The 456,004-nt window shown below is 65.9% G+C and carries 403 protein-coding genes, 2 tRNA genes, 4 pseudogenes and 1 riboswitch (2 of these 410 cut by a window edge); of the genes and pseudogenes, 207 read left to right on the forward strand and 202 right to left on the reverse strand.

Features of this window, described 5'->3' with window-relative positions:
* On the reverse strand, positions 1–574 hold the 5' portion of the coding sequence (locus AAFF19_RS16715; RefSeq protein WP_008906102.1) for a histone deacetylase family protein. Its footprint begins 380 nt before the window's first position; only the first 574 of its 954 coding nucleotides appear in the window; it begins with the start codon at positions 572–574; its stop codon lies beyond the left edge, outside the window.
* A gap of 53 nt (positions 575–627) precedes the next feature.
* Between AAFF19_RS16715 and AAFF19_RS16720 the strand changes: the two genes are divergently transcribed.
* The 6 genes from AAFF19_RS16720 (at position 628) to AAFF19_RS16745 (ending at position 7,774) form a co-directional block, all read left to right on the forward strand.
* The gene (locus tag AAFF19_RS16720) at positions 628–1,548 is read left to right on the forward strand and encodes a MoxR family ATPase (protein WP_008906103.1); all 921 of its coding nucleotides are present in this window, start codon (positions 628–630) and stop codon (positions 1,546–1,548) included.
* A 3-nt stretch (positions 1,549–1,551) separates the two neighbouring features.
* Positions 1,552–2,595 (forward strand): DUF58 domain-containing protein, encoded by a 1,044-nt coding sequence (locus tag AAFF19_RS16725; RefSeq protein ID WP_008906104.1) that lies wholly within the window; start codon positions 1,552–1,554, stop codon positions 2,593–2,595.
* Between the two features lie 112 nt (positions 2,596–2,707).
* Entirely contained in the window at positions 2,708–4,732 is a 2,025-nt protein-coding gene (locus AAFF19_RS16730) for a DUF3488 and transglutaminase-like domain-containing protein (protein WP_342720588.1), read from the forward strand.
* Between the two features lie 194 nt (positions 4,733–4,926).
* Entirely contained in the window at positions 4,927–5,883 is a 957-nt protein-coding gene (mltB, locus tag AAFF19_RS16735) for a lytic murein transglycosylase B (protein WP_342720589.1), read from the forward strand.
* A 131-nt stretch (positions 5,884–6,014) separates the two neighbouring features.
* On the forward strand, positions 6,015–7,007 hold the full coding sequence (locus AAFF19_RS16740) for an ABC transporter ATP-binding protein (RefSeq protein ID WP_182120849.1): 993 nt from the start codon (positions 6,015–6,017) through the stop codon (positions 7,005–7,007).
* Between the two features lie 5 nt (positions 7,008–7,012).
* Positions 7,013–7,774 carry an ABC transporter permease gene (locus AAFF19_RS16745; RefSeq protein ID WP_008906108.1) on the forward strand — a complete coding sequence of 254 codons (762 nt, stop codon included), beginning with the start codon at positions 7,013–7,015 and terminating at the stop codon, positions 7,772–7,774.
* 30 nt (positions 7,775–7,804) lie between these two features.
* Here AAFF19_RS16745 and AAFF19_RS16750 read toward each other — a convergent pair whose 3' ends face one another.
* On the reverse strand, positions 7,805–9,142 hold the full coding sequence (locus tag AAFF19_RS16750) for a branched-chain amino acid ABC transporter substrate-binding protein (protein ID WP_008906109.1): 1,338 nt from the start codon (positions 9,140–9,142) through the stop codon (positions 7,805–7,807).
* 92 nt (positions 9,143–9,234) lie between these two features.
* On the opposite strand from AAFF19_RS16750, the gene AAFF19_RS16755 reads away from it, so the two are divergent.
* From AAFF19_RS16755 to AAFF19_RS16765, 3 genes are all read left to right on the forward strand, one after another.
* Positions 9,235–9,624 (forward strand): Hsp20/alpha crystallin family protein, encoded by a 390-nt coding sequence (locus AAFF19_RS16755; protein ID WP_008906110.1) that lies wholly within the window; start codon positions 9,235–9,237, stop codon positions 9,622–9,624.
* A gap of 187 nt (positions 9,625–9,811) precedes the next feature.
* A complete protein-coding gene (locus tag AAFF19_RS16760) occupies positions 9,812–11,023 on the forward strand; it encodes a GGDEF domain-containing protein (RefSeq protein WP_182120847.1) in 1,212 nt (403 codons plus the stop codon).
* A gap of 247 nt (positions 11,024–11,270) precedes the next feature.
* Positions 11,271–17,270 (forward strand): MG2 domain-containing protein, encoded by a 6,000-nt coding sequence (locus AAFF19_RS16765; RefSeq protein WP_342721868.1) that lies wholly within the window; start codon positions 11,271–11,273, stop codon positions 17,268–17,270.
* Between the two features lie 37 nt (positions 17,271–17,307).
* Here the strand turns inward: AAFF19_RS16765 and AAFF19_RS16770 are convergent, their stop codons facing one another.
* Complete coding sequence (locus AAFF19_RS16770; RefSeq protein ID WP_342720590.1) at positions 17,308–17,841, reverse strand: hypothetical protein; 534 nt, start codon at positions 17,839–17,841, stop codon at positions 17,308–17,310.
* Positions 17,842–18,093: 252 nt separating this feature from the next.
* On the opposite strand from AAFF19_RS16770, the gene AAFF19_RS16775 reads away from it, so the two are divergent.
* The 5 genes from AAFF19_RS16775 (at position 18,094) to AAFF19_RS16795 (ending at position 24,771) form a co-directional block, all read left to right on the forward strand.
* Positions 18,094–18,732 (forward strand): DUF937 domain-containing protein, encoded by a 639-nt coding sequence (locus AAFF19_RS16775; protein ID WP_182120845.1) that lies wholly within the window; start codon positions 18,094–18,096, stop codon positions 18,730–18,732.
* A gap of 42 nt (positions 18,733–18,774) precedes the next feature.
* Complete coding sequence (gene pbpC, locus AAFF19_RS16780) at positions 18,775–21,021, forward strand: penicillin-binding protein 1C (RefSeq protein ID WP_342721869.1); 2,247 nt, start codon at positions 18,775–18,777, stop codon at positions 21,019–21,021.
* An 86-nt stretch (positions 21,022–21,107) separates the two neighbouring features.
* The gene (locus AAFF19_RS16785; protein WP_342720591.1) at positions 21,108–21,512 is read left to right on the forward strand and encodes a hypothetical protein; all 405 of its coding nucleotides are present in this window, start codon (positions 21,108–21,110) and stop codon (positions 21,510–21,512) included.
* 33 nt (positions 21,513–21,545) lie between these two features.
* Positions 21,546–23,381: a diguanylate cyclase gene (locus AAFF19_RS16790; protein WP_342720592.1), complete on the forward strand. Its 1,836-nt coding sequence runs from the start codon at positions 21,546–21,548 to the stop codon at positions 23,379–23,381.
* A 226-nt stretch (positions 23,382–23,607) separates the two neighbouring features.
* On the forward strand, positions 23,608–24,771 hold the full coding sequence (locus tag AAFF19_RS16795; RefSeq protein WP_342720593.1) for an alpha-hydroxy acid oxidase: 1,164 nt from the start codon (positions 23,608–23,610) through the stop codon (positions 24,769–24,771).
* A gap of 225 nt (positions 24,772–24,996) precedes the next feature.
* Here the strand turns inward: AAFF19_RS16795 and AAFF19_RS16800 are convergent, their stop codons facing one another.
* From AAFF19_RS16800 to AAFF19_RS16820, 5 genes are all read right to left on the reverse strand, one after another.
* Entirely contained in the window at positions 24,997–26,202 is a 1,206-nt protein-coding gene (locus AAFF19_RS16800) for an ABC transporter permease (RefSeq protein ID WP_099730808.1), read from the reverse strand.
* A complete protein-coding gene (locus tag AAFF19_RS16805) occupies positions 26,202–26,978 on the reverse strand; it encodes an ABC transporter ATP-binding protein (RefSeq protein ID WP_342720594.1) in 777 nt (258 codons plus the stop codon). Before AAFF19_RS16805 ends, AAFF19_RS16800 begins: the two co-directional genes overlap by 1 nt.
* Positions 26,975–28,339, reverse strand: coding sequence for an efflux RND transporter periplasmic adaptor subunit (locus AAFF19_RS16810; RefSeq protein ID WP_342720595.1), 1,365 nt, complete (start codon positions 28,337–28,339; stop codon positions 26,975–26,977). The genes AAFF19_RS16805 and AAFF19_RS16810 overlap by 4 nt, the downstream gene beginning before the upstream one ends.
* Positions 28,340–28,494: 155 nt before the next feature.
* Positions 28,495–29,847, reverse strand: coding sequence for an efflux transporter outer membrane subunit (locus AAFF19_RS16815; protein WP_342720596.1), 1,353 nt, complete (start codon positions 29,845–29,847; stop codon positions 28,495–28,497).
* A 166-nt stretch (positions 29,848–30,013) separates the two neighbouring features.
* Entirely contained in the window at positions 30,014–30,370 is a 357-nt protein-coding gene (locus AAFF19_RS16820; RefSeq protein WP_342720597.1) for a hypothetical protein, read from the reverse strand.
* 78 nt (positions 30,371–30,448) lie between these two features.
* Here AAFF19_RS16820 and AAFF19_RS16825 point away from each other — a divergent pair, with 78 nt between their 5' ends.
* The 5 genes from AAFF19_RS16825 to AAFF19_RS16845 all read left to right on the forward strand — a co-directional run bounded on the left by AAFF19_RS16825 (position 30,449) and on the right by AAFF19_RS16845 (position 34,096).
* Positions 30,449–31,024 (forward strand): sigma-70 family RNA polymerase sigma factor, encoded by a 576-nt coding sequence (locus AAFF19_RS16825; RefSeq protein WP_182120838.1) that lies wholly within the window; start codon positions 30,449–30,451, stop codon positions 31,022–31,024.
* Between the two features lie 10 nt (positions 31,025–31,034).
* Positions 31,035–31,826 carry an anti-sigma factor gene (locus AAFF19_RS16830; protein ID WP_342720598.1) on the forward strand — a complete coding sequence of 264 codons (792 nt, stop codon included), beginning with the start codon at positions 31,035–31,037 and terminating at the stop codon, positions 31,824–31,826.
* 165 nt (positions 31,827–31,991) lie between these two features.
* Positions 31,992–32,936 carry a DUF3034 family protein gene (locus tag AAFF19_RS16835; RefSeq protein ID WP_342720599.1) on the forward strand — a complete coding sequence of 315 codons (945 nt, stop codon included), beginning with the start codon at positions 31,992–31,994 and terminating at the stop codon, positions 32,934–32,936.
* Positions 32,937–32,946: 10 nt separating this feature from the next.
* Positions 32,947–33,417: a group 1 truncated hemoglobin gene (locus AAFF19_RS16840; RefSeq protein ID WP_342720600.1), complete on the forward strand. Its 471-nt coding sequence runs from the start codon at positions 32,947–32,949 to the stop codon at positions 33,415–33,417.
* 10 nt (positions 33,418–33,427) lie between these two features.
* A complete protein-coding gene (locus AAFF19_RS16845; protein WP_139019441.1) occupies positions 33,428–34,096 on the forward strand; it encodes a plastocyanin in 669 nt (222 codons plus the stop codon).
* Here the strand turns inward: AAFF19_RS16845 and tsaD are convergent.
* The gene (gene tsaD, locus AAFF19_RS16850) at positions 34,093–35,139 is read right to left on the reverse strand and encodes a tRNA (adenosine(37)-N6)-threonylcarbamoyltransferase complex transferase subunit TsaD (protein ID WP_342720601.1); all 1,047 of its coding nucleotides are present in this window, start codon (positions 35,137–35,139) and stop codon (positions 34,093–34,095) included. The genes AAFF19_RS16845 and tsaD overlap by 4 nt on opposite strands.
* A gap of 62 nt (positions 35,140–35,201) precedes the next feature.
* Positions 35,202–36,368 (reverse strand): branched-chain amino acid ABC transporter substrate-binding protein, encoded by a 1,167-nt coding sequence (locus tag AAFF19_RS16855; RefSeq protein ID WP_182120832.1) that lies wholly within the window; start codon positions 36,366–36,368, stop codon positions 35,202–35,204.
* Positions 36,369–36,571: 203 nt separating this feature from the next.
* Between AAFF19_RS16855 and AAFF19_RS16860 the strand changes: the two genes are divergently transcribed.
* The 4 genes from AAFF19_RS16860 (at position 36,572) to AAFF19_RS16875 (ending at position 40,707) form a co-directional block, all read left to right on the forward strand.
* Positions 36,572–37,198, forward strand: a complete 627-nt coding sequence (locus AAFF19_RS16860) for an ANTAR domain-containing protein (protein WP_342720602.1) — start codon at positions 36,572–36,574, stop codon at positions 37,196–37,198.
* Between the two features lie 406 nt (positions 37,199–37,604).
* Positions 37,605–38,849: a CmpA/NrtA family ABC transporter substrate-binding protein gene (locus tag AAFF19_RS16865; protein WP_008907002.1), complete on the forward strand. Its 1,245-nt coding sequence runs from the start codon at positions 37,605–37,607 to the stop codon at positions 38,847–38,849.
* Between the two features lie 62 nt (positions 38,850–38,911).
* Positions 38,912–39,874, forward strand: a complete 963-nt coding sequence (gene ntrB, locus AAFF19_RS16870; protein WP_342720603.1) for a nitrate ABC transporter permease — start codon at positions 38,912–38,914, stop codon at positions 39,872–39,874.
* The gene (locus AAFF19_RS16875; protein WP_008907004.1) at positions 39,871–40,707 is read left to right on the forward strand and encodes an ABC transporter ATP-binding protein; all 837 of its coding nucleotides are present in this window, start codon (positions 39,871–39,873) and stop codon (positions 40,705–40,707) included. Before ntrB ends, AAFF19_RS16875 begins: the two co-directional genes overlap by 4 nt.
* Positions 40,708–40,932: 225 nt before the next feature.
* Here AAFF19_RS16875 and AAFF19_RS16880 read toward each other — a convergent pair whose 3' ends face one another.
* From AAFF19_RS16880 to AAFF19_RS16900, 5 genes are all read right to left on the reverse strand, one after another.
* Complete coding sequence (locus AAFF19_RS16880; RefSeq protein ID WP_008907005.1) at positions 40,933–41,370, reverse strand: CBS domain-containing protein; 438 nt, start codon at positions 41,368–41,370, stop codon at positions 40,933–40,935.
* A 200-nt stretch (positions 41,371–41,570) separates the two neighbouring features.
* Positions 41,571–42,590, reverse strand: a complete 1,020-nt coding sequence (locus AAFF19_RS16885) for a TRAP transporter substrate-binding protein (RefSeq protein WP_342720604.1) — start codon at positions 42,588–42,590, stop codon at positions 41,571–41,573.
* A 68-nt stretch (positions 42,591–42,658) separates the two neighbouring features.
* The gene (locus tag AAFF19_RS16890) at positions 42,659–43,936 is read right to left on the reverse strand and encodes a TRAP transporter large permease subunit (RefSeq protein WP_342720605.1); all 1,278 of its coding nucleotides are present in this window, start codon (positions 43,934–43,936) and stop codon (positions 42,659–42,661) included.
* A 7-nt stretch (positions 43,937–43,943) separates the two neighbouring features.
* Positions 43,944–44,450 carry a TRAP transporter small permease gene (locus tag AAFF19_RS16895; RefSeq protein WP_342720606.1) on the reverse strand — a complete coding sequence of 169 codons (507 nt, stop codon included), beginning with the start codon at positions 44,448–44,450 and terminating at the stop codon, positions 43,944–43,946.
* A 3-nt stretch (positions 44,451–44,453) separates the two neighbouring features.
* Positions 44,454–45,014: a gluconokinase gene (locus AAFF19_RS16900; RefSeq protein WP_342720607.1), complete on the reverse strand. Its 561-nt coding sequence runs from the start codon at positions 45,012–45,014 to the stop codon at positions 44,454–44,456.
* Positions 45,015–45,183: 169 nt separating this feature from the next.
* Between AAFF19_RS16900 and AAFF19_RS16905 the strand changes: the two genes are divergently transcribed.
* The 9 genes from AAFF19_RS16905 to AAFF19_RS16945 all read left to right on the forward strand — a co-directional run bounded on the left by AAFF19_RS16905 (position 45,184) and on the right by AAFF19_RS16945 (position 56,306).
* Entirely contained in the window at positions 45,184–46,227 is a 1,044-nt protein-coding gene (locus AAFF19_RS16905; RefSeq protein WP_342720608.1) for a LacI family DNA-binding transcriptional regulator, read from the forward strand.
* 521 nt (positions 46,228–46,748) lie between these two features.
* Positions 46,749–47,516 carry a 2-hydroxycyclohexanecarboxyl-CoA dehydrogenase gene (badH, locus tag AAFF19_RS16910; protein WP_182120761.1) on the forward strand — a complete coding sequence of 256 codons (768 nt, stop codon included), beginning with the start codon at positions 46,749–46,751 and terminating at the stop codon, positions 47,514–47,516.
* A 35-nt stretch (positions 47,517–47,551) separates the two neighbouring features.
* Positions 47,552–48,334 (forward strand): 2-ketocyclohexanecarboxyl-CoA hydrolase, encoded by a 783-nt coding sequence (gene badI, locus AAFF19_RS16915; RefSeq protein WP_182120762.1) that lies wholly within the window; start codon positions 47,552–47,554, stop codon positions 48,332–48,334.
* Between the two features lie 22 nt (positions 48,335–48,356).
* Positions 48,357–50,348: an AMP-binding protein gene (locus AAFF19_RS16920; protein ID WP_342720609.1), complete on the forward strand. Its 1,992-nt coding sequence runs from the start codon at positions 48,357–48,359 to the stop codon at positions 50,346–50,348.
* A 60-nt stretch (positions 50,349–50,408) separates the two neighbouring features.
* Positions 50,409–51,566 (forward strand): cyclohexanecarboxyl-CoA dehydrogenase, encoded by a 1,158-nt coding sequence (gene aliB / locus AAFF19_RS16925; RefSeq protein WP_182120764.1) that lies wholly within the window; start codon positions 50,409–50,411, stop codon positions 51,564–51,566.
* 68 nt (positions 51,567–51,634) lie between these two features.
* A complete protein-coding gene (aliA, locus tag AAFF19_RS16930) occupies positions 51,635–53,278 on the forward strand; it encodes a cyclohexanecarboxylate-CoA ligase (RefSeq protein WP_182120765.1) in 1,644 nt (547 codons plus the stop codon).
* Positions 53,279–53,333: 55 nt separating this feature from the next.
* The gene (locus AAFF19_RS16935; protein ID WP_182120766.1) at positions 53,334–54,326 is read left to right on the forward strand and encodes a tripartite tricarboxylate transporter substrate binding protein; all 993 of its coding nucleotides are present in this window, start codon (positions 53,334–53,336) and stop codon (positions 54,324–54,326) included.
* A gap of 26 nt (positions 54,327–54,352) precedes the next feature.
* The gene (locus tag AAFF19_RS16940; RefSeq protein ID WP_182120767.1) at positions 54,353–55,129 is read left to right on the forward strand and encodes an enoyl-CoA hydratase; all 777 of its coding nucleotides are present in this window, start codon (positions 54,353–54,355) and stop codon (positions 55,127–55,129) included.
* A gap of 16 nt (positions 55,130–55,145) precedes the next feature.
* Positions 55,146–56,306: an acyl-CoA dehydrogenase family protein gene (locus AAFF19_RS16945; RefSeq protein ID WP_182120768.1), complete on the forward strand. Its 1,161-nt coding sequence runs from the start codon at positions 55,146–55,148 to the stop codon at positions 56,304–56,306.
* Here AAFF19_RS16945 and AAFF19_RS16950 read toward each other — a convergent pair.
* Positions 56,303–56,821: a MarR family transcriptional regulator gene (locus AAFF19_RS16950; RefSeq protein ID WP_246331089.1), complete on the reverse strand. Its 519-nt coding sequence runs from the start codon at positions 56,819–56,821 to the stop codon at positions 56,303–56,305. The genes AAFF19_RS16945 and AAFF19_RS16950 overlap by 4 nt on opposite strands.
* Positions 56,822–56,895: 74 nt before the next feature.
* Entirely contained in the window at positions 56,896–57,066 is a 171-nt protein-coding gene (locus AAFF19_RS16955) for a hypothetical protein (RefSeq protein ID WP_182120769.1), read from the reverse strand.
* Positions 57,067–57,347: 281 nt separating this feature from the next.
* Here AAFF19_RS16955 and AAFF19_RS16960 point away from each other — a divergent pair, with 281 nt between their 5' ends.
* Positions 57,348–58,562, forward strand: a complete 1,215-nt coding sequence (locus tag AAFF19_RS16960) for an MFS transporter (protein ID WP_342720610.1) — start codon at positions 57,348–57,350, stop codon at positions 58,560–58,562.
* A gap of 165 nt (positions 58,563–58,727) precedes the next feature.
* On the opposite strand, the gene AAFF19_RS16965 is transcribed toward AAFF19_RS16960, so the two are convergent.
* Complete coding sequence (locus AAFF19_RS16965) at positions 58,728–60,479, reverse strand: bifunctional protein-serine/threonine kinase/phosphatase (protein ID WP_182120771.1); 1,752 nt, start codon at positions 60,477–60,479, stop codon at positions 58,728–58,730.
* Positions 60,480–60,812: 333 nt separating this feature from the next.
* Between AAFF19_RS16965 and nirB the strand changes: the two genes are divergently transcribed.
* From nirB to cobA, 5 genes are all read left to right on the forward strand, one after another.
* On the forward strand, positions 60,813–63,260 hold the full coding sequence (gene nirB / locus AAFF19_RS16970) for a nitrite reductase large subunit NirB (RefSeq protein ID WP_182120772.1): 2,448 nt from the start codon (positions 60,813–60,815) through the stop codon (positions 63,258–63,260).
* Between the two features lie 72 nt (positions 63,261–63,332).
* The gene (gene nirD / locus AAFF19_RS16975) at positions 63,333–63,716 is read left to right on the forward strand and encodes a nitrite reductase small subunit NirD (RefSeq protein WP_182120773.1); all 384 of its coding nucleotides are present in this window, start codon (positions 63,333–63,335) and stop codon (positions 63,714–63,716) included.
* A 924-nt stretch (positions 63,717–64,640) separates the two neighbouring features.
* Positions 64,641–67,496 carry a molybdopterin-dependent oxidoreductase gene (locus tag AAFF19_RS16980; protein ID WP_342720611.1) on the forward strand — a complete coding sequence of 952 codons (2,856 nt, stop codon included), beginning with the start codon at positions 64,641–64,643 and terminating at the stop codon, positions 67,494–67,496.
* Between the two features lie 175 nt (positions 67,497–67,671).
* Complete coding sequence (gene ybiB / locus AAFF19_RS16985) at positions 67,672–68,595, forward strand: DNA-binding protein YbiB (RefSeq protein ID WP_182120775.1); 924 nt, start codon at positions 67,672–67,674, stop codon at positions 68,593–68,595.
* Positions 68,592–69,422, forward strand: a complete 831-nt coding sequence (gene cobA / locus AAFF19_RS16990) for a uroporphyrinogen-III C-methyltransferase (protein ID WP_182120776.1) — start codon at positions 68,592–68,594, stop codon at positions 69,420–69,422. Before ybiB ends, cobA begins: the two co-directional genes overlap by 4 nt.
* A gap of 21 nt (positions 69,423–69,443) precedes the next feature.
* Here cobA and AAFF19_RS16995 read toward each other — a convergent pair whose 3' ends face one another.
* Positions 69,444–69,932 carry an acyl-CoA thioesterase gene (locus AAFF19_RS16995; RefSeq protein WP_182120777.1) on the reverse strand — a complete coding sequence of 163 codons (489 nt, stop codon included), beginning with the start codon at positions 69,930–69,932 and terminating at the stop codon, positions 69,444–69,446.
* A gap of 124 nt (positions 69,933–70,056) precedes the next feature.
* Between AAFF19_RS16995 and AAFF19_RS17000 the strand changes: the two genes are divergently transcribed.
* Positions 70,057–71,190, forward strand: coding sequence for a sterol desaturase family protein (locus AAFF19_RS17000; RefSeq protein ID WP_182120778.1), 1,134 nt, complete (start codon positions 70,057–70,059; stop codon positions 71,188–71,190).
* Positions 71,191–71,311: 121 nt separating this feature from the next.
* Positions 71,312–72,487, forward strand: a complete 1,176-nt coding sequence (locus AAFF19_RS17005; RefSeq protein WP_008907021.1) for an ABC transporter substrate-binding protein — start codon at positions 71,312–71,314, stop codon at positions 72,485–72,487.
* A gap of 23 nt (positions 72,488–72,510) precedes the next feature.
* On the opposite strand, the gene AAFF19_RS17010 is transcribed toward AAFF19_RS17005, so the two are convergent.
* Together AAFF19_RS17010 and AAFF19_RS17015 are read right to left on the reverse strand one after the other, a co-directional pair.
* Positions 72,511–72,990 (reverse strand): DUF4124 domain-containing protein, encoded by a 480-nt coding sequence (locus AAFF19_RS17010; protein WP_008907022.1) that lies wholly within the window; start codon positions 72,988–72,990, stop codon positions 72,511–72,513.
* Positions 72,991–73,176: 186 nt separating this feature from the next.
* On the reverse strand, positions 73,177–74,877 hold the full coding sequence (locus AAFF19_RS17015) for a cation:proton antiporter (RefSeq protein WP_008907023.1): 1,701 nt from the start codon (positions 74,875–74,877) through the stop codon (positions 73,177–73,179).
* A gap of 265 nt (positions 74,878–75,142) precedes the next feature.
* Here AAFF19_RS17015 and AAFF19_RS17020 point away from each other — a divergent pair, with 265 nt between their 5' ends.
* On the forward strand, positions 75,143–76,387 hold the full coding sequence (locus AAFF19_RS17020; RefSeq protein WP_182120779.1) for an NAD(P)/FAD-dependent oxidoreductase: 1,245 nt from the start codon (positions 75,143–75,145) through the stop codon (positions 76,385–76,387).
* Positions 76,388–76,438: 51 nt separating this feature from the next.
* On the opposite strand, the gene AAFF19_RS17025 is transcribed toward AAFF19_RS17020, so the two are convergent.
* Positions 76,439–78,901: a M66 family metalloprotease gene (locus AAFF19_RS17025; RefSeq protein ID WP_220459092.1), complete on the reverse strand. Its 2,463-nt coding sequence runs from the start codon at positions 78,899–78,901 to the stop codon at positions 76,439–76,441.
* Between the two features lie 750 nt (positions 78,902–79,651).
* Between AAFF19_RS17025 and rpsU the strand changes: the two genes are divergently transcribed.
* Both rpsU and AAFF19_RS17035 read left to right on the forward strand, forming a co-directional pair.
* Positions 79,652–79,864: a 30S ribosomal protein S21 gene (gene rpsU / locus AAFF19_RS17030; protein ID WP_005799779.1), complete on the forward strand. Its 213-nt coding sequence runs from the start codon at positions 79,652–79,654 to the stop codon at positions 79,862–79,864.
* Positions 79,865–80,076: 212 nt separating this feature from the next.
* Positions 80,077–80,523: a GatB/YqeY domain-containing protein gene (locus AAFF19_RS17035; protein ID WP_182120781.1), complete on the forward strand. Its 447-nt coding sequence runs from the start codon at positions 80,077–80,079 to the stop codon at positions 80,521–80,523.
* A gap of 122 nt (positions 80,524–80,645) precedes the next feature.
* Here AAFF19_RS17035 and AAFF19_RS17040 read toward each other — a convergent pair whose 3' ends face one another.
* Complete coding sequence (locus AAFF19_RS17040; protein ID WP_182120782.1) at positions 80,646–81,593, reverse strand: LysR substrate-binding domain-containing protein; 948 nt, start codon at positions 81,591–81,593, stop codon at positions 80,646–80,648.
* Positions 81,594–81,717: 124 nt separating this feature from the next.
* Between AAFF19_RS17040 and AAFF19_RS17045 the strand changes: the two genes are divergently transcribed.
* Entirely contained in the window at positions 81,718–82,818 is a 1,101-nt protein-coding gene (locus tag AAFF19_RS17045) for a tartrate dehydrogenase (protein ID WP_182120783.1), read from the forward strand.
* A gap of 26 nt (positions 82,819–82,844) precedes the next feature.
* Here AAFF19_RS17045 and wrbA read toward each other — a convergent pair whose 3' ends face one another.
* The gene (gene wrbA / locus AAFF19_RS17050; RefSeq protein ID WP_182120784.1) at positions 82,845–83,444 is read right to left on the reverse strand and encodes an NAD(P)H:quinone oxidoreductase; all 600 of its coding nucleotides are present in this window, start codon (positions 83,442–83,444) and stop codon (positions 82,845–82,847) included.
* A 215-nt stretch (positions 83,445–83,659) separates the two neighbouring features.
* Positions 83,660–85,102 (reverse strand): metalloprotease PmbA, encoded by a 1,443-nt coding sequence (gene pmbA / locus AAFF19_RS17055; protein WP_342720612.1) that lies wholly within the window; start codon positions 85,100–85,102, stop codon positions 83,660–83,662.
* A gap of 65 nt (positions 85,103–85,167) precedes the next feature.
* On the opposite strand from pmbA, the gene yjgA reads away from it, so the two are divergent.
* The 3 genes from yjgA (at position 85,168) to AAFF19_RS17070 (ending at position 87,555) form a co-directional block, all read left to right on the forward strand.
* Positions 85,168–85,839 carry a ribosome biogenesis factor YjgA gene (gene yjgA, locus AAFF19_RS17060; RefSeq protein WP_034695770.1) on the forward strand — a complete coding sequence of 224 codons (672 nt, stop codon included), beginning with the start codon at positions 85,168–85,170 and terminating at the stop codon, positions 85,837–85,839.
* On the forward strand, positions 85,832–86,443 hold the full coding sequence (gene mog / locus AAFF19_RS17065) for a molybdopterin adenylyltransferase (RefSeq protein WP_008907032.1): 612 nt from the start codon (positions 85,832–85,834) through the stop codon (positions 86,441–86,443). Before yjgA ends, mog begins: the two co-directional genes overlap by 8 nt.
* 185 nt (positions 86,444–86,628) lie before the next feature.
* Positions 86,629–87,555, forward strand: coding sequence for a hypothetical protein (locus AAFF19_RS17070; RefSeq protein ID WP_342720613.1), 927 nt, complete (start codon positions 86,629–86,631; stop codon positions 87,553–87,555).
* A 13-nt stretch (positions 87,556–87,568) separates the two neighbouring features.
* Here AAFF19_RS17070 and cysE read toward each other — a convergent pair whose 3' ends face one another.
* Together cysE and AAFF19_RS17080 are read right to left on the reverse strand one after the other, a co-directional pair.
* Positions 87,569–88,348 (reverse strand): serine O-acetyltransferase, encoded by a 780-nt coding sequence (gene cysE / locus AAFF19_RS17075; RefSeq protein WP_342720614.1) that lies wholly within the window; start codon positions 88,346–88,348, stop codon positions 87,569–87,571.
* Positions 88,349–88,383: 35 nt separating this feature from the next.
* Positions 88,384–89,178, reverse strand: coding sequence for an RNA methyltransferase (locus tag AAFF19_RS17080; protein ID WP_182120790.1), 795 nt, complete (start codon positions 89,176–89,178; stop codon positions 88,384–88,386).
* Positions 89,179–89,354: 176 nt separating this feature from the next.
* Between AAFF19_RS17080 and AAFF19_RS17085 the strand changes: the two genes are divergently transcribed.
* Positions 89,355–90,311, forward strand: a complete 957-nt coding sequence (locus AAFF19_RS17085; protein ID WP_182120791.1) for an inositol monophosphatase family protein — start codon at positions 89,355–89,357, stop codon at positions 90,309–90,311.
* Between the two features lie 201 nt (positions 90,312–90,512).
* Here the strand turns inward: AAFF19_RS17085 and AAFF19_RS17090 are convergent, their stop codons facing one another.
* From AAFF19_RS17090 to AAFF19_RS17100, 3 genes are read right to left on the reverse strand one after another with little or no spacing between them, the layout of a single operon-like run.
* On the reverse strand, positions 90,513–91,643 hold the full coding sequence (locus AAFF19_RS17090; RefSeq protein WP_342720615.1) for a two-component system response regulator: 1,131 nt from the start codon (positions 91,641–91,643) through the stop codon (positions 90,513–90,515).
* A 24-nt stretch (positions 91,644–91,667) separates the two neighbouring features.
* Positions 91,668–96,563, reverse strand: a complete 4,896-nt coding sequence (locus AAFF19_RS17095) for a PAS domain S-box protein (RefSeq protein WP_342720616.1) — start codon at positions 96,561–96,563, stop codon at positions 91,668–91,670.
* A gap of 60 nt (positions 96,564–96,623) precedes the next feature.
* Positions 96,624–99,170, reverse strand: a complete 2,547-nt coding sequence (locus AAFF19_RS17100; RefSeq protein WP_342720617.1) for an EAL domain-containing protein — start codon at positions 99,168–99,170, stop codon at positions 96,624–96,626.
* 221 nt (positions 99,171–99,391) lie between these two features.
* Between AAFF19_RS17100 and mutS the strand changes: the two genes are divergently transcribed.
* The 6 genes from mutS (at position 99,392) to AAFF19_RS17130 (ending at position 106,310) form a co-directional block, all read left to right on the forward strand.
* A complete protein-coding gene (mutS, locus tag AAFF19_RS17105) occupies positions 99,392–102,013 on the forward strand; it encodes a DNA mismatch repair protein MutS (protein ID WP_342720618.1) in 2,622 nt (873 codons plus the stop codon).
* Positions 102,014–102,080: 67 nt separating this feature from the next.
* The gene (locus AAFF19_RS17110) at positions 102,081–102,482 is read left to right on the forward strand and encodes a hypothetical protein (RefSeq protein WP_342720619.1); all 402 of its coding nucleotides are present in this window, start codon (positions 102,081–102,083) and stop codon (positions 102,480–102,482) included.
* Positions 102,469–102,780, forward strand: a complete 312-nt coding sequence (locus AAFF19_RS17115) for a CcdB family protein (protein ID WP_342720620.1) — start codon at positions 102,469–102,471, stop codon at positions 102,778–102,780. The genes AAFF19_RS17110 and AAFF19_RS17115 overlap by 14 nt, the downstream gene beginning before the upstream one ends.
* A gap of 47 nt (positions 102,781–102,827) precedes the next feature.
* Positions 102,828–103,004 carry a hypothetical protein gene (locus AAFF19_RS17120; protein ID WP_342720621.1) on the forward strand — a complete coding sequence of 59 codons (177 nt, stop codon included), beginning with the start codon at positions 102,828–102,830 and terminating at the stop codon, positions 103,002–103,004.
* Entirely contained in the window at positions 103,001–106,042 is a 3,042-nt protein-coding gene (locus AAFF19_RS17125; protein ID WP_342720622.1) for a DNA methyltransferase, read from the forward strand. Before AAFF19_RS17120 ends, AAFF19_RS17125 begins: the two co-directional genes overlap by 4 nt.
* Position 106,043: 1 nt before the next feature.
* Positions 106,044–106,310, forward strand: coding sequence for a hypothetical protein (locus AAFF19_RS17130; RefSeq protein ID WP_342720623.1), 267 nt, complete (start codon positions 106,044–106,046; stop codon positions 106,308–106,310).
* Positions 106,311–106,348: 38 nt separating this feature from the next.
* On the opposite strand, the gene AAFF19_RS17135 is transcribed toward AAFF19_RS17130, so the two are convergent.
* Positions 106,349–107,560, reverse strand: coding sequence for a lipase family protein (locus AAFF19_RS17135; RefSeq protein ID WP_342720624.1), 1,212 nt, complete (start codon positions 107,558–107,560; stop codon positions 106,349–106,351).
* A 288-nt stretch (positions 107,561–107,848) separates the two neighbouring features.
* Here AAFF19_RS17135 and AAFF19_RS17140 point away from each other — a divergent pair, with 288 nt between their 5' ends.
* From AAFF19_RS17140 to AAFF19_RS17170, 7 genes are all read left to right on the forward strand, one after another.
* Complete coding sequence (locus AAFF19_RS17140) at positions 107,849–108,676, forward strand: proteasome-type protease (protein WP_342720625.1); 828 nt, start codon at positions 107,849–107,851, stop codon at positions 108,674–108,676.
* 63 nt (positions 108,677–108,739) lie between these two features.
* A complete protein-coding gene (locus AAFF19_RS17145; protein ID WP_182119941.1) occupies positions 108,740–109,561 on the forward strand; it encodes an alpha/beta hydrolase in 822 nt (273 codons plus the stop codon).
* Between the two features lie 127 nt (positions 109,562–109,688).
* Complete coding sequence (locus AAFF19_RS17150; RefSeq protein WP_342720626.1) at positions 109,689–110,513, forward strand: carotenoid biosynthesis protein; 825 nt, start codon at positions 109,689–109,691, stop codon at positions 110,511–110,513.
* The gene (locus tag AAFF19_RS17155; protein WP_342720627.1) at positions 110,510–111,985 is read left to right on the forward strand and encodes an oxygenase MpaB family protein; all 1,476 of its coding nucleotides are present in this window, start codon (positions 110,510–110,512) and stop codon (positions 111,983–111,985) included. The genes AAFF19_RS17150 and AAFF19_RS17155 overlap by 4 nt, the downstream gene beginning before the upstream one ends.
* A gap of 11 nt (positions 111,986–111,996) precedes the next feature.
* The gene (locus tag AAFF19_RS17160; protein WP_342720628.1) at positions 111,997–113,790 is read left to right on the forward strand and encodes a diguanylate cyclase; all 1,794 of its coding nucleotides are present in this window, start codon (positions 111,997–111,999) and stop codon (positions 113,788–113,790) included.
* 13 nt (positions 113,791–113,803) lie between these two features.
* Positions 113,804–115,597 (forward strand): diguanylate cyclase, encoded by a 1,794-nt coding sequence (locus AAFF19_RS17165; protein WP_342720629.1) that lies wholly within the window; start codon positions 113,804–113,806, stop codon positions 115,595–115,597.
* 102 nt (positions 115,598–115,699) lie between these two features.
* A complete protein-coding gene (locus AAFF19_RS17170; protein WP_342720630.1) occupies positions 115,700–117,184 on the forward strand; it encodes an FAD-binding oxidoreductase in 1,485 nt (494 codons plus the stop codon).
* A gap of 44 nt (positions 117,185–117,228) precedes the next feature.
* Here AAFF19_RS17170 and AAFF19_RS17175 read toward each other — a convergent pair whose 3' ends face one another.
* The 7 genes from AAFF19_RS17175 to AAFF19_RS17205 form a co-directional block, all read right to left on the reverse strand.
* A complete protein-coding gene (locus tag AAFF19_RS17175; protein WP_342720631.1) occupies positions 117,229–118,560 on the reverse strand; it encodes a diguanylate cyclase in 1,332 nt (443 codons plus the stop codon).
* A gap of 177 nt (positions 118,561–118,737) precedes the next feature.
* Complete coding sequence (locus AAFF19_RS17180) at positions 118,738–119,580, reverse strand: MipA/OmpV family protein (protein ID WP_342720632.1); 843 nt, start codon at positions 119,578–119,580, stop codon at positions 118,738–118,740.
* A gap of 10 nt (positions 119,581–119,590) precedes the next feature.
* On the reverse strand, positions 119,591–120,415 hold the full coding sequence (locus AAFF19_RS17185; protein WP_008902854.1) for an undecaprenyl-diphosphate phosphatase: 825 nt from the start codon (positions 120,413–120,415) through the stop codon (positions 119,591–119,593).
* Positions 120,416–120,522: 107 nt separating this feature from the next.
* Positions 120,523–121,959 carry an efflux transporter outer membrane subunit gene (locus AAFF19_RS17190; RefSeq protein WP_342720633.1) on the reverse strand — a complete coding sequence of 479 codons (1,437 nt, stop codon included), beginning with the start codon at positions 121,957–121,959 and terminating at the stop codon, positions 120,523–120,525.
* 8 nt (positions 121,960–121,967) lie between these two features.
* Complete coding sequence (locus AAFF19_RS17195) at positions 121,968–125,150, reverse strand: efflux RND transporter permease subunit (RefSeq protein WP_342720634.1); 3,183 nt, start codon at positions 125,148–125,150, stop codon at positions 121,968–121,970.
* The gene (locus AAFF19_RS17200) at positions 125,147–128,338 is read right to left on the reverse strand and encodes an efflux RND transporter permease subunit (RefSeq protein ID WP_342720635.1); all 3,192 of its coding nucleotides are present in this window, start codon (positions 128,336–128,338) and stop codon (positions 125,147–125,149) included. Before AAFF19_RS17200 ends, AAFF19_RS17195 begins: the two co-directional genes overlap by 4 nt.
* Before the next feature lie 9 nt (positions 128,339–128,347).
* Complete coding sequence (locus AAFF19_RS17205) at positions 128,348–129,658, reverse strand: efflux RND transporter periplasmic adaptor subunit (RefSeq protein ID WP_342720636.1); 1,311 nt, start codon at positions 129,656–129,658, stop codon at positions 128,348–128,350.
* 320 nt (positions 129,659–129,978) lie between these two features.
* Between AAFF19_RS17205 and AAFF19_RS17210 the strand changes: the two genes are divergently transcribed.
* From AAFF19_RS17210 to AAFF19_RS17245, 8 genes are all read left to right on the forward strand, one after another.
* The gene (locus tag AAFF19_RS17210) at positions 129,979–130,389 is read left to right on the forward strand and encodes a DUF2306 domain-containing protein (RefSeq protein ID WP_342720637.1); all 411 of its coding nucleotides are present in this window, start codon (positions 129,979–129,981) and stop codon (positions 130,387–130,389) included.
* A 43-nt stretch (positions 130,390–130,432) separates the two neighbouring features.
* Complete coding sequence (locus AAFF19_RS17215; RefSeq protein WP_342720638.1) at positions 130,433–130,600, forward strand: hypothetical protein; 168 nt, start codon at positions 130,433–130,435, stop codon at positions 130,598–130,600.
* 51 nt (positions 130,601–130,651) lie between these two features.
* A complete protein-coding gene (locus tag AAFF19_RS17220) occupies positions 130,652–130,957 on the forward strand; it encodes a 2TM domain-containing protein (protein ID WP_342720639.1) in 306 nt (101 codons plus the stop codon).
* A gap of 99 nt (positions 130,958–131,056) precedes the next feature.
* Positions 131,057–132,040 carry a dienelactone hydrolase family protein gene (locus tag AAFF19_RS17225; RefSeq protein ID WP_342721870.1) on the forward strand — a complete coding sequence of 328 codons (984 nt, stop codon included), beginning with the start codon at positions 131,057–131,059 and terminating at the stop codon, positions 132,038–132,040.
* Positions 132,041–132,051: 11 nt separating this feature from the next.
* Positions 132,052–133,098 carry an alpha/beta fold hydrolase gene (locus AAFF19_RS17230; protein WP_342720640.1) on the forward strand — a complete coding sequence of 349 codons (1,047 nt, stop codon included), beginning with the start codon at positions 132,052–132,054 and terminating at the stop codon, positions 133,096–133,098.
* Between the two features lie 46 nt (positions 133,099–133,144).
* Positions 133,145–133,453, forward strand: a complete 309-nt coding sequence (locus tag AAFF19_RS17235) for a 2TM domain-containing protein (RefSeq protein WP_008902844.1) — start codon at positions 133,145–133,147, stop codon at positions 133,451–133,453.
* Between the two features lie 8 nt (positions 133,454–133,461).
* On the forward strand, positions 133,462–134,553 hold the full coding sequence (locus AAFF19_RS17240) for a histidine kinase (protein ID WP_342720641.1): 1,092 nt from the start codon (positions 133,462–133,464) through the stop codon (positions 134,551–134,553).
* On the forward strand, positions 134,550–135,377 hold the full coding sequence (locus tag AAFF19_RS17245) for a LytTR family DNA-binding domain-containing protein (RefSeq protein ID WP_342720642.1): 828 nt from the start codon (positions 134,550–134,552) through the stop codon (positions 135,375–135,377). Before AAFF19_RS17240 ends, AAFF19_RS17245 begins: the two co-directional genes overlap by 4 nt.
* Positions 135,378–135,390: 13 nt before the next feature.
* On the opposite strand, the gene AAFF19_RS17250 is transcribed toward AAFF19_RS17245, so the two are convergent.
* From AAFF19_RS17250 to AAFF19_RS17275, 6 genes are all read right to left on the reverse strand, one after another.
* A complete protein-coding gene (locus AAFF19_RS17250) occupies positions 135,391–136,017 on the reverse strand; it encodes an ATP-binding cassette domain-containing protein (RefSeq protein ID WP_342720643.1) in 627 nt (208 codons plus the stop codon).
* Between the two features lie 29 nt (positions 136,018–136,046).
* Entirely contained in the window at positions 136,047–136,955 is a 909-nt protein-coding gene (locus AAFF19_RS17255) for an EamA family transporter (RefSeq protein ID WP_342720644.1), read from the reverse strand.
* Entirely contained in the window at positions 136,952–137,959 is a 1,008-nt protein-coding gene (locus AAFF19_RS17260; RefSeq protein WP_342720645.1) for an SDR family oxidoreductase, read from the reverse strand. The genes AAFF19_RS17255 and AAFF19_RS17260 overlap by 4 nt, the downstream gene beginning before the upstream one ends.
* On the reverse strand, positions 137,956–138,891 hold the full coding sequence (locus AAFF19_RS17265) for a bile acid:sodium symporter family protein (RefSeq protein ID WP_182119920.1): 936 nt from the start codon (positions 138,889–138,891) through the stop codon (positions 137,956–137,958). Before AAFF19_RS17265 ends, AAFF19_RS17260 begins: the two co-directional genes overlap by 4 nt.
* 181 nt (positions 138,892–139,072) lie before the next feature.
* Positions 139,073–140,407 (reverse strand): NAD(P)/FAD-dependent oxidoreductase, encoded by a 1,335-nt coding sequence (locus AAFF19_RS17270; RefSeq protein WP_182119919.1) that lies wholly within the window; start codon positions 140,405–140,407, stop codon positions 139,073–139,075.
* The gene (locus tag AAFF19_RS17275; RefSeq protein ID WP_182119918.1) at positions 140,404–141,252 is read right to left on the reverse strand and encodes an SDR family oxidoreductase; all 849 of its coding nucleotides are present in this window, start codon (positions 141,250–141,252) and stop codon (positions 140,404–140,406) included. Before AAFF19_RS17275 ends, AAFF19_RS17270 begins: the two co-directional genes overlap by 4 nt.
* Positions 141,253–141,342: 90 nt before the next feature.
* Between AAFF19_RS17275 and AAFF19_RS17280 the strand changes: the two genes are divergently transcribed.
* Positions 141,343–141,624, forward strand: a complete 282-nt coding sequence (locus tag AAFF19_RS17280; RefSeq protein WP_246330946.1) for a helix-turn-helix domain-containing protein — start codon at positions 141,343–141,345, stop codon at positions 141,622–141,624.
* Between the two features lie 67 nt (positions 141,625–141,691).
* On the opposite strand, the gene AAFF19_RS17285 is transcribed toward AAFF19_RS17280, so the two are convergent.
* Entirely contained in the window at positions 141,692–142,798 is a 1,107-nt protein-coding gene (locus AAFF19_RS17285) for an IS5 family transposase (RefSeq protein ID WP_182119917.1), read from the reverse strand.
* A 114-nt stretch (positions 142,799–142,912) separates the two neighbouring features.
* Between AAFF19_RS17285 and AAFF19_RS17290 the strand changes: the two genes are divergently transcribed.
* From AAFF19_RS17290 to AAFF19_RS17325, 8 genes are all read left to right on the forward strand, one after another.
* Positions 142,913–143,416 (forward strand): IclR family transcriptional regulator, encoded by a 504-nt coding sequence (locus AAFF19_RS17290; protein WP_246330944.1) that lies wholly within the window; start codon positions 142,913–142,915, stop codon positions 143,414–143,416.
* A gap of 6 nt (positions 143,417–143,422) precedes the next feature.
* Entirely contained in the window at positions 143,423–143,800 is a 378-nt protein-coding gene (locus tag AAFF19_RS17295) for a hypothetical protein (protein WP_342720646.1), read from the forward strand.
* 131 nt (positions 143,801–143,931) lie between these two features.
* Entirely contained in the window at positions 143,932–144,900 is a 969-nt protein-coding gene (locus tag AAFF19_RS17300; RefSeq protein WP_342720647.1) for an MBL fold metallo-hydrolase, read from the forward strand.
* Positions 144,878–145,489, forward strand: coding sequence for a histidine phosphatase family protein (locus AAFF19_RS17305; protein WP_008902832.1), 612 nt, complete (start codon positions 144,878–144,880; stop codon positions 145,487–145,489). Before AAFF19_RS17300 ends, AAFF19_RS17305 begins: the two co-directional genes overlap by 23 nt.
* 229 nt (positions 145,490–145,718) lie before the next feature.
* Complete coding sequence (locus AAFF19_RS17310; RefSeq protein WP_342721871.1) at positions 145,719–146,624, forward strand: transglutaminase family protein; 906 nt, start codon at positions 145,719–145,721, stop codon at positions 146,622–146,624.
* 84 nt (positions 146,625–146,708) lie between these two features.
* Positions 146,709–146,879, forward strand: coding sequence for a hypothetical protein (locus AAFF19_RS17315; RefSeq protein ID WP_008902830.1), 171 nt, complete (start codon positions 146,709–146,711; stop codon positions 146,877–146,879).
* A gap of 108 nt (positions 146,880–146,987) precedes the next feature.
* Complete coding sequence (locus AAFF19_RS17320) at positions 146,988–147,677, forward strand: glutathione S-transferase (protein ID WP_182119914.1); 690 nt, start codon at positions 146,988–146,990, stop codon at positions 147,675–147,677.
* A gap of 20 nt (positions 147,678–147,697) precedes the next feature.
* Complete coding sequence (locus AAFF19_RS17325) at positions 147,698–148,207, forward strand: low molecular weight protein-tyrosine-phosphatase (protein WP_182119913.1); 510 nt, start codon at positions 147,698–147,700, stop codon at positions 148,205–148,207.
* Between the two features lie 2 nt (positions 148,208–148,209).
* Here AAFF19_RS17325 and AAFF19_RS17330 read toward each other — a convergent pair whose 3' ends face one another.
* The 7 genes from AAFF19_RS17330 to AAFF19_RS17360 all read right to left on the reverse strand — a co-directional run bounded on the left by AAFF19_RS17330 (position 148,210) and on the right by AAFF19_RS17360 (position 155,986).
* Positions 148,210–149,292 carry an XdhC family protein gene (locus tag AAFF19_RS17330; RefSeq protein ID WP_182119912.1) on the reverse strand — a complete coding sequence of 361 codons (1,083 nt, stop codon included), beginning with the start codon at positions 149,290–149,292 and terminating at the stop codon, positions 148,210–148,212.
* Between the two features lie 62 nt (positions 149,293–149,354).
* A complete protein-coding gene (locus AAFF19_RS17335; protein ID WP_342720648.1) occupies positions 149,355–149,981 on the reverse strand; it encodes a carbon monoxide dehydrogenase subunit G in 627 nt (208 codons plus the stop codon).
* A gap of 46 nt (positions 149,982–150,027) precedes the next feature.
* Positions 150,028–151,260, reverse strand: a complete 1,233-nt coding sequence (locus AAFF19_RS17340; RefSeq protein ID WP_182119910.1) for a VWA domain-containing protein — start codon at positions 151,258–151,260, stop codon at positions 150,028–150,030.
* Positions 151,253–152,179 carry a MoxR family ATPase gene (locus AAFF19_RS17345; RefSeq protein WP_182119951.1) on the reverse strand — a complete coding sequence of 309 codons (927 nt, stop codon included), beginning with the start codon at positions 152,177–152,179 and terminating at the stop codon, positions 151,253–151,255. Before AAFF19_RS17345 ends, AAFF19_RS17340 begins: the two co-directional genes overlap by 8 nt.
* A 131-nt stretch (positions 152,180–152,310) precedes the next feature.
* Entirely contained in the window at positions 152,311–153,102 is a 792-nt protein-coding gene (locus AAFF19_RS17350; RefSeq protein ID WP_182119909.1) for a xanthine dehydrogenase family protein subunit M, read from the reverse strand.
* A gap of 11 nt (positions 153,103–153,113) precedes the next feature.
* A complete protein-coding gene (locus AAFF19_RS17355) occupies positions 153,114–155,501 on the reverse strand; it encodes a xanthine dehydrogenase family protein molybdopterin-binding subunit (protein WP_342720649.1) in 2,388 nt (795 codons plus the stop codon).
* A 14-nt stretch (positions 155,502–155,515) separates the two neighbouring features.
* Positions 155,516–155,986 carry a (2Fe-2S)-binding protein gene (locus tag AAFF19_RS17360; protein ID WP_182119907.1) on the reverse strand — a complete coding sequence of 157 codons (471 nt, stop codon included), beginning with the start codon at positions 155,984–155,986 and terminating at the stop codon, positions 155,516–155,518.
* Between the two features lie 221 nt (positions 155,987–156,207).
* Here AAFF19_RS17360 and AAFF19_RS17365 point away from each other — a divergent pair, with 221 nt between their 5' ends.
* Genes AAFF19_RS17365 through AAFF19_RS17375 form a run of 3 tightly spaced genes read left to right on the forward strand, consistent with a single transcriptional unit; the run spans position 156,208 to position 159,311 of the window.
* Positions 156,208–157,347 carry a helix-turn-helix domain-containing protein gene (locus AAFF19_RS17365; protein ID WP_342720650.1) on the forward strand — a complete coding sequence of 380 codons (1,140 nt, stop codon included), beginning with the start codon at positions 156,208–156,210 and terminating at the stop codon, positions 157,345–157,347.
* A complete protein-coding gene (locus AAFF19_RS17370; protein ID WP_342720651.1) occupies positions 157,344–157,568 on the forward strand; it encodes a DUF2798 domain-containing protein in 225 nt (74 codons plus the stop codon). Before AAFF19_RS17365 ends, AAFF19_RS17370 begins: the two co-directional genes overlap by 4 nt.
* A gap of 45 nt (positions 157,569–157,613) precedes the next feature.
* A complete protein-coding gene (locus AAFF19_RS17375) occupies positions 157,614–159,311 on the forward strand; it encodes an AarF/UbiB family protein (protein WP_342720652.1) in 1,698 nt (565 codons plus the stop codon).
* Positions 159,312–159,347: 36 nt separating this feature from the next.
* On the opposite strand, the gene AAFF19_RS17380 is transcribed toward AAFF19_RS17375, so the two are convergent.
* Genes AAFF19_RS17380 through AAFF19_RS17390 form a run of 3 tightly spaced genes read right to left on the reverse strand, consistent with a single transcriptional unit; the run spans position 159,348 to position 161,634 of the window.
* On the reverse strand, positions 159,348–160,175 hold the full coding sequence (locus tag AAFF19_RS17380; protein ID WP_342720653.1) for an extracellular solute-binding protein: 828 nt from the start codon (positions 160,173–160,175) through the stop codon (positions 159,348–159,350).
* The gene (locus AAFF19_RS17385; protein WP_008902816.1) at positions 160,172–160,900 is read right to left on the reverse strand and encodes a phosphate ABC transporter ATP-binding protein; all 729 of its coding nucleotides are present in this window, start codon (positions 160,898–160,900) and stop codon (positions 160,172–160,174) included. Before AAFF19_RS17385 ends, AAFF19_RS17380 begins: the two co-directional genes overlap by 4 nt.
* A complete protein-coding gene (locus AAFF19_RS17390) occupies positions 160,897–161,634 on the reverse strand; it encodes an ABC transporter permease (protein ID WP_008902815.1) in 738 nt (245 codons plus the stop codon). The genes AAFF19_RS17385 and AAFF19_RS17390 overlap by 4 nt, the downstream gene beginning before the upstream one ends.
* A 74-nt stretch (positions 161,635–161,708) precedes the next feature.
* On the opposite strand from AAFF19_RS17390, the gene AAFF19_RS17395 reads away from it, so the two are divergent.
* From AAFF19_RS17395 to AAFF19_RS17405, 3 genes are all read left to right on the forward strand, one after another.
* Positions 161,709–162,830, forward strand: coding sequence for a substrate-binding domain-containing protein (locus AAFF19_RS17395; RefSeq protein ID WP_182119900.1), 1,122 nt, complete (start codon positions 161,709–161,711; stop codon positions 162,828–162,830).
* 196 nt (positions 162,831–163,026) lie between these two features.
* On the forward strand, positions 163,027–163,662 hold the full coding sequence (locus tag AAFF19_RS17400) for a TRAP transporter small permease subunit (protein WP_008902813.1): 636 nt from the start codon (positions 163,027–163,029) through the stop codon (positions 163,660–163,662).
* A gap of 18 nt (positions 163,663–163,680) precedes the next feature.
* Complete coding sequence (locus tag AAFF19_RS17405) at positions 163,681–165,501, forward strand: TRAP transporter large permease subunit (RefSeq protein WP_182119899.1); 1,821 nt, start codon at positions 163,681–163,683, stop codon at positions 165,499–165,501.
* Positions 165,502–166,016: 515 nt separating this feature from the next.
* Here AAFF19_RS17405 and dctP (AAFF19_RS17410) read toward each other — a convergent pair.
* The 5 genes from dctP (AAFF19_RS17410) to xseB form a co-directional block, all read right to left on the reverse strand.
* Complete coding sequence (gene dctP, locus AAFF19_RS17410; protein WP_008902811.1) at positions 166,017–167,099, reverse strand: TRAP transporter substrate-binding protein DctP; 1,083 nt, start codon at positions 167,097–167,099, stop codon at positions 166,017–166,019.
* Between the two features lie 210 nt (positions 167,100–167,309).
* The gene (dctP, locus tag AAFF19_RS17415) at positions 167,310–168,392 is read right to left on the reverse strand and encodes a TRAP transporter substrate-binding protein DctP (RefSeq protein WP_182119898.1); all 1,083 of its coding nucleotides are present in this window, start codon (positions 168,390–168,392) and stop codon (positions 167,310–167,312) included.
* A 126-nt stretch (positions 168,393–168,518) separates the two neighbouring features.
* Entirely contained in the window at positions 168,519–170,429 is a 1,911-nt protein-coding gene (gene dxs, locus AAFF19_RS17420) for a 1-deoxy-D-xylulose-5-phosphate synthase (protein ID WP_182119897.1), read from the reverse strand.
* A 115-nt stretch (positions 170,430–170,544) separates the two neighbouring features.
* A complete protein-coding gene (locus AAFF19_RS17425) occupies positions 170,545–171,522 on the reverse strand; it encodes a polyprenyl synthetase family protein (protein WP_246330950.1) in 978 nt (325 codons plus the stop codon).
* 11 nt (positions 171,523–171,533) lie between these two features.
* Positions 171,534–171,776: an exodeoxyribonuclease VII small subunit gene (gene xseB, locus AAFF19_RS17430; RefSeq protein ID WP_008902807.1), complete on the reverse strand. Its 243-nt coding sequence runs from the start codon at positions 171,774–171,776 to the stop codon at positions 171,534–171,536.
* A gap of 270 nt (positions 171,777–172,046) precedes the next feature.
* Here xseB and AAFF19_RS17435 point away from each other — a divergent pair, with 270 nt between their 5' ends.
* The 5 genes from AAFF19_RS17435 (at position 172,047) to flhC (ending at position 176,484) form a co-directional block, all read left to right on the forward strand.
* Positions 172,047–173,186, forward strand: coding sequence for an aromatic ring-hydroxylating dioxygenase subunit alpha (locus AAFF19_RS17435; protein WP_182119895.1), 1,140 nt, complete (start codon positions 172,047–172,049; stop codon positions 173,184–173,186).
* 140 nt (positions 173,187–173,326) lie between these two features.
* Positions 173,327–174,238: a DMT family transporter gene (locus AAFF19_RS17440; RefSeq protein WP_034692327.1), complete on the forward strand. Its 912-nt coding sequence runs from the start codon at positions 173,327–173,329 to the stop codon at positions 174,236–174,238.
* 103 nt (positions 174,239–174,341) lie between these two features.
* On the forward strand, positions 174,342–175,244 hold the full coding sequence (locus tag AAFF19_RS17445) for a sulfurtransferase (protein WP_182119894.1): 903 nt from the start codon (positions 174,342–174,344) through the stop codon (positions 175,242–175,244).
* Positions 175,245–175,561: 317 nt separating this feature from the next.
* Entirely contained in the window at positions 175,562–175,888 is a 327-nt protein-coding gene (flhD, locus tag AAFF19_RS17450; RefSeq protein ID WP_008902803.1) for a flagellar transcriptional regulator FlhD, read from the forward strand.
* A 44-nt stretch (positions 175,889–175,932) separates the two neighbouring features.
* Positions 175,933–176,484, forward strand: coding sequence for a flagellar transcriptional regulator FlhC (gene flhC / locus AAFF19_RS17455; RefSeq protein ID WP_182119893.1), 552 nt, complete (start codon positions 175,933–175,935; stop codon positions 176,482–176,484).
* 128 nt (positions 176,485–176,612) lie between these two features.
* Here the strand turns inward: flhC and AAFF19_RS17460 are convergent, their stop codons facing one another.
* Both AAFF19_RS17460 and AAFF19_RS17465 read right to left on the reverse strand, forming a co-directional pair.
* Positions 176,613–177,200 carry a FlgO family outer membrane protein gene (locus tag AAFF19_RS17460; protein WP_342720654.1) on the reverse strand — a complete coding sequence of 196 codons (588 nt, stop codon included), beginning with the start codon at positions 177,198–177,200 and terminating at the stop codon, positions 176,613–176,615.
* The gene (locus AAFF19_RS17465) at positions 177,197–177,940 is read right to left on the reverse strand and encodes a hypothetical protein (protein ID WP_008902800.1); all 744 of its coding nucleotides are present in this window, start codon (positions 177,938–177,940) and stop codon (positions 177,197–177,199) included. Before AAFF19_RS17465 ends, AAFF19_RS17460 begins: the two co-directional genes overlap by 4 nt.
* 190 nt (positions 177,941–178,130) lie before the next feature.
* On the opposite strand from AAFF19_RS17465, the gene AAFF19_RS17470 reads away from it, so the two are divergent.
* Positions 178,131–179,444, forward strand: a complete 1,314-nt coding sequence (locus AAFF19_RS17470; RefSeq protein ID WP_008902799.1) for an AI-2E family transporter — start codon at positions 178,131–178,133, stop codon at positions 179,442–179,444.
* A 21-nt stretch (positions 179,445–179,465) separates the two neighbouring features.
* Here AAFF19_RS17470 and ppc read toward each other — a convergent pair whose 3' ends face one another.
* Positions 179,466–182,255, reverse strand: coding sequence for a phosphoenolpyruvate carboxylase (gene ppc, locus AAFF19_RS17475; protein ID WP_342720655.1), 2,790 nt, complete (start codon positions 182,253–182,255; stop codon positions 179,466–179,468).
* 129 nt (positions 182,256–182,384) lie between these two features.
* Here ppc and hemC point away from each other — a divergent pair, with 129 nt between their 5' ends.
* From hemC to AAFF19_RS17515, 8 genes are all read left to right on the forward strand, one after another.
* Positions 182,385–183,326 carry a hydroxymethylbilane synthase gene (gene hemC, locus AAFF19_RS17480; protein WP_008902797.1) on the forward strand — a complete coding sequence of 314 codons (942 nt, stop codon included), beginning with the start codon at positions 182,385–182,387 and terminating at the stop codon, positions 183,324–183,326.
* Positions 183,327–183,331: 5 nt separating this feature from the next.
* Positions 183,332–184,153 carry a uroporphyrinogen-III synthase gene (locus AAFF19_RS17485; RefSeq protein ID WP_008902796.1) on the forward strand — a complete coding sequence of 274 codons (822 nt, stop codon included), beginning with the start codon at positions 183,332–183,334 and terminating at the stop codon, positions 184,151–184,153.
* A complete protein-coding gene (locus tag AAFF19_RS17490; RefSeq protein ID WP_342720656.1) occupies positions 184,150–185,271 on the forward strand; it encodes a uroporphyrinogen-III C-methyltransferase in 1,122 nt (373 codons plus the stop codon). Before AAFF19_RS17485 ends, AAFF19_RS17490 begins: the two co-directional genes overlap by 4 nt.
* 146 nt (positions 185,272–185,417) lie before the next feature.
* Positions 185,418–186,695 carry a heme biosynthesis HemY N-terminal domain-containing protein gene (locus AAFF19_RS17495; protein ID WP_342720657.1) on the forward strand — a complete coding sequence of 426 codons (1,278 nt, stop codon included), beginning with the start codon at positions 185,418–185,420 and terminating at the stop codon, positions 186,693–186,695.
* A gap of 257 nt (positions 186,696–186,952) precedes the next feature.
* Positions 186,953–187,519 carry a cytochrome b gene (locus AAFF19_RS17500; protein WP_342720658.1) on the forward strand — a complete coding sequence of 189 codons (567 nt, stop codon included), beginning with the start codon at positions 186,953–186,955 and terminating at the stop codon, positions 187,517–187,519.
* 121 nt (positions 187,520–187,640) lie between these two features.
* Positions 187,641–188,216: a YceI family protein gene (locus AAFF19_RS17505; RefSeq protein WP_342720659.1), complete on the forward strand. Its 576-nt coding sequence runs from the start codon at positions 187,641–187,643 to the stop codon at positions 188,214–188,216.
* Between the two features lie 45 nt (positions 188,217–188,261).
* Positions 188,262–188,834 (forward strand): YceI family protein, encoded by a 573-nt coding sequence (locus tag AAFF19_RS17510; protein ID WP_008902791.1) that lies wholly within the window; start codon positions 188,262–188,264, stop codon positions 188,832–188,834.
* A 156-nt stretch (positions 188,835–188,990) separates the two neighbouring features.
* Complete coding sequence (locus AAFF19_RS17515) at positions 188,991–189,611, forward strand: VOC family protein (protein WP_342720660.1); 621 nt, start codon at positions 188,991–188,993, stop codon at positions 189,609–189,611.
* Positions 189,612–189,754: 143 nt separating this feature from the next.
* Here AAFF19_RS17515 and AAFF19_RS17520 read toward each other — a convergent pair whose 3' ends face one another.
* A complete protein-coding gene (locus AAFF19_RS17520) occupies positions 189,755–191,602 on the reverse strand; it encodes a M48 family metalloprotease (RefSeq protein WP_342720661.1) in 1,848 nt (615 codons plus the stop codon).
* A 299-nt stretch (positions 191,603–191,901) separates the two neighbouring features.
* On the opposite strand from AAFF19_RS17520, the gene AAFF19_RS17525 reads away from it, so the two are divergent.
* Both AAFF19_RS17525 and galU read left to right on the forward strand, forming a co-directional pair.
* Positions 191,902–194,847 (forward strand): valine--tRNA ligase, encoded by a 2,946-nt coding sequence (locus AAFF19_RS17525; protein ID WP_342720662.1) that lies wholly within the window; start codon positions 191,902–191,904, stop codon positions 194,845–194,847.
* Positions 194,848–194,935: 88 nt separating this feature from the next.
* The gene (galU, locus tag AAFF19_RS17530; protein ID WP_008902787.1) at positions 194,936–195,823 is read left to right on the forward strand and encodes a UTP--glucose-1-phosphate uridylyltransferase GalU; all 888 of its coding nucleotides are present in this window, start codon (positions 194,936–194,938) and stop codon (positions 195,821–195,823) included.
* 84 nt (positions 195,824–195,907) lie between these two features.
* Here the strand turns inward: galU and AAFF19_RS17535 are convergent, their stop codons facing one another.
* The 3 genes from AAFF19_RS17535 to cysM all read right to left on the reverse strand — a co-directional run bounded on the left by AAFF19_RS17535 (position 195,908) and on the right by cysM (position 197,726).
* Entirely contained in the window at positions 195,908–196,135 is a 228-nt protein-coding gene (locus AAFF19_RS17535) for a sulfurtransferase TusA family protein (protein WP_182119885.1), read from the reverse strand.
* A gap of 5 nt (positions 196,136–196,140) precedes the next feature.
* Positions 196,141–196,725, reverse strand: coding sequence for an NUDIX domain-containing protein (locus tag AAFF19_RS17540; protein WP_342720663.1), 585 nt, complete (start codon positions 196,723–196,725; stop codon positions 196,141–196,143).
* A 98-nt stretch (positions 196,726–196,823) separates the two neighbouring features.
* Positions 196,824–197,726, reverse strand: a complete 903-nt coding sequence (cysM, locus tag AAFF19_RS17545) for a cysteine synthase CysM (RefSeq protein WP_008902784.1) — start codon at positions 197,724–197,726, stop codon at positions 196,824–196,826.
* 40 nt (positions 197,727–197,766) lie between these two features.
* Here cysM and AAFF19_RS17550 point away from each other — a divergent pair.
* A tRNA-Leu gene (locus tag AAFF19_RS17550) sits at positions 197,767–197,851 on the forward strand.
* A gap of 157 nt (positions 197,852–198,008) precedes the next feature.
* On the opposite strand, the gene AAFF19_RS17555 is transcribed toward AAFF19_RS17550, so the two are convergent.
* From AAFF19_RS17555 to AAFF19_RS17565, 3 genes are all read right to left on the reverse strand, one after another.
* Positions 198,009–198,878 carry a DUF6279 family lipoprotein gene (locus AAFF19_RS17555; protein ID WP_182119882.1) on the reverse strand — a complete coding sequence of 290 codons (870 nt, stop codon included), beginning with the start codon at positions 198,876–198,878 and terminating at the stop codon, positions 198,009–198,011.
* 184 nt (positions 198,879–199,062) lie between these two features.
* Complete coding sequence (locus tag AAFF19_RS17560; protein ID WP_055401611.1) at positions 199,063–199,278, reverse strand: hypothetical protein; 216 nt, start codon at positions 199,276–199,278, stop codon at positions 199,063–199,065.
* Between the two features lie 80 nt (positions 199,279–199,358).
* Positions 199,359–200,303: a LysR family transcriptional regulator gene (locus tag AAFF19_RS17565; protein WP_182119881.1), complete on the reverse strand. Its 945-nt coding sequence runs from the start codon at positions 200,301–200,303 to the stop codon at positions 199,359–199,361.
* A 178-nt stretch (positions 200,304–200,481) separates the two neighbouring features.
* Here AAFF19_RS17565 and AAFF19_RS17570 point away from each other — a divergent pair, with 178 nt between their 5' ends.
* The 3 genes and pseudogenes from AAFF19_RS17570 to AAFF19_RS17580 all read left to right on the forward strand — a co-directional run.
* On the forward strand, positions 200,482–201,678 hold the full coding sequence (locus AAFF19_RS17570) for an acyl-CoA dehydrogenase (protein WP_182119880.1): 1,197 nt from the start codon (positions 200,482–200,484) through the stop codon (positions 201,676–201,678).
* Between the two features lie 78 nt (positions 201,679–201,756).
* Positions 201,757–203,025: a CaiB/BaiF CoA-transferase family protein gene (locus tag AAFF19_RS17575; protein ID WP_342720664.1), complete on the forward strand. Its 1,269-nt coding sequence runs from the start codon at positions 201,757–201,759 to the stop codon at positions 203,023–203,025.
* Between the two features lie 196 nt (positions 203,026–203,221).
* Positions 203,222–203,623: pseudogene (locus AAFF19_RS17580) on the forward strand (methyl-accepting chemotaxis protein); the annotation flags it as partial.
* A gap of 89 nt (positions 203,624–203,712) precedes the next feature.
* Here the strand turns inward: AAFF19_RS17580 and AAFF19_RS17585 are convergent.
* On the reverse strand, positions 203,713–204,261 hold the full coding sequence (locus tag AAFF19_RS17585; protein WP_182119878.1) for a 6,7-dimethyl-8-ribityllumazine synthase: 549 nt from the start codon (positions 204,259–204,261) through the stop codon (positions 203,713–203,715).
* Between the two features lie 219 nt (positions 204,262–204,480).
* A riboswitch (FMN riboswitch) is annotated at positions 204,481–204,651 on the reverse strand.
* A 137-nt stretch (positions 204,652–204,788) separates the two neighbouring features.
* A complete protein-coding gene (locus tag AAFF19_RS17590) occupies positions 204,789–205,274 on the reverse strand; it encodes a hypothetical protein (RefSeq protein WP_342720665.1) in 486 nt (161 codons plus the stop codon).
* 283 nt (positions 205,275–205,557) lie between these two features.
* Between AAFF19_RS17590 and AAFF19_RS17595 the strand changes: the two genes are divergently transcribed.
* The 3 genes from AAFF19_RS17595 to AAFF19_RS17605 all read left to right on the forward strand — a co-directional run bounded on the left by AAFF19_RS17595 (position 205,558) and on the right by AAFF19_RS17605 (position 208,071).
* Positions 205,558–206,517, forward strand: coding sequence for a chemotaxis protein (locus tag AAFF19_RS17595; protein WP_008902774.1), 960 nt, complete (start codon positions 205,558–205,560; stop codon positions 206,515–206,517).
* A 306-nt stretch (positions 206,518–206,823) separates the two neighbouring features.
* Complete coding sequence (locus AAFF19_RS17600) at positions 206,824–207,324, forward strand: hypothetical protein (RefSeq protein ID WP_008902773.1); 501 nt, start codon at positions 206,824–206,826, stop codon at positions 207,322–207,324.
* Positions 207,325–207,342: 18 nt separating this feature from the next.
* A complete protein-coding gene (locus tag AAFF19_RS17605) occupies positions 207,343–208,071 on the forward strand; it encodes a DUF4124 domain-containing protein (RefSeq protein WP_342720666.1) in 729 nt (242 codons plus the stop codon).
* A gap of 36 nt (positions 208,072–208,107) precedes the next feature.
* Here AAFF19_RS17605 and AAFF19_RS17610 read toward each other — a convergent pair whose 3' ends face one another.
* Complete coding sequence (locus AAFF19_RS17610; RefSeq protein WP_342720667.1) at positions 208,108–209,052, reverse strand: SDR family oxidoreductase; 945 nt, start codon at positions 209,050–209,052, stop codon at positions 208,108–208,110.
* A gap of 48 nt (positions 209,053–209,100) precedes the next feature.
* Between AAFF19_RS17610 and AAFF19_RS17615 the strand changes: the two genes are divergently transcribed.
* From AAFF19_RS17615 to AAFF19_RS17630, 4 genes are all read left to right on the forward strand, one after another.
* Complete coding sequence (locus AAFF19_RS17615; RefSeq protein ID WP_342720668.1) at positions 209,101–210,153, forward strand: CDP-6-deoxy-delta-3,4-glucoseen reductase; 1,053 nt, start codon at positions 209,101–209,103, stop codon at positions 210,151–210,153.
* A gap of 45 nt (positions 210,154–210,198) precedes the next feature.
* Positions 210,199–212,388, forward strand: a complete 2,190-nt coding sequence (locus AAFF19_RS17620; protein ID WP_342720669.1) for a PAS domain S-box protein — start codon at positions 210,199–210,201, stop codon at positions 212,386–212,388.
* The gene (locus AAFF19_RS17625) at positions 212,385–213,056 is read left to right on the forward strand and encodes a response regulator (protein ID WP_008902768.1); all 672 of its coding nucleotides are present in this window, start codon (positions 212,385–212,387) and stop codon (positions 213,054–213,056) included. Before AAFF19_RS17620 ends, AAFF19_RS17625 begins: the two co-directional genes overlap by 4 nt.
* Before the next feature lie 71 nt (positions 213,057–213,127).
* Positions 213,128–214,117 carry a tripartite tricarboxylate transporter substrate binding protein gene (locus AAFF19_RS17630; RefSeq protein WP_182119874.1) on the forward strand — a complete coding sequence of 330 codons (990 nt, stop codon included), beginning with the start codon at positions 213,128–213,130 and terminating at the stop codon, positions 214,115–214,117.
* Positions 214,118–214,322: 205 nt separating this feature from the next.
* On the opposite strand, the gene folK is transcribed toward AAFF19_RS17630, so the two are convergent.
* The 4 genes from folK to hda are packed head-to-tail and all read right to left on the reverse strand — an operon-like array spanning position 214,323 to position 217,934.
* Positions 214,323–214,853, reverse strand: a complete 531-nt coding sequence (folK, locus tag AAFF19_RS17635; protein ID WP_008905674.1) for a 2-amino-4-hydroxy-6-hydroxymethyldihydropteridine diphosphokinase — start codon at positions 214,851–214,853, stop codon at positions 214,323–214,325.
* Positions 214,850–216,451, reverse strand: a complete 1,602-nt coding sequence (pcnB, locus tag AAFF19_RS17640) for a polynucleotide adenylyltransferase PcnB (protein ID WP_342720670.1) — start codon at positions 216,449–216,451, stop codon at positions 214,850–214,852. The genes folK and pcnB overlap by 4 nt, the downstream gene beginning before the upstream one ends.
* A 38-nt stretch (positions 216,452–216,489) precedes the next feature.
* Positions 216,490–217,200: an HAD family hydrolase gene (locus tag AAFF19_RS17645; RefSeq protein ID WP_008905676.1), complete on the reverse strand. Its 711-nt coding sequence runs from the start codon at positions 217,198–217,200 to the stop codon at positions 216,490–216,492.
* A 35-nt stretch (positions 217,201–217,235) separates the two neighbouring features.
* On the reverse strand, positions 217,236–217,934 hold the full coding sequence (hda, locus tag AAFF19_RS17650) for a DnaA regulatory inactivator Hda (RefSeq protein WP_182119947.1): 699 nt from the start codon (positions 217,932–217,934) through the stop codon (positions 217,236–217,238).
* Between the two features lie 268 nt (positions 217,935–218,202).
* On the opposite strand from hda, the gene AAFF19_RS17655 reads away from it, so the two are divergent.
* From AAFF19_RS17655 to AAFF19_RS17670, 4 genes are all read left to right on the forward strand, one after another.
* The gene (locus AAFF19_RS17655) at positions 218,203–219,420 is read left to right on the forward strand and encodes an MFS transporter (RefSeq protein WP_342720671.1); all 1,218 of its coding nucleotides are present in this window, start codon (positions 218,203–218,205) and stop codon (positions 219,418–219,420) included.
* Positions 219,421–219,502: 82 nt separating this feature from the next.
* Positions 219,503–220,552, forward strand: coding sequence for a phosphoribosylformylglycinamidine cyclo-ligase (gene purM / locus AAFF19_RS17660; protein ID WP_342720672.1), 1,050 nt, complete (start codon positions 219,503–219,505; stop codon positions 220,550–220,552).
* A 31-nt stretch (positions 220,553–220,583) separates the two neighbouring features.
* Positions 220,584–221,693 carry an AI-2E family transporter gene (locus AAFF19_RS17665; protein WP_008905680.1) on the forward strand — a complete coding sequence of 370 codons (1,110 nt, stop codon included), beginning with the start codon at positions 220,584–220,586 and terminating at the stop codon, positions 221,691–221,693.
* Between the two features lie 247 nt (positions 221,694–221,940).
* Complete coding sequence (locus AAFF19_RS17670) at positions 221,941–223,104, forward strand: IS4 family transposase (protein WP_342721872.1); 1,164 nt, start codon at positions 221,941–221,943, stop codon at positions 223,102–223,104.
* Positions 223,105–223,134: 30 nt separating this feature from the next.
* On the opposite strand, the gene AAFF19_RS17675 is transcribed toward AAFF19_RS17670, so the two are convergent.
* A complete protein-coding gene (locus tag AAFF19_RS17675) occupies positions 223,135–224,202 on the reverse strand; it encodes a PHB depolymerase family esterase (protein ID WP_342720673.1) in 1,068 nt (355 codons plus the stop codon).
* 310 nt (positions 224,203–224,512) lie between these two features.
* Between AAFF19_RS17675 and AAFF19_RS17680 the strand changes: the two genes are divergently transcribed.
* The 5 genes from AAFF19_RS17680 (at position 224,513) to AAFF19_RS17700 (ending at position 227,459) form a co-directional block, all read left to right on the forward strand.
* On the forward strand, positions 224,513–225,097 hold the full coding sequence (locus AAFF19_RS17680; RefSeq protein ID WP_342720674.1) for an isochorismatase family protein: 585 nt from the start codon (positions 224,513–224,515) through the stop codon (positions 225,095–225,097).
* An 18-nt stretch (positions 225,098–225,115) separates the two neighbouring features.
* Positions 225,116–225,424, forward strand: a complete 309-nt coding sequence (locus AAFF19_RS17685; protein WP_342720675.1) for a DUF1272 domain-containing protein — start codon at positions 225,116–225,118, stop codon at positions 225,422–225,424.
* Complete coding sequence (locus AAFF19_RS17690; RefSeq protein WP_342720676.1) at positions 225,421–226,449, forward strand: helix-turn-helix domain-containing protein; 1,029 nt, start codon at positions 225,421–225,423, stop codon at positions 226,447–226,449. Before AAFF19_RS17685 ends, AAFF19_RS17690 begins: the two co-directional genes overlap by 4 nt.
* Positions 226,450–226,566: 117 nt before the next feature.
* Positions 226,567–227,073: a GAF domain-containing protein gene (locus AAFF19_RS17695; protein ID WP_342720677.1), complete on the forward strand. Its 507-nt coding sequence runs from the start codon at positions 226,567–226,569 to the stop codon at positions 227,071–227,073.
* Positions 227,070–227,459 carry a histidine kinase gene (locus AAFF19_RS17700; protein WP_342720678.1) on the forward strand — a complete coding sequence of 130 codons (390 nt, stop codon included), beginning with the start codon at positions 227,070–227,072 and terminating at the stop codon, positions 227,457–227,459. Before AAFF19_RS17695 ends, AAFF19_RS17700 begins: the two co-directional genes overlap by 4 nt.
* A 30-nt stretch (positions 227,460–227,489) precedes the next feature.
* On the opposite strand, the gene ppk2 is transcribed toward AAFF19_RS17700, so the two are convergent.
* Positions 227,490–228,404, reverse strand: a complete 915-nt coding sequence (gene ppk2 / locus AAFF19_RS17705) for a polyphosphate kinase 2 (protein WP_342720679.1) — start codon at positions 228,402–228,404, stop codon at positions 227,490–227,492.
* A 196-nt stretch (positions 228,405–228,600) separates the two neighbouring features.
* On the opposite strand from ppk2, the gene AAFF19_RS17710 reads away from it, so the two are divergent.
* Positions 228,601–229,452 (forward strand): plasmid replication/partition related protein, encoded by an 852-nt coding sequence (locus AAFF19_RS17710; protein ID WP_342720680.1) that lies wholly within the window; start codon positions 228,601–228,603, stop codon positions 229,450–229,452.
* 3 nt (positions 229,453–229,455) lie between these two features.
* Here AAFF19_RS17710 and AAFF19_RS17715 read toward each other — a convergent pair whose 3' ends face one another.
* The gene (locus tag AAFF19_RS17715; RefSeq protein ID WP_008905689.1) at positions 229,456–230,307 is read right to left on the reverse strand and encodes a transglutaminase-like domain-containing protein; all 852 of its coding nucleotides are present in this window, start codon (positions 230,305–230,307) and stop codon (positions 229,456–229,458) included.
* A gap of 100 nt (positions 230,308–230,407) precedes the next feature.
* The gene (murJ, locus tag AAFF19_RS17720) at positions 230,408–231,973 is read right to left on the reverse strand and encodes a murein biosynthesis integral membrane protein MurJ (protein ID WP_342720681.1); all 1,566 of its coding nucleotides are present in this window, start codon (positions 231,971–231,973) and stop codon (positions 230,408–230,410) included.
* A 201-nt stretch (positions 231,974–232,174) separates the two neighbouring features.
* On the opposite strand from murJ, the gene rpsT reads away from it, so the two are divergent.
* Complete coding sequence (gene rpsT, locus AAFF19_RS17725) at positions 232,175–232,477, forward strand: 30S ribosomal protein S20 (RefSeq protein ID WP_008905691.1); 303 nt, start codon at positions 232,175–232,177, stop codon at positions 232,475–232,477.
* Between the two features lie 184 nt (positions 232,478–232,661).
* A complete protein-coding gene (locus tag AAFF19_RS17730; protein ID WP_342720682.1) occupies positions 232,662–233,198 on the forward strand; it encodes a hypothetical protein in 537 nt (178 codons plus the stop codon).
* Between the two features lie 56 nt (positions 233,199–233,254).
* Here AAFF19_RS17730 and AAFF19_RS17735 read toward each other — a convergent pair whose 3' ends face one another.
* Positions 233,255–233,581, reverse strand: a complete 327-nt coding sequence (locus AAFF19_RS17735) for a DUF3579 domain-containing protein (RefSeq protein ID WP_008905759.1) — start codon at positions 233,579–233,581, stop codon at positions 233,255–233,257.
* Positions 233,582–233,843: 262 nt separating this feature from the next.
* On the opposite strand from AAFF19_RS17735, the gene AAFF19_RS17740 reads away from it, so the two are divergent.
* The 6 genes from AAFF19_RS17740 (at position 233,844) to kynA (ending at position 239,845) form a co-directional block, all read left to right on the forward strand.
* Positions 233,844–235,040, forward strand: a complete 1,197-nt coding sequence (locus tag AAFF19_RS17740) for an aspartate aminotransferase family protein (RefSeq protein WP_008905760.1) — start codon at positions 233,844–233,846, stop codon at positions 235,038–235,040.
* Between the two features lie 25 nt (positions 235,041–235,065).
* Complete coding sequence (argF, locus tag AAFF19_RS17745) at positions 235,066–235,986, forward strand: ornithine carbamoyltransferase (RefSeq protein WP_182119862.1); 921 nt, start codon at positions 235,066–235,068, stop codon at positions 235,984–235,986.
* Positions 235,987–236,114: 128 nt separating this feature from the next.
* Complete coding sequence (locus tag AAFF19_RS17750) at positions 236,115–236,690, forward strand: hypothetical protein (RefSeq protein ID WP_342720683.1); 576 nt, start codon at positions 236,115–236,117, stop codon at positions 236,688–236,690.
* Positions 236,691–236,765: 75 nt separating this feature from the next.
* Positions 236,766–237,416, forward strand: a complete 651-nt coding sequence (gene kynB / locus AAFF19_RS17755; RefSeq protein WP_342720684.1) for an arylformamidase — start codon at positions 236,766–236,768, stop codon at positions 237,414–237,416.
* Between the two features lie 88 nt (positions 237,417–237,504).
* Positions 237,505–238,815 (forward strand): kynureninase, encoded by a 1,311-nt coding sequence (gene kynU, locus AAFF19_RS17760; RefSeq protein ID WP_342720685.1) that lies wholly within the window; start codon positions 237,505–237,507, stop codon positions 238,813–238,815.
* Positions 238,816–238,957: 142 nt separating this feature from the next.
* Positions 238,958–239,845, forward strand: a complete 888-nt coding sequence (gene kynA, locus AAFF19_RS17765; protein ID WP_008905765.1) for a tryptophan 2,3-dioxygenase — start codon at positions 238,958–238,960, stop codon at positions 239,843–239,845.
* 97 nt (positions 239,846–239,942) lie between these two features.
* On the opposite strand, the gene AAFF19_RS17770 is transcribed toward kynA, so the two are convergent.
* Positions 239,943–240,944: a DUF3395 domain-containing protein gene (locus tag AAFF19_RS17770; RefSeq protein WP_342720686.1), complete on the reverse strand. Its 1,002-nt coding sequence runs from the start codon at positions 240,942–240,944 to the stop codon at positions 239,943–239,945.
* A gap of 224 nt (positions 240,945–241,168) precedes the next feature.
* Here AAFF19_RS17770 and AAFF19_RS17775 point away from each other — a divergent pair, with 224 nt between their 5' ends.
* On the forward strand, positions 241,169–242,401 hold the full coding sequence (locus AAFF19_RS17775; RefSeq protein WP_342720687.1) for an MFS transporter: 1,233 nt from the start codon (positions 241,169–241,171) through the stop codon (positions 242,399–242,401).
* A gap of 89 nt (positions 242,402–242,490) precedes the next feature.
* Here AAFF19_RS17775 and AAFF19_RS17780 read toward each other — a convergent pair whose 3' ends face one another.
* The 6 genes and pseudogenes from AAFF19_RS17780 to AAFF19_RS17805 all read right to left on the reverse strand — a co-directional run bounded on the left by AAFF19_RS17780 (position 242,491) and on the right by AAFF19_RS17805 (position 253,321).
* Positions 242,491–243,702: an FAD-dependent monooxygenase gene (locus tag AAFF19_RS17780; protein WP_342720688.1), complete on the reverse strand. Its 1,212-nt coding sequence runs from the start codon at positions 243,700–243,702 to the stop codon at positions 242,491–242,493.
* A 58-nt stretch (positions 243,703–243,760) separates the two neighbouring features.
* Positions 243,761–246,274, reverse strand: a complete 2,514-nt coding sequence (locus tag AAFF19_RS17785) for an EAL domain-containing protein (RefSeq protein WP_342720689.1) — start codon at positions 246,272–246,274, stop codon at positions 243,761–243,763.
* Positions 246,271–248,025, reverse strand: a pseudogene (locus AAFF19_RS17790) (EAL domain-containing protein); the annotation flags it as partial. The gene AAFF19_RS17785 and the pseudogene AAFF19_RS17790, both read right to left, overlap by 4 nt.
* An 18-nt stretch (positions 248,026–248,043) precedes the next feature.
* Positions 248,044–249,591 carry an MASE3 domain-containing protein gene (locus AAFF19_RS17795; RefSeq protein ID WP_342720690.1) on the reverse strand — a complete coding sequence of 516 codons (1,548 nt, stop codon included), beginning with the start codon at positions 249,589–249,591 and terminating at the stop codon, positions 248,044–248,046.
* Between the two features lie 169 nt (positions 249,592–249,760).
* Complete coding sequence (locus AAFF19_RS17800) at positions 249,761–252,700, reverse strand: aconitate hydratase (protein ID WP_342720691.1); 2,940 nt, start codon at positions 252,698–252,700, stop codon at positions 249,761–249,763.
* 213 nt (positions 252,701–252,913) lie between these two features.
* Positions 252,914–253,321 carry a hypothetical protein gene (locus AAFF19_RS17805; RefSeq protein ID WP_342720692.1) on the reverse strand — a complete coding sequence of 136 codons (408 nt, stop codon included), beginning with the start codon at positions 253,319–253,321 and terminating at the stop codon, positions 252,914–252,916.
* 114 nt (positions 253,322–253,435) lie between these two features.
* Here AAFF19_RS17805 and AAFF19_RS17810 point away from each other — a divergent pair, with 114 nt between their 5' ends.
* Positions 253,436–254,320: a helix-turn-helix transcriptional regulator gene (locus AAFF19_RS17810; RefSeq protein ID WP_342720693.1), complete on the forward strand. Its 885-nt coding sequence runs from the start codon at positions 253,436–253,438 to the stop codon at positions 254,318–254,320.
* Between the two features lie 179 nt (positions 254,321–254,499).
* Here the strand turns inward: AAFF19_RS17810 and AAFF19_RS17815 are convergent, their stop codons facing one another.
* Complete coding sequence (locus AAFF19_RS17815; protein ID WP_008907316.1) at positions 254,500–254,802, reverse strand: H-NS histone family protein; 303 nt, start codon at positions 254,800–254,802, stop codon at positions 254,500–254,502.
* A 337-nt stretch (positions 254,803–255,139) separates the two neighbouring features.
* Between AAFF19_RS17815 and AAFF19_RS17820 the strand changes: the two genes are divergently transcribed.
* Entirely contained in the window at positions 255,140–255,985 is an 846-nt protein-coding gene (locus AAFF19_RS17820) for a symmetrical bis(5'-nucleosyl)-tetraphosphatase (RefSeq protein ID WP_182118658.1), read from the forward strand.
* A gap of 10 nt (positions 255,986–255,995) precedes the next feature.
* On the opposite strand, the gene AAFF19_RS17825 is transcribed toward AAFF19_RS17820, so the two are convergent.
* Both AAFF19_RS17825 and AAFF19_RS17830 read right to left on the reverse strand, forming a co-directional pair.
* The gene (locus AAFF19_RS17825; RefSeq protein ID WP_342720694.1) at positions 255,996–257,036 is read right to left on the reverse strand and encodes an FAD:protein FMN transferase; all 1,041 of its coding nucleotides are present in this window, start codon (positions 257,034–257,036) and stop codon (positions 255,996–255,998) included.
* A gap of 12 nt (positions 257,037–257,048) precedes the next feature.
* The gene (locus AAFF19_RS17830) at positions 257,049–257,459 is read right to left on the reverse strand and encodes a c-type cytochrome (RefSeq protein ID WP_342720695.1); all 411 of its coding nucleotides are present in this window, start codon (positions 257,457–257,459) and stop codon (positions 257,049–257,051) included.
* Between the two features lie 681 nt (positions 257,460–258,140).
* On the opposite strand from AAFF19_RS17830, the gene nosZ reads away from it, so the two are divergent.
* The 7 genes from nosZ to AAFF19_RS17865 all read left to right on the forward strand — a co-directional run bounded on the left by nosZ (position 258,141) and on the right by AAFF19_RS17865 (position 267,198).
* Positions 258,141–260,072: a TAT-dependent nitrous-oxide reductase gene (nosZ, locus tag AAFF19_RS17835; RefSeq protein ID WP_008907311.1), complete on the forward strand. Its 1,932-nt coding sequence runs from the start codon at positions 258,141–258,143 to the stop codon at positions 260,070–260,072.
* 214 nt (positions 260,073–260,286) lie between these two features.
* Entirely contained in the window at positions 260,287–262,914 is a 2,628-nt protein-coding gene (locus AAFF19_RS17840; protein WP_182118660.1) for a NosR/NirI family protein, read from the forward strand.
* Positions 262,915–262,925: 11 nt separating this feature from the next.
* Positions 262,926–264,197, forward strand: coding sequence for a nitrous oxide reductase family maturation protein NosD (locus tag AAFF19_RS17845; protein WP_008907309.1), 1,272 nt, complete (start codon positions 262,926–262,928; stop codon positions 264,195–264,197).
* Positions 264,172–265,104 (forward strand): ABC transporter ATP-binding protein, encoded by a 933-nt coding sequence (locus AAFF19_RS17850; RefSeq protein WP_182118661.1) that lies wholly within the window; start codon positions 264,172–264,174, stop codon positions 265,102–265,104. Before AAFF19_RS17845 ends, AAFF19_RS17850 begins: the two co-directional genes overlap by 26 nt.
* Before the next feature lie 11 nt (positions 265,105–265,115).
* Complete coding sequence (locus tag AAFF19_RS17855) at positions 265,116–265,931, forward strand: ABC transporter permease subunit (RefSeq protein ID WP_008907307.1); 816 nt, start codon at positions 265,116–265,118, stop codon at positions 265,929–265,931.
* Positions 265,928–266,515 carry a nitrous oxide reductase accessory protein NosL gene (locus AAFF19_RS17860; RefSeq protein WP_342720696.1) on the forward strand — a complete coding sequence of 196 codons (588 nt, stop codon included), beginning with the start codon at positions 265,928–265,930 and terminating at the stop codon, positions 266,513–266,515. Before AAFF19_RS17855 ends, AAFF19_RS17860 begins: the two co-directional genes overlap by 4 nt.
* 8 nt (positions 266,516–266,523) lie before the next feature.
* Complete coding sequence (locus AAFF19_RS17865) at positions 266,524–267,198, forward strand: nitrous oxide reductase accessory protein NosL (RefSeq protein WP_246330748.1); 675 nt, start codon at positions 266,524–266,526, stop codon at positions 267,196–267,198.
* A gap of 109 nt (positions 267,199–267,307) precedes the next feature.
* Here the strand turns inward: AAFF19_RS17865 and AAFF19_RS17870 are convergent, their stop codons facing one another.
* The 3 genes from AAFF19_RS17870 to AAFF19_RS17880 form a co-directional block, all read right to left on the reverse strand.
* Complete coding sequence (locus tag AAFF19_RS17870; RefSeq protein WP_008907304.1) at positions 267,308–268,825, reverse strand: DEAD/DEAH box helicase; 1,518 nt, start codon at positions 268,823–268,825, stop codon at positions 267,308–267,310.
* A 343-nt stretch (positions 268,826–269,168) separates the two neighbouring features.
* Positions 269,169–271,304 carry a SulP family inorganic anion transporter gene (locus AAFF19_RS17875; protein ID WP_182118663.1) on the reverse strand — a complete coding sequence of 712 codons (2,136 nt, stop codon included), beginning with the start codon at positions 271,302–271,304 and terminating at the stop codon, positions 269,169–269,171.
* Positions 271,305–271,496: 192 nt separating this feature from the next.
* Positions 271,497–272,372, reverse strand: a complete 876-nt coding sequence (locus tag AAFF19_RS17880) for a neutral zinc metallopeptidase (RefSeq protein WP_008907302.1) — start codon at positions 272,370–272,372, stop codon at positions 271,497–271,499.
* A 111-nt stretch (positions 272,373–272,483) separates the two neighbouring features.
* Between AAFF19_RS17880 and pcp the strand changes: the two genes are divergently transcribed.
* The 3 genes from pcp to AAFF19_RS17895 all read left to right on the forward strand — a co-directional run bounded on the left by pcp (position 272,484) and on the right by AAFF19_RS17895 (position 275,946).
* Complete coding sequence (gene pcp / locus AAFF19_RS17885) at positions 272,484–273,170, forward strand: pyroglutamyl-peptidase I (protein ID WP_182118664.1); 687 nt, start codon at positions 272,484–272,486, stop codon at positions 273,168–273,170.
* 109 nt (positions 273,171–273,279) lie between these two features.
* Positions 273,280–274,251, forward strand: a complete 972-nt coding sequence (locus tag AAFF19_RS17890) for a delta(1)-pyrroline-2-carboxylate reductase family protein (RefSeq protein ID WP_182118665.1) — start codon at positions 273,280–273,282, stop codon at positions 274,249–274,251.
* A 48-nt stretch (positions 274,252–274,299) separates the two neighbouring features.
* The gene (locus AAFF19_RS17895) at positions 274,300–275,946 is read left to right on the forward strand and encodes a diguanylate cyclase (RefSeq protein ID WP_246330749.1); all 1,647 of its coding nucleotides are present in this window, start codon (positions 274,300–274,302) and stop codon (positions 275,944–275,946) included.
* A gap of 63 nt (positions 275,947–276,009) precedes the next feature.
* Here AAFF19_RS17895 and AAFF19_RS17900 read toward each other — a convergent pair whose 3' ends face one another.
* From AAFF19_RS17900 to AAFF19_RS17915, 4 genes are all read right to left on the reverse strand, one after another.
* A complete protein-coding gene (locus AAFF19_RS17900) occupies positions 276,010–276,393 on the reverse strand; it encodes a hypothetical protein (protein ID WP_008907298.1) in 384 nt (127 codons plus the stop codon).
* 150 nt (positions 276,394–276,543) lie between these two features.
* Complete coding sequence (gene dcd, locus AAFF19_RS17905; RefSeq protein ID WP_008907297.1) at positions 276,544–277,116, reverse strand: dCTP deaminase; 573 nt, start codon at positions 277,114–277,116, stop codon at positions 276,544–276,546.
* Between the two features lie 79 nt (positions 277,117–277,195).
* Positions 277,196–278,506: a guanine deaminase gene (gene guaD / locus AAFF19_RS17910; RefSeq protein WP_342720697.1), complete on the reverse strand. Its 1,311-nt coding sequence runs from the start codon at positions 278,504–278,506 to the stop codon at positions 277,196–277,198.
* Between the two features lie 111 nt (positions 278,507–278,617).
* Complete coding sequence (locus AAFF19_RS17915) at positions 278,618–279,748, reverse strand: BMP family ABC transporter substrate-binding protein (RefSeq protein ID WP_342720698.1); 1,131 nt, start codon at positions 279,746–279,748, stop codon at positions 278,618–278,620.
* 147 nt (positions 279,749–279,895) lie between these two features.
* Here AAFF19_RS17915 and AAFF19_RS17920 point away from each other — a divergent pair, with 147 nt between their 5' ends.
* Positions 279,896–280,366: an HIT family protein gene (locus AAFF19_RS17920; protein WP_342720699.1), complete on the forward strand. Its 471-nt coding sequence runs from the start codon at positions 279,896–279,898 to the stop codon at positions 280,364–280,366.
* On the opposite strand, the gene AAFF19_RS17925 is transcribed toward AAFF19_RS17920, so the two are convergent.
* From AAFF19_RS17925 to AAFF19_RS17955, 7 genes are all read right to left on the reverse strand, one after another.
* On the reverse strand, positions 280,360–281,412 hold the full coding sequence (locus tag AAFF19_RS17925; RefSeq protein ID WP_342720700.1) for an adenosine deaminase: 1,053 nt from the start codon (positions 281,410–281,412) through the stop codon (positions 280,360–280,362). The genes AAFF19_RS17920 and AAFF19_RS17925 overlap by 7 nt on opposite strands.
* Positions 281,412–282,392 (reverse strand): aromatic ring-hydroxylating dioxygenase subunit alpha, encoded by a 981-nt coding sequence (locus tag AAFF19_RS17930; RefSeq protein WP_342720701.1) that lies wholly within the window; start codon positions 282,390–282,392, stop codon positions 281,412–281,414. The genes AAFF19_RS17925 and AAFF19_RS17930 overlap by 1 nt, the downstream gene beginning before the upstream one ends.
* A 103-nt stretch (positions 282,393–282,495) precedes the next feature.
* Positions 282,496–283,662, reverse strand: coding sequence for a BMP family ABC transporter substrate-binding protein (locus AAFF19_RS17935; RefSeq protein WP_342720702.1), 1,167 nt, complete (start codon positions 283,660–283,662; stop codon positions 282,496–282,498).
* A 50-nt stretch (positions 283,663–283,712) separates the two neighbouring features.
* Positions 283,713–284,633 carry an ABC transporter permease gene (locus AAFF19_RS17940; RefSeq protein WP_342720703.1) on the reverse strand — a complete coding sequence of 307 codons (921 nt, stop codon included), beginning with the start codon at positions 284,631–284,633 and terminating at the stop codon, positions 283,713–283,715.
* Entirely contained in the window at positions 284,633–285,706 is a 1,074-nt protein-coding gene (locus AAFF19_RS17945; RefSeq protein ID WP_008907289.1) for an ABC transporter permease, read from the reverse strand. The genes AAFF19_RS17940 and AAFF19_RS17945 overlap by 1 nt, the downstream gene beginning before the upstream one ends.
* Positions 285,699–287,285, reverse strand: coding sequence for an ABC transporter ATP-binding protein (locus AAFF19_RS17950; RefSeq protein WP_034695947.1), 1,587 nt, complete (start codon positions 287,283–287,285; stop codon positions 285,699–285,701). The genes AAFF19_RS17945 and AAFF19_RS17950 overlap by 8 nt, the downstream gene beginning before the upstream one ends.
* An 80-nt stretch (positions 287,286–287,365) precedes the next feature.
* Positions 287,366–288,298, reverse strand: a complete 933-nt coding sequence (locus AAFF19_RS17955) for a LysR family transcriptional regulator (protein WP_342720705.1) — start codon at positions 288,296–288,298, stop codon at positions 287,366–287,368.
* 104 nt (positions 288,299–288,402) lie between these two features.
* On the opposite strand from AAFF19_RS17955, the gene xdhA reads away from it, so the two are divergent.
* A complete protein-coding gene (gene xdhA, locus AAFF19_RS17960) occupies positions 288,403–289,911 on the forward strand; it encodes a xanthine dehydrogenase small subunit (RefSeq protein WP_342720706.1) in 1,509 nt (502 codons plus the stop codon).
* The gene (gene xdhB, locus AAFF19_RS17965; RefSeq protein ID WP_342720707.1) at positions 289,908–292,325 is read left to right on the forward strand and encodes a xanthine dehydrogenase molybdopterin binding subunit; all 2,418 of its coding nucleotides are present in this window, start codon (positions 289,908–289,910) and stop codon (positions 292,323–292,325) included. The genes xdhA and xdhB overlap by 4 nt, the downstream gene beginning before the upstream one ends.
* A 72-nt stretch (positions 292,326–292,397) precedes the next feature.
* On the opposite strand, the gene AAFF19_RS17970 is transcribed toward xdhB, so the two are convergent.
* Both AAFF19_RS17970 and AAFF19_RS17975 read right to left on the reverse strand, forming a co-directional pair.
* Entirely contained in the window at positions 292,398–293,231 is an 834-nt protein-coding gene (locus AAFF19_RS17970; RefSeq protein ID WP_342720708.1) for an NUDIX domain-containing protein, read from the reverse strand.
* Positions 293,228–294,211, reverse strand: a complete 984-nt coding sequence (locus tag AAFF19_RS17975; RefSeq protein ID WP_008907283.1) for a quinone oxidoreductase — start codon at positions 294,209–294,211, stop codon at positions 293,228–293,230. Before AAFF19_RS17975 ends, AAFF19_RS17970 begins: the two co-directional genes overlap by 4 nt.
* Before the next feature lie 152 nt (positions 294,212–294,363).
* Here AAFF19_RS17975 and AAFF19_RS17980 point away from each other — a divergent pair, with 152 nt between their 5' ends.
* Positions 294,364–295,263, forward strand: a complete 900-nt coding sequence (locus AAFF19_RS17980; protein ID WP_182118678.1) for a DMT family transporter — start codon at positions 294,364–294,366, stop codon at positions 295,261–295,263.
* 17 nt (positions 295,264–295,280) lie between these two features.
* Here the strand turns inward: AAFF19_RS17980 and AAFF19_RS17985 are convergent, their stop codons facing one another.
* The 4 genes from AAFF19_RS17985 to AAFF19_RS18000 form a co-directional block, all read right to left on the reverse strand.
* On the reverse strand, positions 295,281–295,853 hold the full coding sequence (locus tag AAFF19_RS17985) for a hypothetical protein (RefSeq protein ID WP_342720709.1): 573 nt from the start codon (positions 295,851–295,853) through the stop codon (positions 295,281–295,283).
* Complete coding sequence (locus AAFF19_RS17990) at positions 295,850–298,534, reverse strand: EAL domain-containing protein (RefSeq protein ID WP_342720710.1); 2,685 nt, start codon at positions 298,532–298,534, stop codon at positions 295,850–295,852. The genes AAFF19_RS17985 and AAFF19_RS17990 overlap by 4 nt, the downstream gene beginning before the upstream one ends.
* A complete protein-coding gene (locus tag AAFF19_RS17995; protein ID WP_342720712.1) occupies positions 298,531–299,637 on the reverse strand; it encodes a TRAP transporter substrate-binding protein in 1,107 nt (368 codons plus the stop codon). The genes AAFF19_RS17990 and AAFF19_RS17995 overlap by 4 nt, the downstream gene beginning before the upstream one ends.
* 150 nt (positions 299,638–299,787) lie before the next feature.
* The gene (locus AAFF19_RS18000) at positions 299,788–300,618 is read right to left on the reverse strand and encodes an SDR family oxidoreductase (protein WP_342720713.1); all 831 of its coding nucleotides are present in this window, start codon (positions 300,616–300,618) and stop codon (positions 299,788–299,790) included.
* Positions 300,619–300,683: 65 nt separating this feature from the next.
* Here AAFF19_RS18000 and AAFF19_RS18005 point away from each other — a divergent pair, with 65 nt between their 5' ends.
* A complete protein-coding gene (locus AAFF19_RS18005) occupies positions 300,684–301,295 on the forward strand; it encodes an SH3 domain-containing protein (RefSeq protein ID WP_182118683.1) in 612 nt (203 codons plus the stop codon).
* A 4-nt stretch (positions 301,296–301,299) separates the two neighbouring features.
* Positions 301,300–302,283: a M48 family metallopeptidase gene (locus AAFF19_RS18010; protein WP_342720714.1), complete on the forward strand. Its 984-nt coding sequence runs from the start codon at positions 301,300–301,302 to the stop codon at positions 302,281–302,283.
* A 28-nt stretch (positions 302,284–302,311) separates the two neighbouring features.
* On the opposite strand, the gene AAFF19_RS18015 is transcribed toward AAFF19_RS18010, so the two are convergent.
* The 11 genes from AAFF19_RS18015 to AAFF19_RS18065 form a co-directional block, all read right to left on the reverse strand.
* On the reverse strand, positions 302,312–303,373 hold the full coding sequence (locus AAFF19_RS18015; RefSeq protein ID WP_008907276.1) for a DMT family transporter: 1,062 nt from the start codon (positions 303,371–303,373) through the stop codon (positions 302,312–302,314).
* 33 nt (positions 303,374–303,406) lie between these two features.
* A complete protein-coding gene (locus AAFF19_RS18020) occupies positions 303,407–304,711 on the reverse strand; it encodes a DUF3422 domain-containing protein (RefSeq protein ID WP_034695936.1) in 1,305 nt (434 codons plus the stop codon).
* Between the two features lie 118 nt (positions 304,712–304,829).
* Positions 304,830–306,341, reverse strand: coding sequence for a tripartite tricarboxylate transporter permease (locus AAFF19_RS18025; RefSeq protein WP_008907274.1), 1,512 nt, complete (start codon positions 306,339–306,341; stop codon positions 304,830–304,832).
* 15 nt (positions 306,342–306,356) lie between these two features.
* Positions 306,357–306,845 carry a tripartite tricarboxylate transporter TctB family protein gene (locus AAFF19_RS18030; RefSeq protein WP_342720715.1) on the reverse strand — a complete coding sequence of 163 codons (489 nt, stop codon included), beginning with the start codon at positions 306,843–306,845 and terminating at the stop codon, positions 306,357–306,359.
* 131 nt (positions 306,846–306,976) lie between these two features.
* The gene (locus AAFF19_RS18035; protein WP_342720716.1) at positions 306,977–308,770 is read right to left on the reverse strand and encodes an ATPase, T2SS/T4P/T4SS family; all 1,794 of its coding nucleotides are present in this window, start codon (positions 308,768–308,770) and stop codon (positions 306,977–306,979) included.
* Positions 308,771–308,813: 43 nt separating this feature from the next.
* Complete coding sequence (locus tag AAFF19_RS18040; RefSeq protein ID WP_008907271.1) at positions 308,814–309,581, reverse strand: hypothetical protein; 768 nt, start codon at positions 309,579–309,581, stop codon at positions 308,814–308,816.
* On the reverse strand, positions 309,582–310,130 hold the full coding sequence (locus AAFF19_RS18045; protein ID WP_342720717.1) for a DNA-deoxyinosine glycosylase: 549 nt from the start codon (positions 310,128–310,130) through the stop codon (positions 309,582–309,584).
* Positions 310,127–311,761, reverse strand: coding sequence for a Na/Pi cotransporter family protein (locus AAFF19_RS18050; RefSeq protein ID WP_342720718.1), 1,635 nt, complete (start codon positions 311,759–311,761; stop codon positions 310,127–310,129). Before AAFF19_RS18050 ends, AAFF19_RS18045 begins: the two co-directional genes overlap by 4 nt.
* A gap of 70 nt (positions 311,762–311,831) precedes the next feature.
* On the reverse strand, positions 311,832–313,106 hold the full coding sequence (locus AAFF19_RS18055) for a DASS family sodium-coupled anion symporter (protein WP_342720719.1): 1,275 nt from the start codon (positions 313,104–313,106) through the stop codon (positions 311,832–311,834).
* A 100-nt stretch (positions 313,107–313,206) separates the two neighbouring features.
* A complete protein-coding gene (locus tag AAFF19_RS18060) occupies positions 313,207–313,773 on the reverse strand; it encodes a DUF2062 domain-containing protein (protein ID WP_008907268.1) in 567 nt (188 codons plus the stop codon).
* Between the two features lie 114 nt (positions 313,774–313,887).
* On the reverse strand, positions 313,888–314,712 hold the full coding sequence (locus tag AAFF19_RS18065) for a TatD family hydrolase (protein WP_342720720.1): 825 nt from the start codon (positions 314,710–314,712) through the stop codon (positions 313,888–313,890).
* A 109-nt stretch (positions 314,713–314,821) separates the two neighbouring features.
* Between AAFF19_RS18065 and AAFF19_RS18070 the strand changes: the two genes are divergently transcribed.
* The 5 genes from AAFF19_RS18070 (at position 314,822) to AAFF19_RS18090 (ending at position 319,238) form a co-directional block, all read left to right on the forward strand.
* A complete protein-coding gene (locus tag AAFF19_RS18070) occupies positions 314,822–315,763 on the forward strand; it encodes a trypsin-like peptidase domain-containing protein (RefSeq protein WP_342720721.1) in 942 nt (313 codons plus the stop codon).
* A gap of 35 nt (positions 315,764–315,798) precedes the next feature.
* A complete protein-coding gene (locus tag AAFF19_RS18075) occupies positions 315,799–316,806 on the forward strand; it encodes a MoxR family ATPase (RefSeq protein ID WP_182118691.1) in 1,008 nt (335 codons plus the stop codon).
* A 22-nt stretch (positions 316,807–316,828) separates the two neighbouring features.
* Complete coding sequence (locus tag AAFF19_RS18080) at positions 316,829–317,845, forward strand: DUF58 domain-containing protein (protein ID WP_182118692.1); 1,017 nt, start codon at positions 316,829–316,831, stop codon at positions 317,843–317,845.
* Between the two features lie 63 nt (positions 317,846–317,908).
* On the forward strand, positions 317,909–318,952 hold the full coding sequence (locus AAFF19_RS18085) for a VWA domain-containing protein (protein ID WP_182118693.1): 1,044 nt from the start codon (positions 317,909–317,911) through the stop codon (positions 318,950–318,952).
* Positions 318,953–318,989: 37 nt separating this feature from the next.
* Positions 318,990–319,238 carry a hypothetical protein gene (locus AAFF19_RS18090; RefSeq protein WP_008907262.1) on the forward strand — a complete coding sequence of 83 codons (249 nt, stop codon included), beginning with the start codon at positions 318,990–318,992 and terminating at the stop codon, positions 319,236–319,238.
* A 54-nt stretch (positions 319,239–319,292) separates the two neighbouring features.
* Here the strand turns inward: AAFF19_RS18090 and lolD are convergent, their stop codons facing one another.
* Together lolD and AAFF19_RS18100 are read right to left on the reverse strand one after the other, a co-directional pair.
* Positions 319,293–320,000, reverse strand: a complete 708-nt coding sequence (lolD, locus tag AAFF19_RS18095) for a lipoprotein-releasing ABC transporter ATP-binding protein LolD (protein WP_182118837.1) — start codon at positions 319,998–320,000, stop codon at positions 319,293–319,295.
* Between the two features lie 16 nt (positions 320,001–320,016).
* Positions 320,017–321,270: a lipoprotein-releasing ABC transporter permease subunit gene (locus AAFF19_RS18100; RefSeq protein ID WP_182118694.1), complete on the reverse strand. Its 1,254-nt coding sequence runs from the start codon at positions 321,268–321,270 to the stop codon at positions 320,017–320,019.
* An 80-nt stretch (positions 321,271–321,350) separates the two neighbouring features.
* Here AAFF19_RS18100 and AAFF19_RS18105 point away from each other — a divergent pair, with 80 nt between their 5' ends.
* Positions 321,351–322,307 (forward strand): phosphoglycerate mutase, encoded by a 957-nt coding sequence (locus AAFF19_RS18105; protein ID WP_182118695.1) that lies wholly within the window; start codon positions 321,351–321,353, stop codon positions 322,305–322,307.
* Positions 322,304–324,019, forward strand: coding sequence for a single-stranded-DNA-specific exonuclease RecJ (gene recJ / locus AAFF19_RS18110; RefSeq protein WP_008907258.1), 1,716 nt, complete (start codon positions 322,304–322,306; stop codon positions 324,017–324,019). Before AAFF19_RS18105 ends, recJ begins: the two co-directional genes overlap by 4 nt.
* Before the next feature lie 298 nt (positions 324,020–324,317).
* On the opposite strand, the gene AAFF19_RS18115 is transcribed toward recJ, so the two are convergent.
* The 6 genes from AAFF19_RS18115 to AAFF19_RS18140 form a co-directional block, all read right to left on the reverse strand.
* Positions 324,318–327,023, reverse strand: coding sequence for a DEAD/DEAH box helicase family protein (locus AAFF19_RS18115; protein WP_182118696.1), 2,706 nt, complete (start codon positions 327,021–327,023; stop codon positions 324,318–324,320).
* A gap of 32 nt (positions 327,024–327,055) precedes the next feature.
* Entirely contained in the window at positions 327,056–327,274 is a 219-nt protein-coding gene (locus AAFF19_RS18120; RefSeq protein WP_182118697.1) for a hypothetical protein, read from the reverse strand.
* Positions 327,271–328,734, reverse strand: coding sequence for a site-specific DNA-methyltransferase (locus AAFF19_RS18125; protein ID WP_182118698.1), 1,464 nt, complete (start codon positions 328,732–328,734; stop codon positions 327,271–327,273). The genes AAFF19_RS18120 and AAFF19_RS18125 overlap by 4 nt, the downstream gene beginning before the upstream one ends.
* Before the next feature lie 64 nt (positions 328,735–328,798).
* Complete coding sequence (locus AAFF19_RS18130; protein WP_182118699.1) at positions 328,799–330,160, reverse strand: type II toxin-antitoxin system HipA family toxin; 1,362 nt, start codon at positions 330,158–330,160, stop codon at positions 328,799–328,801.
* Positions 330,160–330,468, reverse strand: coding sequence for a helix-turn-helix transcriptional regulator (locus tag AAFF19_RS18135; RefSeq protein ID WP_182118700.1), 309 nt, complete (start codon positions 330,466–330,468; stop codon positions 330,160–330,162). Before AAFF19_RS18135 ends, AAFF19_RS18130 begins: the two co-directional genes overlap by 1 nt.
* A gap of 216 nt (positions 330,469–330,684) precedes the next feature.
* Positions 330,685–332,448: a methyl-accepting chemotaxis protein gene (locus AAFF19_RS18140; protein ID WP_342720722.1), complete on the reverse strand. Its 1,764-nt coding sequence runs from the start codon at positions 332,446–332,448 to the stop codon at positions 330,685–330,687.
* A 204-nt stretch (positions 332,449–332,652) separates the two neighbouring features.
* On the opposite strand from AAFF19_RS18140, the gene AAFF19_RS18145 reads away from it, so the two are divergent.
* The 4 genes from AAFF19_RS18145 (at position 332,653) to AAFF19_RS18160 (ending at position 336,257) form a co-directional block, all read left to right on the forward strand.
* Positions 332,653–333,519 (forward strand): 3',5'-nucleoside bisphosphate phosphatase, encoded by an 867-nt coding sequence (locus AAFF19_RS18145; RefSeq protein WP_008903501.1) that lies wholly within the window; start codon positions 332,653–332,655, stop codon positions 333,517–333,519.
* A 12-nt stretch (positions 333,520–333,531) separates the two neighbouring features.
* The gene (locus tag AAFF19_RS18150) at positions 333,532–334,167 is read left to right on the forward strand and encodes an L-threonylcarbamoyladenylate synthase (protein ID WP_008903500.1); all 636 of its coding nucleotides are present in this window, start codon (positions 333,532–333,534) and stop codon (positions 334,165–334,167) included.
* Positions 334,168–334,268: 101 nt separating this feature from the next.
* On the forward strand, positions 334,269–334,931 hold the full coding sequence (locus tag AAFF19_RS18155) for a site-2 protease family protein (protein ID WP_342720723.1): 663 nt from the start codon (positions 334,269–334,271) through the stop codon (positions 334,929–334,931).
* A gap of 33 nt (positions 334,932–334,964) precedes the next feature.
* Positions 334,965–336,257, forward strand: coding sequence for a tryptophan--tRNA ligase (locus AAFF19_RS18160; protein WP_342720724.1), 1,293 nt, complete (start codon positions 334,965–334,967; stop codon positions 336,255–336,257).
* 288 nt (positions 336,258–336,545) lie between these two features.
* Here the strand turns inward: AAFF19_RS18160 and AAFF19_RS18165 are convergent, their stop codons facing one another.
* Positions 336,546–338,264 carry a CocE/NonD family hydrolase gene (locus tag AAFF19_RS18165; protein ID WP_342720725.1) on the reverse strand — a complete coding sequence of 573 codons (1,719 nt, stop codon included), beginning with the start codon at positions 338,262–338,264 and terminating at the stop codon, positions 336,546–336,548.
* A 153-nt stretch (positions 338,265–338,417) separates the two neighbouring features.
* The gene (locus AAFF19_RS18170; protein ID WP_342720726.1) at positions 338,418–339,437 is read right to left on the reverse strand and encodes a tripartite tricarboxylate transporter substrate binding protein; all 1,020 of its coding nucleotides are present in this window, start codon (positions 339,435–339,437) and stop codon (positions 338,418–338,420) included.
* Between the two features lie 254 nt (positions 339,438–339,691).
* On the opposite strand from AAFF19_RS18170, the gene AAFF19_RS18175 reads away from it, so the two are divergent.
* From AAFF19_RS18175 to istB, 4 genes are all read left to right on the forward strand, one after another.
* Entirely contained in the window at positions 339,692–340,372 is a 681-nt protein-coding gene (locus AAFF19_RS18175) for a GntR family transcriptional regulator (protein ID WP_182118706.1), read from the forward strand.
* Between the two features lie 275 nt (positions 340,373–340,647).
* Positions 340,648–341,553, forward strand: a complete 906-nt coding sequence (locus tag AAFF19_RS18180; RefSeq protein ID WP_246330752.1) for a formylglycine-generating enzyme family protein — start codon at positions 340,648–340,650, stop codon at positions 341,551–341,553.
* Between the two features lie 378 nt (positions 341,554–341,931).
* A complete protein-coding gene (istA, locus tag AAFF19_RS18185) occupies positions 341,932–343,455 on the forward strand; it encodes an IS21 family transposase (protein WP_034695485.1) in 1,524 nt (507 codons plus the stop codon).
* Entirely contained in the window at positions 343,448–344,263 is an 816-nt protein-coding gene (gene istB / locus AAFF19_RS18190) for an IS21-like element helper ATPase IstB (RefSeq protein WP_008906665.1), read from the forward strand. Before istA ends, istB begins: the two co-directional genes overlap by 8 nt.
* Before the next feature lie 84 nt (positions 344,264–344,347).
* On the opposite strand, the gene AAFF19_RS18195 is transcribed toward istB, so the two are convergent.
* The 4 genes from AAFF19_RS18195 to AAFF19_RS18210 all read right to left on the reverse strand — a co-directional run bounded on the left by AAFF19_RS18195 (position 344,348) and on the right by AAFF19_RS18210 (position 347,205).
* The gene (locus tag AAFF19_RS18195; RefSeq protein WP_182118707.1) at positions 344,348–344,674 is read right to left on the reverse strand and encodes a DUF6538 domain-containing protein; all 327 of its coding nucleotides are present in this window, start codon (positions 344,672–344,674) and stop codon (positions 344,348–344,350) included.
* A 113-nt stretch (positions 344,675–344,787) separates the two neighbouring features.
* Positions 344,788–344,877, reverse strand: a tRNA-Ser gene (locus tag AAFF19_RS18200).
* A gap of 37 nt (positions 344,878–344,914) precedes the next feature.
* On the reverse strand, positions 344,915–346,231 hold the full coding sequence (serS, locus tag AAFF19_RS18205; RefSeq protein WP_342720728.1) for a serine--tRNA ligase: 1,317 nt from the start codon (positions 346,229–346,231) through the stop codon (positions 344,915–344,917).
* Between the two features lie 32 nt (positions 346,232–346,263).
* Positions 346,264–347,205, reverse strand: a complete 942-nt coding sequence (locus AAFF19_RS18210; RefSeq protein WP_342720729.1) for a threonine/serine dehydratase — start codon at positions 347,203–347,205, stop codon at positions 346,264–346,266.
* A 156-nt stretch (positions 347,206–347,361) separates the two neighbouring features.
* On the opposite strand from AAFF19_RS18210, the gene AAFF19_RS18215 reads away from it, so the two are divergent.
* Positions 347,362–348,090: a CBS domain-containing protein gene (locus tag AAFF19_RS18215; RefSeq protein ID WP_008903491.1), complete on the forward strand. Its 729-nt coding sequence runs from the start codon at positions 347,362–347,364 to the stop codon at positions 348,088–348,090.
* A 133-nt stretch (positions 348,091–348,223) separates the two neighbouring features.
* Here AAFF19_RS18215 and ispH read toward each other — a convergent pair whose 3' ends face one another.
* Entirely contained in the window at positions 348,224–349,219 is a 996-nt protein-coding gene (ispH, locus tag AAFF19_RS18220; RefSeq protein WP_342720730.1) for a 4-hydroxy-3-methylbut-2-enyl diphosphate reductase, read from the reverse strand.
* On the reverse strand, positions 349,219–349,683 hold the full coding sequence (locus tag AAFF19_RS18225; RefSeq protein WP_121943559.1) for an FKBP-type peptidyl-prolyl cis-trans isomerase: 465 nt from the start codon (positions 349,681–349,683) through the stop codon (positions 349,219–349,221). The genes ispH and AAFF19_RS18225 overlap by 1 nt, the downstream gene beginning before the upstream one ends.
* 354 nt (positions 349,684–350,037) lie before the next feature.
* Between AAFF19_RS18225 and radC the strand changes: the two genes are divergently transcribed.
* Genes radC through AAFF19_RS18240 form a run of 3 tightly spaced genes read left to right on the forward strand, consistent with a single transcriptional unit; the run spans position 350,038 to position 352,612 of the window.
* A complete protein-coding gene (gene radC / locus AAFF19_RS18230) occupies positions 350,038–350,751 on the forward strand; it encodes a DNA repair protein RadC (RefSeq protein WP_008903488.1) in 714 nt (237 codons plus the stop codon).
* Positions 350,748–351,959 carry an esterase-like activity of phytase family protein gene (locus AAFF19_RS18235; protein ID WP_182118710.1) on the forward strand — a complete coding sequence of 404 codons (1,212 nt, stop codon included), beginning with the start codon at positions 350,748–350,750 and terminating at the stop codon, positions 351,957–351,959. Before radC ends, AAFF19_RS18235 begins: the two co-directional genes overlap by 4 nt.
* Entirely contained in the window at positions 351,956–352,612 is a 657-nt protein-coding gene (locus tag AAFF19_RS18240) for a Smr/MutS family protein (RefSeq protein WP_182118711.1), read from the forward strand. The genes AAFF19_RS18235 and AAFF19_RS18240 overlap by 4 nt, the downstream gene beginning before the upstream one ends.
* Before the next feature lie 111 nt (positions 352,613–352,723).
* On the opposite strand, the gene AAFF19_RS18245 is transcribed toward AAFF19_RS18240, so the two are convergent.
* A complete protein-coding gene (locus AAFF19_RS18245) occupies positions 352,724–354,718 on the reverse strand; it encodes a bifunctional 2',3'-cyclic-nucleotide 2'-phosphodiesterase/3'-nucleotidase (protein ID WP_246330760.1) in 1,995 nt (664 codons plus the stop codon).
* Between the two features lie 469 nt (positions 354,719–355,187).
* Here AAFF19_RS18245 and AAFF19_RS18250 point away from each other — a divergent pair, with 469 nt between their 5' ends.
* Both AAFF19_RS18250 and AAFF19_RS18255 read left to right on the forward strand, forming a co-directional pair.
* Positions 355,188–356,666: a SulP family inorganic anion transporter gene (locus AAFF19_RS18250; RefSeq protein WP_182118713.1), complete on the forward strand. Its 1,479-nt coding sequence runs from the start codon at positions 355,188–355,190 to the stop codon at positions 356,664–356,666.
* Between the two features lie 10 nt (positions 356,667–356,676).
* Positions 356,677–357,534, forward strand: a complete 858-nt coding sequence (locus AAFF19_RS18255; protein WP_182118714.1) for a universal stress protein — start codon at positions 356,677–356,679, stop codon at positions 357,532–357,534.
* 78 nt (positions 357,535–357,612) lie between these two features.
* On the opposite strand, the gene AAFF19_RS18260 is transcribed toward AAFF19_RS18255, so the two are convergent.
* From AAFF19_RS18260 to AAFF19_RS18350, 19 genes are all read right to left on the reverse strand, one after another.
* Positions 357,613–358,704 carry a M48 family metalloprotease gene (locus AAFF19_RS18260; protein ID WP_342720731.1) on the reverse strand — a complete coding sequence of 364 codons (1,092 nt, stop codon included), beginning with the start codon at positions 358,702–358,704 and terminating at the stop codon, positions 357,613–357,615.
* A gap of 16 nt (positions 358,705–358,720) precedes the next feature.
* Positions 358,721–359,314 carry a LemA family protein gene (locus AAFF19_RS18265; RefSeq protein WP_008903480.1) on the reverse strand — a complete coding sequence of 198 codons (594 nt, stop codon included), beginning with the start codon at positions 359,312–359,314 and terminating at the stop codon, positions 358,721–358,723.
* A gap of 187 nt (positions 359,315–359,501) precedes the next feature.
* On the reverse strand, positions 359,502–359,927 hold the full coding sequence (locus AAFF19_RS18270; RefSeq protein WP_342720732.1) for a group II truncated hemoglobin: 426 nt from the start codon (positions 359,925–359,927) through the stop codon (positions 359,502–359,504).
* Between the two features lie 72 nt (positions 359,928–359,999).
* Positions 360,000–362,519 (reverse strand): FtsX-like permease family protein, encoded by a 2,520-nt coding sequence (locus AAFF19_RS18275; protein WP_342720733.1) that lies wholly within the window; start codon positions 362,517–362,519, stop codon positions 360,000–360,002.
* Positions 362,520–362,559: 40 nt separating this feature from the next.
* Positions 362,560–364,209 (reverse strand): C13 family peptidase, encoded by a 1,650-nt coding sequence (locus AAFF19_RS18280; RefSeq protein WP_182118719.1) that lies wholly within the window; start codon positions 364,207–364,209, stop codon positions 362,560–362,562.
* Positions 364,210–364,357: 148 nt separating this feature from the next.
* Positions 364,358–365,344 carry a formate dehydrogenase accessory sulfurtransferase FdhD gene (locus tag AAFF19_RS18285; protein WP_182118720.1) on the reverse strand — a complete coding sequence of 329 codons (987 nt, stop codon included), beginning with the start codon at positions 365,342–365,344 and terminating at the stop codon, positions 364,358–364,360.
* A gap of 139 nt (positions 365,345–365,483) precedes the next feature.
* The gene (locus AAFF19_RS18290) at positions 365,484–365,870 is read right to left on the reverse strand and encodes a hypothetical protein (protein ID WP_050813787.1); all 387 of its coding nucleotides are present in this window, start codon (positions 365,868–365,870) and stop codon (positions 365,484–365,486) included.
* Between the two features lie 11 nt (positions 365,871–365,881).
* A complete protein-coding gene (locus AAFF19_RS18295; RefSeq protein ID WP_182118721.1) occupies positions 365,882–367,111 on the reverse strand; it encodes a formate dehydrogenase subunit gamma in 1,230 nt (409 codons plus the stop codon).
* Positions 367,112–367,119: 8 nt separating this feature from the next.
* Entirely contained in the window at positions 367,120–367,356 is a 237-nt protein-coding gene (locus AAFF19_RS18300; RefSeq protein WP_008903473.1) for a hypothetical protein, read from the reverse strand.
* Positions 367,353–367,970, reverse strand: a complete 618-nt coding sequence (gene fdh3B, locus AAFF19_RS18305; RefSeq protein WP_008903472.1) for a formate dehydrogenase FDH3 subunit beta — start codon at positions 367,968–367,970, stop codon at positions 367,353–367,355. The genes AAFF19_RS18300 and fdh3B overlap by 4 nt, the downstream gene beginning before the upstream one ends.
* 10 nt (positions 367,971–367,980) lie before the next feature.
* Positions 367,981–370,950: a formate dehydrogenase subunit alpha gene (locus AAFF19_RS18310; protein ID WP_342720734.1), complete on the reverse strand. Its 2,970-nt coding sequence runs from the start codon at positions 370,948–370,950 to the stop codon at positions 367,981–367,983.
* A 14-nt stretch (positions 370,951–370,964) separates the two neighbouring features.
* A complete protein-coding gene (locus tag AAFF19_RS18315; RefSeq protein WP_034692953.1) occupies positions 370,965–371,174 on the reverse strand; it encodes a formate dehydrogenase in 210 nt (69 codons plus the stop codon).
* A 147-nt stretch (positions 371,175–371,321) separates the two neighbouring features.
* Complete coding sequence (locus AAFF19_RS18320) at positions 371,322–371,957, reverse strand: molecular chaperone TorD family protein (protein WP_008903469.1); 636 nt, start codon at positions 371,955–371,957, stop codon at positions 371,322–371,324.
* Positions 371,954–374,023 carry a 4Fe-4S binding protein gene (locus AAFF19_RS18325; protein WP_342721873.1) on the reverse strand — a complete coding sequence of 690 codons (2,070 nt, stop codon included), beginning with the start codon at positions 374,021–374,023 and terminating at the stop codon, positions 371,954–371,956. The genes AAFF19_RS18320 and AAFF19_RS18325 overlap by 4 nt, the downstream gene beginning before the upstream one ends.
* Positions 373,983–374,744: a DUF3306 domain-containing protein gene (locus tag AAFF19_RS18330; RefSeq protein ID WP_342720735.1), complete on the reverse strand. Its 762-nt coding sequence runs from the start codon at positions 374,742–374,744 to the stop codon at positions 373,983–373,985. Before AAFF19_RS18330 ends, AAFF19_RS18325 begins: the two co-directional genes overlap by 41 nt.
* Positions 374,737–375,288 (reverse strand): DUF3305 domain-containing protein, encoded by a 552-nt coding sequence (locus AAFF19_RS18335; RefSeq protein WP_342720736.1) that lies wholly within the window; start codon positions 375,286–375,288, stop codon positions 374,737–374,739. The genes AAFF19_RS18330 and AAFF19_RS18335 overlap by 8 nt, the downstream gene beginning before the upstream one ends.
* 165 nt (positions 375,289–375,453) lie before the next feature.
* A complete protein-coding gene (gene fdhF / locus AAFF19_RS18340; protein ID WP_342720737.1) occupies positions 375,454–378,363 on the reverse strand; it encodes a formate dehydrogenase subunit alpha in 2,910 nt (969 codons plus the stop codon).
* Positions 378,360–380,279: an NAD(P)H-dependent oxidoreductase subunit E gene (locus tag AAFF19_RS18345; protein ID WP_342720738.1), complete on the reverse strand. Its 1,920-nt coding sequence runs from the start codon at positions 380,277–380,279 to the stop codon at positions 378,360–378,362. The genes fdhF and AAFF19_RS18345 overlap by 4 nt, the downstream gene beginning before the upstream one ends.
* 178 nt (positions 380,280–380,457) lie before the next feature.
* On the reverse strand, positions 380,458–381,087 hold the full coding sequence (locus tag AAFF19_RS18350; protein WP_342720739.1) for a TetR/AcrR family transcriptional regulator: 630 nt from the start codon (positions 381,085–381,087) through the stop codon (positions 380,458–380,460).
* Positions 381,088–381,155: 68 nt separating this feature from the next.
* On the opposite strand from AAFF19_RS18350, the pseudogene AAFF19_RS18355 reads away from it, so the two are divergent.
* Positions 381,156–381,545, forward strand: a pseudogene (locus tag AAFF19_RS18355) (DUF4345 domain-containing protein); the annotation flags it as partial.
* Positions 381,546–381,589: 44 nt separating this feature from the next.
* On the opposite strand, the gene AAFF19_RS18360 reads toward AAFF19_RS18355, so the two are convergent.
* Positions 381,590–382,543 (reverse strand): LysR substrate-binding domain-containing protein, encoded by a 954-nt coding sequence (locus AAFF19_RS18360; protein ID WP_008903462.1) that lies wholly within the window; start codon positions 382,541–382,543, stop codon positions 381,590–381,592.
* A gap of 25 nt (positions 382,544–382,568) precedes the next feature.
* Positions 382,569–383,660, reverse strand: a complete 1,092-nt coding sequence (gene apbC, locus AAFF19_RS18365) for an iron-sulfur cluster carrier protein ApbC (RefSeq protein ID WP_008903461.1) — start codon at positions 383,658–383,660, stop codon at positions 382,569–382,571.
* Positions 383,661–383,804: 144 nt separating this feature from the next.
* Between apbC and AAFF19_RS18370 the strand changes: the two genes are divergently transcribed.
* A complete protein-coding gene (locus tag AAFF19_RS18370) occupies positions 383,805–384,371 on the forward strand; it encodes a restriction endonuclease (protein ID WP_034692946.1) in 567 nt (188 codons plus the stop codon).
* A 114-nt stretch (positions 384,372–384,485) separates the two neighbouring features.
* Positions 384,486–385,748, forward strand: coding sequence for a patatin-like phospholipase family protein (locus tag AAFF19_RS18375; RefSeq protein WP_342720740.1), 1,263 nt, complete (start codon positions 384,486–384,488; stop codon positions 385,746–385,748).
* Positions 385,749–385,790: 42 nt separating this feature from the next.
* On the opposite strand, the gene AAFF19_RS18380 is transcribed toward AAFF19_RS18375, so the two are convergent.
* Positions 385,791–386,618, reverse strand: a complete 828-nt coding sequence (locus AAFF19_RS18380; RefSeq protein WP_342720741.1) for a hypothetical protein — start codon at positions 386,616–386,618, stop codon at positions 385,791–385,793.
* Between the two features lie 249 nt (positions 386,619–386,867).
* Here AAFF19_RS18380 and metG point away from each other — a divergent pair, with 249 nt between their 5' ends.
* On the forward strand, positions 386,868–388,988 hold the full coding sequence (gene metG / locus AAFF19_RS18385) for a methionine--tRNA ligase (protein WP_342720742.1): 2,121 nt from the start codon (positions 386,868–386,870) through the stop codon (positions 388,986–388,988).
* Between the two features lie 79 nt (positions 388,989–389,067).
* On the opposite strand, the pseudogene AAFF19_RS18390 reads toward metG, so the two are convergent.
* Positions 389,068–389,689: pseudogene (locus tag AAFF19_RS18390) on the reverse strand (YitT family protein).
* Positions 389,690–390,114: 425 nt separating this feature from the next.
* Here AAFF19_RS18390 and AAFF19_RS18395 point away from each other — a divergent pair.
* Positions 390,115–391,809, forward strand: a complete 1,695-nt coding sequence (locus AAFF19_RS18395; RefSeq protein ID WP_008903455.1) for a SulP family inorganic anion transporter — start codon at positions 390,115–390,117, stop codon at positions 391,807–391,809.
* A gap of 60 nt (positions 391,810–391,869) precedes the next feature.
* Here the strand turns inward: AAFF19_RS18395 and AAFF19_RS18400 are convergent, their stop codons facing one another.
* Positions 391,870–392,382, reverse strand: a complete 513-nt coding sequence (locus AAFF19_RS18400) for an outer membrane protein assembly factor BamE (RefSeq protein ID WP_342720743.1) — start codon at positions 392,380–392,382, stop codon at positions 391,870–391,872.
* A gap of 43 nt (positions 392,383–392,425) precedes the next feature.
* On the opposite strand from AAFF19_RS18400, the gene AAFF19_RS18405 reads away from it, so the two are divergent.
* The 10 genes from AAFF19_RS18405 (at position 392,426) to AAFF19_RS18450 (ending at position 400,330) form a co-directional block, all read left to right on the forward strand.
* Complete coding sequence (locus AAFF19_RS18405) at positions 392,426–392,632, forward strand: DUF3460 family protein (RefSeq protein ID WP_008903453.1); 207 nt, start codon at positions 392,426–392,428, stop codon at positions 392,630–392,632.
* 130 nt (positions 392,633–392,762) lie between these two features.
* Positions 392,763–393,560, forward strand: a complete 798-nt coding sequence (locus AAFF19_RS18410; RefSeq protein ID WP_237707193.1) for a ScpA family protein — start codon at positions 392,763–392,765, stop codon at positions 393,558–393,560.
* 66 nt (positions 393,561–393,626) lie between these two features.
* Positions 393,627–395,216: an L-aspartate oxidase gene (gene nadB, locus AAFF19_RS18415; protein WP_342720744.1), complete on the forward strand. Its 1,590-nt coding sequence runs from the start codon at positions 393,627–393,629 to the stop codon at positions 395,214–395,216.
* Positions 395,213–395,848: a 7-carboxy-7-deazaguanine synthase gene (queE, locus tag AAFF19_RS18420; protein WP_008903450.1), complete on the forward strand. Its 636-nt coding sequence runs from the start codon at positions 395,213–395,215 to the stop codon at positions 395,846–395,848. The genes nadB and queE overlap by 4 nt, the downstream gene beginning before the upstream one ends.
* A 23-nt stretch (positions 395,849–395,871) precedes the next feature.
* Entirely contained in the window at positions 395,872–396,246 is a 375-nt protein-coding gene (locus tag AAFF19_RS18425) for a 6-carboxytetrahydropterin synthase (protein ID WP_008903449.1), read from the forward strand.
* Positions 396,247–396,308: 62 nt separating this feature from the next.
* Positions 396,309–396,689 (forward strand): aspartate 1-decarboxylase, encoded by a 381-nt coding sequence (gene panD, locus AAFF19_RS18430; protein ID WP_008903448.1) that lies wholly within the window; start codon positions 396,309–396,311, stop codon positions 396,687–396,689.
* Positions 396,690–396,691: 2 nt separating this feature from the next.
* A complete protein-coding gene (gene bioA / locus AAFF19_RS18435; RefSeq protein ID WP_342720745.1) occupies positions 396,692–398,020 on the forward strand; it encodes an adenosylmethionine--8-amino-7-oxononanoate transaminase in 1,329 nt (442 codons plus the stop codon).
* Positions 398,017–398,688, forward strand: a complete 672-nt coding sequence (gene bioD, locus AAFF19_RS18440; protein ID WP_342720746.1) for a dethiobiotin synthase — start codon at positions 398,017–398,019, stop codon at positions 398,686–398,688. The genes bioA and bioD overlap by 4 nt, the downstream gene beginning before the upstream one ends.
* On the forward strand, positions 398,685–399,983 hold the full coding sequence (bioF, locus tag AAFF19_RS18445) for an 8-amino-7-oxononanoate synthase (protein ID WP_342720747.1): 1,299 nt from the start codon (positions 398,685–398,687) through the stop codon (positions 399,981–399,983). The genes bioD and bioF overlap by 4 nt, the downstream gene beginning before the upstream one ends.
* The gene (locus tag AAFF19_RS18450) at positions 399,971–400,330 is read left to right on the forward strand and encodes a 5-carboxymethyl-2-hydroxymuconate Delta-isomerase (protein WP_182118734.1); all 360 of its coding nucleotides are present in this window, start codon (positions 399,971–399,973) and stop codon (positions 400,328–400,330) included. The genes bioF and AAFF19_RS18450 overlap by 13 nt, the downstream gene beginning before the upstream one ends.
* 17 nt (positions 400,331–400,347) lie before the next feature.
* Here the strand turns inward: AAFF19_RS18450 and AAFF19_RS18455 are convergent, their stop codons facing one another.
* The 6 genes from AAFF19_RS18455 to nadC all read right to left on the reverse strand — a co-directional run bounded on the left by AAFF19_RS18455 (position 400,348) and on the right by nadC (position 406,279).
* Positions 400,348–401,364 carry an SDR family oxidoreductase gene (locus AAFF19_RS18455; RefSeq protein ID WP_342720748.1) on the reverse strand — a complete coding sequence of 339 codons (1,017 nt, stop codon included), beginning with the start codon at positions 401,362–401,364 and terminating at the stop codon, positions 400,348–400,350.
* A 65-nt stretch (positions 401,365–401,429) separates the two neighbouring features.
* Positions 401,430–401,903 carry a CBS domain-containing protein gene (locus tag AAFF19_RS18460; protein ID WP_182118736.1) on the reverse strand — a complete coding sequence of 158 codons (474 nt, stop codon included), beginning with the start codon at positions 401,901–401,903 and terminating at the stop codon, positions 401,430–401,432.
* Between the two features lie 93 nt (positions 401,904–401,996).
* Positions 401,997–402,224: a hypothetical protein gene (locus AAFF19_RS18465; RefSeq protein WP_182118737.1), complete on the reverse strand. Its 228-nt coding sequence runs from the start codon at positions 402,222–402,224 to the stop codon at positions 401,997–401,999.
* A gap of 172 nt (positions 402,225–402,396) precedes the next feature.
* Complete coding sequence (locus AAFF19_RS18470; protein WP_342720749.1) at positions 402,397–404,232, reverse strand: chorismate-binding protein; 1,836 nt, start codon at positions 404,230–404,232, stop codon at positions 402,397–402,399.
* Positions 404,233–404,294: 62 nt separating this feature from the next.
* On the reverse strand, positions 404,295–405,413 hold the full coding sequence (nadA, locus tag AAFF19_RS18475; protein ID WP_182118739.1) for a quinolinate synthase NadA: 1,119 nt from the start codon (positions 405,411–405,413) through the stop codon (positions 404,295–404,297).
* Complete coding sequence (nadC, locus tag AAFF19_RS18480; RefSeq protein WP_342720750.1) at positions 405,410–406,279, reverse strand: carboxylating nicotinate-nucleotide diphosphorylase; 870 nt, start codon at positions 406,277–406,279, stop codon at positions 405,410–405,412. The genes nadA and nadC overlap by 4 nt, the downstream gene beginning before the upstream one ends.
* A gap of 118 nt (positions 406,280–406,397) precedes the next feature.
* Between nadC and panB the strand changes: the two genes are divergently transcribed.
* Positions 406,398–407,279 carry a 3-methyl-2-oxobutanoate hydroxymethyltransferase gene (panB, locus tag AAFF19_RS18485; protein ID WP_342720751.1) on the forward strand — a complete coding sequence of 294 codons (882 nt, stop codon included), beginning with the start codon at positions 406,398–406,400 and terminating at the stop codon, positions 407,277–407,279.
* Between the two features lie 36 nt (positions 407,280–407,315).
* The gene (gene panC / locus AAFF19_RS18490) at positions 407,316–408,158 is read left to right on the forward strand and encodes a pantoate--beta-alanine ligase (protein WP_342720752.1); all 843 of its coding nucleotides are present in this window, start codon (positions 407,316–407,318) and stop codon (positions 408,156–408,158) included.
* A gap of 72 nt (positions 408,159–408,230) precedes the next feature.
* Here the strand turns inward: panC and AAFF19_RS18495 are convergent, their stop codons facing one another.
* From AAFF19_RS18495 to AAFF19_RS18515, 5 genes are all read right to left on the reverse strand, one after another.
* Positions 408,231–409,349 carry a putative zinc-binding peptidase gene (locus AAFF19_RS18495; protein WP_342720753.1) on the reverse strand — a complete coding sequence of 373 codons (1,119 nt, stop codon included), beginning with the start codon at positions 409,347–409,349 and terminating at the stop codon, positions 408,231–408,233.
* Between the two features lie 177 nt (positions 409,350–409,526).
* Positions 409,527–409,844 (reverse strand): BON domain-containing protein, encoded by a 318-nt coding sequence (locus AAFF19_RS18500; protein ID WP_008903437.1) that lies wholly within the window; start codon positions 409,842–409,844, stop codon positions 409,527–409,529.
* A gap of 102 nt (positions 409,845–409,946) precedes the next feature.
* The gene (locus AAFF19_RS18505; RefSeq protein WP_342720754.1) at positions 409,947–410,339 is read right to left on the reverse strand and encodes a hypothetical protein; all 393 of its coding nucleotides are present in this window, start codon (positions 410,337–410,339) and stop codon (positions 409,947–409,949) included.
* 51 nt (positions 410,340–410,390) lie between these two features.
* Positions 410,391–410,555, reverse strand: coding sequence for a DUF1328 domain-containing protein (locus AAFF19_RS18510; RefSeq protein ID WP_008903435.1), 165 nt, complete (start codon positions 410,553–410,555; stop codon positions 410,391–410,393).
* Positions 410,556–410,840: 285 nt separating this feature from the next.
* Positions 410,841–412,223 carry a CHASE3 domain-containing protein gene (locus AAFF19_RS18515; RefSeq protein WP_342720755.1) on the reverse strand — a complete coding sequence of 461 codons (1,383 nt, stop codon included), beginning with the start codon at positions 412,221–412,223 and terminating at the stop codon, positions 410,841–410,843.
* Positions 412,224–412,347: 124 nt separating this feature from the next.
* On the opposite strand from AAFF19_RS18515, the gene AAFF19_RS18520 reads away from it, so the two are divergent.
* Positions 412,348–412,980 carry a response regulator transcription factor gene (locus tag AAFF19_RS18520; RefSeq protein WP_008903433.1) on the forward strand — a complete coding sequence of 211 codons (633 nt, stop codon included), beginning with the start codon at positions 412,348–412,350 and terminating at the stop codon, positions 412,978–412,980.
* 104 nt (positions 412,981–413,084) lie between these two features.
* Here AAFF19_RS18520 and AAFF19_RS18525 read toward each other — a convergent pair whose 3' ends face one another.
* The 4 genes from AAFF19_RS18525 to gpmA form a co-directional block, all read right to left on the reverse strand.
* Entirely contained in the window at positions 413,085–413,504 is a 420-nt protein-coding gene (locus tag AAFF19_RS18525) for a response regulator (protein WP_008903432.1), read from the reverse strand.
* A gap of 115 nt (positions 413,505–413,619) precedes the next feature.
* Positions 413,620–414,372 (reverse strand): HesA/MoeB/ThiF family protein, encoded by a 753-nt coding sequence (locus AAFF19_RS18530; RefSeq protein ID WP_008903431.1) that lies wholly within the window; start codon positions 414,370–414,372, stop codon positions 413,620–413,622.
* Between the two features lie 113 nt (positions 414,373–414,485).
* The gene (locus AAFF19_RS18535) at positions 414,486–415,922 is read right to left on the reverse strand and encodes a S41 family peptidase (protein WP_008903430.1); all 1,437 of its coding nucleotides are present in this window, start codon (positions 415,920–415,922) and stop codon (positions 414,486–414,488) included.
* 123 nt (positions 415,923–416,045) lie between these two features.
* Positions 416,046–416,789, reverse strand: coding sequence for a 2,3-diphosphoglycerate-dependent phosphoglycerate mutase (gene gpmA / locus AAFF19_RS18540; protein WP_008903429.1), 744 nt, complete (start codon positions 416,787–416,789; stop codon positions 416,046–416,048).
* An 87-nt stretch (positions 416,790–416,876) separates the two neighbouring features.
* On the opposite strand from gpmA, the gene AAFF19_RS18545 reads away from it, so the two are divergent.
* The 4 genes from AAFF19_RS18545 to AAFF19_RS18560 all read left to right on the forward strand — a co-directional run bounded on the left by AAFF19_RS18545 (position 416,877) and on the right by AAFF19_RS18560 (position 419,247).
* On the forward strand, positions 416,877–417,284 hold the full coding sequence (locus AAFF19_RS18545) for a rhodanese-like domain-containing protein (RefSeq protein ID WP_182118746.1): 408 nt from the start codon (positions 416,877–416,879) through the stop codon (positions 417,282–417,284).
* Between the two features lie 62 nt (positions 417,285–417,346).
* Entirely contained in the window at positions 417,347–417,607 is a 261-nt protein-coding gene (gene grxC, locus AAFF19_RS18550) for a glutaredoxin 3 (RefSeq protein WP_063458839.1), read from the forward strand.
* A 107-nt stretch (positions 417,608–417,714) separates the two neighbouring features.
* Positions 417,715–418,173: a protein-export chaperone SecB gene (gene secB / locus AAFF19_RS18555; protein ID WP_008903426.1), complete on the forward strand. Its 459-nt coding sequence runs from the start codon at positions 417,715–417,717 to the stop codon at positions 418,171–418,173.
* Positions 418,174–418,233: 60 nt separating this feature from the next.
* A complete protein-coding gene (locus AAFF19_RS18560) occupies positions 418,234–419,247 on the forward strand; it encodes an NAD(P)H-dependent glycerol-3-phosphate dehydrogenase (protein WP_342720756.1) in 1,014 nt (337 codons plus the stop codon).
* A 324-nt stretch (positions 419,248–419,571) separates the two neighbouring features.
* Here the strand turns inward: AAFF19_RS18560 and lysA are convergent, their stop codons facing one another.
* Positions 419,572–420,816, reverse strand: coding sequence for a diaminopimelate decarboxylase (lysA, locus tag AAFF19_RS18565; RefSeq protein WP_342720757.1), 1,245 nt, complete (start codon positions 420,814–420,816; stop codon positions 419,572–419,574).
* 116 nt (positions 420,817–420,932) lie between these two features.
* On the opposite strand from lysA, the gene AAFF19_RS18570 reads away from it, so the two are divergent.
* Entirely contained in the window at positions 420,933–421,895 is a 963-nt protein-coding gene (locus tag AAFF19_RS18570; protein ID WP_342720758.1) for a LysR family transcriptional regulator, read from the forward strand.
* Between the two features lie 51 nt (positions 421,896–421,946).
* On the opposite strand, the gene coaD is transcribed toward AAFF19_RS18570, so the two are convergent.
* Positions 421,947–422,447, reverse strand: coding sequence for a pantetheine-phosphate adenylyltransferase (gene coaD / locus AAFF19_RS18575; RefSeq protein ID WP_008903422.1), 501 nt, complete (start codon positions 422,445–422,447; stop codon positions 421,947–421,949).
* 262 nt (positions 422,448–422,709) lie between these two features.
* On the opposite strand from coaD, the gene AAFF19_RS18580 reads away from it, so the two are divergent.
* From AAFF19_RS18580 to AAFF19_RS18605, 6 genes are all read left to right on the forward strand, one after another.
* Positions 422,710–423,504 (forward strand): DUF3667 domain-containing protein, encoded by a 795-nt coding sequence (locus AAFF19_RS18580; protein WP_342720759.1) that lies wholly within the window; start codon positions 422,710–422,712, stop codon positions 423,502–423,504.
* Positions 423,505–423,629: 125 nt separating this feature from the next.
* The gene (locus AAFF19_RS18585; protein WP_342720760.1) at positions 423,630–424,811 is read left to right on the forward strand and encodes a LuxR C-terminal-related transcriptional regulator; all 1,182 of its coding nucleotides are present in this window, start codon (positions 423,630–423,632) and stop codon (positions 424,809–424,811) included.
* Positions 424,812–424,943: 132 nt separating this feature from the next.
* Positions 424,944–426,638, forward strand: coding sequence for a TPM domain-containing protein (locus AAFF19_RS18590; RefSeq protein WP_342720761.1), 1,695 nt, complete (start codon positions 424,944–424,946; stop codon positions 426,636–426,638).
* The gene (locus AAFF19_RS18595) at positions 426,638–426,958 is read left to right on the forward strand and encodes a hypothetical protein (protein ID WP_182118753.1); all 321 of its coding nucleotides are present in this window, start codon (positions 426,638–426,640) and stop codon (positions 426,956–426,958) included. The genes AAFF19_RS18590 and AAFF19_RS18595 overlap by 1 nt, the downstream gene beginning before the upstream one ends.
* Complete coding sequence (locus AAFF19_RS18600; protein ID WP_182118754.1) at positions 426,955–427,380, forward strand: lysozyme inhibitor LprI family protein; 426 nt, start codon at positions 426,955–426,957, stop codon at positions 427,378–427,380. Before AAFF19_RS18595 ends, AAFF19_RS18600 begins: the two co-directional genes overlap by 4 nt.
* Positions 427,377–427,748 carry a hypothetical protein gene (locus tag AAFF19_RS18605; RefSeq protein ID WP_342720762.1) on the forward strand — a complete coding sequence of 124 codons (372 nt, stop codon included), beginning with the start codon at positions 427,377–427,379 and terminating at the stop codon, positions 427,746–427,748. Before AAFF19_RS18600 ends, AAFF19_RS18605 begins: the two co-directional genes overlap by 4 nt.
* A gap of 58 nt (positions 427,749–427,806) precedes the next feature.
* Here AAFF19_RS18605 and rsmD read toward each other — a convergent pair whose 3' ends face one another.
* From rsmD to AAFF19_RS18620, 3 genes are read right to left on the reverse strand one after another with little or no spacing between them, the layout of a single operon-like run.
* Positions 427,807–428,493: a 16S rRNA (guanine(966)-N(2))-methyltransferase RsmD gene (rsmD, locus tag AAFF19_RS18610; protein WP_342720763.1), complete on the reverse strand. Its 687-nt coding sequence runs from the start codon at positions 428,491–428,493 to the stop codon at positions 427,807–427,809.
* Positions 428,490–429,836, reverse strand: coding sequence for a pitrilysin family protein (locus AAFF19_RS18615; RefSeq protein ID WP_342720764.1), 1,347 nt, complete (start codon positions 429,834–429,836; stop codon positions 428,490–428,492). Before AAFF19_RS18615 ends, rsmD begins: the two co-directional genes overlap by 4 nt.
* Before the next feature lie 21 nt (positions 429,837–429,857).
* Positions 429,858–431,306, reverse strand: a complete 1,449-nt coding sequence (locus AAFF19_RS18620; RefSeq protein ID WP_342720765.1) for a pitrilysin family protein — start codon at positions 431,304–431,306, stop codon at positions 429,858–429,860.
* A 27-nt stretch (positions 431,307–431,333) separates the two neighbouring features.
* Between AAFF19_RS18620 and ftsY the strand changes: the two genes are divergently transcribed.
* Positions 431,334–432,701: a signal recognition particle-docking protein FtsY gene (ftsY, locus tag AAFF19_RS18625; protein ID WP_342720766.1), complete on the forward strand. Its 1,368-nt coding sequence runs from the start codon at positions 431,334–431,336 to the stop codon at positions 432,699–432,701.
* 117 nt (positions 432,702–432,818) lie between these two features.
* Positions 432,819–435,488 (forward strand): EAL domain-containing protein, encoded by a 2,670-nt coding sequence (locus AAFF19_RS18630; protein WP_342720767.1) that lies wholly within the window; start codon positions 432,819–432,821, stop codon positions 435,486–435,488.
* A 30-nt stretch (positions 435,489–435,518) separates the two neighbouring features.
* Here the strand turns inward: AAFF19_RS18630 and cutA are convergent, their stop codons facing one another.
* Complete coding sequence (gene cutA, locus AAFF19_RS18635) at positions 435,519–435,866, reverse strand: divalent-cation tolerance protein CutA (RefSeq protein ID WP_342720769.1); 348 nt, start codon at positions 435,864–435,866, stop codon at positions 435,519–435,521.
* A gap of 273 nt (positions 435,867–436,139) precedes the next feature.
* Between cutA and rpoH the strand changes: the two genes are divergently transcribed.
* Together rpoH and AAFF19_RS18645 are read left to right on the forward strand one after the other, a co-directional pair.
* Positions 436,140–437,081 (forward strand): RNA polymerase sigma factor RpoH, encoded by a 942-nt coding sequence (gene rpoH / locus AAFF19_RS18640; RefSeq protein WP_008903415.1) that lies wholly within the window; start codon positions 436,140–436,142, stop codon positions 437,079–437,081.
* A 108-nt stretch (positions 437,082–437,189) separates the two neighbouring features.
* On the forward strand, positions 437,190–438,224 hold the full coding sequence (locus tag AAFF19_RS18645; protein WP_182118762.1) for a tripartite tricarboxylate transporter substrate-binding protein: 1,035 nt from the start codon (positions 437,190–437,192) through the stop codon (positions 438,222–438,224).
* Positions 438,225–438,258: 34 nt separating this feature from the next.
* On the opposite strand, the gene AAFF19_RS18650 is transcribed toward AAFF19_RS18645, so the two are convergent.
* From AAFF19_RS18650 to AAFF19_RS18670, 5 genes are read right to left on the reverse strand one after another with little or no spacing between them, the layout of a single operon-like run.
* Positions 438,259–438,870 carry an SCO family protein gene (locus AAFF19_RS18650; protein ID WP_182118763.1) on the reverse strand — a complete coding sequence of 204 codons (612 nt, stop codon included), beginning with the start codon at positions 438,868–438,870 and terminating at the stop codon, positions 438,259–438,261.
* A 13-nt stretch (positions 438,871–438,883) separates the two neighbouring features.
* Positions 438,884–439,786, reverse strand: a complete 903-nt coding sequence (gene cyoE, locus AAFF19_RS18655; protein ID WP_182118764.1) for a heme o synthase — start codon at positions 439,784–439,786, stop codon at positions 438,884–438,886.
* Positions 439,783–440,964 (reverse strand): COX15/CtaA family protein, encoded by a 1,182-nt coding sequence (locus AAFF19_RS18660; protein WP_182118765.1) that lies wholly within the window; start codon positions 440,962–440,964, stop codon positions 439,783–439,785. The genes cyoE and AAFF19_RS18660 overlap by 4 nt, the downstream gene beginning before the upstream one ends.
* Complete coding sequence (locus AAFF19_RS18665) at positions 440,961–441,704, reverse strand: hypothetical protein (protein WP_342720770.1); 744 nt, start codon at positions 441,702–441,704, stop codon at positions 440,961–440,963. Before AAFF19_RS18665 ends, AAFF19_RS18660 begins: the two co-directional genes overlap by 4 nt.
* On the reverse strand, positions 441,646–442,413 hold the full coding sequence (locus AAFF19_RS18670) for an SURF1 family protein (RefSeq protein ID WP_182118767.1): 768 nt from the start codon (positions 442,411–442,413) through the stop codon (positions 441,646–441,648). Before AAFF19_RS18670 ends, AAFF19_RS18665 begins: the two co-directional genes overlap by 59 nt.
* A 15-nt stretch (positions 442,414–442,428) precedes the next feature.
* Here AAFF19_RS18670 and AAFF19_RS18675 point away from each other — a divergent pair, with 15 nt between their 5' ends.
* Positions 442,429–442,653, forward strand: a complete 225-nt coding sequence (locus tag AAFF19_RS18675) for a twin transmembrane helix small protein (protein ID WP_008903408.1) — start codon at positions 442,429–442,431, stop codon at positions 442,651–442,653.
* Between the two features lie 83 nt (positions 442,654–442,736).
* Here the strand turns inward: AAFF19_RS18675 and AAFF19_RS18680 are convergent, their stop codons facing one another.
* The 8 genes from AAFF19_RS18680 to AAFF19_RS18715 all read right to left on the reverse strand — a co-directional run bounded on the left by AAFF19_RS18680 (position 442,737) and on the right by AAFF19_RS18715 (position 449,100).
* The gene (locus AAFF19_RS18680; RefSeq protein WP_008903407.1) at positions 442,737–443,618 is read right to left on the reverse strand and encodes a cytochrome c oxidase subunit 3; all 882 of its coding nucleotides are present in this window, start codon (positions 443,616–443,618) and stop codon (positions 442,737–442,739) included.
* Positions 443,619–443,683: 65 nt separating this feature from the next.
* Positions 443,684–443,905, reverse strand: a complete 222-nt coding sequence (locus AAFF19_RS18685; RefSeq protein WP_342721874.1) for a DUF2970 domain-containing protein — start codon at positions 443,903–443,905, stop codon at positions 443,684–443,686.
* Between the two features lie 2 nt (positions 443,906–443,907).
* Complete coding sequence (locus AAFF19_RS18690) at positions 443,908–444,543, reverse strand: cytochrome c oxidase assembly protein (protein ID WP_008903405.1); 636 nt, start codon at positions 444,541–444,543, stop codon at positions 443,908–443,910.
* 12 nt (positions 444,544–444,555) lie between these two features.
* Entirely contained in the window at positions 444,556–444,666 is a 111-nt protein-coding gene (locus AAFF19_RS18695; RefSeq protein WP_008903404.1) for a cytochrome oxidase small assembly protein, read from the reverse strand.
* An 11-nt stretch (positions 444,667–444,677) separates the two neighbouring features.
* Positions 444,678–446,309: a cytochrome c oxidase subunit I gene (ctaD, locus tag AAFF19_RS18700; protein WP_008903403.1), complete on the reverse strand. Its 1,632-nt coding sequence runs from the start codon at positions 446,307–446,309 to the stop codon at positions 444,678–444,680.
* Positions 446,310–446,339: 30 nt separating this feature from the next.
* On the reverse strand, positions 446,340–447,509 hold the full coding sequence (coxB, locus tag AAFF19_RS18705) for a cytochrome c oxidase subunit II (protein WP_008903402.1): 1,170 nt from the start codon (positions 447,507–447,509) through the stop codon (positions 446,340–446,342).
* 59 nt (positions 447,510–447,568) lie between these two features.
* Positions 447,569–448,045, reverse strand: a complete 477-nt coding sequence (locus AAFF19_RS18710; protein ID WP_182118770.1) for a DUF2244 domain-containing protein — start codon at positions 448,043–448,045, stop codon at positions 447,569–447,571.
* Positions 448,046–448,197: 152 nt separating this feature from the next.
* On the reverse strand, positions 448,198–449,100 hold the full coding sequence (locus AAFF19_RS18715; protein WP_182118771.1) for a class I SAM-dependent methyltransferase: 903 nt from the start codon (positions 449,098–449,100) through the stop codon (positions 448,198–448,200).
* A gap of 23 nt (positions 449,101–449,123) precedes the next feature.
* On the opposite strand from AAFF19_RS18715, the gene AAFF19_RS18720 reads away from it, so the two are divergent.
* Together AAFF19_RS18720 and AAFF19_RS18725 are read left to right on the forward strand one after the other, a co-directional pair.
* Entirely contained in the window at positions 449,124–449,846 is a 723-nt protein-coding gene (locus tag AAFF19_RS18720) for a ComF family protein (RefSeq protein ID WP_008903399.1), read from the forward strand.
* A 91-nt stretch (positions 449,847–449,937) separates the two neighbouring features.
* Positions 449,938–450,465 (forward strand): tRNA (cytidine(34)-2'-O)-methyltransferase, encoded by a 528-nt coding sequence (locus tag AAFF19_RS18725; protein ID WP_034692970.1) that lies wholly within the window; start codon positions 449,938–449,940, stop codon positions 450,463–450,465.
* Here AAFF19_RS18725 and AAFF19_RS18730 read toward each other — a convergent pair.
* The 4 genes from AAFF19_RS18730 to AAFF19_RS18745 form a co-directional block, all read right to left on the reverse strand.
* Complete coding sequence (locus tag AAFF19_RS18730; protein WP_008903397.1) at positions 450,453–451,400, reverse strand: LysR family transcriptional regulator; 948 nt, start codon at positions 451,398–451,400, stop codon at positions 450,453–450,455. The genes AAFF19_RS18725 and AAFF19_RS18730 overlap by 13 nt on opposite strands.
* Before the next feature lie 32 nt (positions 451,401–451,432).
* Positions 451,433–451,897, reverse strand: a complete 465-nt coding sequence (locus AAFF19_RS18735) for a MaoC family dehydratase (protein ID WP_182118772.1) — start codon at positions 451,895–451,897, stop codon at positions 451,433–451,435.
* Between the two features lie 96 nt (positions 451,898–451,993).
* Positions 451,994–452,611 (reverse strand): ParA family protein, encoded by a 618-nt coding sequence (locus AAFF19_RS18740; protein WP_182118773.1) that lies wholly within the window; start codon positions 452,609–452,611, stop codon positions 451,994–451,996.
* A gap of 106 nt (positions 452,612–452,717) precedes the next feature.
* Positions 452,718–453,356: a LysE family transporter gene (locus AAFF19_RS18745; RefSeq protein ID WP_182118774.1), complete on the reverse strand. Its 639-nt coding sequence runs from the start codon at positions 453,354–453,356 to the stop codon at positions 452,718–452,720.
* 215 nt (positions 453,357–453,571) lie between these two features.
* On the opposite strand from AAFF19_RS18745, the gene kefC reads away from it, so the two are divergent.
* Both kefC and AAFF19_RS18755 read left to right on the forward strand, forming a co-directional pair.
* The gene (gene kefC / locus AAFF19_RS18750) at positions 453,572–455,482 is read left to right on the forward strand and encodes a glutathione-regulated potassium-efflux system protein KefC (protein ID WP_342720771.1); all 1,911 of its coding nucleotides are present in this window, start codon (positions 453,572–453,574) and stop codon (positions 455,480–455,482) included.
* Positions 455,483–455,590: 108 nt separating this feature from the next.
* Positions 455,591–456,004 carry the 5' portion of a trimeric intracellular cation channel family protein gene (locus tag AAFF19_RS18755; protein WP_008903392.1) on the forward strand. The gene runs 231 nt beyond the window's last position, so the window shows 414 of its 645 coding nt (coding positions 1–414); it begins with the start codon at positions 455,591–455,593; the stop codon falls past the right edge of the window.

A 456,004-nucleotide genomic window follows, 5' to 3' on the forward strand; every position in this document is an offset into this window, starting at 1 on the left:
TCAGCGCACGCGGGTCATGGGCCAGGATGTCTTCGGTGCCGTTGCCGTGGTGCACGTCAAAGTCCACCACCGCCACCCGCTGCAGGTTGTAGCGCTGCAGCGCGTATTTGGCGGCCACCGCCACGTTGTTGAAAAAACAGAACCCCATGGCCTTGTCGCGACAGGCGTGGTGGCCCGGCGGGCGCACCGAGCAGAAGGCATTTTCCACCTCGCCAGCCATCACCGCATCGGTGGCAGCCAGCGCGGCCCCGGCGGCCCGCAGCGAGGCTTTCCAGGTGTGGGCGTTGATGGAGGTGTCGGTGTCGATCTGCGCGTAGTTGGGGCCGCCGGCCAACAGTTCTTCATTGAGCCGGTCCGACAGGCCGCGCAGCGCCGCGATGTGCATGCGGCCGTGGGCCAGCTCGATGTCGGCCAGCGAGGCCTCCGGTGCGTCGTAGCGCTCCAGCGCATCGCCCACACCAGTGACCAGCAAGCGGTCTTCGATGGCGTCCAGCCGTTCGGGGCATTCGGGGTGGCCCGGGCCCATCTCGTGCTTCCAACAGTCCCGATGGGTGAAATAGCCCGTCTTGCTCACAGTCTTGTCCCCGCGTCTCGCATTATTTGGAGTTTTTCGGATAACGTCGCGCCATGAATGCACAGCACAAGATCAAATCGTTACTGGATCAGCTTAACACGGTGATCGTGGGCAAACAGGCGCAAGTCCAAGACTGCGTGGCCTGTCTGCTGGCAGGAGGGCACCTGCTGATCGAGGATGTTCCGGGGGTGGGCAAGACCACCCTGGCCCACGCACTGTCGCGCACTTTTGGCCTGCAGTTCTCGCGCGTGCAGTTCACGGCCGACCTCATGCCCAGCGACCTGACCGGTGTGTCGGTGTACGAGCGCGGCAAGGAGGCCTTCGTGTTCCACCCCGGCCCGGTGTTTGCCCAGGTGCTGCTGGCCGACGAGATCAACCGCGCCAGCCCCAAGACCCAAAGCGCGCTGCTTGAAGCCATGGAAGAAAAGCAGGTGTCGGTGGAGGGCGAAACCCGCGCCCTGCCCCACCCGTTCTTCGTGATCGCCACGCAAAACCCGCACGACCAGCTGGGCACCTTCGCGCTGCCCGAGTCGCAGCTCGACCGCTTTTTGATGCGCATCTCCATCGGCTACCCCGACCGCGCCGCCGAACGTGTGCTGCTGGCGGGCGCGGACCGGCGCGACATGGTGGACACCATGCTGCCCCTGTTGTCCGACGATGAACTGGCCGAGCTGCAGCGCCAGGTGCAGGCCATCCATACGGCCGAGCCGCTGCTCAACTATGTGCAGGACCTGATCGCGGCCACGCGCTCGGGCCGCTGGTTTCTGCAGGGCCTGTCGCCCCGCGCAGGCATTGCCCTGGTGCGCGCAGCCAAGGCCCAGGCGCTCATCAGCGGGCGCGACTATGTGGCACCCGATGATGTGCAGGCCGTGCTGCCCCAGACCATTGCCCACCGCCTCGTGCCCGTGGGCGATGCCGGGCGGGGCGCGGTGGAGCAGGTGCGCGCCATGGTGGAAGCCGTGCCCCTGCCCTGAGCCATGGATCCCGCTGCCCCGATCCCCCTGTCACCCGCCGGGCGCTGGCACCGCCTGGCGGGGCGGCTGAACCCGCTGGCGCCGCTGCGCAGCCGCTTTCAGCGCTGGTGGCAGGCGCGCCTGCCGCTCAGCGACACCCTGGTCCTCACCCAGCGCAACGTCTACATCCTGCCCACGGGCGCGGGCTGGATGCTGGCGCTGACGCTGGGGGTGCTTCTTGTCGCTTCGATCAACTACCAGCTGAACCTGGGGTATCTGCTCACGTTCCTGCTGGCGGGCAGCGCTGTGGTCGGCATGCACATATGCCACGCCAACCTGCGCGGCCTCACGCTGCACCTGAAGCCGCCCGAGCCGCACTTTATGGGCACCAGCGCCGCGTTCGATATCCAGCTGTCCAGCGACCGCAAGACGCCGCGCTACGGCATTGCCCTGTCGGTGCACACCGATGGCAAGGAGGCGCACCACTGGGCCTGGACCGATGTGCCGGCGCAGGGGCAGTCCGGCGTGCAGGTGGCCTTCAAGCCCGAACGCCGGGGCCTGCACGGCGTGCCCACCCTCATGGCCGAGACGCGTTTCCCGCTGGGCACCTTTCGCGTATGGACCTACTGGCGCCCCGCGGCGAAGGTGCTGGTGTACCCGGCACCCGAAACGCCCGCGCCGCCCCTGCCACCGGGCGAGCCGCGCGCTGGCGGCACGGGCAGCGCGCCATCCCAGGGGATTGGCGAATTTGATGGCGTGCGTGCCTACCGCCGGGGCGACCCGCTCAAGCTGGTGGTCTGGAAAAAAGCGGCCAAGTCGCTGGGCACGGGCACCGATGACCTGGTCAGCCGCGACTCCCAGCAGGCGCAGCGGCACGAACTGTGGCTGGATCTGGCCCGTGCCGCCCTGCCCGAGCACGAAGCCCGCGTCTCACGCCTGACCGCCTGGGTGTTGCAGGCAGACCGCCTGGGGCTGGACTACGGCCTCAGGCTGCCCGGCGTGGAGATTGCCCCGGACACGGGCGCCGCCCACCGCAGAAACTGCCTGGAGGCGCTGGCGCTGTGCTGAATCGTCCCGAAAATTTCATGCCAAAATGGTCTCCAGCGCTTATCCATCAAGCGCCTATAGCTATATTTTCAATAGCATTTTCATTGCCAACAGCCGGGTTCGCCCCACTGCCATGACCCTGCGCCAGACCCTAGCATCCCTGCCTCGCGACGCCCGCGACACGCTTTTTTTGCTGTTCGTGATCGTGTGGGTGATTGCGCCCCAGGTGTCCAACCTGCCGGTGTGGACCAGCGTGCTGGCCGGCGGGCTGCTGCTGTGGCGCGGCTGGCTGGCCTGGGCGGGGCGGCCCCTGCCCGGCCGCTGGACGGTGGCTGTGCTGCTGGTGGTGGCGGTGGCGGGCACGCTGCTGACACACCGCACCATTCTCGGCCGCGATGCGGGCGTCACCCTCATCGTCATGCTGCTGGCGCTCAAGACGCTGGAGCTGCGCGCGCGCCGCGATGCGATGGTGGTGTTCTTCCTGGGCTTCTTCACGATGCTCAGCAATTTCTTCTTCTCCCAGTCGCTGCTGACCGCCGCCGCCATGCTGGTGGCGCTGCTGGGCCTGCTCATGGCGCTGGTCAACGCCCACATGCCCGTGGGGCGCCCGCCGCTCACCCAGACGTTCCGCATGGCAGGCACCATGGCGCTGCTGGGGGCGCCCATCATGGTGGCGCTGTTCATGCTGTTCCCGCGCATGTCACCGCTGTGGGGCATGCCGGGCGAGAACCTCACCGGGCGCAGCGGCCTGTCGGGCACGATGCGCGTGGGCGAGATGGCCGAAATCGCGCTCGATGAACGCGTGGCGATCCGCCTGCGCTTTGAAGGCGCCCCCACCGACGTCCCCCCCCAGTCGGCGCTGTACTTCCGGGGCCCGGTCATGACGTCGTTTGACGGCCGGCAATGGCAGGCGGAACCATTCCGCGAAGACAGTGCCTGGGCTGCCCGTGTGGCGGTGCCGGCCAACCTGCAGGTCAGCGGCCCGGCGGTGCGCTACGAGGTCACGCTGGAGCCGCAGCGCCAGCCCTGGCTGATGGTGCTGGAGGCCACCCCCGATGCGCCCCAGCTGCCCAGCATGCAGGCCTACATGACGCAAGACCTACAGTGGATGACCACACGCCCCATCACCGAAGTGATGCGCTACCAGGCGGTGAGCTACCCACAGTTCCGCCATGGCCCGCAGCAAGCCGTGCAGCAGCTGAGGGTGTACACCGAGCTGCCAACCGGCTTCAACCCCCGCACGCTGGCGCTGGCGGCACAAATGCGTGCAGACCCCGCGCTGGCCACGGCCAGCGCCGAAACGCTGGTCAATGCGGTGCTGCAGCGGCTGCGCACCGGTGGCTACAGCTACACCCTGGACCCCGGTGTGTACGGCGAGCACACGGCCGACGAATTCTGGTTCGACCGCAAGGAGGGGTTTTGCGAACACATTGCCTCGGCCTTCGTGGTGCTGATGCGGGCGTTGGATGTGCCCACGCGCATCGTCACCGGCTACCAGGGCGGCGAACGCAACCCGGTGGACGGCTACTGGACCGTGCGCAACGCCGACGCCCATGCCTGGGCCGAGGTCTGGATGGAAGGCCGTGGCTGGGTGCGCGTGGACCCCACCGGCGCGATTGCGCCCAACCGGGTGGGTGCCTTCCAGCGCCTGCGGGCGCCGCAGGGCGCATTTGCCACCGCCATGGGCACCTTGAGCCCGGGCATGGTGCAGAACCTGCGCGCGGTGTGGGAGGCCGTGAACAACAGCTGGAACCAGTGGGTGCTCAACTACACCCAGAAGCGCCAGCTCGACCTGCTCAAGGCGCTGGGGTTTGAGTCGCCCAGCTGGCAGGATCTCACCACGCTGCTGGGCACGCTGGTGCTAGCGGCGGCGCTGGGCGGCATGGGCTGGAGCGCCTGGGAGCGCAGCCAGCACGACCCGTGGCTGCGCCTGCTGGCGCGCACGCGCCAGCGCCTGGCGCGTGCTGGCTTGGTACTGCCCGACAATCTGCCACCGCGCGCAATCGCCCAGCGGGTACAGGCGCACTTCGGCGCGCCCGCCCAGAGCCTGAGCGACTGGCTGCTGCAGCTGGAGCAACTGCGCTATGCCCCCCGGCCTGCCACCGAACTGGCCAAGCTGCGGCGCGCGTTTCGCAGCCTGCCCTGGCCCAGGCCATGACGCCACCCCAGATCCCCGGCAGCCTCGCGCTGGCACCATGGGTTTCTGGCAACGCAAAGTAACGACGAACCGCAATGAAGAAGACAGACAGATGGACAGGAATAGCTATTTTTTTAATAGCTATCACCGCAATACCAGTAAGCGCCAACGCCCAAAAAACCTCAAAAAACACCGCCTCCAGGCAACAGCCCGCCGTGCTCTACGCATCACGCCCCGAGGCCCTGCAGTTTGCCGACGACCTGGCGGCACGCCGCGACCTGGACCGTGAATGGGTGCGCCAGGCCATCGGGCAGGCGCGCTTTTTGCCCCAGGTGCCACGGCTCATGCTGCCGCCGGCCCGGGGCACGGCCAAGAACTGGCGGGTGTACCGTAGCCGCTTTATCGACCCGGTGCGCATACGGGCCGGGCAGCGGTTCTGGCAGGAGAACCAGGCCACGCTGGCGCGGGCCGAGCGCGAGTACGGCGTGCCCGCCGAAATCATCGTGGGCATCATCGGCGTGGAGACCATCTATGGCCAGCAGATGGGCACCTTCCGCGTGATGGATGCGCTGGCCACGCTGGCGTTTGACTTTCCGGCAGCCCACCCGCGCGCCGCGGAGCGCACCGAGTTTTTCCGCCGTGAGCTGGAGCAGTTCCTGAGCCTCACCCACCGCAGCAACATCGACCCGTTCGAGCCCCGCGGCAGCTATGCCGGGGCCATGGGCCTGGGGCAGTTCATGCCCTCCAGCTGGGTGCGCTACGCGATTGATTTTGATGGCGACGGGCGCGTGGACCTCTTCAACAGCCCGGCCGACGCCATCGGCTCGGTGGCCAACTATTTCATCGGCCACGGCTGGACGCCGGGCATGCCCACCCACTTTGGCGTGCAGTTCGACCCCAGCCGCCTGCAACTCGATGACCTGCTCGCACCGGACATACTGCCCACCTTCAGCGCCGCCAGCCTGCAGGCCAAGGGCGCCATGCCGGATGCAGCGGGTGCGCAGCACACAGGGCCGCTGGCGCTGGTGGAGCTGCAAAACGGCCCCGACGCTCCGTCCTACGTCGCCGGTACCGAAAACTTTTACGCCATCACCCGCTACAACTGGTCCAGCTACTACGCCATGGCCGTGATCGAGCTGGGCCGCGAGGTGGCGGCAGCCCGGGCGCGTTGAAACCGGCGCCTGGCCCCCGCCCGTGCAGGCCCGCGCCAGCGGGTTCACAATCGGGCCCTTCTACGCCTTTCGACTCCCCGCACAGCCGGTAACACCGGTGCGGCGGCTCACTTCTTCCGGACCCGTGTCCCATGCCTGCACCAACATCTACCACCCCAGCCGCAAACGCCATCGTCCGTGCGCGCGGCGTGAGCAAAACCTACGCGGGCGGCTTTCAGGCGCTCAAGAACATCGACCTGGACATCCGCCGGGGAGAGATCTTTGCGCTGCTGGGCCCCAACGGTGCAGGCAAGACCACGCTCATCAGCGTGATCTGCGGCATGAGCAACGCCACCGAGGGCACCATCACCGCCGACGGCCATGACACCGTGCGCGACTACCGTGCCGCCCGCGCGGCCATTGGCCTGGTGCCGCAAGAGCTGCACACCGATTCGTTTGAAACCGTGTGGGCCACGGTCAACTTCAGCCGCGGTCTGTTCGGCAAGGCGCCGAACCCGGCGTTCATCGAGAAAATCCTCAGGGACCTGTCGCTGTGGGACAAGAAGGACAGCAAGATCCTGGCGCTGTCGGGCGGGATGAAACGCCGCGTGCTGATCGCCAAGGCGCTGTCGCATGAGCCCAAGATCTTGTTCCTGGACGAGCCCAGCGCCGGTGTGGACGTGGAGCTGCGCCACGACATGTGGCGCCTGGTGCGCGCGCTGCGCGATGCGGGCACCACCATCATCCTGACCACGCACTACCTTGAAGAGGCCGAGGACATGGCCGACCGCATCGGCGTGATCCGCAAGGGCGAATTGATCGTGGTGGAAGACAAGGCCGTGCTGATGCGCAAGCTGGGCAAGAAAGAACTGGCCATCACGCTGCAGCAGCCCATGGAGCAGGTGCCTGCAGCGCTGGCGCGCTGGCCGCTGGTGCTCAGCCAGGGCGGTACTGTGCTCACCTATAGCTTTGACACGCAGCAGGAGGACACCGGCATTGCCGCCCTGCTGCGCGCCCTGGCCGACCACGGCATCGACTTCAAGGACCTGCATTCCAGCGAAAGCTCGCTGGAAGACATCTTCGTCAGCCTGGTGCACGAGGACAAAGACCCAACCCCTTCGCCCCAGAAAGCGACTGCAGCATGACCGGCTTGAACCTGCATGGCGTGCGCGCCATCTACCGCTTCGAAATGAACCGTGCGTTCCGCACCTGGATGCAAAGCCTCATTGCGCCCGTGCTCACCACCGCGCTGTACTTCATCGTGTTCGGTTCCGCCATCGGCTCACGCATGGGCGACATCGGCGGGGTCAGCTACGGCGCCTACATCATCCCCGGGCTGCTGATGCTGTCGCTGCTGTCCGAGAGCATTTCCAACTCAGCCTTCGGCATCTACATGCCCAAGTGGTCGGGCACCATCTACGAGCTGCTCAGCGCGCCGGTGAACTGGGTGGAGGTACTGCTGGGCTATGTGGGCGCGGCGGCCAGCAAGTCCCTCCTGGTGTCGGTGCTCATCCTCACCACCGCCCGGGTGTTTGTGCCGTACGAGGTGGCCCACCCGGTGTGGATGGTGGGCTTTCTGGTGCTCACCGCCGTCACGTTCTGCCTGTTCGGCTTCATCATCGGCCTGTGGGCCGACAGTTTTCAGAAGCTGCAGGTCATCCCGCTGCTGGTCATCACGCCGCTGACCTTCCTGGGCGGCGCGTTCTACAGCATCAGCATGCTGCCCCCGTTCTGGCAAACAGTCTCGCTGTTCAACCCGGTGGTCTACCTCATCAGCGGCTTGCGCTGGGCGTTCTACGGGCAGGCCGACGTGCACATCGGCGTGAGCACCAGCATGACGCTCGGCTTTATGGCCCTGTGCCTCGTGGTGGTGTGGTGGGTGTTCAAGACGGGGCACCGCATCCGGCGCTGATGGTGCGCCGCCCGCTTCAGCGGGCGCCGTTCAATAGCGCTGCATGTTGCAGCTGTGCGGCTGTTGCGCCTTGGCGGCGGGAATCTGCCGCACCACGCGAAAGCCGTAGCCCGAGCCTTCCACGTCAAACTTCACACCCGGCGCGCCCTTTTTGTCCATCACGCCCACCACCAGGGCCTGCTGGAACTGGTGGTCCGCCGCGCGCATGCTGCCGCCCTGGCCCGAAAGCTGCACGTTCGCACTCTCCATCTGGCGCGCCACGGCCACGGCGTCGGTGCTGCCCGCGCGCTCGATGGACTGGGCCAGCGCCTCCACCATGAGCTGCATGCGCATGTGCACATAGTCATCCTGCGGCTTGGGGAATCGGGTGCGGAAGGACTGGTAGAACGCCTCGCTCTGCGCGCCCGGCACATTGGGCAGCCAGTCGGCCACGGCCACCACCTTGCCGATGCCCGCGTCGCCGATGGCGGCGGGCGCTCCAAGTGCATTGCCGTAGAAGGTGTAGAAGCTGCCCTCGTAACCCACCTCCCTTGCGGCCTTCACCAGCAAGGTGAGGTCATTGCCCCAGTTGCCCGTAACCACCGCCTGCGCGCCGCTGGTCTTGATCTTGACGGCGTAGGGCGCGAAGTCCTTCACGCGGCCCACGGGGTGCAGCTCGTCGCCCACCACCGCCACGTCGGGGCGCTGCGCGGCCAGTTGCTTCTTGGCCTCGCGCAGCACCGCCTGGCCAAAGCTGTAGTCCTGGCCGATGAGGTACACGCTCTTGAGGCCCAAGTCCTCGCGCATCACTTCCATCAGCGCAGCCATGCGCATGTCGGCATGGGCGTCAAAGCGGAAGTGCCAGAAGCTGCACTTTTCGTTGGTGAGGATCGGGTCCACCGCCGAGTAGTTGAGGAAGATCACGCGCTTGCTCGGCTCGCGCTCGTTGTGCTTGTTGATCGCCTCGATCAGCACCGCCGCCGTGGCCGACGAGTTGCCCTGCAGGATCACTTGGGCGCCATCGTCGATGGCGGCCCGCAGCGCCGACAGCGCCTCTTCGTTCTGGCCCTTGCTGTCGTAGCGTTCCAGCGCCAGCGGGCGGGGGCCGCCCACTGCGGCGGGCAACTGCACGCCGCCGCGCGCGTTCACCCGCTCCAGGGCCCAGTAGATGTTGCGGTACACGGCCTCGCCCGTGTTGGCAAAGGCCCCCGAGAGGCTTTCGATGAGTGCCACCTTCACCGGCTTGGCCGGGGCCACCGCCGCGGCGGTCTGCGCCCAGCTGGCGGAGGCGGGTGCCAGTGCACTGCCGAGCGCGATGGCCAGCGCGAAAGCGGATTGACGTAATGCCGTTGCGCCTTTTTTCAAGCCCACGGAGCGCAATTTATTCATGCCATTTTTCCCTTGAAATGCGGCGTGGCCGCACACACCTCCTTGGCATGCGGCGACCACGTCGAGAGCCGCGCAGTGTATAGGAGTACCCCATGATCTTCGCCCCCGTGATCCGCCGCGCCGCCTACGCCCAGGCACCCCGTCCTGCCGATCTGGCACTGCAGCGCTTTTTGCTGGGAACGGTGGCCGAATCCGCAGCATCCCGCTCCGCGGGCTGCACGGTCACGCAGGATGACAAGGCCACCACGCTGCAACTGGACGTGCCGGGCCTGACCCGCGAGCAGCTGCAGATCCGCATCGAAGGCAATGTCGTGCGCCTGCACAGCGTGGAAGGCGCCCCCCGCCGCGTACAGCGTGCGTGGGAGCTGGCCAGCGACATCGATGCGGCCCAAAGCACCGCCAAACTTGAAAACGGCGTGCTGACCCTCTCGCTGGCCAAACTGGCCCCCGAGGACAAGTCGGTACAGCTGCTGGTGCAGTAAGTCAGATTCTTTTTTACACAAAGGCAAGGCCCGCTGGGAGTAGCGACTCCCGGCGGGCTTTTTGCCATGCGGCGGCGCCCGGCGTCCGATAAGATCGCCCCGCGCCGCCCCTGGAGGGCCTCCTCACCCCCCAAACTCCGATCACTGCGTGCCGCCCCCGGCATCTGCAAGGCCCCGAGATACTGCGATGGCTTCCCTCGAAAACCTGTCTGCAGCCCATGCCACCTTGCTGGTCGGCATATTGCTGGAGCTTTTTGTGGCTCTGGGGTGGTTGCTGGTGGCGGCGCTGCTGGCCCCCGCGCGCCGCGCCGCGGTGCAGTGGGCCGGCTTTGCCTTCCTGCAGGGCCTTGCGTTTGTGGTGTACCTCAACATGGGCCGCTGGCCGGACATCCATGGCCACGCGGTGAGCAACCTGCTGCTGGTGGCTGCACTGTTGCTGCAGGTGCGGGGCTTGCAGGTGATCACCGGCAAACCGCCAGCCGAACACGCGCTGCTTGCGCTGCTGGTCTTCGGCGCTCTGATCCAATGGGTGTGGATTTCGCACGAACATTCTGCGTGGCGCATGGCCGCCACCAGCTTGCTGGCCAGCGGCCTGTGCGGCTTTGCTGCCGTTGCCATGCTGCAGTGCATACGGCACGAAAGCGCACATGCGCCGCGCGTGCTGGGCGCTTTCCTCTGCGCCCCCTCAGCCATCGCCAGCGGCTTGCTGGTGATCCGCGCAATCTTCGTGCTGCAGCATCCTGAACGGGTGATCCGCGAAGACAGCCTCAACCAGTCGCTGGGCGTACTGGGCTCCATGGGGTGGCTGTTCTTTTCGGTTGGCATGTCCCTGGCCCTGGCGGGCGTCGTGCTGTACAAGCTCCAGCGCAAGTTGAGCCAGGCGGCCACGCACGACGCCCTTACCGGCCTGCCCAACCGCCGCGCGGCCGACGATTTCATGGCGCACGAAGCCCTGCTCGCACAACGCCGGGGCGCACCGTTGTCGGCATTGATGGTGGACATCGACTTCTTCAAACGGGTGAACGACCAGCACGGCCATGCGGCGGGCGACCATGTGCTGCAAACACTGGCACAGCTGCTGAAGCGTCGCGCCCGGGCGAGCGATCTGGTGGCCCGCTGGGGTGGCGAAGAGTTTCTGGTGCTCCTGCCCGACACCTCGCCAGAGGGTGCGCAGCAAGTGGGCGAACAGCTGCGCCTGGCAGTGCAGGAGGCCCCCTTTCGGTGGCAGGACACGGCGATTCCCGTGACCGTGAGCATCGGGGCCGCCACCTGGAGCAGCGGCCCTTTCCATGCCAATGCGCTCATCGCCAGCGCTGACGGTGCCCTCTACCAGGCCAAGAGCAATGGCCGCAACCGCGTGTGCGTGGCTGCGCCGGCAGCGGCTTCGATCCACGGGTAAGCAACGCCAAATATCTGCTGAAAATGGCCTCCAGCGCTTACCCATAAAGCGCTGATAGCTATTATTTTTGCAGCATCTGATTCACATGGCCTGCAGCGGGGCAGCTGCAGCAATTTTTCACACTTTCGCCCTGTGGGCCGGCGGCGCGCGGTGGCGCCTGGGCGGGGGTATCAGCTACGCTCACACCCCTTGCAGGCAAGAGCAACACACAATGAAAACGATATCTTGGAGGAACACCCCGGCGCGCATGGCCACGCTGCTGTGGGGCGGATTGCTGCTGGCCACCCCGGCGCAGGCATTGCAGATCGTCAGCTTCAGCCCCCAGGGCGAAGTGGCACGGGTGCGGCAGATGGTGGCCAAGTTCGATGCCGCAGCGGTCAACTTTGGTGACCCCAAGGCGCCCGCGCCCTTCACCCTGAGCTGCAGCGACGCCGAGGCCACCAAGGGCACAGCCCGGTGGACGGGCGAGCGCGAATGGGTGTTTGACTTCGAGCGTGACCTGCCGCCCGGCGTGCGCTGCACCGCCACGGCCAGGCCAGGGTTCAAATCGGCCTCTGGCGCCGATCTGACGGGCGCCAAGAGCTATCAGTTCAATAGCGGCGGCCCGTTTGTGCAACACATCCGCCCGGGCACCTACCAGGCCATCGACGAGGAGCAGTTCTTTGTGCTGCAGCTCAATGGCCCGGCCACGCTGGCCAGCGTGCAGGCCAATGTGTGGTGCACGGCCGATGGCGTTGGCGAGCGCATCCCCGTGCGCCTGATCGACGGCACCGAGCGGACCGACGTGCTCAAGGCACTGGGCCTCGACAAGCGGGCGGCGCAAAGCCCCCTGCAGTACCTCACGGTGGCCTGCAACCGCAGGCTGACCTCGGGCTCGCGCATGCAGCTGGTGTATGGCAAGGGCGTCGCCACGCCCAGCGGCGTGCCCAACGCCATCGACAAACGCTACGACTACCAGGTGCGCGAGCCGTTTGCCGCCGAGTTCAGCTGCGAGCGCGAGAACGCCCAGGCCGCGTGCTGGCCCATCCTGCCGATGACGCTGTCGTTCAACGCCCCGGTGCCGCGCACGCTGGCCGAGGGCATACGCCTCAAGTCCGCCAAGGAAACGCTGAAACCCCGCCTGGACGGCGACACCCCCGGCCGCAAGGTGGACCCGGATGCGCTGTTGAGCAGCGTGCAGTTCGGCCCCGGCCTGGCCGAGAACACGGCGTTCAGCATCGAGCTGCCCAAGGACTTCCAGGACGCCTCGGGCCGCAAGCTGCGCAACGCCGACAACTTCCCGCTGAAAGTGTCCACAGGCGGCACGCCGCCGCTGGCCAAGTTTGCCGCCGCGCCCTTCGGCATCGTCGAGCGGTTTGCCGAAGGCCCGGCCGCCGACAAGCCACCCGCGCTGCTGCCCGTCACGCTGCGCAATGTGGAAGCCGCGCTGCGCGTGCAGGGCCTGCAGCCGGGCGCTGCGCCCGCTGGCAAGGTCAGCACGCTCAAGCCCCGCACCGACGCCGACATCATTGCCTGGTTCAAGAAGGTGCAGCGCTATGACAACCACACCGTGAGCCGCAGACAGGCGCGCCAGGACGTGACCGGCCCGCTGCCCCGCGTGATCGACGACGAGCGCGAGCATGTGCAGTCGCGCACCGTCTCGCTGCTGGCCGGCAAGAGCGGCGTGAAGACGCTGGATTTGCCCCAACCTGCCAGCAACGATGTGCGGCCCTTCGAGGTGGTGGGCATCCCGCTCACGCCGGGCTTTCATGTGGTGGAGATCGCATCGCAAAAGCTCGGCGCGTCGCTGCTGGACGAGCGCCTGGGCGACAGCCGCACGATGTATGTGCGCACCTCGGCCCTGGTCACCAACCTGGGCGTTCACTTCAAGCTGGGCCGCGAGAACGCCATGGCCTGGGTGACCACACTGGACAAGGGCCAGCCCGTGCAGGGCGCCACGGTGCGCGTGAGCGACTGCAAGGGCAACGAGCTGACCAACGCCACCACCGATGCCAACGGCGTGGCCCGCATCGAAGGGCTGTCGTCCGACCCCACCCGCTGCAGCGAAGAGGGCTACTACGGTGACGGTGGCAACGCCTACTTTGTGAGCGCGCGACACAACGGTGCCGATGGCGTGGAGGACATGGCCTTCACCTGGAGCGACTGGCAGCGCGGCATCGAACCCTGGCGCTTCAACGTACCCACCAGCAGCGACCCACGCCCGGACGAGCATGCCCACACCATCTTTGACCGCACCCTGTTCCGCGCGGGTGAGACCGTGTCGATGAAGCACCTGGTGCGCGCACAGACCCGCCAGGGCTTTGCGTTGCCGCAGGCCGTGCCGGAGACCCTTGTCATCACCCACGTGGGCAGCGGCCAGCAGTTCACACAGCCGCTGGCCTGGCGTGGCACCGCCACTGGCGGGCAGAGCGCGCAGAGCACCTTCGCCATACCCCCCGCGGCCAAGCTGGGCGTGTACCAGGTGGAGCTGCGCAGCGACACCGAGCGCGGCCGCAGCTTCAGCTCGGGCGAATTCCGCGTGGAGGAGTTCCGCCTGCCCGTGCTGGAAGGGCGCATCACGCCGGTAGACAAGAAGGCGCTGGTGCGCGTGCGCTCGGTGCCCACCGATGTGCAGGTCAACTACGTGGCGGGCGGCGCCGCGGCCAACCTGCCGGTGCGCGTGTCGGCCCTGGTGCGCGGCAAGTACCTGCAGTACGACGACTACGACACCTTCAGCTTCAACCCGCCGCGCAAGCGCGAGCAGAGCAATGCCAGCAGCGACGATGAAGAAGCCACGGCCAGCCAGGACGCCCGCGTGATCGCCGACAAGCTGCCGCTGACGCTGGACCGCAATGGCGCGGGCAAGGTCACCATCGAGAACGTGCCCCAGATACGCCAGCCGCAGGAGCTGGTGCTGGAGGCCACCTATGCCGACCCCAATGGCGAGGTGCAGACGATCCGCAGCACGCAGAACCTGTGGCCCGCGGGCGTCGTGGCCGGCATCAAGACCGAAGGCTGGGTGTCGGCGCGCCAGAAGATCCGCTTCCAGGCCCTGGCGCTGCAGCACAGTGGCAAGCCGGCGGCCGACACCTCGCTGCAGGTGCAGGCGATGGCCCGCATCACCACCAGCACGCGCAAGCGCATGGTGGGCGGCTTCTACAGCTACGACAACCAGACCGAGACCAAAGACCTGGGCACGCTGTGCAGCGGCAAGAGCGACGCGCGCGGCCTGCTGCTGTGCGAATCCAAGCTCGACGAACCCGGCGAGGTGGAGCTGGTGGTGACGGCCACCGACAAGGACGGCAATACCAGCGTGGCCGCGTCGTCGGTATGGGTCACGCGCCAGGGCGAGCTGTGGTTTGGTGGCGAAGACCACGACCGCATCGACCTGCTGGCCGAGAAGAAAAGCTACCAGCCCGGCGAAACCGCCAGGTTCCAGGTGCGCATGCCGTTCCGCTTTGCCACCGCGCTGGTGGCGGTGGAGCGCGAGGGCATCATCGACACGCAGGTGGTGCAGCTCAACGGCCAGGACCCCACGGTGAGCCTGAAAGTGCAGCCCGACTGGGGCCCCAACGTGTACGTGAGCGTGCTGGCCCTGCGCGGCCGCCTGCGCGAGGTGCCGTGGTACAGCTTCTTCACCTGGGGCTTCAAGGCACCGCGCGAGTGGTGGACGTCCTTCTGGTACGAGGGCAAGGAATACCAGGCGCCCACCGCGCTGGTGGATCTTTCCAAACCCGCATTCCGCCTCGGCGTGGCCGAGATCCGCGTGGGCACGCAGGCCCACCAGATCGACGTGAAGGTGCAGGCCGACAAGGAAAGCTACGCCGTGCGCGGCAAGGCCCAGGTCACCATCACCGCCACGCTGCCCGGCGGCAAACCCGCCGCCAACGCCGAGGTGGCCCTGGCCGCCGTGGACCAGGCCCTGCTGGAACTGATGCCCAACACCAGCTGGAACCTGCTCGAAGCCATGCTGCAGCGGCGCAGCTGGGGCGTGGAGACCGCCACCGCGCAGATGGAAATCATCGGCCGCCGCCACTATGGCAAGAAGGCGGTGCCCGCGGGCGGCGGCGGCGGCAAGGCGCAGACGCGCGAACTGCTCGACACCCTGCTGCTGTGGGAGCCCGCCATCAAGCTGGACGCCAACGGCCAGGCCAGGGTGACGGTGCCGCTCAACGATGCACTGACCACGTTCAAGATCGTGGCTGTGGCCGATGCCGCCACCGGCCTCTTCGGCACGGGCAGCACCAGCATCCGCGCCACGCAGGACTTGCAGATCATCAGCGGCCTGCCGCCCCTGGTGCGCGAGGACGACCAGTTCCGCGCGCAGATCACGCTGCGCAACACCACCAAGACGGCGATGAAGGTGGAGGTGGCGCCGCGCGCCACGCTGCTTCAGCTTTCGCCGCAGACGATCGATATCCCGCCTGACGAAGCGCGTGAGGTGGCGTGGAACGTGACAGCCCCTGTGCAGCTAGCGCAAACGCGCGCCGAGTCCATCCTGTGGGAGATCGAGGCCAAGGACACCGTGGGCGGCGCGCGCGATGCGCTCAAAGCCAGCCAGAAGCTGATCCCGGCCGTTCCGCTCACGGTGCAGCAGGCCACGCTGGTGCAGGTGGACGGCAGCTTCAACCTGGACGTGAACCCGCCAGCGGACGCCATCCCCGGCCGGGGCGGCCTCAAGATGTCGCTGCAGCCCAAGCTGGCCGAAGGCCTGCCCGGCGTGCGCGACTGGTGGGCGCGCTACCCGTTTGCCTGCCTGGAGCAAAAGACCAGCAAGGCCGTGGGCCTGCGCGACGGTGCGCTGTGGCAGACCGTGGTGGCGCAGCTGCCCACGTACCTCGACAGCGACGGCCTGGCCAACTACTTCCCGCCGCGCGACGGTGATGCCAACCGCGGCAGCGACACGCTCACCGCCTACCTGCTGGCCGCCACGCACGAGGCAGCCAGCATCAACCCCGCGTTTGCGCTGCCCGACGAAGCCCGCGCGCCCATGGAGCGTGGTCTGATCGCCTTTGTGGAAGGCCGCATCCAGCGCAGCTTCTGGAGCCCCCGCAAAGACCTGGACATGCGCAAGGTGGCCGCGCTGGAAGCGCTGTCGCGCTATGGCAAGGCCCAGGGCCGCATGGTCAGCAGCATCACCATTGCGCCCAACCAGTGGCCCACCCACACGGTGATCGACTGGGTCAATGTGCTCAAGCGCGTGGCCGATGTGCCCCAGCGCGACCAGCGCCTGGCCGAGGCCATGCAGATACTGCGTGCGCGCCTGTCGTTCCAGGGCTCCAAACTCGTTTTCAGCACCGAGCAAGACGACTACTGGTGGTGGCTGATGCAAAACGGCGACGTGAACACCGCGCGCCTGATGCTGGCGGTGATGGACGACCCGGCATGGAAGGACGACATGGGGCGCCTGGCCAACGGCTTCATCAGCCGCCAGCAGGCGGGCGCCTGGCACACCACCACGGCCAACCTGTGGGGCGCTCTGGCGCTGGAAAAATTCAGCGCCAGGTTCGAGGCCACGCCGGTTTCGGGCACCACCCGCGCTGCGATGGGCGGCAACACCGCCAGCGTGGACTGGAGCAAGGTGGAGCGCGTGAAGGTAAGCGACGCCACGGGCGCCGCGCACCAGAACGGCATGGAAGGAACACGGGGCGTTCCGTGGTTCGGCGCGCCCGCGTCGCCCGGCAACTTGCGCAACAACGACATGTTCCTGGCCTGGGGCAAGGCGGGCGGCAAGGAGAACCTGGCGGTCACGCACCAGGGCCCGGGCAAGCCCTGGCTCACGCTGCAGTCGGTGGCGGCCGTGCAGCTCAAGGCGCCGTTCTCGGCCGGGTACACCATCACCAAGACCGTGACGCCCGTGGAGCAGGCCAACAAGTCGCTGCCCGCCGGCCAGTACACGCGCGGCGACGTGCTGCGCGTGAAGCTGGAGGTGAATGCCAGCGCCGATATGACCTGGGTGGCCATCACCGACCCGATCCCGGGCGGCGCCACCATCCTGGGCAGTGGGCTGGGCCGCGACTCGCAGATCGCCACGCAGGGCGAGCGGCGCAGCGGCGCGGGCTGGCCCGCGTTCGAGGAGCGCAGCTTCGAGTCCTTCCGCAGCTACTACGAGTACCTGCCCAAGGGCACGGTCACCATGGAATACACCGTGCGGCTGAACAACGTGGGCGACTTCGCTCTGCCCCCGAGCCGCGTGGAGGCGCTGTACGCGCCCGAGATGTTTGGCGAGGCGCCGAACGCGCGGGTGAAGGTAGAGCCGGTGAAGTGAGCAGGCACCGCTGCGCAGCCCAATCCCTCCGCCCTGCCTAAGCCGCGTTGCCGTGGCCTGAGGGCCTGGCGTGCAGGCGCAGACCCTCGAAATACGAAGCCGCCATGGCCGCAACCGCTGCCAGCACGAGCTCTACCCAGACAAACGGGGTTGAGCGCGCCAGTCTGTACAACATGGAAAGTGCCTTGGAGCGCACCAGCGCCACCCCGGCCGCCACCAGCAAGGCCCCGATGGCGGGGTACACGAAGGGCTTGTACCAGAGCACGGAGGACGAATAGATTGGACCCGCCCAGCCCATCCCCAGCGGCGCAGCCCACAGCGTGGCACCCCAGCTGAGCTCGCGGGCGGCCAGTACCAGCCACACCATGACAGCGGGGTAGCCCAGGGCCGCACGGCCGGTGCGCGCAAACCACCACGCCAGCCCGGCGCCGGCCAGCAGCTGCACCAGCTGCAGGTTCTCCAGCACGCCGTTTTCCCAGCCCATGGTCACGGGCAGCCACGGGGCCATGGGATAGCCCAGCAGGGCCCAGAGCACGCAGCCAGCCCACAGCAGGCGGCGCGTGCGGGCCACGCGGCAGGTTGTCCGCAGCGGGAGGGACGGCAAAAATATCGGAAACAGACATGAAGGGGAAAGGTGCTGGAACGGCGCCCTGGCAGGCGGCGAAAAAAGCCTCTATTGTCACCAGGGTTTCACCGTGCATCAGGCAGGGCGGCCGCGGGTAGTGCGGCAGCCGAGGGTGCCTGACTCCCGCCCCTCACCGTGGGCCGCCAGACACCGCCATCAGTTAACCTAGCGGCCCGCATTTCTTTCTGAAGGCACACCATGAACGCACCCGCCTCTCTCACCGATGAATTGCTGTCGCAGCTGCAGGGCGCGCCGCTGCAGCAGATAGCCAGCCAGTTGGGCACCAACCCCTCGCAGGCGCAGAGCGCGGTAGCGGCGGCGCTGCCCATGCTGCTAGGCGCCCTGGGGCGCAACGCAGCGCAGCCCCAGGGCGCGGCCGACCTGTTGGGCGCCCTGCAGCGCGACCACGTGGGCCGCGCCGCTGGCGGTGGCGGGCTCGGCGATCTGCTGGGCTCGGTGCTCGGCGGCATGGGAGGCGGTGGCGGTGCCGGGGGTGCCGCCGATGGCGCCAGCATCCTGGGCCACATTTTTGGGGGCAACCAGCAGCGCGCCGAAGCGGGTCTGGGCCAGGCCACGGGCCTGGGGGCCAATGCGGGGCAGCTGCTGCAGATCCTTGCCCCCATCGTGATGGCGTTTCTGGCGCAGCGCACTCAGGCGGGCGGCATGGACGCCGGTGGCCTGGGCGCGGTGCTGGGCCGTGAGCACGCCCAGGTGCGCCAGCAGGGTGGCGTGGGTGGCGACCTGCTGGGCAGCCTGCTCGACCAGGACGGCGACGGCCAGGTCGGCCTGGGTGATCTGATCAAGATCGGTGGCGGCCTGCTGGGCGGGCGCCGCTGAGCCTCCCGGCACCCCGTGCAGGCCCTTGGCTTACGGCAGCGGCTGCGCGGGGCTCTGCCACGCATTGCTTCATTTTTAATAGCTGCTTGCGCAGGCACAGCAAGCGCTCTGCCCACTTTTAATGAAGTTCGCGCAGATTTCCGCCCGTCGGACACCCTGATCCTCTCGCGCGAGGGCGAGGTGCTGCAACGCCTGCGCACCGATGCCACCGTGCGGCGCGGCCAGTGGGTGCCGCTGGCCGACGTGTCGCCTGCGCTGCGCCAGGCACTGGTGCTCAGCGAGGACAAGCGCTTTTACGAACACAGCGGTGTGGACTGGCGCGCCGCGTCGGCGGCCGCCTGGGGCAACCTGTGGAACCAGCGCACGCGCGGGGCCAGCACCATCACCATGCAGCTGGCGGGCCTGCTGGACGGCGACTGGCGCCAGGGCCCCGGCGGGCGCACCGTGGTGCAAAAGCTCGGGCAGACGGTGGCCGCCCAGGTGCTCGACCGCCGCTGGCGCAAGGACCAGATCCTGGAGGCCTACCTCAACCTCGTGCCGTTTCGCAGCGAGCTGGTGGGCATCGACGCCTTGAGCCGCACGCTGTTTGGCAAGGCCGCCCATGGCCTGGACGACCGCGAGGCGGCGGTGGCCGCCGCCCTGGTGCGCGCACCCAACGCCCGGCCTGCGCTGGTGGCGCAGCGGGCCTGCGGCGTGCTGCGCGACATGCAGCAGCGCCCCCATGCACCCGCAGCGCGTGTGGACTGCGATGCGCTGGACCTCTTCGCTACCGCCGCGCTGCAGCGCCGCGCCTTTGACGCCAGCGAGGGCGTGGCCCCGCACTTTGCGCGCTACCTGCTGCGCCAGCAGTTCAAGGACGGTGCGGCCATGCCCGAGCGCGTGCCCACCACCCTGCGCGCGCCACTGCAGCGTTTTGCCGCGCAGACCCTGCAGCAGCACCTGCGCGAGCTGCGCGGGCGCAATGTGGAAGACGGCGCCGTGCTGGTGCTGGACAACGCCACGGGCGCGGTGCTGGCGTGGGTGGGCTCGTCGGGCCAGCTCAGCCAGGCCAGCGAGGTGGATGCCGTGCTGGCGCTGCGCCAGCCGGGCTCCACGCTCAAGCCTTTTCTGTACGCGCATGCCATTGCCGAGCGGCGGCTCACGGCGGCGTCTCTGGTGGAGGACTCGCCCGCGCAGATCACCACGGCCAGCGGCCTGTACATCCCCCAGAACTACGACCGGCAGTTCAAGGGCTGGGTGTCGGTGCGCACGGCGCTGGCGGCCTCGCTCAACGTGCCGGCCGTGCGCACGCTGGTCATGGTCACGCCCGATGCGTTCCACCGCCAGCTGGTTGCAGCCGGTTTGCCACTGCGCGAAAGCGGCGACTACTTTGGCTACAGCCTGGCGCTGGGCAGCCCCGAGGTGCCGCTGCTGCACCTGACCAATGCCTACCGCACGCTCGCCAACGGCGGGCGGCTGAGCCCCGTGGCGCTGCAGGAGGCCGCGAAGCCGCGTTTCACCCCGGCACTGGATGCGCGTGCCGCTTTCATCGTGGGCGACATCCTCTCGGACGGCAACGCCCGCGCCCGCACGTTCGGCACCGACAGCGTGCTCGCCACGCGCTTCTGGACCGCCGTGAAAACCGGCACCAGCAAGGACATGCGCGACAACTGGGCCGTGGGCTGGTCCGAGCGTTACACCGTGGGCGTATGGGTGGGCAACGCCAGCGGCGCGGCCATGCACGATGTGAGCGGCACCAGCGGCGCGGCGCCCATCTGGTCGGCACTGATGGGCTTTTTGCACGCACGCGCGCCCAGCCGTGCACCGAAGGCGCCTGCGGGGCTGGTGCAGGCCGCCGTGCGGTTTGGTGCCGTGGCTGCAGAGGGTGCAGCCGCGCCCCAGCCGCTGGAGGCCGCGCGGCAGGAGTGGTTTACCGCGGGCACCGAGCAAGCCGTTTTCGCTATTGATTCAGGAGCTGCCAGCGCTTATTGGCAAAGCGCCAGAGGCCAAAATGACTCAAAATCATTCGCTGCCCGCATCACAAGCCCCGCGTCCGGCACGGTGATTGCGCTCGACCCGGACATCCCGCCCACGCGCCAGCGCCTGCAATTCACCGCCACAGGCGAGGGCCTTCGCTGGCGCATGGATGGCAAGCCCCTGGGCCAGGGCGCTCGCGTGGCCTGGCTGCCCTGGCCGGGGCGCCACGTGGTGCAGATCGTGAATGCGCGGGGGCAGGTACTGGACGAAGTTCGCATCGAGGTGCGGGGTGCTGGTGCCGTGACACCCCCACCGCCGCCGCGCAGAAACTGACGTGCGTCAATTTTCCGTGTGCGATGGGAAATACGAGTAGGCCCCAAGTCAGGCTGACTGTATAAACTGGTAACAAATTTTCTGCCATGCCCCTGCTTCGTCAGTTTTTCTCCCACCGCCTGATCTGGCTGGCCCTGCTCGTCTCGCTGGGCATCGGGGTGCTGTTTGCCCGGTCGGTCTGGACCATTCGCAAGGACGAGTGGGACTACGCCATCCAGACCAATGCGAACCTGGCCCAGACACTGGAGCGCAGCCTGATCTGGGCCCTGGACTCCTACGACAGATCCCTGCAGGGCGTGGCGCGCGAGGCGGGCAACCCCGAGACATGGGCACTGCCCCCTGAGCTGCGTGCGCGCGTGGTGTTTGACAACTCTCTGCGCATGGAGGGTGCCGGCAACGTTTTTGTGCTGGATAAAAAGGGCGACCTGATCCTGGACTCTGGCTCGCTGGTTCCGCGCAAGGCCAACTTTGCCGACCGTGACTACTTCTAGGCGTTCGAGTCTGGCACGCACACGGGGCTCTTTGTGGGCAAGCCCGTGCCGTCGCGGGTCACGGGCATCTACATCCTGCCCCTGTCGCGGGCCTACCGGCATCCCGATGGCAGCTTTGCGGGCGTGGTGGTGGGGGCGCTACGCCTAAGCTTTTTCAATGAAATGTTTGGCTCGCTCGACCTCGGGCCCAACAGCGGTGTGAACATGTTTCGCGGCGACGGGGTCATCATTTCGCGCTTTCCGTATGGCGATGCGGATGTGGGCAAGACCATTGCCGGAACCCACAACTTCCTGCGGTTCCAGCGGGAGGGAAGCGGCTCGTTCGTCGGCCGTGCTGCGCTGGATGGCGTCGAACGCCTCTACACATATCGCAAGGTGGGCAACTACCCGCTGATCATCAACGTGGCCCAGGCCACGCACACCATTCTGGACAAGTGGTACCGCAGCGCGTGGATGCTGGGCGGCTTTGCGCTGCTGCTGATCGGGGGCTGCATGGGCCTGGGCCTGCTGTTTGTGCGCGAACTGACATTGCGCCAGTCCGTCAGCGGCCAACTCAAGCAGGCCGAGCACGACCTGCGCACCATATTGAACAACCTGCCGTCCATGATCGGCTACTGGGACAGGGACCTTCGCAACCGCTTTGCCAACCACGCGTACCTGGAATGGTTTGGCCAGGCACCCGGCGAGATGCGGGGCAAACACATCAGCCACTTGCTGGGGCCCGAGCTGTACGAGAAAAACCGCCCCTACCTGGAACAGGCGCTGCAGGGGCACGAGCAACTGTTCGAGCGCACCATCGTGGACCCCAAGGGCGTCGCGCGGTACGCGCTGGCGTCGTACACCCCTGACTTCGACGGCAGCGAAGTGCGCGGCATCTTCGTGCAGGTGACCGACATCACCGAGCGCAAGCGCATGGAAGACGCGCTGTTTGACGAAAAAGAGCGCATGCGTCTCACCCTGCGCGCCATGGGCGATGCAGTGGTCTGCACCGACGCGCAGGGCCATGTCACCTACCTCAACCCGGTGGCGCAGCGCCTGACGGGCTGGCAAGGGTTTGACGCCGCCGGGCACAACGCCGATGAAGTGGTCATGCTGCGCAGCGCCGACAACGACGCACTGCAGGACAACCCGCTGCGTCAGGCCCTTGAGCAGGCGTGCACAGTGGATGCGGTGCGCGGCATTGTGGTGCACCGCAGCAGCGGCGCGCGTTTTCAGGTGGAAGGCAGCGCCAGCCCCATTACCGACCGCCATGGCGCCGTGACGGGCGCGGTGGCCGTGCTGCGCGACGTGACGGAAGCCGTGGCCATGGCCGAGCGCATGGCGCACCTGGCGCAGTACGACACGCTGACCAACTTGCCCAACCGCCTGCTGCTGAAAGACCGCGCGGAGGTGGCCATGGCCCAGGCGCGGCGCGAGGCGAAGCTGCTGGGCGTGATGTTCCTGGACCTGGATGGTTTCAAGCAGGTCAATGACAGCCTGGGCCACGCCATGGGCGACCAGTTGCTGGTGCAGTTTGCCCAGCGCCTGCAGGCCGCCGTGCGTGCATCCGACACCGTGTGCCGCCAGGGTGGCGACGAGTTCGTGGTGCTGCTGCCGGGGCTCGATACCCCCGAAGCCGCCTGCGGCGTGGCGCGCAAGATTCTCGCTGCGTGCGACACGCCGTTCGAGCTGGCCGGGCGGCGTGTGCAGGTGGGGATCAGTGGCGGGATCGCACTTTTCCCGCAGCACGGCGACACCTTTGACGACCTCTCACGCCACGCCGACGACGCCATGTACGCCGCCAAACGGGGCGGGCGCATGCGCTTCATGCTCAACCGCGGCCCGGGCGCCGAGCCAGAGCCCGTGCTGCCCGAGAGCGCCACGGCGTGAAGCGCTACTGTATTGATAGCTTATGGCGCTTGCTGCACAAGCGCTGCAGGCCAAAATGGCTTGAAATCTGCTTGCCACTGGCGTCCAGTGGTGCGTACGGCCATGGAAATTTGTTGCAGCGCGGCCCAAATAATTTTGATGGCCGGCTGGCGCGCAACTGCCTACCATTCGGCCCAGCCTCTCCATCCGCCAGCACCCTGGTGCAACCCCCTTCTGGAGCCTCCGCGTGCCCGATCTTTCCAAAATCACCTGCATCGAAGACCTGCGTGTCATTGCCGAGCGCCGCGTGCCGCGCATGTTTTATGACTACGCCGATTCAGGCTCGTACACCGAAGGCACCTACCGCGCCAACGAAAGTGACTTCCAGCGCATCAAGCTGCGCCAGCGCGTGGCCGTCAACATGGAAGGCCGCAGCACCCGCACCACCATGGTCGGCCAGGACGTGGCCATGCCCGTGGCCATTGCGCCCACGGGCCTGACCGGCATGCAGCATGCCGACGGAGAAATCCTGGGCGCGAGAGCGGCCAAGGCGTTTGGCATTCCGTTCACGCTCTCGACCATGAGCATCTGCTCCATCGAAGACGTGGCCCAGCACACCGGCAACCACCCGTTCTGGTTCCAGGTGTACGTGATGCGCGACCGCGACTTCATCGAGCGCCTGATCGACCGCGCCAAGGCCGCCAACTGTTCGGCGCTGCAGCTCACGCTCGATCTGCAGATCCTGGGCCAGCGCCACAAGGACATCAAGAACGGCCTCTCGGCCCCGCCCAAGCCCACCATCGCCAACCTCATCAACCTGGCCACCAAACCGCGCTGGTGCCTGGGCATGCTGGGCACAAAGCGCCGCAGCTTTGGCAACATCGTGGGCCATGCCAAGGGCGTGGGCGATTTGTCGTCGCTGTCGTCGTGGACGGCCGAGCAGTTTGACCCGCAGCTCAACTGGGGCGACGTGGAGTGGATCAAGAAACGCTGGGGCGGCAAGCTGATCTTGAAGGGCATCATGGACGCCGAAGACGCGCGCCTGGCCGTGAACAGCGGCGCCGATGCGCTCATCGTCAGCAACCACGGCGGCCGCCAGTTGGATGGCGCCCCCTCCTCCATCGCTGCGCTGCCCGGCATTGCCGCTGCGGCGGGCAAAGACATCGAGGTGTGGATGGACGGCGGCATCCGCAGCGGGCAGGACGTGCTCAAGGCCCGCGCCCTGGGCGCACAAGGCACGCTGATCGGGCGCAGCTTTCTGTATGGCCTGGGCGCCTTTGGCGAGGCGGGCGTGACGCGTGCGCTGCAGATCATCCAGAAAGAGCTGGATATCACCATGGCGTTTTGCGGCCACACCAACATCAACACGGTGGACCGGTCCATCCTGCTGCCGGGCACGTACCCGACCTGAGTTGTGTAGACCCACCCCCGAAAAGGCCGCGCTGCGGCCTTTGCTGTTTCTGGCCTGGTGAATCCATCGCGCAGCAGAGCACGGCGCCGGCGCCGCCCGCATTGGTACGGCCACCTGACGCAGCGGTGCGTTGCAGGCCAGCACCCCTCTTGGCGCTTACCTGACAGCCGCCCATAGTTTCACCATGAACGGCAATGACAGAAAAAGTGCAGCGTCCGTCCCAGCTCACTCATGCCGCAGCGCATCGATCGGGTCCATGCGTGCCGCGCGCCGCGCCGGGAAGTAGCCAAACACCACGCCAATCCCGGCCGAGAACACGAACGACAGCAGGTTCACGCCGGGGTTGAACAAGTAGGGCACGCCCATCAGGCCCGACAGCGCGAGCGACGCGCCCGTGGCCAGCACGATGCCGATGAGCCCGCCCAAGGCGGCCAGCACCACGGCCTCGATCAGAAACTGCAGCAGCACCTCGCGCTCCAGCGCGCCAATGGCCAGCCGCAGGCCGATCTCGCGCGTGCGCTCGGTCACGCTCACCAGCATGATGTTCATGATGCCGATGCCGCCCACCAGCAGGCTCACGGCTGCCACGGCGCCCAGCAGCGTGGTCAACACCTTGGTGGTGCCCGAGAGCGTGTCGGCCAGCTGTTTGGTGTCGAGCACATTGAAGTTGTCTTCGTCCGAGTCCGACAGCTTGCGCAGCTCGCGCAGCAATTGCGTGAGGCTGGCCTTCACCCGCTCGGGGTCGCTGCCATCCTTCATCGACACCAGCAGCGTGTTCACCCGCGTGTTACCCGTCACGCGGCGCTGCAGCGTGCGCAGCGGCACCAGCACGGTGTCGTCCTGGTCGTTGCCAAACGCACCCTGCCCTTTGGACGCCAGCACGCCCACCACCTCGCAGGAAAACGCCTTCACGCGCAGCTGGCCGCCCACGGCATCGGCGGTGCCAAACAGCTCGCGTCGCACGGTCTCGCCGATCAGGCAGACGGCGGCGCCCGCGCGCAGTTCCGCATCGGTAAAGACGCGGCCAGTGCGCACCGTCCAGTTGCCGGTCTCCAGCCAGGCGTTGGTGCTGCCGATCACGCTGGTCGTCCAGTTGCGCCCGCCCACCACGGCAGTGGCGGCGGCGCGCGCTTCGGGCGCCACGGCCAGGATGCCGCCGATCTGCTGGGCGATCATGTCGGCATCGGTGTCCTTGAAGGCCGGAGCGCCCGAGCCGCCGCCGGGCCCCATGCGCTGGCCGGGTCGCACCTGTAGCAGGTTGGTGCCCAGGCCCGATATCTGGTTCTGAATGGCCAACGTGGCGCCATTGCCCAGCGTGACCATGGTGATGACCGCGCTCACGCCGATCACGATGCCCAGGATGGTGAGGAAAGAGCGCATGAGATTGCGCCGGATGGAACGCAACGCCAGCAGCAGGGTGTTGAGCAACATCAGTGGCCTCCCGCGTCCGAACCGGCCACCGCCGGCAGGGCCGATGCTGCATCAGCGTCCAGGCCCTTGGGGTGCGGGTTGGGCGCGTCGCTGTCCACCACGCCATCGACAAACCGCACGATGCGCCGCGCGTACTGCGCCATGTCGGGCTCGTGCGTGACCATCAGCACGGTGATGCCGTGGTCGGCGTTCAGGCGCCACAGCAGTTCCATGATCTCGACACTGCGTTGCGTATCGAGGTTGCCGGTGGGCTCGTCGGCCAGCAGCACATCGGGCTCGGTGACGATGGCGCGCGCAATCGCCACGCGCTGCTGCTGCCCGCCCGACAGCTCGGCGGGGGTGTGGTGTTCCCAGCCCTTGAGGCCCACGGCCTCCAGCGCACGCGCGGCCGCTGCGTGGCGCGCGGTGGCCGACTCGCCCCGGTACAGCAGGGGCAGCTCCACGTTCTCTTGCGCCGAGGTGCGCGCCAGCAGGTTGAAGCCCTGGAACACAAAGCCAAAGTAGCGCCGCCGCAGCCGTGCCCGCTCGTCGCGCGAGAGTGACTCCACATGCACGCCCTTGAACAGGTATTCGCCCGTGGTGGGGCGGTCCAGGCAGCCCAGCGTGTTCATGGCCGTGGACTTGCCCGAGCCGCTGGGGCCCATGATGGCCACAAAATCGCCTTGTGCAATGTCCAAGTCCACGCCCTTGAGCGCCTGAAAGGCCAGCGCCCCTTCGCCATAGACCTTGGTCACGCCGCGCAGGCGGATGATGGGGGTATCGCCCGCCACGCTCATGACTTGGCCCCTGCGGCGCGCTGGTCGGTGATCACGGCCATGCCGGGGGTCAGGCCCTCGCCGGTGACCTCGGTATGGCGGCCATCGCTGATGCCCACCTGCACATCGATGGGCTTGGCAGCGCCGTCTTGCAGCACCCACACCTGCCGCGTCTTGCCCGCGCCATCGCCCGCCTCGGCCGCCGCGCCCGGTTTGCGCGGGCCCGAGCCAGACCGTGGCATGCGCGGCATGAGCTGCGACATGATGCCGCCACCACTGCCGCTGCCCGACGCGCCGGGCTTGGCGCCACTCGCTCCGGGTTTCGCATCGGCCCCTGCGGCCTGAGCGGGCGTGAAGCGCAGCGCCGTGTTGGGCACCAGCAGCACGTCCTTGCGCTCGGTGGAGGTGATGGTGGCCGCCGCCGTCATGCCGGGGCGCAGGCTCATGTCGTTGTTGTTCACCTCCAGCCAGGTGATGTAGGTCACCACGTTGTCCGTCTTGGTGGAGCCAAACGCCACCCGCGTGACCTGGGCCGGGTAACGGCGCGAGGGATAGGCACTGACCGTGAAGCCCGCGTCCTGCCCCACCTTGACCGAACCCACATCGGCTTCGTCCACGCTCACATCCAGCCGCAGCCGCGTGAGGTCTTCGGCCACGGTGAACAGCGTCACGGCCTGCAGCGATGCGGCCACCGCGTTGCCGGGCTCCACCGTGCGGGTGAGCACCACGCCGTCGATGGGCGAGCGGATGGAGGCCTTGGACAGGTTGGTTTCGTCGGTGGACAGCGCTGCGCGTGCGTCCTCTACCGTGGCGCGGGCGCTGGTTTCGTCGGCGCGGGCACGGTCGAGCGTGGCGCGGCCTGCGTCCAGCTCGGCGGCCGATGGCACCTTGCCGCCGGACAGGCGGGCCACTTCTTCGAGCCGGCCAAAGTTGGCAATGGCCTCATTGGTGGTGGCCACGGCCTGGGCCAGCCGGGCCTGCGCCGACGCCAGCGAGGCGCGCGAGCGCAGCACTTGTGATTCGAGCTTGGCGGTGTCCAGCTCTACCAGCAGCTGCCCTTTCTTGACCTTGTCGTTCACATCCACCAGCACGTTGCGCACGGTGCCCGACAGCTCGCTGCCAATGGTGACCGAGCGCGTGGGCTGCAGCGTGCCATTGGCCGACACGGTGAGTGTTAGATTGCCCCGGCGCAACTCTTCGGTGACATAGGTGGGTGCAGTGCTGGCGCTCTGGCGCGATTGCCAGGCGTACAAGCCACCGCCCACCACCACGAGCGCGGCCACCCCCAGCCACACGGTAGTGCGCTGCCACCAGCGGCGCGGACGGTCGGCACCCAGGAGTGCTTCGAGGCTGGACGGGGGAGAGGAAGGTTTATCAGTCATAAGATCAAATCAGTTACTCATAGCGCATGAAACTGGCGCGGCCAAAGTGCAGGCAGCCGAGCAAGGGCCGCCCCGCAGTGAGGGCTGCGTCCCCCAGCCCGCATTGCGCAGCAATGCGAGAGCGGGGGGAAGGCGCGCAGCGACTCAGGGGGGCTTCATGTCTTCCAGCCGCCGCCCAGCGCCTTGTAGAGGCGCACATGGTCTGCCGCGACGGCAGCGGTGGTGATGGCCACGCTCTCCTGCGTGGACAGCAGCGTGCGTTGCGTCTCCAGCACCGCCTGAAAGTCAATCAATCCGCTGCTATAGCGCTGCTGCGCCAGCAGCGCGGCGTTGCGGGCGGCGTCTGCGGCGGCCGTCAGTCGCTCCAGCTTTTCCCTGTCACCACGCAAGGACACCAGCGCGTTCTCCACATCCTGCAGGGCCGTGAGCACGGTGGCTTCGTAGGCCACGCGGGCCTGCTCCAGCGCCGCAGACTGCACACGCACCTGGGCGCGGGCGGCGCCACCATCCAGCAGCGGGATGGACACACTGCCCAGCAAGGCACTGGTCACCGCACCGCCGCCCGACAGCGCGCCCAGGGTGAGGGCACGAAGGCCCAGCGAGCCACCCAGGGAGAAGCTGGGGTAGCGCGCCGCATCGGCCTGCGACACGCGCGCCAGGGCGGCAGCAATGCGTTGCTCGGCCGCACGCACATCGGGCCGCTGGCGCAAGGTCTCGGCAGGGATCGCCAAGGCGAGCTCTGCGGTCGGCTGAGGCACGGGGGCACTGGCGGCCAGGGTAGCGTCGAGCGCGCCGGGCACCTGGCCTGTCAGCACTGCCAGGCTGTAGCGCGACTGCGCCAGGCTGGCTTCCAGGCTGGGAATCTGCGCTGCGGTCTGCTCGGCCGCTGCACGGGCCTGCTCGGTGACGAGCGAGGTGGTGAGCCCTGCCTGCAGGCGCCACTGGGTGATCTGCAAGGTCTCCTGCTGGCTGGCCAGGTTGCTGCGCGCAATGGCCAGGCGCTGCTGCAGCCCACGTAGCTCGATGTAGTTGACGGCCACTTCGGCCGCCAGCGACACCTGCACATCGGCCAGGCTGGCCTCTGCCGCACGCGCATCGGCCTCGCTGGCGCTCACGCCGCTGCGCAGGCGGCCAAACACATCGGGCTCCCAGCTCGCATCAAAACCGGCCTGGAAGGTGTTGCCAGTGTTGTTGTTCGCGCGGCTGCGCTGTGCCGATGCCGATGCACCCACGCTGGGCAGCAAACCGGCGGACTGCACATCCACCTGGGCACGCGCTTGCTGCAAGGCGGCCTGGGCGATGCGCACACTGGTGTTGGCACGCAAGGCTTGCTCGACCAGCGTGGTGAGCACAGCATCGTCCAACCGCTGCCACCACTGGGCCAACGATGTGGCCGCAGCCCCTTGCGCGGTGGCGTTGCTCCCCGCTGACCAAACCGCGGGAACGGCCACCTTCGGCCAGGCGTCGTCGGTGGGTGCCAAGCTGGCACAACCAGCGGTGACCAGCACGCACAAAGTCAAGGCCGTTTGCCGCCACGGCGCAGCTCGCAACGATCGCGCTGCGCGGGCGGTGAGAGCGCGTGGAGAGGCAGGTGGGAGTAAACGCATGAGCAATGGCAACGCAAGGGAAAGCCCCATTGTGAGCAGCGATTGCGCACACCGGGCAGAGACTGGGTCAAGCCCACGTAAAGAATTGATGCAAGTCAACGATCGCTGGGCGACCGTGCCGAGGCACCGTGTACTTAAAACCATGAGCATGCGGCCCCGCACAACCGGCCCAGCACGCCTGTTGGCCAGGGTGCCGCTTGCTGCAGTTGAGCGCCGGGGTCATGCGGTCGATGGTGAATTCGCGGTCGCCAAGGCGCCTGTCGATGTACTGGCTGATGTGGTCGCGCAAGGCTTCGCGCTGCGACAGCAGCCTCTGCTGGCCGTTGCGCTCCAGCAGCGAAGGCTGCACCAAGGGTGTGATCATCGGCCACGCCATCGGTATGCCGCGCTGCGGCCTTTGCCGTTTCTGGCCTGGTGAATCCATCGCCCCGTATTGCGCGTACTTACCTGCAGCAATTCCCTGCAACCCCGTGAGAACCAACCAATCCCAGAGAATGGGCGCATGAGCACCCTCCAACCAGACCGTGAACTGATGGACCTTCTTGACCGCATCGCCGCGCAGGATGCCTGTGCGCTCAAAAAGCTGTACGAGCGCACCTCGTCACCGCTTTTTGGCCTGGCCTTGCGCATTGTTCGCAACCGCGATGTGGCCGAGGACGTGCTGCAGGAGGCGTTTTTAAGCATCTGGCGCGGTGCGGGCAACTACCGCGCATCGCTGAGCCCGCCCATGGCGTGGATGGGGCTCATCGTGCGCAGCCGGGCGCTGGATGCGCTGCGCAAGCGCAGCAGCGACCGGGCCGACCTGATGAACGAGCTGGACGACGAACTGGCCCAGACGCTGGAGGGCGATTCGCCCAACCCCATGGACGCGGCCGACGCCAGCGAGCAGTCGTTTGCGCTGCACCACTGCCTGGGCAAGCTCGACCACAAGCAGCGCGAGGTGGTGAGCCTGGCGTATCTGCGCGACCAGAGCCACGGCGAGCTGGCCGAGCAGCTCAAACTGCCGCTGGGCACCGTCAAGACCTGGATACGCCGGGGGCTGGAGCAGCTGCGCACCTGCATGGCGCGTTTTGCATGAGGTCATCGCCATGAACATCACCCAGCACCCCGACCTGCTCGACCGCCTGGCCGCCAGCTACGCCCTGGGCACGCTGCGCGGTGGCGCCCGCCGCCGCTTTGAAACCCTGGCCCGCGAGCACGCCACCGTGCGCGCCGCCGCGCTGGTGTGGCAAGCTCGCTGGTCGGGCCTGACCGAGCTGCAGCCCGCCGTCGACCCTGCGCCGGCCGTGTGGACCCGCATCGACAACCTCGTGCAGGCCGACATGGCCGCAGCCGCCTTGCAGGCTGGGCGTGCAGCGGAGCCTGCTGCGGCCCCCGGTGGCTGGTGGCGCAACCTGCTGGTGTGGCGCGGTGCGGCGGCGGCTGGTGCCATCGCCACGTTGGCGGCCGTGGTGGTGGGTGTGCAAGTCAATGGCGGCCTGCGGGCCACCACCGGCGCGCAGATTGCAGCGCTGCAGCAGCAGCTGCAGGCCACCCCGCAGATCCAGTACGTGGCCGTGCTGGCCGATGACAAGGCGGCCGCCTCGATGCTGGTCACGTTCGACCCCCGGAACAACCAGCTGGTGCTGCAGCGCGTGGGCGACTTTCAGGAGGGTTCGGACAAGTCGCTGCAGCTGTGGGCGCTGCCGCCCGCCGGTGGCCCGCGTTCGCTGGGCGTGCTGGGGCAGGACAAGCTGCTCACGCTGGCAGCCGGCGAAGCCGATGTGCGCCAGGTGCCCACGCTGGCCATCAGCCTGGAGCCCAAGGGCGGCGTGCCGAGCGAGACCGGGCCCACCGGGCCAGTGCTGTTCAAGGGCGCGCTGATCCAGCGCCAGTTGTGAACGGCTGAGGAGCTGAGGGGCTGGGGAGCTGAGGGGCTGGGACGGGGCCCGTCGGCCGTTCCGGCAGAAATTTTCGGAATCCGTGAATCTGGTTGGGATCCGTGGTCGTATGTAGGACGTGGCAACAACTTCTTACACCTCAGCTTCTTCCTTCCGGAGACCACGATGACACACAGACCCCCCTTTACCCGGCTTGCATGCGCCGCCGCGCTGGCCCTTGCCGCCACCAGCCTCGCCCACGCCGACACCGGCAAGCTGCTGCTGACCGGTGGGGTCAGCACCATCGCGGGATCGGCGGGTGGCGGGCTGACCCCGTGGGCGGTGATCGGCAGCAACGCCACCGAGGGCGAGGTGGGCTTTACAGGCTACGCCACCCGCGCAGCCACGCAGGACTACGGCCTTACCGGCTACGGCGTGGCCGTGGGTTGGAACGACCGGGTGGAGCTGTCGCTGGCGCGGCAGGACTTTGATGCCTCTCCCGCCGTCGCCCTCAATGGCATCGCGCCGTTTGGCGTCACGCCGGGCCAGCACATCAAGATGGACGTGCTGGGCGTCAAGCTCAAAGTGGCGGGCGACGCCGTACTCGACAGCGACCGCTGGATGCCGCAGATTGCGGTGGGCCTGGAGCACAAGCGTGTGCGCCCCGGCTCCCTCGGGTCGGTGCTGGACTTTCTGGGCGCCCGCACCAGCGGCACCGATGTGTACGTGAGCGCCACCAAGCTGCTGCTGGCGCAAAGCCTGCTGGTCAACGGCACGCTGCGCTACACCAACGCCAACCAGAACGGCCTGCTGGGCTTCGGCTCTGCCGCACCCGGCAAAAACAGCCGCAGCCTGCAGCCCGAGTTCTCGGTGGCGTACCTCATCAACAAAAACCTGGCGGTGGGCGCCGAAGTCCGCTTCAAGCCCAACAACCTGCAAACGCTGGGCGCAGCGGCCGGCCTTGGCGCCGCGCTGCGCGAGGACGACTGGAAAGACATCTTCATCGCCTGGGCGCCCAGCAAGAACCTGTCGCTCACGCTGGCCTACGTGGACCTAGGCCGCATCGTCCCCGGCATCACCAATAACCGCCGCCAGACCGGCTACTACCTGTCCGCACAGGTCGCTTTTTGAGGAAATTGTCATGACGCACCCCAAAACCCTCATCACCTTGGCCCTCGCACTGGGCAGCCTGCTGGTTGCCCCCGCCTTTGCGCAGACCACTGCAGCACCATCGGCAAACCCTGCCGCCGCCCCGGCAGGCCTGTACCAGGCGCTGGGGGAAAAACCCGGTATCACACGGCTGATGGACGACTTTGTGAACCGCCTGGTTCAGGACCCGCGCATCGGCGGCCATTTCAAGGAGGTAAAGCCCTCCGCCCTCAAGGAAAGCCTGACCGACCAGATCTGCCAGCTCAGCGGCGGCCCTTGCCAATACGAAGGCGCTGACATGAAATCGGCCCATGCCGACATGGACATCAACAAGGGCCATTTCAACGCCCTTGTGGAGGTGCTGCAAACCGCCATGGATGCCCAGGGCATACCATTCGCCCAGCAAAACCGCCTGCTCGCCCTGCTGGCGCCCATGCACCGGGACGTGATCACCGTCCGCTAAGGCCATCCAGATGAAAAACACTATTATTTTTGTAGCTGCCTGCGCTTTATGGACGGGCGCTAGCGCCGGAAACGTTCAGATCCAGGTGCTGGACCGCGACGGCAAGCCCGTGCCCGAGGCCGTGGTGGTGTTGTACCCGGCCGCCACAGGCAGCGCAGCGCCCAGCCTGCTGCAGGCCACCCCCACCATAGAGCAGGAACGCATGCGCTTTGTGCCGGCGGTCACCGTGGTCGAGCCCGGCGCCACCGTGCGGTTTACCAACCAGGACCGCTGGGACCACCACGTGCGCGGCGCTCCGGCGGGCCTGTCGGCAGCAGCAGCACCCGCCGCTGCGGGTTTTGAACTGCGCCTGGCGGGCAAGGCCGACGACAAACCTGCCAGCTCGACCGAGGTCCGGCTCGACACACCGGGCGTGGTGCTGCTGTCGTGCCACCTGCACGGCTCCATGCGCGGCCATGTGTTTGTGACCGATTCGGGCTGGACACTGAAAACCGATGCCGACGGGATTGCACGCTTCCCGGGGGTGCCGGACGGCGCCACGCAGGTACGGGTGTGGCACGCCGAGCAGCTGGTGGATGTGCCCCGCAAGGCGCTCAACGTGGTGCCGGGGCCGGTGCTGGAGACCGTGCAGCTGAGCGTGGTGCCCCGGGTGCGCAGGGCACCACGGGTTGCCTCCTAACCTGCAAGCCCGATCGCATCCAGCGGCCAGCGCGGCTTCACGTCAAACGCGTAGTCGGTGTTGGCCTGCTGCTGCCCGGCCTGCAGCCGCATGGCAGCTGCCATGGCAATCATGGCGCCGTTGTCGGTGCACAGGTGCAGCTCCGGGTAATGCACGCGCACCTTGGCAGCGGCGCAGGCGGCATTGAGCTGGGCCCGCAGATGGCGGTTGGCCCCCACGCCACCCGCCACGACCACCCGTTTCATCCCGGTCTGCTTGAGCGCCGCCAGTGTCTTTTTCACCAGCACTTCGACGATGGCGGCCTCGGTGCTTGCGGCCAGGTCGGCCTTGCGCGCTTCCAGCTCGTCGCCCAGCTTTTTGGCCTGCGTCAGCACCGCCGTCTTGAGCCCCGCAAAAGAGAAGTCGAGATTGCCGCTGTGCAGCAGCGGGCGCGGCAGCTTGAAGGCTGCAGGGTCGCCCTGCTCTGCCAGGCGCGACAGCGCGGGCCCGCCGGGGTAACCCAGGCCCATGAGCTTGGCCGACTTGTCGAATGCCTCGCCCGCCGCGTCGTCAATGGTTTCGCCCAGGATCTCGTAGCGGCCCACGCCGTCCACCCGCATCAGCTGGGTGTGGCCGCCCGATACCAGCAGCGCCACAAAGGGGAATTCGGGCGGATCGGCGCTGAGGAAGGGCGACAGCAGGTGCCCCTCCAGGTGGTGCACACCCAGCACCGGCTTGTTGAGGGCCGCCCCCAGGGCGCAGGCCACGCCAGCGCCCACCAGCAGCGCACCGGCCAGACCCGGCCCGCGGGTGTAGGCCACCACGTCCACGTCCGCCAGCGTCTGGCCGGACTGGGCCAGCACCTCTTTGGCCAGCGGCAGCACACGGCGGATGTGGTCGCGGCTGGCCAGTTCGGGCACCACGCCACCGTAGGCCTGGTGCATGTCGATCTGGCTGTGCAGTGCGTGCGAGAGCAACGTGGGCACGGCATTGCCCGTGGAACGGACCAGTGCCACGCCTGTTTCGTCGCACGAAGATTCAATACCCAGGATCAGCAAGCTCATGCCCCGAGTGTAAGAGCCAGCTCACGGTCTCCCCGGCGGCTGGCCCCCCCTGGCTACGCTGCTTACCAGCGGTCCGAGCGCATGCGCAGTTCCCAGTTGCCGGCACGCAGTTCATACACGCCCACGGCGCCGTAGCGCTGCTCGCCCTTGTCGTCCCAGGTCATGGTGCCAATCACCGGCGCATAGCCATTGATGCTGTGCAGGGCCTTGGTGATGTCCTTGGGGTCCGCCGACTTGGCTTTCTGGATGGCGGCCGAAAGCACGTAGGTGCTGTCGTAGCTGTAGTGGCCGCCATAAGCGGGCGGCTTCTTGAAGGCGTCCATGTACTTTTCAAGGAACGGCTTGCCCGCGGTGAATTCCTTGGCCTCGAGCACCGGCGAGGTGGCGTAGATGCCTTCCACCATGCCCATGGCCTTGGTCATGTCGGTGGTCTTGATCGTGTCGCCCCCCAGCAGGCTGACCTTGGTGTGGTCCACCTTGCGCAGGGCTTCGAGCAGCGCCAGCGCCTGGAAGTCGTTGAGGGTGGACACGATGACATCGACGTTGGCTGCCTTGAGCTCGCCAGCCAGCTCGTCAAAAGCCGTGGTCTTGTCGTCAAACGACTTGCGCACCACGACCTCTTTCTTCTCGGCCTTGAGCTGCTCGGCAGCACCATCGGCCAGGCCCTTGCCGTAGGGTGTGCCATCGTCCAGCGCAGCGTAGCGGGCAGCGCCCAGCTGCGTGGCGGCAAACGAGCCAATGGCACGCGCCTGCAGGGTGTCGTTGGCCACCATGCGGAAGGTGGTGGAAAAGCCCAGTTGCGTGAACCGGGGGTTGGTGGAAATGGCGATCTGCGCGATGTCCTTGGCGGCATAGATGGGCGCGGTCTCAATGCTCACGCCCGAGTTGAGGTGGCCAACCACGGCGACCACCCCGGCATCCACCAGCTGCTGCGCCACGGTCTTGCCGGTGGCGGCATCGGCCTTGTCGTCCACCGAGACGATTTCCAGCGTCACGCGCTTGCCGTCCACGGTGTAGCCGCCCTTGTTGAGCTCGTCCACCGCCAGCTGCACGCCGTTGAGCAGATCCTGCCCCAGGGCACCCAGCGGCCCGCTCAGCGGCTGGGCCACACCGATCTTGATGGTGTCTGGCACCTTGCTGCAGCCCGAGAGCACCAGCAGCGCCGAAGCGGCCACCGTGGTCAACGCCATACCGGCAGTAAAGCGCCGCCGGTCAATGTGCTTGTTCATGCAAATCCTCTTTGTATAGATCAATGTGACCAGATGTATATGCGACATGATGGCAAAGACGCTATCGGGTATGCCCTGCCCATCAGCAAACTATTAGCAAGTTTCAGGCCCTGCAAGCAAGCGCCGTTGAGGCGGGTCACATCTCTGTGCTGCACCGGTTTGATGCACCAATTTGTGGCGTAAAAATTGCTTGCCTCATGCCCATGAAAGAGACTCTGCGCATCGTGGTGGTAGCCCCGGACCTGGCCGTGACCGAAGCCGGCGACGAGCACGCCGTGTTGCAGGCGGAGCGCTCTCGGGCATTGCGCATCGGGCTGCTGGAGAACAACTTCAACCTGGTGGCCACGCTGCCTGCCGACGTGTTTCTGAGCGAGCGCATCGCGCAGCTGCAGCCCGACCTGATCATTGTGGACGCCGAGAGCGAAGCCCGCGACGCGCTGGAGCATGTGGTGATGGCCACGCGCGACGCGCGCCGTCCCATCGTGATGTTCACCAACGACGATGACACCTCGCATGTAAAGGACGCGGTGGCGGCCGGAGTGTCTGCTTACATCGTGGCGGGGCTGGCACCCCAGCGCATCCGCCCCATTCTGGACGTGGCCATGGCCCGCTTCCAGCACGAACAGGCCCTGCGGGCCGAGCTGGCCGACGCCAGGACCGAGCTCAAAGACCGCAAGACCATCGACCGCGCCAAGGGCCTGCTCATGCAGCGCCAGGGCCTGACCGAACAGGCCGCCTACGAAAAGCTGCGCAAGACGGCCATGGACAAGGGCCTGAAGCTGGGCGAGGTGGCGCAGCGCATGCTGGATGTGATGGAGCTGCTGGGCTGATACAGACCGCGGCCCGTTCCGGCGGCCCATCCCAAATGGTGCACCGCACAAAGGCAGTGCGACCACTTGCATCACAACAAGAACATTCCTGCTGCAAGCCCTGCAGGCTTCCAGCGCTTTCTGATCAAGCGCAGACAGCTATTCATTCCATAGCACCCAACGTTCCAACATGGCCCAGTGCGGGCTGGCACGCGCTTTGCATCACACAGCACAAGACCAATGCAGGTCTGACCACTGACAGCACTGACCCAACGGCGGGCCGGTGCTGGCAAGGAGCCCCGGACCCGTTCCAGGCTCCACCCAGGACAAAGGCGTCCCCACCCGCACCCGGCGTTGCTTTGATGCAGCCCGCCAGGCGCGGTGTGAGGACGCCTTTTTTGTTTTTTCACGCCACCAGGGATGCACCATGACCGATCTGCTCAAAACAAGCCTCAACCGCCGCACCGTGCTGCAGGCCGCCACCGTGGGCGCTGTGGGTGTGAGCCCCGCGCTGCGCGCACTCGTCCACGCAGCGGGCTCCGACGCCCCCGAGAAGAAGGAAGTCAAGATCGGCTTCATCCCGCTGACCGACTGCGCCAGCGTGGTCATGGCCTCGGTGCTGGGTTTTGACAAGAAATACGGCGTGACCATCATCCCCAACAAGGAAGCCAGCTGGGCCGGTGTGCGCGACAAGCTGGTGAACGGCGAACTCGACTTTGCCCATGTGCTGTATGGCCTGATCTATGGCGTGCACCTGGGCACTGCCGGCCCCAAGAAGGACATGGCCGTGCTGATGAGCCTGAACCACAACGGCCAGGCGATCACGCTGTCGAAAGCACTGGCCGACAAGGGCGCGGTGGACGGCCCCAGCCTCGCGGCGCTGATGGCGAAGGAAAAGCGCGAGTACACCTTCGCGGGCACCTTCCCCACGGGCACGCACGCGATGTGGATGCACTACTGGCTGGCAGCGGCGGGCATCAACCCGCTGTCGGGCGCCAAGCTCATCACCGTGCCGCCGCCGCAAATGGTGGCCAACATGCGCGTGGGCAACATGGACGGCTTTTGCGTGGGCGAGCCCTGGAACCACCGCGCCATCATGGACGGCATCGGCATCACCGCCAACACCACGCAGGACCTCTGGAAGGACCACCCCGAAAAGGTGCTGGGCACCACGGCCGAGTTCGTGAAGAAGTACCCCAACACCACGCGCGCCGTGATGATGGCCGTGCTCGAAGCCAGCCAGTGGATTGACGCCAGCCTGTCCAACAAGATGAAGATGGCCGAGACGGTGGCCGGCAAGGCCTACGTCAACACCAGCGTGGATGCCATCAACCAGCGCATCCTGGGCCGCTACCAGAACGGCATGGGCAAGACCTGGGACGACCCCAACCACATGAAGTTTTTCAACGACGGTGCGGTGAACTTCCCCTACCTGTCCGACGGCATGTGGTTCCTCACGCAGCACAAGCGCTGGGGCCTGCTCAAGAGCCACCCCGACTACCTGGCCGTGGCCAAGGAGGTCAACCAGGTGGAGCTGTACAAGTCGGTGGCCAGCGCCATGAAGATCAATGTGCCCAAGGACGTGATGCGCACCAGCAAGCTCATTGACGGCGTGGTGTGGGACGGCAAGGAACCCGCCAGGTACGCCGACGGTTTCAAGATCAAGGCCTGATCCTTCGACCCCGCCGCACCCCGCACCCGCCCCGCACACCCGGCCCCTCACAGGAGAACACCATGGTCAGTGCCGTTTTTCACACCCCGTTGGATGCTGCCCCCGTGGCGTCACAGAATGCTATGAATAATGTAGCTATTGGCGCAATTCCAGCAAGCGCCAGAGGCCAAAAACACTCAAAATCTGCATCCGCAGGCACCGTCGCCGCCGCCCCGGCAGCCCCCGTCCGCAACTGGGCCGCGTGGTCGCGCAGCTTCTGGATGGCAGTGCTGCCGCCGCTGTGCGGCCTGGGTCTGCTCATCGGCCTGTGGGCGGTGGTCTCCACCACCACGGGTGGCAGCATTCCCAGCCCCAAGGACACCTGGCTGCAGGCGCTGGAGGTGTTCAGCAACCCGTTCTACAGCAACGGCCCCAACGACCAGGGCGTGGGCTGGAACGTGCTGATGAGCCTGCAGCGCGTGGCCATCGGCTTTGGCATGGCGGCGCTGGTGGGCATTCCGGCGGGCTTCGTCATCGGGCGCTTCGCGTTTCTCTCGCGCATGTTCAACCCGCTCATCAGCCTGCTGCGGCCGGTGTCGCCGCTGGCCTGGCTGCCGATTGGCCTGCTGGTGTTCAAGGGTGCCAACCCGGCCGCCATCTGGACGATCTTCATCTGCTCCATCTGGCCCATGATCATCAACACGGCCGTGGGCGTGCAGCGCGTGCCGCAGGACTACATGAACGTGGCCCGCGTGCTCAACCTGAGCGAATGGAAGATCGCCACCAAGATCCTCTTCCCTGCCGTGCTGCCCTACATGCTGACCGGTGTGCGCCTGGCCGTGGGCACCGCGTGGCTGGTGATCGTGGCGGCCGAGATGCTGACGGGCGGCGTGGGCATTGGCTTCTGGGTGTGGGACGAGTGGAACAACCTGAACGTCAAGAACATCATCATCGCGATCTTCGTGATCGGCATCGTCGGGCTGCTGCTGGAGTTTGCGCTCATCAAACTCGCTACCGCATTTACGTTTGAAGAGGTGAAGGCATGAACACGAATACGAACCCCTCGACACATCCCTCGCTGTCCACCAAGTTCATCGAGGTACATGGCGTCGAGCAGACCTTCAAGACGGCCAAGGGCCTGTTCCCGGCACTGCGCGACATCAACCTGACCATCGCCAAAGGCGAGTTCGTGGCGCTGATCGGCCACTCAGGATGCGGCAAGTCCACGCTGCTGAACCTGATCGCCGGCCTGACCACGCCCACCAACGGCGCACTGCTCTGCGCCAACAAGGAAATCAAGGGCCCCGGCCCCGAGCGCGCCGTCGTCTTCCAGAACCACTCGCTGCTGCCCTGGCTCACCTGCTTTGACAACATCTACCTCGCGGTGGAGCGGGTGTTTGGGGCCAAGGAAAGCAAGGCGCAACTGCGCGCACGCACCGACGCCGCGCTGGCACTGGTGGGCCTCACGCCCGCTGGGCAAAAAAGACCCGGCGAAATATCTGGCGGCATGAAGCAGCGCGTGGGCATTGCCCGGGCCCTGAGCATGGAGCCCCAGGTGCTGCTGATGGATGAGCCCTTTGGCGCGCTGGACGCCTTGACCCGCGCCAAGCTGCAAGACGAACTGCTGGAGATCGTGGCACGCACGCACAGCACCGTGGTCATGGTGACCCACGACGTGGACGAGGCCGTGCTGCTGTCCGACAAGATCGTGATGATGACCAACGGCCCTGCTGCGACGATTGGCGAGGTGCTCTCCGTCGACCTGCCCCGCCCCCGCAAACGCGTGGAGCTGGCCGAAGACCCGCAGTACGTTCACTACCGCAAGGCGGTGATCGACTTCCTGTACACCCGTCAGGGGCACGTCGAAAAGGCCGCGTGAGCGCCCGGGTCGGCCGCGACCCGGACCCCCATGACAAAAGGGCCCCGACCAGATCGGTCAGAGCCCTTTTCGTTGTGTTCCATGGCGGGGCCGCCGCACGCGCGCAGCTCCAGACCAGTGCACCCGCGCAAGGGCCGCCCGCCGCGCCGGGTGTGTCCCCCTTCCCGAATGGCGCAGCCATTCGAGAGAAGGGGGAAGGCGCAAAGCGCCACAGGGGGTTGCCCCTTAATGCGTTCCGGTGATGTAGTTTTCCAGCTGCTCGATGATGAATTTCTGCTCGGAGATGATGTCCTTGACCAGGTCGCCGATGGAAATCATGCCCACGAGCTTGCCGTTGCTCAGCACCGGCAGGTGGCGCAGGCGGTTGTTGCTCATGATCTGCATGCATTGCTCGCTGGTTTGGTCGGGCCGCACAAACATCACGGCCGAGGTCATCACATCCTTCACCTGTGTCACCGCAGAAGTGCGCCCCATCAGCGCGATCTTGCGGGCGTAGTCGCGCTCGGTAAAGATGCCGACGATGGCCTCGCCCTCGGTGACGATGAGCGCGCCAATGCTCTTGTCGGCCATGAGCCGCAGGGCATCCAGCACCGAGGCTGCGGGGGTGATGGTGTGGACGGAGGCGTCGGGTTTGGACTGCAGGATTTTGGCGACGATGGTCATGGAACTCTCCCTCTTGAAGCCTGGAACAGGTACAGGGAGATTTCAGCCCATCCGCCCGCGCAGCGCAAGCCGCACAAGCACCAATCGCCGCAATTCGCAGCGCGCGGCACCCAAATTCTGGGCAGGCATCCTGACTGGAGCGGCATTACAGGCCGACACGAAACAATGCGTAACGCGCCTGCGGGCCACCGCCCCGGCCGTTATTTGGCCGCGCGTGCCTGGGCCACAGCGGCCTGCACTTCCTTCCACAGGCCCTCACCCACGTTGGCCGCAATGCTGGCGTTTACGGCGCCCAGCTTTTCGCGCATGCGGTTGGCTTCGGCGGGCGAAAGCTCGTTGATCTGCATGCCCTTGGCCTTCAGGTCCGCCAGCGCCTTGTCGGCCTCGTCGCGCGTGTCCTTGCGTTCGAAGTCACGGCTCTTCCTGGCGGCGTCCAGCAGCACTTTCTGCTCGGCTTTCGACAAACCATCCCAGTACTTCTTGCTCACCAGCACGATCCAGGGGCTGTAGACGTGGTTCGTTACCGTGAGGTACTTCTGCACCTCGTAGAACTTGCTCGACAGGATGGTGTTGTAGGGGTTCTCCTGGCCGTCCACCGTCTTGGTTTCCAGCGCGGTGAAGAGCTCGGAGAACGGCAGCGGCACGGCATTGGCGCCCAGGGTCTTGAAGCTGTCCAGGAACACGTTGTTCTGCATCACGCGCAGCTTGATGCCTTCCATGTCTTCCAGCTTGGTCACCGCACGCTTGTTGTTGGTGAGGTTGCGAAACCCGTTCTCCCAGTACACCAGGCCCACCAGGCCTTTTTCCTGCAGCTTGTCCATCACCTTCTGGCCCACCGGGCCGTCCAGAACTGCGTCAGCTTCCCGGGCGTTGTTGAAGAGGAACGGCGTGTCCCAGATGGCCATCTCCTTGGTGATACCCACCAGGGTGGCCGTGGAGCCGACCATCATCTCCTGTGCGCCGCCGATCAATGCCTGCTGCATCTGCACGTCAGAGCCCAGCGCGGCGGCGCCAATGGCGCGGATCTTCATCTTGCCGCCCGAGGCTTTTTCCACCTCTTCAGCAAACACCTTGGCGGCGCGGCCCTGGTTGGACACTTCATTGAGGCCATAGCCAAAGCGGATGAGGCGCGGCTTGAAGTCTTGGGCAGCCACCTGGAACGAGCAGGTGACGGCGGCCACCGACAGGGCAGCCAGCAGGGTACGGCGGAAAGTTTTCATGGGTTGTCTCCTTGGTGAAAAAGGCTGGGTGAAAGAAAGGTCGGCGAAAAGGTGCGGTGAGAAGCGCGTCAGAACATCAGCTTGAGCGGCCACAGCACGATGGCGGGGAACAGGATGAGCAGCGCCAGCATGGTGATGTAGATGAGCAGGAACGGCAGGACCCCGCGGATGACGGGCTCCATGCGCAGCCGCCCGATGCCGGCCACCACGTTCAGCACCGTGCCCACCGGCGGCGTCAGCAGGCCCAGGCAGCCCACAAAGATGAAGACGAAGCCGAAGTACACCGGGTCGATGCCCGCCTTGGCGGCCAGGGGCGCCAGCACCGGCGCCAGGATGAGGATGGTGGGCGTGAGGTCCATCACCATGCCCACGGCCAGCAGGAAGGTGCAGACCACCGCCATGAACAGCACCGGGCTTTGCAGCAGCGGGCCCATGCTTTGCGCCAGCTGGCTGGGAAGGTCGGCCAGTGTCACCATGTACGAGGCGGCCGTGGCCGCGCCGCACAGGAACATCACCACGCCCGTGGTCTTGGCGGCCGCCACAAACACCTTGTAGATACCTGCAAGGTTGAGTTCGCGATACACCAGCGTGGCGACCAGCAGGGCATACACGGCAGCCACCACAGCGGCCTCGGTGGGCGTGAACACGCCCATGCGCAGGCCGCCGATGATGATGACCGGCATCATCATCGCCCACACGCTGCTGGCCAGCGCACGGCGCCGCTCTGGCCAGGTGGTCTTGGTGGCCACCGACAGGTTCTTGTCCTTGGCCACCCAGCGCCACACCAGCACCAGCGCTACGGCCATCATGATGCCGGGTACGATGCCCGCCAGAAACAGCTTGCTGATGGAGGTGTTGGTCGTCACGCCATAGATCACCATGGGCATGGACGGCGGCACGATGGGCGCGATGATGCCGCCCGCCGCAATGAGGCCGGCGCTGGAGCCGTCGGGGTAGTTCTGGCGCCGCATCATGGGCAGCAGCAAGGTGGCCAGCGCGGCAGTGTCGGCAATGGCCGAGCCGCTCATGGACGCGAGCATCAGCGATGCAGCAATCGCCACGTAGCCCAGGCCGCCGGGAATGTGGCCGACAAAGGTGCGGGCCAGGTCGATGATGCGGCGGCTCAGGCCCCCGGCGTTCATCAGTTCGCCGGCCAGGATGAAGAACGGTACCGCCAGCAGCGGAAAGCTGTCAAACCCGGCCTGCATGTTCTGCGCCAGCAGCTGCGCGTCAAAAAAGTCGAGGTGCACCATCAGCGCCAGCGCGGTGAGCATGAGCGCAAACGCAATGGGCACGCCCAGCGTCATGGTGGCGAACAGAACGAAGAGAAACAGGGCAATCGTCATGGCGGCTTCAGACTTCGGTGGCCGTATCGGCTGGATGGGGAGCAGCAGGGGGCGTGGTGCCGCGCAGGTCTTGCCAGGCTTGCAGCAGCAGGATGGCGGCCATGCACATGCCCATCAGCAAGATGCCGCCCGCACCCAGCGCCAGCGGGTAGTTCATGACGGGGCTGCGGCTGTCCATGCCAACCACCACCTGCTGCCAGGCGCCCGAGATCAAGAAGTACAGCGCCAGCGCCATCAACCCACGCGACAGCCAGCGGAACACCACCGCGGGTGCGCCGCGCAGCCGCGCCGTGACCAGGTCAAACCCCAGGTGCTGGCCCTCGCCAAACGCCAGGGTGGCCGCCAGGCACACCAGCCACACAAACAGCAGGCGCGACAGTTCTTCAGACACCACCCAGCCCGTGCCCCACAGGTAGCGCTGCACTACGTTGCCGAACACGGCAATCACCATGCCCAGCAGGCTCAGCGCCATCAGTGCCTCGACCAGGTGCTTCAGGATTTTGCGGATCGCCATGGTTCAGACCTCCAGGCTGGGGTGGGACACAGACGCGGCCACCGGAGCCGAACCAGGCGGAACCTCAAGCCACTGCTGCACCTGCGCGCCCAGCTCGGCCAGGGGACGGGTGGCGTCCACGCGCAGCACGCCGGGTTCATGGCTGGGGTCTTCCAGCGTTTCAAACTGGCTGGCGACCAGGCTGACCGGGAACAGATGGCCAGGGCGCGCTGCCACACGCTCGCGCGCCTCTTCCTGTGTGAGGCTCAGAAACACGAACCGCAAACCCGGCACGGCAGCCCGCAAGCGGTCACGGTAGCGCTGTCTCAGGGCCGAGCAGGTGAGAACTACGCCCGCCGGGTGGGCCTGCAACTGGGCGGCCAGCGTGTCGAGCCAGGCCTGACGGTCCTCATCACTCAGGGCGACACCGCTGCGCATCTTGTTGACATTACTGGCGGAATGGAAGTCATCGCCTTCCAGCAGCGGCAACCGCAGGTGCGCCGCGCACACCTGGCCGAGGCTGGACTTGCCGCAGCCCGCCACGCCCATGACCACCAAAAACACCTTTGAAGGCACAAAATTCATATTGGTAGCGCTATCCAATGGAATCCAAAAAAACATCCCGCTGGATGCCTGAGAAAAATCGTTGGTGCCTTATCCAACCCTGGATCCGCGCATTTCGGTGCGGCTTGCCGGGCAGTTAGGACAGCGCTATCCTAGCCAACTCAGCGCATCTTTTACCGAGGGAAAACCCTTGCCCACCTCTTCCCACCCTGGCAAATCCGAATCCCGGCGCCGCTCCAGCGGCCGCACCACCCTGAGCGATGTGGCCAAGGCCGCGGGCGTGAGCCCCATCACCGCGTCCCGCGCACTGCGCGGCGAGCGGGGTGTGGCGCAAGAGCTGGTGCAGCGCGTGAAAGATGCCGCCCGGCAACTGGGCTACGTGCCCGACCCTGCAGCCCGCGCGCTGGCATCCCAGCGCAGCGTACAGGTGCCCGTGCTGGTGCCGCTGCTGTCCAACGCGCTGTTTGTGGACGTGCTCGAATCCGTGCACCGCACTCTCTTCCCCCACGGCTATCAGGCGCTGATCGGCGTGACGCACTACAACCCGGAGGAAGAAGAGCAACTGCTGCGAACCTACCTGGCGCACCGCCCCGCAGGCCTGCTGGTGACGGGCTTTGACCGCACCGAGGCTTCGCGCCAGATGATTGCCGCCAGCGGCGTGCCCTGCGTGCACCTGATGGAGATGACCCCTGCGCCCGGCGTGTTCTGCGTGGGCTTTTCGCAGCACGACGCGGGCCACCGCATGACGGCCCACCTGCTGGAGCGCGGCTACCGGCACATCGCCTTTGTGGCTGCCCAGCTCGACCCGCGCACCATGCAGCGCGCCGAAGGCTACCGCCGCTGCCTGCGCGAGGCCGGGGTGTACGACCCGCGGCTGGAGTTGCTCAGCCCCCAGCCCTCTTCCATCCGCCTGGGGGCCGAACTGCTGGAAGAAGTGCTGCGCACCCGCCCCGGCGTGGATGCCGTGTTCTTCTGCAACGACGACCTGGCCCAGGGCGGCTTGCTGGCCGCCCAGCGCCTGGGCCTGGCCGTACCGGGCCGCGTGGCCATTGCCGGGTTCAATGACCTGGCGGGCAGCGACCAGATGCTGCCGCCGCTGACCACCGTGCGCACCCCGCGCTCTGCCGTGGGCGAAGCCAGTGCGCAGATGCTGCTGGCGCTGATGCGGGGCGAGGTTCCGCCCAATAACTCGGTAGATCTGGGGTTTGAGCTGACGGTGCGCGAAAGCACCTGATCGCCTCCGCACCCCTGCGTGCCCCCGCACCGGCGCCGCCCAGGCGCCTCTACCACCGCGCCACAGCCGTGCGGTCGCTTTTGCGGGCATCTGTCGGACTGTGAGCCCCGACAGCGCGGGCGGACCCCAGGCGGGGTCATTTTTTCCATAGTCGGCGCGGGTGCAAGCCGTCCTTTTCTCCGTCGCGCAACGTTCCAGCCGCCCGCATGCACTGCGGGCTGCACGACCGCCAGTCACCCGCCGGGCGCCCATCCCCCTATCGCCTTCGGCCGCAATCACAGCGGTTGAGAGCTGAGACCATTTAAGACAACATATTTACTTACAAATTCGCAAAGACACACGCCATGGACGGGTGAAAAGTCCCAATATCTCCATAAATACAGGGAAAACACCTACGCGACAGCATAAGTCAACTGTTTGACATACCTTATACCGAGGAATAGTATAAGCAAACATATTGTCTTAATTGCCTTCTGAAACCAATGCAGAAGGGCGTATCCCAAACTACCCTGGAGTGAGCCATGCGCAATCTGAATGGAAAGACCGTGATCGTGACCGGAGGCGGCGGCGGCATTGGCGGGGCCACCAGCCGCCGCTTTGCCGAAGAAGGCGCCAAGGTCGCCGTGTTCGACATGAATCTGGAAGCCGCCCAGAAAGTGGCCCACGCCATCCAGGCCGCAGGGGGCGTGGCCCAGGCCTTCCAGTGCGACATCACCCAGCGCCCCCAGGTGGACGCCGCCGTGGCAGCGGCCGAAGCGGCCCTGGGGCCCATCGATGTGCTGGTCAACAACGCGGGCTGGGATGTGTTCAAGCCCTTCACCAAGACCGTGCCCGCCGAGTGGGACAAGCTCATTGCCATCAACCTGACGGGCGCCCTGCACATGCTGCACGCCGTGCTGCCCGGCATGGCCGAGCGCAAGGCGGGCCGCATCGTGAACGTTGCGTCTGACGCGGCACGTGGTGGCTCGTCCGGTGAGGCCGTCTATTCCGCCTGCAAGGGCGGGCTGGTGGCCCTGTCCAAGACGCTGGCGCGCGAACACGCCCGCCAGAACATCACCGTCAACGTGGTCTGTCCCGGCCCCACCGACACCGCCCTGCTGGCGGGTGTGGCCGAAGGCGCCCGCGACCCGGCCAAGCTGCTGGAGGCCTTCCGCAGCGCGATCCCCCTGGGCCGCCTGGGCCACCCCGACGACCTGGCCAGCGCCATAGCGTTTTTTGGCAGCGACGACGCGGGCTTCATCACCGGCCAGGTCATCAGTGTGTCTGGCGGCCTGACCATGCACGGGTAACCCTGGCACCTTCTTACCTTCACCGAAAGAGCACCATGAATTTCGAAGACATCCTGTACGAAGTGCGTAACGGCGTAGCCTGGATCACCATCAACCGTGCCGACAAGATGAACGCCTTTCGCGGCCAGACCTGCGACGAGATCATCAAGGCCCTGAACAAGGCCGGTTATGACCGCGACGTCGGCGCCATCGTGCTGGCCGGCGCTGGTGACCGGGCGTTCTGCACCGGCGGCGACCAATCGGCCCACAACGGCAACTACGACGGCCGCGGCACCATCGGCCTGCCGATGGAAGAGCTGCACACGGCCATCCGCGACGTGCCCAAGCCTGTCATTGCCCGCGTGCAGGGCTTTGCGATTGGCGGCGGCAACGTGCTGGCCACCATCTGCGACCTGACCATCTGCTCCGACAAGGCGCAGTTCGGCCAGGTCGGCCCCAAGATGGGCTCGGTGGACCCTGGCTACGGCACGGCGTTCCTGGCCCGCGTGGTCGGCGAGAAGAAGGCGCGCGAGATCTGGTACCTGAACCGCCGTTACAGCGGCGCCGAAGCTGTGGCCATGGGCCTGGCCAACTTCTGCTTCCCGCACGACCAGCTCGACGCCGAAGTGCAGAAGATCGGCGAAGAGCTGTGCGAGCGCAGCCCCACCGCACTGGCGATTGCCAAGCGCAGCTTCAATGCCGACACCGCCCACCAGGCCGGCATTGCGGGCCTGGGCATGTACGCCCTGAAGCTGTACTACGACACAGACGAATCCCGCGAAGGCGTGAATGCGCTGAAAGACAAGCGCAAGCCCGAATTCCGCAAGTACGCCAAGTAACTCCGCCGCCGGAGCCCGCGCCATGCCAGTCGTCGAACCCCTCCAACCGTCCGGCGCCGTGTGGTGGCCCGACCACCGCACCGTGGAAGATGCCAACCTCACACGTTTCATGCGGGCACTGGGGGTTGATGGCTTCGGGGCGCTCAACGAACGCGCCAGCGCCGATCCGGCCGGGTTTCACGAGGCGCTCATCCGCTTTCTGGACTTCCGGTTCCAGCGCCCCTACGACCAGGTGCTGGACCTCAGCGAGGGGCTGCCGTTTGCGCGCTGGTGTGTGGGCGGCACCACCAATGTGGTGCTCAACTGCGTTGACCGTTGGCGCGGCACGGAGCGCTACGACCAGCCCGCGCTGGTCTGGGAAGGCGAAGACGGCACGGTCACCACCTGGACCTTTGCCGACCTGGACCGCGAACCCTGCCGCCTGGCATGGGGCCTGCGCCGCCTGGGCCTCGGGCGCGGCGACGTGGTGGGCATGTACCTGCCCAACCTGTTGCAGGCCGCTGCGGCCATGCTGGCGGTGGCCAAGATCGGCGGCATCCTGCTGCCCATGTTCTCTGGCTTTGGGGCGGACGCCATCGCCCAGCGCCTGAACGACGGCCGCGCCCAGGCGCTCATCACGGTGGATGGATCGCTGCGCCGTGGCAAGCCCATGGGGGCCAAGATCGTTGCCGACGAAGCACTTGCGCACTGCCCCGGCGTGCGGCATGTGGTGGTGCTCAGTCATTTGGCCACTGAGCACGCCTGGAACGAAGACCGCGACCACTGGTGGCACGAGCTCACCGCGGGCGCGCCACAAGATTGCGAGGCCGTCCGCACCGAGGCCATGCCCGCTGACGACCCGTTTTTGCTCATGTTCACGTCTGGCACCAGCGGCAAGCCCAAGGGCGTGGTGCACACACACTGCGGCTTCCCGGTCAAGACGGCGCTGGACCTGTCGATCTGCATGGACCTCAAGCCGCAGGACCGGTTTCTGTGGATGTCCGACATGGGCTGGCTGGTCGGCCCGATTCTGGTGTTTGGCGGACTGCAGGTGGGCGCCACCGTGGTGCTGGCCGAAGGCGCCCCCAACTACCCGCAACCCGACCGCCTGTGGCGCCTGATCGAGCGCCACCGCGTGAGCTACCTGGGCCTTGCGCCCACGGTGGCGCGGCTGTCGATGTCGCTGGATGAGGCGGCCCTCGATGCCCTGGATCTGTCGTCACTGCGCGTCATCGTCTCTACCGGCGAGCCCTGGACGCCCGAGGCCTGGAACTGGACCTTCGAACTTGTGGGCAAGAAAAATGTGCCGCTGCTCAATTACTCCGGCGGTACCGAAGTGGGCGGCATTCTCACCGGCACGGTGATCCACCCGCTCAAGCCCTGCGCCTTTGCCGGCCCCGTGCCGGGCACGGGCGCCGATGTGGTCGATACCGATGGCGCCACCGTGGCCCCGGGCGTAACAGGCGAGCTGGTGATGCGCAGCCCCAGCATTGGCCTCACGCGCGGTCTGTGGCACGACCGCGAACGCTACCTGGACAGCTACTGGTCGCGCCTGCCCCACCTGTGGGTGCATGGCGACTTCGTAAGCCGCGACACCGACGGCATGTGGTACGTGCACGGCCGATCGGACGACACCCTCAAGATCGCAGGCAAACGCACGGGCCCGTCCGAGTTCGAAGCCCTGCTGATGGGCACGGGGCTGCTGCTCGATGCCGCCGCGATTGGCGTGCCCGACCCCGTCAAAGGCACGGCCGTGGTCTGCGTGTGTGTGCCGCCCCCCGGCACCGAGCTGGACACTGCAGGCCGCACCCTGTCGGCCGCCGTGGTCGCAGGGCTGGGCGGCGCCTTCAAGCCCGCGCGGGTGGTGTTCGTGCAGGACCTGCCCCGCACCCGCACCATGAAGGTGATGCGCCGCGTAGTGCGCAGCACCTGGCTGGGTGATGACCCCGGCGACCTCAGCACGCTGCTCAACCCCGCGTCGGTGGACGCGATCCGCGCCGCACATGCCGCACAGCACGCGCACAGCGCAGCGTGATGCTTGCGAACTGACCCACCACCACCCGCACACGACAAAAGCCCCACCTGGAGACCCCTGATGAACCCGAACCCCTACATCGACGAAGACCTGCAGGCACTGGCCGATACCGCCCGCCGATTTGCTGAAGAGCGCGTGAAACCAGGCTTTCTGGAGCGCGACAAGACACGTGACCTGGACCGCGTGCTGCTGCGCGAGATGGGCAAGCTGGGGTTCATCTGCCCGGAGCTGCCCGAGCAGTACGGCGGCCTTGGCATGGGCTGCCTGGCCGCTGGCGTGATCCACGAAGAAATCGCCCGCGCCGACCTGAGCTTTTCGTACCTGAACCTGCTGGCCTCGCTCAACGGCCAGATCCTGTCCAAATACGGCAACCCCGAGGTGGTGGGGCCCTGGCTGCAAAAACTCACCCAGGGCGAAGCGATCTGCTGCATCGCCCTGACCGAGCCGCGCGGTGGCTCGGACGCGGCCAACCTGCGCCTGCGCATCGAACGCGACGGTGAGTTCTACGTCATCAACGGCGAAAAAACCTCCATCTCGGCCGCCGACCAGGCCGACATCGCGGTCGTGTTCGGGCGCACCGGCCAGCCGGAGGACGGAGCCCACGGCGTGACCGCCGTGATGGTGCCCATGGACGCCCCCGGCATCACCACCAACCGCTTCGACTGCCACGGCCAGCGTGCGATCGGCCGCGGCTCGATCTTCTTCGAGAACGTGCGCGTGCCCGTCACCCACCGCCTGGGCGACGAGAACAAGGGGTTTGTGCAGGTGATGCACGGATTTGACTTCTCGCGCTCGCTCATCGGCCTGCAATGCCTGGCCGTGGCGCGCGTGGCGCTGGAAGAAACCTGGGAATACATCACCCAGCGCCAGGCGTTTGGCCAGCCGCTGTCGGCCTTCCAGGGCGTGACACACCCGCTGGCGCAGTACGACACCGAGGTGGAAGGCGCGCGCCTGCTGTGCCTGCAAGGCCTGTGGCTCAAGGACAAGGGTCTGCCGCACACCGCCGAGGCCGGCATGGCCAAGTGGTGGGGCCCCAAGCTGTCATACGACGTGATCCACCAGTGCCTGCTGTGCTTCGGCCACGGCGGCTACGACCGCGGCCTGATGGAGCAGCGCCTGCGCGACGTCCTGGGCTTCCAGATTGGCGACGGCACAGCGCAGATCATGAAAACCATCATCGCCCGCGCCCGTGCCGGCCGCAAGTTTGTGCCCGCCTGAGCCCACGGCCCATCACCACAGCTCACCCCCGCCACGGATCCCCCACAACAACACCAGGAGACAAGACCATGGAATTTGACGCTGTACTGCTCCCCCCCCGCCGCGCGCAGCGGGTGGCCGAAGGTCACTGGCGCGACCGCACCATCAACGATGCGCTCGATGCCTGCGTGGCAGCCTGCCCCGACAAGCTGGCGCTGACCGCGCTGCAGGTGGAAACGGGAGCCACCACCCGCTTTACCTACCGCGAACTGGCTCGCATGGCCGACCGCATTGCCGTGGGCCTCTCGCGCCTGGGCGTGGGCCGGGGCGACATCGTGGCCTGCCAATTGCCGAACTGGTGGCAGTTCACGCTGACCTATCTGGCCTGCTCGCGCATTGGCGCTGTGATGAATCCGTTGATGCACATTTTTCGCGAGCGCGAGCTCTCGTTCATGCTGCAGCACGGCGAGGCCAAGGTGGTGATCGCGCCCCGAACCTTTCGAGGCTTTGACTTTGAGAAAATGATCGCCGGCCTGCAGCCCAGCCTGCCGCACCTGCAACATGTGGTGGTCGTCGGCGGAAGCGGCGCCAACAGCTTTGACGCCCTGCTCAGTGGCCCCGAATGGGAACAGCAGCCCGATGCGCAAGCCATCCTGACGGCCCACCGGCCCGGCCCCGACGACGTCACCCAACTCATCTACACCTCAGGCACCACCGGCGAGCCCAAGGGCGTGATGCACTCGGCCAACACCGTAATGGCCAACATCATTCCGTATGCCGAGCGCCTGCACCTGGGCGCCGACGTTGTGGTGCTGATGGCATCACCCATGGCGCACCAGACCGGCTTCATGTACGGCCTGATCATGCCCATCCTGCTACAGGCCAGTGCCGTGCTGCAGGACGTGTGGGAGCCCACCAAGGCCATTGCACTGATCAACGCGGAAAAGGCCACCTTCACCATGGCCTCCACGCCGTTCCTCACCGATCTGGCCCGCTCCGTCACCGAGACCGGCGCGGCCGTGCCCAGCCTGCGCACCTTTTTGTGCGCCGGCGCGCCCATCCCCGGCCCGCTGGTGGAACAGGCCCGCAAGGCGCTGGGCGCCAAGATCGTCTCGGCCTGGGGCATGACCGAAAACGGCGCCGTCACGCTGACCCGGCTCGAGGACGATGACGAACGCTCGTTCAACACCGATGGTTGCCCGCTGCCCGGTGTAGAGATCAAGGTGGTGGATGTGGACGGAAAGGACTTGCCGCCAGGTGAGCCGGGCAAGCTGATGCTGCGCTCGTGCTCGAACTTTGGTGGCTACCTGCACCGTGCGCACCTGAACGCGACCGACGCCGGCGACTGGTTTGACACCGGCGACCTCGCGCGCATCGACGAACGCGGCTACCTGCGCATCACCGGCCGCAGCAAGGACGTGATCATCCGGGGCGGCGAGAACATCCCGGTGGTTGAGGTCGAGTCGCTGCTCTACCGCCACCCGGCCATCGCCATGGCTGCCATCGTGGCCTACCCCGACGAGCGCCTGGGCGAGCGCGCCTGCGCCGTGGTGGTACCCAAGCCTGGTCAGACCATCGACCTGCCGGGCCTGGTGCAGTTTCTCAAGGACCAGAAGATCGCCGTGCAGTACATCCCCGAGCGCCTGATCGTGCGCGACGTGATGCCCGCCACGCCGTCCGGAAAGATCCAGAAGTTCAAGTTGCGCGAAATGCTGCGCGATCAGGCGGCCTGAAGGCTGCCAACGTTTTCCCGTCGATCACTACACAAAACCATCAGGAGACAACGACATGTTCACACGCCAACTTTCCCCCATGCGCAGGCGCCTTATCCAGTCTGCCGCCCTGTCAATCTGCGCCCTGGGCGCTATCGGCACTGCGCAGGCACAGGCCTGGCCCACCAAGCCCATCAAGATCGTGGTTGGCTTTGCCCCTGGCGGCACTACCGACGTGATGGCGCGTGTCATGGCCCAGTCGCTCAGCGAGACACTGGGCCAGCCCGTGGTGGTGGACAACAAGCCCGGAGCCAGCGGCAACGTGGCAGCGGCCGAGGTGATTCGCGCCACGGCCGATGGCCACACCTTCCTGATCGCACCGACCTCGTTCGAGACGGCCAACCCGTTCCTGTTCAAGCAGAACATTGCCCCCGCCAAAGATCTCACGCCCATCGCGGGCGTGGGCCGCAGCCAGATGTACCTGGTGGTCAAACCCCAATCCCCCTTCAAGGACGCCAAGGAGTTTGTGGCCTATGCCCGCGCCAACCCAGGCAAGCTGTCGTACTCCTCCGCCGGCCCCGGCACCCCCCCGCACCTGGCAGGCGAGCTGTTCAAGAAGGTCACCGGTGTTTTTGCCACGCACATCCCCTACCGGGGCGCAGCACCCGCATTGCAGGACGTGATGGCCAACCAGGCGGACTATGTGTTTGACCCGGGCATTGCGTTCCCGCATGTCCGCGCAGGCAAGGTGCGCATGCTGGCCGTAGCGGGCGCCAAGCGGTCGTCGTTCTTCCCGGATGTACCCACGCTGGCAGAGCTGGGCTTCAAGGGCGCCGAGCTGGACATCTGGTTTGGCATGTGGGCGCCCAATGGCACGCCCGCAGACATCACGGCGCGCATGGCCCGGGAAATCGCCAAGGTGCTGGCCCTGCCCGGCACCAAGAGCCGCTATGAATCGCTGGGTGCAGAGCCCGTGGGGCTGGACAACGCCGAGTTCCGCACCCTGCTGACCGAAGAGACCAAGCTGCTTTCCGGCCTGATCCGCGAGGCCAAGATCAACATCGACTGACCGGCCCCCCCGCGCCCTGACCCAGCATGAATGAAGCACTGATCCTGACGGAAACCCGTGGCCGGGTGGGCGTGATCACCCTCCACCGGCCCGCGCAGCTCAACGCGCTCAACGACGCCCTGATGGACCAGCTGGGCGCTGCGCTGCTGGCCTTCGATGCGAACGATGGCGTGGGTGCGATCGTCATCACCGGCAGCGCCAGGGCGTTTGCGGCCGGGGCCGATATTGCGGCCATGGCCGACTGGTCGTTCATGGACGTGTACCAGGGCGCCTTCATCACCCGCAACTGGGAGACCATTCGCCAGGTGCGCAAGCCGGTGCTCGCCGCCGTGGCTGGCTTTGCCATGGGCGGCGGCTGCGAGCTGGCCCTGGCCTGCGACATCATCATCGCGGCCGAATCGGCCCGGTTCGCGCTGCCCGAAATCAAGCTTGCCATGCTGCCTGGAGCGGGGGGCACACAGCGCCTGCCGCGCGCCATCGGCAAGGCCAAGGCGATGGACATGTGCCTGTCAGCACGCATGCTGGACGCACACGAGGCCGACCGCTACGGACTGGTCTCGCGCGTCGTGCCCGACGCCGAGCTGCTGGAGCAAACGCTGGCGCTGGCCACACAGATTGCCAGCTTCTCTCTTCCCGCACTCATGGCCATCAAGGCATCGGTCAACCGTGCCTGGGAAAGCCCACTGGCCGAAGGCATCCTGTTTGAGCGCCATGCGCTGTACGAGCGTTTTGCCAGCACCGATGCCCACGAAGGCATGCACGCCTTTCTCGACAAGCGCTCCCCCCATTTCCAGCACCGTTGACCCCAGAGAGAGACCCATGGCCCTTGACGCTGAATCGTTTGACATCCTGCTGCCCACCATCCAGCGCTTTGTGCGCGAGCGCCTGGTACCCGCCGAGAACCATCTCGAAGAGCATGACGACGTCCCCGCCGACATCATCGAGGACATGAAGGAGATGGGCCTGTTTGGCCTGACCGTGCCCGAGGAATATGGCGGCATCGGCCTGTCTGTCAGCCAGGAAGTGCTGGTGAACTACGAGCTGGGCCGCACTGCAGCGGCCTTCCGTTCGGTGTTTGGCACCAACATCGGGATCGGTTCGCAGGGCATCCTGATGGACGGAACGCCAGAGCAGAAAGGGCAGTACCTCCCCCGCGTGGCCAGCGGCGAGCTGATCATGTCGTTTGCACTGACCGAGCCCGACGCGGGCACCGACGCCGCCTCGCTCAAGACCCGCGCGGAGCCCGATGGTGATCACTATGTGCTCAATGGCACCAAGCGCTACATCACCAACGCTCCGCGTGCGGGAGCATTCACGCTCATGGCGCGCACGGGCGGGCCGGGTGCGGGGGGCGTGTCATCGTTCATCGTGCCTGCCGACAGCCCGGGCCTCACCCTGGGCAAGAACGACAAGAAGATGGGCCAGCGTGGCACCAAAACCTGCGATGTGATTCTGCAGAACGTGCGCGTGCCAGCGGCCAACATCATTGGCGGTGTGCCCGGGCAGGGCTTCAAGACCGCGATGAAGGTGCTGGACCGCGGGCGGCTGAACATCTCGGCCGTGTCGTGTGGCCTGGCCTCGCGCATCATCGACGAGTCGCGCCGCTACGCCCGCGAACGCAAGCAGTTTGGCAAGGCGATCGGCGAGTTCCAGCTGATCCAGGCCATGCTGGCCGACAGCCAGGCCGAGCTGCTGGCGGCCTGGTCGCTGGTGCAGGACGTGGCGCGGCGCTTTGACGGCAAGCCCGCGCAGATCTCGGACCCGGACATCTCCATGCGCGTGTCGTGTGCCAAGCTTTTTGCCACCGAAATGGTGGGCCGCGTGGCCGACCGGGGCGTGCAGATCCACGGCGGCGCGGGGTACATCAACGAATACCCCGTGGAGCGCTTTTACCGTGACGCCCGCCTGCTGCGCCTGTACGAAGGCACCACGCAGGTACAGCAACTCATCATTGGCCGCGAACTGCTGCGCCAGGACTAAGGCACCGCTGCCCCGGCCTCGTCGTCGGGGTCGCCGCCCCGGTCCAGGCGCTGCATGTTGTCCAGCAGCTTCAAAAGGTAGTGCAGCGTGTGGGTGATGTCACCCACCGAGAACTCGTCCAGTGCCTGCTCGTAATACGCGTCAATCTTGGGCCGAGCCTTCTCCAGCCACACCATGCGCCCGGACTCGGTCATCTTGATCAGGCGTGAACGCCGATCCTTCGGGTCCGTCTCCATGCCTATGTGCCCGTCACGCTCCAGCCGCCCGATCACGCCCGCCAGGTTCTGGCGGCTCACCAGCAGGTAGCGCGCCAGCTCGTTCACACCCATCCCCTGCTGTGCCTCCTCGCGCGACAGCGCGCCCAGCACAGCCCATTGCTGCGTGGTGAGCCCCTCGCTCTCCACCGCGCGAGACCCCGTCTTGTGCAACAGATTGGCACATTGGTACAAACGGAAGAACAACCGGTTGGCGAGCTCCATGCGGGCAATCTGGGCTTTGGAATCTGTGGCGTGCATGAGGGGGCGTTGGCTGAGGGCTCTGGGGGATTGGGGCAAACCCACGATCAAGACAACTGATTGTCGCACTTGCCTCAGGACGGGCACACCACCAGCGGCCGCCGCACCACGGGGGCGCCATCCGAGGGACGCCTTGCACCCAGATTGGTGCAGACACCGGCACCCGCCCTGCCGCCCGCCAACACCGCCCGCACCACGGTGGCCCACAGCGCCGCGGCGCCGCCGCTGCGGCATTCAAAATTCATAGCTGCTCGCGCTTTATCCATAAGCGCTGGTGGCCAATTTCATCCAAAAACGTGTGGTGTGGGCTCTGGCACAGGCATTGCTTGAATGCCAGCACGGCCAATGGAGGCCGTGTGGCAGCCCGGTGCAATGGCGGATTGGGCGAACAGGACGTTGGCGTCTTTATGGACTGCGGTGTGGCTGCAAAAAAGGCCGGCGCATCCCGTGCAGGCGCTTTTTTCTTGGTTGTCTGGCCCGGCCCGGGGTGTACCTCCCCGGGGGCCCTTTTGCACTGCATCGCTCCATGCTTCGATTTCGCGAATTCCTCCAGTCCGGCCATGCGCCCACGCTCTGGTCGTCGTTTCTCTACTTTGGTTTTTCGTGCGCGGTCTGGGTGATCAATGGCGCCATGGCGCCGTTCATCCAGGAGAGTTTTCGGCTCACGCCCACGCAGATGGGGATGATGCTGTCGATCCCCATCTTTGCGGGCGCGCTGATGCGGTTTCCGCTGGGCATCCTGGCGCAGTACATCGGGCGCAAGAACGCCACGCTGGTGGAGATGGCCGGCATCTTTGCCGCCATGGCCTATGGCTACCTGTTTGTACACACCTACCACGAGCTGCTGGCGCTGGGTGTGTTGCTGGGCGTGGCGGGGGCCAGTTTTGGCGTGGCGCTGTCGCTGGGCTCGGGCTCGTTTCCGCCGCGCTACAAGGGCCTGGCCATGGGCATAGTGGGTGCGGGCAATGTGGGCACGGCCGTGGCGGCACTGCTGGCGCCCGCGCTGGCGCAAAGCTTTGGCTGGCAGGCCGTGTACGGCTTTGCCGCCGTGGGCGTGGCCGTGCCCGCGCTGGTGATGGTGATCTACGCCCAGGAGCCGCCCGACCTGGACCCGCACGCCACGTTTCGCGAGCACATTGCCTGCCTGTTTGAAAAGGACGGCTGGGCGTTCAGCCTGATTTACGCCGTGACGTTTGGCGGCTTCATTGGCCTGACCACCTTCATGCCCAGCTACTTTTACGACCAGTTCGGCGTGAGCAAGGTGCAGGCGGGGCAGCTGACCATGCTGGCCGCCTTTCTGGGTGCGGCGCTGCGGGTGGTGGGCGGCTGGCTGTCGGACCACTGGGGCGGTGTGAACACGCTGACGGGTGTGCTGGCCATCACCACCGTGAGCCTGGTGCTGTGTGGCCTGGCCGAGCAATCATTGCCCGTCACCATGCTGCTGTTTCTGGTGTGTTTTGCCGCGCTGGGCGCAGGCAACGGCGCGCTGTTCCAGCTGGTGCCGCTGCGCTGGCCACTGTCTACCGCCGTGGCGGGCTCGATGATCGGTGAGATCGGCGCGCTGGGCGGTGGGCTCATCCCCAACGCCATGGGTATCTCGCGCCAGTTCAGCGGCACCTACCTGTGGGGGTTTGTGGCCATTGCGGCCTGCGCTGCGGCGATGCTGATGCTGCTGCGGGTGATGCAGATCCGGTGGACGCGCACGTGGGCGGAGAAAGGTGGGCGCGCGCGCAGCGCTTGAATGACACCTGCCGGGGCATTATGGCGACAGCCTCAACGCGCCCGGCTTCGACAGGCTCAGCCCGATCGGAAGGGGTGAGCGACGGGAAATTTTAAGCAAAACAGGCTCTAGCGCTTATCCATCAAGCGCTGGCAGCTATCATTTTTATTTACCCGCTGCAACGCCCTAATGGGGCAAGAACACAAGCCAGTACACCAGCAGCAGGTTGACCAGGACACTCACCCCCAGCGCGATCTTCCACACCGCCGTGGCATCGCGCTGCACCAGCGGCTGCGGGCCGCGCGCGGACAAAGGGCGGGATGCGCCGCGCTCCAGGGCAAGCAGCAACTCCTCGGCAGTTTCAAAACGCTGACTGCGATTGCGGGCCACGGCCTTCAGGGCGATCTGGTCGAGCCAGATGGGCACACCGGGGTTGTGGCGGCTGGGGGGCACCGGGTCGCGGTGGTAGCGGCCGAGCTGGTAGGGCACCACCTCGCCATACGGCAGGCGGCCGTGGCTGAGCAGCTGGTACAGCGTGACACCCAGGGCAAACAGGTCGCTGCCCGCATCGGGCAGCTGGCCAGCGGGGTCGCCGTTCTTTTCGTAGCCCGGCCACTGCTCGGGGTTCATGTAGCTGGGGGTGCCGGCGTGCAGGCGGCGCGTGGCCTCGGGCTCGCGGCCGGACAGGGCCACGCCCAGGTCCAGCACGCGCAGCACGCCGTCATCGCCCAGGTGCAGGTTGTCGGGCTTGATGTCGCGGTGCACCACCCCTTGCCGGTGCAGCCAGCCGAGCACCTGCGCGGCCTGCATCACCACCGAGATCGCCTGCGGCAGGGCCAGCGTGTGGTGGCGGCGCAGGCGCTGACCCAGGGTTTCGCCCGCGTGCCACTCGTACAGCAGATAGAACGCACTGGCCCCGCCGCCCTCCCCGGCAGGCCAGTTGTGCAGGCGCGCCAGGTGCACGGCCGCGTGGCCGGACTGCATGCGGCGGGCCACCCACGCCTCGTGCGCGAGCGTGGCGCGCTCGTGGGCATCGTGGGCGCGCGCGGGCACCAGCGTCTTGAGGGCAAAGAGGCGCTGGGTGGCCGCATCGCGCACCTGGTAGATGCGGTGCACACCGGTGTCGGCCACCAGGGCGGTGACCGCGAGGCCATCCACCGTGTCTCCCACCTTCAGCAGCGGCAGCACGGGCAGGTGCTGTGCGCGGAGGGACTCGTCCTGCAGCGTGGCCTCCAGCGCGCCCTGCACACGCACCACCAGGGCCGTGAGGTTGTCGGTACTGCCCCGGCGCAGTGCGGCCTGGGTCAGCGATTCGCTCAGCGCCTGGGCGGTCAGCGTGTCTTGGCGCAGCAGCTGCCGCAGCTCCCGCTCGGGCAGGCTGCCGTGCACGCCATCGGACAGCAGCACCAGCAGATCGCCGCTGTGCAGCTCGCCCTGGCTGTAGTCCACCACCACGTGGTCATCCAGCCCCATGGCACGGGTGAGCTGGTGCGCCAGGTCACGCTGCGCCATCACATGGTCGGTGGTCAGCAGCTGCAGCCGGCCGCCGCGCAGCAGGTAGGCGCGCGTGTCGCCCACATGCGCCAGCGTGTACGACTGGCCGCGCAGCACGATGGCGGTGAGTGTGGTCAGCCCCACGGCGGGCTGGCGGCGCCGGTTCATGGACGCGAGCCAGCCGTTGTGGGCGAACAGGATGCGGTCCAGCGCCACGGTGGTGTCCCAGGTGTCGGGCGTGGCGAAGTAGTCGCTCACCAGCGTGTGCACCGTGGTCTGGGCGGCTTCGCGGCCGTTGCCTCCCGTGCTCACGCCGTCGGCAATGGCGGCCACGGCGCCCCGGTCGCGGTCACGCCCCTGGCCCACCACCAGCGCGGCAAAGTCCTCGTTCACGTCTTTGCGCCCGGCCAGCGAGGTCTGCCCGTAGTCCAGTTCAAAACTCATGCACCAGCTCCATGCAGGTTCCGTGCCCAAGGTGGTGCGTTCAACCGCACAGTGCGCGCCCGCCCCGTGCCGGACGCCATCAGCAGCCCCCATGGGCAGCCCCGGCGGCTGCCTGCGCCCCACGCCGGTGCACCTGCTCTGGCACGGCCATTGCTAGAACCTGCATAACGGCCCGCAAGGGCCCTGCAACCCCCCCGTGCAACGGCGCATGGAGGGGCTGCAAGGACGAAGGCGTCCCCACATGCGTTTCGAAATCACATCGAAGCCGCATCGTGTGGACGCCTTTTTTGTTTTTCGCATCGCCCCGGCGATGGACCGACGGAGTTAGCCACGATGAAAAAGCTCAAACTGGTGATGGTGGGGAACGGCATGGCCGGTGTGCGTACGCTGGAAGAGCTGCTCAAGATTGCCCCCGATCTGTATGACATCACGGTGTTCGGCGCCGAGCCGCACCCCAACTACAACCGCATTCTGCTGTCGCCCGTGCTGGCGGGCGAGCAGACGATTGACGAGATCATCCTCAACGACTGGCAGTGGTACGCCGACAACCACATCACGCTGCACACCGGCTTTACCGTGACCGACGTGGACCGTGTGCGCCGCGTGGTCACCGCTACCAGCAAGGATGGTGATGTGATCACCGCCGAGTACGACCGCCTCATCATGGCCACGGGCTCCAACCCGTTCATCCTGCCCGTGCCCGGCAAAGACCTGAAGGGCGTGCTGGCCTACCGCGACATTGCCGACACGCAGGCCATGATCGACGCAGCCGCCATGTACAAGCACGCGGTGGTCATCGGCGGCGGCCTGCTGGGCCTGGAGGCCGCCAATGGCCTCATGAAGCGCGGCATGACAGTGAGCGTGGTGCACGTGATGCCGTCGCTGATGGAGCGCCAGCTGGACGACGTGGCGGGCAAGATGCTGCAAAAGTCGCTGGAAGACCGCGGCATGCAGTTCTTGATGGGTGCACAGACGCAAGAGCTGGTGGGCAGCGCCGACGGGCGCGTGGCCAGCGTCAGGTTCAAGGATGGCACCGAGGTACCCGCCGACCTGGTGGTAATGGCCGTAGGCATCCGCCCCAACACGCAACTCGCCGAAAAGATGCGCCTGCACGTGAACCGCGGCATTGTCGTGAGCGACACGCTGCAGACCACCACCGACGCCCGCATTTATGCCGTGGGCGAATGCGCGGCACACCGGGGCATTGCCTATGGCCTGGTGGCCCCGCTGTTCGAGCAGGGCAAAGTGCTGGCCAACCACCTGGCCGAATTCGGCATCGGCCGCTACCAGGGCTCACTCACCTCCACCAAGCTCAAGGTCACGGGCATTGATCTGTTTTCGGCCGGCGACTTCCAGGGCGGCGACAACACCGAAGAGATCGTGATGAGCGACCCCTTTGGCGGTGTGTACAAAAAGCTGGTCATCAAGGACGACAAGCTGATCGGCGCCTGCTTGTACGGCGACACGGTGGACGGTAGCTGGTACTTCAAGCTGCTGCGCGACGGCCGCACGGTCAACGACATCCGCGACAAACTGATGTTTGGCGAGAGCAACATCGGCGACGTGGGCCACCAGGGCCAGAGCAAGGCATCTGCCATGGCCGACACCGACGAGGTGTGTGGCTGCAACGGCGTGACCAAGGGCGCCATCTGCAAGGCCATCAAGGACAAGGGCCTGTTCACGCTGGACGAAGTGCGCAAGCACACCAAGGCCAGCGCATCGTGCGGCTCGTGCACCGGGCTGGTGGAGCAGATCATCATGTTCACGGCGGGCGGCGACTACAGCGCCACGCCCAAAACCAAGGCCATGTGCGGCTGCACCGACCACGGCCACCAGGCCGTGCGCGACGCGATCCGTGCCAACAAGCTGCTTTCCATCGCGGATGTTTTCTCGTTTCTCGAATGGAAAACACCCAACGGCTGCGCCACCTGCCGCCCGGCCGTCAACTATTACCTCATCAGCACCTGGCCCAAGGACGCCAAGGACGACCCGCAAAGCCGCGCCATCAACGAGCGCAGCCACGCCAACATCCAAAAGGACGGCACCTACAGTGTCATCCCCCGCATGTGGGGGGGAGAGACCACGGCCGACGAGCTGCGCCGCATCGCCGATGCGGCCGACAAGTACAACATCCCCACCATCAAGGTCACGGGGGGCCAGCGCATCGATTTGCTGGGCGTGAAGAAAGAAGACCTCGTCAATGTGTGGAAGGACATCGGCATGCCCAGCGGCCACGCGTATGCCAAGGCGCTGCGCACCGTGAAGACCTGCGTGGGCAGCGAGTGGTGCCGCATGGGCACGCAGGACAGCACGCAGATGGGCAAGGATCTGGAGCGCGCCATGTGGCGCATGTACGCCCCGCACAAGGTCAAGTTTGCGGTGAGCGGCTGCCCGCGCAACTGCGCCGAGGCCGGCATCAAGGACGTGGGCATCATCGGCGTGGACAGCGGCTGGGAGATGTACATCGCTGGCAACGGCGGCATCAAGACCGAGGTGGCGCACTTCTTCACCAAGCTGAAGACCGCCGAAGAAGTGCTGGAGTACACCGGCGCGTTCTGCGAGCTGTACCGCCAGGAAGGTTGGTACCTGGAGCGCACCGTGCACTACGTGAACCGCGTGGGCCTGGACTATGTGAAAAAACGCATTCTGGAAGACCACGTGGGCCGCCAGGCGCTGTGGGAGCAGCTGCAGTTTGCACTCGACGGCGAGCCCGACCCCTGGTTCGATTTCGACAAGGCGGCGGTGGACCAGCGCCAGTTCATCCCGATTGCCGTGGCTTGAACTCCTTTTTTTGAGTCAAAAGTGCCTGTAGCGCTTGATGGACAAGCGCCAACAGCTACCAAAGGAATAGCAATGAGCGAATGGAAACTGATCTGCCGTGTGGACGACATCCCCGTGCTGGGCTCACGCCGCGTGGCCCGGGACAAAGGCCTGGATGTGGCGGTGTTCCGCAACGATGCCGGGGGCGTTTTTGCGCTGCTGGACCGTTGCCCGCACAAGGGTGGGCCGCTGAGCCAGGGCATCGTGTTTGGCACGCAGGTGGCGTGCCCGATGCACAACTGGACGATCGGGTTGTGCGACGGGCAGGCCTTGGCGCCCGACGAGGGGTGTACGCCGAAGTTTGCGGTGAAGGTGGAGGATGGGGCGGTGTATCTGGATGCAGGGGAGCTGGCAACGGTGGCTACGGATCTGACTCGGCCTGTGGCTGGGCCTGCGCGCAGGGCTGTTGGGGTCTGAGGTGCCTGTCTTCGCGCTTCCTTTTAGTGACATGCCTGTGCAAAGGGCGGGAGCCGGGGTGTGCGCCCGGCGGCGCAGTAACTTTCTCTTGTCTCGCCAAGAGAAAGTCACCAAAGAGAAAGCGACCCTACTGCGCGCGTCCCCTTCGCTGCGCTACGGGGCAACCTGCGATGCTCGGTCAGGGAGTGCCACCGCAGAACTCGCTGCGCGCCTGCGGCGCTCCGCTCGAACAACTGCGGTGAGTCAGTTCACGAAATGCGTGTGTCCTGCGGCACACGCATGCACCCCCTGCCCTGCGCTTCTCGGCACGCACAGAAGGGAACCCGAAAAGCGGACATCCACACGGGCCATCGCTGCGCTCGGCCCAGTCTGCGCAGCGCGTGGCGCTTGCGCCCGCAAGGTGGGGCCGAGCGCAGCGATGGCCCGTGTGGATGTTCGGCTGCTGGATGTTCGGCTGTCCACCCCCCTGCTGGATGCGCCTGCGGCGGGGCGGTTGCGGGGTGAGCATGGGCGTCGGAGCGCCCATGCCTCGTTAACTGACTCGCCGTGGTTGTCCGAGCGGCGCGCGCCAGCGCAAAGCGAGTTCCACGGCGCACCCCGCAACCGCCCCGGCGCAGGTCGCCCCTTCGCACCGCGAAGGGGTCGCAGACTGGGGGTCGCCTTTTCTTTGGTGACTTTCTTTTGGCGAAGCAAAAGAAAGTTACTCGCACGCCGGGCGACTCCCGGCCTCCGCCCACAACCCAAGCATGCTTTTCAAACCAGCACGCCAGGTTTCGACAAGCTCAGCCCGAACGGGTCGGGGAGTGCGCCTGCTTCGACGGGCTCAGCCCGAACGGATCCCGGGAAGATCGAACACTACAAAAACAATAGCTACCAGCGCTTTATAGACGAGCGCTAGACCCCAAAAACATCTAAAACCACGCCATGCAAGAAACCAAATCCACCTGCCCCTACTGCGGCGTAGGCTGCGGCGTGATCATCGAATCCAAAGGCGCACACATCACCGGCGTGCGCGGCGACCCCACCCACCCCGCCAACTTCGGTCGCCTGTGCACCAAGGGCTCCACCCTGCACCTCACCGCCACAAGCCCGGTCACCCTGCAAACCCGCCTGCTGCACCCCCTGCACCGCGCGCAGCGCAGCGCCAAAACAGCCGCCCTGCCCATCACCTGGGACGCCGCCCTCACCCTGGCGGCCGACCGGTTCGCCGCCACCATCCGTGAACACGGCCCCGACGCCGTGGGCTTCTACGTCAGCGGCCAGTTGCTCACCGAGGACTACTACGTCTTCAACAAACTGGCCAAGGGCCTGATCGGCACCAACAACATCGACACCAACTCACGCCTGTGCATGAGCAGCGCTGTGGCCGGCTACAAGCAAACGCTGGGTGCCGACGCGCCGCCCGCCTGCTACGACGACGTGAACCACGCGCAGTGCCTGTTCATCGTGGGCAGCAACGCGGCCTGGGCGCACCCCATCCTGTTCCGCCGCATCGAAGACGCACGCGCCGCCAACCCCGGCATGAAGGTCATCGTGGCCGACCCGCGCCGCACCGACACGGCCGGCATGGCCGATCTGTTCCTGCCCATCCAGCCCGGCAGCGACGTGATGCTGTTCAACGGCATGCTGCACATCATGTTGTGGGAAGGCTGGATCGACGCGGGCTACATCGGCGCGCACACCACGGGCTTTGACGAGCTCAAGGCCCTGGTGCGTGAAGCAACGCCCGATCGCGCGGCACAGGTGTGCGGCATCTCCGTGGCCGACCTCACCACTGCAGCAAAGTGGTTTGCCACCTCGAAAGCCACGCTCAGCCTGTACTGCCAGGGCCTCAACCAAAGCAGCAGCGGCACCGCCAAAAACGCCACGCTCATCAATCTGCACCTGGCCACCGGCCAGATCGGCAAGCCCGGCGCGGGCCCCTTCAGCCTGACGGGCCAGCCCAACGCCATGGGCGGGCGCGAGGTGGGCGGCCTGGCCAATCTGCTCAGCGCCCACCGCGACCTGGTCAACCCCCAGCACCGCGCCGAAGTGGCCGCGCTCTGGGGCGTGGCCGATGTGCCATCCAAGCCCGGCAAGACGGCGGTGGAGATGTTCCAGGCCGCCGCCGATGGCGAGATCAAGGCCCTGTGGATTGCCTGCACCAACCCCGCGCAGAGCATGCCCGACCAGGCCACCGTGCGCCGCGCGCTACAGCGCGCCGAGTTTGTGGTGGTGCAAGAGGCCTTTGCCACGGCAGCCACCTGCGCCTATGCCGACCTGCTGCTGCCCGCCACCACCTGGGGCGAAAAGACCGGCACGGTGACCAACAGCGAGCGCCGCATCTCCCGCGTGCGCCCCGCCGTGCCCGCGCCCGGCCTGGCGCGGCACGACTGGGCCGTTGCGGTGCAGTTTGCGCACCAGCTGGAGGCACGCCTGCGGCCCGGCCAACCCACGCTGTTCCCCTACGCCACAGACGCTGCCGATGCAGGTGCCGAAGCGGTCTGGAACGAACACCGCGAAAGTACACGCGGGCGCGACCTGGACATCACCGGGCTGTCTTGGGCCCTGCTCGAATCAGCGGGCCCGCAACAGTGGCCGTTCGTTGCCGATGCGACCACCGGCAAGGCCCGCCTGTACGAAGACGGCGTCTTCCCCACCGCCTATGGCCGCGCCCGATTTGCCGCGCACGCGTGGCAACCCACGGCCGAACAACGCGAATCGCGCTACCCCTTCAGTCTGACCACCGGCCGCCTGCGCGACCAGTGGCACGGCATGACCCGCACCGGCACGCTGGGCCGGCTGTTTGGCCATGTGGCCGAACCCAGCGTACAGATGCACCCGCAGGACATGGACCGACGCGGGCTAAAAACGGGCGATCTGGTGCATCTCACCAGCAAACGCGGCTCCATCGTGGTGCCCGTGCAGGCCGATGCCACGCTGGGCCTGTCGCAGGTGTTCATGGCAATGCACTGGGGCAGCGAATTTTTGAGCGGCGTGTCCTCCACCGGCGAGCGGCTGGCGGGCGTGAATGCGCTCACCACCTCAGCGTTTTGCCCCACCTCCAAACAGCCCGAGCTGAAACACGCGGCCGTCAAGGTGCTCAAGGCCGAACTGCCGTGGACGCTGCTGGCCATGGCCTGGCTGCCTGCCGAGGGCGCAAATGGCGCCCTGTCGGCACGCGAGGCGCTGTCGAACCTGATGGCGGAGTTTCCGTTTGCCAGCTGCGTGCCCTTCAGCAACAACACACCGCTGGATGAACCCGGCCGCGAACGCACCGGCGTACTGCTGCGCGCCGCCGCGCACGAGGCGCCGCCGGATGCACTGATCGAGCGCATTGAGGCCTTGATGGGCCTGACCACCACAGACACCCTGCGCTACGCCGACAAAAAACGCGGCCAGCGCCGCGCAGCACGGCTGACACGCCACGGGGACACCACCACGCTCGAAGCCATTGTTCTGGCGGGTGACACCAGCGCCGAAGGCTGGCTCAAGACCTTGCTGCAGGAAGAACTGCCCGCACAGACCTACGGCCGCCTGCTGCTGGTGCCCGGCGCCAAGGCCCCCGTGGCCGTGCAGTCGCGTGGCAAGACGGTGTGTACCTGCTTCAACGTGACCGATGTGGCCATCACCAGCACACTGGCGCACTGCCACGGCACCGATGACGACCGCCTGGCCCAATTGCAAGGCAAGCTGCGCTGCGGCACCAACTGCGGATCGTGCCTGCCCGAACTCAAACGCATGGTGCGCGCCACCGGGCCGCTGGCCGCTGCCCCTGCTGCAACCCACGTCACCATATAACCAGAAGTTGTCTGGATTACCGGAAAATAGCCTTCCGACCAACAAACCCCACCAGGACTTGTGCAACAGGGCTCCAGCTAGGCGCTTTCGGCGCAGACAGTACGCCTGTACGGCAAGCCGAAACAACGACGCTGGTGCCCTGTTTTACAAGTCCCGCCACCAAAACCAAAAGACCATGGGCATCAGCCAGTACATCAAGGAAATCGGCCGCGGCGCGCGCGGCGCCAAGCCGCTGTCGCGCGAGCAGGCCATGGACCTGTTCGGCCAGGTGCTGGACGGCGCCGTGTCCGATCTGGAGATCGGCGCGTTCTGCCTGGCCATGCGCATCAAGGGCGAGACGGCCGAGGAGATGTGCGGCTTTCTGGATGCCACGCACAGCCGCCTGGCGCTGCTGCCCGCCACCGACCGCCCACTCATCGTGCTGCCCAGCTACAACGGCGCGCGCAAGCTGCCGGTGCTCACGCCCCTGCTGGCGCTGCTGCTGGCGCGCGAAGGCCTGCCCGTGCTGCTGCACGGCATGCGCACCGAGGCGCGGCGGGTTTTGGCATCGGATGTGCTTCTGGCGCTTGGCACACCTGCGCTGACAGCTCCTGAAATAATAGCAAATGGCAGGGTACGCCACATCCACACCCAGCACCTGCACCCCGGCCTGGCCCGCCTGCTGGCCGTGCGCGAGGTGGTAGGCCTGCGCAACCCGGGGCACAGCGTGGTCAAGCTGATGAACCCGTGCGCGGGGCCGTCGGTGGTGGTCACGGCCTACACCCATCCCGAGTATTTCGAGATGCTGCAGACCACCTTTCACACCCTGGGCATGAACGCATTGCTCTCGCGCGGGCTGGAGGGCGAAGTCGCCACGGACCCGCGCCGCACGCCCCGCTACGACGGCTTTGTACGCGGCGAACACACGGTGCTGGAGGCGCAGCAGTCCGGCACGGCCAGCGAGGTGCCGGGACTGCCGGCCGAGATTGACATTGCTACCACGGCGACGTACACGCGCCGTGTGCTCGCGGGTGAATTGCCGATTCCACCGGCCATCCAGCGGCAGGTGGAACATATCTTGCATCTTGCCGATCAAACCGTTTCGGAGACATCGCCATGAGCCGCACCACAGCCGACAACACACTGCCGCCTGCCAAACCCCATCTGGGCACGGGCGGCAGCTGCACGCTGGTGGGCGCCGGCCCGGGCGACCCGGAGCTGCTCACCATCAAGGCGCTCAAGGCCATCCAGGCCGCCACCGTGCTGCTGGTGGATGACCTGGTGAGCGATGCCATCGTGGCGCATGCATCGCCCACGGCGCGTATCGTCTACGTGGGCAAGCGCGGTGGCTGCAAGAGCACGCCGCAGGCCTTCATCGAAAAGCTGATGCTGATGGCCGTGAACGAAGGCGAGAACGTGGTGCGCCTCAAGGGTGGCGACCCGTTCATCTTTGGCCGGGGTGGTGAAGAGGTGGAGCACCTGCGCGCAGCGGGCGTGCCCGTCACCGTGGTCAACGGCGTCACGGCGGGCCTTGCGGGCCTGACATCGCTGGGCGCCCCGCTCACGCACCGCGAGCATGCCCATGGCGTGGTGTTTGTTACCGGCCACGCCAAGCCCGGCGACGCGGGCACCGACTGGCGCCAGCTGGCCGCCACGGCCCGCGACGCCAAGCTCACGCTCGTCATCTACATGGGCGTGAGCGGCGCCGCCACCATCGAGCAGGAGCTGCTCACCGGCCTTCCCGCCAGCACGCCCGTGGCCATCGTCCAGCACGCCAGCCTGCCCCAGCAGCGGCATGCCATCACCACCCTGGGTGACCTGCACGGCACCATCACCCGCGAAGGCCTTGCCAGTCCGTCTGTGATCGTGGTGGGCGACGTGGTGCGGGGTGTTGCGGCGGCGGCGCACCCGATGGAGGCACCCCAGCGGGCAGTGCGCAGGGGCTGAGATCGAGAGCGCGGGGTGTTCTTACGGCCCAGGCGACTCGCGCACCTGCGCAAAACGCTCTGCCAGCTCCTTGCGCAAGGCCTTTCGCAGCAGCGCCGCATCCCAGCGGCGGCGTTCGTCGGGCGTGGCCGGGTGAAGCGGCGGCACCTGCACAGGCTTGCGCGCTTCGTCCACCGCCACCATCGTGAAGAAGCAGCTGTTCACGTGCCGCACCACCTGCGACCGGATGTCTTCGGCCACCACCTTGATGCCCACTTCCATGGACGACGTACCGGTGTAGTTCACGCTGGCCAGGAAGGTCACGAGTTCGCCCACATGGATGGGCTGCAGGAACATCACCTGGTCCACGCTCAGCGTCACCACATAGCACGCGGAGTAGCGGCTTGCGCAGGAATAGGCCACCTGGTCCAGCAGCTTGAGGATGGCGCCGCCATGCACATTGCCTGAAAAGTTGGCCATGTCGGGGGACATCAGCACCGTCATGCTGAGTTGGTGGGCAGGGATGTTCATGCTGCAATTTTAGGGGTCGGCCCGCCAGGCGGACGCCACGGGCAGGCCCGCTACACTCCCGCGACCAGGGCCGGTACAAGGTCTTTTTCATAAAAATGCAGCGGTGGAGGCCGCAGGAGAAACCATGCTCGAAATCGACAAGCTCAATGAGTTCACCGAAAGCCATGGCGCGCTGCGGCGCGGGCGAGGCCTGGTGTCTGGGGTGATTGCGCTTACGCTGGCCGTGCTGTGCTTTCTGGGTGTACTGGCATTTCATTTTCCGGAATACCTGACCACGCCGCAGCTGCGCAAGAGCTATGACGTGGCGGTGATCCGCAACATTTTGCTGGTGGCCATGGCCGTAGCCGGAGGCATTTCGCTGGTCAACATCCTGTTCAACCGGTCGCGCTGGCTGGCAAGCTTTGCCTTCGCGATGGTGGTGCTGGCGGCGCTGCTGGGGGGCCACAAGGTGGAGGTGGACCCGAACTTTCCGGATGACACGCTGTACATCGGCCTGGACTGGTTCATCCTGGACCTGCTGGGCAGCTCGCTGATCTTCATCTTCATCGAGAAGCTGTGGGCACTGCGCAAGGACCAGCCCGTGTTCCGCGCCGAGTGGCAGACCGACTTCCACCACTTCATCGTGAACCACATGGTGGTGGGCTTTGTGCTGCTGGCCACCAACCTGCTGGTGCACAAGTTCTTTGGCTGGGCCGCCAGCGATGGCATTCGCGGCTGGGTGCAGGGGCTGAACTTCTGGGTGGCGCTGTTCCTCATCGTGCTGGTGGCCGACCTGGTGCAGTACTGGACGCACCGCGCCTACCACGAGGTGCCGCTGCTGTGGCGTTTGCACGCGGTGCACCACAGCGTCAAAAGCATGGACTGGATGGCCGGCTCCCGCCAGCACATCCTGGAACTCATCATCACCCGCACGCTGGTGCTGGCGCCCATCTACGTGCTGGGCTTCAGCAAGGAAGTGATCGATGCGTACATCGTGATCGTGGGCTTTCAGGCCGTGTTCAACCACGCCAACGTGAGCGTGCGACTGGGGCCGCTGCGCTACGTGCTGGTCACGCCCAACTTTCACCACTGGCACCACAGCCAGGACCAGGAAGCGCTGGACAAGAACTACGCCGCGCATTTCGCCTTCCTGGACTACCTGTTTGGCACGGCCGTCCAGAGCACCAAGCTCTGGCCCGAAAAATATGGCGTGCTGGGCGACTACGTGCCCAACGGGTTCATCCGGCAGTTCAAGTTCCCGTTCACGTGGAAGGGGTAGAGAAGGGTAGGCGTAGGCATCTGTCTCTAACTTGACGCATCCCCGGTGTTAACCCTCAGGGACGTGCAACGATGCGCTCCTACCATCGCGCCAAGCCGATACCCCCTCCAGGAGCTGACTGATGACGAAACACAATGCCCAACCCAGCGGCTCACACCCCGCACTGACACGCCGCCGCAGCCTGGTGCAGGCGATGGCGGGCCTCGCGGTCTTTGGCGCGCTGCCTGCGGGCGCCCAGACCGCTGTCGGCAAAAACGACATCCTCATCGGCCGCTCCACCGCCTTGTCGGGTGGCATGGCGCCCTTTCTCGCGCCCGTGCACGAAGGTCAGGAGGCCGCCATCGAGGACGCCAACGCCAAAGGGGGCATTGGCGGGCGCAAGATCCGCATCGTGTCGCTGGATGACGGATTCGACCCGCGCCGCACCCTGGAAAATGCCCGGCAACTGAGCGAGAAAGACGGCGTGGTGGCCCTGCTGGGTGTGTCAGGCACCTCGCAGGTCATGGCGTTGCTGCCCTACCTGGTCGAGGCCAAGTTGCCGTTGATCGGCGTGTACACCGGCAGCCCGGCGATACGCGCGCAGCAACATCCCTATCTGTTCACCACCCGCGCAAGCTATGCGGACGAGCTGGTGAAGATCGTGCGCAACCTGGTGGCAGTCCAGACCTCGCGCATCGCGGTGGTCTATGAGAACAACGACTTCGGCAAGCTGTTGCTGCCGCTGGTGGAGAAAACCATCACGGCCGAAGGCGCGTCGCTGGCCGGCTCCCACGCCCTGGCCCCCACCGGAGAGGACGCCGCCGCAGCCGCCAAAACGCTCGCGGCGCAAAAGCCGCAGGCCGTGCTGCTGGTGGCAGCGGGCCCACCGGTGGTGGCCTATGTGAAGGCCAACCGCGCCCACCTTGGTGTGCCGGTGTACACGCTGTCGCTGGGCGCAGGCTCGGCCGTGCTCAAGGCGCTGGGCGAAGAAGCGCGCGGACTGGCCGTGGCGCGCACCGGGCCATCGCCCACCAAGCCCACCATCCAGCTGACCCGCGATTTCCAGGCGTCCATGAAGCGCCATGGCAAACCTGCGGACTACGACCGCTACACCGGCTACATGGACGCACGCGTGCTGATCGAAGGCCTGCGCGCTGCAGGCCCCGGCGTGACACGCGCAAGCCTGGTACAGGCCATGGAAGGCCTGGGCACGCTCGACCTGGGCGGCTACACCTACCAGTTCAGCCCGCAGAACCACCACGGCTCCAACTTTGTGGACATTGCGGTGGTGGGCTCGGGGGGCGTCTACCTGCAATAGGCGCCCACGCCGCGCGGGGCCGTTTACAGAGAGCTCAACTCCTCTTCCAGCGCCTTGAGCTGGTTGCGCAGCTCCTGCGTGCGGGCATCGCACGCGGCCTTGTCCTTGTTGGCATCGGCCGCGCGTTCCTGCGCGAACTGGGATCCGGACGGCAGCGTGCGCCGCAGCGGGCCCGCCTGGGCGACCGCCTCGGCAGGCGGCCCGGTACATTCGCGCTCGCTGCGCTGCACGGCCGCGCGTGCCTGGGGCACGCCCTGGCTCTCCAGATAGTGCTTGCGCTGCCACGATGGGCCAAAGGCGCCCTCCTTCGCGGTGGAAGCGGGGGGCGGCACGGGGGTAGCACCCTGCATGGCAGGGCGCACATCCACTTTCTCGCCCTGGCCCGGGCATGGAGCATCCTGGAACGAGACCTTGCCCTGGGCGTCGGTGCATTTGTGGACGGCCCAGGCCGGGGCCAGGCAGCCCCAGAGCACAGCGAAAACGGCACAGCGGATAGGGTTCATGAGCGGGTTTCCTCAGACAGGCGGATGGCGCATGCTACCGCGCCCCACTCCCCTGGGCCAGCAGGCTGCGAAGGTGCTGTCCCCAGTCAAAACTACACACTTTTTTGGCACCTGGCGCTTATCCATAAAGCGCAAACAGCTACTATTTTGATAGCAATCTGCCACACACTGCCGGCCCGATGGCAGTCACCCCTTTTCGCCGGGCTCCAGCACGGGCCGGTAGCCCATGTCCCTCACCCCTTGCAGCACCTCGTCAATCTCGGGGGTCGGCTTGTTCAACAGGTGCAACGCTGCAGCACCCAGGCGCAGGCTGGCCTCGATGGTCTCGGGGTAGGCGTGCACGGCACCGGCCTGCAGCAGCCGGCTGCTGCTCTCCAGGTCGCGGGCACGGGCGATGACGGGCACCTGGGGGCAGGCGCGCCGCAGGTAGTCGATGGCCTTCAGGGCCGCTTCCGGACGGTCCACCGTGATCACCAGCAACGCGGCGCGTTCTACATGGATGGCCGCCAGCAGTTCCGGGTCGGAAATGTCGCCATACGCCACCGCATGGCCATCCGCGCGGCCCTGGGCCAGCCGTTTGGGGTCGGTGTCGAGCGCAATGTAGGGCACGCCGCTGGCCTCCAGCAGCACCGCCACCGTGTGCCCCACACGCCCGTAGCCGCCAATGATGACCTGGGGCGTGGCCGAATCGGGCAAGCCTGCCGGGGGTGGCGCGTCGGAGCCCGAATCCGCGGCCAGGCGCGCGGCGATGGCCCCGTTGAACCGGATCAGCAGTGCGCCCAGCACCATGGAAATCAGCACGGAGGTGATGGCAATCTGCCCCAGCTGCTCGTCGAAAACACGCGCATCCAGCGCGATGGCCACCAGCGCCAGGCCGAACTCGCCGCCCACGCTCAGCAGCAGGCCCGTGCGCCACGCCACCTGCGGCTCCACCCCCATGCGGCGCACCGTGGCCGCCACGATCAGGGTTTTGCTGGCCAGCAGCAGCAAGGCCCCCAGCACCGCCCACTGCCAGATCGGCACGATGGCGGCGGGATCAAACCGCATCCCGATGCCGATGAAGAACAGCCCCAGCAGCACATCGCGAAACGGGCGCACGCTGGACTCCACCTGGTGGCGGAACTCTGTCTCGCCCAGCATCATTCCCGCCAGGAAAGCGCCAAACGCCAGCGACAGGCCCAGGCTTTGCGTGGTCCAGGCCGCAAACAGCGCCACCAGCAGCACAGCCAGGGTGAAGGCCTCCACCGACCTGCGCTCGGACACCCAATGAAAGAGCGGCCGCAGCAACCACCGCCCGGCAAAGAACACCAGGGCAAACGCCAGCACGGCCTTGGCCAGCGCCCAACCCAGCGTTGCGGCCAGGGCGGCCGCAGCCACCGAGGTGCCCAGCACCGGGATGATGACGAGAAAAGGCACGGCGGTGACATCCTGGAACACCGACATCGCCAGCCCCAGGCGCCCGTGCTGGGTGTTGTCCTCGCCCCGCTCGGCCAGCAGGCTGCCGATGATGGTGGTGGACGACTGGGCAAACACGGCGCCAAACACAAAGGCAGCCGGCGCTGGCAGGCCCGCCAGCCAGCAGATGCCCCCGACCAGCACGGTAGTCAGCACCACCTGCCCCGTTCCCAGGCCCAGCACCTGGTGCCGCAGGATCTGCAACTGGGGCAGCGAGTAATTGAGCCCGATGGTGAAGAGCAGGAACACCACGCCAAACTCGGCAATGGCGTCAAAGGCGGGCACCGACACCGTGGGGCCCAGGGTGTGCGGCCCGAGAATGAAGCCCACCAGCAGGTAGCCCAGGCTGGTGGGAACGTGCAGCCGCTGGAAAACCACCACCACGGCAATGGCAACGCCAAGCAGCAAGAGGATCTGGGTGAGGTTTTCCATGGGTCCGTGGGTCTGTGCGTTGTCGGGTGTGTGTTTGCAGGGCCGCTTGGCGGCGAGCTTTGGGCCCGCTCCCGGCCCGGGCCGGGGGGCTGATGTGCCCGCTGGGCCGCCGTGCAGGCTGCCAGGTCATTATGGTGTCCGCAACGGCAACGTCCGAACCCCAAGGTCTGCGCCCGTTGCGCACCGCCCTGCCCGGGGCACGTCACCGGCAAGGCCCGTGAACGCGTCACAATCGGCGCCTTTGCCCTCTCGATGCGCCCTGCCCATGACTCCCCCATTCTTTGACGCCGTTGTCATCGGCGCCGGTGCGGCCGGCCTGTTCTGCGCGGGCCAGGCGGGCCAGCGCGGGCTGAAGGTCCTGCTTATCGACCACGCCGACAAGGTGGCCGAGAAGATCCGCATCTCGGGCGGCGGGCGCTGCAATTTCACCAACCGCGACCTGGACCCGGCCGCGCCACACAAGCACTTTGTGGGACAGAACCCGCAGTTCTGCCGCTCGGCGCTGTCGCGCTACACGCCCTCCGACTTCATTGCGCTGGTGCAAAAGCACGGCATCCCGTTTCACGAAAAGCACAAGGGCCAGCTCTTTGCCGACCGCTCGGCCGAGGACATCATTGCCATGCTGCTGGCCGAGTGCGCGGCGGGCGGGGTGACGCACTGGCAGCCCTGCAGGGTCAAAAATATAGCCTTTTTGGCCTCTGGCGCTTATCCAGAAAGCGCCAGCAGCTATCGAATTGATATTGAGCGCGGCACGGTGCAGGCCCGCTCGGTGGTCATTGCCACGGGTGGGCTGTCCATCCCCAAGATCGGCGCCACCGACTTTGGCTACCGGCTGGCACTACAGTTCAATATCCCGCTGGTCGAGCGGCGCCCGGGCCTGGTGCCGCTGACCTTTGATGGCACGGGTTGGGCGCCGTATGCGCAACTCGCGGGCTTGGCGCTTCCGGTGCAAATCAGCACCGGAGCCAAGAAAGCCCGTATGGCCTTCGACGAAGACCTGCTGTTCACCCACCGCGGCCTGTCGGGCCCGGCAGTGCTGCAGATCTCCAGCTACTGGCAGGAAGGCACGCCGCTGGCCATCAACCTCGCGCCCACGGCAGATCTGCCCACTGCGCTGGCCCAGGGCAAGGCCCGCTCGCGCAAGCTGATCGCCAACGAGCTGGCCACGCTGGTCCCGAGCCGCCTGGCCGATGCCTGGGCCAGCCGCGAGGCGGATTGGCAGCGCCCCATCAACGAGGCATCGGACAAAGCCCTGGCGCGCTTGGCCGAGCAACTGGCGCGCTGGGAGCTCACACCCACGGGCACCGAGGGCTACAAAAAGGCCGAGGTCACGCTGGGCGGCGTGGACACCAAGGCGCTGTCGCAGCAGACCATGGAGTGCAAGACGCAGCCCGGCCTGTACTTCATTGGCGAGGTGGTGGATGTGACCGGGTGGCTGGGCGGCTATAACTTTCAGTGGGCCTGGGCCAGTGCGCATGCGTGTGCGCAAGGACTTCCAAGCTCGCACTGACCACCAGCTTGCTGACAGCAGGCAAGGAAAACTACCTGCCGCCAGCGGCGCTCAACGCGCTGCCGTCACGGCCTTTTCCAGCCGTATCACGTTCGCGCCACTGGCCAGGGCCAGCGCCAGACTGTCACTCATGACCAGACCACTCCACTGCTGGTTGACCCCACCCGTGCAGTTGTAGGTGATCAGTGTGCCGAGATCGTTAGTCAGTCTGCCGGTGTTCAAGTCCATGCAGCGGTTGCCGCGTGCGATGCGCTTCGGGACGCTGACGTCCCACACCTGCTCGTCACGGCGCAGGTCGCACGCCGTCAGACGCACTGGGTTGCTGCCACCCTGGTCGGTCAGACACAGCTCCAGCTCGGCACGGCTGCGGATGCTACCGCGCCCGTCCAGCACCCACTGCTCCTCGACACCGCCCGAGCACAACGCCTTGGCTGCAATGCGTACGCTGTCGCCCACTTTCTGGATGCATTGGCCCCCAGGCATGGTGATGGTTTGGCCGGTGGGAACGATGGGCTTCCCATCGTCCAGACCCAGTGTGCGAACGAAGGAGCGCAGCGCACTCTGTGCTTCTGGCACACCAGCGTCCAGTGCACCGGCATAGGTACTGATCCAGCGGTTCAGACGCAGCGCCTGCTCCTGCTGCTGGGCGTAGCGAACCCGCTGTACGTCGGCCGCACCCGCCAGACCCACTGGGCTGTCTCCCCAGCTTTCGAACAGCAGCTGCGCATTGCCAGATAGCGCCAGTACGTTCTTGCCAGCCAACCCCTGCAACGCGGTATCCAGCTGCGGCAGCTCGGCCTGGCGCAGCGCGGAATAACCCGCCTCCTTGCCCACTACGACGGGCGCAGGCATTGCAGGCAGGTTTTGGGGGATCTCCAGCGTGTACAGCTGCTGCGCGGGCTGGCCTGGTGCCTGGCATTGCAGCTTAGCCTGCGAGGGTAGCTCACTTTGGGCCAGATTCACATGCAACTTGTTGACCAAACCAGCCTGCATGCGCTTGCCCGCCAGTGCGATGCGCTGCTGCGCGCCACTGGCGAAAGCGACGGTCAGCCAGCACTCGCGTGGCTCGCCAGCACTGGCGGCGGTCGCTGGCAGATTAAATACATTTCCCCAATTGCCACGCAGGGCAGGGTAGATCAACGCACTGCCCGTTTCCGGATCGTAGCCACCCAGCAGGGTGATCACGGGAACTCCGTGCAGCCGCGGCGCGAGAAACTTGCCGTTTGCGCTGTTGAACCAGACAGTGTTCTGATTGGGCACGCTGGGCGCAACGGGTTCCATCGTGCGGGTATCGGCATTCCACTTCACGTAGCCGGTGGCCGTTGCAGGAGCGGGTACAGGCTTGTCCAAACTAGGCTGGATCCTGTTCCTGGTGCTGTACCCCGTGTAGTGCGCGTACTGGGACAAACTGCTAGCGTAGTGGCCACCTGCCATGGAATCAGTGTTGAAACTGTACGTATCGTCCAGCACGGGCATGCCGGACAAGCCGTCGTTCTTGCCGCGCGTCCAGTGGATGTTGGCGCGCATGCGCTTGCGGTAACCGATATAGCCCCAGCCACTGTCGTGATGGTGTCCGGCCCAGAAGTAGTCGTTGCCGTTCTGGCCAGGGTAGTGGCCCAGGCCGTAGTGATGGCCGATCTCATGGCTGAACTCGTTGCCACGACTTGTGCTGAGCGTCAGGATACTGTTGCCGCCGCTCAGGCCATGGTTTTGCACCCCATTGGCATACACACCGCGCGCGTGGTGGATAACCACGCTTTGCGTCACCTGCGGTTGCTGCTGCGACTGCATGCCGGAGCTTGTCACACCCCAGTTGGCCAAGTTGATCCCGACACTGAATGTGGATTTTGCCGTGTTCTCGCGCATGTCGCCGCTGTACACATCACCGTTGACGGCGCTCGCCGTATCGTAAATAACGCCGCTGGCCACCATGACGCGGGTCAGCTTTACGTCCTCATAGTAGGCAGCGGTTATGCGTGCGGCGGGAATGGTCTGGAGGTAGTCTGTCGCTGCTTCAGCGGGATTCGTGCGGAACCAATGACCACCGCTGTTGTTGACAGGCGGGTCGGTGAGCATGCCCAGGCGGACGCTGTGCACTACCAGTTCGGCAGGGGCCGCGAAATCGATGGCGCTGGCAGCCAGAGTGCCGGTACGTCCCCGGCTGTCGGTCACGCGAAGCTCCATGCCTGGCTGCACCCAATCCCAAGGCAGGGCAACGCTCCAGGCACGGCGCGAATAGACATAGTCCGCACGTGCGTTGCTGACATAGTCCGAGCGCGGGATCTCATTGGGGTGACGCAGGGTAAGTGTGCCTTTTGATTGACCGTTCAGGACCACCATGACCTTCACCCCATCCACCTCACCTAGCGAAGCGTCAGGCGTAATCATCAGCAGCGCCTCGCGCTGTGCCGTCAGGCGTGGCATCTGGCGGGCTTCGTTGCCGGATGGGTCCACGGTGTGACTCTGGGCGAACTGCACCATGGCCGGAAAAGTGCCGCCCAGGTCGTTACGCACGCTGCGCGAGCTCCTATTTCTGTCCTTGTCATAGAAGCCAAGCGCATCAATAGGTGTGAATTTTCCGCCCACTGGCTCCGGATAGGCAGTGGTTGGCGGTGGAGGCGGCGCGGGTGTGGGCGGTGGAGGCGGCGCGGGTGTGGGCGGCGGAGGCGGCGCGGGTGTGGGCGGCGGAGGCGGAGGCTGCTCACTTGGCAGTTCTGGCTCAGGGTGAGGATGGTCGGGATGATAGGGATAGCCTGGCGTCGGCGTGGGTGCGGGCACCGTCGGAGCGGTTGTGTCGGGAACTGGCGACGGGGGAGGCTGCACGGGTACGTTTTGAACGGGCGGAATGATCTGCACCGGGGGCGCGGAAGGCGACTCGTCCGACGCACTGCCGCCACAGGCGCTGAGTGCACTCACACTCATCATGAGGGCAGTCAGCTAGGCCCACTTACAAGGATCCATTGAATTCACCAAATGAAACAAAAGATGAGCATTCTAGGAAGCGCTGGAGAGCTCTCACGGCTGGATGACAACGTAGTAACAATGTTTTTCAAATAACTATTTTCCATAACCATTGCCGCTATTTTTAATGTTTTGCGACCGGATGCTGCACAGCCATAACGGATAAACCGCTATAATCTCCGGCTTTGCTGGCAATGCCCCGTCGGCCAAATACTAGTTACAGACGGGGAAACCGCTTCGTACGGACTTGAGGCCCGATCTCCCCAAGCCCCTCTGCAGGCACCATTTGGAAAACATTAGCTAATGACTACGATCCGCGTAAAAGAAAACGAACCCTTTGACGTTGCCCTCCGCCGCTTCAAGCGCACCATTGAAAAGCTCGGCCTGCTGACCGACCTGCGCGCCCGCGAGTTCTACGAAAAGCCCACCGCCGAGCGCAAGCGCAAGAAGGCGGCCGCCGTGAAGCGCCACTACAAGCGCGTTCGCAGCATGCAACTGCCCAAGAAGATGTACTGATCTATCTTCGGCCCCGAGCCTTTTGCTTGGGTCCCAGAACCCGCGCTAGGGACGCCAAGCGCGGGTTTTTGTTTTTTCGGGTCTGCCAAAAGGCTATCTGGCGTCGTTGCAGCGCCTTGCCGTAGCGAAACTACTGTCTGCGGCGCTGCGCCTGGCCAGAGGGGCTTTGTGCAAACCCTCCTTCTCTGCTTGATCAAAAAAAGGAAGCTGCCATGAGCCTCAAGGAAAAAATCACCGAAGACATGAAGACCGCCATGCGCGCCAAGGACAGCGAGCGCCTGGGCACCATCCGCCTGCTGCAGGCCGCGATGAAGCAAAAGGAAGTGGACGAGCGCATCGAACTGGACGACGTGGCCGTCGTGGCCATCGTGGACAAGCTCATCAAGCAGCGCAAGGACTCGATCACAGCGTTTGAAGGCGCGGGCCGCCAGGACCTGGCCGACAAGGAAAAGGCCGAGATGGCCGTGCTGCAGGCCTACCTGCCCGAGCGCATGTCTGCCGAAGAAACGCTGGCCGCGGTGAAAGCCATCGTGGCCGAGCTGGGCGCCGCAGGCCCTGGCGACATGGGCAAGGTGATGGGCGTGGTCAAGACCCGCCTGGCAGGCAAAGCCGACTTGGGCCAGGTTTCGGCCGCGGTGAAGGCGGCGCTGGCAGGCTGATCCGCCAACGACCAAACCCCGTTAACGCCAACCCGCGGGCCGCACTACGGCCTGCCGTGCGGTTAGTATCATTTTAATAGCTGCTTACGCTTACCAGATAAGCGCCAGCAGCTATTTTTGCTTCAAACTGCGCCGTTGTCACCGGCACCCTCATTGCCCGCCGCCTGCGCCATCCACCCGGCGCGAAAGTGCTCCTGGAGGAACTCCACGCACACGCGCACCTTGGCAGAGCGCTCCAGCCGCGTGGGATACACGGCCCACACATTGGCCTCCTGCCGCCACTGCGGCAGCACCTGCACCAGGCGCCCGGCCTGCAGCTGCGCGCCCACATCCCACAGCGAGCGCAGCACGATGCCGCGGCCGTCCACCGCCCACTGCACGGCCATCTCGCCGTTGTTGGCCGACAGCGGGCCGCGCACCTTCACCGATTCTTCCTGCGCGCCGCTGCGCAGGCGCCACACGCCAAACGGGTGGTCGCGCTCCTTGATCACCAGGCAGTCATGCGCAGCCAGGTCCGCCACCGTGCGCGGAGCGCCCTTGCGCTGCAGGTAGGCGGGCGCTGCACACAGCACGCGGTGGTTGTCGGCAAGGCGGCGCGCGATGAGGTGTGGCGCAATCTCGTCGCCCACGCGCACATCCAGGTCAAAACCCTCGCCCGCCACGTCCACCAGCCGGTCGAACACCTCCAGCCGCACCTGCAGGCCGGGGTGCTGCTCCACCAGCCGCGACAGCGCAGGCGCCACGATCTGCCGCCCAAAGCCGAAGCTGCTGCTCACGCGCAGCAGCCCGCGCGGTGCGCTGCGGGTGATGGCGACCTCTTGCAGCAGCTGCTCCATATCGTCCAGGATGCGCTGCGCCCAGTGGAAAACGCGCTCACCCTCCTCCGTCACCGCCACGCGGCGGGTGGTGCGGTGCAGCAGCCTCACCTGCAGATCCTGCTCCAGCAGGCGGATGCGCTTGCTCACGTAAGCCGGTGAGGTGCCGAGCTCGATGGCGGCGGCGCCAAAGCTGGACTTGCGCACCACCGCAGCGAACACGCGCAAGTCGTCGGCGGCAGGGTTTTTATGCACGATGTGTGAAGGATGAGGCTACGGTTGGCGGATTGTAGTTATCGTTGGCGCTCGGATAATGCGGTGCAACCGCGCCCCTTGCATCGGCGGCGCTCTCCCATTCCTCACCCACCTGCTTCACACCATGAACCTGCCCGCCACCAAAACCTATCGCATTGCCGTCATCGCCGGAGACGGCATTGGCAAGGAAGTGATGCCCGAAGGCCTGCGCGCCACCCTGGCGGCCGCAGAACGGTTCGGGCTGGGGCTGGAGCTGCACACGTTCGAGTGGGCCAGCTGCGACTATTACGCGGCCCACGGCAAGATGATGCCCGACGACTGGAAGGCCAAGCTGGCGGGCATGGACGCCATCTTCTTCGGCGCGGTCGGCTGGCCCGCCACCGTGCCCGACCACATCTCGCTGTGGGGCTCACTGCTCAAGTTCCGCCGCGAGTTTGACCAGTACATCAACCTGCGCCCCGTGCGCCTGTTTGAAGGCGTGCCCTGCCCGCTGGCCGGCCGCAAGCCCGGCGACATCGACTACTACGTCGTGCGCGAGAACACCGAGGGTGAATACACGTCGCTCGGCGGCATCATGTACGAGGGTACCGACCGCGAGATCGTGGTCCAGGAATCGGTCTACTCGCGCCACGGCGCCCACCGCCTGCTGAAGTTCGCCTTTGACCTGGCCCAGAGCCGTCCCAAAAAGCACGTCACGCTGGCCACCAAGAGCAACGGTATCGCCATCAGCATGCCCTGGTGGGACCAGCGCGCCGATGATGTTGCCAAGGGCTACCCCGAGGTCACACTCGACAAGCAGCACATCGACATCCTCACCGCCCGCTTTGTGCTGCAACCCGGCCGCTTTGACGTGGTGGCCGCCACCAACCTGTTTGGCGACATCCTCAGTGACCTGGGCCCGGCCACCACCGGCACCATCGGCCTGGCGCCCTCGGCCAACCTGAGCCCCGAGCGCAAGTTCCCCAGCCTGTTCGAGCCTGTGCACGGCTCGGCACCGGACATCTATGGCAAGAACATCGCCAACCCGATTGCCATGATCTGGTCGGGCGCGCTGATGCTGGACTTTCTCACCGGGGGCCAGGGCGCGGGCCGGCAGGCACACGACGCCATCGTCACAGCCATCGAAGAGGTGATCAAGAGCGGGCCGCGCACCCCCGACCTGGGCGGCACGGCCAACACCACACAGGTGGGTGAGGCCGTTGCGGGCCTGATAGCGCGGCGGTAATCCCCCCGGGGGCCCTCCCGTAACCGTCAGGTGAACAGCTTGCTGGCGGTCTCGGCGATCAATTTGCCCTGGAACCGGGCACCGTCCAGATCCATGGCGCTGGGCTGGCGCTGCCCCTGGCCGCCCGCAATGGTGGTCGCGCCGTAAGGGCTGCCGCCCACCACTTCGTCCAGCGTCATCTGCCCTTGGTAGCTGTACGGCAGGCCGACGATCGTCATGCCGAAATGCAGCAGGTTGGTGATGATGGAGAACAGCGTCACCTCCTGCCCACCGTGCTGCGTGGCCGTGGAGGTGAACGCACCCCCTACCTTGCCATTGAGCGCACCGCGCGCCCACAGCCCGCCCGCCTGGTCCAGAAACGCGGCCATCTGCGAAGGCATGCGGCCAAAACGGGTGGGGGCGCCGACGATGATGGCGTCGTAGCCCTCAAGCTCTGCAACGGTAGCTACGGCAGCTGACTGGTCCAGCTTGAAATGCGCGCCCTTGGCAATGTCTTCGGGCACGGTCTCCGGCACCCGCTTGACGTCGACTGTCGCGCCCGCAGAGCGCGCCCCTTCAGCCACGGCCTGGGCCATGGTTTCGATGTGGCCGTACGTGGAATAGTAAAGAACGAGAACTTTGGACATGGTGGCTCCTTGAATCCTTGAGGGGTTGACGCGCCCGCTGGTTGCGCGGCACCCCACGATATTGCGTTTCGTTCATGACAGCAATGGCATGCGAAAGCGCAGCGGCATCAGACGACAGCCGATTGTCACGACCGCGCCAAGCGCCTGGCACCCACCAATAAAAAGCAGCCCAAGGCTGCTTTGTTGTTCGGGACCTGGCTGCAGCGTCGCAGCTGTCAGCTACCAGCCACCTTCATGCGGTTGACGAGAATCGAGCCCACCGTCTTGGCCCCGTAGTTGTAGGCGTCTGCCCCCACGGCCTCGATGCCCTTGAGCATGTCTTTAAGGTTGCCTGCGATGGTGATCTCGTGCACGGGGTAGGCGATCTTGCCGTTCTCCACCCAGAAGCCGCTGGCGCCGCGCGAGTAGTCGCCCGTCACGTAGTTCACGCCCTGGCCCATCAGCTCCACCACAAAGAGGCCCGTGCCCAGCTTTTGCAGCATGGCGTCGAGGTTGTCGCCCGCTTGCGTGAGGCGCGAGGTCATCACCAGGTTGTGCGAGCCACCCGCGTTGCCGGTGGTCTTCATGCCCAGCTTGCGGGCCGAGTAGCTTGAGAGAAAGTAGCCTTCCACGCGCCCACCCTTGACCACCTTGCGCGGCGCCACGCGCACACCTTCTTCGTCAAAGGGCGAGCTGCCCTTGCCGCGCAGAATGAAGGGGTCTTCCAGGATGTCGATGTGCTTGGGGAAGACCATCTTGCCCAGCGAGTCGAGCAGGAAGCTGCTCTTGCGGTACAGCGAGCCACCGCTGACGGCCTGCACAAAGCCGCCCAGCAGGCCGGCGGCCAGGGTCGACTCAAACAGCACCGGGCATTGCGTGGTGGGGATCTTGCGCGAGCCCAGGCGGCTCAGCGCGCGCTGCGCGGCGTAGCGGCCCACGGCCTCGGGCGAGGCGAGCTCGGCCGCATCGCGCATGGAGCTGTACCAGGCGTCGCGCTGCATCTCGGCGTTCTTGCCGGGCAGCGAGGCGATGGGCGCCACCGAGAAGCTGTGGCGCGAACTGGCATAACCGCCGCGAAAGCCGCGCGTGTGGGCGCTGAAGAAATGGCTTTGCTGCGCCGATACGCCTGCGCCTTCGGTGTTGGTGATGCGGCGGTGCGTCTTGAGCGCGGCAGCTTCGCAGGCCCTGGCGATGTCAGCGGCTTCTTCGCTGGTGATGGCCCAAGGGTGGAAGAGCTGCAGGTCGCGGTGCGTGTCGGCCGGGGCGATGTCATCGGCGTCCGGCAGGCCTGCCATGGGGTCTTCGGCCGTGAAGCGTGCGATGTCGTACGCGGCCTGCACGGTCTGCTCGATGGCCTTGTTCGAGAAATCGGACGTGCTGGCGTTGCCACGGCGTTTGCCAAGGTACACCGTCACGCCCAGGGATTTATCGCGGTTGCGCTCCACGTTCTCCAGCTCGCCCTTGCGCACGCTGACCGACAGGCCGCAACCCTCGGACGCCTCGGCGCCTGCGTCGGTGGCGCCGAGCTTTTTGGCATGGGCCAGGGCGCGGTCCACCAGGTCTTCAAAGAACGCGCGGCTGTAGCTGAAGCCGTTGTCAGGGGTGCGGGAGGTGGCAGGCGCGGGCGCAGCGGCAGCCGCGCTTTGGGCGCGCGCGGCGCGGGTGGAGGGTTTTTTCATAGCGGCAGCTATGATACTTGTCGCTGTGGCGCGCTCTGCGCCGCTTCTCTTTTTGCCCCCACCCCATGTCACGCAAACCCAAAAAAGGCTACTTTGTGCGAGGCCAGTTTGTTGCCGAAGGCAGCGAACTGGACATTCAGCTCAAGGCCGAACTCAAAGGCACGCCCGATGCCAGCCGCACCGATCTCAAGCGCGAAAGCGACGAACTGCAGGAGCTGGGCAAAGAGCTTTTGAGCCTGCGCGCCGACCTGTTCGACGCCGTGGGCCTGCCCGACAAACTGGTGGAAGCCCTGGCCGAGGCCAAACGCATCACCAACTTTGAGGGCAAGCGCCGCCAGATGCAGTACGTGGGCAAGATCATGCGCAAGCTCGAACCCGAGCTGGTGTTGGCCGCCCGCCAGGCGCTGGAAGAACAGCACAAGGGCTCGGCCACCGAAAAGATGCAGTTGCACCTGGCCGAACACTGGCGCGACCGCCTGATTGCCGATGACGAGGCCCTGGCCCCGTGGATGGCCGAGCATCCCACCACCGACACCCAGCAGCTGCGCGCCTTGGTCCGTCAGGCCCGCAAGGACGCGCAGCCTGCGGGCAAGGAAGCCAACGTCCAGGTCTCGCAAGGCCTGGCCCCGCGCAAGGGCCGCGCCTACCGCGAACTGTTCCAGCTGGTGCGCGAGCACCTGGGTGGCGCGGGCGCAAACGATGCCAGCGACATTGACGAGGACCACGGCGATGAGTGAGCGTTCCGCCCTGCACGACCCGGTGAAGATCGGCATCGTCTCCATCAGCGACCGCGCCAGCACGGGAGTCTATGAAGACAAGGGCCTGCCTGCGCTGCAGGACTGGCTCTCGCGCGCACTGCACAACCCCATCACCTTCGAATCGCGCCTGATCCCCGACGAGCAGGACGGCATCAGCGCGGCGTTGATCGAACTGGTCAACGCAGGCTGTTGCCTGGTGCTGACCACCGGCGGCACGGGCCCTGCCCTGCGCGACGTGACGCCCGAGGCCACGCTGGCCGTGGCGCACAAGGAGATGCCGGGCTTTGGCGAGCAGATGCGCCAGATCAGTCTGAAGTTTGTACCCACCGCCATCCTGTCGCGCCAGGTGGCCGTGGTGCGCGACCAGAGCCTCATCATCAACCTGCCCGGCCAGCCCAAGGCGATTGCCGAGACGCTGGAAGGCCTGAAAGATGCCGAGGGGAAACCGATCGTGCCGGGCATCTTTGCGGCGGTGCCGTACTGCGTGGACCTGATTGGCGGTCCCTATCTGGAAACGCGCGACGAGGTCTGCAAGGCGTTCCGGCCCAAGAGCGCTGTCCGAGCGCCTAAGCCAACGCTCTAAGCTTTTTCCCAAAGGCTTACAGCCGCCATCACACCCCTGCTTGCAACCGGCAGGGAACACCTGTTTCACGCAGCCTTTCTATCGCCATGCCCATCTACCGTTGCAACCAATGCAGTTTCGTTTCAGAAGACGCCACCACACCGGTTGGGACAAGGGTCGCTTGCGGACGATGCGGTACTCCCAGCATGGTCTATGGCACTGTGTTCTACGTGGAGAAGCTGGTCGAACGGTATTTTTCCGCACTGCGCGAAGTGGCAGCCCTCCAGCAGCCCGACAAGCCAGTAGAAGACGTCCCCAGCCCAAGCACCACGGGACCCGCGTCTGTGCGGGTAGTTCCGTCGGAAACACTTGTCGGCATTGATTCGAACAACACGACCTTGCTGGCTACGGCTGAGCAGCACGCTCCGCTGCAGGCGTGGTTTTCTGCCCGGAAGATTGAAGCCCGCTTCGACTACACACTGGTGGACACCAGCGGGTTTTTCGATGACGCGGCGCGGATGCTGGGAGAGGGGCATGCGCTGTATGCTGAACTGATTGACCGCGTCCGCTTTGCCTACCGCAAGAGCCACGGGTGGATCAACCTTGAGCTGGGGAACCTGCCTCAAAAGGATGCGCAAGCGATCAATACGCTGTGCCGCCAGCTCTACAGCCATACATTCTTCTCGAGGTATCACTACCAGAAACCCGAAAAAATTGTCCGTCTGACCTTGCAGACGGCGCCTGCCGTGCGTCAATTCTTTGAAGGCGGATGGCTGGAATGGTACGCCTTCATCGAGTTGCTTACCCAGTTGCGCAAGCACGGGCGGCCTGCGTCTTGCGCGCGTAGTGTGAAGGTCGTGTTCCCGAACGACGATCTGCATGAATTGGACGTGATCGCGTTGCCAGAAGGCCAGGCGCCAATCTGCATCGAATGCAAATCCGGAGAGTTCCGTCGCGACATCGACAAATATCTTCGTCTGCGCAAGCGCCTGGGCATCGACCGGAGCCGTTTCATCATCTGCGCCACTGATTTGAACGATGAGCAGGCAGCAGGCCTCACGACCATGTACGAGTTGACCTTTGTGAACCTCGAATCACTCGGCCGACACCTGCAAACGTTGGTGCAAGGCTGAAGCCCGCCAGCCGCTACTTGCCCACCAACTCGTTGAGCTTGCCCGCCTCGAACTGCTCCTTGAGCGCGGCATCACACGGCACGCAGTCCTTGTTCTGCGGATTGGCAGACAGCTTCTCGATGGCCTGCCACAACAGCGCAATCTGGTGCTCCTGCGACGAGGCGTTGTCGATCAGCCCGCGCATGGCCTGCGAGAGCGGGTCGTCCTCCTGCGTGATGCCGTAGGCTGTGAACTTGGGAGGCTGCTGGGGTTCGGTCACGTCGGCGCTCTGGCCTTCTTTGGACGGAATGATGCGCGCGGGGATGCCCACGGCCGTGGCACCTGCGGGCACAGGCTTGATGACCACGGCGTTGCTGCCGATCTTGGCGCCGTCGCCCACTTCAAAGCCGCCCAGCACCTTGGCGCCCGCGCTCACCACCACGTTTTTGCCCAGCGTGGGGTGGCGCTTGCTGCCCTTGTACAGCGAGGTCCCGCCCAGCGTCACGCCCTGGTAGATGGTGCAGCCGTCGCCGATCTCGGCGGTCTCGCCCACCACCACGCCCATGGCGTGGTCAAAGAACACGCGCTCGCCAATCTTGGCGCCGGGGTGGATCTCGATGCCGGTGAGCCAGCGCGAGAAGTTGGAGATGAAGCGGCCCGGCCATTTGAGGCCGTTGTTCCAGCACCAGTGCGCGGGGCGGTGCAGCCAGATCGCGTGCAGGCCCGGATAACAGGTGACCACCTCCCACGTGCTGCGCGCGGCAGGATCGCGGTCAAGGATGCACTGGATATCGGAGCGCAGGCGGGCAAACATCGGTTCTTTTCGTTATGCGTTGTTGGCCGCACAGTCTAGCGTTTCGCCTCTGCGGCCTCGATCATGGCTTTGGCGACACCTCTCAAGATGTGGATTTCTTCAGGGCTGAGCTGCGCGCGATTGAAAAGCTGGTTAAGGCGGGGCATGAGCTTCTTGGGTGCGGCGGGGTCCAGAAAACCGATGGTGGTAAGCGCCTGCTCCCAGTGGCCCAGCATGCCCGCTACCTGGGCGGCGTCGGCCAGGGCGCGCTGTGGTGTGGCATCCAGCACCGGGAACCCGCCCAGCGCCATGCGCCATTCGTAGGCAATCACCTGGATGGCGGCCCCGAGGTTGAGCGAGCCAAAGCCGGGGTTCGTGGGAATCGACAGTGCCACATGGCAGCGATAGACATCCTCGTTGGTCATGCCGAAACGCTCGGAGCCAAACAGGAAGGCGACACCCGCCTGGCGCACGGCCGCAGCTTCTGAAATATTGGTGTTTCTGGCCTCCAGCGCTTGTCCATCAAGCGTCAATAGCTCTTTTTTTAATAGCAAATCGAAATGTTCCCGCGGCGCTGCCGTGGGTGGCCCGAAGTCGCGCGGGGTCATCGCCGTGGCGCACAGGTGGCTGATGCCGTCCAGCGCTTCATCCAGCGTTGCCACGATACGGGCGTTTTCCAGCACATCCAGGGCGCCACTGGCGCGCTGGATGGTTTCCTCGCGCCGCAGCACGTTGGCCCAGCGCGGGGCCACCAGCACCAGGTCATCAAACCCCATGGTTTTCATGGCGCGTGCGGCAGCGCCCACATTACCGGCGTGGCTGGTGTTGATCAGGACAAAACGGGTCTTCATGGAGCGGATGGACGGGAGGGGAAAAGCGGCCGGTTAGGCAAAAATGAGGCACTGCGGGTAAAATTCCGCCCTCTATTGTCGCCGCCCGCATCGCCGGGACTGGCCCGACCTCCCCGCTCATCCTGTACGCAGATGCCCGCGCCACCCTGGCCGCGCGCTGCCAACCACCACAATTTATGTCGTCCAACCTGCACCCCATGCTTAACGTGGCCATCAAGGCCGCACGCGCCGCCGGCGCCATCATCAACCGCGCGGCCCTTGACGTGGAATCGGTGCGGATCTCGCAAAAGCAGATCAACGACTTTGTGACCGAAGTGGACCACGCGTCCGAAAAAATCATCATCGAGACGCTGCTCACGGCCTACCCCGGCCACGGCATCCTGGCCGAAGAGTCGGGCAGCGAATACGGCGCCAAGGATTCGGAATTTGTCTGGATCATCGACCCGCTGGACGGCACCACCAACTTCATCCACGGCTTTCCCGTGTATTGCGTCAGCATTGCGCTGGCCGTGCGCGGCAAAATCGAGCAGGCCGTCATCTATGACCCCTCGCGCAACGACCTGTTCACCGCCACCAAGGGCCGGGGCGCCTACCTGAACGAGCGCCGCATTCGTGTAAGCAAGCGCACCCAGCTCAAGGACTGCCTGATCTCCACGGGCTTTCCCTTCCGCCCGGGCGACAACTTCAAGAGCTACCTGAACATGATGGCCGACGTGATGCAGCGCACCGCCGGCCTGCGCCGCCCCGGCGCCGCCGCGCTGGACCTGGCCTATGTGGCTGCGGGCTTCACCGATGGTTTCTTTGAAACAGGCCTGTCGATCTGGGACGTGGCTGCGGGCTCGCTGCTGGTGACCGAGGCTGGTGGCCTGGTGGGCAATTTCACGGGCGAGGCGGATTTTCTGGAGCAGCGCGAGTGCCTGGCCGGCAGCCCCCGCATCTACGGCCAGCTGGTGCCTATCCTCTCCAAGTACAGCAAGTTTGCGAGCGCTGGCGACAAGGCGGCTGTGCGACAGGCGGCTGCGGCAGACGCACCTGTCAGCGCTGAAGCCGAGGCTGCAGCCGATGTGGAGCGCGACACCACGGGTTCCGCCCCACAGGCCGACGCCCCCAAGAGCGAAGACGCGCCGTTCTAAACCCATCCACCGCGCACGGCAGTTAGGCCAGCACACGATGACCAATGGTGAGATCTCCTAGCTGAACCGTGCAGCGGGCGAGACGCACACCAGTGCAGCCGTGCAAGGGCAGCCCCGCCGCACTGGCTGCGTCCCCCTTCCCGAATTGCGCAGCAATTCGAGAGAAGGGGGAAGCGACGAAGTCGCTCAGGGGGTTGTCCTTTATCCAGGGTCGGGATACTTCTCGGCGATGCTGCGGAAGTCTTCCGCAATGTCCACAAACGCGTCCACCATGTCCGGGTCAAAGTGCGTGCCTTTGCCGCGAATGATGGTGTTGCACGCCTGGTCGTGCGAAAACGCGGGCTTGTAGACGCGCTTGCTGATGAGTGCGTCGTACACATCGGCCACCGCCATCAGGCGCGCCGACACCGGAATGGCATCGCCCGCCAGGCCCTGCGGGTAACCTGAGCCATCCCATTTTTCCTGGTGGCTGTAGGCAATCTCTTTGGACAGGCTCAAAAATGGCACCCGCATGCCCAGGCGCCGCTCTGCCTTGTCGATGGCGTTGCGGCCCAGGGTGGTGTGGGTTTTCATGATCTCGAACTCTTCCACGGTGAGCTTGCCGGGCTTGAGCAGGATGCTGTCAGGGATGCCGATCTTGCCGATGTCGTGCAGCGGGGCGGACTTGTACAGCAGCTCGATCATGCGGTCGTTGAGTACGTGCTCGAAGCGCGGGTGGTCGCGCAGCCGCTCGGCCAGCACCTTGACGTACAGCTGGGTGCGGCGGATGTGGTTGCCGGTTTCATCGTCGCGCGTCTCGGCCAGCGAGGTCATGGCCATGATGGTCACATCCTGGATGGCCTGCACCTCCAGCGTGCGCATGGCCACTTCGCGTTCCAGGTAAGAGCTTTTGTCACGCAGGAAGTCCGCCGTGGCCTTGAGTGCCAGATGCGTGTTGACCCGCGCCAGCAGGATGGGCGGACTGATGGGCTTGGTGATGTAGTCCACCGCGCCCAGCGCCAGGCCCATGCGTTCGTCGTCCGGATCGGAACGGGCGGTGAGGAAAATCACCGGAATATCGCGCGTGGCAGGCAGGGCCTTCAGGCGCCGGCACACCTCATAGCCGTCCAGGTCCGGCATCATGATGTCGAGCAGGATCAGGTCGGGCGGTGCGTCGGACTGGGCGATCTTGAGCGCCTTCTCGCCGTGGTTGGCCACCTTCACGACATAGTGCTCGCGCAACAGGCTGCCCATCAGGGTGAGGTTGTCGGGCGTGTCGTCCACCACCAGCACCGTCGCAATGGGTTTTTCGACAAGGGTGGACTGCGGAGAGGCAAAGGGCGCGTTGTCCATGGAGGTTCCTGGGTGAGGTGCCGGTCAGTGAGGCGCGTGCGCGGGAGGTTCGTCCGTGCGGGGCGCAGCATGGATCACGGCCATGGCCTGTTCAAAATCAAAATTCAGTGTATGCATCTCCACCACCTTGAAAGCGCTTCCCAGCACAGATTGGAGCAATGCGGCATTGTGTTGGAAAAACTCGCAGGCTGCAGGATCGTCATGTTCCAGAAGGTCGCACAGCGCCTGCAAGGCTTGCGCAGGTTCCAGTGGCTGCGGCGGCGACCCTGCAGCGACTGAAACCGCGCCGTTGCCTGGCGGCACCGGCGTTTGCGGGGTTTGCGTCCATGCCTGCAACGGCTCCAGCACCGGGCTCAGGGCGGCGCCCAGCGCCGCCAGCAGGCCGCCGATGACTTCATTGCCGCCTTGTCCGCCCCGGATGGTCTGCTCCAGCATCCGGGCATGGGCAGACACATCCAGTGCCCCGATGTTGTCCGCGACCGAGCGCAGGGTGTGCGCCAGGCGCTCTGCCAGCACCATGTCCCCCGTGCGCGTGGCCTGCTCCAGCTCGGCCAGCACGCCTGACTGCCCGCGCACAAACCTGCGCAGCATTTCGGCATAGAGATCGGGCTTGCCCAGCGCCCGCTGCAGGCCCAGGGCGGTGTCCAGGCCGGCGATGGCAGGGAAAACGGGCGCGGGGCCCGCATCGGCACCAGGCGGTTCCACCCGCGCAAACATCGCGCCCGAAGCCGGTGCGTGTGCCGCAGGCATCGCCCCCAACCCGGGCCGCGGCCGAATCCAGCGGCCCAGGGCGGCCCAGAGTGCCGCAGGCTCGATGGGCTTGGCCACATGGTCGTTCATGCCCGCGGCAAAGCAGCGCTGGCGGTCTGCTTCCATGGCGTTCGCAGTCATGGCCACAATGGGCAGTTGGGCATGGCGCGGGTTGCTGCGCAGCCGCCGCGTGGCGGTTTCGCCGTCCATCACGGGCATCTGCATGTCCATCAGGACCACGTCGTAGGCCTTGCGCTCGATGCACTCGATCGCCGCCTCGCCGTTCTCGGCCACGTCCACCGCGAAACCGGCCTCCCGCAAAAGCTCCACGGCCACCATCTGGTTGAGTTCGTTGTCCTCCACCAGGAGCACCGAGGCACCCCGGATTTCCAAAGGCAATTGCTCGGCAGCCGGTGCGGTGGCCACCACGCGGCGGGGTGCGGCGGGCGCGTGCTCCAGCGGCTGCATCAGCGTGTCGAACAGCAGCGACGCATTCACCGGCTTGATCAGTACGGTGTCGATCCCCTGGAGCCGCGCGGCACGCATCACATCTTCGCGCCCGTAGGCGGTGACCATCAACATCTTGGGCACCTGCGCCATCCCCAGGCCCTTGATATGCCCTGCGAGCTGGATGCCGTCCATGCCGGGCATGTGCCAGTCGAGCAGCAGCAGGCCAAACGGCTGATGCCGCGCCATGGATTCACGCAGCCGGTCCAGCGCCTCCAGCCCCGAATGCGCCTGCTCCACGTCAAAGCCCATGGACGTCAGCATGTCGGACAGCACTGTGGCGGCCGTCTGGTTGTCGTCCACCACCAGCACGCGGCGGCCGCGCAGATCGGGCGGTGGCAGCAGCACGCGCGCCGGGGCGCCACGCTCCAGCGGCACGGTCACCCAGAAGGTGGAGCCCTGCCCGAAAATGCTTTCCACCCCCACCTCTCCGCCCATCAGCTCCGCCAGGCTCTTGCAGATGGCCAGCCCCAGGCCCGTGCCGCCATAGCGGCGGGTGGTGGACGTATCGGCCTGCTGGAAGCTCTGGAACAGGCGTCCCATCTGCTCTGGCGTCAGCCCGATACCGGTGTCACGCACCTCAAAGCGCAGCAGCACCCGGCTGCCTTCAGACTCCATAAGCCGCACGGCGATGCTGATCTCCCCGCGTTCGGTGAACTTGATCGCGTTGTTGGCGAAGTTGATGAGGATCTGCCCCATCCGCAGGGAATCCCCGATGAGGTTGGGCGGCACATCCGGCGCCACATCGCAGACCAGCTCCAGCCCCTTGGCACCGGCCTTGTAGCCCACCACATCCGCAACACTGTCCAGCATGTGGTCGAGCGCAAAGGGGTGTTTTTCAACCACAAGCTTGCCGGCCTCGATCTTGGAGAAATCAAGGATGTCGTTGATGACGCCCAGCAGGTGCTGGCCTGCCTGCTGAATCTTGCTCACGTAGTCGTGCTGGCGGTCTGACAGGCCCGACTTGAGCGCAAGGTGCGACATGCCGATGATCGCGTTCATGGGCGTGCGGATCTCGTGGCTCATGTTGGCCAGGAAGTTCGATTTGAGCGCGGTCGACTCCTCGGCCAGCTCCTTGGCACGGCGCAGCTCCTGCTCGGCGCGCTGCCGGTCGGTGATGTCCACAAACGTGCCAATCGCACCCCCTGGGGATCCGTCCGCCCGCGAAAAACCATGCAGCCAGAAAAGCGTGTGGTGCACCTTGCCATCGGCATACGGCAAGTCCACTTCCTTGTGCACCGATTGGTCGCCGTGCAGGGCCTCCCGGGCATCCGCGTCAAAACGCTCGCGATCGGCAGCGGGCAGGAACCCGAGGTCCAGCACCGTCTTGCCGATCAACGCCTCGCGCTGCACCCCGAAGGCCTGTTCATACGCGCGGTTGAAACCGATATAGCGGCCTTCGGCATCCTTGTAGAACAGGGGCACGGGGATGGCGTCAATCAGAGCCTGCTGGAAATCCAGCTGCTCGGCGACACGGGCCTCCAGCAGCTTCTGGTCGTGGATGTCCACATTCACGCCCACCACACGCACGGCACGGCCTTCGCCGTCGCGGAAAATGCGCGCCGCCGAAAGGAACCAGCGCTCCTCGCCATCCGGCCGCACGATGCGCCACGAATCACGAACATGCAGCGCATCGCCCGACACGGCTTGCGCGAACAGCGCGCTGGCGCGCTCACGGTCCAGCGGGTGCAGCATGTCCTCCCAGTCCCTCTGCGTGCGCCGCTGGGTGCCCGGTGGCAGGCCAAACATGGCCAGGATCTTGTCGCTCCACAGCACCTGGTTGCTGGCAAGATCAATATCGAACACGCCGATCTTGCCCGCCTCCTGGGCCAGCTCCAGCCGGTCTCGGGCCTGCTGCATGGCGATCTCGGCCTGCCGCTGCTCGCTGACATCTTCAATCACCCAGATCGACGCGCTGGCAAACCCCTCCATCTGCAGGCTGCGGCCTGCCAGGCGGGCTTCAAACCGCGTTCCGTCCAGGCGGTACAGCGTGGTGGTTTCCCGCACGGGCTGGCCCGCAAACAGACTGGGGCCAACGTGTTGCTTGAAACTGTCCCACTGGCGCGCCCCGCCAAACAGTGCCCCCACGCCCTGGCCCAGCAATTGCGAGACGGTGCCTCCCATGAGCTCCACAAACGCGGGGTTGAACTGGCGAAACTGCCCATCGCACAGCAGCACGATAGGCGGCGCGTTGTCGAAGATGGCCGTCTGCTGCTCCAGCAACTCGTTGAGCAGGCGCTCGCGCCGCACCAGCTCGGCCTGGGCCTGAATGCGCCCGGATACATCTTCGTGCAGGCCCACGATGGCGATGCGCTTTCCGGCTGCATCAAAGACGGGCGACAGCGTTGCCTCGTCATGGTAGATGCCTCCGTCCTTGCGCCGGTTGACGAACTGCCCCTGCCACGATTGCCCCGAAAGCAGGGTCGCCCACATCTGCTGGTAAGTCTGCGCAGGGGTCTGGCCGCTGGCCACCAGCGAAGGTTTCTTGCCACGCACTTCGTCCAGCGTGTAGCCGGTGTTGCGTTCATATTGGGGATTGACCCAGTCAATCCGGCCATCGCCATCGGTGATGACCACCGATACAGGACTGTTGCCCAGCGCGGCACCCAGCACCCTGAAGCGTTCCATCGCGGCACGCACCCGTGCACGACTGCGCAGCAGGTCCAGCAGCAACAATCCAAGCAGACAAAGCGCCACAAACGCACCGCCCGCCAGCTTGGCCCGCTCATTCCAGGGCAGGAGCGCGCTCACATCGTCCAGCATCACCAGCTGCCACTGGCCTCCCGGATCGTTCCAGTCCACCCGGCGCCGCTCGACCGCGTGCGGCGTGCCGTCCAGAAAGACGTCCTGCGCGTCGGGCGTAAAGGGCAGCGACGAGGCCACGCCGTTGTCAAAATGGCTGCCAAACTGGCGTGAGGCCCGTATCGCATCAATGCGCGCCTGCGTGAGCGGGGGCGCCACGGCAAACAGCCATTCAGGCCGCGTGGAAGAAAACGTCACCCCCTGGGGCGACAGCAGCACCGTGGGCATGCCCGTGCGCCGCAGCACCTCGTCAAACAGTTCAAAGCCCACCTTGAACATGACCACGCCCACGATGCCGCTCGAAGGGGTGTCGCTTTCATACAGCGGCGCGGCGTAATAGAGGCCCCGCTCCTGCGAGTTGCTGCCGATGGCGGCATACACGCTGATGGCACCGTTGACCGCCTGCTGGAAATACGGCCGGAAGGAAAGATTCATGCCCGTGGAGCGCCGGCCAGCCGTCTCGTGGGCCACCACCGTGCCGTCACGGGACATCACATACACACCGTTCACCAGGAAGCGGCCGCGCGCCACACTCAGCCGCGCAAGGGCCTGCGGGTCGTCAGGTGCAAGCTCGCCCAGCGCCATGGCCTTGAGCAGGGGCTCGCTCAGGCCCAGCAACGACACGGCGCCCAGCATGCCACCGCCGGTGATGCGGGTCTGCAGGGCATCTACCGTCTGCTGCAGCATTTGGGAGCGTTCGGTGGCACGCTCAGCGCCCTTCCAGTGCATGGCAGCCAGCACCACCAGCCACGCGCCCGCCAGCGCCAGGGCCACCACCAGCAAAACGCCATGCACGCCCGGGCCCTTGCGGGCAGGCATCTTGTCCAGAAACCCGCCCGCGCCTTCACCGGCCCGCTTCACACCCGGCTCCCGGCCGCGCGCGTGCAGCAGTTCATCCGGCGCATGCAGGAGGTCACCGGGCTAGGGCAGTGAATGCAACATCGCATGGATGTCCTCCACCGGCCCCGGCCGCCCAAACAGATACCCCTGAAACCCCTCGCACCCGTGCAGCCGCAAAAACGACAGCTGCCCCGTCGTCTCCACCCCCTCGGCCACCACCTGCAGGTCCAGGCTCATCGCCAGCGCCAATATGGTGCGCACGATCGCCGCGTCGTTGGGGTCACTGAGCACGTCCCGCACAAAGCTCTGGTCGATCTTGACCTGGTCGAGCGGCAGCCGCTTGAGGTAGGACAGGGACGAGTACCCGGTGCCAAAGTCATCCAGCGCAAAGCCCACGCCTTCGCTTTTGAGCTGCACCATGCGCGCGATGGTGTCTTCGATGTCCCCCAGCAGCAGGCTTTCGGTGAGTTCCAGCTTGAGTTTGGCCGGTTCTGCGTGGTGCTCTTTGAGGGTCTGCAGCACTTCGGCCACGAAGCCGGGTTGCCGGAACTGCCGGGCGCTGACGTTCACGGAGATGCAAAGGTGGGCGGTGGCTTCGTGCTGGCTCCAGCGCTGCAGCTGTGCGCAGGCGGTTCTGAGGACGTATTGGCCCAGCGGGAGGATGAGGCCGGTCTGTTCGGCCAGGGGGATGAAGTCGCCGGGGCTGATCATGCCGCGCTGGGGGTGGCGCCAGCGCACCAGGGCTTCTGCGCCCAGAAGGCGCGACTGGTGGTCCACGACGGGCTGGTAGTGCACCAGCAGCTCGCCCCGGGCCAGGCCCTGGCGCAGGTCGGCTTCCAAGTTGGAGCGGGCGTTCACGGCGGCCTGCATGTCGGGGTCGAAGAAGCGCTGGGTGTTGCGGCCTGCGGCTTTGGCCTGGTACATGGCCAGGTCGGCGCGTTTGAGGAGTTCGTCCACCGACAGGCGTTCGTCGCCAAAGAGGGTGATGCCGATGCTGGGGGTGCTGTAGTGCTGGGCACCGTCCAGGTCAAAGGGCTGGTTCAGGCTGGCCAGGAGTTTCTCGGCCACGGTTTCTGCCTGGGTGGCGGCGTCTTGCAGGTCGGGGGCCAGGGTTTCGAGCATGACGACGAATTCGTCGCCGCCAAAGCGGGCCACGGTGTCGGCTTCGCGCACGCAGCCCACCAGCCGGGTGGCCACCTGGGCCAGAAGCTGGTCGCCCACGTCGTGGCCGAGGGTGTCGTTCAGATCCTTGAAGTTGTCGAGGTCGATGAACAGCAGGGCGCCCAGGGCCTTGGTGCGCTGGCAGGCGGCGATGGAGCGCTGCAGGCGATCGAGCAGCAGGCGTCGGTTGGGCAGGCCGGTGAGGGCGTCGTAGAAGGCCAGGCGTTCGATTTCCTGCGCAGCCCGCTTTCTGTCCGTGATATCCATGGTGAAGCCGTGCGACACCACCGAGCCATCGGGTTCTCGGTGCGGTATGGCGTTGGTCATGTGCCAGCGGATGCTGCCGTCATCCATGCGCACGCGGTATTCGCACTGCCACGGCACCAGCTTGCGCACGGAAGTGATGGCCGTGCGCTGCACGTGCGGCAGGTCTTCGGGCACCACGCGCAACACCAGCACGCCATGGTCGGCCGTGACTTCGTGCGGCTCCACACCCATGAACTCACGCACCGCCTCGCTGATGTACTGCACGCTGGTGGTCCCGTCCGAATGCAGGCGGTACTCATAAATGAAGCCGGGGATGCGGCTGGCGATGCGCTGGATGAACAGCAGCTGTTCGCGCAGTTGCTCGGCCGCACGGTGCTCGTCGGTCACATCCTGCACCACGCCCATCACCACCTGCACGCCATCGCGCGGCAGGGTGCGGCGCACCCGCGAGCGCATCCACCGCACTTCGCCATCCGGGCGGCGCCAGCGGTATTCCACATCCAGCCCCGTCCCCGGTTGCCGCGCCCTGTCGAACACATGGCGGTCTTCGGGCACGATGCCACTGACAGCGCGTTCCGGATCGACCCATTCCTGTTGCTCGAAACCCGCAATGTCACACAGGCCGGGGGACCACAGCAACACCGTCTCACCCGGGTCTTCAATGCGGCGCCAGTGGCCCGTGCGGGCCAGGCTCTCCATGGTGTTGAACACCTCGGTCTGCTCGCGCAGTTCGCGGCGCACTTCTTCCAGGGCCTGCTCGGACGCCGCAAGCGCGGCCCGCAGCGTCTCGGCCTCCGACGCGTCGCGTACGGTGACCACAATGCAGTCGTGGGTCACACGGCGGGCCGACAGATCCCAGGCCAGCAGCAGCCGGCCGGGTTCACGCACCACCTGGCGGCATTCAAGCGGGGCGCCGATGCGGGCCACACCTTCGAGCTGATCCATCAGCGCCGTGCCGGCCAGCAGATCAAAAACCTCGCTGGCGTCCGCACCAGGGTTGCGCACTGCGCCCAGGCCAGGCATGCGGCGGGCGGCCGCGTTGGCGGCCAGCAGCGTCAGGCGGCCATCCTGCAACCGGAACTCCATCAACGCCACCGGCACGGCGTCCATCAATGCCTGCAGACGCGCCTGTGCCATGGGTTCGATGGGCCCATCCCCGAACGGGGCGAGCAGATCGGTCAGCAGTTCGGACGAAATCACGGTCGCTCTGAAGCCTTTGAAGCCTGCGGATGGTATGAAACCCGCTTGCAGACAGCGGGGCCGACGGTCAAAGCCAATGTGCCAGCATACAGGCAAGAGTATGTCAAAACGTAACCAAAGAAGAAAACCCGCATGTTTCCTCTCGGGGAAAACCCGAGCTCACCGGCCGTTGCGCGCGGGGCGAACTGCTACAGTCCACGCCTCATTCCAGAGCCCCCTGCATGTCCGACACGTTTGAGCACCACACGCCCATGATGGCCCAGTACCTCACGCTCAAGGCGGGGTATCCGGAGACGTTGCTGTTCTACCGCATGGGCGACTTCTACGAAGTCTTCTGGCAAGACGCCGAAAAGGCTGCGCGCCTGCTCGACATCACGCTCACACAGCGCGGCCAGTCGGGCGGTCAGCCGGTGGTGATGGCGGGTGTGCCCTTCCACGCGCTGGAGAACTACCTGGCCCGCCTCATCAAGATGGGCGAGTCGGTGGCCATTGCCGAGCAGGTGGGCGAGGTGGGCGCGAGCAAGGGCCCGGTGGAGCGCAAGGTGGTGCGCGTGGTCACGCCCGGCACGCTGACCGACACGGAGCTGCTGTCCGACAAATCCGAATCGCTGCTGATGGCCGTGCACCAGGCGCCGCGTGCACGCTGTGGACTGGCGTGGCTCAGCGTGACGCAGGGCCGCGTCTTCCTGGCCGAATGTGCGCAGGACGAACTCGGCGCGTGGCTGGCGCGCGTGGCGCCCAGCGAACTGATCTACAGCGCGGGCGTCACCGAGCGCTTTGAGCAGCAACTGCAGGTGCTGCGCCAAAGCGGCGCCTTCACCTGCGCCATGAGTCCCCGGCCCGACTGGCAGTTCGACAGCGCCCTGGGCGAACGCAAGCTGCTAGAAAACCTGGGCGCCGCCAGCCTGCAGGCCTGGGGTGCACAAGACTTGGGCGAGGCGCACGCAGCCGCTGCCGGGTTGCTGACCTATGCCGAGCACACGCAGGGCCGCACGCTTACGCACGTGCACAGCGTGCAGGTGCAGCGGTGCGACGACCTCATCGACCTGCCCGCCACCACGCGCCGCAACCTGGAACTCGTCAAGACCCTGCGTGGCGACGATGCGCCCACGCTGTTTTCGCTGCTCGATACCTGCATGACCGGCATGGGCAGCCGCCTGCTCAAGACCTGGCTGCTGGAGCCCCAACGCGACCGCGCCGCAGCGCGCCAGCGCCTGTCGGCCACCACCGCGCTGCGCGGTGCGGGCGGCGCCGGTGGCGGCAGTGGCCCCTGGGCCTTGCTGCGCGGCGAACTCAAAGGGGTGAGCGATGTGGAGCGCATCACCGCCCGCATCGCCTTGCGTCAGGTGCGCCCGCGCGAATTGGTGGGCCTGGGCAAAACGCTACAAAAAGCAGAGCTACTCGCGCTTAATGGACAAGCGCTGGAGCCCTATTTGATTCAAATCTTCGGCCATCTGCAGCCGCCCGAGGGCTGCACCGGCCTGCTGCAGGCCGCCATTGCCGAGGAGCCCGCCGCCCTGGTGCGCGACGGTGGCGTGATTGCCAACGGCTTTGACACCGAGCTCGATGAGCTGCGCGCCATCCAGACCAACTGCGACGCCTTCCTGCTGGACCTGGAGACCCGCGAGAAAGCCCGCACCGGCATCCCCAACCTGCGCGTGCAGTTCAACAAGGTGCACGGCTTCTATATTGAAGTGACCGGCAGCCACCTCGACCGCGTACCCGACGACTACCGCCGCCGCCAGACGCTCAAAAACGCCGAGCGCTTCATCACACCCGAGCTGAAAACCTTCGAGGACAAGGCCCTGTCGGCCAACGAACGTGCCCTGGCCCGCGAGAAATGGCTGTACGAGCAGATCCTCGACCAGCTCCAACCCCACGTGCCCGCCCTCACCCGCCTGGCCCAGGCGCTGGCCACGCTGGATGTGCTGTGCACACTGGCCGAACGCTCGCTCACGCTGAACTGGTGCGCGCCGCAGTTTGTGCCCGAGCCCTGCATCGAGATCGAAGGCGGCCGCCACCCCGTGGTCGAAGCCCGCCTGGCCGAGACATCCAGCGGCAGCTTCATCGCCAACCACACGCGCCTGAACGCCAACACGCGCATGCAGGTCATCACCGGCCCCAACATGGGCGGTAAATCGACCTACATGCGGCAGGTGGCGCTCATCGTGCTGCTGGCCAGCATGGGCAGCCATGTGCCCGCCGCCAGTTGCCGCCTGGGGCCCATCGACGCCATCCACACCCGCATCGGCGCGGCGGACGACCTGGCCAACGCGCAGTCCACCTTCATGCTGGAGATGACCGAGGCCGCGCAGATATTGCACGCGGCCACGCCCCACAGCCTGGTGCTGATGGACGAGATCGGCCGCGGCACCAGCACCTTTGACGGCCTGGCGCTGGCCAGCGGCATCGCCACGCACCTGCACGACAAGACGCGCGCCTTTGTGCTGTTTGCCACGCACTATTTCGAGCTGACCGACCTGCCCGCCAAGGCGCGCCACGCGATCAACATGCATGTGAGCGCCACCGAGGCGGGTGCCGACATCGTCTTTTTGCACGAGATCCAGCCCGGCCCCGCCAGCCGCAGCTACGGCATCCAGGTGGCCAAGCTGGCGGGCATGCCCTCGCCCGTGCTGCACCACGCAAGGCATGCGCTGGCCGCGCTCGAAGAACGCGCGGGTGAAGATGATTTGCAGGTAGACCTGTTCGCCGCCCCCGAGGTGCCCGAGAGCGCGGGCGCCAGCCCGCTGGAAGCCGCACTGACCGCCATCAACCCCGACGCATTGAGCCCGCGTGAGGCACTGGATGCGCTGTACCAGCTCAAGAAGATGGTGCGGGCCTGATCGACCTGGTTTGACTCCCTCCATTTCATGCCGCATGATGGCATGACGTTTTTTGAAGGAGCACGCCATGCTCAAGGAAGTGGGCGCCAGCGGCCAGATATCGCTGGGCAAGAAGTACGCCGGGCAATTGTTCGAGGTGCAAACGGCGCCCGACGGCACCATCACGCTGATGCCGGTCAAGGTGGTGCCCGCCCCCCTCACCGCACAGGAGGAGCCCGCCCGCTACGCCGCCACGTCAACCAGCGGAGATGGCTGGCTTACCCCCGAGCGCCTGGCGCGCCGCGCTGCCGCCGCCGCACGCAGCCCGGCTGAAATGAAAGCCGCGCGCAACCAGTGGGAAGAAGAAAACAAGGAAGCCATTGAGGCCATGAACCAGCGCATGGCCAACATTGGCTCCATGGCGCGCCGCATTCACGAGTGGCGCAAGGCCAAAGCGCAACAGGCAGCAGCAACCGATGGCGCAGTTTGACGTCTACCCGAACCCGCTGGAGGAGTTGCGCACCACCCACCCCTACGTGGTGCAAGTGCGAAGTCATTTCCTCAAGCGCCCTGTCGCCGTCATGGCGGTTCCACTCGCCCCCTTGGACAACCCACAGCACGCCACCGTGCTGAACCCCAAGCTGGAGGTGGCAGGGCAAGCTTTCGTGCTGGAGACATTGGCCATCGGTTCGTTTGAACCCGGCGAACTGCGCAGCCCGCTCGCCAATCTCGGCCAGAATGCCCAAGCCATCTGGGACGCGCTGGACTACGCCCTGCACGGTTACTGACCGCTCGTGGTGACCCAATGCGCCCAAGGCAAACAACACCCCCAACGATGACCCTGCCCCAGGAAGTCGATGCCAGCAGCGCCCTCACCCCGCCATCCTTAGCCGTGGCACCCACCACCGACACCGACCATTACAACGCCTGGGCCGAGCAACGCGTGCCGTACTCCCAGCGTGTGCGCCGCTGGCCTGCAGGCCAACGGCCGAACAACCAAACTAACCCATGACCCCCCAAGACTTCATCGCCAAATGGGGCGCGCCCGGTGGCGTGCCCGGCCCGGCCTACGCCCTGAACGAAGAACAAGGCGCGCAAAGCCACTTTCTGGACCTGTGCGAACTGCTCGGCGTGCCCAAGCCCGGCAGTGCCGAGGGCTACCGGTTTGAAGAAAAAAGTGCGGTCATTGGCGGCAAGACGGGCTATTGCGACGTTTTCATGCGCGGCGTGTTTGCGTGGGAGAACAAAGCGCCCGGCAAAAACCTCGACACCGCGCTCAAGCAACTGCTCACCTACAGCCTGGCGCTGTCCAACCCGCCCATCCTGGTCGTGTCCGATCGGCTCAGCATCCGCATCCACACCCAGTTCACGGGCCACCCCAGCGCCACGCACACCGTCGCCATCGACGAGATGGACCAGCCGGACAAGCTGGCCCTGCTGCGCCGCATCTGGCAGGCCCCAGAAAGTTTCAAGCCGCGCCAGACCAACCGCGACATCACCGAGGCCGCCGCCCAGAGCTTTGCCGCCCTGGCCGAAGGCCTGCGCCAGCGCGGCGCCACGGCCGATGAGCCCGCCGCCAGCCAGCAGCAGCGCGCCAACCTGGTGGCGCACTTCCTCACGCAGTGCCTGTTCTGCTTTTTTGCCGAAGACGTGGGCCTGCTGCCGGGGCGCATGTTCGAGCGCCTGCTGAACAACAAGCAAGCCACGCCCGAACGCCTCGGCCACGGCCTCACGCAGTTGTTCAGCGCCATGAAAGACGGCGGCCTCTACGGCGTGGACGACATTCCGTGGTTCAACGGCGGGCTGTTCCAGACCATTGCCGTGCCCGCCCTTTCCGCGCCAGACCTCGCAGAGCTGCGCCGCGCCGCCGACCTGGACTGGAGCGCCATCGACGTCTCCATCTTCGGCACCCTGTTCGAACGCGGCCTGGACCCTGCCAAACGCAGCCAGCTTGGCGCGCACTACACCGACCCGGCCACCATCGAGCGCCTCATCAACCCCGTCATCCGCCGCCCATTGCTACAAAAATGGGAGCTGGTAGCGCAACAGATACAAGGGCTGGCGGCCAAAATCACCAAAAAAGGCGACAAACACTACCGCGCAGCGCACGCCCTGTTCGTCACCTGGCTCGACGAACTCAAGCACTTCCGCGCCCTCGACCCGGCCTGCGGCAGCGGCAACTTTCTGTACCTCGCCCTCAAGTGCCTGAAAGACGTGGAGCACCACAGCCACCTGCAGGCCACCGAACTGGGCCTGGACCGCGAGGCCGACCTGGTGACCGGCCCGCACAACGTGCTGGGCATCGAGCTGAACGAATACGCCGCCGAACTGGCCCGCGTCACCGTGTGGATTGGCGAACTGCAATGGCGCCTGGCGCACGGCTACGAGTTCAAGACCAACCCCGTGCTCGACACGCTGGAACACATCGAATGCCGCGATGCGCTGCTGGCCGAGGGCGGCGCCGAAGCCGCGTGGCCTGCGGCGGATGTGGTGGTGGGGAACCCGCCGTTTTTGGGCGACAAGAAAATGCGCGCCGAACTGGGCGACGCCACCACCACCCTGCTGCGCAAAACCTACGAAGGCCGCGTGCCCGGCGGCGCCGACCTGGTGTGCTACTGGTTCGACAAGGCCCGCGCGCAGATGGCGGCAGGCCAGTTGCTGCGCGCCGGGCTGGTCACCACCAACTCGATTCGCGGCGGCGCCAACCGCAAGGTGCTGGATGCGATCTGCACACAGACGCGCATCTTTGAGGCCTGGAGCGATGAGCCGTGGGTGAACAACGGTGCAGCGGTGCGGGTTTCGCTGGTGGCGTTTGGCACTGCTGAGCAGCCTGCATTGCTCGACGGCTCTCCCGTCTCGGCAATCTACAGCGACTTGCACGCTGCGGGCGAGCACACCACCGACCTCTCCACCGCGCAACGCTTGCGCACCAATGCAGGAGTTAGCTTTCAAGGCCCCGTGCTGGTGGGCGATTTCGAGGTGGGGGCTGACATAGCAATCGCGTGGCTGGCAAGTCCCAACCCACATGGACATTCCAACGCAGAGGTGTTACGCCCACTCACGAACGGCAAGGACATTACAAGTCGAAGCCGGGGCTTATGGGTGGTTGACTTCAGTAGTCGGCCCATTGCGGAAGCATCGCTCTACACGGAGCCATTCACGCATGTTGAGAAAGCCGTGAAGCCGATGCGAATGGCCAGCAACGACGCGAGTCGAAAAGCCCGCTGGTGGCTCCACGGACGCTCAGGTACCGACTACCGAGCGGCGACAGCCCAGATTCCGCGTTATCTAGCGACTTCGCAAGTATCAAAACACCGCGTTTTCGTGTGGCAGCCGAGCATTGTTTGGCCGCATCAGACCGTCATCGCCATCGCCCGCGCCGACGACACCACCTTCGGCATCCTGCACAGCCGCTTCCACGAACTCTGGGCGCTGCGCATGGGCACCTCGCTGGAAGACCGGCCGCGCTACACCCCCACCACCTGCTTCGAAACCTTCCCCTTTCCCGCAGGCCTCACCCCGGCAGACACCGCGCACCAGCGCACCGAGGCGGTGGAAGGCGGCGCGCTGATTCCGGCCGACCTTCCAGATACTTTGTCAGACGCCTTGCCCACAGAGGATTTCAAGCCAAATCAGCCGCTAGCGCCCGCCCATCAAGCGCCAGCAGCTATCAAAACCATACCACCCCGCCAGGCGGCCACCGCGATTGCACAGGCCGCCCAGCGCCTCAACACCCTGCGCCAGGCCTGGCTGAACCCGCCGGAATGGACGGACACCGTGCCCGAGGTGGTGCCGTTGGGGCTGCAGCACTCGCCCTACCCCGACCGCACGGTGCCCAAGCCCGGTTTCGAAAAAGACCTGGCCAAGCGCACGCTCACCAACCTCTACAACCAGCGCCCCGCCTGGCTGGCCGCCGCCCATGCGCAGCTGGATGCAGCGGTGGCAGCAGCCTATGGCTGGGCCGACTACACGGCAGACATGCCCGATGATGAAATCCTGCGCCGCCTGCTGGCGCTGAACCTGCAACGCTGCACATCTGAAGGAGCCTGACATGCGCCCTGCCCCTGCGACACCCGAGGAAGTCGGCGACGGCGAGGACCGCCTGGTGGATGTGCACAGCCCCGAGGTGCCGCAGTCCATCCGCACCCGGGTGCAGGCCTTGGCGCAGCCGGGCGACCAGCTGTGGCGCTGCCCGCGCCTGTCGGCGCCCCGCGGGGCGCTGGGCCTTCTGGGTGTAGGCCCGCGGGATGTGGTGATCGAGTGGTGGCTGCTGGACGCGCAGGGTGAGCTGATCGAGGCGTTCTGGGAAGAGGCATGAGTCGCACCGCAGCCCCCCAGGGCTGCACCGCGGCGGGCTCACAAATCCTGCGCCACCGTTGCGAACTGCCCCAGCATGAAGGTGATGAACGGCGGCACGCATTGCAGGTGCCCGGCCACGGGCTGCGCGCGGCATTCGGTCAGGCTCACCAGGTCGCCCGCGCCCCGCTGCTGCATGGCGCGCACGGTGCTGACCGAGCTGGCGTAGGGCACGGTGCGGTCATCGCGGCCGTGGTACAGGCGCACGGGCACGCCGGGTTTCCAGTCGTACACGTTGCTGGCGCGGGCCAGGGCCTGCACATCGTCGGCCAGAAAGTGGTCGATGAAGCGCGTGTCGTAGGCCACGTCGGCATCGCCCGGGATCAGCGCGCGCAGCAGCAGGCGGCGCACCTCGCGCTGTACGCTGCCGCCCAGGTAGCGCAGCAGCCCCGGGTTAAGGAGCGCGCCGATCACCGGCTGCTCCTGCCGCACCAGGTCCACCAGGCCTTCCATGGTGGTCTGCACGTTGTAGGGCCCGGCGCCCGGCACCACCATGCGCAGGTGCTGCAGATGGGGTGATGCGCTGGCTTGCAGCGCGCGGTGGGCGGCCAGGGTGACGTAGCCGCCTTCGGAGTAGCCGGTCAGAAAGAGCTGGCCGTTGTCGGCCACGCCGGCCTGGCCGCGCCAGGTGCGGGCTGCGGTCAGAAAATCCACCGTGGCGGCCGCGGACGGCGCCGCCAGCAGGTAGGGGTGGGGCGTGCCCCTGGAGGCGCCAAAGCCCACGTAGTCGGGCGCCAGCACGATGTAGCCCAGCGACGCCAGCACCACCGCCACCTCCGACGCCACGGCGTTGTTGCTGGGCGCCTCGGCATCGCGGAACAGGGTGCCGTGCTGGTAGCTGAGCACCGGGCTTTGGGCGCCGGCGGGCTTTTGCGGCACGCTGACCAGGCCCGAGGCCCGCACCTCGTTGCCGTCGGCGTCGGTGGTGAGGTATTCGAGCCGGTAGGCGGTAACGCTGTAGCGCGGCACGACGCCCTCGGCCAGCGACTCCTTGGCGGCCAAGGCGGCAGCAATGTCGGCGGCGGCAATGCTGCCAAGGCGGGCGGCAGATTCGAGCTGGCCGGCGCGCACCGGCGGCGGGGGCGGCGGTGGCGGGGTGCCGCCATCGGCGGGGTCATCGTTGCCCCCGCCGCCACAGGCGGCCAGCGTGGCGATGAGGGCCAGCGCCAACGCGCGGCGACTTGCGGACAGCGTCATCGGGAGGGTGAACATGGCGGGGCTTTCGGAGGTGATGCCACCGATGATAGGAGCGTGCGCCCGGCGCTGCCCGCTGCTGCCGGAAAACCACCCGCCAAGCGGGCCGGAACCATCGGTGGAAGGACAGCGGCGCGATTTATATGGCAAAAAGTGGCTCCAGCGCTTATCCAACAAGTGCAGGCAGCTATTATTTTTATGAATCTATCGGGGGCTCTGCCGGGCCCGACCTGCGCGCGCCAGCGCCCGCCCGCCGCGCCCGACTTAAACTCCCCGTCTCCCCTGTCCAACGATTGCCATTCCTTCATGACGTATTGCGTCGCCATCAAACTCAACGCCGGGCTGGTTTTCCTGTCCGATTCGCGCACCAATGCGGGCCTGGACCAGATCAGCTCTTTTCGCAAGATGATGGTGTACGAGAAGGCGGGCGACCGTTTCATGGTGCTGCTGTCGGCAGGCAACCTGTCCATCTCCCAGTCGGTGCGCGAGATCCTGCAGACGGAGCAGCTCAAGGACGGAGATTCGGGCGAGACGATCTCGATCTGGAACGCCAAGAGCATGTTCGACGCCGCCCGCGTGCTGGGCGCCGCCGTGCGCCATGTGCATGAGCGCGACGGCACGGCGCTCAAGCGCTCGGGCGTGGACTTCAATGTGTCCATGGTGTTTGGTGGCCAGATCAAGGGCGAGGGCATGCGCCTGTTTCAGGTGTATTCGGCCGGCAATTTCATCGAGGCCACATCCGAGACGCCCTACTTCCAGGTGGGAGAGTCGAAATACGGCAAGCCCGTGCTCGACCGCGTTCTCACCCCCGAAACGCCGCTGGATGAAGCCGCCAAATGCGCGCTGGTGTCGATGGACAGCACGCTCAAGTCGAACCTGTCCGTGGGCCTGCCGCTGGACCTGGTGGTGTACGAGGTGGACCGCTTTTGCACCGAGAAGGTGGTCTGCATCGATGAGAACAACCCGTATTTCCGGATGCTGCACGACAGCTGGGGCGAAAAGCTGCGCCAGGTGTTCGACAGCATCGAAGACCCCGCCTGGGGCGGTGGCGCCACGAGCGTGCCTATCCTTGTGAACCCTTCGCGCAGCAAGCCGCTCAAGAAGATCACGAACCATCTGGACAAACTCGTCTGACCTGCCCGTGCGGGCCTGGTGCGCCACCGCAGGGTGTGTTGCGCGCGGCCCCCTCACCACTCCATGCTTCCCATCGTTTTCTCGCACGCGAACAGCTTTCCGGCCAGCACTTACCGTGTGCTTTTCAGGCACCTCAAGGCCCGGGGGTTTGACGTCAGCGCGGTCGACAGCTTTGGCCACGACCCCCAATTCCCGGTGACCAACAACTGGCCGCATCTGGTGCAGCAACTGGCGGATTTCGCGTCGGCCCAGGTGCAGCGCCTGGGCGAGCCGGTGTTTCTGGTGGGCCATTCGCTGGGCGGGTTTTTGAGCGTGATGGCCGCAGCGCGCCACCCGGAGCTGGCGCGCGGTGTGCTGCTGATCGACTCCCCGCTCCTGGGGGGCTGGAAGGCCAACGCGCTGGGCGTGGCCAAGCGCACCCAGGTGGTGGGCTCCATCTCGCCGGGCAAGGTGAGCCGGCAGCGGCGCTTCAGCTGGGCCAGCAACGATGAGGCGATGGAGCACTTTCGAAAGAAAAAAGCCTTTGCCCGCTGGAACCCCGAGGTGCTGCAGGACTACATCACCCATGGCCTGCGCGACCACGAGGGCAAACGCGTGCTGGGCTTCGACCGCGCCGTGGAGACCGCGATCTACAACACGCTGCCGCACAACCTGGGCCGCCTGCTCAGCACCCACCCGCTGCGCTGCCCGGCAGCGTTCATCGGCGGACGGGATTCGGACGAAATGAAGCAGGTGGGCATGGCCATGACGCTGCGCATCACCGAAGGCCGCACCATGATGCTGGACGGCAGCCACCTGTTCCCCATGGAGCAACCGGTGGCCACGGCGGCGGCCATTGAGGCTTCGCTCCTCAATCTCGCAGCATTCAAGCCGCAACACCGCTAAAAATCACACCAACGGGTTGTAAACCTGCACCAAAAAGCAGGTAGTACGCGAAGTTGGGGTAGCCAGCGGAAGCATTCACGCATCCATCCCCTACACTGGAGGATTGTTACAGCGTGATACAGCCACCATGCCTGCGCAATCCCCCTTGGCCAGGCGCCTGCCGGCGCTGAGCTTTGCCCTACTGTCTGCCTATCTGGCAGCCACGGCTGCGCGCACCCACAACGACACCACGATCGCGATCGTGCTCGCGTCGGTACTGATGTTCGCGTGCTGCTGGGCCAGTGCCACCCACCTGCTGGGCGCGCGGGCGGCCCTGCAGTTCGTGGCCATCGCGGTGGGCTTTGGCTGGTTTGCAGAGCAGATGGGAACCACGCACGGCTGGTTCTTTGGCCACTACACCTACACCGATGTGCTGGGCGCGCGCCTGGTGGATGTGCCCATCGTCATCCCGATGATGTGGTTCGCGCTGGCGTACTCGGGCTATGTGATCAGCAACCTCATCGTGTGGCAGTCGCCTGTAGATGGGGCGCCCGGGCTGGGCAATGCCGTCATGCTGTCATTTCTGGCGGCCATGATCGTGACCGCCTTCGACCTGGGGGCCGACCCTTATCTGGTCTACACCCTGAAGGCGTGGATCATGGCCAAGACCGATGGCGCCTGGTTCGGGGAAACCGTGCAGGGCTTTTTTGGCTGGGTGTTTGTGGCGTTTGTCATCATCTTCGGCTTTCGGCTATCGGTGCGCCACCGTGCTCTGCAACCGGGCGGCCGGTTCCTGCCACGGCATGCCATGGTGCCGCTGGCGATCTACGCCTCGGGCATGGTGTTTCAGATGGTGCTGGGCAATCCGGTCGAAATCCGCTCGATCGCACCCTTTGCCATGGGCATTCCGCTGCTATGCGCCCTGGCCGGCCTGCAGCGCTGGCGCGCCGCAGCGCGGGAGGTACGCGTATGAACCGGGCCCATGGCCACACGCACAGCAAGCTGTCAGACGCCGAACTGGCGGCGATGCAGCACCATGCAGACCCGTTGGCAGACCAGACCCTTGAACGCATTCTGGGCGAATGGCCACAGGGCGATGTGGGCGTGGACGCACCGCAATGGGCACGCATCGACACCGTGAACCGCCTTTTTGCGCAGTGGGAGGACAACGCCAGCCTGCAGGGCTGGACCGCCCAGGGCGATGGCGTGGATGCGGCGATGTCGCTGGCGCTGAACCACTATGTGCAGACTGCGCAGGTGCTGCCGCCCTGGGCCGACGCACGCAAGATCGAGCGCGCCGAGAAGCTGTTCATGGAGCACGGAGCGCTGTCGTGCATCCTGCTGTTTTGCGCCAGCCTGCCCGAGTGCTATGTGATTCCCGACCTCTCCAGCGTGCTGCACACATCCGGACAGCTCGAGCAGAACGCCGAGTACCGCATCCGGTCCACCGCGGCCATGATCTTTCCGGTGATGATGCACGGTGGCCTGGGCCAGCGCGGCGCGGGCGTGGCGCAGGTGCTCAAGGTCCGGCTGATCCACGCGACCATCCGCAACCTGATCCTGCGCGGAAGCCCGCAAAGCGCGCTGGCCCAAATGCTTGCGGGGGGCGACGGGACCATCGCGCCACAGGCACTACCGCGCCAACAGGGCCGCCAGGCGCTGTTTCAGACGCTGTACGCCCGGGGCTGGAACCTGCAGGCCAACGGCCTGCCCTGCAATCAGGAAGAGCTGGCCTACACCTTGCTCACCTTCGGGTATGTTTTCCTGCGCAGCCTGCGCCGCCTGGGCATCGGCTTGCCCCAGGCCGATGAAGAGGCCTATCTGCACGCCTGGAACGTGGTGGGGCATATCCTGGGTATCGAACGCGCGCTGATGGTCGAGACCATGGGCCAGGGCCAGGCCCTGATGGCACAGATGCAGGCCAGGGGCCGGGCCGCGCCCGTGGCGCCCGACCCGCGCCCTGCGCTGGGCCAGGCCCTGATGCACACCATGGAAAACTCCCTGCCCTGGCGGATCGTGAAGCCCTTCCCGCAACTCATGACGCGCTACCTGTGCGGTCGCGCCACAGCCAGCGACCTGGGGCTCACGCAGCCGGTGCCCTGGCGGTCCGCCGTGCTCTTCTGGGGCGTCTTGCTGGTGGCGCGCATCATCGACACCGTTGTGCGCTGGGTCAGGCCGCGTTTTTCGATCGTGCGGGCGCTCACGCGGGTGCTCGGCTATCACTTCATGAGCCGTGTGCTGATGAGCCAGACGCGCCCGCTGCAGCTTCCCACGGAGCTGCTCAACCAGGTGGACGATGTGGTGCACAGCTGGAGCGATGACCGCCATGCGCCAGGCTGGCTGAACAGGCTGGAAGACCGCCTGACCACCCGCGGCAGCTGGGGCATGGGCCTGGCAGGCAAGGCGCAGGTGACAAGCCCGGCACCAGCCCGCCCTTCCCCCTGACTGTTGCTCCCATGCCGATGTACGCACTGCTCTGCACTCTTCTGATGTCGGCCCGGCTTCGCTGGGGCAAGCGCTGCGGCGTGGCGACTGCACTGCTCTGCCTGGTACTGCCAACGGCACTGCCCTTGAATGCACACGCAGGCAAGCCCCTGGTGTTGCCACAGGACAGGCCGCATGTGAACGCCTGGGATGTCATCACGCTCAAGGCGGATGCCAGCTACAAGCTGTCGGTACAGGACATGCTGGAGCGCCTGGACGAGTTCGAGGCCCCCACTGCGCCCGACGGCTCGCTGGGCGTGCGCAAGGCCGCCATGTGGCTGCACATACCTCTCATCGCTCCCGAGCCACTGCGCATGCCGTGGATGGTGGACGTCGGCTACAGCTCGCTGCAGGCAGAGATTTATCTGGTCTCCGGCGGCCAGGTGGTGCAGCAGGTGAGCACCAGCCGGCCGGATGAATCGCCGCTGTCCAGCCGGACGCCCGCGATGGCGTTTGAGCTGCAGCCCGGCCAGCCCTACGACCTCCTGATTCGGGTGCAGGCCACGGGGCCGCTCATCCTGCCCATCACCCTCGGCGAGATGCCCTACCAGTTGAACCAGGCCCTGCGCGAGCAGATGCTGCAGGGCGTGCTCAACGGGGTGGCGCTCTGCCTTCTGGTGTACAGCCTCTTTCAGTGGGCCACGCAGCGGGACCGCATGTTCGGCTTCTATGCACTGGTCGTGGTGGGCAGTGCGGGGTTTTCGCTGCAGGTCTTCGGCACGGGGGAACAGTTTCTGTGGACCGGCAACCTGTGGCTGCACCGCTACGCCGGCCCGTTGGCGGGGCTGGTGGCACTCGCGGGCTCCTTCCTCTTCCTGGGCCACATCCTGGCAGGCAACGCGCCGCGCAGCCTCTATGCACGGGCCATGCGCGCGGGTGCGGCAGTCACCACGCTGGTCTGCGTGGCGCTGGCGGTGGGCGTGTTGAGCGTGCCCGCGGCCATTGCCTTCATGAGCCTGGCAGGGCCGCTGCCGTCGCTGATCAGCCTGCCCCCGGCCATCCGGCGGGTGCGCCAGAACGACCCGATTGGCGCCACCTTGCTGGTGGCCTGGATCGTGTATGGCATCGCCGCGGGGGTCTTCGTATTCCTTGTCGCGGGCTGGTTGCCGGCGAACTTCTGGACGCTGCACGCGTTCCAGTTTGGCGCCACGGTGGACATGCTGCTGTTTCTGCGGGTACTGGCCCTGCGCGCGCAGGCCGTGCGGATCGAGGCACAGGAGGCCATCCGCGAGCGGGACATCATGCATTCGCTGGCCCACAGCGATCCGCTCACCGGCCTGTATAACCGCCGCGGCCTGCAGCATGCCTTGCAGATCGCTTTGACGACCGCATCCCCCCGCAGCCTGGTGGCGGTGTACCTGATGGATCTGGACGGCTTCAAGCCGGTCAATGACTCGTATGGCCACGATGTGGGAGACGATCTGCTGGTGGCCGTGGGCCACAGGCTGCAAGCCAATGTGCGCCACGACACCGACGTGGTCGCCCGACTGGGCGGGGATGAGTTCATCATCATGGCCCGCAACCTGGAGACGCCCGAGGCGGCGCAGGAGCTCGGCCGTTCTTTGCTGCGTGCCTTCGATACGCCGTTTGCGCTCAGCCATCTGCGCCTGAAGGTGGGGCTGACCATCGGCTACGCGCTGGCACCGCTCGACACGGACGACGCCCAGGCACTGATCCGGTTGGCCGATGCCGCCATGTACGCCGGCAAGCAAAGCGGCAAACACTCCGTGCGGCGCAACAGTGGTGAGCTCGCGCTTTCGTCCTGAGAGAATTTCCGCAATGCGTACCACCTGCCCCCCACCGCTGCAGAGATGGTCCGCGCTGGTCATCCGATGGGCGGCAGCATGCCTGGTGTGGCTGGTGGTGCTGACTGCAGGCGCCGATGCCAGGGCTGCCGGCAACCCGCTGGTGCTGCGCGATGACATGCCGACCATCGAGGCATGGTCAGCCGTGTCCATCCTCCCGGACCCGTCGCGCACGCTGTCGGTGCAGGACATGCTGGCGCGGTCGGCCGCGTTTGTGCGGCCGCCTGGCACCGACGGCACGCTGGGCGTACAGGCCGACCCCATGTGGCTGCGCATTCCCGTCTCTGTTTCGACAACGTCGGACGGCATCTGGGTGCTGGACATCGACTACCCGGTTCTGAACCGGGTCGAGATCTATCTGACCGCCAACGGCCAGGTGCTGCGGCAAGCCACCCTGGGCAGCCTGCAGCCGTTCTCCCAGCGCCCGTTGCTCAGCCGGTCGCATTCCCTGGGGATGCAGCTGCGGCCGGGGCAAAGCTACGACTTGCTGTTGCGCATCGAGACGCGCGGCGCGATGGTGCTGCCCATCACGCTGAACAAGCCAACCGCCTGGCACAGCCGAGCCCTGAACGAGCAGATGCTGCAGGGGATCCTGACGGGCTTGGCGCTTTGCCTGCTCATTTACAGCCTGGCACAGTGGGTCAACCTGCGCGACGTGCTGTTCATACAGTACGCACTGTTGCTGATGGGCAGCCTTTTGTTCTCGCTCCACCTGTTCGGGCTGGGCACGCAATACCTTTGGCGCGACAACCCGTGGATGGAAAGCCATGCAGCCGGCCTGTCTGCCCTGATGGCAACCTGCGGCTCGTTCCTGTTCATCAGCCAGGCCCTGGCCGGGCACCGCCCCAGGAGCCTGCTGCTGCGGACCATGCGCGGCGGAGCCATCCTGTGCGCAGTGCTGGGGCTGGCGTATGCCCTCGACCTCCTGAGTACCCGCGCCATTACCGGCGTGGTCAGCATCCTGGGGCTGGTGCCGGCGCTGATGGGCATACCCGGGGCGGTGCGGCGTGCACGCCAGGGCGATCCGGTGGGCACCAGCCTGCTGCTGGCATGGCTGGTCTACTTTGTGGCGACGGCGACGGTCATCGGTGTGATCCGGGGCTGGGTGCCCGTGAATTTCTGGACCCTCCACTCCTTCCAGTTTGGCGCCACGCTGGACATGCTCCTGTTCATGCGTGTGCTGGGCCTGCGCACCAAGGCGCTGCGCCTGGAGGCACTGGATGCCAACCGCGAGCGCGATGTCATGCGTTCTTTGGCGCATACCGACCCCCTGACCGGCCTGCCCAACCGCCGCGGCCTCAACATTTCCCTGGCCTCGGCACTGGCACGTTGCGGTCCTGACAAGCTGCTGGCGGTCTACGTGATGGATCTCGACGGTTTCAAGCCGGTCAACGACCGGCACGGTCACGATGTGGGCGACGAGCTTCTGATCGCAGTGACCCGCCGCCTTCAAAGCCATGTGCGCCAGTCCGATGTAGTCGCCCGCCTGGGGGGCGATGAATTCGTGGTGATGACGGGGCAGCTCAGCAGCGCACAGCAGGCCCAGGAGCTGGGATACAAGCTGCTGGATGCGTTCCGTACGCCCTTCTCGCTGGGCAACCTGCAGGTGCAGGTGGGGCTGACGATCGGCTACGCGATCGCGCCGGACGACAGCAACGATGCACTGGGCCTGCTCAAGCTGGCCGACGCTGCCATGTACAGCGGCAAGCAGGGCGGCAAGTTCTGCCTGCGCCGCAACACCGGCGATCTGGCACTGTCATCGGCCTGAGGCCCCGAGTCTGCGCCCGTCCTACCTGGCCATTTCGAACTGGTCAAACGCCCCGGCTTCCGGTACACACGGGGCTTCGCGTTCACCCGAGGATCGTTCGCCATGGCCCACCGCAAAAGCCCCGCCCGCATTGCCAAGGACGCCCGCATTGCGCGCTTGCGGGCATTGGCCACCCAACAGGCCGCACAGAACGCGACGGGCGCAGCCCTGACCTGGGACGCCGTGGCGGCGCTGGAGGCCCGACTGGTGGGCCGCATCGTGCTGCCCACCAGCCCCGACTACGACACGGCCCGGCGGGAATCCAACCCTGCGTTCCAGGCGTACCCCGAGATCATCGTGTACTGCGCGTGCGAGCACGATGTGCTCGAATGCCTGGCCGTGGCCCGTGCCTTCAACGTGTGGGTGGCCGTGCGCTGCGGCGGCCACAGCACGGCCGGCTACTCGGTCAACAGCGGCATGGTGATTGACCTGAGCGACATGAAAGGCGTGGTGCTCGACCGCCCCCGCGAATGCGTGCATGTGCTGCCGGGCACCGATTTCGACCATTTCAACGGCGCCATGAACCACACCGGCTGGCATGTTCCCACCGGGGCCTGTGGCAGCGTGTGCGTGGGAGGCTTCGTGCAGGGCGGCGGCTATGGCTATACCTCGCGGGCCTTCGGCATCCAGAGTGATCTGGTGGAATCGTTACGGGTGGCGCTGGCCGACGGCAGCATCGTCACGGCCAGCGCGCAGGAAAATCCGGGGCTCTACTGGGCCATGCGGGGCGGCACCGGCGGCAATTTTGGCGTGATGCTGCAGGTCACCTACCACATGCACCGGCTGGAACAGGTATGGGCCTGGTCCATCAGCTGGGATGCCGCACACGCCGCCGAGGCTCTGACCACCCTGCAGGCCCGCTACATGCGAACCGGCGCCCCGGATGCGCTGGGCTACATGATGAACCTCGGATTTCAGGGCGGGCAGCCGGTCTACATGGTGCAGGGCATGCTCTGCGGCACGCGCGATGCGGGCCTGAAAGCCATCGCAGAACTGTTGGCGATCCCTGGCGCGCAACTGCTGGTGGACCGGTCGGGAACCTACCCGGACATGAACCTCTGGCTGGAAGACCATCCCTACACCTTGCCAGACGGGCTGCCCGAGCACGTGGCAGAAACCAAGGCCTGCGGCTACATCAGCACGCCGCTGTCAAAGGCCGACTGGCAACGCATCATCGACTACTTCAAGACCTCGCCCAACCCCTGGTCGCTGGCCTATCTGGAACCCTATGGCGGCGCCATCAACCGCTATCCAGAGGCCGGCAGCGCTTTCATCCACCGCCATGTGGATGCGAACCTCGTGGCGGACGTGTTCTGGACCGATGACACGGAGCGAGCCCGGATGGAAGCCTGGCTCGACGGGTTCATGAACCTGGTCAGGCCCTTCCTGAACGGACATGTGTACCAGAACTACCCGGACGCACGCCTTGAGGACTTCGCCCACGCCTACTGGGGCCCGGCCTACCCGCAACTCCAGCAGGTCAAGGCGCAGTACGACCCCGGGAATTTTTTCCACTTCCAGCAAAGCATCCGCCTGCCAGGCCCGTAGAGCCACGCGACAAAACGTGCAGCGGGAACAGGCCGCTGCCGCTGTCAGGACGTGGCCGCCTCCGCGTAATGGAGCCTGCCCTTGCCGGCCCGCTTGGCCGAATACATGGCCTGGTCAGCCCGGTTCATCAGGGCATCGATATCGCCCTCCAGCGGCGGATGCATGGCCACGCCAATGCTGGCGCCGATGTACAGGTCGCGCCCTTCTACCGCCATGGGTTGGTGCAGGGCCTCGATGATGCGATGGCCGATGGTATCGGTCACATCACGCGTGACCTCGCGGTCGAGCATGACCAGGAATTCATCGCCCCCCAGCCGCGCCATCGTGTCGCCCGCGCGCACCGTGCTGGCAATGCGCTGGGCCACGATTCGCAGTACCTCATCACCGGCGCGGTGGCCCTCGGCATCGTTCACGCCCTTGAAACCATCCAGGTCGATGAACAGCAGCGCCACCGACCCGGCACTGCTTCGCACCTGCGCCAGGGACTGCTCCAGCCGACTCTGAAAAGCCGCGCGATTGAGCAGGCCGGTGAGTGAATCGTGGTTGGCCAGGTAATGCTGCTGGCGGGCGATCTGGATCTTGGCCGAGACATCCTGGACAAGCGCCATGATCGATGTGACCTGTCCTTGCGCATCGGTCAGCGCGGAGTTGAACCACTCGCAGTGCACCTCGCTGCCGTCGTCGCGCACAAAGCAGGTCTCGGCGCGGTTCTGCGACTCCTGCCCGGACTGCAGACGCTGCAACGCGTGGTGAAGTCCCTCATCCTGGGAGGAGCGTGCCATCAGCTCGGTGAGCAGACGCCCCTCCAGGCCCGCGACATGGAGCCAACCCATAAGCTGCACGGCGCGCTGCGAACAGTGCAGAAGCCGCAGGTTGTGATCCATCTCCAGCACCGCGAGGGGGCTGTTTTCCATGTGCGAGGACAGGCGCTGGTTGGCCGCGCGCAGCGCATTCATGGTGACCTGCAGTTCGTGCACGTCAAGGGCCGTGGTGATGAAGCCCTCCACCATGCCCTGCGGGTTCTGCCATGGGGTCAGGCAGATGGTGCGCCATTCGTCCACGCCGTAGGGTGTGCGCAAAAGGCGCTGGTATTGCACGCGTTCGCCCTGCAGCACGCGCTCCACAAAGGGCATGAAGCGCGCGCAGTCGGACTCGCCATACACCTGGACCAGCGTTTTGCCAATCAGCTGCTCTGGGACGGTGCCAAACCACCGGGCGTATTCGTCGTTGACATAAATCATGACGAGGCTGCGGTCGATGACGGCCATGGTGGCGCCCGCGCTGCGTGTGATCACATCCAGCAACTCCGCCTTGGACCAGGAACCCTGGAGAGCGGCCGTGGGGGGCTGGGACAACTCAGGCTCGTGTTGCATCATGCGGCGAAGGCCCCGGCGGGGAAAGAGTCATGACAAGAGAGGCCATCCCGCGCTCTGCCCCTGCGGAGGTGGCGGCGTTTGCGTTGCCCTGCTACGGGCAACAACCTGCCCGCGCCAGCTTATCACTTTCAGCCGCTGCCCACCCCGCGTGGCCGCACGGCCCCCTGGCGAAAAAATTCAGCGGCAGCAGCGGTACGCCAGACCGACGGACACGGAGTACCCCGTGGGTTCCAACGTCAGCGGACTGCGCCGAGCGTCGCCCTGAAGCTGCGATACACGTGCCCCGGCCAGCACCACCCAGTGTCGACTGAGGGCCGACATGACTTCAAACCCCGCGTCCACGCTGTACAGCCCCGCGCGGGGGTCAAACGCAGGCAACGCGCCGGATCCACCGGCAGGCACGCCAAAGTGGCCGCGCAGGTAGGTGTGGTCCCCAAAGCTCGCACCCGCGCTGAAACTCACTTTGGTCTGCTCGGTCACGGGCCAGGTGTAACCCACGCTGGTGGACAACTGCGCGCCACCGTCACGGCCCAGTATGTCCTGGGAGAGCCCCGCTCCCACCGACCACCGTGGCGTCAGCGCGTAACCGGCACTCAACCTGGCGCGCAACGTGGACCGGACCGAGGGCAAGCCCACGAGGATCGGCGCATCGGAGCCATCACGACCGTTGTCAATGCGCAGCGACGCACTGAGGCGGAACTGGTCTCCCTGCGCCAGGGTGGCACTCGCACCGGATTCGCGCGGACCCAGACCATGCCCCATGAACGCACTCCCCCGTGACGTGCTGATCCGGAAACGCCCATACTCGATGGCCCAGGCAGGCCGAAGGCGCGTCTTGCGGCCATCGCCCCCGGCGTAGTCCGGGCTGGAACTGGCGATCGCGCCGAGTGCATAGTTGAACGCCGGTTTGGCCGGCGCCGCAGCCTCGGGGGATTCTTCCGAGTGTGCTGCGGGCGACGCCCACCAGCAGGCCAGCGCCAGGGCGCAGGAAACGGACCAACGGGGGGCTGAACGGTTCATGGCTGGATTATCAGTCGGCCCACTGCACCCATCCGGTCCACGCGGTCACCAGAACAATGATGCCGAACACGATGCGGTAGTAGGCAAACGGCACAAAGCTGTGCGTGCTGATGTAGCGCAACAGCCAGCGCACACACAGCCAGGCACTGAGGAAGGAGAAGACCAGGCCTGTCATGAACATGGGGAGGTCGGCCATGGAGAGCAACGCACGCTCCTTGTACAGGCTGTACACCCCGGCACCAATCAACGTCGGAATGGCCAGAAAGAACGAAAAGTCGGTGGCCGCCTTGCGCGACAACCCCAGCAACATGCCGCCAATGATGGTGGCGCCACTGCGGCTGGTGCCCGGCACCATGGCCAGGCACTGCACCAGGCCCACCTTGAGGGCATCCAGCGGTGTCATGTCATCCACCGAATGGATGCGCGTGGCAGCGGGCGATCGGCGCTCGGCCCACAAAATGATGAAGCCCCCAATGATGAAGGTGCTGGCCACCACCACCGGGGTGAACAGGTGGGCCTTGATGGCTTTGCCCAGCAGCAGGCCCAGCAGCACGGCAGGTACAAAACCGATGACCACGTTGAGCACAAACCGCTGCGCCTGCCGCTCGGTAGGCAGGGCCACCAGCGTGGCGCGGATCTTCTGCCAGTACACCAGGATCACCGCAAAGATCGCACCGGTCTGGATGGCGATGTCAAACACCTTGGCCTTGGCGTCATCAAACCCCAGCAGGGAGCCCGCGAGGATCAGGTGCCCCGTGGAGGAAATGGGCAGGAACTCCGTCAGGCCTTCGACCACGCCCATGATGGCGGCCTTGACCAGCAATACAACGTCCACGCACACTCCTTGAGAAAATTTGAATAAAACAAGGCTCTACCGCTTGTCCATCAAGCGCTAACAGCTATCAAAACAGGAGTATATGCCGAGCCACCCCTGCCCCGCGTTCAGGCAGGGGCTTGCCACGGCGCCTCCCACCCGCCCCCCAGGGCCTGCACCAGCGCCACCACGGCCAGCTGGCGGTTGACCTGCAACTGCAGCAGCGCGCGCTGGGCCGACAGCGCCGACACCTGCGCTGCCACAACTTCGGTGTAACCCACCTGCCCCTCACGGTAGCGGTTGAGCAGCTGCTGCGCCGTGCGCTCGGCGGCCGATACGGCCTCGCGCCGCAGGGGCTCCTGTTCCTGCAGCGTGCGCAGCACCGTGAGCTGGTCTTCCACACTCTGGAAGGCCGTCAGCACCGTTTGCCGGTAGGCCGCCACACGGGCATCGCGTGCGGCCTGCGCCTCGTCTACCCGCGCGGCCGTGGCCCCCGCGTCAAACAGCGTCTGCGCAATGGACAGCCCCAGCGACCACACCGTGCCCGAGGCCCTGAACAGTTCGGCCACGCTGCTGCCACCGCTGCCCAGCGTGGCACCCAGGCTGAGGCTGGGGAAGTAGGCCGCACGCTGGATGCCGATTTGCGCATTGGCCGCTGCCACCGCCCGCTCCGCCGCTGCAATGTCGGGGCGGCGCTGCAGCAGGGTCGAGGGCACGCCCGGCGGTACCGCAGGCACTTCAGCCACCCACGGCGCGCTGGGCAGCTCGAAGTCTGCGGGGGCCCTGCCGGTGAGCACCGCCAGGGCGTGCTCGAACCGCGCCCGGTTCTGGCGCACGGTGGCCAGCTCGGCCCGCGCGTTCGCCAGCTGGGTCTGGGCCTGCAGCACGTCGGTCTGGGCCACCACCCCGGCGGCATAACGGTTACGGGCGATCTGCAGGCTGCGTTCGTAGCCCTCCACCGTGGCCTGGAGCAGCCCGATTTCCACGTCGGCTTCGCGCAGCTGGAAGTAGGCGGCTGCCAGGCTGCCCACGGCAGACAGCCGGGCCGAGGCCAGATCCGCCTCGCTGGCCTGCGCACTCGCCTGGGCACTGTTGACGCTGCTTTCAAGCCGCCCCCACAGGTCCGGAGCCCAGTCCACCCCCAGGGCGGCCTGGGTAGAGGTGCCCGACCGGCTGGCGCCCTCCCCGCCCGAGCGCGTGGCGCCGCCCGACAGGCCGACGGAGGGCAGCAGCCCTGCGCGCTGTTGCCGCACCACGGCCTGCGCCTGGGCATAGGCCGCCACAGCTGCGGCAATGTTCTGGTTGGACAGCTGCACCTGCTCTGCCAGCCGGTTCAGCTCGGCGTCTCCAAACAGCTCCCACCACGGGCCACGGTCCAGCGCATCGGCGGGCGCGGCGGGCACCCAGGTGGCGCCGGCCTCCTTGAAGGCGGCCGGCACCGGCAACTCGGGACGCTGGTAGGGCGTGGTGACGGAGCAGGCAGAAAGCAGAGCCAACGCCAGCCCGAGGCTGACCCGGCGTGCAACGCGCGCGCCGGCGTCGGAGGGGGTGAAAAGACGGTTCATGGGCGCAATCAGGTGGCGGCGCCAGGGACTGCGGCGCGGCTCAGTTGGTGTTCGTTGGGGGCGGGTCTGCGCAGTCTGTCCAGCAGCACATAGACCACCGGTGTGGTCAGCAGGGTGAGCAACTGGCTGGCAATCAGGCCGCCGATGATGGACACGCCCAGCGGCTGCCGCAGTTCAGAGCCCTGTCCAAACCCGATGGCCAGCGGCAAGGCACCCAGGGCTGCCGCCATGGTGGTCATGAGGATGGGGCGAAACCGCAGCATGCACGCCTCGCGCACGGCCGCCAGTGCCGTCAGGCCCCGGGCGCGTTCGGCCTCCAGCGCAAAGTCGATGATCATGATGGCGTTTTTCTTGACGATGCCAATCAGCAGGAACACGCCGATGAGGGCAATGATGGTGAATTGCATGTCAAACAGCAGCAACGCCAGCACAGCCCCCACGCCAGCCGATGGCAGGGTGGTGAGTACTGTGATCGGGTGGATCAGGCTTTCATACAGCACACCCAGCACGATGTAGATCACCACGATGGCCGCCAGGATCAGAAACGCCTGCTGGCCCTGGGACTGCTGGGCGCTCAGCGCGGTGCCCTGAAAACTGCCCCGCACATTGGTGGGCATGGCGATGTCTGCCTCGGCCTGGGCAATCACCTGCTGCGCCTGCCCGAGCGAGGTGCCCGGGTCGATGTTGAAAGAGATGGTGGTCGCCAGCTCGCCATCCTGGTGGCTGATCGAGGTGGGCGACGCCCGCTCTGCCACCCTGGCCACGGCACTGAGCGGCACCATGGTGGCAGGCGTCGTGCTGATCACGTCGCCGTTGGAGGCGCCCCGCTGCCCGGGGTTGGCTGTCGTTCCGGTCACGCCCGTCAGGTTGGAGGCCACGTACACGTCATTCAGCGCGGGCGGGCCGCGGGTGTATTCCGGCGCCCATTCCATGACAACGGCGTACTGGTTCAGCTCGCCATAGATGGTCGCCACGGAACGCTGTCCGAAGGCGTTGTACAGGGCATTGTTGATGGCGGTGGAGCTCACCCCCAGGCGCGATGCGCTGGCGCGGTCCACCTCCACATAGGTTTCCACGCCGTTCTCGGACTGGTCGGTGTCCACGTCCTTGAGCAGGGCCTCTTCCTTGAGCCTGTCGGCCAGGCGCGTGGCCCACTGCTTCAGGTCGGCCAGGTTGTCGCTCTTGAGCGTGTACTGGTAGGTGGAGTTGCTGGACCGCCCGCCCATCCGCAAGTCCTGCACGGGGTTCAGAAACACGCGCAGCCCCGTGATCTGGTTGAGCTGCGGGCGCAGGCGGGCAATGACCGCCGGCGTGGTGTCGGTGCGCTGCTTGAGCGGCTTGAGGTTCACAAACATGAAGCCCCCTCCGGCACGGCTACCGCCCGAGAATCCGACCACCGTGTCCACGGCGGGGTCCTTGCGGATGATCTCCACCGCCTCACGCAGCTTGCGCGCCAGCGCATCCGACGAAATGCTCTGGTCCGCCCGCAGACCGGCGTTGAGCTGGCCGTTGTCCTGCTCGGGGAAATAACCCTTGGGTATCTTGGCAAACAGGTAGACGTTGAGCCCGATCACCGCCAGGAGGATGAGCACGACCAGCCCCTTGCTGGCCAGCGCCCAGTCCAGGCTGCGCCCGTAGCCCCGCAACACGCCCTCGTAGCCCCGCTCTGCCCAGCGCGCCACGCGCGAGGGGGGCTTGTCGTTGGCAGGGTCGTGCGCGCGCAGCAACCACGCGCACATCATGGGGGTGGTGGTGAGCGAGATGACCAGCGAAATCATCACCGCCACCGAGAGCGTGACGGCGAACTCGCGGAACAGCCGCCCCACCTGCCCGTCCATAAACAGAAGGGGGATGAAAACAGCCACCAGAGACAGGCTGATGGACAGCACCGTAAAGCCCACTTCACGCGCACCCAGCAGCGCCGCCTGCACCCGCCCCATGCCTGCCTCGATGTGGCGCATGGTGTTCTCCAGCACCACGATGGCGTCATCCACCACAAACCCGGTGGCCACCGTGAGGGCCATGAGGCTCAGGTTGTTGAGGCTGAATCCCAGGAAATACATCACCCCGAAGGTGCCCAGCAACGACACCACGGTGGCCACCGCAGGAATCACCGTGGCGCGCGCCTTGCGCAAAAAGAGCCCCACCACCAGTACCACCAGGGCGATGGAGACCATGAGCGTGAGCTCGATCTCGTGCAGGGAGGAGCGGATGGAATTGGTGCTGTCGGACGCAACGGCAATCTGGATGTCCTGGGGCAACTGGGCCTGGAGATCGGGCAGCAAGGCCCGCACCGCATCCACCGTTTCGATGATGTTGGCGCCGGGCTGGCGCGTCACCAGCACCACGATGGCCGGCTCGCCATTGAACAGGCCCAGGGTCCGGCGGTTTTCCACGCCATCCACCACCCGGGCCACATCCCCCAGACGCACGGCAGCGCCATTGCGCCAGGCAATCACCAGCGACTGGTACTCGGCTGCCTTGCGGGCGGGCGATGGCGTGTAGATCTGCAGGCGGCGGCCATCGCCTTCGATGGCGCCCTTGGGGCGGTTGGCGTTGGACGCCTGGATCGCCGCGCGCACATCCTCGGTACTGATGCCGTAGCGGTTGAGCGCAAACGGCAGCAGCTCCACGCGCACGGCGGGCAGCGAGCCGCCGCCGATCTCCACCTCGCCCACGCCATCCACCTGCGACAGGCGCTGGCTCACCACGTTGGAGACCGCGTCGTAGATCTCGCCGGGCGTGCGCGTCTTGGACGTGAGCGCCAGGATGATGACGGGCGAAGCCGCCGAGTTGCGCTTGCGGTAGGTGGGGTTGCTGCGCAGCGTGGCGGGCAGGTCGGCCCGCGCGGCGTTGATGGCCGCCTGCACCTCGCGGGCCGCTGCGTCGATATCGCGGTTCAGATCAAACTGCAGGCTCACGCGGGCAGACCCGTTGGAGCTGGTCGACGTCATCTCGTTGACCCCGGCAATCACGCCCAGCCGCCGCTCCAGCGGCGTCGCCACGCTGGTAGCCATGGTTTCCGGGCTGGCACCGGGCAGGCTGGCCGATACCGAAATGGCCGGGTAGTCCACCTGCGGCAGGGGCGCCACCGGCAGCACAAAAAACGCTGCAATGCCCGCCAGCGCCACACCGATGGTGAGCAGGGCTGTGGCCACAGGCCTCTCGACGAAGGGGCGCGAAAGATTCACTGCTGCTCTCCCGCCTGCAGCGGTGCCGCCGCAGTCCCCCGGCCGGTCGCCCGGCGCCCCAGGCGGTCAAACGCCAGGTAGATCACCGGCGTGGTGAACAATGTGAGCAACTGGCTCAGGATCAGCCCGCCGAAGATGGCCAGCCCCAGCGGCCGGCGCAGCTCGGCGCCATCGCCCCAGCCGAGCATCAGCGGCAGAGCTGCAAACAGCGCCGCCAGCGTGGTCATGAGGATGGGCCGGAAACGCAGCAGCGCCGCCTGGTGGATCGCCTGCTCGGGCCCCATGCCCTGGTTGCGCTCGGCGTCGATGGCGAAGTCGATCATCATGATCGCGTTCTTCTTCACGATACCGATCAGGAGGATGATGCCGATGATGCCGATCACCCCCAGGTCGTTGCCGGTGAGCATCAGCGCCAGCAGGGCCCCCACACCGGCCGATGGCAGGGTTGAGAGGATGGTGACCGGGTGGATGTAGCTCTCGTACAGCACCCCCAGCACGATGTACACGCACACCATGGCCGCCAGAATGAGCCAGAGCTGGCTGGACAGCGATTTTTCGTAGGCGCCAGCGGCACCCTGGAACTCCATCGTCAGTCCCTGCGGCAGGCCGATCTCTTGCGCGGCCGCCCGGATGGCGTCTACCGCGCTGCCCAGGGACACTCCCCCGGCCTTGTCAAAACCCAGCGTGGCTGCCGGGTACTGCGCCACACGCGTGATCTGAAGCGGCGCGAGCTGCTCACGGATGGTGGCCACCGCCGACAGCGGCGTGGGAGCACCGGACCCGGTGCGCAGCTGCAACGTACCCAGCGCCTCGGGGGAGGCGAGGTGCTCCTGCTGCGCCTCCAGGATCACACGGTACTGGTTGGTTTCCGTGAAGATGGTGGAGACGATGCGCTGGCCGAACGCGCTGTAAAGCGTGTCATCCACCGAACTGGCCGTGACCGACAGGCGTGACGCGGTGTTGCGGTCGATGTCCACATAGGCCGACAAACCCTGTGCGCCTGCATCGGTGGTGGCATTGCGCACCTGCGGCACGGTTTGCAGGCGCTCCACCAGCTTGTGCGTCCAGGCGTTGACCTGGGCGGAATCCACACCACCAATCGACAGGCGGTATTCCGTGGGCCCGGTTTCCGCGTCGATCGTCAGATCCTGTGTGGGCTGAAGGTAGAGGGTGACCCCCGCCACCGCTTGCACCCGCTGGCGCAGCCGTTCGATGATCGCAGCCTGATCATCGCGCCGTGGCTTGAGGTTGATGAGCATGCGCCCCGCATTCAGCATGGTGTTGTTGGCCGCATCCACCCCTACAAACGAGCTCAGCGACTCCACGTCCGGGTCCTGCAGGATGGTCCGCGCCGCCGCCTGCTGCAGCTCGCTCATGCGCGCATACGAGACATCCTGCGAGGCCTCGATGCGCGCCTGCAACTGGCCCGTGTCCTGCGTGGGGAAGAGGCCCTTGGGGATGACCACATACAGCAGCGCCGTGAGCGCCAGCGTGAGCACGGCCACCAGCAGGGTGGCACCCTGGTGCCGAAGCACCCATTGCAGCCAGTGGTCATACCGCGCAATCACCCGGTCAAAACCCCGGTGTATGCGCCCTGCCATGCCCCCGGGGCCGCCCTCTGGCTCGGCCCGGAGCCAGCGGGCTGCCATCATGGGCACCAGCGTGAGCGACACAACCCCGGAGATCAGGATGGTGATGGCCAGGGTCACCGCGAACTCGCGGAACAGCCGCCCCACCACATCGCTCATGAACAAGAGCGGTATCAGCACCGCGATCAGCGACACCGTGAGCGAGATGATGGTGAAGCCGATCTGCGTGGCACCCTTGAGCGCGGCCTGGAACGGCGGCTCGCCCTTTTCGAGGTAGCGGGCGATGTTCTCTATCATCACGATGGCGTCGTCCACCACAAAGCCGGTGGCAATCGTCAGCGCCATCAGGCTCAGGTTGTTCAGGCTGTAGCCCAGCAGGTACATCACGCCGCAGGTCCCGATGAGCGAGATGGGCACCGCCAGACTGGCGATGATGGTGGCGCGCAGGCTGTGCAAAAAGAAGAAGATGACCAGCACCACCATCAGCACGGCCAGCGCCAGCTCCATCTCCACATGGTGCACCGAGGCGCGGATGCCTTTGGTGCGGTCTGACAGCACCTCGACCTTGAGCGAGGCGGGCAGACCGGCCTGCAACTCGGGCAGCTGCTTCTTGATGTTGTCCACTGTGGCGATCACGTTGGCGCCCGGCTGGCGCTGCACGTTCAAAATAATCGCAGGGGTCAGCGTGGCCCCCACACTCCCCTCTTCGCGTGGTTCGCTGCCCCCCGAGGGGGCGTTCGCTTGCTTGGGACGGCCCGGCGCGGCGCTCAGGCCGGCCCACGCCCCCAGCCGGTTGTTCTCGGCGCTTTCCACCACCCGCGCCACGTCCAGCATGCGCACGGGCGCCCCATTGCGCCAGGAGACGATGAGGTTCCTGTAGTCGTCCACCGTCAGGAGCTGGTCGTTGGCGTTGATGGTGTAGGACCGCTGGGGCCCGTCAAAACTGCCCTTGGCGCTGTTGGCATTGGCCGATGTGATGGCCGTGCGCAAGGTGTCGAGGCCGATGCCGTACGAGGCCAGCGCCCTGGTGTCGGCCTGGATGCGCATCGCCGGGCGCTGACCGCCCGCCAGCGACACCAGGCCCACGCCGCCCACCTGGCTGATCTTCTGGGCCATGCGCGTGTTCACCAGGTTCTGCACTTCGGTCAGCGGCAGCGTGTCGGAGCTGATGGCCAGCGTCAGCACCGGTGCGTCGGCAGGGTTCACCTTGGCATACACCGGGGGTGCGGGCAGGTCTGCGGGCAGCAGTGAATTGCCCGCATTGATGGCCGCCTGCACCTCCTGCTCGGCCACATCCAGCGCCAGCCCCAGGCCAAACTGCAGGGTGATGATCGATACCCCCGACGCGCTGGTGGACGCCATGCGCTCGAGCCCCGACATCTGGCCGAACTGGCGCTCCAGCGGGGCACTCACCGTGCGGCTCATCACTTCGGGGCTGGCACCCGGGTACAAGGTCTGGACCTGGATGGTGGGGTAGTCCACCTCCGGCAAGGCCGACAGCGGCAGAAAGCGGAAACCCACCAGCCCAGCCAGCACGATGGCCACCATCAGCAGCGCGGTGGCCACCGGCCTTTCAATGAACGGACGCGAAGGACTCATGCTGCCCCTTCAAGGGTTCTGCGGCGGGCGCTGGCGGCGCTGGCCGCCTTCCCCCGGCGCCGAAGCACCTCCGCGGGGCGCGGATGCGCCATTGCGCGGCCCCCGGGCGCCTGCGGCGCCCGGCAGCTGCACGGCCATGCCGTCCTGCAAGCGGTCACCGCCTTCCGTCACCACCCGCTCGCCCTCCTGCAGGCCTTCCACGATGGCAATCAGCCCCACCGTGGCCTGCCCGCGTTTGACCTTTCGCAGCGACACCGTGCGGTCTTCGTTGATCACATACACATAGTCGCCATTGGCACCCGTGCGCACTGCGGTGACGGGCACCACCACCGCCGGAACATTGCGCAGCAGCAGCTGCACGTTCACGAACTGATTGGGAAACAGCGTGCCTGCAGCGTTGTCAAACCGCGCCTTGGCCTTGACGGTGCCGGTGGTGATGTCCACCTGGTTGTCCAGCGTGGAGAAGCGGCCCTTGTCCAGCTCGGCCTTGCGCGTGCGGTCCAGCGCCGTCACGGCCAGCGCCGTCGCATCGGCTTGGGCAGCCAGAATGTCACCCACGCGGTCCTGCGGAACCGAGAACTGCACGTCAATCGGCGCCACCTGCGTGATGGTGGCAAGGCCAGCGGCATCGCCCGAGGTCACGTAGTTGCCCGCGTCCACGGTGCGCAGGCCAATGCGGCCCGACACGGGCGCCGTGATGCGTGTGTAGTCCAGGTTCAAGCGGGCCGCGCTCTCCTGCGCACGGTTGGTCATTACCGTGCCTTCCAGCTGCTTGACCAGTGCGGCCTGGGTGTCCACGTCCTGGCGGGCAATCGAGTCCTGCGACAGCAGCGTGCGGTAGCGCGCAAGGGTCAGGCGGGCGTTTTCCAGCTGCGCCTCGTCCCGCTGGCGGGTGCCCTGGGCCTGCATCAGGGCCTGCTCGAAAGGCCGGGGGTCGATCTGGGCCAGCAGCTGCCCCTTCCTGACCATCTGGCCCTCGGTGAACAACACCTGGGTGAGCATGCCGGACACCTGGGGGCGCAGCGTGACGGTGGTGGCGGGGATGACGGTGCCCAGCGCGTCGATGACCACGGGCAGCTCGGCCTTGCGCACCACGGCATCGCCCACCGTCACCATGGGACGTCCGCCGCCACCAAAGCCCGGGGGGCCACCCGATTCACCATTGGCCCGCTGAATGAGGTACCACGCCGCGGCGCCCACCAGGGCCACCAGCGCCAATGCCAGCAAGCTCCCCGCCCATCGGGATCGGCTGCGCGGTTTGTGGAGGGGGTCTGGTGGCTGGGGGGCAGATGGGGGCGCGTTGACTTCTTGCGGGTTCATGGCGGTCCTGATTCGGGTTCTGGGGCGGCGGGCCTTGCGTGTCGCTGCAATGGCCTCTATGGAATGCCATGGACCCGCGCCGTACCGAATCGTAGAGGGTCAGCCCCGCCTCTGCCTTGAATGCCGTGCGAAGAAAAGTAAACCTTGGGGTCAAAACGCTTGTGCCAGCGACAGCGAGCCGCGTTTGGCCCCGCAGGTCGCGCCACGCATGTGCATTTCACGGCGCCGGCCCGCCATTTCATCGCACGCCGGTGGCGCCGCCGGGGCCAGGCGGGCACAGTCCGGCCCATCGCACCGACACCCGCCCCGAGGACACCACCATGCAGCTCACCCCCGCCATCGCCATCCACCTGGCCGCAGCCGTGGCTGCCACCGCCATCGGCCCGCTGGCCCTTTGGGCCCGCAAGGGCCGCCAGCAGCGCCCTCGCCTGCACCGCGCGGCAGGCTACGCCTGGGTCACGCTGATGGCGGCCACGGCGGTATCCGCCCTTTTCATCAGTGGCAGCGTGGGTCCGCGCCTGGCCGGCTTTGGCGTCATCCATCTGCTCGTGCCTGTCACTCTGTTTGGCCTCGTGGGCTCGTTCATCTACCTGGCGCGGGGCAACGTGGCCGCCCACCGCAAGACCATGCAGGGCCTGTACTTCGGTGCCTGCGTGACGGCGGGCGTCTTCACGCTGCTGCCCGAGCGCTTCCTGGGCCATGCCCTGTGGTCCGCACTGGGCGTGATCTGACACCACTGTGTTTTACCCACTCCCCAATTTCAGGAGCTTCGCCATGCTGATGCAATTGCTTATCCAACAGCCCCAGATGCTGGGCCCCATCATCCAGCGCACAACCATCTGGGTCGATGGCGCAGTCTCGGCCTTCGCCATCCAAGCACAGACCACCGCCGCTCTGGGCGTCGGGCTGGTGGCAGCCATTCGGCCCCACCCCACGGCCTGAGCTGCACTCACTACCCACCCCTCTTCTTCTTTTTGCAACAGGACACCCAAAATGCGTTCCCACACCGCTACTGTTCCCACCGCTGATGCCGCCGAACGCCTGGCCCGCCGCCGCGCCGGCGCCAAGCTGGGCTGGCTGATCCACGCCATCGTCTACCTGCTGGTCAACACGCTGCTGGTGACCCTGTCCCTGTCCAGCGGCCGGGACTGGGCTGTGTTCCCCCTGCTGGGCTGGGGCCTGGGGCTGGCGGTGCACGGCGCTGTGGTGTTCATCACCACCGGCGGCGCCGGCATCTACGACCGCATGGTGCAGGCCGAACGCGAGCGTGTGGCCCAGCAACCCGGCGCCGGCCGCTGATCAGCGAGGAGAATACCCATGCGCTGCACCCCCCTGCTTCTCACCGGACTGCTCGCGGCCCTGTCGACCCTGACCACCACCCCCCCCGCCCACGCCGGCATGGGCCTGGTCGTGCTGCCCGGCCAACAAGGCGACGGCCCCGTCACGGTGTTCTACCCCACGCCCGAGGCGGATCAGCCCGTGCAGCGCGGGCCCTTTACCGTCCAGCTGGCGCCGCAGGCAGCGCCTGCGCGCGGAAACGGCCGGCTGGTGGTGGTGTCGCACGGGTCGGGCGGGAACCCCTGGGTGCACACCGACCTGGCGCGCGCCCTGGTGCGCGCGGGCTTTGTGGTGGCCATGCCCGAGCACCAGGGCGACAACGCCCGCAACGCGGCCGACGCCGGCCCGGTGAGCTGGAAGCGCCGCCCCCAAGAAGTGTCCCGCGCCATCGACGCCGTGGCCGCCGCCCGGCAGCTGGCGCCGCTGCTGCAGTTGGACAAGGTGGGCGTGGCAGGCCAGTCGGCCGGCGGGCACACGGCCCTGAGCCTGGCTGGCGGCGCCTGGTCGCCCGCCCGCTTCCTGGCCCATTGCGAAGCCCACATCGCGGACGACTTCAATGCCTGCGTCGGCACTTACACGCTGCTGACCGGCGGCATGCTGGACGGCGCCAAGAAGACCGTGGCCCTGGGTGTGCTGCGCCAGCGGTTTGACGACGCCGAACCCGTGCGCCACCACGACCCGCGCATCGCCGTGGCCGTGGCCGGCGTGCCCGCAGCGGCAGACTTCGACCCGGAATCGCTGCGCCAGCCGCGCATTCCGCTGGGCCTGGTCACCGCGGGCCGCGATGTGTGGCTGACCCCGCGCTGGCACAGCGAGGCCGTGGCCGCCGCCTGCACATCCTGCACGCGCATCGCCCACCTGCCCGAGGCCGGCCACAGCGTGCTGCTGTCGCCCCTGCCGCCCATGGAGGTGCTGGGCCGCGCCGAGCGCCACCTGCTGGCCGACCCCGCAGGCTTTGACCGCGCGGTGCTGCCCGCGCTGGACGAGCGCATCGTTACATTCCTCGCGCAGCACCTGGTGCCGGCATCAGCCGCACCGCAATGAGCGCACCAAGAATGCTGCTCATCTCCGCCATTTCCCTTGGGCTGCTCGGTACCATGGCGCGGCCCTCCCTCCTGCGGCAGCGCCGCATCACCCCCATGCTCGTGACCTTTGCCCTGGTTTTGATCGCCTTCGTGGCCGTGCTGGCCTCTGCCCTTGCCTTTGGCGGACCGCGCGACATTGCGCCGCTGGCCAGCGTCAACGACCCGTTTGAAAAGGTGGACTTCAGCCGTGTCCCGCCTGCACAGCGCTACACGGCGCGGGACGGTACCCCGCTCGCGTGGTACAGCTACGCACCCACTGCTGCCGCCACGCAGGCGCCTGTGCGGCGCGTGGTGCTGGTCCACGGCTCGTCGTCGCGCGCACGGTCGCTGCATGTGCTGGCAAGCGCCCTGGCGGCCCAGGGGCACGCGGTAGCCGCGCTCGACATGCGCGGCCATGGTGAATCCGGCCCGCGCGGGCACGTGGCGTACATCGGCCAGCTGGAAGACGATATGGAGGCCTTCCTGAACGCCGTGCCCCACGCCGGCCCGCAGACGCTGATGGGGTTTTCCGCGGGGGGCGGGTTTGCCCTGCGGTTTGCGGGCGGGGAGCGGCAGGCGCGGTTCGACCACTACGTGCTGTTGTCGCCCTTCATCCACCAGGATGCACCCACGGCGCGCCCCGACGCAGGCGGCTGGGCGGCCGTGGGTGTGCCCCGGCTGATCGCGCTCACGCTGCTCAACCGCGCGGGCATCACGCAGTGGAACCACCTGCCGGTGCTGCGCTTTGCGCTGGACGAAGCATCGCGCGCGGGCCTGACGCCCAGCTACTCCTACAGCCTGGCGATGAACTTCCGCCCGCAGCTCGACTACGCCAGCAACATCCGGAGCGCCCGGGGCAGCGTGTGCATCGTGGCCGGGCAGGACGATGAACTGTTTTATGCCGACCGCTATGCCGCGTTGTTTGCCCAGTCCGGCAAGCATGTTCCCGTCACTCTCGTGCCCGGCGTGAACCACATGGGCCTCACGCTGGATGCCCAGGCCGTGGCCGCCGTGGCGCAGCACGCCTGCCCGGCATAGCCCCGCCTAGAATCTCTGCAGCGCCATCCAGCATCGACCCACCACCATGCCCTCCCCCCTGAGCACCGAAGAGATCGAAGCGCTGGCCCAGCGGCGCGCCAATGCCAAGCTGGGCTGGTATGTGCACGCCATTGTGTTCGTGCTCGTCAACGCGCTGCTGTTTGCTCTGTCGCGCCATGGGTTCGGCACACGGCCGTGGTCGGTGTACCCGCTGCTGGGCTGGGGGCTGGGTCTGGCGCTGCACGGGGTGTCGGTGTTTTTGCTGGGCGGCGGCAGCGGCCTGCGGGAACGCATGGTGCAGCGTGAGCGCGATGCGCTGCAGCGTGAGCAGGCCAAGAAGCAGCCCCGCGAGTAGCCCGCGCCATGCTGCTGCAGCGCCCGTTCAACGGCATCACCAAGCTGCGCCACTACCTTCAGGTGCTGGCCTTCACGCTGGTGGTGGCCACCCTGCAGTACGCCTTCATGCCCGACAAACCCTACGGGCCGCCGGTGGTGTATTCGGTGCTGATCGGCAGCTTCACCTGGGCCATCATCGACCTGGGACGCGAGCTCATGCCCTCGGCCGCTGAAACGGGCTGGCCCCAGGGCTGGCAGGGCATTGCACTGGTGGCGGCGGGCATCGTCTTGGGATATGTGGCGGGCACGCTGCTGGCCGATGCGCTGTGCGTGTACTACTTCCACTTCTACCCCGCGGGCGCCTCGCTGTCGGGCGCGGACCAGCGCACCTCCATCCTCATCACCGCAATTGCCGGGCTGGTGGGCACCTACTACTTCTATGCCATCCACAAGTCGGCCTACCTGGAAGACAAGATGGCCGAGGCGCGCATGCACGCCAACGACGCGCGCCTGAAGCTGCTGGAAACGCAGCTGGAGCCGCACATGCTGTTCAACACGCTGGCCAACCTGCGCGTGCTGATCGGCAGCGACCCCGCCCGCGCGCAGCACATGCTGGACCGCATGATCGGCTACCTGCGCGCCACGCTGGCGGCCTCGCGCAGCACACGGCACCCGCTGTCGGCGGAGTTTGCGCGGCTGCAGGACTACCTGGAACTCATGGCCGTGCGCATGGGACCACGCATGGCCTACACGCTGGAGCTGCCCGATGCGCTGCAGGACGCGCCCGTGCCGCCGCTGCTGCTGCAGCCCCTGGTGGAAAACGCCATCCGCCACGGACTGGAGCCCCAGGTGCAGGGCGGCCACATCGCCGTGCGCGCCAGCACCCGCCCGGGGGCCACGGGCCCGCTGCTGGTCATCGAAGTGAACGACACGGGCGCAGGCCTGCCCGCTGCGCTGCCCACCCCGGGGCCCGGCCAGAGCTTTGGCCTCGCCCAGGTGCGCGAGCGCCTGGCCACACTGCACGGCAGCCAGGGAACTCTTGAATTGATAGCTGCTAGCGCAGGCGGGACAAGCGCCACAGTCACTTTTCCCTTAGAGAAACCTGTGAGCACACCATGATGTTTGCCCCGCCCAGCGCCCTGATCGCCGAAGACGAGCCCCTGCTGGCCGCAGCGCTGCAACAGGAGCTGGCCCACGCATGGCCTACGCTGCAGATCGCGGCCACGGTGGGCGACGGGATCTCGGCCGTGCAGCAGGCCCTGTCGCTGCTGCCCGACCTGCTGTTCTTCGACATCCGCATGCCGGGCCAGAGCGGTCTGGACGCCGCCGTGGAGCTGGCCGACGCATGGCCTGCCGACCGGCCCTTTCCCGCGCTGGTGTTTGTGACGGCCTACGACCAGTACGCCGTGCAGGCGTTTGAGGCACAGGCCGTGGACTACCTGCTCAAACCCGTGCAGGCGGCCCGGCTGCAAAAAACAGTGCAAAAACTGCAGTTAGCGCTTATGAATAAAGCGCAACCAGCTATCAATTTGGAAGCAACAATGGAACAGCTGCGGCATCTGCTGGCAGCGCCCGGCATTGCCTCGCCACCTGCTGCAGCGGCACCTAGCAGCACCGCCCCCCTCACCCTCATCCAGGCCAGCAGCGGCAGCCAGATCCACATGGTGCCGGTGGCCGACGTGCTGTACTTTGAAGCGGCCGACAAATACGTGCGTGTGCTCACGGCAGCGCGTGAGTATCTGATCCGCACGCCGCTCAAGGAACTGACGGGCCACCTGGATACCCAGGTGTTCTGGCAGATCCACCGCAGCACCCTGGTGCGCGCCAGCGCCATCACCACGGTGACGCGCGACGAGGCGGGCAAGCTGCACCTGGAGCTGGCGGGCCGGGCCGAGAAGCTGCCGGTAAGCCGCCTTTATGCCCACCTGTTCAAGGCGATGTAGTCAGCCCATCCGTCTAGCCGGGCAGGTCTACCACCGTGCCCCAGGGCACGCCGGGCAGCGCCTCGTAGTGTGCAACCACCACCACGCGCCCTGGCTTGGCAGCCACCTGCGTCAGCGCACGGGCCAGGTAAGCCACCGACGGCTTGTCGAGCCCGCCCACAGGCTCGTCGATCAGTGTGAGCGGCGCGCCCGACGCCAGCGCACCGGCCATCAGCACCTTGCGTTTGCTGCCGGTGGACAGCGCATAAAACGGCTTGTCCAGATGCTCTTGCAGCGTGAAGCCTTCGGTGTGCGTGGCGAGTGCTGCGGCATCCCACAACGGATAGCGGGCGGGCAGGCTGCCCAGCCAGCCCCGGGCCGTGAGTGGGTCCAGCTCGCCAGAGCGGGGATCGGCCCAGAACACCTGCTGCGCATACGCCTGTGGCGCACCACTTGCGCTCTGCCCCTGCAGCGTGATCTGCCCTGCCTGCGGCCGAAGCTCTCCGGCCAGCAGGCGCAGCAGCGTGGTCTTGCCACTGCTCTCGTCGCCCCGCACCAGCGCCAGGCCTGCGGGCAGCGCCATGGACCAATGCGCGAACACCCCGCAATCGGGGTACGCAAAACTCAGTCCCTCTACCTGCAAAAGCATGTTGTCGGCCACCCTGTTTCCTTGCTCTGAAAAGCAGGATTCTAGGAAGCGCGCCGTGCCCAGAGCCATCCCCCCGTCTGGTTGACCACCAGGCCACACAACACGGCGGCTGCGCCCGCCCACTGCAGAGGCAAGGGTGTCTCGCCCAAAAAAGCGTACGCAGCCCACAGCCCCACCACCGGCACCAGCAGCGAAAACGGCGTCACCCGCCCGGCCGAATGGCGTTGCAGCAGCTGCGTCCACAGCGTGTAGGCCAGCAAGGTGGCCAGCAATGCGAGGTAAAGCACTGCGAGCAAGGCTGTGCCGTCCACCGCCTGCAATTGCGTCACGACACCGCTGGCGCCTTCGGTCCACACCGCCAGCGCAAAGAACGGAACGATGGGCACCACGCTGCTCCACACGATGAACGGAAACGGCGCATAAGCCCCTGCCTGCGCAGCGCGGCGCGCCACCAGGTTGGACACCGCCCACATGAAGGCCGCGCCGAGGGTGAGCACAAAACCGGCCAGCGTCATCTGCCCGGGCCCTTCTCCATGGGCAAGACCAATCGTCATGAGCCCGCCAAACGCCAGCAGCAGACCCCACCACTGCCAGGGTTTGGCGCGCTCACCCAGCAGCGGTGCAGCCAGTAGCAGCGTAAAAAACGCCTGCGTCTGCATGACCACCGACGCCATGCCCGCCGTCATGCCCAGCTGCAGACCCAGGAACAGAAAGCCGAACTGCCCCAGCCCCTGCGCCAGCCCGTAGCCCACCACAAAACGCCAGGGCATGGATGGGTGGGGCACGAACAGCAGAAACGGCAGGGATGCCGCAGTGAAACGCAGGGCACCCAGCAGCATGGGGCTGAGCCCCTGCAAGCCCAGCTTCATCACCACAAAGTTCAGCCCCCAGATGACCACCACGGCCAACGCGCGCAGCAAGTCGCCACGGCTCAGTGCCAGCGCCGTCATGCAGCCACCGCCGCAGCCGCAGCCACCGGCCGCCCTTGGCGCGCCCGGGCAGCCACGAAGGCTTCGAACGCTTGAGCGCTGGTCTTGCCAGGCACGTAGCCCAGCACCTCCTTGAGCGCGGCATTGAGCAGCACGGGGCGGTAACGCAGAAAATCCAGCTGCTCTGGCCCGTAGCGGCTCAGGCCCAGCGCGGAGCCCACCGCCAGCGCGGCACGCAGCAGGCCCGCAGGCAACTCCAGCACCGGCTTGCCCAGGCGCCGGGCGATCTCGCGCAGCGGCAGTGCGCCATCGCCCGCCAGGTTGAAGCAACCCGCGCGCTGCTTGCGCAGGGCATGCAGGATGGCGCCGGTCACGTCTTCGTCCCAGATAAAAACAAACGGGCTCTCGCTGCCACGGATGGCCAGAAGGCGGGGTTTGTCGAACAGCGCCGTGATCTGGTTGTCCACCCGCTCGCCCAGGATGGTGCCGATGCGCAGCACCGTCTGCGCCAGCGCCGGGTGCTGCGTGCGGTACTGCGCCAGCATCTCTTCCACCAGCCGCTTGTGGTGGGAATAGGCAAACACCTCATTGCCGCGCAGCGCATCGGTCTCGCGCAGCCAGGCCGGGTTGTCGGCGTGGTAACCATAGGCCGCGCCGCTGGAGCTGACCACGATGTGCTTGACCCCCGTGGCCACGCAGGCATCGAGCACATTCTTGCTGCCGAGCACATCCACGGAATACTCAAACTCGCGGTTGGAGCCTTTTCCGGGCGTGACGATGGAGGCCAGATGCACCACGCTGTCGATGGCGTGGTCGGCGAGCGTCTGCACCAGCGCCGGGTCGCGCACGTCCTGCACCAGATAGGTCACGCCGGGCAGGCGGCGCTCGGCAGGCACCTCGCGCACGTCGGTAGCGACCAAGGTGCGGACGCCTTCGCGCGCAAGCGCTGCGACCACACCACGACCCAGAAAACCATCGGCCCCGGTCACCAGAATGCGGCGCGACATCAATGCAGAGTCCGTCATGCGCCGTGCTCCTTGGCTGCGGCTACCAAGGGCACCACCGCAGGCCTACGCCCCCACCACCCCGCCAGCGCCAGGCCCGCGATGATGTCCCAGAAGCCCCACACACCCGCTACCACCGCCATGCCGCCCAGGCCACCAAAGAAGCTGAAGATCAGCACCAGGCCCAGCCCGGCGTTGCGGATACCCACTTCAATGCTTACCGCGCGCCGGTCATAGTCCGGCAAGCCACTGAGCCGCGCGCAGGCATAGCCGGTGCCAAAAGCCAGCGCGTCATGCAACACCACGGCCAGCAGCACCAGCCCCACGTAGTCCAAGAAGTAGCGCCAGTTGCCCGCCACGGCGCCGACGATGAAACCGATCAGGCAGACAAAGCTCAGGATGCGCACGGGCTTGGTCACCCGCCGGGTGAAACGCGGCAGCTTCTCGGCGCACAAGATGCCCAGCACAAACGGCAGCCCGATGATGACCACGATGTGCGCCGCCATCTCCAGCGGGTCGAGCGCAATGCTGCGCAAGAGCGGTGCCGCCGTGGGGTGCATGCCGCCCCAAAAGGCAAAGTTGAGCGGCATGAGCACGATGGCCAGCGCGTTCGAGATTGCCGTCATAGACACCGACAGCGCCACATTCCCACCCGCACGGTGCGTGAGGATATTGCTCACGTTGCCCGGCGGGCAGCAGGCCACCAGGATCATGCCCAGCGCAATGCTGGGGCCGGGTTTGAGGAGCAGCGTGAGCACAAAGGTCACTGCAGGCAGCACGATGAACTGGGCGGCGATGCCCACCGCCATGGCGCCGGGCATGCGCAGCACGCGCTTGAAGTCGGCCACGCGAGTATCGAGCGCAATGCCGAACATGAGAAAGCCCAGCACCACGTTGAGCGCCACCAAGGACGCGGGGTTGAAGTTGAGGCGTATTTCGTCGACGGGCAGCATAGATAACCTATGAGTTCAGTTCTTCACCGCGTATTGCGAAACGCGCAACGCACGAAACTGTCGCAGCGACAGCGCGGGACGCCGAGCAAGGGCCGCCCCGCAGCGAGGACGTCGTCCCCTTGCCCGCAGTGCGCAGCGCTGCGAGAGCGGGGGGAAGGCGCGCAGCGCCTCAGGGAGGCTTTCATGCCAGGGCAGCGGCCGCTGCCCGCACCGCGTTGCGGTAGGTGTCCTTGTGCACGTAGTACGCCATGCGTTCGAGCTTGAGGTACTTGAAGCCACCCGACAGATCGGGTGGCGGCCCGGCCTTGGCCTGTCGCAGGGCCTCGGCGCGCTGCGAACCCTCGGCCTGCGCCTTGAAGAAGCGCGCCACCAGTTCGGCCTGCTCGTAGCGCCCCTGCCAGCCGATGCCACTCGCCTCGATCATGCCCATCACCGCCAGGTTGTCGAAACGCGGCGACAGGATGTTGAGGTAAAGCTGCGGCGCCATGCCCTGCCAGTTGAGCAGGCTGTGATCGATGAAGGGGTAGTGCAGCTTGTAGCCTGTAGCGCAGAGCACCAGGTCGTAGTCCTGCGCGCGGCTGTCCTTGAAGAACACGGTGCGGCCCTCAAAACGTGCGATGTCAGGCTTCACATGGATGTCCCCATGGCCCAGGTGGTGCAGTACCAGCGAATTGACCACCGGGTGCGACTCGTACATCTTGTAGTCGGGCTTGGGCAAACCAAACCGCACAGGATCGCCGGTGAACCACTGCAGCACCACGCTGTCGATCTTCTGCTTGAGCCAGGGCGGCATCTTGAACTTGCCCCCCAGCGTGTCGGCGGGCTGGCCGAACACGTATTTGGGGACGAAGTAGTAGCCGCGCCGCACCGACAGATCCACGCTGCGCGCGTAATGCACCGCATCCACGGCTATGTCGCAGCCCGAGTTGCCCGCGCCCACCACCAACACGCGTTTGCCCTTGAACAGCTCGGCGCTTTTGTAGGCGCTGGTGTGCAGCAGTTCGCCATCAAACTGGCCTTCAAAGCGCGGCATGTTGGGCTCGGCCAGCGTGCCATTGGCAATCACCACACCCTTGAACTCTGCGGTCTGCGCGGGTCCGCCGTGCTGGCTCCAGGTGACGCGCCACAGCGGCGCTGCGCCCTCGCCCACGGGCTCGGCCTTCAGCACGCGGGTACCAAACCAGTAGTGCGGGCGCAAACTAAAGTGCGCGGCAAAGTCCATGAAGTACTGCCGCATCTCGCGGTGGCTGGGGTAGTCGGCCACCTCGGGTCGCATGGGGAATTCGGTGAACTCAGTGGTGTGTTTGCTGGAGATGAGGTGTGCTGATTCGTAGACCGTGCTGCGCGGGTTCTCGATGTTCCACAGGCCGCCCACGTCGGTGTGTGCTTCAAAGCCCTGGAAGGGCACCCCCAGCTTTTGCAGGTTGCGCGCAGCCGCCAGGCCACTGGGGCCGGCGCCTATCAGGGCGATCTGGGTGCGGGTATCTGCCACAGTGGGTGTTGTCTCCGTTGTCATGCGTTTTTGCTTTCGTTGTGTATCGGTGTCTCTGCAGGCAACGCCAGGCCCGGAATGGCCGTGGCCCCCGCCTCGCCCACGCGCGGCTTGCGCGGCTGGCCCAGCAGCAGGCGGTCGTGCAGGGCGTCGGGCAACAGGTTCAGCAAGCGGGCCAGCCAGCCAATGCGCGCGGGCAGCACGATGTGGGTGCGGCCTTGCGCAACACCGGCCAGCAGGGCCTTGGCGGCGGCTTCGGGCTCCATCAGGCCCGGCATGGCAAAACGGTTGCCCGCCGTGAGCGCGGTGCGAAGGTAGCCAGGGCTCACCGTGCTGACCACAATGGATTCGCCGCGCAGCTCGGCACGCAGGCTCTCCAGGTAGCGGATGAGCCCGCCCTTGCTGGCGCAATAGGCGCCGTTGCCCGGCATGCCGCGCCAGCCTGCAATGCTGGCCACACCCACCAGGGCGCCGCGCCGCTGAGCGCGCATGGCTTTCGCAAACGGCTGAAAGGTGGTGGCCGCGCCCAGCAGGTTGATCTCCAGCATGCGGCGCAGCACGGCCAGGTCGTCGGCGTCGGCGGTGTCAAAACCACCGGCCACGCCCGCGTTGGCAATGACGAGGTCGGGCGCGGCGCCCGAACGCGCCATCCAGTCGGCCGCCATGGCCTGCATCGCGGTGCTGTCGGCCACATCGGGCGTGTACACCGCGCAGCGCCCAGGCGCCAGCGCAGCCAGTGCCCGCAACGTGGGCAAGTGAAGCCCCACCAGCGCCACGGCGGCGCCCTGGCCGATCAGCTCCCGCGCCAGGGCCTGGCCCAGGCCACCACAAGCGCCTGTGAGTACCGCGTTCTGAAAAGTCGCCGCCATGAGCACCCCGTGAAATGTTGGTTTGCAGCTTAGCCACAATGCTCAATAATCCCGAAATGTTTTATGGATTCGTCTCGAATTCCGGGATTTATGACCAACTCATCCCCCAGCCTGCGCCTGTTTGAACTGCTGGAAATCATGTGCGCCCATGGCCGCCCGTTCAGCCTGGCGGACGCCATCGAGGCATCAGGCTGGCCCAAACCCAGCGTGCACCGCATGCTGGGCCAGCTCGAAAGTGGTGGCCTGCTGGCGCGCGAGCCCGACGGGCGCCGCTACACCCCGGCGCCGCGGCTGCTGAGGCTGGCCGAAAGTACCCTTAGCAGGCTGCTGAAATACTCCCCGCCGCAGCCCAGCCCACCTCCCGGCTTTTGACGTAACTGCCTGATTTTTGAGCAGTTTGGGCCTGTTTTGCTCGTTTTTGAGCCCTTTTCTTCGCCCTTTACATCCCGCTGGCACCCTGCAGACGCACCTGTCCCAAGGTGCGCATGCGCGTGAGGTTGTACGCAGCCATGTTCAGCACAAACAACAGGTCGACCTTTTGCAGTCCGCGCACCATCACTTGCCGGATGTTGCCGATCATCTTGGCCCAGCCAAAGCCTTGTTCGATGCGCTTGCGCTTTTCTTGCGAGAGAGCGTAACCCGGGCTGTTGGCGATGGCGTCAGGCACCGCCGACTGCCGGCCTGACTTGTTCTGCGCCACATGGGGCAGTACGTTCATCTCTTGCAGGGCTTGGATGAACTCTTTGGCGTCGTAGCCTTTGTCTGCACCCAGCGTGATGGTGATGGACTCATCACCGGGCAGTGCCTGGCACGCATCGTTGATCATGGCCTTGGCCGCTTCGCGCTCGGCATAACCGTCGGCATGGGTGACCACGGCATTGACCACCAGGCCGTGGCGGTTGTCGCTCAAGGTGTGGCCCATGTAGCGCAGTTCGCTGGCGGTGTTGCCTTTGCGGTAGAGCCGGGCATCGGCATCGGTGCTTGACTGGTGGGTGTCGTTGCTGCGGGTTTGGCCTTTGAAGTGGCCGCCGTCGTTACCGTCACTGCCGTCTTTGCGCACAAAGCTCTTGTGGCCCGCCCAGGCCTGGATCAGGGTGCCGTCCACGCTGAAGTGCTCGCCGGATAACAATTGCTGCTCCTGGGCTTGTTGCACGATCTGGTTGAAGAACTCGATGACGGCATCGTGCTCGATCATGCGTTCGCGGTTCTTGCTGAAGACGCTGGGCACCCACACGGCATCGTCCATGGCCAGGCCAATGAACCAGCGAAACAGCAGGTTGTACTGGGTCTGCTCCATCAACTGGCGCTCAGAGCGCACGCTGTAGAGCACCTGGATGAGCATGGCGCGCAGCAGTTTCTCAGGGGCAATGCTGGGGCGCCCGCCTTTGATGTCGGCGGCATACATCTGGGCAAACAGCGCATCCATGTGGGCCAGGGCTTTGTTGACCATCCCGCGGATGGCGCGCAAGGGGTGGTCTGCAGGCACGAAGTCATCGAGGTGGCGCATGGTGAACAGGCTCTCGGTGAAGGTGTCTGGGCCGCGCATGGATGGCTCTTCTGTCTGGTCAGTGGGGGGCTTGATTGTCGCGGCTGGGCGGCTGTCGCAGACTGTCGGCGGGGAGTATTTCAGCAGCCTGTTAGTGCAGGCACGCAGCATGGCGTGCGCCACGCGGTGCTGCGCCAGCTGGTGGCCGACATCGGCGAGAGCTGCAACCTCACGGCGCTCAGCGGCGCCGAGGTGATTTATCTGGACCGCGTGGAGTCGGCCTTTCCGCTGCGCATGGAGCTGCGGCCCGGCACGCGCGTGCCGATACATTGCTCGGCCAGCGGCAAGCTGTTTCTGGCCCACCTGTCGGCCGCGCGCCGGGCGGCGATCCTGGACGGCCTGCCACTGACCCGCCACACGGCCACCACCTTGACCGACCGCGCCGCCCTGGAGGCCGAGCTGGAGCAGATCCTGCGGCAAGGCTACGCCACCGACGCCGAGGAGTTTGTGGACGGTCTTGTCTGCGTGGCCGTGCCCGTGCTGGCCGGGGGGCGGCGCCCGGTGCGCAGCGCCGTAGCATTGCAGGCGCCAGCAGCCCGCATGGCACTCGCCCAGGCGCTGCAGCAGGTGCCCCGCCTGAGCGAAGCAGCCCAGGCCCTGGGCCGCACCTGGACATGAGCGTGAATGCAACCTATGAACCTGAACTACCTGGATTTCGACTACAGCGAAGACGCAGACGGCACGGGCACTTTTGATGCGATGGCGAGCGTATCGCCCGCGCAGGCTCCTGCGTTGCACGCAGAAATCAGCGCGATGCTGGCCTGGGCGCACCGGTATTGGCCCGATGCCTGTGCCCCTTTGGAGGACGGCGGGGTGTGGCACTACGACCTGCACGGATCGCTGGAGAGCAGCACGCCTCTGAAACTGTCGTTCGACGAAGCATCCGGGGCACTCCACACAACGACCGGGATACCAGGGTCACCCCGCACCACCATCACCTTCACCCTCAGCGGCAGCGCAGATTTCTGCGCTGCGCTGCGGGGCGATTTCGAAGTGGGTTGAATCCCCAAGGCTGCTCCCAAAGGCTCTCAAAAGCCCCACGGTCCATACAGGTTACCGGGCCAAAAGCGGCGTATCGCGTCAGCGCCGCTACAGTTGCGACTCCTTGGTTCAACTTGATACTGGAGAGTCTAATGCTGTCACGCCGTCACTTCCTGGGCGCAAGCCTGGCCACCACCGTCTACGCGGCGGGCTCCTTTGTCCCCGTGTGGTCCCAAAACGCGCCCAACTTCGGAACCCCCACGCTGCCCAGCCCAGGCTTTCGCCGCATGAAGGTCGGCGACGTGGAAGTGATCGCGCTAAACGATGGCATCACGCGCCGCCCTCTGGGGGAAGAGTTTGTCAAGAACGCTCCGATCACCGAAGTGCGTGCGCTGCTGGCGTCGCAAGGCCTGCCCACGGACTACATCGACGTGCCCTACACGCCTTTCCTGGTGGTGGCCGGTGCGAGAAGGATCCTCATCGACACCGGCCTGGGCGAGTTCGGCGGTGCCACCACAGGAAAGCTCCTGGAGAGCCTGCGCGCGGCCGGATTCCAGGCCACTGACATCGACACGGTGCTGATCAGCCACTTCCACGGCGACCACATCAATGGCCTGCGCAACAAGGCGGGCGAGTGGACTTTTCCCAAGGCCAAGGTAATGGTTCCAGCGGCTGAACACGCATTCTGGATGGACGACGCGCGCATGGCCGCAGCCCCCGCAGGCATGAAAGGCGCGTTCGAGAACGTACGCCGCACCTTTGCCACCATGCCCGCAGACACACTGGTGCAGTTCGCGGCAGACACGGAAGTCGCCCCCGGCATCAAGTCGGTGGCGGCCTATGGCCATACCCCCGGGCACACGCTGTTTGAACTCAACTCGGCAGGGCAGACGTTCTTCTACGTGGCAGACCTGACCAACGTGCCGGCCCTGTTTGCACGCAATCCGGACTGGGCGGTGACTTTTGACATGGACGCCGAAGCAGCGCGCAAGGTACGCCGCGATGTGTTCCAGCGGATCACCGCCAGCAATGCCATGCTGGGGGGCTTCCACTTCCCGTTCCCAGCCTTCGGTCGCATGCAAGCGTCAGGCAACGGCTATGCGTTCCAGCCTGCCACCTGAAGGGTTGCTGAGCCGCCGCACCCTTCTGGGCGCGGCCCTGGGCTCCGGCCTGGCGTCAGCGCATGCCCAGACGGTGCAGGAAGAAGGCAATCCCCAGGCCCTGCTCCGAAAGGGTGGGGTCGTGGTGGCATTTCGCCATGCGTTGGCACCCGGCACTTTCGATCCGCCGGGGTTTCGCCTGGGCGATTGCAGCACCCAGCGCAATCTCAGCGAGCAAGGCAGGGACCAGGCCCGCCGCATGGGGGAATGGTTCCGCGCGCGCCAGCTGGAGCCCACCCGGGTGCGGTCCAGCCCCTGGTGCCGCTGCATCGACAGTGCCACGCTGACCTTTGGCGCCCCCCAGGTGTGGCCGGCGCTCGGTTCGCCACGTGGCGTCAGCGAAAGCACGGGAGCGCAGCATTTGCAGGAACTCCAGGAGGCACTGGTTGCGGTGGCGGGCCAGACTGGACGCTTTGAAGCCTGGTTCACGCACATGTTTGTGCTGTCTGACCTGACGGGCTACTCCGCGCAGTCTGGCGAAGGGCTCATTCTCGCGCCAGGACCCAGCGGCAAAGCGCGCGTGCTGGGTCGTATCGCGCCGCCTGCGTAAAAGCGGGCCGTTCGCCTACAGCGGCCGTGGGCGACGTTACCTAAGCTCGGGTGACGCCCCATGCCGGGAAGTCTGGCAGACGCGCAATGAGCCAAGTCGTGCTCTGCGCAGGGGTTAAGAGGCACCCATGTCATACACCCACAGCATCCCTGCGCCCCCCGCTTCTCCGCTCCGTCCAGCCCCATGGCCCGAGGTGCCAGGCCCCGGCACGGCTCCAGCCCTGCGTGCCATGCCACAGCGCGTGCGCATGGAACTACAGATTGACCTGAGCTACGAAATCGACGCCTATGGAGCCGATTTCGTCTTCAACATCCACGCGGCGCAAACCCCCAGCCAGGCGGTCAGCGCCGAGCGTCTGGTCATCAACCAGGACATCGCGACCCAGATCCATACGGACCCCGCCACCAACAACCGCTATCTGCGCCTGCACGGTGAGCCGGGGCCGCTGCACCTGTCGTACTGCGCCACGGTAGACATCACGCACCACCGCAGCGACCCCGCCCAATTGGCGGAAGTACCGGTGCGGTATCTGCCCCAGGAGGTACTGGGCTACATCTACCCCAGCCGCTACTGCCAGTCTGACCGCCTCTTGCGACTGGCACTCAATGAGTTCGGATCGCTCTGGCAGGGCCACAGCCGGGTGCAGGCGATTTGTGACTGGGTGCGAAAGCATGTGGCCTTCACGTCCAACACATCCAACTCCAACACCGCGGCGGTGGACACGTTGATCGAACAGGTGGGCGTGTGCAGGGACTTCGCCCACCTCATGATTGCGCTGTGCCGGGCCATCAACATCCCCGCCCGCTTCACGACCGGGACAGACTACGGTGCGGACCCGGCCCTGGGCCCCCCTGATTTCCACGCCTATGTGGAGGTTTATCTGGGTGACCGCTGGTACATCTTCGACCCTTCGGGCACCGCCATCCCCATGGGCTTGCTGCGCTTTGGCACCGGGCGGGATGCGGCCGACGTGGCATTCGCCACGATTTTCGGAGGGGTCCGTGCGCAACCACCCGTCATTCGCACCCGGGCGATCGAAGACGCAGCGCGTGGATTCGTGCTGCCGAACCATGGTTCCGACGCCTTGTCGACCGACCATGGAGCAGGCTTTGCAGGGGGTTTCCACGTGCCGTGAAGCGGGGCTTGCCCCCGTCCGCAGCAGACGTTTGCGCCACTATGGCCTAATATCTCCTTTTTTCCACTATCTCAGAGACCTACCATGGGCAACAAGATCGTCACCGAAGCAGACCGTAAACGTACCCCCCAGCCAAAGCCCATGCCCGGCGTGACGCTGAACACCCCCGGCCGTGGTCAGCGCGTGAGCCTGGAACGTGGCGTGGCCACCCGCAGCAAGAAGAACCCTGGCAAGCGTTCGCGCAAGGGCGGTTGATAGCCTTGGGGCTTGGCCCCGCCATCCCGGAAGTGCCCTCAATTTGAGGGCATTCTTGTTTCTGGCCCCAGGTGCATGCCTGTCATGGCGCCCGCTAAGATGGTGCGCATGATCACTGTCCACCACCTCGAAACCTCGCGCTCGCAGCGCGTTCTCTGGCTGCTCGAAGAACTGGGTGTTCCCTACGAGCTCAAGGTCTACCAGCGCGACAAGGCCACCCGGCTGGCCCCGCCTGAGCTCAAGAAAATCCACCCGCTCGGCAAATCGCCGGTGATCACTGACGGCAAGGAAGTCATCGCCGAGTCGGGTGCGATCATCGAATACCTGGTGGAAACCTTCGGCACCCAGGCGGGCGGCGACCTGACCCACCTGCAACCCGCCCCGCGCACGCCAGAGTACCGCCAGTGCCGCTTCTGGATGCACTACGCCGAAGGCTCGCTCATGAACTGGCTGGTGATGAAACTGGTGTTCATGACCATTCCCACCCAGCCCATGCCGTTCTTCGTCAAGCCCATTGCCAGGGCGCTGTGCGGCAAGGTCCAAGAGAAGCTGATCGACCCCAACGTGAACGCTGCGCTGGACTTCATGGAGCAGCACCTGGCCACCCACCGCTGGTTTGCGGGAGAACACCTCACCATGGCCGATTTTCAGATGAGCTTTGCGGTCGAGGCCGCCCTCTCACGCGCCAGCAAGGCCAGCGCCTGCCCCCACCTCAAGGCTTACCAACAGCGCATGCAGGCACGCCCTGCCTACCAGCGCGCCATTGCCAAAGGTGGCCCGGTGGTGATGTCCACCTGAACACCGCCGAGATCAAAGCAATGCAGGATCGCGTCGCCACCTACTCAGTGCTTTTTGTGTGCATGGGCAACATCTGCCGCAGCCCCACGGCCCACGGCGTGTTCCGGCACAAGGTGGTTCACAGTGGCCTGGACAGCCAGGTGATTTTGGATTCGGCGGGCACGCACAACTACCACCCCGGCAAGGCGCCAGACGAGCGCACGCAGCGCCATGCGGCGTTGCGGGGGTACGACCTGTCGGACCTGCGCGCGCGGCAGATGCTGGCAGAGGACTTTGAACGACACGATCTGGTCCTGGCGATGGACTGGGACAACCTCGCCCTTGCGCAAGAACTCTGCCCGCCACACCACGCCCGAAAACTGCGCCGCATGACCGAGTTCTGCCAGCGGTTCGACAGCCCCGTGGTGCCCGACCCGTACTACGGTGGAGCTGCCGGCTTTGAAGAGGTGCTGGACCTGGTGGAAGACGCCTGCGACGGCCTGCTGCGCCATGTGCGGCAGCAGCTGCAGCTGCGGTCCAAGCCGCTTTAGCACTACGACGCGCGCACCCCACACACCATCGCACCGGGGTCGTTGCGCGCCAGCTCCCGGTCATTCTTGGCCTGGGCCACCTCCATGTCGCGCGGCAGGGTCACGCCGTTTTTGACGGCCAGGATTTCAGCCATCACGCTCACCGCAATTTCGGGAGGTGTCTTGCTGCCGATGTAGATGCCGATCGGCCCCCGCAGGCGCTCAAGGCTCGCTTCGGTCTGCGCAAAGTGTTCGATCATGCGGGCGCGCCGCGCCTCGTTGTTACGGCGCGAGCCGATGCCGCCCACATAGAACGCCTCGGTGTTCAATGCCTCCAGCAGCGCCAGGTCATCAAGCTTGGGGTCGTGCGTGAGGGCCACCACGCAGCTCCGGCGGTCGGGTTTGAAGGCCAGCACCACGTCGTCGGGCATGTCGCTGACCACGGTGGCGCCGGGTACGTTCCAGCTGCCCCGGTATTCCTCGCGCGGATCGCACACCGTCACGGCAAAACCGCTGAAGAGCGCCATGGTGGCCAGGTACTCCGCCAGCTGGCCTGCGCCGATCAGCAGCATGCGGTACTCGGGGCCAAAGGTGTTGGTCAGCTGCCCGGCGTCTATCGTCAGATCGGCCGGTGCTGCGGCAGGCTGGAGGGTGGCCAGGCCATCGGTCAAACGGACAGTGCGCTGCATCAGGCGCCCCGCCTCCAGGTGGGCGATCAGCGTTGCCAGGCTTTCAGGGTCCGGGTCGTATTCCAGCAACAGCTCCAGCGTGCCGCCACAGGGCAGACCGAAGCGGTGCGCCTCGTCCGCGCTGACGCCGTATTTCACAAAAGTGGGCGGGCCACTGGGGATGCAGTGGTCTTCGCCCGCTTTCGCCATAGGCACACCTTGGGCATAGGCAAGGGTGTGACGGTCAATCAGGTCATCTTCAATGCACCCGCCCGACACGGACCCCACGACCGCACCATCCTCACAAAGCGCCATGATCGAACCCACCGGCCGGGGTGACGAGCCCCAGGTGCGCACCACCGTGGCCAGCAGGGCCCGCCGCCCGGCAGCCCGCCAGCCCTGCAGCGTGCGCAACACCATCACATCCAGGTTTTCCATGGTTTCAGCGCCCCTTCATTCTTTGCTACGGCGGTGTCGTGAACCCGACCGCGCCGGGGCAGTCAGTTCAACGCCCACGCTAACAGCACCAGCGCCGCCGCGCCCACCACCCACACCCAAACCGGGATGCCGCCGGGGGGAATATCCGCCCCTGCCGACGCCGCCAGCGGCCCGGGGTCGGTAGGCGCGTCGTGAGAATCTGCAACCTCGTCCGCTGGGGCGCGCGGATGGCGGCGCTGCATCTCATCGTCAAAGCGTTTGAAAAAGTCCTCGGCCATGCTCTTGGCCGCGCCGTCGATGAGCCGCTGTCCCAGCTGCGCGATCTTGCCGCCTACCGTGGCATGCACGGTGTAGTGCAGCTCGCAACTTTCCTGCCCAGAGGCATCGACAGGCAAAGGCACCAATTTGACTTGCGCATTGCCTTTGCCAAAACCCGCCACGCCGCCCGACCCGTCAAAGGCAATGGTGTAGCTCTCGGGCGGCACGATCTCGGACAGCGTGATCTTGCCCGCGAACTTGGCCGACACGGGGCCGATCTTGAGCGCCATCGCCACCGCGTACTGGTTATCACCGGTCGCCTCGACCTTGTCACAGCCGGGTATGCACAGCTTGAGCACCTCAGGATCGTTGAGCGCTTCCCAGGCCTGCTGCTGGCTCACGGCAAGGGTGCGGCTGGCTTGCATTTCCATGGTGGATTCCTCTCGGTTTATTGTCGGTTGTTGTCTGAAAAATCAGTCACTGCCGGAACACGGCAGCCAGGCTGGCGGCCAGATCCTGCAGGCGGCTCAGGTTGTGCACGGCCACCATGCCGTGGGCCTGACGGTGCAGCTCGGCGGCGCCACGTGCCGTGGGCGCATAGCCGTCGAACCGCAACAGCGGGTTGAGCCACAGCAGGCGGCCACAGTGGCGCCGCAGCCAACCCAGTTCCTGCGCCAGCACCTCGGGCGTGCCTGTGTCCAGTCCGTCGCTGATGAGCAGTACCAGGGTGCGGCGCCCCACGAGCCGCCGGGCATGTTGCAGGCGCAGCTGGGCCAGGCTGTCGCCCATGCGGGTACCCCCCGCAAAGTCGTTGATGCAATAGCTGGCCGCCTGCAGCATTGCATCGGTATCGGCCAGGCGAAAGGCGGGTGTGAGGTCGGTCAGCCCGGTGCCAAACGCAAACACGTCGCGGCGCACGGCATCGCCGGTGTGGCGCGGTGCCGTGGCGGCATGCAAAAACGCCAGCAGCAGCCGCGCGTAGCGCTCCATGGAGCCCGACACATCCACCAGCACCAGCAGCGGCAGCGGTTGCTGGCGGCGCTGCAGCAACGGTATGCGCAGCACCTCGCCCCCGTTGCGCGCCGCGTGGTGCATGGCACCCGGCCAGTGCGGGCGGCTGCCGCGCACACCGGGGCGGGTGCGGCGGGCGGCGTAGCGCGGCAGGGGCAAGGGGATATCGCGCGCCAAGCGCTCTACCAAGATGTATTCGCTGGCCGAGAGCTGGTTGAAGTCGGCGTGGCGCAAGCGCTGCAGGTCGCTGGCCGTCATCGCGGCATCGAAATCGATTTTCTCGTCCTCGCGCGGTGGGGGCGGGTTGCGCGCGGCACGCACGGGGGCCAGGGCCTCGCTCACGCGCGGGCGGCGCTTTGCGGGCTCGGCCTTGGACTCGGCGCTGGGCAGCATCTGCGCCAGCAGCTTTTGCGCGACGTTGGGGTTGCGAAAGTACGCATCGAACAGATCGCGGAAGACCAGCCGGTCCTGCTCGCGGCTGACCAGCACAGCCTCCAGTGCGGCGCTGAAATCCTCACGCCGCAAGCCCACCAGCATCACCGCCTGCTGGGCCAGCGCCATGCGGGCGGCGTCCACCCGCACGCCAGCGCGGCGCAAGGTGCGGCCAAAGCCGCTCAGGTTGTCCGCCAGCTTGCCCGTGCGGGCATCGCCCAGTTGAGAAACTGTCTTGCCCTCTGCCACGGTTGAGCCCTCAGGCATCGGCACCGGCATTGACGTCTGCAGGCTGCAGCAGTTGCACCGCCATGTCGCGCGTGAGCGCCGCCACATCCTCGCGCTGCTTGAACAGAATGCCTGCGGTGTCGGACACCACTTCGGGGTCCACCACGATGGTGTCGAGCGCCACCAGCGCCTTGGCCCACTCCACGCTCTCGGCTATGCCCGGCGCGCGCTGAAAAGCGTTGGCAAACGGCTGGCTGCGCAGGCGGCCTACAAACTCGGCCACCTGCTGCGCGAGCGCCTCGCTGGCGCCCGGCACCTGGGCGCGCACGATGGCCAGTTCGCGCTCGCGCTCGGGGTAGTCCAGCCAGTGGTACAGGCAGCGGCGCTTGACGGCGTCGTGCAGATCCCGCGTACGGTTGCTGGTGAGGAGAGTGACCGGCGTGGCCGTGGCGCGCACGGTGCCGATCTCGGGAATGCTCACCTGGTATTCGCCGAGGTATTCGAGCAGAAAAGCCTCAAAGGGCTCGTCGGCACGGTCCACTTCGTCAATCAGCAGCACCGCGCCCGGCGCAGGCGCCTGCAGTGCTTGCAGCAAGGGGCGGCGGATGAGGTAGCGGTCCTGGTACACCTCGCGCTCCACCTGCGCCATGTCGGCGCTGCCTTTGCCTTCCGCTGCGCGCATATGCAGCAATTGGGCGGCATAGTTCCATTCGTACAGCGCCTCTCGCTGTTCCAGGCCGTCGTAGCACTGCAGTCGGATGAGGCAGCGCGCCAGCACTTCCGAGAGCGCTTGGGCCAGCGCCGTCTTGCCCACACCGGGCTCCCCCTCCAGCAGCAGCGGGCGCTGCAGCTTGAGCGCCAGGAACACCGCCGTCGCCAGCCGCCGGTCGGCAAAGTAGCCCACGCTCTGCAAGGCCGACACCAGGGCGTCGATGGAGGACAGCGCGGGCGCGGTCATGGGAGGGGAAGCGTTCATTGCTATGTTTTTTATAGCTGCCGGCGCTTTACAGATAAGCGTTGGAGGCCAATTTCATTCAAACACCCGCCACCCCAGATGCTGTGGGGTGCCAGCGGGTGCACTCCCACCCGTCAGCCCAGCATCTGCGCCACTGCCCGCTGGGTCTGCACGCTGATGAGATTGGCGCGGTAGGCGGCGCTGGCGTGGATGTCGCTGTTCAAGTCGCTCGCGTCAATCTTCACCGCCGCTGCCGATGCAGGCGTGAAGCTCTGGTTGAGCGCGGCCTCCAGCCCCGCATGGCGGAACACGCTGCTGGCTGCGCCCGTGATGGCCACGCGCACGCCGCCCTCGGTCTGCGCCACAAACACGCCCACCAGCGAGAAGCGCGATGCTGCCTGCTTGAACTTGAGGTACGCCGCACGCTTCGGAATCGGAAAGCGGATGGCGGTGATGATCTCGCCCTCTTCCAGCGCCGTGGTGTACATGCCCACAAAAAAGTCGTCGGCCGCTATCTCGCGCTGGTTGGTGATGACCGTGGCGCCCAGGCCCAGCACGGCGCTGGGGTAGCAGGCCGCTGGGTCGTTGTTGGCAACCGAGCCACCCAGGGTGCCGCGTGCGCGCACCTGCCGGTCGCCGATGTGGGCGGCCAGATCGGCCAGTGCGGGGATGGCGGCTTTGACGTCGGCACTGTTCGCCACGTCCATGTGGCGCGTCATGGCGCCGATGACCAGCGCGTTGCCCTCGCGGCGGATGCCCGCCAGCTCAGGGATGCTGTTGAGGTCAACGATCTTTTCAGGATTGGCCAGGCGAAGGCGCATCGACGGCAGCAGGCTTTGGCCACCGGCCAGCAGCTTGCCGCCCTGGGCGATGAGCTGTGCAGCGGCTGCGGTGGAGGAGGGATTTTCAAAGGTGAATGCGTACATGTTGTTTCTCCTCAAGCCTTGGCGTTCTGAATCGCTTCCCACACGCGGTGCGGCGACGCGGGCATGTCGAACTCTTTAACGCCTAGGGGGTGCAGCGCATCGAGCACGGCGTTGATCACCGCCGGTGGCGAGCCAATGGCCCCCGCCTCGCCGCAGCCCTTGGTGCCCAGCGGGTTGTGGGTGCAGGGCGTGCACACATGGCCCAGCTTGAACTCTGGGAAGTCGTCGGCGCGCGGCATGGCGTAGTCCATGAAGCTGCCGGTGAGCAACTGGCCCGTCTCACGGTCGTACACGCAGTTTTCCATCAGCGCCTGGCCAATGCCCTGCACCAGCCCACCGTGCACCTGCCCCTCCACGATCATGGGATTGATGATGGTGCCGAAGTCGTCCACGGCCGTGAACTTGTCCACGCGGGTGCTGCCCGTGGCCGGGTCGATTTCGACCTCGCAGATATAGGTACCCGCAGGGAAGGTGAAGTTGGTCGGGTCGTAGAACGCGGTTTCGTTCAGGCCCGGCTCCAGCTTGTCGAGCGGGTAGTTGTGCGGCACATAGGCCGTGAGCGCCACCTGGCCGAACGGGATCTTCTTGTCCGTGCCGCGCACGGTGAACTCGCCACCACTGAAGTCGATGTCGGCGTCGCTGGCTTCCATCAAATGCGCCGCGATCTTCTTGGCCTTGGCCTCGATCTTGTCCAGCGCCTTCATGATGGCCGCGCCGCCCACGCTGATGGAGCGCGAGCCATACGTGCCCATGCCAAACGGCACGCGCCCCGTGTCGCCGTGCACGATGTCCACGTTCTCCACCGGGATGCCCAGGCGCGCTGCCACCACCTGCGCAAACGTCGTCTCGTGACCCTGGCCGTGGCTGTGCGAGCCGGTGAACACCGTCACGCTGCCCGTGGGGTGCACGCGCACCTCGCCGCATTCAAACAGCCCCGCCCGCGCGCCCAGCGCCCCGGCAATGTTGGACGGAGCAATGCCGCAGGCCTCGATGTAGCTGCTGTAGCCGATGCCACGCTTGAGCCCCTTGGCCTCGCTGGCCGCCTTGCGTGCCGCAAAGCCCGCCACGTCGGCCAGCTCCTGCGCCTGCGTCATGCAGGCGTGGTAATCGCCCACGTCGTACTGCAGCGCCACGGGCGTCTGGTAGGGCCAGCTGGTGATGAAGTTGCGCTTGCGGATTTCGTCCTGCGAGAGGTTCATGTCCCAGCCGCAGCGCGAGACCAGCCGTTCCAGCAGGTAGGTGGCCTCGGGCCGCCCCGCGCCCCGGTAGGCATCGACCGGCGCGGTGTTGGTGAACCAGGCATCCACCTCCACATAAATCTGCGGTGTGGTGTATTGCCCTGCCAGCAGCGTGGCGTACAGGATGGTGGGCACCGCGGTGGAGAAGGTGCTGAGGTAGGCGCCCATGTTGGCGTCGGTGTGCACCCGCATGGCAAGGAACTTGCCGTCCTTGTCCATCGCCATCTCGGCATGGCTCACGTGGTCGCGGCCGTGTGCGTCACTCAAGAACGACTCGCTGCGGTCGGCCACCCATTTGATGTTGCGGTTGAGCTTCTTGGCCGCCCAGGTCAGGCACACGTCCTCGGCATACAAAAAGATCTTGGAGCCAAAGCCGCCGCCCACATCGGGCGCAATCACACGCACCTTGTGCTCGGGCAGCCCCATCACGAACGCGGTCATGAGCAAGCGCTCGACGTGCGGGTTCTGGTTGCTGACGTACAGCGTGTATTCGTCGTTGGCGCGGCTGTACGAGCCAATAGCGGCGCGCGGCTCCATCGCGTTGGGGATGAGGCGGTTGTTGACCAGGTCGAGCTTGGTCACGTGCGCGGCGTTGGCAAAGGCCGCATCCACCGCGCCCTTGTCGCCAATGGCCCACTTGTAGCAATGGTTGTCGGGCGCGGCATCGTGCAGGCCTGCGCCTGCCACAGTGCCTGCGGCCGCATCGGCAACGTTGACAACGGCGGGCAGCACGTCGTAGTCCACCTCCACCAGCTCGGCCGCATCGCGGGCCTGCTGCTGGGTCAGAGCCACCACCATGGCCACATGGTCGCCCACGTAGCGCACCTTGCCCTGCGCCAGGATGGGGTGCGGCGGCTCTTTCATCGGTTGCCCATCGGTGCTGGTGATGAGCCAGCCGCAAGGCAGGCCGTTGATTTTGTCGGCTGCCACATCGGCGCCAGTGAAGACGCCCAGCACGCCGGGCGCTGCCTTGGCGGCGTCCACGTTGATGCTGTTGATCTTGGCGTGGGCGTGCGGCGACCGCACAAACACCGCGTGGCTTTGCGCGGCCAGCACCACGTCGTCGGTGTACTGGCCCGCGCCGGTCAGGAAGCGGTAGTCTTCCTTGCGCTTGAGCGATTCGCCGATATGCGGCAGCTTGGAAAAGTCGGATGCACCCATGGTCGTTCTCCTGGTTATGCCGATGCCATGGCCTTCTGGCCGACCTGCACTGCGCGCACGATGTTCTGGTAGCCCGTGCAGCGGCAGATGTTGCCCTCGAGCAGCTCGCGGATCTCGCCTTCACTGGCGTTGGGGTGGCTCTTGCACAGGTCCACCGCACTCATCACCATGCCGGTGGTGCAGAAGCCGCACTGCAGTCCGTGGCACTCCTTGAACGCGGCCTGCATGGGGTGCATGGTGCCGTCGGGGGCGGCCAGCCCTTCAATGGTCTGCACGTCGGCGCCCTGCGCCTGGGCAGCCAGCATCGAGCAGGATTTGACGGCCCTGCCATTCACGTGCACCGTGCAGGCCCCGCACTGGCTGGTGTCGCAACCCACATGGGTGCCCGTAAGCATCAAATGCTCTCGCAGCGCATGGACAAGCAAGGTATTGGGAGGAACGTCAACACTGGCAGCGCGCCCGTTGACCGTGAACTGGACTTGCATCTGGCTGTCTCCTGGAGTGGTTTTGGCTGGAACGGTGCGCGTTCACGATCTCGCAGAGGGGATCAGGGACACGCTCATCGCTCGCGCATCTTCTGCCGCGCCCCACGCCCCACCCCTAGGGACAACCCTAGATTTCCGGTGGCCCTGGCTGGATATTCTCAAAATGAAACATGCTGCACTGCACACCGGCGCATCATCCGGACATCCAGGAGCCAGATCCCATGATTTCGCCGGCGCCCCACCCCACTGTTGACCGTCATGCACTCATCGCGCGGGCCCGCCAGAGCGTGCTGGCAGACGGTGCGTCACCGCTGCGCGCAGAAGTCGAGCCATGGATTGCACGGTCGTGGCAACGCTGCCTGGCCAGCGGGCTGGACCCGGCGCACCGTGTGGCGTTTGATGCCGTGAGCGCCCCTGCGCTGCGCCGCAGCCAGGAGCAGAACCACCACCTGCTGCGTGCTGCGGGCCCGGTGCTGCAGCAGCTCACCCGCGCCATTGCCGGAATGCGCTACTTCGCGATGCTGACGGACGCCCAGGGCATCGTGGTGGACGTGCAAGGCCACTGCGACCGCAACGACCCACGTGCCAGCGCCATCGGCCGCGTGGGAATCGACCTGTCGGAAGCCGCAGTGGGCACCACCGCCATCGGCGCTGCACTGACCGAGCTGCAGCCGGTGTGGCTGCACCGCGGCGAACACTTCTTTGATGACAACGCCAGCTACAGCTGCGCGGGCGCACCGCTGTTCGACCCGCAGGGCCGGTGCGTGGGCATGCTGGACCTGACCGGCGTGGATGTTCCCGAGCGGCCCGAGCTGCGCCACCTGGTGGCCCGCTCGGCACGCGCCATGGAAGACGCCCTGCTGCTGCAGCTGCCGCACGCCCTGCTGCTGCGCCTGAACTGGCCCGGTTGCACGCTGGGCGGGGAAGGAGATGGCCTGATGGCACTGGATGTCGAAGGCTACGTCGTGGGCGCCAACAGCCTGGCACGCCAGCTCGTTCCCCATCCCTCGCTGGCACCCGGGTCGCCACCCCACTGCAGCGACCTGCTGGCCTTGCCCTGGACGATGGTGTTCGACGCTGCCCGCCAGCACAGTACGCAGCCGCTGGATCTCCCGTTGTGGTCGGGTCTGCGACTGCATGCCCTGGCAATACCGTCCACACACCCGCGCAACCCGGGCGCAGCGCACAGGTTGCAGATCGCGGGGGCAACCCCCGCGCCAGCCCCGCTGCGCGAGGCCGAGGTCGCCATGATCCGCCGCGCCGTGCGGGACGCGCGCGGCAACGTCGCCGAAGCAGCGCGCACCCTGGGCATCAGCCGCGCCACCGTGTACCGCAAGCTGGGCACGCCCAAGGCAGAGTGAGCACGTCGCGCTGCGGCCTCGCACGCTGGGGCTGGTCTATTCCAGGCACCAAAAACCGTCCGCCGGGCATCTGCACTTTTTGCCATGTGCAACCCCACCAGTATTTCCTGGGCCTGTGGACAGGCGCATGGCTCACGTGCTGGCTGTTCGCCTTCCGGGCGGTGATGGTGGCCGCCCCGCTCGCCCGCAAAGCGGCGCCACGCCTCACCACGTGGGACTGATCCGCGCGGCCCCACGCCCGGTGCAGGGGGCCTATCATCCCCCCCATGCTGATCGAGACGCTGGACACCGCGCGCGACCTGGGGCGCCTGAAGGAAATTCTGGGCGTGATGGTGCGCCACGGTTTTGGCGACACCGTGCGCCGCCTGGGCCTGGCCGACAAGCTCGAACGCGCGGGCCAGGCACTGAACTGGACGCACGCCGCCGACCTGGCCCGCGTGGAGCCCCCGGTGCAGGTGCGGCTGGCGCTGGAGGAGCTGGGCCCGGCGTTCGTGAAGTTCGGCCAGATCCTCGCGGGCCGCGCCGACCTGTTTGGACCCGAGTGGATTGCAGAATTCGAGAAGCTGCACAGCCACGTGCCTGCGGTGCCCATCGACGCACTGCGCCCGCAGCTGCGCGAGGACCTGGGCGCCGAGCCCGAAGCGGTGTTTGCCTGGTTCGATACCACGCCGCTGGCTGCCGCATCGATTGCCCAGGTGCACCGCGCGCGGCTGCACGACGGCACCGAAGTGGTCGTCAAGATCCGCCGCCCCGGCATCACTGACACCATCCACGCGGACCTGCGCCTGCTGGGGCGGCTGGCGGCGCTGGCCGAGGCCGAGCTGCCCTCGCTCAAGCCCTACCGGCCCCAGCAACTGGTGCGCGAGTTCGCGCGCTCCTTGCGCCGCGAGCTGGACCTGGCCGGCGAATGCCGCCAGGCCGAGCGCATTGCCACCAACATGGCGGCACTGCCCCACATCGTGATCCCCCGCGTGCACTGGGCCTACACGCGCGAGCGCATCAACGTGCAGGACTTCATCGATGGCACGCCGGGCAGCGCCCTGGCAGCGCTGACCACCGACGCGGGCTTTGACCGCACGGTGCTGGCGCAGCGCGGCGCGCAGGCGGTGCTCCGGATGATCGTGCAGGACGGGCTTTTCCATGCCGACCCGCACCCTGGCAACGTGTTCTACCTGCCGGGCAACCGCATCGCCTTCATCGACTTCGGCATGGTGGGCCGCCTGTCGCAGCGGCGCCGCGATGAGCTGCTGCAGCTGCTGCTGGGCCTGGTGGAGCACCAGCCCCAGGCCGTGGCGGACGTACTGCTGGACTGGACCGGGGACGCCTCCAGCAGCCATCCGGGCCAGCTGGAGACCGAAATCGAAGCCTTTGTAGACCAGTACCACGGTGTGCCACTCGCGCAGCTGAGCCTGGGGCAGATGCTGGCCGATGTGAGCGCCATCCTGCGCGAGCACCACCTGGGCCTGCCCTCCGACCTGGCACTGCTGATCAAGGCCTTCATTTCGCTCGAAGGCATGGGGCGCAACCTTGATCCGGACTTCCACATGGCCACCGAGGCGCTTCCGCTGCTCAAAGAGGTGGTGCGCGAGCGTTACGAGCCCAAGGTGCTGGCCGGGCGGGCCTGGAGCACCTTGCGGCGCGCCCTGGCCACCGTAGAACAATTGCCGGACGACATCGGCCAGCTGCTGCGCAACGCGCGGCGCGGGCACCTGCAGGTAGGCATCGAGCTGGCCCACCTCAAGCGTGTGGGCGACCAGATCGACCGGTCGGCCAACCGGCTGGCCATGGCGCTGGTGATTGCGGCGCTGATCATCGGCTCGTCCATCGTGATGACGGTCCAGGGCGGGCCCACGCTTTTCGGCCTGCCGGCGTTTGGGTTCCTGGGGTTCTTTGGCGCCGTGGTAGGTGGCCTGTGGCTGGTGCGCGCGATCTGGCGCAGCAGCCACCACCGCGACGACGACTGAGGTGCCTGCGCAGCGATCTCCCGGCGCCGCGCGCCGCTACTTGCCTGCGTTCGGGAAGAACAGTTGCTCGCCGCCGATCTTGTAGCCCGCAATGGCTTGCTGACCGGCGGGCGACACCACCCAATCCACAAATTTCTGCGCGTCCTGCGTCTTCACATGCGGGTGCTTGGCGGGGTTCACCACCATCACGCCGTACTGGTTGAAGAGCTTGGTGTCGCCCTCGACCAAAATGGCAAGGTCGGCACGGTTCTTGAAGTTGAGCCAGGTGCCGCGGTCAGCGAGCACATAGGCGCCGCTGGACGCCGCAATGTTGAGCGCGGGGCCCATGCCGCAGCCGCATTCCTTGTAGCCGCTGCCCTTGGCGGCGTCGGCACCGGCGAGCTTCCAGTAGCGCAGCTCGGCCGCGTGCGTGCCGCTCTTGTCACCGCGTGAGATGAAATTGCCATTGGCGGCAGACAGCTTCTGCAGGGCCTGCACGATGTCCTTGCCTTGGGTGCCCACCGGGTCGTTCTTGGGGCCGATGAGGATGAAGTCGTTGTACATCACCGGGTAGCGTTTCACGCCCCAGCCATCGGCCACGAACTTTTCTTCGGCCACCTGGTCGTGCACAAACAGCACGTCGGCATCACCGCGGCGCGCCATATCAAGCGCCTGCCCGGTCCCCAGCGCCACCACTTTCACGTCCAGCCCGCTGGCCTTCTTGAATTCGGGCATCAGGTGCCCGAACAGGCCGGACTGTTCCGTGGAGGTTGTGGACGCCATCGTGATACTCTGCGCGAAAACCGAACCAGACGCTACCAAAATAGTAGCTACCAGCGCTTTATGGATAAGCGCCGGAGGCCGAAAAAACTTGAAATTCTTCATACCAGTTCTCCTTTGACAAACAAACGGGCAGCCTCCGGAAGGGGGCCGTTAAAAAAGTCGTGTACCGGCAGGTCGGCCATCACCCGGCCGTGCTCCATGTAGACCACACGGCTGGCCAGGCGCTTGACCTGGCCGAGGTTGTGGCTGCTGAACACCATGGTCACCGGGTATGCCGGTCCGGCTGCGCCGTGGCTCTCGGCGAAGTCGGCCATCAGCGCCTCCACCTCGCGCTTGGCATGCGGATCGAGGCTGGCGGTGGGCTCGTCCAGCAGCAGCACATCGGGCCGCAGCGCCCAGGCGCGGGCCAGGGCCACACGCTGCTGCTGGCCACCCGACAAGGTGCGGGCGTTCTGCGCGGCGATGTCCTGCAGCCCCACGCGCTGCAGTGCACCCAGCGCCGCCGCCCGAGCATCACGCCAGCGACTGCCGCGCAGCCACAGCGCCAGCGCCACGTTGTTTTGTGCACTGGTGCGCAGCATGTGGGGGCGCTGGAACAGCATCGCCTGGCGCATGGCGGTATCGCACTGAAACCCGCCACCAGTGGCATCGGCCAGGCCATGCAGCACCCGCAGCAGCGTGCTTTTACCGCTGCCGTTGGCGCCCACCAGCGCCACGCGCTCGCCGGGCATGATGCGCAGCGTGACGTGGTCCAGCGCCTGCACGCGGCCGTAGCGCACGCTGACCTGGTGCATGTCCACCCAAGCGCTCGCAGCACGCCCGCTCATGCCGCCACCCCTACGGGCGTGCTGGCGGCAGCGCCATCCACGCGCTCGCGCCAGCGGCGCACCAGCGCAATCAGCACATTGAGCGCCAGCACCACGGCCAGCAGGATCATGCCCAGCGCCAGGGCCAGCGGCAGATCGCCCTTGCTGGTCTCCAGCGCAATGGCAGTGGTCATCACGCGGGTGAAGCCGTCGATATTGCCGCCCACGATCATCACCGCGCCCACTTCGGAGATGGCGCGGCCAAACGATGCGATCAGCACGGTGAGCAGCGCATAGCGCTCGTCCCAGGCCAGCAGCAGGCTGCGCAGCAGCGGCCCAGCACCCATCGACCGCAACTGCTCGCCATGCGCGCGCTCAGCGTCTTCCACGGCCTGGCGCGTGAGCGCCGTGACCACCGGCAGCACCAGAATGGCCTGGGCCAGCACCATGGCCTTGAAGCTGAACAGCCAGCCCAGCGCACCCAGCGGCCCGCTGCGCGACAGCAGCAAATACACCACCAGCCCCACCACCACCGACGGCACCGCCAGCAAGGTGTTGAGCACTGCCAGCACGGCACCGCGCCCGGCAAAGCGCGCCACACCCAGCCAGGCGCCCAGCACCAGGCCCACGCCGCAGGCGATGAGACACGCAGTGGCACTGACAGAGAGGGACCGGCCCACGATGGTCCAGAGGACAGGGTCGAACGAGAGGGTGAGCTGCAGCGCTGTGTTCGCGCTTTCGGAAAGGGTGGACATCGGAACGTTGGGGGCCTGGTGATCGCGTTCGGCTATCGTAGGCACCCCATCAATACCCAGCGATATGAACGTCCGTGCATAGGGTCCAACTTCACTACACACTCAGCCGCGATGCGGGCAATGCACTCATCCGCAATCCGCTGCCCGAACTGCTGCAGGCCGTGGCCGAACACGGCTCCATCTCGGGCGCCGCGCGTGCGCTCGGCCTGTCCTACCGCCATGTCTGGGGCGCCCTCAAACGCTGGGAAGACCAGTTGGGCGGCGAATTGATCGTCTGGGGCAAGGGCCAGTCAGCACAACTCAGTGATTTCGGCACCAAGCTGCTGTGGGCCGAACGCCAGGCCCAGGCACGGCTGGCTCCGCAGATTGCCGCACTGCACGCCGACCTGGAACGCGCGTTTGCTGTGGCGTTCGACCCCAACGCCCATGTGCTCACCCTGTACGCCAGCCACGATGATGCGTTGGTGGCACTGCGCAAACACGCAGCCGCACAGGCCGATGCGGGCGCGCTGCACCTGGACATCCGATTCACCGGCAGTGTGGACGCGATCCGCGCGCTGAACGAGGGGCGGTGCACGCTGGCGGGCTTTCACACGGTGGAGGATGCCGTTGCCGATGCGCTGACCGCGCGCACCTACAAACCCTTGCTGCAGCCGGGCCTGCACAAGATCATCGGCTTTGCACAGCGCACGCAGGGCCTGATCGTGGCGCCGGGCAACCCGCTGGCGCTGCACAGCCTGGCCGACGTGGCGCGCACCGGCGCACGTTTTGTGAACCGGCCGCTGGGCAGCGGCACCCGCGTGTTGCTGGACGACCTGCTGGCCCAGGCGGGCATTGCATCAGACGTCATCCCTGGCTACGCACACAACGAGCCTTCGCACACGGCCATCGCCGAGGCCGTGGCAGCCGGCGCGGCCGACGTGGGCATGGGGATTGAGCTGGCCGCCCGGGCGCGCGGGCTGGGCTTTGTGCCGCTGGTTCATGAGCGGTATCACCTGGCGTGCCTGAAAACCAGCCTGGACCAGCCGCCCACCCTGGCATTGCGCCAGTTGCTGCACACACCCGAATGGCTGGCGCAGCTGGCAGCACTGCCCGGGTACGAACCTTTGCATTGTGGAGAGGTGCTGGCCATGAGCGCCGTGCTGCCCTGGTGGCAATTTGCACGCAAGAAACGCTCGCACACGCCTAGGCATTAACCCTAATTGCTACGAATAACGGAGCAAACCAACCAGTCTTTTCCAAGGGATTGCACCGTCACACATCCGTCAGAATCGTTTTACAGTGCTCCGTAAAATCGCCCCGTTGTAAAAATTTGTCCTGCCGCAGCGCTTACCGGTGCCGCGGCAGCGATGTGCGTGCGCGCGCAGGCACCGCCCTTCCTCTGGAGACACCATGCAGGCCTTACTCAAATTCTCACGCGCCATCGACGGGCTCAACGCCTTCGTTGGCAAATACGTCATCTGGCTCATTTTTGCGGCCACCGCCGTCAGTGCCATCAACGCGCTGGTTCGCAAGATCTTTGGCGTCAGCTCCAACGCGTTTCTTGAAGCCCAGTGGTACCTGTACGCCTGGTCGTTTCTGGCCGCAGCCGGGTTCACCCTGTTGCACCGCGAGCACGTGCGCATCGACGTGGTCAACAGCCGCCTGCCCAAGCGTGTGCAGGTGTGGATCGACATCGTGGGATTCACACTCTTCCTCACGCCGCTGTGTGTGCTGGTGTTGTACCTCGCAACGCCCCTGGTGATACAGATGTACGAAACCGGCGAAATGTCGGGCAACCCCGGCGGCCTGGTGCGCTGGCCCGTGTGGGTGGCGCTGCCCGTGGGCTTCACGCTGCTGATGCTGCAGGGCTGGTCTGAACTCATCAAGCGCATCGCCTTCCTGCGCGGGCAAGGGCCCGACCCCATGGGCCGTCTGGTGGAGAAATCTTCCGAGGAGGAGCTGGCCGAGCTCCTGCGCCAGCAGCAAGAGGAGGCAGCCGCCGCCCAGGCGGCCGGCGCCACCCCATCTGCCACGCCCCAACGCTGAGCCCGGAGCACCTTCACCATGGAATTCTTTGCGACCAATTTCGCCCCCTTCATGTTTGCGGGGCTGATCATGTTCCTGCTGCTGGGCTTTCCGGTGGCGTTCAGCCTGGGGGCCTGCGGCCTGTTCTTCGGGGTCATTGGTATTGAGATGGGCATTTTCCCCAGCTCGGTGCTGGCATGGCTACCGCAGCGCCTCATTGGCATCATGGCCAACGACACCTTGCTGGCGGTGCCGTTCTTCACCTTCATGGGGTTGATCCTGGAGCGCAGCGGCATGGCCGAGGATCTGCTGGACACCGTGGGGCAGGTTTTCGGCCCCATGCGCGGCGGCCTTGCACTGGCGGTGATCTTTGTGGGCGCCCTGCTGGCGGCCACCACGGGCGTGGTGGCAGCATCGGTCATCTCGATGGGCCTGATCTCCCTGCCCATCATGCTGCGCTATGGCTACGACCGGCGCCTGACCAGCGGCGTCATTGCGGCGTCTGGCACGCTCGCGCAGATCATCCCGCCCTCCCTGGTGTTGATCCTGATGGCCGACCAGCTCGGCCGCAGCGTGGGCGACATGTACAAGGGCGCGTTCATCCCCGGCTTTATCCTGATGGGCATGTACGTGGGCTACGTCATGCTGCTGGCCGTCTTCAAGCCCCACCAGGTGCCTGCCCTGCCCCCTGAAGCCCGCACCTACCGCGAAGCCGATGGCAGTGGCGGCTACACCTCGCTGGGCGTGCTGGCGGGGCTTTCGGCCACGGTGTCGATCTTCCTGGCCCGCCACATGGAGGACGTGCACAGCTGGTGGCAAGGCCAGCCCGTCACGTTTGTGGCCACTGACGAAAAAGTGGTGGTCGCCATGTGCGGCGGCACCGCCGTGGCGCTGGCCATCGCGCTGCTCAACAAGGGCTTCAAGCTCGGCCTGCTCTCGCGCCTGGCCGAACGTGTGACCTTTGTGCTGATTCCCCCGCTGCTGCTGATCTTCCTGGTGCTGGGCACGATCTTCCTGGGCATTGCCACCCCTACCGAAGGCGGCGCCATGGGCGCCATGGGTGCACTGATCATGGGCTGGAGCCGCAAGCGCCTGGACATGAAGCTGCTCAAACAGGCGCTGGCATCCACCACCAAGCTGTCGAGCTTCGTGATGTTCATCCTGATCGGCGCCACCACCTTCAGCCTGGTGTTCCAGGCGGCCGACGGCCCGATCTGGGTGGAACACCTGCTGACGAACCTGCCCGGCGGCCAGGTGGGCTTTCTGATCGCGGTGAACGTCATGGTGTTCTTCCTGGCGTTCTTCCTGGACTACTTCGAGCTGTCGTTCATCGTGGTGCCACTGCTGGCCCCGGTGGCCGACAAGCTGGGCATCGACCTGATCTGGTTCGGCGTGCTGCTGGCCGTGAACATGCAGACCTCGTTCATGCACCCGCCATTCGGCTTTGCACTGTTCTTCCTGCGCTCGGTGGCGCCCGACAAGCCCTATGTGGACCGCATCACGCGCAAGCGCATGGAGCCCGTGACGACGATGCAGATCTACCGTGGCGCCATTCCGTTCCTGGTGATCCAGCTGACCATGGTGGGCTTGCTGATCGCCTTCCCGCAGCTCGTGACAGGTGCGCTGGACAAGAAGGTGGAATACAACATGGAGAGCCTGGGCGACCAGATGCGCGAGTCGCTGGGATCGCCGTCAGACGGTGAATCGTACGGAGAAGAGCCCTTCGGAGCGAGCGAGGAACCCGCCGAGGCACCCGGGGCAGACGCACCCCCTGCCAGCGGCGAACCCGCAGGCAGCGAAGCACCCGCAGACGATCCGATGAAGGCGATGCAGGACGCGCTGGAGAAACCGGCGAACTGAAACGGGCCACCCGAGGGGAATGGGCGGCGCAGTGCGCGCGCGCCCCAACCCCCTGCTCCCACCCAAGGCCCTGCGGGGCCTTTTTCTTTGCGCGCAGCACACACGATCTGGCGGCACGAGCCGGCAAACCACCTCGCGAATCACAACACCACCGTGCGACCTGCCAGGTTGCACCCGCAAAGCGCCAGGCGGGTGCGTGCGGCGCGTCCCCGCACAATAAAAACTGTGTTTGATGTATCGCCGGGTGGCTGCACGGTGGCAGCACGGGTGGCCTAACGAATATCTGGGTCAAATATGCCGCAAGCGCTTTACCAGCATGCGCTAGCAGCTCTTCTTTTCATAGCATTTTTTACCCATGAACTTGGGCCGTTGGCAGCCCCGACCGCCTGCGCGAAGGCCTGGGCATGCGCCGTACAGGCTGGGCCTGGCGCAAACGCAAAAAAGCCGCGACATGCGCGGCTTTTCTGAGATGGAACGGGCAGCAACTCCTGGCTGCTGCCCCCGGCAAAGATCGGTCAGATCTTCACGCCGTTCATGTACTGGTTGTACGGATACTCGGAGAAGCGGTTCCACAGGATCTGGTCACGCTGGAAGGCACGCATGTCGTCGTAGATCTTCTTGAACTCGGGCGACTTGGCGTTGTGCTCTGCATAAACTTCCATGCAAGCCTTGAAGCCGGCGTCGATGACAGCCTTGGGGAAAGCCGTGAGCTTGGTCTTTTCTGCCACCAGCTTCTTGAGCGCGATCGGGTTGTAGGCGTCGTACTTGGCGGTCATGTCCGTTGCGGCCACAGCCATGGCGGCATTCAGGATGGCCTTGTTCTCTTCCGACAGGGCGGCGTACTTCTTGTTGTTGACGAAGAACTCCAGATCCGCGCCACCTTCCCACCAGCCGGGGTAGTAGTAGAACGGTGCCACCTTGGCAAAGCCCAGCTTGGCATCGTCGTAGGGGCCCACGAACTCGGCCGCGTCCAGCGTGCCCTTTTCAAGCGCCTGGTAGATGTCACCAGCGGGCATGTTCTGCGACACCACGCCCAGCTTGGCCATCGCCTCGCCGAACACACCGCCGCCCATGCGCATCTTCAGGCCCTTGAGGTCTGCAACCGTCTTGATTTCCTTGCGGTACCAGCCGCCCATCTGCGTGCCGGTGTTGCCGCCGCTGGCGGTGTGGAAGTTGTACTTTTCAAAGAACGCATCCATCAGCTTGGCGCCGTTGCCGTACTTCTTCCAGGAGGCGGTCTGGCGTGCGGTCAGGCCAAAGGGCACGGCGCAGCTGAAGGCAAAAACCGGATCCTTGCCCGTGAAGTAGTAGGCCGCGGACTGTGCCATGTCGATGGTGTCGGCCTGCAGGGCATCGACCACGCCAAACGCGGGCATCAGCTCGCCTGCGGGGTGCACCGTGATTTCAAACTTGCCACCCGACATGGCCTTGACGGCCTTGGCCATGGTTTCGGCGCTGCCGAAAATCGTGTCCAGCGACTTGGGGAAGCTGGAAGCCAGGCGCCAGCGCACTGCGGCCTGTGCGTGTACAGCGGGCGCAACGCCTGCAGCCAGCACGCCGGCAATGCCAGCCTGTTTGATGATTGAGCGACGATCCATGAGGTTCTCTCCGAAGTATTGTTTGCGAAACTCGACCGGAGAGCGTTGTGCGCCTCCCGCCAAGGGTATTGACCCTGAGGGATTGTAGAAACATGACCGCACCCGGTCGTGCGGGTTTTCCCCCGCAACGGGGCGCTGCGCCCGAGGACTTCAGGGTTCTGCAAGCATCGGCAGGCGCTGCGCGGCCTGACAGCGCGTTTGGATACGCGTTCAGATCCGCTGGGCAGACATGAAGCTGTCGTAGCGGGCTTCCGCAAACCGGAACCAGAAGATCTGGTCGCGCTGGAAATTGCGCATGTCCGTGTAGATCTTTTTCCACTCCGGGCTGCGCGCCTCGTTCAGCGCAAAAATCTCCATGGCGGTGCGAAAAGCGGTGTCGAGCACCGGCAGCGAGAACGGCAGCACCTTGGTCTTGGCAATCACAAGCTGCTTGAGTGCGCTGGGGTTGAGCGCATCGTATTTGGCCAGCATGTCCGCGTGGGCCAGCGACGACGCCGCGTTGACGATGGCCTTGTGCTCGGCCGACAGCGCATCGAAGGCCTTGCGGTGCACAAAAAAATCCAGCTCCAGCCCGCCCTCCCACCAGCCGGGGTAGTAGTAAAAAGGCGCCACCTTGTTGAACCCGAGCTTCTGGTCGTCATAGGGGCCCACCCACTCTGCCGCGTCGATGGCCCGCTTTTGCAAGGCGCTGTAGATCTCGCCGCCCGGCATGTCCACGGGGATCGCGCCCATGCGGGCCATCACCTCGCCCACCAGCCCGCCGCCCAGGCGCATCTTCATGCCCTTGAAGTCAGAGACATCCCTGATCTCCTTGAGGTACCAGCCGCCCATCTGCGTGCCGGTGTTGCCGCCCGCAAAACTGACGATGTTGTAGCCCGCGTAGAACTCGTCCATCAGCCTGCGCCCGTTGCCGCGCAGCATCCAGGCATTCATTTGCCGGGCGTTGAAACCAAACGGAATCGCAGACCCGAGGGCAAAAGCCTGGTTTTGCGCATAAAAGTAGTAGGGCGCTGTGTGCGCAATGTCGATCTGGCCGCCTTGCACGGCCTCCAGCACGCCAAAGGCGGGCATCAGATCGCCCGCAGCGTGCACCACCACTTCGAATCTGCCACCCGAAAGCTCCTTCACGGCCTTGGCAAAAACCTCAGCACCCCCGTAAATCGTGTCGAGCGATTTTGGAAAACTCGACGCCAGGCGCCAGCGCACCACGGGCTGCGCCTGCACGGCAGGCGCGAGTCCGGTCGCGAGCACACCAGCAATGCCAGCGTGCCGAATGGCGGAACGACGATCCATGGGGTTTGTCTCCAGTACGGTGGCGGTGCCACCCCGCGAGCGCAGCGCCGAAGCGAGATGGCTGCGGTCCGGTACGATTCTAGGAGCAAGCGACTGGGGGCCGGGTTGTCGGATACCCCAGTGAGCCTATGCCGTACCGGCAGAAGGCGCCGCCACCAACCCCGCGCTGAAAGCACGCACGGACTTTTCAATGCCTGCTGCATCCAGCCCTTGCAGCGCGAGCAACTTGGCCGGGTCGCCGTGCTCGATGAATACATCGGGCAGGCCCAGCTGAAGCACCGGCCGCACGATGCCCATGCCGTTGAGCGCCTCGGTCACCGCACTGCCCGCGCCACCCATGATGGCGCCTTCTTCCAGCGTGACCAGGGCATCGTGGCGCCCGGCCACCTCGCGCAGCAAGGCTTCGTCAATGGGTTTGGCCCAGCGCATGTTGACCACGGTGGCATCCAGTGCCTCGCCCGCTTGCAGCGCGGGATACAGCAGCGTGCCAAACGCCAGGATGGCAATGCGTGGCGCCTTCGGGTCGCCGCCCTGGCGCTCACGGCGGATCTCGCCTTTGCCAAAGGGCAGGCCTTCCAGCGCCGCCAGGGGCGCCACACCAGCGCCGCTGCCGCGCGGGTAGCGCACCGCGACGGGGTGGTCCTGCTCGAAGGCGCTGCTGAGCAGCTGGCGGCATTCGCGCTCGTCCGCCGGACAGGCCATGCTCATGTTGGGGATGCAGCGCACAAACGGAATGTCATAAGCGCCTGCATGCGTGGCGCCGTCTGCGCCCACCAGCCCGGCGCGGTCCAGCGCAAACACCACGGGCAGGTTCTGCAGCGCCACGTCGTGGATCAACTGGTCATAGCCGCGCTGCAAGAAGGTGGAGTAGATGGCCACCACGGGCTTCACGCCCTCGCAGGCCATGCCCGCCGCGAACGTGACGGCATGCTGCTCGGCAATGCCCACGTCGTAGTAGCGGTCCGGAAAGCGTTTTTCAAACTCGACCATGCCCGAGCCCTCGCGCATGGCCGGGGTGATGCCCACGAGGCGCGGGTCCTGTGCAGCCATGTCGCACAGCCACTGGCCGAACACCTGGGTGAACGTCTGCTTGGGCGGCGTCGCGGGCTTGGTCAGGCCCACGCTGGGGTCGAACTTGCCGGGGCCGTGGTAGGCCACAGGGTCGGCCTCGGCCAGCTTGTAGCCCTGGCCTTTTTTGGTGACCACGTGCAGGAACTGCGGACCCTTGAGGCTCTTGATGTTCTCGAGGGTGGGGATCAGCGAATCGAGGTCGTGCCCGTCGATGGGACCGATGTAGTTGAAGCCGAATTTTTCGAACAGTGTGGCGGGCACCACCATGCCCTTGGCCTGCTGCTCAAAGCGCTTGGCCAGCTCCAGCAGCGGCGGCACGGGCCGCAGCACGGTCTTGCCCATATTCTTGGCGGCGGCGTAGAACTGGCCGCTCATGAGCTGCGCGAGGTAGCGGTTGAGCGCACCCACGGGCGGGCTGATGCTCATGTCGTTGTCGTTGAGCACCACCAGCAGGTTGCAGTCGGCCACGCCGGCGTTGTTCAGGGCCTCGAACGCCATGCCGGCGCTCATCGCACCGTCTCCGATGATGGCCACGGCGTGGCGGTTTTCGCCCTTGCGCTTGGCGGCCAGCGCCATGCCCAGCGCGGCCGAGATGCTGGTGCTCGAATGCGCCGTGCCAAAGGTGTCGTAAATGCTCTCGGCCCGCTGCGGAAAGCCCGAGATGCCGCCCAACTGGCGCAGCGTGTGCATGCGGTCGCGCCTGCCCGTCAGGATCTTGTGCGGGTACGTCTGGTGGCCCACGTCCCACACCAGGCGGTCTTCCGGCGTATGAAAGACGTGGTGCAGTGCCACAGTTAGCTCCACCGTTCCCAGGTTCGAGCTCAAATGGCCACCGGTCTGGGAGACGCTTTCCAGCACAAATCCGCGCAGTTCGGTCGCCAGGGCCTTGAGGTCTGCGCGCGAAAGCTGGCGCAGGTCGGCCGGGTCATTGATGGTTTGCAGCAGGGGGAAGGACATCGTGGACATTGACTATTCTTTTCATAGCTGCCAGCGCTTTACAGATAAGCGCTGGAGGCCGATTTGGCATTGAATTGACTGCAGCGGACATGATCAGGGTGCAGCACGGGTCATCGGGCCGGGTTCAATGCGAGCGGCGCACCACCATGTCGGCCAGGGCCGCCAGCGCACGGGTATCCGGCAGGCCACTGCGGGCGAGGGCCTCATGCGCCTCGGCCAGCAGCTCCTGGGCATAGGCCTGCGCCCGCGCGAGCCCCAGCAAAGACACATAGGTGGGCTTGTCGGCCGCAGCATCCTTGCCCGCTGTCTTGCCCAGCGTGGCGGAATCGGCCACCACGTCCAGGATGTCATCCACCACCTGGAACGCAAGGCCCATGGCCGCCCCGTAGTCGGACAGCGCCTGGTAGGCCGCGCCCACAGCGTGGCCGCATGCCGCCCCCATGAGCACACTGCCCTGCAGCAGCGCGCCGGTCTTGAGCCGGTGCATCTGGCGCAACTGGTCTTCGGTCAGCGCCACACCCACGCTGGCCAGGTCGATGGCCTGCCCGCCCGCCATGCCGGCCGACCCTGCGGCCCGCGCCAGCAGCCTGCACAGCGTGGCCTGTGTGGCGGCAGGAATCGCGCTGCCGTCCGGCGTGAGCAGCTCAAAAGCAAAGGCCTGCAGCGCATCGCCCGCCAGCAGCGCCTGGGCCTCGCCAAACTGCACGTGCACGGTGGGCTTGCCACGGCGCAGCACGTCGTTGTCCATGCAGGGCATGTCGTCGTGCACCAGCGAGTAGGCGTGGATGAGCTCCACCGCGCACGCGGCCCGCAGGGCTGCTTCGTCCAAACCGGCCCGCAGGGCCGCCTCGTCCATGCCCGCACGCAGGGCTGCATCGTCATGCACCTCAGACGCCGTGGCTCCACTGCAGACCGCCTCGTAGGCCGCCAGCACCAGCAGCGGCCGCAGGCGCTTGCCGCCATCGAGCACGGCATAGCGCATGGCGTCGCCCAGCCCGGCGGGTGCGCCGTCGCCCACCCATTGCGACAGGGCCTGCTCCACGCGGGCCAGGCGGGTCTGGGTCCAGGCGGTCATGTCCAGCGACTGGCATTCGGAAATCATGGGCACCGCGCTCATTCCTGGTTCCATGGTTGCAGTTGCCCTTCGTCCAGCACCTTGATCTGGTCCTGCACGGCATCGAGCCGCTGGCGGCAAAACGCCAGCAGCGTGGCGCCGCGCTGGTAGCCGGCCAGCATCTGGTCCAGCGGCAACTGGCCCGACTCGATGCGGGCCACGAGTTGCTCCAGCTCTTCCAGCGCCGCCTCGTAGCTGGCGGGTTCGGCGGGAGGAAGGGGTGTTGCGGGGGCCTTGGGCATGGAGGGGGCGGCAGTGCGCGGGTGAAAAACCGGTGATTTTAGGCGCAGCGCTGTGGCGCCCGTGTCAGACAGCAGCAGATCCGTAGGAGGCCTCTATTTTCTGGAACCGACGATTTCTATTCACGTAGCGGGGGTGCGGGAATAACCCCACCGCCTATAATCCCATTCCCGTCGAGCCGGCCACCTTCTGAGCCGGTTTTCTTTTTCCAGATGTGCCTTCCCGGCGCACCTCCCGCACTCTCTGTGGGGAGTCTTTAGGTCAGGTCACCCATGTCTGATTTAAGTCTTCAACTGCAGCAGGCCGCAAGCCAACTACCAGTTTCAAGCTATTTTGACGATGCGCTGTTCCAGCGCGAGCTGGATACCATCTTCCAGCGCGGGCCCCGCTACGTGGGGCACCAATTGGCCGTGCCCAACACGGGTGACTACTACGCCCTGCCCCAGGAAGGAGAGGGCCGCGCGCTGGTGCGCAACGCCCAGGGCGGCATCGAGCTGATCTCCAACGTGTGCCGCCACCGCCAGGCCGTCATGCTCAAGGGCAAGGGTTCGCTGAACACGCAGCAAAAGGGCAGCGCGGGCGGCAACATCGTGTGCCCATTGCACCGCTGGACGTACAACCCCCAGGGCGAACTGCTGGGCGCGCCCCACTTCGCGCACGACCCGTGCCTGAACCTGAACAACTACAAGCTGCGCGAGTGGAACGGCCTGCTGTTTGAGGACAACGGCTACGACGTGGCCGCCGACCTGGCCCAGATGGGCCCGCGCGCCGACCTGGACTTTGGCGGCTACGTGCTCGACCATGTGGAGCTGCACGAGTGCAACTACAACTGGAAGACCTTCATCGAGGTCTATCTGGAGGACTACCACGTCGGCCCCTTCCACCCGGGCCTGGGCAGCTTTGTGACGTGTGACGACCTGCGCTGGGAGTTTGGCAAGAACTACTCCGTGCAGACCGTGGGCGTGGCCAACCGCCTGGGCAAGGCGGGCAGCCCGGTGTACGAGCGCTGGCACAAGGCGCTGCTGGACTACCGTGAAGGCAAGCCGCCAAAGTACGGCGCCATCTGGCTCACGCTGTACCCGCACATCATGATCGAGTGGTACCCGCATGTGCTCACCGTGTCCACCCTGCACCCCATCAGCCCCACCAGGACGCTGAACATGGTGGAGTTCTACTACCCCGAGGAAATCGCCGCCTTCGAGCGCGAATTCGTCGAGGCGCAGAAGGCCGCCTACATGGAGACCTGCATCGAGGACGACGAAATCGGCGAGCGCATGGACGCCGGCCGCAAGGCGCTGCTGGAGCGCGGCGACAACGAGGTGGGCCCCTACCAGAGCCCCATGGAAGACGGCATGCAGCACTTTCACGAGTGGTATCGCGAGGCGATGGGCGCCGGCGTCCCGAAACGCTGAATACGGCGACAAAACCCCGCCAATCCGCAGGCCCGCTGTGGCCTGCTCTCATTACAATAGCTGCCGCCGCTTGGTAAACAAGCGCTGGCGGCTATTTTTACTTCTGCACCAGCCGGTGCGCTTCAAGAGATTACAACCCGATGCAAGCCCTCTGGATGGTGTTGGCCGCGTTCCTGTTTGCCAGCATGGGCGTGTGCGTCAAGATCGCATCGGATTTCTTCAACGCGGCCGAACTGGTGTGCTACCGCGGCATCATCGGCATGTTCATCCTGTGGCTGCTGGCCCGGTCACAAAAGGTGACGCTGGCCACGCGATATCCGGGCATGCACGCGTGGCGCAGCCTGGTGGGCGTGGCGTCGCTGGGAGCCTGGTTCTATGCGATTGCCCACCTGCCGCTGGCCACGGCCATGACGCTCAATTACATGAGCAGCGTCTGGATCGCGGCCTTTCTGGTGGGCGGCACTCTGCTCGCGTGGCGACCCTCTGCGGCAGCGCCCCGTCCGGCCTTCCAGGGGCCGTTGATCGTCACCGTGCTGACGGGGTTTGTGGGCGTGGTGCTGATGCTGCGCCCCAGCCTGGACCAGAACCAGGCGTTTGCGGGCCTGATCGGGCTGATGTCCGGCCTGACCGCTGCCTTTGCCTACATGCAGGTGGTGGCGCTGTCGCGCCTGGGCGAGCCAGAATCGCGCACCGTTTTCTACTTTGCCGTGGGCTCTGCCGTGGCAGGCGGTGGGGCCATGCTGTTTACCGGCATGTCAGACTGGCCCGGCTGGCAGGCGCTGTGGCTGCTGCCCATTGGCGTGCTGGCCGCCGGTGGCCAGCTGTGCATGACGCGTGCCTACGCCAGCGCCAAAACGCAGCGCGGCACGCTGGTGGTTGCCAACCTGCAGTATTCCGGCATCGTTTTTGCCGCCGTCTACAGCGTGCTGCTGTTTGGCGACGAGATTCCACCCATCGGCTGGATCGGCATGGCCCTCATCGTGGGCAGCGGCATTGTGGCCACCATCCTGCGCGCGCGGGCTGCGCCGGGGGCACCGGCAGAAGAACACTGAGAGATACGACAACCGTTACGAACTGCACCGGACACGCCGCGCCAGGATGGACACAATGGAGCACTGTCCGGCACATCCCGTCACTTCGTACCCTCCTCTGCCCATGACCACCTACACCACCCTCATCCCTGCCCCCGACCTGCAGTCGCTGATCGCCAGCGGCGCACCGCTGATGGTGTTTGACTGCAGCTTTGAGCTGATGCAACCCACGGCCGGCGCCCAGCAATACGGCGAGGCGCACATCCCCGGCGCGGTGTACGCCCACCTCGACAACGACCTGAGCGCCAAACACGGTGCCCCCGGCGCACACGGCACGCTGACCGCGCAGGAAGCCGACCAGCCTGCATCGGGCGGGCGCCACCCGCTGCCCAGCCGCGAGCGTTTTGCGATGTGGCTGTCCAGCGTGGGTTTTGCCAACAACATGCAGGCCGTGGTGTACGACCGCCAGGGCGCCAACTACTGTGGCCGCCTGTGGTGGATGCTCAAGTGGGCGGGGCACGATGCCGTGGCCGTGCTCGACGGTGGGCTGCAGGCCTGGCAGGCCGCCGGAGGCGCGGTTAACAGCGGCGAAGAGCCAGCGCACTTCCAGACCAACTTCCAGCTGGGCGACCCCCTGCGCCGGCTGGCTACGGCCAGCGAGGTGCTGGCGCGCCTGCAGCAGCCCGGCCAGACCGTGATCGACGCGCGCGCGGGTGCCCGCTACCGGGGCGAAGTCGAGCCGCTGGACCCCGTGGCGGGGCATATCCCGGGTGCGCTCAACCGCCCTTTCGCCGACAACATTGGCGCGGATGGCCGATTCAAGCCTGCCGCCGTGCTGCGCGCCGAATTTGAAGCTCTGCTGGGGGGCCGCGACCCCGCCACCGTGGTGCACCAGTGCGGCAGCGGAGTGAGCGCCGTGCCCAATCTGCTGGGCATGGAGGTGGCGGGCCTCGGCCCGACAGCATTGTTTGCGGGCAGCTGGAGCGAGTGGTGTTCCGACCCCGCGCGCCCGGTCGAAAAAGGCTGATGCAGCGCACAGCACTACGGCGCGGGTTGTAAAAGTGCAAAAAAGATGGCTTTGAGGGTGCTATCAAAACCATGAACAGAATGGGGCAGCCCGGGCCCGGTGCTGCAGCAAGCGCCATCGGGTGGAATGCCAGCCCGCATCTGATGCGCGTGTAGGGCAAATTCCTACATGGCCCACCGCGAAACCAGACGCGCGGCACATCCAAACCCCGACTTAATTTCTGATTGGGGCGGTTTCACAATCCATTTCAACGGATCACGCAAAGCCTGCAGTCAGCAGGAAACGCAAGACCCGGTACTGGAAAAAAGGAAGCCGCCATGACCAACGAACAACTCCTCGCCGAAATCCGCGAAGCCAACCTCACCTACCTGATGCTGGCCCAGACCCTGATTCGCCAGGACAAGGCCGAAGCCGTGTTCCGTCTGGGCATGAACGAAGAGTCTGCCGACATTCTGGCATCACTGTCGGCAGCGCAAGTGATGAAACTGGCCTCCCGCAACACGCTTCTTTGCAGCTTCCGCGTGGACGACAACCTGGTGTGGAGCTTGCTCACGAACCACTCGGCCAAGAAGGTGGGCAACGAAGCCACCAACACGCTGCACGCCAACATCCTGATGGCCAGCCGCGTGTCGGAAGTGCTCTGAGCCCCCACCGCCACCCTGATCCCCGTCCTGCCTGAAAGCCCGCCATGTCCACCACCGCCAAAGCCCCCGTCAAGAGCGTTCTGAACGAGTCCAGGCAGATCGAACGCGCTGCGATGCTGATCCAGATGGGCGCCCGCATGCAGGTGCTGGAGTCCGAGACCACGCTGTCGTACGAACGCCTGATCCGGCTGTACAAGGAGATCGCGGGCAAGTCGCCATCGAAGGGACAGCTGCCGTTTTCCACCGACTGGTTTCTGACCTGGCAGGAAAACATCCACAGCTCGCTGTTTTTGAACATCTACGAATACCTGTCCAAGGGCGTGGACCTGGATTCAGTGGAGCTGCTGACCAAGGCCTACCGCCTGTACAACGAACAAGTGGCCACGGCCGAGATCGAGCCCCTGCTGTCTTTCACCCGCGCCTGGCGCCTGGTGAAGTTTGTGGACGCCGGGATGCTCACGCGCACCAAGTGCAGCCAGTGCAGCGGCCAGTTCGTGACCGAGCTGTATGAGAACCGCCACTTCACCTGCGGCCTTTGCAACCCACCCGCCCGCGCTGGCAAGAGCAAGTCTGCTGGTGCGTTGATGTTGCATTGATTTTCAATAGAAATTGGCCTCTAGCGCTTATGCAGTAAGCGCTGGTAGCTATCGATTTCATACTAACAACACAGCCCCTCCCGGGGCTTTGTTGCTTGCCGCGATGCGGCGGTGCTCGCCATCTGCGGTCACCTTCCCGTCAGCAGGGCGCGCACGTTCTCATCCATGGGCACCACATAGTTGTGCGCCGCCACCACGGTGTTGCCCACCGGGTTCACCAGCTTGAGGCTGATGTACACCACCGACGTGGACACCGCATAGGTGCCCACCACCACCGCCTGCGCGTCCTGCGCCTGGCTTACCTCGCGCACCTCGCGCGACAACAACAGTTCGCCCTGGTCGCGCTGCAGCAGCAGGTTCTCGCGCATCTTGACCTCGGTCACCTTCAGGCCACGCTGCACCATGCGGCCTGCAATCTGCTCCGAGAAGATGCGGCCCAGCCGCGAAGACTCGGTCAGCCGGTCCACATGGACCAGCGTCGCCACCAGCACGGGCTGGCTGGCGTCCAGCGGTGCGTTATCCAGCAACGCGTCTGCAGCCCTTTCGTTGGTATCAATGAGGTTGGTACGCTGCAGGCCCGCAGACCTGTCGCCGTAGTAATAGGTATGCATGGGGCTAGTGGCGCAGCCCTGCACCAGCAACGCCAGCGCCAGCAACGGAAAGGCCGTCCAGCGCGCCGACCGCGCACTTCGGCAACCGAGCAAAAACGCCGTCATGGCGCTACCACCCGCCAGGTCTTCACCGCCGTGGGCGGCGGGGGCATGGGGGGCTCGGCCACCTTGGCCCGGTACAGCGCCGAGTCCTCTTGTTCGATGTAATACACATCCGCGGTGCGGGCCAGATACCGGTCTCCGCTCTCCAGGGAGGTGGTGATGAGCACCTCGGTGCGTGTGGGGCCGCCTGCAGCCGGTCCGCTGATGGCGTACTGCGTGAGATCGGTGACAACGCCCAGGGCCGTGATGCCCGCCAGCACAGACCCGGCGCTTTGCTGGTACAGGTACCAGTCCCGCGCCACGCCCACTCCCAGCGCAAGGCGTGTCCAGGGCAAGGGGCCCGTGCTGTTGACCCGTGCCTCGTGCTGCACCAGCTGGGTCTCAAAAGTCAGCGTGACCGCGGCAGGCTGGGTGGACAGCGTGACACCCCGGTCCAGCAGCCGCGTGATGAGCAGTTTGCGAAAGCCGTTGTTGAAACTGGAATCGCCGGGGGAGGCAGCCACAAAGATCGGGTACTCGCCCGCGGGCCAGGCGCTGATCTTGTCGGCTATGCGGTGGGCGACGTCATCGGCCAGCACATCCCAATGGTGGACGGCCCGCGCCTTCTTCTGGTCGGAGGCGGGGTAGTTGTCGGCGCGGGGCACGTCCAGCGAAGCGCAGCCCCCGAGCAGCAGCAGCGCGGCCACAGCGGCAGCAGCAGCCAGCCTCGGCCGCACTCCGTTGTTGGATGGGTGGTGGTTCATGCGCAGGGACCCTTTGGCGGCAGGAGAGGGTTGAAATGCATGCAAAGCAATGGCATGGCGCCATCGTAATGGCCGGGCACAACGGCCATCGGGCAATAAGCGCCCTGTTTGCGCCGCTTTCGGTGCCGCCTCCGGGGCGCTGGGGTGGCCGCCTACACAACGCGGTTGCGGCCTGCCGCACAATCCGCGCATGACCGAGCCTGCCGCCCCCACCACCCCCGACCAGCCCGTGGCGCCCCTGCCCGGCCCCTCTGCCGCGCAGGGCAGCGCACCAGCACCTGACCCGGCTTCCCCACCGCAGGTTACGGCGGCTGCAGAAAGCTCTTCCTCCAATGTCCCCCCGCCCACGCCGCTGCCCGGCGCCGCAGCGGAAGCCGCCGTGGCGCCGTCCCCTTTCAGCGGCCCGCTCATGCTCCACATGCCGGTGGATGTGCGCAATGTGTCGCTGGCCCTCTTGGCGCTGTTTGCCAGTGTGGCCTTGCTGCACTGGGCCAGCGCCGTGTTCATCCCCATCATGCTCAGCCTGCTGCTCACCACGGCGCTGCGGCCCATTGTCGAATTCATGCGGCGCTGGCATGTACCCCGCTGGCTGGGTGCCGGGGTGCTGCTCATCGCCATCGTGGGGGGGCTGGCCAGCACGGCCTGGTCGCTCAGTGACGGCGCTGTGCAACTGGTGGATTCGCTGCCTGTTGCCGCCAAGAAAGTGCGGGACAGCCTGAAGACCCGCACCGGCACCGCGAGCCCACTGGATAACGTGCAAAAGGCCGCCAATCAGATCGAGCAGGCCGCCACCGAAAGCAGCGCCGCAAGCCCGCCCCGGCGCGGGGTGCAACGCGTGGTGGTGGAGCGCCCGCCGTTCAATATCCGCGACTACCTCTGGAGCGGCACGATGGGGCTGATGTCCGCACTCGGGCAGCTCACGGTGGTGGTGTTCCTGACCTACTTTGCGCTGGCATCGGGCAACCTGTTTCGCAACAAGCTGCTGCGCATCGCCGGCACGAGCTTTGAGCGGCGCAAGATCACCATCCATGTGCTGGAGGACATCACCAACCAGATCCAGCGCTACCTCTTGGTGCAGGTGGTCACCAGCGTGCTGGTCGGCGTGGCCACGGGTGTCGCCTACTGGGCCCTGGGCCTGGAGAACGCTGCCGTGTGGGGCGTGGTGGCCGGTGTGCTGAACCTCGCACCCTACATCGGCTCGGCCCTGGTCACCGGCGCATCGGCCCTGGTGGCGTTTCTGCAGTTCGGTACCCTGGACATGGCGCTGGCCATCGGCGGTGCATCGCTGGTCATCCACACCCTGGTGGGCAACCTGCTCACCCCCTGGCTCACCAGCCGCACCAGCAGCATGAGCCCCGTGGCGGTTTTTGTCAGCGTGCTGGCCTGGGGCTGGCTGTGGGGCCTGTGGGGCCTGCTGCTGGGCATCCCGGTGATGATGGCCGTAAAGGCCGTGTGCGACCGGGTGGAGGACCTGAAGGCCGTGGGGGAACTGCTGGGGGACTGAATCCTGAGCGCCCCCAAAAGATCAACCCGTATTGCGCAGCCCTGCCGCAATCCCGTTGATGGAAATATGAATCCCCGTCTGCACCCGCTCGTCGCCCTGCCCAGCGCGCCAGCGGCGCACCAGCTCCACCTGCAAGTGGTGCAGCGGATCGATGTACGGAAAGCGGTGCTTGATGGATCGGGCCAGCGCCGTGTTGTGCGTCAAACGCTGCTTGTCGCCCGTGATGCGGGTGAGTGCATCGGCCGTGCGGTGCCACTCGGCCTCAATACTGGTGAACACCTTCTTGCGCAGACGCGCATCGGTCACGAGTTCGCTGTAGCGTGAGGCCAGAGCCAGGTCGCTCTTGGCCAGCACCATGTCCATGTTGGACAGCAGGGTGCGAAAGAACGGCCACTGGCGGTACATCTTCTGCAGCAGCGCCAGCTGGGCCTTGGGGTCCTTGCCTTCGGCGTTGATGAACGAATCCACCGCCGATCCGAAGCCAAACCAGCCGGGCAGCGTGAGGCGGCACTGGCCCCAGCTGAAGCCCCAGGGGATGGCGCGCAGGTCTTCGATCTTCTGGCTGGCCTTGCGGCTGGCGGGGCGCGAGCCGATGTTCAGCTCGGCGATCTCGCGGATGGGGGTGGAGTTGAAGAAATATTCAGTAAAGCCCGGCGTCTCGTACACCAGCGCTCGGTAGCTGCCCATGCTGGCCAGCGAGAGCTGCGCGGCCGCATCCAGGAAGGCCTTGGTGGCAGGCTTGGTGGGCTGCAGCAGCGTGGCCTCCAGCGTGGCGGCCACCAGGGTTTCGAGGTTGCGGCGGCCGATCTCGGGGTTGGCGTATTTGGAGGCGATGACCTCGCCCTGCTCGGTCAGGCGGATCTGGCCGCGCACGGTGCCGGGGGGCTGCGCCAGGATGGCCTGGTAGCTCGGGCCGCCCCCCCGGCCCACGGTGCCGCCGCGGCCGTGGAACATGCGCAGCTGAATGCCATGGCTGGTGGCGAGTTCGTCGAAGAGTTCGACGAGGGCGATTTCGGCGCGGTACAGCTCCCAGTTGCTGGTGAAGATGCCGCCGTCCTTGTTGCTGTCGCTGTAGCCGAGCATGATGTCCTGCTCGCCGCCGCTGCGCTGCACCAGCGCGGCCACGCCGGGCAGTGCGTAGAACTCGCGCATGATGGGCGCGGCATTGCGCAGGTCTTCAATGGTCTCGAACAGGGGCACCACGATGAGGTGGTTGCGCGATTCGGCATCGAGCGTGCCATTCATCAGGCCCACTTCCTTTTGCAGCAGCAGCACTTCAAGCAGGTCGCTCACCGTTTCGGTGTGGCTGATGATGTAGTGTCGGATGGCCTCGTGCCCGAAGCGCTCGCGCATGACGCGGGCGGTTTCAAAGATAGCCAGCTCGCCCTGCGCATGGGCCGAGTATTCGGCGCCCACCACTCGCAGGGGGCGCGCGTCGTTCAGCAGTTTGATCAGCAGTGCGCGCTTGGCGGCCTCTTGCAGGTTCGCGTAGTTCGGCTCGATGCGGGACTTGGCCAGAAGCTCGGCCACCACTTCTTCGTGCTTGTCGGAGCTTTGGCGCAAATCCACGGTGGCGAGGTGAAAGCCAAACACCTGCACGGCGCGGATCAGCGGGTGCAGGCGCTCTTGCGCCAGCGCTTCGCCGTGGTGCGATTGGAGCGAGGCTTCGATCACACGCAGGTCGGCCAGAAACTCGTCGGCACTGACGTAGGCATTTTGTGGGGCCACGGCATGGCGCGCGGCCTCTCCGCCGGTCAGGTCCTTGAGGGATGCGGCCAGGCGCGCATAGATGCCCGTGAGCGCGCGGCGGTAGGGCTCGTCCTGCCGGTGTTCGTTGGTATCGGGCGAGCGTTGGGCCAGGGCCTCCATCTCGGCCGACACCTGCACCAAGCGGGCCGACAGCGACAGTTCGCCGCCCAGGTAATGCACTTCGGTCAGGTAATGGCGCAACGCCACATCGGCCTGGCGGCGCATGGCGTATTGCAGGGTTTGCGCGGTCACGTTGGGGTTGCCGTCGCGGTCGCCGCCGATCCACTGGCCCATGCGCAAGAAGCTGTGTACGGGGTATTGGCCCAGTTCACTCTCCAGGTCGGCGTAGATCTTGGGAATCTCGCGCAGAAAGGTGGCCTCGTAATAAGAGAGCGCGTTCTCGATCTCATCCGCCACGGTGAGCTTGCTGTAGCGCAAAAGGCGCGTCTGCCACAGCTGGGCCACGCGGGCGCGCAGCAGCGCTTCGTTGGCGGCCAGCTCACGCGGGGTGAGCGCATCCTTGGCGCTGTTGTAAAGCTGGGCGCGCACCTGGATGTCGTCGCGCGTGGCCAGCAGCTGGGCGATGTCGCGCTCGGCGTCCAGAATGCTCTTGCGCTGCACCTCGGTGGGATGGGCGGTGAGCACCGGCGCCACGTAGCTGCCGGCCAGCGTTTGCGCGATGGTCTTGGGCGCAATGCCGGCCCAGCGCAGGCGTGACAGGGCCACCTCAATGCTGCCCTCCTGCGTGTCGCCCGCACGCTCGTGCACGGCGCGGCGACGGATGTGGTGGCGGTCTTCGGCCAGGTTGGCCAGGTGGCTGAAGTAGGTGAAGGCCCGGATCACGCTCACCGTCTGGTCGCCCGAGAGGGACTTGAGCAGCTTCTTGAGCGCGCGGTCGGCCTCCTGGTCGGCATCGCGACGGAAGGCCACCGAGAGCTTGCGCACCTGCTCGACCAGCTCATACGCCGCCACGCCCTCCTGCTCCCGGATCACATCGCCCAGAATGCGGCCGAGCAAGCGGATGTCGTCGATCAGGGGCTGGTCCTTGTCGGATCGTTTCATGCAGGTGTCTCCGGGAATGGAAGGTATGGCCCGGTGCCGCAGGCCCGCATCACCGCAGGCGGCACCAGCCCCGGTGCGGGCGCATGCTAGCATCGCCCGCCCCTGAAAGATTACAAACAGGTTACGAACTTGAGCAACTCCAGCAGCCCCCTTCATATCGTCATCGCCACCCGCGAAAGCCGCCTGGCGCTGTGGCAGGCCGAGCATGTGAAGGCTCTGCTTCAGGCACGCGGTCACACCGTGGAGCTGCTGGGCATGACGACTAAGGGCGACCAGATTCTGGACCGCTCGCTGTCCAAGGTGGGTGGCAAGGGCCTGTTCGTGAAGGAGCTGGAAGTGGCGCTGGAAGAAGGCCGCGCCCACATCGCCGTGCACTCGCTCAAGGACGTGCCCATGGAGCTGCCCGAGGGCTTTGCGCTGGCCTGCGTGATGGAGCGCGAGGACCCGCGCGATGCGTTCGTGTCGCCTCGCTATGAAAACATCGATGCCCTGCCCCAGGGCGCCGTGGTCGGCACCTCCAGCCTGCGCCGCCAGGTGCTGCTGCAGGCCCTGCGGCCCGACCTGAAGATCGAGCCCTTGCGTGGCAACCTCGACACCCGCCTGCGCAAGCTGGACGAAGGACAGTACGACGCCATCGTGCTGGCAGCGGCGGGCCTCAAGCGCCTGGGGCTCGAATCCCGCATCCGCGCCACGTTTGCGCCCACGGCCATGCTGCCCGCCGCGGGCCAGGGCGCCTTGGGCATTGAAGTGCGCAGCGACCGGCAAGACCTCATCGCCGCACTGGCCCCGCTGGCCCACCAGTCCACGTGGCTCACGGTGGCTGCCGAGCGTGCCGTGAGCCGCGCCATGGGGGGCAGCTGCTCGATGCCGTTGGCCGCGCACGGCACGTTCAGCAACGGTGTCTTGCAGCTCGATGCCGCCTGGGGCGACGTGCAGGCGCAAGCCCCGCTGGTGCGCGCAACGGCCAGTGCGGCTGTCACCACCCTGGACCAGGCCGAAGCCCTGGGCGATGCGATCGCGCAGCAGCTGCGAGCAGGTGGTGCACGAGGCGCGGATTTCACGCAGAACTGAGTGCCATGCCCACGCCACGGGTGATCGTCACGCGGCCCTCGCGCGAGGCCGCGCAGTGGGTGGGGCTGCTGGGCGCGCGCGGTATCACCGCCGTGGCGCTGCCGCTCATCGACATCGGCCCCTGCCGTGATGCGGCGGCAGTGCAGGCGCTCCGAGAGGCACAGGCCCGGCTCGCACAGTACCGCGCACTGATGTTTGTGAGCGGCAATGCTGTGGTCCATTTTTTTGAACAAAATAAGCCTCCAGCGCTTGATGGTCAAGCGCTTGCAGCTATCAAAACAAGAGCATGGGCCCCCGGCCCCGGCACCGTGCGCGCACTGGAGCAAGCCGGCGTGCCGCCCGACTGCATCGATGGCCCGGCGCCCGATGCGCCGCAGTTCGACTCGGAAGCGCTGTGGCAGCAAGTGGCCGCCCAGATCCGGCCCGGCGACCGCGTGCTGATCGTGCGCGGGCGCTCTGCCACAGCCCAGGGAGCGCACGACAGCAGCCAGGGCAACGGCCGCGACTGGCTGGCGCGCCAGATTGAAGCGGCGGGTGGCATGGTGGAATTTGTGGTGGCTTACCAACGCGGCGCGCCCCACTTTTCAGCGCACGAGGTGGCGCTGGCGCAACAGGCGGCTTGCGACGGATCCCTCTGGCTGCTGAGCAGCTCCGAAGCCGTGGCCCACCTGGCCGAAGCCCTGCCCGGCCAGCACTGGGGCGCCGCACATGCACTGGCCACGCACCCGCGCATTGCCGAAGCGGCCCGCGCAGCGGGCTTTGGCACCGTGGGGGAATGCCGACCGGCGCTGGACGACGTGGTGGCCTCGATAGAATCGGCCGCATGAGCTCCGCGCCCCCCGACGACCTGACCAGCCCCCCCGCCGTCAGCCCTGTGCCTGCCACGCCCCTGGCACCTGCCGCCGCTACTGCACCGGCGGCCGGCCGGGGTGGCGCCGTGACGCTGCTGCTGGGAGCCGTAGCGGCTGCCGCGCTTGTCAGCAGTGGTCTGCTCTGGCAAAAACTCAGCTCCATCCAGGAACAGCTGGCCCGGCAGTCTGCCGACGCGGGTGCCCAGGCCATTGAGGCCCGCACGATGGCCCGCCAGGCGGAGGAGCTGGTGCGTGACACTGCCGCCCGCCTGTCCGTGGCCGAGGCGCGCGTGAGCGAAGTGGCCCTGCAGCGCAGCCAGCTGGAAGAACTCATGCAAAGCCTGTCACGCTCGCGCGATGAGAACCTGGTGGTGGACATCGAATCTGCCATCCGGCTCGCGCTGCAACAGGCACAGCTCACCGGCAGCCTGGAGCCGCTGGTGGCCGCACTCAAAAGTGCCGACCAGCGCATCGAGCGTGCCGCCCAGCCCCGGCTGGCCCCTGTGCAACGTGCCATTGGCCGCGACCTGGACCGCCTGACCCGCGCCACCGTTACCGATACCGCGGGCCTGCTGGCGCGTCTGGATGACCTGGTGCGCCAGGTGGACGACCTGCCCGTGCTCAATGCTGTGGCCCAGGCTGCTGCCACGCGCCGGCTGGCGGCTGCGGCGGCGGCCCCTGCGCCGGGCACCACCGCCCCGACCCCCACCGAGGGCATGGCCTGGTGGCAAGCCGCATTGCAGCGCAGCTGGGAGGTGGTGCGCGACGAGGCCCGCGGCCTGGTGCGCGTAAGCCGCATCGACCAGCCCGAGGCCATCTTGCTGGCGCCCGAACAGACCTTCTTCCTGCGCGAGAACCTCAAGCTCAAGCTGCTCAACGCGCGCCTCGGGGTACTGGCCCGCCAGTTCGAGTCCGCCCGGGCGGATCTGGCAGCCGCCACGGTGGCCCTGAACAAATACTTCGACCCGGCCTCGCGCCGCACCCAGAACGCCGCCAGCACCTTGCAGACCGCGCAGGCCAGCATCAAGGCCGCAGAGCAGCCACGCCTGGACGAAACCCTGTCGGCGCTAGCGACCGCCGCTGCGGGGAGATAAAGATGCCCCCTGAGTCGCTTTGCACCTTCCCCCAAGGGGGACGCCCCCAGTGGCCTGGCAAAGCCAGTTCCACGGGGGCGCTCGCCTTGTGCGCGCCGTTGCATTGGCTAAAGGCTGCGCGCAGCGCAATGGATAACTGAACTGATATGCGCGCTGCACTTTGGCTTTTGGCGTTGTTTGGCGTGGCCGTGGCCGCAGCGCTGTTTGCGGGCAACAATCAGGGCACCGTCACACTGTACTGGCCGCCTTACCGCATCGACCTGTCTCTCAACATGGTGGTGCTGCTGCTGGTCGGCAGCTTTGTCACCATCTATGCCGCGCTGCGTGCCCTGGCCGCGCTGCTGGAGCTGCCCCACCAGGCACGCCGCTGGCGCGTTCAGCAAAAAGAACGCGCCATGCACGCGGCCTTGCTCGACGCACTGACCCACATGCTCGGCGGCCGCTTCATCCGGTCGCGCAAGGCCGCGGTTGCCGCGCTGTCGCAGGAAAACGCGCTGGCCGCAGCCGGCGAAACCGTGCCGCACGGGCGGCAACTGCGCGCGCTGGCACACATGATTGCAGCCGAGGCCTCCCACGCGCTGCAGGATGGCGCCACGCGCGAGAGCCATCTGCAGGACGCCTTGCAGCAAGCCCCCGCGCGCGGCAGCGTGAACGAGCAGGAGATGCGCGAAGGTGCCCAGATGCGCGCTGCGCGCTGGTCCCTGGACGACCGCGATGCGGACGCAGCCCTGGAGCGCCTGGCCGCCCTGCCACAGGGCGCGGCACGCCGTACCCTGGCGCTGCGCATCAAGCTCAAGGCCACCCGCCTGGCGCGCCAGACCCAGGACGCCCTGGACACCGCGCGGCTGCTGGCCAAGCACCGTGCGTTCTCCCCCAGCGCAGCACAAAGCATTGTGCGGGGCCTGGCCATCGAGCTCATCAACAGCGCGCACGACACCGCCCAGCTGCAACGGGTCTGGATGTCGCTGGAGCCCGCTGAACGCAACATGCCCGAGCTGGCCATCCATGCAGCGCAGCGGCTTGCCGCCCTGGGAGGCGATGGCACACTGGTGCGCGCGTGGCTCCTGCCCGTGTGGGAACGCATGGTGGACCTGCCCGACGCGCTGGCCGAGCACCATGCGCTCAAACTGGTGCGTGCGCTGGAGTCCGGTCTGGACGAGCTCGACCCCGCCTGGCTCGCCCGCATCGAAACGGCCTACCAGGCCAACCCGCGCGATGCGCGCCTGCAATACCTTGCAGGCATGGCCTGCCGCAAGCGCCAGCTGTGGGGCAAAGCGCAGCAGTTGCTCACCCAGGCCAGCTTGCAGCTTGGCGACGCGGGCCTGCGTGCCAGCGCCTGGCGTACGCTGGCGGAGCTGGCGCAAGCACGCGGCGACGATGCCACTGCGGCCGAGGCCTGGAAGAAGGCCGCGCTCAGCCGCTAGGTGAGCCGCACAAGCCGCGCAGCGGCACATCACCAGCCCCCTTCACTTGCAGCGGCCCCGCGCTGCAACATGCGCGCCGCGAGCATTGGGGAACTTTGAGCATTCAAGCCACATCAATTCATATTTTTTGAATTGTGGCATCAATCTGCCTGAAGCAGCAGGGGGCCGCCGGTTCCTACACTGCGTCATCGCCTGAGCGCCGCACCGACTGTGCGAGCCCGGCCCCTCCCCCTTTCAGACCCACGCACGTTTTTTTGATGACTTCAACTGCCCCTTCCACGGCCACCCCCGCGCCCCGGTACACACACACCGCCATGCTTTTGCACTGGGTGCTGGGCCTGGCACTGGTGGGCCTGTTTGCTGTGGGGCTCTACATGACGAGCCTGCCGTTTTCGCCACAGCGGCTCAAGCTCTACAACTGGCACAAATGGGCGGGCGTGACGTTGCTTGCGCTGTCGGCCCTGCGCCTGGTGTGGCGCCTGGTGCACCGGCCCCCCGCACTGCCAGCCAAGGTGCAGCAGGCCATGCCCGGATGGCAGAAGCTGGCCCACCATGCCACGCACTACCTGCTTTACGCGCTGTTTTTTGCGGTGCCGCTGATCGGTTGGGCCTACAGCTCGGCGGCCGGGTTCCCCATCGTGTTCCTCGGGGTCTGGCAGTTGCCCGACCTGGTCCCGGTGAGCGAGAGCCTCGCAGAGGCCATCAAGCCCTGGCACCAGGTGACGGCCTACGCGCTCGCAGGGATGGTGGTGCTGCACATTGCGGCAGCCCTCAAGCACCACTTCATCGACCGTGATGGCTTGCTGGCGCGCATGCTGCCCTGAGCCCGCTGCGGCGCCTGGCGCATGGAAAGCTCGCACCTTCAGCCGCGGGCCCCGGCCACCGTGCCCCACACCACACCACGAAGTCCGCATTTCGCCTTCTGTTTTTGATTGGAGTTCCCGCATGAATCTGTCTTCCACCCTCTCCCGCCTGGTGCTGGGCACCGCCCTGGCAGTCACCGCCCAGGCCGCCCTGGCCCAGCAGCAACTGGTGCCAGCGCAGAGCGAGGTGAAGTTCACGGCCCGCCAGATGGGTGTGCCGCTGGAAGGCCACTTCAAGACCTTCAGCGCCCAAGTGGCGTTTGACCCGACCAAGCTGGCCACCAGCAAGATCCGTTTCACGGTGGATACCGGCAGTGCCACGCTGGGCTCTCGCGAAACCGATGCCGAGCTGCCCAAGCCCACCTGGTTCAACGTGCCCAAATTCCCCCAGGCGCAGTTCGAGTCGTCCAGCATCAAGGCGCTGGGTGGTGGCAAGTTTGATGTGGCGGGCACGCTCACGATCAAGGGCCATGCGCAAAGTGTGGTGGTGCCCGTCACCCTCACGCAATCCGGTGCCACCACCACCGCAGCGGGTGCGCTGCCCATCAAGCGGCTGGCCTTCAAGATCGGCGAGAACGAGTGGGCCGACACCTCGATGGTGGCCGACGACGTTCAGGTGAAGTTCAAGCTCGCGCTGACCGGCGTGGGCAAGCTGTAATTTTTTCCGTTTCTTTTTTTTCAACTGTTTTTTCAGGAGTTTTTGATGCGCAAATCCCTTTTCGCCCTCGCCGCCACCGCTGTTGTGGCCACCGCCGCCCACGCAGCGCCCGCCACCTACGCCATCGACCCCACGCACACCTTTGCCACCTTCGAGATCAGCCACTTTGGCGCCGCCGTGAACCGCGGCCGCTTTGACAAAAAAGAAGGTACCGTGCAGTTCGACAAGGTCGGCAAGAGCGGCAAGGTGGAGATCGCGTTCGACGTCGCCTCGGTCACCACCGGCACCGCCGCCTTTGACAAGCACCTGCAAAGCGCCGAGCTGCTGGACGCCGCCAAGCACCCCAAGGCCACGTTTGCCTCGGACAAGTTCAACTTCAATGGCGACAAGCTCGCATCGGTCGACGGCAAGCTCACGCTGCTGGGCAAGACCCAGCCCGTCACCCTCAAGGCCAACCAGTTTGCCTGCTACGACAGCCCCATGCTCAAGCGCGAGGTGTGCGGCGGCGACTTCGAAACCACCATCGACCGCACCGCTTTCGGCGTGAACTACGGCATTGACTGGGGCTTCCCCAAGAACGTGCGCCTGGTGCTGCAGATCGAAGCCGTCAAGCAATAACCGGCATCCGTCACCGCCCAGACCGTGGCACAAAAGCCCCCCGCAGCCTGAACGCAGCGGGGGGCTTTTTCAATGTGGGGGTCAGGGTCAAAATTCAACTTAACGTAAATCAATTACGAATAGTAGAATCCGCAAACCGCTTTGAGGAGACACTGCATGAACGCCATCCTGAAACCTGACCTGGCCACGCTCCCCCCACCGGCCGCCATCCAGCAGCTGCACCACTTCGCCTACAAGGCGCGTGACGCCGAGGAAACGCGCCAGTTCTACGAAGACATCCTGGGCCTGCCGCTGTATCACATCATCCAGAGCGATTACGTGCCCAGCACGGGCGAATACTGCCCCTACACGCACTTCTTCTTTCGCTTGAAGGACGGCTCCTTCATCGCTTTCTTCGACCTGGGCGATGACGTGAAGGCCGAGCCCTCGCCCAACACGCCGCTGTGGGTCAACCACATCGCCTTCCGGGTGGACACGGTGCAGGAGCTGGAGAACACCAAGAAGCGCCTGGAAGCCCACGGCATAGAAGTGCTGGGCGTGACGGACCACCACATCTTTCACAGCATCTATTTCTTTGACCCCAACGGCATCCGCCTGGAACTGTCGGCCCAGCTGGCCGACGAGGAGCAGATGGCCAAGGACAGCACCGTGGCCCATGCCCGTCTGGCCGAATGGACCGCGCGCAAGGAGCAGTGGCGCAAAGAGCGGGCTGAGGACAAGGTGGCAGCCCCGCTCAAGCCCCAGCAAAACGACCGGCCCGAGTATGTGAAGGGCTGACGGACCACAGCCATGCGCTCCATTCCGTGGGGCGCCCATCCGGTTGGATTTATGGAAAAAACAGGCTGCAGCGCTTTACCATAAAGCGCTTACAGCTCTTATTTTGATAGCAATCCGATCCCGGGAACCTGCAGCACCGGTGATCAGCCTTCCAGTTGCTGCACGCGCATGATCTGGTGCCGTTGCCAGTAAGCGCCCAGCACGGCATTGAAGTGGTCCTTCTCCTTCTTGAGGCCGGGCAACTTGATCTTGGTGGTCTTCTGGCCGATCACGCCCTTTTCGGGATGGGTCACCACCAGGGCATTGCCCAGGCTGCTCTCCTTGAACTGCAGGTCTTTCACCGCATCCCAGAACACGGTCGTGCCGTCGGCCGAGGTGCGGATGCCATCGATGCTCACCTCCACCGTGGCGTCGCCCTTGAGCGCGAAAGACACCGGCGGAAAGTACTTGAGCACCACCGCGCGCTCTGTATCGGTGGCGGGCTCGTAGCGGTAGGCCAGGCTGCGCTCGTGGTCCTGGGCAAACTCTGTTTCGTAGGCGCTCCACAGGCGTTGCTCGATGTCGTCCGCCGTCAGAATCTCCTGCGCCCAGGTGGCGGTGGGTGCGCGCACGGCGATCGCACCGTAATCGGACTCTGCCAGGCTCATGCCCACGTTGCGCATCCGATCGGTCATGGCGGGGTGCGAATCAAACGGGTGCGGCACGTTGGCCGTCTTCATGGCGTCCAGAAAATCGGCCGACGCGGCATAAGGCGCCAGGCCCGTTGCCACATAGCGGGCGATGCCCAGCTGGTTGTCGTGCCGCTGGTTCTGGCCGAACAGTTCGTCTTCGATCCTGTCGCGGTACTGTGCGTAGGCGGCAATCTTGACCAGCGACTGGGCAATCGCCGCGGGTGACACCAGCTTGGCCGCAATGCGGTCGGCCTTGAACTCGCGCTCGCGGCTGTCGCGTGCCAGGGCAATCTCGAAGATGGTGCGGTACAGGTCCAGCACGGGCGACACGACGGCCGAAAGTCCTCCGGCGCGGATGGCGTGGCGATAGTGGTCGAACTGCACCAGCTTGGGGCCCAGGCGCGCACTGCTGCGGGTGTCGCCCCCGCGCAGGTGGGCCAGCTCGTGGCCCAGCACGGCGTCCGCCTCGGACTGGTCGAGGATGCGCAGCAGCGGCAGGCTGACGAACAGCGTGCGGCCCGTGAGCGTGTGGTTGCCCACGGTGAGCGGCGCCTCGGTCACAAAGAAGTTGGCGTCGATGCCGGCCACGATGTTCCGCGGCGGCTCGGTGTTCAGGCGCTGGGCCAGCTGGCGGATGCGCTTCCACAGCACAGGCGCATCGGCTTCGGACACGAGCTCGCCCACGGCCTGGTTGTCCCAGTGCACGCGCTTGAAGATGCCTGCCACGGCCACAAAAACCCCCAGCGCCACCGCCAGCCCCACGAGGACGATGAACTTGGGCGAGTACTGGTGAAAGAAGAAGGCGGTGACCCAGAACGACAGCCACACCGCCAGCGCGCCCTGCACCAGCAACGATGCAGCACTGGCCCAGGTGGTCAGCCGCCAGCCCGTGACAAAGCTCGTGTATTGCATCTTGCGGTCAACAAAGGCCAGCGCCCCCAGGCCCAGCACGGCCAGCAGCAACAGCGCGCTGACCACCATGGTCCACAGCGACACGGTGCGCACCAGGGTGAACTGCCAGACCTCGCCATAGCGCTCGCACAGGGCTGCGCGGTAGTCCTGCGCCTGGGGGTCGGTGCTGCTGCAGATGGTGGACGGCGGGTTGCTGCGGTAATAGTCCTTGCGGGCCTGTTTTTCAGAGGCCGGCATGCCTTTTTCGGCATCAATGCGCTGGCTGATGCCCGCGACAAAACGCTCATCCCTGTCCCGCTGCGCGTAGCCGGTGAAGACATATGTCAACGCCGGGATCAAGAACAGCGCGAGCAGCGCATAGACAAAGACCTTGAGCAAGCCCGTTTTGAGAGCAGATTGAAGAGTCATGGTGGTTCTGACGGTGTGTTTTATGGTGTTGTCCGCATGCACGCACGGAGCTGGTTCGCGTTGCCGCGCCCCCCTCGGGCTCCGTGCGGCGCGATTATCAGGACGCTGGCGCTGGCACAGGGAGGATCAAGGTAACAAATGGATAGCGCCCTCCGGCGGCGGCCGTGGCGCAGTCGCCCAAGGCGCCCAGGGTCCACCTGCGCCAGCCCGAAGGGCGCCCTCCCCTTAAAATGTCCGGTTCACCCTCTTGTCCGTCTGTCGAGGCGCCCCTGCGGCCGCCTCTTCCATAGCCACACCCCATGAACATGCCCGTGCAACAACCCGGCCTCGAAAGCCTGTCCAAGTCGTTTGAACCCGCTGCGCTGGAAGCCCACTGGGGCCCCGAATGGGAAAAGCGCGGGTATGGCACCGCGGGCCACCGTGGCACGGGCGCACCGCAGGCGGGCGAGCCCGCGTTTTCCATCCAGCTGCCGCCCCCCAACGTGACGGGCACGCTGCACATGGGCCATGCGTTCAACCAGACGATCATGGACAGCCTCACGCGCTACCACCGCATGCGCGGCTACAACACCGTGTGGGTGCCCGGCACCGACCACGCGGGCATCGCCACGCAGATCGTGGTGGAGCGCCAGTTGCAGGAGCAGGGCATCAGCCGCTACGACATGGGCCCCACCCCGCCCGAGGCGCGCAAGAACTTTGTGAGCAAGGTGTGGGAGTGGAAGGAAAAGTCGGGCAACACCATCACCACGCAAATGCGCCGCATGGGCGACAGCGTGGACTGGAGCCGCGAATATTTCACCATGGACGACAAGCTGAGCGCCGTGGTCACCGACACCTTCGTGAAGCTGTATGAACAGGGCCTGATCTACCGTGGCAAGCGCCTGGTGAACTGGGACCCGAAGCTGCAGTCCGCCGTGTCCGACCTGGAGGTCGAGAGCGAAGAAAAAGACGGCTCGCTGTGGCACATCGCCTACCCCCTGGTAGACCCTGATGGAAGCCTTGCGGCTTCGGGCTCGGTCAGCCTGACCGTGGCCACCACCCGGCCTGAAACCATGCTGGGCGACGTGGCGCTGATGGTGCACCCAGAGGATGCCCGCTACACCCACCTCATCGGCAAGATGGTCAACCTGCCGCTGTGCGACCGCCAGATCCCGGTGATCGCCGACGAGTACGTGGACAAGGAATTTGGCACCGGTGTGGTCAAGGTGACGCCCGCGCACGACCAGAACGACTACGCCGTGGGCCAGCGCCACAAGCTGCCGATGATCTGCGTGCTGACGCTGCAGGCAACCATCAACGAGAACGCGCCCGCCAAGTACCAGGGCATGGACCGCTTCGTGGCCCGCAAGGCCGTGGTGGCCGACCTCGAAGCCATCGGCGCGCTGGTCGAGGTGAAAAAGCACAAGCTCATGGTGCCGATCTGCACCCGCACCGGCCAGGTGATCGAGCCGATGCTGACCGACCAGTGGTTCGTCGCCATGAGCAAGGTCAGCGACCAGGACCCCACGGGCAAGAGCATTGCGCAAAAGGCCATCGACGCCGTGGCCAGCGGCGAAGTGACCTTTGTGCCCGAAAACTGGGTGAACACCTACAACCAGTGGATGAACAACATCCAGGACTGGTGCATCAGCCGCCAGCTGTGGTGGGGCCACCAGATTCCGGCCTGGTACGACGAAGAAGGCAACGTAATCGTGGCCCGCGACGAAGCCGAGGCACAAGCCAAGGCCCCGGGCAAGATGCTGCGCCGTGACGAGGACGTGCTGGACACCTGGTACTCGTCCGCGCTCGTGCCCTTCAGCACCATGGGCTGGCCCAACCAGGGCGACAGCGCCACCGACGACTTCAACCTGTACCTGCCCAGCACCGTGCTGGTCACGGGCTACGACATCATCTTCTTCTGGGTCGCCCGGATGATCATGATGACCACGCATTTCACGGGCCGCGTGCCGTTCAAGCATGTGTACATCCACGGCCTGGTGCGCGATGCGCAGGGCAAGAAGATGTCCAAGTCCGAGGGCAACGTGCTTGACCCCGTGGACCTGATCGACGGCATTGCGCTGGAGCCGCTACTCGACAAGCGCACCACCGGCCTGCGCAAGCCAGAGACCGCGCCCACCGTGCGCAAGAACACGCAAAAGGAATTCCCTGAAGGCATTCCGGCCTACGGTGCCGATGCGCTGCGCTTCACGTTTGCCGCACTGGCATCGCTGGGCCGCAGCATCAACTTCGACAGCAAGCGCTGCGAGGGCTACCGCAACTTCTGCAACAAGCTCTGGAACGCCAGCCGCTTTGTGCTGATGAACTGCGAAGGCCAGGACTGTGGCCTGAAGGAGCACACCAAGGAAGAGTGCCAGCCCGGCGGCCCCGCCCACGGCTACATGCAGTTCAGCCAGGCCGACCGCTGGATCAGCTCGCTGCTGCAAAAGACCGAGGCCGAAGTCGCCAAGGGCTTTGAGGAATACCGCCTGGACAACGTGGCCAACACGATCTATGACTTTGTCTGGAACGAGTACTGCGACTGGTACCTGGAGATTGCCAAGGTGCAGATCCAGCAGGGCATGAACCATGAAGACCCACAAGTGGGTCTGGCCCAGCAGCGCGCCACGCGCCGCACGCTGATCCGCACGCTCGAAGCCATCCTGCGCCTGGCGCACCCCGTCATCCCGTTCATCACCGAGGCCCTGTGGCAGGTGGTGGCGCCTGTGGCCGGTATCTCCGGCGAATCGGTCAGCATTGCGCGCTACCCGCAGGCCCAGCCCGAGAAGATCGACGAGGCCGCGATTGCCCACATGGGCCGCGTGAAGGGTCTGGTGGATGCTTGCCGCGCGCTGCGTGGCGAGATGAACGTGTCTCCCTCCACCCGTCTGCCCCTGTACGTGGTGGGCGACACCGAGTTCATGCGTGGCGTGGGCCCGGTGCTGCAGGCGCTGGCCAAGCTCAGCGAGGTGAAGGTGTTTGACGACGAAGCCGCCTGGGCGGCCGCTGCGCAGGCGGCACCCGTGGCCGTGGTCGGTGACGCCCGCATGTGCTTGTATATGGAGATCGACGTGGCCGCCGAGAAGGCCCGCCTGTCCAAGGAAATCGCCCGCATCGACGGTGAAATCACCAAGGCCAACAACAAGTTGTCAAACGAAGCCTTTGTGGCCAAGGCCCCTGCAGCGGTGATCGAGCAGGAGAAAAAGCGCATTGCCGACTTCGGCACCACGCTGGGCAGATTGCGCGATCAGCTGACACGGCTGGGCTGAGGACGCCCCGATACTCGACCGAGCGGCCTGCTTTTTTGCGGCAGCCCCCCCCCGGTTGACGACCACCCCATTGCACTGAAGGAGCCCCATGACGACCGCCACCACCGTCCGTAAAGCCGTTTTCCCTGTTGCAGGCCTGGGCACGCGCTTTTTGCCCGCCACCAAGGCATCGCCCAAAGAGATGCTGCCCGTGGTGGACAAGCCGCTGATCCAGTACGCAGTGGAAGAAGCTTACGCCGCTGGCATTCGCCACATGATCTTTGTCACCGGCCGCAGCAAGCGCGCCATCGAAGACCACTTTGACACCGCCTACGAACTGGAAAACGAGCTGGAGGCCGCTGGCAAGCTGGACCTGCTGAACCTGGTGCGGTCGGTGCAGCCCGACGACATGGATTGCGCCTTTGTGCGCCAGCCCCGCTCGCTGGGCCTGGGCCACGCCGTGCTGTGCGCCGAGCCGCTGGTCGGCAAAGAGCCGTTTGCGGTGCTGCTTGCCGATGACTTGATGGTGGGCCCGAAGGATGGCGAGCCCGTGCTCAAGCAGATGGCTGCAGCCTTCCGCCAGCAAGGCCGCTCGGTGATCGCCGTGCAGGAGGTGCCGGAAGACCAGGTGCACAAATACGGCATCGTGGCGGGCGAGCCCGCAGGCGGCCCGCTGATCCGCATTGAACGCATCGTCGAAAAGCCCAAGGCCGCTGACGCGCCATCGCGCATGGGCGTGGCCGGCCGCTACATCCTCACGCCCGGCGTGTTCGACGAGATCCGCAACCAGCCACGCGGCGTGGGCGGCGAGATCCAGCTCACCGACGGCATCGCCCGTCTGATGCAGCACGAGGCGGTGTACGCCTTTCAGTACGAGGGCAAGCGCTACGACTGCGGCAGCAAGGAAGGGTTCTTGGAAGCCACGGTGGAACTGGCTTTGCAGCACCCGCAGGTGGGCAAGCACTTCCGCGAATACCTGAAGACGCTGGCGCTGTAACCCGTGCCGCCAACGCTTCAAATTACTATCAAAAATATAGCTGCCAGCGCTTGATGCGCAAGCGCTGGCAGCTATTTTTACTTGTTAACGACGGCGCAGGATGTGGATGAACTCCTCACCCACCGTCTGCTGCTCCACCAGCTCGTTGCCGGTCTGCTTGGCAAACGCCTGAAAGTCCCGCAGAGACCCGCCATCGGTGGCCACCACCTTCAGCAGCTGGCCGCTGGCCATGTCTGACAGCGCCTTCTTGGCCTTGAGGATGGGCAGGGGGCAGTTCAGGCCCCGGGTGTCGATTTCTTTGTGAACGTCCATGGTCATCAATCCTTAGGCGGCGTCGCGGCCGGGGCTTGGTCATCCAGCCCACGGCGGCGCTCTGCATTTTCTTCGGCGGTAAAAAACACCGGCTCATGGCCCCTGGTGCGCAGCCAGTCGGCCAGCGCATAGCCGGTGCCCGCAGGCCAGCACTTGAGGTCTGCCAGATCGTACAGACGGTAGTCCACCAGCTCGGGCGACAACTGAACCTGCCCCGTGGCCACCACATGGTAGGCAATGATGATCTGGTTCATGCGCAGGAACTCATACGCGCCCACCAGCGTGGTGGACTGCACGTCGAGGTTGGTTTCCTCCTTCACCTCGCGCGCAATGCCTTCCTGGGGCGACTCGCCCGCCTCCATGAAGCCCGTGATGAGCGCAAACATCTTGCCCGGCCAGGCCGCGTTGCGCGCCAGCAGCACCTTGCCGTCGATCTCCACAATGGCGGCCAGCACGGGCGTGGGGTTGTTCCAGTGCGTCCAGCCACAGGCGGGGCAGCGCAGCCGCTCCTTGTCGCCACCGTCCTCGGCCAGCGTGATGGGCTGCAGTGCGGTACCGCAATGGGAGCAATGGCGAACTTCGTAGTGCATAGATTATTTACTATTGTTTTTATAGCTATCAGCGCTTACCCATCATGTGCCAGATGCCAATTTCATTCAAATTTACCGCCTTGCAGGCGCACAGCAGGTCAGGCCGGGAACACGCCGGTGGACAGATACCTGTCGCCCCGGTCGCACACGATGAACACGACGGTGGCGTTGCTCTCGCGCGCCGCAATCTGCTGCGCCACCCAGCAAGCGCCCGCGGCCGAGATGCCGGCAAAGATGCCCTCTTCGCGCGCCAGGCGGCGGCACATGTCTTCCGCGTTGTCCTGGCTCACGTACACAAGCTCGTCCACTGTGCTGGCGTCGTAGATCTTGGGCAGATATTCCTGCGGCCACTTGCGAATGCCTGGGATGCGCGAGCCTTCTTCGGGCTGCGCACCAATGATCTGGATGGCCGGGTTCTTCTCCTTGAGGAACCGCGACACGCCCGTGATGGTGCCCGTGGTGCCCATGGCGCTCACAAAGTGCGTGATGCGCCCGCCCGTCTGCTCCCAGATTTCGGGGCCGGTAGTTTCGTAGTGGATGCGCGGGTTGTCGGGGTTGCCAAACTGGTCGAGCACCTTGCCTTCGCCACGCTTTTGCATGGCCTCGGCCAGATCGCGCGCGTGTTCCATGCCGCCGCTCTTGGGGGTGAGCACCAGCTCCGCGCCAAACGCCTTCATGGTCTGAGCGCGCTCGATGGACAAATCCTCGGGCATCACCAGCACCATGCGGTAGCCCTTGATGGCCGCCGCCATCGCCAGCGCAATGCCGGTATTGCCCGACGTGGCCTCGATCAGCGTGTCGCCGGGGCGGATGTCTCCGCGCTCTTCGGCCCGGCGGATCATCGACAGTGCAGGCCGGTCTTTCACAGAGCCGGCCGGGTTGTTGCCCTCCAGCTTGCCCAGCACCACGTTGCCACGCGCCGCATTGTCCTTGGCGCCAATGCGCTGCAGTGCCACCAGCGGCGTGTTGCCCACCGCGTCTTCAATCGTCGGATATTTCATGCGCCCTACTGTGCCATAATTTGGGGCTTCACGAATTCCAGCCCGGGTGGTGAAATTGGTAGACGCAGGGGACTCAAAATCCCCCGCCGCAAGGCGTGCCGGTTCGATTCCGGCCCCGGGCACCAGACAAGGCCGGTAGCTCCCAGCGAGCTACCGGCCTTTTTGTTTTTGTGTCGCCACATTCAGGCTCTGCGGCGGGCTCCCGCCCTGTTTCATGCAGCTTGTGCTTGCGCGTCGGCGACATTGGCCCTGCGCCATCGACCGCGTGCGCCGTGAGCCCCGTCACTGGGCCGCCAGCACCAGAAAATCCTGCTCGTAGCCCTTCACCGACTGCACGGCTTTGGCGCGCTGTGCTGCAGTCATGGCGTTGTGCACGCGCGAGAAGCCTTCGCAGCTTTCTTTCAGCAGCGCCTGCGCATAGCGCTGGTAGGCAGCGTCGGGCGATGCGTTAAAGCGGCTGATGTAGCCGCGCAGCAGGCTGCGGGCCTGCTCGGTGTTGGCGCGGTCTTCGGCGATTTTCTGCAGCACCTGCACCAGGTCTTTCTGGCGGCGCAGGCGCTCGGCGTAGTGGCGTTGCGGCTCAAACGAAGATTGGGCAATGAAAGCGCGCAACGCGGCCTTTTGCGGTTCTTCGAGAGCACCATAAAAGCCCTCAGCGCGCGACTGCAGCAGCTTGAAGCGCCGCTCGCGCAGTTGGTCGGGGGTGATGTCCACCCACTCCTTCTTCCACTCGGCGTTGCTGTCCGCCTGCTTCTTTTGCAGGTTGCGGATCTGGCTGTCGGTGAGCTGCGTGGCCAACCACACCAGTTTGGGCTCGGCCTGGCTGATGACCTTGTCGATCTGGGTGCGCACTGCGTCATAGGTGCGACAGGCCTGGTCGGGTGCCACTGCCTCGGGCAATTGTTGCTGCACGGTCTGCAGCAGCTCGGCATGCCGGGGCAGCATGGTGTCGCGGTGCCACTGGTGCAGCACGCCCAGTTCGTCGCGCACGCGCTCGGTCTGGATATCCGACAGGCCCAGGTAGCGGTTGAGCTGCCAGTAGGCCAGGTGCGGCACCTGGTTGTAGGCCAGTTTGACAGCACTGCAGCCCTGCAGGATGAGCACGCAGGCCGCCAGCGTGGCAATACACAGTGCTTTGCGAAAGGAGGACATCGCGCGCAAGAAGACTCCTCAGGGATGGCAGGTGGCGAGCCCCGCAGCATAGGCACAACGCTGCCAGGCGAGCTCGGCCGGGCGCAATACCCGTCAATCGCCAAGGGGTTGCCCGCCGCTGCCGCGCCGGCTTTTGCACGCACCAGCGCGCTGGAAAGGCGCCGGCGGCAGGCAGACCGGCGGGCTAGTTGTCCTGGCGACGGATCAGTTGCCGGCCGCTGGGGGTAATGGCCAGTTCACCACCCGAGCCCTTGGTGATGAAACCCCACTCCAGCAGGCGGCCGGACACGTGGTCTTTCAGCGCGTGGGGCAGCGTGATGACCTGGCCCATTTCCAGTTGCTTGAGGGTCTCGATCTCGTCCACGGTGGGGTCGAAATGCGGGGCATGGTAGGTGGTCATGGGTTCACTCCCGGATCGGTAGGTGCAGACGGACTCCAGCGCCGCCAGATTAGTTCAGCCCCCGGGTGGACGCAAGGGAGTCATCCCGAAGGCGCCGGGCTTCCGACCTCGGCCATGCCTTGCAGCCAGCGCGCAAACCTTGCCAGCACCGGGGGCTGGGTTTGTGTGGGGTTGATGAGGTAGTACGCCCGCTCGCCGCGCAGCGGGCGGTTGCAGGCCACCACCAGCTCGCCGCTGGCAAGTTCCGCCTCGATCAGCAGCGGCGGGATCAGCGCCACGCCCATGCCATGGGTTGCGGCCACGGCGAGCATGGAGAACAGCTCGTAGCGTGGGCCATCCAGCGCGTGCGGTGCCTCCACCCCCATCGCATCAAACCACTGCCGCCAGCCATACGGGCGCGTGCTTTGCTGCAGCAGTGGCAGCTCGGCCAGCGCCTCGGCGGCCACGGGCTGGTGGGCGCGGCCCCGGCCGCGTGGCGCGGCGTGTTCGAGCAGGCGCGGGCAACACACGGGCAGCACGTCTTCGTGCATCAGCAGCTGCGCCTGCACGCCGGGCCAGTTGGCGACCTGCTCGGGCGTGCCCGCGTACAGCGCGGCATCGAAGGTGGTGTCGGCAAACAAAAAAGGCCGCGTCTGCGTGTCGATGTGGACCACGATGTCGGGGTGCGCCTGCGCCAGCAGCGGCAGGCGGGGGATGAGCCAGCGCGTGGCAAAGGTGGGCACTGCGGCCAGCGTGATCGTGCCGCCCTCACCCTGGTGCGCCATCACGTCCAGCGTGTCGCGCTCCAGCCCCTGCAGCCAGCGCGCCACCTGGCGGCCATAGTGCGCGCCCGCTGGCGTCAGCACCACGCCATGGCGTGTGCGGCGGAAGAGCGCCACGCCCAAGAACTCCTCCAGCGCCTGGATCTGGCGCGAGACCGCGCTTTGGGTGAGCGACAGCTCCTGCGCGGCGCGGGTGTAGCTCTCGTGTCGGGCGGCGACTTCAAAACAGGCCAGGGCCTGGGTCGATGGGATGTTGCGGCGCATGATGAAGAGGAACTTTTAACGAGGTTATCTCACTTTCAACCTATAGACACGAGTATTTCATACATTCCAACAACGCATATCTGGATGAAAAGAACTCGCTTGCGGGCCAGCATCCCAAAGCCTACGATGCGTTCCAGATTCGTTTTTTCCTCACCCCCTTTCCGACCTGGAGACACACATGGCCCACGCCGCTTTTCAATGGGATGACCCGTTCCTTCTGAGCCAGCAACTGACCGACGACGAGCGCGCCATCCGCGACGCCGCCGCAGCGTATTGCCAGGACAAGCTCGCGCCCCGCGTGCTGGACGCCTTCCGCCACGAAAAAATGGACGTGAGCATCTTTCGCGAGATGGGCGAAGTGGGCCTGCTCGGCCCCACCATCCCCGAGCAGTACGGCGGCCCCGGCCTGTCGTACGTGGCCTACGGCCTGATCGCCCGCGAAGTGGAACGCGTGGACTCGGGCTACCGCTCGATGGCCAGCGTGCAGTCGTCGCTGGTGATGGTGCCCATTTATGAATTCGGCAGCGAAGCCCAGCGCCAGAAGTACCTGCCCAAGCTCGCCAGCGGCGAGTGGATTGGCTGCTTTGGCCTGACCGAGCCCGACCACGGCTCCGACCCCGGCAGCATGGCCACGCGCGCCTACAAGGTCGACGGCGGCTACAAGCTCAAGGGCAGCAAGATGTGGATCACCAACAGCCCCGTGGCTGACGTGTTCGTGGTCTGGGCCAAGGAAGTCTCCGAAGGCGGCGCCGTGGGCCCCATTCGCGGCTTCGTGCTGGAAAAGGGCATGAAGGGCCTGACGGCCCCCGCCATCCACGGCAAGGTGGGCCTGCGCGCCTCCATCACCGGCGAGATCGTGATGGACGATGTGTTCGTGCCCGAAGAAAACGCGTTTCCTGAAGTGCAGGGCTTGAAGGGCCCCTTCACCTGCCTGAACAGCGCGCGCTACGGCATCGCCTGGGGCGCCCTGGGTGCGGCCGAGTTCTGCTGGCACACCGCCCGCCAGTACACACTGGACCGCAAGCAGTTTGGCCGCCCCCTGGCTGCCAACCAGCTCATCCAGAAGAAGTTGGCCGACATGCAGACCGAAATCGCCATCGGCCTGCAGGCCTGCCTGCAATTCGGCCGCATGAAGGACGCGGGCACCGCCAGCGTGGAGGGCACCTCCATCATCAAGCGCAACAGCTGCGGCAAGGCGCTCGATATTGCCCGCCTGGCGCGCGACATGATGGGCGGCAACGGCATCAGCGACGAGTTCGGCGTGGCCCGCCACCTGGTGAACCTGGAAGTGGTGAACACGTATGAAGGCACGCACGATGTGCACGCGTTGATTCTGGGCCGCGCCCAGACCGGGCTGGCGGCGTTCGCCAACTGACACCGCACTCCTGAAACGATAGCTGCTAGCGCTTAACTCATAAGCGATGGCGGCATTTTTCATTCAAAAACACGATCCATGACCTCTTCCAACACAGGCGCCCTCGCAGGCATCAAGGTGCTCGATCTCTCCCGCGTGCTCGCGGGCCCCTGGTGCACGCAGATCCTGGCCGACCTGGGCGCGGATGTGGTCAAGGTGGAGCGCCCCGGCGTGGGCGACGACACGCGCCAGTGGGGCCCGCCCTTCTTGAAAGACGCGGAGGGCAACGACACCAACCAAGCCAGCTACTACACCGCCTGCAACCGCAACAAGCGCTCGGTGACCATCGACATGGCCTCGCCCGACGGCCAGGCGCTGATCCGGCAGATGGCGCAAGAGGCGGACATCGTGGTGGAGAACTTCAAGGTCGGTGGCCTCAAGCAATACGGCCTGGACCACGAGAGCCTGCGCGCGCTGAATCCGCGCCTCATCTACTGCTCCGTCACCGGCTTCGGGCAAGACGGGCCGTATGCCGAGCGCGCAGGCTACGACCTGATGGTGCAGGCCATGACGGGCCTGATGAGCATCACCGGCCAGGCCGACAGCCAACCCGGCGGCGGCCCGATGCGCGTGGGCGTGGCGGTCATCGACCTGTTCACCGGGCTGTACGCCAGCAACGCCATCCTGGCCGCGCTGCACGTGCGCGACAACGCCACCAATGGCTCGGGCCAGGGCCAGCACATCGACATGGCGCTGCTCGACGTGGGCATGGCCGTGCTGGCCAACCAGGCCTCGGGGTTCCTCGCCACCGGCAAGGCGCCCGGCCGCATGGGCAACAGCCACCCGAGCTTGGCGCCCTACCAGGACTTCCCCACGCAGGACGGCAACATGCTGCTGGCCATTGGCAACGACGGCCAGTTCCAGCGCTTTTGCGCCGCCGCCGAGCAGCCCCAGTGGGCCAGCGACTCGCGCTTTGCCACCAACACGCTGCGCGTGCAAAACCGCACCGACCTGATCCCCGCCATGGAGGCCGTGACCCGCACGCGCACCACAGCCGACTGGATCACGCTGCTGGAAGACAAGGCCGTGCCCTGCGGCCCCATCAACACCATCGCCCAGGCGTTTGACGACGCGCAGGTGCAGGCCCGTGGCCTGGCCGTGACGCTGCCGCGCTGGAAGGACGGCGAGGCCGCCACCGACAACGTGTTGCAGATCACCGGCGTGGCCAGCCCGCTGCGCCTGTCGGCCACGCCGCCCGTGCTGCGCAACGCGCCACCCGCGCTGGGCCAGCACACGGATGAAGTGCTGGGCGAGCTGGGGCTGGACTCGGCGCGCATTGCGGCGCTGCGGGCCAGCGGGGTTTTGTAGCCAGACGCTCTCGGCATCGGCCTGCGCCATGCCCTCACCACTGCACGGCCTTGCCCTCACCGGCAAGGCCGTTTTGTTTGCGCAGTCTGCATTGCATCGGCCCCTGGCGCTTATCTGGCTTGCGCTATCCGCTATCCGCTATTCACCGGATGACAAAGCGAGCGACTGACGGAGCCTGCTTGCGTCGGCCCCACGTGCCGACGCCGCCAAGGAGATCAAGACCCTGATCCACGCCAGCGTGGAGCGCGTGGAACTGGGCACCACGCTGGTAGACAAGGCGGGCGCCACGATGAGCGAGGTGGTCAGCGCCATCCGCCGTGTGACGGACATCGTGGGCGAGATCAGCGCCGCGAGCAGTGAGCAAAGTGCAGGCGTGGCCCAGGTGGGGGACGCCATCACCGAAATGGACCAGGCCACGCAGCAGAACGCAGCGCTGGTCGAACAGAGCGCGGCAGCTGCCGACAGCCTGAAGGTGCAGGCGCAGCAGTTGGTGCAGGCGGTGGCGGTGTTCCGACTGGCAGACACCGACGCCAACACCCCCAGGCAGGCCAGCGTGCCCGCACCGGGCCGCCACCAGCCCCGGTTGGCCTCAGGCTGAAGCGGCACAGCCATTTCAAGCCTGATCGGCTTGAAGCGCTAGTGCATCATGCGCCAACAGCTACACAAATAGTAGCAACTGGCGCCTTTTCAAGCTTCAGCCAGCGCAGGGGTTGCCTGCTGCACGGTGGCCAGCGTGGGCGAGGCCAGCTTGCGCAGGTAGGCCATGGTCTGCAGGCAGGCCTGGGCCACCTCGGTGCCCTTCTTCACAAAATGCTCGCGGAAGAAGCGCACATGATCCTCGTGGTCGTGGAAGTCGCGCGGGGTGAGCACGGCCGACATCACGGGCACCTCGGTGTCGAGCTGCACGCGCATCAGGCCGTCGATGACGGCGGTAGTGACGAACTCATGGCGGTAGATGCCGCCGTTGACCACCAGCGCGCAGGCCACGATGGCATCGTAGCGCCCGCTGCGCGCGAGCTTGCGGGCCAGCAGCGGGATCTCGAACGCACCGGGCACGTCGAACAGCGCCACCTGCGCGGGGGGCAGGCCGTGGCGGTCGAACTCGGCCAGGGCCGCGTCGCGCGCCTGGTGCACGATGTCCTGGTGCCAGCTGGCACTGATGATGGCCACGCGGGCGCCACGGTGGGCAGCGACGGGGGCCAGGGGGAAAACGGAAGCTGAAGAAAACTGATTCATGGGTTCCTCGAAAAGGTGAGACCAGAATCAGGGCGCGCGCGAGCACGGCACCTGCACAGGACAGCGCAGGCCCAGCGCCATGCGAGCGCGCAACTCAGCACGCAGGCAAACGTCCAAGGCCCAGCTACCCGGTGCGGGCGCTCTGGGGGTGCCCGGCATAACTCCCTGCGGTCCGCGATAGCTCGGTCTCGCGATGGTTATGCAGGACACCCCCTCGTTTCGCGATCTCTTTCATCCGGACTGTGACCGTCGGCTCTGGTTTCGCACCAGATCTGCTGACCCTGCAGGCCTGTTCCGAAGAACGGCACCGCAGGCGCTCGCGGGCTCTTGCTAGCCTTTCAGCCAACAAATACCGCCGGTGGGGAATTTCGCCCCGCCCTGAGAACGCTGTCGGCCCCGAAGGTCATCCGGGGCCGACGGGTGGGATTTTAGGCGGCGGGCACGCGGCACGCCGTCGCGCAGGCGATTGCCAGCACTGGCAGTGCCGGTTTCTGCGGCTGTGGGCTGTATTGAATGCCGAAGTCTGCTCAGCGCACACGCTGAAACCCGCCTTCGGCCCAGGCCGCTGCGCTGACGGGCGTGAGCTTGAAGGTGGGCGGCGCAGACGAACGGGCAAGCTCTTCACCCAGCTCGTCCTGCGCGCTCAGCGTGGCCGTGGCGCCTTCCTCATCGGGCACGATGGCCAGCGCCACGCGCAGGCGCTGGCCGTCGGCGGTGGTGATGTGCAAGCTCTTGTTCAGCTGCGCGTGCAGTTGCTGCTCATGGCGGCGCACCACCTCGCTCGCGGTCTTGACCAGGGTGTGGAAGGCCGACACATCGAGCGGCTTGGGGTTCTTCTTGTCACGCCCCATGGTCCAGGGGCCCACCAGCGCGGGCTCGGCCTCGCCCTTCAGTGTCATGGACACGGCCCAGCCGTCGTCATCCTCGTTCTTGATGACCTGCGCCGTCCAGCGCCCATCGCTCCAGCAGCGGGGTTCCTGGATGGTGTCGGGCGTATCGGGTGCGTCGGTCATGGAGAAAAAGGCCTGGGTTGCGGGAAAGGGCGCAGAGCATAACGGCACGGCTTGGCGGCCCCCATTTTTTCAAGAGCCAATGGTTATCGAAAATTCCATTACGGGTCCTGATCGGACATGTTATTGAAAACCTCGACCCCGGCCCCTGTGACGCCGCCGCCACGCCACAATGCTGCGCTGCACTATTCGGGTATTGCCTGAAGCTTTAGCGCACTGCACAAGGCTTTCTGATCCTAGAATTTGTAAACGCGCGTATCTCTTCATTGCGCGCAAAGGATTCACCATGAAAGCAGTGCAGCAGGACATTGACGAGCGTACCAACCTCACCAGCACGAACAAGTTTGAGCTGCTGCTGTTTCGCCTGGGCACGGACAGTGCGCTGGGAAAGTCCGAACTGTTCGGAATCAACGTCTTCAAGATCCGCGAAATCGTGGCGATGCCCAGCATCACGCCCATCGCGGGCAGCACGCCGCATTCCCTGGGCGTGGTCAACCTGCGCGGACAGGTGATTCCGGTGCTGGACCTGCCCTCCATCGTGGGTTGCAAGCCCCAGACGGGCCTGAACATCATGCTGGTGACCGAATACGCCCGCACCACGCAGGCGTTTGCGGTCGAATCGGTGGAAGACATCGTGCGGCTGGACTGGAAGCAGGTGCTGTCGGCCGAAACCAGCGGTGCCGCGGGCAAGCTGGTCACCAGCATCGCCCGCCTGGACGGCAATACCGATCAATCCCGCCTGGCCCAGGTGCTGGATGTGGAGGCGATCCTGCAGATGGTGTCGCCCTCGGACGGCCATGAGGTCACCGAAGAGAAGGTGGGCCCCAAGCTCAAGCTCAAGCCCGGCACCATCATCCTTGCGGCCGACGATTCGTTTGTGGCGCGCTCTCTCATCGAGCAGGAGCTCAAGGCGCTGGCGGCCCCTTACGAAATGGTCAAGTCCGGCAAAGAGGCCTGGGACCGCCTCAACGCCATTGCCCGCAGCGCCGAAGCGGAAGGCAAGACCGTGCTGGACCGTGTAGCCATGGTGCTGACCGACCTGGAGATGCCGGAAATGGACGGGTTCACGCTGACCCGCAACATCAAGCAGGATGCCCGCTTGCAGGGGCTGCCGGTGGTCATCCACTCTTCGCTGTCCGGATCTGCCAACGAAGACCACGTGCGCAGCGTGGGCGCCGATGGTTACGTGGCCAAGTTCGTGGCCGAAGATCTGGCCGAAACCATCCGCCGCGTGCTGCCAAAGTAGGCACCGCCGGTTCGGGCCAACGCGAGCGGTGTGCGGGCCCGTTTTTATAAGAAATCGGGCTCTATCGCTTGCTGGTAAAGCGCGGGCAGCTATCAATTTTTCAAAGCACCGCCGGGAATCGTGCTTGTTTGCGTGCTGTCCTACGCCACCCAACGGAAAAGCAGGTCAACCAAACGGTGGCTCCGGGCGCTACATTGAAAGCGCCTCACGGCATAAGCTCCGAAATTTGTAACACTCCGCCGGGGTGCTTTTCTGGGGCTTTACGAACGGGCCGGAACACCACCCGGCGCAGGGGGTCTGACTACCATGAAAAACACACTCGCCCGCATCGTTGCACTGACGGCCATGGGCGCCGTCGTTTCTGGCTGTGCCACCGTTCCTGGCGACGGGTACTACGATGGGGGCCCCACGTACTACTCACCGGGGTACGAGGGCTACTCCAGCCCGGTGTATCCCGCCTACGCGCCAGCACCGGGCTATATCTATTACTCTGACAGGGACAACCGCTGGGAGCGCGACCGCAACCGCAACGACTGGCGCGAACGTGACCGAGACCGAAACCGCAACGACTGGCGCGAGCGCGAACGTGAACGTGACCGCGCGCGGGCCGAACAAGACCGCAACGCCCGGGCCCGTGATCGCGACCGTGAGCGCGCAGAGGCCGCACGGCTTGATGCGGAACGCGACCGGGTTCGCCGCGAGCAGATGCGCGAGAACGACCGCCGCGAACGCACCCAGCTGGCGCCAGAGCAATGGCGCAGCAACAATGACCCGCGCAACCGCCAGACGCCACTGAGCGACCGTTAATACCCTGGGAGACGGGATATGCCAGGCCATGTTTTCAGCCATGCCGCCCTGTGCCTGAGCCTTGTGGTGCTTCCCGCTGCTGCGCAGGTGCTGCGCTGCACGGATACCCAGACCGGCAAGGTGACCTATACGGATGGAACCTGCGCCGGTGGCACCGCGGCGCGGGAGGTGGAAGCCCGCAAGAGCCCCGAAGAACTCCAGCAGGAGCGCGAGCTGGCTGCCGAGGCCCTGGAGCGCAAGCAGCAACGCCTGGAGGCCGAAGCGCTTGCCGCTGAAACGCAGGCTCGGCGCAATGCCGAACGCGACCGGGCACGCGCCGCGCAGGCCGCCGCCAACGCACCCCAACCGCAAGACTACGCGCGCTCGCCAGAATGCGCGCGCTCGCGGCGCAATTTTGATCTGGTGGCTGCGGGCCTGTCACGGTCTACCTATGACCAGGAGCTGCGGCTGGAGGCCGCCCAGCGCCAGATGGACCTGGACTGCCTGGGTCCGCAGGGCTATGCCGAAGTGGAGAAAAACCGCGCAGCCCAACCCCGTGTGGTGGTGGTGCCGCCATCGCGCCATCGGCCGCTTTTTCCCGATCCGTTCCCCCAGGCCGGCCCTGTGCAGCCCAAGCCGCGGCTCACCCAGTGCGGTGATTTCCGCTGTACCGACAACCTGGGCAACACCTACCCTCGTGTCGGCCCGGGACGGTTCCCCGGCCCCGGCGGCGTGTGCCGTTCCAACGGCGGCCAGGCCCCCTGCTGACCTGCAAGCCTTGGCCAAGGTGGGTAGGAAAGCGCATCAGGTGCGCAGCCCCTCGGCCACGCTCGGGTAGCGCAACCGCACCCCCAGTTCCTGCTGCATGCGGTGATTCTCCAGCCGGCGGGACTCGCTCATGAAGCTCAGCAGCATCAGCGGCAACTGGTCTTGCGCCGTGTTGCGCGGCACGCGGGGCGGGCGAGGCAGCCCGTACATGTCGGCCGCCAGGTCAAAGTAGTCGCCCATCTTCATGTGGGTCGAATCGCTGATGTTGTAGGCGCGTTGCGGGCGCGCCTTCCAGATCGCGGCCAGCAATGCGCGCGCCAGATCATCTGCATGGATGTGGTTCGTGAACACATCGTCCTCGGCCACCAGCACCGGTGTGCCACGGCGCAGGCGGGCCTCGGGCGTGCCCCCCTCGCGGTCGGGCGCATAGATGCCCGGGATGCGCAGCAGGCTCGCACGCACACCCGCGCGGCCGAGGTGACGCACGGCGCGCTCGGCATTCACCCGGCGCTGGGCGCGTGGCGTGGCGGGCGCCAGGGGCCGTGTCTCCGGCACCCGGGCACCCTGGCAGTCGCCGTACACGCCACTGGTGGACGCATAGACCAGCGATTGGGGCAGGCTGCGCTGGCGCAGTGCACGGGCCAGTGCCACGGTGCGGGGGTCCAGCCACCAGCGGCCACCTGCGGCCCCTTCCCCGGGGGGAGGTGCCAGGTGCAACACCCTTGTGGCCAGGCCGGCGAGGCGCCGCAAGGTGGTGGCATCGTCGAGGTTGCCCACCAGCGGGCGCACACCCAGCCGGCGCAAAGCATCTACCCGTCCGGGGGTCGATGTGAGGGCCAGCAGCTGCAGCCGCCCTGCACCGGGGCCGGTGTTCAGGTTGCGCGCAACGCGCTGGCCAACGTCGCCACATCCCACGATCAAAAGGCGTTCGCGGCGAAAGCGCGCTGGCAGGGCGCCGAGGGGATTCTGGTTTGAAGGCAAAATCAGGGCCGTTTGTTGACTACAAGAGCCCTCAAGGATACCCATTCGATGACCAGCGCAGAGACCGCTTTCCAGATCACCGTGCAGCCCAGCGGCCGCGCCTTCAGTGCCAACGCGGGCGAGGCCATTCTTGCGGCGGCCATCCGCAACGGCGTCGGCCTGCCCTATGGCTGCAAGGACGGCGCCTGCGGCTCCTGCAAGTGCAAAAAACTCAGCGGCGCCGTGCACCACGGCGAACACCAGTCCAAGGCCCTGACCGCCGACGAAGAGGCAGCGGGCCTGGTGCTGACGTGCTGCGCGCAGCCCCTGACCGACGTGGTGCTGGAATCGCGCCAGGTCACGGATGAGAGCGCCTATCCGATCAAGAAGATGCCGGTGCGCGTGGCTGCACTGGAGAAAAAGTCGCACGACGTGATGCAGGTGCGCCTGCAACTGCCGGCCGCCGATACCTTCCGGTACCACGCAGGCCAGTACATCGAATTCATCCTGCGTGACGGCGCCCGCCGTGCCTATTCGATGGCCAACGCGCCCCACAAGCAGGCCGAGGCGCCGGGCGTGGAACTGCACATCCGCCACATGCCGGGCGGCAAGTTCACCGACCATGTGTTCGGCGCGATGAAGGAAAAAGAAATCCTGCGGGTCGAAGGCCCGTTCGGCAGCTTTTTCCTGCGCGAAGATTCCGACAAACCCATCGTGCTGCTGGCTTCAGGCACCGGTTTTGCGCCCATCAAGGCGCTGATCGAGCACATGCAATTCAAGGGCATAAGCCGCCCCACCGTGCTGTACTGGGGCGGCAGGCGCCCGACAGACCTTTATCTCAGCGACTGGATCGTCGCCCGCTCGGCACAGATGCCCCACCTTCGCTATGTGCCCGTGGTGTCGGATGCATTGCCCGAGGACGGCTGGACGGGCCGCACCGGCTTTGTGCACCAGGCCGTGCTGGACGACATTGCGGATCTTTCGGGCTACCAGGTGTACGCCTGCGGCGCGCCCATCGTGGTGGACTCTGCGCGCGACGCCTACAGCGCCCACCGCGGCCTGCCCCCCGAGGAGTTCTACGCCGATTCGTTCACCTCGGAGGCAGACAAACGCGGCGGCTGAAGCCCCGACGGCTTGCCCACCCCACCGCTCCCGCTCAAGGATGTGATGGCACCCGTACCCGCGCCGGCCGCCGTTGTGTCCCTGCTCTCGCGGGCGCGCGCCAAGCTGCGCGGCACACGACCGGTGCTTACCGTGTTGGGCGTGGCCATCCTGCTGGTGCTGGGTGCGGGCGAATGGGCCACGCGGGCCGAGATGGAAAACCAGTGGGACAACCTGCGCCGCTCTGCCGAGGTGCAGGCGCTGGCCCTGCGCGGCGTGGCCACGCGCTACAGCTACCTGCCATTCACCGCCGCGCAGCAGCCCGTGGTGAAAGACCTGCTGCGCAACCCCGACTCCGCACACATGCGCGAAGCCGCCAACGCCTACCTCCAGGCCGTCAACGCCCACGCAGGCTCCGACACGCTGTATGTGATGGACGACAAGGGCCTCACCCTCGCCTCCAGCAACTGGAACACGCCCAGCAGCTTTCTGGGCCACAACTACAGCAACCGCCCCTATTTCCGGGACGCGCTGCAAGGCAAGGCCGGGCGCTTTTACGGTGTGGGCAAAACCACGGGCGCGCCCGGACTGTTCGCCTCCGGCCCCATCACGGACAGTGCTGGCAAGGTGATCGGCGTGGTGGCCGTCAAGGTGCGCATGGAGCCCATCGTGGACACCTGGGCGCAGCTGCGCGACCCGGTGTTCGTCACGGACGAACGGGGCATTGTCTTTCTGGGCTCCGAGGCATCCTGGCTGTACCGCGTGAGCAGGCCCCTCACACCGCAGGCGGTCGGGCAGGTGCAGCACGATGAGCAGTACGGGCCGCAGTGGATTCCGGCGGCCGTGCCGTGGGAGCTGGTGCAACGCCCCGACCAGCCCGGCTCCGAGCTGCGCATGCCTGGCAACGCACGCGAATACCTGGCGTTGGAGGAACCCCTGCCGGACCTTGGCTGGACCCTCACCCTGACGGCCGACAGCAGGGTGGTGGCGCTGGCCCGCCAGCAGGCCTGGGCGCTGGCAAGCCTGGCATCCGGCCTGCTGGTGCTGGGCGCCCTGTACTGGCAATTGCGCGAACGGCGGTTGCAGGAAAACCGCCAGGCCCGCGCGGAACTGGAGCAGCGCGTGCACGAACGCACCCACGCGCTGCAGCAGGCGCAGGCGTTTCGGCAGTCGATGGAGGACTCGCTGCTGGTGGGCATGCGCGCCCGCGACCTGGAAGGCCGCATCGTCTACGTGAACGCCGCCATGTGCGACATGGTGGGCTACACGGCCTCCGAGCTGATCGGGCGCCTCCCGCCGTACCCCTACTGGCACCCCGACGAACTGGAGCGGCACTGGCAGAACAGCGAGGCCGCACTGGCGGGCCAGGCAGCGCCGCAGGGCTTTGAATCGCGGCTGCGCCACCGCGACGGATCCGACGTGCACACCATGGTGTACACCGCGCGGCTCATCGACGGCGACGGCCAGCACATTGGCTGGATGAGTTCGGTGGTGGACATTACCGCGCAGAAACGTGCCGAGGAACAGCAGCAGCAGCGCGAGGCGCAATTGCAGCGCGTGCAGCGCGTGATCACCGTGGGCGAGATGGCATCCACCCTGGCGCATGAGCTGAACCAGCCGCTGGCGGCCTTGGTCAACTATGCGGCGGCGGCACGCTCGCTCGCGGCCCAGGGCAAGACCGATCTGCTGAACGACAGCCTCACCGCGCTGTCCAGCCAGGCGCTGCGCGCTGCCGACATCGTCGGGCGCATTCGCCGCTGGGTGCGCCAGCACCCCGAGGCGCGCGAGCCCTGTGATCTCAATGCCACCGTGGACCAGTCCCTGGCCCTGCTGCTGCGCGCCGAGGCCCGGCGCCATGGCGTGGCGGTGCGGCTGGAGCTGGCGCCCGGCCCGCAACGCGTGAACGCAGACCGCGTGCTGCTCGAACAGGTGGTGCTGAACCTGGGCCTGAACGCCCTGCAAGCCATGCAGGCCCACGGCACGCCGCCCGCAGACCGGGAACTGCTCCTGCGCACCATCTCCGACGGACGTTTTGCCTGCCTGGAGGTGCTCGACCGCGGCCCCGGCCTGCCGCCGGAGATCGCGGAGCGGCTGTTCGAACCCTTCTTCACCACGCGCTCCGACGGACTGGGGCTGGGCCTGAACATCTGCCGCTCCATCGTCGAAAGCATGGGCGGCGAGCTGCGCGCACGCAACCGCGAGGGCGGCGGCGCGGTCTTTGAAATCCGGCTGCCCCACCTGCCTTCCACACCATGACCAACACCCCCGTTGCCACGATCGCCGCCCATGTCTATGTCGTGGACGACGACGAGGGCGTGCGCAACTCCCTGGCCGCCTTGCTGCTGGCCGGCGGGCACGCCCCTCGCACCTTTGCCAGCGGCCCCGAGTTTCTGGCCGGAGCCGACCTCGCACACCCCGGCTGCGTGTTGCTGGACCTGCGCATGGACGGCATGAGCGGCCTGCAGGTGTTTGATGCCATGCGCGAGCGCGACGCCGTGGTCAAGACGGTTTTCCTCTCGGCGCACGGCGAGCTCGCCTCGGCAGTCACCGCCGTCAAGCACGGCGCGGTGGACTGGCTCGAAAAGCCCTGCGACGAACAAACCCTGCTGGCTGCCGTGGCCCGCGCCGCCGAGCTCTCGCAGGTACAGGCCCACCGCAGCCAGCGCCAGCAGCTGTTGCGCGAGCGGTGGAGCAGCCTGAGCCCCCGCCAGCAGGAAGTGGCGCGGCTCCTGGCCACCGGCATGAGCAGCAAGGAGGCCGCCCGCGCCCTGACCCTGCGCGACCCGGACCGCCCCATCGATCCGCGCACGGTGGACACGCACCGCTCGGCCATCTTCCTCAAGCTGGACATCCGCAGCTCCCACGAACTCGGCCTGCTGGTGGAAGGCCTGGGCCTGTCCCAGCCCATGCCACGCGACACCTGAAACGACGGGTCCACCTGCCGTTCACAAGGTCTTCGTAAGCTTGCTTACGAATTTTTTGCACAATGGCGTCCATGAACCGCAGAAACCTCCTCTCCCTCGCCAGCGCCGCAGCCACCGCAGCGGCCTTTTCCCTGTCGTCCACCGCGGCCTTTGCGCAGGACTCGGGCCAGCCGATCCGGCTGGTTGTGCCCTACGCCCCGGGCGGTCCCATCGACGTGACGGCACGGGCGCTGGCCGAGCGGGTGCGCGACTCGCTGGGCACCGTGATCATCGAGAACAAGGGCGGCGCGGGCGGCAACATCGGCGCCGACTACGTGGCCAAGGCCGCGCCGGACGGGCTGACCATTGGCATCGCCGCCACGGCCACGCATGCGGTCAACCCCTGGCTGTACGCCAGGATGCCCTATGACGCAGGCAAGGACTTCGCCGGCATCACGCAGATGGTGCGCGTACCCAATGTGCTGGTGATGAACGCCGCCAAGGCCGAGCAGCTCAAGATCAACACCGTGGCCGACCTCATTGCCTATGCCAAGGCCAACCCTGCCAAGCTCAACTACGGCAGCGGCGGCAACGGCAGCGCGGGCCACCTGGCGGGCGAGATGTTCAAGCAGAAAGCCGGCATCTACGCCCTGCACATCCCCTACCGGGGTGCCAACCCGGCGCAGCTGGCGCTGCTGGCAGGCGAGGTGGACTTCAACATCGACAACCTGGCCGCCGCTGCGCCCAACATCCGCGCCGGCAAGCTCAAGGCCCTGGCCGTGACCTCGCTCGACGCCTCCCCGTCGCTGCCGGGCGTGCCCCCACTGTCCGCTTCGTTCAAGGGTTTCTCCATCGACACCTGGTGGGGCCTGGTGGCACCCGCAGCCACCCCCAAGCCGGTGATTGAAAAGCTGAACAAGGCGTTCGTGGCGGCACTCAACGCCCCCGAAACCAAAACCCGCTTCGGCGCCCTGCTGGCTGAACCCGTGCCCACCACGCCGCAGCAGTTCGACAGCTTCATGGCCGCCGAACGCGCGAAGTACCAGCAGGTGGTGAAGGCCTCGGGTGCGAAGGTTGATTGACCCCTGGGCGGCTGCGCCGCTTCCCCCAAGGGCGACGCCCCCGGTGCGGCGGGGCGGCCCTTGCACGGGGGGACTGGCGTTGGGCCGCACCGGTTTCAAACGGTGCGGGTGAGCCCGGCGCGTGGGGAACGATTTTCAAGTGTTTTTAGCCTCCAGCGCTTGTCCATCAAGCGCTAGCAGCTCCTTTTTCAGGAGCAAATCACCGTCAATCCACGCGATCCACCCTATCCGCCCAGCTCGGCCCTTGCAGCCGCTGGATGTCCTGCGACGCCACCGCCTGCAGCCACGCGGCCTCCACGCGTTCTGGTGCCAGGTCGGCAAGCGGGCGCAGCACAAACGCACGCTCGGCCATGCGGGGGTGGGGCACGGTGAGTGCCGGGCTGTCAATGATCTGGCCGCCAAACCACAGAATGTCCAGGTCCAGCGTGCGCGGGGCGTTGCGGTAGGGGCGCTCGCGCCCGGCGCCAAGTTCTATGGCTTGCAACGCAGCCAGCAGGGCCTGGGGGGTCAGCGTGGTAGCCAGCTCGGCCACGGCGTTGAGGTAGTCCGGCCCGCCGGCATCCAACGGTGCGCTGCCATAAAGGGGCGACACCCGCATCACGCGCGTGCCTGGCAACCGTCCGATGGCCGCCAGCGCAGTGCGCAACGCCGTTTCACGCTCGCCCAGGTTGGCGCCCAGTCCCACATAGACCGGCGCGGGCCGTTCGCCGTGCTTTTCGGGACCTGGCAGGTTCACTCGCCGGCCGCAGCAGGGGCTGCGCCTGCACCGCCTTCGGTGCCTCCGGCACCACCGGGCTTGCGACGACGGCGGCGGCGTTTCTTGGGGGCGCCGCCTTCGGAGGGAAACTCCGAGTCGCCCTCGGCAGGGCCGTTGCTCTCGGCACGGGGCAACCCGCGCGGGTCGGCGGCAGGCGCGGCGCGGGGCACGCGTTTGACCACGGGCTGCGCTTTCTGGCGCGCTTTCTGCTCTTCCTTGGCCTGGTCCATCAGGTCGTCGCGGCGCTCGTCGTCGGCGGTCTGGAAATCCTGCCACCATTCGGCCAGCGCCTCATCCACCTCGCCCACATCGGCGCGCAGGCGCATGAAGTCGAACCCGGCGCGAAAGCGCGGCTGCATCACCATGCCAAACGGCGTGTTGCCCACGCGCTTTTCAAAACGCGGCTGCATGACCCAGATCTCGCGCATGTCGGCGGCCAGCTTGCCCCGGCCTGAGACGTCGCCAATGCGCTTGTCAAACACCTCGTCGATGGCCTCCTGCAGCGCGGGCAGCGGGTGCTGGCGCTGGTTCAGGCGCTCTTGCCAGCCATTGCGCACGTCGTCCCACAGCACGCAGGCCAGCAGGAAGCTGGGCGCGACGGGCTTGCCTTCGTTGACGCGGCGGTCGGTGTCCACCAGGGCGGCTTTGACAAACGGGGTGTCGGCGCGCTCCACGGCCACATCGAGCAGCGGATAGATGCCCTTGGACATGCCCAGCTTGCGCAGCTGCTCGATGGTGGCGATGGCATGCCCGGTCTGCAGCAGCTTGAGCATTTCGTCAAACATGCGGCTCTGCGGGACCTCGGCCAGCAGGGTCTGCGACTGCACCAGCGGCGCCGCCGACTTGGCGTCGATGCTGAAGCCCAGCGGGCTGAGCTTGGCCGCAAACCGCACGGCACGGATGATGCGCACCGGGTCTTCGCGGTAGCGTGTGGCGGGGTCGCCAATCATGCGCAGTGTCTTCTTCTTGGCGTCTTGCAAACCCTTGTGGTAGTCCACCACGATCTGGCTCACCGGGTCGTAGTACATGGCGTTCACAGTGAAGTCGCGGCGCGTGGCGTCTTCGTCCTGCGGGCCCCATACGTTGTCGCGCAGCACGCGGCCGCTGGCGTCCACAGCATGCTGCATGCCCGACAGCTGCGCCTTGCTGGTCTTCTCGTTGCCCGCCACCTGGCCGGCGGCGGCATTGTCGAGGTAGGCGCGGAAGGTGGATACCTCGATCACCTCGTGCTCGCGGCCGCGCCCGTGCACCACGTGCACGATGCGAAACCGCTTGCCGATGATGAAGGCGCGGCGAAACAGCCCCTTGACCTGCTCGGGCGTGGCGTTGGTGGCCACGTCGAAGTCCTTGGGGCGCAGGCCGAGCAGCAGGTCGCGCACGGCGCCGCCCACGATGTAGGCCTCAAAGCCCGCCTGCTTGAGTGTGGCCACCACATCGGCGGCGCGCCGGTCCACCAGCTCGGGGTTGATGCCGTGCATGCTGGCGGGCACCTCTTCGCGCTTGCCGAAGTGGGGCTTGCCGCCTGCGGTGCCGGGCGTCGATTTGCCCATCAGTTTGTCGAGGAACTTCTTGATCATGGGTAGGGAGTCGTCAGGGGATTGCGCGTGCGCAGGGGTCAGGAGGCCGTCTGGCTGGCGGGCGCTGCAAACAGGTCCAGTATGCGCCAGCCGCGCTCCTGGGCCAGTGCGCGCAGGCGCGGGTCGGGGTTGGTGGCGACCGGGTGGTTCACCTTCTCCAGCAGGGGCACGTCATTCATGGAGTCGCTGTAGAAGGTGCTGTCCACGTCGGCCCAGCTGAGCTGCCGCCCGGCCAGCCATTGTTCCATGCGGCGCACCTTGCCTTCGCGCATGGTCGGGATACCGTCAATCTCGCCGGTGTACCAGCCGCTGGCGTCACGCGCCAGCTGCACAGCCAGCAACTGCGGCACGCCCAGCGCCTGGGCGATGGGCGTGGTCACGAACTCGTTGGTGGCGGTGACGATCAACACCTCGTCGCCCGCCGCCTGGTGCTGGCGAATCAGGTCGAGCGCCTGCGGCTTGATGGCCGGGGTGATGACCTCGCGCATGAACTGCTGGTGCGCATTCGCCGCGGCCTCGGGGCCGCGCAGGCGCACAGCCTCGGTGGCAAAGCGCACGTAGTCGTGCACATCGAGTGTGCCGGCCTGGTAGTGGGCGTAGAACTCGTCGTTGCGGCGAGCGAACTCCACGGGGTCGTTCCAGCCGATGCGGATGGTGAATTCGCCCCACTCGTAGTCGGAGTCGAGCGGCAGCAGCGTGTGGTCCAGGTCAAACAGCGCAAGCCGCAGGCGGCGGGGTTCAGTAGTCATTCAGTGTCACAAAGGGCAATAAGAGGTGCGCAGCGTCATTCCGACTCGAGCATGGTTTTCAGCAGCGGAATCGTGATGGCGCGCTGGGTGCGCAGCGCAAACGCGTCGAGCTGGTCCAGCAACTGCATCAGGCTGCCCAGGTCGCGCGAGAAGCGGTTGAGCATGTAGTCCATCACTTCGTCGCCCAGGAACACGCCGCGTGCGTCGGCCTCCTGGCGCAGCACGGCGCGGCGCTCGGCCTCGCCCAGCAGTTGCAGCTGAAACACATGGCCCCAGCCCAGGCGGCTGCGCAAGTCGTCGCGCAGCGGCAGGTCCGCCGGGGGCAGGTCGCCCGCCGCCAGCACCCAGCGCTGGCTGCCGCTGGCAGGGCTGATGGCGTTGACGAACCAATTGAAGGCGGTGGCCTGCTGGGCGGTGCTGTACAGGTGCACGTCGTCCATGACGACGGCGGCCCAGCGTTCATCAAAATCGGGCGGCTCGGCCACCGAGGGGTCGAGCCAGCCCACGCTGGAGCCCTGCTCGCGCAGGGCCTGGCGCACGGCCTGGAGCAAATGGGTCTTGCCGCTGCCCGGCTCGCCCCACAGATAGGTGGGCACCGGGGACCGCGTGGCTTCGCTGCTGCCCGCCCCGGCAGCCAGGCGAAGGTGTTGCAGCGCGGCCTCGTTGGGCCCGGCAAAAAAGCGCTCCAGGGTGGGCCCGGTGGCCAGGCCGATGTCCAGCGCCAGTTGCTTCATCGTCATGCGCGGCACCCGCACAGCACAGGCCGGGCCCTGGCGGTGGGTGCGCAAGCGGCGGTCAGAAAGAGGGTCAGCAGCGGCATCACAAGTGGGTGGGAAGGCACCGGGCCGTGGATGACTGCGGCCAGGCGCGGCGACAAAGTGGCGTACGGCGCGTGGTCACCGACCGGCTCCCTCACAGGGGCTGGGCGACAATGGCCGCGATTTTAGTCTGCTGCCAACCTCTTTTGGCCGCCGCCCGGCCCATCCTCGCCCGTCCCGCACCATGACTTCTCCCGCCTCACCCTCCAAGCACCTGCCCGCCAGCATCTGGGCGCTGGGCTTCGTCAGCCTGCTGATGGACGTGTCGTCCGAGATGATCCACAGCCTGCTGCCGGTGTTTCTGGTCACCACGATGGGCGTGAGCATGCTCGCGGTGGGCCTCATCGAAGGCGCGGCCGAGGCCACGGCGTTGATGCTCAAGGTGTTCTCGGGCGTGCTGAGCGACTGGTGGGGGCGGCGCAAGCCGCTTGCGGTGCTGGGCTACGGGCTGGGGGCGCTGTCCAAGCCGCTGTTTGCCATCGCTCCCACCGTGGGCCTGGTGGTCACGGCGCGCCTCATCGACCGCGTAGGCAAGGGCATCCGCGGCGCGCCGCGCGATGCGCTGGTGGCCGACCTGGCACCGCCGGAGATGCGCGGTGCAGCGTTCGGGCTGCGGCAGTCGCTGGACACCGTGGGCGCCTTCCTGGGCCCGCTGCTGGCCATGGGGCTGATGCTGCTGTGGGCCAATGACTTCCGCGCGGTGTTCTGGGTGGCCGTGATTCCGGCCGTGCTGTGCGTGGCCTTGCTGCTGGTGGGCGTGCGTGAGCCCGAGCGCGCCGCCAGCGCCGTGCGCACCAATCCCATTCGCCGCGAGAACCTGCGCCGCCTGGGCTGCGCCTACTGGAGCGTGGTGGCCCTGGGCGCCGTGTTCACGCTGGCGCGCTTCAGCGAGGCGTTTCTGGTGCTGCGCGTGCAGCAGGGTGGCCTGCCGCTGGCCTGGACGCCCCTGGTGCTGGTGCTGATGAACGTGGTGTTTGCGCTGGGCGCCTACCCGCTGGGCAAGCTCTCTGACCGCATCCGCCACACCACGCTGCTGGCCTGGGGGCTGGTGGTGCTGATCGCCGCCGATGCGCTGCTGGCGGTCAGCGACCAGGGCGCAGTCGCCTGGCTGGGCATCGCGCTGTGGGGCCTGCACATGGCCATGACGCAGGGCCTGCTGGCCACCATGGTGGCCGACACCGCGCCTTCCGACCTGCGTGGCACGGCGTTTGGCATGTTCAACCTGGTCAGCGGCGTGGCGCTGCTGGTGGCCAGCGGCCTGGCGGGCCTGCTGTGGGACCGGCTGGGCGCCAGCGCCACGTTTGGCGCCGGAATGCTGTTTGCCACACTGGCGCTGGCCGGTGTGCTGGTGCAATCCGCACGGCAAGGCCGCACCCCAAAGCCCCCTGTCACACAGGGCTGAGAGAGCTCGCCAAAGCGCGCCCCTTAAAATCCCCGGATTCCAGCCCGCCCGGCGGGCCTACCAGCACCAAAGCACCCCCTCCATGAGCTCCTCTGCCCCCTCCACTCCCATCTCGTACAAAGACGCCGGCGTTGACATCGACGCGGGCGACGCGCTGGTCGAACGCATCAAGCCGCTGGCCAGGAAGACCATGCGCGAAGGTGTGCTGGCGGGCATTGGCGGCTTTGGCGCACTGTTTGAAGTGCCCAAGCGTTACAAGGAGCCCGTGCTGGTCTCCGGCACCGATGGCGTGGGCACCAAGCTCAAGCTGGCGTTTGAATGGAACATGCACGACACCGTGGGCATCGACCTGGTGGCCATGAGCGTGAATGACGTGCTGGTGCAGGGCGCCGAGCCCCTGTTCTTCCTGGACTACTTTGCCTGCGGCAAGCTCGACGTGGACACGGCTGCGGCCGTGGTCGGCGGCATCGCCAAGGGCTGCGAGCTCTCTGGTTGTGCGCTGATCGGCGGCGAAACCGCCGAAATGCCCGGCATGTACCCCGCAGGCGAATACGACCTGGCCGGCTTTGCCGTGGGTGCGGTCGAAAAGAGCAAGATCCTGACCGGCAAGGACGTGGCCCCTGGCGACGTGGTGCTGGGCCTGGCCTCGTCCGGTGTGCACTCCAACGGCTTCAGCCTGGTGCGCAAGTGCATTGACCGTGCCGAAGCCGCTGGCACCGTGCCCGCCACGCTGGACGGCAGGCCCTTCAAGCAGGCCATCATGGAGCCGACCCGCCTGTACGTGAAGAACGTGCTGGCCGCGCTGGCCCAGCATCCCATCAAGGCCCTGGCCCACATCACCGGCGGTGGCCTGCTGGAGAACATCCCCCGCGTGCTGCCTGACGGCACCGCAGCCCACCTCAAGAAGGGCAGCTGGCCCCAGACCGAGCTGTTCGCCTGGCTGCAGAAGACGGCCGGCATTGATGACATCGAAATGAACCGCACCTTCAACAACGGCATCGGCATGGTGGTGGTGGTGGACGCGGCCTGCGCCGAAGCCACGGCCGCCACACTGCGTGCAGCGGGCGAGCAGGTGTACGCAATTGGCACGATCGCACCGCGCGGTGACGGGGCTGCCGTCGTGGTGGCCTGACCGCACTGCCGTCCTTCAGAACGCTCCGCGCATGGCGCACACCCCGCCCTCGCCCCCCGTCGTCATCCACCACACGCCGGAGCCGGCCCCCGCCACGCTACCGCCGCGCCCCCCCACCCGGGGCATTGTGGTGGCCAGCTATCTGCTGATGGCCGCCACCTTGCTGCTGGTGATGTGGCGCGGCCTGTTGCCAGGCCTGCTGTGCGTGTGCCTGGGCTTTCTGCTGACCCGCGCGCTCACCCGCTGGTTTGCCCAGGGCCTGAGCCGGGTGCGGCGCCAGGCCCAGCCCTCCGCATCCGGCCTGCGGGTTGCGCAGATCGCCGCGGCGGCCCTGGTCATGCTGCTGCCGCTGGCGCTGCTGGCTGCGGGGTTGACGCATTCGCGCGGGTATCTCGTTACGGCGCCGCAGCAATACCAGGAGCTGCTCAATTACATGGCACGCACGGTGCTGGAGCTGCGGCTGAAGCTGCCCATGGACATGGCCACCCACCTGCCCGAAGGGGCCGCCGAGATCCAGCGCATCATCGCCAATTACCTGGGCGCCAAGGCGGGCGCGCTGGCCATGGCCGGACGCGCGTGGCTGGCGGGCGTGCTGTTTGCCTACGTGGGACTGCTGATCGGCGCGCTGGCCGCGGTGCGCCCCGCCGCGCTGGCCGGCGGGCCGCTGGCCCAGCAGCTGAAGTTGCGCATCACGCTGTTTGGCGAGGCGTTCCGCCAGATTGTTGCCGCGCAGTTCTGGATTGCAGCCTTCAACACCCTGCTGACGGGCCTGTTCCTTCTGTTTGTGCTGCCCCTGTGGGACCTGGAGCTGCCTTACACGCCGGTGCTGATCACCTTCACCTTCATTGCAGGGCTGGTGCCCATCGTGGGCAACCTGGTGTGCAACGTGGTGATCACCATCGTGGGGCTGTCGGTGTCGCCCCTGGCGGCAGTGGCGTGCCTGGGGTTTCTGATCCTCATCCACAAGGCCGAATACGTCATCAACGCCAAGGTGGTGGGCCGCCGCACCCAGATGGGCGTGTGGGAGCTGCTCTCGGTGATGTTTGTGGCCGAAGCCGTGTTCGGCCCGGCCGGGCTGGTGGCGGCGCCGCTGTGTTACGCGTACCTGAAAAAAGAGCTGGTGGCGGCGCGGCTGGTGTAGTTGCAGCGCATCGCTGCAGGCGACACCTTTCACCGACAAAAACTACAATTTTGATAGCTGCCAGCGCTTGATGGATAAGCGCTGGCGGCCATTTTCAATCACAATTTCACTACTGTCCGGTAAATCTCCCGGCAAATTAGCTCAGACATAGGCCGGGCGCGGGTTCCCAGAGGATTCTCGATTCCGGCGATTTGAAACGCGATCCACGCCCGTGGCGTACCGTGGCCTCATTTTTGGGGTCTACACCATGAACACTGGGCGCACGGTTTTCGCACAACTGCTGGGGGTCGTGCCGTTTAGCCACTTTGAACACCTTGTTGACAAATACCAAGCCAACCGATGGACGCGCGACTTCACCGCATGGAGTCACTTCATCTGCATGGCCTACGCGCAGTTCACCCGCAGAGAGGGTTTGCGTGACCTGATCGCGTGCTTGAATTCTCAGAGCAGCAAGCTCTATCACCTGGGCCTGCGCCAGCGGGTGTCACGCTCCACCTTGGCCGATGCCAACGAGCGACGCGACTCGGCATTGTTTGAAGCACTGGGGCATCGTCTGACAGAGATGGCGCTGGCTTTGTACCAAGACCATGACATTGGGTTGGGCCTTAAGGAGCCGTTGTATGCCATGGACTCCACCACCATTGATTTGTGCCTGAGCCTGTTTCCTTGGGCTGACTTTCGATCTACTAAAGCAGGCATCAAAGCCCACACCGTAATCGACTTGCGTGGCGCGATTCCGGTCATGCTTACCATCACCACGGGCAAGGTCAGTGATGTGAGCCTGCTGGACAATTTGGCTCTGCCAAAGGGCTCCATCGTAGTGCTGGATCGGGGCTATGTGGACTTTGCCCGGCTGTACCTGCTGGTGCAGCAGGAATGCAGTTTTGTGGTGCGCGCCAAAGGCAACTTGAGTTTTCATTGCACTGAAGCGCACCCCACCGACGCCAAGGCAGGAGTCTGGTCAGACCAGACGATTGTGCTGACCGGGGAGCGCTCCAAGAAGGGCTACCCACAGCCTTTGCGTCGGGTACGCTTTTATGACGCCGTGAGCTGCCTGGAGTTGGTGTTTCTGAGCAATCGCCTGGACTTATCGGCCCTGACCATCGCCACGATCTACAAGCAGCGTTGGCAGGTTGAGTTGTTCTTCAAGTGGCTCAAGCAGAACTTGAACGTCAAACACTTCTTCGGCAACTCACTGAACGCGGTGCGCTCGCAAATCTGGATTGCGGTATGTACCTATCTCATGGCCTTGATCGCCCACAAGCCGTTTCATGCGCGGATTTCATTGCGCAACTTCCTGCATCTGGCGGAGGTCAACATGTTCGAGAAGGTCACCCTGGCACAGATGGTGACCAACGCACTCACCGGAGATGAGATTGAGCAAGGACAGCATCAGACGGAGCTATTCTGATGCATCAAGGAAATTTACCGGACAGTAGTGTCACAATTTTGCAAACTGCCGCGCCACGAACGCCCACACCAGGGCCGACGCGTCCGGCCCCGCAGGATCGCTGTAAGCCAGCTTCGCCGCGCCGCCGCTCCAGGCATGGGCCAGCCCCACGATCTCGCGCAGGGCCACCACGGTGCGGCCGCTTTTCTTGAACTCGGTCACCCGCATGGCGTGGCGCTGCCCGCGCTGCAAGGTGCGAATGGCGCCTGCACGCGCACCCAGGGCGTCCGCCCACAGCAGGGCGGCGGCGGCAGCGTTGCGCACGGACACCACCCCATCCGCGTCCCCATGCAGCACCAGCAGGGGGGGCAGCGCGGCGGGCGCAGCCTCTGACGGCACGACGTCCGGCAGGTGCGCCTCGCGCCGCCCATGCATGGCGGCCATGGCGGAGGCCGCCGATTCGGCCGTGCCGGGAGCCACCCCCGAATGCATGGCCACGGCGCAGAAGCGGTCGGGGTACCGCGCCGCCATGAGCACGGCCATGCTGGCACCGGCCGACAGGCCCGCCACGGCCACGCGCGCCAGATCCACGGGGTGTGTGGCGGCCACCCGGTCAATGGCGGCAAGCAGCGTGGCGGCTTCAGCCTGGGCCTTGCCGTTGCGCCGCTCGAACCAGTTCCAGCAGCCGTGGGCGTTGGCCATGCGCTCCTGCTCGGGGTAGAGCACCAGAAACCGCTGGCGCGCCGCCAGCCGGTTCATGCGCGACACCGCGGCCAGGTCGCGCCCCGTCTGACCGCAGCCGTGCAGCATGACCAGAAGCGGCAGCTTCTCGCGTGCCTTGAGCGCCAGGCCCGGCGGGATATACAGCTGGTAGCGCCGCGCCCCCGCGGGCCCGCGCGCCAGGCCCGCCAGCCATTCACCGCTGACGGGTGGGGGCCTGCCCGCAGGCCGGGCAGCGCGCGCCACCGCAGGCACCTTGACCGCTTTGGCCGCCGCCCCCCGCAGCTTGGCCGGCGCCTTGGCCCGCACCGGCCGCGTTGCGCGCGCGAACGCCTTGAGGTTGCGCTGGTACGCCCGGGTCAGCGACGACAAAGAGAACAGACGGGAACGGCGGGGCATGGGCGAAAGGAATGCTGGACGAGTGGCAACAGGAATATAGGGAAAACCCTAGCCACCATAGCAGCTTATGGCCCCCATCGTCAAAACTATTAAATTGATAGCTGCTTGCGCTTGCTGAGTAAGCGCCAGTGGCCAATTTGGCTTCAATTTCTGTCACTTCCGCCAGCGGCAAAGGCAAACCCGCGCACATCCGGCATACCGCCAGGATTCATGGCAGAAAATGATCGATTCCTGTCTGCAGGGGTGCGGACACCGGCACGTCGCCCCGGCATCATTGGCGCCATTCTCCCCACCACCTAGAGAGCCTGCCATGAACACCTGTCTGATAGTGATTGACGCACAAGAGTCGTTTCGCCACCGCCCGTACTTCACCGACACCGACCTGCCCGCCTACCTGCGCGCCCAGAACGCACTGATCCAGGGCTGCGCGGCCCGGGGCGTGCCCGTGGTGCGCGTGCTGCACAGCGACGGCCCCGAATTGCCCGAGAACGCCTTCGCGCAGGTGTCGGGCCATGTGCGGCCACTGCAGGGCCTCGCGCCGTTCGAAGCCACCGCCACCTTCACCAAGTCGCGCCACAGCGCACTGGTGGGCACCGGCCTGGATGTGTGGCTCACGCAAAACGGCATCCATCGCCTCATCATCAGCGGCATCCGCACCGAGCAATGCTGCGAGACCACCACGCGCCATGCCAGCGACCTGGGCTGGCAGGTGGACTACGCCCTGGATGCCACCCTGACCTGGGACATGGTGCAGCCCGATGGCGAAATACTGAGCGCGCAGAACATCAAGACCCGCACCGTCACAGTGCTCCACGGCCGGTTTGCCACCGTCACCACCGCACAGCAGGCGCTGGCCCGGCTGGTGCCCGAGCATCTGCTGGCGCAGGCCGCCTGACCCGCCGGAGTTTTGCCCATGCTGGAACTGCGCCCCACCTGTGAGCACTGCAACACTGCCATGCCCCCGACGTCACTGCAGGCCCGCATCTGCAGCTTTGAATGCACCTTTTGCGCCACTTGCGCAGATACCGTGCTGGGCAACGTGTGCCCCAACTGCGGCGGCGGTTTTGCGCCCCGCCCCATCCGCCCCGCGCACAACTGGCGCAACGGCAACCACCTGGGCAACCACCCCGCCAGCGCCGCGGTGCGCCACCGCCCGGCAGACCCTGTTGCGCACGCGGCGCTGGCTGCCGCCCTGCAGGCTGTGCCGCCCGGGTTGCGATGAGCCAGGCCGTGGACAACACCACCGCGGGGCACGGCGCCCGTCCTATCCACGTCTACTTCGCCCTGCTGCCGCACAGCCTGCTGCTGGACTGGGCGGGCCCGGCCGAGGCGCTGCGCATTGCCAACCAGAGCCTGCGCGCGCTGGGGCAGCCCGATCGCTTTGTGCTGCACTTTGTCAGCCCCACGCCACAATCGGTGACCTCGGTGGGCGTGATGCTGACCGGGCTGGCGCCGCTGCCTGAAGCCCTGCAAGCCCTGCCGACCCCGTCATGGGTGGTGCTGGTGGGCCTGCCCGGCGAGCGCATTGACGTTGACCACACCGATGCCCGCGCGTTGCTGCACTGGCTGCGCGGCTTGTGCCTGGCCACCGGCCAGCTCGAGCTGGTGACCGTGTGCGCAGGCGCCATCGTGGCCGCCCACGCAGGCCTGTTGACCGGGCGCCGCGCCACCACCCACCACCACCACCTGGAAGAACTGGCCGCGGTGGACCCGCGCTGCGACGTAACCGCCAACCGCGTGTTTGTGGCCGACGGACCGGTGCACAGCAGCGCGGGTGTGACCACCGGCATCGATTTGCTGCTGCACCGCATTTCCGACATCTGCGGCCCCGTGGTGGCCGCGCAGGTGGCACAAACCATGGTGGTGGCCCTGCGCCGCGGCCCCAACGACCCCGAGCTGTCACCCTTTCTGCACCACCGCAACCACCTGCACGCTGCGCTGCACCGAGTGCAGGACGCCGTGGGCCGCCAGCCCCAGGCTGAGTGGAACGTGCCCGCCATGGCGGCCGTGGCCCACACCTCGCCCCGGCACCTCACGCGGCTGTTTCTGGAACATGCGGGCATCGCCCCGCTGGCCTACCTGCGCCGCATCCGGCTGGCCACGGCCGAGGCCGCGCTGCAGGCGGGGCAGAACGTGACGCAGGCCGCGCTCATGGCAGGCTTCAGCTCGGACACCCAGCTGCGCCGTGCGTGGCACCAGTTCGGACGTGGCGGCACGCCGTCGCAGGGCAGCACGCGCAGCCGTTGAGGAGGGAAGTGCACGCCGTGCCGCGCCCGCCCACCGCGCCGCGCCACGCCACGCCACGCCACGCCACGCCGGCCGATAATCGGCCCGTTTGCCGCACCACCCATCCGGGTCGCCACCATGCAAGAACCACCCCGCCCCGCCGACGAGCCGGACCGCCTGCAGGCACTGCGCCAGTTGCTGATCCTGGACACGCCGCCCGAAGAGCGGTTTGACCGCCTGACGGCATTTGCCGCGCAGGAGTTCGACGTGCCCACGGCACTGCTCTCGCTGATCGACGACGACCGACAGTGGTTCAAGTCACGGGTGGGCATGGGCCCGTGCGAGACCCCGCGAAGCATCTCGTTCTGCGGCCACGCCATCCTGCAGGACGACATCATGGTGGTGCCCGATGCGCACCAGGACGAGCGCTTCACAGGCAACCCGCTGGTGACGGGGGAGCCATTCATCCGGTTCTATGCCGGGGCGCCGCTCAGGCTGCCCGATGGACACAACGTGGGCACGCTGTGCCTGCTGGACAGCAAACCCCGCACGCTGGACGAGATCGACCTGGCCATCCTCGGCTCGCTGCGCGATCTGGCGGTGGAAGAGCTGGTGCGCCGCGAGCCGGGAACCGCGACCCCATGAGCGAGCGCCGCAATCAGGACATCCTGCTGGTCGAGCCCAGCTCGCTGACCGGCAGCATCATCGTGGCCACGGCCCGCCAGCTGAACCTGCCTGCAGTGCGGCAGGTCAACAGTGTGCGAATGGCCCAGCAACGGCTGGCGCACCAGGATTTTGCAGCAGTGATCGTCTCCATCGACGAGCAGCAGCAGGAGGCGATTGCCCTGCTGGAGCAGGTGCGCAACGATGCGCTGGCCATCAGCGCCAGCGTGCCCGTGGCGGTGATCACCGCTCAGGTCGATGCGTCCACCGCCATCAAGATGAAAGCGCTGCAGGTGCGGCGCGTGCTGATCAAGCCCTTCAAGGTGCGGGACGTGATCGCCACCATCACCCTGCTGAAAGACACCTGAACCGCCCCAGCCCGCGGTGCAGTGCAGGTCTCAATAAATCTCCGGCACGTACATGCTGGCAGGCACGGGCTGGCGCAGGTATTCGGGGTTGCGCACGCGGTCGGGCAGCACCACGGGCAGGTGCGGCACCTCCTGGTAGGGCAGCTGCGACAACAGGTGCGCAATGCAGTTCAGGCGCGCCTTTTTCTTGTCCACCGCCTGCACCACCCACCAGGGGGCTTCGGGGATGTGGGTGCGCTCCAGCATCGTCTCTTTGGCCTTGGTGTAGGCCTCCCAGCGCACGCGGCTTTCCAGGTCCATGGGGCTCAGTTTCCACTGCTTGAGCGGGTCGTGGATGCGGCCCAGAAAGCGCAGGTGCTGCTCCTCATCAGTGATGGAAAACCAGTATTTGACCAGCGTGATGCCCGAGCGCACCAGCATCTTTTCAAACTCGGGCACGGTGCGAAAGAACTCTTCGTACTCGTCGTCGGTGCAAAAACCCATCACCCGTTCGACGCCCGCGCGGTTGTACCAGCTGCGGTCAAACAGCACCATCTCGCCGGCTGCAGGCAGGTGCGCCACATAGCGCTGGAAGTACCACTGCGTGCGCTCGCGGTCGTTGGGCGCGGGCAGCGCGGCCACACGGGCCACGCGCGGGTTCAGGCGCTGCGTGATGCGCTTGATGACGCCGCCCTTGCCCGCCGCGTCGCGCCCCTCGAACAGGATCACCACCTTCTGGCGGCTGTGCTGCACCCAGTCCTGCAGCTTCACGAGCTCGCCCTGCAGGCGAAACAGGTCCTTGAAGTATTGCTGGCGCGCCAGCCTGTCGCCGGGTGTGGGTGCGCCGATGTCATCGACCTCGCGGTCTTCGATCTCCAGCTCCAGCTCTTCGTCGTAGCTGTCAATGAGGTCGTTGGCGATGCGCTGCATCAGGTCCTGGGTATCGAGGGTGGTGCTGTAAAACATGGTGCAGTCCGAGGGACCGGAAGACGGAAACTCCGCCATGGTTGCGCGGTGCGGTGACATGCCCATGACACCCGCGCATGCTCGTCCTGCCGCCGTCACGGGCAAACGGCCTTTTGCCTGCGCCCTGGCGCGCCGCGCTGTAAACGCCCTCTACAATCGCGCCCCTTGCCCGCCCCGCAATTGCCTTGCTTGCGCCATGAACATCGTCGTCAACGAAGAACTCAAAGCCTATATCGAACCCCTGACCGCAGACGAGCACGAAGCGCTGGAACGCAGCATCCTGTCCGAGGGCTGCCGCGATGCGCTGGTGCTTTGGGGCGACGTGCTGGTGGACGGGCACAACCGGTATGGCATTTGCCAAAAACACGGCCTGCCCTTCCAGACGGTGCAGAACCCGCGCTTTCAGTCCCTGGAGGACGTGCACCTGTGGATGATCGACCAGCACCTGGGGCGGCGCAGTGTGTCGGATTTTCAACGCGGGGTGCTGGCGCTGCGCAAACGCGAAATCATGGCCGACCGCAAGGCCCGCGCGGCCGCGCCCGCGCAAACTGAACCGGCCGCCGCAAAATCTGAAACGCCCGAGGCAGCGGCCGCCCTGCCCGCACCCGAGCCCCTGCACAGCCGCGAGGCCATTGCCCGGGCCGCACGCCTGAGCAGCAGCCAGGTGGTGCTGATTGAAAAGATCCAGAAGCAGGCAGCGCCGGAGCTGGTGGCGGCGGTGAAATCCGGCACCATCTCCATCAATGCAGCGGCGGCTGTCGCCACCCTGCCCGCGCAGGAACAGGTGGCGGCCGTCGCGGCGGGCAAGGACGAACTCAAGCTGGCGGCCAAACGCGTGCGCGAACTCAACAAGCGCAAGCCGCGCCAAGAATCAGCACACGATGAAAACGCTGCGGCCGCAGATGCCAGCGCGGGCACGGAAGCCGACGCCGATGTACTCCAGGCCCTACGGGCCCGCGTGGCAGAACTGACGGCAGAGAACACCGAGCTGCGCCGCCAGGTGGCGCAATTGCAGGCGGCGCTGCCAGAGGGCAGCAGCCCGTTCTGAGGTTCAGCCGTTGGCGTTGCGCAGCGCGCTCAGCCGGTCGGCAATCAGGTCGATGTCGAGCCCATCCTCGGCGTGGGCCAAATAGGCCTGCAAATCGGCAATCGCTTCAAGGGTATTGCCCCGCTCGGCATGGGCCAGCCCCCGGTCGCGCCACTCGCCCCAGGCTTCGGGCAGCAGCACGATGAGACGGTCCAGCACGGCAATCAGGCGTTGCCAGTCCTGCTGCGTGCGGTGCACTTCCTTCAGGTTGCGCAGCATGCGCGCAATGATGTCGCGCGGCGTGGCGGCCTGCAGGTACAGGCCCAGTGGCACGTCGTAGTCATCCACCAGACCGTTGCGGCGCTTGTAGGGCTCCAGGCGCTCGGCCAGCTCTTCGCGGCTCAATGACTGGCCCGAGATCGGGTCGAGCACCACCTGGCCCTTGGGCAGCAGCACCTTGACCATGAAGTGCCCCGGGAACGCAATTCCCCGTGCATGCAGGCCCAGGCCCTGGGCCAGCTCCATCCACAACACGGCGAGCGAAATCGGGATGCCCCGGCGCGTGCGCAGCACGGCGTTGAGGTAGCTGTTTTCGGGGTCGTAGTAGTTGTTGATGTTGCCGGCGAAGCCCAGGTCGGCAAAGAAGAACTGGTTGAGCGTGCGCAGGCGCTGCAGCGCAGGGGCATCGGTGGGCAGGCGGCGTTTGATGCGGGCCAGCAGCTGGTCCATATCGCCCAGCAGCTGCTGCATGTCCAGCTCGGGGTATTCGTCCTGCGCCAGGCTGGCCGCCGCCTCCAGCAGCGGAAAGTGCTCGTCGCTTTGCACCAGCGATGCAAAGTACTCCAGCGAGGTGGGCACGGAATAGCTCAGGGACATGGCTGGTTTGTAAGTCTGGTCTGCGGCGGCGTCAACCCACAGATACTCTGGTTTAGCGGGGCTTTTGCGGGCTTTGCCAGGCGGTGGCGCTCCAGGCCCATCAGCGCCGCAGCATCTTGCGCAGCTGGAGGCCCGCCGCCCACAGCGCGCCAAAGTACAGCAAGGCTGCCGCAGCCATCAGTGCCGCCAGCAAGCCCGCGCGCTGCAGGGACTGTGCCTTCATCCCCACCCAGTCAAAATGCTGGGAGCTCCACACCAGCAACACCGCCAGCAGCGCACTGGCTGCCACCACCTGCAGGGCGAACTTGCCCCAGCCCGGCAGTGGCTGGTAGCTGCCGCGCCGCAGCAGCCCCACCAGCAGCCACAGGGCGTTGATGAGCGCGCCCAGGCCAATCGACAGGGCCAGGCCCGCGTGGGCAATCAGCGGCACCAGCGCAATATTGAGCAGCTGGGTAATGACCAGCACCACGATGGCGATCTTGACCGGCGTGCGTACATCCTGGCTGGCGTAGTAACCCGGCGCCAGCACCTTGATGGCCACGATGCCCAGCAGCCCCGCGCCATAGCCCGACAGCGCCACGGCAATCTGCCCCACATCACTGTCTGCCAGCTTGCCGTGGTGGAACAGCGTGGCCACCAGTGGTGTGGAAAACGTGAGCAGCGCCACCGCACAGGGCACGGCCAGCAGCACCACAATGCGCAGGCCCCAGTCGAGCATGGCCGAGTACTTTTCGGCATCACCCGCGGCCTTGGCGGCCGTGAGCTGCGGGGTCAGCACCACGCCCAGGGCCACACCCAGAAGCGCGGTCGGGAACTCCATGAGCCGGTCGGCATAAAAAAGCCAGGTCACGCTGCCGGGCGTGAGGTAAGACGCAATCTGTGTGTTGATCATCAGCGAGATCTGCGCCACCCCCACCCCCAGCAGGATCGGGCCCATGAGCATCAGCACGCGCCGCACGCCGGGCTCTGCCCAGGCGGCACGGATGGCGCCCCAGGTCATGCCGATGCGCGGCACCAGCCCCAGCCGCGCCAGCGCAGGCACCTGCACGGCCAGCTGCAGCACGCCGCCCAGCATCACGCCCCCCGCCATGGCAAAAATGGGCTCGATCCCCCGCGCCTGGAGCTGCGGTGCCCCCAGCCAGGCGGCGGCGATCATGCAGAGATTAAGCAGCACCGGCGAGGCAGCCGGTACGGCAAAGTGCTTCCAGGTATTGAGAATGCCCGCCGACAGCGCGACCATGGACATGAATCCGATGTAGGGGAACATGAAGCGCGTCATGAGCACGGCAGCGTCATAGGCCTCGCCACTGTGGCGCAGGCCGCTGGCCAGTGCCCAGACCAGCACGGGGGCGCCCAGCACACCAAGGATGCAGGTCAGCAACAGCACCCAGGCCAGTACGGTGGCCACGGCCGCGATGAGCTGGCGCGTGGCCTCGTCACCCTGCTGCGCCTTGGTGGTGGCCAGCACTGGCACAAAGGCCTGGCTGAAGGCCCCTTCGGCAAACAGACGGCGAAACAGGTTGGGGATGCGAAAGGCGACGTTGAAAGCATCCGTCAGGGCATTGGCCCCGAACAGGGTGGCCATCAAGAGGTCGCGCACCAGGCCCGTCACGCGGGAGGCCAGGGTCAGCAGGGAAACGGTAGAGGCGGCTTTGGACAGAGACACCGCCGGGAGTGTATTCCCCCTGAGCCGCTTCGCGTCTTCCCCCAGAGGGGGACGCACCCGGTGGCCTGGCAGAGCCAGTTCCACGGGTGCGCTGGCGATGGGGCTGCGCCAGTTTCGGGGGTTGGGATTGGATGCGGAAACCCGCTGGGCTATAATCGCTGGCTTTGCTGGCATCATCCACAGACCTCAAGGAACTCAACAATGGCATCCGCTAAACCCAAGAAGAAGAACCCGCGCCTGGCGTCGGGCCGCAAGCGCGTCCGTCAGGACATCAAGCTCAACGCTGCGAACACCTCGCTGCGCTCCAAATACCGTACCGCTGTCAAGAACGTCGAAAAGGCGGTTCTGGCTGGCGACAAGACCAAGGCGACCGAACTGTTCGCCAAGATGCAAGCCGTGGTGGACACCGTGGCTGACAAGGGCATCTTCCACAAGAACAAGGCAGCTCGTGACAAGAGCCGTCTGTCTGCCAAGGTGAAAGCCCTGGCTCTGGCAGCCGCCTGACCCACCTCTCCGCCTGCTCCGGCAGGCAAACAGCCCGAACGGCATGTGCCGTTCGCCGTTTGTAACGGGTGCGCTGCCAGCAAAAAAAGAACGACAAGACCGCCTTCGGGCGGTTTTTTCGTTTCAGCGGTCCATCACAGCGCCCACGCTACATTGCGGGTGCATCACTTCCGACCCCCTGCCCATGATCCTGCGTCAGAAGTCCGCACTGGACGGCTTCACCTGCGAGTTTCTGGATGACGCCCGCAGCCAGGTGCGGGGTGGGTTCAGCTACGCGTGGTTTTCGCAGGCCAAAAATGCCCGATTGCGCGTCTACAGCGCCGAAGATGCTGCCAAAGGCGACATTCAGATGCACCTGAACGGCAGCGCCTGGAGGGTGCGGCACCTGTATCTGAGCCGCGGGCACCTCAGCAACATCCGCTACACACTCGAAACAGCCGACGAGACAGTCCACGCGCAGGTGGATGTGTTGGGCAAAAGCGCGGGGCAACGGTTGCCGCGCATCCTGATGACGCAGCCCATGCAGGCCGAGGTCGGTACCTCCTCGGGCTGGATCAAAAGGAACTTCCCGGTCACTGAAAGCGTCACGCGAATGCCCCTGGGCTGCATCCGCGAGCCTTCGGCCATCACCTTCAAACGCGAATTGCTGATCGAACTGCCCGGCGTTGAGCCGCCGGTGGCCGCGTTCTTGTCGGTGGTAGCGCTCATCGTGCGCTACTGAGCAGCGCGGCCTGTAGCCCCCGGCAACGCAGGCCCCAAGCCTGCTGCGGCGCGGTATCAGGGCTTTGGAAGCGGGGGGGTGTCCGGCAGCAGGCAGGCCTCGGCCACCTGCAGGTTGTTGTCCCGGGCAAAGTTCAACACAAAATCCCAGGCCATGGGCTCGTGGTCGCGCAGATCGCGGTTCACCACCACACACTTGACCCCATTGAGCGTGGTGGGAATGCACCAGGGCGAATAGCTCAGATGGCTGCCAGGCCTTGCCCCGCCCGGCCGGAAGCTGCTCATCACCCCGGCCAGCCGCTCGGCCCAGTCGCTGGGGCGAAAGGTTTTCCCGTCGTGGGTGATGCCCTGGATGAAGACTTCTTTGGAGGTGGGGGAAACCATCGGGGATTGGAGTGGTAACAAGAACGTGCAGCCACGTTCTCAAAGCGCCAGACACAGGATCGCTGCATGCTGCACCGCAGCGCAACATTCTAACTCTTATATAAGAGCTGGCTCCCTAATCCCTTCAGCGGGCTGCACAACCACCGCGCGATGGGATTAGCGCCCGCATTGCAGTGATGCGCAATCGTCAACAGCCCCTTCCCTTGCGCCCCCTAGAATCGTGCTTCGCTTTTTTGCCACCGTACCGTCTGGAGATTTCCGAATGACCGCTTCCATCCCGGCAGCTTCGCCCCACGTGATGAACACCTATGGTCGCGTACCCATTGCGCTGGCCCGTGGGCAAGGCTGCCGCGTGTGGGATGTGAACGGCAAGGAATACCTGGACGGCCTGGGTGGCATCGCCGTGAACACGCTGGGGCACAACCACGCCAAGCTGGTGCCTGCACTGCAGGACCAGATCACCAAGCTCATCCACACCTCCAACTACTACCACGTGCCCCTGCAAGAGCAACTGGCCGCCAAGCTGGTGCAGCTGTCGGGCATGACCAACGTGTTCTTCTGCAACTCGGGCCTGGAGGCCAACGAGGCTGCGCTCAAGATCGCACGCAAGTTTGGCGTGGACAAGGGCATCGCCAAGCCGGAGATCGTGGTGTACGAACGCGCCTTCCACGGCCGCTCGATTGCCACCATGTCCGCCACGGGCAACCCCAAGATCCACAGCGGCTTCGGCCCCTTGGTCGAAGGCTTCATTCGCGTGCCGATGAATGATATCGACGCCATCAAAAAAGCCACCGAAGGCAACCCCAACGTGGTGGCCGTGTTCTTTGAAACCATCCAGGGCGAAGGCGGCATCAACCCGATGCGTGCGGAATACCTGCAGCAGCTGCGCAAGCTGTGCGACGAGCGCGACTGGCTGATGATGATCGACGAAGTGCAGTGCGGCGTGGGCCGCACCGGCAAGTGGTTTGCCCACCAGTGGGCCGGCATCGTGCCCGACGTCATGCCCCTGGCCAAAGGCCTGGGCTCGGGCGTGCCGATTGGCGCAGTGGTGGCGGGCCCCAAGGCGGCCAACGTGCTGCAGCCGGGCAACCACGGCACCACCTTTGGCGGCAACCCGCTGGCCATGCGATCCGGTGTGGAAACCATCCGCATCATGGAAGAAGACGGCCTGCTGCAAAACGCCGCCCAGGTGGGCGACCACCTGCGGGCAGCGCTGCAGCGCGAGCTGGGCAGCCTGCCCGGCGTGAAGGAGATTCGCGGCCAGGGCCTGATGCTGGGCATCGAACTGAACAAACCCTGTGGCGCGCTGATTGGCCGTGCGGCCGAGGCAGGCCTGCTGCTGTCGGTCACGGCCGACACCGTGATCCGCCTGGTTCCCCCGCTGATCCTGACCACCGCCGAGGCCGACGAGATCGTGGCCAAGCTGACCCCGCTGGTCAAAGCCATCCTGGCCGAGTAACCGGCCGGCACCGAGACACACGCCCATGAAACACTACCTGCAGTTCAACGACCTCAACGCTGACGAATACACCTACCTGTTCGAGCGCGCCGCGCTCATCAAGAAGAAGTTCAAGGCCTACGAAAAGCACCACCCGCTGGTGGACCGCACCCTGGCCATGATTTTCGAAAAAGCCAGCACACGCACGCGCGTCAGCTTTGAGGCCGGCATGTACCAGCTCGGTGGCAGCGTGGTGCACCTGACCACCGGTGACAGCCAGCTGGGCCGCGCCGAGCCCATCGAGGACAGCGCCAAGGTCATCAGCCGCATGGTGGACCTGGTGATGATCCGCACCTTCGAGCAGACCAAGATCGAGCGTTTTGCGCAGCATTCGCGCGTGCCCGTCATCAACGGCCTGACCAACGAATTCCACCCCTGCCAGATCCTGGCCGACATCTTCACCTTCATCGAGCACCGTGGCTCCATAAAGGGCAAGACGGTGGCGTGGGTGGGCGACGGCAACAACATGGCCAACACCTGGCTGCAGGCCGCTGCATTGCTAGGGTTCAAGGTGCATGTGAGCACCCCCCGTGGTTATGAAATTGATGAGAAATTGGCCGTTGGCGCTGGTGGGACAAGCGCCAGTAGCTATCAATTTTTTAGCAACCCGCTCGAAGCCTGCCAGGGCGCCGACCTGGTCACCACCGACGTCTGGACCAGCATGGGCTACGAGGCCGAGAACGAAGAGCGCAAGAAGGCGTTTGCCGACTGGTGCGTGGATGCCGAGATGATGGCCGCCGCCAAGCCTGATGCGCTGTTCATGCACTGCCTTCCCGCGCACCGGGGCGAGGAAGTCGAGGCGGATGTGATCGATGGACCGCAGTCCGTGGTGTGGGATGAGGCAGAAAACAGGATGCACGTGCAGAAGGCACTCATGGAGTACCTTCTGCTCGGCCGCATAGCCTGATTTTTTGGCTCTCCATGCCTTGGCGTCGCCAGCCCGCCCACAGCGCTGAACTGTTGGCACACTGGGCATTGCTGGGCCAAGCACTCGGCCGGGATACACCGGCGTGGCGTAAAGAGGGGCGACGGCTTGTGCTCAGCTGGGCACGCTGGCCGCGCGCCTACCACGATACCACCCACCTCTGGGCCTGCCTGCGGCATTGGCACGTGGTGCAGGATCAGCAACCCGCCACACTCGACAACCCCCACGCTGTTGCGCTGGCCCTGTGGTATCACGATGCCATTTACTGGCCGTGGAGCAAACACAACGAAGAGCGCAGCGCCGACTGGGCAAGCCGCTTCATCCTGGGCCAGGGTCTACCCGCCACGCTGGCGCAAACCGTGCACCAGCACATTCTGGACACCCGCCACTCCCCCGGCCCGCTCACAGGCGATGCGCAATGGGTGGTCGATATCGACCTGGCCATCCTCGGCCAGAGCGATGCGGTGTACCGCCAGTTCGAGCGCAACGTCCGCCGCGAATACTTCTTTGTGCGCTGGCCGCGTTACGTGGCGGGGCGCAGTGCGGTGCTGCAGGGGTTTCTGGCGCGGCCGCGCATCTACGGCACAGAGTTTTTTCAAGAGCGCCACGAAGCCCAGGCCCGCATCAACCTCACCCACGCGCTGAACGCGCTGGCGGCCGGGTCCGTGTACGGCGCCGATTGTTGAGGCCTCAACAAAAACCGCCGGGCTGTTGGAAATAACCGACACCACGGGTTTTACGGGACATGCAAACTTTGTCCCATGCCAACGCCTTCCCCCTCCACCGCCCACCGGCTCTGGGACATCTCGCCGCCCGTGCACGCGGGCAGCCCCGTGTTCCCCGGCGACACGGCCTACAGCCAGCAGTGGTGCGCCACCATCGGCCCCGGCTGTCCGGTGAACGTGAGCGCGATCACCCTGTCGCCGCATGTGGGCGCGCATGCCGACGCGCCGCTGCACTATGACGAAAGCGGCGCCACCATTGGCGATGTATCGCTGGACGCATTCCTAGGGCCCTGCCGCGTGATCCACGCCATCGGCTGCGGCCCGCTGATCGAGTGGCGGCACATCGCCCATGCTTTGAACAGCGCCCTGCCCCCGCGCGTGCTGGTGCGCACCTACGCCACAGCCCCCGAGCACTGGGACGGCCAGCTCACCGCCTTTGCCCCCGACACCATCGAGCGCCTTGCCGACCACGGCGTGCTGCTGGTGGGCATCGACACCGCCAGCATCGACCCGGCCGACAGCAAGACACTGGACAGCCACCAGGTCATCCGCAGGCGGGGCCTGCGCGTGCTGGAGAACCTGGTGCTCGACGCCGTGCCCGAGGGCGACTACGAACTGATCGCGCTGCCGCTCAAGCTGACCACCGCCGACGCATCGCCCGTGCGCGCCGTGCTGCGAGCGCTCTGACTACGGCCATTTCAAGACTTTTTGGCCTCTAGCGCTTATCCCATAAGCGCCAACCGCTATCAAAACAGAAGCAATCAACCCAACCAATATGACGATAACCCTTGAAGACTGCCGCACCCTGGATGCGCAAGACCCGCTCGCCCCGCTGCGCGAGCACTTCAGCCTGCCTGCGGGCGTGATTTACCTGGACGGCAATTCGCTGGGCGTGTTGCCGAAGGCTGCCGCCGCCCGTGTGGCCGACGTGGTGGCGCGCGAATGGGGCACGGACCTCATCAAGTCGTGGAACACCGCCAGCTGGTTCGACCTGCCCCAGCGCCTGGGCAACCAGCTGGCCCCGCTGATCGGCGCGGCCCCCCATGAGGTGGTGTGCACAGACAGCACCTCCATCAACCTCTACAAGGTGCTGAGCGCGGCGCTGAACATTGCGCGCGAAGACAGCCCCGCCCGCAAGCGCATCGTGAGCGAGCGCAGCAACTTCCCTACCGACCTCTATATTGCCGAAGGCCTGTGCAAGGAACGCGGGCTGGAGCTGGTGCTGGTAGAGCCCGATGAGATCACCACAGCGCTGACCTCCGACGTGGCCGTGCTGATGCTCACCCACGTGAACTACCGCACCGGCGCCATGCACGACATGGCCGCCATCACCGCCGCCGCGCACGCGCAGGGCATTTTGTGCGTGTGGGACCTGGCGCACAGCGCAGGCGCGGTGCCGGTGGACTTGAACGGCGCGGGCGCTGATTTCTCGATTGGCTGCGGCTACAAGTATTTGAACGGTGGCCCCGGCGCACCGGCCTTTGTGTGGGTGCACCCGCGCCATGCTGACCGCTTCTGGCAACCACTTTCGGGCTGGTGGGGCCATGCCGCACCTTTTGCCTTTACGCCAGATTACCAACCCGCCCCGGGCATCACACGCTACCTGTGTGGAACGCAGCCCATCATCAGCCTGTCGGCGCTTCAGTGCGGGCTGGATGTGTTCACGGCAGCCGATGCACTGGGCGGCATGGCGGCACTGCGCACCAAATCCCTGGCGCTCACCGACCTGTTCATCCAGCTGGTGGAGGAACGCTGCGCAGGCCACGGCCTGGGCCTGGCCACGCCGCGTGCGCATGCACAGCGCGGCTCGCAGGTGTGCCTGACGCGCGACGAAGGCGCGGGCGTCAATGGCCAGGGCAGCGGCGCCTACGCCATCGTGCAGGCGCTGATTGCGCGCGGTGTGATCGGCGACTTCCGAAAAGGTGACGGTGGAAAGGGCCCACACAAGGACATCCTGCGTTTTGGCTTCACGCCGCTGTACATCGGTTTCGAAGACGTATGGAACGCGGTGGAGCATCTGCGCCAAGTGCTGGAAAGCGGCGATTGGCAAAAGCCCGAGTTCAACCAGACGCACGCGGTGACCTGAGGCCTGTCGGCATCCAAAAACACCTCAACCCGTTCACACTGAGCTTGTCGAAGTGCCGCGCAAGGCTTCGACAGGCTCAGCCCGAACGGCTCTGATTGATCGAGCGCTCCGTGTGAAACGGCGCGAACGCAGGAGACCCACCATGTGCCCCTTTTCCCAAACCACCGTCCCCGCCAGCGACACGCCGGCCGCCGCCCTGCCCGAATCCATCGTGCGCGAAGAGCGCGCCCAGCTCGACTTCAGCAAGTCGATGAGCTACGGCGACTACCTGCAGCTCGACGCCATCCTCACCGCGCAAAAGCCGCTCTCGCCCGCGCACGACGAGATGCTGTTCATCGTGCAGCACCAGACCAGCGAGCTGTGGATGAAGCTCATGCTGCACGAGCTGCGTGCGGCCATTGGCCACATTGCGCGCGACGAGCTGCCGCCCGCGTTCAAGATGCTGGCACGGGTCAGCAAGATCATGGAGCAGCTGGTGCACGCCTGGGACGTGCTGGCCACCATGACACCGCCCGAGTACAGCGCCATGCGGCCGTACCTGGGCCAGTCCAGCGGCTTCCAGAGCTACCAGTACCGCTGCATCGAGTTCTCGATGGGCAACAAGAACCGCGCCATGCTCCGGCCCCACGAGCACCGCGCCGACCTGCTGGCGCTGGTGCAGGCGGCGTACGAGGCCCCTTCGCTGTACGACGAGGCCCTGCGCCTGCTGGCCCGACGTGGCCTGCCCATGCCGGCCAGCCACACCGAGCGCGACTGGAGAGAGCCCTATGTGGAAAACGACGCGGTGGAGCAGGCCTGGCTCACCGTGTACCGCAACCCCGAGAAGCACTGGGACCTGTACCAGCTGGGCGAGGAGCTGACCGACCTGGAAGACGCCTTCCGCCTCTGGCGATTCCGCCACGTGACCACGGTGGAGCGCGTGATCGGCTTCAAGCGCGGCACGGGTGGCACGGGCGGGGTGAGTTACTTGCGCAAGATGCTGGACGTGGTGCTGTTCCCCGAGATCTGGAAGCTGCGCACGGACCTGTAGCGCAAAAAAAGGGCTGCTCACCGCGGTGAGCAGCCCTGCCTGATCGGTTCATCACAGAAGATCGCCCGGCCAATGCAAGGGCACCGGCCGTGCTGCGTCAGGGAAGGACGAGATCGTCGCCCTCGCGCACGCTGGCCTGCTGCTGGCGGCCGCCCAGCGAGTAGGTCACCCAAAGCGTCTTGGTCACCCGGGGCGCAGGGTCACAGCGGCACAGGTCGTTGGTCACGCGCACCTCCAGACGGTCGTCGCGCACGATGGAGCGCAGCTGCCCCGTCACATCGACCATGCGGCCCTCGGCGCCGTATGCGGCGTTCAGCACCACCAGCGCATTGCGTTGTGGATCCCGGTAGCCACCGCCCTGCGGGTAGGCGCCCGGGTTCACCACGCCGTTCCAGCCACCGTTCCAGCCTTCACGGCCCCAGTTGCCGCCGGTCCAGCCGCTGAAGCGGCCGCCGTCAATGGTTTTGCCCTCGGCATATTCCAGCAGCTGGGTCTGACCGTCGCGGTCACGCACATAAATGCGCAGGGTCTTGATTTTGTAGGGATGGGGGTCCACGCCAAAGGTGTCGTTGGTGAGGTGGATGGCGCGGTCATTGCGGGCCAGTTCGCGCAGGCGCTGCGTCACGTCGACATGGCGCTCGGGCGTGCCATAGACGGCTTGCAGGATGCTGAGCTCACCGTCATCGCGGCCACGGTTGTTTCGGCCTTCATTACCTTGCCAGCCCTGGTTGCGACCGCCCTGGCCCCATCTTCCGCCACGCCAGCCGATGAACTGGGAACCGTCCACGGTGGCGCCCTCACGGTACTCGAACGTCCGCGTCGCGCCGTCCCGCCCGCGGGCGTAAATGCGCAACGCCTTGGTGCGGCCACGGTCCGGGTCGGCGCCAAAGACTTCGTTGGTGACGCGGAAGGTCTGGTCGCTGCGGGCAAGCTGCCGCAGCCGGTCCGTCACGTCCACATTGCTCTCCAGCGTGCCATAGCGCGCGCCGAGGATCTGGTAGCTGCCTTCGTCGCGCGGCTGGGCCGTGGCGGAGGTTGTCAGCCCGAAAAACAACAACAGCACGGCCCAGAAGCCGTGAAAGGGATGGCGAAGCAACATGGAAACCTCCTTGAATGGCAGGCCGGTCACGTGCAGACACAACAACGGCCGGTGTGCACACGATTCCACGCCGGTCTCGTCACGTCAATAGGACGGTGCCTTGGGGGTCTGTGGGACACCACCTGCGTGGCACCTGTGCAGCAGGGGCGTCGGCGGGGCGATGTTGCGGGCCCTGTGGGCGACAGCCGATCTGGCGCAGGGCTGGTAGCCTTGGCTGCATGCCGATGACCGCTTCGCAAACGCCCGCCCCGCTGATCTCCCCGCGCAACGCCTGGTGGATGTTGCTGGCACTTGTGTCGGGCTTTGCGCTGAGCCAGGCGTTTCGCACGGTCACGGCCATCATGGCCACGGGCCTGCGGGCAGAGTTCGGCCTGTCGGCCCAGGCGCTGGGCGTGTTTGCAGGGGCGTTTGCTTTTGCCTTCGGCACCATGCAGCTCTTCATGGGGATCGGCATTGACCTGTATGGCGTGCGGCGCACGCTGCTGGTGGCGTTTCCGCTGGCAATTGCAGGCGCTGTGCTGTCGGCGCTGGCACCGGGTTATGGCGGGGTGCTGCTGGGGCAGGTGCTGATCGGCGTGGGCTGCGCGCCCGCCTTTCTGGTGTGCACGGTGTTCATTGCGCGCTACTTTCCGGCCCGCCGGTTTGCCATGGTCTCGGGCGTGGCGATGGGTGTGGGCGGGCTGGGCATGCTGTTCACGGGAACGCCGCTGGCGTGGCTGGTGCAGCAGTCGTCGTGGCGCATGGGGTTTGCGGTGCTGGCAGGGCTGGCCACGCTGGCGTGGCTGCTGATCTTCTGGAAAGTGCACGAGCCAGCGCAGCCCGCCCACGGTGCGCCCCCGCGCGAATCGGTGCTGCAGGCGGTGCGCGGCTTTGGCGCGCTGTTCCTGCTGCCGCACACCGCGGGCATCATGCTGCTGGCGCTGACGACATATGCGTCGTTCCTCACCTTGCGGGGCCTGTGGCTGGGGCCGCTGCTGATCGAGCGGCACGGCTACTCGCTGGTGGCCAGCGGCAACGTGGCCATGCTGTCGTCGCTGGTGTCGCTGTTCACCCCGGCGCTGTTCGGGCGGCTCGACCCGGGGCCGGGCGCCCGGCGCCGCTGGATCACCGGCTTCACGGTGCTGCTGGCAACGCTCTTTGGCGCCATCGGCCTGCTGCATGCCGAGTGGCTGGACGTGGCAGGCTCCATTGCCGTGGGCATGCTGTCGGGCTACATGGTGCTGCAGTATTCGGACGTGCGGTCGGCCTACGCCCCCGCCGTCACCGGGCGCGCGATGGCGGTGTTCACCATGGCGCTTTTCCTGGGCGTGGCGCTGATGCAGTGGGTCACCGGTGTGGCCGCTTCCATCGCAGCCGCGCAGGGGGCCGATCCGTATGTGGCGGTGATGCTGACCATTGCGGGCATGCTGGCCGCCGGGGCCTTGGCGTTTCGGTGCCTGCCCGCGCCCGCACGCTGACGGCGCTGGCCTGAGAAAAGATCATCAAAAACAGGCTCCAGCGCTTATCCAGCAAGCGCCAGAAGCTATGTTTTATGTAGCAATTTGCACTACAGCGAACTGGCACTCGAGCCATCGCCCCGGTACAGCCAGGGAACATCCAGCAAGCGTTCGCCCAGCAGCCGCAACGACACGTCCCGCCCCCAGCGCACCAGCCCGGTGGCATGAAAGATGCGGCCGTTGCGGGTGGAGCGTGCCTGCACGCGTGCATTGCGCTGCCAGCGGTTGAGTGCGTAGCGCCTCAGGCGCAGCGGCACGTCCAGGTCGTGCATCGACAGCGCACGCTGCAGTTCGGCAGCGTCTTCAATGGCCATGCCCGCGCCCTGCGCCAGGTAGGGGCGCATGGGGTGTGCGGCATCGCCCAGCAGGGCCAACAGGCCCTGCGCCATCTCGTGGGCGCCCTGCACCGGCGGGCGGTCACACAGCGGCCACAGGCGCCAGCCGGGCGCCCCGGCCGTGCCGACGCTGCGCACCACATCCTGCAGGGCCGTGCAGGTGCCTTGCAGGGCGTGGTCCAGGCCCGCCGCGTTGGCGGCATGGTCCCAGTTTTCCAGGTCCTGCGGCGCGGGGCCTTGCACGATCACAACGATGTTCTGCAGCTCCCCCCGGCGCACCGGGTATTGCACCGCATGCAGGCGCGGGCCCAGCCACGCCGTGACCTGGGCGGTGCGCAGCGCATCGGGCAGCGCATGCTGCGGCACCAGCGCCCGGTAGGCCAGGTGGCCCGTCACGCGGGGTGGCACGGCACCCAGAAGCTGGGTGCGGGTGCGGCTCCACAGCCCGTCAGCCCCGATGAGTGCGTCGCCCTCCAGCTCCTTGCCGCGGCTGGTGCGCACGGTGACCACGCCATCGGCATCGGCAAAGCTGTCTATCGCATGCTCCAGGTGCAGTTGCGTGTCGGTGTATTTGGTCAGAGCCGACAGCAGCAGCCCGTGCAGATCGGCCCGGTGGATGGTGGCGTAGGCTGCGCCGTAACGCTCCACGGCGGTCGATCCGAGCGGCAGCACGGCCAGTTCCTGGCCACTGACTGCATTGCGCACCTGCAGGCGGCCGGGAAACGCAGCCACCGCCTGCAGGGGCTGCTGCAGGCCCCATGCCTGCAGGCGGCGCACCACGTTGGGGCCGATCTGCACACCCGCCCCTACTTCACTGAAAGCGGCAGCGCGCTCGTACAGCCGCACATCCCACCCCGCGCGCGATGCGCCCAGCGCAGCGGCCAAGCCCCCAATGCCGCCGCCGGCAACCAACACCTGTTTTTTCATGGGTGGCATTGTGCCGCGCACCAGGGCGCGGCCAGATGACTTGCGGGTATTTCAGGTTTCAGGGCAAGGGCCGAAGCGCGCGCTCCAGCAGTTCAGGCGCCATGGGGCGGCCGAACAAATAGCCCTGGAAAGCCTGGCAGCCGTGGCGCTGCAGAAACTCGAGCTGGAACGCGGTTTCCACGCCCTCGGCCACCACGGCCAGGTCCAGGCTCTGCGCCAGCGCCAAAATGGTGCGCACGATGGCGGCATCATTCGGATCGCTTTGCAGGTCGCGCACAAAGCTCTTGTCGATCTTGAGCTGGTCGAGCGGCAGGCGCTTGAGGTAGCTCAGGCTCGAATAGCCGGTGCCAAAGTCATCCAGCGAAAAACCCACGCCGTAGCGGCGCAGGTGCTCCATGCGCGAGATCACGTCTTCCACATCGGTGAGCAGCAAGCTCTCGGTCAGCTCCAGCTTGAGCTGCTCGGGGTTGGCGCCGCTGGCCTGCAGGGCGCCCAGCACCTGTTCCACAAAATCGGGCTGCCGGAACTGCCGCACGCTCACGTTCACCGACAGGAAGAACCTGCGTGTGAGCGCGCTGCGCGACCAGGCCACCAGCTGGGCGCAGGCGGCCTCCAGCACCCACTGCCCGATGGGAAGGATCAGCCCGGTCTGCTCGGCCAGCCCGATGAACTCGGCAGGCATGACGACGCCGCGCTGCGGGTGATTCCAGCGCACCAGCGCCTCTGCGCCCAGCAGCCGCCCTTCACCATCCACCACCGGCTGGTAGTGCAGCATGAGTTCGTTGTCGTGCAGGCTGCGGCGCAATTCGGCCTCCAGCGCCGCGCGGCTGCTGACGGCCGCCTGCATGTCGGGGTCGAAAAACCGCTGGGTGTTGCGGCCGGCGGCTTTGGCCTCGTACATCGCCAGGTCGGCATGCTTGAGCAGTTCGTCCACGCTGCTCGCCTTGTCGCCAAACAGGGCAATGCCGATGCTGGGGGTGCTGTGGTGGCTGGTTGCGCCCAGGGCGTAGGGCTTGCCCAGGGCCTCGGCGATGTGGCGTGCCACCAGTGCAGCCTCGCTGCTGGCCTGGGTGACATCGGCGCTGAGTCCTTCCACCAGCACCACGAACTCGTCGCCGCCAAAGCGGGCCACCGTATCCACATCGCGCACACAGGCGGCCAGCCGCTGGGCTGCCTGCACCAGCAGCTGGTCACCGGTGTCGTGGCCCAGCGTGTCGTTGAGGTCCTTGAAATTGTCCAGATCAATGAAAAACAGCGCCCCCTGCGCGCCGGAGCGCGCCACCGCTGCGGTGGCGCACTGCAGCCGGTCCACCAGCAGGCGGCGGTTGGGCAGGCCGGTCAGTGCGTCGTAAAACGCCAGCCGCTCGATCTGGCTTTCCACGCGCTTGCGTTCGGTGATGTCGCGCCCCACGCCGCGGTAGCCGCGCAGGGCGCCCTGCGCGTCAAACACCGGCACGCCACTGACCGATATCCAGTGCATGCTGCCATCGGGCCGCTGGCGTTGTATCTCCAGGTCACGAAAGGGCTGATGGGCCTGCAGCACGGCCCGGTGCGCGGCCCAGTCGGCCTCGGTCATGTTGAGGGCGCCGATCTCCCACCGCGTGCGCCCCATCACGCTGGTCAGCGGTATGCCGTTGACGCTGAGGTCGCCCGCCAGCTGCACAAAGCGGCCTTCTGCGTCGTGCTCCCAGTACCAGTCGGAGGAAAGATCGCTCAGCGAGCGAAATCGCGCCTCGCTCTCGCGCAACTCGTTTTCCACGCGCACGTAGTCGCTCACGTCGGCAAAGGTGCGCACCAGGCTGCCGTCGGGCAGCTCCGTGGTGCGCACTTCAAACGTGCGGCCATCGCGTGTGGTGCGCCAGTAAACGTCTGGCGCGGGGGCCACGGCCCCTCCGGCCACATACCCATAACCGCGCTGGTCCACCAGGCTGTGGCCCTCGCCGAAGTCGCCGCGCTCGGACTGGATGCGGGTCAGGTCCGCCAGCGTGGGGCGCTTGGCCATCAGCGATTCGGGCAGGTTCAGCAGCTCGAGCACCCGCTGGTTGTAGACGATGATGCTGCCGTCCGGCCCGGTCTTGAAGATGCCCTGGCTCATGCTGGCCAGGGTGACCTGCAACGCGGAGCGTTGCTCCTGCAGCAGCGTCAGCGCCTCCTGCCAGATGCGGGCATCCACCATGCGCACAGGCTGGCCCTGGCCCTGCGTTCGCTGCAGGAGCACGGCCAGGCGGTGCAGCAGTTCGCCCAGATGGGCCACCCCATCGGCCTCCCGCACGATGTAGTCGCCCAGTCCGCAGCGAAAGGCCCGCGCGGCCAGTGCCTCCTGGTGGCCGTCGATGCACATCAGCACCGGGCGGCCCGCACACAGCGCCAGCACGCCCGGAAGGTCCTGAACCGAGGGCTGCAGGCACAGCACCACGGCGTCCCAGGCATGCGATGCCAGCGGGGCGCGTGCCGCATCCGGGTTGGGGCTGTTCACCACCTGCCAGCCCGGCTGGCGTTCTTCCAGAAGCCGCCGCGCGGCCGCCGCGTGCAGCGCATCGCTGTCCACCCACAGAATGGCAGGCGCGCTCATGGTCCGCCGCTTTCGCTGGTGGCGCCAGGCGCCACGCCTTCCGGCACCAGCCGGTGCTCACGCACAAACACATCGATGGGGACGGGCCGCCCAAACAGATACCCCTGAAACCCCTCGCACCCGTGCAGCCGCAAAAACGACAGCTGCCCCGTCGTCTCCACCCCCTCGGCCACCACCTGCAGGTCCAGGCTCATCGCCAGCGCCAATATGGTGCGCACGATCGCCGCGTCGTTGGGGTCACTGAGCACGTCCCGCACAAAGCTCTGGTCGATCTTGACCTGGTCGAGCGGCAGCCGCTTGAGGTAGGAAAGGGACGAGTACCCGGTGCCAAAGTCATCCAGCGCAAAGCCCACGCCTTCGCTTTTGAGTTGCACCATGCGCGCGATGGTGTCTTCGATGTCCCCCAGCAGCAGGCTTTCGGTGAGTTCCAGCTTGAGTTTGGCCGGTTCTGCGTGGTGCTCTTTGAGGGTCTGCAGCACTTCGGCCACGAAGCCGGGTTGCCGGAACTGCCGGGCGCTGACGTTGACGGAGATGCAAAGGTGGGCGGTGGCTTCGTGCTGGCTCCAGCGCTGCAGCTGTGCGCAGGCGGTTCTGAGGACGTATTGGCCCAGCGGGAGGATGAGGCCGGTCTGTTCGGCCAGGGGGATGAAGTCGCCGGGGCTGATCATGCCGCGCTGGGGGTGGCGCCAGCGCACCAGGGCTTCTGCGCCCAGAAGGCGCGACTGGTGGTCCACGACGGGCTGGTAGTGCACCAGCAGCTCGCCCCGGGCCAGGCCCTGGCGCAGGTCGGCTTCCAGGTTGGAGCGGGCGTTCACGGCGGCCTGCATGTCGGGGTCGAAGAAGCGCTGGGTGTTGCGGCCTGCGGCCTTGGCCTGGTACATGGCCAGGTCTGCGCGTTTGAGGAGTTCGTCCACCGACAGGCGTTCGTCGCCAAAGAGGGTGATGCCGATGCTGGGGGTGCTGTAGTGCTGGGCACCGTCCAGGTCAAACGGCTGGTTCAGGCTGGCCAGGAGTTTCTCGGCCACGGTTTCTGCCTGGGTGGCGGCGTCTTGCAGGTCGGGGGCCAGGGTTTCGAGCATGACGACGAATTCGTCGCCGCCAAAGCGGGCCACGGTGTCGGCTTCGCGCACGCAGCCCACCAGCCGGGTGGCCACCTGGGCGAGCAGCTGGTCGCCCACGTCGTGGCCGAGGGTGTCGTTCAGATCCTTGAAGTTGTCGAGGTCGATGAACAGCAGGGCGCCCAGGGCCTTGGTGCGCTGGCAGGCGGCGATGGAGCGCTGCAGACGGTCCAGCAGCAGGCGTCGGTTGGGCAGGCCGGTGAGGGCGTCGTAGAAGGCCAGGCGTTCGATTTCCTGCTCTGCACGCTTGCGGTCCGTGATGTCGCGGCACACGCCCAGCACACCGGTCACGCGGCCCGTCAGGTCGCGAATGGGGGTCTTGATGGTCTCGAACTGGCCCTGGTAGCCGTCTTCGGCAAACGTGAGCGTTTCTTCATACACCAGCGGCTGCCAGGCCTGCATGGCGCGCAGGTCGTATTTGCGAAAGCGCGCTGCCACTTCCGGCGCATTCAGGTCAATGTCGCTGCGGCCCACGATCTCTTGCTCTGGCCGCCCCGCAAAACGCTCGAACACCGGGTTGACCGACAGGTACACACCATCGGCATCCTTGAGGAACACCATGTCGGGTATGGCGCTGACCACACTGGTCAGCCGGGCCTTCTGTTCGGCCAGCTCCGCCTCGACCCGCTTGAGCCCGGTGAGATCGTAGGCCTACACCACAACGGCAGGCACACCCTGCTCGCCCACCGTTTCCGGGGCGATGGTGGTATGGCGCACCTGTATGCCATCCGGTCCTTCAATGCGGTTTTCAAACACCGTGGTCTGGCCGGAGAACGCCTTGTCGAAATGTGGCTGCATGCGCTGCATCAGCGCGGGCGGCAGCACTTCCTGCAACCGCTGACCCTGCAGTTCGTCCGCAGAGCGGCGCAGCCATGCAGCCTGCTGCTCGTTCACATACATCACCCGCATGTCGCGGTCGATCCGGGCGACGCCGCCGGGCACCTGGCGCAGCATGGCGGCCATGAGCGCTTCCTTGGCGTGCGCCGCCTCCTCGGCTTCGTGGTGGGCAGTGATGTCGGTCTGCACGCCATCCCACACCACGCGCCCGTCGTCGAGCCCGCGAGGCGACGAGCTCAGATGCATCCAGCGCACCTGACCATCGGTGCGGCGCACGCGAAAAACCGCCTCCATGCTGCTCATCGTCAGAAATGATTCGCGCTCGGCTTGGCGCAGGCGGCCGATGTCCTCAGCAAGCACCTGGCGGTAGAGCACCTTGGGGTCGTCCATGACGTCCTGCGCGCGCACGCCGTTGAGGCGCTCGACGGCATCGCCCATGTGCGCGAAACGGGTCCGGCCGTCCACCTCCCGCACCACCTGGAACAGCACACTGTGGGGCAGGTTGCGCCCCAGCAGGGTCAGGCGCCCCTCGCTCTCGCGCAGCCGGCGCTCGGCCTCCTGCACCCGCGCAAACGGCAGCCGGATACCGGCATCGAACACGGCCTGGTACAGCAGCGCGTAGGCCACCACCCGCAGCGCATGGGCCAGCGGCCCGCCTACCTGCGAGTGGCCGCCCAGCAGCCCCACGGTGAGCTCACCGCACAGAAAAGCCAGCGCAGCCCAAGCAAAAACGCGTTCGCGCGGCCCGTTGCCACGGTGCAGCCAGACGGCCGCCACGGCCAGCCCGGCCGCCAGCGTGAATGCCAGGTACTGCCGCAACCCGCCGCCTGCCGCTGCAGCAAACCAGCCCGGCAGGGGCCCCAAGGCAGAAACCAGCAGCAGCAGGAGACCGGCGCCCGCTGCCGCCAGCCACGCCTTGGGCGGGCCGGGCAGTGCCGTGCGTGCCGCCGTGAGCACGAGCGTGATGACCTCCACCACCCGCGCCCAGCTGCTGAGCCACAGGGAGATGTTGGCCGACCCCGAAGGCATGTGCACGGGCGTGGAATGCGCGAGGACACCGTGGAGGAAGTTGCAGGCTGCGGCGATGCCAAAGCCCACCACCAGCACATTGGCACGCTGCTGCTCGGACGCTTCGAGCGTGTGCAGCGAGACCGAGACGACCAGCAGCCCCAGCAACACGGCCACCAGCTCCATGAACGGCTCCAGACCGTGCTGTGTCTGGGCGCCCTCGCCCAGCATCCTGCCCATCGGCACCATCACCAATGCCAGCGACGCCACGACCAGCACCACGGTCAGCGCCGGGGCGTCCGCCAGCGGCCAGCGCGCACGCCGGGGCCGTGGGGAATTGTTCGTATGCGGCATGGTGGCGGGCGGGGGTGGGCAGACTGGCGGAAGGTGTTTCCAACAAGTGTATCTAGGAGTAAGACCTCCACCAGTAGCCCCGGATTTTTGCGCCCTGCGCACCCCGGCAGCGTGCGGGTTTTCCTCGACACCCCCAAAAAAAACGGGGCCGAGGCCCCGCTGGATGCCGCTAGCCCTGCAGGAGCTGGCGCAGCACAAACGGCAGGATGCCACCTGCCCGGTAGTAGTCCACCTCGATGGGGGTGTCGATGCGCAGCGTCACCGTGACTTCCTCGCACGATCCATCGGCGCGCCGGATCACCAGCCGGGCATCGCTTTGTGGCGTGAGCGCAGGGTCGGGGATCACGTCGATCACCTCGTTGCCCACCAGGCCGAGCGACTCCCAGGAATCTCCGGCCTTGAACTGCAACGGGAGCACGCCCATGCCCACCAGGTTGGAGCGGTGGATGCGCTCGAAGCTGCGGGCCACCACGGCCTTGATGCCCAGCAGCTGTGTGCCTTTGGCGGCCCAGTCGCGGCTGGAGCCGGTGCCGTACTCCTCGCCCGCAAACACCACGGTGGGCGTGCCCTGCGCCATGTACTGCATGGCGGCATCAAAGATGAACATCTTCTCGCCCTGCAGCGTGCCCTCGTTCTGGAACACCGTGACACCGCCCTCCTCGCGCGAGCCGTCCGCGGTGGGCGGAATCATGAGGTTCTTGATGCGCACGTTGGCAAAGGTGCCACGCACCATCACGTCGTGGTTGCCACGCCGCGCGCCGTAGCTGTTGAAGTCCTGCTTCATCACGCCATGCTGCAGCAGCCACTGCCCTGCCGGAGAGGTCTCCTTGATGGAGCCCGCGGGCGAGATGTGGTCGGTGGTGATGGAGTCTCCAAACAACGCCATGATGCGCGCACCCATCACCGAAGGAAGTTTGGAGTCAAATTGGGCTCCAGCGCTTGCACCATCTGCGCCAGCAGCTCCTTTTTCGAGAGCAAACTGGGCAAAGAACGGGGGCTCGGCAATATAGGTGCTGGCGGGCCAGGTGTAGGCCGTGCCGGTCACGCCCCGGATCTTCTCCCACAGCTTGCCGGGGTCGGTGGCCACCCGGGCGTAGTTTTCGCGGAAGGCCTTGCCGTTCATTGCGAACTTGAGCAGGGCGTGGACTTCGTCGCTGCTGGGCCAGATGTCGCCCAGGTACACGTCGCGCCCGCCCTTGCCCTTGCCCACGGGCTCGGTCATCAGGTCCTTGAGCACCGTGCCGGCAATCGCATAGGCCACCACCAGCGGCGGGCTCGCCAGGAAGTTGGCCTTGATGTTGGGGTGGATGCGCGCCTCGAAGTTGCGGTTGCCCGACAGCACGGCCGCGCACACCAGGTCGTTGCTGGTGATGGCTTCGTTCAGTTCGGGCGTGAGGTCGCCCGCATTGCCGATGCAGGTGGTGCAGCCATAGCCTGCCACCGCGAAGCCCAGCTTTTCGAGGTAGGGCAACAAGCCGGTTTCCGTGAGGTATTCGGTGACGATGCGCGAGCCAGGCGCCAGAGAGGTCTTGATGTGCGGCTGCACCTTGAGGCCCGCCTCCACCGCCTTCTTGGCCAGGAGGCCTGCGGCCAGCAGCACGCTGGGGTTGCTGGTGTTGGTGCAGCTGGTGATGGCGGCAATCAGCACGTCGCCGTTGCCCACCGTGACGTCGCCGGTGCGGCTGGCCTTCTGGGCGGTTACCTCGGCGTGCGCCGCCGCCAGGGTGGGCTTGTTCTGCTCCATCTCCACCACAAACCGTGGCGCGCCAGACGGCGCGGGCTTCTCTTCGGGCGGGGCCAGCAGAGACGGGGTGTCGCCACTGCGCACGTGGTGGCGCGTGTGCAGCAGCTCGGCCGGGCGGTTGAAACCGTTTTGCGCATTCGGCTTGCTGAAAAGGTCGGCAAACTGGCTGCAGACCTTGCCAAGTTCGATGCGGTCCTGCGGGCGCTTGGGGCCGGCCAGGCTGGGGGTGACGCTGCCAAGGTCGAGCTTCACCACCTGCGAATAGTCCACCTCGCCCGCCAGCGGTACGCCAAACAGGCCCTGGGCCTTGAAGTAGGCCTCAAACGCTTCGATTTCGGTTTTGGTGCGGCCCGTGCCCTTGAAGTAGTCGATGGTCTTTTCGTCCACCGGGAAGAACCCCATGGTCGCGCCGTACTCGGGCGCCATGTTGCCGATGGTGGCCCGGTCGGGCAACGCCAAGGTGCGTGTGCCTTCACCAAAGAATTCGACGAACTTGCCCACCACCTTGTGCTGGCGCAGCAGCTCGGTCACCGTGAGCACCAGGTCGGTGGCGGTCACGCCCTCGCGCAGCTGGCCCGTCATCTCGAAGCCCACCACATCGGGCGTGAGGAAGTACACCGGCTGGCCCAGCATGGCGGCCTCGGCCTCGATGCCGCCCACGCCCCAGCCCACCACGCCAATGCCGTTGATCATGGTGGTGTGGCTGTCGGTGCCCACGAGGGTGTCGGGGTAGTAGACGCCATCTTTGCGCTTGTGCACGCCGCGCGCCAGATATTCGAGGTTGACCTGGTGCACGATGCCAAAGCCCGGGGGCACCACGCCAAAGGTGTCAAAGGCCTGCATGCCCCATTTCATGAACTCGTAGCGCTCGCGGTTGCGCTGGAATTCGAGTTTCATGTTCAGGTCGAGCGAATTCTTCTTGCCATAGTGATCGACCATGATGGAGTGGTCCACCACCAGGTCCACGGGCACCAGCGGTTCGATCTTCTTGGGGTTCTTGCCCAGGCGCGCGGCCGTGCTGCGCATGGCGGCCAGATCGGCCAGCAGCGGCACGCCGGTGAAGTCCTGCAGCACCACGCGGGAGACGACAAACGGAATCTCGTCGGTGCGCGGGGCATTGGGAGCCCAGTGGGCCAGCTCGCGCACATGCTCGGCGGTCACCTTGCGGCCATCGCAGTTGCGCAGCACCGACTCGAGCACGATGCGGATCGACACGGGCAGGCGGCTGATCTGGGGAAACTGCTTGGCCAGTGCAGGCAGCGAGTAGAACTGGCCTTCTTTGCCAGACACTGTCTTGAAACTCTTGAGGGTGCTGGCAAACGCGTGGCGGGCGGGCGTGGGCGACAACTTGCGTGATACGGCCATGACGGACTCCTGAGAAAGGCAACAAGGCCTATTCTGGCAGCCTCGCATGACGGTGCAAACGTGGGGCTATGCCAACGCGGCACCCAAACCTGTGCGGCGTGGTCGGGGCGCCCACCCCATGCCGCCTTGCCCGATATCGGCATCAAAAATGGCCCTGGCGCTTGATGGACTAGCGCGAGTAGCTATGTTTTCAGGAGCAACAGCCGAGCTCCATCACGCCGCAGCCCAGGTGGGCAGGCGGCGCACGCCAAACCACTGCAGCTCGGCCAGCATGGCCACCGAGACCACATGCACCAGCAAATAGGCCTGGCCCAGCAAGGTGGGCGTGAGTGTGGAGCCCAGCAGCAGCACAAGGCTGGCCAACGCCCAGGCCAAGTTGCCCACGATCAGCACCCACAGCCAGCCACGCGGCATGGGCTCGGACCGGGCAATCGCCATGGCCAGGGCCGCATAGCCCAGCAGCATGGCACCCGTCACCTGCAGCAGCCCGGGCGGCAAGCCCAGCCAGTCAGCCAGGGGCGCTGTCAGCAGCAGGTGCAGGGCGCCGAGCACAACCCCCGTGGAGGCATCGAACCAGACCACGGCACGCAGGAATCGGGGGGAGGACATCAGCTTGAACATGGAAAGCTCCTTGGTTGAGGAAGAAAGAAGGCTCCATCGTTCCCGCCCTGGCGCATCGCGTCGATGACCTGCCAGGTAATGGCCCGTGTGTGGTTTGCGCCTAGGATGGCGGCCATGACCTCCCCCGCACCGTCCTCCCACCGCCCCCCGCGCCATCCCTTGCCGCACCGCGTGGCACCGGCGGGGCCCACCTCGTTTGGCGACCACCTGCGCACCTGGCGCCAGCAGCGGCACCTGAGCCAGCTGGCGCTGGCCGACGAAGCGGATATCTCCCCGCGGCACGTGAGCTTCATGGAAACCGGCCGCACCAACCCCAGCCGCGACATGGTGCTGCGCCTGTGCGACCGCCTGGCCGTTCCGCTGCGCGAGCGCAACGCCCTGCTCGTGTCCGCGGGCTATGCACCCATGTACCGCGAGCGCGCACTGGACGACCCCGCGCTGGCCGCCGCGCGCCAGGCGGTGGAGCTGGTGCTCAAGGGCCACGAGCCCTGCCCCGCAATTGCGCTCGACCGCTGCTGGAACGTGGTGGCCGCCAACCAGGCCGCCCACGCACTGCTGGCTGCGCACGTCAGCCCCGCACTGCTGGTACCGCCCATCAACGTGTTCCGTCTGAGCCTGCACCCTGAGGGGCTGGCGCCGCGCATTGCCAACCTTGCCCAGTGGCGCGCCCACCTTTTGGAGCGCCTGCGCCAGCAGATTCAGGCCACCGCAGATCCCGCGCTGATGGCCTTGCAGGCGGAACTGCAGCAATATCCGGCCCCGCCCGAATCCAGTAACCTCGTGCTCGCCGGGGAAATGCTGGGCGTGGTAATGCCTTTCTGTTTTGAAAGCGTGCACGGAATGCTGTCACTCATCAGCACCACGACCATATTCGGAACGCCGGTGGACGTGACCCTTCAGGAACTGGCGGTGGAATCTTTCTTCCCGGCAGACGATTTCACCAGCAGGGTATTGCGAAAGCTCGCTCAGGAAAACGCGGCGCCGCAAGTGGTGACATGAGATACCCGCATTTGCGGAAACTGCGGATCGGCGCGGTCATGCCGGTGCAGCCCCTATATGCCCTGCGGGTGCCACCAAACACGCGCAGCGCTGCCGTGTAACTGCAGCCAAACTCAAGGATTGCGCATTAAAAAAGCCCGCAAAAGCGGGCTTTTTGGTGCAGGGCAGATGACGCAGCCTTAAATCGCAAACTTCTCGCGGTTTTCATTCTGAATCCACTTGGGTGCCTTACCGCGCCCTGTCCAGGTTTCACCGGTCGCGGGATTGCGGTACTTGGGAGCCACCTTGGTACCTGCCATGGAGCTGCGCCCCGTCTTGCCGGCACCCTTGCCAGCCGGAAATACATCCTGGGGGGTCAGACCAAACTCTGACACCAGAGACCGGACCTGCGCTACCGCGTCTGACAATTCCCGGCGCCGGGCTTCGCTGATTTGTTGCTCAAGGGCTTCGCGCTGCTTCAACAGTTCTTTGTAGCTGGTCATGGTCTGGATTTAAGAGGGTGAAAGACGTGGGATTATAAGAACAAGAAAAAACTTTTACACAAGCACCCCAAAATTAAATTCTGGTACCCGATTAACACCATGCAGCATATTGGCGCCAGCGTGTGCCTGCCCCCGCCCCCTGGGTAACCGCGCTGCTCACGCCACAGCAGCCAATATCCGGCCCCGCGTCGCTTTGCGCCCCCAAAGAGCGCAATGCGCGCTGGGAACGCCATATTCAAGCACTGCAATACACCGCCGGGCATACAGCACCGTGCTGGTGCCTGCGAAAAGCACTGAAAATACCCTCTTCTATCGACAAAAATCAGAACCACCGCACATGGCTCTTTATTGCATTGGTGACATTCAGGGATGTGATGGCGCGCTGGGGCGCCTGCTGGACACCATCGGCTTTTCACCCAGCCGGGACACCGTTTATCTGCTGGGGGATCTGGTCAACAGGGGGCCTGATTCAGCGGCCGTGTTGCGCCGTTGCATGCGCCAGGGCGATGCACTGCGCTGCCTGCTGGGCAACCACGACCTGCACCTCCTGGCCGCAGCGCACGGTGCGCGCGCGCCCTCCCGGCGCGACACCCTCCACTCGGTGCTGGAGGCTCCCGATCGCGAAGCCCTGCTGGACTGGATACGCCAGCAGCCACTGGCCCGCACGCACGACCATGCAGGCGAGACCCTGCTGATGGTGCACGCGGGCGTTCTGCCCAGCTGGTCGGCTGCGGACGTCCTGGCGTACGCGCACGAGGTGCAGGCCGTGCTGCGCGGCGATCACCTGGGGGCGTTCCTGCAGGCCATGTATGGCAATACGCCCGACCGATGGAGTGATCATCTGCAAGGTACCGACCGCCTGCGGGTCATCGTCAACGCGCTGACCCGGTTGCGCTTCTGCTCTGCCGAAGGGGCCATGGATTTTGAAAGCACCGAAAGCGCCAGCGCAGCCCCGCCGGGCCTGCTGCCCTGGTTCGATGTGCCGGGGCGGCAGACTGCGGGCACGCTCACAGCGTTCGGGCACTGGTCCACACTCGGCTGGCTCAACCGCAGCGATCTGCTGGGGCTGGACACCGGGTGCGTATGGGGTGGATGCCTGAGTGCGGTGCGTTTTGGCACCACGCTGGCGGAGCGCGAACTGCTGCAGGTGCACTGCGAAGCCTCGCAGCAACCGGGCACCTGAACAAAACCGCTCAGGCAGCCACGCGCTCCATCGAGGCAGCCATGCCGGCGGAATACCAGGCACCACCGTCCTGCGAAACCACCAGCGCTTGCACGCCCGGCCGACGGGCCACCAGGGCCTGTCCGGCCTTGGCGCCGCGCACCATCATGGCGGCGCCGAGCCCGTTCACCTCGGCTACATCACGGGCCAGCAGACTCACGCCGTGCACACCGCCAGTCGGGTACCCCGTGCGGGGATCCAGAATATGGTGTCTGCGCTGCCCCGCCGCCATGAAGAACCGCTCGTAGTCGCCCGACGAAGCCACCACCGCCCGGCCCTGCACGGGCAGCACGCCCAGCAAACGCTCTGGCGCGCGGGGGTCGCGCAGGCCCACACGCCAGGGGCGCCCCTGCAGCTGCCCCATGACCAGCACATCGCCGCCACCATTGATGAGCGCATGGCCCACCCCGTGGTTGCGCAGCACCTGCATGCCCGCCTCAAGAATGGGCAGCTTTGCAATGCCGCCCAGATCCAGCGCCATGCCCTGCTCGGCCAGGTAAGCGGTACCGGCCCGTTCATCCAGCACCAGACGGCGCGCATCCACACGCCGCAGTTGCCGGGCAATCTCGCTGGCGGAGGGCGCGGCCTGATGGCCCGCCTCGAACCGCCAGCCCTTGAGCGAGCCCACAGTGATGTCAAAAGCACCGCCACTGAAGCCGTGCATCTGCTGTGCTGCCTGCAGCAGCCGCATCACTTCGGGCGGAACCTCCACAGGCTGGATCCCGGCGGCGCGGCTGATGCGGCTGACCGCGCTGTCAGCCCGGTAGCGGCTTAGCAGCGCCTCCAGGCGCGCCATCTCGGCGTAGGCCTGGTCGATAGCATGGCGCCCCAAGGGCGCATCCAGACCATCGACCACGATGTCCACCTGTGTTCCCATCAAGGGGCGCGATACACGCTGCGGCGACTGCGCACCCGGGGTGGCCGACACCCAGGGCGCACACCCCAGCAAGGGCAGCGCCATGGCGATCCGGCGCCTCAACGGGCTGAATGCAGTACTTGGAGCGGAGTTCATGGCGCGCCGCCGTCAAACGGATTGGTCGGCCATGTAGTCCACCGCAGCCTTGACTTCATCGTCGGTCAAGTTGGCGGCGCCCCCCTTGGCGGGCATCATGCCCTTGGAGCCCGTGTAGCCCTCGATGGCGTGCTTGTACAAGGTGTCTTTGCCCTGCGCAATGCGTGGTCCCCATTCGGCCTTGTCGCCCGGCTTGGGCGCGCCCGCCACGCCGGCGGCGTGGCACATGGCGCAGGTTTTTCCGTAGACGCTTTTGCCCACCGTGTTCTCTGCCACCGGTGCCGGGGCCGGGGCCGCAGCAGGTGCGGGGGCCGCGGCAGGCGCTGCAACGGGAGCTGGCGCATCAGCCGGCTTCTTGTCGCCACAAGCCGCCAGCGTCAGTGAGACTGCAGCGGCCGCGAGAAGACTGGAGAGTTTTTTCATGGGTATTCCTGTTTTGGTATGGATGAAAGACGGGAAAAGCAGGGGCCGAAGCCACATGTGCCAACAACACCTGCAAGCATCGCGGTACGCCTGCAGCGAACGCCGCGCCGGATCATGAACAACGCAAGCCTCTTAACACATCGCATTTGACGCACCTGAAATGCATCATAAGAAGGATGCACTGCGCGACGCAACACCAACAATGTAATGGAGAGTGCTTGACAGACGCGAGCGGTTTGGACGTCAATGTATGACCTAGATCAATTTGATTCATATTACATGAATCTATATTCGATCCCATGCAATCCCTACAGCCCGTGACCCGATTCCGTTGCTGGATCCTGGCATGGCTTCTGCTGTCATTGGGTGCAGCGACTGCTGCTCCCCTGGTCCAGCCGCAAAAGATGCTCGATGCGGTGTGCTCGATGGGGGGCGCCCTGAAGCTGGTCCTCGTTGACGATGGCGCCACCACCCACTCTGGCAGCGCAGACTCACAGTGCCCCCAGTGCCTTTTCGGTGGCACGCCGGTGCCAGCGACAGTCCCGTTCCCGGCCTGCGCCTTGGCGACCACATCGCCGTCCTCCGTTCCTCCCGTGCTGCGGGACAGGGTTGCCAATGCAATACCTCCTCCTGCACGCGCGCCCCCTGTTTTTTTGTAAGTGAATCCTAAAGAGGTGAACCATGAGTAACAAGAGAGAAGCAACCCCTGAAACCATCGGCCTTGGCCGTCGCCGTTTCATCAACACCGCAGCCCTTGCAGGCCTTACTGCCGGCGTAGCCGCCTGCACCGAGAAGCCTGCCAGCGCGCCTGCCACGACGGCGTCGGGGCCTGTTGCAGCGCCTGCTGCGGCCCATTCGGCTGCCGCCAACGCGGTCCACCTCAAACCCGGTGAACTCGACACCTATTACGGCATCTGGAGCGGTGGCCACACCGGCGACATGCGCATTTTGGGTCTGCCCTCGGGTCGCGAAATTCACCGCATTCCCTGCTTCGTCCCCGATGCACTCGTCGGCTGGGGCATCACCAACGAATCCAAGGCCATCATGGGCACCAAGGCCGATGGCAGCTTGCGCTACACGGTGGCAGATACCCACCACACGCACGCCTCCTACAAGGACGGCAACTACGACGGCCGTTACGCCTGGATCAACGACAAGATCAACAGCCGCATCGCGCGCGTGCGCCTCGATTACTTCGTTTGCGACAAGATCACCCAACTGCCCAATGTGCAGGGCTTCCACGGCATCTTCCCCGACAAGCGCGACCCGGTCGATCCGGCGATCAACTACACCACGCGCGTGTTCTGCGGCGCTGAATTCGGCATCCCGCTGCCCAACACCGGCAGCGAAGACCACACCAAATACCGCTCGATGTTCACCTGCGTGGACGCCGAGACCATGGAAGTGCGCTGGCAGGTGCTGATTGACGGCAACTGCGATCTGACCGCCACCTCGTACGACGGCAAGCTGGCAGCAACGAACCAGTACAACGTCGAGATGGGCGCCAAGTACGAGGACATGATGTCCGCCGAGCGCGACGCCTGCCTGTTCTTCAACATTGCGCGCATCGAAGAAGCCGTCAAGGCCGGCAAGTTCAAGACCATCGGCTCTTCCAAGGTGCCCGTGGTCGATGGCACGCACGAAGCCAACAAGGACCCCAAGACCGCTCTGACCGCCTACGTCAGCGTGCCCAAGAACCCGCACGGCGTGAACGCCAGCCCCGACCAGAAGTATTTCATCTGCGCCGGCAAGCTCTCGCCCACCGCCACCGTGATCGAGCTGGCCAAGGTGCTCGACTGGTTCGACGGCAAGATGGAAAAGCTCGACGACGCGATCGTTGCCGAAGTGGAAATCGGCCTGGGCCCGCTGCATACCGCCTTCGACGGCCGTGGCAACGCCTACACCACGCTGTTCCTGGACAGCCAGGTGGTCAAGTGGAACGTGGAGGCTGCCATCAAGTTCCACGCTGGCGACAAGAGCGCGAAGTACGTGGTAGACCGCCTGGATGTGCACTACCAGCCGGGCCACATCAACGCCTCGCAGTCCGAGACCATCGCTGCCGACGGCAAGTACCTGGCCGTGGGTTGCAAGTTCTCGAAAGACCGCTTCCTGCCCGTGGGCCCGCTGCACCCCGAGAACGAACAGCTCATCGACATCAGCGGCGACAAGATGGTGCTGCTGGCCGACCACCCCGTGCGTGGCGAGCCCCATGACTTCATCATCTTCAAGCGTGATCTGGTCAAGCCCAAGCAGGTCTACGATCTGGACGAATCGCCCCTGGCCATCAAGGATCCCAAGGAATCCGGCGTGTTCCGCAATGGCAAGAAGGTCACCGTGAAAATCACTTCACAGGCACCGGCCTTCAGCCTGCGCGAGTTCAAGCTCAAGAAGGGCGACGAGGTCACACTGATCCTGACCAACCTCGACAAGATCGAAGACTTGACGCACGGGTTCGCCATTCCGAACTACAACGTCAACTTCATCGTCAACCCGCTGGAAACCAAGTCGGTGAGCTTCGTGGCCGACCAGCCCGGCGTGTTCTGGTGCTATTGCACCCACTTCTGCCACGCGCTCCACCTGGAGATGCGCACACGGATGATTGTGGAAGCTTGATTCGGAGCATCCCCTGAGGCGCTGCGCGCCTTCCCCCTTCTCTCGAATCGCTGCGCGATTCGGGAAGGGGGACGATGCACTCGCTGCGGGGCGGCCCTTGCTCTGCATCCCTGGTCTGGGGCGCGCCAGTTGTGACAACTGCGCCCTAATTTGAACAAAATTGGCCGCTAGCGCTTGATAGATAAGCGCGAACAGCTATCAAAAAGATAGTCCCATGATTCCCCTCCGTCGGCAGTTCGCCACGCTTCTTCTGGTCTTGTTGGCAGCCCTTTGGCTGGCGCCGCGCGCCCATGCCGCATCAGGCGCCTACGAGGCCGAGCTGCCTGCCGATCTGGCCACCGCGCGCGACATGTGCGCCCTGGTGCCCTGCAAGGACGTGTTCCCGGGGGCCACCCACTTTTCCGAACGCAAGGGCCAGCCGCCCTACGCAGAGGCTTACGACAACGACTCGGCCCAGAAGAAGCTGCTGGGCTATGTGATGCTCTCCACCGACATCACCGACACCCCCGCGTACTCGGGCAAGCCGGTGGTCACGCTGATCGGCATGGACCTCAAGGGCCACTACGTGGGCGTCAAAGTGCTCAAGCACTCAGAGCCCATCCTGCTGCTGGGCATCCCCGAATCGGCGCTCATCAATTTCAACAACCAGTACCTGGGCAAGTCTGTCCAGGACACGCTGGAAGTCGGCCCGTCCAGGCCCGAGGAAAACGTGATTGGCCTGGATGCCATCTCCGGCGCCACCGTCACGGTGATTGCGCAAAACCAGGTGGTGACGATGTCGGGCGCCGCCGTGGCGCGACAGACGGGCATCATCGAGCCTACCGTGCGAGACCCCGCACGTTTTCTTGCCAATGGGCAGCGATACGACTGGGCGCAACTGGTCCAGATGGGCGTGGCGCAGCGCCTGCTCGTCAAGCCCGAACAGGTCGGCTTGCCGCGGGGCCCCGAGCCTTTCATCGAACTGTGGTTTGGTGACCTCAACCACCCCGACCTTGGGCGCAGCCTGCTGGGTGAACGCGGCTTCGAGAACCTGCGCTCGCGGCTTCAGCCGCAGGAAAGCGCCTTCTTCGTCATCCGCACGGGCGGTGTGGAATCCTTCAAGGGCTCGGGCTTCGTGCGCGGCGGCATCTACGACCGCGTGCAGGTCAAGCAGGGTGCAGACTCGTTCACCTTCCGCGATCTGGACTCCTACAACCTGTATGGCCTGGAGGCAGCCGGTGCCCCGCGCTACAGCGAATCGGCCATTTTTGTGGTCCGCTCGGCAGCCTTCTCCGCAGCCTTCCCCTGGAAGCTCGCTTTCCTGGGCAACCGCGTAGACCGCGCCACGGGCCACCGCAGCTTTGCCGTTTTCGAATCCAAATACTGGCTGCCCGCCAACCTGCTGGACGGCGGGCGTCCCAAAGTGGTGGAGCCCGACGCACCCTGGGTGCGCGTGTGGAAGACACAGGCTGTCTCGATTGCCCTGTTCGCCCTGGTGCTGTTAGCCGTCACGGTGGTGTACGCCTACCGCGAGAAGCTCACGCGCCTTTCCACCCACAAGAACAAGTGGCCCGTGAACGCCTTCAAGTACAGCTTCTGGGCCATCAGCATGCTGTGGGTGGGCTTTGGCCTGATGGCGCAGCCCTCCATCACGCAGGTGCTGACCTGGTTCCATTCGCTGCTGTTCCAGTGGACGTGGTCGCTGTTCCTGTCCGATCCGTTCATTTTCCTGTTCTGGATCTTCATCATCGTCACCGTGTTCCTGTTCGGGCGCGGCCTGTTCTGCGGCTGGATGTGCCCGTTTGGCTCGCTGCAGGAGTCCATCTACAAGGTGGCGCGCTTTGTAGGCCTGGGCCGGTTTCAGACCAAGCTGCCGCAGAAATGGCACGACCGGCTCAAGTGGCTCAAGTACGCGATCTTCTTCGGCCTGCTGGTGGTCTCAATGTTCTCCATGGGCCTTGCCGAAAAGCTGGCCGAGGTGGAGCCCTTCAAGACCACGTTCCTCGTGGGCATCAGCAACCGCGCCTGGCCCTACGCCCTGTTCGTGGCAGTGATTTTGGGTGTGTCGATCTTTATCGAACGGCCCTATTGCAAATATGTCTGCCCGCTGGGCGCCTCGCTGGCCATGCCCAGCACGTTCCGCTGGTTTGGCCTCAAGCGCAAGCAGGACTGCAACAGCTGCAAGGCCTGCGCCGTGGGCTGCGGAGCGCAGGCGATTGATGCCGATGGCCGCATCGACCACCGTGAATGCCTGCACTGCCTCGATTGCATGATTCTGTATACCGACACCAAGGGCTGCCCGCCGCTGGCCAAGGAGCGCAAGCGCCGCGAAAAGGACGGCCTGGAGATCACGCCGATCGGCGCCAACGGGTATTTCATTCCGATCCACCCCGCCACCAGCTTCACCGAGCAGATCAGCGCCAAGGCCAAGAACGGCCCCGACCCGCGCATGCCCACCGACCCGGTGGCGCCCTTCCACAAGGCGGGCGAGTCCCGCCTGCGGTGGATTCTGATGGAGCTGCGCGACCACTTCTGGCCCTGGAGCACCGATGGCTGGCGCAGCCAGCGGGCGCTGCAGGTGGCCGGGTTCTCCCTGGCGGTGGCGGCCACCGTGGCCTGGGTGATGACGGCGCTGGGCAGCCTCTCTTCGGCAGCCATCATTGGCTGGTGGTTTGGCTGGAGCGTGTACGAGGTGCTGATCCGCCTGTCCGGCCGCCGCTACGTGAAGGACGGCGTCTGGTGGCGCGGCAACTACCGCGCGGCCAGCGTGATGGACATGCTGAGCTATGTGGGCTTCAAGAACCTGCTGATCGGGGCCACCCTCTTCCTTGCACTCAAGGCCCTGGGCTTGCTGAACTTATGAGGCCTTTGTTCATGCGCTCTGTGCGCGCCGCGCTGATCGTGCTGGCGGGGCTGGGCGGGGCATGCCTGGCCGGTGCCGCCACGGTGTCGGTCCAGCCCGGCCAGGACCTGGCCGCCGCCGTGAAGGCCGCCGCACCGGGCGATGTGATCGAGGTGGCGCGCGGCCTGTACCCGGTCAACCTGCTGATCGACAAGCCGCTCACGCTGCGCGGCATCGACCGCCCCACCCTGAGCGGTGGCAACCAGGGCGACACCATCCGGGTCACCGCCCCGGATGTGGTGATCGAGGGCCTGATCGTGCGCGACTCGGGCGACAGCCTCAAGCACCAGAACGCCGGTATTTACCTTTTCCCCGGCGCGCATCGGGCCGTGGTGCGCAACTGCGACCTGACCTACAACCTGTTCGGCCTGTGGATCGAGAAGGCCGATGATGTGCTCATCGAGCGCAACACCATCACCGGCAAGCGCGAATACGGTTCGTCGCAGCGTGGCAACGGCATCCAGCTCTACAACACCCAGCGTGCGCGCATTTTCAGCAACAACATCAGCTTCGTGCGCGATGCGCTGTATGTCGATGTGTCGCACCACGCCGTGTTCAGGGGCAACCGGCTGCACCACAGCCGCTACGGCACGCACTACATGAACTCGTACCACAACCTGTGGGAAGACAACGACACCTACTACAACCGGGGCGGCCTGGCGCTGATGGAAGTGCGCGACCAGGTGGTGCGCAACAACCGCGCCTGGGGCAATTCCGACCACGGCATCATGCTGCGCACCCTGCAGGACTCGGTGATCGAGAACAACATCGTGGCCGGCAACAACCGGGGCTTTTTCATTTACGACGTCGAGTACATCAAGCTCAATGGCAACCTGGTGGTGGACAACGTGGTGGGCGTGCACCTGGCGGCCGGCTCCACGCGCAACGAGGTGGAGGGCAACGACTTCATCGGCAACCGCGAGCAGGTGCGCTACGTGGGCGCGCGCGACGAGCGCTGGGGCACCAAGAGCGGCAACCACTGGAGCAACTACCTCGGCTGGGACCGTGACGGCAACGGAACGGGCGACGTACCCTACGAGGCCAACGACATGGTGGACCGCCTGACCTGGCGCCATCCCAGCATGAAGCTGCTGCTGGCCAGCCCCGCGGTGCAGGCCCTGCGCCTGGTGGGCCAGCAGTTTCCGGTCCTGCGCGTGCCTTCGGTGGTGGACCCCAAGCCGCGCATGCAACCAACCCACCAACAATGGAGTGAATGGCGTGGCAAGCACTTTTCCGGCCAGTGACGGCCCAGCGGTCTCGCTGCGCGGCGTGAGCAAGCACTATGGCGCGCTGCATGCCGTCGATGGCGTCGATCTGGAGATTCCGCGCGGCGAAATTTTCGGCCTGATCGGGCACAACGGCGCGGGCAAGAGCACGCTGTTCAAGATGATGCTGGGCCTGGTGCCGCTGACGCAGGGCGAGATTCGGATCGGCGGTGCGCAGGTCGGCGGGCGGGGCTTTCGGGCCGCGCGGCGCCACCTGGGCTATCTGCCCGAGAACGTTGTGCTCTACGACAACCTGAACGGCCTGGAAACCCTGCGTTTCTTTGCCCGGCTCAAGCATGCGCCGCTGGCGCAGTGCCAGCCGGTGCTCGAGCGTGTGGGTCTGGCGCATGCCGGCAATCGCCCGGTGCGCGAGTACTCCAAAGGCATGCGCCAGCGCCTCGGGTTTGCGCAGGCCTTGCTGGGCGCCCCCCAGGTGCTGTTTCTAGACGAGCCCACCAACGGGCTCGACCCCCAGGCCATCCGCGATTTTTATGCCACATTGCGCGGGCTGCAGGCCCAGGGCGTGACGGTGATCATCACCTCGCACATCCTGGCCGAGCTGCAAGAGCGCGTGGACCGCCTGGCCATCATGTCGGCCGGCAAGGTCCAGGCCGTGGGCAGCGTGCAGGCGCTGCGCGAGCAGACGCAGATGCCGCTGGTGTTCGAATTGCAGCTGGGTGCCGAAGACACCCCCGCCGTGGCCCAGGCACTGGCGGCGGTCACGGGCGCATCGCCCGAAACCTTGCCAACCGGCCTGCGCCTGCGCTGCCCGCGCGCGCAAAAAATGGCCGTGCTGGCCGCGCTGGCGCCGTTTGGCGCACGCGTGCACGACCTCAAGATGCTGGAGCCGTCGCTGGAAGACGTGTTCTTCGGATTCGCCGATTGAAGGATGGCCCCATGGAACTGACGCAAATCCTCACCATTGCCGCGAAAGAATTCCGCGACCGCATGCGCAACCGCTGGGTGCTGGCGGTTGCGCTCGTCTTCACCGTGTTCTCGCTCGTCATCGCCTACTTTGGCGGCGCGCAGCAGGGGGCCGTGGGCTTTCGCTCGATCGAGTTCACCATCGCCAGCCTGGTCAGCCTGGTGATCTACCTCATCCCGCTCATCGCACTACTGCTCGGCTTTGATGCCATCGTGGGCGAGCGCGAGCGCGGCTCGCTCGACCTGCTGCTGTCCCTGCCCATCACCCGCTTCGAATTGCTGCTGGGCAAATACCTTGGCCTGGCGGCCGCGCTCACGCTGTCCACGCTGGCGGGCTTTGGCCTGGTGGCGGTGCTGCTGTCGCGGCAGATGAGCTGGGCCGGCATGTACCACTACTTCGGCTTCATGCTCAGCTCGGTGCTGCTGGGCCTGGCGTTTCTGAGCCTGGCGGTGCTGCTGTCGGTGCTGGCGCGCGACCGCACGCGCGCCTCGGGCCTGGCCATCGCCACCTGGTTCTTCTTCGTTCTGGTGTTCGACCTGCTGCTGCTCGGGGCGCTGGTGGGCACGGGTGGCCGCTTTGGCGGTGAGGTGTTCGCGTGGCTGCTGCTGCTCAACCCGGCCGATGTGTTCCGCATCCTCAACGTGTTCTCGCTCGACGATGTGCGCACGCTCTACGGCCTGGCCAGTGTCGTGCCGTCGTCCATGGGCAGCCCCACCACCATGGGTGGCGTGATGCTGGCCTGGATCATCGTCCCCCTGGCTCTGGCCAACTGGAGATTCAAACCATGAAATACACCTGTTCCTGCCGCCGGCGCCATGCCGGCACCCCCGGTGCCTGCGGCGACCGTCGCCACGTTCTCGGCCTGGCCGCGCTGGCGGCCCTGGGGTCGCTGGGCCTGCTGGCCGGTTGCGGCGAGCGCGCCGGCGAGGCGCAATCGCTCGCCCCCGTCGAGATCGACCGCTCCACCAGCTGTGAGCTGGACGGCATGCTCCTGGCCGACTACCCCGGCCCCAAGGCGCAGGTGCATTTTGTCGGGCAAAGCCAGCCTTCCTTCTTTTGCGACACCGTGGAGCTGTTCAGCACGCTCCTGGCCGGCGAGCAGGTGCGTGCCGTGCGCGCCGTCTATGTGCAGGATATGGGCCAGGCCGACTGGGATGCGCCCAAAGGTCACTGGATCGACGCCAAGACGGCGGTGTACGTGGTGGGCAGCAAGCGCCACGGCTCCATGGGCCCCACCATCGGCAGCTTTGCGCAGGAGGCCGACGCCCAGAAATTCGCCACCGAATATGGCGGCAAGGTGCTGCGTTTTGGCGACATCAAGGCCGACATGGTGGACCTGAGCGGGGGCGCCCTGCACGACACGCGCATGTGACCACGGCCATGCCCACTCCCGACCCATCGCGCCAGCAGGCACACCATCCGTCGCACTCGCCATCACGGCGCCGTGCGGTGGCGGCCCTGTTGCTGGGTTCGGCCGGGCTGGTGGGCTGGACGCTGCACCAGCGCGGGCCATCCGGGCGCATCAACGCATCGGCGCTGGACGGCGTGGGCGACGATGTCTGTGTGGTGGCTCCGCCTACGCCCTACGACCCGGCCTTGGGCCAGGCCGTAGCTGACGCACGCGAAGTGCCCGCCGACGCGCGCTGCCCCGTGTGCGGCATGTACCCCGCCCGCGCGCGGGCATGGGCGGCGCAGGTGATCTTTTCAGACGGAGACGCCTTCTTTTTCGACTCGCCGCTCAGCCTGATGCTCTACCAGGGCAACGTGGCCCACTACACACGCGGCCGCACAGCCGATTCACTTGTGGCCCGGTATGTCACCGACACGGCTACGGGGCAGTGGCTGAACGCCCAGGAGGCGGTGTATGTGGCGGGGTCTTCGGCCATGGGCCCGATGCGGGCGGGCAACCTTCCCGCCTTTGCAAGTACGGACGCTGCGCAGCAGTTTGTGCAGCAGCGCGGGGGACGGGCGCTTGCATTCAACGCCATCGATGCGGCCCTGCTGCGCGGGCTGGCACCCAACCTGCGGGCAGACCACCGTCAACACGCGGGTTGACGGGATGCTTTAGCTACCAATTTTGTAGCTGCTTGCGCTTTCACAGCAAGCGTGAGAGGCCAAAAAGACTATGAAACCATGAAAAAAGGCCTTGAACAAGGCCTGGTCCTCATCCCTGCGCCGAGGTTTCCGGCTGGGCCGCCTTGAAGAGGGCAGCCACCTTGCGCTTGGGCTTGATGTTGGCCGACACGCTGCTGCGCGGTGCCGACTTGGCCGCTTCCCAGGCGGGCGCCGCATCGGCAGGCGCACTGGCTTCATACGGCTTTTCAAAAAACGGATCGCGCGAGGCAACGGCCGGGCGGAAGCCCCGGTGCTGTTCACGCGGCTCGCGGGCTTCGCGGCCACCACGGTGTTCGCGTTCGCGTTCGCGCTCGCGGCGCGGGGCCGCCGGGATGGCATCGCGTCCATCGCCCGTCTCGCCAGCTTCGCGCCAGGCGCGGCGGCCGTCGTTGATGCGGCCTTGATTCCGAATGCTTGGCTGGTCTTCTTCGTATTCGATGGCTTCGAGTTCGATCTTCTTCTTGATCAGCTTCTCGATGTCGGCCACCAGGCGGGCATCGCTGCCCGACACCAGCGTGACCGCCAGGCCCGATGCGCCCGCACGGCCCGTGCGGCCAATGCGGTGCACATAGTCTTCGGCGTTGAATGGCACGTCGAAGTTGAACACCGCCGGCACGTCCTTGATGTCCAGGCCGCGCGCGGCCACATCGGTACACACCAGCAGATCGACCTCGCCGCTCTTGAAGGCTTCGAGCGCCTTCAGGCGCTCGTCCTGGCTCTTGTCGCCATGCAGCGCGGTGGTCTTGAGGCCTTCGCGCTCCAGGCTGCGCGCCAGACGGGCACAACCGAGCTTGCTGTTCACGAAGATGAATGCCTGCTTGATGCCCCGGCTCTTGAGCACCTGGTGGATGGCACGGCGCTTGTCGTCGTCGCCCGCGCTGTAAAAGCGCTGCTCCACGGTGGAGGCCGTTTCGTTCGGGCGGGCCACCTCGATGGTGACGGGGTTTTGCAGGTAGCTGCTGGCCAGGCGCTTGATCTCGGGAGAGAACGTGGCGCTGAACAGCAGCGTGGTGCGCTGCTTGGGCAGGAACGAGAGGATGCGCTGCAGGTCGGGCAGGAAACCGATGTCCAGCATGCGGTCGGCCTCGTCGAGCACCACGTACTCGACCTGGTTGAGCACCGCATTCTTGGCTTCGATGTGGTCCAGCAAACGGCCCGGCGTGGCCACCAGCACTTCGACGCCTTTTTTAAGCTCGATGGTCTGGGGCTTCATGTCCATGCCGCCAAACACCACGGTGCTGCGCAGCTTGGTGTATTTGGCATACAGCGCAATCTGCTGGGCCACCTGGTCGGCCAGCTCGCGCGTGGGCAACAGCACCAGGGCGCGCACGGGGTGGCGGGCCGGGGAGGTGGAACTGCTCTCGTGCTTGAGCAGGCGCTGCAGCAAGGGCAGCGAGAACGCGGCGGTCTTGCCGGTGCCCGTCTGGGCGGCACCCATCACGTCCTGTCCGGTGAGCACCACCGGGATGGCCTGCGCCTGGATGGGCGTCATGGACTCGTAGCCCATTTCGGCTACGGCACGCGCCAGCGGCTCAGCCAGCGATAGATTGGAAAAGGAACTTGTCATTAAAAGCGTGTCTGTAGGCGACGCTGAAATTGTCTGAGCAATGTGGCACGCCCCTGGGAAGGGCTGGCTGCAAGGCGCAAACCGCAGCGATAACCGGGGTTATCGCAAGGATTTGCAACGCCACAAACCGGCCCCTGTGCGGGGAATGCGCATTGCGCAAATGACTTGTTCAGCGTTGCCTGAGCTGCCTATTGTCGCACCGGTGGCCCGAAAAGCGATTTTTCACCCAGTCGGCGTGGTACAGAGCGCATTCTTTCGAGGGCAATTTTCGGCTCGAATGCTTCATATTTGATAGCTTATAGCGCTTACCCATAAAGCGCTGCAGCCGTTTTTCTTACAAAAATTATTCCAGTACGGCCCGCAATTGCCGTGTGGTCACCGCCAGCCGCCTCGCCCCGATCTGGGCGAGGTTATTCATCACCGTGAGCGCTGCCTCGGGGTATTGCCGGGCCCAGGCGTCAAAGTGCGCCCGAGACAGGCGCACCAGGTGCGCGGGCCCCCGCTCGGAGCCCGCGCAGGCGCTGCGGGCCGCACCATTGAGAAACGCCATCTCGCCAAACGCCATGCCCGGCCCCACCGTGGCCAGGCGCAGCCCCTTGTCCGGCGGCCACTGGGTCACCAGCGTGATGTGGCCCGACTTCACCACCAGCAGGTCGTGGTCGGTATCACCCGCGCGGAACACCACCCCATGGGGCGGCACGGCCAGTGGCTCCAGCACCGCCATCAGGGCCTCGGCTGCTGCCCGGGGCACGCCCTCGCCCATCTCGCCCAGCAGGTCCCGCTCCGGGCGGGCCGGGCGCTGCTCGATGGGGCGCTGCGCGAGGATGCCGGCCTCGGCCCATTCCAGGGCGCGGTCGAGGTCGGCAAAGGCGCGCACCGGCTCGCCCGCATGCTCGGCCGCCACCGGGTCCAGCGAGGCCACGGCAGCGGCAATGCCCTGCTGGTCCAGATCACGCACCAGCGCACGCAGCTGCGCCAAGGCCGTGCTGTCCCAGGCGGGCACGCGGCCTGCATCCAGAATCACCCAGCGGTGGCGCGGCTGCAGCAGCAGGCGCACCTGCTCGGCCAGGTGGGCCGCCACGCCGAACGACATGACGCCCTGCAGTTCAAACACGGCCACCTGGTTCATGCGCGGCGAGAGCCAGGTGTCCGAGCCCGCGCGCCGCAGCCGGCGCGAGCGCAGCTCGCCATCGAGCCGCACATGGCGCAGCACCTTGGCGGCTGAGTCGTGCAGCAGCACGAAGGTGGCCACCACCAGCCCCGCCACCAGCGCGCCCACGCCGCCCATCACCGCAAACACCAGCGCCACCAGCCAGCTTTGCGCCCAGGTCACCCGCGAGCGTTGTGCATAGCGCAGCGACCACATGAGCCCCGGAACCTGCATGAGCCCCGCCAGCACCAGCCCACCCGCCAGACAGGCCATGGGCACCCAGTGCAGCCACCAGGCGCCTGTCAGGGCCACGCCCAGCATGATGCCGGCATGCCAGCGCGGTGCGTCGCGGGACGCACCCGCCTGTGCCAGCACGATGCGCGAACGCGATGCGCTGGTGGATGCGGGAATCATCCCGGCCAGCCCGCACAACACGCCCAGCAGGCTCTCGCGGCGCAGGGTCAGGTTGGCGTTACCACGCAGGCCGTGGTCCAGCTCCAGCTCCTGGTTGAACACCAGGATCTCCAGGCTGTTGACCAACGCCATCAACAGCGCCAGCACCACCAGCTCCGACCCATACCGCTGCGCCAGCGCCACCCAGGGAACGCCCGTCCAGTCCGGCCACATCGGGCCGGCAAACACGCTGGGCTGCACGGCAGGAGCAAACACATCCCCCAGCCCGCGGCCCCAGAGCCCCGCCGCTGCCACGGCCAGCGCCACCATGGCCACAGCGGTCAGCAGCCCCGGCATGCGGGGCCAGCGCCGGCGCAGACCCCACGCCAGCCCCACTACCGCGACTGCCGCCAACAGGTGCCAACCGGTGCGGGCGTCCCACGAGGCATCTGCGCCCGCGCCAAAGCCGTTGCGCACCTGCCCCACCACCATCGACAGCCCCACCCCGGCCGCAAAGCCATGCGTGACCGAGACGGGCAGGAAACGCGCCACCGAGGCCAGGCGCAGCACCCCCAGCAGCCACTGAAACACAAACGCCAGTGCCACCGTAGCCCCGCTCACCGCCAGTACCTGGCGCGCACTCAGGCCCAGCGCAGGCGCCGCGCCATGGGCGGTGGCCAGCACCGCCGCAAACAGCAGCGCCACCACGGTGGTGGGCGCATAGACCACCCCCGCGCGCGGCAACGCCAGCGTGAGCAGCAGCCCCGGCAGGGCCGCCGACCACAACGCCAGTGCTGCCAGGGAATGGTCTGCCGCCAGGGGCGCAAAAGCCAGCAGGCCCAGGCCGACGGCATGCGGGACCGTGACCGCCGCCGCCGACCACGCGGCGGCGATGCCCGGCGACCGGAGAGGCTGCAGGGACTCAGCAGGGGACATCTCAGTTCTCCATGGCGCCGTATGTCACCCACACCCCACAAAACCGGCGCGGCCCATGCCCGGGCAGCTGCGCAAGGGCCGCCAAGCTGCGTAGCCAGCGCTTCGCTTGCGTGCGCTGGCTGCGTCCCCCTGCCCGCAACGCGCAGCGTTGCGAGAGCGGGGGGAAGCCGCGAAGCGGCTCAGGGGGGTGTTTCAAAGACTCCGGGCGGCGAAGGTGTCGCAGGCTTTCACGCTGCCATTTTGCAAACCGGTGTGGAACCACCGCTGGCGCTGCGCACTGGTGCCGTGGGTGAAGCTTTCGGGCACGATCGCCCCACCGCTCGAGCGCTGCAGTGCATCGTCGCCGATCCTGGCGGCCGCGTTCATGGCTTCCTCGACGTCGCCCTGCTCCAGAACCTGCCGCGCGTTCTGCGCATGGTGTGCCCACACGCCAGCGAAGCAGTCGGCCTGCAGCTCCAGCCGCACCGACAGCGCGTTGTATTCCGCCTTGCTCACGCGGCCGCGCATCTGGTCGACCTTGCCACTGATGCCCAGCTGGTTCTGCACATGGTGGCCCACCTCATGGGCAATCACATAGGCCTGGGCAAAGTCGCCCGGCGCTCCCAGGCGGTTCTTGAGGGTTTCGTAAAACCCGAGGTCGATGTACACCTTCTGGTCTGCCGGGCAGTAAAACGGGCCCATCGCCGCCTGCCCGGTGCCACAGGCCGTGGGTGTGGCACCCCGAAACAGCACAAGGCGCGGCTCCTGGTAGGTGCCGCCGCCCTGGCGGAACACGCCCTGCCACACGTCTTCGGTGTCGGCCAGCACGGTCGACACAAAACGGGCCATGGTGTCGTCGGCCGGGGGGCGTTGTGCAGGCCCCTGCGATTGCACCTGTGCCGGCGGCCCGCCGCCACTGAGCAGTCCCAGAATGGTCAGCGGGTTGATACCCAGCACCCAGCCACCCACCAGTGCAATCACAATGGTTCCGATGCCGATGCTGCGCCCACCGAAGATCGGCGAACCACCGCCGCCGCCCTGGCGCCGGTCTTCCACGTTGTCCGACTCGCGATTGCCTTCCCACTTCATACGGTGCCTCCGGTGCCATCCCGAAAGAACGGCCATGCCGCCATATTACGCGCCGTGCACGTACCCGGCGCAGCCACTACCATGGCTCGGGAAGAAACCCTACAGTCCCTCATGGCGCACCCATCAAATCCACAGTCCACACGCACCGCTGACAGCACCGGCGTGATCCTGCTCACGGGCTTCGACCCTTTTGGCACAGACACCCTGAACCCCAGCTGGCTGGTGGCCCAAGCGCTGGACGGACAGCGCATTGCCGGGCACCGCGTAGTGGCTGCGCAACTGTCCACGGTGTTTGGCAAGTCGCTGCAGCAACTGGAAACGCTGGTGGCCACACACCGGCCAGCGCTGGTCGTCTGCCTGGGCCAGGCCGGGGGGCGCAATGCCCTGTCACTGGAGCGGGTGGGGATCAACATCAACGACGCCCGCATCCCCGACAACGCAGGCCACCAGCCGATCGACACGCCGGTGGTGCCCGGCGGGCCTGCTGCATATTTCTCCAGTCTGCCCGTCAAGGCCATGCTGCAGGGCGTGCTGCGCGCCGGGGTGCCCTGCGAGGTTTCACAGACCGCCGGGACCTTTGTCTGCAACCATGTGCTGTATGGCCTGCTGCACCTGCTGCAAACGCAGGGTGCGGGCGCGGCGGGCGCCCGGGGCGGATTTATCCATGTCCCCTGGCTGCCGGGCCAGGGCGTGCCCCACCTGGCGCTGCGAGACATGGTGCGCGGCACCCACGCCGCTTTATGGGCCGCCGTCTTGACGCCAGAAGACATCGCCCTCGGCGCGGGCGCAACCCACTGACCCCCAACACCGGCAGCCGCTTGCAGCCACAAGTTACCCGGGCAACATCCCGCGCGCGACTGGGGCTTGTCCGCTCCCACCGCGTAGCCAGCCTGTGTACAGTTCCGCCATGCCTGTGCAACCATCCTCCCTGACAGCCGGCGCGCTCGACGCCACCGCCACCCGGGCCTGCCTTCCCTGGAACGCGCTGGCCGACGAAATCGGGGCCCTGCTGCGGGACGATACGGTGTCAGTGCCCGCCCGCACGGTACTGCCTCTGCCCGGCGGCGGCAGCCTGTTCGTGATGCCCGCCACCGACAGCCAGGTGGCGATGACCAAGCTGATCACACTCACGCCCGCCAACGCCGGTACCCACCGGCCCGCGATCCAGGGCGATGTCGTGGTGTTTGATGTTCTGACGGGCGAACGCCGCCTTGTACTGGACGGCCCCACGATCACGGCACGCCGGACGGCCGCTGTCTCGCTGCTGGCTGCCCGGCATCTTGCGCAAAAGCCTGCGGGTCCGCTGCTCATCGTGGGTGCGGGTGTCCAGGGCCTGGCGCACCTGGAGGCGTTCGTGGAAGGCCTGGGGGTGACAGAAGTCTGGATCGCATCGCGCAGCGCGGCCAGCGCCCAAAAGCTCGCCCGGCATGCCGCGACGCTCGGTGCCCAGGCCCACACCGTGACCGATGCGGATGCCGCCCTGCCCCATTGCCCCCTGGTGGCGGTGTGCACGCCCGCGCACGCGGTGGTGCTGAGTGCGCCGCCACGGGCCGACGCATTCGTGGCGGCAGTGGGCGCGTTCACCGAGAACATGGCCGAGCTTTCTCCATCGTTCTGCCACCATGTGGCAGCGCACGGGCGCATCGTGCTGGACAGCGACGATGCGCGGCACGAAGCCGGTGATTTGCTCCAGGCGGGGCTGGATGCAAATCCATTGCCAACGCTGGGCCAACTTGTGCGCAACGGCTTCGCCCCTGCCACCGGCCCGGTGCTGTTCAAAAGCTGCGGCTGGGCGGGCTGGGACCTGGCAGCCGCCCGGCTGGCCATGCGCCCGCACCCCGCAGGCGCCACCCACCCGGCCGCACGGACGACGCCATGAACTTCAAGCGGTTTTTCCGACTACAGCCTGCGCACACAGATTGCGCTGGTGTTCGGCACGCTGGTGGTCGGCCTGGCCGTGCTGCTGTCGCTGGGGTTTGGCGAACTGCTCAAGTACCGCATCGAGCGCGACGCCGGCTCGTCACTGCAAGTGATTGCCCACAACGCGGGCAGACTGCTGAGCAATGGTCTGCAAGAGCGCAGCCGCGAGGTCGAGGTGCTGGCGGCGTCCGAGGTCATCTGGAGCAAGGGGCTGGACTCTGCCGAGGCGCACCACATGCTGGCACGCAGCCAGGCCACCCAACCCCACAGCGTGTGGATCGGTGTGGCCGACGCGCAGGGCGTGGTGCGCGCCGCCACCGGCAGCCTCCTGGTGGGCCAGAACGTGGCCGAGCGCCCCTGGTTCCAGGAAGGTCTGAAGCATCTGTATGTGGGCGACGTGCACCCTGCCAAATTGCTCGAGAAGTTGCTGCCCCCCACGGCGTCGGGCGAGCCCCACCGCTTTGTCGATTTTTCAGCACCCATCCGGCTGGGACCCACCACGGTGGGCGTGCTGGGCATTCATGGCAGCTGGGAGTGGACGCGGGAGGTGATCGAAAGCCTGACCCCTGAGCGCACCAATGAGACTGCGGCGGAGCTGTTCGTGTTTGACCAGCAGGAGGCGCTGATCTATGCCCCCAATGGCAAGACCCGTGCCCTGCAGGGCGCCGGGCAGCGCCTGCCGGTCGGTTCCGACCGGCGACAAGGCCTGCGGCGTGAAAAAAACCCCGCAGCGGTGACTCGGTGGGCCGATGGACGCCTGTACCTCACCGCCATCACACCGCTGCCGGCGCGCAACCCCGAGAGCGATCTGGGCTGGTATGTAGTTGCGCGCGAGCCGGTGGAACTGGCCTTTGCCGAAGCCAACAAAGCGGTGCGCATGGCGCTGATGATCGGGCTGGCCGCCGCACTCTTCGCGTCGGTCCTGGCGTGGCTGGCCGCACGCCGCCTCAGCGAAGATCTGTATGCCCTGGCGCACGCCGCCAGCGCCGTGGAGGCAGATCGGCACGATACGCACATTCCCCAGGCGCACAGCAGCCGCGAGGTGCGGCAGCTATCGCGGGCGCTCGGCCGCATGACCCACCGGCTCATTGCCGCGCGCGGCGCCATGGAAGAGAAAGTGCGCCTGCGCACGCTGGAGCTCGAGGCGGCCAACCGCGCGCTGGATCTGCAGGCACGTACCGACGCGCTCACGGGCCTGCTCAACCGCCGGGGCTTTGAAACCCAGATGGCCTTTGCCATGGCGCTGGCACGGCGCAGCCAACGCCCGTTGAGCCTGATTGCCGTCGATGTGGACCACTTCAAGCGGGTCAACGACACCTACGGCCACGAGGCCGGCGACGAAGTGCTGCGCCGGCTTGGGCAAACGCTGGAGACGCGTCTGCGCAGCTCGGACGTGGTGGCGCGCCTGGGAGGCGAGGAATTTGTGGCGCTGCTGCCGGATACAGACCTGGCAGGCGCCCAGGCCATCGCTCAGACTCTGATCGACTCCATGGCGGAACAGCACGATCCCGTGGTCGGGCACATCACCGTGAGTGCCGGGGTGGGCACCCTGCGGGACCTGCAGGACACCGGCGCCGACATGCTGCGGCGGGCGGATGCCGCGCTGTACGACGCAAAGCGCCAGGGGCGCAACAGGGTCTGCGTGGAAGAGTGATCGCCAGGCGCCTGGGCAACTCGCCGATGAATAGAGGCCCGCTCCCCACGGGCCGCCTTGGCACTAGTCGATCGCCGCCACCACTTCGCACCCCCGTGGCGCTGCTACCTCGAAGTACGCCTGCAGGCGGTTTGCAGCAGCGTGCAGGCCTTCATCCGGCACGGCACGCGCAGCGGCCAGCTGCTCCAAGGCATACGGCTTGTGGCCCAGCATCATCGCGGTGTTCACGCAGCGGCCCGCTGCTGCCATCCGGAGGATGAAGGCGTTGAGCAGATCACAGGGCCAATAGTGCGAGTGCGAGTGTGAGTGCGACTGAACGTGCGCCGGGTGCTCCATGAGCGCCGTTCCGCACAGTGCACGACTTTCGCGCGCATCGCGCACTGGCAAATGAGAAAGCACATCATCCCGGGCCTTGGCGGGTGCAGATGTTGCAGCAAAGGTCAGCATGGTGGACTCCTTCTGGCCACCGGACCATCCGATGGCATGACCAGATGCTACGGATGTGTCCTCTCGCAACACTTCAGCCAAAGGAACGAGGCCTTGTAGGACACCGGCTTTGCGCAGGCGCCGCCAAACCTGCCCCGGGCGTGCGAGCAGTCAGGCCTTGGGCAATGTCACGCCCACCTGTCCCTGGTACTTGCCGCCGCGGTCGCGGTAGCTCACCTCGCACACATCATCCTTGTCGCTTTCGAAGAACAACACCTGGGCACAGCCCTCACCCGCGTAGATGCGCGCAGGCAGCGGGGTGGTATTGGAAAACTCCAGCGTCACATAGCCCTCCCATTCGGGCTCGAAGGGCGTCACGTTGACGATGATGCCGCAGCGGGCGTAGGTGCTTTTGCCCAGGCAGATGGTGAGCACGTTGCGCGGGATGCGAAAGTACTCCACGGTGCGCGCCAGCGCAAAGCTGTTGGGCGGGATGATGCAGCTGTCGCCCTCAAAATCGACAAAGCTCTTTTCGTCGAAGTTCTTGGGGTCCACCACCGTGCTGTGGATGTTGGTGAACACCTTGAATTCTGGCGCGCAGCGGATGTCGTAGCCATAGCTGCTGGTACCGTAGCTGATGATCTTCTTGCCCTCGGCCTCACGCACCTGGCCGGGTTCGAACGGTTCGATCATGCCGTGCTCGGCCGCCATACGGCGGATCCATTTGTCGCTCTTGATGCTCATGGCTGAAGTCCCTGCGCTGTGGCCCCAGGGCTGAAAAACCCGGGGCGCTATTAACTTTGTAGCTATTGGCGCTTGATGATCATGCGCTGGAGCCGTATTTTGCTTGAGAAATCACGGTTTTTTCCACAACGCGGTCGTCGCCGAGCACGATCAGCGCAAACAACAGCTCATCGAGGTTGCGGGCCTGGCGGGTCTTGCGCGCCAGCAGCGGCGTGGCTGCGGGGTTGAGCACCAGAAAGTCGGCCTCGCACCCGGGCTGCAGGTTGCCCACCACGCCCGCAAGGCCCAGCGCCCGGGCCGCACCCGCGGTGTGTTGCCACCACAGCTGCTGGGGCGAGAGGCTCAGGCCCTGCTTGGTCTGCACACCTTCGACAGTGGTGCGCCCCACGTAATAGGCCGCCAGCATCGTATGGAAGGGGCTGAAGCTCGTGCCGCCGCCCACATCGCTGGCCAGGCCGTAGCCAAACCCCACCCGGTCGGCACTGGCGTAATCGAAAAACCCGCTGCCCAGAAAGAGGTTGCTGGTGGGGCTGATGGCTGCCACCGCGCCCGTGTCGCGCATCAGGGCGCGGTCGTCGTCGTCAAAGTGGATGCAATGGGCATACACGGCTCGCTCGCGCATCAGGCCGAAATCGTCGTACACGCCCAGGTAGCTGCGCGAGCGCGGGAAGAGCTCGCGCGCCCAGCGGATTTCATCCAGGTTCTCCGCCACATGCGACTGGATCCACACATCGGGGTATCGCGCCGCCAGCTCGCCAGCGCCGCGCAGCTGCGCGGGGGTGCTGGTGGGCGCAAACCGCGGCGTGATGGCATAGCCCAGGCGGTTCACACCGTGCCAGCGCTGGATCAGCGCTTCGGTATCGATGAGGCTTTGCTCGGTGTCGTCGCGCACGCCGTCGGGCGAGTGGCGGTCCTGCAGCACCTTGCCGGTGATCAGGCGCATCTGGTGCCGCTGGGCCTCTGCGAACAGCGCCTCAGCCGACGCGGGGTGCGAGGTGGAAAAAGCCAGCGCCGTGGTCACGCCGTTGCGCAACAGTTCTGCTATGAAAAACTGAGCTATCTGCGCACTGTAGTCGGGCGCTGCAAAGCGTTTTTCATGCGGAAAAGTGTAGTTCTCCAGCCAGGGCAGCAACCCGTCGGCGGGCGAGCCGATCACGTCCGTCTGCGGGAAGTGGATGTGCATGTCCACAAACCCGGGCGCAAGGATGCGCCCCGGAAGGTGGGTCACGGGCTGGTCTGCGTATTGCGCGCCCAGTGCCTGCCACGAACCTGCGGCCAGCACCCGCTGGCGGCCCTGCGCATCCGGGCCGATCGCCAGCAGGCCATCTTCGTCATACAGGGCGCGGCCATCATCGGCAAAGCGCAAAAGGGCAGAACGGTATACGGACATGGGCACTAGCTTACCGGCACCCTCCCATGTCCGCATACGGCGCACCCCATAGTGGCTATGGATGCAGCTTGCGGGGCATGGGCCCGGGCCGTACGTGACAGCAAGGGGCGCTCAACGCGCCAGCTTGCCCACCACGCCTTCCACCAGCCAGTTCATCTGCAGGATCTGAGCATCACCCAGCGCCTGGCCTGCGGCGATGCGCTCTTGCCCGTCGTTGTCACGCACAGGGGTCTTGCCCGCACGGAAAGGCTGGAGCGTGCCCGCTCCAATGGCCTTTTGCGCGTTCAGCACCTCCTGCTGCACCGCCGCCGGCACACGGGTGCCAAAGTCGCCGACGCGGATCATGCCCTCGCGCACACCGCCCCACAGGTCGCCGCTTTTCCAGGTGCCATTGGCCGCAGCACGAACGCGCTCGGTGTAATAGCGGCCCCACTGGTGCGTGACGGCCACGATCTGCGCGTCCGGCCCGGTACGCCGCATGTCGGAGTGGTAGGCCACTGCCATCTTTCCGCGCTCCTGTGCGGCCGCCATCACGGCCGTAGAGCCGGTGTGAAAGGCAATCACGTCCACATCCTGGTTGAACAATGCCATCGCGGCATCACGCTCCCTGGGCGGGTCAAACCAGACGTTGAGCCACACCACCTTGACGGTGGCCTGCGGGTTGACCGATCGCATACCGAGCGTGAACGCGTTGATACCCTGCAGCACTTCGGGGATGGGAAACCCGGCCACGAACCCGGCCACACCGGTCTTGCTCATGCGCCCTGCCGCCATGCCGGCCAGGTAACGGCCTTCGTAGTACCGCGCGTTGGCGGTGGCCACATTGGCGGACTGCTTGTAGCCGGTGATGGATTCAAACTTGACGTTGGGGTAGTCCTGCGCCACCTTGAGCGTGGGCTCCATGTAGCCAAAGCTGGGGGTGAAGATGATCTGGTGGCCCGTGGCCGCCAGATCGCGGATCACGCGCTCGGCATCGGCGCCTTCGGCCACGTTCTCTACAAAGGTGGTTGTGACCTGACCGCCCAGTGCGGCTTGCACCGCCTTGCGTCCCTCTTCGTGCTGGCGCGTCCAGCCCGCTTCGGTGACCGGCGTGACATAGACAAACCCTGCCTTGATCGGCGGGGCTGGCTGCACCCTGGCGCTGGGGGCACCCGACTGGGCAAAAACGGGGGAGATGAATACGGCGCCCGCAAGCGCACTCACACAAGCCGCACGCAGTGCGGTGGCGAGGTTTTTGTACATGGTGTTCCTCTACATGGTCCCGGAAGGCAAAAACAAAAAGACCGCCGGGACAGCGGTCTTTGCGGCGCATTTTACCGCAGCAGCCGTGGCCGACACGCAGCCCCGGATACGATGCCGGCTGATTTGCCATTGCCAAGGAGCCACTGCATGCCCATGTTTGTAGACACCTCGCCCCCGGGACAGTGCATTTTCTGCCGCCTGGTGGCTGGCGAGATCCCGTATGCCGATGTCTATGAGGATGCCCTGACCATCGCCTTCATGGACATCGGCCAGGTGAACCCCGGCCATGTGCTGGTGGCCACCAAGCGCCACGCCGCCACCTTGCTGGATATCACCGCCGAAGAGGCCGCCGCCGTCATGCAGACGGCCCAGCGCGTGGCCCATGCGGTGCAGACCATCTTCAACCCTCCGGGGCTCACGCTGCTGCAGGCCAATGGCCGCGAAGGCGACCAGACCGTGTTCCATTTCCACATGCACGTGGTGCCCCGCCATGCGCAAGACGGAATCGCACTGAGCTGGCCCCGCAAGGAACCCGGTGCACAGGTGCTGCAGGGTTACGCGCAGCAGCTGCGCGGCGCTCTGGCGTCCACGCCGGTGCCGGGCGCCGCCAGTCAGTAGTCGTGCTCGACGTAGCGCTCGAAGGTCTCCTTGAGCTTGTGCTCCCACACGCGTTTGTCCGCGTTGCTGGCAAAACTGGCCTCAAAGCTGTTGAAGGCCAGCTGGTAGGCATTGCGCACCGTGAGCCCGGTTGCGGCAAACACCTGCGTGAAGTTGTCGTTGATGTAGCCGCCAAAGTACGCCGGGTCGTCTGAATTGACGGTGGCCGCCAGGCCTGCATCCAGCAGCTTTCCCAGATTGTGGTCTGCGAGGTTAGGGAACACGCACAGCTTCTGGTTCGACAGCGGGCACACCGTCAGTGCAATGCGGTCCTGCGCCAGGCGCTGCATCAGCGCCGCGTCGTGCACCGCCTGCACGCCGTGGTCGATGCGCTCGACCTTCAGCACATCGAGCGCGCTCCAGATGTAGGCCGGCGGGCCCTCCTCGCCCGCGTGGGCGACCAGGTGCAGGCCCAGCTCACGGCAGCGGGCGAACACGCGGGCAAATTTTTCCGGCGGGTGACCCAGTTCGCTGGAATCCAGGCCCACACCCACGATCTTGTCGATGAGCGGCATGGCCTGCTCCAGCGTTTCAAACGCGGATTCCTCGCTCAGGTGGCGCAGGAAACACAGGATCAGCGTGGCGCTGATGCCCAGCTCGGTGCGCGCGTCTTCGCAGGCGCGGTGCAGGCCGTTGATCACGGTTTCCATCGCCACGCCGCGCTCGGTATGGGTTTGCGGGTCAAAGAAGATTTCGGTGTGCAGCACGTTGTCGCGCGCCGCGCGCCCCAAGTAGGCGCGCGCCATGTCATAAAAATCCTGCTCGTGCAACAGCACGCTGGCCCCCGCGTAGTAGATGTCCAGAAAGCTCTGCAGGTTGGTAAACGCGTAGGCGTTGCGCAGCTCTTGCACGCTGGCATAGGGCAAGGTCAGCCCGTTGCGCTGCGCCAGCGCAAAAATCAGCTCGGGCTCCAGCGAGCCCTCGATGTGGATGTGCAGCTCGGCCTTGGGCATGGCGCGCAACAGGCCCGGCAGGCGCTCGGCGGAAATGGGGGGCACTTTAAACATCAGCAGACTCCAAAGGTGATACCGCTCTGGCGCAAAAAGCGGCGGTAGGCAGATGATGCCTTGTCGGCAGCGGTATGCAACTCTGCGCGCAGGTCCAGCGGCAGACACTGAGGCACCTGCGACTCCAGCACCGGCTGGTCCTGCGTGAAGATGGTGTGCTGAAAGGCCTGCAGCTTCTCGTCGGGCGACTCAAAATCTGCCACCGCCAGGCGAAACCACACCCGGCTGCGCACCGGGGTGACCGGGCAGATGAACAGCGCAATGGACTCGCGCCAGCCATCCACGGCCGTGGTGCCCGTCTCGGGCACCTTGGTCAGCACGGCTGCATAGGGCGACGTGACTTCGTAGGTGTACTCGACCTGCGCCGGGGCCGTGGAGTGCAGGTTGGACTGCGGCTGCCAGGCCTTGCAGCCGGTGGCAAGCAACCCGGTGGGCGTGGCCTCCACACGGTAGTCGTCGATGGCCGTGGCATCGCGGCTGCCCAGCCAGCCTTCGTGCACAAAGCCGAAGTGCGACATGTCCAGAAAATTTTCGATGATGCGCGGCGCGCTCGCCGCCACGTCGTAAGGCCCGCAGTTGAGCTTGCGCAGGCGCGCGTCATCTTCGGCCTTGAATGCGGGCAGCGCCGTGGCGCCCGGCTCCATGCGCAGCCAGACCAGGCCATGGGCTTCGCGCGCCTCAAAAGCACGCGCGCAGTGCCCGGGCGGCGGCACAAACGCGGGTAGCGCGGGCACATGGGTGCAGCGGCCGCCCGCCGCAAACTGCCAGCCGTGGTACGGGCACTCCAGTTGGCCTTGCGGTGTAACGCGGCCCAGCGACAGCCGGGCTCCACGGTGCGGACACTGGTCGGCAAACGCTTGCACCGCACCCGCTGCGTCGCGCCACACCACCACGGGTTGCTCCAGAAGCTGAACGGCAACAGGCGCCTGCGCCACATCGCCCACCAACGCCACCGGATGCCAAAAGCCTGATTCGACCATCTGCCAGCACCTATAAATCCAGAACAGAAATGGAAAAGGGCCCCCCGCAGGCGACCCTCTCCAAGCGCAGCAGGCCCATAGGCCCACTCATTTTTCGACTTGCTTACTTCTTTTCACCGCCGGGGATCTTGCCTTCCACGCCCTTGACGTAGAAGTTCACACCGCCCAGGAACTTGTCATCGGCGACCACATCCTTGGCCAGCACTTCCTTGCCGTCCTGACCGACGATAGGGCCCTTCCAGATGTTGTAGGTGCCATCGGCCAGGCCCTTCTTGATCTCTTCGACTTTGGCCTTGATGTCGGCAGGCACGTCTTCGGCGATGGAAACGATGTCGATCGCGCCTTCCTTCACGCCCCACCAGCTCTGGCTGGTGCTCCAGGTGCCTTCCAGCGCGTCCTTGGTGGCCTTCACGTAGTACGGGCCCCAGTTGATCACGGCCGATGCCAGGTGCGCCTTGGGGCCGTAGGCGGTCATGTCGCTGTCCCAGCCGAAGGCGCGCTTGCCCTTTTCCTGCGCTGTCTTCAGCACGGCGGGCGAATCGGTGTTCTGGAACAGCACGTCAGCGCCGCCGTTGATCAGGCTGGTGGCGGCTTCGGTTTCCTTCGGTGGGCTGAACCACTCGTTCACCCACACCACCTTGGTCTTGACCTTGGGGTTGACCGACTGGGCGCCCATGGTGAAGCTGTTGATGTTGCGGATCACTTCGGGGATGGGCACCGAGCCGACCACGCCCAGCGTGTTGGACTTGGTCATGGCGCCCGCGATCACACCGGCCATGTACGCGCCTTCGTAGGTGCGGCTGTCATAGGTACGCAGGTTATCGGCCGTCTTGTAGCCGGTGGCATGCTCGAACTTGATGCCAGGGTTGTCGGCTGCCACCTTGAGCATGGATTCCATGTAGCCGAAGGTGGTGCCAAAGATCAGCTTGTTGCCCTGGCCGGCCAGGTCGCGCAGCACGCGCTCGGCGTCAGCGGATTCGGGCACGCTCTCGACAAAACTGGTGACGACCTTGTCGCCGAATTCCTTTTCGATGGCCTTGCGTCCGTTGTCGTGCGCGAAGGTCCAGCCGCCGTCGCCCACCGGGCCGACATAGGCAAAGGCGATCTTCAGCGGCTCGGGCTTGGGGGCAGGGGCTTCTGCCACAGGGGCCGGCGCAGGCGCAGGGGCCGGTGCCGGTTCTTCCTTCTTGCCACAGCCCACGAGCGCGGCAGCAGCAACGGCGGAGAGCGCTGCCACCTTGAGCATGGAGCGTTTCTGCAGATCAGTCATGTCGGTTCCTTCTTGAGAACGTTGGGGGTTGAAACACGCGAAAACAATAATTATGAGCCGGGATAAAACGGCTTGCCCAGTGACGCAGGCATGTTGATGCGAATCCATGCCGGATTGCGCGAAATCAGCGCCAGCACCACGATGGTGGCCACATACGGCAGCATGGAGAGCAATTGGCTGGCTACCTGCACACCCGTGGCCTGCAAGTGGAACTGCAGCATGGTCACGCCGCCAAACAGATAAGCACCAAGCAACACCCGTGCCGGGCGCCAGGTGGCAAAAGTGGTGAGCGCCAGCGCGATCCAGCCGCGACCGGCCACCATGCCCTCCACCCACAGCGGTGTGTACACGGTGGAGATGTACGCACCTGCCAGCCCGCACAGCGCGCCCCCGGCCACCACCGCGGCCAGGCGGATGCGGCGCACCGGGTAACCCAGTGCGTGCGCCGACTCGGGCGACTCGCCCACCGAGCGCAGCACCAGCCCCGCGCGCGAGCGGTACAAAAACCAGATCAACCCCGCCACCAGCAGCATGGTGAGGTACACCAGCGGGTGCTGGCGGAACAGCGCAGGGCCCACCAGCGGAATGTCGCCGAGCACCGGAATGGCGTACTTGGGCAGCTCTGGCAACTTGGCCTGCACGTAGCTGATACCGGCAAACGCCGAGAAGCCCACACCAAACAGGCTGAGCGCGAGCCCCGTGGCGTACTGGTTGGTGTTGAGCCAGATCACCAGCACGCCAAAGATGGCGGCCAGCAGTGCCCCGGCGGCCATGCCCGCCGCAAAGCCCAGCCAGGTGTTGCCCGTGTGCACCACGGTGGCAAAGCCGGCGATGGCGGCGCAGAGCATCATGCCCTCAGCCCCCAGGTTGACGATGCCCGCCTTCTCGTTGATGAGCAGGCCCAGGGCCGCAATGGCCAGCACCGTGCCCGCGCTGAGCGTGGCGCCGATGAGCAGTGCATACGACTCCATCAGACACCTCCTTTCTTGCGGCCCACCCAGCGGATGCGGTAGGCGATCAGCGTGTCACACGCGAGCAACGTGAACAGCAGCAGGCCCTGGAACACGCCCGTGAGCGACTTGGGCAGGCCCAGGCGCGACTGCGCCAGCTCCCCACCGATGTAGAACATGCTCATCAGGATGGCCGAAAGGATCATTCCAACAGGGTGCAGGCGCCCCACAAACGCCACGATGATGGCCGCAAAGCCGTAGCCTGCGGGCACGTACGGTGTGAGCTGGCCGATGGGCCCGGCCACCTCCAGCGCGCCCGCCAGGCCCGCTGCGCCACCCGAGATGAGCAGCGCCGTCCACAGCGCCTTGCGCGACGAAAAGCCCGCATAGCGTGCCGCCGCCGGCGCCAGGCCGCCCACCTGCTGCGCAAAACCCGCACGTGTGCGAAACAGGAACACCCACAGCGCGGCCGCCCCAGCCAGCGCCAGCAAAAGGCCGATGGACACTCTCGAGCCCTGCATCAGGCGCGGGATCTGCGTCACTTTCTCGAACGTCTTGGTCTGCGGAAAGTTGTAGCCCATGGGGTCCTTCCACGGGCCATAGACCAGGTAGCCCAGCACCAGCGTGGCCACATAGACCAGCATCAGGCTCACCAGGATCTCGTTGGCGTTGAACTTGTCGCGCAGCAAGGCCGTAAGCCCCGCCCACACCATGCCGCCCAGCACACCCGCAAGCAGGATGGCGGGCACGATCCACGGGCCCGTGGTCTTGTCGGCCAGCAGCGCCATGCCCCCGGCCGTGACCGCGCCGATCACAAACTGCCCTTCGGCCCCGATGTTCCACACGTTGGAGCGAAAGCACACGGCCAACCCCAGCGCAATCAATAACAGCGGCGTGGCCTTGACCATGAGTTCACCGATGGCGTACTGCGACTTGACGGGCTCCCAGAAGAACACCTGCAGCCCGCGCACCGGGTCTTTACCCAGCGCCACAAACAGCGCGATACCGATCAACACCGTAAACGCCAGCGCCAGCAAGGGCGAGCCGTAGGTCCAGAGCCTGGACGCCTGGGGGCGCGGTTCCAGCTTAAGCATGGTGCACCTCCCCAGCCTGCGCCTTGTGCGCCAGGTGGGCCTGCACATCGGCATGCCACAGCCCGCTCATCCATTCACCAATGCGCTCCACCGTCGCGTCTGCGCGGTCCACGGAGGGCGACAGATGCCCCTTGGCCACCACATGCAGCCGGTCGCAGATTTCAAACAATTCGTCCAGCTCCTCACTCACCACCAGCACGGCGCAGCCCGCATCACGCAGCGCCAGGATGGAGCCCCGGATCTGCGCCGCAGCCCCCACATCCACGCCCCAGGTGGGCTGCGAGACGATGAGCAGCTTCGGGTTGGCATCGATCTCGCGCCCCACGATGAACTTCTGCAGGTTGCCGCCCGACAGCGACTTGGCCGCCGCGTTGGGGCCACCCGCCTTCACATTGAAGCGCCGGATGATGTCTTCGGCATGCTTTTGCAGCGCACCCACCTTGATCCAGCCACTGCCGCTGACCGCATTGGTGCGCGTGAGCAGCAGGTTGTGCGCCAGGCCCATGGTGGGCACGGCGCCGCGCCCCAGGCGCTCTTCGGGCACAAAGTGCAGGCCCAAGGCGCGGCGCTGGTTGGGCGCCATGCGGCCTGCATTCTGGCCGGAGACCTGGATGCTGGCGGGCTCCGCGCGCTGGTCTTCGCCCGACAGGGCATAGAGCAACTCTCTCTGCCCGTTGCCCGACACGCCAGCAATGCCCACCACTTCGCCTGCCTTCACCTCGAACTGCAGGTCGATCAAGTCCACCCCAAACTGGTCGGCGCGCGGCAGCGACAGGCCCTGCACGCGCAGCACGGTAGCGCCTGTCTGCACGGCACGGTGCTCCAGCGCGGGCGGCTCGGCGCCGATCATCAGCCGCGACAGGGACGCATTGGATTCCTCGGCCGGGTTGCACACGCCCGTGACCTTGCCGCCGCGCAGCACGGTGCAGGCGGTGCACAGCGCCCGAATTTCGTGCAGCTTGTGGCTGATGTAGAGGATGCTGCAGCCCTCACTGGCGAGCTTGCGCAGCACCACAAAGAGCTTTTCGACCGCCTGGGGCGTGAGCACCGAAGTGGGCTCGTCCAGGATCAGCACCTTGGGCGCGGTGAGCAGCGCGCGGATGATCTCCACGCGCTGCATCTCGCCCACGCTCAGGGTGTGCACGGGGCGCAGGGGGTCGATGTCGAGGCCGTACTCGGCGGCCTTGGCGGTGATGCGGCTGGTCACTTCGGCCAGCGTCAGGCTCTTGTCCAGCCCCAGCCACACGTTCTCGGCCACGGTGAGGGTGTCAAACAGGCTGAAATGCTGGAACACCATGGCAATGCCCAGGGCCCGCGCCTCTTGCGGGTTGCGCACCTGCACGGCCTGGCCGTTGAAGAACACGCTGCCTTCGTCGGGCTTGACCGAGCCGTAGATGATTTTCATCAGCGTGGACTTGCCCGCGCCGTTTTCGCCCAGCACGGCGTGGATTTCACCCGGCAGCACCGTGAGCGACACGCCGCTGTTGGCCACCACGGCCGGGTAGCGTTTGGTGATGCCCACCAGCTGCAGCCGTGGCGGCGCCGCACCAGGCGCTAAAGGATTGGGGGGAGAACTCATGCGGGGGATTGTCTCTCAGTTTTACAACTTGTTATAAGAATCAAAACACCTTCTTGCGCTTATTCAGCATGCGCCAACAGCTATTCTTTTCGTAGCGAAGCAGCCACGGTTTTCACACATTCGCGCAACCAGGCCGCCGCGGCCGAGTGGTGCGTGCGTGCATGCCACAGCTGGTAATACATGAGCCGGGGAAACGGCACCGGGCAGGGCAGGATGGCCAGCGGCAGTTGCTCGACATACCGTTCGCAGTACTGGCGGCCGGTGGTCAGCACAAGCAAGCTCGATGCCACGATGCTGGGGATCAGGCTGAAATGCGCACAGCGCGCCGTGATGTGACGCTGCATGGAGAGGCTGTCCAGGTGGGCGTCGATCACGCCGCGCGCGCCGGGGTGGGTGGGCGTGGGCGCAATGTGCTCGGCGGCCAGCCAGCTTTCCACGTCCCAGCCGCGCCGCACGGCGGGGTGGTCCTTGCTGACCAGGCACACCACCTCGTCGCCAAACAGGCGGCCCATGTGCAGGTCATCCGGCGGCTGGGGCCAGTTGCCGATCACCACGTCCACCTCGCCCTGGGCCAGGTGCGCGTGGTAGTGCGCGTCGGCCGACAGGGGCAAAATTTCGATCGGGCACAAAGGGGCTTCGACCTTGATGCGCGCCACGAGCTGGGGTAAAAAAAGTGGGTCGAGGTAGTCGCTGGCCGCCACACGGAAGGTGCGGGTGGCCGTGCGCGGGTCAAAGCCACGCGCATCCGAAAACAGGGCCTCCGCCGCACGCAGGATCGCGCCTGCAGGCTCCACCATGCGCAGCGCGGCGTCGGTGGGCATCATGCTGGCGCCCGAGCGCACCAAGAGCGGGTCGCCCGACAGGTCGCGCAGGCGCTTGAGCGCAGCCGAAACTGCCGGCTGGTGCATGCCCAGGCGGACGGCGGCCCTCGATACGCTGCGTTCTGTGAGCACGGTGTGCAAGACCCTTATGAGATGGAGGTCTATCTTGTCGAAAAGGGCGTGGTCTCTCATAGCGGTGGGGGCATGGGTGCCATAAGCTTGCGCATATGCCGGTAGCGGGACTGCGTTCTACCCTCTGCTGAACCTTTCCATCCAAGATCGAAGTGGCGTTTGTCATGACAACAAGACCCTTGCAATTCCTGCGCCGAGGCCAGCCCGTGGCGCTGGGCAATGTACCACCCGACCGCACCCTGCTGGAGGTGCTGCGCGAAGACCTGGGCTGCACCGGCACCAAGGAAGGTTGCGGCGAAGGCGACTGCGGCGCCTGCACCGTGGTGCTGGGCGAGGCGCGCGGCGGCAAGCTGCACTACAGCGCGGTGAACAGCTGCATCCGCCTGGCGCATTCGGTGGATGGCATGGCGCTGTGGACGGTGGAGGACCTGGCGGAAGACCCACTGATCCAGCCAGTGGGCGATGCCGCAACGGCTCCTGCTCAAACCATCACGCTCCATCCAGCACAAGAAGCCATGGTGCAGTGCCACGGCTCGCAATGCGGCTTTTGTACCCCCGGCTTCGTGATGAGCCTCTTTGGCATGTACCAAAACCATGTGTGCCATGGCCAACCCATCACCCGCGAGCTGGCGCAGGAAGAACTCTCGGGCAACCTGTGCCGCTGCACCGGCTACCGCCCCATCCTGGACGCCGCACAGCAGATGGCCGCCCTGCCAGCGATGGCGGTGAACGAGCCGCTTTTGCTACAAAAACTAGAGCTGCTTGCGCTTGACCACCAAGCGCCAGATGCCAGTTCTTCTTATATTTCACCCACCACGCTGCCCGACCTGCTGGCCGCACGCGCCGCGCACCCTGCGGCGCAGGTCGTGGCAGGCTGCACCGATGTGGGCCTGTGGGTGACCAAGCAGCACAAACAGTACGCGCAGATTCTGGATGTGACTCGCGCGGCAGAGCTGCGGCAGATCCAGCAGGACGCACACCACATCACCATCGGCGCCGCCGTCACGCTGACCAACGCCTTTGCGGCACTGACCGCGCAGTGGCCACAGCTGCACAGCTTTGCCACGCGCTTTGCGGGCCTGCCCGTGCGCAACTCGGGCACGCTGGGGGGCAACGTGGCCAACGGCTCGCCCATTGGCGATTCGATGCCGCTCTTGATTGCGCTGCGCTCCCAGGTGGTGCTGGCCAGCGTGCGCGGCGAACGCACCCTGGCGCTGGAAGACCTCTACACCGGCTACCGCCAGAACGTGATCGCGCCCCACGAGCTGCTGGCGCGCATCGTGGTGCCCAGACCGGGCGTCACGGAAGTGCTTCGGGCTTACAAGATTTCCAAGCGCTTCGACGACGATATTTCTGCCGTCTGCCTTGTCATCAATCTGGACATAGAAGCCGACGTGGTGCGCCGCGCCAGCATTGGCGCGGGCGGTGTGGCTGCCACCCCGGCCCGCGCGCGCCAGACCGAGGCCGCACTCACCGGCCAGCCCTGGACTGCCGACACCATCGCCCGCGCCGCGCAAGCGCTGCAGGCCGAGTTCAGCCCCATCTCCGACATGCGCGCCAGTGGCGCCTACCGCAGCGCGGTGCTGGCCAGCCTGTGGCAGCGGTTCTGGCTCGAAAGCCAGGGCGAAGACGCGGTGAGCGTGGAAAACTTCCGCCTGGAGGAAACAGCATGAACCAGCGCGATCCCCTTCCCGTCAGCCGCGACGCGGTGAACGACCCCGCAGTTGCTGCTGCCGACGCCACAGCGAGCGCGCACACCCCCGCGCCACAGCCCGGCTCGCCAGCCAGCACGCGCGCCATGGGCCAGTCGCACATCCACGAAAGCGCCCGCGCCCAAGTGGCCGGTGCCGCCCACTACATCGACGACCTGCCGGAGGTAAAGGGCACGCTGTATGCCGCCCCCATCCTCTCCACCGTGGCCCACGGCACGTTGAACAGCGTGGATGCAAGCGCCGCCCTGGCCCTGCCCGGCGTGCGCGGCGTGGTGCTGGCGCAGGACGTGCCCGGCGACCAACTGCTGGCCGCCTTCGCGCACGACGAGCCCGTGTTCGCCATCGACACCGTGCAGCACATCGGCCAGGTCATCGGCCTGGTGGTGGCTGACTCGGTGATGCAGGCGCGGCGTGCGGTGCGTGCCGTGAAGCTCAACATCGCCCCACTGCCCGCCGTGCTTTCGGTGCACGAGGCACTGAAAGCCGAAAGCTACGTGCTGCCCCCCGTGTTCGTGCGCCGGGGTGACGCCGCCACGGGCCTTGCGCAATCAGCGCACCGCCTGCAAGGCGCGTTTGAGGTGGGCGGGCAGGAGCACTTCTACCTGGAAGGCCAGATCGCCTACGCCCTGCCGCTGGAGCAAAAACAGTGGTGGATCTACTCCAGCACCCAGCACCCCGGCGAGGTGCAGCACTGGGTGGCGCACGCGCTGGGCATCGACAACCACGCGGTCAAGGTGGAATGCCGCCGCATGGGCGGCGGCTTTGGCGGCAAGGAGACCCAGGCTGGTCACCTGGCCGTATGGGCCGCCGTGGCTGCCAATAGGTTCGGCCGCGCCGTCAAGCTGCGGCTGGACCGCGACGAAGACTTCATGGTCACCGGCAAGCGCCACCCGTTTGCGTACGAATACGACGTGGGTTTTGACGACACCGGCCGCATCACGGGCCTCAAGCTCCAGATGGCGGCCAACTGCGGCTTCAGCGCCGACCTGTCCGGCCCCGTGGCCGACCGCGCCGTGTTCCACAGCGACAACGCGTATTACCTGAGCGATGTCGAAATCGCCTCGTACCGCTGCAAGACGAATACGCAGAGCCACACCGCCTTTCGCGGGTTCGGCGGGCCGCAGGGCGTGATCGTGATCGAGGCCATCCTGGGCGACATTGCGCGCGCGCTGGGCCGCGATGCGCAGGATGTGCGCATGGTCAACCTGTATGGCAAGGACAGCTCGGAAGGCCGCAACGTCACCCACTACCAGATGACGGTGGAGGACAACATCCTGCACGCGCTGATGCCGCAGCTGGAGCGCAATGCCGACTACCGCCGCCGCCAGGCCGCCATCGCGGCGTGGAACGCCACCAGCCCCGTGCTCAAGCGCGGCCTCGCCATCACGCCCGTCAAGTTCGGCATCAGCTTCACCGCCACGCTGTTCAACCAGGCGGGCGCACTGGTGCATGTGTACACCGATGGCAGCGTGCAGGTGAACCACGGCGGCACCGAAATGGGCCAGGGCCTGCACACCAAGGTGGCGCAGATCGTGGCCGACGAGCTGGGCGTGCCGCTGTCCCGCGTGCTGGTCACCGCCAGCGACACCAGCAAGGTGCCCAACGCCAGCGCCACCGCCGCCAGCAGCGGCACCGACCTGAACGGCCGCGCTGCGCAGTTCGCAGCCCGCAATGTGCGGGACAACCTGGCCTCGTTCGTGTGCGGGCTCGATGGCTGTGGCGCGGGCGCCATCCGCTTCGAGGGCGGCCAGGTCATCTCGCCCAAGAAGGTGCGCGCGTGGGGCGACGTGGTGAAAGAGGCCTATGCCAACCGCATCCAGCTGTGGAGCGACGGCTTTTACCGCACGCCCAAGATCCACTACGACAAGGCCACGCTCACGGGGCGGCCGTTCTACTACTTCAGCTACGGCGCAGCGTGCTCCGAGGTCGTCATCGACACCCTCACCGGCGAGAGCCGCGTGATGCGCGTGGACATCCTGCACGACGTGGGCCACAGCATCAACCCGGCCATCGACATCGGCCAGATCGAAGGCGGCTTTGTGCAGGGCATGGGCTGGCTCACCACCGAGCAGCTGGTGTGGAACGACAAAGGGTATCTGGCCACCCACGCCCCCAGCACCTACAAGATTCCGGCCACGGGCGACATCCCCCGGCACTTCAAGGTGGACTTGTGGCCCGAGGCCAACCGCGAGGACAACGTGGGCGGCAGCAAGGCCGTGGGCGAGCCACCGTTCATGCTGGCGATCAGCGTGTACGAGGCACTGCGCAATGCCGTGGCCGCGGGGCGAGGCGGCGATGCAGCTGCGCCCGTGGTGCTGACCGCACCAGCGACGGCAGAGAATGTGCTGCGGGCGCTGGGGCGTTTGAAAAATTGAGCCAAAACAGGCTTCAGCGCTTTACAGCATTGCGCATACAGCTATATTTTCAATAGCGAAATAATAGCGTGCTTACAGGCCCAGGAATCCGCCGATCACCAGGCCCGCTTCGAGCGTGAACTGCCCCTGCGCCACCTGCTCGCGCACGGTGGCCAGGGGCTGCAACTCAAAGCGTTCGACTTCGCCGTCCTGGTTCTCGGGCACCAGGCCTTCGGGCACCTGTGCGCTGAACCAGTCGATGCGCTCGCGCATGTAGCCTGCGCCGCCGCCTTCGCGGCTGGGGCGGCTGAAATCCACATGGCCGCCGTGCTGCAGGCCGTGCAGCGCGTCCACCCGCAGGCCGGCCTCTTCCCACGTCTCGCGCGCCAGGGCCTGTGGCAGCGAATCGGCAGCCGCCACCATGCCCCCCATCAGCGTGTCCCACAGGCCGGGGTTGTTGGGCTTGGTCAGTGAGCGCTTTTGCACCCACATGCGCCCGTCGGGTGCGGTGCCCACCAGGTGCACGGCGCGCGTGGCAATGCCCAGCACGCGCACGGCGCCACGCTCCACCGTGCCCACCACCTCGCCCGCCGGGTTGCAAACGGCCAGCTGCTCGTCGCGCCAGGGGCCGCACAAGCCGTGCTCGCGCAGGGCGTGCGCCAGGGCGTTGAGCGCGCCCGTGATACCACCGTGCAGCCCATCGATGTGCCACGCCAGGCCCTCGGATTGCTCGCTTTTCAATAGCTGAAAGCGCTTATCCCACAAGCGCTGGGGGCCGATTTGATCAAGAAAACCATGCGCCACCGAGCCCACGCCCTGCCCACCCACCACCAGCGGCAGGCGCGGCTGGGCGGGTGGCTGCTGCGCGGCGCGGCGGGCATGCGCCAGCCAGTCGTCGAAGGTTGCCGGCGGGGCCAGGGCGCTCACAGCGTGAGGATGGTGCAGCCGGTGGTCTTGCGCGCTTCCAGATCGCGGTGCGCCTGCTGCACCTCGGCCAGCGGGTAGCGCTGGTCGATGTGGATCTTCACCTGCCCGCTGGCCACCACGGCAAACAGGTCGTCGGCCATGGCCTGCGTGGCCTCGCGCGTGGCGATGTGGGTGAACAGCGTCTGGCGCGTGACATACAGCGAGCCCTTGGCACCCAGGCTGCCCGGCGCAAACGGAGCCACCGGCCCCGATGCATTGCCGAAGCTGGCCATCAGGCCGAAGGGGCGCAGGCACTCGAGCGACTTGTCCCAGGTGTCCTTGCCCACCGAGTCGTACACCACCTTCACGCCCTTGCCGCCGGTGATCTCCTTCACCCGGGCGGCAAAGTCTTCGGTGCTGTAGTTGATGGCGTGCGCCGCGCCGTTGGCCAGGGCCAGCTGGCACTTGGCATCACTGCCTGCGGTGCCGATGAGCTGCAGGCCCAGCGCCTTCGCCCACTGGCAGGCGATCAGGCCCACACCACCCGCCGCAGCATGGAACAGCACATGGTCGCCGCTTTGCAGGCCTTCCACCGGCAGCGTTTTCTTGAGCAGGTATTGCGCCGTCAGGCCCTTGAGCATCATGGCCGCGCCGGTTTCAAAGCTGATGGCGTCCGGCAGCTTGCACACGCACTTGGCGGGCATCACGCGCACTTCGCAGTAGGCACCGGGCGGGTTGCTGGCGTAAGCGGCGCGGTCGCCCACCTTCAGGTGCGTGACGCCCTCGCCCACCGCCTCGACCACACCCGCACCTTCCATGCCGATGGTGGCGGGCATGTTCAGGGGGTACAGCCCCGTGCGGTGGTAGACGTCGATGAAATTGAGGCCGATGGCGTGGTGGCGGATGCGGATCTCGCCCGGGCCGGGCTCGCCCACGGCAACGTCAACAAGGTGGAGTTCTTCGGGACCGCCGTGCTGGCGGATCTGGACGGCAAGGCTCATGGTTAAACGCTCCTGGATAACGGGTTTTGAAGGGGTGTTGAAGGGGATCTCGAACAGCCATGCACAAGGCCTGTAACGGGCGAGACAAACGGCGGCCATCCTGCCATGAATTTGAAAGCCTTGCCCTGCCCTGCACCGTTACAGTGCAGCCCATGACGCAAAGACTCACGCCCGGCACGGCGGCGCTGCTGGTGATACCACCGCTGCTGTGGGCTGGCAACGCCGTGGTGGGGCGGATGGTGCATGACCTCATCCCACCCATCACGCTCAATTTCATTCGCTGGGTGCTGGCGTTTGCCATCCTGCTGCCGCTGGCCCACAGCGTGCTGCGTGCCGACAGCCCGCTGTGGGCACACTGGCGCCGCTACGCGATGCTGGGGCTGCTGGGCATCGGGCTGTACAACGCCCTGCAATACATGGCGCTGCAGACGTCCACGCCCATCAACGTGACACTGGTGGGCGCGAGCATGCCGGTGTGGATGCTGGCCGTGGGGGCACTTTTCTTCGGCGCGGCCGTCACGCGGCGGCAGGTGGTGGGCGCTCTGCTGTCGGTGTGTGGCGTGCTGCTGGTGCTCAGCCGGGGCGAGTGGTCGCAGCTGCTGGCTTTCCGCCTGGTGCCGGGCGATGTGTTCATGCTGCTGGCCACCATCTCGTGGGCGTTTTACAGCTGGCTGCTGGCACGCACCAGCGAGCCCGCCCGCCTGCGCAGCGACTGGGCGGCGTTCCTGATGGCCCAGATGGTGTTTGGCCTCGCGTGGTCGGGCAGCTTTGCGGGTGTGGAATGGGCCGTGGGCCGCACCCACATCGCATGGGGCTGGCCGCTGATTGCCGCGCTCGTGTTCATCGCAGTGGGCCCGGCCGTGCTGGCCTACCGCTGCTGGGGCGTGGGCGTGCAGCGCGCGGGGCCTGCGGTGGCGGGGTTCTTCATCAATCTCACGCCGCTGTTCGCGGGCATCCTGTCGGCAGCGTTCCTGGGCGAGACGCCGCAGGTGTTTCACGGTGTGGCGTTTGCGCTCATCGTGGGCGGGATTGTGGTGTCGTCGCGGCGGTAGGCCGCGATCCGCGCGCGTTACGGTTCGGCCTTCAGCGTGGCGGCGGCGCTGCCAAAGCCTGCCTCCTGCGCAGGAAATTCCGCCTCGGTCGCGTTGAAATTCACGGCCACCATGTGCCCGCCGAGGTCGGTGACGTACATGAGGTTGCGGATGGACGTGTCCACTGCGGGCGCCGTGCTGTCCATGCGCACCCAGCTTCGTCCCGCGATGGTCACCAGCGATGCATCGTGCATCACCATGCCCGGTGTGAGCCTGAGCAGGGTGGACTCCAGCGAAGCTTTAAACGCAGGCAGCTGGTCGCTGGTCAGCGGCTTTTGCACCATGCGCGACCAGGTGACGGCCACGGTGCTTGTGCGGCGTGCATTGCCCCAGGCGGCCAGGGGGCGCCGCCCATAGCGGCCGAACTTGGCGTGCATTTCCTCGGCGTCGAGCGCGGTGTAGCCGGGTGGCGCCTGCAATCGCAGCGTTCCGCTGGGGGTTTGCACATCGACAGGCGCGGCATGGGCCGCAGCAAAGATGGCGGCGCCACCCAGCAGCAGCGCACGGATGCCTGTGCGAAAGAGTCGGGGTATTGTGGGAGATGGTGTCATGGCGCAAGGGGTGGGAAGGCCGAAGGATGCGCAGCAGCCCAGTCGAGCACAGACTCCAGATCCGCCACGGGCATGGGGTGGCCCAGCAGGTAGCCCTGAAACAGCTGGCAACCATGTTCGGCCAGAAAGTCCTTCTGCTCCTGCGTTTCCACGCCTTCGGCAATCACATCCAGCTCCAGATTGCGCGCCATGCCGATGATGGTCTGCACGATCACGTCATCCGTATGGCGCACGCCCAGGTTGTGCACAAAAGACTGGTCGATCTTGAGCTGGTCCAGAGGAAGCCGCGTGAGGTAGGCCAGCGACGAATAGCCGGTGCCGAAGTCGTCCACCGAAAAGCGCACGCCCTTGGTCTTGAGCAGGCCCATCTTGGCCACCGTGTCGTCCACGTCGTCCAGCACCAGCGACTCGGTCAGCTCCAGCTTGAGCAAATGCGGCCGCGCGCCCGTGCCGCGCAGCACCTCGACCACGCGGGCCACAAAATCGCGCTGGCGGAACTGCCGGGCGCTCACGTTGACCGACAGCTGGATGTGCCGAAAGCGTGCATCCTGCTCCCAGGCGGCCAGCTGCTCGCACGCGGTGCGCAGCACCCAGTGGCCCATGGGCACGATGAGTTCGCTCTCTTCCGCCACGCTGATGAAACCGCCCGGCGCAATGAGGCCACGCTCCGGGTGGTTCCAGCGGATCAGTGCCTCGGCGCCCACGATGCGCCCGTCCAGATGGAACTGGGGCTGGTAGTGCAGCACGAACTGCCGTGCCGAGAGCGCGGCCTGCAGGTCCACCTCCAGCTGCGCGCGGGCGCTGATGGCGATCTGCATCTTCGGGTCAAAAAAGCACAGCGCATTGCGCCCCTGCGACTTGACCTGGTACATGGCAATGTCGGCCTGCTTGAGCAAATCCACCGACGGCTGCAGCGTGCCTCCCAGCAGCGTGACGCCGATGCTGGGCGTGCTGTGGTGGATGATTCCGTCGAGCGAGTACGGCATGTTCAGCGCGCGCAGGATTTTTTCTCCGACCCGGCGTGCAAAGGCGGCCGCCTCGTCGCTGCGGGTGGACAACTCGTGCAGCATGACCACAAACTCGTCACCGCCCAGGCGCGCCACCGTGTCCTCGCGGCGCACGCAGGTCTTCAGGCGCTCGGCCACCTGGCGCAGCAGCATGTCGCCCACCTCATGGCCACGGGTGTCGTTCAGCGTCTTGAAGTGGTCCAGGTCGAGAAACAGCAAAGCCCCGTACTGCCCGCTGCGCACGCTGGCGGCAATCACCTGCTGCATGCGGTCCATCAGCAGGCGGCGGTTGGGCAGGTTGGTCAGCGGGTCGTAGAAGGCCAGGTTTTCGATTTCGGCGCTGGCGCGGCGCAGGGCCGTGACGTCGTGGTACGAGATGACCAGCCCGCCATCGGGCGTGGGCCGCTCGGTGATCTGGATGGTCAGCCCGTTGGGCAGCACCTGTTCGTGCGGCTCCTGGTGCTGCCGCTGCTTGAGAAGGCGCAGATCGACCCAGCGCATGCGCTCCTCCTCGCTGGCACCGGGCAGGTGGTGGCGGGAGGTTTCTTCCATCACGCGCCGAAACGGCACCGACGGCGCCATCACGCTGCGCAGCCACGGGAAGATCTCCTCGAACCTGCTGTTCCACTGCACCACGCGTTGCTCGCCATCGAGCAGCAAAAAGCCGCTGACCATGGATTCCAGCGCCTGGTCGAGCGTGGCCTTGGACTGCGCGATCGCCAGGCGCGCCTGCGAGATGCGGTGCAGATAGCGCAGCGCCAGGTTGCCTGCCGCGACGATCATGGCCACGAACAGCAGGCAGGTGAGCGTGATGGCGTTGCGCTGGCCGCGCCAGCCCTCCAGCGCGTCGCGCAGCGGGATGCTGGCCGAGATGCGCAGATCCTGGTAGAGGATGGGGCGATACACCACCAGCGCGTTCGCGCCGCTCAGGCGCGCTGGCGCCTTCCACTGCGCACCCCGGGCTTCGATCTCCTGCAGCGGGGGGGTGAGCGTGGGTGCGATGGCTTCCTCGCGGTGGGGCACGCTCAGCAGCAGCTGGCCACCAGCGCGCTCCAGCGTCACCTGCAGGCCGCGGATGTCCACGCCTTGCACCAGCACCGAGCTGAGCGCGCCCACGGGCAACTCGGCGAGTGCGACCACACGCGAGCTGTCGGCCATGCGCAGGTGGCGCGCAATGTAAAGCACACGCTCGGCTGTCGCAAAGCTCACCACGGGTGGGCTGATCATCAGTGTGGAGACGGGCTGCTCCAGCACGGCGGACAGAAAACCCGGGGGCAACTGCACCTGCAGTGTGCTGCCCGACGTATCAGAGGATGCGAGCGTCTTGCCCTGGGCGTCGAGCAGGGCCACGTAGCGCACCATCAGGTTCTGCCGGGCACCGCTGCGCAGGCGCTGGCTGGCCAACTCGGGGTCAATCCAGTCGGTCATGATGCCCGACAGGCCCATCAGCTCGTCCATGCTGGCCAGGAGCACATCCACCGCCAGCAGGGACCGGTTGAGCGCAGCCTCCGCACCCGCAACAAAACGCGTGGCCTGGGCTTCGTTGTCGGCCAGCGCCACGGCGCGGGCGTTCCACACCAGGGCGGCAGACACCAGCACCACGGCTGCCATGAATACCGATGCCCCGGCCCAGACAAAGGCCCTGATGCGCGGCTGGGTAGCGGCTTCCTTCATTTCGCCGGGGTCGCGACCAGGGCGCGCACGGGGCCGATGGTCTGGTTCCACACCTGGGCACAGCGCGCACCGCAGCGCTGCACCCAGCGCGGCAGCACGGTGGTCTCCAGGATCTCGCGGCGGCTGCGCTCGTCCTGCGCCGACACGGGCACCAACACCATGCTGCCCTTGCGCCCGCCCACGCAGTCGTTGCTGCCCCGGTTGCAGGCCATGCCGTCAGAGGTTTCGCGCTCGGACTCCTGCCAGATGGCGGCCTCCAGCCGGGGCAGTTCGTGCCGCAGCAGCGCCCGCAGGTCGGGGGGCAGCGACTCCCAGGCCGCGCGGTTCACCCCAAACAGCGCGAGCCCCCAGGTCACGGGCAGTGCATGCATGTGCGAGGTGAGCGTATGCAGGCCCAGCGTGTTGCCGGACATGGTGCCGGTGATGGCGCATTCAGTATTGCCTGCCGTCAGGCTGGGCACGATCTGCGCAAAGCCCGTGAGCACCGCAACGCCCCCCAGCGCCCCGACAAAATCGGCCTGGGTGGACGAAGACACGCGGATGCGCCGGCCCGACAGGTCAGCCAGGCCCCGCAACGGCTTCTTGCAGTACACCACCTGGGCCGGGTACACATACACCGCCAGCATCTCGACGCCAAACTGGTCGCGCAGGCTTTTTTCAAGATAGGGGCGAAACGCCGCAAGTGTGGACTTGAGCGTGGCGATGTCCGGGTTCAGGCCCGCAAGATCGGGCGCGGTGTACTCCGGGAACTGGGCCGTGAGCGAGCTCATGAGCGTGGTGCCAAACGGCACCACCCCGAGCTGCAGCAGGCGCAGCATCTCGGTGCCAGGCACGCCGGCGCGGTCGAAGGGGACGATCTCGGCCTCGAAGCGCCCGTTGCTCAGGCGCCGCAGCTCCTTGCTCCAGAATGGTTCTTCTTGGCGGGTGTACTGGTTGATGCCGGCCAGGCCGCCCACGATGCGCAGTTTGTATGGTGCCGCAGACGCTACCACAGAGGCATCGGGTGCAGGGGGCGGAGTCTGTGCATGCAGGCTCCCGGCCAATGCCAGCGCCGCACACAGCCACGCAGCGCTGCGGCGCATCGCAGGGATTAAGGCAGGCAAGATGTGCATTGGCATTGTCTCCAGCCCCATTCTTGATCAAGTTCTTCCGCAGACCGGAAGCGCTGTCGGCAAAACGCCACGGGTGAGGCTCATGCATCGCGCCGCACCGGGGCCGCGCCCCTGCGCAGACACGGGCGCAGCCTGCCACCGCTAGAACGTGCCGGGGTAGGCGCCCCCGTCCGCCAGCACATTCTGCCCCGTCATGTAGCCAGCGTGCACACTGCACAGAAACGCGCAGATGGCGCCGAACTCGTCGGCGCGGCCATAACGCCCGGCCGGGATCTGCGCCTGCTGCGCGGCCCGCACGTCCTCAACGTTCTTGCCGGCCTTGCTGGCGGCGGCGGTCACGGTGGCGGCCAGCCGGTCGGTGTCGAACTTGCCCGGCAGCAGGTTGTTGATGGTCACGCCACGGGCGGCGATCTTGCTGCGCGAAACACCCGCGACGAAGCCGGTCAGCCCGCTGCGCGCGCCGTTGGACAGGCCCAGGATGTCAATGGGCGCCTTCACGGCGCTGGAGGTGATGTTGACGATGCGGCCATAGCCGCGTGCGGCCATGCCGTCCACCGTAGCCTTGATGAGCTCGATGGGGGTCAGCATGTTGGCATCCACCGCCTTGATCCATGCGTCACGGTCCCAGTCGCGGAAGTCACCGGTGGGTGGGCCGCCGGCATTGGTCACCACGATGTCGAAGTCGCGCCCCGGCCCACCGGCCACCGAGAAGACGGCGGCCCGCCCCTCGGCAGTGGTGATGTCGGCGGCAACGGCCAGCACCACGGGTTTAGAGTGTTTTTGGCCTCCAGCGCTTACCAGTTCTGCGCTATCAGCTATTAATTTTGTAGCAGCTTCATTCAATGCCTGGGCGTTGCGCGCATTGATGACCACGTTCACGCCCTCGCGCACCAGCGCTTGCGCGCAGCCATAGCCCAACCCCTTGCTCGCGCCGCACACCAGCGCCCATTTGCCTGCGATACCCAAATCCATAACAATCTCCAAGTTGCACACTGATACATGTGCTTTCGCCCAAATCATAATTGGAGAGCACGACGATGAACCGGCTACACCGCGGAGCCCTTGCCCTCTGGCTGTCATTGCCTGCGCTGGCGCTGCTGGCAGGCGGTGCGCAGGCGCAGGAGGCCGCAGTGGTCAAGCGTGCCACGCAGCTGCGCGACACCCCCGCCGACAGCGGCGCGAGCGTGGCGGCGCTGGAGGCCAACGCAGTGGTCACGCGCAGCAACGAGCGCAAGGGCCCCTGGACGCGGGTCACCACACCGCAGGGCGCATCAGGCTGGGTGCACATGTTTGACCTGGGCCCGTCATCGGGCTCGGCAGCACCCGCCAGCAACGCGGCCACCAGCGGCCTGCGCGGGCTGGGCGGGTTGTTTGGCGGCAACAGCGGGCCCACCACCACCGCCACTTCGACGGTAGGTATCCGCGGGCTGGGCGCCGAAGACATTGCCAACGCGCAGCCCAACCCGGCCGCCGTCGGCCGGGCCGAGGCACTGCGCGTCAATGCCGACCAGGCGCGGCAGTTTGCCAGCACGGCGTCGCTGAAGGCGCGCGATGTGCCTGCGCTGGCACAGCCCCCCCTGCCCACCTCCAGCGGACGTTCCGGCGGCAGCTTCAGCAGCCCGTCGGACCCCAACCACAGCCCCAACTGAGGAGATGAACGTGCCCCGAACTCCCGCATGGACGCGCTGTGCCCGCCTGGCAACGCTGGCGGCGGCGCTGGCGGCAGCCCCGCTGCTGGCCCACAGCCAGAACGTGATGAACATCCTGAACTCCCTGGGCGGCGGGCTGGGCTCGGCCCTCACGGGTGCTGCGGGTGCGCCACCTGCGCAGGGTGATGACCTCATCAGCTTGCTGACCCAGTCGATGGAGAACATCGATGAACCCAGGGAGATCGAGATCGGCCGCCAGCTGGCCGCGTTGCTGCTGGGCGCCAAGCCCGCGCATCCCGACATGGCGCTGCAGGGCTACGTGAACCGCCTGGGCCGCTGGATCAGCCTGCACTCGCCGCGCCCCGGCCTGCCCTGGACCTTTGTGGTGCTGGACGACAACGGCTACAACGCCTTTGCCGCACCCGGCGGTTATGTGTTCGTGACCAAGGGGCTCATTGACCGCTGCGCCGACGAGTCCGAACTGGCGGGCATCCTCGCGCACGAGATCACACACGTCACCTCCAGGCACCATCTGCAGGCCATCCGCCAGAGCGCGATGGCCGGGTTGGGCACCCGGGTGCTGGCCTCGCAGATCCGCACCAGCAATGTGGCCGGCCAGCTCGTGCGCGACCAGCTGCTGTCGCTGTTCCGCACCGTCTACACCAAGGGCCTGAGCCAGACGGACGAGTTCGAAGCCGACCGCACCGGCGTATCGCTGGCGGCCAAGGCGGGGTTTGACCCCTACGGCCTGGTGTCGGTGCTGCAGCAGCTGCGCACCGTGACGCCCGACAACCCGCTGTTCACGCTGCAGATGTCCACCCACCCCGCCGCGCAGGCGCGCATGGAGTACCTGGAGCAATCGATGGGCCGCCAGCTCGACGGGCTGGGCGGCTCGCGCGCCACCCTTGCCGAACGCCTTGCCGCGCCGCCCCTCCGCCCTGCCCCCGCGCCACCTGCCCGGCCCGCTGCGGCCCGCAAATCCGGCTGAGCGTAGTTTTTGCGCCTGGTGCCTGGTATCAGCGGCGCGCCAGCTGGGTGAACACAAAGATGCCCACCAGAACCAGGGCCGTACCGGCAGCCACCCACACGGTGAACGGCTCCCCCAGAATCCACACCCCCATGAGGATGGTGGACAGCGGCCCCACCATGCCGGTCTGCGCGGTGGTGCCCGCGCCGATGCGCTCGATGGCCATCATCACCATCAGCACCGGTGCCGCGGTGCACAGCGTGGCGTTGAGGACGGACAGCCAGATCACCTCCGGGGCCACCACGGCGGCGCTCAAAGGGCGCAGCAGCACGAACTGCAGCAGGCACAGCAGGCAGGCCACGGTGGTGGCCAGGCCCACCAGGCGCAATGCGCCCAGGCGCTGCACCAGCTCACCGCTGTAGACCAGATAGATGGCATAGCTGACCGCGCTCATGAACACCAGCAGCGCACCCCATGCGGCGTCAGCACCCTGCAGGTTGGCTTCGTGGCCGAATACCAGCACCACCCCGGCATAGCTGATGAGCATGCCCAGCGCCTGCCCCCAGCGAATGCCGCGCCGGTACAGCACCCAGCCAAGCATCACCACCAGGGTGGGGTTGAGGTACAGGATCAGGCGTTCCAGGCTGGCGCTGATGTAGGCCAGCCCTGCGAAGTCGAGAAAGCTCGCCAGGTAGTAACCGGTGAGCCCCAGCCCCAGCACGCCCAGCCAGTCCTTGCGGGTGAGCGGCGGCTTACCCCGGCTGGCCCACCAGGCCATCACGGCAAAGATGGGCAGTGCAAACAGCATGCGGTACATGATGAGCGTGACCGCATCCACCCCATGGCGGTATGCCAGCTTCACGATGATGGCCTTGCCACTGAAGGCGATGGAGCCCAGGAGGGCCAGCGTGATGCCAGTCGCTACATTTTTAGTAGCTACTTGCGCTTTACCAGATTGCGTTTGAACCAATTTTGATGAGAATTTTCGCAAGAGAATGACGGCACGGCCGTACCCGGCCGCTGCGGCGATGGCCCACGTGGCAGGCATGGCCCAGTGTCGCACGGGGCCCAGCCCCGCGCCATCGACGCTGCGTGCGGGTGGCACCGCCATGCACGATGGCACGGCGATAGCGGCCGGGGTCTGTCAGCCCGCCGGGGGCTTGCGAAACACCCGGTGGTGCAGGCGCCGCAGCGACCACCACACACCGGCCGCCACCACCGGGATCGCCAGCGCCGCCGTGGTTTCGGGCGACAGGGGCCAGCCCAGCGCCTGCGCGGCCTTCGCCAGATAACTGACCAGGCCCACGATGTAGTACGTGATGGCCGCCACCGACAGCCCCTCCACGGTGGACTGCATCTGCAGCTGCAAATCCTGCCGGTGGTTCATCGCGGTCAGCAGCGACTGGCTGCTTTGCTGCTGCTCAATCTCCACCCGTGTGCGCAGCAGGTTGCTCATGCGCGATACCCGTTGCGACAGCGCATCCTGCCGCCGGGCGGCCCATTCACAGGTGCTGCGCGCGGGCGTGAGGCGCCGGTCCATGAACTCGCGGATGGTCTGCATGCCGGCCAGGCGCGATTCGGCGATGTCCTGGATGCGGCGGTCCAGCAATTCAAAGTAGGCACTGCTGGCCGAAAAACGCGAGTGCGTGGCTGCATACTGGCTCTCCACCTGCCCGGCCAGCCGGGTGAGCCGGTCCAGCAGTGCGGGCTCGGCATCGCGGTTGGCGGTGCGGATCGCGTCCGCCAGCGCAGCGAGCTCCCGCTCGGCAAAGGCCAGTGCGCTGGCCGCCTCGCGTGCGGCGGGCAGGCCCAGCAGCGCGGCCATGCGGTAGGTTTCGATTTCGAGCAGGCGCTGCACCAGGCGGCCCAGGCGCCGCTGGGTCATGCCGCCGGCCAGCAGCACCATGCGCGAGAACCCATCGGCGTGGATCGCAAAGTCGGTGTACACCTCGCCATGCCCATCGGCCACGGTGGAGGCCACGAGCGTGTCCTCATGCAGCACATGCCTGACCAGCGAACCCGATCCGAACGTGTGCGTGGGCAGCACCCACAGGTTGAGGCTGCACAGGCACTGCCCGGGCAACGCGGCCAGCCAGTCCCGCGGCACCACATCGGCGGCGCTGGCGGGCTCGCGCTCGCCAAAGGCCTCGGCGCTCATGGGCACCATGAAGGTCCAGGAGACAAACTCGGTGTGCAGCTCCCAGCGCAGGCGGTAGGCCCCCAGGTCCATGCGCAGGTGGTTGGTATCCGCATCGGGCAGGGCCAGGTGGTGGTTGCGCAAAAGGGCGGCCACATGCGCCCGGCTCGCTTCACGCCCGGCGGCGTCGGCCAGCATGACAATGTGCACGATGGCCACGGGCGACGTGATCGCCTCGGGCGGGCGGGCGTGGATTTCGTTGTGCAGCATCGCCCGGTGGGGATGCTGCCGGGGGTGAAACGGTATGGGCATGCGGACCTCGGTGCGCGATTGTGTACTGGTACACCGCCCGTGAAACTGAATCGCCTCTCCAAAAAAAACGGCACCCGAGGGTGCCGTTGTTCATGTCGGAAGCTGGAAGCGCGCCCGGTCAGTCTTCCACGAAGGCTTCCTCGCGCTTGCTCTTCACTGAAGGCAGCAGCACGATGATGAGCAGCAGTAACGCTGCAGCCAGCAGGCCCGCCGACAGCGGACGCGTGACAAACACGCTCCAATCGCCGCGCGAGAGCAGCAGCGCGCGGCGCAGGTTCTCTTCCATCATCGGGCCCAGAATGAAGCCCAGCAGCAAGGGCGCAGGTTCGGTACCCAGCTTGTGGAAGATGTAACCCACCAGTCCGAACAGGCCCACCATCCAGATATCCCACGTGTTGTTGTTGGTGGAATACACGCCCACCGCACAGAACAGCACGATGGAGGGGAACAGCCAGCGGTAAGGCACCGTCAGCAGCTTGATCCAGATGCCGATCAGCGGCAGGTTCAGCACTACCAGCATCGCGTTACCAATCCACATCGAGGCGATCAGGCCCCAGAACAACTCGGGGTTGCTGGTCATCACCTGCGGGCCGGGCTGGATGTTGTGGATGGTCATGGCACCCACCATCAGCGCCATCACCGCATTGGGTGGAATGCCCAGTGTCAGCAGGGGAATGAAGGACGTCTGCGATCCGGCATTGTTGGCAGCTTCAGGCGCAGCGACACCGCGGATGTTGCCTTGGCCAAAAGGAACTTCACCGGGGTGCAGCTTGGTCTTCTTTTCGATCGTGTAGGCAGCAAAAGCCGACAGCAGAGCGCCACCGCCCGGCAGGATGCCCAGGGCAGAACCCAGAGCGGTACCGCGGATCACTGCGGGCAGCATCCGCTTGAAGTCTTCCTTGGTGGGGAACAGGCCTTCCACCTTGGCGGTGAAAACCTCACGCTCGTCCTCCGGACGGGACAGGTTGGCAATGATTTCACCGTAGCCGAACACGCCCATCGCAATGGTGACGAAACCAATGCCGTCGGTCAGTTCGGGCACATCGAAGCTGAAGCGGGCAACGCCGGAGTTCACGTCGGTACCCACCAGGCCCATCAGCAGGCCCAGCACGATCATGGCCACGGCCTTGAGCAGCGAGCCAGAGGCCAGTACCACGGCACCAATCAGGCCCAGCACCATCAGCGAGAAATATTCAGCAGGGCCGAACTTGAACGCTACCTCGGTCAGTGGTGGCGCGAAGGCTGCCAGGATCAGCGTGCCCACGCACCCTGCAAAGAACGAACCCAGACCCGCAGCAGCCAGCGCCGGCCCCGCACGGCCCTTGCGCGCCATCTGGTAGCCGTCAATCACGGTGACCACCGACGATGACTCACCCGGCAGGTTCACCAGAATGGCCGTGGTGGAGCCGCCGTACTGGGCGCCGTAATAGATACCTGCCAGCATGATCAGCGCAGCCACCGGGGGCAGCGCGTAGGTGGCGGGCAGCAGCATGGCGATGGTGGCCACCGGGCCGATGCCGGGCAACACACCGATCAGCGTGCCCAGCAGGCAGCCCACAAAGCAGTAAATGAGGTTCTGGAAGGTGAACGCAACACCAAAACCCAGCGATAGATTGTCAATAAGATCCATGGTCGGTGCTCCTGCTTAACCCGTGATGAAACTCGGCCACACAGGGAACTGCAGCTTGAGCGCCCAGACGAATGCCACGTAACTGCCCGCTGCGAGTATGGTGGCCAGGATGAACACGGACTTCGCGTTGAACTCCTGACCCGCCAGGCTTGAAATGAAGGTCAGGGCATAAATCGCGACGATAAGGCCCATCGCCGGGACTCCGAAGCTGGGAAGGCCTGCCAGCAGAATGCCGAACACGAAGTTGGCAGCCAGAACGAAGAACAGCGGCTTCCAGGCCCACTTGCCGATCTTGTCGCCATCCTGGGTTTCCACCGTCATGGCCTTGAAGGTGATCAAGCCGCCGATAAAGGCGAGCAGGATACCCAGCATCAGTGGAAAGTACCCGGGGCCCATGCGCGCACCGGTTCCGACGTTGTACGTGGTGGCACCCCACGCAAACGCCACGCCCACCCCCATGAACATGAGGCCGGCAAAGAAGTCTTTTTGACTTTTGATTTTCACGAATTGTCTCCTTGGCGGGAATCTCGACTGCGCGATTGTGCGTGCAACGGGGGGTCAAACAGATGTGGATTCCACCTACACCTGGTAACGCATGGCCGCCCGGAGAGGAGAAACCTCCGGGGAAAGTGCGGCTATTCCAGCGGCGGGGTCGCCGCAATCACCTCTTCCAGGGTGGTCAAGCCCTCGGCCACCCGCAGCGCGCCCGCCAGCCGCAAGGGGCGCATGCCATCTTGTACCGCCTGGCGGCGCAACTGGTCGATCGACGGCGCCTGGTTGATCTTGTCCTTGAGTGCCTCGGTCACCGTGAGCAGCTCATACAGGCCCATGCGCCCGCGAAAGCCGCCCATGCGGCAGTCCACACACCCCACCGGCTTGTACGGGTGGTACCCGCCGCTGAGCTTCCAGGGCTTGACCACTTCCATCAGGGTTTCCCGCTGCGCGGCTTCGTCCTTTTGCTTGCACTGCTTGCACAGCGTGCGCACCAGGCGCTGGGCAAGCACACCGAGCAGCGTTGCGTTGAGCAGGTAGGGCGGCACCCCGAGTTCCATCATGCGGGTGATGGCCGAGGGTGCGTCGTTGGTGTGGAGCGTGGAGAACACCAGATGCCCCGTCAGCGCGGCCTGAATGGCCATTTCGGCGGTTTCCAGGTCGCGGATTTCGCCCACCATGATGATGTCCGGATCCTGGCGCATGAGGGCACGCAGGCCCTCGGCGAAGTTGAAATCAAGCTGGGGCTGCACCTGGGTCTGGTTGAAGCTGGGCTCGATCATTTCAATCGGGTCTTCCACCGTGCTCACGTTGACCTCTTCGGTCGCCACCCGCTTCAAGGTGGAATACAGCGTGGTGGTCTTGCCCGAACCCGTGGGCCCCGTCACCAGGATGATGCCGTGCGGGCGCTTGACCAGGCTTTCCCAGCGCTCGGCATCGTGCTGGGCAAAGCCCAGCGCGTCCAGATCCTTGACCGCGTTGTCCGGGTCAAAAATCCGCATGACCATCTTCTCGCCAAACGCTGTAGGAAGGGTGGACAGGCGCATTTCCACCTCGTCGCCGCGCTGGTTGCGGGTCTTGATGCGGCCGTCCTGGGGGCGGCGCTTTTCCACCACGTCGATGCGGCCCAGCAGCTTGATGCGCGAGACCATGGCGTTGTGAACGCCCATGGGCATCTGGTAGACAGGGTGCAGCACGCCGTCGATGCGAAACCGGATCACGCCCTGGTCGCGCCGGGGCTCCAGGTGGATGTCGCTGGCACGCTGGTCAAAGGCGTACTGCCAGAGCCAGTCCACCACCTTGACCACGCCCTGGTCGTTGGCATCGAGCTGCTTGTTGCTCTTGCCCAGCTCCACCAGCTGCTCGAAGCTGCTGCCGCCGGAGTTGCCGCCCGCCTTCTGGGCAGCGCGCACGGATTTGGCGAGGGCAAAAAATTCGGCGGTAAACCGGTGAATGTCCAGCGGGCTGGCCACCACACGGCGTACCGTGCGGCGGGACTGCCGCTCCACCTCGGCCACCCAGTCATCAATGAACGGCTCGGCAGTGGCTACCACCACTTCCTTGGTGGTCACCTGGACCGGCAGCACCTTGTGGCGCTCAGCATAGGTGGCGCTCATGGTGTCGGAGACACGGCCCACATCCACCTTGAGCGGGTCGATGCGCAAGTAGGGCAGACCGGCCCGCTTCGCCAGGTATTCGGACAAGGCCTCGATGTCCAGCGGTTTGCCATCGCTGGCCCGCTCCATGGCGACGTTGGCCAGCCGCACCAGTGCATGCTGCGAGCTCTCGGCCTGCGAGCAACGCGAAATCGTGCGCCTGGCCTCCTCGCGCGAAATCACGCCGTCGTCGCTGAGCCACTCCACCACGCGGCGCCAGTCCACCGGACCGCGATAGGGCGCCACGCTCGCGGCAGTGGCGAGGTCCGAATCAGCTTTCATTTCAATCCTTTCAAAGGCATGCAGCGCACCGCAGGCCCAAATATCAGGCGGCTACAGGCTTGAACACCCGAAGCCACTTGCTGGCGGGCAGGCCCCAGCGGTCTTGTACGGCTTCGGCGCGGGCGACCAGCTCAGCCCGCTTGGGGCGGGATGCCGTGCGCTGGGCCAGCACCACGGTATTGCCCTCCCGAGTGGGTTTGAATGCCCAGAGGGCATCGTCGCCAAACGCCTGCGCCATGCTTTTGAGACTGCGGTCAAAGCTGGACGCGCGGCCAAACAGGTTGACGGTCATGCTCCCGGTGTCCGACAGCAGGGCCCGGCAGTCGGCATAAAACGCCGCACTGTCGAGCACGGGCGCGGCGGCCTCGTGGTCGTACAGGTCCACCGCCAGGGCGTCTACCGTTCCCAGCCACATGGGGTTGCGGATCTCCTGCGCAGCGTCGGCGATCACCACCCGCAGCTTGGGACCATCCGGCGGCAGCTTGAACCACTGTCGGCACACCGCCAGCACCTGGGGATTGAGTTCGATGGTGGTGGTGCACACGCGCAGCTTCTTGTGGCAGAACTTGGTGATGGCTCCCGCGCCCAGACCCAGCTGCATCGCGTGGCCTTTGGACACCTGGGCAGGGTCCACAAAAAGGAGCCAGGCCATCATGCGCTGTACATATTCCAGCTCGATATCAAAGGGCTGGTCGACCCGCATGGAGCCCTGTATCCAGGGCGTGCCCAAATGCAGGTGCCGGACTTCGCCGTCGTCCGACACACTGACTTCCGGCAGTTCGGCCAATTTGTTTTCTTTCTTGCGGGTCATTCACAGCAATCCGTGCCGGGCCATCACATCGGTCCAGGCGGCCAATTTACGATCAAAATTCCAGGCGGCATTTGCCGGACTGGTGGACGGCAGCTTAATGGATTCGATAGACGCCCCTGCATGCTGCCCGGCGCCGCCCTGCAGGCCGCGCAGCACCGCAGGCGCGTGCCCGAAGCTCTCCGCACCATTGTGAGCAACCGCGCTGAGCCGGGGGCAGTGCACCCGCAGCGACGCAAAGTCGTTCATGGCGGCGTCGCGTATCGATGCATCAAGGCTGCCCGCGCGCACGCAACTCGCATACACGTCCCACACCCCCAAACCGCGATCCAGCAGCCACTGGCACCGACCGTCGTAAACGGCGGGAAGGGGATGGCGCGGCCACAGCGCCTGCAAGATGCGCCAGAAGTGGTTCTGCGGGTGCGCGTAGTACTGCTGCATGCGCAGCGAGGCCGCTCCGGGAAAACTGCCCAGCACCAGAACCCGTGTGCGGGGCGACACCACGGCCGGCAAACCTTCCAGGCGATCAGCCGGACTGGGGCGCTCCGTCATGCCAGCACGGTCGGCGACGGCCCGGCCGATTCGCCAGCAACCTCCTGCTCCACCCCGTTGCGCTGGTGCTTGCGCGCCTTCACGGCCTGCTGCGCGGCGTGCCGCAGGGCGCTGAGGTGCCCCAGCGAATCCTCCATGGAAACAAGACGGAACTGGCCTTGGGCACCAATGGCCAGCAATGCAGCCTTCACACTCTGGTACGACGCTTCCATGGCGTCTGCACAAGCCAGTACTTCAGCCAGGCTGACATGGCCCGCCAGCGGATCGCACAGGGCCAACACGGCATCCGCCTTCTCCATAAACGCGGTGTGCTGCGTGCGCACGGGTTCTCCGGGCATGGGGGCCAGACGGGCAGCGTCCAATGCGCGCTGCGCGGTCGTCTGGTAATAGCGTTGCACTCTCAGTACCTGGGCCAGCCTCTCACTGGTGCCCTGGGCCATGGCTGCGCGATTCATGCGCTCGACAAAGGCGTCTGCAGCGGCATCCAGCTGGGCAACCACATATTGATCGCGCTCCAGCTCGCGCAGTGGCGTTCCATGCAGGACCGAGCGCGCAAGCCGCACGGCGGCGTGCCCCATGCGGGCCACCTCCATCTCCAGTGCGTCCAGCGCCAAAGACGGCACCGCCAGCACGTTGTCATCCAGGTGCTGCGGCTGGGCCTCGTCCTCCTCGCGCACCCTGAACCGGCTTTGCAACCAGCGCGCCAGCGCGCCGGCGAGCGGCCACATCAGCAGCACGCCCATCAGATTGAAAATGGTGTGGAACAGCGCCAGCTTGGCCGCCGGATCGGGCGGCAGATCCAGCGCCTCCCGCGCGACGGCGATGCCTGGCACCAACCAGGGCAGAAGCACCAGCGCTACCGCGCCGGTGATCCCGTTGAACAGCACATGCGCCGCCGCAGCGCGGCGGGCGTTGGCCGTGGCGCCCAGTGTCGCGAGCACGGCCGTGACCGTGGTTCCCACGTTGGAACCGATGACCACCGCTGCAGCACCCTGCGGCGTGAGCAACCCTTCCTGGGCCGCCGTGAGGGCGATGGCCATGGAGGCACTGGAGGACTGCATCAGCACCGTCATCATCGCCCCCACACCGACCTGCGCCGCGACAGCCAGCGCGCCTTCGCCTTGCGGCAGGGTGACCTGACCCGCCAGGCCTGTAAACGCCTGCTGCAGCATCGAAATCCCGATGAAAAGCAGCCCAAAGCCTGACAGCGCGGAACCGAGTGCACCCCTGCGCTGACCTTCGCCGGTGAGCCGCATGACGACGCCCACGCCTACCAAGGGAAGGGCCAGCGCTTCCACCTTGAACTTGAGCCCCACCAGCGCCACGATCCACCCGGTCATCGTGGTGCCCACATTGGCACCGAACAGAACCCACAGGGCGGCACCCAGAGGCAACAAGCCCGCGTTGACGAAACCGATGGTCGCCACCGTCACGGCGCTCGAAGACTGCACGAGCGACGTGACCAGCACCCCGGAGCCCAGCGCATGCAGACGGGTTCGCGTGGCACCGGCCAGGATGCGTTCCAGCGCGGGTCCGGCGGCCAGACGCAGCCCGTCGGTCATCATCGTCATCCCCAGCAGAAACATTCCCAAGCCGCCCACCAGACCGGAGAGCATTCCCCACAAACTCATGACCAACCCCACAAAGCAACGCCCGTGATTGTGACGATGCTGACGGCGTTGAGCCACAACCCGCACCGCATCATCGTGCCCTGCGAAACCAGCCCGGTGGAGAACACGATGGCGTTTGGCGGTGTGGCCACAGGGAGCATGAAAGCACACGAAGCCGCCACTGCAATGGCGCCCCGATGGAAACGGGCGGAAAACCCATCGCCAATGCCACCGGCAAAAACACGGGCAAAAGCAACGCAGCGCTGGCGGTATTGCTCACGAATTCCGTCAGCAACACCACAAAAGCCACAACACCCAGCAACACAAGCCACGCCGGTGCCTGATCAACCGCGGCCAGCAGGGCTGCGGCCAGGTAAGTGCTGGCACCCGTGGAGGCCATGACTTCACTCAGCGCCAGGCCTCCGCCAAACAGCAGCAACACGCCCCATTGCACGTTCTGCTCAACGTCCTTCCATGTAAGCACACCGGTGAGTGACAGCGCAACGATCGCGGCGAGCGCCACCAGGGTGTCGATGTCGGCGCCAATGCCCCACCACGCGGCCAGGGGCGCCCCGCCCACCCAGCCTGCTGCCGTCAGGACAAAAATGGCCACGGTGATGCGGCGCTCCCGCGTCCACTGCAAAGGGGTGGGATCTCCTTGAAAACGCCCGCCCAGCGAGGGGCGGAGCACCAGAAACAGCACACCAACCATGGCGGGCCACAGCAGCAGCACCAGGGGCAGCGCCATGCGCATCCACTGCGCAAACCCAATATCCAGCTGTGCCGCCACGATCGCATTGGGCGGGCTGCCCACCAGCGTGGCAATGCCACCAATGCTGGCACTGTAGGCCAGGACCAGCAGCACAAAAGCCTGTTCCCGGGGGCCCGCGGTGTGCACGGAGCCCTGCTCGCCGCGCAGCAGGCCCAGCGCCAGCGGCACCATCATCGCGGCGGTGGCGGTGTTGCTCATCCACATCGACAACAGCGCACACAGTGCGCCCAGAAGGAGCACGGCGGCCAGCCGACGGCCGTGCGCCACCCGCAGCACGGCCTGTGCAAGCGCCTGGTCCAGGCCCAGCCGGGACAGCGCGGCACCCAGCGCAAACCCGCCAAGAAACAGGAAGATCACCGGATGCGCAAACGGTGCAAGCGCCTGGCGCACCGGCATGATCCCTGCCAAAACGGCCAGCAGCGGTACGGCCAGAGCGGTCACCGCCAACGGAAGGGCCTGTGTCATCCACAGCCCGCCGATGATTACAAACAGCGCAATGCCTTCCCGCAGCTGTCCCTGCGCCGGGACCGACCCGGCAGCGATCGCTGCAAGCGCCGCGCACATCGCCAGGTGGGCCAAGGGGACGATGTTCATGACGGAGGACTCAGCCTGCCGCCACTGCAGGCAAAGAGCGGGCCGCGTTGCACAGCGGGTGGGTGACGGGAAGGGGCGTGGGCGTGCATGCTCGCGGCGGTTAATCCGCGGCAGCCCGGCCGGGTGCGGCGCGCCGCTTGTGGCGCGACCATTTCACCTTGGCAAACCAGATCCACGTCACCAGCACGTAGGTCAACAACCCCACACCCGTGGCCACCAGCGCAAGCCCCAGCATGAGCGGTTTGCCCACACTGCGAAGGCGCAACACCAGGGTCTCCCACCAGCTGCGTTCGGGTGATTCGACGATAACGTCATCGGGCAAGGGGAGCTCCTGCCCCGGCAGCACCGGGTCGCCCAGAATGGCGCTGCCCAGGCGCCAGGCCGCATAGTAGACGGGGCCAAACGTGACCGGGTTGGTCACCAGCGTGCTTGCCACCGCAGCCGGCACATTCGCGCGCAGCGCCACGGCAGCCCCGGCCGCAAACGGGATCTGGGCGATAGGGATGAGGAGACCAAAGAACACGCCGAGCGCCATCCCGAGCGCGATGCCCCGGCGACTCATGTGCCACAGGCGAGGGTGGTGCAATGCTGGCCCCAGCCAGCGCAACCAGCGGTTGCCGCGCAGCGCTTCGGGGGAGGGCATCAGGCCCAGCAGGCGTTGTTTCATGGGGTCTTCAAAACATCATCCAACAAATTCTGGGGGCAACACCCCCGCCAAGTTTTGCATCCTACCCAGCGCCTATTGCCCCTTTGCAAAAATCGCCATCTCTCGCAGGTTTTTTCAAATCCCCAGCGCCGCCAGCCGCGGCAGCGCCTGCACGGCATTGGCCCGCGTGGCCTGCGCCAGCTGGTCCAGGGAAAGGTGGCGCAGGCGCGCGGCCTCCTGGGCAATGCGCGGCAATTCGCCCGGCGTGTTGCGGCCCTGCGGCAGTCCGGCGGCGCGCTGGGCAGCGGTGGCATACAACCAGTGGGGCGGGATGTCGGGTGCGTCGGTTTCCAGCACCAGCGCATCCAGGGGCAGCTCAGTGGCCAGGCGGTGCAGCTGCAGCGCGCGGTCAAAGGTGAGTGCGCCACCAAACCCCAGCTTGAAACCCATGTCCACAAACGCACGCGCCTGCTGCAGGCTGCCGTTGAATGCATGCGCAATGCCTCCCCGCACGGGCAATTCGCGCAGGCCCTTGAGCAGGCGGTCGGCCGAACGCCGCACATGCAGCACCACGGGCAGGTCAAAGCGGCGGGCCAGCGACAGCTGGGCCCGATAAAAGCGCTCCTGGCGGTCCGGATCGAGACCAGGAGCGAAAAAATCCAGCCCCACCTCGCCAATGGCCACCAGCCGCGGGTCTGCGCGGTGCTCTGTCAGTTCGTGCTCCAGAAGCTCCAGATCGGCGTCAAGCGCATGCCCCGTGTACAGGGGGTGGATGCCCAGCGCATAGCTGTCGCCGTGCCGGTGTGCCAGCCCGCGCACGGCGGCCCAGTTGCTGCGCTCCACCGCAGGAATCACGCAGTGGATGACGCCCCGGCTTCGCGCCAGATCACGCACGGCGTCGCGGTCGGGGTCAAACTCAGGCGCATCCAGATGGCAATGGGTGTCTATCCAGGCAGTCATGCGGGGATGATGCCCCATGAAACCTTGCAAGTGCACTTCCCGGCGATCCGTGCTAACGTAAAAACCGTGCGCCACCTGGAGTGGTGTTATCCGTAGAAAAGGTGACAGGATGCCCCGGCCCGCCCTCTACAGCAGCTCCCGCCCCGCCCGCCGCCCTGCGCAGGACTCGGCCGCCAGCGGGGGCGCGCCGCAAGCGCCTGCAGGCGACCACGACGCGCCTGCACCCGTGGCGCCCGCTACCTCGGCAGTCGCCACCACCAGCCTTTCCAAACGCCACGTCAGGGTTCTCTGGACCCTGATTGCGCTGCTTGCCGCGCTGCTGGTGTACAGCCTGTGGCTGCACCAGCGCCCGGGGCCCCGCCGCATCACCCAGGACGACATCGACGCGGCCGTGCTGCGCACTCTGGAGACCACCACGCCGCCGTCTGCCGCGGCGCGGGCGGCGAACGCCATTGCCCCGTCGGTGGTGCGGGTGGTGGGCTATGGCCGCAGCAAGAACGGCAAGCAGGAGGTGGAACGGGGTGTGGGCACGGGTGTGGTGATCGTGGACAAGGGCATCATCCTGACCAACCTGCATGTGGTGGCGGGCTCCGACCGGATCACCGTCACCTTCCACGACGGGCTGGAAACCACAGCCAGCATCACCGGCGCCCAACCCGAGAACGACCTGGCGGTGCTGCAGGCGCACAAGGTGCCCGATGACCTGGAGGCCGCGCCCCTGCGCTCCACCCAGGATCTGCGCGCAGGCGACCATGTGGTCGCAGTGGGCTTTCCCTTCGGCATCGGGCCTTCGGCATCGGCGGGAGTGGTGTCCGGGCTCAAGCGGGAGTTCACGTCGCCCGAGGGGCAGCGCCAGCTCAGCAACCTGATCCAGTTTGACGCGGCCGCCAACCCCGGCAATTCCGGCGGCCCCCTGATCACGCTCGATGGCGAGGTGGTGGGCATTGTTACCGCCATTCTCAACCCCACGCCGGCACGCACCTTCATCGGCATCGGATTCGCAGTACCTATTGAAAACGCGGCCTCGGCCGTGGGCATGCCGCCGTTCTGACGGCATCTTTCTGTCCAACCGCCCCAAGGAACACCATGGAACCCGTCACGTCGCCCACCGCCGCCACCGCCACCCTGATGGAGCAGGTGCTCTACGAAGTCAAACGCGTGGTGGTCGGCCAGGACCGCTTTCTGGAGCGCGTCATGGTCGCCATGCTGGCCCAGGGCCACCTGCTGGTCGAGGGCGTGCCTGGCCTGGCCAAGACGCTGACGGTGAAGACCCTGGCCAGCACCATCCAGGGCAGCTTCAAGCGCATCCAGTTCACGCCCGACCTGGTGCCCGCCGACCTGGTGGGTACGCGCATGTACAACCAGAAAACCGGCGAATTCAGCACTACGCTGGGCCCGGTGTTCACCCACCTGCTGCTGGCCGACGAGATCAACCGCGCCCCGGCCAAGGTGCAAAGCGCACTGCTGGAGGTGATGCAGGAGCGCCAGGTGACCATTGCGGGAGAAACGCACAAGGTGCCCGAGCCTTTCCTGGTGATGGCCACGCAAAACCCCATCGAGACCGAAGGCACCTACGCGCTGCCCGAGGCGCAGGTGGACCGCTTCATGATGAAGGTGCTGCTGGGCTATCCCACCGAGGAAGAAGAGTTCGTGATCGCCCAGCGCGCGCTCGATGTGCCCGTGCAGGTGCTGCCCGTGGCCACCACCGCACAGCTGGCGGCGCTGCAGGCCGAATGCCGCACGGTGTATGTAGACCCGTCCATGCTGCAGTACGCCGTGAAGCTGGTGGCTGCCACCCGGGATCCCGAGCGCCACGGCCTGAAGGACCTGGCCGGCTACATCAGCTGCGGTGCCAGCCCGCGTGCCACCATTGCGCTCGCCGAGGGCGCCCAGGCGCTGGCCATGCTGCGCGGGCGCAACTATGTGCTGCCCGAAGACATGACCGACCTGGCCGCCGATGTGCTGCGCCACCGCGTGGCACTGTCGTACGAGGCCTTGTCCGAAGGGCTGGACGCCGACGCACTGATCTCCCGCATCATGGCCAAGGTGCCCGCGCCTGCGCGGCCGCTGCACCACGAAAAGAAAGCCGCCTGAACACCCGCCGAGCGCCCCCACCATGAGCCCCACCCCGTCCGCCCCAAACGCTGCGCCCCGAACCCTGCCCACCCTGCCCGGGCAGGCCGACCGGCTGCTGCGCGAGCTCGAATGGAAGGTGATCCGCCGGCTGGATGGTCTGCTGCAGGGCGACTACCGCACGCTCATGCGCGGCGCGGGGCTGGATCTGGCGGACCTGCGCGAATACCAGCCCCATGACGATGTGCGCCACATCGACTGGAACGTGACTGCGCGCCTGAGCATTCCCCACGTGCGTGTGTTCACCGAAGACCGCGAGATGTCCGCCTGGTTCCTGCTGGACCTGAGCCCGTCCATCAATTTCGGGCCCCAGGGCAACGCCAAGCGCGACATCCTCACCGGCTTTGTGGCCGTGCTGTCGCGCCTGCTCACACGCCATGGCAACCGGGTGGGCGCCATGCTCTACGGCGCGGGCAACGCCGCAGGCCGCGCCGTAGATACCGTGCTGCCCCCCCGCAGCAGCCGCGCCCATGTGCTGCATCTGGTGCACCGGCTGCTGGCGCCCCCCGCCCCCGCGCACGGCAAGGCCCCCCAGGGGGGCGCCACCGAGCTGCACCGGCTGCTGCAAACCGGCCTGGCCAACCTGCGCCGCCGCTCCACGGTGTTTGTGGTGTCGGACTTCATCAGCGCGCCCGGGTGGGAAAAGCCCCTGGCCCAGCTGGCGCAGCGCCACGATGTGGTGGCCGTGCGCCTGCTCGACCCGCTGGAGCTGGAGTTGCCCGACGTGGGCCTGGTGACGCTGCGCGATGCCGAAAGCGGCGAGCAGCTGCAGGTGGACACGCACGACGCGGGTTTTCGCCACCGCTTTGCACGCCTGACCGCCCAGCGCGAAGCCGTGCTGCGCGAGGGCCTGGCCAAAGCCGGCGCCGACACGCTGGAGCTGTGTACCGACGACGACCTGGTGGACGCGCTGCTGCGCTTCATGGACATGCGCCAGCGCCGCGTGCGCCGCCCCCCGACCCCGTCGTTGCCATGGGCCTCCCAGCCGGTGGCCGCCTGACCCCGCCCTTTACAGCCCGCGCCACCGCCCACCCCAACCCATGCACCCCTAGGACACGCCACCATGGTTTTTCTCTGGCCCACCCTGCTCTGGCTGATGCTGGCAGTCCCCGTGCTGGTGCTGCTGTACTGGTGGCTTCTGCATCGCCGCAAAAAAACAGCGCTCAGCTATTCCAGCCTGTCGCTGGTGCGCGAGGCCCTGGGGCCTGGCCAGCGCCTGCGCCGCCACATCCCGCCTGCCCTGTTCCTGCTGGCCCTGGTGGCGCTGCTGCTGGCCGCCGCGCGCCCGCTGGCGGTGATCACCCTGCCCTCGCAGGACCAGACCATCATGCTGGCCATGGATGTGTCGGGCAGCATGCGTGCCACCGACGTGGAGCCCGACCGCCTGACGGCCGCGCAGAACGCGGCCAAGGCCTTCATTGCCGAGCTGCCCCGCCACGTGCGCGTGGGCATCGTGGCGTTTGCCGGTAGCGCGCAACTGGCCCAGCTGCCCACGCAAAGCCGTGAGGACCTCGTCAAAGCCATCGACAGCTTCCAGCTACAGCGCGGCACCGCCACGGGCAACGGCATCATGCTGTCGCTGGCCACCATCTTCCCCGACGCGGGGATCGACATCTCCGCCCTGGGGGGCCGCCAGGCCATGCGTGCCCAGCCCATCGACGAAATCGGCAAGCAGGACCCGGCCAAGAGCTTCACGCCCGTGGCACCGGGCTCGTACAACTCCGCCGCCATCATCATGCTGACCGACGGCCAACGCACCACCGGCGTGGACCCGCTGGAGGCCGCCAAGTGGGCCGCTGACCGCGGCGTGCGTGTGTACACCGTGGGTGTGGGCACGGTGCAGGGCGAAACCATTGGCTTCGAGGGCTGGTCGATGCGCGTACGGCTGGACGAGGAAACCCTGAAGGCCGTGGCCACCCGCACCAACGCCGAATACTTCCATGCCGCCACGGCGGCCGACCTGAAAAAGGTGTACGAAACCCTCAGCTCACGGCTGACGGTGGAAAAGAAGGAGACCGAGATCTCTGCGCTGCTGTCCCTGGCCGGCGCTGCGCTGGCCCTGCTGGCGGCGGCGCTGTCGGTGTGGTGGTACGGGAGGGTGATGTAGTGAAGTCGGCAACATGTTCCAACCCCAGGAGACTCTCATGCGTTCATTGATCCGGGCCTCGGCCCTGGTGCTGCTTTCCATGGCCGCGGGCGCCGCCATGGCCCACAACTGCCCCAACGAGATGAAGGCCATCGACGCCAGGCTGGCCACCAACCCCAGCCTGACGGCCGACAACGCCGCCAAGGTCAAACAGCTGCGCGCCGATGGCGAGGCACAGCACAAGGCGGGCAAACACGACGACTCGATGAAGTCGCTGGCCGAAGCCAAAAAGATCCTCGGCCTCTGAGTGCAAGGCCCGGCGGGCGGGCGGCAATGCCTTCCCGCCGGCGTTCCCCCCGCGCTAGCTCAGCCGCCCCAGCACCAGCCGCACCACGCGGTCGCAGCGCGCGGCCAAAGATTCATCGTGCGTGACCATCACAAACGCCGTGCCCTGGTCCCGCGCGAGCTGCAGCATCAAATCGAACACGCCGTCTGCCGTGGTGCGGTCGAGGTTGCCCGTGGGCTCGTCCGCCAACACGCAGGCGGGCCGGGTGACGAGCGCCCGCGCAATGGCCACACGCTGGCGCTCGCCGCCCGACAGCTCGGCGGGGCGGTGCATCAGGCGCTCTTTCAAACCCACCGAGGTGAGCACACGCTCTGCCTCGGCATGGCACTGATCCAACGGCAGGCGGCGAATGCGCAGCGGCATGGCCACGTTGTCCAGCGCGCTGAATTCGGGCAGCAGGTGGTGAAACTGGTAGATGAAGCCCAGGTGCTGGTTGCGCAGCTGGCCCTGGCGTTCGGCAGAGAGGGAAGACATCTCTTCGCCCTTCAACCGCACTGTGCCCGACGTGGGCGCATCCAGCCCACCCAGCAGGTGCAGCAGGGTGCTCTTGCCCGAGCCCGACGCGCCGACGATGGCCAGCGTTTCACCCGCGTGGATCTGCAGGTCCACGCCTTGCAGCACTGTCACGTCCAGACGGCCTTCGGTAAAGCGCTTGGTGATGCCGCGGGCTTCGAGCACGACCTGATTTTTTAAGCCTTTTTGACCTTCAGCGCTTGATAGCATTGCGCTAGTAGCTACATTATTCATAGCGAAGAGCCTCGGCGGGGTTGACGCGGCTGGCGCGCCAGCTGGGGTACAGGGTGGCCACAAAAGCCAGGATCAGCGAGATGACGCCGATAGGCACGATATCGCTGCTTTGCGGCTCGCTCGGCATCTTGCTGATGAGGTAGATGTCCTTGGGCAAGAAGCTCGCGTTCAGCGCCTTCTCGATGGCAGGCACGATCACGTCGATGTTGAACGCGATGCCCAGGCCCAGCAGCAGGCCTACCGCCGTGCCGATCACGCCGACCATGGCGCCCTGCACCACAAAGATGCCCATGATGCTTTTGGGGCTGGCGCCCAGGGTGCGCAGGATGGCGATGTCGGCACGCTTGTCGGTCACCGTCATCACCAGGGTCGATACCAGGTTGAACGCCGCCACCGCCACGATGAGCGTGAGGATGATGAACATCATGCGTTTTTCCAACTGCACGGCCGCAAACCAGGTGCGGTTTTGCTGCGTCCAGTCGCGGATAAGCAATTGCCCGCTGAGCGTGCCCGCCAGTTGCTGGGCCACCTCGCGCGCCTGGTGAAGGTCCTTGAGCTTCAGCCGCACGCCCGTGGGGCCTTCGAGGCGGAAGATGCGCTGCGCATCCTCGTGGTGCAGCAGCACCAGGGCCGAGTCGTATTCGTAGTGGCCCGAGTCAAACGTGCCTGCCACCGTCATCTGCTTGAGGCGCGGCACCACGCCCGCCGGGGTGACCTGGCCCGCGGGCGCGATCAGCGTCACCGCATCGCCCGCGCGCACACCCAGAGCACGCGCCAGCTCGCCGCCCAGCACCACGCGAAACTCACCGGGCACGAGCAGGTTGAGCGTTTTTTCGTTGGTGGCGGCCAAGTCCGTCACCGAGCCTTCCAGCGCCGGGTCGATGCCGCGCACCAGCGCACCCTTCATGTCCTCGCCGCGCGCCAGCAGCGCCTGCGCAGCCACAAAGGGTGCAGCGCCCACCACGTTGGGGTTTTGTTTGGCCTCGGCCAGCGTGAGCGCCGGGTCGGCCAACGCAGCGCCCTGGGGCGCAAAAATCTCGATGTGCGAGACCACGCTGAGCATGCGGTCGCGCACCTCTTTCTGAAAACCGTTCATCACGCTCAGCACGATGATCAGCGCCGCCACCCCGAGCGCAATGCCCAGCATGGACACGCCCGAGATGAACGAGATAAAGCCGTTGCGCCGCGTGGCGCGGCCCGCGCGCGTGTAGCGCCAGCCCAGGGCCAGTTCGTAGGGAATTTGCATGGATAAGGAAAGAAGGCACTGCAGAGTGCGGAATGCACGCCACAGGCCGGCCAGATTGTGGCATCCCGGACAATAGGCCCATGTCGGACACCAACCATTTGCTCATTCCCTACGCCGCCAGCGCAGCCACCGGATGCCAGCAAGCCCAACAGGGCCTCGCCCTGCCCCACCTGGACCGGCTTCTGGCCCGGCTCAGCCCCCATCCCACCCACAGCGATAGCGGCGAGGAGACCAGCTTCTCCGCCCCCCACGAACGCGCCCTGGCGCGCACCCTCGGCCTGCCCGCGCAGGACGGCCGCATCCCCTGGGCTGCATGGCACCGCCACCAGCAAGGCCAGCACACGAACGGCGAGACCTGGGCGTTTGTCACGCCCTGCCAGTGGCAGGTCAGCACCGACCACGTCACGCTGCGCAACCCTGACCACCTCGCGCTGGATGACACCGCGTCGCGCGCGTTGCTGGACATCGTCTCGCCCTGGTTCGCCGAAGACGGCATCACCCTGCACTACGACCAGCCCACACGCTGGCTGGCCAGCAGCCCGCTGTTTGCCGACCTGGCAACCGCCTCGCTGGAGCGCGTGCTGCAACGCGACGTGCGCGCCTGGATGCCCGATGCGAAAGCGGCCCGCACCCTGCATCGCCTGCACAGCGAGATGCAGATGCTGCTTTACACCCACGCTTTCAACGACGAGCGCTCGGAGCGCGGGTTGCCGGTGATCAACTCGTTCTGGGTGCATGGCACCGGCGTTCTTGTCTCTCCCCCGGCCTCTGCCGCCACTGCACCGACGGTGCCCACCACCTTGCGCGACGCGGCACTGAACGAAGACTGGCGCGCCTGGGCCGCTGCGTGGACGGCGCTGGACGCAGGCCCGGTGGCCGATCTGCTGCGCACAGCCGAAAGCGGCGCGGCGGTGCAATTGACGCTGTGCGGCGATCGCAATGCGCTGGCCTTCCACAGCGCGCCCCGCACGCTGGCACAGCGTTTTCAAAGCCTTTTCAGGCCCCAGCGCTTTACAGATCTGCGCAACCAGCTATGAAAATAGTAGCAAGAGACATTCCTCCCCGCGCCGCCTGGGCGCTGGAGCAGGCCGGGGTACACCCGCTGCTGGCCCGCCTGTACGCCGCACGCGGCGTGCGCGCCAAGGACGAACTGGACGACGGCCTGGGCCGATTGCTGCCCCCCTCGGGCCTCAAAGGCATTGACACCGCCGCCCGCCTGCTGGCCGACGCCATCGCGCAAAACCAGCGCCTCGTCATCGTGGCCGACTATGACTGCGACGGCGCAACCGCCTGCGCCGTGGGCGTGCGCGGCCTGCGTTTGCTGGGCGCCCGCAACGTGGACTACCTGGTGCCCGACCGCGTGACGGACGGTTATGGCCTCACCGCATCCATCGCCCGCCGCGTGGCCGAGCGCGGGGCCGATGTGCTGATCACCGTGGACAACGGCATCGCCAGCGTGGAGGGCGTGGCCGAAGCCAAGGCGCTGGGCCTCACGGTCGTCGTCACCGACCACCACCTGCCCGGCCCCGAGCTGCCCGCGGCCGATGCCATCGTCAACCCCAACCAGCCCGGCTGCACTTTCGAGAGCAAGTCCATGGCCGGTGTGGGCGTGATGTTCTACGTGCTGCTGGCGCTGCGGGCTGAGCTGCGGGCACGCGGAAACTTCGACGCCGCCACCCAACCCAAGCTCGACCCGCTGCTCACCCTGGTCGCCCTGGGCACCGTGGCCGACGTGGTCAAGCTCGACGCCAACAACCGCCGCCTGGTCGCCCAGGGCCTGAAGCGCATCCGCGCAGGGCAAATGCCTGCCGGGGTTGCAGCCCTATTCCACGCCGCCGGCCGCAAGGCGCCCGTGGCCACCACCTTCGACTTTGGCTTTGCCTTAGGCCCGCGCATCAACGCCGCAGGGCGCCTGGCCGACATGACGCTGGGCATCGAATGCCTGCTGACCGACGACGCAGTCCGCGCCGCCGAGCTGGCGGGCCTGCTTGACGGCATCAACCGCGAACGCCGCGAGATCGAGGGCGGCATGCGCGACCAGGCCATGCTGATGGCCGAGAGCCTGTTCCAGGAAGACGAAGAGCCGCCGCCGGCCATCAGCGTGTTCGACCCGGACTTTCACGAGGGCGTGGTGGGCATCGTGGCCAGCCGCATCAAGGACAAGCTGCACCGCCCGACCTTTGTGTTTGCCGCCAGCAGCGCGCCGGGCAAGGCGCACGAGCTCAAGGGCTCCGGCCGCTCCATCCCCGGCTTTCACCTGCGCGATGCGCTCGACCTGGTCGCCAAGCGCCACCCGGGCGTGCTGCTCAAGTTTGGCGGCCACGCCATGGCGGCGGGCTGCACGGTAGATGCCGACGCGTTCGACACCTTCGAGCAGGCGCTGGCCCAAGTCGCGCAGGAATGGCTGGACGCCGCCACCCTCACCCGCAAGATAGAAACCGACGGCCCGCTGGCGCCCGAATACTGCCGCGCCGACATCGTGGACACCCTGCACCGCGAGGTCTGGGGCCAGGGCTTCTTGCCGCCCACCTTCAGCGAAGAAGTGCAAATCGTGAGCCAGCGCCTGGTGGGGGAGGCCAAAAACCACCTGTCCATCAAGATCATCCACCAGGGCAACCCGGTGGACGCCATCTGGTTCGGTCACACCGAGCAGCTGCCTGCGCGCGTGCTGCTGGCCTTCCGGCTGGATGTGAACGAATGGAAGGGCGAGCGCAAGGTGCAGTTTCTGGTGGAGGGGGCGCAGCTGTAGGGCTCCACGCCCAGGCCAACGCCGAGGCCATGGGTGCATGCCCAGCCACCGCGCGTTGGGCCTGTCGAAGCCAGGGCGCTTGCTTCTCCCAGTTCCACAGGCAAGGCAAACGGCGCTCAGTCCCTATCAAGCCAAATTGGCCTCCAGCGCTTGAAATACAAGCGCCGCAAGCTACGCTTTCAATAGCAAATCCCTCTTTTCCTCAGCAGCCCACCCAATTCGGCCGATCGGCCCCGGCGGGAAACCCGCCAACCGTTCATGCAAAAGTTCACCGATGCATCCGCGGATGTTTTGAACCTCACAACTGACCAATCTTCTTCAGCGCATCTGACAGCCGCTCTGCACCTTCGATAGGGTTGTTGTCGAACACCATCATGTACCGGTAGTCCCGACCAGCTTTGGCCTCCCAAAGTTTGCCCAGCTTGAGCTTCAGCTCCGAGTCACTGTTGTCGCGGTCATCGCCTTTGGTTTCCAGCGCGATGATCTTACCTGCCTTGGTCTTCACAATGAAGTCCGGGTAGTGATTGAGGAAGCCGTTGATACGGAACCCCTTGCCCCGAGACAGATTTCGGTGCCACCACTGCACGCTGTCCAGGTTGGCTATGTCGTTGATCAATCGTCGTTCAAAGTCACCCATGGCCGCCTCTGTCACATACAAGCTCTTCGGTACTGCGCTGGCATTGGCGCTGGGTGTGATTGATTCGGGCAGCTTGAACCCCGGCTGCAGCACGATGCGGTCAACATCCAGCAGGTCGGTAAACGCTTTCACTGCGTGAACATCGGCCAGCGCCGAAATCTTCTTTTTGATCTTGCGCACATAGGCAACGTCGCGCTCGATGCAGTCGCGCATCTGCTCCGCGCTCATGCCAACCACAATGCGCCCCACATACTCCTTCACCTCGGGGTCCGTAATGGGATACATGTTGCCGATCAACTCCGTGATGCGGCTCACCAGATTGGCAATCTGGCTTTCTTGCGGCAGGCTCAGCAGGTAAGCGGTAAACCGAGCGCGTTCATTCACTGCGAGCTTAAAGGCCTTGGGGGCATAGTTCTCTACGCCCAACTGCTCCAAGTCCACGCGATACACCTCGGTTTCCACGTCATCAAAGGAAATCGTGGCGTCGGCTTGCGACAAGCGGAAATCCCTCAAAAGCTCCTCACGCTCGAAGGTTTGATAGGGCTGGTCCGCATCAAAAAAACCACCGTTCTGGACTTTGATAAAAAACTGCGGCAGCGCCAAATTCATGGCTTCGTCGCGGAACAGTTCTTTCAACCGGTGTCGATTCATCTTGTCCTCCAGCTCTTGCGTCACGCCCTCTTCCGCAGCCTGCGCCTTGGCCTCAAAAGCCTGGTTTTCCGCCTTGGCTTGCGCCTTGATTTGATCCACAAACGCCGTAGAGGGCGAAGCATCCCCGCCTGTAGCCGCTACCGCAGGCGCGGCGTTTTCGTCCCACTGGGCGGCAGCTTGCCAGTCTGGCGCCAGAGCGTTCGCATCCAACTCGTCAATGGCATGACTTGGCGCATCGGTACCTTGAGCATCCGGTAGGGCATCAAACAAACCCAGCGATGGCGCTGGTACTCCGCCGCCCGGAGCCGGGGCCAGGCATTCTTGCTCCAGCGCGCGAAAGTCCTTGTCGGTAAAGCCCGCCCGGTTCAAGCCTTTGACCACACTTTGCAAGGTGTCCATGAACCGGTTGCTGGCCGTGAACACATACGATAGGTTCAAAAGATCATGGCTATGTTGCTGTACGTGCGGCATGCGCAACACGCGGCCCAAAATCTGCTCCACATCCACCGCAGAAGTTTTGTCGGCCAGCGATGCCAGGATGTATGCATTCGGGCAATCCCAGCCTTCCTTGAGCGCGTTGACGGTAATGATGTAGCGCACCGGGCAATCCCGGCTCATTAGGTCGATACCTTTGAGTTCATTGATGTCGGCCGTTTTGATCTTGATCTGCTCGGCGGGCACCTTCCATTGCACCAAGGTTTCGCGAATCTTCTCGAACGTGGTGTTGTCATCGGCAGTGCGAGGCTGCGCCTGGAACAGCACGATGGGGCGGATGTGTTTGCCGCCTGCGGCCTCTTCTTTTTGGGCCATGGCCTCCAGTTGCCCCCGCAAAACAAGCGCGGCCTCCATCACCTCGACCTTGCTGCTGCGGTTGGCCACGATCACCGGCAACTTCACCATGTGCTGCTTCTTGAGCGCCAGCGCGTCCACAAAGCTAATGATGTTGCTGTTGTTGCGCGGCGTGGCCGTCAGGTCCAGGATGAGATCCGGGTTCAGGTTCTTCATCATCTCCACCGACAACTGGCTTTCTGCGTTGTGGCTCTCGTCCACCACCACCACAGGCCGCATGCGGCGAATCACATTGATAAGGGCTGAGGGGTCATGCTCAGGCAAAAGCCAGTCGCTGCCGTCGCCCTGGTCGGGTAACAAGAACGAGGCCAGGTTACCGTTCTCCTGGTAAATCTTGCGGTCTTCCTTGTTTTTGGCGCGCAGCGAGTCAAAGCTCATCACCACAATCGACAGTTGTTCTTGGGCCGTGTCGTACGAGAACCCTGCGCCCATCAGCAAGTCGCGCTTTTCGTACACCGCCACGCGGTGGCGGAACAACTGGTCCAGACGCCTGCGATAAGGATGCTCGGGGTTACCCAACGCCTGCACGGTTTGGTCCAGGATGGTGAGTGATGGCACCAGCCACACCACCATCTTGGGCCGCCTGGGGCTTCGCTTGGTCAACGCGGTAAACACCGTCTCCAAGGCATTCACAGCAATAAAGGTCTTGCCCCCCGCCGTGGGCACCTTGGCGCAGATGTGCGGTACGCCGGGCACCGTGTTTTTGTAAGGCTCCATGCCTGCCCGCGCACCCGTGCTGCCCACCCGCACGCCCCGGCTGGACCAATAGTCAGAAAAAGCCTGGGCCAAGTTGGGCGTGCGGTCCAGCACGTCCAGATAGTCGGCCAAGTCAACCAGCACACGCGCTTGGTAATTTTTGAGTTCCATGATGTCGCTGCGATCCGTGGTGGTGTTCTGGCTCAGAAGCGCGTGATGTCGCGCGGGATCTTCTTGAAGATAATTCCGTGCTTGGCCATGAAAGCCGCAGACAACAGGCAGCGGTCGGCATAAATGATGACCGTGCCAGGCTTGCTGGCACCTGTCTCAGCACCAAAACGCAGCCCCGACAAAAACTCCATATCAAGACGGGTCGCCCTGTCAGGCTCGTAGTGGAAGATCCAGGCTGTTTCCCGGTTCAACCCCAAAAGGTACGGGCTGTGCGGGTTCTCCGCCGTGGTTTGATCGTCAGACGGAATACCTTCGCTGTAGGCCACATAGGCGCGGATGGCTTCAGTACCAACGGCCTCGTTGAGGTTTTCGTCAGGCAGGAATATGGGCTCGCCGATCGTGTAGTAGTCGAAGCCCCCCCCAGCGCAGGTCGATCCGAGGTATCAGTCTCGCCCCTAATTGCCGCTTTGACGCGTTCGGAAGTCAGCGAAGACGCGTAGCTTTCCATCTCAATAAGAATGAAGCGACGCCTCTCGCCCTCTTGAAAATTGAGATCGAGAACAGCATGCGCAGTGGTGCCGGAGCCCGCAAAGGAGTCGAGAACAATACATTCTTCGTCATCGATCATGCTGATGAGATATCGGACCAAGCTGCGCGGTTTCGGGTAGGAAAACGTGATCCCATGCTCAGCTAAGTCAGCCGAGGCTGCCTGAGTGCTGCCTTGGCCCGTCAGGACAGTAATGACATGACTCGGCTTGCGAGTCTTCACGCTCTCGATAGCGCCAGAAGGCATGAGCCGGAAGACAGTTTCTTGCTGCTTGCGATCAAGCAGCGGCTTAAAATTATTTGATATGAAGGCCTGCAACATATCGAGCGAACTCCAGCCGCTCTTGATGGTGACCTCGTTGGTCAAGGTACCGCCTGCGACCTTGGCGGTTTTCAAGAAGTGCGGCCACTTGTCTGTCCTTCGGGCGATCGTCCCTGCCTCAAAGTCTGCGGGGAAACCGATCGGCAGGGTTATCTCTGACGGCGGGTTTTTGGTACCGTTTTTCACTACAGTGTTTCGAATGACGGGACGGAACAGCTTGCTATCCGCTGGCGTGGCGGGATCGACCACCGAGGGATAAGGGAAAGCGTCTGGTGATTTTGAGTACATGTAGATGTACTCATGGCAATTCTTAATCTTTGCTTGGTTGTCGAAGTTACCGTCGGTACGCCAAACGAACGTCGCAAGCCTTGCATGTCTTCCAAAAATCTCGTCTAGAACCAAGCGTAGGGTATGAGCCTCGTCGTCATCGATGCTGACAAACAGCACACCCTCCGGATGAAGAAGCCGGTGTAGCAACTTCAGGCGCGGATACATCATGCAAAGCCATTTGTCGTGCCGCGACAGGTCATCCCCCTCCTTACCCACCACTTGACCCAGCCAGCGTTTGATCTTGGGATCATTGACGGCATCGTTGTACACCCAACCCTCGTTGCCGGTGTTGTAAGGCGGGTCAATGTAAATGCACTTCACCTTGCCCTCAAACTCTGGCAGCAGGCTCTTTAACGCTTCCAGGTTATCGCCGTGAATGATGCGGTTGTCGGTGCTATTCGCCGGAGTGCCTTCGGGAGCGCGAAAGCTGGACACTTTGTTGAGTACCCGAAAAGGCACGTCGAGATGGTGGTTCACCACCTTGTCTTTACCGACCCATTGCAACGTTGGCATATTGTTGTTTTCCTCTGATTCAAGTTACCGCCCACCCAGCAAGGGCGAGCGGCCGATTTTTTTCTTATGGGCTCACCAGTTTGGGCGGCGCTGAAAACCCCTCAAACGCCGCCCCCGCATTCCACTCCCCCACCACATACACCCGCGCATCGCGCAGGCCCTGCACGCCTTCAGCCCAGGCCATCAGCATGCGTTTGCCAATGTCTTCAAACCCGGGGTGCTGCGCCATGGCCTGGCGCACCTGGGGCGCCACATCGGCCACGGCGTCGCTGATGGCTTGCACCATGTGCTGTTGCTCTTTGGGCTGGATGCCAAAGGTGGCGGCGATGAACTTTTGCAGGTTTTTGCCGGGCGCCCAGGTGCGTTTGCCCATGAAGTCGATAGCGGGCGGGTTGTGCTGAAAGCCTGGGTACACGCTGGTGGTGAGCATGTCGTAAGCGGGTGACAGGTGGGCGTTGGCCCGGCTGGTGTAGAGCAGGGCCAGGTTTTTGGCGTGGCAGTCGGCGTTGCGCAGCGCATGCGTCAGCAGCAAGGTGGTGGCCAGCTGGCGAAAGGTGGCCAGCCGCTGTGCGCCGGGCACGTGGTCGCGCACGGCTTTGGCGATGCGCTCCCAGGTGGTGTCGTATTTGGCGGCGGGGCGCAGGCCGAGAAGGCTGCAAAAGTCTTCCATGCCCCACAGCGGCTGGCCGTGTTCGTCCACATCAAAGCGGTGCACCACCAGGGCCTGGCCGTCGTCCGACACTTCGGTTTGGGCGGCGGGCATGACGCTGCGGGCCACCTGCATGCACAGGTGCTCGTTGAGCGCAACGTAGGGCAGCTGGGCACTGGAGCCTTTGATGATGTGGCGGCGGGTGGTGAGGCTGGCTTTTTGGTGGGGGGCGAGTGGAGCGCGGAGTGGGTGTAGGGCTTCGACAGGCTCAGCCTGAACGGTTCGGGGTGAGGTTTCGGCCTGATAGGACGCGGCGGTGGTTTGCGCGTCCAGAAACTTGGGCACCACGCCCGATACGCCGCTGGTGGCGTGCTGGCGCACCAGCGCGGCGAAGGCGGCTTCGGAGTTGTCGCCTTTAAGCAGCGCGGCCACTTCGATGGGCTGGGCGGGTTCGTTGAGCTGCGCGCCGGGCGCAGCTACCTGCAGGCGACCCACCATGTTGCGGCCGATGACCGACAGCAGGGCGATGGGGCTGGCACCGATGTGCGGGCCAAACTGTTCTTGCAGCACCTGCAGCAGGTAGCCCTCGGGCAGGTTCATTTGCAGCACGGGCGGGAGCTGGTCGTCCCACACGTAGCTTTCCAGCCGCACGGGCATGGTGAGGGAGACAAAATCGTCTGCGGCGACGTGCGGGTGGTAGGTGAGCACGCTTTTGAAGTCGCCGGACTGTTCCAGCGTGGCCACTTCGCGGCCCAGCACGTAGACGGACAACTGCATCACCGGCTCTCCGATGTATTGAAGGTCCCGGGGGCGCTGGCCGCGCGGGGGGCCGGGGTCTGCGCGCGCTCGCGGCGCAGTTCGTCCAGGTTGCCGGCCTGGCCTTGCACAACGATGTCCAGCTCAGCCCCCAGCACGGCCAGCACGGCCAGCAGCTTGCGTGAGCCGAATTCGGCCGACCGGCCACGCTCGAAGCGCGACAGGGATTCCGCCGTGACACCCGCCTGGGCCGCGACCTCGCCTTGCTTGAGGCCTAGCAGTTTGCGGCGTGTGGCGACCGCTTCGCCGAGTTCTTGAAGGGTTTGCAATTGATATTTAAATCAAAATATTCAGCAAATATAGCTAGTTTTGATATTTATATCAATTATTGCGGTGCAGATTTTGCAGGTGATATGCAGCATGGGCCCATACCGCAGGCAATACCAACAACAAAGGCAGCCGAAGCTGCCTTTGCAAGGTGGATGCCAGATGGAGGATATTTTTGCCATCCAGCGCTTGTCCATCAAGCGCCGCCAGCTATCAAATCAGAAGCTTTCCCAGTCTTCATCGCTGCCCTTGGCGGCAGCGCGTGGGGCGGGCGCGGTGGATGCGGGGGTCGGCGCGGCGCTGGACCCCAGGCGCGCGGCTGCTGGAGCCCTGGAGGCTGGGGGCTTGTTGCCCAGCGCCGTGCGGGCTGCGGGTGCTGGCCGGGGCGCAGCGGGTGCCGGTGCCGGGCGGGGTGCAGTGGGGGCGCGCACGGCCACCGCGCCTACGTTGAACACCGACACCACCTCGGCCAGACGCTGCGCCTGGTCGCGCATGGAGGCGGCGGCGGCGGTGGATTCCTCCACCAGCGCGGCGTTTTGCTGGGTCATCTGGTCCAGGTGCGTCACGGCCTGGTTGACCTGGGCGATGCCGTCGCGCTGCTCGGTGGCCGATGCAGTGATTTCGCCGATGAGGTCGCTCACCCGCTGCACGCTGGAGACGATCTCGCCCATGGTCTGCCCGGCCTGGGTAACCTGGGCCGAGCCGGACTCGACGTTCTCCACCGAGGCGCTGATGAGCCGCTTGATCTCCTTGGCGGCCTCGGCGCTGCGCCCGGCCAGGCTGCGCACCTCGCTGGCCACCACGGCAAAACCCCGGCCCTGCTCGCCTGCGCGGGCGGCTTCCACCGCGGCGTTCAGCGCCAGGATGTTGGTCTGGAAGGCAATGCCATCGATCACGCCGATGATGTCGCTGATCTTGCGCGAGCTCTCGGTGATCTGCTGCATGCTGGTCACCACCTGGCCCACCACCTCGCCGCCCCGGGCTGCTGCCTGCGCAGCGGTGCCCGCCAGCTGGTTGGCCTGGCGCGCCGTGTCGGCCGACTGGCTCACGGTGGCCGTCAACTGCTCCATGCTGGCGGCGGTTTCTTCGAGGTTGGAGGCAGTCTGTTCGGTGCGCGCCGAAAGGTCGTGGTTGCCGTTGGCGATTTCTATCGACGCGGAGGACACCGAATCCACGCCCGAGCGCACTTCGCTCACCACGCCGCGCAGCCGCTGCGTCATGGCCGACAGCGAGCGCAGCATGTGGCCGAACTCGTCCTTGCGGGTGGAGTGCAGCTCACGCGTCAGATCGCCCGCAGCGACGGCGTCCAGGGTGGCCACTGCTTCATCCAGCGGCACGGTGATGGAGCGCACCAGCTTCCAGGCCAGCAGCAGCATGATCACGATCAGCACGGCCGATGCCGCCAGGCCCTGGACGGCGTAGGCCACGCGGCGCTGGGTGGCTTCGGCACGGATCTCGTCGCGGCGCTTTTGCAGGATGACGACAAAGTCGTCCTGTGCCTTGAGGTAGCGCGCCACCATGGGGGCAAATTCATTGTCGGCAAACTGCTGGGTGGCCACGGCGTCGCCTGCACCCTTGAGCTCCCAGGCCTTGGCGGTGGCGGCCAGCACCACCTTGCGCTCGGCCAACACCTTGTCGAGCGCGGCCTTTTCCTCGGGCGCCGCGGCACGGGCCACGATGTCCTCCTGGACCTTGTTGATGTTGCCAATGATCTCCTTGACCTTGGCGTCGTACTGCTGGGCCAGTACCGCGTCGGTGGTGACGGCAGCGCCCATCACCATGTTGACGGCGGTTTCGGTGGCGCCGCGCCAGCGCACGGCGGCGGAGATCCGCTCTTCAATCTCGACCACGCTGTCCATGGCGCCGCCCATGGAGGCGTTGGCGCGGTACTGCTGAAAGCCGGAGATCACCAGCATGACCAGCATCAGCAGCAAAAACGCCCCCCACAGCTTGCGGGAGACGCGGATATTGTCGAGTTGCATGATTTTTTCTTCCTCGTGAAGCGCAATGGGGAACACTGTTCATCAACGCCCCAAGCGCAACATTTGTTTACATTGATGGTCGATCGTAGCCTACGCCGCCTGCAAGACCTGGGGGCTTTGCGGCCCCCGGCGTGCCCATTCCCCTGCCACCAGTGTTGCCGGGCGCGGCAGCGCGCGTATCGGTACAAGCCCTAAAATGCCCCGGTGACATCCATACTGAACGCCGACCTGCACTGCCATTCCGTGGTATCCGACGGAACCCTGACCCCGGAGGACCTGGCCGCACGCGCAAAGGCCAACGGGGTGGAGCTGTGGGCCCTGACCGACCACGACGAGATCGGCGGCCAGCACCGCGCCGCGGCTGCGGCCCGTGCACAGGGCATGGCCTACCTCACCGGCGTCGAAATCTCCGTCACGTTTGCCGACACCACCGTCCACATCGTGGGCCTGGGGTTTGACCCCGACAACCCGCAGCTGGCCCAGGGGCTGGCTGCTACCCGCGGGGGGCGGGGGGAGCGCGCCAAAGACATGGCCGATCAGCTGGCCCAGGTGGGTATCCAGGGCGCCTACGAAGGCGCGCTGCAGTTTGTGGGGAATCCGGCGCTGATCTCGCGCACGCACTTTGCGCGGTTTCTGGTGGAAACGGGCGTGTGCAAAGAAACCTCGGAGGTGTTTCGCAAATACCTCACCGAGGGCAAGCCCGGCTATGTGCCGCACCGCTGGGCCGCCCTGGGTGATGCGGTGCGCTGGATCACCGAAGCCGGTGGCATGGCCGTGATTGCGCATCCGGCGCGCTACAAGTTCAGCGCCAACGAGGAATACGCGCTGTTTTCCGAGTTCAAGCAGCACGGCGGACGCGGGGTGGAGGTGGTCACCGGCAGCCACAGCGCGGCCGAATACGTGACCTACGCCGCCATGGCCAAAGAATTTGACCTGGCCGCCTCGCGTGGCAGCGACTTTCACAGCCCCGACGAATCGCACACCGACCTGGGCACCTTGCCGCCTTTGCCCGGTGCTCTCACCCCCGTGTGGGAACTGCTGGCCGATCGTATTTGCCACCCTGTGGCCTGAGAGTCCCCCTGCATGGCCCAGTATTTCGAAGTTCACCCCGACAACCCGCAGCCTCGCCTGCTCAAGCAGGGCGCCATGCTGCTGCAAAAGGGCGGCATTCTGGCCGTGCCCACCGACTCCAGCTACGCCCTGGTGTGCCACCTGGACGACAAGGACGCAGTGGACCGCATGCGCCGCATCCGCCAGGTGGACGACAAACACCACCTGACCCTGCTGTGCCGCGACCTGTCGGAGCTGGCCAACTACGCGCGCGTGGACAACCGGCAGTACCGGCTGCTCAAGCTGGGTACGCCCGGCCCCTACACCTTCATCCTCGAAGCGACCAAGGAAGTGCCGCGCCGGGTGAGCCACCCGTCGCGCAAGACCATTGGCCTGCGCGTGCCCGACCGCAAGGGTCTGCAGTTGCTGCTGGAACTGCACGGCGCCCCGCTGCTGGCCACCACGCTGATCCCGGCCGGCGAGACCGAGCCCCTGAACGACCCGCAAGAGATCCGCGACCGCTACGAGAAGCTGCTGGACGCCATCGTGGACGCGGGCGCCTGCCCGCTGGAGCCCACCACCGTGGTGGACCTGACGCCCATGGGCGCGGGCGGCGACCCTGAAGTGATCCGCGAAGGCCGCGGCAGCGTGCAGGCCCTGGGGCTTTGATCGCACCTTCTATTTCAAGCCAAATCACCCTCCAGCGCTTATCCAATAAGCGCTGGCAGCTCTCTTTTTTGCAGCAATTTACAGCCTGAGACAATCGCCCGGTGGAAAACATCATCCAAACCGTTCTGATCTACGCCCTGCCGGTGCTGTTTGCCATCACCGTGCACGAGGCAGCCCATGGCTACGCCGCGCGCCACTTTGGCGACAACACCGCGTACATGATGGGCCGCATCACCCTGAACCCCATCAAGCACATCGACCCCATCGGCACCATCCTGATGCCGCTGATGCTGTACTTCGCCACCTCGGGCGCCTTCCTTTTTGGTTATGCCAAGCCGGTGCCGGTCAACTTCGGCAACCTGCGCAACCCCAAGAAACACATGGTGTGGGTGGCCTTGGCGGGCCCGGCGTCCAACTTTGTCCAGGCGATTGGCTGGGCGATCTTGCTGGTGGCGCTGGTGGGCTCGGGCGTGGAAGAGCGCTTTTTCATCGAGATGGCGCGCGCCGGTGTGCTGGTCAATCTGGTGATGTGGGCCTTCAACCTGTTTCCGCTGCCGCCGCTCGATGGCGGGCGCATCCTGGTCGGCCTGCTGCCCTGGAAGCAGGCCCACCTGGTCTCGCGCATCGAGCCCTACGGTTTTTTCATCGTGCTGGGCCTGGTGGTGGCCGGGGTGCTGGGCTCGCTGTGGCTGCGCCCATTGATGTCGCTGGGTTACACCACCATCAACCTGCTGCTGACGCCGCTCACATCGCTCCTGCGCTGATTTTTCCCTCTCTTGTTTGCTGACACCGTTCCCATGAGCATTACGCGCTACCTCACCGGCATCACCACCACGGGCACGCCCCATCTGGGCAACTTTGTGGGCTCCATCCGCCCTTCGGTGGCGGCCAGCCTCACTCCGGGCGTGCAGAGTTTTTACTTTCTGGCCGACTACCACGCGCTCATCAAGTGCGAAGACCCGGTGCGCATACAGCGCTCCACGCTGGAAATTGCGGCCAGCTGGCTGGCCGCAGGGCTGAACCCCGAGCACGTCACGTTCTACCGCCAGTCCGACATCCCCGAAATCCCCGAGCTGACCTGGCTCTTGACCTGCGTGACCGGCAAGGGCGTGCTCAACCGCGCGCACGCCTACAAGGCCAGTGTGGACAAGAACATCGCCGCCGGGCGCGAGCAGGACGACGGCGTGACCGCAGGCCTGTTCATGTACCCGGTGCTCATGGGCGCGGACATTTTGATGTTCAAGGCGCACAAGGTGCCGGTGGGCCGCGACCAGATCCAGCACATCGAGATGGCACGCGACATGGCCGCCAGCTTCAACCACCTTTATGGCGAGCACTTTGTGCTGCCCGAGGCCGCCATTGACGAGCACGTGGCCACCCTGCCGGGGCTCGATGGCCGCAAGATGAGCAAAAGCTACGACAACACCATCCCACTGTTCAGCTCGCGCGAGCAGCTGAAAAAACTGATCGGCGGCATCCTGACCGACTCGCGCGCGCCCGGTGAGGCGAAGGAGGTGGAAGGCTCGGCCCTGTTCCAGATCTACCAGGCTTTTGCCACCCCCGAAGAGACAGCCGCCCTGCGCCAGGCCTATGCCGACGGCATCGCCTGGGGCGATGCCAAGAACACCCTGTTCGAGCGCGTAGACCAGGTGATTGCGCCCATGCGCGCGCAGTACGAAGAGCTCATCCACAACCCCGCCCGCATCGAGCAGACCCTGCTGGCGGGCGCCGAGCGCGCCCGCGCGCTGGCCACGCCCTTCCTCCGCGAACTGCGCGCCGCCGTGGGCCTGCGCAGCCTGGTGCAGGGCGCGGCGGCTGCCAAGCCGGCCAAAGCGGCCAAAGCCGCGTTGCCGTCCTTCAAGCAATACCGCGAGGCCGACGGCAAGTTCTACTTCAAGCTGGTGGACGCCGACGGCCGCCTGCTGCTGCAAAGCACCGGGTTTGAAGCCCCCAAGGAAGCAGGCCAGGCCATTGCGCGGCTGCAACGCGAAGGCCTGCGTGCGCTGGCGGGGCAACTGGCACTTGCAGCCGGCGTGGCCGAAGCGGATGTGGCAGCGGCGCTGGCGGCACTGGCCGCTGCGGCAGATTGACACAAATTTGCTACATTTTTGATAGCTATAAACGCTTTCTGAATAAGCGATATTGGCCAAAAATAGCTATTAATCGCCTCGTCGCCGATGGGATGCCGCATGGCCTGGGGCACAGCACTCCCGCGCCACACCAAGCGGCTCCGCCGCGTTGAGCAGCGGGGGCCGCAGCAGGTCACGCGTGCAACACAACCGGCACTCCAGAAAATGGAAAAGCGCGCCCCGCAGGGCGCGCTTTTCTTTGCACGTGCCCGCGACTTTGCAGGGCTGTTGCAAGAGTCTGCCAGCCGCCTAGCCGACGGTGAACGGCAGCACCAGGCGCGAGTGGTGCGCCGCGTCGCGGTAGATCTTGTGGGTGACGGGCCGGCCCACCGGCAGGTGGTAGGCATCCGGCGGCAGCAGGGCGTTGTGCTCGTCGGCGAGCGGCTCGTTGTTTGACAGCTCCACCACCAGGCGGTGGCCTGGCTTGAAGGTGTTGGCAAAGGGGTACAGGCGCAGCACGTACTCTTCGATCTTGCCCGGCTCCACCGGCACGCTGCGCGTGTGCGGGTGAACGGGGCTGCCCGCGGTGGTGCGCGCCGCGTCCAGTTCGCGGTGCGAGGCCTTGAGGTAGCCGGTGGTGATCAGCTGGCGCTTGCCCGTGGGGGCCGCATCCCACAGGCGCAGGATGAAGTTGGTGTCACTCTGGTCGATCTCGGCAAAGATGTGCGCGGCGCCGGTGCCAATCATCTCGACGCTGTCCTCGAACTTGTCGGTGGTCCAGCTCAGGATCTCGACCTTGTCGGTCACCGTCAGCGGCGCCTGGTAGAAACCGTCGGGCGCTGCGTATTCGGCGCCCATGGACGCGAACTCGAGCGACAGCTTGCCGCGCGGGCGCAGGTACAGCGCCTGGTAGTTGATCTTCTTGGGCGGCCATTGTTCGGCGCGCAGCAGCTGGCGCGAGCCCTCCACGAACACGCTCACCGCCGGCTCGTCCATGATGCCGTTGTCGATGCCCTTGAGCCAGTGGTCATACCAGCGGAACATCTTGTCGTGCTCTTCGATGAAGGGGCGTGACTGCATCGGCGGGTAGGGGCCGATGTCCAGCTTCTTGGGGCCCTTGATCGCATGGAACAGCTCGATGGTGCCGTCCAGCGTCCAGCCGCGGCCCTGGTCCAGCTGCAGGTAAACGGGGATGTCGATGTGGGGCGCCAGCGTGATCGGGTTGCGCTCTTCGTACCAGGGGCCATCCAGCTCGTTCATCACGATGTCGAACCAGGCTTCGTGGTTCTTGGGGTAGTTGAGCACATGGACCAGGTTGGGCCAGGCGGCGATGTCCGGGTCCTGCAGGCGCTGGGCCACCAGCTGCTTGAGTTCTTGCGGCGGGTACTTCTCGATCATGCGGGACTTCACGCCGTCGGTGAACGCCCAGCCCGAGTCGCCCCCCCGGCCCTCGCGCGCCGCGCGCGGCATGAACCACATGATGCCGCCGTGGTAGGTGGTCTCGTAGAAGTCGAAGTGCCCACCGCTGATAAAGATCGCCTTGAGGCTGGGCGGACGCTCGGCCGCGGCCAGCACCTGCATGGAGCCGAAGTAGGAGATGCCGACCATGCCGACATTGCCGTCGCACCAGGGCTGGGCCGCCACCCATTCGATGAAGTCGTAGGCATCCTGGCCCAGCGACACGCCGCCGGCGTTGTAGTTGCCGATGTGCTCGCCGCCCGAGTGGCCGGAGCCGCGCACGTCGCCGATGACATGCACGTAGTCTTCCTTGACGATGCGGGCGATGTCGCCAGCCTCGATGCAACCGTCCCACATGGGGCTGGGGCGCTTCTGCGGCGGCGTGGTCAGCGCCAGCGCCTGAAGCTCCTTGCCGTAGGGGCTGAGCGCCACCAGCGCGGGGCGCGGCTTGTCCAGCGCGCCGTGGTAGGCGTCGGCCGCCAGTTCGATGCCGTCGCGCATGGGCACACGCAGGTCCTTGCGGATGTGGATGGTTTGCCCTGCGGCATCAAATTTCTTGAAATCGGACATGGTGGTCGGTGTGTTTTCTGCGGCAACCGGGGTGGTGCCGGGCGGGCAACCGGACGTGCGTGTTTCCGCACAGCCAGCGCCAGCCACTTGCCTGAATTAAAAAATGCGACGCAGTGGCAGCGGGCTGGCCCGTCCGCCGCCGTGCTCGCCCTCTCAGTCGATGGTGATGCCCAGGCGCTTCACGACCGCGCCCATGCGGCCGAACTCGCGCTGCACCAGTGCAGCGAATTCCTGGCGCGACAGGGGCTGCAGCAGCACACCGCGCTCGGTCATGGTCTTGTTGAATTCGGGGCTCTTCAGCGCGGTCTGCACGGCTGCGTGCAGGCGGTCCAGGCGGTCGTCCGGCGTACCCTTGGGCGCGAACATGCCGTCCCAGCTGAACATCTCGTAATCGGGCAAACCGCTCTCTGCCAGCGTCGGCACGCTGGGCAGCGTGGGTACGCGCTTCTTCATCGTGACGGCCAGGGCGCGCAGCGTGCCGCCATTGATCTGGGGTGTGAGCACCGGAGTGACGTCGATGAAGAAATCCACGCGCCGACTCATCACGTCGATGATGGCAGTGGATGATGCCTTGTAGGGCACATGCGCCACTTCAATGCCGGCCTCCTGCTGCAGCATCGCGCAGGCCAGGTGTGATGCCGTGCCGTTGCCACCGGATGCGCAGGAGAGCTTGCCAGGGTTCTTCTTGCCGTAGGCAAGCAGTTCACCCACCGTCTTGAACGGCGAATCCTTGCCCACCACCAGGGCCAAGGCCGTGGTTCCAAACAGCGCTACGGGCTCGAAATCGTTGATGGAATAACCAGTACGCTTGTACAGGAAGTGGTTGGTGCCCATGGTTCCCATGGTCCCGAAAACCACCGTCTGGCCGTCTGCCGGCGCCTTGGCCACAAAGGCCGTGCCAATGTTGCCGCCAGCGCCGGGTTTGTTCTCGACCACCACGGACGTATTGAGCGGCCCGGTCAGCTGCTGGGCATACAGACGCGTGAGCGTGTCGCCCCCGCCACCGGCAGAGAACGGCGCCACGAAGGTCACCGGCGCTGTGGGCCAGGCGGAGTTGGCAGGTGCCACGCCGGGCACGAGCAGCGCCGAAGAGAACAAACCAAAAGCCAGCAATTTGCATGCTTTACGGCGGACGGGGAAACGCGGGAGCGCGATGGTGACGAACTTCAGCATGCCTGGTTTTCCTGGTAGGTGACCACGAACTGTGGCCTGAACAATGCATGCATTGCAGCACAAAATAATCCGATGGTCTATAAAAATTCCACAAATTGCATGCAATATCGACAATTCAAGGGTTTACCCGTATCGCCACTAGAGTGCTTCACGCCCCTGAGGAAGGTTGCACACCACCCGCCCGGCGCCAGGCAACGGATTGTTCAATGCACGGCAATTGCGTGCAAAATCCTTCCCCACGCTTTGGAACTTCTATGGCTACCCAAATCCTTTCTGTCGTCAACGAGATCAAGCGCAGGATCATCGCGGGCGACTACGCGCCGGGTGAGCGGCTGGTGGAACTGCAACTGGCCGAGAGCCTGGGCGTATCGCGCACGCCCATCCGGCTGGCGTTCGAGGAGCTGACCAAGGACGGTCTGCTCGAGCGCCTGCCCACGCGCGGATTCCGCGTGAAGTCCTTCAACCCCAAGGACCTGAGCGACGCCATCGAGGTGCGCGGCACGCTGGAAGGCATGGCCGCCCGGCTGGTGGCCGAGCAAGGGGCAGACACCCAGAACCTGCAGGTACTTCGCGATTGCCTGGAACAGGGCCAGATGCTGCTGGCGCGGGCCCGGGACGCCGGCAGGGTGCTGGATGCGCGGCAATGGATGCTGATCAACGCGCGGTTTCACAGCGCCCTGCTGCAGGCGGCCGACAGCGCACCGCTGATCGATGCCATCGAATGCATCTCCAAGATTCCCATGGCGGCGGCGACGGCGGTCAGCATGCAGGGCGTAGCACCGCAACTCGAATACGAGTTCATTGAGCGGGCCCACCACGACCACTGTGACCTGGTGACCGCGATCGAGCGGCGCGAGGGCATGCGGGCCGAGTTCATCATGCGCGAACATGCGCGCAAGACGCGGGAAAACAAGCAGCGATTGCTCGCCAGCTAAAGGGCGAATCGCCTGCAAGCGAACACCCGCACAGGCTGCCGGGCCGCCCGGGCATACACTGGCAGCCTCGCTATCTGGACAAGCCGATGAACCCTGTGGCCCCCCGCCGGTGCGCCTTCCCGCCGTTCGCCTGTATGGCCAGGGATGCGTCATGGTGCTTGTTCCGTGCACCAGCGTTTGCGCTGATCGCTTTGGTATGCGCAGCCGCCCACGCGGAAGTCGCCCGCGGCTCCGCACCAACAGCCCGCACTGCCACCTGGACAAACACCCTCGGCATGGTGTTTGTCCGTGTACCTGCCGGGAGTTTCACCATGGGTGGAATCGAGCCGCCAGAATCCCTGGCCCGCGCCTATCCCACACTGGAGGCCGCGCGTTTCACCGATCTGGCCGACGAAGGCCCCGCCCACCGGGTGACTATCGGCCAGGCGTTCTACCTGGGCCAGCATGAAGTCACCGTGGGGCAGTTCCGGCGTTTTGTCCAGGCCTCAGGCTACCGTGCGGAGTCCGAGGCAGACGGAACGGGCGGCTATGGCTACAACCCCCGCTACGACCCGGCCACCACCGTGCGGGGCGATGCTTTCGAAGGCCGCGATACACGCTATTCCTGGCGCGACCCGGGCTTTGCCCAAGGCGACGACCACCCGGTGGTCAACGTTACCTGGAATGACGCCATGGCCCTCGCTGATTGGCTGAGCCGCACCGAGGGCCACCACTACCGACTGCCCACCGAGGCGGAATGGGAGTACGCCTGCCGCGCCGGCACCCGCACGCGTTACCCGCACGGCGACGATCCACAAGGCCTGCTGCACACCGCCAATACCTTTGACCAGGCGGCTGCACCACTGTGGCCGCGCTGGCAACAGCATGCGCTGGCCGGCAACGACGGCCACGCCTTCACCGCGCCAGTCGGCAGCTATGGAGCCAATGCCTTCGGTTTGCACGACATGCTGGGCAATGCCTGGGAATGGGTGGCGGACTGGCACGGGGACAACTATTACGCCCACTCCCCGCGCAACGACCCCCGCGGCCCCGCTCACGGTACGGTGCGCGTGCGCCGCGGCGGCTCCTGGCACACCTGGGCTTTTTATGCGCGCTGCGGCTACCGCAACTGGAACAGCCCGCAGACGCGCTATACGCTGGTGGGCATGCGCCTGGCAAGAGAGATCAGTGCCGCACCCTGACCCTGATCACCCATGATTCCGGATGGCAGGTTGTTCTTTGGATGGGAAGACCCGTAGCTTCAGCCTTTCGGCGGTGCCGACGGCTCAGGAAGACATGCGCGCGCAGTTTGAAGACCTGGCCGCCCCCCCCGCCAAAGGACCGGAAGGCAGGCCCGGAAACCAGAAAGGGTTTGCTTCTATTTTCATAGCAGCAAACCCTTTGGATACTGGCGGAGAGGGTGGGACAGTCCCGAATCCACCAATCTCCAGAGGAGAAACCCCGAATGTTGTCGCCGACCGAAAACTGACAGTCTGAAAGGTCTGGTGCCGATCCAAAATTGACAGGGGTGTTCAACTGCCCTGCTGAATTTTTCAGCAGGGATGTAAGAGGTGATCACCATGGACATGATTGGCAAGGTCAGGCGCATGAAGTGGCGCGATCAACTCTCTGACGGAGAGATTTGCAGAAGAACGGGACTGGCCAGAAACACGGTCAAGAAGTGGCTCAAGGCCCCCGGAGACATACCCCCGAAGTACGAGCGCAAGAAGGCTGATGGCAAGCTCACGCCATTTGTGGCGGTGCTGGAGCAGGCCCTGCGCACGGATGCGCACCGGGCCAAGAACGCAAGGCGCAGTGGCAAGGCGCTGTTTGCCCAGATCCAGGCTCAGGGATACCGGGGTGGCTATAGCGCCGTGACTGACTTCATTCGAGCATGGCGGGTGGATAGCGCCAAGGATCCCGCCAAGGCCTTTGTGCCGCTGAGCTTCGAGTTGGGCGAGGCCTTCCAGTTCGACTGGAGTGAGGAAGGACTGCTGGTTGGTGGAGTGTTCTACAAACTGCAAGTGGCCCATCTGAAGCTCTGCGCCAGTCGTGCCTTCTGGCTTGTTGCCTACCCTGGGCAGGGCCATGAGATGCTGTTCGATGCCCATACCCGCTCCTTCCATGCATTGGGAGGCGTTGCCAGGCGTGGCATCTACGACAACATGAAGACGGCGGTGGACAAGGTCAAGAAAGGCAAGGGGCGCATCGTCAACGCACGCTTCTCGGCCATGTGCAGCCACTACCTGTTTGATCCGGACTTCTGCAACGTCGCCTCGGGCTGGGAGAAAGGGGTGGTGGAGAAGAACGTGCAGGACAGTCGCAGGCGGATCTGGATCGAGGCCGCCAGCAGGCGCTTCGGATCGTTTGCCGAACTCAATGCATGGCTGGGCGAGCGGTGTCGCTCGGTGTGGTCCGACTCCGTGCATCCGATCCACAAGCAGTTCACGGTGGCAGAGATGTTGGAGTTGGAGCGCCCCCACCTCATGTCCATGCCTGTGCTGTTTGATGGGTATGTGGAGAAGCCCGCGCGGGTGAGTAGTACATGTCTGGTGGCGGTGGCGCGCAATCGCTACTCCGTTCCTTGCGAATGGGCTGGGCACCTGGTCAGCACGCGTCTGTACCCCAATCGGGTGGACATTGCCTGCGCGCAAACCATCATCGCCAGCCACGCCCGCACGCCGGGCAGTGGCCAAGTCACCTATGACTGGCAGCACTACATTGAACTCGTGCAGCGCAAGCCCGGCGCACTGCGCAACGGTGCGCCGTTCTTGGACTTGCCTGAGCCCTTGCAGCGCTTGCGCAAATCCCTTCTGAGGCACCCTGGCGGTGACCGCACCATGGCACAGGTGCTGGCCAGCGTGCCGCAGGCGGGCTTGGACGCAGTACTGGTGGCGGTTGATCTTGTCCTTGAAGGTGCCACGCCCAATGGAAGTGTCAGTGCTGAGCATGTGCGCAATGTGCTGGCTAGGCTGAATGCGCCACCCAGGCCGGAGCATGCCAAAACCACATTGCAACTGACCAACCTCCCGCTGGCCGATACCGCGCGCTACGACCGTTTGCGCCCTACCCACAACGATAACCAAGGGGTCATCCATGTCTGAATCCAAACGCGATGTGCAAAGCGGGCTCAAGGCACTGCGCCTGAATGGCATGGTCAGTGCCTGGGCTGACCTTATGGAGCAGGATGGCGGCTCCTCGATTCAGAGCTCGCGCTGGCTGATAGAGCACCTGCTTCAAGCGGAAGACGTGGATCGGCATATGCGCTCGATTGCCCACCAGATGAAAGCAGCACGCTTCCCGATTCACCGGGATCTTGCTGGCTTCGACTTCGAGGTCTCACCCGTGGACAAGGTGCTGATCAAGAGGTTGGCGGACCTGAGCTTCACCGACGATGCGCAGAACGTTGTCCTGATTGGTGGTCCTGGCACCGGCAAAACCCACTTGGCAACGGCGCTGGGAATCAATGGGCTGACGCACCATTCCAAACGTGTCCGGTTCTACTCGACGGTGGATCTGGTCAATGCGTTGGAGCAAGAGAAGGCCAAGGGAAATCCGGGGCGCATAGCCATGAGCTTGATGCGCATGGACCTGGTCATTCTGGATGAACTTGGATACCTGCCATTCAGCCAGGCCGGTGGAGCATTGCTGTTCCATCTGCTGTCCAAACTCTATGAGCACACCAGCGTTCTGATCACCACCAACCTGACGTTTGCCGAGTGGTCCGCTGTCTTCGGTGATGCCAAGATGACCACGGCACTGCTGGACCGGCTCACCCATCACTGCCACATCGTTGAAACCGGCAATGAGTCCTACCGCTTCCGCCACAGCTCCAAGGAGGCAAAGGGAAAGATCAAATCCAGAGAAATGAATAGAAAAACAGAAACCAGTCTGGAGGTGCAAGCCCAGTAGGAGGCTATAGTTATCCACAGCCAGCCTAGCAGATACTGGCTACACGCCCCCTATCAAAGTTGGATCGGCACACACTGTCAAGATTCAATCGGCGCCAACACTGTACGTCTCATCGAGACGGGCGATAGCGCGCTCCCAATGCTCAAACAGACGCCGCCGCAAAACAGGCATGTCTATCGGGCGCGGCTTGCCTTTGCGCAGGGCCTCAAAACGGGCATCCCACTCGGCATGCAGCGCTCTTGCTTTGGCATTGGCCTCTCTGAGGTCAGAAGTCTTGAGCGAGACACGGGTAGCCCATCCACCGGGGAAGTGGGCGAGGAGGTCTTTGGGGGCACGAAGGCCGAATTGGTAGATGCCGCAATCGGCGCGGCGCTGTACGCCGGGGAATCGGGTCACGGTAGCTTGGTTCACACGGCAAGATTACACGGTTTACCGGGGTGCTACCTCTGCTGCGGGCCTCGTTTTCAGAGGAGCCACAAGAAGAAAGGGCTAGCAAGCGAGTGCCTGCTAACCCTTCTTTTGATTGGCGGAGAGGGTGGGATTCGAACCCACGGTAGTGTTGCCACTACGCCTGATTTCGAGTCAGGTACATTCGACCACTCTGCCACCTCTCCTGCATTCGTGTCGAAGCCTGCGATTCTAGCAGGAAATTCAGGGCGCCAGCACCGCCACTCCGCCCATGTAAGGGCGCAGCACTTCGGGTACCACCACTCTGCCATCCGCCTGCTGGTAGTTTTCCAGCACTGCCACCAGCGTGCGGCCCACAGCCAGGCCGGAACCGTTCAGGGTGTGCAGCAGCTCGTTCTTGCCTTGCGCATTCTTGAAGCGGGCTTGCAGGCGGCGCGCCTGGAAGGCTTCGCAGTTGCTCACCGAGCTGATTTCGCGGTAGGTGTTCTGCGCGGGCAGCCACACTTCCAGGTCGTAGGTCTTGGCGGCGCCAAAGCCCATGTCGCCCGTGCACAGGCTCATCACGCGGTAGGGCAAGCCCAGCTTTTGCAGCACGGCCTCGGCATGGCGGGTCATTTCTTCCAGCGCTTCGTAGCTCTTGTCGGGGTGCACGATCTGCACCATTTCGACCTTGTCGAACTGGTGCTGGCGGATCATGCCGCGCGTGTCGCGGCCGTAGCTGCCAGCCTCAGAACGGAAGCATGGCGTGTGGGCGGTGAGCCTGATGGGCAGGTCGGCCTCGGCCACCACCACGTCGCGCACAAAGTTGGTCAGTGGCACTTCGCTGGTGGGGATGAGGTAGAGCGCCGCGTTGTCGGGCACGGGCTCGCCGTCCTGGCCACCCTTCTTGGCGGCGAAGAGGTCACCCTCGAACTTGGGCAGCTGGCCGGTGCCCTTGAGCGAGTCGGCGTTCACGGCGTAGGGCACGTAGCACTCGGTGTAGCCGTGCTCCTCTGTCTGCACGTCCAGCATGAACTGGCTCAGTGCGCGGTGCAGGCGTGCAATCGGGCCCTTCATCACGGTAAAGCGCGAGCCCGAGAGCTTGACGCCCATGTCGAAATCGAGGCCCAGCGGGGTACCCACATCGACATGGTCCTTCACTTCGAAATCAAGTTTGGCAGGCGTGCCCCAGCGGCGCACTTCGACATTGCCAGCTTCGTCGCTACCCACCGGCACGGATTCGTGCGGCAGGTTGGGCACGGCCACCAGCATGGCCAGCAGTTCGGCCTGGATCTGTTCGAGGCGGGCGGCGGATTGCTCCAGCTCCACCTTGCCTGCGGCCACCTGGGCCTTGATGGCTTCAGCGCCATCCTTGTCGCCCCGGCTCATCAGCATGCCGACCTGTTTGGACAGCTGGTTGCGCTGGGCCTGCAGCTCTTCGGTGCGGGTCTGCAGCGTCTTGCGCTCGGACTCCAGGGTCTGGAAAGCGGAGACGTCCAGAAAGGCCTGGGGCTTTTTGCGGGTTTCCAGCCGCGCGATGGCGGTGTCGAGGTCTTTGCGGAGGAGAAGAATGTCAAGCATTGCTGGATTTTAAAGGGGTGGTCGGCAACGGCTCAGGCAAGGCTGGCCGGGTCAAAGTTGGCGCCACAGAGAATCAGGGCCACCGTCTCTTGCGGCTGGGGCTTGTAGGCGCCGGTCTGCAAAGCTGCCAGGCCCAGCGCGGCGGCGGGTTCCACGGCCAGTTTCAGCTCCTTCCACAGCCACAGCTGGGCCGCGCGGATGGCATCGTCGGGCAGCAGCAGCGCGTCGTGCACATGGCGCTGGCTCACTTCCCAGCAAATAGTCCCGATGCGGCGGGCGCCGAGCGAATCAGCGGCCACGCCGCCCACATCCACATCCACCGGCTGGCCCGCAGCGCGCGCGGCGTGCAGGGTGGGCGCGCGTTCGGGCTCCAGTGCGACCACATGGGCGCGGCTTTCCACCCATGCGGCCACGCCGCCGATGAGGCCGCCACCCCCAACGCTGACCAGCACCGTATCGGGCAGGCGGCCGCCCTGCTCTTCCATCTCCAGCGCCAGCGTGCCCGCGCCTGCCACCACTTCGGGCTGGTCGTAGGCATGGGCCTGCAATGCGCCCGTGGCCTTCTGGCGGGCCACGCAGGCTTCAAAGGCTTCGGAATACGCAGCGCCGGTGACGACCACCTCGGCCCCCAGTGCGCGCAGGCGGGCGCGCTTGGCTTCTGGCGACACCTCGGGCACAAACACCTCGCAGCGCACGCCCAAGGCCTGGGCAGCCGCTGCCACGGCAATGCCGGCGTTGCCGCCGGAGGCAATGATCACGCCGCTCTCGGGCACCGGATTGGCCAGCAGGCGGTACAACATGCCACGCGCCTTGAAGCTGCCGCCCACCTGCAGGTGCTCCAGCTTGAGCCAGACCTCGGCACAGCCCACGCCCAAAGACTTGCCGGAAAGGCGCATCAGCGGTGTGGTGCGCAGAAAGTCGGGCTGGGTGGCCAGTTGGCGGCGGGCGGCGGCAATGGCGGCGCGGTCGATCATGCAGGGCTCCGATGGGGCAAAGGGAGGCAGTTTAGGCGCTGCCCGCAACATGCAGACACAACGCTGACTGCAGGGGTGCCGCACAACTGCCGATAACATGGGCAAGGCAGTCCCTCACCCCAACGCGCTGGTCGGCCTGCGCGCAGGAGAAAAAGCATGTTCTTTGTGTTCGGCCCGTCAGGCCAGATGTACCGGGGTGGCCCCGAAAACCTGGCACGTATTTCTGCGGTGCGCAGCGTGCAGCGCCCGCAGGCACTGCGCACGCGGGCCATGGATGCGCAGGATGGCCAGCCGGGGCCGATCTTCACGGCCTCGCCGCGCCCCACGGCGGCCGATCCTGGCGCCGCGTCAACACCCTCTGCCATCGTCAACCTGCGCACACACGACGCCGTGAGCGCCTATGCACAGGTGGACCAGGGCCCCCAGCCCGCCCGGCAGCCGCTGACCAAGGTGAGCGATGTGATGACCACCGGCGGCGTGAGCGTGGCACCCGGCGTGCGCGTGAACGATGCCTGGCAGACCCTGGCCGAGAACAAGGTGGCGCAGGCGCCGGTGGTGGATGCGCTGGGCCGCGTGATCGGGCTGCTACTGCGGGCCGACATGGCGCCGCTCGATCTGCTGCCCGAGCCCGGCGCGGTGAAGCAGGCGATTGACCTGGCACGCCGCCCGGTGTCTGAAGTGATGGTGAGCCCGGTGCCCACCGTGGCGCCCGACACGGAGTTGCGCCGCGTGGCCGCCGTGCTGCTGGACACCGGCCTGCCCGGCCTGCCGGTGACGGACGATGCGGGAGTGCTGTCGGGCTTTATCTCGCGCACCGACATCCTGCGCGCGGTGGCGGCGGACCCTCCGCTGGATTTGTGGAGCGGGCCTGCGATGGCGCTGTAGACCGTTGACCTGCCTTACATCCAAAATATAAGCAAAACTGGCTTCTAGCGCTTATCCATCAAGCGCCAGCAGCTATCAATTCAGAAGCATCAAACCACACCATCTGCTGAAGAGGCCGGTGGCGCGTCGCCGCTCAGCGTCCCGCAGGCCCGGTCTCTGGCGTGCGTTCGGTGATGCTCAAGCCCGTGGTCGCATCGATCTTGAGCCCCTTGGGCAGCGGGAACTTGATGGTCTCCTCGATGCCCGCCATGGTGCGCACGGAGACTGCGCCCAGCGCCTTGATGCGGTCGATGACCTGTTGCACCAAAATTTCGGGCGCCGAGGCTCCGGCGGTCAGCCCCACGCGGGCGAGGCCGTCAAACCATTCGCCTTTGAGCTCGTCGGCACTGTCCACCATGTAAGCGGTGGTGCCCAGCTTGGCGGCCAGCTCGCGCAGGCGGTTGCTGTTGGAGCTGGTGGGGCTGCCCACCACAATCACCACGTCCACCTGCGGGCTCAGCAGCTTGACGGCGTCCTGCCGGTTCTGCGTGGCGTAGCAGATGTCCTGCTGCTTGGGCTCGCGCACGCTGGGGAACCGCGCGCGCACGGCGGCAGAGATTTCGGCCGCATCGTCGACGGAGAGGGTGGTCTGCGTGACCACGGCCAGCTTTTCGGTCTGCGCGGGCTGCACGCGCGCCACGTCTTCCACGTCTTCCACCAGGTGGATGCCGTGGTCGAGCTGGCCCATGGTGCCCTCGACCTCGGGGTGGCCCTTGTGGCCGATCATGATGAATTCGTAGCCCTCCTTGGCGAGCTTGGCCACTTCGACGTGCACCTTGGTCACCAGCGGGCAGGTGGCGTCAAAAATGCTGAAGCCGCGCGCCACCGCCTCTTGCTGCACAGCCTTGCTCACGCCATGGGCGCTGAAGACCAGCGTGGCGCCCGGGGGCACGTCCGACAGCTCTTCGATAAAGATCGCGCCCTTGGACTTGAGGTCGTTCACCACGTAGGTGTTGTGCACGATTTCGTGACGCACATAGATGGGGGCGCCAAACTTCTGGATGGCACGCTCCACGATCTCGATGGCGCGGTCCACACCGGCGCAAAAGCCGCGCGGCTCGGCCAGCAGGATTTCTTGCGGCGTCTGCATCACAGAATCCCGATCAGCTGCACTTCAAAGGTCACGGGCTGGCCCGCCAGCGGGTGGTTGAAGTCGAACAGCACGGCGCCGTCTTCACGCACCTGCATCACGGCCCCGGCGTAGCTTCCCTGCCCGTCGGGCGTGGGGAACTGCACCACATCGCCCACGTTGTATTTTTCGTCGGGGTCGCCCAGCTCGTTCATCAGCTTGCGGGCGACCCACTGCTGCATGTCGGGGTTGCGCTCGCCAAAGGCCTCGCCCGCAGGCAGCTCGAAGGTGGTGCGCGTGCCTTCGGCCAGTCCGAGCAGGCGCTGTTCCATGGCGGGCGACAGCTCGCCCGTGCCCAGCGACAGGGTGGCGGGTTTGTCGGTAAAAGTGTTGATCACATCCCCCGCCGGGCCGGCCAGGCGGTAGTGCAGCGTGAGGAAGGAGCCCGGCTGAACAGTGGGAAGGGAGGTGGAAATAGAGGTCATGAGAGTCCAAAAGAGCGTGTTTTGCACTTTTACGTGCCCACGAAAGCCGGGAAAAGGCCCGGCCACTAGGCGCAAAACGCGCCGCGGTATCCATACCGCAAGCGGTTTGCAACAACGTGGCCGGGCCTTTTCCCGGCTTTCCCAGAGGGTTGGGCCCAAAGGCCAGCACTCGCGGCGTTGCAGCCCTTGCCAAGGCCCCGGCCTTGGCGGCAGTCCGCGCCTTGCGATCACTGACCTTTGGACCCAACGTGGGTACGTAAAAGTGCAAAACACGCTCTAAACTGCCCCAATTGTAGAAAACCGGGCAAACCCCTACCGCAGCCACCGCTCCTGGCGCGTCCCATCTCCTCTTCCATGGCCATCAAAGACCTGCCCGCCGACGCCCAGCCCCGCGAAAAACTGCTGGCACGCGGCCCCGCCGCACTGGCCGATGCCGAGCTGCTGGCCATCCTGCTGCGCACCGGCATCGTGGGCAAGGGGGTGCTGCAGATGGCGCAGGAGCTGCTCGACCCGCCCGGCATCGACCCCACCACCGGCGCCCTCACCGGCGGCTTTGGCGGCATTGCGGGGCTGTTGCACACCAGCGCGGCCGACCTGGAGCGCATCAAGGGCCTGGGCCCCGCCAAGCGCGCCGAACTGGTGGCGGTGCTGGAGCTGGCCCGCCGCGCCCTGGCCCAGCAGCTGCGCGAACGCGAGGTGTTCGACTCGCCCGATGCCGTCAAGCACTATCTGCAACTGCACCTGGCGGCCAAGGGGCACGAGGTGTTTGCGGTGCTGTTCCTCGACAGCCAGAACCGCCTGCTGGCGCTGGAGGAGCTGTTTCGCGGCACGCTCACGCAGACCAGTGTGTACCCGCGCGAGGTGGTGCTGCGCGCCCTGCACCACCAGGCGGCGGCTGTGGTTTTGGCGCACAACCACCCCAGCGGGAGCGTGACGCCCAGCCGCGCCGACGAGGCGCTGACCCAGACCCTCAAGACCACGCTGGCGCTGGTGGATGTGCGCGTGCTCGACCACGTGATCGTGGCGCCAGGCCAGGCGCTGTCGATGGCCGAGAAGGGACTGCTGTGAAGCCGGGCCGCCTTGCCATTGCCCTGCTGGCGGTCAGCGCGCTGCTGCAGGCCTGCGGATCCCACGCACCTCCGCCTCCCGCCCAGAGCGCGGCGCAACCCGTTGCCCCGCAGGTATCCGCGGCCCCGGCTGCCTGCCCCTGCCTTCGCCTGATTGGCGAGGCCACGTTGGCGCAGGGGCTGAGCGTGGGCGGCACCACGGTGGGTGGCCTCTCGGGCATCGACTACGACGCGGCCGGGGACCGCTACATCCTGCTGTCGGACGACCGCTCCAACATGGATGCTGCGCGCTTTTACACCGCGCGCATCCGTTACACGGCCAGCGCGCTGGCCATGCCCGAATTCACCGGCGCCGTGGCCTTGCTGAACGCCCGCGGCCAGCCCTACGCGCCACGCCGCCGCGCGCCCGATGGCATCGAGGTGCCCGACCCGGAAGCCGTGCGCTGGCTGCCCGGGGGCGCAGACTTCCTGTGGACGAGCGAAGGCGACTTCGCGCGCGGCTTTGGCCCCGCATTGCGCACCAGCCGGGCCACCGATGGTGCGCAGCTGCGTGCATACGCGCTGCCCGCGGCGTTCCAGCCCCGGCCGGGCGAGCGGCGGGGCCCCCGCGACAACGATACGCTGGAAGGCCTGGCCCTCACGCCCGACGGCCAGACCGCCTGGCTGGCCATGGAAGGCCCCTGGCTGCAAGACGGCCCCCGCGCCACACCCGCCAGCGGTGGCGCGCCCGTGCGCATCACCGCCATCGACGTGGCCAGCGGCCGTGTGCTGCGCCAGCTGGCCTACCAGCCCGATGCCGTGCCGCACAAAAGCCCCCTGCCCGGCGGCTACACCACCAACGGTGTGAGCGAGATACTGGCCGACGGGCCCGACCACCTGCTGGTGCTCGAGCGCAGCTACACCCTGGGCGTGGGCAATTCGATCCGCCTGTACCGCATTGCCGTACAAGGCGCGGGCGCGGAGGCGGCCAGCGACACGCTGGACATTGAGGCGCTTGCCCCCGGCAACCACACGCCGGTGCCCAAAATGCTGGTGGCAGACTTTGCCCACCTGGGGCTTCAGCGCCTGGACAACATCGAGGGCATGGCCTGGGGCGCGCCTTTGCCAGGCCCGGGCGGCCCGCGCCGGGTGCTGGTCTTTGTGAGCGACGACAACTTCAACCCCGCGCAGATCACCCAGTTCATCGCGGCGGAGTACCTTGCCCCGTGAAAGCCCGATCGCTCCAGGACCTCGCCCCGCTGCGCCAGGCGCTGGCCGAGCGGGCTGCACACGAGGCGCGGCTGCGCCAGCAGGCGCTGGAGGCCGAGCGCCGCGAGCGCGCCGAGCGCAACCTGTTCCGTGACGCCGTGGGGCCCGTGCAGGCCCTTGGCGGGCAGCACCACGACCGGCACTGGCCCCTGCCCGAGCCCCCCGAGCCCCTGCCGCTGCAGCACTGGCTGGACGAGGAACGCGTGCTGCGCGAATCCATCAGCGACGACTTCGATGTGAGCACCCTGCTCGACACGGACGACCAGCTGAGCTTTCGCCGCCCGGGCATCGGCGTGGAGATCACGCGCCGCCTGCGCGCCGGGCACTGGAGCATTCAGCGCCAGCTGGACCTGCACGGCCTGCGCGTGGACGAGGCACGCGAAGCCCTGGGTGAATTCATCCGCCTCGCCCACCGCACGGGCATGCGCTGCGTGCGCGTGGTGCACGGCAAGGGCCTGGGCTCGCCCGGCAAAAGCCCCGTGCTCAAAAGCCGCGTGCAGCGCTGGCTGGTGCAAAAGAGCGAGGTGTTGGCCTTTGTGCAGGCCCGGCCCATGGACGGCGGGGCTGGCGCGCTGGTGGTGCTGCTGCAGCCGGTGCTGCACAAAAAATTCTAGCCAAAAACGGCTGCAGCCCTTTTCCTGAAAGCGCTGACAGCTATATTTTTTATAGCAATTGAGCGGGAACAGACGCGGACAGTTCCACAGCCCGCGCCGATAGCCCCATGGCTATTTGGACAGGTCGATCGCGTACTTGGACATACCCTTGCCCAAGCCATCATCGGCCGCCAGCAGCGACACGTTGGTCAGGCCTGCCGCCTGCGCCACGCTCAGCGCATTGGCCCCCGAGTGGAACACCACCGGGCCGGCCGTTGTCGCCTTGGCAAAGCGCCAGCTTTTGGCCGCGCCGTTGGCAGCGCGCGTCACGGCGGGGTTCTTGCGGATGTAGTCGATCACCACGTCACGATTGGCATCCGGCGAGGCCCAGATGGTGCCCGAGCCGTCGAGCTTGTCGATGAAGCTCTTGCCGCTGGTGGCGCGGTAGTTGTTGGTGGCGATCACGAACTCCTGCGCCACGTCGATGGGCTTGCCCAGGTAGGTCAGGTTCTTGATGCGGCTGCCCACCGGCTGGATCACGTCGATCTCGTACTGCATGTCCGCCGTGGTGAACATGTCGAAGTTGTAGCCCGGGAAGGTGCTGACGAGTGGCTGCTCGGTGGTCTTGCCCGGGTCGATCTGGTTGAAGCGCTTGGCAGCGGCTTCAAGCCAGTTCCTGATGTCCGCGCCGTTCACCTTCACCGCATACACGGTGTTGGGGTACAGGTACAGGTCGGCCGCATTGTTGATGGCCAGCGGGCCCACAGCCACGTCGGTGTAGTCGGCGCCGCCCTGAAAGCCGCTCTTGAACGGCGCGCTCACCGACAGCACGGGCAGTTGCGCATACTGCGGCAGGCTGGCCCTGATGTAGGCCGCCACATAGGCCTGCTGCGCCTGGTTCACGATCTGGATTGCACCCGGGTCGCCCACGTCGGCAAACAGCGTGCTCATGCGGAAGTCGGTCTGGCCGATGGGCGTCTTCACGTACTGGATGGCCGCCTGGTGCTGGGTCTCGATCAGCGGGGCGATGGCCGGGTCGGCATCCACGGTCACCGTGGCGCCTGCGGCATTCTTGCTCTGGATGTTGCGCAGCTCGGACTTGCTGGCCGACTTGTTGACCGTCCACTTGGCGCCGTCCCACTGCAGCGCCAGCTGCACCACGCCCAGCGACTTGCCCCAGGAGCTGGCCATCACCGCTGGCACGCCGTTGATGGTGCCCGCCTTGTGGTCCACGCCCGGCAGATTGAAGCCCGGCGTGGGCGCCGTGTCGGGGAACACGCCGTGCTGGTGACCCATCACCATGGCATCGATGCCAGCCACCTTCGAAAGATGCAGACCGGGGTTCTCCATGGTGGGCGCATACGCCGCGCCATCGAGCCCGCCGTGCAGCAGCGCCACCACGATGTCGGCGCCCTTGGCGCGCAGTTCGGGCACGTACTTGCTGGCTACCTCCACCGCGCCTTCGGTGGTGACCTTGCCTTCGAGGTAGCGCTTGTCCCAGTTCATGATGCCCGGCGTGGTGAAGCCGATCACACCGATCTTGATGGGCAGCTTCACCTCTTTACCGTCAGCGCTCTTGGCCACCAGGGTGCGCTCCAGCAGCGTGTAGGGCTGCACCAGCGGCTTCCTGCTCTTGTTGCTGACCACGTTGGCCAGCACCACCGGAAAGCCCGCGCCAGCGCATTTCTTGGTGGCATCGACGCCGTCCACATCCAGCCCGCCGCCCAGCACCTGGTTCAGAAAGGGCAAGCCGTAATTGAACTCGTGGTTGCCCAGCGTGCCGGCGTCAAAGCCCAGCGCACCCATGGCCTTGTACATCGACAGCTGCTGCGTGCAGGGGATGGGGCTGATGGTGGCTTCGTAGTCGGCCAGCGCCGTGCCCTGGATGGTGTCGCCGTTGTCCACCAGCAGCGTGTTGGCAAACTCCTTGCGCGCGGCACGCACCAGCGTGGCCGTGCGCTCAAAGCCATAGCTCTTGTCCTCGGCCAGCTTGAAGTAGTCGTAGCTGCGCACGTTGAAGTGCAGGTCGGTGGTCTCCAGCACCGCCAGCGTGGCTGTGGCGCCCGCATGGTTGTTGCTGTCGTCGCTGCCACCGCAGGCAGCCAGCGAAGCCGCCAGCGCCACCATGCCCAGCGCGGCAACGCGGCGCGACAGGGGTGGAGAGAAAATGGAACGAGTTGGAGTATGCCCAGACATGAAGAGTCCCTGGATGAAACAAGGCACCGAGTGTCTGGCGGGGCTTTGACAGGGTTGTGACGCTGCTTCGCTGACTCCTTGGGGCAAGGCGGCTTCCTCATGGGTCACCCCGCCTGCAGCACAGCGCCCCTCAAGGCGACCGAACTACAATCACCCGGTGCACAAGCCAATTCAACCCTGCTCAACCACCACGGTTTTCACGCCCCGCCGTGATTTGCCGCTGGGCTATTTCTGCTCTGTGACGCCGCCCTGACACGGCCGCGCGGCGCCTGCCGCCAGCACAACGCACGCACACCACGCACCGGCAGCCATCAGAGGCCACCGCGCTGGCAGTGCACTTTCCTCTCGCACCCTGAACACGCAATGCGCCGGCGCACCGCTGGCTGCGTTGCCCATGCCTATGAACTTTTCATCTTTCAAAAACACCTGGTTTTCCAACATCCGGGGCGATCTGCTGGCCGGTATCGTTGTGGCGCTGGCGCTCATCCCCGAGGCCATCGCGTTTTCCATCATTGCGGGGGTGGACCCCAAGGTCGGGCTCTACGCTTCGTTCAGCATCTGCGTGATCATTGCCTTTGCGGGCGGCCGCCCCGGCATGATATCGGCCGCCACGGGCGCCATGGCACTGGTGATGGTCACGCTGGTCAAGGAGCATGGCCTGCAGTACCTGCTGGCGGCCACCGTGCTCACCGGGGTGCTGCAGGTCCTGGCGGGGGTGTTCAAACTCGGCGTGCTCATGCGCTTTGTGTCGCGGTCGGTGATCACGGGGTTTGTCAATGCACTGGCCATCCTGATCTTCATGGCGCAGTTGCCGGAGCTCACCAACGTGAGCTGGATGGTGTATGCCATGACGGCGGCGGGGCTGGCCATCATTTACGGCTTTCCCTACATCACCAAGTCGATTCCCTCGCCGCTGGTCACCATCGTGGTGCTCACGGCCGTCTCGATGGCGATGGGGCTGGATATCCGCACCGTGGGCGACATGGGCGAGCTGCCCAGCAGCCTGCCCGTATTTCTGCTGCCCGATGTGCCGCTGAACCTGGAGACCCTGAAGATCATCTTCCCCTACGCCGCCACGCTGGCGGTGGTGGGTGTGCTGGAATCGATGATGACCGCCTCGATCGTGGACGACCTCACCGACACCCCGAGCAACAAGAACCGCGAATGCATGGGCCAGGGCGTGGCCAACATTGCCACAGGGTTCATCGGCGGCATGGCGGGCTGCGCGATGATCGGGCAGTCGGTCATCAACGTGAAGTCGGGTGGCCGCGGGCGCCTGTCGGCCCTGACGGCGGGCACGCTGCTGCTGGTGATGGTGGTGTTTCTGGGTCCTTGGGTCAGCCAGATTCCCATGGCCGCGCTGGCGGCGGTGATGATCATGGTGAGCATCGGCACGTTCAGCTGGGACTCGGTGCGCAAGCTGCGCGAGCTCCCGCCCAGCTCGTCCATCGTGATGATCGCCACCGTGGTGGTCACCGTGTCCACGCACGATCTGGCCAAGGGCGTGTTCGTCGGCGTGCTGCTGTCGGGCATCTTCTTTGCGCACAAGGTGGGCCGTGTGCTGCGTGTGGACAGCCTGAGCGAAGACGGCGGCAACACCCGCGTGTACCAGGTGGTGGGACAGGTATTTTTTGCCTCGTCCGAGGCGTTCATCGCCGCGTTTGACTTCAAGGAGGTGGTGCCCAGGGTGCGCATTGACGTGAGCCGCGCGCATTTCTGGGACATCACCGCCGTGAGCGCGCTGGACAAAGCCGTGCTCAAGCTGCGCCGCGAGGGCACCGAGGTCGAGGTGGTGGGCATGAACGAGGCCAGCGCCACGTTGGTGGACCGCTTCTCCATGCACGACAAACCCGGCGCTGTCGAACAACTGATGCACTAAGGAGCCAATCATGAACACGATCTATGCCTGTATTGATGGCCTGAAGACCACCGCCGCGGTGATTGACTGGGCCGCGTGGTCCGCCCAGCGCCTGGGCGCGCCGCTTGCGCTGCTGCATGTGCTGGAGCGCGACCCGGACAGCACGGCCGTGACGGACTTCAGCGGCGCCATTGGCCTGGGCGCGCAGGAGGCGCTGCTCAAACAGTTGTCGGACCTGGATGCCCAGCGCGGCAAACTGGCGCAAGAGGCCGGCCGCCAGATGCTGGCCCGCGCCGAGGAGCGCGCCAAGAGCGCCGGGGCGCAGCAGGTGCACGGTTTCATGCGCCACGGGGAGCTGGTGGACAGCGTGCTGGAGCTGGAGCCCGACGCACGGCTGTTTGTGCTGGGCGAGCACTACCAGGTGCAGGGCGAGCGCAAGCTGCACCTGGACCACCATGTCGAGCGCGTGATCCGTGCAGTCAAGCGCCCGGTGCTGGTGGCCACCGCCGAGCACTTTGCGCAGCCAGAAAGTTTTGTGGTGGCCTACGACGGCAGCCCCACGGCGGACAAGATGCTCGACACCCTGGCGCGCAGCCCCTTGCTCCGGGGCTTGCCCGCCCATCTGGTGATGTGCGCGTCCGACACCCCGCAAGCGCGGGGCCAGCTGGAGGCCGCGCAGACGCTTTTGCAACAGGCCGGGTGGGCCGTGCACGCGACACTGCTGGAGGGCGAGCCCACCCAGGCCCTGCCCGCGTTTGTGGATACGCAACGCGCCACCTTGCTGGTGATGGGCGCGTTCGGCCATTCACGCATCCGCCACCTGGTGGTGGGCAGCACCACCATCACCTTGCTGCGCGTGAGCAAGGCGCCGGTGCTGGTGTTGCGCTGAGCCCGCGGTGGGCACCTACGGCGTTCAAAAGCCAGCGTTGACCCCACGCCAAGGCGGGGGCCAGACAGGCTCCACGCCTTACATATGCCGCGCGAACGGGTCTACCAGCGAGGCAATGGTCGCACCCGCCGGCAGGCCCGCGCTTTCGGGGCGCCAGGCGGGTTCGGGGGCAGCGGCCACGGGTTCGACCTTCAGCGGCTGCATGCTGCGGCCGTAGAGGCGGCGCACACGCTCCTCCAGCGGGGGGTGCGAGTCCAGGCGGCGCTCCAGGCTGCCCAGGCCCTCTACATCCACCAGCAGCATGTGCTGCACCGAGGGGTGGTTGAGCCCCGTGTGGCGGTGCACTTCGTACCCGGCCGGCGTGTTCCGGCGCTGGGCCATCACCTTGCGCAGCACGCCGCCCAGGCCGTCGCGGCTGCGCGTCCACTGCACGGCGCGGGCGTCGGCCAGGTGTTCGCGCTGGCGCGAGACGGCGGCCTTCAGCATGCGGCCGGTGAGCCAGCCGGCAAACCCCGCCAGCATGATGGCCGAGCCAAACCACCAGGCCAGACCGCGCCGCTCGCGCAGGGTATCGCCAAAGTTGTAGACCAGCTCCAGGCCAAACACCATGCCCGCCAGCCGCATCTTCAGGCGCGTGTCGCCTTCGTGGATGTGGCTCAGCTCGTGCGCCACCATGCCCTGCATTTCCTCGCGGTTCAGGTAGTCGAGCGCGCCCTGGGTGACGGCCACCACGGCATCGCTTTCGTCCCAGCCGGCGGCAAAGGCGTTGATGGCGTCGGTGCGGGGCATCACCATCACCTCGGGGCGCCGCATGTGCGCGGCGATGCACAGCTCGTCCACGATGTTGGACAGGCGCTGTTCGGCGTGCGAGAGCGATGGCCGCAGCTCGCGCGCACCCACGCGCCGGGCCAGCTTGACGCCGCCCGCGCGCAGGTTGGAGGTCTCCACCCACCAGCCGCCCAGCACCAGCATCAGCGATACCCCCACGTTGGCGGCAAGAAAGCCGGCCGGAAACGGCAGCTGCACGGGCAGCAGCACGGTCATCAGCCACCACGCCACCACCAGCGCCAGGTGCACGGCCGCCACCAGCACGGCCACGGCGATCGCAAAACCCAGCAGAAGGCGGCGGGTTTCGCTGCGCGCGTCCTCTTGGTGGTCCCAGAATTTCATGGCCGTACGCCAGATGTCAGAAGCGGACCTTCGGCGCCGCGCGCTCTTCTTCGCTGCGCGTGGATTCGAGCATGGGCACGGTGGGGAAGCCCAGGAGGCGCGCCACGATCAGGTCGGGGAACTGCGCGGCCTTGTCGTTGAACTCCAGCGCCTGGTCGTTGTAGGCCTGGCGCGCAAAACCCAGGCGGTTTTCGGTGCTGGTGAGCTCCTCGGACAGCGACTGCATGGTGGCATCGGCCTTGAGCTCGGGGTAGGCCTCGGCCACCACCATCAGGCGGCCCAGTGCACCGCCCAGCACGCCTTCGGCCGCCGCCAGGGCCCCCAGCGCGTTGGCGCTGCCGGGGGTGGCACGCGCCGCAGTGGCCGCGCTCTGTGCCTGGCCGCGCGCCTGGATGACGGCCTCCAGCGTGGCGGCTTCGTGCTGCAGGTAGCCGCGCGCAACCTCCACCAGGTTGGGGATCAGGTCATAGCGGCGCTTGAGCTGCACGTCGATCTGGCCGAACGCGTTGGCAATGCGGTTGCGCAGCTGCACCAGCCGGTTGTAGACGCTGATGGCCCACACCAGCAGCACAGCGATCAGGCCCAGAACGATCCAAGCGGTTGCCGACATATCCCACCTCCCCTGTTGTGAATTGAATGGATGAATGAATGGGCGAATCTTAGTGGCAACTGCGCGCACACCCCTTGCATTCGTGTACCAGAAAATTTATGGTGAAAAATGCCTCCGGCACTTATCCAGCATGCGCTACGTGCTATATAAAAAATAGCAAAGCTTTGCACAACACCGGGCGGGCAGATCAGGGGGTGTTGCGGTTGCGCATCCAGTCGGCTGTTCCCATGAAGCTCTCTGCCAGGCGCGCGCGCAGATCGGCGGGCACGCCCGTCTCGCCCATGGCCTGGTCCATGCAGGCCACCCACTGGTCGCGCTCGGGGATGCCAATGGAAAACGGCATGTGCCGCATGCGCAGGCGCGGGTGGCCGAAGCGGCTTTGGTAGTAGTCGGGGCCGCCCAGCCAGCCGCACAGGAACCAGAAGAGCTTTTGCCGGGCGCTTGCCAGATCGCTGCCGTGGGCTGCGCGCAACGCGGCATAGGCGGGCTCCAGGTCCATCAGGTCGTAAAAGCGCTCGACCAGTGCGTGCACGCGGTCTTCGCCACCGATCCACTCATAGGGTGTGATGGCCCGGGGCGCAGCGGCGTCGCCGCCGGAAGTCTCATAATTCATATAAAAACACGCTCCAGCGCTTATCCATCAAGCGCTGGCAGCTATCAAATTCATATCAAACAATAGCGCGGCTTATTCCGACGCGCGGCGCAGTGTATCCACCACCGGGCGCAGCAGCACCTCACGCAGGCCCCACCAGCCCGCCGCCAGCGCCAGCACCGCGCCGGCCACGGCACCCGCCAGGGGCACCCAGGGTGCGGCGGTCCAGGCAAAGTCGAACACGAAGCGCGCCAGCGCCCAGCCCACACCCACCGCCACGGCACTGGCCAGAAAACCCGCCAGCAGGCCCACGCCCATCAGCTCGGCGCGCTGCACCTGCCGCAGCAGGCTGGCGCGCGCGCCCACGGCGCGCATGATGGCGTATTCGCGTGCGCGCTCTTCGCGCGTGGCCGTGACGGCGGCAAACAGCACCACCAGGCCCGCCGCCAGCGTGAAGGCAAACAGGAACTCCACCGCGCGGATCACCTGCTCCAGCACGCGCTGCACCTGGGCAATGGTGGCGCCCATGTCCACGTTGGTGATGTTGGGAAACTGGCGCACCAGGCCGTTGTCGAAGCCGTTGGTGTCGGGCGCGCGGTAGGCTGCAAGATACGTCACGGGCACGCCCTCCAGCTCTGCCACGGGGTACATCACGAAGAAGTTGGCCCGCATGGAGCCCCAGTCCACCTTGCGCAGGCTGGTGATGCGCGCTTCCTTCTGCACGCCGCCCATGTCGAACAACAGGCGGTCACCCATGCGCAGGCCCAGGGTTTCGGCAATGCCTTCCTCGACGCTGATGGCGCCCTCTTCGCCGGGCGTCCAGGCGCCCGCCACCACCTGGTTGTGGGGCGGCGCCTCCACGGCGTTCGACAGGTTGAATTCGCGGTCCACCAGGCGCTTGGCACGGTCTTCGGTGTAGTCGGCCGGGCCCACAGGTTGGCCGTTCACGGCCAGCAGGCGGCCGCGGATCATGGGGTACCAGTCGTACCTGGCAACGCCGCCGTCCTTGAGCGTTTGCTGGAAGGCGTCGGCCTGGTCAGGCATCACGTTGATCACAAACCGGTTGGGCGCATCGGGCGGGGTGGCCTGGCGCCAGCTGTCCACCAGGTCGGTGCGCAGCAGCACCAGCAGCACCAGGGCCAGCAGGCCCACGGCCAGGCTGCTCACCTGCACCACGGCATAGGCCGGGCGGGCCGATATCTGCCGTGTGGCCAGTACCAGCCAGCGGGGCGCGGTGGCCTCGTTCACGCTCTTGCGCAGCAGCTTCACCGCCACCCACGACAGCCCGGCAAAGAGGGCTACTGCCCCGGCAAAGCCGCCCACGGCGATCAGGCCGAGGGTGATGTCGCTGCTCACGGCCAGCAGCAGGGCGGCAAAGCCCGCCACCCCGATGCCCAGCACCGCCAGCGAGGCAGGCTTGAGCCCGCCCACGTCGCGCCGGATGACGCGCAGCGGCGGCACCTGGGCCAGCTGCAGCACGGGCGGCAGGCCAAAGGCAAACAGCAGCGTGAGCCCCATGCCCAGCCCGAACGCCACCGGCCACAGGCTGGGCGGCGGCAGGGTCGATTCGACCAGTCCCGCCAGCATCAACACAAAGGCGTAGTGCACCAGGTAGCCCAGCGCCACACCCAGCGCGCTGGCAAAAACGCCCACCAAGGCAAATTCGGCCGTGTAGGCGCCCGCAATGGTGCGCTGGCTTTGCCCCAGCACCCGCAGCATGGCCGAGGCATCCAGGTGCTCGGCCGCAAAGCCGCGCGCCGCCAGCGCCACGGCCACGGCCGATAGCAGCGCGGCCAGCAGGGCCACCAGGCTCAGGAATTTCTGCGCCCGGTCCAGCGTCTGGCGCATTTCCGGACGGCCGCTTTCGAGCGACTCCACCCGTACGCCATGCACATCGGGTTTTTTCGATTCCGCCTCGGCCCATTCACTGAAGGCCTTGACGGCGGCAGCAGACCCGATGACGGCAAAGCGATAGGTCAGGCGGCTGGCGGGCTGCACCAGGCCGGTAGCGGGCAGGTCGGCCTCGTTCACCATCACGCGGGGGGCAAAGCTCATGAAGCCGCCGCCGCGGTCGGGCTCGATCACGATGATGCGCGCGATGCGCAGCTGCGCATCGCCCAGCAGCAGCATGTCGCCCATGGCCAGGTTGAGCGATTCGAGCAGCGGGGCATCCACCCAGACCTCGCCGGGCGCAGGGATGTCGCGGGTGGGCTGGTCAAGCGCGCCGGGGGCATCGGCCACCTTGAGGCTGCCGCGCAGCGGATAGCCCGGCGGCACACTTTTGAGCGCCACCAGCTTGCTGGCGCCGCCCTGGGCATCACTGGCGCGGCCCATGGTGGGAAAGCCCAGCGTGGTCACGGTCTGCAGGCCCAGGGCCTTGGCCTGCTCGACAAACGCGGGGGGCGTAGGGTTGTCGCTGGCCACCACAGCATCGCCGCCAAGCAGCTGCAAGGCATCGCGCTGCAGGCCGCCTTGCAGGCGGTCGGCAAAAAAACCGACCGACGTGAGGGCTGCCACCGCCAGCGTAACGGCCACGATCAGCAGCCGCAACTCGCCCGCGCGCAGGTCACGGGCCAGCGTGCGCCAGCCCAAGCGTAGAAAAGACAGGTTCATGGCGCTGCACCTTAGCGCAAATGCAACGCTCTGGCGACGCTCAGGGCTTTGCGGCTGCCGCAGCCACCTGCGGCGCGGCGCCGCCGCCCTGATGAGCCTGCGCCGTCTGCAGGCGTTGCTCCAGCGCCTGCAGCACCGGGGCAATCTGTGCCCCTACGTGGATCTGCGGGTTGGAGAAGCCGTCTTGCTTGCCCGCCTCCACCTCGCGCTGCGCAATCACGGGGACGGCCTTGGCAAAGGCTTCGGTGAACGAATGTGTCTGGCGCAGCTGTTCGTGGAACACCGCCCGGCCAAAGAAGGTGAGTTCGGAGCGCGTGCCGCAGCCATATGACGTGTGCGTGGCATCGGCGGCGGTCATGATGAGGCTGCTGTCGGTAGCCAGGGGCTCGATCCAGCCGCCCGAGAAACAGGCCGACACGGCAATCACGCGGTGGCGGATGCCCGCCCCGTCCAGCATGGCGCGCAGCATTTCGGGCGTGACGGGGGGCACCTCCAGCGGCCAGTGCGAGGCCGCCAACTCATGGTTGCGCGCACCGTGCGAGGTCATGTAGATCACCAGCACATCGCTGTCGCGGTCCATGCGCTGGGCCAGCGCAGCGATGGCACGCTGCAGGTTCTGCGGCGTGGCCCAGGCATGGGTGTCTGCAGTTTCGGCATGGTTGAGCAGGTGGAGCACGCGGCCCTGGGCGTCAAAGCGCTCTTGCGGCAGCGTGCTGACCATGGTGCTTTCACGCCGGAACACGTTTTCGCTGGCGTAGGGGGCAAACACAAGCCCATAGACCTCCACCACGCCATCGCGGCCCGCGGGCAGCGCCTGTACCTGGCGTTCCCACAGCGCCTGCTGGTTTTCAAAGACCGCCTGCGAGAGCGCAAGCGGTGCGGGCTCCTGCGGTGCCGGCGCCGCATCGCCCGATGGGGCCGACGCAGCGGCCAGGGCCTGATGATCCGGCTCCCAGGGCTGGTCCTGAAACAGCCACATCCCCACGCCGATCACAGTCGCCATCGCCACCGAAAAGATCGATGTGCGCACCCGCGAGCGGATGAAGCGCGCACTCACCACCACCATCGTGGCCAGCACCCACAGTGTGAGCACCCCGTAGGCAACCCAAAAAACCATGCCCGCCACATCGCTGGCCCACAGGTCAGGCCTGTAGGCTAGCGCGCCCGTTAACGCGTACAGCAGCAACAAAGGCGCCAGGGGCGCCCAGGCAGACAGCACGTACCACGCCGCCAGCCCTCCCAATGGCCCCGATCCGGCGGGCAAAGAATGCTCTGCGGCAGCACGCTGCGCCGGAGCCATGGCCCACCAGCCGAGCCACAGCAGCACCAGGCTTGCCCACATCGGCGCCAGCCAGCCCCGCAGATTGAACTGGGCAGGGCCCACCACCTGGAACCGGGCCGCCCCCACCAGCAAAGCAGCGCCCAGCAGCGACAGCACCAGCACCTGCCAGGGGGAAGGCGCCGCGGCGGCGGTGCGCGGCCGAAGGAACAACGCGGCCCTCAGGCCTTCGCGCATCCAGCCCCACAGGGACAGCCTGGCCGGTGCCTGGGCCAAAGACCCGGAGGAAGCCACGGCGGTGGACGGCACAGGTGGCCCTTCCCCCAGCGGGATTTCGATCTTGGCGGGCTCAGGCCCCCACTGGCTGGGCAGGGTATCGGCCCAGTCGCTCTTGGCGTTCAGGTCTTTCATGGGGAGCGATCATGCCATTGCAGGTGTGGCGTGGGTCGGCGCGCCTGTCAGTGTCTGCGCCTGTGCAGATGGGGGCTGCAACGTCACCTGCTGCCGTGCAGCATCTTCAGGCCCGGCCTGCTCTCCCCGCTACGATCGCATCGCCGTTTCAGTCAGCGGGGGCGCCACCCTTGGCCACGGGTACAACCGGGGACAGCGCCAATTGCGGCTGCAGCACCAGGCGGTCGGCGCCGCTGTAGCAGACAAACCGCCGGTTGGTGGCGCGCCCGATGGCGCACAGGCCCAGCTGCTGGGCCACGGCGTGTCCCATCTGGGTCATGCCGCTGCGGGACACCACGATGGGTACGCCCATCTGTGCGGACTTGATGACCATTTCGCTGGTGAGTCGGCCTGTGGTGTAGAACACCTTGTCGGCGCCCGACATGGGGGAGTGCAGGCCGCCCGCTGAAACGTCGAGTGGCTGCGTGGGGCCGGAGTGCGCCGAGGAAGCATCGCTTTCCAGCGTGCTGCCATCGGTATGCATCCACATCCATCCGGCAATGGTGTCGATGGCGTTGTGGCGGCCGACATCTTCCACGAAGGTGAGCAGCTTTTCGCCCTGGAACAGCGCGCATCCGTGCACGGAGCCCGCGGACTTGTAGGTGGTCTCCTTGAGGCGGATGGCGTTGACGATGCCGTACAGCTCGCCCTGTGTCAGACGCGCCTCGGGGAGGGTGATGCGGTCCACCTCATCCATGAGCCCGCCGAACACACTTCCCTGCCCGCAGCCGGTGGTCACCACCTTGCTGGCAGTGCGCTCTTCAATGCGGGCAATGCCGTGGCGCGTGCGCACGGCGGCGGCGTGCACCTCCCAATCGACGGTGATGGATTCAATGTCGAACACGGACTCCACCAGCCGCTGGTTGCGCAGGTAGCCCAGCACCAGCAACTCTGGCTGAGCGCCCAGCGTCATGAGGGTGACAAGCTCGCGTTTGTCCACATAGATGGTGAGCGGGCGCTCGGCCGGGATCTGCACGTGCTCGCGCTCGCCGAATTCGTTGACAACCTCCACCTGGTGCGTGAGCGGCGCCTGCGCCTGCGTCAGTCGCGGCAGCGCAGGGAAAACGGGTGGTGTAGCGGGAGAAGGTGAAGCCATGGGGCGAATATACGCAGTGCCATCCCCTGCGAACGTATGGAGGGTTTTCGCGGGAATACCGTGGCGGTACTGCGCACAATGAAAAAAGCCGCGCACCATTTGCTGGGCGCGGCTTTCATGGTGGGGGCAAACGCCGATGTCAGGACTTGGGCGCCGATGCCGCGGCAGCGGGCGTGAGCGTGCTTGGGGGGCTGCTGGCGGTGCCTGGTGGCGAATGGGCGCCCGCTGCTTCTATGGGCTTGGCGGCAGGGGGCGTGTATGCGAACGGACCGGGATCGGGGCAGGCAGCAGCGGGCGCGGCCGACGGTTTGGCCGACGAGTTTGTCTTGCGGTAATGGGCCGCCACGCGGTCTTGCGCCAGGCACAGCTTGTAGCCATCAACCTTTGCAGACCAGGCGGACCGCGCCGCCGCCTCAGCCGCCTTGGCAGCGGCTTCCGGCGACGGGGCTGGCAGCTTGGCTGCGGCGAAGGTGCAGACACTGGCAGCGCACAAAGCCACCAAGGATGAACGGGAGAATTTATTCATGGTGCAAAACCTCATACCTGCGCGGGTTGACCCGCAGATGGCGTGGTGGCGTCGGCGGCCTGTGGGCTTGCGCTGCGCTGGCGGGGGATCTTTCCTGCCTGAACGTCGTCATACCAGAGCTCGTGGTGCTCCTTGGCCCACCCTTCGCTGACGTACCCTGTCCGCATGGCCTTGTAAGCGCCGCGCATGCCTACGGTGCCCATGTAGACGTGACCGCAGATCAACGCCATCATCCAGATTGCCAGAGAAGCATGGATCATGTGGGCAATCTGCATGTCACTGCGCACGTCACCGAACCCGGGAATGAGTTTGTCCAGCACCAGGCCCGACGCAACCACGAAAATGCCCGGGATGGTGATGCCCCACCAGAAAAGTCCCTTTTCACCCGCGTTGAAGCGGTGCGAAGGAACCTGGTGGTCTCCGCCCAGCATGCCACCACCCTTGGACAACCACACGAAATCAGCGCGGTTGGCGATGTTGTCCTTGACGAAAGTCAGGATGATCACCAGAAGGGACACGGCAAACAGCGGGCCCATGAAGTTGTGCACGTTCTTGAGCACGTAGGTGAGCCAACCAAAAAGGGTGGCCCCCATGATGGGCAACAGAAAGAACTTGCCAAACGCCATGACGATGCCCGAGATGGCCAGTGCAATGAACGCAAACGCGTTCGACCAATGCGCGGCGCGTTCAAACGGCGTGAAGCGTTCGATGCGGCGCGGTCCAACACCATCGGCATGCTGATGTCCCAGCGGCCCCTTCACAAAGTAAAAAATGGCCAATGCCAGCAGCACGATGGCGAACAACGCCGCGCCGTACGGGATGATCCAGTTGTTGCGCACCTGTCTCCAGGCCTCTCCCGCATTGGTCACGCGGGAGCCGGGATACTGCACAAACGGCTGGATCAGGTTGCCGGCCTCTGGCGCCTGGCTTTTGGGCAGGCTGCTGTACCCGGTTACGCCCTGCCCCACCTGACGCCACATGGGCGCGTTGTTGCCCGGCTGCACCTTGGCGCGTTCGCCATTCGTCTGCTCGGCATATTTGGGGTCTGCGCTGGCATCCGGCCTGACCTCAAAAATGTTCTGGCTCTGAATGCCACCCGGGGCTGCGACTGCTGGCGCGGCGGGAGCAGCAGGCGCATTGGCCACAGAAGCCGCTCCATCGGGCGCGGCGGGAGCCTGCGCATGGGCGGGTGCCCAGGCAAGCCCGGCCGCCAATGCGAGGGACCACACGATATGTTTCATGGCGGGCCTCACTTGGCGGTGGTGCGGGGATATTCGTTCTGACCGTACTGCAGCCGCGTCTTGAGTTGCGCTTCCCAGCTGGCCTTGTCGCCGGCTTTCCAGCCCGGTTCAGTGAAGTTGCTGCCCGTGCCAGCATAGGGCGCCGCATCACTGCGAATGCCTGCGCCGGTCTGGGGGTGCTCGCCACAGGCGCTCAGCGCTGCGGCGGCAAACAGGGTGGTGAGGAGCAGATGCGAACGCTTCATGACTTGCCTCCTGAAGGCTGACCCGCCTGTTGCGAACCATAGGCCGTACCCCAGCCCCACACTTCGGCGCCCTTGCCACGCTGTACCACGCGGTTGCGGAAGATGTCCGCCACCACGTCGCCATCACCGGCCAGGAGGGCTTTGGTGGAGCACATTTCTGCGCACGCGGGGAGCTTGCCTTCAGCCAGGCGGTTGCGGCCGTATTTTTCAAATTCTGCCTGGCTGCCGTGCGTCTCGGGGCCGCCAGCGCAGAACGTGCATTTGTCCATCTTGCCGCGCACACCGAAAGTACCCGACGAGGGGAACTGGGGAGCGCCGAAGGGGCAGGCATAGCTGCAGTAACCGCAGCCAATGCACACATCCTTGTCATGCAGCACCACACCCTCTTCGGTGCGGTAGAAGCAGTTGACCGGGCAGACGGCCATGCAGGGCGCGTCACTGCAGTGCATGCAGGCGACCGAAATGGACTTTTCGCCGGGCACCCCGTCATTGAGCGTCACGACGCGGCGACGGTTCACACCCCAGGGAACCTCGTGCTCGTTCTTGCAGGCCGTCACGCAGCCATTGCATTCGATGCAGCGCTCTGCATCACAGATAAATTTCATTCGTGCCATTGCCGTCTCCTTAGGCGCGTTCCACGTTGCAGATCGTGGTTTTGGTTTCTTGCATCATGGTCACGCTGTCGTAGCCATAGGTGGTAGCGGTATTCACGGCCTCACCGCGCACCACAGGTGCCGCCCCCTTCGGATAGTGGGCCAGCATGTCCACCCCCTGCCAGTGGCCGGAGAAGTGGAACGGCATCCACACCGTGTCGGGCGCCACGCGCTCCGTCACCAGTGCCTGCACATTCAGGCGCGCGCCGGTCGGCGAGCTGAGCCAGACGCGTTCGCCGTTGCGAATGCCACGATCCGCCGCAGTGCGGGGGTTGATTTCGACAAATGACTCCTGCTGCAACTCGGCGAGCCAGGGGTTCGAGCGGGTTTCCTCACCGCCGCCTTCGTACTCGACCAGACGGCCGGAGCTGAGAATGAGCGGGAATTTCTCGTGCGCCTTGTCGGCCACGTTCTTTTCCTGCACGGTCTTGTACAGCGTGGGCAGGCGCCAGAAGGCTTTCTTGTCGTCGTGGGTGGGGTACTTGGCCATGAGGTCCGGCCGGGTGCCATACAGCGGCTCGCGGTGCTGCGGAATGGCATCGGGGAAATTCCAGACCACGGCACGTGCCTTGGCGTTTCCAAAGGGATGGCAGCCATGTTTCATGGCCACACGGATGATCGCACCCGTGGGGTCGGTCTTCCAGTTCTTGCCTTCCGCCTTGGCCTTCTCGGCGTCGCTCAGGTCGTCCCACCAGCCCAGCTTTTTCAGCAGGACATGATCGAATTCGGGGTAGCCCGTGGTGATTTCACTGCCCAGCGAATGCGAGCCATCCTCGGCCAGCAGGTTGACGCCATCCTTTTCCACACCGAAGTTGGCGCGGAAGTTGCCGCCGCCATCCATGACGTGCTTGGAGGTGTCGTAAAGGTTGGGGGAGCCAGGGTGCTTCAGCTCAGGCGTGCCGTAGCAAGGCCAGGGCAGACCGAAATAATCGCCGCCAAAGTCGTAGCCCGTTTCCTTGTCCTTGCCGCCCTTGGCCTTGAGGGTCTTCACATCGAACAGATGCATGTTGCGCATGTGCGCCTTCAGGCGCTCGGGGCTCTGACCGGTGTACCCGATCGTCCAGACGCTCTGGTTGATTTCCCGCAGGATGTCTTCGGGCACGGGCTCGTCCATGCCCTTGACCTTCTGCATCTTGTAGTTCTTGGACAACTCGGCCGCAAAGCCCAGCTTCTCGGCGAACTGGTGCATGATCATGTGGTCGGAGCGGCTTTCCCACAGCGGCTCGATGACCTTCTCGCGCCACTGCAGCGAGCGGTTCGACGCGGTGCAGGAACCGCTGGTCTCGAACTGCGTGGCGGCAGGCAGCAGGTACACCGCGCGGTTGGGGTTCAGGTCCTCGGCCTTGCCAGGCATGGCGGCCATGGCGGCGGTGGCCGAGGGGTACGGATCCACCACCACCAGCAGATCGAGCTTGTCCATGGCGCGCTTCATCTCCAGACCACGGGTCTGGGAGTTGGGGGCATGCCCCCAGAAGAACACGCCGCGCAGGTTGGAGTCCTGGTCGATCAGCTCGTTGTTCTCCAGCACACCGTCAATCCAGCGCGACACGGTGATGCCGCTCTTGGTCATCATTGCGGGCGATGCGTACTGCTTCTTGATCCACTCGAAGTCCACGCCCCACACATTGGCGAAGTGCTTCCACGAACCTTCGGCTAGGCCGTAGTAGCCGGGCAGCGAGTCGGGGTTGGGGCCGACGTCCGTGGCGCCCTGCACGTTGTCGTGGCCACGGAAGATGTTGGTGCCGCCACCGGTCTTGCCCACATTACCGAGCGCCAGCTGCAGGATGCACGAAGCACGCACCATGGCATTGCCGATGGTGTGCTGGGTCTGGCCCATGCACCAGACAATGGTGCCGGGGTTGTTGTCATGCAGCATCTTGGCGACCTTGAACATCTGGTCTTCCTTGACACCGCAGGCCTCTTCTACCTTGTCGGGGGTCCATTTGGCCAGCACGTCCTCGCGCACCTTCTCCATGCCGTAGACGCGGTCGTTGATGTACTTCTTGTCTTCCCAGCCGTTCTTGAAGATGTGGTACAGCAGGCCGAAGAGGAAAGGAATGTCGGTGCCCGAGCGGATGCGCACATATTCGTCGGCCTTGGCCGCTGTGCGGGTAAAGCGCGGGTCCACCACGATCATCTTGCAGCCGGTTTCCTTGGCGTGCAGCATGTGCAGCATGGACACCGGATGGGCCTCGGCTGCGTTGGAGCCGATGTACAGAGCGACCTTGCTGTTTTGCATGTCGTTGTACGAATTGGTCATGGCGCCGTAGCCCCAGGTGTTGGCAACGCCGGCCACCGTGGTGGAGTGGCAGATGCGCGCCTGGTGGTCGCAGTTGTTGGTGCCCCAGAAGCTCACAAACTTGCGCAGCAGGTAGGCCTGCTCGTTGTTGTGCTTGGAAGACCCCACAAAGTACACGCTGTCGGGACCGCTGGCCTCGCGCAGCTCTTTCATCTTGGCGGTGATCTCGTTCAGGGCCGTATCCCAGCTGATGCGCTCGTACTTGCCGTTGACGAGCTTCATGGGGTAGCGCAGGCGGTATTCACCGTGGCCGTGTTCGCGCAGGGCTGCGCCCTTGGCACAGTGCGCACCCAGGTTGATCGGCGAATCGAACACAGGCTCCTGCCGAACCCACACGCCGTTTTCCACGATGGCATCGACTGCACAACCCACCGAGCAGTGGGTGCAGATGGTGCGGCGCACTTCGAGCTTGCTGTCGCCGACAGCCACCTTTGCGCCTTCGGCAGCATTGGATTTTTTGACCAGCGTCAGTTGCGACGCTGCAATACCGACACCAACGCCCAGGCCGGAGCGGCGCAAGAAGGAGCGCCGGTCCATGGTGGGCAAAGCTTGCGACAGGCCGCGACGCAGGCTGTGCACAAAGGGCGATGCAGACGACGATGCGTTTTGCACCGCGCGGGAGGATTTCTTGGTTAACAACATGGCACGCCCCGCGGTCAGAGTTGGGTGGTCTTGTAGTACTGCTTCACGTGCGCAGACAGGTGGTAGCCACCGCCTTTTTCGGGCGCAACGCGTGCAGGTTCAGACACAACGGCATCTGAAGGCGCTACATGGGGAAGGGCCACTACGGCTGCTGCTGCAGCCCCTACGGTGGCGGCGCCGGAAAAGAAACTCCGGCGTGATGAATTCGGCTGGCGGTTCTGCATGCTTGTCTCCAGAATGGCTCGCTGCTATGAAACGGATTTCATACAGTCTATGTCAATGTGTAAAAGCCTGCAATCGAGCTTTACACCTCCCACTAACTCACTCATCTTTTATAGCGTGGATGTACGGGTTTGTGCGGACTGCAGGCGTCAGGCCAGCATGTCGAAACCCTGCGACTCCACGTCCATGAAAGCCCGCGTGAATTGCGCCAAAGCCCCGTAGAACCGGGCTTCAGGATGCGCTTCGAGCGTGTCGCACAACCGCGCAATCCAGGGCTGCAGATGTGTCGTAAAAAAGTCGCGCTGCGCCGTCAGGTTGCAGACAGCTACGTCATCGCCCGCGATGAGGTAGCGCATCACTTCGCACAGGTACGCCACGTGGTCTTCGGTTTCCGGCATGGCATCGTCGCGCGCCAACCCCAGACGGTCCAGATCGGCGCGCAGGCGCGCAAGCGGCTTCTCGTTCAGAAAGCCGCTCAGGTAGTGCGAACCGTACAGGTACACCTCGGGCTTGCCCACGCCGCCAAACAGACGATCGAATTCCTGTGCGATGGCGGCGTCGCTGTGCGCGCGCGCAGCGCCCACCAGCACCTGCCAGGGCTCTTGCAAAAATGCGCCGTCTGCCGGAGCCTCGGTGACGGCCACGCGCAGCGCAGCCATCAGTTCTGGGCTGGGCGCGGCGTAGTACAGCTGCGAAAGCACACCGTAGAGCTCGGCACGCGCGGTCTCCTCGTCCAGTGCGGAGCTGCCAACAGGGGATACCAAAGAAGCAGATGGGGCGCTCACAGGTCTGTCACTTTCGTTTCGCTTTGGGAGGAATACAGGTCGATCACACGGCAGTCGCTGCACATCTTGAGGCGCTCCAGCGCGTCGCCCTGGAACATCGCGTGGCCCGACAGCTTGCCCAGCATGGCCTCGATGGCCTTGACGGTGCCAAAGGGCTTGCTGCAGCGCACACAGGCCCAGGGCTTGGCTTCGTTGAGCACACGCAGTTGCGCACGCTCTGGCGCCAGCAGCAGGCGCGGCTGCAGGGTGATGGCGTTTTCGGGGCAGGTGGTGGCACACAGGCCGCACTGCACGCAGTTCTTTTCAATGAAGCGCAGCTGCGGCAGCTGCGGGTTGTCCTGCAGCGCGCTTGCGGGGCAGGCGCTCACGCAGCTCAGGCACAGGGTGCAGCGGTCCTTGTTGACCTCGATGGTGCCCAGTGGTGAACCCGCAGATGGCAAGGCAATGGCCTCTGGCCGCTCGGTCAGAGGCATCGGCGCCTGCTCGATCAGGTGGTCGAGCGCCATCTCCAGCGTGCTGCGCTTTTCCTGCGCCACTGCAAAGCGCGCAGCCACGGCCGGGGTCTTCTGGCGTGTCTGACCCAGGGCCTGCAAGGCGGCGTCCAGCTCGGTGGGGTGCGCCGCGCGCAGCAGCTGCATGTGGGTGCCGGTGTAGCCCAGCCCGCGCAAGATGGCTTGCGCAACATCCATCTGTGCCTGCAGGCCATCGAGGTACTGCGGGGCTTCTTCATCGGTGCTCAACACCACTACTTGCGAAGCGCCATAGGCAATGGCACTCAGCCACAGGTCCACACCGGTGCTGGCCGTGTGCCACAGCGCCACCGGGATCACATTGGCAGGCACGCCCTGCGCCAGCTTGAGCTGCGCGGCACGGCCCAGCTCTTCCACCAGCGCCTGGCCGCGCTCCTGGCTGTGCAGCAGCAGCACGGCATCCTTGCCACCTGCGGCGGCGTAGGTGGACAACAAGGTTTTGAGCTTGGTGCCCTGCTCGGTCGTACTGGGGTAGGCATAGGTCAGCGCGCCGGTGGGGCACACGGTGGTGCAGGCGCCGCAGCCCACGCACAGGTTGGGGTTCACCAAGATCCGCTGGCGGCTCTTGTCGCTGGCAATGGCCTCGGCCGAGCAGATGTCCACGCAGGCATTGCAGCCCACGGTTTCGTTGCGGCTGTGGGCGCAAAGCTTTTGTTTGTAGACAAAAAACTTGGGCTTTTCGAACTCGCCCACCAGCTCGCGCAACCTGAGCAGCGCAAACATGTCGCGCCCATCCCAGCGCAGGTAGCCCTGCGGCAGCGCGTGCTGCAAAAACGTGGGCGTGGCGGTGGGCGAACGCAGGTCGAGCACCAGGTCAAAGCGCTCGGTCTGCGCCGTGGCGTCGCGGGTGAAGTCGATGGCACCCGCCACCTGGCACACCTTCACACAGTCGCGGTGCGAGCTGCAGGCCGCCATGTCGATCTGGTAATCGAGGCCGATGGCGTTCTCGGGGCAGGCTGCCACGCAGGCGTTGCAGCGTGTGCACAGGTCCAGGTCAATGGGGTTGTCGGCCTTCCACTGCAGCTCGAACGCGCCCAGCCAGCCGGTAAGGCCCGTAATGCGCCCACCCAGCACCGGGTAGCGCCGCGCCTGCGTACCACCCGCATTGCCGGGGCCTTGGGTGAACAGGGTCACATCCAGCACATCCGACACCAGGGCGGCAGCCTGTTCGGCCTGGTCGAGCGGGCCGATGATGAGCAAGCGGCCCGTGCTCTTGTAAGTGACCGTGGGCACGGGCGGTGGATCAGGCAGGCGGGCGGCGGCCAGCAGCGCGGCGATCTTGGGGCTGGCCTTGGCGGCATCGCGGCTCCAGCCACCGGTTTCGCGGATGTTCACAAACCGTATGGGGGACACCGCGCCTTCGGTCTGCTGGCCCAGGTCGCCAAACAGGCGCTGCTCCTGCGTGCAGGCCACCACCACGTCGTCGCCCGACTGAATGGCTTTTTGGTATGCCCCCGCGTCGCGCCGGCACAAGGTGGAATGAAGGGTCAGGTCTTCATGCAGCGCCGCGCCCAACGCCTTGGCGTTGAGGGGCATCGTCTGGTTGCAGTCGCAGATGAGCGTGGTGGTCATTTTCAATGTGGCTGGCTGGGATGGCCATCGCGCCCTCATCGGGCCGCGTGACCACCTCACGCTCGCTGGAGGGGTCGCTAGGAATAGCGTTGCATACCCCGGACTGTGCCACGTCCTGCGGCGCTGCACCCTCGGCATCATCCCGAGTCTGAGCAACCGCTGGGGCTATTGGGTCCGGTTCCGTTTCTGTCGATGCTGCGGCAGACTGGGTCACGGGCAACGGATCTGCCGTCTTTTCATGGTCGAAAAAGCCCATCGCATGCGCACTGGCCATTTTGCGCAGCATGCCCTCGGGCAAAGGGTCGGGCTGGGTGTAGTCGCCCACGTAGATATCCAGGCCATCCATCACGTTGAAGTGCGGATCGGCAAACAGCTTTTTCATCGCCAGGTTGCGCACTTCGGGCGATACATCGCGCGCCACAAAGGCTTTGAAGTCTGACGCGGGCGTGAGCGCCTGGGCATCGGCCAGCGTGGGCGGCGGCGGGGCTTCGGCGGCGGGAGCAGCGCTTTTTGCTGCGCCAGGGGCTGCTCCGGCAGCCACAACGGACGCCGACTGCGGTGCCAAAGCAACGGCTGAAGGCACCGAGGGCACGGACGGCGCGGGTGGCGGCGGCTCCTCCAGCGGTTTGCCCTCGCGCACCTCCTGCTTGCGGCGCGACCAGCGGCCAAAAAACCCGTCAGCCATGGCCTCCCCCTCCACCCCGGATTTTTTCAGTGGACACCGACGCGGGGTTGCCAAACCGGTCCTGCAGCGTGCGGAAGCTGTCGGGACGCTTACGGCGCTTGGGTTCGGGCTGGTAGTGCTCGGCTACAAAGGCGCGCATTGCCTCCACCACCTCGGGCGCCGCAGGCACCTGCTCGACCGTTTCCTGCGCGTCCAGCCACCGGCCCGCGTCGTGGTAGCTCAGGCTTACCGCCACGGGGCGTGCCAGGGGAATAGCCCCGGTGCCCGTGTCTTCATCACGGCGCCACATCACAAACCAGCAGGGTGCGGGCGAGGTGAGGTTCAGGTGGTAGCCCTCGGCATCGTCGCGGAACAGCTCTACGCGAAAGCCGGGGAACAGCCAGCGCTGCTCGCGCTCGTCCTGGATCAGCGGCCGGGGTTCGGTGCCGAAGGCGGGTTCATGGACCACCACCTCGGCCAGCGACCAGCGCCAGGGCTGCCAGCGGTTGTCGATGTGCTCGCACCGCATGATCACGGCAACGTCGGTGTAGGGGCGCTCAGTCATGGGCACAGACTTTACCCGCGACGGCCCGCCTCGGGGAAAGCCCGCCCCTACATCCGACATGCCAGCCAGGTGACTCCGTGAGCAGCAAGCCTTGCGCCCTGGCTTCGACAAGCTCAGCCCGAACGGCTTTTTGACTGTCAGCCGCCGAACGCCTGCAGGCCAATCTCAGTGCTGCAGGTCTTGCGCCGCCTCCAGCGGCTCGATGGCCACCGCGCAGTACTTGAATTCCGGGATCTTGCCAAACGGGTCCAGCGCCGCATTGGTCAGCAGGTTGGCTGCCGCCTCCACATACGCAAACGGCATGAACACCGTGCCACGCGGCGTGCCGTCGTCACGGCGCACGCGCACCTGCAGCATGCCGCGCCGCGAGCGGATGCCCACCAGCGCACCGGGCTGCACGCCCAGCCGGGCCAGTTCGCCGCCATGCAGCGATGCGGTGGCCATGGGCTCGATGGCGTCGAGCACGGTGCTGCGCCGCGTCATGCTGCCCGTGTGCCAGTGCTCCAGCTGGCGGCCGGTGATGAGCACCAGGGGGTAGTCGGCATCGGGCTTTTCTGCGGCCGGTATCACGCTGGCGGGCACCAGTTGCAGGCGGCCCGTGGGCGTGGGGAATTTTTCGGTGAAGACGATGGGCTGGCCCGGGTCGCCCTCCGTGAGGCACGGGTAGGTCACGCTGGAGTCGCGCGCGAGGCGGTCCCAGGTGATGCCGTTGATGCTCGCGTGCATGGCCTGGCGCATTTCGTCGTACACGGCGGCAACGCCGGATTCCTCGCCTTCGTAGGTCCAGTCCAAGCCCATGCGCCGGGCAATTTGCTGGATGATCCACAGGTCAGGCTGCGCGTCGCCCGGCGGGTTCAGGGCGCGGCGGCCCATCTGCACCATGCGGTCGGTGTTGCTGGCGGTGCCGGTCTTTTCGGGCCAGGCGCTGGCGGGCAGCACCACATCGGCCAGCCAGGCGGTCTCGGTCAAGAAAATGTCCTGCACCACCAGGTGCGACAGGCTGGCCAGCGCGTGGCGCGCGTGGTTCAGGTCGGGGTCGCTCATGGCCGGGTTCTCGCCCATGATGTACATGCCGCGCACCTTGTGCGGGTCGCTGTCGTCGGCCAGGGCCTTGTGCATGATCTCGACCACGGTGTACCCCGGCACCTCATCAAGCCGGGTGCCCCAGAAATCCTCGAACCAGGCACGCGCCCCGGCGTTGTCTACACGCTGGTAGTTGGGGAACATCATGGGGATCAACCCCGCGTCGCTGGCGCCCTGCACGTTGTTCTGGCCGCGCAGCGGGTGCAGGCCCGAGCCGGGTTTGCCGATCTGCCCGGTGATGGCGCACAGTGCGATCAGGCAGCGCGCGTTGTCAGTGCCGTGCACGTGCTGGCTCACGCCCATGCCCCAGAGGATCATGGAGGACTTGGCGGTGGCAAACGCCCGCGCCACTTCGCGCAGCGTCTCGGCCGGGATGCCGCACACAGGCGCCATGGCCTCGGGGCTGCAGCCCATCACATTGGCCTTGAGGGCCTCGAAGTTGTTGGCGCGGTCGCGGATGAAAGCTTCATCCACCAGGCCTTCGTCGATCACGGTGTGGATCAGCGCGTTGAGCATGGCCACGTCGGTGTCGGCCTTGAACTGCAGGGTGCGCCAGGCGTGGCGGCCGATGTCCGTGATGCGCGGGTCGGCCAGCACGATCTTCGCGCCACGCTGGGCGGCATTCTTCATCCAAGTGGCGGCCACGGGGTGGTTGGCCGTGGGGTTGGAGCCGATCACGAAGATCAGTTCTGCATGCCCCACGTCATTCACCGGATTGCTCACTGCGCCCGAGCCCACGCCTTCGAGCAGCGCGGCGACACTGGAGGCATGGCACAGCCGCGTGCAGTGGTCCACGTTGTTGCTGCCAAAACCGGTGCGCACCAGCTTCTGGAACAGGTAGGCCTCTTCGTTGCTGCCCTTGGCCGAGCCAAAGCCTGCGAGCGCCTTGGGGCCGTGTGTGTCGCGCAGGTTTTTGAGCGTTCCCGCGGCCAGGTTCAGCGCCTCCTCCCAGGTCGCCTCGCGGAAGGTGTCGCGCCAGTCAGCGCCGTAGGGACGCACCTCTTTGGGCACGCCGGGCTTGCGGATCAGCGGCACCGTCAGCCGGTCGGGGTGGTGGGCGTAGTCGAAGCCAAAACGCCCCTTCACGCACAGGCGGCCATGGTTGGCCGGGCCATCGCGGCCTTCGACGCTGATGATTTTTTCATCGCGCACGTTGTAGGTGATGAGACAGCCCACGCCGCAGAACGGGCAGACCGAATCGACCTTGCGGTCCACCGCCTGCGGGCCGATGTGGGTCTTGGGGCGGAGCGCGCCCGTGGGGCAGGCCTGCACACATTCGCCGCAGGCCACGCAGGTGCTCTCGGCCATGGGGTCGTCCAGGTCGAAGACGATCTTGCTGTCTGCCCCGCGCAGCGCGTAGCCGATCACGTCGTTCACCTGCTCTTCGCGGCAGGCGCGTACGCAGCGATTGCACTGGATGCAGGCGTCCAGATTGACGGCCATGGCAGGGTGGCTCAGGTCAGGCGCGGGCTGCTCGCGTCGCAGGGCCTTGAGGGCCGGGCGCACGGCCACGCCCAGGCGGTCCGCCCAGGCGCTCAGCTCGCCGTGCTGGCCTATCGTTTCTGGATTTTTTGAGTCAAATTGGCCGCTAGCGCTTGATGGATAAGCGCCACCAGCTATCAATTCAGAAGTATTTGATTTTTCATCGTTCCACCGATACCCCACATCGGGCATGTCCGACAGCAGCATCTCCACCACCATCTGCTGGCTCTTGCGCGCGCGGGGGCTGGCCGCCTGCACCTTCATGCCTTCCGTCGGCGCGCGGCAGCAGCTGGGGGCCAGCGTGCGCTCGCCCGCGATCTCGACCACGCAGGCGCGGCAGTTGCCGTCGGGGCGCAGGCCGTCGGCGTAGCAAAGGTGGGGAATCTCCACGCCGTGGCGCTGCGCGGCTTTGAGGATGGTCTCGCCCGGGTTGGCGGTGACGGGCTGGCCGTCCAGCTCAAAGGCCACGACGGGCTGCGCCACAGCAGTAGATGTCAACACGGCGCTCATGGCTTCAACCCTCCGGGCAATTGCTCGCTGAGCGGGCTGTTGCGCGGCTTGGGCAAATCGCCCGGCCACGGGGCCTCGCCCACCTCGTGCGGGAAATATTTGTGGATGCAGCGGATGGGATTGGGCGCGGCCTGGCCCAGGCCACAAATCGATGCATCGCCCATCACCTGCGCCAGGTCGTCCAGCAGTTCTTCGTCCCACAGCGGCGCTTCCATCAGCACCGCGGCCTTGGCCGTACCCACGCGGCAGGGCGTGCACTGGCCGCAGCTTTCATGTTCAAAAAAGCGCATCACGTTCAGTGCGGCATCGCGCGCCCGGTCGTGCTGGCTGAGCACGATGACGGCGGCCGAACCGATGAAACAGCCGTAGGGCTGCAGCGTGTCGAAGTCGAGCGGGATGTTGTTGAGGCTGGCGGGCAGGATGCCGCCCGAGGCGCCGCCGGGCAGGTAGGCATACAGCGCGTGGCCGTCCAGCATGCCGCCGCAGTATTCGTCGATGAGTTCCTGCACCGTGATGCCCGCAGGCGCGAGCTTGACGCCAGGGTGCTTCACCCGGCCGCTCACGCTGAAACTGCGCAGGCCCTTGCGGCCGTGGCGGCCGAAGCTGGCAAACCACTGCGGGCCGCGCTCCACGATGTCGCGCACCCAGTACAGGGTTTCAAAGTTGTGCTCCAGCGTGGGGCGGCCAAACAGACCCACCTGCGCGATGTAGGGCGGGCGCATGCGGGGCTCGCCCCGTTTGCCCTCGATGCTCTCGATCATGGCCGACTCTTCGCCGCAGATATAGGCACCCGCGCCGCGCCGCAATTCGATGTGCGGCAGCGGGCATGGGGGCTCGGCGCGCAGGTCATCCAGCGCCGCTTGCAGCAATGCGCGGCAGCCGTGGTACTCGTCGCGCAGGTAGATGTAGACGGCCTCGGTGCCTACCACCTGGGCGGCGATGAGCACGCCTTCCAGAAAGCGATGCGGGTCGCGTTCGAGGTAGGTGCGGTCCTTGAAGGTTCCGGGCTCGCCCTCGTCGATGTTCACGGCCATCAGGCGCGGCGCGGGCTGGTCGCGCACGATGCGCCACTTGCGCCCCGCCGGGAAGCCCGCGCCGCCCAGGCCGCGCAGGCCCGAATCCTCCATGGCCGCAAGCACGGCCTCGGCATCCATCTCGCCGTTGACCAGCGCGGCCGCCGTCTGGTAGCCGCCGTGGGCGCGGTAGGTGGCCAGGTCGGTGTGGGCGGGGCTGATTCCATCCGGCTGCGCGGGTACGCTGTGTTCGGCCAGCGCTGCAATATCAAAATTGATAGCTGCTGGCGCTGATGGGTGAAGCGCCAGAGACCGATTTGGCTTCAAATTGACGGCGTCCAGCACCGCATCGACCGTGGCGTGCGGCACCGGGCACTGGTGCACCACGGCCACCGGCGCCTGCTCGCAGCGGCCCACGCAGGGCACGGCCTGCACCTGCACATCGCCCTGCCCTTCACCAAGGTTCATCGCGCGCAGGCGCTCGGGCAAGGCGGCCAGCAGTTCATGCGCGCCCGCCAGGCTGCAGCTCAGGCTCTCGCACACGCGCAGCACCAGGCGCGGGGCCACAGCGTCATCGCTGCGCACGATCTCGAAGTGGTGATAGAAGCTGGCCACCTCGTACACCTCGGCCATGGGCAGATTCAGCTGCTTGGCCAGCGCCACCAGGTGCCGGTCGTGCAGCACGCCGAAATGGTCGTTCAGGCGGTGCAGGTATTCGATGAGCAGGTCGCGCCGGAAGCCGTCGGCCGGGCGCGGGCCCAGCAACTGCGCCACATCGGCCATCGCTGCGTCCTCGGGCTGGCGGCCCTTGAGGCGGCTTTTGCGGCGGATGCGCTCGCGCATGTCGTTGACCGACACGGCGGCCACGACGGTGGCGGTGGGGGCTTCGGGGGCGAGGTGCATGGAGCGAAATCGTGGAATGTCTTGTTGTGGTGCCTATGAAGCCGCCTGCATAAGGCGGCTGGGCGGTCGCAGTGTCGGCGAGGCACCCCGGTGCGTCAAATTGCGGATGCACATGGGTCGATCACAAAAACAAATGAGCTGCGCACCGTGGCATTGCGCTGCACAGCGTGGGGGCAGCTCATCCGCCGCCTTCCCTGCCTGCACTGCCTGCTCTGCCCGTTGGCAGGTTCTCCAGCAACCGGCTCGCCAGCAGCGCCGCCAGGTCTTGCGCCGAAGGCATGGACACGGGCGCGGTGGACAGGGCGCCATCGATCGCCAGGCTGGCCAGCCCGTGGGCCAGGCTCCACCCCGCCAGTGCCAGCTCGTCCGCCCCTTCGCCCACATGGGCATGGGCGGCTTTGCGCAGCACCTCAAAAGACCCGTCCGCCGCCGCCCGCAACGCCGGGTGGTCGGCCTTGTGTTGCAGCAGCGGGCTGAACATCAGCCGGAACGCGGCAGGACGCGCGAGCGCAAAGGCCACGTAGGCGGTGCAGTGCCCCACCAGTCTGGCGGCGGTGTCCACACCGGGGTGTGCGGCCTCCATGTCGGCCGCCAGGTCGTGAAAACCGCGCGTGGCCACGGCAGCCAGCAACGCATCCAGATTGGCGAAGTGGTGGTATGGGGCCGCATGCGACACCCCCGCCGCTTTGGCCACCGCGCGGAGGCTGAGCGTGGCCCCGGACGCCAGCAAGCCCTCGGCGGCAGACACCAGTGCGGTGCGCAAGTCGCCATGGTGGTAAGTGGCGCGCGGAGTTTCAGCTGAGTTCATGGCGGCAATCTTGACACAGTCAAGATACACCCCAACAATACCCAATCCTGACAACGTAAAGATAAACCATGACCCGACGCCTGCTCCAAGCCACTACCGCCGTGATGGCGCTGATCCCAGTTGCCACTGGCGTGCTGACGATGATGGGCATCTACGACCCGATCTACCGCACCAGCGGCCTGCCGCGCGATGCGCTGCTCGACGGCAACCTGCGCTTTTTTGGCGGCGTGTGGCTGGGGCTGGGCCTGGCGATGTGGTCGCTGGTGCCGCGCATCGACCGCGAGGGGCGGATGTTTGCGGTGTTGTGGGGCGCGGTGTTTCTAGGCGGCGTGGGCCGGGCGCTGTCGATGGCCTTTCTGGGCCTGCCACCCGCGCCATTTATCGGTTTCACGGTGCTGGAGCTGGTGGGTGCGCCGGCCTTCATCGCGTGGCAGCGACGCGTGGCTACAGCACTGGGGCGGCCCGGCCCATTTCGCGTGGGTAGGGCCCGAGAAACCTGCACCTACAGCGGCTCCGCCGCCAGCAATCCGCTGTGCGCTGCGGCGTGCTGCAACCACTCACGATCTTGCGCCAGCGCCAGTGCCGCATCCAGCGCCCGGGTGGGCTGCACCTGCCGGTGCGACATGAATCCAATGGGGGTGGTGAGCACCGGGCTCGTCAACGGCAGGGCCTCCAGTCCATCATGGCCGCGCACGGCGTCCACCAGCGCACCGGGCAGGACGCTGCACACATGGCCCGCCACCACGCTGAGCGCCAGGGTCAGCACCGAATCCGTTTCCATCGCAGGCATCACCGTGGCGCCGGCAGCGCGGAAGGCGCCATCGACCAGGCTTCGGTTGTGCATCTCGGGGGTAAGCAAGCACAGTGGCAGGCGTGCGGCATCGGCCCAATGCATGGGGTCGCCGATCTGCAAGCCGCGCACGTTGGCGGCAGGGGCTCGGCGCAGCAGAAAGTAGTGCTCCACATACTGCGGCCAAGCACGCAATGGCCCGCCGCGTGCAGGCATGCGCTCGGTGTAGCCCAGCGCCAGGTCCAGCGCAATGCTCTCCAGCCCCGCCTCCAGCGCCTGCGAGCTCATCGACAGCGCCACCGGCACGATGCCCGGGTGCCGTGCCTGCAGCTGCGCCGCAAACCGCGCCAGGATGGGCATGGCGGTGGGCACCGCGCCCAGGCGCAGCGTGCCGCGCGGGTGGGCGGCGTCGCTGCTCAGGTCCTGCTGCAGCACCTGGTGCTCGTGCAGCATGCGCTGGGCGGTGGCCAGCACGCGCTCGCCCTCGGGCGTGAAGCCTTCGAAGCTGCGGCCCCGGCGCACCACCACCACGCCAAACTCCTTTTCCAGCGCGCGCAGCGCGTTGGACAGCGCTGGCTGCGTGATGTGGCAGGCCTGCGCAGCCCGGCCAAAGTGCCGGTGCTCGTGCAGCGCCACCAGGTAGCGCAGGGACGCGAGCAGGTTCATAGCGCAGCGCGGCAGATCAGGAGGATCAGGTGTTCTTGCTGATCGAGATGGTGGGGAACTTGTTGGAGAAGTCCTTGGCCTGCTGCGCGATCTTCACCGCCACGTCGCGCGCCACCTTCTTGTAGATCTTGGCCACATCCCCGTCGGGGTCGGCCACCACCGTGGGTTTGCCACTGTCGGCCTGCAGGCGGATGCTCATGTCCAGCGGCAGCGCGCCCAGGTAGTCCATGCCGTAGTCGGCCGCCATCTTCTTGCCGCCGTCGGCGCCAAAGATGTGCTCCACCTGGCCGCAGTTGCTGCACACATGCACCGCCATGTTCTCGACGATGCCCAGGATGGGCACGCCCACCTTTTCGAACATCTTGATGCCCTTCTTGGCGTCGAGCAGGGCGATGTCCTGCGGCGTGGTGACGATGACAGCACCAGTCATGGGTACGCGCTGGCTCAGGGTGAGCTGGATGTCGCCGGTGCCGGGGGGCATGTCGATGATGAGGTAGTCCAGGTCTCTCCAGTTGGTCTGGCGCAAGAGCTGCTCCAGCGCCTGCGTGGCCATGGGGCCGCGCCAGATCATGGCTTCGTCCTGGTCCACCAGGAAACCGATGGACATGACCTGCACGCCGTAGTTCTCCAGCGGCTCCATGGTCTTGCCGTCGTCGCTCTCAGGCCGGCGGTTGATGCCCAGCATCATGGGCTGGCTGGGGCCGTAGATGTCGGCGTCGAGCACACCCACACTGGCGCCCTCGGCCGCCAGGGCCAGGGCCAGGTTGGCGGCCGTGGTGCTCTTGCCCACACCGCCCTTGCCGGAGGCCACGGCGATGATGTTCTTGACCTGCGGCAAGAGCTGCACGCCGCGCTGCACGGCATGGGCGATGACCTTGGTGGTGATGTTGACCGACACGTTGTCCACCCCCGCCACGCCCTTTGCGGCGGCCACCAGTTGGCGGCGCAGCTCGGGCACCAGGCTCTTGGCGGGGTAGCCCAGCTCCACGTCAAAGGCCACGTCGCCACCGGTGATCTGCAGGTTGCGCAGGGCGCGGGTGCTGACAAAATCCTTGCCCGTATGGGGGTCCAGCACGCTGGAAAGTGCGGCCAAAAGGCCCTGTTCGGTGACTGCCATTCAATTAACTCCTGTGGGGCCGGTAGTCTATTCCCAAGCTCACGCCCCCTGCCGCTGAAGGACAATGCGCACGCTTCGCCCGCGGCCACCCCGCTGCCGCGGCGAGAAACAGACAGAACGTAAAGGACCCCCGTGAAATTCAAGATGGCCGAGAAATCCCTGTTTGCGGTGCTGCTGCGCTCGCCGTGGTGGATCAGCTTTGTGGTGGTGGGCCTCATCACACTGGTGTCGGGTGCGCTGCTGCCCAAGGAGTACTTCCTGGTGGGCTCGCTGGCCGGGTTTCCCATTTTTGTGGTGGGCTGCATCGCCGCATGGCGCCAGCTGCGCGCGCCCAGCCCCGCCAAGGTGGCCGAGATGCTGGACGCCGTGGGCAGCATGCCGTGGCGCAGCTTTGCCGACACGCTGGAAGCCGCGTGGGTGCGCGAGGGCTGCACGGTAGAACGCCTCAAGCCGGGCGGCGCGGCCGACATGGCGCTGATCCTCGGCGGCAAAACGACGCTGGTCAGCGCCCGCCGGTGGAAGGCGGCCACCCATGGCGTGGAGCCGTTGCGCGATCTGCACGCTGCCATGCAGGCGCGCGATGCGTCGGCCGGCGTGTATGTGGTCACCCAGGGGCAACTGAGCGACAACGCGCGTGCCTTCGCGCGCGACCACGGCATCACCGTGCTGCAAGGCGAAGGCGTGGCGCGCCTGCTGCTGGCGGCCCGGTAATCCCATCCCACCCGCGCGGCAGGCCCGCCGCCGGCCCTCGGGTTTTCCCACATGGTGCCGCGCGGGGCGCCCTCCACACTCGGGACTATCTTCCCCGCTTGTGCCACCCCACCGATGCCCACCCCAGCCAGCCCCGATGCAACCCCGCCAGCCTCCCCGTCACGCCCTGCGGGCCTGCTGCTGACCGGCGGCGGCGCCCGGGCTGCCTACCAGGTGGGGGTGCTGGAAGCCATTGCCGACCTGCGCCAGGCCTGTGGAGAGGGGGGCGGCCCCAACCCCTTCCCCATCATCACCGGCACCTCGGCGGGTGCCATCAACGCCGCCGCGCTGGCGTGTGGCGCCGACAACTTTGACCGAGCCGTGCGCCGCATCGCGCGGGTGTGGCGCCAGTTCCATGCCCACCATGTGTATGGCGCGGATTCACTCAGCGTGATGCGCAGCGGCGCGCGCTGGCTTACGCTGGTGTCGCTGGGCTGGGCGCTGGCCCGCTGGCGCCGGATGCGGCCACGCTCGCTGCTGGACAACTCTCCGCTGGAAAAACTCCTGGTCAAGATGGTGCCGCTGGTGCGCCTGCCCCGGCTGATCCGCAAGGGCCACCTCACCGCACTGGCCGTCACCGCCTCCAGCTACAGCTCGGGCGAGCACGTCACGTTCTTTGAGGCGGCCTCGCCCGTCAAGCCGTGGGTGCGCTCGCAGCGCAAGGCCGCCAGCGACCGCATCACGCACGAGCATCTGCTCGCGTCCTCGGCCATTCCGTTCATCTTCCCGGCCAAGGGCATCGAAGTGGACGGGCACACCGAATACTTTGGCGACGGCTCCATGCGCCAGTCAGCCCCCATTGCCCCCGCCATCCACCTGGGGGCCGAGCGCATCCTGGTGATTGGCGCGGGCCGCATGCACGAGCCCAAGGGCGATGCCGCCGCCAACCCAACGCCCAATTACCCCACCCTGGCGCAGATCGCGGGGCATGCGCTGTCCAACATTTTTCTGGATGCACTGGCCGTGGACGTGGAACGCGTGCAGCGCATCAACCAGACCCTGTCGCTGATTCCCGAAGAAAAGCGACTGCACAGCGCGCTGCGCCCCATCGAGCTGCTGGTGATTGCGCCATCCCAACGCCTGGACGCCGTGGCCGCCCGCCACGTAGGCGATCTGCCCCGCCCCGTGCGCACCATGCTGGGCGCCCTGGGCGTGACCACCAACATGGCCGATGTGCGCGGCGCGGCGCTGGCCAGCTACCTGCTGTTTGAGGCCAACTACACCCAGGAGCTGATGGCGCTGGGCCGGGCGGACACACTGGCCATGCGGGGGGAGGTGTGCCGGTTTTTTGGGTGGACGGATGGGGGGGCAGAAGTGAAAACACGTCTGCACGAATGAACGTATCTGTCCCACAACCCCAGCAGCACCAAGCGGCGCCGATCAAGCTCGAAAGCCGCCAAGGCGACGCCACCCCAACAAACCCACCAGTCCTGACAACAGACCCAGTGCAGGCCATGACATGAGTGGAACGGGTGTCGGCTGCGCGGGCGCTGGTGCAGGCGCCACCGTGAAAATTCGCAATTCATCCAGCTGCGCCGGCGCGCGCGTCACGACCTGAACCGTGTCGAATGGAACCGCCAGCCCCGCGTACACTACCGAGGGCGTGGGCGGATTGAGGTAGTCAAAGCCGCTGAGGTTCGGCAACACCCACATGCTGGTGCTCGTTGCTGTGTAATTGATGCGCAGCACAATCACACTGAGCGTGCTCAGGGCCACTGTGCTGCAAGGGCCCGTCACCAGATCGGGACCGAAAAGCGCGAAAACCGGACTGCCGCCGCACTGGCCGTTGTTACCCACCGCAGCGGCGTTTGCGTTGGTGACCGAGTTGAAGAGCCGGATCTGGGGTGTGCCATTTATGGACTGGGTACCAAACTGGGCCAAGAACTGGACGAAGACAACGCCGGCGTTCTGCATGGGCAACGTCCGTGCGTTGAAGCTAACCTGCACGGCATTGCCGTTGTCCACGAGTTTGCCGCCAGAACTGCTCAAACCCGGCAAGGCAAGACTCGTCGCATTGACCCGGTGCTGACGCAGCCCAGCGGTCCACGCTGCGCTCCAGCCAGAGCCACCGCTCAAGCCGCCAATAGATACCCCGCCCGCGTAGGCAAACGGTTCTTCCGCAATGGTAGTGATGACGGGGGCAGCGCGCACGGACATCGCGAAACACATCGTCGCCGCAACCTCAATGATGAGCGTGGCTAAGCGCAAGAGGTACCGAACCAAGTAAAACTGAGATGCTGGTGCATGAACGGGACTCGTATAGAGAGTGGGAGTGTGCTGGAGGGAAAACGGACGCACCGCAGCGAGAGATGCTGTGCATTATGACCGGCGCCATCTACAAACAGATGCAAGTGATGTGCACTCGCTCGATCTCCCCATGCCTCCATCTGTCCTGCACTGAATGGCTTCATGACAACCGCCTAAAATCGCGGGTTCCGCCTGAGAAAGCCGCATCCCATGACGACCTCCGCCCGCAAACTCTTCGTTACCACCGCCCTGCCGTACGCCAACGGCAACTTCCACATTGGCCACATCATGGAATACATCCAGGCCGACATCTGGGTGCGGTACCAAAGGATGCAGGGCAACGCTGTCAACTTTGTGGGTGCGGACGACACCCACGGTGCGCCCATCATGATTGCCGCCGAAAAAGCGGGCAAAACGCCCCAGCAGTTCGTGGCCGACATCGCTGCGGGCCGCAAGCAGTACCTGGACGGCTTTCACATCAGCTTTGACAACTGGCACAGCACCGATGCGCCCGAAAACCATGAACTGGCCCGCCAGATCTACCGCGACCTGCGCGACCGCGCCGACGGCAGCCTGATCGAGGTGCGGACCATCGAGCAGTTCTTCGATCCCGAGAAGAACATGTTCCTGCCCGACCGCTACATCAAGGGCGAGTGCCCCAAGTGCCACGCCAAGGACCAGTATGGTGACAACTGCGAGGTGTGTGGCTCGGTCTATGCACCCACCGACCTGATCAACCCGTTCTCCGCCCTGTCGGGTGCCAAGCCCGAGCTGAAGAATTCGGAGCACTTCTTCTTCAAGCTGTCGGACCCGCGCTGTGTGGAGTTTCTGGAAAACTGGACGCAGGATGGCAAGCTGCAGCCCGAGGTGGCCAACAAGATCAAGGAATGGTTCACCGTCCGCACCAACCCCGACGGCACCACCAGCGAAGGCCTGGGCGACTGGGACATCAGCCGCGACGCGCCCTACTTCGGCATCGAGATCCCCGACGCGCCCGGCAAGTACTTCTACGTGTGGCTGGACGCGCCCGTGGGCTACCTGGCATCGCTGAAGAACCTGCTGGAAAAGCGCGGCGAAAGCTACGACGCCTACATGGCCGACCCGGCCATGGAGCAGTACCACTTCATCGGCAAGGACATCGTCACCTTCCACACGCTGTTCTGGCCTGCCATGCTGCACTTCAGTGGCCGCAAGACGCCCAACAACGTGTTCGTGCACGGCTTCCTCACGGTGAACAACGGCGAGAAGATGAGCAAGAGCCGCGGCACGGGCCTGGACCCGCTCAAGTACCTGAGCCTGAACATGAATGCCGAGTGGCTGCGCTACTACCTGGCCGCCAAGCTGTCGGCACGCAACGAAGACATCGACTTCAATGCCGAAGACTTCATGCTGCGGGTGAACAGCGATCTGATCGGCAAGTACGTGAACATTGCCAGCCGCGCAGCGGGCTTCTTGACCAAGCGCTTTGACGGCAAGCTGACCAGCAACTTTGGCGCTACAGGCGCTGCCCTGCTGGCCGAGGTGCGCGGCGCCAGCGATGCCATCGCGCAGATGTACGAAACCCGCGAGTACAGCAAGGCCACGCGCGAGATCATGCTGCTGGCCGACAAGGTCAACGCCTATGTGGACCAGAACAAGCCCTGGGACTTGGCCAAGGACGCTGCCAACAACGAGGCCCTGCACCAGGTGTGTTCGGTGCTCGTCAACGCCTTTGCCGCGCTCACCCGCTACCTGGCACCTGTGCTGCCGGGGCTGGCCCAGGCGGTGCAAGGCTTTGTGGGGGTGAACATGCAGCAGTGGAACGTGGCGGGGGACGTGCAAGCCATCCAGCCCTACCAGCACCTGATGCAGCGCGTGACGCCTGAGCAGCTCGAAGCCTTGTTTGAGCCCCCAGCGCAAGCAGAACAAGCGCCAGCAGCTACTGAAACCGTAGCAGCCAATTCCCATCCTGGTGGCGAGGAAGTAGCCCCCACCATCACCATCGACGACTTCACCAAGATCGACCTGCGGATTGCGCTGATCGTGAATTGCGAACCGGTGGAAGGATCGACCAAGCTGCTGCGCCTGACACTGGATGTGGGTGAAGGCCCCGACCTGGAAGGACGTCCCATCCTGCGCAACGTGTTCAGCGGCATTGCCAGCGCCTACAAGCCCGAAGACCTGGTGGGCAAGCACACCGTGATGGTGGCCAACCTCGCCCCGCGCAAGATGAAGTTCGGCGTCTCCGAAGGCATGGTGCTGGCCGCCAGTCACGGCGACGAAAAGGCCAACCCGGGCATTTACGTGCTCAACCCCTGGCCCGGCGCAACACCCGGCATGCGCGTGCGCTGAGCGCACAGACGCCCCACCCCGAAACAAAGGCCCTTCACGGGCCTTTGTTGTTGATGGCGGCGTCATGTGGGGCGGCCCCTCAATGCCCCACGTACCGCCCCGGCCGGTGGCTGATCCACAAACCCGCTCATCACCAGCACGGCCAGCACCGAATACGCCACGCGCTCGGGTGGCACCACCAACAGCGCCAGCAGCACCACGGAGCCGTCGATCATCATCTGCACCTTGCCCGCGCGCATGCCGTAGCGCGCCTGCAGGTACAGCGACACCACGGTGGCGCCGCCCAGGCTGGAGCGGTGGCGCGCCAAAAACAGGCAGCCCGTGCCCAGCAGCAGGCCGCCCAGCAGCGAGGCGAACAGCGGATTGAGGTAGTCCACGTGCATCACGTGCGGGAACAGCTCGGTGAGCAGCGACAGCAGGCCCACGCAGACAAAGGTCTTGATGGTGAACTCGTGGCCCATGCGCGTCCAGGCAAACCAGTAGAACGGCAGGTTGACCACAAAGAACAGCTTGCCGAACGAGATGCCCGTGACGTAGTGCAGCAAGAACGCCACCCCGGCCGTGCCGCCCACCAGCAGCCCCGCCTGGTTGAACAGCATGAGCGCCATGGCCACAAACAGGGTGCCGGCGAACAGCGCCTGCGCATCTTCAAACATGCCGTGGCGCAGCGAAGGCACTGGGGGAGCGGTGGGCGGTTGCATGGTGGTGGCAGAAGTCTTGTGCAAAAGGGAAGAACAGCGGGGCGGGCGCCCGCACGGCCGAAGTCTGGGTGTACAGACTAGCAAGCATTGCGCCAGAGGGCAGCCGCCTGTGTGCCGCCAGAACTCCGGGAAATTTTAGGCTTTTCAGGCCCCGGCGCTTATCCATCGAGCGCCAGCAGCTATCAAACTTGTAGTGCTTAACGCACTAGCCTGACACCACGCTGATGGTGCCATGCCGGGCGTGGCGCACGCGCACAGTTGGGGTTGCCATCGGTTGCAGCGCAAGCCCTGCTCACTACACTGGTTGGCTCCATGCCGGAACCCACGCCCCTCGCACCAGCGGCTCCCCGTGCGCGCACGGGGTCCGTCCTGCGCGGTGAACACAAGGTGCGCCGCACGTGCTGTTCCCTCACACCGGAGCCCTCATGCAGTTTTCTGCCGCTTTTCGCCCCCGCCTGATCGACGCCCTGCGTGACTACACCAAGAGCCGCTGGCTGGCCGATGTGGGTGCGGGGGTTACGGTGGGCATCGTGGCGCTGCCGCTGGCCATGGCGTTTGCGATTGCGAGTGGCCTCAAGCCCGAGGCGGGGCTGTGGACGGCGATCATCGCGGGCTTTTTGATATCGGCGCTGGGCGGCACCAACGCGCAGATTGGCGGGCCGGCGGGCGCGTTCATCGTCATCGTGTACGGCATTGTGGAGCGCTACGGCGTGGCCAACCTGCTGATCTCCACCGCCTGCGCGGGGGTGCTGCTGGTGCTGCTGGGGCTGTTCCGCCTGGGCACGCTGGTGCGCTTTGTGCCGGTGAGCATCGTCATCGGCTTTACCAACGGCATTGCGGTGCTGATTGCGCTGTCGCAGGTGAAGGACTGGCTGGGCCTGTCGATCGATCGCATGCCGGGCAATTTCTTTTCGCAGGTGAGCGCGCTGGCGCAGCACATCGACACCTTCAACCCCTATGCGTTCGGGCTGGGGCTGGCGTGTGTGGCGCTGCTGTTCCTCTGGCCACGGCTGTTTCTCAAGGGCTCGCCGGTGATCCGCCTGATGGAGGGGCACACGGTGCGCCGCTTTGCGCGCGTGCCCGCCCCCGTGGTGGCGCTGGTGGTGCTGAGCCTGCTGGCCTGGGGGCTGGGATTTCCGGTAGAGACCATCGGCTCGCGCTTTGGCGGCATTCCGCAGGGGCTGCCGGTGTTTGCCCTGCCCGATTTTTCGTGGGAGACAGTGCGGCTGCTGGTCACCCCCACGCTGACGATTGCGCTGCTGGGCGCCATCGAGTCGCTGCTGTGCGCGCGCGTGGCCGACCAGCTGGCCACCGACCCGCACCATAAAAAACACGACCCCAACCAGGAGCTGATGGCCCAGGGCGCGGCCAACATGATCGTGCCGTTTTTTGGCGGCATGCCGGCCACGGGCACCATTGCGCGCACGGTGACCAACATCCGTTCGGGCGCCACATCCCCGGTGGCGGGCATGGTGCACGCAGCCACCCTGGCGATCATCGTGCTGGTGGCGGCGCCGCTGGCGCTGCACATTCCGCTGGCGGTGCTGGCGGGCATCCTGCTGTACGTGGCCTGGAACATGGGCGAGTGGCACGAGTTTGTGCGCCTCAAACACTTCAGCAACCACTACCGGCTGCTCATGCTGAGCACGTTTTTCCTCACCGTGGTGTTTGACCTGACCGTGGCGGTCGAGGTGGGCCTGTTCATGGCCTGCGCGCTGTTTGTGCGCCGCATGAGCGGGCTGTTTCGCGCCGTGCGCCAGCCCGATGCCGCGCCACCGCCCGGTGCCGACCTGGCCTCGCAGGCCACCGCCGCCACGCGCCCGGTGGCCACGTGGCGCCTGCACGGGGCGCTGTTTTTTGGCGCTGCCGCCAAGATCGACCCCATCATCCAGGCCGTGGAGACCGGCCCGCCCGGCATGGACGTGGTGCTGGACGCCTGCGAACTGGTGGCGCTGGACACCACCGGACTCGATGCGCTGGAGCAGATCCTGCGGGCCGTGGCCGCCCGCGGGGGGCGCCTGAGCCTGACGCACCTGCATGAGCAACCGCGCTCACTGATCGAGCGCTCCGGCTTTGCCGACCGGCTGGCGGCGCAAGGGGGGATGGGGGCGCAGGTCTGACTGGCGGCACGGCCCCCTGTGTCCTGCCTGTGTCCTGCCTGTGTCCTGCCTGTGTCCTGCCTATCGGCTGCCCCGGAACTCGGGCGCCTCCGTGTCCGGCCCCGTCTGGGTGCGCAGCACGACGTGGTCCGGCCCATGGACCACACTGAACATCTGCGCCTCGCCCGGGGGCTTGAGAAAGCGCCATTCGGCCCAGGTCTCGTTTTTCAGAGCGTAGGGCGTGACTTTGGCGGGCTTGCCCAGCAGGCGGCGCACCTCGTCCATGCGCATGCCGGGCTGCACGCGCGCAAAGTTTTCGGGTGTCAGCACCTGGCGCACTGCGGTCAGGCGCCCGTCCGGGCCGATGGTGATCATGTAGTTCAGCTGGCCTGCGGGCTGGCGGTTGTATTCCAACGTGCGCGCGCCACCGGGCTCGTCCCAGACGTTTTCGGGGATACCAAAACGGTCGCGCACGTCGGCCTCGGTGGAAACGCCCGGCTGAAGCTCGCTGATGCGCTGCGGATCGCAGGCCGTCAGCGCCAGCAGGGAAAAGGCGGCAGCCACGAGGGCTGAGGAGCGATAAATCAGGGCCATGGGATCGTTCCGGTAAAATCCGACGCAGAGAGGTTAACAGTCCATGTCCATTTTCCGCCGCCCCGACTACCAGTCCGACGCCACGCAGTTCATCAACCAGCTCAAGGCCAGCCGCCCCGAACTGGACCAGCAGCAGCAGGCCGGCCGTGCCCTGCTGTGGGACAAGAAGGTAGACCGCAGCATCTGGACCGAGTACCGCGAAGGCCAGGTCGAGCAAAAGCCGTACGTCTACCAGACCAACGCAGATTAAGCATCAAAATGGCCTCTAGCGCTTATTCAATAAGCTCTAGTAGCTCATTTTTTTATAGCAAACCATGACCACAGCGAACGAAGCCAACGTGGCCGATTCGCCGGATCTGTCCGCGCTGGACGCGGCAGGCATGCCCGTGGTGGTGGATCAGGTGGCGCTGGCACGCCTATACGGCGAGCCGCTGTTTGCGCTGCCGCAAGACCTGTACATCCCGCCCGATGCGCTCGAAGTCTTCCTGGAAGCCTTCGAAGGCCCGCTCGATTTGCTGCTGTACCTGATCCGCAAGCAGAACTTCAACATCCTCGACATCCCCATGGTGGGGGTTACCAAGCAGTACCTGGCGTATGTGGACGAGATCCGCAGCCGCAACCTGGAGCTGGCAGCCGAGTACCTGCTGATGGCGGCGATGCTCATCGAGATCAAGTCGCGCATGCTGCTGCCGCCCAAGAAGCAGGCCGAAGGCGAGGAGCCCGAAGACCCCCGCGCCGAGCTGGTGCGCCGCCTGCTCGAATACGAGCAAATGAAGATGGCGGCCATGCGCCTGTCGCACATGCCGCAGTACGGCCGCGACTTCCTGAAGGCCCAGGTCTACATCGAACAAAGCCTGCAGCCACGCTTTCCGGACGTGCACGTGGTGGAACTGCAGGACGCCTGGCGCGACATTCTGAAGCGCGCCAAGCTGGTGCAGCACCACAAGATCACGCGCGAGGAGCTCTCGGTGCGCGAATACATGAGCATGGTGCTCAAAACGCTGCAGGGCCGCCGCTTTGTGGAGTTTGAAGAACTCTTTGAGCCCGAAAAAGGCAGCACTGTGCTGGTGGTGACCTTCATTGCGCTGCTGGAGCTGGCCAAAGAGACGCTGATCGAGATCACGCAGGCCGAGGCTTTTGCCCCCATTTACGTGCGCCTCGCTTACACGCCGGTCTAGGCTGGCTCCCCTGTTCACCGCCCTGGCCGGTGGCCGTGGCGCTACCCCTTTCTTCACCCGCAAGCCATGGCACCCCACGACTTCGACGTTCTCATCGTAGGCAGCGGCCTCGCCGGCCTCTCGGCCGCGCTGCACCTGGCGCCCACGCACCGCGTGGCCGTCATCACCAAGCGCACGCTGCAAGATGGCTCCAGCGGCTGGGCCCAGGGCGGCATTGCCGCCGTGCTGGCTGACGACGACAGCTTTGCCGCGCACATCGAAGACACGCTGGTGGCCGGTGCAGGCCTGTGCGATTTGGCCACCACACGCTTTGTGGTGGAGAACGCCCCCGCCTCGATTGCCTGGCTGCGCAAGCTGGGTGTGCCCTTCACGCTCGAAGGCGACCAGCTGCACCTGACGCGCGAAGGCGGCCACAGCGCGCGCCGCATTGCCCATGTGACCGATGCCACCGGCGCGGCCGTGCAGCGCACACTGATCGACGTGGTGCGCAGCACGCCCGGCATCACGCTGTTTGAGCAGCACACGCTGGTGGACCTGATCACCACGCGCAAGCTGGGCCTGCCTGGCAACCGCTGCCTGGGGCTGTATGCGCTCGACAGCGACACCGACGAGGTCGTCACCTTCCGCGCGCCGCAAACCATCCTGGCCACGGGCGGCGCAGGCAAGGTGTACCTGTACACCACCAACCCCGACACCGCCACGGGCGACGGCATTGCCGCCGCCTGGCGCGCGGGCTGCCGCGTGGCGAACATGGAATTCATCCAGTTCCACCCCACTGGCCTGTACCACCCGCACGAAAAGTCTTTCCTCATCAGCGAGGCCGTGCGCGGCGAGGGCGGGCAACTCAAGCTGCCCCCCTCTGCCGGCGGCACGCGCTTCATGCTCGACCACGACCCGCGCGCCGAACTGGCCCCGCGCGACGTGGTGGCCCGCGCCATTGACTTCGAGATGAAGAAACACGGCCTCGATTGCGTGCACCTCGACATCTCGCACCAGAGCCCCGCGTTTTTGCAGGAGCATTTCCCCAACATCCTGGCCCACTGCGCGTCGCTGGGCATCGACATCACGAAGGAGCCCATCCCCGTGGTGCCCACCGCCCACTTCACCTGTGGCGGCGTGCTGACCGACCTGGCGGGCCGCACCGACCTGCCCGGCCTGTACGCCGTGGGCGAAGTGGCCTGCACCGGCCTGCACGGCGCCAACCGCCTGGCCAGCAACTCGCTGCTCGAATGCATGGTGTTCGCCCGCGCCGCCGCGCAGGCCATCGCAGCAGCCCCGACCACGGAACTGCCCACCGTTCCCGCCTGGGACGACAGCCGCGTGACCGATGCGGATGAATCCGTCGTCATCTCCCACAACTGGGACGAGCTGCGCCGCTTCATGTGGGACTACGTGGGCATCGTGCGTACCAACAAGCGCCTGGAACGTGCCGCCCACCGCATTGCCATGCTGCAGGGCGAGATTCAGGAGTTCTACGCCCATTTCCACGTCACGCGCGACCTGCTGGAGCTGCGCAACCTGGTGCAGGTGGCCGACCTGATCGTGAAAAGCGCCCAGCTGCGCCGCGAAAGCCGGGGCCTGCATTTCAGCCGCGATTACCCCGAGATGGCCGCGCCTGCGGCCCCCACCCTTCTCGTACCACCGGTGGCCCGATGACCTACAGCGTCAAAGAAATTTTCTACACCCTGCAAGGCGAAGGCGGCCAGGCGGGCACACCCGCGGTGTTCTGTCGCTTTGCGGGCTGCAACCTCTGGACTGGCCGCGAGCAGGACCGCGCGCAGGCCATCTGCCAGTTCTGCGACACCGACTTTGTGGGCACCGACGGCACGCTGGGCGGCAAGTTCGAAACGGCCACGGCACTGGCGGAATTGATCGCCGCCCAATGGCCTGCAGGCGCGGGCCATCGCCTGGTGGTGCTGACGGGTGGAGAACCCCTTCTGCAGGTCGATACGGCACTCATCGACGCGCTGCACGCGCAGCAATTTCGCATTGCGGTTGAAAGCAACGGCACCGTGATTGCGCCCGAGGGCATCGACTGGCTGTGCATCAGCCCCAAGGCGGGTGCCCCGTGGGTGCAGCGCAGCGGGCAGGAACTGAAGCTCGTGTGGCCCCAGCCGGGCTTTGACCTGCAGGCGCTGGAGCAGGACACGCAGTTCACCCACCGCTTTCTGCAGCCCATGGATGGCCTTCTGCAGCGACAGAACACTGCCGCTTGCATTGACGCCTGCCTGGCCCACCCCGCATGGCGCCTGAGCCTGCAAACTCACAAGCTCACCGGTATCCGGTGAGCGGTTTTCTTTTTGGTTCCCGTATGTTGTTCACCATCTCCCAGCGCTTCTTCTTCGACGCTGCCCACACCCTGCGCCGCGAGATCGAGGCCGAAGGCAGCCGCCGCGTGCACGGCCATACCTACCACGCCGAGGTCTTTTTGAGCGGCCCACGCGACCCCGCCACCGGCATGGTGCTGGACCTGGGCCTGCTGCGCAGGGGCCTGGAGGTGGTGCGCGAGCAGCTGGACCACCACATGCTGGACGACGTGCCTGGCCTGGGCACGCCGACGCTGGAGAACCTGTGCGTTTTCATCGCCCAGGCGCTGCCCGCCGACCTGCGCGCCAGCGTGAGCCGCGTGCGCGTGTGGCGCGAAGCGCTGGGCGACAGCTGCGTGCTGGACTTTCCGCAGCCCTGACCGACCAAGGCCCTGCCACCGGCAGACCCTCCCCCATTCACAGACTTCACTGAAGGAAGCCGATGTTCCGCACCCTGCTCAAATCCAAGATCCACCGCGTGGCCGTGACCCAGTGCGAGCTGCACTACGAAGGCTCGTGCGCCATCGACGAAGACCTGCTGGACGCCGCCAACATCGCAGAGAACGAGCAGATCCACATCTGGAACATCAACAACGGCGAGCGCTTCGTCACCTATGCCATCAAGGGCCAGCGCGGCAGCGGCATGATCTCGGTGAACGGCTCGGCCGCACGCCGCGCAGCCGCAGGCGACCTCATCATCATTGCTGCCTTTGCGCAGGTGCATGAAGACCAGGTGGGCACGCACCAGCCTCAGTTGGTCTTCGTGGACGAGCACAACCGCCAGACCGAGCTGCGCCACGCCGTACCCACCCAGGGCGTCTGACCATGCAGCCCACGCACGACGGACTCGTGGCCCGCAGCCTCGCCAGCGTCTGGCACCCCTGCACCCAGATGAAGCGGCACGAAACCCAGCCGCCCGTGGCCATTGCGCGCGCACAGGGCCCGTGGCTCTACGGCACCGATGGGAAGCGCTACCTGGACGGCATCAGCTCCTGGTGGGTCAACCTGTTCGGCCACAGCCACCCACACATCCAAGCCGCGCTGGTGGACCAACTGGGCAAGCTCGACCACGTGATGCTGGCGGGCTTTACCCACGCGCCCGTGGTGGAGTTGTCCGAGCGCCTGGCCGCCCTCACCGGCCTGGGCCATGCGTTCTACGGCAGCGACGGCGCAGCCGCCACCGAGATCGCGCTCAAGATGAGCGCGCACTACTGGCGCAACACCGGCCGCCCTGCCAAAAGCCGCTTTGTAGGCCTGGCCGGCGGCTACCACGGCGAGACCGTGGGCGCACTCGCTGTGACCGACATTGCGATCTTCCGCGAGGCCTATGCCCCGCTGGTGCGTTTGGCCGATACCGTGCCCAGCCCCGATGCGCGCAATGCAGCCCCTGGCGAAACCGCGCAAGACGTGGCCCGGCGCGCCGCCGCCGCGCTGGAGATCTGGCTGCAGGAGCACCACACCACCACCGCCGCATTCATTGTTGAACCGCTGGTGCAATGTGCTGCGGGCATGGCCATGCACGACCCCGACTACCTGCGCCTGGCGCGCGCGCTGTGCAGCCGCTATGACGTGCACCTGGTGGTGGACGAGATCGCCGTAGGCTTTGGCCGCACGGGCACCATGTTTGCGCACCAGCAGGCGGGCATCCAGCCCGACTTCATTTGTCTTTCCAAGGGCCTCACCGGCGGCACGCTGCCGCTGTCGGCCGTGCTGACCACGGATGTGGTATATGCCGCGTTCTACGACGACGATGTGGCGCGCGGCTTTCTGCATTCGCATTCGTATACGGGCAACCCGCTGGCCTGCCGCGCGGCACTGGCCACGCTGGAGCTGTTCGACCAAACCGATGCGATCCATGCCAACGCGGCGCTGGCGCAGCGCATCGACACAGCCTGCGCGCCACTCACACACCACCCGCGCGTGCGGCACGCTCGGCGCATGGGAATGATCTGGGCATGGGACGTGGAAACGCCGCTGCCCGACTTTGCGCGCCGCTACCACCAGCACGCCATGGCGCGCGGACTGGTGCTGCGGCCCATCGGACATACGGTATACGCCATGCCGCCCTACGCGCTGGATGAAGACGCCGTGCAATGTCTGGCCAACGGCGCGCTCGCGGCACTGAACGCCACCCTGGAGGAGGAAAACGGATGATTGGATGCTTTGTAACCGGCACGGACACAGGCGTTGGCAAGACGCTGGTATCCGCAGGCCTGCTGCATGCGCTGGCAGCACACCACCCCCGCGTGGTCGGCATGAAGCCCGTGGCGGCGGGTGTGGTGCCCTGGGGAGACGACTGGGCCAGCGAAGACGCCATCGCCCTGCGTGCGGCCTCGACCCTGGCGGTGCCCCCCGCACTGGACAACCCGGTGCTGCTCACTGACCCGCTGTCGCCCCACATTGCTGCGGCACGCGAAGGGGTGCAGATCGACATCGCCGCCATTGTGCGCAGCTACCAGGCTCTGGCCACGCAGGCCGACGCGGTGGTGGTGGAAGGCGCGGGCGGTTTTCATGTGCCGCTGTCCGACACGCTGACTGGCGCCGACCTGGCGCAGACCCTCGGCCTGCCGGTGGTGCTGGTGGTGGGCATGCGCCTGGGCTGCCTCAGCCACGCGCTGCTCACGGCCGAGGCGATCCGCGCACGGGGCCTGCCCCTGGCAGGCTGGGTAGCCAACCGCATCGACCCGGAAATGAGCGCCGCTGAAGAAAACATCGCCTACCTGCGCGACCGGCTGGGCGCACCACTGCTGGCGGATGTGCCCTACCAGGACCTGCCCGAGCCGGGCAAGCTGGTTGTTGAGCTCCCTGAAGCGTGGCGATGACCGGCGCACCGCTTTCGCCCTCGTCGTGGCTCGATGAAATTCCCGAGCGCCTGGCCGACCTGGACCGTGCCCACCTGCTGCGCCGCCGCCGGGTGGTGCAACCCGCAGGCGGCGCCCGCCTGCTGGTGAACGGCCAGCCCATGCTGGCCTTTTGCAGCAATGACTACCTGGGCCTGGCCAGCCACCCCGCACTGGCCAGCGCAGCGCGCGAGGCTACGCGCACGTTTGGCGTGGGCTCGGGCGGCTCGCCGCTGGTCAGCGGCCACAGCACCGCCAACGATGCACTGGAGCACGAACTGGCCGCCTATGTGCAACTGCCCCGCGCGCTGTACTTTTACGCGGGCTATGCCACCAACACGGGCATCATCCCGGCGCTGGTGGGCGAAGGCGACGCCCTGTTCTCCGATGCCCTGAACCACGCCTGCCTGATTGACGGCGCCCGCCTGTCGCGCGCCACCATCCACCGCTATCCGCACGCCGACTTCGCTGCGCTGGAGGCACAACTCGCCGCCAGCCCTGCACGCCGCAAGCTGGTGATCAGTGATGCCGTGTTCAGCATGGATGGCGATGTCATCGACATCCCGGCGCTGCTGGCGCTGTGCGAGCGCTACGACGCCCTCCTGTTGCTGGACGACGCCCACGGCTTTGGCGTGCTGGGCCCGCAGGGGCGGGGCAGCCTCGCAGCTGCAGGCCTTGCCGGCGCCCAGGCCTCCCGGCGCGTGCTCTACATGGCCACGCTGGGCAAGGCTGCAGGTGTGGCAGGCGCGTTTGTGGCCGGCGACGCCGCATTGGTCGAATGGCTGCTGCAAAAGACCCGCACCTACATCTTTGCCACCGCAGCACCGCCTCTGCTGGCGTGCGCGCTGCGCGAAAGCCTGCAGCTCCTGGCAGCCGGTGACGACCGGCGTACGCACCTTGGCGCGTTGATCGCCCAGTTGCGCAGCGGTCTGTCCACCCTGCCTTCATCCCTGGGCTGGCACCTGCTGCCGTCGCACACGCCCGTGCAGGCGCTGGTGATCGGCAGCAACGAAGCCGCGCTCGAAGTGATGGACGCCCTGCGTGCCCACGGCCTGTGGGTGCCAGCCATCCGCCCGCCCACGGTGCCAGCCGGTACGGCGCGGCTGCGCATTGCGCTGTCCTGCGCGCACACAGCGGGCGATGTGTCGCAGCTGGTGACGGCCCTGCACGCGCTGGCAGCCAAGCGCAGTACCATGCCACGGACAGGTGGCCTGCAGGATCGGGCCCCCACCCTCCCACCCCCTCCTTCCAGCGAGACCCTTTCATGCCCCACCTGACCATCGAGTATTCCGCCAACCTGCCCCACTACCCCGAAGCGGAAACCCTGACCGCGCTGAACGCCAGCCTCTGCGCCCACCCCCAGGTTCAGGACGAGGCCGACCTGAAGACCCGCTTTATCGTGGCCGACAGCTTTGAAATCGGCACAGCGCCCGCGCACCGTGCCTTCGTGCATGCACAGCTGCGCCTGCTGTCGGGACGCACGCCCGAGGTCAAGAAGGAATTGTCCGAGCGCATTGCCCAGGTGCTGCGGGAGCAGACGCCCCGTCCACAGGGCGTGATGGTGCAACTCAGCGTCGAGGTGGTGGACATGGACCGAGGCTCCTACGCCAAAGAGCGCCTTTGAGCCTCTGGCCCGCGCCGTTACGCGCCGTCGCCTGCGTTGCCGGTAATGGGCAGGACGATGCCGGTGATGTAGCTGGCGCAGCAGGGCGCGGCCAGGAACACATAGGCGGGCGAGATTTCTTCCGGCTGCGCCGGCCGTCCCAGGTGCGTCTTGGCGCCAAATTTTGCGATGTCTTCGGGCGCCTTGTCGGCAGGGTTCAGCGGCGTCCACACAGGCCCCGGCGCGACGGCATTCACGCGGATGCCGCGCTCCACCAGGTTGTGGGCCAGCGCTTTGGTAAAGGCATGAATCGCGCCTTTGGTGGCTGAGTAGTCCAGCAGCTCCTTGCTGCCCCGCAGGCCGGTGACCGAGCCAGTGTTGATGATCGAATCGCCCCGGTTCAGATACGGCAGGGCGGCCTTGGCCATGTGGAAGTAGCCGTAGATGTTGGTACGGAAGGTTTCGTCAAACCGCTCTTCCGTGAGGTCTTCGAGCGACGCCGCGTGCTCCTGGAAGGCCGCGTTGTTCACCAGCACATTGAGCTTGCCAAAGGTCTGCACCACCTTGCGCACAGCATGCTCGCAAAACGTGGCATCTTTCACATCGCCCGCCAGGGCCAGGCTGCGCGTACCTTCCGCTTCAATCAGGGCACAGGTTTTTTCGGCGTCCTCGTGTTCGTCGAGGTAGGCAATGGCCACATCCGCACCCTCGCGTGCGCACAGCACGGCCACCGCACGCCCGATGCCCGAATCACCTCCGGTAATGAGCACCACCATGCCCTGCAACTTGCCGCTGCCACGGTAGTGCTCGGCCTCATAGCGGGGTTGAAGGTCCAGGTCGCTCTCCCGCCCGGGTTTGTCCAGCTGTTGGCGCGGCAGGGGTGGTGCGGGCTCCTCATGACCGGGGCCGGGGGCCACGCGCGACTGGGGTGGTTCATTGGCAGCCGCCGGATCCTGGTTACGGTCGGCACGGTTTTGCTGCGCCTGCAGACTGCGCTGGTGGTCTGCCGCTTTCGCTGCTTCGGCTTCGTGGTCAAGAAGGCTGGGGGAATTCATACAGGGCTTTCAGGTTCTGCCGTTTTGCGCCAGGGCACCAGCCCTTGACGCCCATGTTTCAGTCATCAGACGGTCTGCCCGCCACCTGCGGGCCCACTGGCTGCCGACTGTCCGCCGCGGTGGGGCTCGGAAGGCTCCGATATCTCGCGCAAGGCGGCGCCTGCGTCGTCCTCATCGCTCTTGGTGGCTATATCGCCCAGCGAGACAATGCCAACAAGGCGCTTTTCGCGGTCAACCACCGGCAGGCGCCGTACCTGCTGGCGCCGCATGGACGCAATGGCCGTCGTTACGGACTCGTCCTCCTGGCAGTACAGGATGCCTTCAGACATGACCTCACTTAGAGGGACGTCCACGCGCTCTTGCGCCACGGCGCGCACCACGATGTCGCGGTCGGTCACCATGCCCACCAGCCGTACCCCGTCACACACGGGTATGGAACCCACGTCCAGCTCGCGCATGGCCTGCGCAGCCAGGGTGAGACTGTCGGTGGGGGCGAGCGTGCGAATGCCGCGCGTCATGACATCAGAGACGGTTTGCATGGGTGAACTCCTCAAGAACTGTGGGATGGAAAACACGCTGACGGGCCGTTGTGCGGCGCATGCCACACAACGGCCGAGCAGGTGGGGTGCGCTTCAGCGCTGCTTGCTGGAGGGGCGTCCACCCTGCTGCTGCGCATCACGCTGGCTGTGTTCGGCATCCATGTCGGAGTGGCCGCCCTGCTGACGCCCCGGGTTGTTGCCGGTGCTTTGTTCAGCCTGGCGTTGCTGGCCGCTCTGGCGTTGATCGCCATGTTCGCGGTTCACGTGTTGTCCTTGCTGGCTTTGCTGGCCTTGCTGGTGTTGCGGGTTTTTCTGGGTCATGGATGGCTCCTTGAACAAGTGTTGAACAACTGCACGCAATGACTGTGTGCAAGTTCATTGTTGGAAGAGCCTCACTGGCGTTTTGTAGGCCAGGTCCTATAGCCGTGTCGGTGCGGCACGCAGCGGTGTAAGCAAGCGCGTAAAAGCGTTGCGGAATGGAAACCGCGCCCTCTCAGGGCTGCATGATGGCCACCAGCCAGCCGCGCAGGCTGTTGATGAATGCCCACTCCTGCACCCTCGGAAGGTCGTCCAGGTGCAGCACGGCTTCCTGCACGCGCCCCTCGTGCAGGGCCATCGCCCGGCCCACCCCGGGCAACAGGCCGCACGACAGGGGTGGCGTAATCCAGACACCGTCTAGCCGGGCGGCAATGTTGCCGAAGGTGGTTTCGGTGATCTCCCCTGCGGCGTTCCAGAGCACGGTGTCGAACACGCCGGGTGTGGTGGGTGCAAAGGCTGCGTAGTGCGCGCGGCGGGTGGTCTTGTAGCGCACGAACTCGCTGTGCGCGTCGTCAAACGGGCGCGTGGCCAGGGCCAGGCGCACAGGTTCTGCCGTGACCTGCAGCGCATGGGCCTCGGCACGCGCACTGCCGTCGGCCGCCAGCAGCAGGCGCACGCGCCAGTCGCCATCGCGGTGCTGCAGGGCTGCGATCTGCAGCTCCTGGCGCACCGCGTGGGCGCTGAACGGGTAGCCAAAATGCGCAGCGGCTTGCGCCATGCGGCGCACGTGCAGGTCGGCGTGGGCAAATTTTCCATCGCGCAGCGCCAGGGTTTCAAGCACCTCGAACGGCGCACTGGCCCGCTCCACAAAGGCGCGCTTGTGGCGCCACTCGGCCCATTCGGCCGCGGCCTCGGCACCCGACGTGATGCCACTGCCGATGCCGCAAATGGCGGCCCGGGGCGCATGTGCAGCAGCGCCCCCACCAGCCTGCGCACCCCGGCCCTGTAGCACCACGGTGCGAATTGGCACATTGAATGTGGCGGCCACACTGTGGCCACCGTTCGCGCCTGCTGCGCCCGCAGGCCGCACCACGCCGATGGCGCCGCAGTAGATGCCGCGCGGTGCGGGCTCCAGCGCGTGGATCATCTGCATGGCGCGCACCTTGGGCGCGCCGGTGACCGAGCCGCACGGAAACAGCGCCGCAAACACATCGACCAGCGTGGTGCCGGGCCGCGTGCGGGCCGTGACGTCCGACGTCATCTGCCACACGGTGGGCAGCGGTTCGGTGTGGAACAGCGCAGGCACCTGCACCGTGTGCGGCAGCGCGATGCGCGAGAGGTCGTTGCGCAGCAGGTCCACGATCATCACGTTTTCGGCGCGCTCCTTGGGCGCCGTGCGCAGGTGCTCGGCGTGGGCGGCGTCCTGCTCGGGGGTGGCGCCGCGCGGGGCCGTGCCCTTCATCGGGCGCGCCAGGATGTGGCCACCCTCGGGCGCTTCGCGCCAGTCGAAGAACAGCTCGGGCGAAACCGACAGCACCTGCTCGTCGCCCGCGTCAATGTACGCGGCGTAGCCGCCGGGCTGGGCGCGGTGCAGCGCGGCAAACAGCGCCTCGGCACTGCCCTGCTGCAGCTGCCCTGCAAACGGCGCTGTGTAGTTGACCTGGTACAGCTCGCCCGCCGCAATCGCGCGCTGGATGCGCGCCAGGGCGGCGTCAAAGTCTTCGCGCGTCAGGCCCTCGCTCCAGGTCACCTGGGCGGCATCAGCGGCTGCGGGAGCGGTGGCATCGTCTGGCCAGGGCTGTGCGTTGTCGTACACCGCAAACCAGACGAGGGGGCCGTGCGCAGCATGGGTTTGCAGGGCGGCGTCGAATGCGGGGGCGGCCTCGTAGCGCACGTAGCCCACGCACCATTGGCCGCGCTGGGCGGCGGCATGCACCGCATCGAGCACGGGGCGCACTTCGTGCATCGCCCGGGCCACCAGCACGGTGCGGGGTACATCGAAGGCATGGCGCAGGCGCGGCGCCCCTGCGTCAAGCGCGGGCGTGAAGTCAATGCGAGAAATATGAGTCAAAACAGGCTCCAGCGCTTTACCAGTATGCGCTAGCAGCTATCAATAGTGAAGCATCACTATCGTTAAACTGCCCCCAGGTGAGGCACCAGCGTGGCCACAGGTTCCCCTTTTTTCAACGCCGCGGTGAAGGCGAGCATGCGGTCAATCGGCTGGCGTGCACGGGGGATGAGCGCCGGGTCCACATGGATGGCGTTGGCGCCGGTCTCCAGCACGCGGGCCACGTCGGCCAAGCCGTTCATCGCCATCCAGGGGCAGTGCGCGCAGCTCTTGCAGGTGGCGCTGTTACCGGCGGTGGGCGCTTCGTAAAAGGTCTTGCCGGGGTTGAGCGTGCGCAGCTTGTGCATCATGCCGTTGTCGGTGGCCACGATGAACTCGGTGGCGTCCATCTCGCCAGCGGCTTTCAGGATGGCGCTGGTGGAGCCCACGGCGTCGGCCAGGGCGATCACGTCGGCAGGGCTCTCGGGGTGCACCAGCACCTTGGCGTGCGGGTGCTCATTTTTCAGCAACTCCAGCTCCAGCGCCTTGAATTCGTCGTGCACGATGCAGGCGCCATTCCAGAACACCATGTCCGCGCCGGTTTCGCGCTGGATATAGGCGCCCAGGTGGCGGTCGGGCGCCCACAGGATCTTTTGCCCTGCGGCCTTGAGCGCGCCCACGATGTCGAGCGCGCAGCTCGAGGTCACGAGCCAGTCGGCCCGCGCCTTCACGGCGGCGCTGGTGTTGGCATACACCACCACGGTGCGGTCGGGGTGCGCGTCGCAGAATGCGCTGAATTCATCGATGGGGCAGCCCAGGTCGAGCGAGCAGGTGGCATCCAGGTCGGGCATGAGCACGGTTTTCTCGGGGCTCAAAATCTTGGCCGTTTCGCCCATGAAGCGCACGCCGCTCACCACCAGGGTCTGCGCGGCATGGTCGCGGCCGAAGCGGGCCATCTCCAGCGAGTCGCTCACGATGCCGCCGGTTTCCTCGGCCAGGTCCTGCAGGTCGGGGTGCACGTAGTAGTGCGAGACCATGACCGCGTTTTTTTCCTTGAGCAGGCGGCGGATCTTGTCTTTCAGCGCCACGCGTTCGGCCTGGGTGGGCTCGGGCGGCACCCGCGCCCAGGCGTGCTTGGTCGCGCACACCCCGCCTTCGGCAGGCTGTTCGTAATCAACTTCCTTGAGAAGGATGGTGGTGTTCATGACAACTCCTGCAGCCGCATTGAAAAGTCGGTGGCCTTGACGTCCTTGGTCAGCGTGCCGATCGAGATGCGGTCCACGCCCGTCTCGGCCAGCGCGCGCAGGCCTTCGAGCGTGACGCCGCCCGAGATTTCCAGAATCGCCCGGCCCGCATTGATGTGCACGGCCTCGCGCAGCTGTGCCAGGGGCATGTTGTCCAGCAGCACCATCTTGGCACCGGCATCCAGGGCCTCGGTAAGTTGCTCCAGTGTTTCCACCTCGATCTCGATGAACTTCGCCTGCGCCGCCACCTTGTCAGCAGCGCGCAATACAGCCGTCACGCCGCCCGCGGCGGCAATGTGATTCTCCTTGATCAGCACGGCATCGTGCAGGCCGATGCGGTGGTTGGTGCCGCGGCCCACGCGCACGGCGTACTTTTGCGCCAGGCGCAGGCCAGGGAGGGTCTTGCGCGTGTCCACGATCTGGGCGCGCGTGCCCGCCACCACATCGACATAGGTGCGCGTCTTGGTGGCCACGGCCGACAGCAGCTGCAGAAAGTTCAGCGCCGTGCGTTCGGCCGACAGCAGCGCGCGCGCATTGCCTTCCGCCTCCAGCACCACCTCGTCCGGTGCACAGCGCTGGCCTTCGGCCACATGCCAGGTGATTTCCACAGCCGGGTCCAGCGCACGCAGGGCGGCTTCCGCCCAGGGGGCGCCGCAGATCACGGCGGACTCGCGTGCCAGGATGCGTGCCCGGGCGCGGCGGCCGGGGTCGATCAGGCCGGCGGTGAGGTCGCCAGTGCCCACATCTTCCGCCAGGGCGCGCGCCACATCGGCCTCGGCCAGGTCTGTGACTGCGTGGTCTTTGAACGGTGATTTCGAAAGCGTCATGGGCCGCGAGCATACCGGGAACACAACAACCCCCACCGGGCGCCACCCGCCCGCAAACCACTAAGTACACCCATTATTGGTCGCATAGACTCGCGGAAATTTCGCCCCTGGAAGCCTCATGACCGCCCACAGCACCGTCTCCGCCACGCCCTACGGCACCCTGCCGCCAGCCTCGCCGCTGCCGCAGCGCCGCCCTGTCAGCCTGCCGCGCCTTGTGCAGATGCGGGAAGCCGGCGAGAAGATCACCATGCTCACTGCCTACGACGCCACCTTTGCCGCGGTGGCCGACGCAGCGGGCGTGGAGTGCATTCTGGTCGGTGACTCGCTGGGCATGGTCTGCCAGGGCCTGCCCAGCACGGTGGGCGTCAGCCTGGACACCATGGCCTACCACACGGCCAGCGTGGCGCGCGGCCTGCACCGCGTGCAGGGCACGGCCTGGCTGGTGGCCGACCTGCCCTACGGCACCTATGCCGAAAGCCGCGAACAGGCCTTGCGCAGCGCCTGCGTGCTGATGCAGGCGGGTGCGCACATGGTCAAGCTGGAAGGCGGCGGCTGGACAGCGCCCACGGTGGAATTCCTGGTGCAGCGCGGCGTGCCGGTGTGCGCCCACCTGGGCCTTACGCCGCAGACGGTGCACGCCCTGGGCGGCTACCGCGTGCAGGGCAAAACGGAGGACGCCGCCCGCACGCTGCGCAAGGAAGCGCACGAACTGCAGGACGCAGGCGCCGCCATGCTGGTGCTGGAGATGGTGCCGGCAGCGCTGGCGGCCGACCTCACGGCGGCGCTGGCGAACTGCCACACCATCGGCATCGGCGCAGGCAACGGCACGGCCGGCCAGGTGCTGGTGTTGCACGACATGCTGGGCATGAACCTGGGCAAGATGCCAAAGTTTGTCCACAACTTCATGCAGGACGCCGGCAGCGTGCGCGGCGCCATGGAGGCCTATGTGCAGGCCGTCAAGCAGGGCCGTTTCCCGGACAACACCTTGCACGCCTGGTAAGCCTTTCCCCTTCTTCTTCTGATCCCGTCCCACCCCATGCTGATTGCCCATTCCATTGCCGACCTGCGCCAGGCCCTCGCACCGTACCGCCGCCCCGCCTTTGTGCCCACCATGGGCAACCTGCACGAGGGGCATATCGCCCTGGTACGCCAGGCCCGGCCACTGGGCGACGTGACCGTGGCCAGCATTTTTGTGAACCGCCTGCAGTTCCTGCCGCACGAGGACTTTGACAGCTACCCCCGCACCTGGGATGCCGACTGCGCCCAACTGCAGGCCGCCGGCTGCGACGTGCTGTTTGCCCCGCGCGAGGCCGACCTGTACCCCCAGCCCCAGACTTTCAAGGTGCATCCCGACCCGCAACTCGCCGACATGCTGGAGGGACACTTTCGCCCCGGCTTCTTTGTGGGCGTGAGCACCGTGGTGATGAAGCTGTTTGCGTGCGTGCTGGGGCAAACCGGCGGAACCGCCGTGTTTGGCAAGAAGGACTACCAGCAGCTCATGGTGATCCGCCACATGGTGCAGCAGTTTGCGCTGCCGATCGACGTGGTGGCCGGTGAAACCCAGCGCGCCGCCGATGGCCTGGCACTGAGTTCACGCAACGGCTACCTCAGCCTGCAGGAGCGGCAGGAGGCCGTGGCGCTGTCGCAGGCATTGGGCCAACTGGCGCAGCAATGGCTGTCGCGGCCGGACGCCCGCGCCGGCCTGGAAGCCCAGGCCCTGGACGCCCTGCGTGCCCGGAACTGGGCGCCCGACTACCTCACGGTGCGCCGCCGTGCCGACCTGCTGCCAGCGACGGACGCCGACGCGGCAGGCACGCTGGTGGCACTGGGCGCGGCGCGGCTTGGCACTACACGGTTGATTGACAACCTTGAATTTTGATTGCTATCAAATAAATAGCTGCTCGCGCTTATTCATCAAGCGCCGAGAGCCTAAAACACCAAAAATTTAGGCTTAGTGCGTTTCCGGTGACATGGCCCTCGCACTGCCTGGCGCGGCTGCCTGGCCCTGCACCAGATCGTGCACGAACCGCAGCTTGACCATGGCACCGGACGACAGGGCGAACGGGTAGGCATCGTGCTGCCCCAGGCTGCGATTGAGGCTGTTGAGCAAGAGCGTGAGAGGCACCCACTGGCGCACCATGTCCTGAAAGTCGGGGCGGTCCGTGGCAAACGGGTCGGTCACCTGGTGGCGGGTGGCGGCATGCGGGTCGGGCACCGTCACGCTGGCCTGGTAGCTGGCCGCCGTCTCCAGCAGGTCGAGCATGTGCAGGTAGTGGGCCCAGGTCTCGGCCCAGTCCTCCCAGGGGTGCGCGGCGGCGTAGGCACTCACATGGCTTACTGCCCAGTCCCCCAGATGACCGCCCAGCGCGTAGTGCGCGTCCAGGGCGGCGGCGTAGTCCTGGCGTTCATCACCAAACACTTGCCGGAACGCCTCGGTGCGACCCCCGTCGCGCACCAGCTGGTCCCAATAGAAATGGCCGGACTCGTGGCGCAGGTGACCGATCAGCGTGCGATAAGGCTCGCCCAGGGCAATGCGGCGCCGGGCGCGTTCATCATCGTCCGCCTCCGCGATGTTGAGCGTGATCGTGCCGCTGGAGTGGCCGGTGAGGACAGAAGGTGCGCCCGGCATGTCCGCCAGAAATTCGAACACCGGTCCGGGCCGCCCCGGCAAAGGCTCCAGGCCCAGGCGCGCCAGCGTGTAAAAAAGCTGGCGCTTGGCCGCTTCGATCTGCTTCCAGCGCCCCAGGTTGGCGACGTCAGACAGGTACGGAAGCACCCGCGTCTGACGGCAGGACGCGCACAGGTCTGAAAAGTCGTTGGCGGGCACGGCGAAATTGCAGGCCTGGTAGTGCGTGTGGTTGTGGCACATGCGATAAAGCCGCCCACTGTACGCAGTGCCCCCGCGCTCGCCCATCCTGCGCCACAGCCCGGGCCCGTCCTGCGGTGCAGGCGCCAGCGCCGCCATCGTGAGCTGATCCGGCACAAAGGCCAGCGCGTTACCGCAGTGCAGGCACTGCACGCTGTCAAAAAAAACCAGATGACCGCAATGGTCGCAATTGAATACCCGCATGGTGATGAGCTTAATGCAGCGAGGCGAGTCGCAAGTTGCGCCAGCCAATGAAGACCTGCAAGCGCCAGGCTCCTCCATGAAAAAAAGGTTCCGGAGCAAGCCCCGGAACCTTTTCGATCTCACCGCGCACGGTGGTTGCCGTTGAAGGTGCCGCAACCGGCGTGCGCTCGCGCCTTATCAGGGACGCACGACGATGCTGTTGCGCACTTCACGCACGTTCTTGGTGTTGCGGGCAATGGCCTCCGCCTGGTTCTTTTCGGCCTGGGACTTGGCAAAGCCCGACAGCTGAACCGTGCCGTTCAACGTTTCCACGCTGATGGAGGTGGCGGACACCGTCTTGTCTTCAGCCATCTTGGCCTTCACGGCGGTCGTGATGCCGGCGTCATCGATGTACGAACCCGCGGTCTGCTGGTTGCGGGCCACGGAACAGCCAGTCGCCGTCACGATGGTCATGCCAGCGACGGCGGCGAAAGCGAGTGCACGTGCGTATTTCATGGTATTTCCTTTTTTCAAGATAGGTTGGGAACGCGGGTGCTGGGTAAATGCAGCCTGCCGGTCTGTTGCACCCTCCGCGACCGGCGGACTGTGGGAAATGACTTAGTAGCTGGCGCGGCGGCGGGACATCCACAGCACCAGCGTCGCCAGGGCTGCCCCCGAGGCGGCGGCGATCACCATCGACTTGCCCGGTTGTTGCGTTACGTATTGGGTGGTGGCATCGGCTGCGTGCTGCATCTGGCGGCGGGCCCGGGCGCTGGTTTCAGCGCAGTAGCCAATGCTTCGCGAAGCGAGATCCTGGGCGCGGGCGGCCAGGTCATCGATCACCGGGTCGGTCTGGCTGCGCAGGGAACGTACGCCCTCTTCAGCCTTTTCCAGCGAGTTGTTGGCGGCGGTGCGCGTGGAATGCACGGCGTCCTGGGCGGTTGCCAGCACGTCATCGGCCAGGGTTTTGGCGGTGGTGGCGACCTTGTCAGTGGCAGTTTGGATGCTCATGGGAAAACTCCTTCAAATTTGGGTGGTGGGGGTACAGGGCTGAGAAGGCGTCTAGCCTTTTTTGAGCAGACCCAGAACAAAGGTCACGACTGCCATGATGATGAACACGAAGAACAGGATCTTGGCGATGCCGACAGCACCGGCGGCAATACCGCCAAAGCCGAACAACGCCGCAATCAGCGCGATCACCAGAAACACAACTGCGTAGTGCAACATTCTTTTCTCCTGTGAGAGGCCGGTGTGCCGGCGTTGGTGGGTGGCACAGAACTTCAGCGCCTGGAGATGACTGTAGATGGGCTGCGGCGCACGGGATGCCGGTTCCCGGCGCGCGAGCGTGTCGGTGGCGCAGCGGGACCGGTGTAGGACAGGGGCCCGCGGGAAATCAGGCGCAAGAAACGGAGCGACGGACTTGCGACGTGGCAACCATGCAGCGCGCCGGGCATGGTCACGATGAAAGTGGCCGAGGTGGGCCAATGGCGGCACACGCACGCCTTTGCAGGCTCAGCTACTGGTACGCGCGCCCTGCTGCAACGGCAGCGTGGCCGACACCACCGTGCCATTGCCCGGTTGCGAGGTGATGGACAACCGCCCCCCTGCAGACTCCACCCGGTGGCGCATGCCTGACAGGCCGTGCGACGTAGGGCGCACGGAAGCGGGGTCAAATCCCTGGCCATCATCGCGCACCTGCACTGCGACATGGGTGGGGTAGCCATGCACCGACACCAGCACCTTGCTGGCCTTGGCGTATTTGCCAATGTTGGTCAGCGCCTCCTGCACCATGCGGTACACGGTGAGTTGCGTGGCATCGGGCAGTTTCACTGCTTCCAGGCTGGTCTCGACTTCGATGCCTGCGCGCTCTGCGTATTCACGCGTGAGGATTTCGATGGCCGCGGTGAGCCCCAGATTGGCCAGTGACGAGGGGCGCAGGTCTTCAATGATGCGGCGCTTGAGCGAAATGCCGCTGTTGAGGGTTTCCGTGAGGTGCTTGAGCCGCTCGGCCACCTCGGGCACGTTGGCATCAATTTTTGACTTGAGCCGCGCCACATCCAGCTTGGCCGCTGTGAGCAGCGCACCGAGCTCGTCGTGGAGTTCGCGCGCAAGATGTCCGCGCTCTTCTTCGCGCACCTGTTGCAGGTGGTTGGCCAGCTCCGAGAGCGTGGCGGTACGCATCTTCACCAGCCCTTCGAGCCGGTCGCGCTCGCGTTCAAGCAGGGCCTGTTCCCGCTGATTGACCACCTGCAGCGCCTGCGCCTGCCGCAGGTACATGTAAAACGCCAGCAGGCCGATGACAGTGACCGTGGCAATGCCGATGCGCGACAGCATCAGCGATTGCTCGATCTGCTCACGCCCCTGGCGCACGTAGGTGTCGCTGCGGGCAATGAGCTCCTTGGCGTGCTCACGGATGGCCTGCATGTGCTCCTTGCCCACATCGGTGTGGAGGATGAACTTCCAGGCGTCCTCGTTGCCCTGGCGGCGCAGGCGCAAGCTGAGCTCCATCTCCGCGAGCTTGCGTGAAATCTGCCGCGACAACAGCGCGAACTCCTGCATGTCGCGCGGTGAATCCATGAACAGCTCGCGCAACCGGTCCAGGTTGGTCTGCACGCTCGCCACCGCCTTGTCGTAGGGCTCCAGATACGTCTCGTTGCCCGTGAGCAGGTAACCCCGCTGGCCGGTCTCGGCATCCAGCATGCTCTGCAAAAGAGTGTTCACCGCACGGTGGGCGTTTTGCCCCTGGGTCATCTGTTCCACCGCGCCTTGGGATCGCATGTGTCCTGTCTCGTTGATGGCCACCAGAACCATGGCCGCCAGCAATGCCATCGGCAAGCTCAACGCCATCTTGCGCACCTTGGGTAACCAGATGCGGGTGTTTTCTTTAAGACTCATACGCGGAATTCTGGATAATGTGTGAGGAACCTGGCACAACCCTGCAACCAGGGTCAATGTGCCGACAAGCATTGCAACCTATCAACCTCAGGAGCGGTACCACCGCCCTGCGAAAGAAAGATCGATGATCAAAATTGGCATTGTGGACGACCACGCGATTGTTCGTTCGGGGCTGCGGCAGTTCCTCTCGGAGCACGTGGACCTGCGGGTGGAAGGCGAAGCCGGCAACGGGCGCGAGGCCATCGACCTGGTGCGCAACAAGGAAATCGATGTCCTGCTGATGGACCTTTCCATGCCCGGCCAGAGCGGTCTGGATGCACTGGCCATGCTGCGCGCCAAGGCGCCGGACATGGGCATCCTGATCCTGAGCGGCTACCCTGAAGAGCACTATGCGATCAACCTGATCCGCCAGGGTGCGAGCGGTTACCTGAACAAGGAATGCGAGCCGTCGGAAATTGTGGAGGCGATCCGCACGATCGCCCTCGGACGCCGCTACCTGACGCCCGCAGTGGCCGAGCTTCTGGCCCAGCAACTGAACCGCAAGGACGACGCGCCGCCGCATGAACAATTGTCGGAACGCGAGTTCCAGGTGTTCCTCAAGCTGGCCAAGGGCGAGACCGCAGGCGACATTGCCAAGGCGCTGTCGCTGAGCGTGAAAACGGTGAGCACCTACCGCACGCGGCTGATGGAGAAGATGAGCCTGTCTTCCAACAGCGACCTGACCTACTACGCTCTCAAGAACCGCCTGATTGACTGACATGGATCGATGGCCTCAGTCTGGGGTCATGGTCTGGGCAAGCTGCCAGAGCATCAAGACGGTGAGGGATGTCGCGCCAGCAGCGCGCATCCTGGAGCAGGAAATCAGGCGGACTGGCCGGCCGCTGGATGCGGGGTATTGGCGTTCATGCCATGGTTGCTGTGCTGGATGCAATACTCCACCAGCGCATCGATTTCATTGGACTTGTCAAACACGGCGTCCACACCCAGCTGGGCGCAACGCATGCGCACATCCGGGGTTGCGTAGTTGCTGAGAACCACCATCCTTTGCCCCGGCCGGCGATCGCGGCACGCTGCCAGCACACCGAGGCCACTGCCCTGCCGCAGGAACAAATCGACGATGGCAAGATCCCAGAGGTCGGTTGAGGCGGCGAGCCAGCTCTTGCCCTCGTCTTCCGTCTCGGCAAACCCAACCGCTTCCACAGACGCCAATTCTTCCAGAGTACCAATCAGGTTCTCGCGGATGGTCGCGTTGTCTTCAACAATGTAGGTTCGGAGTTTCACGGGAGAGAGGTCCAGTTTCGCTACAGGGCACGGTTGCGCTGATCGAGCCTCAACTTTAGTGCTGGCATCAGGGCGATTCTGCCAGCCACCACACGGGGTGGTTGTAGGGATATTCCTACGCAACAACACCACACACGGGGCAATGCACCGCGCGCGCCACATGCATCGTGCTCCACTCCATCGTCCTGCCATCGAGCATCAGCAGGCGTCCCGCCAGGGACGCACCGATACCTGCGATCAACTTGAGCGCCTCTGCGGCCTGCATGGCCCCCACCACCCCGACGAGGGGTGCGAACACGCCCATGGTGGAACAGCGCACCTCTTCAAATTCAGCATCCGGCGGAAAAACGCAGGCATAGCAGGGGGATGCCGCGTCGCGCGGGTCCACCACAGTGATCTGCGCATCAAAGCGGATCGCCGCGCCGGCCACGAGGGGCTTGCGATGGCGCACACAGGCTGCGTTGATGGCGTGGCGTGTGGCGTAGTTGTCGCTGCAGTCGAGCACCACGGATGCGTCCTGCACGAGCGCGTCCAGCGCGGCGCCATCTGCGCGCACCTGCAGCGCGGCGACCTTGACTTCCGGATTGATGGCCTGCATGGCAGTGGCGGCGGATGCCACCTTGGGAAGGCCCACACGGGCGGTGGTGTGGGCAATCTGGCGCTGCAGGTTGGTAAGGTCCACCACGTCGTCATCCACCAGGGTGATGCGCCCCACTCCGGCAGATGCCAGGTACAGCGCAGCAGGCGACCCGAGGCCACCCGCCCCGATGATGAGGGTGTGGGCGTCCAGCACCTTTTCCTGCCCCTCAATGCCCATCTCGTCGAGCAGGATGTGGCGTGAATAGCGCAGGAGCTGGTCGTCTGTCATGGAAGGCAATCCAAAAAATCAAAAATGGCAAGACCGCATGCAAGGCGGGGCAGCGCAAACGGCAAAGGCCGGATTTCGCTGGAAATCCGGCCTTCAGCGCAGGGAGCGAGCGCTTAATTCTCTTTCTTTTCGTCCGTGCGTTCAGTCAGTGTCTTGCTGACCAGCACGGGGCGGCCCTTGAGCTGGTTCAAGGCCTGCACCAGCTGGAAGTCCTTCTCGGAACCGAACTCTGGGATCTTGCGATCGGACGCTGGCTTTTTGGCCTCTTCCTCCAGGCGCTTGCGGGCGTCTTCGCGGGCTTTCTCACGCGCCTCATCCTTTTTCTCTTCACCCTGCCCGCTGCCCAGGTGCTTGTCCAGATCGGCCTCGCGCATGCGCAGGGCTGCAAAGATATTGCCTTCTTCCGACTCGTCAATCATCACGTCGGGCACGATGCCCTTGGCCTGGATCGACTTGCCGCTTGGCGTGTAGTAACGGGCGGTGGTCAGCTTGATGCCGGTATCCGGGCCCAAGGGGCGCACCGTTTGCACCGAGCCCTTGCCAAACGTCTGGCTGCCCATGATGGTGGCACGCTTGTGGTCCTGCAGCGCTCCGGCCACGATCTCGCTGGCCGATGCCGAGCCTTCATTCACCAGCACCACCAGCGGCACGGACTTCAGGGCCGCAGGAAGCCGGCGTAGCGGGTCGCCGCTGCCGCGGCGCTGGTAGAACTCGGGCGAGGCCTTGTAGGTGGCCTTGCTGTCCGCCAGTTGGCCGTTGGTGGAGACCACCGTCACATTGGCGGGCAGGAACGCTGCCGAGACTGCCACGGCAGCGTCCAGCAGACCACCGGGGTCGTTGCGCAGGTCCAGCACCAGGCCCTTGAGATTGGGTTCCTGCTTGTACACCTCTTCGACCTTGCGGACAAAATCGTCCACAGTGCGTTCCTGGAACTGCGAAAGGCGGATCCAGGCATAGCCAGGCTCCACCACCTTGCCCTTGACGGACTGGGTCTTGATTTCTTCGCGGGTGATGGTGACGGGGAAGGTCCGGCTCTCGTCCTTACGGAAGATGGTGAGCGTCACCTTGGTGTTGGGCTCGCCGCGCATGCGTTTGACGGCATCGTTGAGCGACAGGCCCTTGACTGCGGTCTCGTCGATCTTGGTGATCAGGTCATTGGTCTTGAGCCCGGCGCGGAAGGCAGGCGAACCCTCGATGGGCGACACGATCTTGATCAGGCCGTCTTCCTGCGTGATCTCAATGCCCACGCCCACAAAGCGGCCCGAAGTGCCCTCGCGGAATTCCTTGAAGGACTTCTTGTCGAAATACTGGGAGTGCGGATCCAGGCTGGACACCATGCCCGAGATGGCGTCGGTGATGAGCTTTTTGTCATCCACGGGCTCGACGTAATCGGTCTTGACCAGGCCGAACACGGCGGACAGTTGCTGGATTTCTTCGAGCGGCAGCGGCGACATGGCGCCACGCGCCACCGTTTGCAGTGACACCGTGGTGAGCGCACCCGCCACCACGCCTACCGACACCCATCCTGCAATCTTGAGTTTGTGGCCCATACAACACCTTTTACCGCTTCAAAACCAATATACACCTTGGAAGGGCCGCACCCGCTGCAGTTCCGCATGGATGCTCACTTTCGCGCGGAATAAGCAGGGGTTTCCCCGCTCTTTACCTGCGATTTACGCTTTGCCCTGCGACGCCACGGCGGCTGCAGCCCTGGCCGCCGCTTCCGCATCGCCCAGATAGTAGTGGCGGATGGGCTTGAGATCGGCATCAAGCTCATATACCAGCGGGATTCCGTTGGGAATGTTCAGGCCCACGATGTCGGACTCGGAGACGTTGTCCAGGTACTTCACCAGCGCGCGGATGGAGTTGCCATGCGCCGCCACCACCACGCGCTTGCCCGAGCGGATGGCGGGCGCCATGGCTTCGTTCCAGAACGGCAGAACACGGGCCACGGTGTCTTTCAGGCATTCGGTCAGCGGCACGCACCCTTCAGCCAGGCTGGTGTAACGGCGGTCGCTGCGTTCGCTGCGGGGGTCGGTGGCTTCCAGCGCCGGCGGGGGCGTGTCATAGCTGCGGCGCCACACCAGCACCTGTTCGTCGCCGTATTTCTTGGCCATGTCGGCCTTGTTCAGGCCTTGCAGGGCGCCGTAGTGGCGCTCGTTGAGGCGCCAGTCCTTGACCACGGGCAGCCAGGTGCAGTCCATTTCGTCCAGCGCGTACCACAGGGTATGGATGGCGCGCTTGAGCACGCTGGTGAATGCGAGGTCAAACTCGTAACCCTCGGCCTTGAGCAGCTTGCCGGCCGACATGGCCTGCGAGACCCCCGTGGGCGTCAGATCCACATCCGTCCAGCCGGTAAAGCGGTTTTCAAGGTTCCAGGTGGATTCGCCGTGGCGGATCAAAACGAGCTTGTACATGGTTTCCCCAGGAAATGCGGGCCAAAGAAAAATCGGACCAAACCCGGCATTCTAGAATTACGCGGTTCGCCAACCCAAGGAATCTTTGTGAAATTCATTCTCGACAACTGGTACCTGATCTTCGTGGCAGTGGCTTCCGGCAGCATGTTGCTGTGGCCCGTGCTCAAGAGCGCCAGTGGCGGCTCGCTGACACCTGCGCGTGCCGTGCAACTCATCAACCGTGAAAAGGCCGTGGTTATCGACGTGTGCGAAACCGAGGAATTTGCGGCCGGCCATGTGGGCGGCGCCAAAAACATTCCGCTGGGCCAGCTCGAAGAACGCCTGCCCGCCACCGTCAAGAACAAGGCCCTGCCCCTGGTGCTGGTGTGCGCCAGCGGTGCCCGCGCCAACCGTGCCGTCGGCATTGCCAAGAAGCTCGGCTATGACAACGCCCAGGCCATGGCCGGTGGGCTCAAGGCCTGGCGCGAAGCCAGCCTGCCGGTGGAAAAAGGCTGATTCGTCCCCATCTGCAGAAATCGCCCGCTTTTTCTGACCCGCTTTTCCCCGGAAGGACCGCCATGCAACCCGTGAAGATGTACACCACCGCCGTTTGCCCCTACTGCATTCGCGCCAAGCAGATCCTCAAGTCCAAGGGCGTGGAGCAGATTGAAGAGATCCGCATTGACACCGATCCGGCCGCGCGCAGCCACATGATGGAAATCACCGGCCGCCGCACCGTGCCGCAGATCTACATCGGCGACACCCATGTGGGTGGCCACGACGACCTGGTGGCGCTGGACAGCCGGGGCGAGCTGATGCCCCTGCTGGGCGCTGCCTGACGGCACCTTCGGGCGCTGCATAATGCAGCCCCATGTGCCCGCTGCGGGAGCTGCTCCCCGGCGGGTTTTGTTTTGCTAGCAATTCGTAAGAGCAAAGAGACTTCACCATGGCCGATCAAGAAAACCCCGTATTCCAGATCCAGCGCGTCTACCTCAAGGACATGTCGCTGGAGCAGCCCAACTCCCCCGCCATCCTGCTCGAACAGGAGCAGCCCAGCGTGGACATCCAGCTGGGCGTGGAAGCCACCCCCGTGGCCGAAGGCATCTTTGAAGTGGCCGTGACCGCCACGGTGCAGACCCGCATCAAGGACAAGACGGTGTTCCTGGTCGAAGCCAAGCAGGCCGGCATCTTCGAGATCCGCAATGTGCCCGAAGACCAGATGGGCGCCATCATGGGCATCGCCTGCCCCCAGATCGTGTACCCCTACCTGCGCGGCAACGTGGCCGACGTGATCAACCGCGCCGGCTTCCCGCCCGTGCACCTGGCTGAAATCAACTTCCAGGCCATGTTCGAGCAGCAGCAGGCCCAGGCGGCAGGCGCGCCCGCCTCCACGCTGGCGCAATAATTCCGTCGGCAATTGAGGTCTTTTTGGCCTCCAGCGCTTGATGGATAAGCGCTAACAGCTATGAAAATCATAGTACTTGGTGCCGGAGCCTGGGGCACCGCGCTCGCGATGAGCGCCGCCCAGCACCCTGCCGGCCATGCGGTGACGCTCTGGGCGCGCGATGCCGCCCAGGCGCTTGCCATGCGCACCGCGCGCCAGAACCCGCGTTACCTGCCGGGCCTGGCCTTTCCCCCTTCCCTCACCGTGGCCGATGGCGACTTTGCGGCGCTGCTGCCCGGGGCCGATCTGGTCATCGTGGCCACGCCGATGGCGGCGCTGCGCAGCATGCTCAAGGCGCTGCGCGGCTGCACTGCGCCCGTGGCATGGCTGTGCAAGGGCTTTGAGGCAGCTTCGGCCGAAAAACCTGAATCTTTTGGGCTTCTGGCGCATGAGGTACAAGCGCAGGTAGCTCCTGAACTGATAGCAGGCGTCTTCAGCGGCCCCAGCTTTGCACAGGAGGTGGCCCTGGGCCAGCCAACCGCGCTGGTGGCCGCCAGCCCCCACGCGAAGGTGCGCGATGCCCTGGTGCGCGCCTTTCACAGCCCCAGCGTGCGGGTGTATGCCAATGAGGACATCGTGGGCGTGGAAGTGGGCGGCGCGGTGAAGAACGTGCTGGCCATCGCCACCGGCCTGTGTGACGGACTGGCACTGGGGCTCAACGCCCGGGCCGCCCTGATCACCCGGGGGCTGGCCGAGATGACGCGCCTGGGTGTGGCGCTGGGGGCCCGGCCGGATACCTTCATGGGCCTTTCGGGCCTGGGGGATCTGGTGCTGACCGCGACGGGCGACCTCTCGCGCAACCGCCGCGTGGGCATGCTGCTGGCGCAGGGCCAGAGCCTGCAACAGGCGGTGCAATCACTCGGCCATGTGGCAGAAGGCGTGTACAGCGCACGCACAGTGGCGCAGCGTGCGGCGCTGTTGGACGTGGAGATGCCCATCACACGGGCGGCTGTGGCGCTGCTGGATGGGCAGATCAAGCCCGAAGCCGCAGTGGCCCTGCTGATGGGCCGCGGCCCCGCGCAGGAGTGGACATAACCTTCGAGGTTGATTCGACCTGCGGGCACCGCCCGCGCAACCCCGTAAAAAAGCCGCGCAAACCCCAAAGGGCCTGCGCGGCTTTTGCTTGGCGGGTGCCGTCGGATCAGAACACACCAAACAGCATGAGCAACAGAATCACGGACAGTGGGACGCCAAGTAGCCAGGCAATGATGGGCATGGTGATCTCCTGAAAAGGGTTGAAGGGGTTAGGTGGTTCCACTGTAGGCCCGCGCTCGTGCCGCCCGTGTGCGCCAGCGCTGCGCGTGGCCGTAGGCCCGTGCCTACCGGCTGTCGGCGCAGCGCCCGCCCCCTTCCGCCCTCTCAGAGCCCCAGTTCCAGCGCCAGCAACTCGTCCACCGTCTGGCGGCGGCGGATCAGGCGGGCCTGGCCACCATCCACCAGCACCTCGGCAATCAGGGGACGCGTGTTGTAGTTGGAGGACATGCTCGCGCCATACGCCCCGGTGTCGTGGATCACCAGCAGATCGCCCACATCGGCCGCAGGCAGGTCGCGCGGCAGCACCACGCCGCCGTCGCCCTGGGTGAACACGTCGCCGGACTCGCACAGCGGGCCCGCCACCACGCTGGCTTTTTCCGCCGCCGTGGCGCCATCGCGGCGCAGCACGCTCATGGCGTGGTAGCTGCCGTACATGGACGGGCGCATGAGTTCGTTAAAGCCGGTATCGACCAGCACAAAGTGGTTGCTGCCCGCGTTCTTGGTGGCACGCACCTGGCCCAGCAGCACACCCGATTCGGCCACCAGGAAGCGGCCGGGCTCGATCTCCAGGCCCAGCTTGTGGCCCACGATGGCCTCGGCATGCTGGCGCGCGGCGTCCCACAGGCCATGGTAATGCTGCGTGTCCACCACCGGGTCGCCACTGCGATAAGGGATGGACAGGCCGCCACCAGCCGAGATGGCGTGCAGGTCATGCCCGGCGGCATGGGCCGTGCGCACCAGGTTGACCATGGCGCCACACACTTCCTGCAGGTGGCTGTAGTCCACGCCCGAGCCGATGTGCATGTGCAGGCCCACCAGCTTCAGGCCGTGCTGCTGGATCGCATCCAGTGCGGCAGGCAGGTCGGTGTGCCAGATGCCGTGTTTGCTGTGCTCGCCACCCGTGTTGGTCTTGTTGCTGTGACCATGGCCAAAGCCGGGGTTGATGCGCAGCCACACCGCATGGCCCGGCGAACGCGCGCCCAGCTGGTGCAGCATGTCGATGGAGCCTGCGTTCACGGGCACGCCATGCTCCACCACGCAGTCGAGCGTGGCGGCGTCGAACAGGTCGGCTGTGAAGACGATCTCCGAAGGCTCGCCGCCTGCGGTGTAACCCGCCGCCAGCGCACGCAGGATCTCACCGCGCGAAACCGCATCCACCTTCACGCCCTGCTCGCGCATGAGCTTCAGGATGTGGATGTTGGAGCAGGCCTTTTGCGCAAAGCGGATGGTGTCGAAGTTGGACACCTGTGCGATGCGCTGGCGGATGGTGGCTGCGTCATACACCCACAGCGGGGTGCCAAACTGGTCGGCCAGCGCCCAGAGCTGGGCGGGGGAGAAGGGGTTGGACATACGAAGGGCTTCCAGAGGCCAGCAAGGCGGAACGAAGCGGCGATCATGCCGGTTTCGATCTATTCAGTCGAATGCTTTAATTTACATAATCCATTCAATATGGATATGCTTTGCCGATGACCGAACCGACCGACACATCCCTGGCCCACCGCATCACCCACCGCCACATCGAGGTCTTCCGCGCCGTGATGACGGCCGGTAGCGCCACGGGCGCGGCCGACCTGCTGCACAGCTCACAGCCTACCGTGAGCCGCGAGCTGGCACGGCTCGAATCGCTGCTGGGCTATGCCCTGTTCGAGCGCGTGCAAGGCCGTCTGCGGGCCAACGCGCGGGCACTGGCGCTGTGGGATGAGGTGCAGCGGTCGTGGCAGGGGCTGGAGCGCGTGGTCGACCGGGCCGTGGCGCTGGGCCGGTCCGACGCCGTGCGGCTGTCGGTGCTGTGCCTGCCCACACTGGCCCACGCGCTGCTGCCGGGCGCGGCGGCGCGGCTTATGCAGGGTCAGCCGCACGCGCGCCTGTCGGTCACGCCGCAGGAGTCGCCCCTGCTCGAAGAATGGATGAGCGCCCAGCGGTTTGACCTGGGCTTGTGCGAGCAAACCACCGCACCGCCGGGTACACGCGCCGAGGTGCTGCTGACGCTGGATGAGGTGGCGGTGCTGCCTGCGTGGCATGCGCTGGCGCGCAAGCCGGTGCTGGAGCTGGCAGATTTCGCCAATGAGCAGTTTGTGAGCCTGTCAGCAGACGACCCCTACCGCCGCCTCATCGACGCGCGCTTTGCCGAAGCGGTTGTGTCGCGCACCTTGCGGGTGGAGACCCACAGCGCGGCCGCCGTGTGCGCCATGGTGGAACACGGCCTGGGCATTGCCATCGTCAACCCCGTGACGGCCCTGGCCGCGGCAGGCGACAGGCTGGTGCTGCGGCGCCTGGCGTTTTCGATCCCGTTCAGCGTGACGGCACTGCTGCCGCTGTACCGCCCGCCCCTGCCCGAGGTGGAGCCGATGCTGGACGCCTTGCGCGCACAGGCCGCACTCGTGGTGGCACAGGTGGCGGCGCTGCCACCCCATAAGCTATCTATTTAATAGCTGTCAGCGCTTTACCAGCAAGCGCTATAGCCGTTTTGATTCAAATTTTCAGGCTGGCGACAGGCTGCGCACCTTGACGGCGAGCCGCTGTTCGACCGAGGGCGACACGAACTTGGTGACCTCACCACCCAGCACCGCGATCTCGCGCACAAAGGTGCTGCTGATGAACTGGTACTTGTCGCTGGGCGTGAGGAACACGGTCTCCACCTGCGGCATGAGGCTGCGGTTCATGCCTGCCAGTTGGAACTCGTAGTCAAAGTCGGTCACCGCACGCAGTCCGCGCACCATGGCCTTGCCGCCGCGTGACACCACAAAGTCGCGCAACAGGCCCGAGAAGCTTTCCACCTGCACCTGGGGGTAGTCCTTGACCGCTTCGCGCACCATCTCGATGCGCTCTTCCAGAGAGAACAGGGTCTTCTTGTGGTGCCCCGCTGCCACAGCCACGATCACACGTTCAAACAGCTGGGTGGCCCTGCGCACCACGTCTTCATGGCCCAGTGTGATGGGGTCAAAGGTTCCGGGGTACACGGCGAGCACGTTCTGGGCCATGGCTGGTTGTCTCCTGTCTGGCTGTATGGACGTTGGCCCGGGGCCTTGGGAACACGTTCTCAAGGACTTGCCGGGCCGCGTGCGCGCATTATGCGTGCAGTGCAGCATGCCCGAGCCGTGGAGGCCGGGGCAGCAGGCCACCCCGGCCTGCGGGTGGACGCGGTGCCCATGTCCGCCTCGTTCACCTGAACGATGGCGGACGCCGGGTTAGGGCCTACGATCCGCAGCCCATCCCCGTACGGCCCGCACCTTGCCTTGTACCTTGACCCCGCCCCGGCCCACGCCCCCCTGTGTCAGTGACGCGCTGTTCGACACCCACGCCTGCCTGAACTGCGACGCCCCGCTCACCGGCCCGTATTGCGCCCAGTGCGGCCAGAAAAAAGCCGCGCGCATGGGCGGCAGCACCGTGCGCAAGGAGGCGTGGGAGCGGTTTCGCTGGTTTGACTGGAACACCATCCGCAACGCACTGCGCGTGCTGCCCCAGCCGGGCACGATGGCGCGCGAATACGTACTGGGCCGCCGCAAGGACCACCCGCACCCGCTCACGCTGCTGTTTCTGGCCATCGGCTTTCTGCTGATCGTGCTGGGCCACACCGAGTATTTGCGGCCTGCGCTGCCCAGCGAAGAGGCGCAGCGCATGTACGCCCTGGTCGCCGGATATTCCAAGTGGTCGTTCTCGCTGGGCGCGGTGGCGGCCTTTACCAGCATGTGGCTGGTGTTCCGCCGGTGGGGCTGGAACGTGGCCGAGCTGCTGGCCCTGGCGCTGTACTGCCAGGCGGTGTTCATTGCGCTGCAGATGGTCAACCAGCTGCCGCTGGTGCTGGCGCCGTCGCCCGGGCTGGTCAAGTGGCACAAGGCCTGGTCGCCCTGGTACATGACGGCGCTGCAGACGCTGATGCTCATGGTGGCGCTGCGGCAGTTTTTGGTGCTGGACTGGCGGCGCGATGGCTGGCGGCTGCTGCTGGCCGGTGCGCTGTTCGCGGCGCTCAAGTGGCAGGCTACCCAGCTCTATGCCCGCGCAGTGGTCGAACTCGTGCTGTGGCAAATGGGCGCATGAAAACCGTGAACAAGTTCATGAAAACCCGTCGGCGAGCCACCGCATCCTCCACCTGAATGATGTTGCGCCGCGGGTATCGCCCCTACCATCCGGCGCAGTGCATGCAACCTGATGAGGAGCAACCCTTGAGCAGTGAAGACCGGCACCCGCAGACCGCGGGAATACCGGGTTTCGAGACCCTGATGGCCGAAAGCCTGGAGGCACTGGGCGAGCCCGGTATGGTGGAGCGCCTGCTGCACCGCGTGGGCGAATCGCTGGGCAGCCACAAGGTGGTGCTGTTTTGCCCCCTGCCCGGCTCAGACGACCCGCTGACCGCCTACCAATGGGGCATGCCCGATGATTTTCTGGCGCGCTATGCAAACCTGATTCAGGGCAGCGATGCGTGGAGCGAAGCGCTCGCGCGCCAGCAGGGTGAGGCGCTGGCACGCGGCGGCTCGCTGAGCCAGCAGCTCGTCAGCACCCCAGCCCTGCGCCGTGGCGCGTTCTATGCCGACTACCTCAAGCCCCTGGGCATCGATGCCATGGTCAACAGCATCGTGGAGGCCTCGCCCGAGGTGGGCATGCACGTGCTGGCGACGTACAACGACCTGGGCCAGAACGATTTCACGCCCGAGCAATTTGCCCGGCTGCGCGCCGTGACGCCCTGGGTGCGCAGCCTCATGCGCGCCCAGCGCCGCCTGCAGCAGGCCCGCCGGCACAGCAATGCGCTCGAGCGCACGCTGGACCAGCTGCCACTGGGGCTGATGCATGTGAACCAGCGTGGCGAGGTGCGCTACCTGAACGAACACGCCCGTGCCTGGCTGGGGGTGGAGGACGAATGCCGCATCCTGCTGCGCAACGCCACAGGCTGGCAGGCGCGCCAGCCCCTGCAGCTGGCGCAGATCCACCCCGGGCTGACGCCACTGCTCACCGTCAGCCTGAGCACACGCTCGCCCGTCTCGGCCCGGCTGCAGACCCAGCACGAAACCGCGCCGGGGACGCTGGTGGCCCTGGCCGCGCCGCTGCGCAATAGCCCGGGGCCCGCCGCCGAGCCGCTGGCCCAGTTCATCCTGGTGCCCGAGGCGCCGCCCCACGCGGGCGCCACGGTGTCGGTATGCAGCGCGCTCTATGGACTGACGCCTGCCGAAGCCGCACTGCTGCCCCTGCTGCTGCAGGGCATGACCCCGCGCGAAATGGCCGACAACCGGCACGTGAAGATGCCCACCGTGCGCTCCCAGCTGGCCAGCCTGTACGCCAAGACCGGCACACGCGGCCAGGCCGAACTGGCCCAGCGCGTGCTGCGCGTGGCGGCACTGGTGGCGGCATGAAACACGCCCCTGAGTCGCCTTCGGCGCCTTCCCCCCGCTCTCGCCCGGGGCGTGCCCGTATCGACGCCCCTGGGCGATGCACGGCGCAGAAGCCCACTGAATTCACCGATCCAACCTGAGGAACCTGCACCCATGAAACACCGCAATGTTCGCCCTGTCGCCTTCGCCTGCGCCACCATGCTGGGCCTGGCCGTGGGCGGCCTGGCCATGGCGCAAAAAACCGCCGCCATAGCCAAGCCCAGCAAGGCCCAGCTGGCGGCCGAGCTGGCCGCCACCCTGCAGGCCTGCTCGTACGACGGAAGCCCGCTGGCCTTCTCGCCACCCGACCTGTCCAAGGGCGGCGGCACCGGCAAACAGGTGGTGGCCGAGATCATGAAATACACCGGCCTGCCGGCCAACTTTGTGGTGGTGGAGGGCAAGGTGCCCAACGCGGCGGCGGTGATCATGCAGGGGCCTGACAAGGTGCCGCGCCGCGTGATTGCCTACAACCCCGGCTTCATGGGCGAAGTGATCCAGGCCACCAAATCCAACAACTGGGCGCCCGTGAGCATCATGGCCCACGAGATCGGGCACCACCTATCGGGCCACACCATCGTGCCCGGCGGCAGCCAGCCGCCCATCGAGCTGGAGTCGGACAAGTTCAGCGGCTTTGTGCTCTACAAGATGGGCGCGCCGCTGGCCGATGCCCAGCGCGCCATTGCCACGCTGATCCCCGAGAAGGACGGCGAAACCCACCCGGGCCGCAAGAAGCGCCTGGCCGCCATTGCCAGCGGGTGGACAGAAGCCTGCGAGCTGCAAGGCGGCGGAGCTGCCTGCCAGGGCGGCAAGCCGGTCATCGTGGCACAGGCACAGGGACAGGCACCTGCACCTGTACCTTCCGCGACCCCGGCCACTCCGGCAGCCCAGCCCGCGCCAGCCCAGGCCCCGACCATCACCGCAGCACCCATGCCGGCAGCGGCCCCCGCCAGCGTGGCGCAGGTGCTGCCCAAAGCCGACGCCAACGCCCTGCCCTCCAAAGGCGGTCAGTTCATCTACGACGAATTCGGCATCCTCGACCCCGCAATTCGCGCACAGTTCGAGGCGCAGATGCGCGAGCACGCGGAAAAAACCGGCGTCGAGATCGTCACCCTGCTGGTCAAGGACCTGGGCGGCAAGTCCGCCGAGGATTACGCGCACGCCATGATGCGCCAGCTGCGCGTGGGCAAGCTCGATGTGGGCAACGGCGCCGTGCTGGTGGCCGCGCCTGAGCAGGGCCAGGCCGCCGCCGTACTGGGTGCGGGCGTGGCACTGGAGATGGGCAGCCACGACAAAGCCGGCCAGCTGGACCGCTGGATCAAGACCGCCTGGCCCCTGTGCAAAAAGAAGCACGCTTGCGGCAACTGGACCGAAAATCTGATGCTCGCAGCCGACCACATCCGCCGTGATACACGCCATGCCGACTGGACCATTGCCTTCAATTCGCTGGGCGACCTGCACAAGGCAGATGCGGCGGAAAGCGGCCAGCGCGTCAAACCACAGGACAGCAAGACCTGGCACAAGATCACCCGGCTGTCCGGCACGGTGGAAAACCTGAGCCCACCCACCGGCATCAAGAGCGCCTATGTGAACGAATCCAAGATCAAGAACGGCAAAAAGGCCGTGCTCATGCGAAGCAGCGAGGGCCTGACCACCATGCTGTACGTCGATCCACGCACCGAGGCGCTGATGCCCGGCGGCAAGCTGGAGCAGGGCAAGACCTACTCCGTCATCGCGCGTTCAGACTTTCTGTCGTGGAATCCCCGGGACACGCAGTCCCTGGACCTCTTGAGCTACGTGGCGGCGGAGTGATGACGGGCCCGAACCTGAGCATGGCGCTGGCTGGCGCTGCCAATCTGGTGCCGGCGCTGCTGGGGATGTTGACCGCCCTGCTGGGCAGCAACGGGCTGGACTCCGCGCGTGGCGGGCGCCTGCTGGGCGCGCTGGCGCTGGTGCTGATGCTCGGCTGGGTGGCCAGCCTTTTCCTTGCCCGACACCTTGCCCATGGAGCCCTTGCGCGCGGCTGGTCCAACGTCGCCAGCGTGGCCGCTGCAGGCGGCGGCGCAGTGGCAGCCTACCTGGCGCTGGCCACGGTGGCCACGTTCGTCGCACTGCTGTGGGTGGGCGCATGAAGCCCGGCCCGTGCATTCTCATCGCCTGCGCCCTGCTCGCCCCGGTTGCACAGGGCGCAGAACATTTTTGCGGGCAGAAGAACCCCCACCCTATCGACCAGACCTTGGCCCAGGCCGCCGGGCGCAGCGGCGGCGTGACGGTGGACCTGGCCGACGCACAAAGCGCTGCCTGGGCCGCGTGGGACAAGGAGCTCAACCGCCTCTATGTCCAACTGCAGAAAAAGGCGGGCCCCGAGCGCCGCGACACGCTGCGTGCCGCACAACGCGCCTGGCTGGCCTACGACCAGGCCCAGGGCCACTGGGACGCTGCGGTGTATGCCGACCAGGGCACATCGGCCGCGCTGAACATCGGGGGTGCCTCGCTGGAGCGCCGACGCGCGCGGGTGTGCGATTTGCTGAACGCGCTGGAGGGCCTGGAATGACGCTGCGACGCAGCCTGCTAGCCCTGGCAGGCGTCTTGATGACACTGCGCGCCCACGCCGCCCATGAAATCCGCCTGCGCATCCGCAATGCCAGCGACCAGCACTTCGAACACGCATGGCAGGGCTGGCCCCAGCGCGGGACCGGTGTGGACCTGGGGCCGCTGGCCCCCGGCGCAACCAGCCGATGGCACGGCCTGCCAGCCGTGCTGCCGCACTACCGCAAGACACGCGTGCAACTGCCACGGCGCCAGGTCGTCGGTACGCTGCTGGAAGGCGCGCTGATGCCCGGCAGCTACACCCTGGTGTGCACGCTGGAAGGGGGCGGGCTGCGTGTGGTGGCTGTGCGCGAGCCCGTGCCTGGCGAATGAGGGATGTGAGAAAAATCGCGTCGGGCCGCAGTGCCATGCAAGCGACGGCACGCGGCGGTCAGGCGCGCCGCAGCAGGTGCGCGTGCACGGCACCGGCCTTGAGGTGGCGGTGCAGCGCCATGCCAACCTCGGCCAGTTCGTCGGCTGAAAAGGCGCGGGGCGCTTCCAGGTAGACAAAGCCCTCGGCGGCCACGGCTTTGGCGGCGGCCTGCAGGGCTGGCATGAACAGGTCGCTGTCAAACGGCGGGTCCAGCAGCACCAGGTCGATGCTGGCGGGTGCGGCCTGCTTCAGCGCGGTCAGGCCGTCGCCGCGCTGCACGCGCACTGCGGTGGCCGAAAGGCGCTGCTGCAGGGTGTGCAGCTGGGCCACCAGGCCAGCATCGCTTTCCACCAGCTGCACGGCGGCCGCGCCCCGCGAGGCGGCTTCGAGCCCCAACGCGCCCGTGCCCGCAAAGGCGTCGAGGCAGCGCCAGCCACTCAGGTCCTGGCCCAGCCAGTTGAACAGGGTTTCGCGCACGCGGTCGGGCGTGGGCCGCAGGCCCGGGCGCTGGGCCACAGGCAGGCGGGTGCGCTTCCATTGCCCGCCAATGATGCGGATTTCGCCCGCGCCCTTGGGCGCCGCTTCGGCGGCCTTGTCCTTGGGCCCGCCCTTTTTGCCGACGGCAACCGGCGGGGTGGCCGCTGCGGCCTGGGCTTTGCGGATCTCGGCGTTGATGGCGGTGGTTTTCAGGGTCGAGCGGCTCATGGCTTGCCCCCCACCACCACGGTCACCATGCGTTCGGGTTGCAGCTTGCGCGCCATGGCGGCACGCACATCGGCCACCGTGAGGGCCTCCACCTTCTTGGTCCACTGGTCCAGGTAGTCCAGCGGCAGCTCGTTCCAGGCGATGTTGGCCACGTTGCCCAGAAGCTTCTTGTTGCTGTCGATGCGCAGCGCAAAGCCGCCGATGAGGTTGTCCTTGGCGGCGCGCAGCTCGGCCTCTGTGGGGCCTTCCGCCACGTAGCGCGCGATCACGTCGCGCGACACCTGCACCGCCTCTCGCGCCTGGTCTGGCCGCGTCTGCAGGCCCACGGTGAAGGCACCGGCATGCAGGCCCGCCGCAAAGTAGCTGTACACGCTATAGCTCAGGCCACGCTTTTCGCGCACTTCGTTCGTCAGGCGCGAGACAAACCCGCCGCCGCCCAGGATGTGGTTGCCCACCAGCAGCGCGAGGAAGTCCGGGTCCTTGCGCTGAAAACCGGGCTGGCCGATGAGCACATGGGCCTGGGCGGACGCGAAGGAAATGTTCTGCTCCAACGGTGCCGCGAGGGTGTCGATTTCACCCACAGGCGGCAGGGGTGCGCAGCCCGATCTGGCTGGCAGACGTGACAGCAGTGTGGCCACCAGCGTCTGTGCCTGAGCGCGCGTGACGGCCCCGACGATGCTGACCTTGGCGCGGCAGGCCGCAATGTGCTGCGCGTGAAACGCCTGCATGTCGGCCACGCTGATGCGCGCCAGGGTCTCCCCGGTGGTGCGCACACCGTAGGGGTGGCTGCCGTACACGGCCGAGCCGAACGCATGGGCGGCCACCGTGGCCGGGCGGGTGAGGGACTCCTTGATGCTGGCGCCCCAGCGCGCGCGGTCGCGCTCCCACACGTCGGCGGGCCAGCCCGGCTCACCGATCTGGCGCGCAGCCAGGCGGGCGGCCTTGTCGAGCAGCGCCGGGTCGGTGAGCGAGCGCAGCGCGTAGTGCAGCGCGTCGTTGTCGGCACCCGCGTCAAAGCTGGCGCCCAGATCGGCCCAGGCCTCGCCCAGCGCGTTCTCGTCCAGCGCCGGTTCGCTGCCCGCCGCCTTCACGCCCTTGCTGGCCATCGACGCCACGGCGCTGGCCAGGCCCGACTGGCCTGCCGGGTCGCGGCGGCTGCCGGCATCAAAGTCGATCTGCACGTCCACCATGGGGATGACCGGGCTTTCGACCAGATACACCTTGGCGCCGCTGGGCTCCACCCAGTGCTGGATGGGCAGCAGCGCCCAGGCAGAATTTGAATAAAAAACGGCTCCAGCGCTTATCAGTAAAGCGCGAGCAGCTATGTTTTTAATAGTAATCATGAAAAGAGGCGCAAAGCGGGTTCAGTGGCGGGATGCGCCGGGTGCGGGCTGGGCGCGCGGACGGGGGGCATCCAGCGGCTGCGGCAGAAGGGTGGCCACGGTGAGCTGGTCGTCACCAAAATATCTGGCAGCCACGGCCTGCACCTGGGCGGGCGTCACGGTGCGCAGCAGCGCCAGCAGGCGTTCGTTGGCGTCCAGCGGAAAGCCCTGCACCCAGTTGCTGCCCAGCTCTTGCGCCTGGCTCATGACCGAGTCGCGTTCGTACACGGTGGAGGCGATCCACTGCGTCTTGACGCGCTCGAGTTCGGCCTCGCTCACGCCGCCCTGGGCCACGCGGGTCACTTCGGCGCGCAGGGCGTCTTCCACCTGCTGGGCCGTCTTGCCCGCCGCAGGCACCCCGCTCAGCATGAACAGGCTGGGCCCCCGGCCCGTCACCATCGCGCCACTGCTGGCACTGTCGGCCACGCGGTTTTCGCCCTGGGTGAGCGCACGGTCAAGCCGCGCACCGTCGTAGCCGCTGAACACGGCCGACAGCACCATGAGCGCCAGCGCGTCGCGGTCGTCGTCGGTGAGGTTCTGCACGCGGTTCAGGCTGGGCGCACGGAACGCCAGCGCCACATAGGCCTGCTCGGCAGGGGCCTTGACGGCAATGCGCCGCAGGCCCTGCTGGGCGGGTTCGGCGCGGGGCTTGCGCTCGGGCAGCGCGTGGGCGGGCAGGCTGCCGTAATACTTCTCGGCCAGTGCGCGGACCTGGGCCACGTCCACATCGCCCGCCACCACCACGGCGGCGTTGGTGGGCGTGTACCACTGGCGGTAGAAGGCGCGCACGTCTTCGGGCGTCATGGCGTCCAGGTCGCTCATCCAGCCCACGATGGGGCGGCGGTACGGCGAGGCAATGAACGTGGTGGCAAAGAGCTGCTCGGCCAGCATGGCGCGGGGCTGGTCTTCGGTGCGCAGGCGGCGCTCTTCCTTGACGACCTCGATCTCTTTCCTGAACTCTTCATCCGGCCAGTGGTTGTGGGCAAACCGGTCGGATTCGAGCTTCATCACGTCTTCGAGCCGGTTCGATGGAATCTGCTGGTAGTAGCCCGTGTAATCACGGCTGGTGAACGCGTTTTCGCGCCCGCCCAGGGCGGCCACGCGGCGCGAGAACTCGCCCGGCGGCAGCGTCCTGGTGCCCTTGAACAGCATGTGCTCGAGCACATGGGCCACGCCGGTGGTGCCGTCCACCTCGTCCATGGAGCCCACGCGCAACCAAACCATGTGCACCGCGGTGGGCGCACGCCGGTCGGGCTGCACGATGAGCTGCATGCCGTTCTTGAGCGTGAACTGCTGGGCGCCGGAGGCCGTGGCAGACGGCGCGGACTCAGAAGGCGTCGCAGGGGGTTGGGAAGCGGGAGGCGTTGCCGAAAAGGCAGCCCCACATGTGAGGCAGGCCAGCAGGCCCAGGAGGGTGACAGCGCGTTTCATAGAATGGCTGATTCTAAGAACCCGCCAATGTTCAGTTTTTTCAAGAAAAAGCCCTCCCCCGCGCCTGCCCCTGCCGACGAGCCCCCACAGGCTTCGTCGCCAGCCACCTCAGCGCCAACGCCTGGGCTTTCGCCCACTGCCCCACCGCCCCTGGCCAGCCAGGAGGCGGCGCAACCCGCGCAGCCGCCAGCCGCACCCGCCCCGGCCCTGCCTGCCGCCGCAGAGCCCGCATCCCCATCCCCCTCCCCTGCTCCCGCTCCCGCCGGGTTTGGCTGGCTGCGCAACCCGTTTGCCCCGAAGGCTCCCGAGGGAGTGGTACCCCCTGCAACCGCACCCGCACCCGCGCCGGTTGCCACACCTGCGCCCGTAGCCCCTGTGGTGGCGCAGCCAGCGCCCGCTTCCCCTGTACCAGCCCCTGTACCAGCCCCAGTTCCTGCGGCCGCACCGGTTGCTGCACCCGCGCCCTTCGCCCCTGCCGCGCCCGCAGCGCCTGTCGAACGCAAAGGCTGGCTGGACCGGCTCAAGAACGGCCTGCGCAAGACCGGCAGCTCCATCACCACGGTCTTCACCGGCACGCAGATCGACGATGCGCTGTATGAAGAGCTGGAAGAAGCCCTGCTGATGGCCGACACCGGCGTCAAGGCCACCAACCACCTGCTGGCCGACCTCAAACGCCGCGTGAAGGAGGCCAAGGCCACCGACCCCGCCGCCGTCAAGGGCCTGCTGGCCGATGCGCTGACCGACCTGCTGCGCCCCCTCGAAAAAGCCCTGGTCATTGGCGAGCACACCCCCACGGTGATCATGGTGGCGGGCGTGAATGGCGCGGGCAAGACCACGTCCATCGGCAAGCTCACCAAGCACCTGGCAGACGAAGGCGCGGCCGTGCTGCTGGCGGCGGCTGACACCTTTCGCGCGGCAGCGCGCGAGCAACTGGGCGTATGGGCCGACCGCAACACGGTCGAAATCGTCAGCCAGGAAGGCGGCGACCCCGCCGCCGTGAGCTTTGATGCCGTGACCGCTGGCAAGGCGCGCGGCAAGGACGTGGTGCTGGTGGACACGGCAGGGCGCTTGCCCACGCAGCTGCACCTGATGGAAGAGCTGAAAAAGATCCGCCGCGTGGTCACCAAGGCCGACGCCACCGCCCCGCACGAGGTGCTGCTGGTGATCGACGGCAACACCGGCCAGAACGCGCTGGCCCAGGTGCGTGCGTTTGACGACGCGCTGCAGCTCACCGGCCTGATCGTCACCAAACTTGACGGCACGGCCAAGGGCGGCGTGCTGGCCGCCATCGCGCAGGAGCGCCCCATCCCGGTGTATTTCATCGGCGTGGGTGAGAAGCTCGAAGACCTGGAAACCTTCAACGCGCGCGAGTTTGCGCAGGCTTTGCTGAGCTGAGCCTCGCGATCTGCGCATCACCCTGTGAGCAATGGCCCCATCCGGGGCCATTTACACGTTTACGGATCGCAACGTTTCCTCCATCATGGGCTTTCCCCTTGGAAAGCACGGAGGCCCATGTTCATTGAGCTGGTCAAAGGCGTTGCGCTGCTGCTGGCGCTGTGCTTTCTGCATGGGTTCAACATCCGCGTCTGGCGTCAGCACCCGTGGGTGGGCCAGGTCTTTTCGGGGCTGATCTTTGGCGGCGTCTGTCTGGTGGGCATGCTCACCCCGGTGGTGCTGATGCCTGGCGTGATCTTTGACGCACGCTCGGTGGTGCTGAGCATGGCGGGCCTGTTTGGCGGCCCGCTGGTAGCGGGCATTGCGGCGCTGATGGCGGCCACCGGGCGCATATGGCTGGGGGGCGCGGGCGGCGAGGTGGGGCTGATGGTGATCGTGCTGTGCACTGCCATGGGGCTGGTGTACCGCGTGGGCCGCGCCCGGGGGCAGCTGGGGGTGGAGCCCGTTCCTCTCGCGCTGTTCGGGCTGCTGCTGCACACGGCGGTGATCGCGCTGTTTCAGCTTCTGCCCGCCGAGGCCGTGCAGCGCATCAACCAGACGCTGGCCCTGCCCTATCTGCTGACCTTCACCCCTGCCACCGTGGTGCTGGGCTTGCTGCTGCACGATGTGGAGCAGCGTATGGCCACCGAGCGTGCGCTCACTGGCACGGCCGCGCGCCTGCATGCCATCACGCAGGCCATCCCCGATGTGCTGCTGGTGCTGGATGCCCAGGGCCGGTATGTGGAGGTGCTGTCCCCCAACGACTCCACCCTGGTCGCCAGCGCCCCCGAGCTGGTAGGTCAGCGGCTGCACGATGTGCTGCCCGCCCAGCAGGCCGAACGGTTCATGACGCTTATCCGGGAAACGCTGCAGTCCGGCCAGACCCACAGCGTCGAATACGAGATGCAGACCCTGTCGGGACTGCGCCAGTTTGAAGGGCGCACCCAGCCCCTGGGGGTTCAGGTGGGCGGCCAGGCGGCTGTGGTGTTTCTGGCCCGCGACATTACCAAGCGCAAGCAGGCAGAGAGTGCTTTGCGAGAGTCCGAGCTGAGGTTTCGCTCGCTGCTGCGCAACATCCCCTCCATCTCGGTGCAAGGCTACCTCGCCGATGGCACCACCAGTTACTGGAACAAGGCTTCCGAACAGCTGTACGGCTATACGGCCGAAGAAGCCCTGGGCGGCAACCTGCTCGACCTGATCATCCCGCCGCCCATGCGCGACGGCGTGCGGGCGCACATGCAGCACATGTTCGCCACCGGCGAGGTGATCCCGGCGGGCGAGCTGCTGCTGCAACGCAAGGACGGCTCTGCAGTGCATGTGTTCTCCAGCCATGCCTACATCCAGGTGCCGGGCCACCCGCCCGAGATGTTCTGCATCGACATCGACATCTCAGCACGCAAGGCGGCCGAGGATGAAGCGCGGTATCTGGCCTTCAACGACGCGCTCACGCACCTGCCCAACCGCCGCCTGCTGGTGGACCGGCTTCAGCAGGTGCTGGCCAGCAGCGCGCGATCGGGGCTGACCACGGCCGTGCTGTTTGTGGACCTGGACAACTTCAAGACCCTGAACGACACGCGGGGCCATGAGGTGGGCGACCTGCTGCTCAAGGAAGTGGCCGTGCGACTTCGCGGGTGCGTGCGTGAGCAGGACACCGTCGCACGCCTGGGGGGCGACGAATTTGTGGTGGTGCTGCAGAGCTTGAGCAGTGACCCGCCCGAGGCCGCATCCCAGGCGCGCACGCTGGGCGAGCTGATCCTGGCCCAGCTGCGCCAGCCCTACGAGCTGGCCGGGCACGAGCACCACTTCACGGCGAGCATCGGGGTCACCCTGCTGCGCGACCACCGCGATTCGGTGGACGAAGTGCTCAAGCAGGCCGACATGGCCATGTACCGCGCCAAGGGCGCGGGCCGCAACACCCTGCGCTTTTTTGACCCCGACATGCAGCAGGCCGTGAACCGCCGCGCCCTGCTCGAAACCGAACTGCACAACGGGCTGCGCCAGGCGCAGTTCCTGCTGCTGTACCAGCCCCAGGTAGACGTTGAGCGGCGCGTCATTGGCGCCGAAGCCCTGGTGCGCTGGCAGCACCCGGTGCACGGCATGGTTCCGCCATCGGAATTCATTCCCCTGGCCGAGGAATCGGGCCTGATCCTGCCCCTGGGCTACTGGGTGCTGGAGACCGCCCTGCGCCAGCAGGCGCGCTGGCGCGCCGATCCGCGGTTTGCCCACCTCACGGTGGCCGTCAACGTGAGTGCACGCCAGTTCCTGCAGGAAGACTTCGTGAGCCAGATACTCACGCTGCTGCGGCACACCGGCGCAGACCCCGGGCACATCAAGCTGGAGCTCACCGAAAGCCTGCTGCTGGACAACGTGGACAGCGTGATCGACACCATGCGCAAGCTGGGCGCCAAGGGGGTGGAGTTCTCGCTGGACGACTTCGGCACGGGGTACTCGTCCCTGAGCTACCTCAAGCGCCTGCCCCTGCATCAGATCAAGATTGACCAGGGCTTTGTGCGCGATGTGCTGCTGGACCCCAGCGATGCGGCCATTGCACGATCCATCATCGCGCTGGCGGGCAGCCTGGGGCTGGAAGTCATTGCCGAGGGCGTGGAGACACCAGCGCACCACCAGTTTCTGCTGGCCCATGGCTGTAAGGTGTTTCAGGGCTATCTGTTCGGAAAACCCATGCCGCTGGAGCAGTTTGAAGCGACTGCACTGGCCGCCGGCCCGATGGACCCCACAGCCCGCTGACAACGCCGGATCCTGGCGGCTCCTGCGCCATCAGGCCACCACACGGGTCGGGGCGACCTCCGCGTCCACCCAGTCTGCATACGCCCCGGAGGCTTCAAGCGTCTGCACCACCAGCTGCGGCAACGCATACGGATGCTGCGACCGCAACAGGTCGAGCAAGGGATGCAACGCGCGCGCCACCGTCTTGCACGCCAGGCGAAGTTCGCGGTCTTCCTGTAGCGCCCCTTGCCAGTGAAAGTAGGCAGTGATCGGCTCCACCTGCACACAGGCCGCCAGGCGCGCCTGCAAAATCAGCTGAGCCAGGCGCCGCGCCTCTGCTTCGGTGGCGACCGTCGTGCTCACAACGAGAATTTCGCGAAGGGCTGTCGGACGGGTCATCAGCGTCTCCCTGAATCTGGGCGTCAAAGTCTGCCACACAGGCCTGAACGACTCCAGCACCCAGTTCCGGCCGGAACCTTGGCGCCGGTTCATCAATCCCACAGTTCATACCCGCCCATGCGGGCACCGCAGAAATCACAAAATTCATTGAAATCAATCACTTGGCACCCTGCACTGCGCAGCGCAGCAGCACACGACGGCGGGGGAACTTACGTTTTAGCACTCACTCACAGAGAGTGCTAACATCATGGCTTAGAGGAAAGGATTGCCGGAATGAACATTCAATCTGGAACCGCGACGACGACTTTGGCGCCCGCCAACCCTTGGGCGCTGGTGCCTCCTTTGGGCAATCTGGATGCGTACATTTCCGCCGTCAACCGCCTGCCACTGCTCACGCACGAAGAAGAGCAGGCTTATGCACGGCAGCTCAAGGACAACAATGACCTGGACGCCGCCGGCCGGCTGGTGATGTCGCATCTGCGTCTTGTGGTTTCGATCGCCCGCCAATACCTGGGTTACGGCCTGCCCCATGGCGACCTGATCCAGGAAGGCAACGTGGGCCTGATGAAGGCTGTCAAGCGCTTTGACCCCGACCAGGGCGTGCGCCTGGTGAGCTACGCCATGCACTGGATCAAGGCCGAGATCCACGAATACATCCTCAAGAACTGGCGCATGGTGAAGGTGGCCACCACCAAGGCCCAGCGCAAGCTGTTCTTCAACCTGCGCTCCATGAAGCAGGGCTTCAAGGCCGATGCGTCTGCGGCCGATGCCGCAACGCACCGCGATACCCTGTCCGATCAGGAAATCGATTCCATGGCCGCGCAACTCAATGTGAAGCGCGAAGAAGTCATCGAGATGGAAACCCGGATGTCGGGTGGCGATGTGCTGCTGGACCCCGCACCCTCGGACGACGGCGAGCAGGCTTTCGGGCCCATTGCCTACCTGGCGGACGCCTCGCACGAACCCACGGCCATGATCGAGTCGCGCCAGCGTGACGCCCTTGCCACCGACGGCATTGCCACCGCGCTGGGCAGCCTGGACGACCGCAGCCGCCGCATCGTGGAGGAGCGCTGGCTCAAGGTGAATGACGACGGCACGGGTGGCATGACGCTGCACGACCTGGCGGCCGTCTATGGCGTGAGTGCGGAGCGCATCCGCCAGATCGAGGTGGCCGCCATGAAGAAGATGAAAAAGGCGCTGGCCGAATACGCCTGAGCCAACGCGGCAAGGTAGTATCCTCCGCCGATAAAACTGCCTCGTGGGGCCCCGGTTGGGGCCCCTTGTCGTTGGGGCCGCGATGATTACCTTGAGGAGAAATTACCCATGCTACGTCCCCCCTGTCTCACCCCGTCGCGGCGGGCCTCGCTGCTGTTGGCCCTGGCAGCCGTCGTGTCGCCGTGGTGCCATGCGCAAGGCAGCGCCGTGCCCACGGGTGCCGGCGCCGCAGCTGCGTGGCCGACCAAGCCACTCAGGATCATTGTCGGGTTCCCGGCGGGAACCTCTCCCGATCTGACGGCACGGGCGTTTTCTGAACCCCTGTCCAAAGCGCTGGGCCAGCCCGTCATTGTGGAGAACCGGGTCGGGGCAGGTGGCAATATCGGCGCCGATGCGGTGGCCAAGTCACGTGACGACCACACCATTGGCCTGATGATCAATGGCAACATGACCATCGCCAAGATGATCAATCCGGCGGTGCCCTATGACCCGCTCAAGGATCTGGCCCCGCTCAGCCTGATCGGAACGTCACCCCTGGTGCTGACGGCACCCGTTGCCCAGCCGGGCGTACCCGCCAGTGCGGATGCGCGCGAGTTTTTCGCCGCGGCCCGCGCGGCTGGCGACACATGGAGCTATGGCACGCCGGGCGTGGGCACGGTCGGCCATATCGGCACCGAACTGCTCAAGTCGCACAGCAGCATCAACCCGGTCCATATCCCGTATCCGGGCTACCCACAGGTCGCCACCGCCATGCTGGGCGGCCAGCTGCAGATGGCCATGCTGCCCCCCGCGCTGGCGCAGGCCCAGTTGCGCGCAGGCAAGCTGCGGGCGATTGGCGTCACTTCGACCGTCCGCAGCCCGCTGGTCCCTGATGTTCCCAGCCTGGCCGAGGTGGGCATCCGCGGTTTCAACCTTGAAATCTGGAATGCATTTGCCGCACCTGCCACCATGCCCGCGGCCATCCAGGCGCGGCTGGCCGCTTTGATCGGAGATATTGCCCGCAGCGACGAAATGCGCACCAAGCTTTTCCAGCAAGGCTGGCAGGTGGCCGGCACGTCGCCCGAAGGGCTGGCCAACCGCATACAGGCCGACACCCGACTGCTGGGCGATGTGATTGCCCGGCGTGGCATCAAGGCGGAGTGAAGGGCAGGCGCCTGAGGGCGCTGGGGTGGCCGCTTCAGCCCCCCTCGCCCAGCAGCGCCTTGACATCGGACGCCAGCGCCTGCGCGCCGCTGCCATATCGGTTGTACACGCGCAGACGGCCCGCCGTGTCGTACACGTAGCTGCCCGCCGAGTGGTCCATGGTGTAGCTGGTGGGCGTCTTGCCGTCGACCTTCTTGTAGTAGATCTTGAAATCCTTGGCGACGGCAGCGAGCTGCTCGGGTGATCCGCGCAAGGCCAGGAAACTCGGGTCGAAGTTCGCCATGTAGGCTTTGAGCACTTCGGGGGTGTCGCGCTCCGGGTCCACGGTCACGAAGATGCCCTGCAGGCGGTCGCCATCCTTGCCCAGGATCTGCTTGACCTCGGCCAGCTCCTGCATGGCCGTGGGACACACGTCAGGGCACTGCGTGAAGCCGAAGAACACCACCACCACCTTGCCCGCGAAGTCCTTGATGTGGCGCGCCTGGCCATTGTGGTCGGTGAGCGGGATGTCACGGGCGTACTCCGCGCCGGTGATGTCCACACCCCGAAACTCGGTTTTTTTCTCGGAACAGGCACTAAAAATGCCCGCAGCGCTTATGGATAAAGCGCTGACAGCTATCATTTTAAGAGCATTTCGTTTCAGCATGGGCATGGCAGTGTCACAGCACGTAGTGGTCCACCAGCAGCGCGGCAAACAGCACGCTCAGGTGGATGAGGGAAAACCGGAAGGTCTTGCGCGCGAGCGCATCCGAGTAGTTGCGCCATAAGGCAAAGCCATAGCCACAAAAACCGGCGCTCAGCACGACCGCGGCGGCCAGATAGATCCAAGAACTCATGCCATACACGAAGGGCATCAGGCAACCCGCAAAAAGGATCAGGGTGTACAGGAACACCTGCAGGCGGGTGAACTCGTTGCCGTGCGTCACCGGCAGCATGGGCAGGCCGGACTTGCGGTAGTCCTCCACCCGGTAGAGGGCGAGCGCCCAGAAGTGCGGCGGCGTCCACAGAAAGATGATGAGGAACAGGATGAGCGCTTCCGGACCGACGTTGTTGGTCATGGCGGCCCACCCCAGCACCGGCGGCATGGCGCCCGATGCGCCCCCGATCACAATGTTCTGCGGGGTGAGCGGCTTGAGGATCACGGTGTAGATGACCGCATAGCCCACAAAGGTAGCAAACGTGAGCCACATGGTGAGCGGGTTCACCCAGAAATACAGCAGCGCCGAGCCCGCAGCACACAGCACGGCGGAAAACAGCAGCGTCTGGGTGTTGGAGAGCTGGCCTTTGGCCGTGGGGCGCCAGGCGGTGCGCTTCATCTTGGCGTCAATGCCCTGCTCCACGATGCAGTTGAAGGCGGCCGCCGCGCCCGCGACCAGCCACACCCCGGCACAGGCAATGGCCATCAGCCCGAGCTGCGCCCCGGAGGGAAGCCCTGGCACCGCGAGCACCATGCCGATCAAGGCACAAAAAACAATGAGCTGTACCACCCGCGGCTTGGTCAGCGCATAAAACTGCGACAGACGCGACGGCGGGGATACAGCGGCGGGGGTAGCAACACTCATGCAGACACTCTCGATGCGCCCGAGGGCGCGGAAAACTCTTGGTGCGCAGCGGCCGTGTCGCTGGCCACCAGGGCCCAGGTCAACACCACCACCAGCGCTGCAGCACCGCCTGTGTGCAATACAGCGGCGATCAGCGGCCAGTCCAGCACCACGTTGGACAGACCCGTGACCAGCTGCAGCAGCGCGAGCGCCGCCAGCCAGCGCCCTTGCACCTGCAGCACATGCGCCTGTCGCAACCGCCAGCACAGCATGCCCAGGGCCGCCAGCACCACATAGGCCATGAGCCGGTGCACGTAGTGAATGGCCGTAAGACCCGCAAAACTGATGTGGCTACCGTCCTGGAGCATGCCCAGAGCACGCCAGATCTGAAAACCCTGCGCAAAGTCCATGGGGGGCCACCAGCTGCCCTGGCAAGTGGGAAAGGTGGTGCAGGCCAACACGGCGTAATTGGTGCTCACCCAGCCACCCAGCACCACCTGCAAGGCCACCAGGAGCGCCGTGATCACGAGACCCCAGCGAAGCGCCGAGGAGATGCGCGCGGGCGCCCGGCCCTGGGCGGCGTAAGTCTGCCGCACGGCCTGGACACACAGCAGCGCGAGCAGCACCAGCCCGCCGATGAGGTGCAGCGTGACAATCGCCGGGAACAGCTTCATCGTCACCGTCAGCGCCCCGAACGCACCCTGCAGACACACCCAGAACAGCGTGAACGTAGGCCACCACGGACCCACAGGAGGCGGCGGCCCTTGCCCCCGAAGGGCCTTGCGATGCTGCACCCAGGCCGACACCGTGAGCACGATGATGAGCACGCCCACGCCGGTGGCGAGGTAGCGATGGATCATCTCCACCCAGGCCTTCCCGTGTGTCACGGGCCCGGTGGGCATGGCCTCCTGGGCGGCGGCAATCTCCGCACGGGCGCCGACGGGGCTGGCATTGCCGTAGCAGCCGGGCCAGTCCGGGCATCCCAGACCGGAGTCCGTCAGGCGCGTGAAGGCGCCAAACAGCACCAGATCAAACGTCAGGAACAGGGTCAGCACCGTGAGCGCCTGCAGGCGACGCACAGGGGATTTGCCCCGGTTGCGCCAGCCCACCCAGGCCAGCGGCCCGAGCGCAATCAGCACGCCCAGCAGCATGAGCCGCGCCAGGGGCGCCAGGTCGTAAAGCGGCTGCGTGTCCATCACGGTTGTCCAGGACGGCCCGCCTCGTCCCACGAAGACGACGCGCGCAGCAGGCGTTCCAGATCGCGCTTGGCTTTGGCCGCGCCGGCAGTGTCCATCGCTGCGGGAAACCGCATCATCCAGTTGCCCATGGGGTCCACCACGTAAAGATGGTCCGCCATTTGCCGGCCCTCGGCGGGCGCCAGCCAGGTATCCAGTGTCACAGCGTCCACCCGCAGCACCGTGGCCTTTTGCAGCGCGGGCGCGAGTTCGGCGGGCACCTCGGCGGTGTCGTTCACGAGCCAGACCCAGTCCACGCGATCCTTTTCCCGGCCCACGCTCTCCCGCAACTGCCGCTGCAGGTACAGGTGATTCTGGCAGGCGGCCTCACACGCACCACTGGCCACGCTGACCAGGAGCCATTGCCCCTTGAGGGACGCAAGGGAAAGCGCCTTGCCATCGAGCGCCGTCGCGCTGGCATCCGGCAACGTGCGCTGCGGATTGATCAGCTCGCCATAGTTGCGGCGGCCTTCGGGACGGATCACGTAGTACGTGAAGTACGAGGCGACCACCGGGGCCGCACAGATGAGCAGCACGCCGAACATCTTCCACCGTCCGTAGCGCGCACGCTGGGCCGTGGCCACAGCACCTGCAGCTTCGGGCAGCGTGTGCACGGTCAGACCCAGGGGATGGTCCCCCTGCGCCTCAGGCGGCAGGCTGGCTGCGTGGGCGAATGAACCGTCGGACGATTTGGAACCAGACATAGAGAAGTGCAATCAGGCCGCATAGCCCGAACCATTGAAATGCGTAACCGTAGTGTTTGTCGACGCCTGTGCCCACCACGGGCCAGTTGCGCTGCAGCCCCTCGCTGGGCTCGCCGCCCTGCTGCACCGTGAGCGGAGCCAGCGCCAGACCGGTTTCGGCGCGAAACGCTGCCAGGTCGAGATTTTGCCGGATGCGGGAAGACCCCAGCGCGCTGTCGGCGCCCTGGAACTCGTACAAACGGGACGGAGCAGGCGCCACGCGGCCCTGCACACGCACCATAGCGTCTTGAGGCGTAAGCACCTGGGGCAGCTGCATCCGATCCTGGAAGTTGCGCGGCGCCCACCCGCGCTGCACCAGCACCACACCGCCCCCCTCTGCGGCCAACTGCAGTGGCGTCAGCACAAAAAAGCCCGGGCGGCCCTGCATCTGGCGGTTGTCAAGGTATACCGTGTGCTGTGGCAGCCAGCGCCCTTCCAGCACCACGGAACGGTGGACCAGGACATCCTGGTCCGGTTCTGCGTTGAGCAAGCTTGCTCCGTCGATCGCGGGCATGCGGCCCCGTTCGTCCAGCAGCGCCTGCAGCGCCTCTTTGTCAGCTGCGCGGGACAATTGCCAGCGCCCCATGGACGCGGTGATCAGCATCCCCGCAACTGCCGCCGCAGCAATCAGCCAAAAGCGCAGGCCCAGAGATGGACGGACGGCAGTCACTGGATAATGTGCTCCATGAAATACCTCGTAGTGGTGGCGTTTATTGCCATTCTTGCCAGCCTGGCTTCTGCCCTGTTCTTCATGATGCGCAATGGCCGCGACGACAAGGCCAAGGGCTCTCACATGGCCAAGGCGCTTGCGCTCCGGGTGGGGTTCTCCATCGTGCTTTTTCTGTGTATTTTGGTGGCATGGAAGCTCGGTTACATCCAGCCCACCGGACTGCCTGCCACCACGCGTTAAAGACGGACTTTTCGCCCCTCCACATGCCAACAAAAAAAGCGCCGCGAGGCGCTTTTTTCGTGGCAGAAGAAGCCCTCGTACGCTTACATCCAATAGACGAGCACGTAAAGGCCCAGCCACACCACGTCCACAAAGTGCCAGTACCAGGCGGCACCTTCAAAACCAAAGTGCTTGTCTGCCGTGAAATGGCCCTTCTGCAGGCGCAGCGTGATCACAAGCAGCATCAGCATGCCCAGGAACACGTGGAAACCGTGAAATCCGGTCAGCATGAAAAAGGTGGAGCCAAAAATACCCGAGTTGAGTTTCAGGTTCAGGTCGGTGTACAGGTGGTAATACTCGTAGCCCTGAACCAGCAGGAAGACGAAGCCCAACAGCACCGTGGCCCACATGAAGGCGATGGTCTTGCCGCGGTGGTTTTCACGCAGTGCATGGTGTGCAATCGTGAGAGTGACACCCGAAGTCAGAAGCAGCGCCGTATTGATGGTGGGCAGCCAGAAAGGGCCCACGGTCTGGAAAGGCTCCACGATCCCTGCGGGAGAAGCCGTGACGCCCGCAGCCAGGCTGGGCCACACGGCCTTGAAGTCCGGCCACAGCAGGGCGTTTTCCAGGCTGCCAAGCGCGGGCACAGAGTGCGAGCGCGCCCACCACAGGGCCGTGAAAAACGCGCCAAAGAACATTACCTCGGAGAAGATGAACCAGCTCATGCTCCAGCGGTACGAGAGGTCGATCTTGTGACCGTACAGACCCCCCTCACTCTCGCGAACCGCGTCACCGAACCACTGATACAGGGTGAACAGCCACCACACCAGACCCAGAGCAAGCGAATACTTGCCCCAGTCATGGCCGTTGATCCATTGGCCTGCGCCCAGAATGACAAAGAACAGACCAGCTGCCGCCATGACCGGATGACGCGACTCCGCCGGCACGTAGTAGTAGGGGGTTCCGCTGTGGGTTGATGCACTCATTTCAGCTCCTGACTCTCAAATCTTTATTTTCAGCTTTGTATTCGGTACGCGGACCAACAACCAACTCACACTATCCAGTTAACCAGCCCGATCAGGCCAATCACCAACAAAAACACCGCAACCAGCCCCACCACGATGATGTGCAACGGATTGAGTTCTTCCACATCCTGCTGGTACTCGCTGCCTTTGCGCAGGCCGATCAGTGACCACGCCACAGCCCGCACGGTTCGCACCAGCGACCCCTTGCGTGCATGGGGTTTGTCGGCTGCCGGGCCATTCAGCGGCATGTTCACGACCCCGCCCCCTGCACGGGGGCTGTTGCAGGCAGCGAAAATCCGATTGCGGCCGTGGACTCGGGTGCGGGGGGCGTCTTGCCACCCACCTCAAAAAACGTGTACGACAGCGTGATGGTGGTGACATCCTTGGACAGTCGTGGGTCAATCACGAAAGCCACCGGCCATTCTTTTTTCTCACCCGGCTCCAGCACGTACTGGTTGAAACAGAAACACTCCAGCTTGTTGAAGTGCGCTGCAGCCTGGCGTGGCGCGTAACTGGGGATCGCCTGGGCGGCCATGCGACGGTTCTGGATGTTCTGGAACTCGTACATCACTGTCGTCAGTTCGCCCGGATGAACCTGCACAGAACGCTGCGCAGGTTTGAAATCCCAGGGGCCACGCGCGTTGGCGTCGAACTCCACGGTGATCGTGCGGGACCTGTCGACCTGCGTGTTCGCAGGCACCTTCACGTCCTTGCCAGCTACGCCGTTGCCTGGCACCTGGCGCTCTGACAGCGACAGGATGTTGATACCCGTCATTTCGCAGATGTGCTTGTAGATGGGAATCAACACATAGCCGAAGGCAAACATGCCAGCCGCAATCACGACCAGCTTGCCGACCATCTTGGCGTTTTCGCGGTGCAGGCTCATGGCAGGTGCGGCTCAGCGGGACAGCACAAACACTTTGACCACAAACCCGACAAAGAACACCACGGCCACCGATGCCAGGATCAGTGCCATCCGCAGGTTGCTCTTTTTTTGTTCGGGTGTCATGGCCATGGTGCTCAACCGATCACGCGGGTTGCCGTAGCGTCCAGCTTGGGCGGGTTTTCAAACGTGTGGAAAGGCGCTGGCGAGGGAACTTCCCATTCCAGACCCTCGGCGCCATCCCATGGCTTGGCCGCAGCTTTTTCGCCCTTGCCACGCATGGCGGGGATGACCACAGCCACAAAGAAATACACCTGGGCCAGACCAAAGCCAAGCGCACCCACCGAGGCGATGGCATTGAAATCAGCAAACTGCATGGGGTAGTCGGCGTAGCGACGGGGCATGCCGGCCAGACCCAGGAAGTGCATCGGGAAGAACGTGATGTTGAAGAAGATGAGCGACGACCAGAAGTGAATCTGACCACGCGTTTCAGAGTACATCACCCCCGTCCACTTGGGCAGCCAGTAGTACACGCCAGCAAACATGGAGAACAGCGAACCCGCCACCAGCACATAGTGGAAGTGGGCGACCACGTAGTAGGTGTCCTGCAGCTGGATGTCGATCGGAGCCATCGCCAGGATCAGGCCGGTGAAGCCGCCCATGGTGAACACGAAGATGAAACCCACTGCAAACAGCATGGGGGTTTCAAACGTCATGGAGCCGCGCCACATGGTAGCGATCCAGTTGAAGATCTTCACGGCCGTGGGCACGGAGATCAGCATGGTGGCGTACATGAAGAACAGCTGACCCGTCACAGGCATGCCGGTCGTGAACATGTGGTGGGCCCACACGATGAACGACAGGATGGCGATGGACGATGTCGCGTAAACCATGGAGGCGTAACCAAACAGCTTCTTGCGGGCAAAGGCAGGAACGATCTGGCTGATGATGCCGAAGGCCGGCAAGATCATGATGTAGACCTCGGGATGGCCGAAGAACCAGAAGATGTGCTGGTACATCACCGGGTCACCGCCACCGGCGGGATTGAAGAAGCTGGTGCCGAAGTGACGGTCCGTCAGCGTCATGGTGATGGCACCGGCCAGCACAGGCATCACAGCGATCAGCAGGTAGGCGGTGATGAGCCAGGTCCAGGCGAACATGGGCATCTTCATCAGCGTCATGCCGGGGGCGCGCATGTTCAGGATGGTCACGATGATGTTGATCGAGCCCATGATGGACGAAGCACCGAGGATGTGCATCGCGAAGATGCCCGCATCCATGGAGGGGCCCATCTGCAGCGTCAGCGGCGCATACAGCGTCCAGCCTGCTGCGGGAGCGCCGCCAGGCATGAAGAACGAGGCCACGAGCATGAGAGCGGCAGGAATCATCAGCCAGAAGCTGAAGTTGTTCATGCGTGCGAACGCCATGTCGGATGCCCCGATCTGCAGCGGGATCATCCAGTTCGCAAAGCCCACAAAGGCCGGCATGATGGCACCGAACACCATGATCAGACCGTGCATGGTGGTGAGCTGGTTGAACAGCTCCGGATTGACCAGCTGCAGGCCCGGCTGGAACAACTCGGCACGGATCAGCAGCGCCAGGACGCCGCCGATCATCAGCATGGTGAAGGAGAACAGCAGGTACAGCGTACCGATGTCCTTGTGGTTGGTGGCGTATACCCAGCGGCGCCAGCCGGTGGGTCCGTGGTGGCCGTGGTCGTCGTGTGCGTGGTCGCCCGCGTGACCGTGGTTGTCCAGAACTGCGCTCATGTTGGATTCCTCAATACGTTGGGGCGGTGATTACTTGCCACGCTGGGCCACGACTTCCGAAGGCTGCACCAGTTGGCCAGTCTTGTTGGACCAGGAGTTCTTCGTGTAGGTGGCCACGGCGGCAATATCGGTGTCGCTCAGCTGCGCCCACGCAGGCATCGCGCCGTTGGCCGCTCCCTTGAGAAGGATGTCGATCTGCTTGGCGTGGTCGGCATCGAGCACTACTGCCGAGCCGTCCAGCGGCTTGATCGGACCCGCGCCCTTGCCGTTGGCCTGGTGGCAGGCAGCGCAATTGGCCGCATAGACCTTTTCGCCGCGTTGAACCAGGTCACCCAGGGCCCACACCTTGCTGGGGTCATCCAGCTTGGCTGCGGCGAGCTTCTTTTGCTCGCCCACCCAGGCGGTGTAATCCTCGGCGGACACCACCTTTACGTGGATGGGCATGTAAGCGTGCTCCTTGCCGCACAGCTCGGCACACTGGCCGTAGTAATCACCAATCTTCTCGGCACGGAACCAGGTGTCGCGCACAAAACCGGGAATGGCATCCTGCTTGATACCGAACGCCGGCACCATGAACGCGTGGATCACGTCATTGGCAGTCGTGATGATGCGGATCTTCTTGCCAACCGGCACCACCATGGGGTTGTCCACCTTCAGCAGGTAGTTGGCCGGGGCATCCTTGACATTGCCGCTGTCGGACATCACGCGATGGCTGCTGTCCAGGGTAGAGATGAATCCGATGCCTTCGCCCTCACCCGTGATGTAGTCGTAACCCCACTTCCACTGGTAGCCGGTGGTTTTGATGGTCACATCGGCGTTGGTGGTGTCCTTCTGGGCCACCAGCACCTTGGTGGCTGGCAGCGCCATCAGGATCACGATGATGAAAGGAATCACGGTCCAGACGACTTCAACAGTCACTGACTCATGGAAATTGGCCGACTTGGCGCCCTTGGAACGGCGGTGCTTCCAGATCGAATAGAACATCACGGAGAACACTGCAACAAAGATCACCGTGCAGATGATCAGCATCATCCAGTGCAGAAAGTGCTGCTCTTCCGCAATCTTGGTCACCGGGGGATGCAGGTTCAGCTGGTTGACTGCAGGGCCTCCAGGCAGATCCTGGACGGCGTGGGCCGCAGAGCCCACCCATGCACCGGCAATCAGCAGCAGAGAAGCCAGTTTGTTGGAAATGCTCTTCATAGTTCTCACTTACTTCTAAGCCTCAATTTAACCAATCCCTTGGGCGCACCTGCATGGGGTCAGGCAGCGCGCAAGGCCATGCGGATCTCCGATGCCAGGGCCGGTCGAAGTTCGGGGCGCACATAGCGCCCCACTTCAACGGTCCGACCCTGCGCCGACAACATGATGAGCGAACGGTCACCGGTCTTGGGCTCGACCCGAACCCGGCTCCGATCAAACTCGGCACGCTCCAGCTTGCCTGCTGTCTCCAGCTCCACCACAAGGCGCGAACCCTGCAGTGAAATCCTCTCGCCATCCGCCGCATGGCGACCGTACATGGCGAACGCAATCCCTACCGCCACCATTTCGAGCCATGCAAAAGGCATCACCAGGCGGGCGCCGAGCATCCAGAAGAATGTCGCTATCCCCAGTGACACCACGCACAACGACAAGTACATCCAGCCCAATTGCACCGGAGTGACCGAGCAATTGCGACCCAGACGCCAGTCAATGCCTTGACCCGACACCGTGGCAAATTGAAAAACCAAACCCGTCACCCGATGTGCTCACAAGACTGCCGACTGCACTGCGCATCACACACTGGGCGTGACTGGCACAGCTGGCAAAGTTGCGCGGGAAGATGCCCGAAATCTCAATAACCTTGAATTGTAGCGTGCCTTGTTCCATGTCATTGACAGGAGGTTACACGTCAGCCCTCTTTGCCGTTTTTGCGCAGCATGCTGCGCATGTCCTGGAGCGAAACCGCACTGCTGGGACTCACGCGCACGCGCGGTGCGGGCTTGAAAGCATGCCCGTAGATGATCTCGAAAGTCAGTGCCAACTGACCTGAATTGTCCGGATCTGCCAGCCGATTCGAGAGCACCTGGTAGAGCTTGTCGCGCCAGCGGCGCCCGCGCAATGAGGGAAAGCGATCAGGATGAAGATTGCAACCCAGTTCCCGCAGTTCCTGCACCAGCCGCTCGGGGGTGGCAAACGTGAGGGTGATGCGCTCCATGTCCATCACCGGCTCGGCAAAACCGGCGTGCACCAGCATGTCACCCCAGTCGTGCATGTCGGTGAAAGCGTGGCCCGCCGGTGGCCAGCCGAGCTCGGAATACACCGCATGCAGCTCACGCAAGGTATCAGGCCCCAGGCACGAGAACATCAGGTAGCCATCCACCGCGAGAGCACGGTGCCATTGCGCGATCAGCGCCTGCGGGTCGGCCGCCGTGTGCAGCGCCATGTTGGCCCAGAGCATTTGCACACTCCCGTCCGCAGGCGCACCCAGTTGCGGGCTGGGTGCGCTCCAACGCGCTGGGCTCCACCAGGGCTTGGCCAGCGCCTGCCGGGCAACCGCTTCGCAACGGGGCGCTGTTTCGTAGATCTGGCAGCGCGCCTTGGGATAGCGCGCGCTCACCAGGGCATGCGCCTGCAGGCCGCCGCGCACCGCATCCCAGTGGCACCACGACTGCGGAGCCTGGCGAATCCACTGCAGGCGGTCCTCCATGCGGCGCGCAACCTCCTCGTGCAGCCAGGGAGATAAGGCCGGGGCCGCTGCATGCCAGCGGGCCGCGGCAACGGGATCAATGGTGGGGGGACGCTCGGAGGACATGGGCCGCGCGAGTATATTGATTCATGCTTTTTACGGGTCTGACGGGGATTTCGCGCCACCTTCGTGCATGGGCCGGCAAAGTGCCCAGCCAGTGTTCGTTTTGCCACGCATGGCCCTCGCAGCGTGTGTGCGAGGCCTGCGTGGCGCGATTTGCACAGCCTGCCACGCGTTGCCAGCGCTGCGCCCTGCGGGTGCCTGCGGGCGTATCCATCTGCGGGGCCTGCATTCAGAGCCCGCCCAGCTTTGACGGCTGCCTTGCTGCGGTGGACTACGCCTACCCTTGGGCCGATGCACTGGCGCAGTTCAAGTTTCGCGGCGATCCGGGATGGGCCCGGGCACTGGCCCTGCTGATGCGCAGCACACCGTGGATGGAGCCCGCCGTGGAAGCTGCAGACCGGGTCATCCCCGTGCCCCTGTCCACCGAGCGGCTGCGCGAGAGGGGCTTCAACCAGTCGGCCCTGCTGGCGCGGCATCTGGCGGGCCCCAAGACCGACCCCCAGACGCTGCTGCGCCTGCACGCCACCGAGGCGCAAAGCAGCCTGCCCAGGGCGCAGCGCCTGCGAAACCTGCGCGGGGCTTTTGCCCTGGAGCCGGGCCATGCTGCCAGCCTGCGCGGCCAGCGCGTGGTGCTGGTGGACGATGTGATGACCACCGGTGCCACCCTGGAAGCTGCCACGCTGGCCCTGCGCGAAGCGGGGGTGGCGCATGTCACGGCCGCCGTTCTGGCGCGCACCGGGCTGGATTGAGAGGTCTGCGGAAGGGAGCGAGAGACGAAAGGGATACTTTTTATTACGAGCGGTTGCCTTACTCACACGCCGCCCGATGACAATCGCAGGCATGTTTCATATCGTCCTTGTCGAGCCCGAGATCCCGCCCAACACCGGGAACGTCATTCGCCTCGCGGCCAACACGGGTTGCACCCTGCACCTGATCGAGCCCCTGGGATTCTCCATGGAAGACCGGCAGATGCGCCGCGCCGGGCTGGACTACCACGAATACGCCCAGGTCCAGCGCCACGCCGGATGGACGGCCTTTTTGCGCGATGCCCAGCCTGACCCGGCCCGCATGTTTGCCATGACCACCCATGGCTCGCAATCGGTCTACACCACCTGCTTTCTGCCCGGAGACTGGATGGTGTTCGGCGCGGAAACACGGGGGCTTCCGCCCGAGCTGCGCGAAAGCTTTCCACCCGCACAGCGGCTTCGCCTGCCCATGGTGGCGGGCCAGCGAAGCCTGAACCTGTCCAATGCCGTGGCCGTGACGGTGTTTGAAGGCTGGCGGCAAAACAGTTTTGCCACGCCCGATGGCGAGGTGGCCGTGGAGCCCGAAGGCACCATCATCAGCGGTTTCGCTCAGCTCGGCTGAGCCAGCCCCGGCTGCTCCGCCATGGCCAGGGGCACGTGTTCCGACAAAAAGTCGAGAAACACCCGGGTGCGCGCAGGCAGCATGCGGCCTGACGGCAACGCCGCATAGATGGTGTAGCGGGAGAAGATCCAGTCGGGCAGCACATGCACAAGCTCACCCCGCGCCAGGTGCTCTTCGGCCAGCAGGCGCGACGTGACCACCACGCCCATGCCGTCCACCCCGGCACGCATCAAGAGCTCGGTGCTCACCGATTGCAGCACGGCAGGCGCCTCCACCTCGGCATCCGGCACGCCCGTGCGCAGCGACTGCAGGCGCAGCTTGCGGCCGGGCCCCATCTGGGCGCGCACGGGAGCGCTGGAGTCACGCAGGTGGTCGTGGTCTGCCAGATCCTGCGGGATGCGCGGCGTGCCCTTGCGCTGCAGGTAGCCGGGTGCGGCCAGCACGATGGCTTCACCTTGCAGCAAAGGGCGCGCCACGATGTTGGCGTCAAAGTCTTCGGCCGCCACCATGATGGTGACGTCGAACTCATCCACCCGGCTGGATGCGTAGGCATCCACATTGATGTCCAGCATGACCTTGGGGTGACGCGCATGCCAGGCGGCCACCATCGGCGCGAGAAAATTGGTGGCCAGCACCGGCGCCGCCACGATACGGATGGTGCCGCGCAGATCGCGCGTGCTGGCTGCGGCGGCGGCTTCGGCGTCGTCGATCTCGTGCAGGATGGCGCGCACGCGCTGCAAGTAGGCGTCGCCCGCATCGGTCAGCGCCAGCTTGCGGGTGGTGCGCTGCAGCAGGCGCGTGCCCAGGTGCTGTTCCAGCTCGGCCACCATGCGGGTGACCACGGGGGGCGACATGTCCATGGCGCGGGCGGCGGCGGCAAAGCCGCCCTCTTCCACCACGCGCTCGAAAATTTTCATGGCTTGCAGGCGGTCCATGGTTCAGACCTCCTGCCCGATTGCGACCAGGCTCAGGCCGGGGCGCCGAAATTGCGCGCCAGCGATTCGGCCACGCACACCGGCTTGTCGGAGCCCTCGCGCTCCACCGTCACCAGCCAGGTCATCTGCATGCCGTCGGGCGCCACGGGCTCGGCGGCCTGCAGCGTCAGGCGCGCGCGCAAGCGGCTGCCCACCGGCACCGGCGCGGTGAATCGCACCTTGTTGAGCCCGTAGTTCACGCCCATGCGTGAGCCTTCGATGGTCAGACCCGCCTCGAAGAACTTCGGGATCAGCGACAGCGTGAGAAACCCGTGCGCAATCGGCGCGCCAAACGGCCCGGCCTTGGCACGCTCGGGGTCCACATGGATCCACTGGTGGTCGCCCGTGGCTTGGGCAAACAGGTTGACCTGTTCCTGCGTGATGGTGATCCAGTCGGTCACCGCGACCTCCTGGCCCACGCAGGCACTGACTTCGGAATAAGAGCGAAAGATTTTCATCGCTGCAATGTAGCCCTGCCCTCCTGTGGGCCTTGTCTGCCGGGTGACAGGTGTTTTCCCGAGGGGCTGGTTGTACGTTCTGCTTCACGCTGTCCTTCAAGAATTGAGCCAGGCACAGATGCCTTGCCACTGCTCCAGGTCGCGCGCCACGCGGCCGGGTGCCACGTCGAACAGCGTGAGGCCATGCGCCGCCAGGTGGATGTAGTTCTGCGTGTCGCGCAGATAGCCCAGCACCGGGAACCCCAGGCTGTCCACAAAGTGGTGCAGCTGTTCGGCCGCCTTGGTGCGCGCGTCCACGCGCATGCCCACGATGCCGATCTGCACGCCTTCGGCGCGCCGGTGTTCGGCCAGCTGGTCCAGAAAGCTGCGCGTGGCAAAGATGTCGAACACGCTGGGCTGCAGCGGCACGATGATCTTGTCGGCCAGCTTGAGCACGTCGTTCAGGCGCCAGCCGTGCAGGCCGGCGGGGGTGTCGAGCACCGCGTGCGTGGTGCCCTTGGGCGGGCGGCTGATCACATCCGAGCTGGTGTCCCAGCTGCCGATCGGGCGCGCCGCAGGCGGGCGCAGGCCCAGCCACAGCCGGGCGGATTGCTGCCGGTCGGTGTCGCCCAGGATCACGGGGTGGCCCTGGCTTGCAAAGTGGCCCGCGATGTTGGTGGACAGCGTGGACTTGCCCACCCCGCCCTTCGGATTGGCGACAACAACTACTGGCATGACAACCTCCTTGGAATCTGCACAACCATGAAAAATCAAGCCAAATCAGCCTCCAGCGCTTGATAGACAAGCGCCAAAAGCTATTATTTTTATAGCAATCACCCCATCAGGCGTGCTGCCCACCGCGCTTGACGAAGAACAGCCCGGCGCCCACTGCCATCAGCAAGCCGCCAAACACGCGGTTCTGCGCCCGCACCGCGCGTGCGCTGCGCATCAGCCGGCGCAGGGCGCTGGCCCCCGCAGCGTAGCCGTGCATGACCACCACGTCCACCGTGACGGTGGTGGCGGCCATCACCGCCAGCTGCGTCCACAGCGGGCGCGTGTCGGTCATGAACTGGGGCAGCACGGCCACCATGAAGATGATGCCCTTGGGGTTGGTGGCATTGGTCAGAAAGCCCGTGAGGCAGCGCTTTTGCCAGGTGCCGGCGGCCTCGGCAGCATCGCCCTGCACGGGCGAGGAGTCCCCGGCGCGCCACTGCGCAAAGCCCACATAGATCAGGTAACACGCGCCCAGCACCTTGACGATGCTGAACGCCACCTCCGACGCCATCAGCAGCGAGCCCACGCCCGCCCCGGCGATGAGCAGGATCAGCAACAGGCCCAGCTGCAGGCCCAGGATGGTGGCACCCGTCTTGCGCACGCCGTACGACAAGCCATGGCTCATCGACAGCACGGCCCCCGAGCCCGGCGACACCGCAATCAGGCACGACGCCGCAAAAAAAGCCAGCCAAGTCTGCAAATCCATGGGTCACCGTACCTGTGTGCGAAGAAGGGCCAGCATCTTAACAACGCCCCCGCACCGTTGCCACGGTGTGAATAAAAATGAGCTCCAGCGCTTTACCATCAAGCGCCAGCAGCTATCAAAACAGAAGCGCAATAAGCGGCAGCGCTGCGCACCCTGCACCGCCACGGGAATGCCAGAATCCCGATACGCCCACCCCATGCCACCACGGCCCCTCCATGGAACACGCCCCCACCTGGCTTACCTACGGTTTCCTGTACCTCACCGCCGCCGTGCTGGCCGTGCCCATTGCCAAGGCGCTGGGCCTGGGCGCCATCATTGGCTACCTGGCGGCGGGCATCGCCATCGGGCCCTGGGGCCTGGGGCTGGTGAGCAACGTGCAGGACATCCTGCACTTCGCCGAGTTTGGCGTGGTGCTGATGCTGTTCCTCGTCGGCCTGGAGCTGCAGCCCAGCCGCCTGTGGGCGCTGCGCCGCCCGATCTTCGGCACCGGCAGCGCGCAGGTGCTGGGCTGCGCGGCCGTGCTGTTTGCGCTGGGCGCGCTGGCCGGCCTGCCCTGGCGTGTGGCCCTGGTGGGCGCGCTGGGCCTGGCGCTGTCGTCCACGGCCATTGCGCTCAAGACGCTGGCCGAGCGCAACCTCATGCGCACGCAAAGCGGCCAGGCGGGCTTTTCCATCCTGCTATTCCAGGACGTGGCGGCCATCCCCATCCTGGCGCTGCTGCCCGTGCTGGGCGCGGCTGCGGGCGACGGCGCAGGCCACGCGCCGGGCGAAATGGCGCTGGAGGTGCTCAAGATCGTCGGCGTGATCGCGGCCATCATTCTCGGCGGTCGCCTGCTGCTGCGGCCCGTGCTGCGCTGGATCGCCAAAAGCAACACCCCCGAGATCTTCACCGCCGCCGCGCTGCTGCTGGTGGTGGGCATCGCCTACCTGATGGTGCTGGTGGGCCTGTCGATGGCGCTGGGCGCCTTTCTGGCCGGCGTGCTGCTGGCCGACAGCGAATACCGCCGCGAGCTGGAGGCCGACATCGAGCCCTTCAAGGGCCTGCTGCTCGGGTTGTTCTTCATCGCCGTGGGCATGAGCATCGACTTCGGCGTGATCCTGCGCTCGCCCGGCGTCATGGCCACCGTCCTGGTCGGCTTTCTGGCGGCCAAGGCCATCGTCATCTATGCCCTGGCCAGGTTCGTCGGCATACCGTATCAGGAGCGGCCGGTGTTCACCCTGCTGCTGGCGCAAGGCGGCGAGTTTGCGTTTGTGGTGTTCCAGGCCGCTGCGGGCGCCCGCGTCTTCCCGGCCGAGACCGCCTCGCTGCTGATTGGCGCCGTAGCGCTGTCGATGCTGATCAGCCCGCTGCTGCTGGTGCTGCTGGACCGCGTGCTGCTGCGCCGTTATGCCCAGCTCAAGACCGCCAAGCCCCAGGCCGAGGAAATCTCCGAGCCGCAGGAGGCGCCCATCATCATCGCGGGCTTCGGCCGCTACGGGCAGATCGTCTCGCGCGTGCTGCTGGCGCAGGGCATCCCCACCACCGTGCTGGACCACAGCGTGGACATGCTGGAAGTGGCGCGCACCTTCGGCTACCGCGTGTTCTATGGCGACGCCACCCGGCTCGACCTGCTGCGCATTGCCGGGGCCGAACACGCGCGCATCCTTGTCATTGCCGTGGACGATGCCGAGCAGTCCGTGCAGATTGCCAGGCTGGCGCGCGCGCACTTCCCCCACCTGCAGGTGGTGGCCCGCGCCCGCGACATCACCCACTGGAACAAGCTGCGCGACTTGGGCGTAACGCTGGTGCAACGTGAGCTGTTCGAGTCCAGCCTGCAAAGCGCCCACACCGTGCTGGAGCTGATGGGCCTGCCACCCGCGCAAGCCACCGCCATCACCCAGCGCTTTCGCACCCACAACATCGCCCTGGCCGACCGCATGTACCCGCACCACAAGGACCGCGCCAAGTTCATCGCGGTAGCCCGCGAGGGGCGCAACCAGCTGGCCGAGCAGATGGCCAAAGAGCGGCAGGAGAGTGCGGCGCTGAGCGCGGCGGGGGCGGAGTACCCGGGGTATGGCGGCGCGGACGATGCGGCACAAGGCGATGCGCCTGCCAGCATCCAGAATCCTGATAAAAATGGGCTGTAGCGCTTATCCATAAAGCGCCAACTGCTACATTAACAATAGCATTCCAAAAAACACGCGGCGTTCTGCAAGCCCCGCGCAGACCCTGAACACCCCGGCACAATCGCGCCCATGACCCTGCCCATCGACGCCCCCTGGATTCAGACCCTGCGGCTCACGCTGGAGGTGGCTGCCACCGTGGCATTCGCACTCTCGGGCGTGATCATGGCCGCGCGCAAGCGGCTCGACGCCGTGGGCGTGTGCGTGGTGGCCTTTGTGGCGGCATTTGGCGGGGGCACCCTGCGCGACCTGCTGCTGGACCAGCGGCCCTTCTTCTGGATACGCCACACCGGCTTCGTCTGGGGCATTCTGGCGCTGTGCATTGGTGCCATGCTGTTCATGCGGCAGCGTCACTTTCAGCCCACCGAGCGCGCGATGCTGCTGCCCGATGCGATTGGCCTGGGGCTTTTTGCGGCCGTGGGCGTGGACATTGCCACCGCCGTCGGCATGCCCCCCCTCATCGCCGTGATGATGGGCGTGACCACC

The organism is Acidovorax sp. FHTAMBA (assembly GCF_038958875.1).
In the GTDB taxonomy this organism is placed as follows: Bacteria; Pseudomonadota; Gammaproteobacteria; order Burkholderiales; family Burkholderiaceae_C; genus Acidovorax.

Excerpts from the sequence above, each read along its gene's own strand:
- AAFF19_RS16720 (WP_008906103.1), top strand. The coding sequence starts at position 628 with ATGAATGCACAGCACAAGATCAAATCGTTACTGGATCAGCTTAACACG.
- AAFF19_RS16725 (WP_008906104.1), top strand. The coding sequence starts at position 1,552 with ATGGATCCCGCTGCCCCGATCCCCCTGTCACCCGCCGGGCGCTGGCAC.
- AAFF19_RS16730 (WP_342720588.1), top strand. The coding sequence starts at position 2,708 with ATGACCCTGCGCCAGACCCTAGCATCCCTGCCTCGCGACGCCCGCGAC.
- AAFF19_RS16740 (WP_182120849.1), top strand. The coding sequence starts at position 6,015 with ATGCCTGCACCAACATCTACCACCCCAGCCGCAAACGCCATCGTCCGT.
- AAFF19_RS16750 (WP_008906109.1), bottom strand. The coding sequence starts at position 9,142 with ATGAATAAATTGCGCTCCGTGGGCTTGAAAAAAGGCGCAACGGCATTA.
- AAFF19_RS16755 (WP_008906110.1), top strand. The coding sequence starts at position 9,235 with ATGATCTTCGCCCCCGTGATCCGCCGCGCCGCCTACGCCCAGGCACCC.
- AAFF19_RS16760 (WP_182120847.1), top strand. The coding sequence starts at position 9,812 with ATGGCTTCCCTCGAAAACCTGTCTGCAGCCCATGCCACCTTGCTGGTC.
- AAFF19_RS16765 (WP_342721868.1), top strand. The coding sequence starts at position 11,271 with ATGGCCACGCTGCTGTGGGGCGGATTGCTGCTGGCCACCCCGGCGCAG.
- AAFF19_RS16775 (WP_182120845.1), top strand. The coding sequence starts at position 18,094 with ATGAACGCACCCGCCTCTCTCACCGATGAATTGCTGTCGCAGCTGCAG.
- AAFF19_RS16785 (WP_342720591.1), top strand. The coding sequence starts at position 21,108 with ATGCCCCTGCTTCGTCAGTTTTTCTCCCACCGCCTGATCTGGCTGGCC.
- AAFF19_RS16800 (WP_099730808.1), bottom strand. The coding sequence starts at position 26,202 with ATGTTGCTCAACACCCTGCTGCTGGCGTTGCGTTCCATCCGGCGCAAT.
- AAFF19_RS16805 (WP_342720594.1), bottom strand. The coding sequence starts at position 26,978 with ATGAGCGTGGCGGGCGATACCCCCATCATCCGCCTGCGCGGCGTGACC.
- AAFF19_RS16810 (WP_342720595.1), bottom strand. The coding sequence starts at position 28,339 with ATGACTGATAAACCTTCCTCTCCCCCGTCCAGCCTCGAAGCACTCCTG.
- AAFF19_RS16820 (WP_342720597.1), bottom strand. The coding sequence starts at position 30,370 with ATGGATTCACCAGGCCAGAAACGGCAAAGGCCGCAGCGCGGCATACCG.
- AAFF19_RS16825 (WP_182120838.1), top strand. The coding sequence starts at position 30,449 with ATGAGCACCCTCCAACCAGACCGTGAACTGATGGACCTTCTTGACCGC.
- AAFF19_RS16830 (WP_342720598.1), top strand. The coding sequence starts at position 31,035 with ATGAACATCACCCAGCACCCCGACCTGCTCGACCGCCTGGCCGCCAGC.
- AAFF19_RS16835 (WP_342720599.1), top strand. The coding sequence starts at position 31,992 with ATGACACACAGACCCCCCTTTACCCGGCTTGCATGCGCCGCCGCGCTG.
- AAFF19_RS16840 (WP_342720600.1), top strand. The coding sequence starts at position 32,947 with ATGACGCACCCCAAAACCCTCATCACCTTGGCCCTCGCACTGGGCAGC.
- AAFF19_RS16845 (WP_139019441.1), top strand. The coding sequence starts at position 33,428 with ATGAAAAACACTATTATTTTTGTAGCTGCCTGCGCTTTATGGACGGGC.
- tsaD (WP_342720601.1), bottom strand. The coding sequence starts at position 35,139 with ATGAGCTTGCTGATCCTGGGTATTGAATCTTCGTGCGACGAAACAGGC.
- AAFF19_RS16855 (WP_182120832.1), bottom strand. The coding sequence starts at position 36,368 with ATGAACAAGCACATTGACCGGCGGCGCTTTACTGCCGGTATGGCGTTG.
- AAFF19_RS16860 (WP_342720602.1), top strand. The coding sequence starts at position 36,572 with ATGAAAGAGACTCTGCGCATCGTGGTGGTAGCCCCGGACCTGGCCGTG.
- AAFF19_RS16865 (WP_008907002.1), top strand. The coding sequence starts at position 37,605 with ATGACCGATCTGCTCAAAACAAGCCTCAACCGCCGCACCGTGCTGCAG.
- ntrB (WP_342720603.1), top strand. The coding sequence starts at position 38,912 with ATGGTCAGTGCCGTTTTTCACACCCCGTTGGATGCTGCCCCCGTGGCG.
- AAFF19_RS16875 (WP_008907004.1), top strand. The coding sequence starts at position 39,871 with ATGAACACGAATACGAACCCCTCGACACATCCCTCGCTGTCCACCAAG.
- AAFF19_RS16880 (WP_008907005.1), bottom strand. The coding sequence starts at position 41,370 with ATGACCATCGTCGCCAAAATCCTGCAGTCCAAACCCGACGCCTCCGTC.
- AAFF19_RS16885 (WP_342720604.1), bottom strand. The coding sequence starts at position 42,590 with ATGAAAACTTTCCGCCGTACCCTGCTGGCTGCCCTGTCGGTGGCCGCC.
- AAFF19_RS16890 (WP_342720605.1), bottom strand. The coding sequence starts at position 43,936 with ATGACGATTGCCCTGTTTCTCTTCGTTCTGTTCGCCACCATGACGCTG.
- AAFF19_RS16895 (WP_342720606.1), bottom strand. The coding sequence starts at position 44,450 with ATGGCGATCCGCAAAATCCTGAAGCACCTGGTCGAGGCACTGATGGCG.
- AAFF19_RS16900 (WP_342720607.1), bottom strand. The coding sequence starts at position 45,014 with ATGAATTTTGTGCCTTCAAAGGTGTTTTTGGTGGTCATGGGCGTGGCG.
- badH (WP_182120761.1), top strand. The coding sequence starts at position 46,749 with ATGCGCAATCTGAATGGAAAGACCGTGATCGTGACCGGAGGCGGCGGC.
- badI (WP_182120762.1), top strand. The coding sequence starts at position 47,552 with ATGAATTTCGAAGACATCCTGTACGAAGTGCGTAACGGCGTAGCCTGG.
- AAFF19_RS16920 (WP_342720609.1), top strand. The coding sequence starts at position 48,357 with ATGCCAGTCGTCGAACCCCTCCAACCGTCCGGCGCCGTGTGGTGGCCC.
- aliB (WP_182120764.1), top strand. The coding sequence starts at position 50,409 with ATGAACCCGAACCCCTACATCGACGAAGACCTGCAGGCACTGGCCGAT.
- aliA (WP_182120765.1), top strand. The coding sequence starts at position 51,635 with ATGGAATTTGACGCTGTACTGCTCCCCCCCCGCCGCGCGCAGCGGGTG.
- AAFF19_RS16935 (WP_182120766.1), top strand. The coding sequence starts at position 53,334 with ATGTTCACACGCCAACTTTCCCCCATGCGCAGGCGCCTTATCCAGTCT.
- AAFF19_RS16940 (WP_182120767.1), top strand. The coding sequence starts at position 54,353 with ATGAATGAAGCACTGATCCTGACGGAAACCCGTGGCCGGGTGGGCGTG.
- AAFF19_RS16945 (WP_182120768.1), top strand. The coding sequence starts at position 55,146 with ATGGCCCTTGACGCTGAATCGTTTGACATCCTGCTGCCCACCATCCAG.
- AAFF19_RS16950 (WP_246331089.1), bottom strand. The coding sequence starts at position 56,821 with ATGCACGCCACAGATTCCAAAGCCCAGATTGCCCGCATGGAGCTCGCC.
- AAFF19_RS16955 (WP_182120769.1), bottom strand. The coding sequence starts at position 57,066 with ATGAATTTTGAATGCCGCAGCGGCGGCGCCGCGGCGCTGTGGGCCACC.
- AAFF19_RS16960 (WP_342720610.1), top strand. The coding sequence starts at position 57,348 with ATGCTTCGATTTCGCGAATTCCTCCAGTCCGGCCATGCGCCCACGCTC.
- AAFF19_RS16965 (WP_182120771.1), bottom strand. The coding sequence starts at position 60,479 with ATGAGTTTTGAACTGGACTACGGGCAGACCTCGCTGGCCGGGCGCAAA.
- nirB (WP_182120772.1), top strand. The coding sequence starts at position 60,813 with ATGAAAAAGCTCAAACTGGTGATGGTGGGGAACGGCATGGCCGGTGTG.
- nirD (WP_182120773.1), top strand. The coding sequence starts at position 63,333 with ATGAGCGAATGGAAACTGATCTGCCGTGTGGACGACATCCCCGTGCTG.
- AAFF19_RS16980 (WP_342720611.1), top strand. The coding sequence starts at position 64,641 with ATGCAAGAAACCAAATCCACCTGCCCCTACTGCGGCGTAGGCTGCGGC.
- ybiB (WP_182120775.1), top strand. The coding sequence starts at position 67,672 with ATGGGCATCAGCCAGTACATCAAGGAAATCGGCCGCGGCGCGCGCGGC.
- cobA (WP_182120776.1), top strand. The coding sequence starts at position 68,592 with ATGAGCCGCACCACAGCCGACAACACACTGCCGCCTGCCAAACCCCAT.
- AAFF19_RS16995 (WP_182120777.1), bottom strand. The coding sequence starts at position 69,932 with ATGAACATCCCTGCCCACCAACTCAGCATGACGGTGCTGATGTCCCCC.
- AAFF19_RS17000 (WP_182120778.1), top strand. The coding sequence starts at position 70,057 with ATGCTCGAAATCGACAAGCTCAATGAGTTCACCGAAAGCCATGGCGCG.
- AAFF19_RS17005 (WP_008907021.1), top strand. The coding sequence starts at position 71,312 with ATGACGAAACACAATGCCCAACCCAGCGGCTCACACCCCGCACTGACA.
- AAFF19_RS17010 (WP_008907022.1), bottom strand. The coding sequence starts at position 72,990 with ATGAACCCTATCCGCTGTGCCGTTTTCGCTGTGCTCTGGGGCTGCCTG.
- AAFF19_RS17015 (WP_008907023.1), bottom strand. The coding sequence starts at position 74,877 with ATGGAAAACCTCACCCAGATCCTCTTGCTGCTTGGCGTTGCCATTGCC.
- AAFF19_RS17020 (WP_182120779.1), top strand. The coding sequence starts at position 75,143 with ATGACTCCCCCATTCTTTGACGCCGTTGTCATCGGCGCCGGTGCGGCC.
- rpsU (WP_005799779.1), top strand. The coding sequence starts at position 79,652 with ATGACTACGATCCGCGTAAAAGAAAACGAACCCTTTGACGTTGCCCTC.
- AAFF19_RS17035 (WP_182120781.1), top strand. The coding sequence starts at position 80,077 with ATGAGCCTCAAGGAAAAAATCACCGAAGACATGAAGACCGCCATGCGC.
- AAFF19_RS17045 (WP_182120783.1), top strand. The coding sequence starts at position 81,718 with ATGAACCTGCCCGCCACCAAAACCTATCGCATTGCCGTCATCGCCGGA.
- wrbA (WP_182120784.1), bottom strand. The coding sequence starts at position 83,444 with ATGTCCAAAGTTCTCGTTCTTTACTATTCCACGTACGGCCACATCGAA.
- pmbA (WP_342720612.1), bottom strand. The coding sequence starts at position 85,102 with ATGAAAAAACCCTCCACCCGCGCCGCGCGCGCCCAAAGCGCGGCTGCC.
- yjgA (WP_034695770.1), top strand. The coding sequence starts at position 85,168 with ATGTCACGCAAACCCAAAAAAGGCTACTTTGTGCGAGGCCAGTTTGTT.
- mog (WP_008907032.1), top strand. The coding sequence starts at position 85,832 with ATGAGTGAGCGTTCCGCCCTGCACGACCCGGTGAAGATCGGCATCGTC.
- AAFF19_RS17070 (WP_342720613.1), top strand. The coding sequence starts at position 86,629 with ATGGTCTATGGCACTGTGTTCTACGTGGAGAAGCTGGTCGAACGGTAT.
- cysE (WP_342720614.1), bottom strand. The coding sequence starts at position 88,348 with ATGTTTGCCCGCCTGCGCTCCGATATCCAGTGCATCCTTGACCGCGAT.
- AAFF19_RS17080 (WP_182120790.1), bottom strand. The coding sequence starts at position 89,178 with ATGAAGACCCGTTTTGTCCTGATCAACACCAGCCACGCCGGTAATGTG.
- AAFF19_RS17085 (WP_182120791.1), top strand. The coding sequence starts at position 89,355 with ATGTCGTCCAACCTGCACCCCATGCTTAACGTGGCCATCAAGGCCGCA.
- AAFF19_RS17090 (WP_342720615.1), bottom strand. The coding sequence starts at position 91,643 with ATGGACAACGCGCCCTTTGCCTCTCCGCAGTCCACCCTTGTCGAAAAA.
- mutS (WP_342720618.1), top strand. The coding sequence starts at position 99,392 with ATGTCCGACACGTTTGAGCACCACACGCCCATGATGGCCCAGTACCTC.
- AAFF19_RS17110 (WP_342720619.1), top strand. The coding sequence starts at position 102,081 with ATGCTCAAGGAAGTGGGCGCCAGCGGCCAGATATCGCTGGGCAAGAAG.
- AAFF19_RS17115 (WP_342720620.1), top strand. The coding sequence starts at position 102,469 with ATGGCGCAGTTTGACGTCTACCCGAACCCGCTGGAGGAGTTGCGCACC.
- AAFF19_RS17120 (WP_342720621.1), top strand. The coding sequence starts at position 102,828 with ATGACCCTGCCCCAGGAAGTCGATGCCAGCAGCGCCCTCACCCCGCCA.
- AAFF19_RS17125 (WP_342720622.1), top strand. The coding sequence starts at position 103,001 with ATGACCCCCCAAGACTTCATCGCCAAATGGGGCGCGCCCGGTGGCGTG.
- AAFF19_RS17130 (WP_342720623.1), top strand. The coding sequence starts at position 106,044 with ATGCGCCCTGCCCCTGCGACACCCGAGGAAGTCGGCGACGGCGAGGAC.
- AAFF19_RS17135 (WP_342720624.1), bottom strand. The coding sequence starts at position 107,560 with ATGTTCACCCTCCCGATGACGCTGTCCGCAAGTCGCCGCGCGTTGGCG.
- AAFF19_RS17140 (WP_342720625.1), top strand. The coding sequence starts at position 107,849 with ATGACGTATTGCGTCGCCATCAAACTCAACGCCGGGCTGGTTTTCCTG.
- AAFF19_RS17145 (WP_182119941.1), top strand. The coding sequence starts at position 108,740 with ATGCTTCCCATCGTTTTCTCGCACGCGAACAGCTTTCCGGCCAGCACT.
- AAFF19_RS17150 (WP_342720626.1), top strand. The coding sequence starts at position 109,689 with ATGCCTGCGCAATCCCCCTTGGCCAGGCGCCTGCCGGCGCTGAGCTTT.
- AAFF19_RS17155 (WP_342720627.1), top strand. The coding sequence starts at position 110,510 with ATGAACCGGGCCCATGGCCACACGCACAGCAAGCTGTCAGACGCCGAA.
- AAFF19_RS17160 (WP_342720628.1), top strand. The coding sequence starts at position 111,997 with ATGCCGATGTACGCACTGCTCTGCACTCTTCTGATGTCGGCCCGGCTT.
- AAFF19_RS17165 (WP_342720629.1), top strand. The coding sequence starts at position 113,804 with ATGCGTACCACCTGCCCCCCACCGCTGCAGAGATGGTCCGCGCTGGTC.
- AAFF19_RS17170 (WP_342720630.1), top strand. The coding sequence starts at position 115,700 with ATGGCCCACCGCAAAAGCCCCGCCCGCATTGCCAAGGACGCCCGCATT.
- AAFF19_RS17175 (WP_342720631.1), bottom strand. The coding sequence starts at position 118,560 with ATGATGCAACACGAGCCTGAGTTGTCCCAGCCCCCCACGGCCGCTCTC.
- AAFF19_RS17180 (WP_342720632.1), bottom strand. The coding sequence starts at position 119,580 with ATGAACCGTTCAGCCCCCCGTTGGTCCGTTTCCTGCGCCCTGGCGCTG.
- AAFF19_RS17190 (WP_342720633.1), bottom strand. The coding sequence starts at position 121,959 with ATGAACCGTCTTTTCACCCCCTCCGACGCCGGCGCGCGCGTTGCACGC.
- AAFF19_RS17200 (WP_342720635.1), bottom strand. The coding sequence starts at position 128,338 with ATGAGTCCTTCGCGTCCGTTCATTGAAAGGCCGGTGGCCACCGCGCTG.
- AAFF19_RS17205 (WP_342720636.1), bottom strand. The coding sequence starts at position 129,658 with ATGAACCCGCAAGAAGTCAACGCGCCCCCATCTGCCCCCCAGCCACCA.
- AAFF19_RS17210 (WP_342720637.1), top strand. The coding sequence starts at position 129,979 with ATGCAGCTCACCCCCGCCATCGCCATCCACCTGGCCGCAGCCGTGGCT.
- AAFF19_RS17215 (WP_342720638.1), top strand. The coding sequence starts at position 130,433 with ATGCTGATGCAATTGCTTATCCAACAGCCCCAGATGCTGGGCCCCATC.
- AAFF19_RS17220 (WP_342720639.1), top strand. The coding sequence starts at position 130,652 with ATGCGTTCCCACACCGCTACTGTTCCCACCGCTGATGCCGCCGAACGC.
- AAFF19_RS17225 (WP_342721870.1), top strand. The coding sequence starts at position 131,057 with ATGGGCCTGGTCGTGCTGCCCGGCCAACAAGGCGACGGCCCCGTCACG.
- AAFF19_RS17230 (WP_342720640.1), top strand. The coding sequence starts at position 132,052 with ATGCTGCTCATCTCCGCCATTTCCCTTGGGCTGCTCGGTACCATGGCG.
- AAFF19_RS17235 (WP_008902844.1), top strand. The coding sequence starts at position 133,145 with ATGCCCTCCCCCCTGAGCACCGAAGAGATCGAAGCGCTGGCCCAGCGG.
- AAFF19_RS17240 (WP_342720641.1), top strand. The coding sequence starts at position 133,462 with ATGCTGCTGCAGCGCCCGTTCAACGGCATCACCAAGCTGCGCCACTAC.
- AAFF19_RS17245 (WP_342720642.1), top strand. The coding sequence starts at position 134,550 with ATGATGTTTGCCCCGCCCAGCGCCCTGATCGCCGAAGACGAGCCCCTG.
- AAFF19_RS17255 (WP_342720644.1), bottom strand. The coding sequence starts at position 136,955 with ATGACGGCGCTGGCACTGAGCCGTGGCGACTTGCTGCGCGCGTTGGCC.
- AAFF19_RS17260 (WP_342720645.1), bottom strand. The coding sequence starts at position 137,959 with ATGACGGACTCTGCATTGATGTCGCGCCGCATTCTGGTGACCGGGGCC.
- AAFF19_RS17265 (WP_182119920.1), bottom strand. The coding sequence starts at position 138,891 with ATGCTGCCCGTCGACGAAATACGCCTCAACTTCAACCCCGCGTCCTTG.
- AAFF19_RS17270 (WP_182119919.1), bottom strand. The coding sequence starts at position 140,407 with ATGACAACGGAGACAACACCCACTGTGGCAGATACCCGCACCCAGATC.
- AAFF19_RS17275 (WP_182119918.1), bottom strand. The coding sequence starts at position 141,252 with ATGGCGGCGACTTTTCAGAACGCGGTACTCACAGGCGCTTGTGGTGGC.
- AAFF19_RS17280 (WP_246330946.1), top strand. The coding sequence starts at position 141,343 with ATGACCAACTCATCCCCCAGCCTGCGCCTGTTTGAACTGCTGGAAATC.
- AAFF19_RS17285 (WP_182119917.1), bottom strand. The coding sequence starts at position 142,798 with ATGCGCGGCCCAGACACCTTCACCGAGAGCCTGTTCACCATGCGCCAC.
- AAFF19_RS17295 (WP_342720646.1), top strand. The coding sequence starts at position 143,423 with ATGCAACCTATGAACCTGAACTACCTGGATTTCGACTACAGCGAAGAC.
- AAFF19_RS17300 (WP_342720647.1), top strand. The coding sequence starts at position 143,932 with ATGCTGTCACGCCGTCACTTCCTGGGCGCAAGCCTGGCCACCACCGTC.
- AAFF19_RS17305 (WP_008902832.1), top strand. The coding sequence starts at position 144,878 with ATGCGTTCCAGCCTGCCACCTGAAGGGTTGCTGAGCCGCCGCACCCTT.
- AAFF19_RS17310 (WP_342721871.1), top strand. The coding sequence starts at position 145,719 with ATGCCACAGCGCGTGCGCATGGAACTACAGATTGACCTGAGCTACGAA.
- AAFF19_RS17315 (WP_008902830.1), top strand. The coding sequence starts at position 146,709 with ATGGGCAACAAGATCGTCACCGAAGCAGACCGTAAACGTACCCCCCAG.
- AAFF19_RS17320 (WP_182119914.1), top strand. The coding sequence starts at position 146,988 with ATGATCACTGTCCACCACCTCGAAACCTCGCGCTCGCAGCGCGTTCTC.
- AAFF19_RS17325 (WP_182119913.1), top strand. The coding sequence starts at position 147,698 with ATGCAGGATCGCGTCGCCACCTACTCAGTGCTTTTTGTGTGCATGGGC.
- AAFF19_RS17330 (WP_182119912.1), bottom strand. The coding sequence starts at position 149,292 with ATGGAAAACCTGGATGTGATGGTGTTGCGCACGCTGCAGGGCTGGCGG.
- AAFF19_RS17335 (WP_342720648.1), bottom strand. The coding sequence starts at position 149,981 with ATGGAAATGCAAGCCAGCCGCACCCTTGCCGTGAGCCAGCAGCAGGCC.
- AAFF19_RS17340 (WP_182119910.1), bottom strand. The coding sequence starts at position 151,260 with ATGCCTGAGGGCTCAACCGTGGCAGAGGGCAAGACAGTTTCTCAACTG.
- AAFF19_RS17345 (WP_182119951.1), bottom strand. The coding sequence starts at position 152,179 with ATGACCGCGCCCGCGCTGTCCTCCATCGACGCCCTGGTGTCGGCCTTG.
- AAFF19_RS17350 (WP_182119909.1), bottom strand. The coding sequence starts at position 153,102 with ATGTACGCATTCACCTTTGAAAATCCCTCCTCCACCGCAGCCGCTGCA.
- AAFF19_RS17355 (WP_342720649.1), bottom strand. The coding sequence starts at position 155,501 with ATGGGTGCATCCGACTTTTCCAAGCTGCCGCATATCGGCGAATCGCTC.
- AAFF19_RS17360 (WP_182119907.1), bottom strand. The coding sequence starts at position 155,986 with ATGCAAGTCCAGTTCACGGTCAACGGGCGCGCTGCCAGTGTTGACGTT.
- AAFF19_RS17365 (WP_342720650.1), top strand. The coding sequence starts at position 156,208 with ATGATTTCGCCGGCGCCCCACCCCACTGTTGACCGTCATGCACTCATC.
- AAFF19_RS17375 (WP_342720652.1), top strand. The coding sequence starts at position 157,614 with ATGCTGATCGAGACGCTGGACACCGCGCGCGACCTGGGGCGCCTGAAG.
- AAFF19_RS17380 (WP_342720653.1), bottom strand. The coding sequence starts at position 160,175 with ATGAAGAATTTCAAGTTTTTTCGGCCTCCGGCGCTTATCCATAAAGCG.
- AAFF19_RS17385 (WP_008902816.1), bottom strand. The coding sequence starts at position 160,900 with ATGAGCGGGCGTGCTGCGAGCGCTTGGGTGGACATGCACCAGGTCAGC.
- AAFF19_RS17390 (WP_008902815.1), bottom strand. The coding sequence starts at position 161,634 with ATGTCCACCCTTTCCGAAAGCGCGAACACAGCGCTGCAGCTCACCCTC.
- AAFF19_RS17400 (WP_008902813.1), top strand. The coding sequence starts at position 163,027 with ATGCAGGCCTTACTCAAATTCTCACGCGCCATCGACGGGCTCAACGCC.
- AAFF19_RS17405 (WP_182119899.1), top strand. The coding sequence starts at position 163,681 with ATGGAATTCTTTGCGACCAATTTCGCCCCCTTCATGTTTGCGGGGCTG.
- dctP (WP_008902811.1), bottom strand. The coding sequence starts at position 167,099 with ATGGATCGTCGCTCAATCATCAAACAGGCTGGCATTGCCGGCGTGCTG.
- dctP (WP_182119898.1), bottom strand. The coding sequence starts at position 168,392 with ATGGATCGTCGTTCCGCCATTCGGCACGCTGGCATTGCTGGTGTGCTC.
- dxs (WP_182119897.1), bottom strand. The coding sequence starts at position 170,429 with ATGTCCACGATGTCCTTCCCCCTGCTGCAAACCATCAATGACCCGGCC.
- AAFF19_RS17425 (WP_246330950.1), bottom strand. The coding sequence starts at position 171,522 with ATGATTTCCGAATGCCAGTCGCTGGACATGACCGCCTGGACCCAGACC.
- xseB (WP_008902807.1), bottom strand. The coding sequence starts at position 171,776 with ATGCCCAAGGCCCCCGCAACACCCCTTCCTCCCGCCGAACCCGCCAGC.
- AAFF19_RS17435 (WP_182119895.1), top strand. The coding sequence starts at position 172,047 with ATGTCTGATTTAAGTCTTCAACTGCAGCAGGCCGCAAGCCAACTACCA.
- AAFF19_RS17440 (WP_034692327.1), top strand. The coding sequence starts at position 173,327 with ATGCAAGCCCTCTGGATGGTGTTGGCCGCGTTCCTGTTTGCCAGCATG.
- AAFF19_RS17445 (WP_182119894.1), top strand. The coding sequence starts at position 174,342 with ATGACCACCTACACCACCCTCATCCCTGCCCCCGACCTGCAGTCGCTG.
- flhD (WP_008902803.1), top strand. The coding sequence starts at position 175,562 with ATGACCAACGAACAACTCCTCGCCGAAATCCGCGAAGCCAACCTCACC.
- flhC (WP_182119893.1), top strand. The coding sequence starts at position 175,933 with ATGTCCACCACCGCCAAAGCCCCCGTCAAGAGCGTTCTGAACGAGTCC.
- AAFF19_RS17460 (WP_342720654.1), bottom strand. The coding sequence starts at position 177,200 with ATGACGGCGTTTTTGCTCGGTTGCCGAAGTGCGCGGTCGGCGCGCTGG.
- AAFF19_RS17465 (WP_008902800.1), bottom strand. The coding sequence starts at position 177,940 with ATGAACCACCACCCATCCAACAACGGAGTGCGGCCGAGGCTGGCTGCT.
- AAFF19_RS17470 (WP_008902799.1), top strand. The coding sequence starts at position 178,131 with ATGACCGAGCCTGCCGCCCCCACCACCCCCGACCAGCCCGTGGCGCCC.
- ppc (WP_342720655.1), bottom strand. The coding sequence starts at position 182,255 with ATGAAACGATCCGACAAGGACCAGCCCCTGATCGACGACATCCGCTTG.
- AAFF19_RS17485 (WP_008902796.1), top strand. The coding sequence starts at position 183,332 with ATGCCCACGCCACGGGTGATCGTCACGCGGCCCTCGCGCGAGGCCGCG.
- AAFF19_RS17490 (WP_342720656.1), top strand. The coding sequence starts at position 184,150 with ATGAGCTCCGCGCCCCCCGACGACCTGACCAGCCCCCCCGCCGTCAGC.
- AAFF19_RS17495 (WP_342720657.1), top strand. The coding sequence starts at position 185,418 with ATGCGCGCTGCACTTTGGCTTTTGGCGTTGTTTGGCGTGGCCGTGGCC.
- AAFF19_RS17500 (WP_342720658.1), top strand. The coding sequence starts at position 186,953 with ATGACTTCAACTGCCCCTTCCACGGCCACCCCCGCGCCCCGGTACACA.
- AAFF19_RS17505 (WP_342720659.1), top strand. The coding sequence starts at position 187,641 with ATGAATCTGTCTTCCACCCTCTCCCGCCTGGTGCTGGGCACCGCCCTG.
- AAFF19_RS17510 (WP_008902791.1), top strand. The coding sequence starts at position 188,262 with ATGCGCAAATCCCTTTTCGCCCTCGCCGCCACCGCTGTTGTGGCCACC.
- AAFF19_RS17515 (WP_342720660.1), top strand. The coding sequence starts at position 188,991 with ATGAACGCCATCCTGAAACCTGACCTGGCCACGCTCCCCCCACCGGCC.
- AAFF19_RS17520 (WP_342720661.1), bottom strand. The coding sequence starts at position 191,602 with ATGACTCTTCAATCTGCTCTCAAAACGGGCTTGCTCAAGGTCTTTGTC.
- AAFF19_RS17525 (WP_342720662.1), top strand. The coding sequence starts at position 191,902 with ATGAACATGCCCGTGCAACAACCCGGCCTCGAAAGCCTGTCCAAGTCG.
- galU (WP_008902787.1), top strand. The coding sequence starts at position 194,936 with ATGACGACCGCCACCACCGTCCGTAAAGCCGTTTTCCCTGTTGCAGGC.
- AAFF19_RS17535 (WP_182119885.1), bottom strand. The coding sequence starts at position 196,135 with ATGGACGTTCACAAAGAAATCGACACCCGGGGCCTGAACTGCCCCCTG.
- AAFF19_RS17540 (WP_342720663.1), bottom strand. The coding sequence starts at position 196,725 with ATGCACTACGAAGTTCGCCATTGCTCCCATTGCGGTACCGCACTGCAG.
- cysM (WP_008902784.1), bottom strand. The coding sequence starts at position 197,726 with ATGAAATATCCGACGATTGAAGACGCGGTGGGCAACACGCCGCTGGTG.
- AAFF19_RS17555 (WP_182119882.1), bottom strand. The coding sequence starts at position 198,878 with ATGTCCTCCTTTCGCAAAGCACTGTGTATTGCCACGCTGGCGGCCTGC.
- AAFF19_RS17560 (WP_055401611.1), bottom strand. The coding sequence starts at position 199,278 with ATGACCACCTACCATGCCCCGCATTTCGACCCCACCGTGGACGAGATC.
- AAFF19_RS17565 (WP_182119881.1), bottom strand. The coding sequence starts at position 200,303 with ATGCGCCGCAACATCCCATCGACCCAGGCCCTGGCCTGTTTTGAAGTC.
- AAFF19_RS17570 (WP_182119880.1), top strand. The coding sequence starts at position 200,482 with ATGGCCCACGCCGCTTTTCAATGGGATGACCCGTTCCTTCTGAGCCAG.
- AAFF19_RS17575 (WP_342720664.1), top strand. The coding sequence starts at position 201,757 with ATGACCTCTTCCAACACAGGCGCCCTCGCAGGCATCAAGGTGCTCGAT.
- AAFF19_RS17585 (WP_182119878.1), bottom strand. The coding sequence starts at position 204,261 with ATGAATCAGTTTTCTTCAGCTTCCGTTTTCCCCCTGGCCCCCGTCGCT.
- AAFF19_RS17590 (WP_342720665.1), bottom strand. The coding sequence starts at position 205,274 with ATGACCGACGCACCCGATACGCCCGACACCATCCAGGAACCCCGCTGC.
- AAFF19_RS17595 (WP_008902774.1), top strand. The coding sequence starts at position 205,558 with ATGAAAGCAGTGCAGCAGGACATTGACGAGCGTACCAACCTCACCAGC.
- AAFF19_RS17600 (WP_008902773.1), top strand. The coding sequence starts at position 206,824 with ATGAAAAACACACTCGCCCGCATCGTTGCACTGACGGCCATGGGCGCC.
- AAFF19_RS17605 (WP_342720666.1), top strand. The coding sequence starts at position 207,343 with ATGCCAGGCCATGTTTTCAGCCATGCCGCCCTGTGCCTGAGCCTTGTG.
- AAFF19_RS17615 (WP_342720668.1), top strand. The coding sequence starts at position 209,101 with ATGACCAGCGCAGAGACCGCTTTCCAGATCACCGTGCAGCCCAGCGGC.
- AAFF19_RS17620 (WP_342720669.1), top strand. The coding sequence starts at position 210,199 with ATGGCACCCGTACCCGCGCCGGCCGCCGTTGTGTCCCTGCTCTCGCGG.
- AAFF19_RS17625 (WP_008902768.1), top strand. The coding sequence starts at position 212,385 with ATGACCAACACCCCCGTTGCCACGATCGCCGCCCATGTCTATGTCGTG.
- AAFF19_RS17630 (WP_182119874.1), top strand. The coding sequence starts at position 213,128 with ATGAACCGCAGAAACCTCCTCTCCCTCGCCAGCGCCGCAGCCACCGCA.
- pcnB (WP_342720670.1), bottom strand. The coding sequence starts at position 216,451 with ATGATCAAGAAGTTCCTCGACAAACTGATGGGCAAATCGACGCCCGGC.
- AAFF19_RS17645 (WP_008905676.1), bottom strand. The coding sequence starts at position 217,200 with ATGACTACTGAACCCCGCCGCCTGCGGCTTGCGCTGTTTGACCTGGAC.
- hda (WP_182119947.1), bottom strand. The coding sequence starts at position 217,934 with ATGAAGCAACTGGCGCTGGACATCGGCCTGGCCACCGGGCCCACCCTG.
- AAFF19_RS17655 (WP_342720671.1), top strand. The coding sequence starts at position 218,203 with ATGACTTCTCCCGCCTCACCCTCCAAGCACCTGCCCGCCAGCATCTGG.
- purM (WP_342720672.1), top strand. The coding sequence starts at position 219,503 with ATGAGCTCCTCTGCCCCCTCCACTCCCATCTCGTACAAAGACGCCGGC.
- AAFF19_RS17665 (WP_008905680.1), top strand. The coding sequence starts at position 220,584 with ATGGCGCACACCCCGCCCTCGCCCCCCGTCGTCATCCACCACACGCCG.
- AAFF19_RS17670 (WP_342721872.1), top strand. The coding sequence starts at position 221,941 with ATGAACACTGGGCGCACGGTTTTCGCACAACTGCTGGGGGTCGTGCCG.
- AAFF19_RS17675 (WP_342720673.1), bottom strand. The coding sequence starts at position 224,202 with ATGCCCCGCCGTTCCCGTCTGTTCTCTTTGTCGTCGCTGACCCGGGCG.
- AAFF19_RS17680 (WP_342720674.1), top strand. The coding sequence starts at position 224,513 with ATGAACACCTGTCTGATAGTGATTGACGCACAAGAGTCGTTTCGCCAC.
- AAFF19_RS17685 (WP_342720675.1), top strand. The coding sequence starts at position 225,116 with ATGCTGGAACTGCGCCCCACCTGTGAGCACTGCAACACTGCCATGCCC.
- AAFF19_RS17690 (WP_342720676.1), top strand. The coding sequence starts at position 225,421 with ATGAGCCAGGCCGTGGACAACACCACCGCGGGGCACGGCGCCCGTCCT.
- AAFF19_RS17695 (WP_342720677.1), top strand. The coding sequence starts at position 226,567 with ATGCAAGAACCACCCCGCCCCGCCGACGAGCCGGACCGCCTGCAGGCA.
- AAFF19_RS17700 (WP_342720678.1), top strand. The coding sequence starts at position 227,070 with ATGAGCGAGCGCCGCAATCAGGACATCCTGCTGGTCGAGCCCAGCTCG.
- ppk2 (WP_342720679.1), bottom strand. The coding sequence starts at position 228,404 with ATGTTTTACAGCACCACCCTCGATACCCAGGACCTGATGCAGCGCATC.
- AAFF19_RS17710 (WP_342720680.1), top strand. The coding sequence starts at position 228,601 with ATGAACATCGTCGTCAACGAAGAACTCAAAGCCTATATCGAACCCCTG.
- AAFF19_RS17715 (WP_008905689.1), bottom strand. The coding sequence starts at position 230,307 with ATGTCCCTGAGCTATTCCGTGCCCACCTCGCTGGAGTACTTTGCATCG.
- rpsT (WP_008905691.1), top strand. The coding sequence starts at position 232,175 with ATGGCATCCGCTAAACCCAAGAAGAAGAACCCGCGCCTGGCGTCGGGC.
- AAFF19_RS17730 (WP_342720682.1), top strand. The coding sequence starts at position 232,662 with ATGATCCTGCGTCAGAAGTCCGCACTGGACGGCTTCACCTGCGAGTTT.
- AAFF19_RS17735 (WP_008905759.1), bottom strand. The coding sequence starts at position 233,581 with ATGGTTTCCCCCACCTCCAAAGAAGTCTTCATCCAGGGCATCACCCAC.
- AAFF19_RS17740 (WP_008905760.1), top strand. The coding sequence starts at position 233,844 with ATGACCGCTTCCATCCCGGCAGCTTCGCCCCACGTGATGAACACCTAT.
- argF (WP_182119862.1), top strand. The coding sequence starts at position 235,066 with ATGAAACACTACCTGCAGTTCAACGACCTCAACGCTGACGAATACACC.
- kynB (WP_342720684.1), top strand. The coding sequence starts at position 236,766 with ATGCCAACGCCTTCCCCCTCCACCGCCCACCGGCTCTGGGACATCTCG.
- kynU (WP_342720685.1), top strand. The coding sequence starts at position 237,505 with ATGACGATAACCCTTGAAGACTGCCGCACCCTGGATGCGCAAGACCCG.
- kynA (WP_008905765.1), top strand. The coding sequence starts at position 238,958 with ATGTGCCCCTTTTCCCAAACCACCGTCCCCGCCAGCGACACGCCGGCC.
- AAFF19_RS17770 (WP_342720686.1), bottom strand. The coding sequence starts at position 240,944 with ATGTTGCTTCGCCATCCCTTTCACGGCTTCTGGGCCGTGCTGTTGTTG.
- AAFF19_RS17775 (WP_342720687.1), top strand. The coding sequence starts at position 241,169 with ATGACCGCTTCGCAAACGCCCGCCCCGCTGATCTCCCCGCGCAACGCC.
- AAFF19_RS17780 (WP_342720688.1), bottom strand. The coding sequence starts at position 243,702 with ATGAAAAAACAGGTGTTGGTTGCCGGCGGCGGCATTGGGGGCTTGGCC.
- AAFF19_RS17785 (WP_342720689.1), bottom strand. The coding sequence starts at position 246,274 with ATGAGCGCGCCTGCCATTCTGTGGGTGGACAGCGATGCGCTGCACGCG.
- AAFF19_RS17795 (WP_342720690.1), bottom strand. The coding sequence starts at position 249,591 with ATGCCGCATACGAACAATTCCCCACGGCCCCGGCGTGCGCGCTGGCCG.
- AAFF19_RS17800 (WP_342720691.1), bottom strand. The coding sequence starts at position 252,700 with ATGGCCGTATCACGCAAGTTGTCGCCCACGCCCGCCCGCCACGCGTTT.
- AAFF19_RS17805 (WP_342720692.1), bottom strand. The coding sequence starts at position 253,321 with ATGTTCAAGCTGATGTCCTCCCCCCGATTCCTGCGTGCCGTGGTCTGG.
- AAFF19_RS17810 (WP_342720693.1), top strand. The coding sequence starts at position 253,436 with ATGACCTCCCCCGCACCGTCCTCCCACCGCCCCCCGCGCCATCCCTTG.
- AAFF19_RS17815 (WP_008907316.1), bottom strand. The coding sequence starts at position 254,802 with ATGACCAGCTACAAAGAACTGTTGAAGCAGCGCGAAGCCCTTGAGCAA.
- AAFF19_RS17820 (WP_182118658.1), top strand. The coding sequence starts at position 255,140 with ATGGCTCTTTATTGCATTGGTGACATTCAGGGATGTGATGGCGCGCTG.
- AAFF19_RS17825 (WP_342720694.1), bottom strand. The coding sequence starts at position 257,036 with ATGAACTCCGCTCCAAGTACTGCATTCAGCCCGTTGAGGCGCCGGATC.
- AAFF19_RS17830 (WP_342720695.1), bottom strand. The coding sequence starts at position 257,459 with ATGAAAAAACTCTCCAGTCTTCTCGCGGCCGCTGCAGTCTCACTGACG.
- nosZ (WP_008907311.1), top strand. The coding sequence starts at position 258,141 with ATGAGTAACAAGAGAGAAGCAACCCCTGAAACCATCGGCCTTGGCCGT.
- AAFF19_RS17840 (WP_182118660.1), top strand. The coding sequence starts at position 260,287 with ATGATTCCCCTCCGTCGGCAGTTCGCCACGCTTCTTCTGGTCTTGTTG.
- AAFF19_RS17845 (WP_008907309.1), top strand. The coding sequence starts at position 262,926 with ATGCGCTCTGTGCGCGCCGCGCTGATCGTGCTGGCGGGGCTGGGCGGG.
- AAFF19_RS17855 (WP_008907307.1), top strand. The coding sequence starts at position 265,116 with ATGGAACTGACGCAAATCCTCACCATTGCCGCGAAAGAATTCCGCGAC.
- AAFF19_RS17860 (WP_342720696.1), top strand. The coding sequence starts at position 265,928 with ATGAAATACACCTGTTCCTGCCGCCGGCGCCATGCCGGCACCCCCGGT.
- AAFF19_RS17865 (WP_246330748.1), top strand. The coding sequence starts at position 266,524 with ATGCCCACTCCCGACCCATCGCGCCAGCAGGCACACCATCCGTCGCAC.
- AAFF19_RS17870 (WP_008907304.1), bottom strand. The coding sequence starts at position 268,825 with ATGACAAGTTCCTTTTCCAATCTATCGCTGGCTGAGCCGCTGGCGCGT.
- AAFF19_RS17875 (WP_182118663.1), bottom strand. The coding sequence starts at position 271,304 with ATGTCCCCTGCTGAGTCCCTGCAGCCTCTCCGGTCGCCGGGCATCGCC.
- AAFF19_RS17880 (WP_008907302.1), bottom strand. The coding sequence starts at position 272,372 with ATGAAGTGGGAAGGCAATCGCGAGTCGGACAACGTGGAAGACCGGCGC.
- pcp (WP_182118664.1), top strand. The coding sequence starts at position 272,484 with ATGGCGCACCCATCAAATCCACAGTCCACACGCACCGCTGACAGCACC.
- AAFF19_RS17890 (WP_182118665.1), top strand. The coding sequence starts at position 273,280 with ATGCCTGTGCAACCATCCTCCCTGACAGCCGGCGCGCTCGACGCCACC.
- AAFF19_RS17900 (WP_008907298.1), bottom strand. The coding sequence starts at position 276,393 with ATGCTGACCTTTGCTGCAACATCTGCACCCGCCAAGGCCCGGGATGAT.
- dcd (WP_008907297.1), bottom strand. The coding sequence starts at position 277,116 with ATGAGCATCAAGAGCGACAAATGGATCCGCCGTATGGCGGCCGAGCAC.
- guaD (WP_342720697.1), bottom strand. The coding sequence starts at position 278,506 with ATGTCCGTATACCGTTCTGCCCTTTTGCGCTTTGCCGATGATGGCCGC.
- AAFF19_RS17915 (WP_342720698.1), bottom strand. The coding sequence starts at position 279,748 with ATGTACAAAAACCTCGCCACCGCACTGCGTGCGGCTTGTGTGAGTGCG.
- AAFF19_RS17920 (WP_342720699.1), top strand. The coding sequence starts at position 279,896 with ATGCCCATGTTTGTAGACACCTCGCCCCCGGGACAGTGCATTTTCTGC.
- AAFF19_RS17925 (WP_342720700.1), bottom strand. The coding sequence starts at position 281,412 with ATGTTTAAAGTGCCCCCCATTTCCGCCGAGCGCCTGCCGGGCCTGTTG.
- AAFF19_RS17930 (WP_342720701.1), bottom strand. The coding sequence starts at position 282,392 with ATGGTCGAATCAGGCTTTTGGCATCCGGTGGCGTTGGTGGGCGATGTG.
- AAFF19_RS17935 (WP_342720702.1), bottom strand. The coding sequence starts at position 283,662 with ATGACTGATCTGCAGAAACGCTCCATGCTCAAGGTGGCAGCGCTCTCC.
- AAFF19_RS17940 (WP_342720703.1), bottom strand. The coding sequence starts at position 284,633 with ATGGAGTCGTATGCACTGCTCATCGGCGCCACGCTCAGCGCGGGCACG.
- AAFF19_RS17945 (WP_008907289.1), bottom strand. The coding sequence starts at position 285,706 with ATGCTTAAGCTGGAACCGCGCCCCCAGGCGTCCAGGCTCTGGACCTAC.
- AAFF19_RS17950 (WP_034695947.1), bottom strand. The coding sequence starts at position 287,285 with ATGAGTTCTCCCCCCAATCCTTTAGCGCCTGGTGCGGCGCCGCCACGG.
- AAFF19_RS17955 (WP_342720705.1), bottom strand. The coding sequence starts at position 288,298 with ATGAGAGACCACGCCCTTTTCGACAAGATAGACCTCCATCTCATAAGG.
- xdhA (WP_342720706.1), top strand. The coding sequence starts at position 288,403 with ATGACAACAAGACCCTTGCAATTCCTGCGCCGAGGCCAGCCCGTGGCG.
- xdhB (WP_342720707.1), top strand. The coding sequence starts at position 289,908 with ATGAACCAGCGCGATCCCCTTCCCGTCAGCCGCGACGCGGTGAACGAC.
- AAFF19_RS17975 (WP_008907283.1), bottom strand. The coding sequence starts at position 294,211 with ATGAGCCTTGCCGTCCAGATCCGCCAGCACGGCGGTCCCGAAGAACTC.
- AAFF19_RS17980 (WP_182118678.1), top strand. The coding sequence starts at position 294,364 with ATGACGCAAAGACTCACGCCCGGCACGGCGGCGCTGCTGGTGATACCA.
- AAFF19_RS17985 (WP_342720709.1), bottom strand. The coding sequence starts at position 295,853 with ATGACACCATCTCCCACAATACCCCGACTCTTTCGCACAGGCATCCGT.
- AAFF19_RS17990 (WP_342720710.1), bottom strand. The coding sequence starts at position 298,534 with ATGAAGGAAGCCGCTACCCAGCCGCGCATCAGGGCCTTTGTCTGGGCC.
- AAFF19_RS18000 (WP_342720713.1), bottom strand. The coding sequence starts at position 300,618 with ATGGATTTGGGTATCGCAGGCAAATGGGCGCTGGTGTGCGGCGCGAGC.
- AAFF19_RS18005 (WP_182118683.1), top strand. The coding sequence starts at position 300,684 with ATGAACCGGCTACACCGCGGAGCCCTTGCCCTCTGGCTGTCATTGCCT.
- AAFF19_RS18010 (WP_342720714.1), top strand. The coding sequence starts at position 301,300 with ATGAACGTGCCCCGAACTCCCGCATGGACGCGCTGTGCCCGCCTGGCA.
- AAFF19_RS18015 (WP_008907276.1), bottom strand. The coding sequence starts at position 303,373 with ATGGCGGTGCCACCCGCACGCAGCGTCGATGGCGCGGGGCTGGGCCCC.
- AAFF19_RS18020 (WP_034695936.1), bottom strand. The coding sequence starts at position 304,711 with ATGCCCATACCGTTTCACCCCCGGCAGCATCCCCACCGGGCGATGCTG.
- AAFF19_RS18025 (WP_008907274.1), bottom strand. The coding sequence starts at position 306,341 with ATGGATCTTATTGACAATCTATCGCTGGGTTTTGGTGTTGCGTTCACC.
- AAFF19_RS18035 (WP_342720716.1), bottom strand. The coding sequence starts at position 308,770 with ATGAAAGCTGATTCGGACCTCGCCACTGCCGCGAGCGTGGCGCCCTAT.
- AAFF19_RS18040 (WP_008907271.1), bottom strand. The coding sequence starts at position 309,581 with ATGACCCGCAAGAAAGAAAACAAATTGGCCGAACTGCCGGAAGTCAGT.
- AAFF19_RS18045 (WP_342720717.1), bottom strand. The coding sequence starts at position 310,130 with ATGACGGAGCGCCCCAGTCCGGCTGATCGCCTGGAAGGTTTGCCGGCC.
- AAFF19_RS18050 (WP_342720718.1), bottom strand. The coding sequence starts at position 311,761 with ATGAGTTTGTGGGGAATGCTCTCCGGTCTGGTGGGCGGCTTGGGAATG.
- AAFF19_RS18055 (WP_342720719.1), bottom strand. The coding sequence starts at position 313,106 with ATGAACATCGTCCCCTTGGCCCACCTGGCGATGTGCGCGGCGCTTGCA.
- AAFF19_RS18060 (WP_008907268.1), bottom strand. The coding sequence starts at position 313,773 with ATGAAACAACGCCTGCTGGGCCTGATGCCCTCCCCCGAAGCGCTGCGC.
- AAFF19_RS18065 (WP_342720720.1), bottom strand. The coding sequence starts at position 314,712 with ATGACTGCCTGGATAGACACCCATTGCCATCTGGATGCGCCTGAGTTT.
- AAFF19_RS18070 (WP_342720721.1), top strand. The coding sequence starts at position 314,822 with ATGCCCCGGCCCGCCCTCTACAGCAGCTCCCGCCCCGCCCGCCGCCCT.
- AAFF19_RS18075 (WP_182118691.1), top strand. The coding sequence starts at position 315,799 with ATGGAACCCGTCACGTCGCCCACCGCCGCCACCGCCACCCTGATGGAG.
- AAFF19_RS18080 (WP_182118692.1), top strand. The coding sequence starts at position 316,829 with ATGAGCCCCACCCCGTCCGCCCCAAACGCTGCGCCCCGAACCCTGCCC.
- AAFF19_RS18085 (WP_182118693.1), top strand. The coding sequence starts at position 317,909 with ATGGTTTTTCTCTGGCCCACCCTGCTCTGGCTGATGCTGGCAGTCCCC.
- AAFF19_RS18090 (WP_008907262.1), top strand. The coding sequence starts at position 318,990 with ATGCGTTCATTGATCCGGGCCTCGGCCCTGGTGCTGCTTTCCATGGCC.
- lolD (WP_182118837.1), bottom strand. The coding sequence starts at position 320,000 with ATGCTATCAAGCGCTGAAGGTCAAAAAGGCTTAAAAAATCAGGTCGTG.
- AAFF19_RS18100 (WP_182118694.1), bottom strand. The coding sequence starts at position 321,270 with ATGCAAATTCCCTACGAACTGGCCCTGGGCTGGCGCTACACGCGCGCG.
- AAFF19_RS18105 (WP_182118695.1), top strand. The coding sequence starts at position 321,351 with ATGTCGGACACCAACCATTTGCTCATTCCCTACGCCGCCAGCGCAGCC.
- recJ (WP_008907258.1), top strand. The coding sequence starts at position 322,304 with ATGAAAATAGTAGCAAGAGACATTCCTCCCCGCGCCGCCTGGGCGCTG.
- AAFF19_RS18115 (WP_182118696.1), bottom strand. The coding sequence starts at position 327,023 with ATGGAACTCAAAAATTACCAAGCGCGTGTGCTGGTTGACTTGGCCGAC.
- AAFF19_RS18125 (WP_182118698.1), bottom strand. The coding sequence starts at position 328,734 with ATGCCAACGTTGCAATGGGTCGGTAAAGACAAGGTGGTGAACCACCAT.
- AAFF19_RS18130 (WP_182118699.1), bottom strand. The coding sequence starts at position 330,160 with ATGCAGTTGTCCGTCTACGTGCTGGGCCGCGAAGTGGCCACGCTGGAA.
- AAFF19_RS18140 (WP_342720722.1), bottom strand. The coding sequence starts at position 332,448 with ATGCAACTCGACAATATCCGCGTCTCCCGCAAGCTGTGGGGGGCGTTT.
- AAFF19_RS18150 (WP_008903500.1), top strand. The coding sequence starts at position 333,532 with ATGGCCCAGTATTTCGAAGTTCACCCCGACAACCCGCAGCCTCGCCTG.
- AAFF19_RS18160 (WP_342720724.1), top strand. The coding sequence starts at position 334,965 with ATGAGCATTACGCGCTACCTCACCGGCATCACCACCACGGGCACGCCC.
- AAFF19_RS18165 (WP_342720725.1), bottom strand. The coding sequence starts at position 338,264 with ATGTCCGATTTCAAGAAATTTGATGCCGCAGGGCAAACCATCCACATC.
- AAFF19_RS18170 (WP_342720726.1), bottom strand. The coding sequence starts at position 339,437 with ATGCTGAAGTTCGTCACCATCGCGCTCCCGCGTTTCCCCGTCCGCCGT.
- AAFF19_RS18175 (WP_182118706.1), top strand. The coding sequence starts at position 339,692 with ATGGCTACCCAAATCCTTTCTGTCGTCAACGAGATCAAGCGCAGGATC.
- AAFF19_RS18180 (WP_246330752.1), top strand. The coding sequence starts at position 340,648 with ATGGTGTTTGTCCGTGTACCTGCCGGGAGTTTCACCATGGGTGGAATC.
- istA (WP_034695485.1), top strand. The coding sequence starts at position 341,932 with ATGGACATGATTGGCAAGGTCAGGCGCATGAAGTGGCGCGATCAACTC.
- istB (WP_008906665.1), top strand. The coding sequence starts at position 343,448 with ATGTCTGAATCCAAACGCGATGTGCAAAGCGGGCTCAAGGCACTGCGC.
- serS (WP_342720728.1), bottom strand. The coding sequence starts at position 346,231 with ATGCTTGACATTCTTCTCCTCCGCAAAGACCTCGACACCGCCATCGCG.
- AAFF19_RS18210 (WP_342720729.1), bottom strand. The coding sequence starts at position 347,205 with ATGATCGACCGCGCCGCCATTGCCGCCGCCCGCCGCCAACTGGCCACC.
- AAFF19_RS18215 (WP_008903491.1), top strand. The coding sequence starts at position 347,362 with ATGTTCTTTGTGTTCGGCCCGTCAGGCCAGATGTACCGGGGTGGCCCC.
- ispH (WP_342720730.1), bottom strand. The coding sequence starts at position 349,219 with ATGCAGACGCCGCAAGAAATCCTGCTGGCCGAGCCGCGCGGCTTTTGC.
- AAFF19_RS18225 (WP_121943559.1), bottom strand. The coding sequence starts at position 349,683 with ATGACCTCTATTTCCACCTCCCTTCCCACTGTTCAGCCGGGCTCCTTC.
- radC (WP_008903488.1), top strand. The coding sequence starts at position 350,038 with ATGGCCATCAAAGACCTGCCCGCCGACGCCCAGCCCCGCGAAAAACTG.
- AAFF19_RS18245 (WP_246330760.1), bottom strand. The coding sequence starts at position 354,718 with ATGGTGGCGCTGGCGGCTTCGCTGGCTGCCTGCGGTGGCAGCGACGAC.
- AAFF19_RS18250 (WP_182118713.1), top strand. The coding sequence starts at position 355,188 with ATGAACTTTTCATCTTTCAAAAACACCTGGTTTTCCAACATCCGGGGC.
- AAFF19_RS18255 (WP_182118714.1), top strand. The coding sequence starts at position 356,677 with ATGAACACGATCTATGCCTGTATTGATGGCCTGAAGACCACCGCCGCG.
- AAFF19_RS18260 (WP_342720731.1), bottom strand. The coding sequence starts at position 358,704 with ATGAAATTCTGGGACCACCAAGAGGACGCGCGCAGCGAAACCCGCCGC.
- AAFF19_RS18265 (WP_008903480.1), bottom strand. The coding sequence starts at position 359,314 with ATGTCGGCAACCGCTTGGATCGTTCTGGGCCTGATCGCTGTGCTGCTG.
- AAFF19_RS18270 (WP_342720732.1), bottom strand. The coding sequence starts at position 359,927 with ATGAATTATGAGACTTCCGGCGGCGACGCCGCTGCGCCCCGGGCCATC.
- AAFF19_RS18275 (WP_342720733.1), bottom strand. The coding sequence starts at position 362,519 with ATGAACCTGTCTTTTCTACGCTTGGGCTGGCGCACGCTGGCCCGTGAC.
- AAFF19_RS18280 (WP_182118719.1), bottom strand. The coding sequence starts at position 364,209 with ATGAAAGACCTGAACGCCAAGAGCGACTGGGCCGATACCCTGCCCAGC.
- AAFF19_RS18285 (WP_182118720.1), bottom strand. The coding sequence starts at position 365,344 with ATGGCTTCACCTTCTCCCGCTACACCACCCGTTTTCCCTGCGCTGCCG.
- AAFF19_RS18290 (WP_050813787.1), bottom strand. The coding sequence starts at position 365,870 with ATGAATAAATTCTCCCGTTCATCCTTGGTGGCTTTGTGCGCTGCCAGT.
- AAFF19_RS18295 (WP_182118721.1), bottom strand. The coding sequence starts at position 367,111 with ATGAAACATATCGTGTGGTCCCTCGCATTGGCGGCCGGGCTTGCCTGG.
- AAFF19_RS18300 (WP_008903473.1), bottom strand. The coding sequence starts at position 367,356 with ATGAAGCGTTCGCATCTGCTCCTCACCACCCTGTTTGCCGCCGCAGCG.
- fdh3B (WP_008903472.1), bottom strand. The coding sequence starts at position 367,970 with ATGGCACGAATGAAATTTATCTGTGATGCAGAGCGCTGCATCGAATGC.
- AAFF19_RS18310 (WP_342720734.1), bottom strand. The coding sequence starts at position 370,950 with ATGTTGTTAACCAAGAAATCCTCCCGCGCGGTGCAAAACGCATCGTCG.
- AAFF19_RS18315 (WP_034692953.1), bottom strand. The coding sequence starts at position 371,174 with ATGCAGAACCGCCAGCCGAATTCATCACGCCGGAGTTTCTTTTCCGGC.
- AAFF19_RS18325 (WP_342721873.1), bottom strand. The coding sequence starts at position 374,023 with ATGCCCCTCAACGCCAAGGCGTTGGGCGCGGCGCTGCATGAAGACCTG.
- AAFF19_RS18330 (WP_342720735.1), bottom strand. The coding sequence starts at position 374,744 with ATGGCTGACGGGTTTTTTGGCCGCTGGTCGCGCCGCAAGCAGGAGGTG.
- AAFF19_RS18335 (WP_342720736.1), bottom strand. The coding sequence starts at position 375,288 with ATGACTGAGCGCCCCTACACCGACGTTGCCGTGATCATGCGGTGCGAG.
- fdhF (WP_342720737.1), bottom strand. The coding sequence starts at position 378,363 with ATGAGCGCCGTGTTGACATCTACTGCTGTGGCGCAGCCCGTCGTGGCC.
- AAFF19_RS18345 (WP_342720738.1), bottom strand. The coding sequence starts at position 380,279 with ATGCACCTCGCCCCCGAAGCCCCCACCGCCACCGTCGTGGCCGCCGTG.
- AAFF19_RS18350 (WP_342720739.1), bottom strand. The coding sequence starts at position 381,087 with ATGAACTCAGCTGAAACTCCGCGCGCCACTTACCACCATGGCGACTTG.
- AAFF19_RS18360 (WP_008903462.1), bottom strand. The coding sequence starts at position 382,543 with ATGAACCTGCTCGCGTCCCTGCGCTACCTGGTGGCGCTGCACGAGCAC.
- apbC (WP_008903461.1), bottom strand. The coding sequence starts at position 383,660 with ATGGCAGTCACCGAACAGGGCCTTTTGGCCGCACTTTCCAGCGTGCTG.
- AAFF19_RS18370 (WP_034692946.1), top strand. The coding sequence starts at position 383,805 with ATGGCCGAGAAATCCCTGTTTGCGGTGCTGCTGCGCTCGCCGTGGTGG.
- AAFF19_RS18375 (WP_342720740.1), top strand. The coding sequence starts at position 384,486 with ATGCCCACCCCAGCCAGCCCCGATGCAACCCCGCCAGCCTCCCCGTCA.
- metG (WP_342720742.1), top strand. The coding sequence starts at position 386,868 with ATGACGACCTCCGCCCGCAAACTCTTCGTTACCACCGCCCTGCCGTAC.
- AAFF19_RS18395 (WP_008903455.1), top strand. The coding sequence starts at position 390,115 with ATGCAGTTTTCTGCCGCTTTTCGCCCCCGCCTGATCGACGCCCTGCGT.
- AAFF19_RS18400 (WP_342720743.1), bottom strand. The coding sequence starts at position 392,382 with ATGGCCCTGATTTATCGCTCCTCAGCCCTCGTGGCTGCCGCCTTTTCC.
- AAFF19_RS18405 (WP_008903453.1), top strand. The coding sequence starts at position 392,426 with ATGTCCATTTTCCGCCGCCCCGACTACCAGTCCGACGCCACGCAGTTC.
- AAFF19_RS18410 (WP_237707193.1), top strand. The coding sequence starts at position 392,763 with ATGCCCGTGGTGGTGGATCAGGTGGCGCTGGCACGCCTATACGGCGAG.
- nadB (WP_342720744.1), top strand. The coding sequence starts at position 393,627 with ATGGCACCCCACGACTTCGACGTTCTCATCGTAGGCAGCGGCCTCGCC.
- queE (WP_008903450.1), top strand. The coding sequence starts at position 395,213 with ATGACCTACAGCGTCAAAGAAATTTTCTACACCCTGCAAGGCGAAGGC.
- AAFF19_RS18425 (WP_008903449.1), top strand. The coding sequence starts at position 395,872 with ATGTTGTTCACCATCTCCCAGCGCTTCTTCTTCGACGCTGCCCACACC.
- panD (WP_008903448.1), top strand. The coding sequence starts at position 396,309 with ATGTTCCGCACCCTGCTCAAATCCAAGATCCACCGCGTGGCCGTGACC.
- bioA (WP_342720745.1), top strand. The coding sequence starts at position 396,692 with ATGCAGCCCACGCACGACGGACTCGTGGCCCGCAGCCTCGCCAGCGTC.
- bioD (WP_342720746.1), top strand. The coding sequence starts at position 398,017 with ATGATTGGATGCTTTGTAACCGGCACGGACACAGGCGTTGGCAAGACG.
- bioF (WP_342720747.1), top strand. The coding sequence starts at position 398,685 with ATGACCGGCGCACCGCTTTCGCCCTCGTCGTGGCTCGATGAAATTCCC.
- AAFF19_RS18450 (WP_182118734.1), top strand. The coding sequence starts at position 399,971 with ATGCCCCACCTGACCATCGAGTATTCCGCCAACCTGCCCCACTACCCC.
- AAFF19_RS18455 (WP_342720748.1), bottom strand. The coding sequence starts at position 401,364 with ATGAATTCCCCCAGCCTTCTTGACCACGAAGCCGAAGCAGCGAAAGCG.
- AAFF19_RS18460 (WP_182118736.1), bottom strand. The coding sequence starts at position 401,903 with ATGCAAACCGTCTCTGATGTCATGACGCGCGGCATTCGCACGCTCGCC.
- AAFF19_RS18465 (WP_182118737.1), bottom strand. The coding sequence starts at position 402,224 with ATGACCCAGAAAAACCCGCAACACCAGCAAGGCCAGCAAAGCCAGCAA.
- nadA (WP_182118739.1), bottom strand. The coding sequence starts at position 405,413 with ATGAACACCACCATCCTTCTCAAGGAAGTTGATTACGAACAGCCTGCC.
- nadC (WP_342720750.1), bottom strand. The coding sequence starts at position 406,279 with ATGACGCTTTCGAAATCACCGTTCAAAGACCACGCAGTCACAGACCTG.
- panB (WP_342720751.1), top strand. The coding sequence starts at position 406,398 with ATGACCGCCCACAGCACCGTCTCCGCCACGCCCTACGGCACCCTGCCG.
- panC (WP_342720752.1), top strand. The coding sequence starts at position 407,316 with ATGCTGATTGCCCATTCCATTGCCGACCTGCGCCAGGCCCTCGCACCG.
- AAFF19_RS18495 (WP_342720753.1), bottom strand. The coding sequence starts at position 409,349 with ATGCGGGTATTCAATTGCGACCATTGCGGTCATCTGGTTTTTTTTGAC.
- AAFF19_RS18500 (WP_008903437.1), bottom strand. The coding sequence starts at position 409,844 with ATGAAATACGCACGTGCACTCGCTTTCGCCGCCGTCGCTGGCATGACC.
- AAFF19_RS18505 (WP_342720754.1), bottom strand. The coding sequence starts at position 410,339 with ATGAGCATCCAAACTGCCACTGACAAGGTCGCCACCACCGCCAAAACC.
- AAFF19_RS18510 (WP_008903435.1), bottom strand. The coding sequence starts at position 410,555 with ATGTTGCACTACGCAGTTGTGTTTCTGGTGATCGCGCTGATTGCGGCG.
- AAFF19_RS18515 (WP_342720755.1), bottom strand. The coding sequence starts at position 412,223 with ATGAGTCTTAAAGAAAACACCCGCATCTGGTTACCCAAGGTGCGCAAG.
- AAFF19_RS18520 (WP_008903433.1), top strand. The coding sequence starts at position 412,348 with ATGATCAAAATTGGCATTGTGGACGACCACGCGATTGTTCGTTCGGGG.
- AAFF19_RS18530 (WP_008903431.1), bottom strand. The coding sequence starts at position 414,372 with ATGACAGACGACCAGCTCCTGCGCTATTCACGCCACATCCTGCTCGAC.
- AAFF19_RS18535 (WP_008903430.1), bottom strand. The coding sequence starts at position 415,922 with ATGGGCCACAAACTCAAGATTGCAGGATGGGTGTCGGTAGGCGTGGTG.
- gpmA (WP_008903429.1), bottom strand. The coding sequence starts at position 416,789 with ATGTACAAGCTCGTTTTGATCCGCCACGGCGAATCCACCTGGAACCTT.
- grxC (WP_063458839.1), top strand. The coding sequence starts at position 417,347 with ATGCAACCCGTGAAGATGTACACCACCGCCGTTTGCCCCTACTGCATT.
- secB (WP_008903426.1), top strand. The coding sequence starts at position 417,715 with ATGGCCGATCAAGAAAACCCCGTATTCCAGATCCAGCGCGTCTACCTC.
- AAFF19_RS18560 (WP_342720756.1), top strand. The coding sequence starts at position 418,234 with ATGAAAATCATAGTACTTGGTGCCGGAGCCTGGGGCACCGCGCTCGCG.
- lysA (WP_342720757.1), bottom strand. The coding sequence starts at position 420,816 with ATGTCCAACCCCTTCTCCCCCGCCCAGCTCTGGGCGCTGGCCGACCAG.
- AAFF19_RS18570 (WP_342720758.1), top strand. The coding sequence starts at position 420,933 with ATGACCGAACCGACCGACACATCCCTGGCCCACCGCATCACCCACCGC.
- coaD (WP_008903422.1), bottom strand. The coding sequence starts at position 422,447 with ATGGCCCAGAACGTGCTCGCCGTGTACCCCGGAACCTTTGACCCCATC.
- AAFF19_RS18590 (WP_342720761.1), top strand. The coding sequence starts at position 424,944 with ATGAAACACCGCAATGTTCGCCCTGTCGCCTTCGCCTGCGCCACCATG.
- AAFF19_RS18595 (WP_182118753.1), top strand. The coding sequence starts at position 426,638 with ATGACGGGCCCGAACCTGAGCATGGCGCTGGCTGGCGCTGCCAATCTG.
- AAFF19_RS18600 (WP_182118754.1), top strand. The coding sequence starts at position 426,955 with ATGAAGCCCGGCCCGTGCATTCTCATCGCCTGCGCCCTGCTCGCCCCG.
- AAFF19_RS18605 (WP_342720762.1), top strand. The coding sequence starts at position 427,377 with ATGACGCTGCGACGCAGCCTGCTAGCCCTGGCAGGCGTCTTGATGACA.
- rsmD (WP_342720763.1), bottom strand. The coding sequence starts at position 428,493 with ATGAGCCGCTCGACCCTGAAAACCACCGCCATCAACGCCGAGATCCGC.
- AAFF19_RS18615 (WP_342720764.1), bottom strand. The coding sequence starts at position 429,836 with ATGATTACTATTAAAAACATAGCTGCTCGCGCTTTACTGATAAGCGCT.
- AAFF19_RS18620 (WP_342720765.1), bottom strand. The coding sequence starts at position 431,306 with ATGAAACGCGCTGTCACCCTCCTGGGCCTGCTGGCCTGCCTCACATGT.
- ftsY (WP_342720766.1), top strand. The coding sequence starts at position 431,334 with ATGTTCAGTTTTTTCAAGAAAAAGCCCTCCCCCGCGCCTGCCCCTGCC.
- AAFF19_RS18630 (WP_342720767.1), top strand. The coding sequence starts at position 432,819 with ATGTTCATTGAGCTGGTCAAAGGCGTTGCGCTGCTGCTGGCGCTGTGC.
- cutA (WP_342720769.1), bottom strand. The coding sequence starts at position 435,866 with ATGACCCGTCCGACAGCCCTTCGCGAAATTCTCGTTGTGAGCACGACG.
- rpoH (WP_008903415.1), top strand. The coding sequence starts at position 436,140 with ATGAACATTCAATCTGGAACCGCGACGACGACTTTGGCGCCCGCCAAC.
- AAFF19_RS18645 (WP_182118762.1), top strand. The coding sequence starts at position 437,190 with ATGCTACGTCCCCCCTGTCTCACCCCGTCGCGGCGGGCCTCGCTGCTG.
- AAFF19_RS18650 (WP_182118763.1), bottom strand. The coding sequence starts at position 438,870 with ATGCTGAAACGAAATGCTCTTAAAATGATAGCTGTCAGCGCTTTATCC.
- cyoE (WP_182118764.1), bottom strand. The coding sequence starts at position 439,786 with ATGAGTGTTGCTACCCCCGCCGCTGTATCCCCGCCGTCGCGTCTGTCG.
- AAFF19_RS18665 (WP_342720770.1), bottom strand. The coding sequence starts at position 441,704 with ATGTCTGGTTCCAAATCGTCCGACGGTTCATTCGCCCACGCAGCCAGC.
- AAFF19_RS18675 (WP_008903408.1), top strand. The coding sequence starts at position 442,429 with ATGAAATACCTCGTAGTGGTGGCGTTTATTGCCATTCTTGCCAGCCTG.
- AAFF19_RS18680 (WP_008903407.1), bottom strand. The coding sequence starts at position 443,618 with ATGAGTGCATCAACCCACAGCGGAACCCCCTACTACTACGTGCCGGCG.
- AAFF19_RS18685 (WP_342721874.1), bottom strand. The coding sequence starts at position 443,905 with ATGCCGCTGAATGGCCCGGCAGCCGACAAACCCCATGCACGCAAGGGG.
- AAFF19_RS18690 (WP_008903405.1), bottom strand. The coding sequence starts at position 444,543 with ATGAGCCTGCACCGCGAAAACGCCAAGATGGTCGGCAAGCTGGTCGTG.
- AAFF19_RS18695 (WP_008903404.1), bottom strand. The coding sequence starts at position 444,666 with ATGACACCCGAACAAAAAAAGAGCAACCTGCGGATGGCACTGATCCTG.
- ctaD (WP_008903403.1), bottom strand. The coding sequence starts at position 446,309 with ATGAGCGCAGTTCTGGACAACCACGGTCACGCGGGCGACCACGCACAC.
- coxB (WP_008903402.1), bottom strand. The coding sequence starts at position 447,509 with ATGAAGAGCATTTCCAACAAACTGGCTTCTCTGCTGCTGATTGCCGGT.
- AAFF19_RS18715 (WP_182118771.1), bottom strand. The coding sequence starts at position 449,100 with ATGTCCTCCGAGCGTCCCCCCACCATTGATCCCGTTGCCGCGGCCCGC.
- AAFF19_RS18720 (WP_008903399.1), top strand. The coding sequence starts at position 449,124 with ATGCTTTTTACGGGTCTGACGGGGATTTCGCGCCACCTTCGTGCATGG.
- AAFF19_RS18725 (WP_034692970.1), top strand. The coding sequence starts at position 449,938 with ATGTTTCATATCGTCCTTGTCGAGCCCGAGATCCCGCCCAACACCGGG.
- AAFF19_RS18730 (WP_008903397.1), bottom strand. The coding sequence starts at position 451,400 with ATGGACCGCCTGCAAGCCATGAAAATTTTCGAGCGCGTGGTGGAAGAG.
- AAFF19_RS18735 (WP_182118772.1), bottom strand. The coding sequence starts at position 451,897 with ATGAAAATCTTTCGCTCTTATTCCGAAGTCAGTGCCTGCGTGGGCCAG.
- AAFF19_RS18740 (WP_182118773.1), bottom strand. The coding sequence starts at position 452,611 with ATGCCAGTAGTTGTTGTCGCCAATCCGAAGGGCGGGGTGGGCAAGTCC.
- AAFF19_RS18745 (WP_182118774.1), bottom strand. The coding sequence starts at position 453,356 with ATGGATTTGCAGACTTGGCTGGCTTTTTTTGCGGCGTCGTGCCTGATT.
- kefC (WP_342720771.1), top strand. The coding sequence starts at position 453,572 with ATGGAACACGCCCCCACCTGGCTTACCTACGGTTTCCTGTACCTCACC.